Source organism: Scatolibacter rhodanostii, assembly GCF_900197595.1.
Classification (GTDB): Bacteria; Bacillota; Clostridia; order Oscillospirales; family Acutalibacteraceae; genus Scatolibacter; species Scatolibacter rhodanostii.
Window position 1 is genome coordinate 173,015 of record NZ_FZLO01000001.1, and the last position, 461,373, is coordinate 634,387.

The following is a 461,373-nucleotide window of genomic DNA, read 5'->3' on the forward strand; positions in this document are numbered from 1 at the left end:
ACAAGTAGAAGTCGTTCTTCTACTGAACAATTTATACAGCCGATGACCATACCCTGCAGCATTATTTCTTCAAAAGAATCGTTTTGTGCCGTTAGCAAATACGCTTGCCAATCTGATTGTGCAAGTTTTTTGGATAGCTTTCGAAGAAGAGGAAGGCGAACACCTAAAATATGCTTAGTGCCAGGCAGTAGGGCAGAAGAAAAACTACGGTATTTTTCTTCTGCTAACGCTTCGAGCTCTTGCTTGATTTTTTTTTGCATTTCAATTCTCCGTCGATATAGATATAGCTACTCTAAGAACTTTCCAATGGTTTTTTGTCAACAGTGGGGCAGCGTTAGAAAGCAAGAAAGCTAATAGAATAATACCGCAGCAACAGCACATTTAAATTATTTATTGCAATACCTGATAATGGGTCTATCGAAGAAAGGCATTTGGTTTTTTATGGCGGTCGCTAAAAAAATGTTGTTTCAATCGTTGGTATGGTTTTGTTCCAGTTCTAATAGTTTGTTCTTAACAGCTAGACCGGCGGCATAACCTACTAGTTTTCCATCCGCTCCTACAACACGGTGACATGGTGTCAAAATTAGAATGGGGTTCTTGTTGTTAGCCATTCCTACAGCACGAGAAGCACTCGGTTTTCCAATCATCTCTGCAATTTGTTTATAGCTATATGTTTGTCCATATGGAATCTTACGTAAGGCATCCCACACTGTTTGCTGGAATTCAGTTCCTTCAGCGGCAAGGGGAAGATTAAAATTTTTGCGATTGCCTGAAAGATATTCTGTAAGCTGCTTTTCAGCTTCTTTTAATAAAGGTGTTTTTTGTTCGCTAGGTGTTTTGTGCATGTCTGTGTCAAAAAACACCTTAGTAATAAAGCCATCTGATTCCGTTATCCCAATCATGCCTAGTGAACTCTGGAAATAGGTTGTATATTTCATGAGTTTTGCCTCCTTTACTTTCTAATGGTTAAAAACCCGATTATTACATCTGATTTTCATCTAAATAGATAGTTTTCAATAAAAGTTTGCCTGAATCTGTTCGAAAAATCTTAGTGAGTACGCTAACAATAGCATCAACAGTTAAGTTGTCTTCATAAGCGTTGACGAGAAAATCTGCTTCAACCAGAATTTGATGATCTAGCTCCTGAATATTATGATAGGTGTGGTGATGGCCTACCAGCCAACAGACACGATTTATAACAGATGGTTCATACCCCAAATCTTTTAGGAGAGCCTTTGCAATAGGGGGACCTTCTAATTCTTGATATTTACCGGCACTGCTGCCATATTTTTCTTCGCTTATTTTAATACCAATGTCGTGAACGAGAGCAGCTATTTCAATAATGTTCTGCATTTGGTCTTCAACTTGCTCCATTTCACCTATTAATTTTGCAAACTGATACACTTTTAGGAAATGCTGTATTCTCTTAGGGTCAGCTTTATCATATTCAATCATACGTATCATTACATTTTGCATAGCATTCATAAGATTTCCTCCTAGAGCAGCGCAAATCTTTCTATTGAACTGCTTTTAATATACATGGTTTTTCTTTGTCTGTCTTCCGATTTTGCACTATTCAATTTTCATCCAACCAAACACGTCGTAAAATCTGAATACCTTCGCGTATTTCGCTCTCATCTAGTAGACTGTAGCCCATGAAAATTAGATTATCTTGGTATCTATCTGGGTGATTCCAAAATGGGCGGACAGAATATACCCGAACTCCGGCATTTTCTGCTTTACACATCAGTTCGTCCGTATCTGTTCCAACCGGAAACTCTAACAGAAAATGTAAGCCTGCGCCTCGCCCGTGAAGTATGAGTTTATCTCCAAATTGTTTCAAACATTCATGTACAAATACGTCATGACGCTTGCGATAGGCAGAGCACATTTTACGGACGTGCTGTGCATATTCACCAGAAGCCATATATCTTGAAAGTACTTCTTGTGTTAACCAAGACACTGGGCTGGAATAAGAAGAAAACATTTTTTGATAAGCTGCAAGCAAGCATTTTGGAAGAACCATATAATTAACACGCAAAGCGGGGGATAGGGATTTTGAAAAAGTACCAATATAGATAACCCGGTCATTAGTATCAAGGGATTGAAGCGAAGGCACTGGGTTGGCATCATATCGATACTCGCTGTCATAATCATCCTCAATAAGGAAAGAATGGCTTTCTTCTGCCCATTTTAATAGTTTTTTGCGCTTGTAGATAGAAAGGACCGATCCGTAGGGAAACTGATGGGACGGTGTGACATAAGCCGCACAAACATTTGCTGATTTCAAAGAGGTTAAATCTAATCCGTTTTTGTCGGCGGCAAGAGTGTGAAATGAAAATCCATTATTCATGAAAACCTCTCCTGCTCCATAATAACCGGGGTTTTCGACGGCAATTTTTTTGTGACGGTCTAGCAGTTTGCATATGATATCTAAAGAATAATGCAGGCCGCAGCCAATTACAATTTGTTCTTCTGTACAACACACACCTCGAGCATAATGCAAATATGTTCGTAGCTCTTGCCGCAGAGGGAAAATCCCCTGCTTGTCACTATATTGTGTGAGGCAAGAAGAATCTACGTTGTTTAACACAGCAGTGGTATGTTTCTTCCATAAAGTGTGGGGAAAGCATTTGTCTTCGAAATTTCCATACTGAAAATCATATATTATCTTTTTGGGATTTTCCTGAGAGAAGTCATCTCGCGTGTTCGCATTCGATAAAAATGAATTTTCTGCTTTTCCAAAAGAACCATCTACAACACCTTCTACTAAAAATCCAGAGCCTTTATGAGCTGTAATATACCCTTCTACAGCCAATTGGGTATAGGCCTTGTCTACCGTGTTTCGGGCAACGCCAAGCGTTTTAGAGAGAGTTCGTATGCCCGGTAACCGACGGCCTTTTGGAATACTGCCGCAAGTGATTTCGCTTTTTATTTGTGAATAAATTTGTTCATATAAAGCTGTATTAGAATTTTCATCAATGTAAATCATAAGTTTTCCTTTAAAAAGTGTACCCTATATTTTATATAAAACTGTATCTTTTAATAGGTTCACTTTTATTATATAATGAACTAGTTTAAATTACAAGCGATAAGAAATGCTTTTGCAAATAAGAAAAACAATCAGGAGGAATTATAAATGCAGTACCGAATGAAACGATTCCAATTAACGCCAGAGGAAATAGATGAATTGCTGCAAAGGGCAGAATCTGGTAGGTTTGGTTCCATCCGAGAGGATGGTTATCCTTATGTGATTGCCATGCACTTCGTCTATTATAAAGGTAAGATTTATATGCACGGCTTACCGAAAGGCCAAAAGATTGATAATGTCAACAATAATTCTAAAGTATGTTTTGAGGTAGATGAGCTTCTTGGTTTACAGCCTGGCGAAAAGGTTGCCTGTGACACGGAAGCGGTTTATAATAGTGTCGTAATAACGGGAACAGCACAAATTTTGACAGAAATAGACTACAAACGCGAGGTGCTGAATAAACTGGTGGAAAAATATACCCCGCAATTTATAGGCAAAGATCTCCCCGAGAATATGATAAAAGGTACTGCGGTTATTGAAATTGAGGTTTTGGAATGTACTGGCAAATATCATAAATAAAAATGCTGCATTATATTCTTTTGAGGGGGTTTGGATGTACGGTTTACTTATTGGACTTTTTCATCCTATTGTCATAAAAGCAGAGTTTTATTTTTCCAAACGCATTTATCCGCTATTTATTGTCGCAGGCATTGTGTGTTTGTTGATAGCTTTTTTTACAGAAAATCAATTTATATCTTCGCTCTTAGGTGTTACAGGCTTCTCTTGTTTTTGGAGTGTAAAAGAGCTATTTGAACAGGAAAAACGCGTTCAAAAAGGGTGGTTTCCCAAAAATTCCAACAGAGAATAAAACAACCCGGCTTCTTTCAGGGGTCTTAACGATTGCCTATAATCAGGTATAGAACGGATTGAGCAAGGCATGAATAATATAATCAAAAGCTTGAATAGCAACTTAAATAAAAGCAGAGTATAATAATGAATAGAAAAACCAGACCTCTACTAAAGAATAGGTCTGGTTTTTGGTTAAAGCTGTTCTGTAGATGAGTAGGTAATATGACAGGACTATCTACCAGAATTTTATAAAAACTATTAATAAGAAAGAGAGTTGGAGAACGTTGATAAAACCAACGGTGCTGCAACTCTCTTTCTTTAAATTTTATACTTCTTAACTATTAGTATATTCGTAATGATCGTCTAATAGTTTTTGATTGTCATCTAACTGCGAAAAGCCATCTTTATGGTGTTTTTTAAGGATTAACATAGCGCCCAGTAACAAAACAAGAGATACAGCGGCTATGCCAAACAAAAGAGCAGCATTGCTTGCAAATGTTCCTGATTTTAACCCAGAACTGATTGCTTCTCGGAACCCATAAATAGAATGCGTCATAGGTAGATATTGGTGAATAATTCTGAAGAACTTATCCGTTAGCGGCATAGGGAAGGTGCCTCCTGAACCAGCTAGCTGTAATATCAACAACACCATGGCAACGAATCGCCCGGGGTTATCAAACGCCATAGCAAGGAACATGATGATAAACATATAGGCATAAGCAGAAGCGAGCCCTACCACAAGATACTCTATGACATTCTGTGGATTTAATCCCAGCATAAGCATAGCACCTGTTTCAATCAGAGCCATTGCTGTAGCGGCAATGAAGCCAACAGACACTTTACTTAACCACCACTGAAAAGCTGATTTTTCTTTTATGGAGATTTTTCTGATAGGGTAGATGAAGTTAAAGACTAAGCATCCTACATAGAGAGCTAGAGATAACACATAGGGAGCAAGTGCGTGGCCATAGTTGGGCACCTCGCTATATTTTTCTTGTGTAACTTCATTTGGTTCTGCTATCATTTCAGCAGTCTTATCCGTAGTGTGTACGGTGTTTACTTTTTCGGAGCCTTCATCTAAAGCAGAAGATAATTCTCCGCTTCCATTTTTTAAGGTATTTAAACCTGCTAATAAAGTATTTCCGCCATCAGCTAGTTTTCCTGTACCGGTTTTCAACTGTTGAGAAGCTTCTAACAGCTTGTTTTCTCCGTTCATTAATTCAACATTATTGCTAACCAATTCAGAACTGCCTGCTTTTATTTGCGTAGTTCCATCCATTAATTTTTGTGCGCCATCTTGAAGAGCCGGTACGTTGGTATTTAAATCGCCAAGTCCTCCCCGCAATGTCTTTGCACCTGTGTTTAAGGTGTCAGAATTACGATTTAAAGTCTGTGCGCCTTTGTTAATCTGATCTACACCGTCCGTATACTGATTAAATCCATTGCTCAATTGAGAGAAACCAGTATTTTCGCCATCTTTCAAATTCTTTAGACCTGTCTCTAACTGCTGTATGCCAGGTATTAGCTGTCCATCTAGTGCGGTTTTCACCGTTACAAGTCCATTGGAAAGCTTGCTGAGGGCTTGTTGTGCGCCGGGAATTGCCACAGTTGAGCCTTCAGAAAGCTGTTGTACAGATGCTGAAAGTTTTTTGGCAGAATCTAAGGTGTCTGACAAGGTAGAAAGTGCTGTTGCCAAAGCACGCGTATTAGCAGCAATCGTTTTTGTGCTTTCACCAATAGTACCTGCCTGTGAAGCTATGTCAGCGGTACTACCCCCGATATCTTGCAAGTCTGTATTGTTTTCTAGCGTTGCTTGCAATAATGCAAGCACTTCACTCTTTTGGCCATCGTCAAGCGAGCTGTCTGCCAAACGGGTGGAAACTGTTCCCATCAAGTTGCTTGGCAGATTCGTTAAGCTGTTGCTTAGCGTTTGTGCATCTGATCCAATTGCTTGTGTCGCATCACCAATTGTTTGTGCCTGAGAGCCAATTTCAGTTAAGTCTTCGCCAAGGGCTTGCGAATCAAATGATGTGTCAGTGCCACTGTTTAATGCGGTATTTAGTTGCTGTAAACCGTCATTAATTTGAGTCAGCCCGGCATCAAGCTGTTTCAATTGCTCTTGACTTCCATCAATTTGGCTGCCTAACTGATTTGACATCTGCGTTAAGCCGGAGGATATCTGAGCAGCACCATTTTGTAAGCGCGTGGTTCCCTCAGATAAGCTGCCGGAAAGTGTGTCTATTCCAGCGGTTAGAGTGTCTCCATTTTGCGCTAACGTTTCTGTTCCGTTTGCCAGTGTAGAAACTCCGCCTGTATAAGACTGGATTCCATCTGACAATTTGTCAGAACCATCTTTCAGTTGCCCTACTCCATCAACTAAGGCAGGAACTTTTTCTCCCAATGCATTTACACCGGTACTTAAAGTAGTCAGCCCGTCATCAATTTTTACCGTTCCTTGCAAATACTTACCCAAAGCAGAAGTGAACGATTCTTCACCGTCACTAAAGGTTATAGTGCTTTTTGACAAAACTTCAAGATTTTCTGCCAAGGCTTGCCCACCGTCTGCTAATTTTTGTACACCATCATCCAGTTTGCCCGCACCATCAGCTGCGTCCGAAAACCCAGTTCTCACTTCTGATAGTTGATCAAAAATTGCTTTGGCATACACTTCTGTTACTTTTTGAGAAACCTGACTTTTAAGTTGGTTGATAGCCGTTTCGCTAACGACCTCACCCAAATAGTTTAGTCCACCGTTGGTTGCATACTCAATGTTCATTTTTTGGGGATTGTTATCCATGACGGTAGCGGCATTAGAAGAAAAGTCTTCCGGAAATGTCACTATCATATAATAATCATTGTTTTCTAACCCCTTTTTTGCCTCTTCAGAGGATAAAAAATGCCAGTCTAAATTATCGTCCTCTTTTAACTGGTCTACTACTTCTTGACCAACGTTTAAAGTCTTTCCGCTATATTCTACACTCTTGTCGTCGTTTACTACGGCTACCGGTAAATTCCCTGATTTTCCGTATGGGTCCCAAACAGACTTTAGAAAAAACGACGCGTATAAAATAGGAATAAACAAAATAACGATAAAAGAAATCAACAATATTTTGTTTTTAAAGACTGCATGCCATTCTTTTTTAATCATTTCCATGGATTGAATTCATCACCTTTTTTATGAATAACTCTTTCTTTTCTGCTGATTGATTCCAATCATAGAGAGATATTTTTTCTTCTCCCACTGCTTCAATCATCAGCTGATGAACTGTTTTTTTCTTTAGGAAATCTCTCCATAATTGATCGGCTTGCGCAAATGCATTTTTTAAAATTGCAGTACCATGGTCTGTAAAATAAGGAAATTCCTTAAATACTTCAACAATAAGTCCTGTATCAGCAAATGTTTCTGTCGGTCCTTCAACAGCTTCTACCACCTGCAATAAGTTAATTTGATCCGGACTTGCGGCCAGCGTGAATCCACCGTTATTCCCCGAAACGGAGTCGATTATTTTTGACACGACCAGTTTACGCATAATTTTTTTTAAGTAAGTAGGGGAGCATCGCAATCTTTTGTTAATTTCATGTGATGATAACGGGATATTTGGCTCTTGGGTTGCAAGCAAAATGATAATGCATGCAGCCTGTTCAAATCCTTTTGTAAGCTTCAAGATGTTCACCTCCTAAATGGATTGTTTCAAAAACAGGTAAATAGTAACCCTTTTATAGATAGCTGTTATCTATTATGGATAAGTAACATCCACAATTGATATTATACTATTCTTTTTCTTTTTTGCAAGTAAAACAATCATCCTCTTTTTATAAAAAAATAGAAATAATAAACAAAAAACATGAGAACAAAAATGAATGAGAAATAGTAAAATGAATCTAGCGAATGGAAAATGCTTTGATATTCGATATTTCACAGAGATATCTATAAAAACAAATAATTTGAAAAAATGCCAGGAAACCATTTTGAATGGTCACCCTGACATTTTTAGTGGTTCTATTAATTTTTGAAAATAGCGATATTATAAGGATGGCTTTTTAATGATTTTACGCATAACAATGGTCAAAGCCAACCCTAGAACTGCGACGATGGTTGCAATCAAAAAAGGAAGGTGATAGGCTTGAACACCATTTGCGGTATTTACAAAGCGTGCAGCAATCTGGGGTCCCAGAAAAGCACCAATGGAATAGCCAAAAAACATAATTCCATAATTGATACCGGAGTGTTTCATACCAAAAGTTTTACTCGTTAAAGGTGGGAATACAACTAGCACACCGCCAAAAGATGCTCCTAAAATAATTAAGAAGAAAATAAAAATCGGCAATGTATAGGAGAAGCTTAATCCTATTAACGCTATAATGGTTAGAAGAAAAATAATGGCTAAGGTTTCTAACTCACCTAATTTATCACATAGTTTACCAATTATTAAGCGACCGCACAAGTTAGATAGCAGATTTACGGCAACAAGATTTGCTGCTGCAATAGGAGTCATCTTTAATTGTACTTGGCCGATAGAAGACAAAGAGCCAATCATCATAATACCTGCTGTGCAAGCAATTGAGAAAAGCAAAAGTAATAACCAAAATGTCTTAGTGGACAACATTTCTTTCGGGGAATAAGCGACCTGAGCATTTGTCATATTTTGATTTGTTTTTGAGAAACCGTCTGGAACCCAACCGTTTTCAGGGACTTTCATTTTCCATCCAACTAACCAGATGATAATGAAGTAAGCAATTCCTAGGTAGGTCAATCCATGAATACCAAATCGATCACACAAAATGGCTCCTGCTTTAGCTGTGATTAATGGGCCGATAGAGGCAGCACATAATAAAGCACCAGATATAGTTCCGCGTTTTTCAGGATACCATCTTAAGGCCACGTTCAGAGATGGATTGTATAACAAGCCGTTTCCTGCACCTGCAATTACCCCACAAGTTAAGTATAATAACGGAATACTGGTCACAAAGGCTGTACTGAACCAACCCAGCCCAAAGACCAACCCTCCAATATACATCAATTTTTTGGGTCCGGATTTATCCACGATGCGACCGGATATAATACCGAATAATGACATGAAAAATTGATAAATCGTTAACGTTAGTACAACTTCAGAAGCAGTTCCGCCGGTTGCGTTCTGAAGCGGTATTGAAAATACCGAGAATGCTGCAGATGCAGAGCATACAAAAATCACGAAAAAGGCAGCCGCAAAAACAATTTTTCTTTTATCCATTCCACTTTTTTCTACATTACCCATAATAGCCCTCCTTATATTGTTTATTTTTTCACATACATCATATAAAATTTATTTATAAAAAACCAATACTATTTTTGGATAATCTATAGAATTAATCTATATATTTTGTTATACTAAGTAGTGAAAAGACAAAAAACGGGGGAAAGCTTACTATGAATTTAAACCATCTTCTTTATTTTAGCATTCTTGCAGAGACTGAAAATTACACCGAAGCGGCTCATCAATTAATGATTAGTCAGCCTTCTTTAAGTTATGCCATAAAAAAGCTAGAGTCTGATTTAGAAGTTCCTTTGTTTGAAAAAAAGGGACGCAACGTTTCCTTGACTCTTTATGGCAAGCAATTAGCACAAACAACTGAAATAGCATTAGGTACGCTTACACAGACAATAGAGAGTATTCGAAAGCAGTACAAAAATGAAAATGATCCCGTTCATGTGGGCATTGTTCCAACGTTAGCAAGTAATTTCTTACCTCAAATTCTTTATAAGGAAAGAAACGATCAATTAGCATTGGATAATATCCAGATTTTTCATGGGCATACTCCGGATATTCTAAAAAAGTTGAAACAAGGCATCTATGATATCGGGTTATGCGCCAAGCAAGAAGAAGCAAGTCTGACTTTTATTCCAATAAAGAAGCAGCCCTTCATTCTGCTTATCAATAAAACTCTTTATGAGAAGTATCCGAATATACAAGAAAACTGGTTTGAAATGCCTTTGGTCACATACCGTCAAAATCTTCCCGTCGGAAAAAGTGCGCGCGAGTTAATTGAAACCTACACCAAGCAGCCGACTATTGTGGAGGAATTTGATGATGAAACCACTATTGGCGGTTTTGTATCTGTTAATCTAAGTGTTGCGGTTGTTGCCAAAACTTCTTTGTTAAAGCAATTTGACTTACCTTTTATCCCACTAGATGAGGAAAAAATATTTCATACGGTTTATCTTACTTATTTGACTAAAAATAAAGATTCAAAAAAAATCAAAGCTTTTTGTAAGTTGGTAAAACCATATGGGGATTTTAACCAGTAACCAATCATGTTCTATAAGTTATCAGTAGAAGCTTTCAACTTATAGAACATATCTATGTATAAGTGAAAAATAATATTGGACGATGTGTGAAATGTTTATTAAACTGTTTTATATAGATCGTTTAATAAATAACAATTTTTTGGTTATTCATAGAGAGGAATACTAATATGATAGCAGAAGATTCATGGTTAGACCTAAAAGGGAAAGTTGCCGTTGTCACAGGCGCTGTTGGCGGCATGGGACAGAAAATTACGGAAGAACTTGCAAAGCAAGGTGTAAATGTCGCGTTGGTTGACATTCAAATGGATAGAACGGAGTCTTATGCGAAAGAAATAAGCGAGAAATATCCGGTTGAAACAATAGCTGTTTCTTGTGATACTGCAAACGAAGACAATGTAAAATCGGCAGTACAGACTGTTGTTGACAAGTTTGACAGAGTGGATATTCTGATAAACACAGCGGCAATTCTTCGCTCTTCACTGTTTGAAGATTTGTCTCTTGCCGATTGGAAAAAGACACTAGATATAAATTTGACAGGCTATTTCCTGATGTCTCAGCATTTTGGCCGTGTGATGATTAAACAAGGCAAAGGAACACTCATTCATATTTCAACAATGCTATCTAAATTTCCTGAGACCTATAGTGGTGCTTATAGTGTCTCTAAGGCCGGCGTGAATATGTTATCAAAGCAAATGGCAGCAGAATGGGGACAATATGGTATTCGCAGTAATTGTATTCTTCCCTCTTTGGTTCAAACTCCATTATCCAAAGATTTTTATGCTGACCCAGAAGTCTTAAAAGAAAGAGAAAGAGTTACTGCAAGTAAGCGTATTGGTACGCTGGATGATATTGCAAATGCGGTTCTTTACCTAGCGAGTGACCGCTCAGAATACACGAATGGCGGGGAACTGACGGTAGAGGGTGGCTTAGGCATTATGATGGGAGATCAGATTGCAAAACCCGGTGGCCGCAGAGAATATGCCCTCAAACATAAATAAAGAGCGTTGATTTTAATAGAAAGAAGGATAAATACATGACGGATAAGGCAGTTAAATTAGCAGTAATCGGTGCGGGTGCAATGGGACAGAATCACATTCGTTTTATTCAAGAAGAAATTGGATCAGAACTAGCTGCGATTGCTGATGCCTATGAAGGCGCAAAAGCAATTGCCGATAAAGCAGGCGTTCCTTTTTATCAAGACCCAACAAAAATGATGGATGAAGTGGAACTGGATGGTATCATCGTTGTTACACCCAATCACTTACATCTTCCAATAGCTCGTGAGGCTATTAAAAGAGGTATTCCTGTATTGGTTGAAAAACCAATTTCTGATGATTTAGAAGACGCTAAAAAATTTGCTGAGGAATGCAAAGAAGCGAAGGTTCCCGTGTTGGTTGGACAACATCGTCGTTACAATCCTTTTGTCAATGCAGCGAAACAGACGATTGACAGTGGCGAATTAGGTAAATTAACAGTGGCTTCTTTCCACTACATGATTTACAAAGAAGATGCCTATTTTGATGTAGAGTGGCGCAGAAAAAAAGGCGCTGGCCCAATTCTTGTAAATCTTGTACATGATGTTGATTTACTGCGCTATCTAATCGGTGAAGTAGATGCTGTACAAGCATTAAGTTCCTCTGCAGCACGTGGCTTTGAAACAGAAGATTCAGCAGTAGTGAATGTTCATTTTAAATCGGGTGCTTTAGCTTCCATGACACTTTCAGATACTACAGCCTCTCCTTGGAATTGGGAAGCTACTGCCCGTGAAGATGCACAATATCGTCCGTTTGATGCAGATGCTTATTTTATTGGCGGTACAAGAGGTTCACTATCCTTACCTCGTCTCCAGCATTTCTCTTATGACGGAGAGCCTTCATGGCATAAACCTTTGCAAATGGATATTAAACCAGTAGACCCACAATTACCACATAAAATGCAGCTCAAACATTTTATTCAAGTCATCCTTAAAAAAGAAGAACCGATTGTGACACCAGAAGATAATGTGAAAACATTAGAAACCTTGATGGCTATTAAACTAGCTTCAGAAACAGGAGAACTAGTCTCTTTGGGCTAGTAATGTGACGGTTGTCAGAGCATAAATCAATAAAAAGTCCAGAAAGGTAGGTAATCTACTTTTCTGGATTTTTTTGTTTCGTTCTCCATTTTGACTTAGTGCATAGTCAGTGATATGGCTTACAGAACCATTAGTATTATTTAGAGTAATGCAAATAGAAGTTGCCTGATTACGAGGCAAGAAAAAAATTGGATATTGCTCATTACAACATGGGGAAGAGAACTTAGACTTCAAATATGTTTTTGAATGGTGTAATAGAACAAATTGTGTGTGAGGAAGATTGGTTTTCCACAAATACATTTTAGTTTTTATTCATTATACCGGAAGGCCGATGACAACTTTTGCTCCACCTGCAGCAGATACGTTGCCAAGAGAAAGTACGCCACCATGCTGCTTCACAATAGAATCTGCAATAAACAACCCCATACCATAATGAAACTTCGAATTCCTACTAGAATCTGCCTGATAAAATTGATTTCTCGCCTTCTTCAAATCCATTGGAGAAAACCCTTTTCCGGTATCAGAAATTTGAAAGTGAATTGTCTTTTTGTCATAAAATGTTGAGAATATAATTTTGCCCTGCTCGGGGCAATAATCAACCGCATTGGAAACGATATTGAGAATAGCCCTGGACATTTGAGAAATATCTAAGCAAAGAGTATCTGGCAAGTCAGTTTCATTTGTTTCTAAATGAATATGTTTGACAGAGAGCAGGGCGTGAATCTGCGTATATAAACTGTTCAGAAAAGCTTTTGTTGCAATAGATTTTAGTCTTAGTGGAAATCCACCCTCTACTTTTGAAAGGTCAATTAACATTTGAATATACTGCTCTATCTGGTCTGTGTTTTTTCGAATGTAAAGGGTACATTCTTTTTGTTCTTCTGTTTGTTCTGTGTCGTCAAGCATTTCGGCATTGCCACGAATGACAGTAAGAGGAGTCTTTAAATCGTGAGCCAAAAAGGACATTTGTGTTTTTCGAGATTGTTCGATTTCCCATTGTGTTTCCAAAGAACGTTTCAAATCTACCTTCAGGCTATTGAGTGATTTCAGAGCGGAATCGATTTCTTCGATGCCACTGTATTGAATCTCAAAATTAAGGTCTTTTGCGCGTATTTTTTCTGTAGCATTTCTTAGAGGAAGCAGTTTGAGGCTGATTTTTTTTCCATAGAATCTAGAAAGCAAGAAAATTTCGAATATAAATGCGACTGCAATCGTCCAAGCTGCTGTGATTTCCGGAGCAGGAAGGTGTTCGCGTAACAGCATGGGAGAAAACTGGGTTAGGGAAGAATACTCAAGAATACACCACTCTCCTGTTCGTTCAATGGGAAAGTAACAGGAAAATTCTAAACTTATAGGAAAAGGATTTGTAGCTTCTTTTGAAAAGAAGCGTCCTTCTTTTATGCTATTCCATGCTTCATCGGTCTGTATTTCTGTTAAATTACCTGAAATGAAGTTGCCATTATAGTCTACAACAGCGTATTTGCATAGGTTTGGAATTAAGTCAGGTGTTACGCTTTCAGCTGATGCTATTATATCTTTTCGACTTTCGATACTGCTTTCAACATCACTGACGGAAATAGTAAAGCCTGTTTTTAGTGATATAAAGAATAACGCAGTCACAGTCATAATAATTATCAAAAATCCAGCCAAAAGAGCAAATAAGTATTGGACAAAGAAAATACGGAGTTTTTTATTTTTGTTTAATCCCATTTGTATCCAATCCCCCAAATTGTCGAAATTGGAATCGTTTGATAAGTAGCAAATTTAGCCCGGATGTTTTTGATATGCACAGCCACAGTGAAACTGTCACCTTCTGCATCATATCCAAAAACCGCATCATAAATTTGCTCTTTCGTAAATACTTGGCCATGATTTTGAGCAAGATATTCACAAATGCCATATTCAATTTTGGTTAGTGGAATTCTTTGTTTATCGATGGTGACTTCCTTTGCCATAAGATTGAAATCCAATCCCGAAATATGCAGTACATGTCGCTTTTCGCGTGATTCTCGACGCAGATGTGCGTTTACTCGCGCTCGAAGTTCACTGGTACCAAACGGCTTTTTAATGTAGTCATCTGCGCCTAAGGCAAAACCTATTGTTACATCAGATTCTAACGTTTTTGCAGTGAGAAATAGAATCGGACAGTCAACCATATCTCTTATCTTTCGGCAAAAGGCAAATCCATCTGTTCCAGGCATCATAACATCAAGCAAGATTAAGTCAAAACGATTCAAGGTTTCCGTTTCAATCGTATCTGGTGATAACGCAGTTGTTACCAGATGACCATCTTTTTGAAGTGTCCTGCTAAGCAAGGACAAAATATCGGCATCATCATCTATAGCAAGTATGGTTGCCACACGTCCACTTCCTTTCCGTCTGTTATCATACCACAAGGATTGAATTTTGTCTGTATTATAAGCGGGTTGCAAGCCGATATTCGAAATTTATCTCAACCGCAATCGATTCTGATACATCGGTATCTTGAACGGCATGAACTTCACCATAAAACCAATTTTCACGTTTCTTTGCTTCAGAATTTTTTCCATCCCAATCAAGCTTGGATAAATCCTCCTTTGAAATTTTCAGCTTCGTTTCGCCATCAAAGACAATCGATTGTGCGATAACATCGAGATATTCTCCAATATCTTCTTCAGGAATCATCTGGTCGGTAATCTGATATATGTTTTCTCCGCTAATTAACTGTGTAGAGTTTTCAGAATTCACGGTAAAACTTTCGCTAGAACCTTTGTCCGGATTTTGGCGATAGTCAAAAATCTGATCAGAATCATTTTTTAGATTTGTTTGAATTGCTTTATAAAACTTGTCGTTGACATTAACAACAAGCTGTGTTTCAATACTTTCTTTTGCTTCATAAATATTTAAGAATGAAAGAATAGAAGATGCTTCTGGATAATCATCAGCGATGTCATCTAATGTCTCAAAGGTAGTCTCTTTTATATCTTGTTGTAGTAACATTTTTCCATCTTTATCTATTACAGCAAATTTTCGAATATAGCCGACCCAGTTTCCGAGATTTTCTTCTGCTACTGTGTCGTTTAGAATAGTATAGTTTGTTTCCTTATAAATAAATTGTGTGGCGACATCTGAATTCAGGTAAGCCTGTTCTTTGTCTTTCGAGTATTCCTCAATTTTTTGATTTAAACTGGAACAACCAGAGAAGAAAACCATAAGCAATATAGCAGATAAAATTAAAGTGAATGTATTCTTTTTCATATTTATTCCTTTGTTCAATAAGTGACTATTCATTAGACTTGGCACCGTTCCAACATCTGAACCACAGCAGACTTGCGGCAATAGATAAAATGGAAGCTGCTGTGCATATAATGGCACCTGTCTGAATATTGGCTGTTGCCAATGCAGCAGCAGAGGGAGTTTGCATAGCTAATATCATGTTATCGCAGAAGCGCGCATTCCAGCTCCATGGAACCCATTGCCAAATACTGTCGCCCAAACCAGTTAACATTAAAGCTGAAATTAGACAGCCAAATATGCCTAATCCAATAGATGCCCCTCGACCGAAACGAAAACTGACAAATAGATGCAGAACATATAAAAATACAGTTCCACCCCAAATTGCAAAAGTAGCACGAAGATAAAATGGTATGGATATAGTGGTGTATCCTATTGCAAAAACGCCAATAGCCAGTGCAATAGAAAAAGCAGATAGAAGCAATAATAAAAAAAGTTTACTCAAGTAGGCAGTTGCTCTGGATTTTGTTCCAGTAAGCATAAATTGATAACCGCCAGCCTGTTCTTCCTGTGCGGCCATCAGGCCACAAAATAATCCAATTAGCGCTGGAAAGACAATGCATAGTACTTCTAAAAAACCGCTGATACGACTGAATTGGTGGTTATCTGGCACAATATGATAATATCCTAAGAATGCAAAAGTACCTAGGAGAGGAATAGCGACATGAAGCCACAGAACAGGAGTACGTTTTATTTTGTAAAAATCTGAGCACATACAACGACCGAGCATCTATTTCACCTCCTGTCTTGGGTACCATATGGCTGTAGCAAGCAGAAGAAGGGCAAACAATAATAAGGATAGTATGATGGCAATTGGAATACTGGCCGCATTTAGCATGGGGTCACCGCTTTGCGCCAACGTCCCATTAGGGAGAATCCCAAGTATGGGTGGAATCATTCGTGCTGTCCAGTTGTATGGACAAAGCCACCACAACGATTTACTGGCAAACAGAATACCAAGCATATCACCAACACCAACTTGAAAAAGTATAGTTCCCACCATACCAATTTTCCTAGACAAAAACAAGCAAAGTGGGATTTGCCATAGGGATGTTATAAAAATGAGAGCTATCCCAATAAAGATGGATTTAATCAGCAACGGATTTGGTACTATAGAACCACCAAGTAAAATGCCAATTAATAAAACCAAGTGGGACAATGCCATATAAAATATCAAGGTTAGGTTCTTTCCAATCCAATTCTTTTTTAGAGAAATTGGCAATGAAAGAATGGCACGGTATTTCAATTTTTGAGATTCTTTTTGATCAGAGAGCGTGCAAAGCAAGGCGATATATCCGGGGAGTATTAGAATATACCACCAGTTAAATGCATTTATTTGCAGCCATTCAGAAGCCAAAACCAATGCTAATAACAAGGTGGCTACTGGTGCAAGCAGCACAAGTTTTCGCACAAAAGTCCGCTTCAGTTTCAAGTTTTCTGCTTTGAAGTAGAGACCCATGTTAGGCACCTGCCTTTTTGCTGTTCTTTACAACTTGCATGAATAAAGATTCCAAATCTTCACCGGGATTAATTTTGCCTTCATAACCTAGACTGCCTCCCGCAATAATACCAATGTGATCTGCAATCAATTCTACTTCAGACAAGATATGGCTTGACAAGATGACAGTGATGCCTTGTTCAGGAAAGGATCGAATTAGGTTACGTAAATCCTGAATACCGATGGGATCAAGGCCATTTGTTGGCTCGTCTAAAATAAGCAATTTCGGATAATTTAATAAAGCGATTGCAATGCCAAGGCGCTGTTTCATTCCCATTGAAAACTGTCCTGCGTGCTTTTTCCCAGTGTCTGTCAAACTGACAATTTCTAAGACCTCCTGGATGCGAGAATCAGGTAATCCCAGAAGGAGAGTACGAACTTTTAAGTTTTCTTTAGCCGTAAGATTTTCATACAGTGGGGGAGACTCAATTAGCGCGCCTATTTTTGTTAGGTCATTGCGGCTCCATGGATGATTTTCAAAAAAAATCTCACCAGAGGTTGGATGCAGCATTCCAGTAATCATTTTCAAAGTGGTAGATTTTCCAGCACCGTTTGGCCCAAGCAAACCGTAAACCGAATTTTTGGTAATAGAAAGTGAAATATCACTAACAGCATGCTGCCGCTTGAAGTCACGACAAAGATCTTTTGTTTTTAGAATATAAGTATCCATAAATACCTTCCTTTTGTTTATCTGATTCTTACTATAAAAGAAAACTTTAAATATTTTATAAAGAAAAAATATTTTATAGGTGAATTTTTTATTTCACAATAGTGTTTCCTTTCTTTAAAAGTAAAATTCATAAAAAGCAGAACAAGATTTAGCTATATCATTATTTATAATCGTGCATATCACCCTACCTATTTCTTATAAGCTTGACAGTGTCAGAGATTCGATGTTACACTTTGTTAAAAACGCTAACCTTGATTTTTAGTTTAGATGAAGAAATTCAGATAATATAGTTAGATGGGATACTGCTTGACTGGGTAATAAAATAGTGGGAGAGAGAAATGACTAATAAAGTTTTAATTATAGACGATGATATAGAGCTTTGTGCATTGATAGAAAAGTGTGTTACAAAGCAAGAATTAGAAGCTGATATTGCCTATACAGGGAATGCAGGCTTAAAAAAAATAGAAGAACAAAACAATATATATTGCCTTGTGATTTTAGATGTTATGCTGCCTGGCATAAATGGGTTTCAGGTATTATCCGAATTAAGAAAAAGCAGTATGGTTCCTGTGCTTATGCTTACAGCAAAAGGGGATGAAGTTGATAAAGTGACGGGTTTGCGCCTTGGTGCGGATGATTATTTAACAAAGCCATTCAGCATAAATGAGCTGATGGCTCGCATTGGTTCTCTTGTACGGCGCTACACCACATTCAATCAAGCTGTTTCGTCGGATATTCTCAATGTAAAAAATATGTCGATTGACAAGGAAACCCGTACGGTTTGCATAAATGAAAAAACAGTTGACCTCACAGGCAAAGAATTTGATTTGCTGGTCTTTCTTGCTTCTAACAAAGGGCGTGTTTTTACAAAAAAACAGATTTATACGCAGGTTTGGGATGACGAATATGCGTTTGATGATAACAATATTATGTCATTTATCAGTAAATTGCGAAAAAAAATTGAGCCTGATGCGGAACACCCATTTTATATTTTGACCGTACATGGTGTTGGCTATCGTTTTAATAAAGAGGTGTGAAGATGAATTGGACACTGTTTTTCTTTTTCACTACTTTTTTATGTCTTTGTTTGATAGTCTATCTTGCAACAAGGCTTTGCCGTGTCAAGGAACAGCTTTTTTTCATTAAAGAGGGATTAGAAGATATAAAAAAAGGAAACTTAAATCGTCGTGTTTTGACACGGAAAAATGATATGACAAAAGAGATTTGCTATAGCATTAATGAAATAGCAATAAATGATCAAGCGCAGGTTATACGTCTGAGACAATCGGAGCAGGCCTATAAACGTCTTATGACAAGTCTTTCGCATGATGTCAAAACGCCTTTAACTTCTTTGGTCGGATATTTGGAGGCTGTTCAGAAAAAGATGGTGACGGGCGAAGAAAAAGATGAATATATCAATGTAGCTTTGGATAAAGCTCATTATCTGAAAGATTTTGTGGAGTCTCTGTTTGAGTGGGTCAAGCTAGATGCTAAAGAACAGGTTTTTCAATTTGAAATCTGCGATTTAAACGAACTTTCTCGCAATATTCTGACAGATTGGATTCCAATGCTAGAGGATAAACAATTTGCGTATGAAATTCATATTCCTGAAGTCGAATACAACATAACCATAGACAGCAATGCTTATAGGCGAATCCTCAATAATTTGTTTCAAAATATCTTTGTACACGGCGAGGGAAACCAAATATCTATTCGGATTTCAGAAAATGAAGAACAAGCAACAATAATAGTGTGGGACAATGGCAAAGGGATTTCTGCAAAAGATTTACCCCATATTTTTGAACGGTTGTATCAAGGGGATGAATCTCGCGGCTCAAAAGGAAACGGCCTTGGGTTATCTATTGTTCAGGAGCTAGTCAGTGCTCACAAAGGAACAATTACGGCCACCAGCACTCCCACCACCGGAACCAAATTTATGATTTCATTGCCGAAAACCCTGTGACATCACAGGGTTTTTCTATTGCTAAAACAAGAAAGAAATAAGATTTCGGCAAGGTTATGGCAAGGTTGGGGTGCTATACTGAAAACAAGAAAGGAGAAGAGCCATGTGGACGATGATTCAAACAGAACTATTAAAACTGAAACGCAAAAAAATGATGACGGGTATTTTTATTTTGATAACCCTGCTTGTGGTTTTTGCGATAGAACGAGCATTTAGTATTTCCAGGAGCAGTCGCTATATGGACAGTTTTGGCGACTTATATACCATGACATTTAAAAATCTGGTAACTGTTTTTCTTCCGATTGTACTCGGTATGTTTGCGACTTCTTTGTTTTTTGATGAACACAAGAATGATACCATCAAAGAACTGCTGATTATTCCTATTTCTAGAAGTCGGCTTTATTTTTCTAAGGTCATCACTTTATTTTTGCTGTCTTTGGTGCTGTGCCTGTATACCTTTCTATTTACAGTAGCAGGCGGCTTTTTGGCAGGAGGATTTCCTGACCTAAATAAGCAAACAATTTTACAGGCTTTCACTTTATTTGCAGAAGGAAGTGCCCTTGTTCCTCTGTCTATGCTGCCAATTGTTTTTTTAGCTGTTCTAGGGAAAAGCTATTTGCTGCCAATCGGAGCAACTCTTCTGTATTTACTGCCGGTCATTCTTTTGCCCGCTCCTTTTATGGGTATACATCCGTTGGTTAATGCCTTGTGCATTTATAGCTTTTCATCACCTACAGCAGCAGATATGGTGTATGGTTTGCTGCGGGTTGCAGAGGCAATCCCTAATTATAAGGTATGCTTATTGAATATGGGTATTGTTGGCGTTATCTTCAGCACAGCTTCCATTATAGCTCTGAAGAAGCAAGATATTTGAATGATGAAAATTATTTTTTGTTGTAGAAAAGAGAAGTTTTGATTGAATATAACAGTAATGGTAAGCATACCGTCATGTTGTTTTCAAAAAGAATTAAGAGAGGAAAAAAGAAATGGATAATTTAATGATAGAAACTCGGCAGTTGACCAAAGTATATGGAGAGCAAACTGCTGTCAATAAAGTGAATATGCATGTAAAAAAAGGCCGCATTTATGGTTTGCTTGGGCGCAATGGAGCAGGAAAAACCACCATTATGAAAATGATGCTGGGTCTTACTTCTATTCATTCTGGGGAAGCTTTTGTTTTTGGGAAAAATGTCAAGGGAAATGAAAAGCGAATCTATCCTCGCATTGGGGCGATTATCGAAACACCTGGTTTCTATCCCAATCTAACGGGGACAGAAAATCTTGAAATCTTTGCCAAGCTGAGAGGAACTACAAAGCCAAACGCTGTTAAAGAGGCACTTGAGGTGGTTGGCTTGCCGTATAAAGACAAAAAGATTTTCAGTAAATATTCATTGGGTATGAAACAGCGTCTTGGCATAGCTAATGCCATTTTGCATGACCCGGAACTTCTGATACTTGATGAGCCGACGAACGGACTTGACCCTATCGGTATTGCCGAGGTTAGAAAATTTATCAAAGATTTATGCGTAGAACGAGGCAAAACCATTTTGATTTCCAGTCATATTCTTTCTGAAATTGCCTTGCTAGCCGATGATATCGGAATCATTCATGACGGAGTTTTGTTAGAAGAAAATAGCTTGGCAGAGCTTCAAAAGAAAAACGGTAAGTATATTCTGCTGCAAGTTTCTGACACAGCAAAAGCAGCTTTGATACTGGAGCGTAAATTTTGTGTAGAAGAATACTCGATTCAGGATGACCATACGCTGCGACTTTATGATACAACTCTTGACATGGCAGAAGTAAATAAAACTTTAATGCTGGAGAACATTTCAGTCATAAGCTCACAGCTTTGCAATGACACGCTGGAGGACTACTTCAAGAAAGTCACAGGAGGAGAAGGCATTGCTTAGTCTGATTCAAACGGAGTTTTTGAAGCTTCGCAGAAGAAAATTTATTTGGCTGATGTTGTTAGCTTCTATCTTTATGCCGCTTATCGCCATATTCTATTTTGGTTTGGATGCAGAGATTGCACCTATGCAGTTTTACAGGTGGACAGCATTTTCCTATACACCGTGGATTATCCTAAGATTCAAACTAAATATGCTGAAAAATCACAAAAGATGGTTGATTTACTTATGCAGATATTTGAAGAAAATGAAGATAAACTTGTGGACTTTTTTGAGGGGAACATTTCAGTAAAAGAAAAAGAAAACATCTTAAGAGAAATTGAAGCATATTCCAACCAAGAACTAACGGAGTTTGTCACAAGTTTCCTTGACTGTGATACTTCGGATATTAAAGAAATAATAGCGGAAAATGATGAAAAAATAGATGTCACTCCACTGCGTAACAATCAAGAAAAAAAGGAATTAATATATCATTTTCTAGCCTCACTCACTGCTGTTTTGGGTCTTGCCGCCTTGCTAGTAATATTAACAATGCGAATTAACGCAACCGATACCATAAACAACACCTTAACTGTCATTGCTTTTTTATCTGTAATAATCAACTTACTTCTGAAGGAGTATTACAAATCCAATTCTATAAGAAATATAGCTAATGAAAAGAGGAAAATTCAAAAAGATTTGAGCTTGTACAAAGAAATCTAAAATCCAATTTATTATAACATATGTTTTCAAGAGTTGTCGGCTGGCAGCTCTTTTTTCTTGCCTGAAAGGGGGCACTGCCTATGGCTACCACTCGTCTAATTTCCATGCACCAGAACAAAGGCAAGAGCATAGCACAGTGTATTTCTGACCGTACTGATTACGCTCAAAATCCCGATAAAACCAATGATGGCGAACTCATCAGCTCCTATGAATGTGACCCTCGCACGGTGCAGGGAGAATTTATGCTTTCTAAGCGGCAGTACCACCAAATAACTGGTCGAGAGCAAACCAATGATGTGATTGCCTATCAGATACGCCAATCCTTTAAGCCGGGGGAAATCACACCAGAGCTTGCTAATCAAATCGGCTATGAGCTTGGATTGAAATGGACAAAAGGAAAGTACGCTTTTATCGTTGCAACCCATGTTGACAAGGCTCACATTCACAACCACATTATTTATAATTCCACCTCTCTGAACTGCACTAAAAAGTTCAGAGATTTTTTAGGCTCCGGCAGAGCTGTCGGAAAAATTAGTGACCGCCTTTGCCTTGAATATGGACTGTCCATTATCGAAAATCCAAAGCGTGGGAAAACCAATTATGGCAAGTGGCTTGGCAATAAAAAAGCTCCCTCTTTCTCCGATAAAATTAGAGAAGCTATTGATGCGGTTCTTACGAAAAAGCCTGCCGATTTCAATACTTTTCTGCTTGAAATGCAAGCCGCAGGATATGAAATTAAGCAGGGAAAACACATATCTTTTTTAGGTAAAGACCAGAAAAAGCCTATCCGTTTTCGCTCTCTTGGCGAGGGGTATTCTGAGGACGAAATCAGAGCCACTATCAAAGGAATTAAGCCGCTTACCTCCAAAAGAAAACCAACACAAAAACCTGTGCAGCGTATTAATCTGCTTGTGGATATACAGGCAAAATTACAGGCAGGAAAAGGGGCAAGCTACGAACGATGGGCAAAGGTTTTTAACCTCAAGCAGATGGCACAGACTATCAACTTTTTATCAGAAAACAATCTCCTTGCCTATAAGGATTTGGAGCAAAAAGCTCAAACCACAACCTCTGCATTTAATGAGCTTTCTGCCAAAATCAAAGCTGCTGAAAAGCGTATGGGCGAGATTGCTGTACTGAAAACCCACATCATTAATTACGCAAAAACTCGTGATACTTATACCGCCTACCGTAAAGCAGGATATTCAAAAAGGTTTTATGAGGAATACACTGCCGATTTGCTTTTACACAAGGCGTCAAAGGCAGCTTTTGATAAATTGCAGACGAAAAAACTCCCCACCGTCAAGACCCTCCAAGCGGAATATGCAGAGCTGCTCTCCACTAAGAAAAAAGCGTATGCTGAGTATCTGACTGTTAAAAAATCCATGCAGGAAGTCCAGACCGCAAAGGCAAACGTTGACCGCCTTTTAGGATATGATGACTCCTTGAAAGAGAAAGAAAAAACACAGGAACAGCGATGAGCTGACCTGTGTTTTATAGCCTCCGCAGGAGGCGTAGCCACTACCACAAGGTAGTGTTCAAATGGGGATTGGGGATACTCCCCAACAAGCAGATTTGCCAAAAATCCCGTCAGGGAATTTTGAGCAAAATCGCAAGGTGTGTACCACCTTGCCCTGCTTGCCAGTACAGTAAGAAAGGAATATTGGTTTAATAAAGTTTTATAAGTTACTAGCAAGTTTACGAGAAGCATTTCGGAATGAAGTAGGGGTCATTCCCTGTTTAGTAGTAAATTGCTTAATGAAATAGGTATCGTACTCAAATCCTGTCGAACGTGCAATTTCATTTAAACTCATTCCAGTATGGGTGAGCAACTCTTCTGCAACTTTTAATCGATATGATAATAGATATGACATTGCTGTACAATTACACCGTTTATGAAACATTTCATTGAGAGAAACGCGGTTGAGGTGAGCACATTGTGTTAAATCGTCTAAAGTAATTTTATTAGCATAGTTAGTGTGTATATATTCTAAAACCAAATCAACAGGTGATTGTCCATTTTCCGAATTTAAGCTTTCAATCAAACCTAACATTTGAATAAGATTTTTTTTGATTCTGCAAACCCAAAGTGAATCGCTTTGAGCAAATACTTCTGTTCCTATAATAAAAAACCAATCTAATAATTTTGAATATGCTTTTGTGTGAATAGCGGGCACTCCTGTATGCGTACTATCTCTTTGAAATAAAGATAACCCTGTGTGTATTTTTAAATTAGGCATAAAATAATCTTCGGTTCTTGAAATTGGTATCGTATTAAGAAAATCCGGGTCAAAGCTGAACGATTGAGCAGATACTTTCTCTCTTTCAAAGACTTGTATTTCATCAGTTTGTGACAAACAAAGTACTCCAGGTGCAGAAATTGCAATAGGACGATTATTCAACGTTCCTTTTATGCTCCCACTGGTGACAAATACTATAGTAAACCGATTCTGATATGGCAGCTCTTTAAAATCTTCTATGGCAAAAAAATCTATATTAACAGTCCTGTTTTTATATCTGTCTATTTGTGGCATAATTCTCTCCTTACAGATAGTATAGTTAAAATCTTCGTTTATTACATTGTACCACAGAAGCGCAAGCTATAAAATATTAATGTAACAAAAGGATATAATATCAACATATTAGCCAACTTTTTACTATGTAAAGTTATGCTAAAATGATTTTTCAATTAACAAGGAGGAAAATAAATTATGGCAGTAAAGGTTGCAATTAACGGCTTTGGACGCATTGGTCGACTTGCTTTCAGACAAATGTTCTCCGCAGAGGGATATGAGGTAGTGGCAATTAATGACTTAACCAGTCCACAGATGTTGGCTCATTTATTAAAGTACGATTCTGCACAGGGTCGATATTCTTTAGCTGATAAGGTGGAAGCAAAAGAAAGTTCTATTGTGGTAGCAGGAAAAGAAATCGAAATTTACGCTCAAAAGGATCCTAAAAATCTTCCTTGGAGTAAGCTTGACGTAGATGTGGTTTTAGAATGTACAGGATTTTTTACATCAAAACAAAAAGCATCAGCCCATATTGAAGCAGGAGCTAAAAAGGTCGTTATCTCCGCTCCGGCTGGAAATGATCTGCCCACAATTGTTTATGGAGTAAACGAAAATGTTTTGAACAAAAATGATACGGTTATTTCAGCGGCTTCTTGCACAACAAATTGTTTGGCTCTGATGGTTGATGTACTTGATAAATTGGCTCCAATTGAAAAAGGATTTATGACAACGATTCACGCTTATACAGGTGACCAAATGACTCTTGACGGCCCTCATGCAAAGGGCGATTTGCGAAGAGCACGCGCAGCCGCCTTAAATATCGTACCAACTTCTTCTGGTGCTGCCAAAGCAATAGGACTGGTAATTCCAAAATTAGAGGGGAAATTAGACGGTGTATCTCAACGTGTGCCAGTACCGGCTGGTTCGGTGACAGAGTTAGTCGCAGTAGTCAATGAGACGTTAAAGAAAGATGACATAAATACTGCTATGAAAGCGGCATCTTCTGATTCATTTGGATATACAGAAGAACAGTTGGTATCCTCTGACATAATCGGTATAACATATGGTTCATTATTTGATGCTACGCAGACAAAGGTTACTTCACTTCCTGACGGGAAGTCTTTAGTTAAAGTTGTGGCATGGTACGATAATGAAAATTCGTATACAAGCCAAATGGTTAGAACAATTAAATACTTTGCTGAATTATAATATTAAAACCGCATTGTAAAATTGTCTTATTGTGTTTAAAAGCAAATGGCGGTTTTGAACTAAAATCAAAGCCGCCATAACTAAATAAAATTATGGAGGTGTAATTAGTACACCTTTTTTTGAGGATATGGCGGTATCTAAGGAGGTATCGCTATGTTTTTATTTGGTTTTACAATATTGGTATATGGTAAGCAGTTAAAAAAAGTAATCTACCTGCTCAAATCTATTACAGTTTAATAGATATAAGACACTTATGCAAAATAATACATAAATATTTTCATGCCCGATTGAGCTTTGTTCAGTCGGGCATTTTTGCGTTTATAGAGCCTCACTGCCGTTCTCCACCACCATCCTTTCGATTTCAGCAAACAAAAAAACGAAGGGATGGTAAGACCATGAAAATAATTAATTTAAAAGATTATTACCTCTACTACACGCAAGACACCTATGTAGAAGTATCTGACGAGCTGTTCGCTATTTTTGAGGAATCTGCAAGAGCTGAGGCAACATATGAGAGAAAGAAATACCGCTACAAAGCTCACTATTCTCTTGATCGTGGGGATGGAATTGAGCATGACATCTTGTTTGTTCCTCTCTCACCCGATGAGATTTACGAACGTAAGCTCACAAGTCAGCAGCTCCACGCTGCCATTGCTTCTCTGCCGGACAAGCAGGCAAAGCGTATATATGCTCATTATTTTATGGGCATGAGCAAGACAGCTATTGCCAAAGCAGAAGGTGTAAGTGAAAAAGCTGTCCGCATTGGTATCGAAAGAGGTTTACATACCATAGAAAAATATTTTAAAAATTTCTCCTAAATCATGTTCCGTTTCCTACGGAAAAAAGTCAGGGTATATAGAGGGAGGTAAAATCTTCCCCCAGTTCCTTGACAATTGAATATACGGTATTTTGAGTACGAAACTTATGTGGCTGAAAAGCAAAGCGATATAATGGGCAGCGCCATGATGACCGTTGTAACACCCCTGCCAAAAAAGGAAACCAAATAATTGATGAGAGCCTTTAGGAGTAGGGGTATTACAGCAGTTGGAGCGATAAATGCAGCCATTAGACCGAACGGTGGCACATTCGCCGCAATAACACACATAAGGGATAATGATACTTTCTCACGACCTCCCACAGACTTGAGGGGGAGTTCCTGCGGTATGCGTAGCTTTTGGGACAAGCATATACGGTACCTTGGGACTATGATGCCAAGCTAATGGCAGCTCAAAATATCCCCTTGCCGGGGTGCGTGGCAAATACGGCAAACTGATAAAACTAACCGCACCGCACTTTTGTTTTAAGCAAATTTGCGGTGTGCTTGGTTTTACTATAAATGATACAGCGACAAACTTTTCATAAATCGTCGATACGCTTATACTTTATATAAGCAAGACACTTGGAGGTGATTGCGAATGGAAAATATCAAAAATGCACCTGTTCCTACTGCTACTGCTGTTACACCACCTAATTCTTATGAGAAAACCAAAGCATATCAGGATTTTATCAATGTACTTTCTCAGATTATAGAAAAACATGGTGCAGAGGTCTTAGATGAAATCAATCGTGTTGTCTAAACGAGCAGTGCTTATGGATTGATGTTTTCCAATCATTGATTGGAGGTCAACTATTATGAATCGGAGTGGAAAAAATGTGTACTTTACCCTCGTGTAAGTACCGAAATGCAGGTTGATGGGTTCAGCTTGGACGGGCAGAAAAACAGCTTAAGGCGTTTTGCAGACAGAGAAGAAATGGAGATCGTAGACATTTACGAAGATGCTGGTAAATCCGGCAAATCCATAGAAGGCAGACCCGCTTTTAAACAAATGCTGTATGATATTGAAAATGGCTTGGAAATTGAATATATCTTAGTCTATAAGCTCTCCCGCTTTGGCAGAAATGCAGCCGATATTTTAAATTCTTTGGAACACGTTCAATCCTTTGGCGTAAACTTAATTTGCATTGAGGAAGGAATTGATTCCTCGCAGACAAGCGGAAAACTTCTAATCTCTGTGTTGTCTGCTGTTGCTGAAATAGAACGTGAAAATATCATAGAGCAGACAATGAACGGAAGAAAAGAAAAAGCCCGTCAAGGTGGCTGGAATGGTGGGTTTGCTCCCTATGGTTACTACCTCAAAGATAAGCAGCTCTATATCCAAGAAAATGAAGCAGAAGCGATACGAATTATCTTTGATAAATATGTAAATGGCAATATGGGATTTTATAAAATTGCAAACTATCTAAATTTGCAGGGTATCCCAAAAATCAAACGTGCCAACGGTACTCTTTCACAATGGAGTACGCATTTTGTCAGAATGATAATCGACAATCCTGTGTACACTGGAAAAATTGCTTTTGGCAGACGAACAAGAGAAAAGGTCAAAGGTACAAAAAACGAATACCGCCAAGTACACCAAGATGAATATATTATTGCAGACGGTCAGCACGAGGCTATCATAGATGAGGAACTATGGAATGAAGCGCATGAAAAACGTGAATTAACAGGCATTAAATCCCCGTCCAAAATTGGTCGGGACAGGGCGCACTTATTAAGTGGTATTTTAAAATGCCCCAAATGTGGCGGCCCGATGTACACCAATAAACACGCTTGGACAAACAAAGACGGTACATATAAAGAAATTTACTATTATGTATGCAGCAAGGCTCGCACTGCACGGGGAAAAAGCTGTGATTATAAAGCCATGCTCAAAAAAACCGATATTGAGCCGCTTGTCATTGAGGCAATCAGAGAACTGATTAAAAATCAGGATTTTGCGACAGAAATCAAATCAAGGATAGGCAAGGAAATTGATACTTCCACTTTAAATAGAGAACTCAAAAACTATGAAAATAAGCTTAGAGAAGTGGAACTCAATAAAACTCGTCTTGAAAATGAAATTGACAGTCTGCCGGAAGATACCCGTTTTAGAGAACGCAAGCTCCACGATATGACCCTCCGTCTTGATGGGCTGTATGACACCATCGTAGAGCTTGAAGAAAAAATTGAAGATGTAAAGCTGCGCCGCAAAGCCGTGGAGCAAGATGCCATCACACTGGAAAACATCTACACCCTACTGGAAAACTTTGATAAGGTATATGATAAAATCAGCGAGGAAGAGAAAAAATCTCTGATTTCTTCGTTAATCAAAGAAATAGAGATTTTCCCATGTGACAAGGCTGAATTGCCTTTGAAGTCTATTTTATTCAATTTTCCTGTTTATAAAGACGGTGGAGATGTTTGTGGGTTTTTGTGGGATAAAAGTACGCACGTCTCATCCTGTTCGTCTAAAGGTAGGGAGATTTTGTCTTCGATATCAATTGTATCATACAGCTGATTATTGATGTTTAGTGGAATTTTAAATTGTATCCTACGAACCCAGCGTCCATCAGCCTGTCTTTCGGGATAGATTTCTATTTTCTCAAGAATACTCTGCATGATTAATTTTTCGTCTTCATCTGGCATCTTATCCATTTCTTCAATCAGCATACTTAATATTTCATTGTATTTACTTGCAGAAAAAGTGTCATTTCTGGCATTGTCCAGAGATAAAGAATTCGTAACTAGATTCTCATCAATCACTTTTATCTGTTCAAGCTGCATCCTCAAAACACCCTGTATTTCATCATATAGTTCATCATACAAATCATCTTCTGGATTCAAAGCTCCCATTTTGGATAAAAGTTTTTTCTTCCTTGTCTCTAATTTTTGCTTCTCTGTTTGCAGTCTCTCCTGTTCTTGCAAAAGCTCCGAAAGATGATTGTTTGAACCTACACGCTTTAAAATTATCTCATTAAAATCCGAATCTGACAGAACCCACTTTATAACAGCTTCAACCTCGGTGTTAATAATATCTTGCCTTATATGTGTTTTAAAAGAACATGGCTTTCCTGATGGATTTTTTCTGTTTTTGCAAATATAATACCACATATCTGTGTAGTAACCCTCAGCACCTTTTTTCTTTTTGCGGTTAACACTTCCATACATGGAAGCACCGCATAGGGGACACTTCACAATCCCTGAAAGAACATGTGCGTGTTCTAGGCTATGCGTTTTTTCAGGTTTGGAAGAACTAGAGGTTTCTTCTTCCGCTGCACAGGCAGCGACAGAAAAGACAGAAACCACGCAAAGTGCAAGAGCAATTAGTTTTTTAACCATGATACTTTCTCCTTTGATTTTGAATTGATACTACTAAGACAAGTGAAGTTTGCAAAAAGTTTTATGATTTACAAACTTTTTTAGTTTTTTTGATTTCGCCAGTTTTTCTCTCGGAACACGAAGTGTTTTATCTTTTTAGGGAATAGAAATTAGTTATCCATAAACCAAATGCACAATATGTAAAACTAGTTATTCAAAACAAAAATGTATAATCAAATTTAGCTGTACTTTAAAAACTAACTGGATACAGAATTGCTGATTTCTACAAACTTTTGTTATTCGATTTGCCGGAATTCAGCTCATACTTGTTTTTGTTATTTGTGATAACTTTAGCTCAAGAATGACGTTTTTGATATCGGCCTTTATAAATCAGCACTGCCATGGCTGCCAAAGCTACCATTGCAACTAATAAGTAAAGAACAACAGAAGAAGAATCTCCTGTTTGCGGCAATTTGCTTATTGTATCAGCAGTAGGAGCAGTGGTTGCTGCCGGAGTTGGCTGAACAGCTGCTTCATCCGCCTTTACAATCGCAAACGGAGAGAAGCTTGTGAATTTGCCCTTAATTTCGCCGTTCGCTACTTTAGAAGTTTGCTTTTCAATTGTTCCGTCAGCTTTATAGTGCAGAATGGAGAGTGATTGTCCGTTGTAATCTGCACCAACAGGGAAAGTCAGCTCAAATTCGCCTGAATAGTCGCCTGTAACAGAAATATCAAACCAGAATAACAGCTTGTTTTCCTTTTGCAGCTTGCGAATATCATCATGAGCAGCATTCGTTCCCTCAGTGGCAAACGCTGGATTCTTCACTACTGCCAAGTTTACACCATCAGCAAAATGTCCGTTTAGCTTAATGCCTGTTTCATTGTCACTGAAATCCTGCTGTTTATGGTCAGGATTTGGTGTCGGAACAGTGGTGGGAGCAGGTGTAGGGACAACTGGAGTGGGAGAAGGTGTTGTAGTAGGTGCAGGAGTAGGATTCGTCGGCTGATTGTTTACATCAATAAAGGTAAACTCGTTTTCTGTGGCGTATGTATGTGCCGCAGAGTTCGGTGTGCCTGTGATGGTGAAGCCATCGATGGGGGAAACACCTACATCTGGATCTGCCGCATATTTTGCGTCAAAACCAAAAGCATACCTCCCTATGGTTTGCACAGATTCAGGGATTTTCACACTCATCAGTTTGTTGGAGCCAAATGCAAATGAGTCTATGCTTGTCACAGAATCTGGAATTGCCACATCGATAAGTTCATTGCCTGCAAATGCCAATTCTCCTATTTTTATCACAGAATTTGAAATTGTCACATTTGTGAGCTGGTTTCTGTGAAATGCAGCGCCGCCAATTTTCGTTACCGAATTTGGAATAATCACACTTGTAAGTTGATTATTAGAAAAGGCAAATGCTTTAATAACTGTTACTGAGTTTGGTATTGTTACATTTGTAAGTTGCTGATTATAGAAAGCAGAGTCTCCAATACTGGTTACAGCTTTTCCATCAATTTCACTTGGAATTGACACATCTTTATTGCTACCAGTATAATAAGCGATTTCAACAGTGCCGTCTTCAAGCAGTCTATAATTGAAATCTCCGCTAACCAGAGTTTTTTCTTCACTGCTCTCGGGTTTGCTTTCTTCAGAAACAGCAGAAGATTCTTCACTACTCTCGGGGGTGCTTTCCTCAGGAACAGCAGAAGACTCTTCACTAGTTTCAGGTTTGCTTTCTTCGGATATAGCAGAAGATTCTTCACTGCTTTCAGGCTCGCTTGCAGAAGATTCTTCGCTGCTTTCAGGCTCACTTACAGAGGACTCTTCACTAACTTCGGGTTTGCTTTCTTCGGATACAGCAGATGGATTTTCAGGTTCAGAAACATTTGCTGCCAATGCGGTTAGTCCAAATGAGCTTATAGCTAGAACAGCACTTAGCAGAACTGCCATAACCTTTTTTGAACTTTTAAACTTGGGTTTATTCATTCGCTTATTCCTTTCGTTTTATATCCTATTTTCGTTTGCTAAACGAGCTGACTTCATTCTGGTAAATCATGAATTTAGCTGTTCATAGAATGGTTTTTTGCTGCATCCAGTTAGTTTTTAAAATACAGCGTAATGCGGGTCTTGCCAATTTGATTTGTGAATCTTGTGTTTTGGAATTATTGAAAACTTTATCTGTCTGTCTTTTCTGTCATCAAAAATCACTCTCCTACACTTTTCTATAAATTACCAAAATAAAATCCATATGGACATTATAGCACAATATATTTAGTTATTACTAATGTTATTTTAAATTAGCCTATTATTTCCTTGCTGTTACTGCATTAAAATAAATAAAAGCAGTAAAGATGAGGAGCAAAGCCATGAATGACTTAGATTTCGTGACAATCGGACAGAGAATCAAAGAACGCAGACAAGCTCTCGCCGTTACGCAAGAAGCGATTGCGAATCAACTGAATGTGAATCCAAGCCACGTCAGCAATATTGAATGTGGTCGTGCAAATCCGTCTTTAACCCTCCTTATCAAGATTGCCAATATACTGGAATGCAGTGTAGATTTTTTCATCGGTGGGGAATACACCTTTGGGGTCGACAAGGAGAAGGAAAAGACGCTGGATGACAAAATTATGGATAAGCTGAAATACTATGACATTGACAAAAAATTGAAAATCTTAAAGATGCTTGACATCCTTTAATCGGATAAAATGTCGAGCAACGTTTTTAGGGTGTATTTTATGCCCAACTGGAATCCTTCTTGTTCAGCGGTTAATGCGGTTTGGTACAGGAGGCTTTTGATTTGTTCGGTTTCTTTGTCTGTCGATTGTTTGGCATACGTTTTGAGGAGTGTATTGATTTCAGCATCAACACGGCTGCTCATTTCAATTGTATCTTTTTCATAACAGATGACAGCTTCATACGTTTTTTTAAGTAATTCATTCATAGGGTTTAATTTCCTTTCTGTATTTTAAGTGGAAGAATTTTATGTGTTTATAACTAAGACAGGAAAAGCTTCAAAAAAGTTTTATGGAATTTGAAATTTATTTTTGGCTGTCCAAAACTCTTTACTTAATAATTTGTGTGTTTTAAAACGAATTTGATTTGTACCAGTCGAGAAATTCTTTGATAGCAAGCTGATTTCCGCTGTACATAAAGCTGATATGTAAATCAATGTTCACAGGTTTAAATGCAGGTATTTTGGAAAGATGCACTCTGAACTCTTGTATTTTATCAAGAGGGATTTTGTGTTCTTTGCCTGCATAGTTTAGCATTACAGTTTCGTTTGATTTGTTCATAATAAATTACTCCTTATTAAAATTATTTTGGTTTATCAAAAATATCTTCGTAATAGGAAAACTGATAAATATGATTTTGATAGTCGAAATCCTCGGGTAAAAAAGCATGCAGTTTACAGCGATATTCATTTATGAGTTCTCTAATGAAGATGTAGGATTGATTTTTCAATAAAGACATAGAATCAGTCGGTTTATCAGCACAGACCAACATTTCATCACTAACAGTTAAAAAGAAAGATTCATCCTTTTGATTCTTCAATAAAATTGTGTTTGTATGCTTGCTGAGCCGTATCATTCGTACGACATTGGTGGATTCAATAAAAGTGAAATCTTCACCTCTCTGTGTTTTATCAAAGTAAAGTTCATCCTTTTGTGTCATATGGGGCAAACGAACTTTTTTGAATTGCTGAAAAAATTGCTCCGATTCATGTTTTGCTAGAATGAGCCCGATGCCATCTGTAATTTGTTCTGTGTTAAACGGAAGAACTCGTTTCATTTTTTCACCTCTCCTTTTTTTAGAATAAAATCCCTGTCCTTTCTCTCGCAAATGCGATTACGCATTTGATGTATTTTACTTTCAGTATTTTGCAACAAAATACGTTTTTCCTCTTTGAGTGGCTTGCCACGATTAGGGCAGACTTTTCAGGTGTCCGGTGGACATCTGAAAAGCAAGGAGCGTAAGCTCCGCAGTAAGGACTTTGGTAGTGCATCAGCACGGACAAAGTGGCTGCGTAAGCAGACAATCGTGTCGGCTATGCCGACCGAACGGAGAGAAGCGACGGAGCCACGATTCCTTATGCCCTTTTCGCTTTTAGCCATGTTTTTTCAATAATTGGCTAAAACGGGTTTTCTCTTCGCACATCGTGCGAGCGTAAGCGAGGACTGGTGCGGTTTTTCGGCTCTTTTTAGTGTTGCAAACACTGTTGAGGATTTCTGAAATTCTCATGTTTTTTGAGTTGAGATTCTCAACAATCTCAACAGCTCTAGCTGTACCATGGCTTTGCGAGCTTATTTTGTTGAGGATTTTTGACCCCCTGTGGCACACGATTGAGTTTGTTGAGTTTTTGTTTTTCAGGTTTGTTTTACTGTTGCAAATATGATTGCAATTTTCTTAAAATTGCGCCTGTTTTGGATTGCAATTTGCAATCTTTGCAATCGTCTTCAGTAATACCAAGGGTTTAGGGGCGATTTTTATTGCGTTTTTTTGACCCCCTTTGGCACACGATTGCGTTTGTTGCATTTCTGTTTTTCAGGGCATTTTGTATGCACGCTGCATACATTTTTTGAGCCTTTATTTTGCGTATTTTCGCATTGGTTTTAAATCAATATATTTCGATTTGGCTGTAAAATCTGATTGGATTTAATGAACTGTTTTCAATCAGTTTCTATAAAAAAAGAGCATCCCGATGACTGTAAAACAGTCAAAACGAGATGCTCAAAACGTATAATTATTCTGAATTCATACATGGGATTTAAATCATATTCTTTGATTTTGATATTAAAGTATTGATGCTTTTAGAGTTTGAAATGCTTACTTTTAGATATGATATTACTACTTGGGAAAATTTGCTTGAGAATAGAAAAGACCAACAAACTAATTGTTTGTTGGTCTGGGTGGGTCAGGTAAGTTTTCCGAGTCAATTTTGTCTTATACGTTGCAAACAAGTAAGCGAAAGTTTGCATGGAATGGCGAGGGCGAATTGCACTGTAGCGAATGCCTGTTTTTGACAGGCATGAAAAAAGACCACCGAAGTGATCTTTAAAATTTGCATATTGTGTTTTAGACAAACTGAAATTTGTCGCTGTATGCTAATTCTCTAATTCCATTAACAGTTTTGCTCCTAACACTGTCGCTGGTATTCTGTAGTTGGGCGAGAGGTTTGACAATATTACAACTGCCGTTCCAGTCTCGGGATTAAATCCAAGATAGCTATTATAATTCCCTGTGCCACCATTGTGCCAGATGATACCGTTCTCGCTATCAATAATCCAAGACATTCCAATCTCATCCATACGGATATCCATAGCCTTATAATCCTCGGTTGTAGCGTTTATGGTTTCAAGGCTGTTATGACACTCAGCAAAGTACGAATTTTCTTCAAGCTGCATTTGTGTATAGAAAAGCATATCCGATATATTCGATGTAATAGCTCCTGCGGACAAATAAGCATCATTATCTTTCCAATCCCAATAGTTACCGAGATTTCCGCTTTTATCGGAAATCTTCGTGCTGGTCAAGCCCAATTTACTCACTGCGAACTCGTTTACCAGAGTTGTATAATCGGCATCATATACCGCTTCAAGCAAAAGTCCTAAAACCGCATATCCGAAATTTGAATAAGTAAAACCATAGCTTTCTTTATCCATACTCAAATCACTTAGTTTGTTAAGTACCATTTCCTTTGTGATACCGAAAAAATCGTTTCTTCCACCAAAGAAGTTTGAAATCATCGGGTATTCAAAATAGTATCCTTTATATCCCGAAGTATGTGTTAAAAGCTCCCTTATTGTTGGGTATTCGTTACGATCAGAGAGGGGCAAATAGGTATCTATCGTACTATCTATATCAATCTTACCTTCGCTGATTGCCATGTTTATCAAGGCGGCAGTGAATGTTTTTGTGAGAGAGCCGATTTCATATGTATGTAATTTTTGCGGAAGCTCTTTCCCGTTTTCTCCATATACAGTATAAGAAATATGACCATCACGAATAATTCCGACTGTAATAACGGCGTCATCATTATTTTTTGTGGTATATTCAAGTGCTTTCTCAAAAGACAATGCAGGCACTTTGCTCAGCTGATATTTACCATATAATGATAGCCCGAGTATAAGTATTCCTACTACACCAACAAAAGCAAAAAATGCTATAAGCACTTTCTTCTTCCTTGCTTTCTTATTCATTTTTGAGTGTTGCTTTTCTGTATTCAAGTCAATCTAAATCCTTTCAAATTCAAATTTATCTTTGCTATTTCGTAAATTTCTTAGCAATAATCATACCACTTTTTTATGAATAAATCCATTAAAACAGCATAGTTTTCACCAAACTTTCATCTATCTACCCATTGAATCTCACAAACATGACCAACCCAGCCAATAGCAACAGAGCCAGCTTGCAGCATGATATCCACAAAATACACCTCACCACTGCAATCCGTGATGCAGAGCCGAATGGCCATAGCCTTTAGCTTTCCGTATTCTTTCGGAGTACAATCTCTTGCGATATGCTGAAACTGCTCTGGCTGTCCCATGGTTTTCCAGTGTTAAATCGTTGCACATTTTAGAGTGTGTTTGTGCCAGTAATATTTAGGAGTTGTTTTCGTGTGGTATTTTATCACTAATCTAAAATAAAAAACCAGCAAACTAATTGTTTGCTGGTCTGGGTGGGTCTGATAAGTTTTCTAGGTCAATTTTGTCTGCATACTTTTCTATGAGATAAGCTAGTAGGTTAGCCAATCTCCATATCAGCCCATCCTTTTCTTGTATGCTTACCAGTGTAATGGTATTAGTTTTGGGTAGCATCAAAATAGAAATAAATGATTAACTTAAATATACATTAACTAGATTATTATAAAACGCATTTAGTTCCACATCCAAAAATTCCTCGCCTTCAAATACAGATTTGCAAATATTGGAGATTTCAGTAAAATGCCTCTCTGGAATTTTGCTGCTAATATCTCCAAGAATTTTAAAAATTTCATCTTTATACTTTTTTTCAATAATATTAAAATACTTTGCATCTTGATTGTCGATTAACACTTGCCGAGATTTTGAGAATGCCCACAAAAGTTCGCCAACACGGTCGACATTTTCATATCCTGTAATAGCAGGTTTTTCAATATCATACCCATTGGAAAAACACTCCACCATTTGTGATGTAACTTCTACAGGAAAAGCAGGAGTGAATTCATTTATCAAAGTCTCATCCTCATTTTCGACAGCTTGTTTTAGTGTCTCAAAAAATCTCTTTGGAATCTTTAACCCATGACGAATTAAGATATTAGATTTGTTACAACATAAAAGAATCAAATAATCATATTCTAATTCGGCAAAAGGGGTGCATAGGTACAAGAAATGAAAAAGTTTATCACCATCTGCTATATCAAAGTTATTTGCAATAAGTGGATAGTTCTTTAGTATTCCATCACAGAAATAACGTGTAGGGAAAACAATGGAATATATAGCTGATAAATCACTTAGAACCTCTCTGGTTTTTATGAGCTTATCTTTGTAATTGTTCTCATACCATGCGGTAATTTGATATTTATTAAAATATTTACTAGGTTTGTGTTCATTATAATACAAACATGAACTCATCAAGCTTTGATATGCGTCATCTTCATTTTTACATAGCTCTTGATGGTTTTCCATTAGTATCTTTTGTTCTGTACATATGTCGTTAAAGTATGTTTGCATTTTCTTTAGAGTCGACAATGTCTGTCGTAAATTTATTAATGCTAACCGAGATTTCTCCTTATCTCTACTCAAAAATCCAACTATTTGATTATAGAAATTTTGTATGCTTTGAAAAAAGTCGTTTTTGATTTTACTTAGCCCTTCTGGAAGATTTGCTTTTTCGTCAAATGGTCTATCCTCATAAGGATATTTATACTCTCTAATCAGCTTTTTATTTAATTTTTCCCTAAGTTCATCTATTTCGTCTGTAAGTTTACTTAATTGTTTTTGCTCTAGCAGTCTATGAATGCACACGACAATTTTGTTGGTCAAATTTACAATATTAGTTCTAATAAAAAACCAATGCTCTAGCCATTCATAAACGCTATCGCATTCATAATTGCTGAGAATTGTTTTGCTCCATAGGGATGTGAATTCTTGATGGAACATAATTACAATATTTCTAATTGGCATAGTCTTATGTGCATCATTAGGGATTTCATATCCAGACAGTACATCTATCACTGGTTTAATAGCATCAGCACAATAAGTATCAAAAATGGGAAGCATTTTGCATATGGTTTTTAATCTTGCCACACTCTCGTCATTGCCTTTATTGATTTCGCTTGCAAAGAGAATGTAATTCACATGGATTTCATCTCTTTTTTCGTTAACATATACTTGTAGTGATTCAGTTTCATTCCTTAAATATGCTAAAATACAATCTAAATTTTCATAAACATACGCCATGTAGCTTTCTCTGTTTCCACAAAAACAAGTGTACATAATAGTCGATATAGTATCTATGGAATAACTGTTACAGCGTTCCCAAAGCAATTTTAGGGAAATGTTATTTGATAAATTAAAAGAATGGTCAATGTTGATGAGCCAATAAATAATTGTAGCATATGAAGTAATATCCGATGTAATATTAAAGGCTTCATCATTTTTAAAGCGTTCATGCAGAGATTTACACAGAAAGTAGATGTCTGTTTTTGATAAATCTATTTTAGGTGTAGTATTTCTAAGGTTGCCTAGATATTCTATATTTTTGTTAGCAGGCACTATTTTTTGTATATCATCTAAAGTGTTTAGGGAGGTGTCTATCTCCTCAAATTTAGTAAATGGATTTAACTCCATATCTAAAAGGAATAAACCACCATGTTCGTTTGCATCATCATAAATACTCTGATTGGCAAGGTAATATTTCATAACGCTACCAGAAAATATACCACGCAAAGCATCTACATATGGGGTCAAATTGTTTTTATCCCATATCACTTCAACTAATTGTAAATAGAAATTTTCTTTATTACTTATTAACTTTGGGAGACAAGAAAATAGCTTGGCGTAATAAGTAGAATCTGCAATATTTATAACTTGCAATGCAGTAGTTTCTAATTCAATAAATTCATGCAACTTATCAACAATGTGCTGTGATCGAACTGGATGTAATCCTTCTATATGTTTTTTCGTACTATCAATGCGAATTAAAAATTCATTTTCAATGCTCTTTAGGAGTTCTCCATAATCTTGAGAGGTTGTTTCTGTTAAACTACCAATGAGTTTATTTGCTGAAAGTTTAATACCGCATATGTCTGCGAAACAGATCTTGCGAAGAATTTCGCACTTAATTTTACCGGAATTAGTACCACTAATTTGAATAATTTGATTATTGATTCGCTCAGATAGCATTTCGCCATGGGTAAGTAAATAAATATATTCAATCAGTAATTTCTTTTTTTCAACAATCCTAAACGATTTTCGCCAATCTGTAATTGATGGGTGCAATTTACCTGTTTGACTAAGCACTTTAAAAATACTCTGCGCTTCTTCTTCACTAAGAAACAATTTAACTACTTGTAAGGATCTAACATTGCTTAAATCTCCGCTATAATTATACCAATCGTCTTCTCTGGTCGTTATAACTAATCTGTAATGATATGTTACGTCATCTTGTAGAAGTTGGGCTAATTTATTCCACTCACTAAGTTGAGAATCTAGATTATCAATAATAATTAGTGGCTTTTCTCCCATTTTTACTCTTGTGGCAAAATAAGAAACTATATTGCTCAACTCTTTATGGTCATTACACCATAAAAGCTGATAAATTGTATATTGCTCTTGCAAGTCATATGCAACTTTAAGAGCCAAGGTTGTTTTCCCTTGACCGCTCGATGCTTTAATCACAGTCACTCTATTTTCTTCGACAGATATAGCAACTTCTTTTTCCAATAAAGTTCTTTTAACTGGTAAGTGCCGTGCGATATCCTGATAAGAAGGTTTTTTTCCTTCATAATAGCTATAGTCTGTTTGGGTGTTTTCACCAGACTCAAAAACAACTTTTTTTATCCAACTGTGTGCAGGGTTATGTACACCCTTGCTAATGTCATCTTTAATATTGAGAATTACTGTATCAAGCTCATTTTTATTAATGCTATTTCTGTGTTCCATTTTTTCTAAACAACAAATTTTAAGACCGTTTGCAAATATAGAAATATTGTCTGTTACAATATCGTAAGTGTCTATCAGCAGCTTTTCAATTTCTCGAGACAAAGTGCTTTTTTCTTTTTTTTCAAAAGAAAGCTTGGAGATAAAGCTATCGTATGAGAAGTTATTCCAATTCCAAAATGGATTTTCTTCTTTAATTTTCTCAATTATCTTTGCCCAATAATTGTTGGAAGTAGTATCTAAACTGCAATCAAAAAGTTTACTCAAATTTTTCGAAGCAACCTGAAAATCATAAATCAATTTAAAATTTCGATTTTTATTTATAAGATAGGCTTCCAAATAATTTTTTAGAACATCTTTTAGAAAACTGGCATCTTGTTTTTGTGTAGAATATTTTAATTGTATATGGCTAATACAATCATCTGAATCTTTAAGACTAATCTTATCTATATCTTCAATTCCCTCTAAATAAAAAACCGTATTTTCATCTATTTCAGATAATATCAAATAGCAAGAATATAAAAATTGATACGTAAATCCTGTTAGTGCAATTTGCCCTCCTGTTCTTGAATCCTGCAATTCTTGAATCGTTGACTTAGGTGTAGAAAAATTTATCTTTTTTGTTTTATCAATTTTCTTTTTCGTCACTTATCCACCTGTTTTCTGATTTGATTATTGTAATTATTTTGCCATAATCTACTTGTCCATCATAAACATAATGGGAAGTTTAGGATTTAACTTTCAAAACCTCAAATTTGCTCATTGTAGAGAGTAACTTACCTGCAAAATGAAAGTTTTATAGTGTCATCTTTTTGGGGTAAAGTAAACTAAATTTCTCGGTTTAAATTCAGCCAAAAATATTTCTTACTGAAATATATCCCAGTGGCAGATACATAAATATCAAATTTAATCTTTGCCATAGACCTTCTTTAAATATCAGTGTTCCTTAAAATTCTGATTTATCTCCCATAACAAACAACACGAAAAACAGTAGTGCCAACATAAAAGAAAAGGGTAGATATGTTTTATCATTGGACTTGAATGAGAGTATTGCAAACAGTAGTGAAGATTGCAATAAATACAACTATTAAAGGTTTTGATATCTGTACATATTGCAGGAATAGCAACTAGAAACATTAGGGCAATTAGCATCCATGAATTAAAGGATAATCTCACAGGGCTATTGTGTTATTGCCTAATATGTTGAGGGACGTTATAGTTAGTTTGTATCCTTTATAAAATGGGATAATATGAAGGATACAATAACTATCAATTTTGAAAGGCATAATTTGGATATAATCTTAGTATTAGTCAATCTCTTTTATATCCCAAGCTCGTAAACCATCATAGCTGAAACCAATAATAGCATCAACCGCTTTTTCAAAGGATTGTCCAACTTTAAGTCCTGTTTTTGCTGGAACAAAAAATGCTTTAAATTTTGGATTTAAATCTAATGATAGGTGTCCGCTTTGAGGTGTTTTGATTTCGTTAATTACTGTACATGAAAACCGCAGATAATCTCCATTTTTTGATGCGATTGGTAATTGACCATTCCCAGAATAATATAATTGAGTCATTGTAAATTTATTATCATGTTTCCCTAACGTTTTAGTTCTGTCCAGGTAGTCTAAACATTTTTGAGCAGCATTGACATCATTAATATTTGAAAGATATTTACAAAAATATGAAACATACAATAAAAAATTTACTAATAAATTAGTTTCGATGGATGGCATTGATTCAAGGATTGAAAACAAATGAGTATATTCAAAGTCTGGAAGGCGTGTATATAAGTTAAACCATTTCCATACAATACCGCTCCTTGCTTGATTCAATATTATTAAATCTTCACAATATCCGCTTGCTTCTTTAATATTCATCAGTGGCATATTATCCCATATTTCACCTCTCAATTGAATATTACTTAAATATATTTTCTTTAGGTCATTGTTATTAGGAGTGCTTATTATTTTGCTTTTAAGTTCGCTTTGATTGAGTGATATATAATTGAAAAATTGTGTTGCTTTTGAAAATGCTTTATCTTCTCTAATGCTGGAATAGCGAAATTCTGTATCCGAATTGTAGCTTTGGGCGGTGGCTAATACTGATTCACACCATTGCGTCATAGAATTATGTATATTAAAAAATTCACTTGGATTCCCTTGCATTCCCGAATGCTTTATCAGGCAAGTAACTACATATGTTGATATTTGAATAATTGAAGTATAAGGGTATACAAGTAATGATTCATTTCCATAACTTTCGCCTAGTTCTATGCTTTTTTGAAAATCTTTAATTGCCATCTCCACTAATTGTCCTATTTTATTAAATATAGTGTTGGAATCAATCTCTTTACCCATTTTTGTAAGCATATCCCATATATGTCTCTTATAGCAAATGCCTCTTGTGTGATAATTAGTATTATTAGAAGGTTCAAGATTTATAGCCTTAGTTAATTGTTGAGCAGCATTATCAATATCTGAGGGATTATTTGAAATTATTAATCTCCCGTAATGTTGGTAGAAACTTGCTTCTTCTGGATAACAATCTACTAAGCACTTAAACACTTCTTCCTGAGAGGCGTGGTTATTAATATCTAAAATAATTTGTGAAAAATTATTTTTAGATACACCTGCATCGTCACTAACATCCAATTCGGTATTTCGAGTAACAAACATATTAGTTAAAAGTTTCTTAAGCCTATCAAATGTAATGTTGGAAGAAGAGATTTTTTTATGGTCAACTATAAAATTTTTACATAATTGGGTTAGCGGTGCTATTTCTAACAGTGATTGCCGCTTGAGTAATTCATATGCAATAATAGGGTGACATATCTTGAGTGTAGTTTCTTCACAATATACTAGATTTGAAAATTCGGCATTAATACCTCTGATTAACTCATTCAAGGATTTAAATTTTTCAGTAATCAGCTTTTTTGCCAGAGCTACAAATAATCCGTCCCCTTCTGAAAAATATGTAATTAGTGCAGCATAATTAATAACCGTAGTAAACTTGGAATCAGTTTTGATTTTCTCAACAATAGAATCAACATACTCGTTAATTCCTTTAAAATCATTTTCAAAAGCATACATGCCATAGAAAAATGGCAGACGAAAGCGAGTATAATTCAGGTTGCTAGTTAGTTTTTCTAATCCGTCTTCTCTCATTTTTAACAAATGTGCTTGTAAGTCACTAAAATTTTTCAATTGTTCAATATAGCGAATTTTAAAATTTCTAGAATCATCAACGGATAATATACCAAGTTCTTCTTGGACTGCTAGGTTCTGATTTTCATCTGTAATCTTTCTATATTGTCTAGCCATATTAATAATTAAGCACTTGATATTTAAGCTTTTTAACTTCCCCAAAAGCATAAGTACCTCATTTTGTGAAAACCCATCATCTAGCGCTATAATAATATGTTTGCTGGATATAGAATTAATTCTTTTGCAACATTCGTACAAATTATCATTGATATTTGAAATTTCGATTACGGGATATGTTTTTCTCAAATCCCAACAGATTTTCTTGCACATGACAGTAGCACCCGCTCCAGGTAAGTGTGGAATGCGATAAACATCCTGATCATTTGGTTTACCAACAAGTAGCAAATTGGTGATAGTATTTAAATGCTTCTGAAATTCTTCTCTATCGATATAACTTTTTTCTGAGATTGCAGTCCATGAGATAGTATCTCCATAATAGAAATCATTTTTCTTGTCAGAGGAATCCTTTGGTTCCTTTTCGAGCAAAGCGTCGTTAACTAAAACTACGTATTGACCAATAAACTTTTCATCTTCACTGTCTAATTGTACCCCTAACTTATCAGTTATATGAGGTAGATAACTTCTAGATAACCGTTTACTTGGAAAATTATCAATAAAATAAAGTGAAAGCTCTTCAAGAGAAAAAGAGTACTGTAAATAGCTTATATTTAAAAAATTTTCTTTTATTAAAACAGAGGACATATCTCCCAAAACGGCTGCGCTCATTGCAACATTGTCACATAAATCAAACTGTTCAAGAACCCTAATGAGGTGTTCATTACAAACATTAAAACTTTCAGAGTCAATGATAAAAGTTATATCTTCAGGTGCATACGAGTTGTTAATCTGTAATATAACTTTTTGTAAGAAAGAGAAATTTTTGATACGCCATGACGCAAAGCTGTCTGAAAGTGTTTCGGGAATGCTAGTAATCCCATTAGCATTTAACCACCATATAGTGTTTCCGGTAATAGCATCAAGTGCGTCATCTATATCGTTAGAAGTTATTTGCTTCAATAATCGGGTGTCCGCTATATGCTTTTTTAATTCATTATCGGCTGTGTTGTTGCAAAAAGATATCACTCCAGACCACTGTACTCTAGGTAGCCCTTCTGCAACATACGTGCTACATGTAAAATTTTCTCCAATAATTAAAATAGTCCTTTGATTTGATGAAAGATAATTGTATTTGTCCATCAACGAGTTTATTTTATTATAGCTGTTAGATGCAATGACCTTCTTAGGCTGCCATTGTTGAACCGCAACATCCTTCCATCCATCAAAATGAGTTAACTCAAATAGTTTTTTTAAATATACAGATGCAAAAATAAATGCCCTATCTCTAACTTCAGGGGATACTTTTTTTTTGCCGGCATAATTTAGTCCAGCAATAATTTTTGATATTAATTGGGTTTCAACCAATTTGTCACGATAGGAAAATTCTGTATCATAACTATCTATAATATATTTTTTTTCTCCTTCAAAAATATTTTTTAACACATTTTTATCCTTGAAGTCTAAATCTTGCCATTCTTCATTCGTTATTTTCTGAATCGTACTTACAAATTTCATTAAAGAAGTATTTTCTAGCCTCTTTAACAATAAGCTTAAGGCAAAGTAGGAAGAATCAAAAAATAGAAGCCCATCTTTCCGATATGAATCAAAATCAATTATCGAATAATCATATGAATATCTTGATTGGGAAATAAAAAGATTGTTGCCGTGAAAATCGCCATGCTGTGGAACAGTGAATTTTGTACATTTATAGTTATTCAGAAGATTTTGATCGGTGCCATACAAATACGGGTTTGGTAATACCATATCTTTGAATTGAATATTATAAGCTTTGGAAGCATTCGAAATTGAGTTATGCAGATATTTAGATAACACACTATCTTCATTTAGCTTATCCCCAAGTAAATTTTTGCATAACGTTGCAAATTCAACATTGTTTTCAATAGCAGAAGATGTTTTAATATCATGAGCATTTAATAAATTTTCAAATACGTAAGTTACCATTTCTTCTCTGCGTTGAGGAGACTCCAGTCCATAAAAATCTGTAAAATCATTGTTACTTTTACCTGCAATCTCCATAAGCAAGACATAATAATTACCTATTTTCTTTTTTGCAAGCTGCTTAGCCATTGAAGGGAATTTGATTTCTTTTTGGTCTAAAGAAAATTCATCTGCGGATGCATCAATTTTTAGAAAAAAATTACCTTTCCAGTGCGAATCATTTTTTAGAGCTATTTGATAGACTTCTGCACCAGAAAAACCCCCACTCATTTTCTGTAAGATTTCAAAGTTATTTTCGCTTACAATTTGAAATTTACGTATAATTTCTTCTTTAAGTTCCTGTATTATCATATTCAATCCTCTACAATTTCAATTTTTCAATATAATATAAGCTTAACCATATTTTCCCTAATTGCTATAATCATCAATTCTTCAAATTATAAATCAATTAATACGATGATAATAATAACATATAATTTTCTTATTCTCAACAATTTTATATAATAAATGACTCTTATAGAATGTCTAATAAATATATTTTTGTTCAAATTGTCGACTTATGTCGAATTGGATTCGCAATGGTATAATAGAGAATGTTTTTATTAGGTTAAAAATTTTCCAATCACGAATCAAAGTTGTTGGTTAAGCAGTAAAAAATTTAAACAAAAAAAGATGCAGACGGAAAAAAATCCGCCTGCATCTTGCTGTTATTAAGAATATAAATATCTTTTTCAATTCTACCGCATTCCAAAGTGCTTAAATGCCTTCACAATCGCTTTTTCCTTATCAGTCGGACAGTTTGGCACTCGGTTGGTTTGGGAGCCTGTATTGTAATTCGGACGTTTCTCAAAGCCACATTCTTCTTTCACCTGAGCGATATTCAGGCTTGTAACATTCAGGTTATACTCTTTCTTTACCCACTCACGAATTTCTCTATACGTAGCACTTCCAGATATGCCGTTTAGGTATTCTGCATCTGTTGGCTCATAGTCCACGTAAGCGTATTTAACATCATCGATATTTTCCCTACCTAAAAGGACGCATGTCTCAACATACACATCATTGTCCAAACCGATTTCTAAGTTCTCTTCAATGATAGGAAGCTTAAAAAGAATAGACTTTAGCCACTGCCCGTTGGGCTTCGCTTCTTCATATACATCAATTCGTTTTATCAACGCTGATAGCAACGAACGCTTGTCAGCATCGTCCATTACATCGTATAGCTTATCAAAATAAATCAGAGTTTTGTAGATGTTATCGCCGGTCAGCTTTTCGGCTTCAATGGCTTGCTTTCTGTCTCTGCATTCTTTCAAGCTCTGCTCAATATCATCGATGTTATCATACATTGTATCTAGTCTGTCCTGTAAATCGGATAGCTTTCTATCGTAATGTCTGTCCTCATAAGCAAGGTTGTCTATCTGTTTTTCAAGACTTCGCTTTGTGCCAATATACTGACCTAACTGTTTTTGGAAATTGGCTATTTCTTTTTCTATCTCGGCAGTGTCGGTTTTGATGTTAATTTTCTTCTGCATAACATCAGCGAAATTTGGGTTCTTCACTAAACTGCTGATGACCTCTGTAACAGCATCATTCAATTTTTCCTCTTGCAGTTGCTTGTTGAATGTACAAGCATGACCGTTTAATAAAGTTCTGTGCTTGCATCCATAGTAAAAATAATCTTTGTAATGCTTTCCGTTTTTCTTCTTGGTAGACTTGTTTCCGTACATACCAGAACCGCAGAGGGGACAGCATAGAATACCGGACAGAAGATGTATCTTTTCGTCTTTACTTTTATATACGTGTTCATATTTGTTCGCTTGTACTTTGCGCTTTTTCTGAGCTTTCTCCCATGTATCTTCATCGATAATAGCTTCATGGATTCCCTCAGATACCATAAAGTCATCTTGCTTAACAATATGATATTTACCTCTTGTACCGGCTATCTTTTCATTTTTTCTGCGACCATATGATATTTTACCGTTGTAAACAGGATTGTCCAATATCTGACGAATCAGACCAGCAGAGAAGAAAGGATTTTTTCCATTCTGCTTTTCTTTTTTATGAATGCCTTGCTGTTGCAGATATTTGGCGATACCATTTGCACCCATGTCTGTGTTCACATATTTATCAAAAATCAGGCGAATTGCTTCGGCTTCACTTTCTTCAATTTCCAACTTTCCGCTAATCAAAGAAAAGCCATAGGGGGCAAATCCACCATTCCATTTTCCTTCTCGGGCTTTCTGTCTTCTACCTTCCATGGTTTGGACTAAAATATTCTCACGCTCAATTTCGGAAACGGCTGAAAGGATAGTAATGACAAGTTTACCCGAATCTTTGGAACTGTCGATACCGTCTTCTACACAAATTAGATTGACGTTGCTGTCCTGCATAATTTGTAGACTGGTCAATATATCTGCTGCATTTCGTCCAAAACGTGACAACTTAAAGACCAGAACATAAGAAACTCCGTCTTTGTTAGACTGAATATCCTCCAGCATTTTCTTAAATTCTGCTCTGCCCTCGATGGATTTACCTGATTTTCCGGCATCTTCATATTCGCCCGCAATTTCATAGTTAAAGGCTTCGGCATACCTTCGGACTCTTTCTTTTTGAGCATCGAGAGAAAAGCCGTCTATCTGCATAACGGTTGATACTCTCGTATAGAGATATACTTTAATTTTTTTGTTCGCCATTGTTAGCCTCCTTTCAAAAGTTTGGACAATATTATCATGTTTAATTATACTAAGAAAATGGACATAAAGCAAGGTTGAAATAGGGGAGAGGGTGTGGATAGTTTGTGCTTAACTTCAATCGTAAATCTAAAAGAAAAAGTGAGCAAATTTGCTCACTTTCCTAGGAGACACATATTTGTGTTCGGGTTTTTATTCGACTTCAATATTTTTCCCGATAGCCGTTTAGGCTATTTGCCTTAATCCTGCAACATATTTAGCTTTACAGGATATTCATTGAAAACATCATAGCAGATAATGTGGTCTTTGAACTTAATGTTAAATGTATCATTCTGATGACGCATTGTTGTGACTAAGAAAAATAAAATTAAATATTTTGTAAATATATGTGCAAATAGGCGATTTGGTGTTGTAAATTGGTAGGAAAAGTTATACGATCAAAATAATAACATTGTCTATATGGTTATCTCAACTGGGAGACATAATTGTGCCGACAGTAAATGAACTATTTGATAGAGCAAAAATGAAATACAGTATCTGCAAGAGAATGAGGTGCTTCTATATAAGAGATTTTATTTAAAGGTTGTGAATGGAGTCGAAATTCTCTTAGTGACAGGTTGTTGTTGTTGTTGTTGTTGTTGGAAGCTTCAGTTCTTAATTATATGAAGACGAAAGATATAAAATTGTCCTCTGTTGAGAAAATTTTCTAGGGGCAATAGAGACATATATTAAGAAAGGAGCAACCAGTGTAGCTTGAAAAACTCGTAAGAGTAATGTTGAAATAACAAATGATAATTTTAAGCCGAAAATGAGAATTATAGTTCTATGAAATTGATTAAGAAAAGAGAAAATATATATGCACAGACACAATAAGAATCAAAATAAAAATAGTTTTAATGGTATCATGAATTTTAATGATACGGCACAAATTGCAGCAGGAGATATAATCAATAATATCCCCGCTGTAAAATCTTATCAAGAAGCAAAGTACACTCCAGAGCCGATATGGCGGAGTTCAATTACTATGGCGATTTTAACATGGGTTGGTTTTGCTATTAGTATTGTAGGATTGTTACCTTTGGGTAAAATAATAAAAAGTATATTAGAATTTTTTAACGGTAATGCTAAGGTACTATTAAAAAGCGAAATTATGACATACTTAATTGTATTATTGGTAGTGCTTGTCCTATGTTTTATTATATTTAGTCTAAGAAGAATCACAAAAACTCAAACAAGGTATCCCTTATTTATAAATTTTGCCATTAATGGAAAAGGTGAAAAACTTACTTTAGAAAAAATACATATTGACAAGTGCCTTCAGTGTGGCGGAAAAATGAAGTATTATAATAAACCTATCGAATGGAGAGAAATTTTCAGAAACGATGGTAGTTTAAAGAGAGAAGTAACCAAAAGGATCCCGGCATTAGAATGCAAACGTAATACAGAACATTGGTATGAAGTTGATCCGGCTGAAGATAAAGTAGATTAAGAGTAACTTAAAAAAACGTTGCTTTGGATGATTTGTGATTTGGAAATGGAGTCAAAAATGGCTCAATATTTCACGTTGATATCAGATATCTGGTAGGTTGCCATAGGCTTACCCTTGTACATCCATGTATGTTTTTCTGATAGAAATAAAGCATTAAGAAATTATAATTTCATAAGTAAAAGTGAAGTTAAAGAAATCACTACCAAAGTAATATCTAATCACACCAGAATTGTTGCTCTAACCAATGATCAAAATGATAATTCCAATCGGAATTTATATATCGGTCTGAATACAAAAAATAAATTAAATCGGAATCACCAAAAAGATCATATATCCAATCATCCCAGTATTCAAAATTTTCATCGTTGTCATCTTCTAATGTTTCTGGTTCAGCAAGCTCCATCAAGGAACGGGAGTTTTCTAATATTAGATATAAAGCTAATTCATCTAGTACGCTATGTGCCACGATTTCAGTTCCATGACCTGCTTGAAGTCTAAAATCAGTAATAACAGAGCGCAGATGATATAAAAAATCATAGTCATAGTTCATTAGGAACTGAGCGGGTAAATCGTCTTGAAGGAAGGAAAAATCTAATTCTCTCATATGCGAGCCACGAGGTAATGACGATAACGCCTGAATATCTTCATTTAAATGGTCTAAAACTATATCGCTTCCGATTGCAAAAGACGCAGCAGCGTATTTTCCAAAAGTGTTTGCAAGATAGGAAGACCATGCTTCATGATTGATATACTTGTCAAGATTGATAGCATCGTCTTCAGAATCATTCGTATTGGTACATTTTGAAAAATTTAACCACCTTAACGCTTTACAAATCCCTTTTACTTTATCGTTACGAATTGACTCGCCTGATTCATAACGGCTCCATGTTTTTGTACCGATACCAGCAATTGATGCGGCTTGTTCGATGGTAAGCCCTAATTCATTTCTCCTTTGTTTTATTTTTTCACCTAATTCTAAACTGCCTTGAATAATATTGGGATTCATTTATAGACCTCCTACATGATGACATGTACCTATAACGTCATTATGTCACGATGCTAATTAATTGTCAAGAAAAAATATTTTCAGAGGGAATAAAGACAAAATAATATAGCTAAAATTTGAATAAGTTCTTTATTAATAACCATTAATAGAGAAACAGAGCTTGCATTTTTCTGAAAGCTTTGTTTCTCTATGTCGGGGACATTTTTTCTCCAACATCTCAATTTATATATTTTTACCACACACATTCTCAACGCTGGTAATCTTAAATTTCTCATTACCACAGCCAATTTTCATGGATGTAGCGATGGTTAAATTCCATATCACACGAAATTGGGATTCCAATTATATTCTACCGTTTTTTCACGACGTTTCTTTAAGTACCGGTCTATAAATCTATTATGTATTGGAAAGCTCATATCAGCGTCATATTGAATTTGTGCGATAAAATTGTTGTTACTAGCGTACAGACCTCTATCGTTCCCTCTGCGAACTTCCTTTTTGTAAAGAACTAAATAAATTATGTCTGCACTCATCTTTCCGTGCTTAACTTTATTTGAAGTGAAACCGTAGTTCTCTATGCCTTTTATGATAGATATAATTTCTTCAACTTTGCCCTTAACATGATTGGGTCGTGTAGCTTTGTCAAGATAAGCCACAGCTTTAAACCTTTTTTGTTTATCTGTGCTAATATCTTCAATTTCAGTAATACGGAAACCGTCGCCTTCAATGTCTGGATAGTAGCGAAAAGAGTCTTCAAACTCATTTCTATCTTCATCATTAATTGGAAACATTAAAGCATTTTCACAAGCTAAAACACTTTCCCATGCTTCTGCTAAATTAATGACTCCATTTGATAAATTACTGATAACTTCACAACTTACAGTAAAAAAAGAGTTGAGAACTTTAGGAGAGTGAAACGAAACCATAATGGTATCTTTTGCTGACAACTCTCTTAATTTAAAAATCCTTTCAGCAGTATGTAAACCAAGAAAAATCCTTGAGTCAATATCTAAGTCGACACCAATCAGTTCAACACTTATGCGATTTTGGTTATTAACTTCAATCTGAAATACCCTATCGCATGTTGTAAGTAATGTTGACATAGATAGTCTCTCAAAGAACAACAAAGTATCTTCATGGAGAGCCTCATTTTTATATATTTCATTATAAGAAATGTTTGCTTCGCATAGGTAGCCAACCCAAGCAAGTACAATAGCACTTACTCCATCATATAATTGAAGAATGGAGTCTTTGAATTCATATACGGTTAATTCCTGTTGTAAGTGTTCTGCGCCTATTCTATAAGAAAATGTCATTTCAGAGCCAATTATTTTGACACTACCATGAGATATTGCATTGCGAATATTAGCATCTGCTAAATCAGTGATTTTCTTATATCCTCTTTTTGAGCTTGCTAAGCAGTCAATTTTTGATTTAAGATTTTTTTGAAATAAATTTTTCCCGTCTATAACACTTTCAAATTCAATAAATAATTCTAGTATGTTGCTGAACGCTGTATTTAATAAATCGTTATAAATATTGATACTAAAAATCTTTGCTTTAAGTTCTTCATTTCCTTTGAATCTATTCATTAACATGATTCTTTCTTCTAAATTCAATAAGCTCTGATAGGTATTGGATAAAAGGTGAAATTTTGATAATAAGAAGGAAATCATAACTTCCTTACTTAACTTATCCTCAAGTTTTCTTATTTTATCTTGTGTAAATAAAAATATTTCTTTTTCCCAGTATTTCAGTTGAGAATTTTTTAAATACTTATATAGAATCGGATGATAAATTGGTGGAAAAAAAGCGGTTTTAGAAAAAAGATTAACGAACGTTGTTTTAATATCTTGTAATCCAGTTTCTTTTTCTGTCTCCCACCAAATAATATAATCACTTTCTTGCACTAATAGTCACCTCAAATTTTTTATTTATCTATATTTACAGTATTTAAAAAGCACAAGAAAATCAAGATAAATCACTTTTTATCTTGTGCTTTTCGATTCAAAAGATAAAGTAGTGAGAAAAAATTTTCACTTCTTTTTTAGGTCACACATATTTGTGTTCGGGTTTTTATTCGATTCAATATTTTTCTCGATAGCCGTATAGGCTATACTTCTTGCTTGTTTACGTATTTCATTGCCTCCATAATATAGAAATAGCCGAGTGATTTTCCGTTAAAAAAACCTTTCGGCTATGTAACAATTATTTAGTTTTTATCCTCAATTTTTAGTAGTTCTCCAAATAACTTAGGTCTGGGAATCGCCCCATTAGCATCTCCATAAAGTAGCCCAAAAACCTTATTGAGTATGTTAAGTCTGCCCATGAACCAATACTACGGTCCATATATGAATGAATACAGTTTCTACTTCGTTGTATGCTTCGCAGATGAGAAATATCCTCAATATCACAGATAGAGTTCTGTTTAAAAAACAAAATTAGTTCATCAAGCATGACTTTGTCAATAGATGTTAGTTTTCTGTGTTTTTTTATCTTGTCCTTAACTGCTTTTTCGAGGGAAAGTCCTTGATTTCTTTCTATTGTGTCAGCTTCAATAAGTGACTCAATGACAGGCAAAATTGTAGTTTGAACCTTCTTCTCTTCAAAATCTACCCATACATTCCAGTTTGAATTAGTGTAATCATGTAAATAAACAGACATAAAAATTTGCATTGTGCTTTCAACGACTGAACCTAACATTATATATGATTTCATTTTTAGACTAAATGATGATTCATCGGTAGTTTCAAATAAATCTTCATGCTGATGATAGAAAATATCAGGAATGTCGGTAGTCAGAGTCTGCATAATAGCTAAAAATCTCTTCATGCTTTCATTAGTAATATATTTACAGCTCTCGCTATTTAAAGACTGTTCGGCACATAATAATGCTTGTGAGCAGTAAGTCTTTGCAGTATTTGAAATGTAATCAGCCAAATCTTCAAGCCCCATATCCATTTTGCCATTCCAATAAATTGTGTTCATGTTTTCACCTCCTATTTATTCACATAATGTGTAGAAAAACTAATCAAATCCCGCAACAACGCTTATATTTCTTCCCACTACCGCAAGGGCAGGGTTCGTTTCTACCAATTTTATTCTTATGTCGCATATCTGCGATTTTTGAATCTTTTACTGAAATGCTAGGAAAGATGCCTTCTTGCATTAGTGTTAATTTTCTCAAGTTATATACTAACTCTAATATGTAAAATACAATGCCAAAATTTTCTATACACAAATCGGTAAAATCCATCAAATACAATTCGACTTTTTTGGCTCTATCTTTAAAAGTAATCAATTGTGTCCCATAATCAATATCACTATCAAAGTGTTGAATGGCATTTCTAATTCGATTATTCAAACTACTAATTGGTTTGCTAAACGGTTCTTCTTCGCCGATATATCCGTTTTTTATCCGATTCCCATTTGATTCTTTAATAAAATCTTTATATGCTTTTCCGTTGATGCACTGTGAGGAATCGTTTCGGACATATATATTGTTAAGTCCCAAAACTACTGAAATGTTATCTAATATCCATTCATAGCTTTTGGCATAAAAATCAGTTAGTTCATCAAAGTTCGCCGTCATAATGCCATATTTTTCTTTATCTACATTTTCAAAGCAACCTCCATTTTTAAGTGCAACCACGGGAATTAGTTGTTCATATACTTTAGCAAATAATTCGACCAATTTAATTCCTTTTTTTTCAATGCTATTAAAATCAATTTTGTCAGTATTGATAAAATCAATAATTTGAGTGGAATAAACTGGTTTTCCAACAACTAAATTACCTATTTGTGAATATTCACAAAGACTGTTTTTATTAATAACATATGAGATACCCGTTGTAGTTAATAAAAGCTGATGTAAAGCCATTACGGAATCAAAGTTATTGTTTATCTTTGAAAGTAAGATGTGTGGGTATTTGCTAATTGTCTTTTCGAGTCTTGTAAGTAGTGTTTTGTTTTGGTTATTCCAAAATAGCTCGAAATTTTGTTTTATTTCTCCCAAACCAAACTTGATAAAATCAGCAAAATATGTGGTTTCTTGTGTTAGTTTTATCGCCTTTTCTCCATCGCCGTAAAATTGAATGTTTCGCATATATGGAGAAAATTCAATTTTACTGATTTTCTTGTATAGTGGTTTTCTAGTAGGAAATTCTGCTGATAATTCAACTGAATAAAATTCCTCGTCATTACAATCAATACTATGAGCACTTTCTATATCAATATTATTTTCTTCCATATGAACTTTTCCATGAATTGTTGAATGACAATCGGGGCAGTGAATATGAAAAGGAATATCAAATCTTCCCATTTGGATGCGAAGATTTATCTTCATTCCACAGGCATTACACTGAATAAACCTATTATTAACCATAAGCTACCTCCTGAAAAGTTTCTATCAGTATACACCATAATCGTATTATTTTCTATATGTATGTAAAGACGGCATTAGCTTCTCGCCAATGCCGTCTTTATCAGAGCGTATTCATCTTTTCAGATACCCCACGCAGTTCGCACATCGACCTGTTCAAGCTCCAGACTTGCAAGCTCGTTATTTAAAAGCAGTGCTTTAACCAAAGCAGAATACTCCTGTTCGGACAGTTCACAAGGTTTCTCTGATAAACAACCGCTTTGACTTTCGGTGCTTATCATAAAGCTATTCCGTCAGCTCTGTGTATCGTTTTTCAGAACGGCGGCGGACTTGCTTTGTTCAAATACTCCGTAAAATCTGCCTTGTAGGTATCTAAAAAGTTATCAACACTCAATTTCTTGGCATTCAGAAGATAATCTATTTTTTTTTACTAATCCCAATTTATCAAGAGTGTAAAAAACAGCACGTGCAATATGCCATGCCATAACCGGGGGCACTGCATTACCGACAGCTTTATAGGCGGATGAGGCACTTGTAACAAAATTGAACGTATCTGGAAATGATTGCAATCTTGCACACTCACGAACACTTAATCTGCGCCATGTAGACATATCGCTTTCATTACTTCCAGTAGTACGATAATGTGCTTCAATATTCCCATGATGTTCTGCTCTTATTGTGGGTGCTGGCTTATTTTCTGAAATCCTGTTATTACCTTGTGTCTTTTTTCCGGGGTAAAACTTAGCTTTAGATATATCTTTTACTGTGTGGTTGGGTATGCTGGAATCATTTAATTTGTCCCATAAATCATCTATTGCATCTTTTGCATTTAGCCATCTTCGCCCTGTATGTATCCCTGTTTCGTCAAATAATTGTTTTGGGTAATACTGATTATTTATTGTACCTAAATCCTTTCTAATACCCATTATTATGACACGTCTACGCATTTGAGGAACACCAAAATCTGCTGCGGTCAAAACCTGATATTGAACATTATAACCGTGTTTTTCGAAATCAGACAAAATAACGCTAAGTGCAGATTCATTAACATTTTCCCCTTTTAAGTTTTTTCTTGAATTTCTTATTCCATCTACATTTTCAGCGATAAACATTTTCGGCAGATAATGGTCGATTACTCTAATCATTTGAAGATATAATAGCCCTCTTTCATCTGCAAGACCATTTCGTTTTCCTGCGTATGAAAATGTTTGACAAGGGAAACCACCAAGAACTATATCTACTTCTACGTTTGGTAAATCCCTATTCACGTCAAGGTCTACTATACTTCTTCGCTCTACCTTATGATGAAAATTAGCTTCATATATGTCTGCTGCTTGTTCAAAAATGTCATTAGCAAAGACTATATTAAATGGATTGGACTCGTACATTTTTCCCAAATATTCAAAGCCACCCAAAACGCCTAAATCCATACCGCCAGCACCAGAAAATAAACTTGCGACATTTAGTTTCTTAACATTGGTAGGAATGCTGGTGCAAAGTGTATTAACTGTGTTATAATTATTATTATGGTATGTCTTATACATAAAATTTTCCTTTCAAATTGGAGGTCGTTTTTGTTGAACATAATTGACGTTCTTACTCTATTTAAAAATAAAATTGAAGAGATGGATCCAATATCTAAAGAATATCTTGTCAGTAGGGGCAATGATAATGGTTTTGAGAAGTTAGTCCCATTAATTGCAGATGACATAAAAAAAGAGACCAGTGAGTCCTTAGAGTTCATAACTCACTATGGCCATCACTTCCCAGATATGGATATTATTTTAAATGGTAAGAGGTACGGTCTGGAACTAAAAAGTAGAAATAATGGGTCATGGGATACCAACGGGAATTCTGTTTTTGAAAGTATTAGCGATGAAGAATATGAAGAGATATATATTCTTTTTGGTAGTAAAGAACCTCAAAAAGACCATATACTCATTAAATTTGCTCCCTATTGGACAGCTACAGCTGCAATTAACGTGACGCATAGTCCTCGTTTTAAAATTAACATGAACGCAGACACCAGTGTGTTTTCTAGTGCAAGCGAATATTACCAACTTAGAAATCTGTCTGAGAAAGAAAAAGTATCCTTTCTGCAAAATTACCTAAAAGAAAATACAACAGGTGTAAAGTGGTTTGTTCCACAAGATACTGATTCTATCAAACCTACATCTTTAAATGAATTACCCTCAGATATTAAAACCAAAATCAAAGCAGAAATTTTAGTATTGTATCCTCAAGATTTGATTACGTCAAAAAGAGCCAACTATTCAAGAGCACATGAATACATAATAGAAAATTATTTTTATTATAGTAGCTCTTTTCGTGACTTTTTCAGTGCTGGTGGCAAATGGAAATACCGAAATGTGGAGTTGCCACAGACATTAGCGACACTAAGCTGCTTAAAAGTAGATATTCATGATATTTTGAACAATGCTAATGATGACTTTCTGAGCCTAGCTTACACATCTTGGTCTGAACTTAACATAATAAAAGGAATAAGTTCATTTAAAAGTGACTACTATAAAATAATCAATTATATAGGCGAACTTAATTTTTCAAATGAACTAAAAAACATTGGCAATATTCAATTATCAGAACTTCTTCAATTATGAAGGACTACTTATTCTACCACAAAAGGGAGTGACGCGTCAATTACCGCGCCACTCCCTTTTGTGGTACTACTTATTCCATACCATTTAATCAATAACTTCTTCGTCCAAAATAAGTCCTTCTGTGTGGATGTTATCAAAAGTGGAGATAACAGGGTTGCCTTTGAGATTATTCATAAATTCCACTATAACTTGAGTTTGGGTTTCTATTATGTTTTTCAGTCCTGCCTACCACGGATAGCCGTTTTAGGCTATTTTAACAAATGTAACTGGCAATTACACAGCAGTCTGATGGTGCCTGTCACTGCGATTGCTCGATAAGTTTGAATGTCTTGGGGAAGTACCTTGTCATTCATTACAGTAGTTTGTCATAATCCTCAAGATAAAAAAGGAGTGAGTAAACTGAATTGCCCACTTCTTTTTTTAGGTCACGCATCTCAGTGTTCGGGTTTTTATTCGATTCAATATTTTTCCCGATAGCCGTTTAGGCTATTCAGAGCTTTAACATCAATTCGCTAGAATCTTTTAAATTTTGATATATTTTTATAACCGATTAAGTTCTTTTCCATTAAAAACTCGAACTAATTTTCGACTATCTTGTACCCATTTGCTTTTTCACTTGGGTACAGGTTTTGTTATAATAACGCCCATTTTTAGCTGAAAACAGGGTCTTAGACCGCTTGTTTCCTGTGTTTCTTTCTAAAATAAAGCTTGTACCCATTTGCTTTTTCACTTGGGTACAAAATGTGTGACAGATTTGTAACTATTTATTTGGTTTGCATAAACAAGTTAATGTAAGTATATATGATTTATGAATTATCAACAAATATTCTATTTTAGAACCAAAATCAGAGATGGTCTTTCATTGGTTTCAAAAAAGACTTTTTTGTCCTTTGAAAGACCACTTTTAAAAATGAGAAATGTTCTTGATTTTGAAAAAAGTTGATGAAAGTTGAGTTTGTCTCTTAATTTGAGATTTGAAATGGGTACAAGCCTAAAAATAAGAATTCAGTAATACCAAGGGTTTACAGGTTTTGAAATTTGTCTTGTACCCATTGTACCCAAGTGCTTTTTTGAAATGGGTACAGGTTTTTTTCAGCAATACCATAGGTTTGAGTACCTTTGTACCCATTGTACCCAAAATTAAAATAATAATATATAGGAAATTTTATATATACATATAATATATACGTTAATTATACGTCGTATTTACACACACCCATGTGTTGTGTACTATATATAAAGTGGCTTTGAAACGGGTACATTGGGTACAAGCTTTATTTTACTTCAAATTCTTGTATTTTTCGAAGTAAAAGCTGTAGTCGTTTTGTGTCTCTGTTTGTATACTGCAATTTACGCCTTGCAGCAGTCCTGCAATAATGCTTCTGTGGCACATCTTTTCGTCTGTACAAAAACATAGCAAGGCTATTTTTTTACCGTCTTTGTCTTTTTGGTACAGCTCGTTTAATTTTTCGTATCCTTTCTCTTGACCGTACTTCAAGTTTTGTAAAAACTGAGGAACATATTCTTCTTTAAACTTTGTTTCGTTCCATACACCGTCTTTCTTCCACTTCAGGTATTTGAAAAATAAGTCCGAAGTGGGCGATAACTCTTTTACTTGCCTAATTTTGTTCGATTTGCTTTTCAAGCTTCTGACAATTGCCCATACTTCGTCATACTCTTCTGTCTTGCAGTTTCGAATACTTTTAATCTCAATCATTATTTTTCTCCTTTTTTGTGTATACTCTTATTTTGCGTTTAAATGCCGTTAATTTTAGTTTTTATATTAGGCATGATATTATATTGATTAAGCTTTAAAATCAAAATTTGGTATGTTTAAATCGATTTAAAGCCTATTTGCTTTGAACTCTTGATTTGTTCTATGCAAATTCTTATATTTGGGTAAAAAAAAGCAGTGACGAATTGTCACTGCTTTTGAGCTTATGCATAAACTCTACTCTATACTTGAGTTCGGGTTTTTCTATGTTCTCAATTCTACCACCGATAGCCGGCTAAGGCTATTTTTAACACACATAACTGGCAATCACACAGCAGCCATATGGTGTCTGCGACTGCGACTGTTCGATAAGTTTGAATGTCTTAGGGAAATAGCGTGTCATCCATGCCATGAAGTAATTCAGCTCTACGGCTACTTCTTCCATGTCGCCGTACATGCATTCAGCAAACATACCGTGTGTGCTGAGAATATCTTGTGTTTGCCTATCATGTGTACATGTTGTGTCAACGAAATTTCTTCTTCCGAATGGGGATGTTCTGTTCATTGTGTACATTACTCTCAACTCACTTTCTTTGATTTTTTTATAATTTTAATTATACAGGCTTTTCGCCTATCTTTCAATCCTACACCCGACAATGCGTAGCACTGTCTCGTTTTCGCTGTAGAAGCTATTACTGCTCCCAGCCAACCTGTTGTAACCATTATTTTTAGCTCCTATCTTCTTTTTCTTCTTTTTGATTCACAGACTTTTACGTCAATGATATTGTCGTTTTTTACGATTGGTTTCTGATTCTGGTTCATTGCTTTTTTGATTCTAATTCTGCGAATGATGCAAACGGCAAGTATGCACAGGAAGAATAGCCCCCATTCGAGATAGAATTGCGGTGGGAACTGATAGTTGATGATGGATATGAGTACGTAGATACCGCTTCCGATAAATGTCAGTGCAATACCGATGATGGCTAGGATTGCTATTATTACGCTCGTCATAATGATTCACTCCTTTTCTAAAATTCAGGCTGTAACGGTTCTCTCGTTACAGCCTTTTTTGTTTTTACTTATGAGCGTCTATCAGGCGAAGCCTGAATCGGGAAACCGTCAGTAGGTCTTGTGTCGCTCCATTCGCCTGTGATTTGACAGTGATAACCCTCTACGATAAACTCCCAAACTTCTTCAGTCCAGCCAACGATTTCTAGGTTCGTGTCTACTTTCACCTGTTCTTCACGCCAGTCTGAACGTGCGGCTTTTCTGCTATCATTGGAAGTTTCGAATTCTGCCCACGGACGACCGCCACCATGATTATTGTACTCTTCTGTCAAGTCAGAACCGTCTACGTTGGAAATCCTGTGTGTTTCGTAAACGTCGATGTATTCGTAAATCGGCTCTTTACTCTTCACTCTGTTGTTATGACCGATTTCGAGCCAGCTGTGTTTAACAGGCTCCGGCGTGGGTACAGGTGTCGGTTTTTGTGTCGGAACAGGAGTCGGCTTAACGGTAGGTGCCGGAGTTGGGTCAGGCTTACTTGGTGTTACCGGCTTGCTTGGCTCGGACGGCTTAGTAGGCGGTGTGACAGGTTTAGCAGTTTCTGTAGGTTTGCTAGGTGTCGTCGGCTTTGTTTCAGGCGTACTGGGCTTATTTGGAGCTGTAGGATTTACAGGCAGAATCGTAACAGGCTTATCCTCGGATTTGCTTTCCGGTGTTGTGAATTTAGATTCAGGCTGTTTGACGTATTTACTTTCATTCTTGCTTTCAGCCTGTGTGCCGGTTGTTTTGGAACTTAATACTTCGGTCTTTTTCTCGGGGTCTTTCTTGGCTTCTTCTTTGAGCTTTTCAATTTCTTTTGGCTCAAGAACGTCAATCATTACTGTGATTGTCACCGTGATAGTCTGTGTATCGGTCTTGGGAACGATAATATCTTCAACTTTGTTCTTATCGAGATATTCTTGCAGCTCTTTCTTTTGAAACTCAATGGTGTATGTCACCTCGTAAGTACCGGCTTTGGAGTAATCGACCTTGGAGTCGTCTACTGTGACGGATTTTACGATTTTTTCGTCATACTTGACCAAAGACATGATATCAAGCTTTTCGTCTTTCTTGGCAGTCTTTTCAGCGGTCATGTCTTTGATTCCGGAGATAACTTCGGGAATCTTTTCAAGCTTTTTGGAATCCCAGCTTTCGGATTTAACTTCTTCTTTTTTGGAAGAAGCTTTTGAGCTTTCTTTCTTAGAGCTTGCAGAACTGGATACAGGTTTGGAAGAAGATTCTTCTGTTTCTTGCTCTGCACATGCGGATAGGCTTGTGACACTGATGAGTAGGCATAAAGCCGTGGCAATAAGTCTTTTTAATTTCATGATTTTCTCCTTTAATTTTGACTTGATACTACTAAGACAAGCAAAGATTCAAAAAAGTTTTATATTTTGATAAACTTTTTCAATTTTTTTCTCGGAACACGAAGTGTTCTCTTGATTTTGGATTTTAGAATAAAAGAAAATCACCCTTTCCTGTTTTTTTTCATACAAACAACCCTCCTATTGTTTTCTATAAATTCCCATATTGAAGTCTATATCGACATTATAGCACAATATATTTAGTTATTACTAATGATATTTTAAATTAGCCTATTATTTCCTCGCAATTACTGCATTAAAATAAATAAAAGCAGTAAAGATGAGGAGCAAAGCCATGAATGATTTAGATTTCGTGACAATCGGACAGAAAATCAAAGAACGCAGACAAGCTCTTGCGGTTACACAAGAAGCGATTGCCAATCAGCTGAACGTGAATCCTAGTCACGTCAGCAATATCGAATGCGGTCGTGCGAATCCGTCCTTAACGCTCCTTGTCAAAATAGCTGATATCTTAAAATGCAGTGTGGATTTTTTCATCGGTGGGGAATATACCTTTGCAATTAACAAGGAGCAGGAAAAGACATTGGATGACAAAATTATGGATAAGTTGAAATATTGCGATATCGATAAGAAAATGAAAGTTTTGAAAATGATTGATATTCTTTAATCGGATAAAAGGTGAAGTAACGTTTTCATTGTGTATTTTATGCCCAGCTCAAAGCCCTCTTGTTCAGCGGTCAACGCCGTTTGATACAGGAGGGTTTTGATTTGTTCGCTTTCTTTGTCACCGGACTGTTCTATGTAAGTTTTCATGAGCGTATGGATTTCAGCATCAACACGACTGCTCATTTCAATGGTATCTTTTTCATAGCAGATGACAGCTTCATAGGTCTTTTTAAGTAATTCATTCATAGGTTTTAGTTTCCTTTCTGTATTTTAAGTGGAGGAATGTGGTTGCCTTTATAATGTAGACAAGGTAGGCTTTAAAAAAGTTTTATGTTATGACAAGCTTTTTCAATTTTTTTCTCGGAACACGAAGTGTTCTTGGCTCTAAAGGTAGAAGGAACTATCCTAACCTAAGCAAAAATCAGCAGACAGTCAAAAGAGGCTGTTTGCTGATTCAGGTAAGTTTTCTATTCTCTTCTGGGGAAATCATGCTGTTAGCACATATTTTGCGACCTGTTTTGGCTCACTGCCTCTGGTGAATAGCCAAGCGTCATTCAGCGGCATATTGAGAATACTGGTTGCCGATTTGTTTGCCTTTACGCTGATATATCGTGCGGTTTCAACATCTTGTCCGCCAAGATACAGGCAGTGGTCACAGTTGTTGAGAATCGTCATGGCACCCGCATGACCGTACATTCCCTCAAGCTGAGAAATGCTTTGTAAAATCACACTGACAGAGATTTCTCTTGAGCGAATGATGGAAATAATCTTGTCAAAGTCGGGAATGAACACGTTGGCGGCAAAATCGTCCAGAATAAACCGAACAGGAATAGGCAATCGGAAATCGGTATAATCTCTGTCTGCACTGCCGCAGAGTGCGTGCAAGGCTTGGGTATAGAACAAATTTGCCAGTTTATCCATACTGCGGTCTGTGTCGCTGACGGAGAGAAAGACAGCTGTCTTTTCTTTGCCGAGGTCTTCAAAACGAATTTTCTGTGGATTTTTGAAGATTGCCTGTGTGCTTTCCAGACACATGACCGAAAGATTCTTGCCGACAAAAGCACGGACACTTTCGTAGGTTTTTTCTGATTTCTGTGTGCCCTGATACATATTGTAACGGTTGAGCGCAAAGCTTTGCGGTGCCTGCTGTTTCAGCTCTTCAAAGAGCGAATTGAATCGCCCTGTATTCATTTCGTGAAAGAGCTGAACCACACTGACAAGATTATGTTCGTTCTCCGGTAAACACTCAAATACATAGGCAATCATGCTTTCGATATAGATACGAGCGGAAAGTTCCCAAAAGGGATCGTTAACCGCCTCAATGGGAACAAGACAGCTGGCAATGGTCATGATATCCTGTTCGCTATATTGGTCTTTTTCCTTGTCATAGCGAACATAGTCCAGCGGATTGTAACCATAAGACTGCTTTAAATCACGGAAGTCGATGTTCATAATCTTGTATCCATTTGCAAGAAGAGCTTGTTCTACCTGCCCTTGCACACTGCCTTTGGTGTCGGCAATAATCATGCTTTCATTACCCTGCAAAATGTTTGGCAGGACGTACCCACGAGTTTTTCCTGCCCCGCTGCCGCCGATAATCATGTCATTGTTGTTGAGTCCTGTTGCCCAAGTATCGTTGTTAACACACACGTCTTTTGATAGAATACGAACATTTTCCATTTTAATATCCTCCCATTTCTTTTATCATATTGTCTGCCAAGCCAAAGGCGATGGCGTCTTTTGCGTTGAAAAAGGTGTCATTCGCTGTGACTTTATAGATTTCATCAAGCGTTTTTCCTGTGTGTTCGGCAATGATTTCTGCTATGATTTCTCTGGTTTTCATGAGATTATGGCTGATACTGTTGATTTTGAGCGCACTGCCGCCCACGCCCTCGGAAATCAGAGGGTCATGGAGCATGACTTGCGAATGTTTTAGCATCTCCCGCCTGTCGCCGGACAGGAAAATGACGGCGGCCATGCTGGCTGCTGTGCCGACACAAACTGTCCGAATCGGATTGGGAATGGCTTTCATCATATCGTAAAGAGCCAGCCCCGAGGAAACCGAACCGCCGGGACTGTTGATGTACAGGGTGATTTCTTTTTTAGAATTTTGTCTGGAAAGATATTGCAGCTGTAAAATCAGTGCATTCACACTTTCGGCGGTAATTTCTTCAAAGCACTGCATTTCTCTTGTTAGAAACAACTCATCCTGCAAGGTTGTTTTGAGAAATCCAGTGCTGTTTTCTTTGATAATGGCGGGCATATTCATAAATAACTCTCCTTTTTGATTCTGTTTTTTTGCAGCAGCACAAATGGTTCGATGAGAATGTCATAGAGCAGTGCATCACGTTCTTGTTCGGTCATCTCAAGCGTTTCCGCAACCTCGGTGTCCGTGTCATATACAATCTGCGACAACGACTTCCCTGCGCATTCCGGATATTTTAGAACAATCTGATTGTATTTCTGCCGGAAATGATTGTTCTGACTCATCTCGGATAAAGTGACGAAATACGTGTCCAAATTTAGCTCAAACGCTTTGAAGTTGGCTGTCTTTTCTATCACAGTCATTTCCAATCGTTTCTGTAAAGATATTTTTTCCATTTACATACACCTTTCTTTATAATCGTAGTAGAGCGGGACTTCTAAAAGCTGCGTGCTGCGAGAGCGAATCGTGCCATCGGAGTGTTTCGCTATTTTTGCGGCAACGTGGCTGTAGGTCAGACTTTCAGACTGTGCTTTCGAAATATCAAGCAGCTTTAAAAGTAAATCGCATTCTTTCTCATACCCATAGAAATACTGGCGAATGGGTGTATTTCCCAGTTGCTTGATGATATCGTAAAGACAAGAAGGGTCGCTCATACAGCCTTTTTTCAAGCGTGAAAGCCTCACTTCCAACGATATTTTGTTTGTACTCATAGATAACTCCTTTTTAATTCTCAAAATTTTCTTCACTTTATCCCCCGGCAACACTTGTGTTGCTTTCTCAGCAAAATCTAAATTTCAGAAAAGAACCCATTTCTCTTAATTTTCGCCAAACTTTGTTTTATCTCTTTTTTCATCGCAGATGAGGTTTTTCTTCCACCTAACTGGTGCAACCAGATACAAGCCTTTCATTTTTAAGACGGTGCAATTCTCTATGAATTACTGTCTTGTTATATAATATTTGATACTTATAGGATGACAGAATAATATATATTTCTTAGAATATGTCAGTATATATCAGTGACTTTAAAATTTATATTATATAACTGCGGAACCTGTTTTCTTTGAAAAAACCCTCATGCAAGAGCGTTTTTCGGAATCACTTTTCATATTATGACGATTATGGTATAATAAACCTATTAATATTTTGGGGAGAATAAAAGGCATGAGCGATTCATCTAAACAACAGATTCCGAGTAATCCATTTGAACTCAAAATTCTAAGCGGCCAAGTGAGCCGGTTTACAAAAGATAAAATAAAGACCTTGGCAAAGCCAAAGATTGCAACAGGATTTAAGAAGTTAGATACGATACTCGGCGGTGGTTTGTTTCCCGGTTTAACTGTCCTTGGTGCTATCACAGGGCTTGGAAAATCGACACTATTGCTGCAAATAGCGGAGTATATTTCCTCGAATGATACACCGGTCATCTACTTTTCGCTTGAAATGCCAAGTTTGATGATTGCCGCTAAGGCGATTAGCCGCCAGCTTTTCTGTAACGTACATCAACAGGAAACACTTGCATTGACTGCGAATGAATTGACCTCCTCACAAAAGGATGGCTTTTTTAAGACGGATACCTGGAAGCAAATTGAGAAAGCGAGAAATCAGGTGGAGAAAAACAGTCAAAACCTGATGGTAGAGGATTCTCAGTTTCAGGAAAGCGGTGAAGAACTGACTGCCGAGAAAATATATACGATGGTTTCTGACTATATCAAAGTAAAAGAGAAACAACCTGTGGTGATTGTCGATTACCTGCAAATTATAGCCCCGGACACTCCTAACTCCATGGGCAGCGAAAAGCAAAATGTTGACCGCACGGTGAAGTGGATGACAAGGCTTGCCAAAGATTTTGACATTCCCGTGGTTGTGATTAGCTCTTTGAACCGTGCCGCCTATAATCAAAAAGTAAAGATTGAATCTTTTAAAGAAACAGGTGGAATTGAATATTCAGCCGATGTAGTGCTTGGCTTGTCCTTTAGTAAGGCTCCTGAATTTTCAACGCTGAAATCTAAATTTTCTCTCAGTACTGAGAAAGGAAAGACCCCCCGCGAAGTCGAACTGACAGCCCTCAAGCAGCGATATGGCAGCAGCGGAGCAAGCTCCAGTGTTAAAATGCATTACTATGCAAAATATGATTATTTTACGGAAGATATCTCTAAGAAGAAATCTTCTGCTCCTGAGAAAATATCTCCTGCCGAGCAGAATTTCAATAATGCCGAAAAAGGGACTACTCGATGAACATAAAGACTTATTACTGCAACAGCACAAAAATCCTAAAGCTTCTCAGACGGTATGACGATTATGCCGATAATCGAGTGCATCGTGCGATTGTGGGAAAAAACTTTGGAGAAAAGATTCTTACAGAATTTCGTATTTCAAATAATTTGAGCAACTTTGATTGTGATGTTGCCGATGCGGTTTATACGATTTATAAGAATCACGATACAACCTTTACACCGGGTCAAGTTTTGCGTGTATTGTCCGGTGACGAGAAACAGACTATCGTCAAGGGATATAACCAACAACACATTATTGACTCTATTGAGTGGCTGAGAAAAACAGAGATTGAGATTGGCTGCGAAGCGGAAATGGATAAAAGAGAGATTCCCCTTAGATACATTGAACGTGCACCTTTTCTTGTGGCTGAAAAGGTAAGCCCTGCTCCTCGATATGCTATACGCGCAAATTCACCCGATTCAAATTCATCAAAAAAGGAGGAATATGCCGACTTATTCATGCCTCTTTATGGCTATGCTGAGCGATTGCACCAATTCAACTCTTTTCCACAACAATTGCTCTATGACACAACACTTTCCCCAGAATTTCGCCTATCGAATACGCTTGAAAACATTCAAATCAAGCGATTCTTAATTCGGCGGCTGGAACCTCTTCGGAATTTGGCAAAGCAAGATACGGATGAGGAAATAGAGCGTGTAGGATACATAGATTCTGAAAACAAATACAGACTTATCGTTTATGAGCGGGCTTCAAAAAACGCCGGTGGAGGCATTGCCGGTTTGTTATCTGATATTGGCATCTATCGCTCCGATTTTAAGTCAGACGATTCATGGAAGCATAAGAGGCATAGCGTACATCGCAGTGTGACAAAGATTTTAGACTACTACAAGCACATCGGTTATATTCAGGATTATGAAGTTATTAAAAAGGGGAAAATCATTTATGGTGTGAATATTTTGGGTAAAGTAAAATATCCTAAATAAAATCAATGGCTGAATCGAATTATATCTTGACGAATAAAAAGCAGGGAAGATTGGAGAAAACTCCGTTCTTCCCTGCCTTTTTATGATGTATGATTGCATTTGTTTGGATTTAAAGTACTTCTGTAAAAATATCATAATGCCATGATAGTAACTTTTGTTTTAAATTACAGTTTTCTTATTATTTTCTGCCATACAAAGCATTCTTTAGTTCCTGTAATTTTTTATCATATAATTTGTGAAGAGGGGATAGCATCATGCGTTTTAAGGGTTAAAACGATACCAGTCGAAAAACTCTTTAAGGGCAAGCTGATTTTCGCTGTACATAAAACTGATGTGGACATCAACATTTACCGGTTTGAATGCCGGTATTTTAGAAAGATGTACTCTGAATTCATTTATCTTTGTAAGGGGTATTGCATATTCTTTTCCAGCGTACTTTAACATTACAGTATCATTTGCATTGTTCATGATAGGCTGCTCCTTTCTGTTTTGAATTTGATTCAATCATTTCTGCGATCATTTACAGAAATATTCTTCTGTTTCTCTCGCAAATGCGCTAACGCATTTGATGTACTTGTCTATTCAACATTTTGTTTCAAAATGTGCTTCTTCTCTTTGAGTGGCTTGCCACGATTAGGGCAAACTTTTCAGGTGTCCGGTGGACATCTGAAAAGCAAGGAGCGTTAGCTCCGCAGTAAGGGCTTTGGCAGTGCGTTAGCACGGACAAAGTGGCTGCGTAAGCAGACAGTTGTGTCGGCTATGCCGACCACACAGAGCGAAGCGGTGTGTGCCACGACCCCTTATGCCCTTTTTCGTTTTTGCCATGTTTTTTCAATAATTGGCTAAAACGGGTTTTCTCTTCGCACATCGTGTGAGCGTAAGCGAGGACTGGTGCGGTTTTTCGGCTCTTTTTAGTGTTGCAAACGCTGTTGCAATTTCATCAAAATTGCGTGATTTTTTTGTTGCAAGTTGCAACAGTTGCAACAACGCTCAGTGGTACCAAGGGTTTGCGAGCTATTTTTGTTGCATCTTTGTAGCCCCCTTTGGCACACTGTTGCATTTGTTGCACTTCTGTTTTTTAGGCTCTTTTCGAGGAGTATTTTTTATGATTTTTATCCGTGTTTGAATCGTATTTTCGTATCGTTTTTGAAACATTTTTATTCGATTATGAAATAAATATTGATTTGTTCAAAACACCTATTTGTCATCTTAAAAGAATGTTTATTCGATTTTTTGAACTGGTTTGGAATGACATTTTTTTATGTGTTCGAATTGTAATTCCGTTTCGGATTTTGTCGAAATGAAATGTCAAATCATTTGTTTTTTCGGCTGTTTGAACGGTCTTTCTTTGGTCAATATTTGGATATTATTGTCCTTTTTTGTTTCAAATTTGACCGTCAAATGACCGTTGTTTGACCGTCCTGTTTTTGTGTGTTTTTTAGGGTTATATTTTGGTCTTATATGTTACCGTTTTTGGACATTGAAATCATGTTGGTCAATTTATTGCAAAATATGATATTGAAATTGACCGCTATTTGGTCGTGTTTTGTCTGTTAATTGACCAAATATCTTTTTGACCGTTTGTTTGAAAGCAGTTTTTTTTCAGTGTCGTGTATTTAATTAGGCTCGCACGTCAGAATGTAAAATGCCGCCCTTTGGCTTTTTGCATTCTGAAAGTTTAGAGACTGTCATTTGCGTCAAACAAACGGTTCGGTCTTTGTTTAAAAAATATATAAACGTACTTTTTCAGTCTGTTTGAAAAGCTTTTCTTGCTGTTATTTTTGAACACACATTCGTTTCGACAGCTTTCTATTTGATGATATATGCGTAAATAAAAAAGACCAGCAAACTATTTGTTTGCTGGTCTGGGTGGGTCTGGTAGGTTATCTAGGTCTATTTTGTCTGCATACTTTTCTATGAGATAAGCGAAAAGGTCAGCCAATCTATCCATGTCATCATTGATATTGTCATCCATCTAGCCCCACCCCTTTCTTGTATGCTTGACAGTGGTAAGCATTAGCTGTTATAATTTATTGGAAATAACTTTTCGTTCCTAATAAATTATAACAGCTAAAATATAAAGATATAAGAGTGCTAATAGCTTAGGAACACATAGGGGAGGGTATAAAGTGGAATATATCGGAATGAGTGAAATACTAGACTTGATTGACCAAGAATACGATTATGGGCAGGATGAAGAAAGCATGGCTTGGTTGAAAGAAATTCCTAAAAACCATGTAGGCAAGCATTTACTTGAAAGAAAAACAGTTTTAAAATATATGAATATCTATGCTAAAAATGTATTGCAGCTTGATACTTGGGATAACTGTACTTATTTAAAAGTTATCGGTGTTAACGGTAAAGGCACTAGCTCTCAAAAATATGAGAAAGCCGATATTCTTAAATTCCTTGCAGATGAGGCCGTAAAAAAGAAACTCTATGCTCAACAGGAACGAAAAACGCATAAGCTCAATGATACATGGAGAATTCCTAAATGTGTCCTTCCTATGTTTAGTGCGGAATGTAATTCTCAATCTGAGGAAGAAGAAATTATGCGAATAACTGGATATACGAAAAGGCAACTTGGATTATTCAATGTTCCTGAAGAACTTCTCTATGATGAAAAAGTAAAACTTGAACGTGAAATAAAAGAGCGTATGGATGAACTCAAAGAGATTAATGAGGTTTTGAAGTATATGTAAAAAAGAAGTAAATGAGATTTATTCTCACTTACTTCTTTTTATTGTGGCTTTCAGGGTATTAATCTCGTTAAGAATCTTATAAAGATTTTCTTGTTATAAACAAACTATGCAGCTAGATAGACAGGAATTTTGAAATCTGAACTATCATCAAAAAAGCAGAGCAGTTTATTCTTTCTTCCGTGTTAAACAAATTCCAATAATTGCTCCAATCAGAATAATCGGTGCAAATCTGACAAATAGCCATTCAAATGCGTGAAACGCTGCTCCGGCAATGGCGGTTTCAGGGTCATGATAATTCCAACCTAAGTAAGAACTATTTAATACTATTAAGAACGCAGAAATAATTACTATAACTGTACACAATGAGATAAATAGCCAATGAAGCATTTTCCTTCTTGCAGTTTTTCTTTGCGCAAGTTGTAAATTGATAATCTCCAATTTTTCAGAAATCGCTTTTAAGTCATTTACTTTCCACTCTATCACAGTTTCTCCAAGCAGAGTATTTACCGGTGTTTCAAGTGATTCTGATAGGGAAATCAGCATATCAGAATCGGGGACAGATAATCCTTGCTCCCATTTGGAAATGGTTTGCCGAACCACATTCAGCTTGATAGCAAGTTCTTCTTGCGAAAGTCCTTTTGCTTTTCTAATTGCTTTTATGTTTTCATTTAACATTAAAGATAACCACCTTTCAGTTGTTACCACAATTGTATGAAGTACCGTCCGTTGCCGCAAGCAACGTATATTAACATTCGTGTTTCATAGTCATGGTAAGCTGTTAGATAGGTTGGTGGGGAAGAACTAAAGCCTAGTAGATTGTTCTTATCATCATCTATTTATCCAATAAAAAACAAATCCTGATTTATCGAGTTTCCCTTAATTTGCCGTGATTAGCTTGTCCATTATAAAAATGATGCGCAACTTAAAAGGTATCTTTATTGTTCTGTAAAAAAATATTTTTCGTCGTCACTTATACTGAATAACGTTTAAGTTTGAGAGCACTTCTCCGACACTTACTTCCAAAGATACAGGAGATGTATTTGTTTGAGATATTGCAATCCAGATACGCCTTTATTTATTTTAACAAAAACACCATATGCCTTAACTCCAATAATAACACCTTTACATATATCACCGACGATAATTTTTGAGCTCTCAAAATTATCGAGTATATCCACGCTCTTTAAAACAGGTTTGAAAATTTGTTTATGCTAGGTAGTGAGCAGATATCACCTCTAACATGTGTTCAGTTAACAGATACCCGATTTTACTGTATTGCGATTCGCACTTGCTTAGTAGTAAACTTATTCCTTAATATAATATTTTGCTTATTCTTCAGTGTGATTAATGAGACTATATTTTTCGATAGCTGATTTGTATAGTAGTTCACTCTCATCAACGAATCTGCGTCTATTTGCAGTAAGATCTTCAAATTTCTTATAAATATTGCTGTATATGATTTGGTGTGAGGGATTTGCCATCATATCTTTATCATAGACATCCATTTCAAAATCATCACTACTTATGGCAAGCTCGAGTAGCTTATACAAATCGTCTCTATTTATCTTATCTATACTAACCCAAGTTGCTCCATCAATACTGTATTTGCCTGTACCATTATCAATTTTTAAGTATCTCATAAGAATTTTCCCTCTCTTTATAAGCTGATGTTCCTGCTTCTAAGCAATTGAGTATTATTTGATAATTACTTATTGTTTCACCGTCTAAACTTTTCAGTTGTTTATTCGTTGGATAGCCTGAAAATATCTGATATACCACATTACCTGATGTGACATTTTTCTTAGTATAGACTATATAGTCTGGTTTTATTGACGCACCAACAGTGTTATTGTGAGTAATAATAACAACAGGTATCGTTTTAGAAATGTGCTTTATCATTTCGTTAACGCTATTTTGTAAAAATAAATTATCAAAAGAGGATTCTGGCTCATCCAATAAAAGCATATCATATTGCATAGCATCATTAATCGCATTTAACAAATTAAACTCTGAACGTTCACCGCCTGATACTGGGAAATTGTGTTCATTCATTATAGCGTAATCTATTTTAACAAAATATTTATAGTACTCAGTTGGTGCAATTAAGTCTATTAGCTTTAACTCCTGTAAATAGTAATAAGGGTTTTCATATTTTAGAAACGCATCTGAAAAGGCAATCTTTTTTCCACTATAACTTTTTAATTCACCTGCTCCTCCAAATTTTTTTGCGTGCGCTTCAATCTTAAATGAAAACATATTCTTTTCATGTATTTTTCTATCAGACTGAATTAAGCGAGTGACTTTAAAAAAAGATAGTATTTTAGCCTTATCAAACATAATTTTATATAAGTCAATATCAGGGATTATTGTCGCAGCAGTCCTCATTTTTAGAGAATCTTTTATATTAGTAATTATATTGTTCATCCATGTTTTTTTTAAATTCCTCTCTTTTTCTGATATATATTTTTTCATGAGCTCAACTGCTAATTGTTTTAATTCTTCAACAGAAACGTACTTGTTGATAATATCTCTATACATAGTATTTTCAATTAGATTAATAACACTATCAACTAGTTTTTTTAAATTTTCCAAATCAGCCAATAGAAATAAACTCTCATTAAATAGACATGTCTTTGAAAAAATGTCCGCTTTTTCAACTTCAGATGCATTTTTCAATAATGAAACAAGATAACTATCAATATCCTTCTTATATTTAGACAGATCAATTTCTTTTACATCATCAACAACATCTTTGAATTCTTTCAAAAAATCCTCTGATACTGAACTTTGTTTTTTACTTAATAATGCCTCGAAATTGCGCTTATCTTTATCTTGGTCAGTTTCCAGAAGTTGAAATTGCTTTACGTATTTCACATTTTCAATTTCTCGGCTTATTTCATTAAGAGTATGAGTTTTACCGGAAGACCTGTTACCGAGTATTACTGTTAATCCTGTGGAAATCTGTAAACCGTTTGGTAATACTTGAAATAACTTATTCCCATCTTCTTTTGAAAGAGATACTTTTAACTTGTCTTGCAAGCAAATTTTTATAGCGGGCAAAGTAATTTCATCCACATCCATATATGTTTGTCTTGTAGGGAAATTTAATAAGCCATCCTTTATACGTATATCACTAAAATAAACTGGTGTTAAGCAAGTATTATCTTTTAAACAGTATTGGAATTTCTTAACACTATTAACTTCACCAGCATTAATATATTGTCTGAGTGCCTGAATTGTAGTAGCCTTCAATATTGGCTTTTTCTCATAATGCGGAATTAATAAATAATTTGACATATTTACAAATATCTGTTTAAGCTGAGAAACGGTAATACAATCGTCAGCTGATTGTATTAATTTACTTATTTCATTGCATTTTAAATTAAAATCAATAAGCTCATCGCTATTGGCTATTAACAGCAAATGCCCCCCCTCTAGATTTATTTCTATACCAGGTAATACCAAAATGTCCAAATTTTCTGATATATAGCGGAATTGTGAAAGGTCAAATATGTTATGATTGGTAATTGCTATACAATCTATATGAAGTAAAGTCACATATTCTTTTAATGTCTCAAAATGAAAATCAAATTGAGAGTCACTAATCGTTGGAACTGTATGCACATGTAAATCAAATTTCTTCATAGAAAATTCTCCATTCATTTCGTTATTATGCCAATGCAAAGAAAAATTCTTATTAGTAAACCAGTACAAGTTCAAGTACTATATGTGTAAGTTCTTCTCAGTTGCTCAACTTCCTATTATTGCTATAATCAGTAATTCTTAACGTTATAAAGCAATTAGGATTATGATAGCATATATTTTTCCGTTTCTCAACAATTATATGTATTAAACGACTCATACAAAGTGTTTAGCGAGTATATTTTTATGCAATTTGTCGATTTGTGTCGAACTAAATTCAAAGTTAGTGTGTTAGAAAACTTTTTACTTCTCTCAGAATTTTTAGTGTGTTATTTTCATGACCAATAAAATTGTCGGTTAAGTAATAAGGGGATGCATGATTTTATCACCATGAATATTATGAACATAATGAAGAATGAACCTTAAATAAAAAGATGCAGGTGAGATTTAATTCTCACCTGCATCTTTTTATAAGTCAATTATCAATCATTCTAAAATGCCGTAACGCATCTGTAATAGCCTTTTTTTTTTCAAGTGGCACTTGAGGAACTCTAGCTTTACTATCACCAAGATTATAATTATCTCTTTCAATGATGCCGTATTTTCTCTTGACCTGTGCAATATATAGGGGAGAAACTTTAAGTCCTGCGTTATCAAGCACATATTGCTTGATTTCATCATAAGTCGCTTTGCTTTCCGATTTGGTTAAATCTATCTCATCGAGGTCAATATTTACTTCTATTGCATCAGTAGATTTTAGTTTGGACAATAAAACAACACTCTCCACATGTGCCGTACGTGGGAACATATCTACTGGAGTGACTTCTGTAACGTGATATCCTTTTTCAGCGAAGATACGGAGATCTCTTGCTAGGGTAGCGGGGTCACAAGAAACATAAACGACGCGTTTGGGCGAAAGATTAACGATTGTTTCAATCAAAGAAAGGTCGCATCCTTTTCGAGGGGGATCTACAATAATTACATCAGGAATTTCATTTTGTGACCTTAGCTCTAGCGCCGCTTGTGCTGCATCACCACAGATGAATTCAGCATTTGTAATGCGATTGCGCTTGGCATTTTCTTTGGCATTTACAATTGCATCGGGGATAATTTCCACACCAATTACTTTTTTTGCTTGGTGTGCCATAGAAAGACCAATCGTACCAATACCGCAGTAAAAATCAAGCAAGATTTCATTTCCGGTCAAACCGGCATATTCGGCCGCTTTGCGGTAGAGGATTTCGGCTTGGTTACGATTAACTTGATAAAAAGAGAGGGGAGATATGTCAAATGTAAGCCCGCATAATTCATCTTCAATCGTATCTTTTCCCCAAAGGGTAATATTGCGGTTTCCAAGGGCAACGTTGGTTTTATCTGGATTTATGTTCACAACAAAACTGACCATAGTAGGCAGAGATTCTTGAAGGGCAGCTAATAGTTCGTCGACTTGCGGGATTTTTGGCTTGGTAGAAATAAGCCCAACCATGACTTCGCCCGTCTTTTCTCCTTTACGAAGATAAAGTTTTCGAAGAAGACCGCTGTGAGAAAATTCATCATAAATACTGCAAGGATATTTTCTATGCCATTCACGAAATATTTTCATAGCAAGATTAAATTCTGCAGGTTGTAAGCGACAAGTGAGAGCATCTACTATACGATGGGAATTTACAGCATAAAAACCCATTTGCAACTTTCCGTCTTTATCTTTGCCGAGTGGAATTAAAGCTTTGTTTCGATAACCATCAGTCGATTGCCGGCAATCTCCCAAAATCGCTTGAATAGGAAGGTCTTTAAAAGCTCCAATTCGTGATAAAGCATCTGTAACCTTCTGCTGTTTAATCGCAAGTTCTGATTTATAGGAAATATGCCGGTAAGTGCAGCCGCCGCAAGAGGTAAAGTAAGGACAATCAGAAGTAATACGGTCAGAAGAAGAGTTAAGAATTTCTTCGATTCTTCCAAAAGCGAATCTTTTTGTGACTTTTACAATTCTAACCATTAAAGAATCATTTATCGCTGAAAGTGGAACGAAAATTGGGAAGTTATCATAGCGTCCTACTCCCAAACCATCAGCTGTCATGCCGGTGATAGAGAGTGGGATAATGTCATTTTTTTTAAGGTTCATAGTTCACCATGTTTCAGAGTTATAGTATTGACTTGTATTTAATAGTATTGTAGCATTAGATGATAAAAAAAACAATCAATGCAAAATAGTAATTCACCTAATTTGTGCAAAAATAATAAAACTAAAGATGAAATGCATTATGGAATAGGCAAAACAAAAGATTTAATCAAAATAAGTTGACAGAACATAGGTGGCACGATATAATTTAATTGTTAAAAGATTATAAGTCACCGCGGTAAGCGTTTACCGCAGTTTTCAATACAACTCCTCCCCAAAAGAATGAAAGGGACCGGTATATCCGGTCTCTTTCATTTTGTGCGGAAAAAAGCAGCAGAGAAGGTAAGTGGTATTGATTCTTGGGTAAATTTGTGAGATAATTAAAAAAATAGAAATATCGTAAATTCAGATAACAAAACAATGAGGGTTGTATTTGTGAAGGAGATGGGAGAGAAGAAATGAAGAGCAAAAAGCAGAAAGGTTCTTTGAGAAGATTTCTACCTTATTATAACCAATATAAGGGTATTCTTTTTTTTGATTTATTTTGTGCGGCACTGACAACGGTTTGTGAGCTTGTGTTGCCAATGCTTGTGCGATATATTACCAATACAGCGATTAATGACTTGGCAGCGCTGACGATTGAAATCGTCCTTAAAGTAGGAGCGCTGTATTTATTTTTGCGTATTGTGGATGCGGGTGCTAACTTCTTTATGGCTTCCATTGGTCATATTATGGGCGCTAAAATGGAAACAACTATGAGAACAGAGCTTTTTGCTCACTTGCAAAAGCTATCTTTTTCTTATTATGACAATGCCAAGGTCGGCAAAATTATGGCGAGAATCACTTCGGATTTATTTGATGTGACAGAATTTGCCCATCATGGCCCGGAAGAAATTTTTATTTCATCCATTAAGATGGTCGGTTCTTTCATCATTTTGTGCTCGGTCAACGTGCCGCTGACTTTGATCGTATTCTCTGTCGTGCCATTTATGTTTTTGGCAGCTTACATATTTAACAAAAAAATGCGCAAGCAATTCAGAGATCAGAGAGCTCAAATCGGCGAAATTAATTCACAGGTTGAAGACAGTCTTCTAGGGGTGCGTGTTGTCAAATCATTTGCTAATGAGCACATTGAAGAAGAGAAGTTTGCCAAAGGTAATAATGCATTTTATGAGATTAAAAAGAAAAGCTACTTTTATATGGGAGGCTTTGATGCTTCCAACCGTATTTTTGATGGTTTAATGAATCTTCTCGTGTTGGTTGTTGGTTCTATTTTCATGATTCGCGGTCAAATCAGACCAGCCGATTTAGTGGCTTATATTATGTATATAGGCACCTTGATTAGTTCTATTCGTCAGCTTGTGCAGTTTACAGAGCAGTTTCAAAGAGGAACAACAGGTATCGAGAGATTCTTCCAAATCATGGATGCTGACGTGGATATTTTCGATGAGCCTGATGCCAAGCTCTTAAAGCTAAAAAAAGGTGAAATTTCATTTGAAAATGTCAGCTTCAGTTATTCTGAAGGCGGAAGGCAAATCCTTTCTGATATCAATCTAAAGGTGAATGCAGGAGAAAACGTTGCGTTGGTGGGTCCTTCCGGCGGCGGCAAAACGACTCTTTGTAACTTGATTCCAAGATTTTATGATGTCAGCGGTGGTCGTGTTTTAATTGATGGACAAAACATCCATAATGTACAGTTAAAATCGCTGAGAGAGCAAATAGGTTTTGTTCAGCAGGATGTATACCTATTTTCGGGTTCAGTTTTTGAAAATATTCAATATGGTAAACCTGGTGCCAGTCGAGAAGAAGTCATAGAAGCGGCTGAAAAAGCCGGTGCTCATGAGTTTATTATGGGACTTTTAAGCGGCTATGACACGTATGTTGGTGAACGAGGAGTAAAGCTTTCAGGTGGACAGAAACAGCGAATCAGCATTGCCAGAGCCTTTTTGAAGAACCCTCCCATTATGATTTTAGATGAAGCGACCAGTGCGCTAGATAATGAAAGTGAAAAAATCGTGCAGAAATCGCTTGAAGATTTATCAAAGGGAAGAACTACTTTCACGATTGCACACCGGCTAACGACAATCAAAAATGCAACCATGATTTTGGTTTTGACGGATAAGGGCATTGAAGAACAAGGCACGCATGAAGAACTGATAGCAAAAAAAGGTATATACTATCAGCTTTATAATAGTTATAGTGAGGATAAATAGCAGGAGGCTATATGGACAAGGAAACTTTTTTTGAACAGATTAAAGGAAAGCGAATTGCGCTTTGCGGTGTAGGGAGAAGTCATATGCCGCTGGCAGATTTGTTCACTCGCAAGGGTGCTTTGGTTTCGGTACGTGATAAGAGAGAGTTTGAGCAACTTGGCAGCAATGGTGAAACACTTAAAAAATTGGGTGTTAAATTGATACTCGGAAAAGATTATCTGGCAGATTTAGATGAAGATATTATTTTTCGCACGCCCGGCATGAAGTTTTCTCTTTCTGAACTGCAAGAGGCAAGAGAGAATGGGCAAGTTGTAACGAGTGAATTAGAGGTCTTTTTTGACCTTTGTCCTTGCAAAATTTATGCGGTAACAGGCAGTGACGGCAAAACCACCACGACCTCTGTTATGGCAGAATTTCTGCGTTCAGAGGGGAAAACAGTCCACCTTGGGGGCAATATCGGCAAACCGCTTTTACCCGAAATTGAAATTATTGAAAAAGACCACGTTGCTGTAGTCGAGCTTTCCAGTTTTCAGCTAATTTCTATGCGCAAATCGCCTGATGTAGCAGTGATTACCAATCTTTCTCCCAATCATTTGGATTGGCACAAGGATATGGAAGAATACATTGAAGCCAAGAAAAATGTGTTCATACACCAAAATGCTTTTTCCAGAACGGTTATCAATGCAGATAATGAATTGACGGCAGCTTTGGCAAAAGATGTTCGGGGACAGTGTCTCATGTTTAGCAGAGAGAAAGCCGTTGAACATGGTGCATTTTGTCAGGGTGGCTTTATTTTCACCAGTGGTATTCCTAAAACAACCAATCAAAGAGTAATGGAAGTCAGTGATATTTTTCTGCCAGGTGTCCACAACATCGAAAATTATATGGCGGCTATTTGTGCTGTATGGGGCGATGTTAGCACGGAAAATATCATTAAAGTGGCAAAAAATTTCACGGGGGTTGAACACCGCATTGAATTTGTACGAGAAGTAGACGGCGTGAAATATTATAACGATTCCATCGCCACAAGTCCTAGCCGTACAATTTCAGGTACCTTGTCACTCTACGATAAAAAAATAATTTTGCTCAGTGGTGGGTATGATAAGAATATTCCGTATGATTCACTTGGTCCTGTCATCTGCGAAAAAGTGAAAACACTAATTTTGATGGGAGCGACAGCACAGAAGATAGAAGATTCTGTTAAAGCAGCGCCGAATTATGATGAAAATGGATTGGAAATTGTCAGAGTGCAAAATATGGCAGAAGCACTTTTAATTGCCAGTAACAGAGCAGAAAAAGGCGATATTGTATCGCTTTCACCAGCTTCGGCAGGCTTCGATTTATATACTGATTTTGAAGCAAGAGGCCGCCACTTTAAACAGCTGGTTAATGAAATGAAATGAATGATTGCGTTTAAACTCACAAAAGCGTAAACAGGGAAGCGTGAGACGAAAGGACAACTATACATTTGAATAACAAGAAAAAGAACCCAAGAACAGAAGCGGGCAAGAGAAACTCCTCTTATGCAAAAAAAAGAAAACCGAAACCATTTAATAGCGCAGAGAAACTTTCTCGTGACGAAAAAAGAATAGTCGATTGCCTGAAAAAACATGGAGATAAGGAAATTGCCTCTCGTAGCCTTCTTAGAGAAACGGGCATGAAAGATAAGGCTGTTTTTTACGAAACGCTTCGTCAATTGCAAAATAAGGGAAAACTGGAAGTCGACACCAAGCATAAGGTGAAATATCTGCCGTTTGGCAAGGGCGTTAGTGCTGAATTGGTTTCGCTCTCTGCTAAATTTGGTTTTGCAAAACCTGATGACGGCGGTGCGGATATATTTATTCCGGGCAGCGCACTCAAAGGTGCTTTTCCGGGCGATAAAATTTTGCTGACAGATGTTGCTATGCAGGAACGGGGACCCGACGGCAAAGTAAAAGCGGTTGTAGAACATCGTGATGTGCCCATGACAGGTACGTTAAAAATAACGGAAGACGGTACTTTTATTGCACCCGATGCTTCAGTGCGTTTTGATTTGGAAGTGAATGCTCACGACGTGCAAAATGCAAAGCATGGCGACAAAGTAGTGTTTAAACCCGTTCAAGATTACCGTGGAGACTGGAGAACGGCAAAAGTTGATTCTGTTTTGGGTAGTGGTGACAGTGCCAAAATTTGTTCCGATGCCATTATTATTCAGCAAGGTATTCCTAATGTCTTTCCTGATGAAGTGTTAAGCGAAGCAAAAATTGCGGCTGCCAGAGAAATCACGGCAGATGATATCGAAAAACGACTAGACTTGCGCGACGAAATGATTCTTACCATTGATGGGGCAGATGCCAAAGATTTAGACGATGCTATTTCTGTAAAGAAAACGGAGATAGGCTTTGAACTAGGCGTGCATATCGCAGATGTTTCCCATTATATCAAAGAACACACAGCATTAGATGAGGAAGCTTTTACCAGAGGAACTTCTGTCTATTTTGCAGACAGGGTCATTCCCATGTTGCCCGTTGATATTTCTAACGGCATTTGTTCTCTGAATGCACACACGGACAAGCTGACTTTCTCGGCCATTATGTCTTTTGACAAGCATGGCGAGCTGGTTGATTATGATTTCAAGAAAACAATTATTAACTCGAAGGTTCGAGGCGTATACAGCGAAGTAAACGATATTTTTGCTGGGAATGCCACGGCAGAGCTTCTCGAAAAATATAAGCCGGCAGAAGAATCTTTACGCAACGCAAAAGAGCTTTCTGATATTCTCATCGAGAACGAGAAACGCCGTGGAACAATGGAAATTGTGAGCAGCGAGCTTAAATTTAAGTTAGATGAAAACGGTGTTTGTGTCGATATTCTGCCACGCAAAACAGGCGAAGCAGAGCAAATGATTGAACAGCTCATGGTGTCTGCCAATATGGCAGCAGCTAAGTTTGCACAAAAGCATGAGTTGCCGTTCTTATATCGAATCCACGAAAAACCACAGTTGGAAAAGCTGAATAGCTTGATTGAAATTTTGGACAGGCTCTTGGTTCCTTGTGCTGAAATCAAGACCAATAAACCGCAAACAGGCGATTTTGCCAAGATTTTGGAGAGAGTTAAGGGCAGCACAAAAGAAGAACTAGTTTCTCAGCGTGTTTTGCGTACGATGGAAAAGGCAAAGTATGCAGCAGAGGAGCTAGGTCACTTTGGTTTGGCGCTGAAAGATTACAGCCACTTTACTTCTCCGATTCGCCGTTATCCTGACCTTTCGATTCATCGTATTTTGTCGGCTTATCTTTCCGGTATGCCGGTGGCAAAGATCCAAAAACGTTATACGAAGTTTGCGGAAGAATCGGCCTCAAATTCTACCAGAAATGAGATTCGTGCTGTTATGGGCGAGCGAGCTGCTGAAGATTGCTATGTGGCAGAATATATGAAAGCGCATATTGGCGAAAAGCATGTTGGTATTATTAGTGGTGCGACCGCCAGAGGCTTGTTCGTTCGTCTCAAAAACGGTGCAGAAGGATTTGTCAGTATGGAACTATTTGATGGCGATTATGATTTTGACGGAGCAATCTCTCACGTTAATCGAACAACAGGCAAAGCATTGACTGTTGGAGAAGAGCTGGCTATTGTCGTCGCCTCCAGTGATGTTGCATCAGGACGTGTAGACTTTACGCCGAATCAAGAATAACAAAGGACAAAGCTTCATATGTATAATCAAAGCAGAAAAAGGTATGCCTGCTTTGATGAGGAGGAGCATATGAAAAATTTGATTTTGTCCGCTATATTTGGGTTAACAGCCTTACTGTTAGTCAATCTAGTCAGCGTGTATACGGGAGTAGAACTGGTGGTCAGCAAATTGAGCTTACTTGTAGCAGCCATTCTAGGTATTCCGGGTGTCATTACGATGCTGATGATGAATATCGTATTATAAAAAGAAGTAAAAATGGAGGGGAATTATGAAATTAATCAATGCTCATCTTTTGAATGAAAACTTTGTGTTTTCTAAAGCAGATATTGAAATTGACGGCGGAAGAATTAAACAGATTAGTGAAAAGATATCATTCGCTCCTGAGGAAACCGTAATTGATTGCACAGGCTATCGTATTGTACCTGGTTTTGTAGATGTACATATCCATGGCTGTGCCGGAACAGACACGATGGATGCTACCCGTGAATCTTTGCAGAACATGGCAAAATATCTTATCACAAAAGGAGTTACTTCTTTTTGTCCGACAACGATGACAGCAAGCAAAGAAGAAATCATCACAGCGGTTAAAAATGTAAATGACTGCATGGTGAACCCCTGCGAAGGAGCAGCGGTTGTCGGTGTAAATATGGAAGGCCCGTTTATTGCCGAAAAGCGTAAAGGTGCTCAGAAAGCAGATTATATTATTCGTCCTGATTTTGCTTTCTTTAAAGACGTATACGACCAATTTGAAGGTGTCATTAAACTGGTGGATGTAGCACCTGAGGAAGATAAAGACGGCGAGTTCATTCGTCAGGCAAAAGAGCTGTGCACCGTTTCACTGGCACATACTACAGCAGACTATGCACTCACAAAGCAAGCAATTGATTATGGAGTCAGCCACATTACGCATTTATACAATGCAATGGCAGGCTTTTCGCACCGTGAACCCGGTGTGGTAGGGGCAGTTTTTGAAGATGAGAGAGTTCGTGCAGAGGTTATTTGCGACGGTCATCACATTCATCCGTCAGTACTGCGAACGACTTTCCGCATTCTTGGCGACAGGGCACTTGTAGTGAGTGATTCTATGCGTGCAGCTGGACTGCCTGAAGGCGAAAAATATGATTTGGGCGGACAAGGCGTTACGGTCCGAAATGGACTGGCTACGTTAGATGACGGAACAATTGCCGGTTCTGTTACCAACTTGCATGAAGAAATTCGAAATCTTGTCAAATTTGGCATTCCATTAGAACAGGCCATTAAAGCGGCAACGCTAATCCCTGCCAAAGCGATAGGGTTAGATAACGAGATTGGCAGCCTTTCAGTTGGCAAAAAAGCTGATTTGGTTATGTTAGACGAGAATTTAGAAATTGTAGCGGTTTACCACGAATAAATTTAGTGATGCCGATTTCTAATAAAGTTTGTTGTTATAAGACTAAGCTTCATTTGATGTCGGTGTTACTTCTGTAAATAGCTAAAAGAATGGGAAAATATTTGAGGGGGAACAGTAATGAGCAATACCCTAATACCAGAGGGCTATAAGTCGGTTTTGAATTTGTATGAAACACAGGTGGCAATTGGTTGTCTGCGGAATCACTTTCAAAAGAAATTGTCCAAAAATTTGAATCTAAAACGTGTGTCTGCGCCACTTTTTGTTGATCCGTTGACAGGACTCAACGATGATTTAAACGGCATTGAGCGTGCTGTTAGTTTTGATATTAAAGAAACCGGCACAAATGCACAAGTTGTACATTCTTTGGCAAAGTGGAAGCGAATGGCACTGTATCGCTACAAGTTTTCTGAGGGAGAAGGCTTGTATACAGATATGAATGCAATTCGCCGTGACGAAGAAATGTCTAATCTTCATTCTATTTATGTTGACCAGTGGGATTGGGAAAAAGTGCTGCCGCAAGGTAAGCGTAATGTGGCGTACTTAAAAGAAACCGTGCAGTCCATTATCAATGCATTTTGTGACACAGCAGAAGAACTGCAAACATTGTTTCCGAAATTGGTAGCTGATTTTAAGCGAAAGGTGACTTTTGTGACAGCACAAGAGCTAGAGGATTTGTATCCAGAAGCTACCAGTAAAGAGCGTGAGAACAAAATCACAGAAAAATATAAAACCGTGTTTATTTTGGGAATTGGCGACGTCATGAAATCTGGCCAAAAGCATGATGGACGAGCTCCCGACTATGATGACTGGTCGATGAACGGTGATATTTTGCTTTGGAGCGACGTGCTTGGCAGAGCGATTGAGCTCTCTTCTATGGGTATTCGTGTTAGCCCTGAATCACTAGATTCACAGTTGACTAAAGCCGGCTGTGATGACAGACGAGAATTGCTGTTTCATAAAATGCTGTTGGCGGGTGAATTGCCTCTCACAATGGGAGGCGGTATCGGTCAATCTCGCGCCTGTATGCTACTGCTGAAAAAAGCTCATGTCGGCGAAGTACAGACGTCTATTTGGGATGAAGATACGTTGGCTGTCTGTGAAAAAGCAGGTGTCGTGCTTTTGTAAAAATTATGTTTATCTTGAAAAATTACAAAAAATTGGCTGATTAATCACCCTCAAATTGCAGAAGATAAATTTGGGGGTGATTTTAAATGTTTCCGTATTTTTTAGGTGGAGCTTTAAATAATAGTTCTCTGACACCACTAGTGCCGTTTGCTTTTGCAGATAGTGATTTCTTCAACAATCGAGGAATGTCAGATGAAGTAAGAGCTGCTATTGAAGAACGAAAAGATGAGATTCACTCAGAAGAAGACTTGCACCGCATTGCGCACGAAGTCACGCAAAAAAGATAAGCAAAAGGCAAACAGAAAACCTGACTGAAAAAGTCAGGTTTTTGTCTGATTCGATAAAGCTCACTAAATTTCGTAAAAATCATTGACAAGCGGATGAGCACAGAATATAATAAAATACGTAATTTAAAACAGAATATTCCTTATCAAGAGTGGCGGAGGGACAGGCCCTGTGATGCCCGGCAACCTATATTTATTATAAGGTGCCAAATCCTGCGGTTAATCCGAAAGATGAGGCAAGTGAAATCCCTCTCTTTATGAGAGGGATTTTTAAATATCTCTAAGTTCGACTCTTGTTTAACCAATCTGTTTTAAAAAGAATAATGATTGATGGAGGTACAAAATGAAATTTTTTACATCTGAGTCTGTCACTGAAGGACATCCAGATAAGCTTTGTGACCAAATTTCTGATGCCATTTTAGATGCGATTTTAATACAGGACCCGAATGCCCATGTAGCTTGTGAAACCACCACAACAACAGGTTTAGTTCATATCATGGGCGAAATATCCACCAATTGTTATGTGGATATTCCTGCAGTGGTACGTGAAGTCGTAAAAGATATTGGCTATAATAAACCTGAATATGGCTTTGACGGCAATTCTTGCGCTGTTTTAACTTCAATTGATAATCAATCGCCTGATATTGCGATGGGTGTGAATCAATCGTTTGAAGCCAAAAACGGTGAGACAGATGAAAACAGTTTGATTGGTGCTGGTGACCAGGGAATGATGTTCGGCTATGCTTGTGATGAAACACCGGAGTTAATGCCCCTTGCCATTTCACTGTCTCACAAATTGGCTAAAAGACTGACAGAAGTGCGCAAAAATGGTACGCTTTCCTATTTACGTCCCGATGGCAAAACACAGATTACTGTGGAGTATGACGGTGATGAAATCAAGCGAGTGGAAGCGATTGTTATTTCAAGCCAGCATGATGAAGACATCAAGCTAGCTGATTTGCGCGAAGATTTAATCCATCATGTTATCGAGCCAATTGTTCCTGCACATTACATTGATGAAAATACGAAGATTTATATCAATCCAACAGGACGATTTGTTATCGGCGGACCAGTGGGAGACAGTGGTTTGACAGGACGTAAAATCATTGTGGACACCTACGGTGGATACGGACGTCATGGCGGCGGTGCTTTCTCCGGAAAAGACCCAACCAAGGTAGACCGTTCTGCAGCTTATGCAGCCAGAAAAGTAGCCAAAAATATTGTAGCGGCAAAACTCGCCAAGAAGTGTGAAGTTGAGCTTGCTTATGCAATTGGAGTAGCGACCCCAGTTTCTATTATGGTCGATACTTTTGGAACAGGAACCGTGTCAGATGAAGTTTTGTCAGAGGCCGTGACGAAAGCCTTTGATTTGCGACCCACTGCCATTATTAAGGAATTGGACTTGCGCCGTCCGATCTACCGCCAGTTGGCAGCTTATGGACATATGGGGCGTGAAGATTTAGATGTAAATTGGGAAAAGACCGATAAGATAGATGCAATTCGAAATGCTCTGTAAAAGGATAAAGAAGCCGGCAGTGTTGGTCGGCTTTCTTTATCTAGCACAATTAATGTCTTTTCTAAAGGGTAGTGCAACATAAATGTTAAAAGGGGTAAATACATGAAGCAAAAAACTTTTACTTACAAATTAGTTTTGGCGGCCGTTTGTTTAGCTTTGGCCATGATTCTGCCTATGTTCATTGGTAGAATTCCGAGTATCGGCCGTGCACTTTCACCGATGCATTTGCCGGTATTGCTATGCGGCTTTTTGGCAGGACCAATTTTGGGAGGCGTTGTGGGGGTGCTGGCACCGCTTTTAAATAGTGTCTTAACAGGAGCACCTCCACTTTTTCCTATGGCCATTTCTATGGCATTTGAATTAGCTGGTTATGGTATCTTGAGTGGCCTTTTCTATTATGTCATCTTTAAAAAGCACAAGGACTTTGTCAGAATTTTTGCAAGCTTGATTTTGGCGATGCTGTTTGGCAGAATCATTTGGGGTATTGCCATGCTGCTTCTATTGGGACTCAGCGGTGCAGGGCAATTTACTTGGGCAGCTTTTCTTTCAGGTGCTTTCATAGGAGCGGTGCCAGCCATAATTTCACAGGTTATTTTAGTGCCGGTGATTGTACTTGCCTTAAAAAAAGCAAAAATTATGGAATGATAGGCAATTTCTCTTTATTTTTTGCATAAAAAGAGGTATAATAGTCACAACACATCATGGCGGTGAACAGGATTGAGAAGAAAAAAATCGGCAGTTATTTTAAAAAATAAAGAATTAGGACATTTTATCAGCAAGAAAAGACTTTTCATTAAAGGCTCTAAGCTTAGTGAAAGAAAAATGAGACGTGCTGAAGTGATTCTACGAACGCTTATTGGAATAGGCTTTGTGCTTGTTTTAATTGCTGTTTTTGTTTTTATTTTCGTGTTCTTGATTCCCTATTTGCAGTCAAAAGTTTCGAACACACCTGAAGAAACTGTTTCGGACGCCCAATCGGTTGTGTCTTTTGAACCGCAAGCATCTTATGATAATATGGGATTGCCGATTTTAAGCAATGAAATCAATCTTCGTCTAATCAATTGGGAGAACCCTTCTGATGAAAGATTTAAACCCAAAGTACAGAAAGTTAGCGGTGTGGAAGTAGATGCCGACATGGCGACAGCCCTTAAAACCATGCTAGAGGCAGCCAAAAATGCAGGCTACCTAATTGAACTTTCTGATGGTTATGTGTCTTATGAAATGCAGCAAGAACGGTATGACGCCAAGGTGAGTGAACTGATGGAGCAAGAAGGGCAGTCTTTGGTCATGGCCAAAACTAACGCAAAGAAGTCAGTACCTTTAGCAGGGCAGAGTGATTTTCAAACTGGCTTATGTGTGAAACTAAAGGCAGATATAGAAACTTTTGCCGATTCACAGACCTATGAATGGCTTGAAAAACATATGCATGAATACGGTTTTATCTTTCGCTTTCCCGATAATAGCAGAGAAAACCATACAACGCATACCGGTTTAACAGCGGATAACACGGTCATTCGCTATGTAGGACAAGAAAATGCTAAATTTATTCATACTTCAGGCATGTGCTTAGAAGAATATGTAGATTATCTGGCAAATCGTTGACAAATGCAGAAAAAATACTTGCAAAACAAAGCGAGTTATGATAGTATTGTAAAGTATTTGAAGTCCGCAGGTTTCTCGCATGCTGCCTGTGGGAGTCAAAGTGCTTTTCAGCACCGAGAAGCGGACAGTCCACTGCCAAATGGCAAGAATGTCTGATTAAAATTTTGGAGGATTTATCAAATGGATGCTATGAAATTAATTTCACAAGACTCTTTAAAATCAGAGTTGCCTACTTTTTCTGTAGGAGACACAGTAAGAGTCAGCGTAAATATTCGCGAAGGCGAAAGAGAAAGAGTTCAGCTTTTTGAAGGCACTGTCATTGCTCGCAAAGGCAGCGGTGTTAGCGAAACATTCACAGTACGTCGCGTTTCTTATGGCGTAGGTGTGGAAAGAGTTTTCCCAATTCACTCACCGAATATTAAGGGTGTTGATGTGATTCGTCACGGCCGTGTTCGCAGAGCAAAACTTTATTATCTTCGTGATAGAGTGGGTAAAGCTGCTAAGGTTAAAGAAAAGATTAGATAAGAGATTATTTAAAAGGGACATTACAGTCCCTTTTTTGCTATGTAAATTCGTTTGAGCAGGTGATGAGATGAAATACGCCAGTAAAGGGAATAAGCGAAAAAAGGTGAGTCTTTTCTTCTTTGATGTGGCGGATGTTCTTGTTAGTTCTATCGTAATTGTCGCCATTGTCTTTACTTTCTTGTTCCGTGTTATCACGGTCGATGGCCCCTCAATGACACCTAACTATGTGGATGGAGGGAAGGTCCTTGTCAGCAGTTGGACAACATCACCCAAACTGGGAGATGTTGTGATTATTACAGATGTGCTAGAAGCGGGTCCGATAATCAAAAGAGTGATTGCAACAGAAGGACAAACAGTAGATTTTGACACAGTGACTAAAAGTGTTGTGGTAGATGGCGTGCAGATAGATGATAGTCAGTTCGGTGTTGAAAGCGGCATTACCGAAGTGATATGGCAGAACTATGAGATGTTGAATTTTCCGCAGGTTGTGCCAAAAGGCTATGTATTTGTGTTAGGTGACAATAGGATTTTTTCTAAAGATAGCCGTTTTGCCGAAATCGGTATGATTGACAAAAGAAAAATTCTAGGAAAAGCGCTTGTAAATATATACCCGTTCAAAACATTTGGCGCAGCAAAATAAGGAGTGAAGAAATTGGCAGAAATGCAGTCTATTCAGTGGTTTCCCGGGCACATGGCAAAGACGCGCCGAAAAATCACAGAGGATTTAAAACTAGTAGATGTTGTAGCAGAAATTGTAGACGCAAGAATTCCCTACAGTAGTGCCAACCCTGTGCTGCGAAATATTGTGAAAAATAAGCCGAAAATCATTTTACTTAATAAAAGTGATGTGGCTGACAGCAAAGAAACGCAGAAATGGATTAATAAATATAAAGAGAAATCAGAAATTGCGATTCCCATTGATTGTAAAACAGGTAGAGGCTTGCCTCAATTTAAAGCGGCTATTCGAGAAGCTTTAAAAGATCAAATTGCTGTTTGGGATAGCAAAGGTATGATTGGGCGACCGATTCGTATTATGGTGTTAGGCATTCCTAATGTCGGTAAATCATCGCTGATTAACAAGCTGATTAAAGGAGCCAAAGGTAAGGCCGAAGTGCAAGATAAACCAGGTGTTACTAGACAAAACCGTTGGTTTACCGTAGAAAAAGGGCTTGAGCTTTTAGATACACCTGGCGTATTGTGGCCGAAATTCGAAGATCAGACGGTGGGAGAAAAACTGGCTTTTACAGGAGCAGTAAAAGATCAGGTCATGGATATTGAACTTCTGGCATATCGTTTATTGGAAAATCTCATGCAGCATTATCCGTCAGCTGTGCGAACCAGATATAAATTGGATGATACTGTGAACGAGAAATCAGCTGGGCATGAAATTTTGGAGCAGATTGGCCGCAAAAGAGGAATGCTTATTTCGGGCGGCGAAATCGATTTGGAACGAGCATCTATTATGGTTGTAGATGAGTTTAGAGCTGGAAAATTAGGAAAAATCACCTTGGAGCGAGCTGATGAATTTTGAATTTGAACAGGCTGCTTATGCAAAAGGTTATCAGGCTGTTTGCGGTATAGACGAAGTAGGCAGAGGCCCGCTGATTGGGCCTGTATGTGCAGCGGCGGTTATTTTGAACCCTGAAGATGAAATTAAAGGGTTGAATGATTCTAAAAAGTTGACTGAAAAAAAGAGAGAAATACTTTTTGATATCATTATGGAACGTGCTTTAGCCGTAGGAATCGGTTTTGCTTCCTCAGAAGAAATTGATGAAATTAATATATTACAGGCAACTTTTTTGGCGATGAAAAGAGCTTGTGAAAGTTTGCCGCAGAAAGCTGATTTTGCTTTGGTTGATGGTAACAAATTTCCGTCCCAATTAGGTATTCAGGGTGAAGCCATTGTAAAAGGTGACGGCAAGTCTCCCAGTATTGCAGCTGCTTCCATTATCGCCAAAGTCAGCCGTGATAGGCTGATGGTTGAATTGGACAGAGAATATCCGCAATATGGATTTGCAGCTCATAAAGGATATCCAACGGCAGCCCATTATCGTGCTTTGGACGAATTTGGTGAAATAGAAGGTTACCGCAAAACCTTTTTAAGGAAATATTATGCGAAAAGGAAAAGTACCGAATAACAGTAGCGGCGTTGTAGGAGAATTGGTTGCGGCAAAAGAATTGCAGGCACATGGTTTTGAAATACTTTGTCGTAATTATCATACCCGTTTTGGAGAAATTGACATAATCGTTAAAGACAGCCTATATATTATATTTGTAGAGGTGAAAACACGAGAAACCGGCTCTCTTTCACACCCGTTTGAGGCTATTACATCAGCAAAACAAAAGAAGATTATTTTGGCAGCGCAAGATTATTTGCAAAACAATCCGTCTAATCTTCAGCCACGTTTTGATGCCATTGCAGTCATAACGGAAAAGGGAAAAGTAGAAAGTGTGACACATCTGGAAAATGCATTTATGGCATAGGAGGATTGTGATGAAGTATTTTGATTTACATTGTGATACCATTGTAGAGTGTGCAAAACAGCAAAAAGGTCTCCGCGCAAATGATTTGCATATTGACATAGAGAGAGGGAAAACACTGGAACAATATGTCCAGTGCTTTGCTGTGTTTATACAGGATACGATTCCGGAAGAAGAGGCTTTTCTTTTCTTTGAACAAAAGGCTCTATTGCTTCGGCAGGAATGCAAAAAAAACAAGAAAAATATAAGGCTCTGCCATGAAGCCGGAGATTTAGCGAAAGCAAGAAAATCAGGTAAAATGGGAGCTGTTTTGACAATCGAAAACGGTTCAGCACTGTCGGGCAATTTAGAGAATCTTGACCGCATGGCGAAGCTGGGCGTTAAAATGATAACCCTCACTTGGAATGGTGACAATAAAATTGGAACAGGAGCGGCTACTGATACTAAAAAAGGAATTACTCCTTTTGGTATATTGGCACTCAAAAAAATGGAACGATTGGGCATTGTAGCGGATATTTCACATGCCAGTGATTATTTATTTGAAGATGTAGCGGCCCTTTCACAGAAACCCATTGTGGCCTCCCATTCAAATTCTCGAAAAGTTTTCCAGCATCGGCGCAATCTGACAGATGAGCAGTTCGAAGTAATTTGCCGCAAAAAAGGCTTAGTAGGACTGAACTTTTATAAAGAGTTTTTACGAAGCGAAGCAGATGAAGCTGATATGGAAGATATTTTGCGTCATGCAGAGCATTTTCTCTCACTGGGTGGAGAAGATGTTGTGGCAATGGGCAGCGACTTTGACGGCGCGGATATGCCAAAAGGGATAAAAGGTATCGAATCAGTTGGTGAATTATATAACTTGTTCCTGCAAAAAAACTATAAAGAATCTTTGGTAAGAAAAATATTCTTTGAAAATGCAGAAAGCTTCTTTATTCGCAATAATTTACTTTGACATATGCAGTTGCTGCGTGTAAAATACTAGTATATGTGATTTTGTTTCATGGAGGAAATGCGATGTTTTATAAAAGTACCAGAAATCCTGCTTTACGCTTGAAAGCATCTGAAGCCATTGCGCAAGGATTGTCTGACGAGGGTGGCTTATTTGTACCCATGAATCTGCCGAATGTCAAAGCAAATTTTGCAGATTGGGTTAATTTGAGTTATCAGGAATTGGCAGAAGAAATATTTGGGATTTTTTTGGATGATTTCACGCAAGCAGAAATACATGATTGCGTCAGTCAGGCGTATACTGCAGAGAAATTTGGTGGTAAAACCCCTGTGAAAATTGTACCTTTGGGTTCAAAAGATGACCATAAATGGATATTAGAGTTGTGGCATGGCCCGACCTGTGCCTTTAAAGATATGGCCTTACAGATTTTGCCAAGATTTTTAACGGTGGCACAATCTAAGAGCGGAGACGACAAAGAAGCCGTTATCTTGGTAGCAACTTCTGGTGATACAGGAAAAGCAGCGTTAGAGGGATTTAAAGATGTTTCTAGTACTTCCATAGTTGTGTTTTATCCGGACGGCGGCGTGAGCCAAGTGCAGAAAAAGCAAATGGCAACGCAAGAGGGTGAAAACGTTACAGTTTGTGCAGTGAAAGGCAACTTTGATGACACGCAAACTGGGGTTAAACTCATTTTTAATAACCCTGAAATGAAGGATTTCTTGGAGAAGAAAAATTGCTTCTTTTCTAGTGCAAACTCAATTAACTGGGGTAGACTGCTACCGCAGGTGGTGTATTATTTCTATACTTATTTTGAACTTTATCGCAAAGGCGCTATTTCTGATATGAATCAAGAGGTTAATATTGCAGTGCCGACAGGCAATTTTGGCAATATTTTGGCGGCTTTTTATGCGAATCAGATGGGGCTACCGGTTAAAAAGTTTATTTGTGCTTCTAATGCCAACAATGTGTTAACTGATTTTATCAGCACAGGAGTTTATAATCGAAACAGAGATTTTTACACAACAACTTCCCCCTCTATGGACATTTTGGTTTCCAGTAATCTAGAACGTTTACTGTATTCGCTTTCCGGTGAAAACAGCGAAAAACTGACAGAATGGATGGATGCGCTGCGTACAGCAGGGAATTATACAGTGGATGGGCATACTTTCAAAGAGGTATCTTCTAAATTTTATGGCGGTTTCTGTACGGATGAAGAAACGGCATCAATCATTAAAAATACCTTTGAAACCAAGGATTATTTAGCAGATACTCACACAGCAGTTGCAATTGGTGTCTATGATCGTTATGCTGAGGAAACAGGAGATTCTACACCTGTTATTATTGCGTCAACTGCCAGCCCTTATAAATTTTCTGAAAGCGTTTTGCCGGCACTGGGCAATCAAGAAAATATGGACGAATTTGCTAAGATTAAGAAGTTAGAAGAAATTTCGGGTGTGGCAGCTCCGACCCAAATTAAAGAGTTAGAAAAGCTGTCAGAACGTTTTAATACGGTAATTGACAAAGAAAATATGCCTGACTTTGTTTGTGAAACAGTCACGGCAAAAAAAGGTACTGTATGAGCTTGTATGTAATTGCAGACCTACATCTTTCTTTTGGTGTGGACAAGCCCATGGATGTGTTTCCTGGCTGGTCTGATTACACCGAAAGATTAGAAAAGAACTGGCGGGCCGTAGTGTCGGAGAACGACACCGTGGTGATTGCAGGTGATATTTCGTGGGGCATGAAACTGGAAGAAACATTAGCTGACTTTCAGTATATTCATTCTTTGCCCGGTAAAAAGATTTTGCTTAAAGGCAACCATGATTATTGGTGGTCAACTAAAAGTAAAATTGCTAAATTCTTGGCTGAGAACGGCATGGACGATATTGAAGTGCTGCAAAACAATGCTTTTGCAGTAGAAGATAAAGTGGTGTGCGGTACGAGAGGCTGGCTTTATAATGCAGAAACACCCGAGGATGTCAAGATTTTGAATCGGGAAGTTGGCAGACTTTTGCTGTCCTTAAATGAAGCTAAGAAATTTAATTTGCAACCCGTCGTATTCTTGCACTATCCGCCTCTGTATGATTCCATGGAGAGTAAGGCAATCTTAGATATTTTACTTGAATATGGTATAAAAGATTGCTATTTTGGACATATCCATGGCAAATATGCAGCCAAAAAAGCACCTACAGGGGAATATAAAGGAATTCGCATGCATTTAATTGCTTGCGATTATGTCGATTTTTGTCCAGTTTTGGTTCGCTAAATTGAAAACAGCAGAAGAAGCGTTCATTAACAAAATATTCACATGAAAAACTGGAATTATTAACAGGTGTATGATATAATAACCTGATAAATCTTTTAGTATGATAATTGAGAGGGATAGAATCATGAATTTAACAGCAAAAAATAGCACTGAGACAAACAAATTTGAATTGGATTTTTCCGTTTCGGCAGAAAAGTTTAACGAAGCGATTCAGCAAGTTTATAAAGTTGAGGGCAAAAAAATAGCGATTGATGGCTTTAGAAAAGGCAAAGCACCACTTGCTTTTATTGAAAAATATTATGGCGAGAATGTTTTCTTTGAAGGTGCCATTGACAAACTATATCGTGACATCGTAACAACAGCAATTGAGCAGTCTGAATTAGATGTTGTGGCTGTTTCTGCTTTCAATATCGAAGAAATGAGCAAAAAAGACGGTGTAAAATGTAAGCTTACCGTTGTCATCAAACCTGAAATTGAGATTAAAGACTACAAAGGCATTGAAGTAACCAAAGATACTGTTTCTGTTACAGAAAAAGAGGTTGATGCTGAAGTTGAAAAAATCAGAGAAAGAAATGCAAGGACGATTGAAGTCACAGATAGAGCTACAAAAGATGGCGATATTGCGGTAATCGACTTTGAAGGCTTTTTGGAGGACAAACCTTTTGACGGCGGAAAAGGCGAGAATCACGAATTAACTCTTGGTTCAGGACAATTTATCCCTGGCTTTGAAGAGCAAGTAGTGGGACATGTTATCGGTGATGAATTTGATGTAAATGTATCTTTCCCAGAAGATTATCAAGCTGAAGATTTAAAAGGCAAAGCAGTTGTCTTTAAAGTAAAACTACATGAAATCAAGGCAAAAGAACTGCCTGAAGTAGATGATGAGTTCGTAAAAGATGTCAGCGAATTTGATACGGTAAAAGATTATCGTGCTGACTTGAAAGCTCATTTGAAAGAGCACAAACAAGAGCATGCCGACAGCGATGCTGAAAATCAACTTGTTGATGCAATCATTGCAAAGGTAAAAGGCGAAATTCCTGATGAAATGTATGAAAACGAAGTAGATGAGATTATCAACTCTTTTGCTTATCGTTTGCAGTCACAGGGCCTTAACATGGAAACCTACATGCAGTATACCGGCATGACCATGGAAGAAATGCGCAAAACCTACCGTGCTCAGGCTGAGAATCAGGTTAAAATTCGTTTGGCTCTGGAGAAAATCGCTTCTATTGAAGGCATTACTGCTTCTGACGAAGAAATCGAAAAAGAATTTGCTGAGCTTGCCAAGAACTATAACATGGAAGCTGCTCAGGTTAAAGGGATGATTCGTCCGGAAGATTTAGCCAAAGATGTTGTGAACAAGAAGACAATTGACTTTGTCAAAGAAAATGCTGATATTAAAACAGCAAAAAAAACCAGCAAGAAAGAAAAAGCTAAAGAAGAATAATTTTGATAAATATTTTCGGCAGTGTGTTTAAAATGCTGCCAGAACAACCATAATTTCTTTATGCGTTCAATTTTGCTGATAATTTACGAGATTGAATCGTATCTATAAAGATACGAAGATTTTCGAAAGGGTGAAGTAAAATGAATATGAGTTTAGTACCTTACGTAATTGAACAAACAAACCGCGGCGAGCGTTCTTATGATATATTTTCACGGCTATTAAATGACCGTATTATCATTTTGAACGAAGAAGTAAACAATGCTTCAGCCGGTGTTATCGTAGCACAGCTCCTATATCTTTGGGGTCAAGATCCTGATAAAGATATTTCTCTTTATATCAACAGCCCTGGTGGTGTCATTACAGACGGAATGGCTATTTATGACACGATGAATCACATCTCTTGCGATGTTTCTACTATTTGCTTGGGTATGGCTGCCAGCATGGGTTCTTTCTTGCTTACAGCTGGAGCAAAAGGCAAGCGTTATGCATTGCCAAACTCTGAAATTATGATTCATCAGCCGAGCGGTGGTGCAAGAGGCCAGGCTAGCGATATCAGCATTCACGCTAAGCACATTTTGAGAACAAAACAGAAATTGAATGAGATTCTTTCTGAGAAAACCGGTCAACCGATTGATGTGATTGAACGCGACACAGACCGTGATAATTTTATGACGGCACAAGAAGCGCTTGATTACGGGTTAATTGACAAAATTCTGTAAGAAAGAGAACTCATGAAAGGGGAGAGTGAGTCATGCACGGAGAGAATGAAATGTCCTGTTCTTTTTGCGGAAAACCACATTCAATGGCCAATCGGCTGATTGCGGGTGATGGAGTTTACATTTGTGACGCTTGCGTCAAACTCTGTATGTCAATTATTGAAGATGAAACCGCATTGGCAAAAGAAACAAAAAATTCTGATCAAAAAGATGTTGGCATGCTTTTGCCCAAACCTCATGAGCTAAAAAAACGATTAGACGATTATGTCATTGGACAGGATAAAGCAAAAATTGCGCTTTCGGTTGCAGTTTATAACCACTATAAGCGTATCTATTTTGAGAATGATGAAATAGAACTTTCAAAAAGCAACGTTTTGCTTTTGGGTCCAACTGGTGTAGGAAAAACGTATTTGGCACAGACCTTGGCAAAGCTGCTAAATGTGCCGTTTGCCATTGCAGACGCCACCACACTGACAGAGGCTGGCTATGTCGGTGAAGATGTAGAGAACATTCTTCTTCGCTTGATTCAAGCGGCCGACTATGATATCGAGCGTGCTGAACGCGGCATCATTTATATTGATGAAATCGACAAGATTACGAGAAAATCGGAGAATCAATCGATTACTCGTGATGTCAGTGGTGAAGGCGTGCAACAGGCTTTACTAAAGATTTTGGAAGGGACGATTGCAAATGTCCCCCCAAAAGGTGGACGTAAGCATCCTCAACAGGATTCAATTCCAATTGATACCACGAATATTCTTTTCATCTGCGGCGGTGCCTTTGATGGATTAGAGAAAATGGTTCAAACTAGATTGAACTCAAGTACATTGGGATTTGGCGCAGACATTAAAAGCAAACATGAGATTGATAAAATCGACTGGATGAAAGATGTTACGCCTCACGATTTAGTCAAATATGGTTTGATTCCTGAATTAATCGGACGTATTCCGATTATCACTTCTCTTTCTAATTTGGATGAAAGTGCTTTGACTCAGATTTTAACTGAGCCTAAGAATTCGCTTATTAGCCAATACAAGCATTTGTTCTCATTAGATAAAGTTGATTTGGAATTTGATCCAGAAGCACTAACTGCTATTTCGCAGAAGACGTTAGAACGCAAGACAGGAGCAAGAGGATTGCGCTCTGTTTTAGAAGAATTGCTCATGCCTTTGATGTATGAAGTGCCAAGCAATTATGCCATTGAAAAAATTAGAGTAACAGAGGATATGGTAAAGAGTATCGGAGAAGCGCAGATTGAATATAATCATGATCGCAAACCGGTTAAGATAAAAATTACGCAGCCGAAACGACGAGCCCATAACGACTCTGTTTCTTGATTGAATAAGTACAGACACAAGACTGTTGTTGGTTCATCTAACACAGTCTTGCTCTGATTTTAGGAGTACATAATGTTAAAAGACGACATAAAACTACAAAATATTGAACAAGCCATGCCGGTTCTGGCTATGAGAGGTCTTGTCTTTTTTCCCGGAATGATGTTGCAGTTTGATGTAGCCAGAACCAAATCAATTGAGGCCGTGAATGCAGCAGCAGACGGAGAGCGTTTGATTTTTTTGGCAGCACAGACAGACCTTTCAGACGATGAACCGCAGTCAAAAGATATCTATAGCATGGGTGTTATTGCTAAAATTCATCAAGTAGTCAGGAATCAGCCCGAAGGTATCAAGCTTCATGTAGAAGGCATTGCTAGGGCAGAGATGATTTCTATTTTGACAGAAGAGCCTTTTATCCATGCAAATGTGCTTGAAATTCCCACGGCGGCTTATCGTAAAAGCCGAAAAACAGAAGCGATGAATCGAATTATCTATGAGAAATTCGAAGAATATGTACGTCTGTTCAAGCGCCTGTCACCAGATGTTTTTCTAGGTGTTGTGCAAGAAACAGATTGCGGTAAACTTGCTGATTATATTACAATGAATATAGGCGTTTCTTTTGATAAGAAACAATTTATTTTAGATGAAGTGCATCCTGTCAAGCGATTGGAAAAGTTGATTAAATTACTATCTGCTGAAATTGAAATTTTAAAAATCGAAAGTGATATCCACAAAAGAACACAGACCCAAATCGATGAAAATCAACGTGATTACTATTTAAAAGAACAGATGCGTGCCATTCAATATGAACTAGGTGAGGATGATAATCCTTTGCAAGAGGCAGAACTGCTGAAAAAGCAGATTGAAGCACTAGGATTAGAACCAGTACATCAAGAAAAGCTTATTAAAGAATGCGAAAAACTGGAGAGAATGTCCTATGCCTCACAAGAAGCCAGTGTAATTCGTGTCTATTTGGATACTTGTCTGGCGCTGCCTTGGAATAAGTCATCAAAAGAGAAAATTGATTTGCCAAGAGCGCAGAAAATATTAGATCGTGACCACTATGGAATGACAAAAGTCAAAGAGCGCTTTTTGGAAATTTTGGCGGTTCGCAAACTGGCACCAGAACAAAACGCACAAATCATTTGTCTGGTTGGCCCTCCGGGTGTGGGAAAAACTTCCATTGCCAAATCAGTAGCACAGGCGCTGGGACGTCAATATGTTCGTGTTTCGCTTGGTGGTGTAAGCGACGAGGCAGAGATTATGGGACACCGCAAGACCTATGTTGGTTCTATGCCGGGACGTATCATCAATGCTTTGAAGCAAGCAAAAACAAATAATCCTCTGATTTTATTAGATGAAATTGATAAATTGGGGACGCATTTTAGAGGTGACCCTGCTTCTGCTCTTTTAGAAGTGCTTGATCCAGAGCAGAATCGGGAGTTTACAGATCGCTATATGGAGATTCCGTTTAATTTGCAGAATGTGTTGTTTATTACGACAGCGAATGACGCTTCGTCGATTCCCGGACCGCTCTATGACAGAATGGATGTTATTCCACTTACAAGCTATACGTTAGATGAGAAATTCAATATTGCAACCAAACATCTTATCAGAAAGCAGCTGAAAAATCATGGGTTGAAAGCAACTCAGCTTAAGTTTCAAAAACAAGCTGTTTATGATTTGATAGATGGGTATACCAGAGAAGCCGGTGTTCGTAGCCTAGAAAGAAATATTGCGTCCATTTGTCGCAAAGTTGCTAAAAAAATCGTTATGGACACGCATGTCAAGAGCTTTACAGTCACCTCTGACAATTTGGAAGAATTGCTGGGTCCTAAAAGATTTTGCAAAGATAATTCGTTTGATACAAATACAGTAGGACTAGTGAATGGTCTTGCATGGACGAGTGTTGGCGGAGAAATGTTGCCGATTGAAGTGGCTGTTATGAAGGGTAAAGGTAAGATTCAATTGACAGGCTCACTTGGAAATGTCATGAAAGAATCTGCCAGTGCTGCTATTACATGTATTCGTACAAGAGCTGATAAATTGGGGATTCAAGCCGACTTCCATGAGAAATATGACATTCACTTGCACGCACCGGAAGGGGCTGTGCCAAAGGATGGCCCATCTGCCGGTATTGCGATGGCAACATCTATTACCTCAGCACTATTGAATATTCCGGTTAAACATACAATGGCGATGACAGGGGAAATTACTTTACAAGGTCGAGTACTGCCGATTGGCGGATTGAAAGAAAAATCGATGGCAGCTTATAAAAACGGCATTAAAACGGTTATTATTCCCTGGGACAACCAACCTGATTTAGCGGAGATAGATGCAGTAGTTAAAGAAAATGTTGAGTTTGTACCGGTTAAAATGATTGACACGGTATTGGAGCTAGCTTTAGAAAAATCTGCTTTCAAGAAAGAAAAGAAAGGGAAAGTTCTCCTTGATAAGCCAATAGACAAGTCTAGGTTGAGAACAGAGAAACCCTCAGAAATGCTGCAGTAAGAAATGAGTTTATAATAGTTTTGCACTTTTAGGGTAAAACTGAAAATGAGAATAAAGAAGAATTCGCTGAGAACCAAGAGTGTAAAGTGGAGCACATTTAAGTTCAGCTTACTGTAACACTTGGTTTTCAGTGAGATTTTTCTATAAATTACATTTTTAGTGACCTCTTGGTTTATGACACGTAACCTTTCATAAAGTCGAAACTCATACAATTTTATAACGCAGTCAAGTAGTTTTGATTTAAGGGAGGAATGAGAGAAAAATGAATTTTCAAGAAGTATCGTTTGAATTTGCAGCAGGTATGACCGCACAGCTGCCAACATCAGATATGCCGGAAATTGTTTTTTCAGGTAAATCCAATGTGGGTAAATCTTCGTTGATTAATAAACTAATCAACCGCAAAGCTTTGGCAAGAGTAAGTACAACACCAGGCAAGACAGCGACCATTAACTCATACCTGTTACAAGATTGTCGTTTGATTGACTTGCCGGGTTATGGTTATGCCAAAGTATCACAGTCAGAAAAACAAAAATGGGCCAAACTGGTAGAAGGTTATTTTGCCCAAAAGCGTAATATTCATCTGGTGATTCAATTGCTTGATATGCGGCATAAGCCAACAGCAGATGATATTGATATGATTAACTTTTTGATTCAAACTGATTTGCCCTTTATTGTGGCTTGCACAAAGGCAGATAAGTTGAATAAATCACAAACAGAGGCGCAGAAGAAAATGTTTGAAGAGCTTTTTACTGAACATGAAATTTCTTTTTATCCATTTTCTGCCACCAAAGCCATTGGGGTAGAAGAGTTAAGAGAAGTGATTGAAAAAGCAATTCATGCGTGATACAATGTAAGAAATGAAGGGGGAAACAGGATGTTTATTGATTCTTTATCAGTAGGGGAGAACGGCCATTTATATATCAGCGGTTGTGATACAGTTGAGCTTGCTAAGGAATATGGCACACCGCTTTACGTCATGAGCGAAGATAAAGTTCGGGAGGTCTGCCGCAGATACGTAGACTCTTTTAAAGTGAATTACCAAGGTAATGGACTTCCCATTTACGCCAGTAAGGCGTTCAGTTGTAAAGAGATTTATAAAATCGTTGTTGATGAAGGTTTAGATGTAGAAGTTGTGTCTGGTGGAGAGCTTTACACGGCGCTACAGGCAGGTGTTTCACCAGCACACATTCATTTTCAGGGAAATAATAAATCTTATCAAGAGATTGAAATGGCAATTGACAACAAAGTGGCCGATATCGTGATTGATAATCTTTCTGAGCTTGCCAGAGTCCAGGAGATTTCTAAGGATAGAGATGTTGTTACCTCGGTTTCCATTCGTGTAAAGCCAGGAATTGATGCCCATACGCACGACTTAATTCGTACCGGTCAGATTGATTCTAAATTTGGAGTAGCACTTGAAAATGGTGATGCTTTCAGTATGGTCGAAAAAATCACCAATCTTTCTCATGTAACTTTAACAGGGTTGCATTGCCACATTGGCTCACAGATTCATGAAATTGAGCCGTTTGTATTGGCTGCAAAAGTCATGTTGGATTTTTATGCGGATATCTATCAAAAATTAGATGTCACGTTAAAAACATTGAATTTGGGCGGCGGATTTGGCATAAAATATACGCAAGACGATAATACCATTCCATACGAAGATTATATGAAAGCTGTCTCTAAGGCGGTTCATGCCAAATGTGAACAACATAGTCTAGTGATTCCTAAAATCATGATTGAACCGGGGCGTTCTGTTGTGGGCGAAGCTGGTATAACGCTTTACACCGTTGGCGATGTGAAGGAAATTCCTGAGGTTCGTAATTATGTTGCTATCGATGGCGGTATGTTCGAAAACCCAAGATATTCACTCTATAAAGCTGAATACACTTTTGTTGTAGCAAATCGTGCAGGCGAATCGGCTGACTATATAGCTTCTATTGCTGGAAAGTGTTGTGAAACGGATTTGCTTCAGGAACATACTAAGATTCAAAAACCGCACAATGGAGAGATTTTAGCTTCATTATCAACGGGTGCTTATAATTTTGCGATGGCATCCAACTACAATCGTAATCCTCGTCCGGCTGTTGTGGTAGTCACCAATGGAGAATCAAGGCTCGCAGTGCGCAGAGAAACGTATGAAGACATCATGGCAAGAGATTTATAATACTCGCTAAGGAGAATGAATATGAATTTGAAACATGATGATGAGAATATTGCTTTGCTATTTGAGGCCGTTCTGTCATTAAAAGATGTAGAGGAATGTTATCGCTTTTTTGATGATATTTGTACTATTCCTGAACTAAAAGCGATTTCTCAACGTTTAGCAGTAGCTAAAATGTTGAACGAAAAGAGCGTTTACAGTGAAATTGTAAGTAAAACAGGGGCTTCTACGGCAACCATCAGCCGTGTGAATCGTTCCTTAAATTATGGCAGTGAAGGCTATAGCCTTGTCATTGACCGCTTAAAAAGCAAAGAAGATGACCAGTCATGAGTTATTCTCAATTTGCATTTTACTATGATGATTTGACCCAAAATGTGGACTACCCTGCGCGTGCTCGCTACTTTCTAAATCTTTTAGAAAAAGTGGGGCATGAACCTGGGTTGACGCTTGATTTGGCATGTGGAACAGGTAGTTTGACCCTTGCGCTTGCAGTACTGAATGTAGATGTATTTGGTGTCGATATCTCGCCAGAAATGTTGATGCAAGCAAAAGACAAAGCGTATGATGTGGGTAAAGACATTTTATTTTTGCAGCAACCTATGCAGAACTTGGATTTGTATGGCACAGTGGATACGGTAATTTGTGCGCTTGATAGTATTAATCATCTTAAAAATAGCGAGCAGGTAAAAAAGACGTTTTCTAGGGTTCATTTGTTTTTAAATAAGGACGGATGTTTTGTTTTTGATGTAAACACACCGTACAAGCATAGGAATATCTTGGCAAACAATACGTTTGTATATGATGTACCGTCTGTGTATTGTGTTTGGCAAAATTTCTTAAAACAAGATGATTCAGTTGAGATAAGTCTGGATTTTTTTGAAAAGCAGGGGACAAGCTATATACGTAGCAGCGAACACTTTTTTGAGCAGACCTACGAAGTGCAAGAGATAAAAGATATGCTGCAAGAGGCAGGATTTAAAAACATAGCAGTCTATGATGAGTTATCTTTTGAAGAACCAAGAGATAATAGCCAAAGGCTTGTTTTTGTGTGTCAAAAAACGGAGGAATAAGAAATGGATAAGGTAATTCGTTGCATTACTTCTGATGGTGCCTTTATGGCAATTGGAATTGATGCAAGTGATTTAGTATATACAGCGCAGAATTTGCATAACCTTAATAAAACAACAGCGGCTGCTTTTGGCAGATTATTAAGCGCATCTTCTATGATGGGAACATTGTTGAAAAACGATAAAGCGTCTCTCACGGTTAAAATAGATGGGGGCGGCCCAATTGGTACAATGCTGGTTAAAGCAGATTCACACGGTAATGTGCGCGGTTTTGTTGATCACCCAGAGGTGGATTTTCCGATTCGAGAATCTGACGGTAAGATAGATGTCGGCGCTGCTGTTGGTAAAAATGGACGTTTAGCTGTTTTGCGTGATCAGGGTTCAGGAGAGCCTTATGTAGGGCAAGTGGAGCTGGTTAGCGGCGAAATTGGTGAAGATATCACAGCTTATTATGCATATAGCGAGCAAGTGCCCTCTGTGTGCGCTGTAGGAGTATTAACCGACAAGGAAGATGATAAGGTTATCTTAGCCGGAGGACTGCTTATACAAGTGCTTCCAGGGGCGTATGACAGCGAAATTCAAAAGCTTGAAGAAAATATAGCGAAGCTTGAGCCTGTGACTACAATGCTTGCTAAAGGTTTTGATGCCTTTGCAATGTGCAAAGCAGCATTAGAGGGTTTTGAAGTTGAAAAGTTAGATGAATTTGCTGTGAATTATGTTTGTAACTGCAGTAAGGAGAAATTCTCTGAAATGCTTTTGACAATTGGCAGTGATGACATTCGTGACCTGCCTTTAGTGGCTGACGGTAGAGCAGAAGCCATTTGTGAGTACTGCAATAAGAAGTACCACTTCACAAAAGAGGAGCTAGAAGCACTGGCTTTAGAGGCAGAAGAAAGAGTTTTAAAGAAAAAATAAAAAACTTTTGAAAAAAGCTTGACATTTTATAGCAAATCAGGTATGATATTAAACGTCGCTGATGGACAGAAACTTACGGGGGCATAGCTCAGCTGGTTAGAGCACCTGCCTTACAAGCAGGGGGTCATAGGTTCGAGTCCTATTGTCCCCACCAATTTCTTTCTTGAAAGTGGAATAAAAAAAGAATAGAAATAAAAAACAAATTTGGCCCGGTAGTTCAGCTGGTTAGAACGCTAGCCTGTCACGCTAGAGGTCGACGGTTCGATCCCGTTCCGGGTCGCCAAATTTGCCTCTGTAGCTCAGTCGGTAGAGCAAAGGACTGAAAATCCTTGTGTCGTTGGTTCGATTCCGACCGGAGGCACCAATTAAGCGGGCGTAGCTCATCTGGTAGAGCGCCACCTTGCCAAGGTGGAGGTAGCGAGTTCGAGCCTCGTCGCCCGCTCCAGAAGTAAAAAGACGTCTTCGAGAAGAAATATTTTGAAGTCGTCTTTTCTTCAAAATGGCGCTATAGCCAAGTGGTAAGGCATGGGTCTGCAAAACCCTGATCCCCAGTTCAAATCTGGGTGGCGCCTCCAAATGTTTAGAGTTCTGGAGGGGAAGCAGTTGATTCTGTTTCCCCTCCGCAACTTTAAAATTAATAAGGAGCCAAGATAAACTCAGCTCCTCGAAGTTTTAAGTTATGCTAGTTCCCTTTCGTGGCACCGTTCCTACAGTCATTTCGATTCTCTGCGTATTTCCCAACAATCTTTTTGGTTTGCTCGAGAATCTCTGTCATCGCAAAGCCGATTGTTAGGTATCATACTCACCAGGGGATTTAGTTTTCAAGGAACACCAGCAGAAAAGAAGCTTGACCAATTGTCAGACCTCTTGACTGCACGATAATTGAAAGTTGTCGCTTCCAATTATCGGATTTATTTCAAACGCTTCGTAAGAGCGTTGAAAACAAAGAAGTAAGGACTCCTAGATGTTTCCATCTAAAAGTCCTTGAGTATTTATTCAAAGTGTGATATAATCCACACCAAGAACGCTTCAACAAGTCTTTATGATAGATGGTTCGACATCTGTTGTAAGGGCGCAAGCCGATATGAGTTTCCTAGACTTATATCGGCTGTTGAGGTTTCTATTTATTATTACCTCGAAAGTTATAATATAGAAAATATAACACCTTGTCTATAGTTTGTCAAGTAAAGAATCAAAAAGACCCAAGTTTGGGTCTTTTTTTTGTTTGGCTTTTATGGTTAAAGCAAGTCGAAAAAATATGAATAGGCTAATCTTTCATTTAAAATTTACCTTTTGATAGTAATTGCATTTGATTTATCTTATGTTCTCTATCAATATTTACATAGGTTTTTAAGGTAAAAGATACACTTTTATGACCAAGAATGTCGGAAACTGTTTTAGCATCAGCACCACTTTCAATTAGACGAGTAGCACAGGTGTGCCTGAGCATATGTGGAGATACATGGCGAATACCTGCCATTTTGGAGGCTTTAGAGCAAATATGACGCAAATGATATTTACTGATTGGCTCATCATCTTTTGTGAAAATATAACTCGAATGTGTTTTTGCCTGCTCCCTTTGAAATTTAAGAAAAGTGAGGATAGCACTTGTTTCCGGAATAAGAGGAACTTCACGAATTCCATTTTTTGTTTTGCTTTCCCTAATATTTAAAACACCATTTTTATTGTCCCAATCACTCCAAGTCAGCGTTAAAAATTCACTTCGCCTCAGTCCTGTATAAAGTAAAAATCTAAGAATAAAATCGTCGATAGCAGGTAATTCAAGAAGAATATCTTCTAATTTTTTCTGTTCTTGGCTTGAAAGACCTTCAATAATTTTCTCTGATGCGTTTTTTGGTACAATAGAAGATTTTATTGGATTTTCTTGGCATAGTTTATTTTCTATAGCGCAGCGATAGCATTTATTGAATAATAATTTGATATGTCGCACCGTGGATTTGGCATATTTCTCTCCCAAAGAATTGAGAATCATCTGAAATGTAATAGGGGAAAAGTCCGATAAAAGGATATTATTAACTTCTGGGTATTCCACTAAAAGTCGTCTATAGGCATCTTTATAGATTAATATAGTGCTATCTTTTAAATCGACATGAGAGTAAATTTGAAACCAAATTGGCATCCATTCGCCAATAGTATATTCTTTTTTTGTGTTAATTACAAAAATTTCTGGTAACGCAATTTTTTCTTTTTTCTCTAGGCTGACTGCGGTTTGATTCATCTTCAATTTCACCATTCCTTTGTTATTTATTTTCTAAGCGGAATTATAACACTGAATATTTGGAAAGGAAAGGCAAAGTGGGTGTGTAAAGTGAATTATTTTCTCTACAATCTGGAGAACATGGGAAATCCAGTGAGAATCGGGGCTGAAAAGGCTGTATCTCTCTGTCAAGGTTAGGATCCAAGCAAAAAAGGTTTTCCATCGCCAGGTGGTGGTATTATCAGCAGGACAATCCTCACATTAATGGATTAGCTCAGATTCAATTACATCAGCGGCATAATGCTTGTAAGGCACAATGCAATCCGGCAGCTCTGTGTGAATTCTGGCACAACTTTGGCACTTAAATCTTCTAAGGCGGTAGAAGGTGACTTCTCCTGCAGCGTTAATTACTCGCCTGTGTCTGCTATCACGAACACGTAGTTTCCCACCGCAGCTGGAGCAGGAAGAATGCTCTTTGCTTTGTATACGCAGAAATCCGTCAGTACAGGAAATGACTCTATAATTCTGTAGGATAATCATAGTGTGCAACTCCTTACGAGTGAATATATTTTACATAACTCTAGTTTATCAATTAATAATTTCTATTTCAACAAAAAGCGACATAATGCAACAAGAGTAAAGTAAGCTTAAGGCAGTAGCAATAAGCTTAGCGTTGAATTCTAAGAGTAAGAGAAAGAAGCGAATCGGCAGAGCGAATCAATTCAGATAACGGCAAATTCTGTGATGAATCTTACGTCGAAGCAAAATTATTTTGTGTTTATAGGCAGAGACATTCTTAGTTACTAGATAGCTAAACTTTCTTTTTACCTTACTGTTAATAAGTTTAAACTTGGAGATAGTTCTAGGTGTGTCAGCTGTGATAAGGGGGAGGGTGTCAAAGAAATAAGAAAAAACTTGAATGAAAGCAGCCATGTGCAGCAACTTGATTTTAGCCGGCAGTTTAACGGATAGGAAATGATAGCCTTGACCGTTATTCTCCTTAAAATCAGGTCTACAGGCGATGTATCCCATTGATTGAAGTTTGCGTATGTAACGGCTGACAGTTGATAGGCTAATATTACAAGCAGCGGCAATCTCCCTACGACTCACACAATAACCTTTATGGCCACACTTTGCCTGTAAATAGAGATAAATCTTGTAAGCCATACCGCTAAGCTTGACATGACCTGAAACCTTAATTTTAGGCGTAGCTGTCCCTTGGTGATGTGTTTTATCTAAAGGAGTAGTTTCTTTAGGAAGATGGATGATGTACTCATTACTCATTTGTCGGCCGCAGCGTTCAGCACGTTCTTTGACGGTGACAAAACCGGCCTTGACCAGTTCTCTAATGGCTCGATGATAAGTCGATCGGCTAAAGCCACATTGAGCTATAATTTTGGGGATTCTCCAGAAGCTGGAGTGCGTAAGGTTGTTTGCTTTTTCCATCAGGAATTTTAGCAAGGTGGCTGCTCTTGGAGAACACTGCAGCACAGCGGTAGAAGTATTGTGATAGGTCATTTCTTTTTTCCTCCTTGATTGATCATAGGCATAAAAAAAGAGAACCGAAGTGAATCGGTTCTCAAAAGAAAAGAAGCAGAGATTAAATCATTGCTCCTTTTTAGTGGTATTTAGTTTTGATGTGCAGTATAAATATTATGGAATCTTTATACTTTATCTTACCTATTACGGTATTCGTACGTCATAAGGATATAGTTTTATGTGCTAGTATTTTCATAGTTTTAGCAGTTTTGAGGGATAAATATTTCTTGCGGAATGCACTTTTTTATAGTTCTTAATATTAGTAATACTTCTGTATTTAAAATTGATCCTGTCGATTTTTTAATTCTAATGAGTCAAATCTTAATTTTTTATAAAAGAGCCGATATGATTCAACTAAATAGCAGAGAGTGCACGAAAAATAGTTTTTATTTTCGTGCGCTACTCTTTACTGTTCTTAATAGAAATTTTCGATTGCTACAATTTCCGGTATTCAATATTAAACTAATCTAACTTAATAACCGAGAGACTAGCACTGGTTCCGGCAATCAGCGAATAAGAAGTTGTAGATGTGGAAAAAACTGTCATATCTAGCACGTCTCCTGCTGCAAGAGTGGCGATGCTGCTTCCTATATAGTTGCTTTGCTGATTCGCACTAACCTCAATATTCATCATAGTACTAATAATTCCAGTGCCACTGTTAAGACGTACAGCATAAGCTAATGAACCGCTGGCAGAAATTGTTCCACTGGCAAAATAATTAATTTGATACGTTCCCGCTTCTGCCACCGTCATGCTATTTGCAGGTGTAAAAGTGACATTATTGGAAGGACCAGTGGCGCTAAAAGGAATCTGAACAGGTAATCCGTCGCTTAAGTCTAGGGTATTGTTGATTTCATTATACATTGTGGCAAATCCATTAACTCCATTAGCAGGACCTGTAGCACCTTGTGGTCCAGTTGAGCCGTCTGTTCCGGCAGGACCTGTAGCACCTTGTGGTCCAGTTGAACCGTCCGTTCCGGCAGGACCTGTAGCACCTTGTGGTCCAGTTGAACCGTCCGTTCCGGCAGGACCTGTAGCACCTTGTGGTCCAGTTGAGCCGTCCGTTCCGGCAGGGCCGGTAACTCCGGTAGGACCTGTAGCACCGTCTGCTCCAGTAGGACCTGTAGCTCCGTCTGCTCCAGTAGGACCGGTAGCACCGTCTGCTCCGGTAGGCCCTGTAGGACCGGTAGCTCCATCTGCTCCAGTAGGGCCTGTAGTGCCTTGTGGTCCAGTTGCACCGTCTGCTCCGGCAGGGCCGGTAACTCCAGTAGGACCAGTAGCTCCATCTGCTCCGGTAGAGCCAGTAGGACCGGTTGCACCGCTAATGTTTGGAGCTTCAATGCTTACAATTGCAGAACCCTGCGTGACGATAATATCAAGTGTGTTAGAATTAAAATACAAGCCTTCGCCATATCCAAGTTGTGCAGTTCCTGTGGTACCGACGACGTCAAACAAAAAGGCACCCGGAGAAAGTTGTCCAGTAGCCCCAGTAGAACCAGTTGGTCCAGTAGAACCGGTTGGTCCTGGAATGAGTATTGGGTAAGAGCAGGGGCAGGGGGATTGTGGTGGACGACAATTTGAACCGTTTATCCCACCATCTCCGCGATGGTATATATTCATAATAAGATCTCCATTCTGGGAATTTAAAATGCACCTGAGGGTACAGTCTATCCTATGACATAATGTTCATTGAGGTTATAAATTCCGGAGCAGTCCTAACAAAAAATTATTATATTTTGTCTTAAGCGGAAGAGCATCGTTCTTGTTTCCAATAAAACCTTTATATATCTTTGTCCTAAGGTCATGCTTGCATATTCATAAGTAACTGCAAGAAGAAAAATTAAATAATGCTGTTTCAGAATTTCTCTATGGTTGGTACAACCAAATTTGATTTCACTCATTCAATGCCTATCGATGCCTTTTAAGGTAAAATATGAGTCAAATTAACTCGTACAGTTGTGTTACAAAAAATGCTTAACTATTACACATCTACGACAGACGAGCAAAATCATAAATTATATAGATTATTTTTAAGAATGTTATCGTTGAAATAAATCATTAATAAATGGTTAAATTTTTTATATAAAACCCATTTTTTTGAAGCCGTGCAATACATATTTTCATATACACTTTACTCACTCTTTCAGTAAAGACGTATGTCAAATATAGGCAGAAATGCTGTTTTTTCAGTATGAAAATCAAAATACATCCATACTATATACTTAACTTTTAGGAGATATTTGTCAGATTTACCATATAAACAGAAAGTGTGATAAAGATAGAAGCAGCAGTAAAGAGAAATATTCTCTAAACCGCTGTTTCTTCTTTATGTAGGTAAGTCTGTACTTTCTTTTATGGAATAGATTCAATAAGCCGCCATATCAGGTTCAGGCACTTCCATCATTTCAATGGAAGCAGCTCTGCCGTCATCTTCCTCGTAGAGTTCATCCGGTGCAATAAAGTCGACTCCGTATTTGTCTATGATAGCAGTCTTTAAGCTTTTGCAGTTGCCATAATGGATTTCTTTCGGATCATGTCGGCTCATGGTAAAAGGCTTGTCGTAGCGTAGTTTCCATTTTGTCCAGTGTGGCATTTTGGAAATGAAAGGATGAGAAGAGCCGTGTTGAACTACCCAGCTGAACTGCGGCAACTGCTTGAGTTCGTCAGCAGTCATGAGCGGCCGTGAAATCATGCTGATGTTTTTAGAGCTGCCGGAGCTTTTGGCATTGGAAGAATTGGACACGCTGCCCCCTGATACGGTTTGATTGCCTAAATGTTTGGAAAAGAATTCAGCATCGTCCGATAGGGGAGCGAAGCCTCCGAAAATAACAGACTTGCAGCAGCTCATCACACTCTTGGCTCCGTTTTGTCCGTAGGTATCATGCAGCTGGAAGACAGACTGTACAATCGGTACTAAAAACATATTGCGGCTTCTGCCGGCAGCCGTCATATCCTGAAAGTTCTCCTGTTTGGGAAAGATACCAAATTCATCTTCAAAGAAGTACAATCTTCGGTCAAGAAAATGATTGGTGGTGTATTCGTCTGCATAAGCAATGACGGCATTGTACATCTGCTGAATCATTAGGGAAACAAGTACGTGCTTGGTTTTGTCTTCTTCCGGAAAAACAAGGAAGATAGCGACCTTTTCACTGCAAAGCTGATTAATGGTTACAGCAGGGTCAAAGCAAAGAATTTGTTCTGATTCGCTGTCGATGAGGGAGAGTAGACGGCTCATGGCGGTGGTGATAACACTGGCCGCAGAAGCTCCGCCGGAATTCAGAGCAGAACCGGAGAGCCACCTGGCTTTGTGTTCTGCAGGAAGATGTTCCATGATGTCCTGGGCAGCGGTTTTCTTTTTCTTCTCCGTGCTGCCTTCTGCAGGGGCGAGCATTTCCAGAATCATCTTAAAGACCGTCACAATATGCCGTTCCTTTGGCTGACAAAATTCAGCGACAAGTAAACAAACAGCAGCAATCAGACCTTCAGCAGCATCATAGAAGAAGGCATTCTGACCACCTTCTTTGAATCCTCCGGAATGAATGACAGCAGAAGCAATGATTTTAGCGTGTTTCTCTGCTAAGGCAAGGGAGCGCAAATCCTTGTTTTTCTTGTATTGGTCAAAGTAGGTGTTGACCAGGTGCAGCATATTGTTAGACTGTGATTCAAGGGGATTCCGAAAGTCAATGACAAAGATGGTGTAGCCGTAATCTTCAGCAGCAATACGGCCATACCACTGCAGTAAATCCCCCTTGCTGTCCGTCGTAACAAAGGAATTCCCTGAAGCCAATGTGTATTCGATGTTGGGGCAGAGAATGCCGGTGGTTTTACCTCCACCCGGGCCAGCTACAATCAGAATGTGATGATCGGCACTGTTGATCAAAGCTTTACCGGGAGAGGGCATAGAATAAATGAATCCCTCGTGAATGGGGAGATTCTTTCCGTTTCGCCACTTTTTAGGCTCGAATCTGACACATCGGTGTGACTTTTGGATTTCCAGTTTGGTGGCAAGACGGGCAGCTCCATGCTGCCCGTCCCCAACTGTTTTTTTCTTGATTTTATTAATGTTGTAGCTTTTGGTGTATTCCATGTAGAAAACGAAAGCAAGCAGAGCCAGCCCCATCAGAAGTAAGGGCAAAAATCGAGGTAAAAGTTCATAGCTTGGCATAATGTCCTCCTAATGCATTTGTTGTGTCATGCTAAAATCAGCACTCATGTGTTGCTGATTTTCCATAACCGGCTGTAAATGCTGTTCCAGTTCGGGCAGATAGTCGTTGAATCTTTGGCTGACTTCTTTCAGTAAGCTGTCGGCCGTAAAGCCTTTCACATCTTTGCAAGCTTCAAAGTGGTCTTTGAAGTGATCCATGCGTGTTTCAGTTAAATCCAAACCTAAGTAGGATTGCAGACAAATTGCAAAAGCATCAGCCTGACATTCATGGACAGAAGCAGGAAGATGGTACATCTTGTCATGCTGTAAAAGAGCGTGTCCGGCTTCGTGACAGAGGGTAGAGAGTTTTTCGGTATCATTAAGCAAATGATTGATTTCAATCCGACTGATTTCGGGAAGATACCGTCCACGCAGAGTGGCAGAGGCAAAGTCAGCTTCTTGCACATCAATTTGTTTTTCCTGCAGATAGCCTTTCATAGCATGGTAAGCCTGTTCATGTTTTTGTGAGGAGATTCCCATGGTGATGAGTTCAGGGTATCGTTCTTTGGGGAAGTTGGTTTGTGCAATGTCAAAAACATGGCCAATGACATAGGTGTTTTTCTTGACAGTTTGAATCTGACCGGATTGAATGGCCTGTTTTTCTTGTGGGTTAGCCTGTGACAGCTTCTTGTATTTTTCCGAACCAACGGGCTTAAATAAAGTCAGCTGTGCCGGCACAAGTACTTTCATACCCTTTTGTCCTTTCAACACATGGCAGCCAAGTTCTTTCCATTTCTGATAGCTGCCGGCAAAGGTGGTGCCGGGATTCTGGTTTTCCATGAGCATGGTGTTGCGCAGAGAATAGTTATAAAAATTGTGCTTTGACCTGAAATGCAAAAAATCCGCAATCTTCTGCGGATTCTTCTCATATGAGGTCAATATTTCACTGGACTTTTCCAATGCTTTTTTGACCGTGAACTGTTCTTTGATTTCCTTTCGGATTTCGCCATGTTCTTTTAGCATATCTTTGGCCTTGAGGTATCTCTTGTCAGCGTTCGCCATTTCAATCTTTTTGGGTTCGGAACCGGTGGAATCTGGTTGAATGAAAGAAGTCGAAACATTCTTTTCTTCTTCTAAAGATTTTTCTATTTGTTTTTCTGTGGGATTCATAATCAATTTCCTTTCTGTTTTTAAAAGTAAGCAAAAGAAAAAACTCCTTTTTACGGGAGTTCTTTGGGAATAGCAATATTGTGTTAAAATTATTAGATAGTTACCAAGTTGAAGCAATAATATTTCCGTTATCATCATAGTAGATATACCGTTTTACAGAAGGTTCACCGCCATCTTTATAAGGGTCGTATCCTCCATTTCCCCCGTCTACCATAATTTTTACTTGCTTTCCTCTAACAAGAGGATTTACGTAATCATAATACTCGACGTAGACTTGTAAAAAACTATTTACGTAAGCTACCATTGTTTTTCCGTCTTTTTCAACCACATGTTCAGGGTTATAGGCAAAAACAGAAACAAAAAATCCGAATAGTAGAGATAGTATTAAAAAGACGGAAAGAATAAAAGTGCCTATTCCAGATAAAATGCGTAAGAGCCATTTGATATTTTTGTCGGCAGCCAAGTGAAAAGAAAAATTTATAATTTGTAGTGTCAGTAAAAAAGCTAAAATAACTGTGATGACAACAAAAGGGATAAAAACGGTGTGCCGGAAAACTAAATTGTTCATATCCAATATGAATGTTGTGAGATGATAGATAAGCAGCAAAATTGCCAGAACGGCGATATTTAAGAGAATTCTTTTTTTGGAACCTAAGTTTTTAATTTTTTCAATCACTATCAATCACTCCAAAAACTTAATAGCCAACTCTTCCGCTCTGGAATCAGCCTGCACCGGAATGGCTTCATCGGCATCGATGACGGCGCCGATGTCAAATAAATCGTCAGGCTCATTTTCAGAGCGTTTTAGAAAATAGAGTTCGTCCTGTTCATCTTTAAAGAACAAGTATAACTCTTTTTCTCCCATAAAGAAAGCCGGGTGTGTGATGGGTTTTAAATCTGTGCAGTTCTCCAGCTCATAGGCGGTGGGTTCCAGTGTACTCATAATAAATTCATCCTTTCTTTTTTCAAATCTTCATTCCAGTCTTTTGTAGACGGGGTTAATATTTTGGTTTCATAGTTCATGGTTTGTAGGTTGTGAGCATGCTTTTTGGCAAACTCTTGGCCGTGGTTGTGCGGTGTGCCATCCGGTAGTTTTCCATCTATATCGTTGTCTGTGCAGAAAACAACCTGTTTAATATTAACGTGGGATTCTAAAACCTGATAGACAGGGTTGATATGTAGGCCGCCAATGGCAATGTAATTCTGTTTGAGAAGTTCTTGGTTTCGATTTAAACACATGAAGCTCATCAAGTCAATAGCTGCTTCAAAAACATAGCATGTTTCACCTCCTCCGAAATAGCCAAATGGATAGTTTAAATTTGAACCTGTCACGCACCGTTTGTACGGTGGGGCAAAGGTATTGGTTCCTTTCTTGTGTGCACTTCGAGGGATTTTCTTTTCATCAAAGCCAACAAAGACAGCATTCTTTCGAATATCTTCATAGAGAGAACCGTTCTCAAAGAAAATGCTGAGAATGTCATCATCCAAATCACGGGTTTTGCTGAGATAGGCATAAACATGTTTGTACGTGTCTGCCTTTTCCGGCAATACAAAATTTTGAGCTGAAGCAGTGTTCGTTTTTGGTTTGGCAGATTGGCTGGCCGGAGAGCCTTTTCTCTCCGGCAGAGAGGGGATATTCTCCCCGGTAAGAGCTGCGACAGCATCCACAAAATGCATAGAGAAGAAATGCTGAAGGAATGAAACAGCAGCACCGCCTTTCTGTGTGCTGTTCTGATACCATTTGTAGCCCTGTATGCGAACAGAATCATGTTTTTTCCAAACAAAACATTTTCCCTCACGGATAACCGTTTCGCCATGCTGTCTTAAGTATTCGGCAATGTCAGCGTGCTGCGCTCGGTTGATTTGTTCATCAGATAGCGTAATATATCGTCTTGCCATATGTGACCTCCTGTTATTCTAAACTTTGTTCCCAGTCTTCTTTCAAACCCATTTCGTGTTTTTTCTCTCTGATTTTTCTGCGCTCTTTGCGGTCAACACTGGGGTGATGTTTCTGTGACTGTAAATTCTCCTGGTGCATCTGAGCCGCCGCCGTGCGAATGAGGGACTGCAAAACAGAGGATATATCAGGAGAAGAATGTTGTTCTTGGGAATTCTGTTGATTGTTTAATCTGTCTAAAGCCTCTTTTGCATACTCATTGCCTTTGTCAGCCGACTTCTGATACCACTCTTTGGCTTGCTCAAGATTCTTTTCTACGCCAAAACCTTTGTGAAACATCCTGCCAAGCTGATATTCGGTGTAAGCATTCGGGTTTTCCTGCTCCTGTTTCATGAATCCATCAAAAGCTTTCTTAAAATATCGCTGAGAGAGCAGTTCATTCACCGGCACACCTTTACCATTTCGATAAGCTTCTCCGACTTTGTAAGCAGAGGGAGTGTGTCCGTTGTCAGCAGCTTTTTTATGATAGGTAAAAGCCTTTTCAGGATCGGGTACAGTACCCAATCCTTTTTCATACATTTTTGCAATGACGGATTCTTTCCAAGCTTTGGGATGTTCTCCCTCTTCTTTGATAAAGCTGGCAAGAGCCTTGGCATAATACCTATTGGCCAGCTCAGAACTGCTTTCGGTTCCCAACCCTTTTTCATACATACCGGCGGTAACATAATCTCTCCAATCATTTTCCTTACCGGATTGTTCTTCTTGCAGGAAACTTTCTCTGGCCAATTGAAAGTAAGGGTGAGCTTCAGAACGGTCAAGGTCTGTAAGTCCCTTGTAAATATACTGTGCTGTTTTGTACTGCCCCCAGGAGTACCCTAGGTCAGCCGACTTCTTGAAATAGTCAAAGGCCTGTGAGCGACTCTCTTTATCGGCTGCCAGTTCCGTGCCTTTTTTGTAATAGGTGAGGGCTTGCTTCAGCTGAGAGGAATTGTCATCTTTTTGCCGGCTACCGGTTTTTCCGTAAGTCTTCTCTGGGGAGAAGACTGGCTCATGAAGAATGGATTCTGCCGTGTTCGGTGCAACTCTGTTATCCGGAGGATTTTCTACAGCTAAATTTTCAGCTTTTTGGTAGAGAACCCCGGCAAGCTCCATGTCTGTTATCCCATTTTGTCCGGTTTCCAGACGTTTGGCGGCTTCTAGTGTGCAGGATAAGTCACCGGCATCCGCTCCTTTTAAAAAGTAGGCTAGAGATTGTTCCAGGTTTTCTTCAAGGAGACCTAGTTCATAAGCAGCAGGGATATGACCGGCATCAAAAGCGAACTGATAGAAGCTTTTGGCTTTATCAGTATCTTTCGGAGTTCCTGCGGTGATAGAAGAATCAAAGTCAGGCTGAAAAGTGTGATTTTCAGCCAATAACTTGCCCAAATAAAAAAGCCGCTCAGCGTTTTCAGGAGATTCCTGATAGACGGTGGGCGGCTCATATTCTGTATGCGGCAGTATTTCTTTTAGTTTTTTAAATTGCTGTCTGTGATAGCTCTCTAAATCATGGTACAAATATTTTCCTGCAGACAAGTCTTGAATGAGCTTAGTATTCGGAGAATTCTCCAACTCTTTCATAAATCCTTTCATGGAACGGTAAGCAAATTCATGTGCCAGGTTTATGTCACTGCCGGCAGAATTTAGCATGATTTCTGACAGCTTGTAGGCAGCCAAGGGGAGAGGTTCACCGCCGTAATCATTGGCAGCAATGCCATACCACATGATGGCTTTATCCGTGTCAGCTTCTACACCGGAAATTCCCTCGCTGTAAATATCACCAAGCAGTAGAGCCGCTTCTTTGTCACCGGATGCCGACAAATCTTCAAGCTGACGAACAAGAAGAATGGATTCCATGTCATAACTGGGAGAAGATTCAACGTCCTGGGCTTCAGGGGTGGCTTCATATTCAGGAAGATTTTCCTGTGTGAGAGGAAGTGCTTCAGCAGATTTAATCACCATGTTTTTGAGGAAATATAAATTATCCCCGGATTTCGCTTCTGAAAGCTTCCTCCGGGGAATGTTGTCACTCTCTTTGTAAATGGAGAGCATCTTGTTGTTGTTTTCTTCATACAATTCATGCAGACGTTTGATTTCGGGAATTTCACCTATCTTGTCGACCAGTTCGTTGACTTGTAATTTTATACGCTTAGGCAAGTATTTATATTGGTGCTTACCTTGCAGTTCAGATAAATCTGTGGATAGCTCACTAAACTTCTGAATCAGCTCATAGTTATTTGCATAGTCAGCTGCATGTTCATTAAGCTTTTGCAGTAGAGCAGAGCTTTCTTCTTTCAGGTCGTGAGTGAGATTCTTTTGTACTTCATAGATTTGTTCAAATTCTCCCCGAAAGATTTCATGGGCAAAAGCAGACTTAATTTTCTCAATGCCCTGCTTGGATAAATAATTCTGCGTGTTTGGATTCTTTGACCAGTACATGAAGTGAATATGGGGATGATGTCCTGTGTTGTGCATGGCAGCACACCACCGCAAATCCTGTAAAGAAATGCCGGAGTTTCTAGCCACGACATCAAGCTTGGCTCTGACGGTATTCTTCCAGTTTTCTTGACTGTCAAAGCCTAGCGCATCTGCATCTTCACGTCTGAGAGAAACAACGGTGCTGTAAATATTCCCCGTATGTTCACTGACTTCTTTTTTGTAAGCTTCTAAATCTGTTATTTCATCGGAAGAAAAAAGTCCATGGTCACCGTCTTTGACAACACCGGGACGAGTTGCCATGTAGTTCACCATGGTCTGTAAGGTTTCCGGATCGACTACTGACCCCAACGAATTGTCAAAAGCATTGGAGAGAAACTCAGAAGCATTAGTAAACGTAGGGGACTGAAGATAGTCTTTATACTCCATCGTTTCCTTCAGTTCGGGAACAGCAGCAAGAAAATCTTCTATGCGTTCTCTTTGCTTTTCAGTAGAAGAATTATCGATAGGAACTTCTTCACCGGTATCAATGCCGGCGATAACGTTGGAGGCTCTGGTGAGAAATCGAGTAGCATTGGCAGCCGTTGGATTTTCACGATATTGTTCAAACTCTTTCAGCTGCTTTACTTCGGGTTCATCAAAAACGAACTCATGAATCTTGGCACGCTGCAGATCCGTTGCATTCATAAATTCATATTCAGGGGTGAAATTATGCACCACCGATTCACGAGTGGCAATGTAGTTGACAAGTCCGGCTGCAGCGTTTTTGTTGAGGGTATTTTTGCTGAGACTCTCGCCAGGTTTAGCGATGTGAAAATATCGGGCATTGAATATCATTTTGGCTCCGGGCATGGCAGCAGCTCCTTTCGGTGAGAAGTAAGGGAAAAAAGAAAGCCACTCTAACTTATTTGAGAAAGAGCAGCAAAGATTACATAATTATTTTGTTGTTAGAAAGGACATTTTAATTATTCTTTGAAATTGCATATTTTTTAAAGTGGAGACTAGAACCCAAGAAATGTTTAATATCATACCTTCCGGATTGTTCCCAAAAGCTGCCTTCTATGCCAGAAGGCGCATCTTTTTCATTGCAGATAAAACCAAAACTATCGCCGGATTCTAAAGTTCTTAACACAATGCTGCTGTCAATATCATAAGTCTTTTTGTTTTTATCGATGATTCTGTATAAAGATAATCCCTCTTCACCTTTGTTATCACATTTAACTCCTAAAAAAACAGAATTTGCTATGGGGAATTCCTGTAATATGGTCTCTTTGTTTATGGGAATAAATTCTATAGAGGAAGATATATCATTTTGTTCATTATCAAGACTTTTGATTATGTGAAAGTGAATTTGAAAAATTTTATTGTAGGAGGTAATTTTATCTAGGTTAGTCATTAATGCTTTAGTATCTTTTAAAGGGATAATTAACAGTTTAGGGGCTGAGAGGAGTTGATCGGATTTCTTATAATGATTTACAACCCATTGTGTGATCAAGATGCCTAATACAGAAGTAATAAAAGTAAGAACTGCAGTAAGAATCAGTATATTAATTTGCGATATATTGTCAGCTTTAACGTCCATATTTCCGAAGCCTCGCTGTCTCTTCATTTTGCTCTGTTATATCAATCCTCTCATGGATTTCATCAGGTTGATTTTTAAAGAAATCTTTTAAAACTTCAAATAGAAGCCCAAAACTTCGTTTTGCAGAATTAGTAATATGATATTTTTTAATCCAAGGCAGGGCAGTCCCAGTTAAAGAAAGATGCAGAGTGTTAATTATCTCAATTTCTTCCTTTCGATTTATAAGGCACACAATATTAAAGTGATTGCCTTTTAGAATTAAATTTACATGTTTTATCCCAATATAATTTTGCCGTATTTCATATATTAAGCCTTCTTTTCCAAGATTGAATTTATAATAACCTTCTAAAGGACTGTTTTCTCCAATATAATACTCCATTTCATAAATTTTCATATAGCTGGTAAGAGCCACAAAACCTTTCCAACTGTTTCTATGAGGATTATACACTGTAACTTTTTTATTGACCAAATCGATATCATAGTTAGAATCTTTTCTAATTCGGTTTAAATCTTTTGTTTTTCCTGTTTCTCTTATCTGAGGATAAAACAAATCAGATGTATCAATGGTTGAATAAAGAATCTCGTTATTTTTATCAACATCGAAACGGATGGCATCGTTGTAAAATATTAATGGTTCAGTAATTGAGCGAGAGAGTCCAACCATCTCGAGAACACGAACAGTTGTATTCGGTCCTGTGCCACTATAACCACAATTGGTTCCTTCAATCTGTACTTGTTGGCCATCTAAAAATTCAAGAATCATATGCACTCCATTTGAAAGCACATCATAATTTGTTATCAAAAAATTATAGTTTTCGAAGAAAACGGTAACTTTTTTTAACTGACTAAGTGAAGGAACAATTTTCTCAAAAGCTAATTCGCATTCACGAGATGTGCCGGCAATTAATATCGGTGAATCCTGACTCATTCTGTAAACCTGCTTTCTATCAACTGTGTTAAGAGTTCAATTGATATTAGTTTTTTATTTAATATGTTAAGGAGAATCTTAATTAGAATTGTTTCAATTAGAATAATTATAACTAACAGTATTAAAATTAGCAACATATGAAAACGACCTTTCATTAATTTAAGTATTTTAAATTAGGAGCAAAATACCAGGTGTTGGATATCATTCTGCTTCTGGGGAGAGAAAGACTTACTAATATATAAAAGATATAAATTCTATCTATCTTCTGGAAATACAATATTATGTAAATTATCAAGAAAACTTCTAAGCCGATCTTCTAAAATGTCTAGTTCACGAATATGTTCGGAACTTTGATTAAGACACTTTATATCATCTCGCAGAATATCTAAATCTTCATCATATCTTTGCCTGGAGATATTCCTGCTTATTCGACAAGCCAGCGTATACACTGTAGGGTATGATATTCGGATTTCAAATGGAACCTCAGACAATCGGATTTTATCACTAAGAAGTTGTGAGTAAAATTTCTCTTTTTTTTCTTTGTGCTTTTGTTTCTTCCTCCACTCTTTCAGAAAAACCAGCGACAGAAAGTGGATTGTAAAGCTTGTTAACATTGTTGTCAATTTCTCGAAGCTGCTGCTGAATTTCATATAGAGCCAATTGTGTGTGATGTTTTTCAGATAGTTGCTCTTCTAGAACACAAATTTGTGTTTTTAAATTTGTGTTTCTACAGTTAACAATTTGGATCGTCATCAGAATAGTTAAAAGAAGTACAAATATCCCGGTAACTATTTTTACAGTCGGTCGGGTATCTGTGATATGTATAATGAACAGGGGAAACAGAAATAAACAGCAGAGAATGCAAAAAGCAATACACGCAATTATTGAATCTTTATCTTTTTTCATTTGAACTATTCCTTTCTGTTTCCATCATCTAACCCAGCTTCATACAAGTTAATAATCCCTCGAGTAGAGTTTACATCTTGAACAGCCTTTCTGCAAACTTTTTCATACTCATCCTTGCTCATCTTTTTGTCAGAAGCAAGAAGTCTGACGAGCATATTAATCTCAACAGATTGTCTGTATAAAAGTCTTGCCAGCTGATCATTGCTGCGATTCTGAACAGCTTCTAGTTTTGTGCCAAGTGTGCCGCATAGATAGTCTTGAGAGATACTGCCAGTGAGATAACCGTAATAGAACTCGAGGGCTTCAAGTATAACAGCATTTTTATTTAAACTATCTCTTTCATTTTGAATACCTAAAAGCATTCTGTACTTATCTTCAGTTAAATATAAAGATACACGCTTGTTTTTTTGATTACTTTCCAAAATTATTAATCCTCCTTACTTTGCTGTAAAATAGTAACGTGAATTCTAACGTTGCATAAAATTCAGCCGTATCAACGTTTTTAATTGGGTTACACATACAAAAAATCTATATTTAACGCTAAGGTCAATATTTTAACGCTATTTTTACAGATATGGAAAGGCAGGTCTTACCTGCCTTTGTGCTGGGTTTGCGTTATGAAATAACGTTAACCCTTTATCCTGCATCATCGTTACAACTTTTTTTCATAGGTAGAAAACAAGCTGTAAAAACGCTCAAAAACCGCATGAAACCTAGAAAAAATTGATTTTTTCTAGGTTTCATCTTCTTTTAGTCCTTGAACTGTTCAAAACGGTTGTAGGGCAGAGGGGTTTCAGAGCTGTTTTTTGAAGAAATCTGCTCTACATTTTGCTCTGGATTAGAGTTTGTTTCCTCGGATTTTGATTTGAGATTCTACTCTTTTTCCTTTGGATTTTGCAGGGGCTGACTCATACTTTCAATATAAATCTGCACGTCCTTTGGAACGTATTTCTTAAAAAGTGTATCAAAAAACTGCTCAAATTCTTCTTCAATTTTTAAATTTTTTCGCTCTAGAAAAGTTTGAACTGCGGTCAACTTTTCTTTGTTCAGCGAAATTTTTACGGTTGATTTTTGAATATTTGCCATGATAAAATGCTCCTTAAAATTTGATGATTGTATTTGTTGGGCATAAGAAATGAGGTCTAAAATTTGCCCTCGCAAGCGGCCGCCCCTGCAGGGCGGGATTAGTAAGGAAAAGAAAAAAGAGAAAGCACGCTGAAAAAATCAGCGTGCTTAATGTGGTAGTATGAATTTGTGAGGAAAGCTTGACTATCGATCGGAAATATCTAAATGTTCCTTCAAAGCATTTTGCAATACAGCAGAAAAGTTAATGCTTTGTTTTTCCGCCATAGCATTGAGCCATGAGGGAATGGTTAAGGTTTTTTTGACAGCCTTGTTGTCGTAGAGCTTTCTGTACGCTATTGTATCACAGGAGACAAGTGAAACAAATTCATTTTCTTCTGTTTTAACTGTCTTGATTTCGCTGGAATTTGGAATTTCTGTGCGTGCTTCTTCCATTTCATAAAGGGTAAGAGCAAGCACATCTTCAGCCATATCAAAGGCATCCTGTAGACTTTCTCCCTGCGTGTAGCAGCTTTCAAAGTCGGGGAACTGGACAAAATAAAGTTTGTTTTCTTTTGTGAAAACAGCTGGATAAATATATTTTGCCATGTAGTAAAACTCCTTTCAATTGAGTAATATTTGCAAATATTTTAAATATATAGAGAGGAACAAGGGCTTTATTCAAGCCCTGCGTCCTTTTTAATACTCTTAAGTGTACCAATTGCAATCTCTTTTGCGTGCCTTGGAACAGGGAATTTCTTGCCAGTGATAGGACTAAAATATAAGTCGTGTCTTTTACCGTGCTGAACAAAGACAATATTATTTTTGCTAAATAATTTTAGCAGTTCGCTTTGCTTCATGTAGACTTCCCTCACTTTCTGATTTATTATAACACGTATAAACACGTATGTCAATTGTTTTTGCGAATAAAAAGGACAACAAAACTTATCAATTAAAACAAGATTTTCACTATTCATAAGGGTCTTCAGAAGAAATGATTTGAATGTTTAACCTGTCATTTTCTTCTAAGGTACGAGTGGTTTTTTGCAGATACCTTTTGCGTGGAACTTCCATTCTTTTGTCTAAATCTTCAAGTGCTTCTGTCATGGTTTCAAAGAACTTGGCATATCGGAAATCTAAAAAATGCTGTCCTTCCCATACCGCATAGGGCTGTTCACAAAAAGGATATTCTCCCATGAAAAACTTCTGATTTCGTCCCATGCTGCGAACGACCGTGACAATGTAATTGGATATATGATAGTCCTTTAAGAGAGTTTTTCTTAGTTCAATATAGCGTTGCTTGTTGTCAATCATACTCCCTCCTCTTAGTTTGTTTTTGAGTGAAAAATGAAAATAAAATGGGAAAAGTAAGGCAAGAAAAAAGAAAATCAAAAGAAATCCATAGGGTCAATACGAACATCATTCTCCCGGATTTCAAAGTGAAGGTGATTACCGGTGCTGCGCCCTGTTGTGCCGACTAGCGCAATTACATCACCTTGTTTGACTTTCTGTCCCTCACTCACAAGTAATTTTGATGAGTGGGCATAAACAGTTCAATAGGTATCATCATGCTGAATAGTTACCCAGTTGCCGTATGAATCTGACCACCTGGAGATAGTAACAGTGCCATCTGCAGCAGCCATGATTTGTGTGCCGCCCGGTGCGCCGATGTCGATAGCACCATGAGCGTTTTCCCAAACACCCGTGACAGGATTTTGACGGCCGCCAAAGGTGCTGGTAATCCAATCTAACCCATAATCAGAGGGCAACGGCCAGGCAAAACCATCTTTGCCAATGATTCGATTTTCTTCCCATTTGACAGCCCGACCAGATTCTATGGTGACTTTCCATTTGTCAATTTGAACTTCTCCGGAAGTGACATATTGAATGCCAGGCAGCTGCAGCCAGTGTGTCCAGGGACGATCGGCAAGCTTTGTCAGAATAACGCCGTCTTGGTTGCTCTTGGCTTCAATGACATTGCCTTGTCCAACATAAACACCGATGTGTCCGTCCATCCAAACGGCTAATCCCGGTATTTCGGCTATGGTGGAAATGTTCCCTTTTATGTAGGCTGTTTGATACATACGATTGGCACCTACGTCTTTAAAGTCATTGGATTGGTAGGTAATATTCCCAGAGTTTTCGTCCAGCCATTCATAGGCTTTGATAAGTCCAATGCAGTCGAAGCCAGGTTTACCTCCAAAATTCTGAAAGATATAATCCACTTGTTCTGCTGTCAAATTGGCAGAGGAATTGCCGCTGTAAGTCGTTTGCTGCCGGCGAAGAAAGCTCATGGTGACATCATGACCAAAAGCACCCCACACATAACCGCAGCCTTCGTTAGCGACATTGTAGGCAAAATTAGTAAGACCGATATTTGTTTTGCCGTCTTCTGCCGATAAATTGTAGGTTAAAAAATCACGGTCGCTGACATCATTTTGCGGCATACGCTCTGCAAGCTTGATAAGCGTTTGCCGTTCATGAGAGTTGAAGTTCACTTTGAATTCTGTTTCTATCGCACTAAAGATTTCATCAGAAGTGGAAGCCGGTGTTCCCCAAAAAGGGAATACGGCATCCACTAAACGATTAGCCACTGATTCCGGAGAACCATATACTTTTTCCTGTCCGTCCAGCAAATAGGAATAGATAGCATACAAAAGAGGTGTGTCCATTTCTTGTGAGCTGTCGAGCTGCGCTTTCTTCTCGGCAATTAAAACAGAGAGAACATTGGCCGCTGTTTCGCCGCCGAACTCCAATCCTTTTACGTTAACAGCACTGAAAAGTCCGGTCAATAAGATAATAACAACGGCTACAATAGTAACTAGTTTTTTGCGGAACTGTTCATCTTTCAGCAGCATGGCAATCTTAGCAGCGATTTTAAGCTCCATTATGCCGCCCCTTTGCCGCCTGAATTACCAATTAAAGCGCGTTTATATGGCGGTGCAATAACGTGCAGGTGATAACGCTCATTACCGCATTTGTATAAGCAGTGTCCCTGTTTCGGCTTTTCAATGAGGCTGAACTCGTAGGGCTGTACATTGAGAGCAGATTGATATTCTTTCGGATTGCAGTTGCCGCCCGGATGAAATAAAAAGCTGTGTGTGGGGATAGACAGTAGGGGAGCTGTGTAGCTGATGACTTCTGATTTGAGTAAGTCTTCAGGGTTCTGTGAGGCAAGTAAAACGTTGGAATTTCTTTTGCGGCCACGCTTCATGAAGCTGTTGATATACTGAATGGCGAGTTTGTTCTTAACAAATTCATGCAGCTCGTCAACGACCAAAGCACAATCGCCCACCGTGAGGAATTTATGGCTCATGTAGGAGAAGATGTTCAGGAACATGGCATTTTTAAGGTTTTCATTGGTATTGAGAACCCCCTTAACAGAGAAGTCAATGAAGTCTGCGTTTGGCACGTTGGTAAAGTTGTTAAAGTAGCGACTGGAAGAACCAATGCAAATACTGCGAAGCCCTAAACCAACCGTTTGCAGCAGCTCTTGTGTGTAAAGAATGGGATGTTTCATTTTCTTGGATTCCTCAAAATCTTCATCAAAGGTGCTGAGTTTGTCTGTCACGACTTGATGCAAATCGGAAAGAATGGGGTAGTCTTGTGGTCTAAGCTGACCGAAATCAGTGCTGTCTGTGATATGCGCTCTCTTGTAGGTTTCCTCCAGCATGATTTCAATGACATCCAGTTCGTTTTCAGTGAACTGACGGTAAATACGGAAGAAATCACGAAGCCAGGCAATGTGCTGACTGAGAATAGTGGATTGCTTAAAAGCTTCAGGAGTGGGAAGTTCAGGGTCTTCTTCCGTTTCCTCATGATCTAAATCATGGTTTGTCCAAAGTCTTGGCTCTAATGGATTGATGCAGTATTGAGCAGCCGTCATATCCAAATAAGTTCCGCCCAGCTTGCGTACAAGGTCTTTAAACTCATCTTCCGGATCAAGGATAAAGATTTTTTTACCGGTGATGATGAGGTTAATGACCAAAAGCTTCAGCAAATAAGACTTGCCTTCACCAGAGTTTCCCAGTACAAGAATATGTCCGTTAGTTCTGTCCAGGGTTCTCATATCCAAATCAGCAATAATGTTAGATCCGTTTTTATCTCTGCCTAAATAACAGCCTTTCGGATCTGTTTTGCCTGAATAGGAGAGAGGGAATAGGTTAGCAATGGAGCTGACAGGTAAAGCACGTTCAAACTGTGTACCAAACTGGTTGTGACCGTTGGGCATAATAGAGGCGAATCCAATCTTTTGCTGCATCATCAGCTTGTCTACCAGTATTTTGTGATGATTGAGCAGTAACCTGATGTTGGTTTGCCTGGTAAGCAAATCATTGAGGCTGTCGGCAATGATTTCAATGTAAACGGCACAATGCATGAAGCTGTCATTTTGCGTGTGTGAGCGTGCAATCAGTTTTTTAATGTCTTCCATGTTTTGCTCGGCCTTAGTTAAAACAAATATCTCATTGCCCTCTAAAAAATTTTCACCTGATTTAGTTTGAATGGGCAATGATGAAACAAATCCTTCTTTATGTAAGGCTTTCGTCACCAGAAGATTTTGAAAGAGCTTTGCTCGTTCACCAGTCTTCAAAATGAATTCTTCTCCGATTAACCAGACATTTGTTGACTCCTTTTCATTAGGTGTAGTGTGGATTTCTTTAATAGGCATGGTATGGGGGATGTCCCAGTTTTGTAATATCTTCTTCAAAGTTGATTTTGAATACACAATAGATACCTCCGGTTGTTGGGGTTTATGAAGCCCATAAATACTAATATATTTTTTAGGAGAGCAACCGTATATTTTTCGAAATGCCTTATAAAATCCGGCATAGGTGTTGAAGCCATATTCTAAAACAACATCAATAGATTTTCTGCCTTTTGCAATTTCTAAAAGCGCATGGTCAAGCCTGCGTTTTAAAATATAACCTGCAATTGAGGAACCCATTGTAGAAGAAAACAATCTATAATAGTGATAAGTTGAATATCCGGCCTTTCTTGCCAGTTCTTCTGCTGTAATATCGGTTTTAAGATTAAGCTCAATATAGTTAAGCGAACTTTCAATAATTTCTGACGGCTGCATAGTGTTCCTCCCTCCGTACGGTAAATTAAGTATACATTTCTGTATCCAAAAAACATTTCCTACCCTGCTATTATAATAAATAATTTGTTAGTTTTCAGCATTTAACCTATTAATATAAAAGACTCCCCTGCAAAAAACAGAGGAGTATAAATAAATTCAAATATTAACCTTGCTTAGCTTTCAATTCTAAAGCAAAGACACGGTCTTTCAAATCAGAAACTTCTTGATCAAGCTTATGTAATTCTTTCATATCTCTGCGAATGTCCATATGACCTTCAGAAATAATTTTTATATTCTTTTCAGAAGTATTTTCAATGTAAGCTTTAAGCTCTCGTTTTGTTCGTTCTTCTGATTCTTGAATTGCGGCAGTTAATTCGTTTTTAGTTCTTTCCTCTGATTCTAACACTACTGTTTTCATCATATCCTGCAATAATTGTAAATCTTCTTTAGTCAACAAAATAATCAGCTCCTCATTCCGTATCAGTATTATAGCATGCTTCATGGTCAGATTCAATCGCATTATGTGGGGTATGGACTTTCTTCCAATAAGCACCAATCACAATTCTTTCAATCATTCTTTTGGCTTCGGGAGTCCAAGGCTCAAAGGTTGTATGTTTAATAATAGGTGACTCAAATTCAAGACCGAGAGTATGGTCGAGATTCTCTATTATCCTCATATTACGAACCCTAAAACCGTCTTTGATATAAATATCCGCAGTGGCCTTTATAGGAGAATCAATATCTTCACTCAAACAAATCTTGACATTTCTAATTTTCATTCTTTGCCTCCAAAATATAAGACTAGAGCTTGTTCGATAATATCATCAATTTCTGTCTTACTTTTGTCAGAAAAGTATTTCTGAGTAAGCTCAGGTTTTATCTTAATCGTTTTAGGCTTTGATTCTTTCTTTTCTAAATTGCCGGATAAAATGAGGTCAACCATACTTTCAGTTAAATTACCTGATTCAAATTCCTGTCTTAGTTGATTGGCCTTTTTCATATCAAGCTTGAAACCATAAATCTTTACAGCTTTATAAATAGCCTGCTGCAAAGATTCATTATTAATAAAGGATAAGGTATAGGCTGATAAGAAAGCAATATTGTTATTATCAAGCAATTCTAAGAGTTCGGAGATTCTCAAAAAGCTAGAGTGCGTGTGATTGTTTACTTTTTCATCAAGAATCTTAACAAGGTAGCTGTTCGTGGAGAATAAGATAGTAAAGCTGAAAGGCTATTGTAATAGGCTATTTTTCTTTCCCTCCGTATTAGAAATAGGTATAAAAAAGAGAACCGATTCACGTCAGTTCTCAAAAGAAAAGAAGCAGAGATTAAAACCCCACTTCTTTTTACAGCTATTTAGTTTTAATGTGTAATATTAACATTAGAAGAGGTTGATATTTATCCTCATTAGATGTTGCTATATAATTTGATACCCTGCTCTTTCAAGCAAATCCAATGCCCTTGCATAATTGTCTGTCCTTGTTAGGACATAATCAGTATTAAACGTTGAAATGGCAAAAATACTGATATTATTATCCGCTAATAGACTTGCAATCTTTGATAATATACCGATAAGCGAGAAATCCAATGTGCCCTCGATTCTAAAAGCCTTCCAACCATCTTCTCTTTTAATTACACTAGTGGGTACACTCGCTGTAGAACACACCAGAGATAACTCCTCATCTGTCTTTCCGAGAAAGAAAAATTCACTATTATTCATGTCTACTGCGGATATATCTTTTAATTGACATACAGAAAAATTACAATCTATCTTCTTGATAACCATTGTCCGATGCCTCCATAGCGATATATTTGTTTTCTGATTATATAAATAAGATGATCTAATTATGGCTGCCATTCAATTGTTTATCGCAACTATTACAAACTAAACAAACCAATGCTACTATAACTTACGCATACCTTTAAGGAAAAGCATATTCAATATCACTCCGTTACTTTTCCACCAGTTCTTACTGATTGCCCATTCTTCTGGATAATTATCCCAACTCCAAGGAATATTCCAAGAGCCATCATCGAGTTGTTTTTGAATGATAAAGTCGCATTCGAAATCTGCCATCACTTTGTTGTGAGGATAGAAAAAACTATCACAGTCATTGAAAAATTGTGAGGGCTTACAGATATAACCACTGGCCCATTCATCAGTGTTGGCGGTGATATTGTGTTGGACTTGCATGTTTAAACGTTCACGCAAAGCTTCTAAATCAATTACAGTAGTAATGTTTGTTTCTTCAAGATATTGCAGCAAGCGAATATAGCAACCTGCTGTGTGCATATCACCAAATAAATCTTGTGATAAATAGGTATGAAAGGCTTCTTTAGCAATACGTATCCCAAGTTCATATAATTCGCTGTCTTTGTCGGCAAAGCGTAATATAAAGCCCGCTAAGCAGGCGGTAGGGTTGTAGTTGTTATGGCTGGTGCTGATGCTTTCGGTGTGCCACCACGGGGCATGAGGATAATGGTTGTTACTTTCTACTGTATTGTACCAAAAATGCCCATTAAAATCTTGTCCACTGGTAAGATACTGCAATATACCTTGAATAATAGGGTGATCGCTTTTTGTGAAGTTTATCTCCTGTAGAATTTCAGTTGCCGCCCAAGTTTGAATTGGCGCAGAATTTGGATTCCAGGAATCTGCTTCTAACGCATAACCAAAGCCGCCGTCTTCATTTTGATAATACGATAGAGCAGCCAAAACCGCTTTTTGGCTGCCGTTTTCAAAGTGATATTGCCACCTTGCTAAATCAAGTGGTCTGGCATTGCGATAGATAAATGCTCTTGCCTTTTCATAGGTTTTCATTTTTTGCTCTCCCTTCGTTTTTTACAGGATGTTTGTTATAAACTGAGTATATTTTAAACACAGTATAAAGTTAAATGACATTAGCCAGTTTTGCTTTTGCAAGCATTTTGAACAGCACTACTTTAACGGCTTTCTCATAACAAGCCCTTTTTCACTCTCGGAAGAAATATAAAAGCCGATTTTTTTATACATATCATAATGACCACCAAAATCGGAGGATTGATAGCTTGATTCTTTGTACGGGTATGCTTCTACAAAGTCGAATCCATCTTGGATTGCATCCTTACAAACACGCTCTACTAACAACGTGGCAATACCTTTTCTTTTCATTTCCGGCGCAATGACGAAACAGAATATAGATTTTACCTTTACCTCGGTGTCAGATTCCTCTAAGGGCACGTAATCCATAAATCTCTGCCAACTAGCACATTTCAAACAATCTGATTTTGTATTGGTATTGCACCATCCAATAATCGTATCACCGCTATAAGCAAGATAGCCTTGAATGTTATTGTTTTTAACATACTGTAAGGCGTATTTTCTTCTACTTGCTGCTGTTGAAAAATCTTTTCCTTCCCAATCATCGTTACACCAGCACACACAATAACATTTATGCTCATCCACAGTATCATCGTGTGGTGTGGTGTCAAAAAAATGTACATAATCTTCTGCAAGGGCTGGCGTCAACTTGCGTATTTTAATAGTCATTCATCTGCCTCCACTAAGCTATAATTCATCTGCAATATTATTCTTTATATCTAACAAATTTGGTGAAAGTAAAAAGACACTTGGCTTATAGTCGAGTTGAGAATAAAAATATTTTTATGAGTTTAGCGTGCAGTCTACCAACATTTGTTAAGAAAGATTAATTGTCTGATAAAACGTTTTATAATTCACGTCATTCGGTGGCCGGTTGGATTTCTCTTGCGCGTAGCATGCGATTCAAATCGGCAAGCACACGTTTTTTATCACCACTCCATTTTGGTGCAATCAAATCTCGTTTGGCACCATCACCGGTGAGACGATGGATAACCACGTTTTCTGGTAGCAGTTCTAAAGCATCGGCAACTAATTCGTAATATTCAGCTGGTTCTAATGTTTGGAACTCACCCTGGCGGTAGCTATCCGCCAATGCGGTTCCCTCAAGAACATGAAGCAGCTGGAGCTTGATTCCATCTGTAAACTGTCCGACATATTTAACAGTTGCCAGCATATCTGCTCGATTTTCGTTTGGTAGCCCTAGAATGATATGGGTAATTCGGTGAACATTCAGCGCTTTCAAGTCTGTCATTGCCTTTTCATAAACTGAGAGGGGATAACAGCGGTTTATGTATGCGGCTGTATCCTTGTTTGATGTCTGCAAACCCAGTTCTACCCAGAGGGGCTTCTTTTTTGCTAGGCGACCTAGCATTGCCAACTCGTCTTTTCCAAGGCAGTCTGGCCTGGTGGCAATCGATAACCCAACGATGTCAGGGTGTTCCACAGCTTCGGTGTAGATTTGCTCAAGACGTGCGAGGTCACCGTAGGTGCCGGTATAACTCTGAAAATATGCAATATAGGGGAGACCTTCGCCTTTAGCACCGAGTATCCGTTTGGCATCGTTAATCTGTCGAGAGACAGAAAAGGCAGATGACGCAGCAAAATCTCCAGAGCCACCTGTCGAACAGAACACACAACCGCCTACGCCAACTGTTCCATCGCGATTGGGGCAGTCAGTGGAGGCGGAGAGGGCTAACTTATAGACCTTGTGGCCGAATAGACGACGACAATAGACATTTGCGGTAAGGTATGTATGTGGCATGAGATGGCCTCCGGATAAAAATTGATGAGCTAAGCGTAAAAGATACTGTCAAATTCAAAGGTAGTACACATAAGCACTAGGGAAAAGTTTAAGATTTCTAAATCAGTATATGCTGCAATTTTCATTTGTCTTTGGTACAGAGAGACCAAACAAAACCACAATTCGAATATTTGCTTGCTGTCACGATTTACTGTATTTTTGCTTCTAAATAAACAAGGGGAAAAGCAGCTTTGAGGATTTTCCAATTTTGCACGGAGAAACCATTTTGATGGATAAAGTCAAGATACTCTTCCGGTTGCCACTTAGAATACGTTTCAAACCCAATTAACTTTAGCAAAAAGGTATTAAGACTCCATGTCGAAGCCTTCAAGTGACCGTGTGAGAAAGTAGGTGCTATTAGTATGCCGTTTGGTTTTAGCACTCGTCGAATATTTTTTAGTACCAACGCGGGGTCTGGCATGATGTGGAGAGCATTCGAGATAATAACAGCGTCAAAAGTCTGATCTGGAAAGGAAAGAGCAGTTGCGTCTTCTACTGAAAAATGCACGTTGGCAGGTGATCTTTTTTTCTTTGCAGTCTCTATCATCTTAGGCGAAAAATCGGTAGCAGTAATTGATTGAACAGAATCAGCGATATTAACGGCAATTAAGCCGGTGCCTGTTGCAATTTCAAGAACATTCATGTCAGCCGTAAGTGTTTTTGACATCATCCGGTACATTTCTGCGTAAGCCGAATGATTAAACTTGTTTATCTCAAAATCATATATTTTTGCATAGCGATTCCAAAAACTTTTATTATCTTGTTTCAAAATTTACCCCCGGGGATATTTTATCAAAAGTATTTTTTGTCGATGTATTTCTTGCGATAGTCATAAGGATGCTGATGACAAGATGGCTTTATTATCAGCAAAAATTTATGCTTGGCTTGTTAGGCGCAAGGCAATGAAATGCCCAAATTCAAATAAATTTTACTTGTTAGAAATAGGTGTTAATCAATCAGACCTTCTTCTCGAGAAATATTTATTGAGGTTTCAATAGATTGTTCCGGTTCTTTCTCTACACCATAATATTTTGCTATTTTAAACAATTCTACAATGGCTTGTCTGATTTCATTTGCTATGTTCTCTTTTTTTGGCTCTCCATGTTTTTTGCGTTTTATACCCGAGTCTTCCCAAAGATTAATTTCTGCCGCTACCTCGCCACATTCTTCTAGTAACCGAGTTGCCATTTGATATGGTTCGACCCCTTCAGGGAATCTCTTGTTTGATGCCTCCACCATCTTATAAAAACGTTCCATATATAGTTGCCTCCTATATTAAAAAGTTAAGCACATCTTTTTTATAACGAGAGAGATCGTTTATCTTCATGGAACATAGCAGCTTGCTCATACAGGAATGTTGCTCCATTTTTCAAACAATACAATTTTCACGTTGCCATCCATGTATTCTTTTGTTATTTGATAACCATGTTTTTGGTAAAAATAGATATTTCGTTTTTTATCAGCCAATGCTTCTAACGACCAGTGTTTTGCTTGCGAAAATTGCTTTTCTAAAAAAGTCATGGCCATTTGCCCAATACCTTGATTTTCATATGCAGGGACAACGCATAAACAATTCAGATAAAAGTCACTATCGCTTTTTTGAGTAACACTGATATAGCCAATCATATTTCCGTGTGACTGTATCTTATAAACAATATTATTTTGAACTGTTCTTGTGATGCCTTCTATAGGATTATTATACCCACGGCTTTCTCCGTGTTTGATATAGTCCTCATAGAAACTGGCATTTTTAACACCAATAATGGTTTTCACATCATCAACTGTTGCCTTTTCAAATGTAATATCTAACATTCTAATCCCTCCATAATTTACAAATTAATGGGGCTTATAGGCTATTAAATCGCTATCCACCAACACACACCAAATTTATCGATAACAGTTGCACAATATTTATTCCATGGGAGCTCTTGAATGGGGTTAATAACAATACCGCCTACACACAAGACATTAAAGGCGTTATCGACAGCTTTTTCGCTTCCCATCTCAAAGACATTAAAAGTCATCGTTTCCCACTTCATTTTGTGGACGAAGGTTATGTCGCAAGGATTTGAGGCTTCAGACAATGCCAAAAAGCCTTCACCGTTTACAGATAATTCGCAGTGCTCATAAGCTGTTTCTGTGTCATTCTTGATTTCAAATGTTATTTCTGCTCCAAAGGCTTTGCAATATAGTTGGGCTGCTTCAAAACTGTTTTTTACATAGACCTGCGTATAGTTTTTCATAAGTTCTCTCTCTTTCATAATATCAATTAATAAATCATAACTAAAGGAAGAAGATAGAAGAAGGACTAATTCATTAAAAAGGCAAATTCTTTTCCATGCAAATAGATTCTAGCATATCAGTGTAGGGAGGGTAGTTTTCTATAATATGAAACCCGAAAGAAAGATACAGGTTGTGAGCATCTTTTAATAAGATGCCAGTTTCCAATATCAGTTTTTTATACCCTTTATCAAGCGCTCTTTTTTCAAGAGCAGATAAGATGGTTTTGCTATAGCCGCGATTGCGAAAAGGTTCTTTTGTGAATACCCGTTTGATTTCTGCAACACCGGGCGCATATTCTTTAAAACTGCCGCAGGCAACTGCTTTGCCATCTTCAAGAACCAAAACGACATCATAAATATTTTTTAAGGTGTTGTATTGATTATATTTTTCTCTCAGATTTTTTTCACCAGCCAGGAGATTCAAATAATCATCTAATTCGTTGCATAAATCGGCAAAACGTTTATCACTGCCATCTGTAAATAAAATTTCCATTATAAGTTCCTTTAATAGAATAATAAATATAACAAGAGAAAAAATTGCCTATCGGTTTAGTAGTTTTTTCCACTTTCGTTGTCTGTGTGCATAAAAGCATTTCGCCCATAAATAGACAAAAATTGTCTTCCACCCGGCATTAATTTCCACTTCATCCGTATATCGAACGAGATTATCCGCTATAGCCTCTAAAGAGATACGATGATTCCATATCGGCACATGGGGGTTGTTCTCATTCGTGTAAATCTCATATGAATTTTCATCAAATAAACTGACTCTAATTTCATGTAAACCAAAGGGAACAAGCCCCATCATTTTTAATTGAAAAGTAAAAACTTGTCCGGCTTTCCATTCTAGATTATCAGGTACATCTACTGGACTAAATGTGGCGTAGGGAAAAGCTATGTATTGTAATGTTTTTATTGATTGCAGTTTGTTGAAGATGTTTTCTTGGGTTGATGGCAGTATACATGATTTTTTTAATGTTCTAGTTTTCATAAAACTCCTATTCGATTATACTGTCATGGCCTAGAGAGCGGATCATAAAGCGGTTTTAAATAAAAGCTCCCCAGAACTCACTCAATAGGGCCGATTGGTTTGTGAAATCAATTTGATAGCGTATTGCGTGGTGGTCCTTTATCAGCATACCGTCGGTGAGGCGAATCTCAAGTATACAGCAGTTTGGGTCTTGTTCGCAGTTTGCGTCGTCATACCACTCGAAAGTTTTGTGCAATTTTGAGCGAATCTCAGCGTTTTTCGGGTCTAATACCCAGCCGAGATTTCGACCGTCGCCGTGTCCGCTAAACCAATCAACAGCACAAATTGCAACGTGGGAATCAAAATGGATTTGTGTCATTTTACTTGATAGTGCATTGGTGCTGATGTAAAAGGAACCGTTTTCATAGTAAGCATCTACCATACGGTTATATAAGCGTTCACCGTCTGTTGTTGCTACCGCAATAAGATTATCTTTATTATTGAACCGTTCGGACATGATGTTCATTGCATCTTCGAATTTGCTCATTTTAATCCTCCTACAAGTAATCTAATATTTTATACGACATAAGCCACACAGCGTAAGCTTATTATGTTGTATTGAAACCAGAAAGCGCAAGCAACTGCTACAAAGTCAACGGTGAATCAACGTTCTGTGATTTTTTGTATCAACTATTTTTGAATTGACATGCTTAAAGACTGGTTCCTATCTTTAAGCTAATTTATGTAAAATTATATCACCTGCAAGAAAAATAATCTAGCGGTTATAACTATGTTTTTGGACTAAAATTTAGTTTCTGTTTACCTAGAGTTTGTCATCCCCGCTGTCCTACCAACCTGTTCGTTTAGAAACGGGTTGCATAGCCACAGCGACGGCAAAGCTCTTCGCTTGGTTGGCGCGCAGAAAACCCATTATAAAGTGCTTGTGCGCGTTCACTTGACAGAATTTGAGTAAGTGGCAGCTGAAAAATATTGCCAAGTGCAATATCTCCTTGGCTATCCAAACAGCAAGGCACGATAGTGCCATCACTCAGTACGGCGACTTGGCTGCGCAATCCGTGACAAAATATGGGTTGCTCTGTGCGAGGTTCAGCCATGCTTGGCCATGTAAAACGAGCAGCTTTTCCAAGGAAAATCCTTGGCATTAACGTGGTGTTGCCACTTTCGTTTATCTTCAGTCGTGCCGTTTCTTGTGCAGTATAATCCAAGCCTAAGAGACGGCACAGAGAAATGAAAATAGCCTCGTTATCCACGTCATCTGCCCCTAAATTCCACAGTCTTAAATCACAAAAGATGCCTTTAGTAGCGGCTTGAGTAACAAATGAAGCGACGCCCGCCAGATATTCCTCTTTTTGATAAGGGCTGTTAGGCTCCATGCTGTGCAAAGATATACTGATTTTTCGCAAGGCGGGTGCGTTTAGAAGTATTTCCTGTGTTTTTGCCAGCAAGGTACCATTTGTAGTTATGTTTACCTGCATATCAAAGTGATGTGCTACCGCTAGCAGCTCTTTCAATTGGGGATGCAGCAAAGGTTCACCTAATACATGCAAATAAATATGGTTGGTATAAGGCTTTGCTTGCTGAATAATATAAGAGAACTCGTCAACAGTCACAAACCGTGGCGTACGCACATTGCCAATGCAAAAACTGCACGATAAATTACATATATTTGTAATTTCGATATAGATACGGGAAAACTTCTTTATCATAGATTCGTCTACCTTTGCCGATTTTATAGTATTAAAACAAGAAAGCGAGATACCAGATGGATATCTCGTTAATTTGCGTATCTAAACTTGACACAAAGACCTAAAATCTTGTTTAATCTGATTCTCTTTCGCTGTCACTGAAATTAAAAACCTCATTTGATGAAATTCTCTGTGAAAGGCAGAATGCAGGAGCAACATCTAAAATGGTTTCAAGAGATTGCCGTATCAGCTTTTTGCGGTTAAAGTTTCCTTGTTTAATACACCACATGACTTCGTAACCGGTAAACATAAAAGCGGCTGCTTGATATAATTCTGTGGCATTTTTGGTGCTGCGCACTTGGCAGGTAGCTTGCGCTTGTTCAATTAATGCTACACAGATTTCAGTTAATACAGGATTGAAATCAAAAGTATTTTTATCTTGCCTAAGGTTCATAATATAGAGATGACTGGTTAAATCGACCCCTAATTCAATGCTGGCTTGAGAGAGCTCTTCAAAACACAAGACAATTTGCTCCCAATAGTTCTTTGCTTTAATGAATTCCACACTTTTTTTGCTGATTTTTTCAATTACACCATCATAAAAGTGGATAAGCAAACTTTCTTTAGAAGGGAAGTGATAGTAAAAAGCTGTCTTTGTTAAATTACATATTTGGCATATTTCTTGTATAGATACGGCATCATAGCCCTTTTGTTTAAAAAGACTGTACGCTGCGGAGATAATTCGTTCTCTAGTTGACAATTTATCCATGCAATAAACTCCTTATAATCTTATCTATGAGTATAAAGCTTAATGAATAAAAAAGTCAAGTTTTGTAAACCATTAAATAAAGAATTGACACTTTACTTTAGTTATGATAAACTTTACTCAAGTAATAATCGTTATATTATTAACATATTATTATAAGGAATATTCAATTGGGAGGCAGGAAAATGAAATTATTTGAAAGAGGAAATATCGGCACGATGCAGCTTAAAAATAGAGTTGTTATGGCGCCGATGGGCACAAAACCGGAGGCCGACGGCAGCTATAGTTATAATGCCATCAATTATTTTGAGGAGCGTGCCAAAGGTGAAACTGGGCTAATTATCACCGGTGCTAATATTGTTTCTACAAAATTTGAAGAACGTCCTGAAAATGAGCTTTCTAACTTTCACCATGTAGAAAAGCTGGCTGTATTAATTGAGCGTTGTCATCATCGTGGAGCAAAGGTTTGCGTACAGCTTACCCCTGGACTTGGAAGAATGGTTTACACTGATCCTTACAATGCGCCTTATTCAGCCAGTGACCATGCTCATTCTTTTTGGTTTCCAAACTTAAAGTGCCGTGCTCTTACCAAAGAAGATATTCATTATTTAGTTGACCGTATGGGCTATTCTGCAAGTCTTGCAAAAGCGGCTGGCGCAGATGCAGTAGAAATGCATGGCTATGGTGGCTACTTGATGGATCAGTTCCACTCTTCTATTTGGAATCAGAGAACAGACGAGTACGGTGGTTCTTTAGAGAATAGACTTCGTTTTTCTTTAGAGTGCATTGAGTCTGTTCGCAAATATTGCGGCGATACTTTCCCTGTTATCATGAAATATACCGCTTATCACGGCATTGAAGGCGGGCATGAATTAGACGAAGGTATTGAAATGGCAAAAATCTTTGAAAAAGCAAAGGTCGATGCCCTGCACGTAGATGTTGGCTGCTATGAAGTATGGTATAAAGCTATTTCTACTGTTTATGAAAAACCTGCCCACCAAATTGATATTGCAGCTGCTGTGAAAAAAGCTGTTTCTATTCCAGTAATCGGTCAAGGTAAGTTGACAGACCCTTACATTGCCGAGCAAGCATTAGCCGATGAGAAAGCAGATTTTATCGGATTAGGACACCAAATGCTGGCTGATCCTCATTGGGCAAAAAAAGTGAAGCAAGGCGCTTTAGATGATATTATTCCTTGTATTGGTTGTAATGAATGTCTGTTGGGCGGTTTTAGTGGTAAACATTATTATTGTGCAGTAAATCCGCTTTGCTACGCTGAAAAGGATTATCAACTCACTCCGGCTGAAGAGAAACGTTCTGTATTGGTTATCGGCGGAGGCCCTGGCGGTATGGAAGCAGCTATTACGGCAGCCAAACGTGGTTTTGATGTAGAATTGTGGGAAAAAACAGATAAGTTAGGCGGCAATCTGCATGCAGCTGGCAATCCTACCTTCAAACATGACGTTTTGAAACTGATTGAATATTTAGAGAAACAAGTTCGCAAATACAATGTAACCGTGCGTTTTATGAAGCAAGCTACTGCTGATGAAATTATAGCAGGAAATTATGATAAAGTGGTTTTGGCAACAGGCTCAAATAGCATTGTTCCGCCTATTAAGGGAATAGAGAATGCGCATACTGCGGATAGTTTCTTAACAGGAAAGCAAAAATGTGGAGACCGCGTGGTTGTAATTGGCGGCGGATTAGTGGGCTGTGAAACGGCAGCGTTCATGAAAGAAACAGCCTCTGAAGTTACCATTATTGAAATGCTGGATGACATTTTAAAAACTGTTGTGCATAGCAAAAACAATGATTTGTCTCTGCGTGATATGCTGAAAGAACGTGAAATTAACATATGCACTTCTTCTGCCGTCTACGAAATCTTGCCTGACCGTGTTCTTTACAAGCAAAATGGTGAAGATAAGGAAATCCTCTGTGATACAATTATTATTGCAGCTGGTTATCGCCCTGAAAACACACTGGCAAGCCAACTAGAAGACAAAGTAAACTCACTGACAGTTGTTGGAGATGCCATTGCCTCTCGTAAAATTATTGATGCTGTACATGAAGCGTATCACACAATTCGTGTTATGGATTAATGAGATAGTTAAAATAAGAGAGTAAGAATTAACTTCAGTAAGAGAACACATAAATTGGGTCGTAACATAAAAGTTACGGCCCTTTTTTTGTATAGAAAACGCTGTGTTTTACAGGTATTTCTTCCAATAAAAGAGCCGCAATATGTTTTATTTAGAGAATAACAAAGATAAAAAATTGGTCAGCGGTACTTGTGTAGTAAATGCTTCGGAATATGGCAATAGTCATTAGGAAACCTGTCTAGTCGATCTTGATGCTCGTCCGCACTTTTTACGTAATTAGTAAGAGGCAGAACTTCTACAACAATTTTATGGCTATCTGTTCTTTGCGCAATATAATTTTTAGCATCGTCCAAATGGTGAGGGAGTTTACTATAAACACCTGTGCGGTATTTTTCTCCTACATCATTGCCTTGTTTATTTAGACTATATGGGTCTATAATTTCAAAGAAATAATCCATGAGCTGAAAAACAGTTACGACTGCGGGGTCAAATTCAGTTTTTACGCATTCTGCATAACCATCATATTTATATTCTAGCGTATTTGAAAGACCGTTTGCACGTCCTGCTTCTGTATGAATAACACCTTGTAGCGTTTTAATAAAGGCTTGCACACCCCAGAGACATCCTCCGGCAAAATAGATGGTTTCACTCATTTAATTCACCTGAGCTTTTGATAGCCCACCTCAACTTTGCAGAACTAGCACGACTGTTTCGGTTACATTCTTCTATAGATGGCCGGATAACTCTTCTGGCAACCTCAGAATAGACGCCCTCACGCAGCAAGTCTTTAAAAGATTGTTTGACGAGCCTGTCTTCTCCAGAATGGAAAGTTAGAATAGCAACTCGACCGCCTTTGTTAAGCAAGTGGGGGAGTTTTTCTAAAAATTCTGTTAAGACATCAAATTCATGATTCACTTCAATTCGCAGAGCTTGAAAAGTCCTTTGGCAAGATTTTTTAACAGCTTCTTTGCGTTGTGACAAGGGCACAATTACAAGAGCTTCTCCGACAATTTGGCGAAGCTCAGTGGTGGTAGAAATCGTTTTGCCACGCTTTCTTTGAGATACAATTGTTCTTGCAATTTCAGCGGCATAAGGTTCATCTGAATTTTCGATTAGCAAAGCCTCTAATTCTTTTTTGCTAATCGTTTGCAGAAGCTCTGCTGCTGTAATTCCCTTTTCAGGATTCAAGCGCAAGTCAAGTGGACCTTCTTTTTTAAAAGAGAAACCTCGGTCGGGGTTATCAATTTGCATAGAAGAAACGCCCAAGTCAGCCAAGACGAAATCGAACAAGATGCCTTGCTTGCCAAGTTTATCTATTTTGCAAAAGTTCAAATTATAAATGGTTAAAATATCAGAATCATATCCCAAATTTTTTAAACGTTCTTTTGTCTTTTTTGATTCAATGGGGTCTACGTCAAGTGCATAGAGATGACCTTCCTGTTCTAAACATTTGAGCATCGCTGATGTGTGACCACCGTAACCCAAAGTCGCATCTAAACCAATTTGTCCCGGCTTAATTTGCAAAAAGTCTAGTATCTCTTGCACGCAGATGGGAATATGCATGCCAGCGGGAGTTTTTCCTTTTTCTAAAATTTTGGCAATAGTATCGGCGTGTTTTTCCGGATTAAGCTCCTTGTATTTTTCTTTGAAATTCTTAGGGTGTGTTCCTTGATAACGAACACGCCTTTTATGTTTTTGTTCTTGTTCTTTGCCATCCATGAATTATACCTCTTTTAGTAATCTGATTTTATACTTTATTCAACTTTTTCATCTGGAAAAGGAATATTAATGCCCACGACAGAGTCAACGGGCATGGTGAAACAAATGCTATGAATGGGCGACTGCATGCTCATTCTTTCTTTTAATAGCTTCATTGCCGCTTGTGCAATAGACTTTTCTGCCACGCAGACAAGCATTTCTTTTTCCGAATCCATAGTTATTCCCATAAAAGATTCATGATGCAGACCTTCTCCACGAGAATTCAAAATGGTTGCGCCACGGGCACCAGCCTCACGCAGTAAATCTACGACTTCATCAGCATGCCCAGCATTTATAATAACAAAAAGAGCTTTCATATTATCGCTATTTTTCATCATAATTTTCCTCTCTCATTACATCGATAATTGGTCAATGGGAATAGTGAATGCAATGCCTGTATTAGGCTGGTCGAAGTGGAATTTTTTTGACAGCATTTTGGTTATTTCATCCGTTTTGCTGTCAGGTAAAATGCACATAACCATCATTTTGTGCTCGTCTGGTACAAGGCCAAGCACATTTTGCAAGTAACTGGCTTCAACAGTGCCTCTGCCATAGATAGTATTGGTCAGATGGGCACCCATCTCTAAGAGTGAGCATAGCAAAGTATCTTTTTGCTTACGACTGGCAATAATGACCCAAAAGTCAACGCCATTACATTCGGCACAGGTATCGAAAGCAGCATTTTCTTCTACTAAGTTAGTAGAGAAGTTGGCTGGCTGTGGAAGCAGTGGCTGAAGTCCCACAAATTCATCTTCATCCACCAATTTTTGATGTTTTTTCTGACCGAAGTCATAAACAATCCCTAGCGCTTGCACGGCAATTAAAGGTGTAACAGAGATGAACGCGATAATGCCAAAACCATTTGTTAAAATCGACTGCGCAGCGCCACCTGCGGTTGCTGCAACGCCTTGCGCCACACCTAGTGTAAGCGGGGTCAAAAAAGCAGAAGTGAGTGCCCCGCCAGAAACCCCGCCTGAATCAAAGGCCAAACCGACAAATAGGGGAGATGTAAATTTCATCATAATGAGGGCGATAGCATAGAGTGGAACTAAGAACCAAAGAATATTGATTTGTGTCAAGATTTTTACAATCGATAAGAGTGACGCTACTCCAATGCCAAGCGCCAATGTAAGACGAATAGTCATCTTTTTAATATGGCCGTTGGTAATTTCTTCAAGCTGGTCGCCAAGCACCGTAACGCCCGGTTCAGATAGCGTAATAGCAACACCTAAAACAAACCCGACAATCAGCAGCAACCACTTAAACCAGGCAGAACGGGTTGGGTCAAGAAATACTTCGCCGATATATTTGCCGGCAAAAGCAAAGCCGAAATCGATACCGGAAAGAAAAATAAGTAAACCGGCATAAACTGTTATAGCACCCAGCAAAATTTTGATAAATTCTTTTTTTGGTAGCTTGATGAAGAAAAATTGAAAAGGTAGAAAAACAATTAGCACCGGAATCAGTGCCAAAGCGACTTCACCTAGATTAGAAATAAGAATAGCAGCAAAGCCTTGCGTTGTGCCAGGGTCATATACACTGGCAGCCGGTAAATGGCCTCCATTAAGAGCCTTTAAAATGATACCGTAAAAAAATACAGCTAAAATAGGGCCGACGGATGCCATACCAATAATGCCAAAAGTGTCATCATTTGTTTTGTGTTTTGACATGGTAGCAGAAACGCCCATACCAAGAGCTAAGATAAATGGTACAGATACATCGCCCGTGGTCGCTCCACTGCCATCAAACGCCAAAGCAACAAACTCTGTAGGAACAAAGATGATGGTGGCAAACAAAATGATGTATAGCGCAGCAAAAACAATTTTAATACTAATGTCTTTCATAATTCGAAAGAGTGCAAAGCCGACAAAAACACCAATACCGGCAGAGAGAATCCAAATAAATAAAGTATGGTGAATAATAGGCATAACCATTTTTGCCTGTCTTGCCAGCACAGCTAAAGCAGGTTCAGCAGCTGTGGCTAGAAAACCAAATAAAAAGCCAAAGAAGATGATAAACACCGCCTTTTTTAACTTAATAAGAGATTTTCCTACTAGCTTGCCAATAGGGAGGATACTGGCATCTAGGCCTACCAAAAAAAGTGTTTGCCCAATGACAACACTAACATAACCTATGATAAGTTTGAAGTAGTCAAGCGTGCTTTCCATAGGGGCTACAAACCCGCAAACAATGATAATGACTACAGCAAGTGGGATGGTGGATAAAAAGGTTTCTTTCAATACACGAGTTGTTTTCATTGTACCTCCAGTTACGACTCCGCTTGTATTATAATCATGCAAATCTACTGTTATGGTTAAACTAAATACCTCTCTAAATTTTATGCTTTTTCTCCAGAAGCTATGTTTTCTTAAGAAAATTCAAATGGGTGCAAACTGATTATGTATGCAAGCAATGAAGTCATTTAATATCTTTATATAAAATCATACCATCTACGGGTATTTCAAACAAGCGAATATAACATTTGGTGTGCTAAATTTTGTGCTCACTATTTGTATATATTGTTGCATTAGAAGTTATAAATTGCTAAAAATGACCTATCTTCCGTAATTAATTGTCCTTTTCTGCTCTTAGCGCCTTAATAAAAAAAGAAAGCAAACAGAAATTCTCTGTTTGCTTTCTTTACATTATAGATTTAAAGGGATATTTTACTTAGTTATATTTATAGAAGCCTTCGCCTGAAGCTGTACCAAGCTTGCCTTCACCAATATATTTTTCTAGAGTTTCTTTCATGCCTTTGAAGTTATATAAGGAAGCGGCAGCAGGAATATTAGCATACAAAAGCACAATGTTATAAGCAGTAGTTAAACCGACAATATCGAGAATGCCGAATGGGCCCTTAGGAGCACCTGTACCCAACTGCCAAGCTTTATCAATACTTTCAGGATCTGAAACACCGTTCACGAATAAATCTAATCCAGAGAAAATAAGCGGTACAAGCATAGAGTTAAGAAGATATCCGGCTTTTTCTTTATGAACAGGGAGCGGAATCATGCGAATGTTTTTTGCAAATTCCATTACTTGGTCAAAATAGTGTTTGTCGGTTTTATCCTGAGCCATGACTTCAGCCACGTTGTTTCTCCAAATGGTATTGGCAAAATGCAGAGACAAATATTTTTCAGGGCGACCTGTGTGTTCTGCAAACTGAGAGGGAAGAAGTGTGGAAGAGTTGGTAACAAGTATAGTTTTTTCTGGCATAAGCGGTGCTAATTTCTCATAAAAAGCAATTTTATCAGCAACATTTTCAGCCATACTCTCAACAATCAAATCAGCATCGGCAACGGCTTTTTGCATATCAACTTCGAGTTTTAATGTGTTATAAGCTCTCTCAACCGCTTTAAGACATTTTTCTTCATCAAAATCACCGAACTCAGCAATACCTCTTGCCCAGTTGATAGGAGTTTTGCCTTCTGGTGTAGCCATTAGATGAATGGTGCTTTCATAAACTTCTTTAAGATGGTCTATTTTGGGCTGTGTACGAGTAATACTTTCAGGGCTGCGAAGCCAAATAGTAACATCAAATCCGCAGTATGCTGCCTGAAAGGCAATTTGACTTCCTAAAACGCCGCCGCCGGCAATAACAATGTTTTTCATTTTAATTCTCCTTTTTATTTAAAACCATTTAATTAAGTATTTAAGACTATATAAATAATATCACATATTTTCCAAAAATAATAGTTCTTCTGCATAATAAATCTTGTTAATGATAAAAATTTAACATATTTACAAAAATGATGAACTGTAACGAAATAATCATAAAAAATGACCAATGAAATATTTTAGAAAGAAGGTATAGTCGGCTTTTCAAAATAAAAAAGCCCCTTTCGCTTAGTCAATCACCAAGTAAAAGAGGCTTCATTTTAAGTTATGGGTAGAGCAATGCTGACTTATGATTTTCGAATCGGCCTAACATACTTAAAAAATCGTTCGGGGTCGTGGTACATATAGATGATTCGACCGGGAGAAGTATCAAAACAATAACCTGTGTCCGCAAAATTAAAAGTGGACATAGCGGTTTCAATTTGTCCTTCTACACTGCGATTTTCCTGTTCATAATCAAAGGGTCCGTGCTCAAAGACAATATATTCTGCCTCGGGAACATCGATTAACAACATTTGTGGAGGGATTTCACCTTGATAATCGGCAGGAAGACGTACCCCATAGCACTCTGTGCGAAGAAATCCCCAATCGCAAAGTCTTCCGTTTGAATCATTAATATAAGCCATGATTTGACCACTGCCGCTATTGGCTTCACTTCCGCCGTCATCATCTAGTTTATCTTTGATACTGTCTAACAGCCCACAGATGGTTTCACAGTCCTGTTCGGGGATAAGACTTTGTTTTTGCCAAAAGTCCCAGTAGCCATTGCTCTCATAATTTTTAATATGCAGAAATTTGTGTGCAGGGATAGTTACAAAATAGATTTTAATATCATCAGTAGACTTAATCATGCCAATCTCTCCAAATCCAAAAAAGTAGCGGTCAAAGGGATTGATTTTTGTACGAAGAAGAACGGGTTCTGGCTTTTTGCGGTATTCACTCGGCGTTATTCCATATGTTTTTTTAAAAGCTCTGGTAAACGCTTCATGAGAAGAAAAACCATAATCAAAAGCGATGTCTAAAAGGCTTTTTTCGCTATCTCGGATTTCTTTCAGTGCAAACGCCAGCTTTCGGTGCCGCAGATAGTCCCTAAATGACATACCCGATATTTCTTTAAATTTTCTTGTGGTATGAAATTCTGAATAACCTAGTTTGCAAGAGAGAATATTTAGCGTCAAAGCCTCGTCATTATAATTTTTTATGCACTCATCAATCTCATCCATAATGACTTGAATTTGCTTTTGCCATTCATACATTTTTTCTCAACCTCATTTCAACTGCCCTATATTGATTATAAAAGAATAGAGAAAATGCTGCTTGATTTTACTTGCGATTATTTTGTAATGAGCCAAAAAATATCTGAATGGGTTAACCATCGGATAGTCTTGGGTCTATTATTTCTGTATTTTCATTTGGATTTAAGGCGGCATATACATAGGTATCCCAATAAATTGGGTTGTTTTCTTCATCACTGCGAAAGGAAACATTCTTTTTAAAGAAAGCTTCTCGCTCTAAACCGATTTTCTCCATCAATTTCCAGGAAGCTATATTCTGAGGAGCACATTCCGCATAGATTCGGTGCACACCTTGTGCAAATGCAAACGCTACCATTGCTTTGCTGGCTTCACTGCCATACCCCTTTTTGTGATAATTTTCGTTGAGAACATAGCCTAACTCTCTGCTGTTAAAATTTCGTTTTCCTAAGTAAATATTGCCAATGACTTTATGCTCTTTCTTGAGTTCAATAGCAAAGAACTCATCACTTTGTGCACGAGAAACAATTTCCTCATGAGATTTTTGGCAGGTGAAATCAGGGTATCTTTCGAATTGAGCATGTACTCTTTGCAGCATATACTCACATAAATCTTTTTCATCCTCTAATTCAAAATTGCGAATAATTAAATCGGTGGTCTCTATCTTCATATTTTCTCCTTATTTCTTGTTTAATCAATATTAAAAATAGCTTTGAAGGTAGCATCACATAAAAATCAATGTGCTATTATTGTCGTAATATAAATTTATAGCATGTTGTCAATCCAGTACATTATTTTTTCCTTCTCGTGTGCATTGTTATCAATAAGACGCGCCGCGGCAACGACTGGTAGCCACTGCATGACATCAGATTTATTCTTTTTTGCTTTTTTGCAATAGCAGTCCATATACGCTTCGGCAAAATCAACGTGATGAAAGCTGTATAACATATAGGTACGGCAGACATCTCCATCGGGATATCCTTTTACGGCATCTACCCAATCAATGATAAATGGCTTGTCATCTTGAATCAAAATGTTATAGCCGTGCAAATCACCGTGGCAAAGTTGGTCACCTTCAGGCAAGGTAGATAATCTCAAGAACAAAGCTTTTTTAGTGGATTCTTCAATATCTGAATTGACTGTAATTTTAGTTTCTAGCCTTTCTTTTAATGAAAAAGGTAAATCTAGCTTTTTGGAAAAGATGTTAAGTTGAATCTCAACCATTAATTCTAAATAATATAAAAATTTAGTTTCGTTTTCCAACAAGTTTTCATGCAAAGATTTTCCAGAAACATAATCCATTTTGAGGGCTAAACGGTCATTGTACTGAATTACTTCTTGAACCTTAGCAATGGGCAAACCTGTTTTTTCAACTAATGCCGTAACAGCCGCCTCATAGAAAACGGCTGATTTATCATATCCTTGCTTAAAGAGTTTAACGGCACAGTTTTCAGAGAGAAATACTTCGGCTTGAGCCCCTGAACCGATCTTTTTGTTTGTTTCCATAGGGTTCTCCTTATAAAAAGGTAACTGAAATAGCAACCTTCTATTTTTAATGGTAATAAGCTATCGTTGAGATTAATTTAAAATGAGTAAAAGTTTTATTGTGCATAGTAAGAAAAGAATTCAGGAAGTCTGATGTAAGCGCGAATATGGTCATCTTTGTTACGTTCCAAAATGCCAGAAATATTGCCGTTCAAGGTATTGCCTTCGGCGACAACAAGGGTTAGCGGCTTGTTTTCTATAATAATTCCCATATGGTCATGTTCGCTGTCTAAAAAAACACGATCGTATAAAATAATATCTCCTTTCGCGGGTACAAAGAGAGGGTCCTGAGGCAAATAATACGCTATTCGACTATCACCTAACGCAAAATCTTCCCACCCGCCACACCCAGCTAAACTGCATGAAACACACTCATCGGGGCTATATGGGATTTGAAACCCTGCTGTAATACAACAATAATAAACAAAGGCGGCGCACCACATGCCGTCTGCATCAATTATGTTCCATTTTGGGAAAAGAGACAGGATGGGCTGGAGGTTAGACTCTTTATCTGCTAGAAAACCATGAAAAGGTAACAAGGCTTTTTCTTGTGCTACTTTAGCTAACAAGTCTTTTGTTGCAAATTGCATGAGGACACCTCTTTTTATTTTAACATAAAAGTGAAAGGCTTACTGAGTAGGACAGATGTGAAAGGCATTGAGATTAAGTTATTAATAGCCCTCCAAGAAAATTATAGAGCAAACATTTTTTTAAGATATGACTCATTGAGGAGGTGCACAGTTTGGAACTGGCCATCAAAAAACACAGCCCAGTTATTAAAAACACAAGGCAAATTCTTAGCTTTTTCAAGACAATCAACAGCAATTAAGTGCAGCGGGATTTGATTATTCTGACAGTAGGTTTCAATTTGTTCAATACAATTTGGAATGCAAGGGCACTGCAATCCGTAATATATCGTTAGTTCCTTATTTTCTATGGATTGTTTTTTTGCTGATTCTGAAAAGGCAGGTTTATTTTCATTAAAACGTAAAGCAAGAAGTTCATATTCGCCAATCGTATCCACAACTTCAAATCCAAATTTCTGCATAAATTTCTTTTCCGTTAAGAAAGGCTTCTTCTTTTTTGCACTCAAGACGCAAATACCTGCTTTATTTTGCGTTTTAGCATCTTCTATGCAATAGGTAAGCAGTTCTTTCGCATAACCTTTTCCTTTAAAAGAGCCTGATACCCAAAGGCAATGAATATAAAGGTAGTTATCGCCAATGATAGGAACCCAAGCAGTTTCTAGTGGCGCGTATTCTATAAAAACTTTTCCTCTTTCATCAAGCTTTCTAAAAACGTGTCCTTGCGGCAACTGTTTTTTAAGCCATTGTTTTTTGACCTCGACACCTTTTTGGTGTTTCTTGTCAGAAATAGCACAGCAAAGATGTTCGTTGTCAATATTTTCAAGAGTTATGTTCTTAAAATCTTCGGTCATTGGTTTGACCTCCTATTATGAAATCGCTGTCAAAGATTTAGCAAAATCCAGATAACTGTGGAAGCAAAAAGACTTTTCAAGAATTTTGAATGTTACAAATTTGGGAAGCTGTTTGAAGTCAGCATTCCTACTGTGATGTATCGCTGTAATAATCATAAGAACCTTCTATATATGTTTTTTCATCTGATTCAACATAGCTGCCTTCTTTGGTGAGTGCTGCATCTTTTTCTCTTACAAAAGGATTGACATAATTATAGTAAGAAACATCTGGCTGCAAAAAACTATTTACACAGGCAACCATCTTTTTTCCGTCTTTTAGGACAACTTGTTCTGGTTCATGTAAAAATTCAAAAATGAAAAAGGCAAGACACAAGATTATGATTAGTACAATAGAGAGAATGCCAGTACCAAGTGCCGATAAAACACGTAAAGGAGCTTTGATTTTTTTGTTATCTAAATTGTTGTAGAGCAGGCGGATCAATTGAAAAGCAGATAAGGAAAAAAGAACCAATAAGATAATGACAAAGGGAGCAGAAACAATATTTCTGAAAGCCAGATTATTAATAGCCAATATCCATTCAGCTAGATTATAGAGACCTAACAAAGCTACAAAGGAAACTGTATTAATAATTAATTTCTTTTTCATAAAAGCGCACTCCTCTTTAATTTATTATAAAGCCAAGCCTTTTATTTTACAACCCAATATTGATTTTCCTGTTATAGTTGCTGAAATAGAGATTGTTCTCCCCACAATAGCAAGGGAGAACAAAAACTACGGATATTTTTAAATTTTATTTAACGATAACATTAGCTTACGCAGACAGCTTTGCTAGAGCTTCACAAACTCTTAGCTCAAAGCCATTCGCCATAATGCTTAATATAGATTTTTTTAATCAATTGAGCAAATAAGAAGTATCCCACTAAAATGAGCAGTAGCCAAGGAGCAAAAGAAGTGGGAAGCGGGATCATGTCAATACCTACTGCTAAATGGGTAAAGGCCACACCAATAGCAATGACGGCAACAGCTAGGGTAGACAGCAAAAGAGGCAAAGAGGGTCTGCTCTGCAAAAACGGCAGTTTTTCTGTCCGAATCATATGAATGACCAATACTTGCGATACAGTGCCAAACACAAACCATCCACATTGGAAAAGTGAAGCCAGTTCTGGTTTGTTAGCGCCGATTGCCCACCACATAATGGCAAAGCATAGAATGTCAAATACCGAGCTTAGAGGACCCATGTAAGACATAAAAGACTGAATGGACTTCGTTTCCCATTTGCGAGGCTTTTTAACGTATTCGTTGTCTACATTGTCAAAAGGCATTCCCATTTGTGCGAAGTCACACAGCAAATTTTGTGTGAGAAGTTGAACGGGAATCATAGGCAAAAAGGGAAGAAAGATACTGGCGACAATGACAGAAATCATGTTGCCGAAATTTCCGCTGGCAGCCATTTTAATATATTTCACAATATTGCCAAAAGTCCGGCGGCCTTCAATAACGCCTTGTTCAAGCACCATCAGGTCTTTTTCCAATAAGATAATATCAGCTGTTTCCTTGGAAATATCTACAGCACTGTCTACTGAAATGCCTACATCAGATTGACGCAGGGCAGGGGCGTCGTTGATACCATCACCCATATAACCAACGGTATGTCCTGCCAGCTGAAATGTTTTTACGACACGTTCTTTTTGTGAGGGAGAGAGCTTGGCAAATAAATCGCAGGTTTTTACAGCGTTTAGGAGGGAAGCTTCATCCATTTTTTCTACATCACTGCCGGTGAGCAAATGCGAAGTATTGACGCCTACCTTGTTGCAAACTTTTACCGCTACACCTTCGCTGTCTCCGGTGAGTACAACGGTTCTCACGCCATGCTCTCGAAGAGCCGTGATAGCGGTCTTGGCACTTTCCTTTGGCGGATCAAGAAATCCCACAAAACCAATGAGAATCATATCGCTTTCATGAGTGACACCAAAAACTTCTTTTGTGGGTACTTCATCTTTTTTTGCTACAGCAATCATTCGCAAGCCTTCAGCATTGTGCTTTTCATAGATTGCTAATGCGGCTTGCTTAGTTTTTTCATCCATAGGCAAAATTTGCCCGTCCATTTCAATGAAAGAGGAGATGTTAATCATTTCTTCTACGGCACCTTTTGTAACGAGCTGTCGTTTGCCAGATTTATTCATTAAAACGACGCTCATTCTGCGGCGAGAGAAGTCAAATGGAATTTCATCTACACAAGTGTATTCATTCAATCGGTCCTGCAGATTATTCTGAACAGCACGATTGATAATGGCAAGGTCAATCAAATTCTTCAGCCCAGTTTGGAAACTGCTATTCAGATAGGCATAGCGCAAAATGCGAGAATCTTCTTCACCATGCAAATTCATATATTTTTCAAGCACAATCTTATCTTCTGTTAGTGTACCGGTTTTATCGGTGCAAAGAATGTCCATTTCTCCAAAAGTCTGTATAGCGCCAAGTGTACGCACAATAACTTTATGCTTTGACATAGAAACAGCACCTTTTGCCAATGTGGAAGTCATAATTACAGGCAGCATTTCAGGTGTTAGACCAACAGCAATACTGATTGAAAAAAGCAAGGCACTTGCCCAATCATTTTTGGCGAGTCCATTAATCAAGAAAACAATAGGCACCATAATCAGCATCATGCGAACGAGAAGCTTGCTGACAGAGCCGACACCTCTTTCAAAGCTTGTTTTTGCTCGGTCACCAGAAAGTGTTTTTGCCATAGAGCCTAAATAGGTATCGTTTCCGGTGGCAAGGACCAAAGCAGTGGCACTGCCGCTGACAACATTAGAACCCATAAATCCGATGGTCTGCAAATCTGTCAGTGCATCGGACTGTTTGTTTTTCATTTCGCCGAATTTTTCTACCGGATTCGATTCTCCTGTAAGGGCAGATTGAGCCACAAAGGTGTCTTTTGCGGTTAAAAAGCGTACATCTGCCGGAATCATATCGCCTGCCGAAAGACGTACAACATCTCCGGGCACAATTTCATCGATAGCAATTTCAGTTAACTGTCCATCACGCCAAACGTCAGCTTGATTGGAAATCATTTTGGATAGTTGTTCTGCCGAAGCATTAGAGCGTTGACTTTGCACAAAAGCAACTAAACTGGACAAAAACACCAGCGACAAGATGATAATGACAGTAAGATAGTCGGGGCGTGAGGTTGCTACTACATCAGTAAAATAGGTAATAACTGCAATTAAAATTAAGATAATGTTAAAAGGGTTAACAACTGCTTCTCTTAATCTATGAAGGGTTGTATTTTTTTGACCGGCAGTAATTGTGTTTTTTCCAAATTCTTCTTGTTTGTTTTCTGCTTCTTGGCTTGTGAGCCCTTTTTGTAGCGAAATATCGTTTGTTGACATAAGAGCAAAATTGCGTAGTTTTGCCTCCGTATTACTTTTGTTTACCTGGATTGTTTTGCTTTGAATTATTTTTTTTGCAAATTTCACCGAAATCAGTCCTTTCTGAGTTAAAGTTCCTCGGTGAAAAAAGGCAACAAAAAAGCTGCCCCGAAAGGCAGCACACATTTATACAAGCAAAATCAACCCATTAGCACAAGTGGCCAATGGATAACTGCTCGCAAAAAGGATTAACCAACCGGTTTATAGTTTCACGATGAGGATAGAAGTCACACAAGCGACTTCGAGGGTTGCTGTCCATTGTTCCACTCCTTTATGTAATGATGCTAATATTATATCTTTTTAATCTCAATCAGTCAATCTGTTGAAGAATAAAAATCAAAATTGGTTATTTTGTACTTGAAATTAGCAATAACGATATACAATTTCTTGCATTTCATCATAATGTTTTTCCATATCAGCCACTAACTTAAACTGATTTCTAGCACGGTCCAAATTATGCTGAGGATAAGAAGTTCTGAAATAAACATCACCGTTTAGATAATCGGCTAAGAAACGCATGCCAACTTCAAGAGTCATTAACTTAGCACCGTAAGGTAAAGATTTTAGCTCTAAATCAGTTAAGGATTTTCCGCATGCTTTAAGAAAACCTTCTGTATAAGCATCATAATGTGGCAGGCTGAAATTAACTTTACTTAAATCAACTTCATCTTCTGCAGCAGTAGAAGCTCCTGCACGGATAGAGTCTCCAAAATCATAGGCGGTAAGCCCTGGCATAACAGTGTCTAAATCGATAACGCAAGTCGCTTTGTTTGTGACATTATCCATGAGAACATTGCTCATTTTTGTGTCATTGTGAGTAACTCTCAACGGCAATTGATTGGCGGAAAGTTGATTGTAAAGCCAGGAGCAATCCTCTTTTCGGCTATTACAAAAATCAAGCTCAGCAGTCACGGTTTTCAAACGGTCAACAGGATTATTTTGAACAGCCTCCATCAGCTGACTATAGCGAGCAGGGGTATTGTGAAAATCTTTGATGATTTCATGCAGAGAATCTGCTTGAAAATCTCGCAGTAAATTCTGAAAATCTCCAAATGCAAAACCAGCTTCCTTTAGCATATCCAAATTGGAAGCAGATTCATGGGCAGCAGTGTCTTGAATAAAGAGAACACAGCGCCAAGTCTGATTTTCTTTGTCTACATAGAGCATGTTTCCGTCTGTGGTAGGTAAAACCGTTAAACATTCTCGTTCAGGATTGCCACCTCGAGAAATGATTTTTTCTCTCAAAAAAGAAGTAACGGAGCAGATATTCTCCATAATATGAGCGGGGTTTGGAAAGACAAATGAATTAATTCTTTGAAGAATGATGGACTTTTCATGGTGCCTTGCCAAAAAAGTATAGTTAATATGACCGCCTGACAAAACAGAAATCTCACAGTCATGGGGTAGATTAAAAGCAGAAAGTACATCAGGTGTAACAAGAGCGGTTGAATTCATATGGTTTTCTCCTTTAGCAATCAATGACAGCACGAATAATCATAACGTCATTGGCTGAACTTATAGTATATTTACCGCTGTAGCGGCTAATAATCGTATCGGTATTACTGAGCGAAAGCAAATACTCATTTTCTGGTTTGTCTTTCATCAATAAGGCAGTGACTTCAGAAATCTTTTTCCCTTTTATAGTATTCAAATAAATCTCTTGTAGAGAATGCGGAATCTTTTTGATTTGTGTTATATCGAACGGCTTTGAAAACAACTTGCTTTTATTCTCTTTCGTATTATTAGAAACGGGTATACTGCTAGAAAAAACAGTTTCTAAAATAACATGTTCTTTAGTAGAAGAAAGAGTAAAAGAAACTTTTTTGTCGCCTTGATAAGCAGCAGCCTGTTGGCACGAAACGTGTAAAATTTCATCTGTCATGAGACAAATTTCGGCAATGCTCATTTTACAGGCAGAAGAAAGTACAGATTGACTTTCAAACAGAATTCCACCTTGCTCAGCTAAAGAAGCGTTTGAAGCAATGACAGCATTAAGATATGGATTTTCATCGTAGTGATTTAAAAGCACGGTATATTCCAAATTTTTTCTTTGAGAAGCAATAAAATCAGGCACACTTTTAGTATCTTGATTAACAATCATATCCGAAATGGTATGAAATAAATAGTTATAAGCTTTTTTTATCTGCTCTAGCTCATGAATTGAAGTCATAGAAGAAGCAATTCGTCGAGATTCTGTGTCTAGCAGCGTGTAATAGGCTTCATCCTCTTCGCTGTGCTCTTTAAATTTGGCAGCATAACAAACTGAACGAACAATAAAAATAGTGAACAAATAGAAGAGGCAAGCAAAAAGCAAGCGTCCTGACCAAATATGGGCGCGAAAAATAAAGTCTAAATACCCCTGCACAAAGATGATAGGCAGTATTTGTAATAAAATAATGCCTATACAGAAGGGCGAAGCATTTCGGCCACTAAAATAATGAAAATACTGATGAAAAGAAAGTCCGATGACAAGAGAAAACAAAAGATAAAAGCCAACAGGAAATAGCAAGCCCAAGGCTGAAAAAGAGGGCGAGAGAGTGCCTAGCAAAAACTCTGCCGTAAAATTGGCAAAAAAATAGTTGCTCATACATAATACGCCTAAAAAGAGTTTCTGCAGAACATTGTTGGGTGAAAGGATAAAAGAAGCAGCCAGTAAAATCAAGATATTTGAAAGAACAGAAAAATGGGCAGAAAGCAAAGCATAATCTGCAAATCGAGCAAGAATCGCATAGGGTATAAAAGAAAGTATAAAACAGAGAAAAGCGCTCAACAGAGTAACACCTAAATTGAATTTCTCATCCAGAAGAAAAACAAAAAATAAAGTGTTCACTAAAAAAATAATACTGAGAGGTATCATGAGGATAATCTCCTATTCGAAAGTTTGTATAAAGTATATTAAAAACACAAAATAATAACAAAGAAAATAAAAAGCTCTTCGTTTTTAGTAGATTACGTAGAATAATTTACTGTTTATTAGAATTTATGCACAAAAAAATTCATTTTGTAGTCAAGTAAAGTTATTATAGCATATTTTTTAAAAGGTTACAAACTTATTATCCTCATAAAATCAAATTTTAAATTAAAAAAAAATTAGTTGCTGAACAAAAATTGTAAGATATTTTTAAATATTATGTGGTGGTTTTGTAAAGAAAGCTACAGTAAAATCTAACATAAGAATATAAAAAAGAGGAAGTAATGAATGAAAAGAGCAGTCTTTTTTAAGATATTAGCGATAGTATTATCTGTAATAGCCGCTATAGTATTAGGTATCATTTTATTTAAAAACAACGTCGAGGCTATCTTTAAAAATGAGGAGAGTGAAGATATGAATTTTACGTATGAATATGAACTCAAAACCAACTCATTAGATTTTTTGAATGTAGACTGGAGAAGTGGAAGCATAGAACTTATTCCGGTAGATGTACCTGAGCCAGCGCAAAGTGACGAGGAATCTCCTCCTGATTTTTCAGTGCATATTTTTGAGAAATCGAACCGTAAACTCTCAGAAGAAGAACAGGTACAGGCAACTCTCCAAAATGGAGGTTTAGAAATCAGCTGGAAACAAAAGAAGAAATTACTTCCCTTTTTAAATTTTGATTTAGGCTTTGATTTCACCCAAAAAAATATCCAAGTTGAAATTCCTCGTTATGTTTATAATAGTATGAACGAAATTAATTGTGAAAATGTTTCTGGCAAAATATTAATATACGATATCTCTCCTGATAAGCTAAAGGCAGAAACTGTTTCCGGAAATCTCAATATCCATCAAATAGAAAGCAATAGAATTATGCTTTCTTCGGTTTCAGGTGAAGTTCACGCAGAGGGGTTAAGAGCAGAAGAAGTAGAACTTTCAGCCACTTCCGGCAAAATTTCAGCAGAAGATATTTCCGTTACTCATTTAAATGCAGAAGGAGTTTCTTCTCTTGTTCATCTTCAGGGGAAAATAAAAAACATAAATGCTAGCACGATTTCAGGAGAAATTCGAATAGAATCTGAGCTCTGTCCTGAAGAAAGTGACTTAGAAACGGTATCGGGTGCTATATCATTGGCTATTCCGAAAAACTCAGCATTCACAGCAAGTTATGAAAGTGTATCAGGACGATTTAACAGTGATTTTTCAGGTCGATATGAAGAAGAAAGCCAATTTATTGTGGGTGGGGGTTCTGCGAGTTTTGCCTTTAGCACGATTTCAGGAAATATAAAGCTCTATGGCCTTTCTTCGTAACGGCTAACTTGGCTTTTAAGTTTAAATTTGGTACAGGTAGATTGTGTCTATCGCAAAGAAACAGTAACAAAAAAGATTAGAGACAGAAGTGTGACGCTTCAGCTCTAATCTTTTTATTAGTTTTTATACAGTATATGAAATTAAGCGAGAGAAAAGCAAAGCATAAAGAGCCAAATTAAGTCTATAAACAAGTGTGATATATGACAAATGCCTCAACACTATATTGTCAAAAATATGTATTAGCACATATTAAAAAGGGAGCACAGTCTATATTAGACGTGCTCCCTTTCAATCTTGTTATTAATTGATTTTATGATTCAGAAGAACTGCTGCTTTCAGTAGAAGATTCTACTGCTGATGTTCCGTTTTTGCCATCAGAGGGGAAGAACTTGGTGAGAGATTGTGAGTTTACGGCAGAGTCATTCATTTCAATGCCCTCAAGTTTTGCAGATTCTTCTTTGACACTAGCAGCAAATTCCTCCCATTTCATATCAGAGAGAGTATTGCTGCGAGTACTTTCTGTTGTCAACATTTCGTTGACTTTTTCAGCAATCGGGATTCTTTTTGCTAAAACAAAGGTGCTGGTGGTACTTTCGATAACACTTACTTCATTATCAGAGAGTGTGAGAACTGTTTCTGGAACAGTGCCGCTGGCACTAGCGGATATTTTACTGGTGGAGGTATTATAGGTGCTGTTCTCAATATCATTTGCTTTTTGGTATTTTTCTGCAGCTTCGGTGACGGTCATTTTGCCAGCTTTAATTTGCTCTGCATAGTCATCAAGCTGAGTTTTAAGTTCGCTCTTAGCGTCTTCATCAATTTCTGTGGCTGTACTTGTAGAAGATTCGTCTGTGCTTTCTTTTGCTTTGGTTGGAATGGTGACAGTGAAATATTCATAACTGTAATAGTTGTCGGTATAATAATCAGAAAGTTCTTGGTCTGAGACAGCTTTTTCGCCGCCTGCGCCATACAAAGCGTTAAAGACAGCCGATTGTTTCAAAGAAAAGTCAGTATAAGCCAGCTGGAAGGATTCTTTTGAAATACCGAAACTCTCCATGCTTGTACTATAGTAGCTCCACATAGATTCAGTGTAGGATTCCATTTGGGTAACATCTTCTTCATTTAGAGAAAGTCCCATTTCGCTGAATTTGTCATTAATATAGAAGAACGAACGAACACTCTCTTCAGCGGTATTGCGAATCCAAGTTTCCGCTTTAACGCCGTCAATTTCGCTTTTTAAGACTTCTTGGTCAGAAGAAACTTTCGTGCGTGCTGTGCTCGCTGCTGAATTCAAATAGTAAATGTAACCGCCTGTAGGAAGTGTTAAATCACCTTTCTTGGCTGCCCACAAATTTTTCTCGCTGTAGCAACCTGCAAGCGAAAAAAGAACAAATAAAAGGGCAACTGGGGCAGTGAACTTTCTCATGAAACTTCTCATTTTTTATCAAGCCTTTCGATTCAAAAATCTTTGATGAATGTTATATTTATAGAATAGTTGCCTTAAGTTTATCGGTTTTTCTAAACCATAAGACTTGTCCTATTATACCGAATGAAGATGAATTTGTCCACCGATACACCCAAAATATCACGAATATTTTCCTAAATATGGTCAAAATATGGGTTTAAGCGGAATGGGCCGTACTCTCTTTCATGATTTTCAGTGCTGCCGATAGCGCATCAAGTGGTGAATCAGAACCAAGTTTAATGCTGATATAAGGACGGCTGCCGGCACTGAGAAGCACGCGGCCTTTCATTGTGCTGACCAAGTCCGACATTTGTTTCATATCTATTTTCTTTTTATAAAGCAGCAGAACAGGGCCTTGCTGCTTGATTTCATCAATGCCAAGCTGTGAAGCAGTGTTGCGCAAAAGGGCAACATCAATCAAGCCTTGTACAGAAGCAGGCGGCTCGCCAAAGCGGTCGATTAGCTCGTCAGTAACATCAAGAGCATCTTCTTCATTTTTAACATTGGCAATTTTTCGGTAAATATCAAGTCTCAAATTCGTGCTGTCAATATACTTTTCAGGAATATGCGCTTGTACCTGCATATCGACAATACAATCCTCTTCAATTGGGGTAGGTTCCTCGCCCTTCATGATGCTGATGGCTTCATTAAGTAGCTTGATATACATATCATAACCGACGGTTTCCATGTGTCCGTGTTGTTCGCCGCCCAGCACGTTGCCGGCTCCTCGAATTTCAAGGTCACGCATGGCAATTTTAAAACCGGAGCCAAATTCGGTGAATTCACGGATGGCCGAAAGACGTTTCTGTGAAATTTCGGTTAAAGCCTTATTTTTGGTATAGGTCAAATAGGCATAGGCACGGCGGTTACTTCTGCCCACACGCCCACGAATTTGGTGAAGCTGTGAAAGCCCCATGTGGTCGGCATTTTCGATAATTAGCGTGTTGGCATTAGAGACATCGACGCCTGTTTCAATAATGGTGGTGCAAACGAGAACATCAATTTCGTGTTCTAACAGCTTGCGCCAGACTTCACTTAAGTCTTCTTCGTTCATTTTACCGTGGCCGACTCCAATGCGTGCATCAGGAACAGCACTTTGGATTCTGGCAGCAGTTCTTTGGATGGAAGCGACATCGTTATGCAAAAAATAAACTTGACCGCCTCTACGCAGTTCACGGCGAATGGCATCATAAATCACACCGTCATCATGCTCCATGACATAGGTTTGTACAGGGTGGCGGTCGTGCGGAGCTTCTTCAATGACAGACATATCACGAATACCGGATAAAGCCATGTTGAGCGTGCGGGGGATAGGGGTAGCTGACAAAGTAAGAATATCGGCAGATTTGCTGACAGATTTTAGCTTTTCTTTCTGCGCGACACCAAAACGCTGTTCTTCATCAATGATAACCAATCCTAAATCATTAAAAAGCACATCTTTAGAGACTAGGCGATGTGTGCCAACAACAATGTCAGCAGAACCGCTGTGAACTTTCTTTAAGATTTCAGTTTGTTGTTTTGGCGTGCGAAAGCGTGACAGCAGTTCAATATCAATAGGGAATCCTTCAAAACGCTTGAGTAGAGTTTGATAATGCTGCCATGCCAAAATAGTAGTTGGTACAAGCAGAGCACACTGTTTGCCTGCTGTAACACATTTGAAGGCGGCCCTCAGCGCCACTTCGGTTTTGCCGAATCCGACGTCGCCGCAAAGTAGACGATCCATAGGCGTTCTGCGTTCCATATCGTCTTTAATTTCATTGATACAGCGCAGCTGATCATCGGTTTCGTTAAATTCAAAGCGGGCTTCAAAATCTCGCTGCCATTCTGTGTCTTCTGGAAAAGCAAATCCTTTCAGCTTCATGCGTTGGGCATAAAGTTCAATTAATTCTTTAGCGATGTCTTTAACAGCAGCACGCACACGGGTTTTGGTTTTCTGCCATTCTGTACCGCCTAACCGACTTAGTTTAATGCCAGAATCCTCTCGGGGACCAATATATTTTGAAACCAAGTCGAGTTGCGTAACAGGAACATAGAGTGTGTCGCTTTTAGCATAACGCACTTTAATATAATCTTTTACAATGCCGTTCATTTCAATTTTATTGATGCCGTCAAAAATACCAATACCGTGTGAGGTGTGCACGACATAATCACCAGGTGTTAAATCAGATAACCCTGCAATTTCTTTGGTGTTTTTATCTTTCTTTTTCGCCGTAGTTTTTTTCACTTTACCGGTAGAAATTCTCCCGTGCGTAATTAAAGCAAAGTCGCAGGTAGGAAATTCAAATCCGGCAGAAAGGGAACCCGCTGTCACGGTGACAGTACCTTTAGCAGTGGTTGTGGGGTTTTCAATATAAGAAGCAGGTAGTCCTGCTTTTTTTAAATCATCGGCCACCGTTTTAGCGGCTTTTTCTGTTCCCGCCAGTACCAAACAGGCACGTTTTTGGTGCAGAAGTGCTTGCAAATCTTCCTCTAAAATTTGCATACCGCCGCTCCAAGGAGAAAGCTGGCGAGCTGTCACGTTAACAAGCGTTCTGGTGGGGACTTCGTAGGTGCCTCGCGCAAAAGTGTCCATGAAAATGCTGGGAATACGCTCTGCCATTTGTAGGGCATAATCCCAAGTTTCGGTATAAGTATCTAAGTTTTTGCAGAGTACACCGTCTGACAGGTAGCTTTTAATATCTTCGCCCCATTGAAGCAGTGTGTTGCGCATCCGTTCTTTTAAGCGGCTTCCTTCCGAGAAAACAATGAAAGAGGAGTTGGCAAAATAATCAAAAAGTGTTGCAATTTCCGGATAAATGAGAGAAATGAATTTGTCGGTAGAACCAAGATAAACGCCATCTCTCAATTTCTGTGCTTCACTTTGCAAGATTTCTTTTGCTTTAACAGCGGCTTTCCCTCGCAAAGAAGCCGATAAGGTTTCGATCTTTTTGGCAGTGACAGACGGATTTTCAGAAATAACCTCTACACAGGGTGAAATGGTAAAGCTTTTTAAATGCTCGGTTCTTCGCTGCGAATCTAAGTCAAAATAGGCGAGGGAGTCAATTTCATCGCCCCAAAATTCAATACGAACAGGCGCTTCACTTCCCGGGGAATAAAAATCAATGATACCGCCACGATGGCTGAATTGTCCGAACCCCTCAATTTTATCTTCACGCGTGTAACCACATTGCACCAGCGCATTAACGATGATTTCCGGCTTGGTTTCCTGTCCGGATTCAATGAGAATCATGCGTTTTTCAAGCTCTTTGGGTGGAATTGTATACTGTAAAGCTGCGTCAATGCAAGTAATAACGCAATCGCACTCACCTTTTTGCAACAGCGTGAGAACCTTGAGCCGCTCACGCTCATATTCGTGCGAAGTACCTGTCGTGTCACGCAGGCAAAAATCACGCAAAGGGAAGACGACCGAGCGAAGTCCCATAGCCGTCAAGTCTTCGTTGAAACGGTAAGATTCTGCCTCGTCAGCCGCAATCAGCAGAGCAGTTTGGCTTGTGTCTTGAGCGAGTGCAGCGACAAAGGCACATTTGTGAATGCCAGAAACGTTCGTCACAACAGCCGGCGTTTTATTTTGCCCAAAAGCCGAAAGCAGTTCTTTATATTCAGTTAGTTGATTGAGTGTGTGTTTGATAAATCTCATAGTATCCTCATTATTTCTGATTATAAACAGACATGGCTTGATCTATGTCACCGTTTACCATAAGTTCTGCGGCTTTAACCGTGTTCTTGGCGGCTGATTCCATCTCTTTGCGTTCCGCAGTCGTAAAACGAGAAAGTACCCAAGCGGCCAAATCATATTCAGGGTGCGGTTTGGCGCCCACTCCGATTTTAATGCGGGGAAAATTATCTTTTCCACTTAAATAAATGATATTTTTGATGCCGTTATGCCCGCCGTCGCTTCCTTTTCGGCGAATTCTTATTTTGCCCGGTTCAAGCGAAATATCATCAAACAGAATCAGTACGTTTTCAGGCGGCAATTTATAAAAATTCATGGCCTCTATAACAGATTGTCCGCTAAGATTCATAAAGGTAGAAGGTTTGAGCAGCAACACTCTTTTATCTGCCATACGACATTCGCCGCAGAGACCTTTAAATTTGATTCTAGAGATAGTTGCGCTATGTTGAGCGGCTATTTCGTCAATGGCGATAAAACCGGCATTGTGACGAGTGTTTTCATATTCTTTGCCGGGGTTGCCTAGCCCAACAATCATATAATCAATTCCCGTTGATTTTATTTTGTCTTTAGTAAACGAAAACATAACTTCTCCTAACTGGAATAACTGAGATTTTCCGAACACGCCATACAGACGGCATAAAAAGAAATGCCGCCTGATTTTTTCAGAACATTCTAACAAGTATAATAAGCTATTATCGCACTGAAAGGGCTTTTTTTCAAGCTCTTTTTAATGGCGATGGAAATTTATCACAGCTCGGTAAGCTAATACCGAGATAAAACAAAAGGGAGTTACACATATCCCGTGAAGAATTCATGAAAGATATAAAATGCAGGAGATATCTTTTTCTATATTAATTGATGATGGTTGAGAAGAATAGCGAAATAAAAAAACTAGGCAAAATCGTGCTAAAAAATCCTACTAAGTGATAAAAAATAAAAATTCTTTCTTCAAACTATAGCATTTTAAGAGAATGTCTGTTATAATTTCACTATTAACCGGTTTTAGGCATAGGCATAAATATGTTTGTGAATCGGTTTAAACTGCTGTCAATACGGAATTATCCGATTGCAAAATTTTTAGGAGGTTGTAAACAATGAGCCACAAATACGTTTACCTTTTTTCTGAAGGAAACAAGGACATGCGTGAGCTTCTCGGCGGTAAAGGTGCTAACCTTGCTGAAATGACTCTTGCTGGAATGCCTGTTCCTCAGGGATTCACTGTTTCTACGGAAGCTTGCACAAAATATTATGATGACGGTAAGGTCATCGTCCCTGAGATTGAAAATGAAATCAAAGAATATCTTGCCAAAATGGAAGAAATCTGCGGTAAAAAATTCGGTGATCCGAAAAACCCGCTATTGGTTTCTGTTCGTTCAGGTTCCAGAGCTTCTATGCCTGGTATGATGGATACAATCCTTAACCTTGGTCTAAATGACGTTGTGGTTGAAGGTCTTGCTGCATTCACAGGTAATGCTCGTTTTGCTTATGACTCTTATCGCCGTTTCGTTCAGATGTATTCTGACGTTGTTATGGAAATGTCTAAGAGCGAATTTGAAAAACTCATCGACGCCATGAAAGAGAAAAAAGGCGTTAAAATGGATACAGAGCTTGACGCTGATGACTTGAAAGAGCTTGTCGGACAGTTCAAAGCTCTCTACAAAGGAAAAATGGGTTCAGACTTCCCAACAGAGCCATTTGATCAGTTGATGGGCGCTGTTAAAGCTGTTTTCCGTTCTTGGGATAACCCACGTGCAAACGTATATCGCCGCATGAACGACATTCCTTACAGCTGGGGTACCGCTGTTAACGTTCAAGCAATGGTATTCGGTAACTCCGGTGATAACTCTGGTACAGGCGTTGCCTTTACTCGTGACCCGGCTACCGGCGAAAAGAAACTGTTTGGTGAATATCTGATTAATGCACAGGGTGAAGACGTTGTTGCTGGTATCCGTACACCAAGCCAAATTTCTCATTTGCATGACCAAATGCCTGCTGTCTACGACGAGTTTGCTGCAATCGCAACAAGACTTGAGAACCACTATAAAGATATGCAAGACATGGAATTCACCATTGAAAATGGTAAACTTTATATGCTTCAGACCAGAAATGGTAAGAGAACAGCAGCTGCTGCTCTTCAAATTGCTGTTGACCTCGTTGATGAAGGCATGATTACAGAAGAAGAAGCTGTTCTGCGTGTTGACCCAAAACAGCTTGATGCTCTTTTGCACCCACAGTTTGATGCAAAAGCATTAAAAGCCGCTAAACCAATCGGTAAAGCTTTGGCTGCTTCTCCTGGTGCTGCTTGCGGTAAAGTTGTCTTTACAGCAGAAGCTGCTAAAGAGTGGCATGACAAGGGCGAAAAAGTTGTACTTGTTCGTCTTGAGACTTCTCCTGAAGATATCGAAGGTATGGCTGTTGCTCAGGGTATCTTGACAGTTCGTGGCGGTATGACTTCTCACGCTGCTGTTGTTGCTCGTGGTATGGGTACTTGCTGTGTATCTGGCTGCGGCGAAATTACCATTAACGAAGAAGAGAAACACTTCGAACTCGGCGGACAGAATTTCCACGAAGGCGATTATATTTCTCTTGATGGTACAACAGGTGCTATTTATGGCGAAGCTGTTCCTACTGTAGAAGCTGCTATCAGCGGTAACTTTGACCGCTTTATGGGTTGGGCTGACTCCTATCGTACATTGAAAGTCAGAACCAACGCAGATAACCCTAAAGATGCTGCACAGGCTGTTAAATACGGCGCAGAAGGCATCGGTCTTTGCCGTACAGAGCATATGTTCTTTGAAGGCGAAAGAATTAAAGCTATCCGTGAAATGATTGTTTCTAAGACAGCAGAAGGCAGAGCTACTGCTCTTGCTAAGATTCTTCCTTATCAGCAGGGTGACTTTGAAGAAATGTATCGTGTACTCGAAGGCAGACCTATGACCATTCGTTTCCTCGATCCGCCTCTTCATGAATTTGTTCCTACAAAAGAGGAAGACATCAAAGAATTGGCTGATGAACTGAAAATTACAGTTACAGAGCTGAAAAATGTTATCGCTGGCTTGCATGAGTTTAACCCGATGATGGGTCATCGTGGCTGCCGTTTGGCTGTTACCTATCCTGAAATCGCTGCTATGCAGACAACTGCTGTTATCAATGCAGCTCTTACAGTGAATAAAGAGCATCCTGAATACAACATTATTCCGGAAATCATGATTCCGCTGGTTGGCGAAATCAAAGAGCTCAAATTTGTTAAAGACATCGTTACTTCCACTGCTAACAAGCTAATTGCTGATGCTGGCATTGAAATGGAATACCATGTTGGTACAATGATTGAGATTCCTCGTGCTGCTTTGACAGCTGACGAAATCGCAACAGAAGCTGACTTCTTCAGCTTTGGTACCAATGACTTGACTCAGATGACATTCGGCTTTAGCCGTGATGACGCAGGTAAATTCTTGGATTCTTACTATGAAAACAAAATTTACGAGTCCGATCCTTTTGCTAGATTGGATCAGCATGGCGTTGGCAAATTGGTAGAAATGGCTACTAAACTTGGTCGTAGCGCAAGATCTGACCTGAAGGTTGGTATCTGTGGCGAGCACGGCGGCGACCCAAGCAGCGTTGAGTTCTGCCATAAGATTGGCCTCAACTATGTTTCTTGCTCACCGTTCCGTGTACCGATTGCTCGTTTGGCTGCTGCACAAGCTGCCCTTAACAACAAATAAGCTCCTTTGTAAATTGTTGTTAAAATTAATAAGCATTTGAATTGCGAAATAGATTTTAGTAGGTGTGTCATTAGTAATAATGATGCGCCTATTTTTTATAAGATAAGCCACACAACCGGTACAACAACTGGATTGTGTGGCTTGTTTGATTGTTAGATTAAGAAATAAGTGTAAAGGCTTCTTTTAATTATTGAATGAAAGACTTTTTTACTATTACAGTGACAAAGTTAAACCAAAGGATTCATTGTTTTTTACTTCTTCTATATCAATAACATCTGAAATGTCAAGTAGGCCATTTTGCAAATTAAGTGTTTCCATCTGTCTAGCTGCTTTCGCAGCCATCAAGCCGGTAAATCTACCCTCATCATGTCCCCGAGCATAAAGTATTTTATTGCCTGATTTTACTGCTACCATAAAAATGTCGGTTCCAAATTTAGGACTTTTCAGTGCGGATTGCGCCATACGATAAAACGGCTTGTATTTCAGTAGCCCCAATAATTTTAATTTGTTTGCGCCATAAATTAGACCTGTTGCAAATGGTTGGTCGAAACCCAAATACGTTGTAAAAATTTTGTCTGTATATTTTAGGTTAAGCATGTGTTGATCTACAAAATTGAAGTTGTAAGTTTTTAGATTTTTTTCGCCAGCTTGCTCGGTATCAATACTGCTTTTTTGTGTGAATGGCCTCACAAGACCCAAAGCCAAATGGCTATAACTTTTTAAGAAATTGTCAAGAGTCCACTGGATTGCAGCGTCGCCGTGTTTTTCTCCCAAGCCCAAAATGATTTCTATGCTTATCTTTTCTGCTGACGGATACAATTTCACAAATTTTTCAGCCAAAAGGTTTGTTAGTCCAGGGGCAAGCCCAATCCCTAGTAATATTTTACTTTTTCCACGGAGTTTCAACTGCTGTATTTTTTCAATATACTCAGAATTGGCAGTGACATCCATATAATCAATATCATGGCTGTCACAAAATTCTACTAATTTAGTATTTTCTTGATCTACGCAGACAATAACCCAACGCACACCATTTAATTTTGTAAAGTCAAGGTTATCAATATCCATTATGCAAATTTCAGCTTGGATTTTCTCATTATCCAGGAAATTTTTAATTTTGTCTCTGCTTCGTCCAACTAAAATTAAATTGTACTGCTTGAGTTCTCTAGTAATGTATTGCCCGACTTTGCCATGTCCTCCTATAATTATGATTTTTCCTGTTGTATTCATTTTAATTCTCCATTATTCTAAGATTTATTTTCTTATGATTCTCAATATTCGATGCACAACTGTGTTAGGACTTTAATAAAGGTTTAAAAGTTATGAATGGTTTTCAATTAAACCATTGGCGTAGTCCAAAAAGTCTTTCATAGCGGCCAACTTATCACCAGATGTATCAGCTAGAAAATCAAATAAGGACTTATCATATTGTTCGTGATACTGTTTGTGAGCTTGGTAAGCAACCTTTCCCTTTTCAGTTAAATAGAGCAAGTAGCGTTTTTTATCGTCAGGATCATCTTGCTTAACAATCAAACCGCGTTCACTCAGTTTCTGTAAGGTTTTATGAACGACAGGTCTGGTGATTCCATATTTTCTAGCCAGTTCAGCACTGTGTATACCGGGGTAATCTCCAATTGTTTTGATCATATGGATTTCTCCACGGTAAAAAGTCATATCCTCGCTGCCAAAATTCAATACGTTTGTTTTGCTGTTTGCAATTTTTTCTGTGAGCGTGATAAAAGCGTCTATTACTTCATTGGAAGGTGCTGTACGAGTAGCTGTGTTTTTTTGATATAAGCGCCCGTCAAACAGAGATATTTTGATTTGTTCTGCTATGGTGAAGCTTGATTTTTGTAGCGCAAACTCTATCTCTTTTTCGTTGGGAGGCAAAGGAATACCGTCCAAACATCCCGATAGCCACCCTAACATATTAGCAGGAACATTGTTTTTATCATCTTTAAAGTGACCAATCAGGAGCAAATGGCCTCCTTCTTTTAAAGAATCAGACAATTTTTTGAAGAAGGCGGATAAATCGCCATGAACAAAATTCAAGATTCCAGAGGCAATAATAAAATCATAAGGTCCACCCAAAGAGTCAGAATTAAAATCACCTGATACCACGTCAATGTTTTTCTGGACTTGATATTGCTGAACGATTTCTTTTGTTACTTCTGCAACAGTAGGCGTTTCTAATATGGTCGCTTTACTGTTTGGGTATTGTTTTACAAATTCTATATCTAGAATACCAGCTCCTCCGCCTAAATCTAGCATATGGAGAGCGTTGCTGCAATCCGGATATAACAGACTTACTTGCTGCATAAATGCTTGCACGCGTCCTGCATACATTTCTGGTATTGTTAAGCGAGCTAGTTTTGCAAAATCATAGACCGAATTATTGCTAGCAGGGGGAGTTTGTACCTTTTCTTGCAGATTTGCCAAAGATGTCATATTTTCACGGAATAAAAGAGTGTCGCCTAAAAAAACATGGCTGTTGCGAGATAAGAAAGAAGTTGATTCAGGCGTATTAAAGTAAAAATCTCCCTGCTTATGAATTAATCCACAAGAGGTTAACGCTAAAAGCATGAATTCTATTTGTGTTTGGTTGCAATTAGTGGATTCAGCGATTGCGGCTGCTGTTTGTGGGGTATCAAGAAAAGAAAAGACGTCTAAACGTATGGCTGCAAATAGCAGATGAGCTTCTTGATAGTTGCGAATAATTTGATAGTAACGGCTTGGACTATTTTTAATTTCAGACATGGGTGAACCTCTCCTTTTATACTAGCAAGTAAATAAGTCATTTATTGTTTATATTGTTAGTATAGCATACATGTAATACGTTTTCAATAGAAACATATTTTATGTGTGCTATACTAACGTCTACAGAAAGAAACAATATGAGATTAAGGGAAGCTTAAAAACTAAATTTGTCTTTTCTAAGTGGTCAGAATTAGGTCAAAATACATCCATACAAAGACAGAATAAACAAACTAGATTGTGCTTTATTAGTTTGATAAGCTATAATAATTTTATTATAAGAGAGAGTGCAATAAAAAACGAAATGTACAGAAAGCAAAAAATAATAAGAAGAAGGAAAATGAAATGGAGAATTTTAATTCACGATTACTTTCACTATATCCTTATGAAAAAGTTGATATTGGAAAATTCCAAAAGGTATTTCAGGTAGATGAAGAGGCAATTCAATATGAAATCAATCGCTTGCTTAATCGATATTTAACATGGGAAGTCGGAGAAGAAGTACATAGCGGTGACATGGTAGTTTGCAGCTTGATGTCCTCTGTTGACAAATTTCAAAAAGAAAATATAAAAGTGATTGTAGACAGTGGTATGTTCCATAAATCGCTAGAGCATGTGCTTATTGGCATGCATAAAAATGAAAAGAAAACGGTTGTATTAGAAGAAGGCGAAGTACAAATTTTGGTGAAAGAGATTCAAAATCGTGTGGTACCAAACTTAACCAATGAAATGGTGCAGGCCTTAAATCTTGAAACGGTCAGTACAATAGAAGAATATCAATCGTATTTAATTTCTGAGCAAAAACAGAAAATGGTAGGAAACGACGCTTATCATGCAATTAAATACATTATGAGCGAGGTAGATTGCAATAGTGATTTGATTTTAAAACAGGCAGATTGGAAAAAAATGGCCGAATTAGAGCTTGCCAAATACCGTAATCTGTCTAAGCAAATGGATTTGGTGCTAGAACAGATGACAAAAGAGGATTTTGATGGTAAAATACCAGTAGCCTCTTACTTTGAGCTAGTAACATTGGTACAGGATAATGCGTGGGACACTTTGATTCATTATTTAATTGGTAAATATTATGCGGATCAAGAAGGTTATGTGGTTAGTGAAGCAGAATATGAACAGTTTATCGAAGAATATATCGCAGCTTGGCGGGTTACCGAAGAGCAGGCAAGAGAAAGCCAATCTTATGAATTATTTGTGGTTACTTCTTACGCTGGCTGTTATTATCAAAAAGTAAAAAAATATGTAGAAGAAAGAATTTATGTGGAGGCTTAATGATGGCAATACAATATGCAACAGCAGAAAATTTAGATCAGGTTATTTCAGAAGGATTTGTGATTGTTGATTTCTTCTCGACAACTTGTGGGCCCTGCAAAATGTTTTCGAGAATTCTTGAGGACATTGAGGCTGAAATTCCTTTTTTAGATATTGTGAAATTGAATACAACAGATTATCCCGAAGTAGGAGAAAAGTATGGTGTGCAGGCCGTGCCAACGATTCAGTTCTATAAAGAAGGAGAATTGAAAGAAACCAGAGTTGGCGTGATGACGGCAGCACAGGTTAAAGAAGTGGTGGCTCAGTATATGTACGCCTAAATTGATAGGATGTGATTAGGCATGTTAAACGAAAAAGCATATAGGTCATACTGCGATATTTTAAAGCAAGAATTATTATTAGCAATGGGTTGTACAGAACCCATTGCTATTGCCTATTCTGCTGCCATTGTAAAAAAAGAGTTAGGTGTGCAGCCCCAAAAGATGAAGGTAAGTTTAAGCGGTAATATTATTAAAAATGTTAAGAGTGTAGTGGTGCCAGGTACAGGCGGCGCAAAAGGCATTGAGGCTGCCATAGCGGCCGGTGTAATAGCAGGCTGCCCAGAGAAAAAGCTTGAAGTATTATGCGATTTAGGCGATGATGCTCGGCAAGAAATTGATTTGTTTTTGCAGAAATGCCAAATAGAGATTTGCACGGCAGAGAATGGACGAATTTTTGATATTCAAGTAGAAGCCTTGGCAGGGGAGAATACGGCTTGTGTAAGGATTGTAGATTTTCATACCAACGTTGTATTATTAGAAAAAAATAGACAAAAAATAATAGAAAAAGAGCTTCAAGAGATTGGCACAGCATTAGAAGAGGATAAAACTTTTTTAAATGTCAAAGATATTATTGAATTTGCCAATACTGTGAAACTAGAAGATATCCAAAAGCCAATTGAACAGCAAATTGCTTATAATAGTAGAATTGCAGAAGAAGGACTAAAAAATCCCTACGGTGCTTGTATAGGGCAAATGCTTTTTAAAGGTAGCGAAAATGATGTTTGCAGGCGAGCAAGAGCCTTTGCAGCTGCGGGTTCAGATGCAAGAATGAATGGCTGTGAATTACCGGTTTGTATTGTATCAGGAAGTGGGAATCAAGGGATTACAGCGTCTGTGCCGGTGATTGTGTATGCAGAAGAGCTGAAGGTGAGCCACGAAAAGCTTCTGCGAGCGTTAGTGATTTCTAACCTCGTCACCATTCATCAGAAAACAGGTATCGGCAGACTTTCAGCTTATTGCGGGGTTATTACAGCCGGCAGCGGGTGTGGCGCAGGCATTGCCTATCTGCATGGAGGTGGCTATGAGGAGATTGCCCATACCATCGTGAATTCTGTGGCGATACTTTCCGGTACCATTTGCGACGGTGCAAAATCTTCTTGTGCAGCCAAGATTTCTATGGCGGTAGAAGCTGGCATTTTGGGCTTTGAAATGTATCGAAGCGGTCAGCAGTTTTACGACGGAGAAGGTATCGTTACAAAGGGTGTAGAGAAAACAATTAAAAATGTTGGGCGTTTAGCTAAGCAAGGAATGAGTGAAACAGATTCTGTTATTATGAAAATTATGCTCGGAAAGTAAGTTTACTATAAAAAAATAGAAAAGAGGATAATGGATAAAGAATGAATATAAATGAGAAAATTTATGGCTTTGAAGTGAAACAAAAGCAATATATAGAAGAACTGCAAGGCGAAGCTTATGAGTTGCACCACGAAAAAAGTGGTGCGAAGATTTTAGTTGTGGATAATCAAGATGAAAATAAAGTTTTCTGTGTCGGCTTCAAAACACTGCCAGAAGATAGCACCGGCGTGTTTCATATTTTAGAACATTCTGTGTTGAATGGTTCTCAAAAATATCCGGTTAAAGAGACCTTTGTAGAGCTGCTGAAATGCTCGATGAAAAACTATCTCAATGCCATGACTTTTCCGGATAAGACCATCTATCCATTTGCAACGGTCAGCGAAAAAGATTATCTGAATTTGATGGATGTTTATTTAAATGCTGTATTTTATCCTAACATTTATCACAAAAAAGAGATTTTTGAACAAGAAGGCTGGCATTATGATTTTGCAGAAGGACAAACTGAGCCTCACATTAATGGTGTTGTTTACAATGAGATGAAAGGCGTTTTCTCTTCTGTAGACAGCCGTTTGACTTATGAAATTAACAAGGCTATGTTCCCAGACAATACCTATGGTTATGTTTCTGGGGGGAATCCGGACGTGATACCAGAATTGACGTACGAAAAGTTTTTAGCTACGCATAAAAAGTATTATAGCAGTGACAATTGCTACATGATTTTATACGGACAGATGAATATTGATGAAAAACTAGCTTTTATCGATCGCGAATATTTATCTCAAATGTCTCCCAGAAACTATAATTATGACATTCCCATGCAGTCAGCTCCAACAGAAAAAACAAGTAAGAGCTTTTATCCTTTAGAGCAACTGACAGGGAAAGACGTGCAAGCTGCTTTAGCTTATCATATCGGCACAATAGAGGAGCAAGACAAGGTGCTGGCAACCTATATTCTTGCTAATGCCTTAATGGGTAACAATGAGGCCCCACTCAAAAAAGCCGTGTTAGAAGCCCATATCGGGGCAGATGTATCTGTCGGTATTATGGACGATGTTTTACAGCCGTATGTGTTTTTTGTCTTAAAAAATACCGATGAAACAGGCGAAAAGGAATTTAAAAACCTGGTGAATCGCAAAGTAAAAGAGCTGTGTGAAAAAGGAATCGACAAAGAGCTGCTGATAGCGGCTATTAATTCATCTGAATTTATGATGAATGAAAAGGGAGGGAATCTCCCGAATGGAATTATCAGTGGCATTGATGCAACAGCATTTTGGATTCATGGACAAAATCCGTTTGATGCATTAGCATACAATCAAAGATATCAGGAGCTGCGACAAAGGCTAGAAGGTCGCTATTTTGAAGAATTACTGGAAAAATTAATCCTGAAAAATGAGTACCAAACAGCTGTGTCTTTATTCCCTGAACAGGAAAAAACAGTGCAAGAAGCCAAAGAGCCATTGGTGGCTGAAAAATTAGAGCTGCTAAATCCACTTACGATTGAGGACTTAAAGCAAAAAGAAAAGCACATTGAAACGGACAAAACTCAGCTAAAAAATATCAAAATGCTTTATAATTCAGTTCAGAACAATGCGATTAGCTATGCAAAATGGTATTTTGATTTGGGTACCGTAGCGGCAGAAGATATGCCGTATATCCAACTGATGACTTCTTTGTTTGCCAATTTGGATACCTCAAAACATACTGCCAATCAATTGAATATTTTGCTTTCTACTTGGCTGGGAGATTGGAATGCATATCTGGATGTGTTCACACATTGTGTCACAAAAGAAGTGAATGTAAAATTTGTGATGGGTGTCAGTGCGTTAAATAGCAATTTATCTTATATGGTTTCCTTGCCAGAAGAAATGATTTTAGAGACCCTATTTCAGCAAAAAGAAGAAATTCATAAAGCGATTCAACAGACAAAATTGAATATGGAGCGCAGTTTTGTAACAAGCGGTAACTATTACGGCTCTATCAGAATGTCATCTTATCACACTTTAGAGGGAATGCTGCAAGAAAGAACCCAAGGCTATTCTTACTATGAATTCCTTAAAAATCTAGACCAAAAGGATGAAGCTGAGTTTGAATTTGTTTTAGATAAGTTAAAGGATTTGCAGAAGAAAATTTTCAGATTAAGTCCATTAACAGTAAGTTTCTCAGGGAAAAAAGATGAGTTTGCCGCCTATTCTGATTCTTTTTCGCAAGCACAGATGTGCTCATTTGCAGATAGAGACATTCAAGAAAAAGCGTACCAAGATTCTGTCAATAGTGTGAATCAAGAGGCTTTCATCATTCCCGGTAAAGTATCCTACAATATTTTGGGTTATCAGTCAGAGTATAGTGGTGTGAATTTGGTGCTATCTCGTATTTTGAGTTTTGACTATCTTTGGAAAGAAATTAGAATTAAGGGCGGTGCTTATGGTGCGGGAATGCAGTTGGCTAGAAGCGGCGCAGTCACACTTTATTCTTACCGAGATCCCAATGTGAAAGAAACATTCGATGTCTATCAAAAAATCACAGACTATCTGGTTCAGTCCACTTTTACAGAAGAAGAAATGACCCAGTATATCATTGGAACGATGGCTCAATATGATACTGTGTTAAAGCCGCGCGCTATTGCCAATCGTTTGGACAGACAATATTTTACAGCCGAAACAGAAGAAATGCGAGCAAACATTAGAAAAGAAATTTGTGCTGTGACCTCTGAACAGATTCAAAAACAAGCTGAAAAAATGAAAAATCTTCTTCACACGCAAAATTACTGTACCTTTGGTTGCAAAGAAACAGTAGAAAAAGCAAAAGGAATGTTCAGCCAAACTCATAGCATTTAATTTGCTGAAAACCCTCTTTTTTGTAATTGAAGCAAGCTAAAAAGCTAATTTGAATATTGATGTTTGATGATTGCAAAATGATTGGACATTGATATTCATTTTTGTATCCTGATAAAGCAGACAGTTTAAACATGAAACAAGACAAAATAATCGATTTGTATTGTGTGAAAGGATGGATATGATATATTATTTATAATAAAAGGAGGGTGTTTATGAGTAAAAATAAATTTGTTAGAAGAGTAGCCTTATTCTGTATCGTAAGTATTTTGTCGATTATGTTGGTGAGTTGCGGTCAAAAAGCCGAAGAAGTCAAGATTAATACAAAAACTTCTTCTGTGGAAGATATGGTGAGCTACCTAAAAAGTAAAAAGTATATTGCAGAAGATGCACAGCCAGTTGACATTAATAAAACAGCTGGATATCTGCAAGATAATACAAATGGTGAATTTACAGATACTGCCGTAGCAGATGCTGCAGTTGATTATGATGGAATTTGGATTTTTTGGTGGAATCAAGACGAACCTACAGATTTTATCCAAGTCTATAATGACATGAAAGTCAATTCGGGAGTAATCTTGCTGGGCGGTGGAGCAGCTATGCTGCAAACAGAAGCTCAAAACGGTTCTTTTGCCATTGCTTTTGCAGAAGATTATGCCAATAAAGATGCTGTGCTGAAAGATTTTCAGTCACTAGCAGAATAAAATTCAGAAAAAAGCGCGGTTTATTCTACGCGATTTAAGGGAATTCCTCACTTTATCGATTTAAAGTGAGGAAATTTCATATTTGTATATATTGTTGGGAACGAATAAAATGAGATAAAATGAATGGTTGGGAGAAATGTTATGAGGAAAGAACCATCGCTTTTTGTGCAGGATAAGGGAATTGCAAGGCGCTTTATATATATGCTGCGAAAAGCCAAAATTCCATATGTATGGATTGCCTGCTATATTGCAATTTCAGCACTTTTAACCAACATTGGCTTAGATGTTACTGAATATACATCAAAGCTTTTTGCCGGAGATGTTAATTTTACAGCGGTGATTCTCCCTTTTCTTTTTTATCAATTGCTCTCATTAGTAATTGGTTCAATTAGTGGTATAGTATCAGACCTTTGTTCCGCGCGTATCAATCGCAACTTTAGAAGCATGATTTGGCAAAAAATCGTGAAGCTTCCGATGAGTTTTTATGAAACCAATGAACCGAAAGAGTTGATTTCACGAATTACGACAGATGTAACAGTCATTAGTAGACTGATTATGCAAGTGTTTGTTGCGATTATCACGTCTTTGTACAGTGTTTTTGTTACCTTGCAAAGAATAGGATCTTATGATAACAAATTAATGCTCTCTCTTATTGTTATCTTACCTTTTAATATATTAATTGCATTTTTCGTCGGTAAAATTCAATTCGGTATTAGTGATAAAGTGAACCGAAAAAATGCAGAGCTGACACAAAGTATTGCAGAACGCACGAATAACGCCATGCTAATTAAATCTTTTACCAATGAAGATAAAGAATACCAAAACGGAAAAACCAAAATGAAAGAGCTATACACAGCTTCTATTGCGAATAGTTGGGTTTCCTCCCTGACCTCGCCAATGTATGTGTTAGCCGGTATGATGCAGTTTATTGTTATTGTATTGGTAGGAAGAGGCTTTTATGCAGATGGCTCTTTAAGCCTGCAAGAGTGGATTGCCTATTTCGGGTTTGCCACCGCTATTGTGAATGTGCTGACATCTTATTGCGGCTATTGGACAACCTTGAAAAGCTCTCAAGGAGCTACCAACCGCATTTCTCATATTATGCAAAAATTAGACGAGCCTTTACATAAAGGAGAGGCGGCTGAGAATTTAAAGGGAGATATAAGTATAGACAATATCGTCTTTTACTACGGAGAAAAATTGGTACTCGATCATTTTTCAGCAAGATTACCCAAAGGCAAAACAACAGCCATTATAGGCCCTTCTGGCAGTGGAAAAACCACCCTGTTAAATTTGATTGAGCGTTTTTATCCGTGGAAGGAAGGACAAATCACAATTGGAGAGAAGGATATTCAATCATACTCTTTAAAAAGCTATCGTGATTCAATTGCGTATGTCACACAAGAAAGTGTTTTGCTTTCTGGAACAATTAAAGATAATTTATTGTATGGGATACACCGTTCTGTCACACAAGAAGAGCTAGAATCTGCCTGTAAAGCTGCTTTTATCCACGATTTTATTCTATCTTTACCCCAAAAATATGATACTAAAATTGGTGAAAATGGTTCTACTTTGTCGGGTGGGCAAAAACAGCGCTTATCTCTTGCCAGAGCATTCCTTAAAAAAGCAAACTATCTATTAATGGACGAAGCGACTGCTGCGATGGATATCACCACCAAAGAGGGAATTTGGGATAGTATCCGCGAAAATATGAAAGAAAAAACAGTAGTTTTCGTTGCCCATGACCAGCAAACTGTTCGACAAGCTGATTATATTGTAATAATGGCAGAAGGGAAAGTGCTAGATTGCGGAACGCAGCAGCAAATGAAAGACACAAGTTCTTATTACCAAGAAATTCTGAATGAGAGGGGAAGAGAATGAAAAAGCAAAAAGCAAGAATCTGGAAATCTTTTCTAACCCTTTATACTAAATTTCATATTCCGTGGTGGTTATTTTTACTCTCCTTGGCGAGCGGATTGCTTCAAGCGGAAGTAGCATTGCGAATTGCGTCTTACTTGATTCAAATTAATAAAGGTGAGCTGTATAATTCGGTTATTATTAGCTATGTGTTATTAAATGTTTTGAATGCAGTGCTTGCCATGTTGCAAAATATATTAACGGCTTATGGATCGCAAAAAATCACCATTCGTGCGCGATTATTGGTGTGGAGAAAGATATTGCATTTGCCGATGAAAGAAGTAGAAAGGCGCCAACCGTCTTCTTTGATTTCTACTGTAGTGAATGAGGTTACGCAAGCTAGCACCACGGTCACTATGCTCATTTTGTGTTTTTCTTCTGTTTATGGCTTTTTTAGAGCTTGTTTTATTCTCTATCAATTTAATGCTACTTTGTCTTTGTACTTATTGTTGCTTTTGCCTTTAGCCATTGCCGTGTTTGTAATCGTAGGGAAATGGCAATTTAAGATGTATAAAAAGCAGTATGGGGCTCTCAATGAGATGACTAGCTTTTTTGCTGAGCACATATCTTCGGCTAAGCACATTAAAGCACAAGGCATGCAAGAACAAGAAGTCGATGAAGGCATATGTGCTATTAATAAACAATACAAAGCTGATATTTATGCAGCCATAATGGGTACAATGCAAACGGTGTTAAACGCAATTTATACAAAGTTGTGCACGGTTGTTATCGCAGTAGGAGGTTCATCTTTGATTCGAAATAATCAGATGGAATCTACAGGGATTAACACTTTTGACGGATACATGCAAAAAGTGAACCAATATTTAGCAGAAATGTTATCGCAATACCAAGGAATTAAGGGTGCTCAAGGTGCTCTGTATAATGTGAATGAAGTATTGCAGTTAAAAGAAGAGCAAGATGTAGGTAAAGCTTTTCAGCCAGAAGTAACCTGTAAAGACATTGTATTTGAAAATGTTTCTTTTGGCTATGCAGCAGAGAACAAGGTGTTGGATGCTGTTTCCTTCCGTATTCCTTATGGTAAAACAACAGCATTAGTGGGGGATAACGGTAGCGGTAAATCTACAATCTTAAAATTAATGCAAGGCTTTTATTTGCCGGATAGCGGGAGTATTTATATAGGAGAGCAGAACAATTTACTGGATACAAGGCTTTCTGAAATTAGGCAGCAGTTTGGCTATGTGTTGCAGCACAATCCTTTATTTGGCGGTACTATCCGCGAAAATATTGTGTATGGATTAAAACGTGAAGTCACAGATGAAGAAGTGATGCAAGCAGCTATGCGCGCAGATGCTCATCAGTTTATTGTTTCTTTGCCAGAAGGCTATGAAACAGATATTGGTGAAAGCGGAAATCGATTATCAGGAGGGCAGAGGCAAAGAATTGCCATTGCCAGAGTATTGATGATGAATCCGGAATATTTGCTGCTGGATGAAGCGGGTGCAAGCTTAGATCATAACTCTGATACTCGTATTTATCAGGCGGTTCAGGAATATATGCAGGGAAAAACCATTGTGGTGATTGCCCATACCATGGACGAAATTAGGCATGCTGATCAGATTATTGTTTTGAAGCAAGGTTCGATTGAAGCGATTGGTAATCATGAAGATTTGCTCCAGTGTAGTGAAACTTATCAAGGCTATATTCAAACGCAAATGAAAAAAGGGGTGAAGCAGTAGGTGAAGAAGTTAACCATTATAATTTCAATCTGTTTTTTTCTTGTGTTTACCGGCATGGTTATCTATGTTGCAGTAAGTGAGGATTTTGTAGAGCCAAAATCCTTGCAAGAACAAGGTGATATTTCAGCGGACAATCCTATTTGGAATAAAAAGATGGATGACCTTGCGCAGTATTTGGCAGACAATGATATGATTCAAGATGCAAAAAATTATGGCTTATTAAGTGACGGAGTGGGAACGGAAGCAAGATTATATGATAACATTGAACTATATTGGTGGGATATCGAGAATCTTGCAGAAGGTACAGCTGAATATAAAGCCTATACAGAAGCAGTGGAAAATGGTAACATTGACTTGTGGAGTTCAGGTAATATCATGCAGGTAGAAGTATATGGTCCTTTTGCTGTTAATGCAAGTCGCTATGAGGGGGATATCAAGAAATTAACCTCTTTGTTATATGACTATGTTTCTGAAAAAACAGACAGTGATAAGAGTGAAGTATGGAATAAAAGCTTAGAAGATTTGGAAGAGTATTTGACAGCAGAAAATTTAATGGACAAAACAAAAAAAGCAGAAGTTACTTCTGAAGGTTATACTTCTGCCGCCTTCAATTACAGTGGAGTGGAACTGTATTGGTGGGATTTAGAGAACTTAGACACTGGTAGTGACGAATATAAAGCTTATCTGAGTTTAAAAGAAGAGGGTTTCATTGATTTATGGGGTTCAGGCAACATTATTTCGCCTGTTTTGAATGGACCATTTGCTTTGAATATTCTAAACGGGTATAATGGCGATGTGAACAAATTAAATGAGGCTTTTAAGGAATTTGGACACTCTTCATAAAGCATAAGAAGGAAATAAAATGAAAATTAAGCTAGTTTTGGTAGAAGAAAATGACCAGATTCGTTTTGAATTAAAAGACCTATTGCTTTTTTATAATGTTTTTGACATTGTAGCCGAATTTACAAAATTAGAGGATATCATCCAATTTACAGATTTGAACCAAATTGACGCAGTTTTTACCAATGTACGTTTAGGCAGTGCTAAAACAAGTGGAGACGGTTTTTATTTGTCTGTGTATCTCACACAGCAATATCCTGATCTTATGGTAGTGACCTATGCTGACACAAAAGAGTATGCTTACCACGCTTTTAAACATGGCTGCCTAGAATATTTTGCCCTGCCGTTTGATAGCCTAGTTATGCAGAGAGTAGTGAATCGTTTGGTTTATCAGCACAGCTTACTGCAATATAAAAATGAATCGGTAAACCGTAGTGTGATGATAAAAACAAAAACGGGTTATCAGCTAAAGAAAATCAATGATATTTTATTTGTGGAGCGCAGCAATCGTAAAAATAGACTGGTCACGGTCGATGGCAATGAAATTATTTTAGCGGGTTATACGATGGATGAAATTGAAAAAATGTTGGGTACAAGCGGGTTTTATCGCTGCTACCAATCTTTTATTGTGAACTTATCGAAAGTATCCTTTATCAAGGCAAATGCTGAGACCAAAAACTATTCTTTGCTATTTGAAAACTATGCCGGAGAAATTATGCTAAGCAGAGATAAATATGCAGAGGTTGTCAGTATTTTAAAAGAAAGATATGCTAAAATCTCCATGTAATCTTTAGCATTTGAGTCTTAAGCAAATTTTTTCGTTTATATCAAAATGAAAAGCATTATGGCAATGATAAATTCATTGTACCATAATGCTTTTGACATTTAATAGATAAACCGAGTGTATATTGAAAAGCTAATGGAGTAAATCCTCAAAGAAAGACTAGTCTTATTTTGGAGGTCTTTTGGGAGGGACAACTACAGATAAAAATACGATGGTTGAAATTCAGTACAGATTAGCATATAATGGGGGGCAGATATACGGTTTACCATGTCCGTTGTAAACCTGAGTGGAGTGAGATAGTATGAAAAAAGGGTTGAGTTCATTTGGCAAACAAGAAAATGTCTATCAACAACTTGCCTCTGCCAACCGAAAAGCTATTGATGAGTATAATAAACAGACGTTGTCAACACTGTTGCTCTTAGGATGGGTACTGATTCTACTGCCGCTGATATCTGTACCTTTCAGCAATACAAAAGCAAGGGCGATTAATGCTTATATTTTGACTTTCATAGCCTTTTTCACATTGTTTCTTTTGTTCAAAATTCCAGCGATAAAAAAGCATACACTTGTGGGTATGTATGCTGCTTTTTCTATTTTATTTTTGTTAGGAATCTATCTTAGTGTTATTCATTCGCCCAATATGCGTGCGACCATTTTATTGGGTGGTTTTGTCATTATGCCGCTTAGTCTTATTGAGCATCCCTACAAAATAAAACTATTTTTGGTTTTCTGGCTGCTAATACATACAGCACTAGCATTTTACCTTAAACCAGAATACGTGTTGGATGATGCCATCAATTGCCTTTGTGCAGCAGTTCTGGGTTGCTATCTTGGTGAAACGCTAGTGTTAGTTCGCTTGGAAAACTTCGAAGCCAAGCGTCTGCTAGTTATAGAAAAAGAGACAGATGTATTAACGAGTGTATATAATCGGCGTAAATTATTTGAAACGGTAGCGTGTTTAGAAACAGAAAACTATGAAAAACCATCAGGAGCTTTTTTTCTGGATATTGATAATTTTAAGACTTTTAATGATAGCTATGGTCATGCCGCTGGTGATAAATGTCTCAACTGTTTTGGAGAAATACTGACAAAGTTTTCGCAAAATTTTCGCTTGCACTTCTATCGCTATGGTGGAGAAGAATTCTTTGCATTTGCTTATGGATATAGCGAAAAAGAACTATTATCTATAGCTGAAAGCTTGCGTATTGCTGTACAGAGCACAGATGTAGCAGGGCGACACATCACTGTAAGTATTGGTGTGGCTTATTGTGGCAGGGAGCAAATAAAAAATTATGAAGATTTGATTGGTCGTGCTGATGAGGCCGCCTATGTGGCAAAACATGAAGGCCGAAACAGAGTGCATTTATATCAAAACAAGATTCAGCCTGAATGAATTATGCAGTGAAGATTATATAAAAGACAAGCCGTGTTCGCAAAAAGCTTTTCATCGTAGAAAAATAAGCTACGGTGAAAGGCTTTTTTTAAATTAATTTAGATTGAATAAAAGGGCAAAATAACGGTAATCAATTCATTTGTTTTTATAATTCTCGAATTTTTAGCGCTAATATAATTGAAACAAGCATTATAAATTAGTATTTGCCCGTGCTATCTGAAAAAACATCATTAAGGGTGTTTTCAGTAGGATTAGTTTGAGATGCAAGACTGCTTTCATCTAAAAAACTACCGGAACGTTTTTCTGCTGCAACAAGTTTAAATTTGCTGACTTCTGTTTGCAGTATTTGCGCTTGTGCTGCTAACTCTTCGCTAGAAGCAGAGCTTTCTTCCGCAGTAGCCGCATTGTTTTGCACGACGGCAGATACTTGAGAAAGGCCTTGGTTAATCTGTTCAATGGCAGATGCCTGCTCGATAGAAGATGACTCAATTTCTCGAATAGAGCGATCTACTAATCCGGACTTTTCAGAAACAACATCCAAAAGCTTGAGAGCATCTATAGATAGTTGCTCTCCTTCAGAAACAGACACAACTGATTTTTGAATCAATGCGGCAGTTTGTTTAGCTGCTTCCGCTGACTTAGCAGCTAGGTTTCTGACTTCATCAGCCACTACGGCAAATCCCTTTCCAGCACTGCCGGCACGTGCTGCTTCCACGGCAGCATTCAAGGCAAGAATATTGGTTTGAAAAGCAATATCTTCTACAAGTTTGGTGATTTTAGAAATTTCTTGCGAGGATTCGCTGATTTCATTCATAGCGGCACTCAGTTTTTCCATGCGCTGAATACTTTCAGCCAATCCGTTACTAGCTTGCTCTACATAATTGGTAGCATTACTAACGCTGCTTGTGTTGTATTCAGCCTGTTGCGCGACACTTGCAACGGATGCGCCTAATTCCTCTACGGTAGCAGCCTGTTCTGTTGCACCTGAAGACAACGCCTGCGCAGCAGAAGAAACTTGATCTGAACCAGACGCCACCTGACTGGCAGAATCCTGAATAGCTGTGAAAGTTGTGTTTAGGTTCGTAATTATTTTTTTAAGGGAATCTTTTATTTGAACAAAATCACCTTTATATTCTTGCTTTGTTTCAACTGTGCAGTCTCCCTGATCTAGTTGTCCAAGAATAAAAGAAATTTCTTCAATATAGCTGTTTAGCGCTTGCACTGTTACAGTAAAGGATTGAGACAAAACTTCAATTTCATCGCCTGTATGTACCTCAGGAACCTCAGAGTGCAGATTGCCTTCCGATAAGGCCACAATGCGATTCACTAAATTTGTAACCGGTTTGACAATGGGAGTTGCTATGCGTAAAGCCATCATGATAGATAATAAAATAAATAGGATACTTAAGCCAAGTGTAATGCCAATAGCCCAATAAAAATTTACCATTAGTTCGGACTGTGTAGCGCAAATGCCAATAGACCACCCGTCTGTGTTGGGTATCGAGGTGTAGCCGATGCTAACATGTTTGCCGTTAAAGTTGACAGTTTCCACGTTTGAGTTTAATGCGGTCATGTCTTGAACAAGCTGCGCTACACCCGCATAGCTGGCATCTGTTTCAGCCATCTCGATGTAATTGGTTTCAGCGTCAACTGTGGCTTGATCATCATGTGCCACTATTTTTCCGTATTTATCTACTATAAATCCATAACCGGAGTCACCAACAGCAACGTCACGAATCATATTACTAAAAGTAGTGCTGTCGAGAGAAGCAAAAACTACACCGTCACCGTTGCCATTATTAATTTTGGTGGCAATATTTAATATCATGGTATTTCTAACTTTGCTAAGAAATGGACTCGAGATGTAAGTATTACCCGCCATAGCTTGTTGAAAATATTCGCGCTCGCTGATATCTGCATTATTGGTGGTAAGCCCTTTCTCATCCACCAGCTCTATTTCTAAAAAGCCATATTGCTCTGCCATTTTAGCCAGAATATCTCTTCTTTCATCTAAGGTCTTGCTTTTATCAGTGATATCAGATTTTGCAGCTACCGATTCAATTTCAGTTTTATAGACCTGAATAGCATTTTGCACTGCTTGGCTGTAAGCTTTTGCATTTTCGGTTAGCCTTGTTTCTATATTGTTTTGTGTTTCTCGATATAGTAAAAAACCACTTGCAGTCCCTAAAATTATAGTAATAGTAATGGAGAGGCTAATAATGCCGATTAGAAGCTTTTTCTTAATTGATTTTTTCATGATACTTTCTTTCAAAATTTTTTTTTGAAAAAGCTTTTTCTTTTGTTTTTCTTTGTCCATTTTTAATTCCTCCAGTTTTTATAAGTCGCTTCTTTATATCTTTTTTACCGTTTGCGCAGAAAGTTTTTGCTGGATTTTAAGAAGACTAAAACTAATCTAGAAACTATGAGATAACTGTCCGTCAAATTAATAAATCTAGTCTAAATTAAAAATCTTTATTATAAACTATTATAATAAAGATTTTCTATATATACAATATAAATATGTAAATAAATGTAACAAAAAGGAATAAATAGAAAAATAAGCGATAAAACAGTCGAAAAGATAAATAAAAATTTAAGATTCATCGAATGTAAATATTTTTCTCTTTGCAGCTGGGATGAACACCAAACTTTGCCTTATATTGACGATAAAAGGAAGAATAATCTTTCCATCCGGAAGAATACGCTGCTGCCGAGGCAGATACACCATCTTTAATTAGCTGTCGTGCTAACATAAGTCGCTTAATAATAATGTAATCCCATATGGTTGAACCGGTGAATTTCTTAAACTGGTTATTCAAATAAGATTTCTCTGAAAAACAGAGTTCTGCAATCTGTGATAGGCTAAGCTCCTTAGTTAGATTGGCATTAATATAAGAAATTGCCTTGGTAACAGCAGAATCGGCATAGGATTTTATAGGTTCAGCTTTATGTTGATTTGTATTTTTACACAGTTCATAAAGGACAGGTAGTAAATTGCATCGAATAAGCATTTTGCCCTCGTATTCATCTAGTTCTTTATTTCTTCCGGATTTAGAAATAGATAGAAGTGCATTGTGAATAAGATGAGTATTAAATTGTTTTGGGTCATATAGATTATTTTTACCAAGTTCACCGTGGAAGAGAGTGTTTAAAATTCTCATTTGAGGATCAACTTCAGAGATTAGTCGGTCAGAGAAATGGATAGCCATACGTTCATAAGGCGTGTCTTCAAGAATCTGAATGCGATGAGTTTCTCCAGCTCTTAAAAGAATAAGGCTTCCCGGAACCAAGGGATATCTGCGTCCTTCAACAAAGAAGGAGCAACGCCCTTTTAAAAAAAGATAGAGCTCGTTGTGTTCATGTACATGCATAGGGAAGGAAGATTTGTCCGGAATTTCGTCAAGCGTATGGTGGACATAAGTATCAGAACATTCAAAATGAAAATAAGACATTTTTAATCCCCCTATAGAGTGATAACTTAATATTAAACGACATACACGATATTTACAATATCTATTTCTGATTTTTGCAATTGTATTGTTAATAAGCAAGAGTTATACTTTGTCTCAAAGGTAAATGTTGGCTAAAGTTAATAGATTTATTATGGAAAGGCGCGGTTATGCTATGAATTTTTCATTTTGTGCGTTTGCCGATGAAGCAGATTCAGCAATTTCAGGGCAGATACAAGCACTTACAGACAACAAAATTAAATTTTTAGAGATACGAGGAGTTGACGGAGAAAATATTGCGGCTATTTCCAAGGAAAAGGCTAAGAGTGTGAGAGCGCAACTGGATTTGGCGGGAATAAAAGTATGGTCAATGGGCTCGCCCACAGGCAAGATAAAGCTGACAGATGATTTTTCTGCCCATTTAGATGAATTTAAACATATGTGTGAGCTTGCAGAAATCTTGGGAGCGTCAAGATTTCGCCTGTTCAGCTTTTATGGCGCAGATAATAGTAATGCAGCACGCGATGAAGTGTTTGAAAGGCTGAACAAAATTTGTGATACGGCAAAAGATTTTCCTCTTGTGCTGTGCCATGAAAACGAGAAAGATATTTGGGGTGAAAAGGCGCCTGAATGTCTGAAAATACATGAGAAGTTTTCAAGTATTAAAGCTGTTTTCGATCCGGCAAATTTTATTCAAGCAGGGCAAAATGTTCTAGATGCTTGGGAGATTCTCCATCCCTATGTGGATTATCTCCATATTAAAGATGCCTTGGCAGACGGTACTGTGGTACCAGCCGGTAAGGGTATTGGCTGTATTCCAGAGATTCTTACAAGATATAGGCAGGATGGCGGAAACGTTTTGACGTTGGAACCGCATTTGTCAAATTTTGTGGGATTAAGTGAGCTTGAGAGTGAAAATAAAACGGAGGTATCGTTCTCCTATCCGTCACAAAGGGCTGCCTTTGATGCCGCAGTTTCGGCTCTCAAAGAAGTGATTTCGAAATTGTATTAAAATTAGGATTGGCGGAGGGTGAAAATGATGATGATAGGTGCGCAATTATTTACAGTTCGAGAATTCACAACCAACTTAGATGATTTTGCAAAAACGCTGAAACGGGTTTCGGATATCGGGTATAAAGCAGTGCAGGTTTCGGCTACTTGCGCTTATGAACCACAATGGCTTGCCAAACAGCTCAAGAAAAACGGTTTGGTTTGTCCGGTAACTCACACGAATGGTGATTTGATTAAGTCGAGTCCATTAGAAGTAGCCCAAAATCATCAAGTTTTTGACTGCGGAATAGTGGGATTGGGTATGGCACCGGGTGGCTTTCAAAATGGAATGGAAGACTACAAAAATTTCTGTGCGGATTTTATTTCAGCTGCCAACGAAATGAATAAAGTGGGTGTGAAATTTGGGTATCACAACCACCATGTTGAATTTCAAAAATTTGATGGTGTTACGCTTTTAGAGAGAATGTTTTCTGATTTTCCAAAGGACGCTTTCGAATTTATCCTTGATACATACTGGGTGCAATATTCGGGTGGAAATCCCGCAAACTGGATTCGAAAGCTTGCGGGACAGGTAAACTGCGTGCATTTTAAAGACATGCAGATTGTGGGGCAAAAACAGCTGATGGCTCCGGTAGGAGAAGGTAATCTCTGCTGGGACGAAATTATAAAAGCTTGTGAATATGCCGGCACAAAATATGTTTTGGTAGAACAAGATGATTGTAACGGAGAAGACCCTTTTGATTGCTTAAAACGTAGCTTCGAGTTCCTTAAATCCAAAGGACTGGAATGAGTTTCAACCAATAAACAGATAGGATGGTTTTGAATATGAAAAAAGTTCGTCTTGGTGTAATTGGGGTAGGAAACATGGGAACGGCCCACATCACTAATATCATAAGCGGAAAGTGTCCTGAAATTGAAGTGACCGCTGTGGCAGATGTGAATCCCGAAAGATTGGAATGGGCGAAATCTGTTCTTCCTAGTGTTGCTATATTTGAAAATGCAGAAAAAATGCTGGACAGCGGTCTTATCGATGCGGCTCTTGTCAGTGTACCGCACTACGACCACCCCACCTATGCCCATGCTTGTTTTGAGCGAGGCATTCATGTGATGGTCGAAAAGCCGGCGGGGGTCTTTACCAAAAGTGTGCGAGAAATGAATGAAGCCGCTAAAAAATCTGATGTGGTTTTTGGGATGATGTTTAATCAAAGAACGGATTACATCTACCGCAAAATGCGTGAGATTGTCAAAAGTGGCGAGCTAGGAGAGATAAAACGCACCAACTGGATTATAACCGATTGGTATCGCACTCAAAATTATTATAATTCTGGTGGTTGGCGGGCAACATGGGCAGGAGAAGGCGGCGGGGTTCTCCTAAATCAATGTCCTCACAATTTAGACTTGTGGCAATGGATTTGTGGTATGCCAAAGACAATTACCGCAAAAATGTATTTTGGGAAGTGGCACGATATTGAGGTAGAAGACGATGTCACTTGCTTTGTGGAATATGAGAATAAGGCAACCGGTGTTTTTGTCACAACTACAGGCGATACCCCAGGTACAAACCGGTTTGAAATCACCCTTGACGGGGGTAAACTGGTCGCAGAGAACGGTAAGCTACTACTTTGGAAAAATGAAGTTTTTGAATCAGAATTCACCCAAACTAGCAGCGAATCATTCGGCAAACCAAAAGTAGAATACAGAGAAATTGAAACAGACGGAGAAAGTTTGCAGCACGTGGGTGTTTTAAATGCATTTGCAGGAGCTATACTTCGCGGTGAGCCGTTAGTCGCCGATGGAAGTGAAGGAATCAGCGGATTGACGATTGCCAATGCCATTCATCTTTCAGCGTGGACAAATTCTACTGTCACACTACCTATTGACGAGGAATTGTTTTATTCCGAGCTCAAAAAGCATATAGACAACTCCAAAGTTAAAAAAGTGGTATCCGGTTCTATCGCATCCGATATGAGCAATTCTTTTTAAGCAATTAATTCACTTTGGGAGGGAACAGCATGGACAAAGACTTCTTATTGCATAATAAAACTGCTATACAATTGTTTCATGAAGTAGCAAAACAACAGCCAATCATTGATTATCATTGTCATATCAGTCCACAAGAAATAAGGGAGAATCAATGTTTTGATAATATTACCCAAGCATGGTTATATGGAGACCATTATAAATGGCGCGCGATGCGTGCTTGCGGAATCTCTGAAGAATTGATTACAGGAGACAGGAGCGATGAGGATAAGTTTTTTGCCTATGCATCTTGTATGCCAAAGCTTATAGGTAATCCCCTTTATCACTGGACACACCTTGAATTGTCTACCTATTTTGAGATTGATGAGCCGTTGACGGATAAAACGGCAGCGATGATATGGGAAAAAGCAAATGAGCGCCTGAAAAAGCTTCCACGCAGAAAAATAATGGAAATGTCAGGAGTGCAGGCCATTTGCACCACAGATGATCCGGCCGATTCATTGCAATGGCACAAAGAGATAGCGATGGATAAAACCTTTGCTATCAAGGTGCTGCCAGCGTATCGCCCTGACAGAGCACTTGCTATTGAAAAGCCTGATTTCACGGAATATGTTGAAATGCTCTCCAAATCAGCAAAGATAGATATTCGTACCTTTGCTGAGCTTAAAAAGGCACTCTCTCATCGCATGGATGTGTTTGAAGCACTGGGGTGTAGGGCCTCTGATCACGGCATGACACGTATTCCTGATGAGAAACCAGACGAGATAAAAGCTGATGCGGCAATGCAGAAGAGATTGTCAGGTATAATACTCACAGCTAAAGAGGAAGATGAATTTCGTGCTGCGTTGCTCTACCATCTTGCGAAAGAATATTCCCAAAGAAGTTGGGTGATGGAGATTCATTTTGGTGTTCTGAGAAATACCAATAGCAAAATGTATGAGCGATTAGGTCCTGATAGAGGCTTTGACAATATGGGTACAGGAGAAAATATACCGGCACTAACACGGTTTTTAGATAGACTATATCAGGATGATATCTTGCCAAGAACGTTGCTATTCTCGGTCAATCCCAGAGACAATGCGCCTTTATGTACTCTTTGTGGAGCATTCGGCAATTTGGTTCAGCAAGGAAGTGCATGGTGGTTTAATGACAGTATAAACGGTATGAGAGAACAGCTTACCACCTATGCCAGTATGCTCCCTATAGGAGAATTTATTGGATTTCTTACCGATAGTCGCAGCTTTTTAAGCTATACTCGCCATGAGTATTTTCGTCGCATTCTCTGCAATTGGATTGGAGGAGAAGTGGAGAAGGGTGAGCTTACAAACGACAACGAGATTTTATCAAATTTGGTTCAAGGAATATGCTATGAGAATGCTGCAAGATATTTCAATTTATGAATGAATTCATCAGAGGTAAATAATGTAGAGTGTGTTTCTGGATAGCTATAAAATATCTGAAAGATGGATTTGATTCAATAAAGCAAATGACAAAAGGAAGGGATGGTTGTATTGGGTTTTTATATTAATAAAACAGCAGTAATTACGGGCGCAGGCGGGGTGCTATGCTCTGCCTTTACCAAATCACTTTCCTTGGCGGGATGCCGTGTAGCCTTGCTGGATTTAAACGAAACGGCGGTGAAAGAAGCAGCTGAAAGCATTCGAAAAGCAGGTGGCGAAGCAATTGGAATCAAGGCAGATGTACTTTCTCGTGAAAGCTTGTCTGCCGCTCATGCAATCGTCAATGAAACATTTGGCAAATGTGATATATTGATAAATGGGGCGGGCGGAAATAATTCAAAAGCCACAACAACAAAGGAAACCTATGAAACCGGGGACATTGATGACGACCAGTTATTATCCTTTTTCAATATAGACAAAGCTGGATTTGATTTTGTTTTCAGTTTAAATATGTTAGGAACGCTTCTTCCTACGCAAGTTTTTACGGCTGATATGCTAGGACGTGATGATTGCTGTATAATCAACATATCATCTATGAATGCATTCACGCCACTAACTAAAATTCCGGCATACAGTGCCGCTAAAGCTGCGGTTTCAAATTTCACTCAGTGGTTGGCTGTGCATTTTGCAGAACAAAGGATTCGTGTGAATGCTATTGCACCAGGATTTTTTGTCACTAATCAAAATAGAGAACTGCTCTTTAACAAGCATGGCGAGCCCACCGCTAGAACTGAAAAGATTCTTGCTGCAACACCAATGAAACGCTTTGGAGAACCAGAAGAACTGTTGGGTACGCTTATGTGGTTAACCAATGCCAAACAATCAGGGTTTGTAACAGGCACAGTGATTCCGGTTGACGGAGGTTTTTCGGCTTATTCGGGGGTATAGTTACTGTAATGCAAGAGACTTTGAGTTTGAATCACTTTTGTGAAAGAGGATGATATATATTAACATTAATACTGTTCAAGCAGCTGTTGTAGGACTAGGCAATATTGGTTCAGTTCATGCAAAAAGTATATTTAACAATAAAATTGACTGTATGCAGCTTGTCGCAGTCTGTGACAGCTCACCGGAAAGACTTGCATGGGCAGAGGAAGAAATGCCTACAGTAAAGCGGTTTGCGAGCTATGAAAAAATGCTTGAAAGCGGTATTGATGCGGTTATTATCGCCACACCGCATTATTTACACCCGCCAATGGCAATGGAAGCATTTAAACGGAATATTCATGTTTTAAGTGAAAAGCCTGCAGGTGTATATGCTGCTCAAGTAAAAGAGATGAATAAAGAAACGAACAAAGCAGGGGTTGTGTTTTCGGTTATGTTCAATCAGCGCACTAGTCCAATTTTTTCGACCATGCGACAAATGATTCAGAATGGAGAGGTTGGGATTCCAACTCGTCTGAACTGGCTGATTACAAATTGGTATCGCACGCAGGAGTATTATGAATCCTCCTCTTGGCGTGCTACTTGGAGAGGAGAGGGCGGTGGTGTACTAATTAATCAGGCTGTGCACAATCTTGATTTATGGCAGTGGATATTTGGAGCACCGCAAAAGATGACCGCTTTTTGTGGATTTGGAAAGTTCCACGATATTGAAGTGGAAGATGAGGCCTCTTTGTTTGCAGAATACGATGACGGAAGAAGTGCCGTGTTTATCGCCACAACTGGGGATTATCCGGGAACCAATCGACTTGAAATTACAGGAACCGGAGGTAAACTGGTTGCTGAGAATAATACATTGGTTTTTTATAAGTCAAATGCAGAAAAAAGTGACTTTGATATAATTTCTATTGACGTTGCAGGAGAAAAAGAAGGGCATATGGCGATTATTCAAAATTTTGCAAATGCCATTCGATGGGGAGAAAAGCTGATTTCTCCTGGTGAAGAAGGTGTTATCTCAGTAGAAATGCTAAACGCAGCGTATTATTCAGCTTGGCAAAACGGCTCGCAGACTTTACCGGTTCCTTCAGATGATTATTACAAGCTTCTCGAGAGTAAATTTGAATCAATGAATAAGCAGGGAAGCTGTAAAGTATCTGACAATGGAGAAGGTTATCTTGAAAAATGGAATGTCAACTGGTGAGCATATATTGAATGAAAATTGAGAAATTGAGATAAGAAAAAGTAAAGCCAAGAGCCTAAACACATGATTGTGTAAAGGCTCTTGGCTTTTTTTAAGATATTTGTAGACTACAGTAAGCGTGTATGATTGATGACTAGCTCAAATTGCAAATCAAAATACTGTGCTGCTTTTCGACAAAGAACCATTCTTTCAAGAAAAATCTCGAAATATTCCATGACAGGGCAAATGTCTGTGGCAATGGTAATGTCAAAAATGCAGATTTTCTGCTTGGCATCAATGTCAAAAGAAGCTTTTTCAACGGCGTAGTTGACACGGTCATGAATATCAACGTCGATCACAGCATCATGTCTAACTCGTGTACGGCGTACATCGGTTTTGTCAGAAAGAATTAAAGCGGCAGCGACTTCGTTGACAGGATAAGCTGTTTTTTCATCATGATGACCAATGGCTGCACAAATAATGGCAATTTCATCAGGGGGCATTTGCAGATTGTTAAGAACCTGAAAAGCCATCATAGCACCGCTGTGCGCATGGTCGCTGCGGTTAATAACATTGCCTATGTCATGCATATAACCTGCAATGGCCGCGAGCTCGCAGGTTCTTTGCGGATAATCAAGCTCTTTTAGAATATCTCTGGCGTAATTGCTGCTGCGTTTTGCATGAGCAAAGCCGTGTTCGGTGAGTCCGATAGCACCAAGGTTTTGATTGCCTGCTTTAATATAAGCGTGAACTGCTTCGTTTTTATAGATATCATCAGGCGTAATCAACTTGTACTTGTCACTCATTCAGTCACCAACATCCTATACATTGCTTCTAAACAAATGCGAGCATGCTTCTTTAATTCTTCAAGATCAGCATATTCGTTAATCATATGAGCACTCTCATTTGGCTTTTCTTCAAAAACAGGGCCAAAAGCAACACCTGCATTATGCATTTTCTTGGCATAAGTGCCGCCGCCCATTGAATATATTGTACAAGGGCTTTGCATGACATCTTCATAGGTAGAAGATAAGATGTTTACAATTTTACTGTCTTTGGGTAAATAAAGTGGTTCAGCAGTTTTGAGGACTGTAAAGGTTATGCCTGCTGCTTCTGCTTTTTCTGCCAAGATACTGCGTACATCTTCAATCGTCTTAGTAGCGGGAAAGCGAATATCAATTCCGACTTCAGAGTGGGTTGAGTCGGCTTTGGCAATTGCCAAGTTAAAAGTAAGAGCGCCACTGGGTTCGTCTTGCATAGCAACACCAATTTGAGACCCATCGCAGGTCATGCCGATATATTGATGCACAAAACTGAAGAGTGTGCCAATGCGGCTGCCAAAAACCAAATATAACAAATCAACTAAAAGGCTAATAGCATTCTTACCAAGCTCGGGAAGTGAAGCGTGAGCTGCAACACCGTGAGAAAGAATAGTCAGTTCCTCTGCGTCGCCTGATAGAGTAAAAGCACCGTCATATTCTGCGACTAAAGCCTTTAGCTTTTCTTTTTCAGCTTCTGTGCAACTAATAACGCATTTGGCTGAATTAGGAACAGCATTTAGCACCGTTCCGGCTTCAAAGATTTTAATCACTTCTGAATCATTTTTAAACGAGAAATTGAAATCTAAGTTTCCTTTTTCGCAATGACAAATGCCGTATTCTCCATCGGGGGTAAAGCCCATAGTAGGAATTTGTTCTTTGTCAAAGTAATAATCCATGTCAGCCATACCGGTTTCTTCGCTAGAACCAAGCACAACACGCAATTTACGTTTACCCTGAACGCCTTCGTCTTTTAAGGCACGCAGGCAGTGTAAAGCAATAACTGCTCCAGATTTATCATCAATAGCGCCACGGCCGAATAACTTGCCATCTTTTATAACAGCCTCAAAAGGGTTGGTGTCCCAACCGGGAGTGACAGGCACAACATCAACGTGAGCCATGACAACGGCATTTTCTTCGCCTTCACCATATTCGGCATGCATAGCGTAATAATCAACGTTTTTCGCTTTTAAGCCATATTTTTGGCTCATGTCCATTACACAATCAATGGCTTTGGCACATTCATCTCCAAAAGGATGAACAGAGTCACCTTTGACGGAAACGGATGGAATTGCAATTAAGGATGAGAGATCAGCTAAGATATCATCCCAGTAGTTTAAAATTTTATCACCAAATAACATAGGGGAAATCCTTTCTGTAAATGAAGTTTCTATAGCTATACGATACCCTTTTAAAGGAAAAAAGTCAACGAGTAAAACGTTAAAAGGAGGTAAAAATGTTAAATTATGTTTGGTTCTTTATGATATTAGCCAGTGTTTTTTATGCGGTTTTCTCGGGAAATATCGAAGCTTTGTCAGTAGCCGTCATGGATGGAGCGAGTAAAGCAGTTGAGCTTTCTATTTTTTTATTAGGAAGTATGTGTGCATGGTTGGGTTTTTTAAAGATAGCAGAAAAAAGTGGGTTAACATTGCTGATTGCTAAAGTTTTATCTCCTATCATTAACCGATTGTTCCCTGAATATCGCGATAATTACGAAATTAAAGGGAAAATTTGCATGAATCTTTCGGCTAATTTGTTGGGGATAGGCAATGCTGCCACCCCGCTTGGACTGGCGGCTATGACTGCCATGCAAGCAGAGAATAGAACAAACCGCCCCACAAAAGGGATGATGTTATTTGTCATTATCAATACAGCTTCTTTACAGATTTTGCCGATTAATATGGCTGCCATTCGTAGCAGTGCTGGCAGCGCAGCTCCTTTTTCAGTCTTGCCGCATATTTGGATTACCTCCCTGTCAGCTCTCCTTATTTGTATTACCGCGGCAAAAATGTGTGAAAGGTCATCGTTATGGAAACACTAAGTATGGCAGCCTTGCCAATTTTAATTGCTGTTATTTTATCCTATGGCTTTATAAAGGGAATAGATGTCTTTGATATTTTTCTGGATGGTGCAAAAGAAGGGTTACAGAATACGATTAGAATTCTTCCCACACTGATAGGTTTGATGATGGCGGTCACGATGCTCCGAGAATCAGGTCTTTTAGAAGCGTTTGCGATGGCTGTCAAACCGTTTTCAGAACGCATGGGCATTTCAGCAGATTTAATTCCGCTGGCACTGTTGCGTCCTGTTTCAGGAAGCGGTTCGTCAGCTTATACCATTTCCTTGCTCAATCAATTTGGAGCGGACAGTGAAACGGGTAAAATAGCATCGGTTATGTCTGCGGCAACCGAAACCACTTTTTATGCGATTGCCGTTTATTTTGGTGCCACTCATTATAAAAAGTTATATTATACGGTGCCAGTAGCACTTTTGGGGGACTTGGCGACCTTTATTTTTGCTGTTTTTACAGTTAAATTTCTCTAAGTCTTTTCGTATTGCAAAAAAAGTGATAGAATAATAACATTCTCAATAATTGGGAGGGAAAATTATGTTATTGGCAATTGATGTAGGCAATACCAATATTACTTTGGGCGTATACCAAGAAAACAAGCTCTTGTTTGTGTCCAGAATTGCGACAGACAATAAAAGAATGGAAGACCAATACGCCGTTGAAATTCGTCTAATACTTGAATTGCATCAAGTAAAATGTGAAGATATTGACGGAGCAATTTTGAGCTCGGTTGTTCCTAAATTATCTCACGATATTCCCGCAGCAGTGCAAAAGCTATTTGGAATTGACTGTGTGATTGTAGGGACTGATACGGTACATGACCTTGAAATTGTGACAGATATGCCGCAAGAAACAGGAGCGGATTTACTGGCAGATTGTATAGCCGGAAAAAAATTCTGCACATGGCCTTGTATTATCATTGATATGGGTACTGCGACCAAAATGCTTGTGTTGGACAAGCAAGGACGTTTTTGCGGAGCTGTCATTGCGCCCGGTTTAGGTGTTTCATTGGATGCGCTAGTCAGCAACGCTGCACTGCTTTCTTCTGTTGCGGCCAAAGCACCGCGACAAGTAATGGGGACAAATACCACTCACTGCATTCAATCGGGTATTATCCATGGTTCAGCTGCTATGCTTGACGGAATGTGTGAGCGAATTGAAGAAGAATTGGGTGAAAAATGTGATGTGATTGCGACAGGTGGACACGCCAGAGAAGTTGTCCATAATTGCAGGAGAAAAATTCCTTATAGTGAGACCTTTTTAATTGAAGGTTTGAAAATCATTTATGATGGACAAGCAGGGCTTAAAATACAGTGAATTTAACGGATTCATTTTGGTTCAATATCTTGACGTGAGAGCAAAAAAAGTGTATACTTTTGGTTATTCATTTCATCAATGTTTAGCGTTAAAGCGTTGAATCGATAAATTCTGAAGGAGCGTAAAATTATGAAAAAGATACTATCCCTTTCGTTGGTTTGCTTGCTGCTCACTGCTTTGTTAGCAGGCTGTAAAGGCAATGACAGTAAGAAGTCATCTGAGAGCACAGCAAGCACAGGCAGTTCAGCCGCTAGTGAATCAAATGAAGAATTAAGCGAACCAAATGGCGCCAAAGAAACGACTGACGATAAAAAAACCTTTAAAATTGGTGTTGTTCAGATTGTGGAACACGAAGCCCTAGACAAAGCGGCTAATGGGTTTATAGACTCTTTGACACAATATGGCGAGCAAAACGGTATTACCTTTGAATTTGACCGCCAAAACGCACAGAATGATCAATCCAATGCAAATACAATTGCCAGTAAGTTTGTCAATGACAAAGTGGATTTGATTTTTGCGATTGCTACTCCTGCGGCGCAATCTGCAGCCAATGCTGCTAAAGAAGCTAACATTCCAGTGCTTTTCACGGCAGTTACTGATCCGGTTGATGCAAAACTCGTTGCTGATATTCAGGCTCCTGGTGGCAATGTAACCGGTACATCTGATTTAACTCCTGTTGAGGGCCAGCTTGAACTAGCAAAACAGTTAATTCCTGATTTGGAGTCTATCGGTGTTTTATACGCTTCCAATGAATCCAATTCAAAAGTGCAGCTCGAAATGGCACAAGCTGCGGCTGAAAAGCTTGGTCTAAAAGCCGTCCCGGCATCTGTTTCAAATGCAAATGAAGTACAGTCTGTTGTGCAGAATGTTCTGGCAGGAAAAGTGCAAGCTATTTATGCGCCGACTGATAATACAATTGCCAACGCTATGCCAACAGTTTCAGCTATTGCCGGAGAATATAATCTCCCGATTATTGCCGGAGAAGAAGGCATGGTCAGCAAAGGCGGATTGGCCACAATTGGTCTAAACTACTATGACTTAGGTGTAAAGACAGCTGAATTGGCTTTAGATGTATTGGTAGATGGAAAGAACCCCGGTGAAGTTCCGGTTGGCTATATCGAGAGCTATACCTACTGCTACAATTCTAAAATAGCAGAAGACCTGGGCTTTACAGATAAATTGAGTGCTGACTTCTTAGAAAAAGCGACAGATGTAGCACCTAAACAATAATAACACAAATTACAACACAGAGAAAAGCAGGCGGCCAGGTACACGTCATGTGCTGGTCTGCCGGCTTTATTTTTAGAGAAAAGATAGGGGAGAGCAAAAATGGACCTGAGTGCTTTGCTGGCATCAGCACAAGATGCTGCCGGACAGGGATTATTATGGAGTGTGATGGCAATAGGCCTTTACATATCTTTCAAAATATTAGATTATGCTGATATGACAGTAGACGGCAGCTTCGCACTGGGAGGTTGTGTTTCAGCGTGGGCAATCGCCTATCAAGGGTTGAATCCGTTTTTTGCACTTTTTATCGCATTTTTCGCCGGTTGCGTGGCCGGGGCGGTAACAGGTCTCCTTCATACGCTACTAAAAATTCCACCGATTCTGGCAGGTATCTTAACAATGCTGGCGCTTTATTCCATTAATCAGCGAATTCTTGGCCAGCCGAATCTTTCAATGAGCAATGAAGTAACTGTATTTAACGCGATAGGAGATAAATTTAATTTGTCTCGTATGCAGCAAAATATGGTGATTGGCGTGATTGCAGCTGCCATCAGTATTGCTCTGCTATATTGGTTTTTTGGCACCAAGTTAGGAACAGCAATTCGTGCAACGGGCAATAACGAAAACATGGTGCGTGCCATGGGCATTAATACAGACGTCATTAAAATCATTGGATTGTTGCTTGCAAACGGCTTTGTAGCTCTTTCGGGTTCTTTGGTAGCACAAAGTCAATCTTATGGCGATATTAATAGTGGTGTCGGTGCAATCGTAATTGGGTTAGCTTCTGTTATTATTGGCGAAGTGTTTTTCGGAAAAGACAAGTCTTTTGCGGTCAAACTGATTTCTGTTGTCGTGGGTTCGATTGTGTACAGAATTATTGTTGCCGTTGTTTTGCAGCTCGGTTTGCAGACCAACGATCTCAAATTGCTAACCGCTTCATTGGTTGCTTTGGCACTGGGAATGCAGCGCGTAGTCAAATACCTTACAGATAAAAAGGTGAGCCAAAAAATTGGTGAGGAGGGTGAACAGAATGCTTGAGATTATCAATGCCTGTAAATCCTTTAATATTGGTACAGTCAATCAAAAAGATGCTTTAATCAATCTTAATTTAAAGCTCAAGCCAGGTGACTTTACAACAGTGATTGGCGGAAATGGTTCAGGTAAATCAACCACATTAAATATTATTGCGGGCGTTCATGCGATTGAAAGTGGTAAGATTATTCTTGACGGACAAGACATCACCAAATTGCCTGAGCATCGACGTGCTAAATTTTTGGGACGTGTCTTTCAAGACCCCATGATGGGCACGGCGGCAGATATGATGATTGAAGAGAATCTTGCGATGGCCAATCATCGAGGAGAAGTACCGCTTCTTGGTTGGAGCATTAACCAGCAAGAGAGAGAGTTTTTTGCTGAAAAGTTAAAGCTGCTGGATTTAGGACTGGAAAACCGTATGAGCAGTAAAGCGGGTTTGCTTTCAGGTGGACAGCGCCAAGCTTTGACGCTGTTAATGGCGACATTGCGCAAACCCAAGCTCCTTTTGCTTGATGAGCATACAGCCGCACTTGACCCTAAAACAGCGGCAAAAGTGCTTGAGTTAACCCAAGAGATTGTGAACCAAGACCAGCTAACTACATTAATGATTACTCATAATATGAAAGATGCTATTCGCATTGGTAATCGCTTGATTATGATGTATAACGGAAAAATTATTTATGATGTTGAAGGCGAAGAGAAGAAGCAGCTTCATACGTCTGATTTGCTTCAAAAATTCGAGGTGGCTTCTTCAGGCGAATTTGCCAGTGATAAAATGCTATTAAGCTAAATGAGTAGAAACTGTAAATCAAAAAAAGATTTATGGTTTCTGTTTTTGTGTGACTCTGGTGACAAAAAATGACAAGAAAAGATTGCAGAAAAACTGGTTTAAAGTTATAATAGCTTTAAACCAGTTAAATTATTTTAATATAAAGTTCATTAACATAGATTTAAAGGAGTATGAATGGCGAAGCTTTCCAATCCAACAGAAATTAAACAGATATTAGAGAAACACGGGTTTCATTTTTCTAAAGCGTTAGGACAGAATTTCTTAATTGATGACAGTGTCTGCCCGCGTATGGCAGAAATGTGTGGGGCAGATGAAGTAAAAGGTGTAATTGAAATTGGTCCGGGTATCGGTGTTTTGACAAAAGAAGTGGCTTTGCAAGCAGAAAAAGTATGTGCCATCGAATTGGACAAGCGACTTTTTCCGGTATTAGAAGAAACACTAGCTGAATTTGAGAACATTGAAATCATACAAGGAGATGCCCTAAAAATTGATTTGCAGGCATTGATAGATGATAAATTTGAGGGTGGCCCTGTGAGCGTATGCGCGAATCTGCCGTATTATATCACTTCTCCGCTCATTATGCATTTGCTTGAAAGTGGGTTGCCAATTCGCTCTGTTACCGTTATGGTGCAAAAAGAAGCAGCGGAACGAATTTGTGCTAAACCGGGTACGAAAGAATGCGGGGCTGTCAGTGCTAGTGTACATTATCATTGTGAACCCGAGATCTTGTTTCATGTGTCTAGAGGTTGCTTTATGCCACCGCCTAAGGTGGATTCAGCTGTCATACGTCTAAATCTTTTGCAGACACCGCCGGTAGAAGTAAGAAATAAAAAATTCTTTTTTCAATTGGTGCGGGCGTCATTTTCGCAGCGTAGAAAAACAGCAGCTAATTCCATTTCTTCGCTACTTCCTATTACCAAAAAAGCGGTAGAAGAGGCTCTTTTAACGATAGAACTTCCTATCAATATTCGTGCAGAAAAATTGACAATAGAAAATTTTGCGGCGCTCAGTAATTTTTTGTTTGAAGGAGGAGAGGCATGAACGGTGTAGAAAAGAGAACTTTTATTTTTCTGCTGATTTTGGCAGGTGGTTTGATTTTAATTAGCATGATAGCCGGGCCAATTGATATGCAGGTAACTGCGATTGCAACAGCAGCAAGTGCCATTATTATCTCCTGTGCACTGATTCTTTACGGTCTACGATTTTGGATTAAAAAGAAGCCCTGAGTTTTGGTATGAAACCGATTTATTTTACCATACTGTAAAGTAGGAAATGTGCATTGTTTGCAAAAAACCAGTAAGTCATAGATGCAAGTTTTTATCCCCTTTTTCTCTCGCGATAAAGAGTAGTTAAGGCATTTCGCTTTTAGGGTGTCATTCTATCTCTTTATGATTTTTGCTATTTTAAAGGTTAAATTAAGCTGAACTTATGAACAAGAAGTAAAATTATGAACAGCATATTGACAAAGAAAAGGTAAGGCTATACAATTTAAAGTAGAATAAGTTAGAAAAAGCTAACTCGCAGGCTTTAAGCCGGAAAGGATAAATTATGCAAAACTTAATTGAGAAAATTGTTGGCAGAGAGATTATTGATTCCAGAGGAAATCCTACAGTAGAGGCTACTGTTACATTAGAATGCGGAACAACCGGTACAGCCGCTGTTCCTAGTGGTGCTTCTACAGGTCAATTTGAAGCACTTGAACTACGTGACGGCGATGCCAAACGTTTTGGTGGCAAAGGCGTAACAAAGGCAGTTGAAAATATCAATACAAAAATTTTGGATGCACTTGAGTATGCTGATGCAAGCAAAACAGCTCAAATTGATGCTAAAATGCTAGAGCTAGACGGAACAGGCGATAAATCAAACCTAGGTGCGAATGCCATTTTGGCAGTATCTTTGGCAGCCGCTCATGCCGCAGCCAACGGACAAGATATTCCTCTTTACCGTTTTCTAGGCGGTGTAAACGCTGATACGCTTCCTGTACCGATGATGAACATTCTAAACGGTGGCGCTCATGCTGCTAATAGCATTGATGTGCAAGAATTTATGGTTATGCCTGTTGGCGCTTCTTCTTTTAAAGAAGGTTTGCGCTGGTGTACAGAAGTATTCCATAACTTAGCTGCTATCTTAAAAGCAGAAGGTCATTCAACAGCTGTTGGTGATGAAGGCGGTTATGCCCCTAACCTTGATAGTGATGATGAAGCCATTGAATATATCTTGAAAGCAATTGAGAAATCTGGTTATACACCTGGCAAAGATTTTGTTTTGGCAATGGACGCTGCATCTAGTGAATGGAAAGACAAAAACGGCGGTTATTTCCAGCCAAAGTCTAAGAAGCATTTCACAACAGATGAGTTGATTGCACATTGGAAACAATTGATTGAAAAATATCCGATTTGCTCCATTGAAGATGCTTTGGACGAAGAGGACTGGAATGGTTGGAAGAAGATTACAGAAGAACTGGGCGATAAAGTGCAGCTTGTTGGTGATGACTTCTTTGTAACAAATACAGAGCGTTTGAAGAAAGGTATTGAGCTAAACAGCGCCAATTCAATTTTGATTAAATTGAACCAGATTGGTTCTTTGACTGAAACAATGGATGCTATTAAGATGGCACAAAACGCAGGTTATACTGCTATTGTTTCTCACCGTTCAGGTGAAACAGAAGATACCACGATTGCCGATTTGGCAGTTGCCCTCAATGCAGGACAAATCAAGACCGGTGCACCCAGCAGAAGTGAAAGAGTTGCTAAATATAATCGCTTGCTGAGAATTGAAGAAGAGCTTGGTTGTGCTGCAAAATATCCAGGCAAAGCATGCTTTCGCTATACAAAAGCATAAGAAATAGAGTATTGCCATAATATAAAATATAAAAACAGCTGTCTTTTAGGCGGCTGTTTTTGTTTGTATAAATTTAAATAAAAGTAAGAATCATTACTAACTATTGCAAAAAACGAAAAAAATTGGTATAATAAAAGCAATATAAGAAATGCTTATGGATAGAATAAGTACAACCAGAAAGGGGATAAGTTATGAAAAAAATTGCTTTTTTTGATACAAAACCGTACGATAGACAATGGTTTGACTCTTTAAATACAAAATATGAGATTGTTTACTTTGAAAATAAATTGTCACCCCAGACAGCACAATTGGCAAATGGATTTGATGGTGTGTGTGCCTTTGTAAATGATACCATCGATAAGAAGGTTATCAATACTCTTTATGACGGCGGCGCGCGAGTGCTAGCGATGCGATGTGCTGGTTATAGTAATGTTGATTTTAAAGCCGCTTATGAAAAAATCAATGTTGTGCGTGTGCCGGCATATTCTCCTTATGCAGTAGCAGAACACACCATGGCTTTGCTTTTAAGTTTAAACCGTAGAATTCACAAGGCTTATAATCGGACCAGAGATTTTAATTTCAGTCTTGTGGGGTTAACGGGACTTGATTTGCACGGAAAAACAGTTGGTGTTATTGGAACAGGAAAAATAGGTCAAGTTTTCATTACTATTTGCCGGGGTTTTGGCATGCGTGTCTTAGCATATGATTTATATCCGAATCCAAATTTAGATGTTGAATACACTGAGTTGGACAAGCTTTTTGAAGAAAGTGACGTGATTTCTCTGCATTGTCCTTTGACAGAGCAGACACAACATATTTTGAATGAAGCTGCTTTTGCTAAAATGAAAAAAGGCGTATATATTTTAAATACGTCAAGGGGAGCGCTGATTGATAGCGCCGCACTGCTAGAAGCATTGAATAACGAAACAGTGCGTGGTGCCGGTTTGGATGTGTATGAAGAAGAAGCTGACTTTTTCTTTGAAGACTTTTCAGGCACAATTATTCATGATGATGTTTTGTCACTGTTAGTGTCGCGGCCAAATGTTATTTTAACTTCTCATCAGGCTTTTTTAACAGAAGAAGCTCTTGTAAATATTGCACAAACTACTTTGAAAAATTTAGACGAGTTTTTTGAAGGGGATGCACTAACAAATGAGGTTTGTTACCATTGCATTGAAAAAAAGGTAACAGAAAATTGTAAGAAACAAAAAAATGGACGTTGTTTTTAAATTGCTATAAACTTTTAAACAGAGAACTCAGCCTTCTGCATTTTCAGAGGGCTGTTTTTTCTTTTCAGATAAAGGTGGGAGTGCTCCGCTTTCTCGAAAGAGAGAGTAGAACATAAATAGCCCCATCACATAGAACATAACCCAAATATCTTTGGCAAGTAAAGAAAAATACACGGCCGCTATCATTGCTAGAGCAGGAATTTTAGTGCTCTCTGCAACTAATTTAGGTTCAATGATTTCTCGTGTTACTGAAACCAAGATAAAGCCAATCATTAAACCAATGGCAATGCCATAATGACCCAAAAGAAAATAATAAGCGGCTAGCGGTACATAGATTAGCCCCGGGCCAAGAATAGGAAGAATATCAGCGATGCAGATGATAAAACTAATCAAAACGGGGTAATCAATACCAAGAATGGTAGTTACAATTAAGCTTTCACAAAAAGCAATAAAATAAAGAAAAGCATAAGAAAAAAAAGATTTTTTACCAGAGGTTTCGCTGGATTTTACAGCAAACTTTAAATGACCCAAAGCGTTTTCGCTAAAGATACTGCAGACGAATGACAGAATGTCGGACAGGTGTCTGCTGAAAACAAAAGAGGCAAAAATAGCTGTCATGAGCCATGTTAAAATAGTTGGGATAGAGCTAACAGTTTCCATGATGACGTTTAAAGCAGAAACCAAAAAAGAAGCACCGGTTATAAACGGAGTGATAAGCTCCTCCATGTTGGTCTTCAAGATTTCTCGATTAAAAAATGAATTGATTTTCTGTGTGAATAAAGAAAATAGTTCTACTGGTTTAGCGAAATTGTCGCTTGAGATCCAACCCAAAAAAGAAATAGCTTCTCGAATACCCAGATAAATTAAAAAAGTAAAAAGAGAGAAAATAATTAGGATAATTAGCCCTGTAATAAAGGCCGAAGCAACCGTGTTTTTAAGGTGACAAGTTTTCTTGAAAAGAGCAATTGGTTTTCGAGCGAAGAAAGCAATAATAAAAGCGAATAAAAAAGGAGAGATATAAAAAAAGCTTTGCCTGAAAAGTAGGAATAGAACAGTATAAACCAGCGCAAAGATAAGTATGGGGAGCAAAGATTTGGTTTTAACGGTGTTAAACATAGAAGACTATCCTTTCTGTTAGGATAAGGATAGTCTTTGCCAGAGATAAAAAAAAATCCCCCTAAAGGAGATTTTTTCTCTGAAGTCATCAATCTTTTTCTTTTCCTGTCAAAAGCCAGTAAATAGAAACACCAAGAATTTCAGACAGAGCTAACAGTTCATAATCTGAGACCATGCGGATTTGTCCTTCTAATTTCGAAAGACCAGAAGCATTTAAATCCACACCCCTAACCTGTAGCTGAGCCAAGAGGTCCTTTTGTTTCATACCTCGTTGCTTTCTAATGGCTTCAATCCTAGCACCAATTAAGTTTTTTTCACCCAAAGGTTGAATTCGTAAACGCATAACAACTCCTAAAAAAAATAATAATCATTTCCAATTGGAACAATTTAATTATAGTGAATCAGCAAACAAAAAGCAATATTAGAATTAAAACTTTCTTTGAATATTTTGGAAATTAATTGTCGAAATATTATTCTTTTAAGAAAATATTTAAAGAAAAATTATTTAAATGAAAAATAATAGGTTATATTGTATTAATTTGACGTAACAGGTAATTGTTTTTTATCCTCAATGGTGGGATGTTACAAATCTGCAAAAATAATTGAGTTTTTGCTCAAAAATTGATATAATAAAATCAAAAACAATAATAACAATTTATCATGAAAACTTAATTCCTAATACAATTATAGTAATGAACACAATTCTGGTTTTTATTCTGAATAATTAAATTAGGGATTTTTTGCTAATAGAGAGGAATTGAAAATCATGCACAACATCTTTTACAATAATAAGCACAACTTAACGATGCTAACTGACTTCTATGAGCTAACCATGTCTAACGGATATCTCATGAGAGGCTTCAAAGATAAAATTTGTTACTTCGATATGTTTTTCAGAAAAGTTCCGGATAAAGGCGGCTTTGCCATCATGGCAGGCGTGGAGCAATTGGTTGAATACTTGCAAAATTTAAAGTTCAATGAAGACGATGTAGCATTCTTAAGAAAAAAGGGTATTTTTCGAGAAGAATTTTTAGATTATCTCCTCCATTTTAAATTTGAGTGCGATGTTTGGAGTGTGCCAGAGGGAACACCTATTTTTCCGGGTGAACCTATTGTAACGGTCAGAGGACCAATTATGCAAGCTCAATTGGTCGAAACGATGGTTTTGCTGTGCATCAATCATCAGAGTCTGATTGCTACTAAAACAAATCGTATCATTCGTGCGGCGCAAGGCCGTCCTGTTTTAGAATTTGGTTCGCGCCGAGCACAAGGATTTGACGGAGCTGTTTTTGGTGCTAGAGCAGCTTATATTGGCGGATGTGCAGGCACAGCTTGTACATTGGCAGAGCAGTTGTTTGGCGTGCCTGCTTCAGGTACAATGGCTCACAGCTGGGTTCAACTTTTTGATACGGAATATGAAGCATTTAAGGCTTATGCAGAAGAATATCCGTCTAATTGTATGTTGCTGGTTGACACATACAATGTGTTAAAATCTGGCGTACCAAATGCAATCAAGGTTTTTAACGAAGTAGTTGTGCCAAACGGATTCCGTCCTGCCGGTATTCGCATTGACAGCGGTGATATCACCTATATTTCTAAAAAGGCTAGAAGAATGCTTGATGAAGCTGGATTTGAAGATTGCAAAATTTGTGCGTCAAACTCGTTGGACGAATACATTATTCGCGACATGATTACACAAGGGGCCAAGGTTGACCTTTTTGGTGTAGGAGAGAGATTGATTACCTCTTCTTCAGAGCCTGTATTTGGCGGTGTATATAAATTGGTTGCTGTTGAAGATGAAGAGGGGCAAATTGAGTCTCGCATTAAAATCAGCGAGAACGTCACTAAAATTACAACACCAGGATTTAAGTCAGTATGGCGTCTTTTTGATAAAGAAAGCGAGCAAGCTATTGCTGATGTTATCACACTGCATGACGAAGTAATTGACGATACCCAGCCTTATACTATTTTTGACCCCGAGCATACATGGAAAAAGAAAACCTTAGAGAATTTTAGAGCAGTTGAACTTTTAACCCCTATTTTCGAAAAAGGGGAATGCGTCTATACACCAAGAGCGTTGAATGCGATTCGTTCCTATTGTGCGGCACAGTTAGATACTCTTTGGGATGAAGTGAAGCGTTTCGAGAATCCGCACAACTTTTATGTTGATTTGTCTCGTCCTTTGTGGGAAGAGAAACACAGACTGCTCTCTGAACAGTCATATTGACTTTAGAAAGCTTTTATATTACAATAATAATGCGAGCAAGCTGAGCAACTGCGGACACTCGGCGAAAGCAGGTGTCTGAGGAAAGTCCGAGCTCCAAAGGGCAAGAATAGCGGCTAACGGCCGCCGGGGGCGACCCTAGGGATAGTGCAACAGAGATATACCGCCAATTTTTTGGTAAGGATGGAAAGGTGAGGTAAGAGCTCACCGGCGCACAGGAGACTGTGCGGCCATGTAAACCCTATTCGGAGCAACACCGCAGAGAAGCTTTTGTGCCTGCCCGGCACGCTTCGAGAAGGTGGCATGAGCTGTGACGGCAACGTTCAGCCTAGATAGATGGTTGTTCAAGACAGAACTCGGCTTATAGGTTTGGTCGCGCTAAAAAGCATCGCATTGCGGTGCTTTTTTTATTGAAAAACAAGCAAAATAAATAGTGAGAAAGTGAAGTTTTCTTGTTATAAGCTTGACTTCATGCTTTTGCTAGCACTATAATAAAAGAAAAATCGCTAGTAGAGCGATAAAGGGGAGAAAATTGAATATGTTACCCAGTCAAAAAATTAGAGCTGTAGCACCTGAAATGGATCCGCTGAGAATGGGCATGGGTTGGAAGAGGGAAGATCTGTCTAAACCGCAGCTTTTAGTAGAAAGTACATTTGGAGATAGTCATCCGGGCAGCGCTCATCTGTTTGAACTAGTGCAAAACGCCGTGAAAGGTATCGCCGAAAAAGGGGGTAAGGGTGCCAGATACTTTACCACTGACATTTGTGATGGAATGTCGCAAGGGCATGACGGCATTAATTATTCGTTGGTATCACGCGACATGATTGCTAATATGATTGAAATTCACGCTAATGCGACTACTTTTGATGCTGGTGTATTTATCGCCAGCTGTGATAAAGGCATGCCTGCTCATTTGATGGCAATCGGCAGATTAAATATTCCGTCTATTGTTGTAACGGGCGGTGTCATGAATGCAGGACCTAATCTGCTGACTTTAGAACAAATCGGCACCTATAGCGCTATGTATCAACGGGGCGAGATTACAGAAGAAGAGTTGACTGAATATAAGCTGAGTGCTTGTCCTTCTTGCGGGGCTTGTTCTTTTATGGGAACAGCGTCAACAATGCAAATCATGGCAGAAGCATTGGGACTCATGCTGCCGGGAAGTGCTTTGTTACCTGCTACCAGTCAAGACCTCCAAAAGATTGCAAAAGAGGCAGGCGAGCAGGCGGTTTGGCTAGCAAAACAAGGAATCAAAGCGCACGACATTGTAACACTTGAGTCATTTGAAAATGCAATTATGGTTCATGCTGCTATTTCAGGTTCCAGTAACTCTCTTTTGCATATTCCAGCGATTGCACACGAGTTTGGAATTGATGTAACCGCAGAAACCTTTGATAGATTACATAGAAATGCACATTATCTGCTAGATATTCGTCCATCAGGAAAATGGCCGGCTCAGTATTTTTATTATGCCGGGGGAGTGCCAAGAATTATGGAAGAAATCAAGCATATGCTCCATCTTGATTTACCGACGGTAACAGGGCATACAGTGGGAGAAAATCTTGAAAAACTCAAGCAAGATGGCTTTTATGAAAGATGTGAGGAAAACCTGAAAAAAGTAGGTCTATCTCGTGAAGATGTCATTCGCCCGTTTGATAAAGCAATCGGTAAAAATGGTGCCATTGCTATTTTAAAAGGGAATTTGGCACCACAGGGAGCCGTTGTTAAGCATTCAGCTGTGCCGAAAGAAATGCACCAAGCCGTTTTAAATGCAAGACCGTTTGATAGCGAGGAAGAAGCAATTAGTGCTATTTTTGATAAGAAAATCAATCCGGGTGACGCCGTCATTATCCGCTATGAGGGTCCTAAAGGCAGTGGTATGCCTGAAATGTTCTATACCACAGAAGCCATTTCATCTGATGAAAAGCTCTCTAGCAGTATTGCTCTCATTACAGACGGACGTTTCTCGGGTGCTTCAAGAGGGCCAGCCATTGGTCATGTTTCACCCGAAGCCGCAGTAGGTGGACCGATTGCGCTGTTAGAAGAAAATGACCTGATTGAGATTGATATTCCGGCTAGAAAATTAGAAATTGTCGGCATAAAAGGGAAGAAAGCTTCCGCAGAGGAAGTAGCTGAAGAACTAAAAAAACGCAAGCTAAATTGGCATGAACCCAAACCTAGATATACTTCGGGTGTGTTAAAGCTTTTTTCAGAGCACGCAGTTTCGCCAATGGATGGCGGCTATATGCAATAAACTATTTTTTCTGTCAGAAAATTTAGAGTTTCTGCAACTAGAAAGAGATATTCTTCCAAAAGGGAGAATATCTCTTTTTCATACTTAAAGATAGATTTTTACAAGTTTACTGTTTTGGTAGCGGTCTCTTTGATAAAAGCGCTATCATGTTCTACAAAAAGAATGGTAGGTTTGTACTCCAAAATTAAGTTTTGAATTTGAATACGAGAGAAGATATCGATATAATTTAAGGGTTCATCCCAAACATACAGGTGAGCTTGTTCACAAAGACTTTTGGCAATCAATAATTTTTTCTTTTGTCCGCTGCTGAAGTGAGAGATGTTCTTGTCAAATTGTTCGCGAGAAAAATCAAGCTTGCGCAGAATAGCTTTGAATAAGCTTTCGTCTAAAAGATAGTCATCTGTAAACTCACGCAAACTGCCCTGTAAAAAGGAAGTATCTTGCGAAACAAAAGAAATTTTGAGGTCTTTACCAAGATGCTTTTCACCCTTGCATGCAATAGAATTTTGAGCAATAAAATGAAGCAAGGTAGATTTTCCGCTGCCATTTGCTCCACAAATGGCAATCCTGTCTCCATTATCAATAGTAAAATTAATATTATCGCAAACTTGTTTTTCACCATAAAACAGAGAGAGATTGCGAAAGTTAGCAAGCTGATGGCTGTGATAAGAAAGTGGGTGAATTTTTAAATCTTCCGCTGATTCAATATTCTTCAACAATTTCGATTTCTCAGACAGCGTGCTCTCCTGTCTTTTCTCGAGTGATTTAGAACGCTTCATCATTTTGGCGGCCTTGTGGCTGACAAAGCCTCTATCAGGGCGCAGTCCGGCTGAAGTGCGCTGGTTTTTTGATTTTTCAACTTTATCGGACCATAGCGAAGTACGTTTGGCAGCTGCCGAAAGTTTTTTAATCTCTTTTTGTAATTTAGCATGCTCTGCAAGCTCAAAATCATCTTGTGCCAACTTGTTTTGCCACCAAGAAGAAAAATTACCACTTTGCAATTCAATGTTGGTTTTATTAATTGCAAGGATATGGTCCACACATTGGTCAAGAAATTCCCTGTCATGCGATACTAAAATAAAGCTTGATTTGGAGCGAAGGTATCGGCTGACAATCTCTCTTGCTTTTGTGTCTAAGTGATTTGTAGGTTCATCTATTAAAAGAAAGTTATTTTGTTTTAAAAACAGAGCAGCCAACAAAACCTTTACTTGTTCACCGCCACTGAGTGTTTTGAAAGGGCGATATAAAGCATCCTCGCTGACTTCTAGCAAAGAAAGTTCACGTTGCAGTTTCCACAATTCGTAGTCATAGCAGATTTGTTCAATCACAACCATTGTATCAAGTGATGTATCAGCAACAGGGAAGGGAAAATAGTCAAAGGAAGCGGTATGAGAAATTGATCCTTGATAAGCAAGTTTGCCTAGCAAAAGATTCAGAAAAGTAGTTTTTCCTCGTCCATTTCGCCCTACAAAGCCCAATTTCCAGTTGGTATCAATTTGTAAAGAAATATTTTCAAAAATAGTATCATAACTACCGTCGTAAGCAAAAGTCAGGTTCGAAATTTGAATTAAAGACATAAAAGGCCTCCTAAATAGAAAATAGCTGCAAGAAAATTATTCTTGCAGCACAAAATAGAAGAAACCTGTTATGCAAAACATAACGGTATCAATATCGAGCTGTTTAGAATCTACAATTTTCTTGCAAGGCGCACAAAAATAAACCTTTGTGCACACAATGATTAAAATCATTAGCAAGAAAATTTATACATTTAAACAACTCCAAACTTTTTAATTTTTAAGAAAACAAACTTCACAGTTAGAATATCATCTTTGCCAGGCGTTGTCAACCAGAAAATAAAACAAAATTTCTTAGTTTAGTTATTTGAATTATTCTCTCTATGTTTCTTGCGAAACAATGAAAGTCCTCCAAAGCCGCTGATAATGGCCATGTAAAAACCAAAGTCATAGGCAAAACCTGTGTTGTGAACTTCATAAATACTAAGGTTTGGTTTAAAAAAAGAACCAATCAAGGAAAAGGGGGCAATCCAGCCATGCCATATGCCAGTGAAAAATCCTGCCAGTTTTTCAGAAGAATTAGCACCGTCACCGGGCATACATCCTGTTAATAGAACGGTCAGTACAATAGTTAAAGAAAGAACTAAAACAAGTTTTTTAGTGGTCTTCATAGTGACACCCTCTCTAAATAGATTGTTTAAATGGCATGAATCCGATGCATGCCTTGAGTTTAAGGCTCTTTATAATATAGATATATGAGAAAGAAAAATCTCTATGCTAAATGCTAACAAGAAAACCAAGGAAAGCAAAAGGGTTTCCTTGGTTTTAATAAATAAATGGTGTAAATTTAACTTATTTAGCTTTGCCTTGGTTAGCAACGCCCTGAATTTTAGCGTTAATTGCATCTTGATCGCCAAGATAGTATTTTTTAACAACCTTGAAATCTTCATCAAATTCGTAGACTAGCGGAACAGCAGTCGGAATATTGACTTTTAAGATTTCTTCAGGAGATAGATTCTCAAGGTATTGTACCAAAGCACGAAGTGAGTTACCATGAGCAGCAATCAAAACACGTTTGCCGGCTTCCATGTTTGGTTTAATGTTCTCTTCATAGTAGGGGATAACTCTGGCGATGGTGTCTTTGAGGCTCTCTGTCAAAGGCAGATCTTCTTTGGCAACTTCGCGATATTGTTCTTGTCCACGGGGGCTGCGTTTGTCAGCTTCTTCCAAAACAGGAGGAGCGATGTCGAAAGAACGACGCCATACAACTACTTGCTCGTCGCCATATTTAGCAGCTGTTTCAGCTTTATTCAAACCCTGCAAAGCCCCATAATGACGCTCGTTGAGTTTCCAAGTTTTAGTGACAGGCAGCCATTCACGGTCAAGACCCTCAAGGGTATAATTCAAGGTATGAATAGCGCGTTTCAGATAGGAAGTATAGCAAACATCAAAATCATAGCCTTCTGCCTTTAAGGTTTTACCAGCTTGAGCTGCTTCTTCACGTCCGGTATCAGACAAATCAACGTCTGTCCAGCCTGTAAAAAGATTTTCTTTGTTCCATACGCTTTCGCCATGACGAATCAAGACGAGCTTTGTGATTTTTCCCATTGTATTTCCTCCAATATTTATCCGGTTACCCGGGGATTAACTGTTTTTTTTGAGTTTCTTCCAAGGTGTGCCAAGAGAGCACAGCACATTTAACTCTTGCGGGCATATGTGAAATGTCTTTAAGCGCAATGGCATCTTCAAGAGGTTCCAGCGCTTCATCGTCAGTCACTTTGCCATGAATCATGTCCATAAAAAGTTTGGCAAGTTCACGGGCTTCTTCTACGGGTTTCCCTTTAATTAGGTCAATCATAATAGAAGCTGAGGCCATCGAAATGGCACAACCATCACCTACAAAGGAAGCGTCTTCTATTATATCATCTTTCACACGAATTTCCAAGGTTAATTCGTCACCACAACTCGGATTTATTCCGTTAGTGACCTCAGTGGGGTTTTCAATATGGTGACGGTTGTGTTTTGAACGGCTATGTTCTGTGATAATTTCGGTATAAATGTTATTAAGATTCAAAACCCATAATCCTCCTGACAGTTTTTAAGCTTTCAACCAAAGTATCAATGTCTTTGGTTGTATTATACACACCGAAGCTTAAACGACAGCAAGCCGTCAAATGGAGAAAACGCATAAGAGGCTGCGCACAGTGGTGGCCAGCTCGAATGGCTACCTCATCGTTTCCTAATATAGTAGCTGTGTCGTGGGGGTGAACTTCGTTTACATTGAAAGAAATTACCCCAAAACGTTCTTTAGGATTTTTAGTACCATAAATCGTAATAAAAGGTAACTTTGTCAAACGATTCATGGCATAAACCATCAGTTCTTCTTCGTGTGCTGTGATTTTATCATAACCTAAATCTTGCATATAATCAATAGCAGCAGAAAGTCCTGCAGCTGCACCGACATTTCTTGTGCCGGATTCAAACTTTCTAGGCAGAGGAGCATAGGTGCTTTCCTGTTCAGAAACAAAGTCAATCATGTCACCGCCGCTCATAAACGGCGGCATTTTTTCAAGCAATTCCTTTTTACCATAGAGAACGCCAATGCCCATAGGACCATACATTTTATGCCCTGAAAAAGCGATAAAATCTACATCTAGTTCTTTTACGTTAATCGGCATGTGCGGAATGCTTTGCGCAGAGTCGAGTGCCACAACAGCTCCGATTTGATGAGCAAGCTCGGTGATTTTAGCAATGGGGGAGAGGGTTCCCATAACATTGGATACATGGTGAACAGAAACCAATTTCACGCCATCACAGATTTTAGACTGCAACTCTTCATCGGAAAAGTGACCATTTTCATCTGGATATAGGTAGACAAGCTTTGCTCCCGTAGCTTTTGCTACTCTTTGCCATGGGATTAGATTGCTGTGGTGTTCCATAACAGTAATCAAAATGGTGTTGCCTTCTTTTAGAAAGGGCATGCCATAGCTGTAGGCCAAAAGGTTAAAAGCTTCTGTCGTGTTTTGTGTAAAAATAATTTCTTCGGGAAACTCAGCTCCGATAAAATTGGCGACCTTTTGCCGAGCTGTTTCATGAATTTCGGTAGCTCGCAAATCTAGCTCATAAATACCACGGTTGGGGTTTGCGTTGCTTTGACGGTAATATTGCTCTTCCGCCTGAATCACAGAAAGTGGTTTTTGTGCTGTAGCAGCACTGTCTAAATAGGTTAGCACTTTGTCAGCACTGTATTCTTTAAAAAGGGGGAACTGGTCAGAAATTGTCAGCATTAGCGTCGACACTCCTCTCCAGATAAGCACGAACCCGATTTTGAATGTCTTCATTAGGGATTTGTTCAACAGCTGACGAGAATTTGGCCTCTAACAGCAGCTTTTTAGCATCAAGTTCAGAAAGTCCTCTTGATTGAAGATAAAACAGCTTGTCATGATCGATTTTGCCTACACTGGCAGCGTGCTGACCCTCAACATCTTCTTCAGCACAAAGAATAAGAGGAACGGTACGATTGCGAACCGTAGGACTAAACAGCAAAACGTCTTCGCTTTCACGTCCGACACTGCGTTTTGCACCCGACTTAAAATCAACAGTAGAACGAAGTGTTTTCACGGCAGAACCGGCAAGTGCACCTTCTACCACAATATCAGTGTTGGTATCGCAGCCAAAATGGTCTGAAACAAAATTGAGGTCAATGTTTTGTTCTTCCGTACCAAAATAGACACAGTTTAACTTGAAATTGCTTTTATTGCCGGCAAGTTTTGCTTTAATACCAGACAAAGCTCGCTTGCTGCCCAAAAGAATTTGAGTTACTTCTACTCTCGCATCATCATCAAGCTGAATGCCCAGATTTTCCCATGAGAGAGAAATATCATTCAGCGTCTGCACATAAATCAATTTGACCAAAGAGCCAGATTTAGCATGAATTTTAGTGGTACCTGCATGGAAAACAGAAGAATCATCACAGCTGTTATAATCAAACAGAAAACTAACCTCTGTACCAGCTTCCGTCACAATTTCTTGAGAACTAACTACAGCAGAAAGTTTGTTGCTCATAGAATAAGAAAGAAAAACCGGATCTTTTGTACTTTGTGTGATTTGGAAATGATTTACCACATTTGCGTTGGCCGTCACATAATCCTCAGCCGCTTTGCCCATGCCTGTTTCAATGGCAGAAAGAGTGTTCACTTGATCTGTGCAAGTAATGCCGCTGACAGAGCTAAAAGTAGAAAAGTTGTTTTTTTCAATACTTTCGGGAAGATTTTCGATAATGGTATCGTTTATTTTCAGATGTCTCCAAGTAATGGCAGGGAGACGGTTTACATTCTCTATATTCATATTTTCACTCCCTCTCCCGTTACCCAATACTGCCAATCATCTCAAGGTGAATCAGGTTATTCATCTCAACGGCATATTCCATAGGCAGTTCCTTAGCAATTGGCTCGGCAAAACCGCCAACAATCATGGCTTTGGCATCTTCTTCACTAAGGCCACGGCTCATCAGGTAGAAGATAGCTTCATTGCTGATTCTGCCGATTTTTGCTTCGTGTCCGACATCAGCGTCGTCGGTCTGAATATCCATAACAGGTATGGTGTCAGAACGTGAACGGCTGTCAAGCATGAGAGATTCACATGATGTGGCTGTCTTGCTGCCTTTCGCCTGCGGCAGAATCGAAACCGAACTGCGGAAGGTGGAAACGCCGCCGTCACGAGAAATTGATTTTGTGGAGATATGTGATTTTGTATTAGGAGCAGCGTGCACCACTTTAGCGCCTGTATCCAAATTTTGACCATTGCCGGCAAAAGTGATTCCGGTGAATTCCATGCGGGAATTCTCACCTTTTAAAATACTCATGGGGTAGAGGTAAGAGGTGTGAGAGCCAAAAGAACCGGAAACCCATTCCATGATACCATCTTTCTGCACCATGGCACGTTTGCTGTTGAGATTGTACATATTTTTAGACCAATTTTCAATGGTAGAATAGCGAAGTCTGGCACCCTCTTGTACATAAAGTTCTACACAACCTGCATGCAGGTTCGCAACATTATATTTCGGAGCAGAACAACCTTCAATAAAGTGCAGATAAGCGCCTTTATCTACAATAATCAGTGTGTGTTCAAATTGTCCGGCACCAGGTGCGTTTAAACGAAAATAAGACTGCAGAGGAATATCTACATGTACGCCCGGCGGCACATACACAAAAGAACCACCTGACCAAACAGCTCCATGCAAGGCGTTGAATTTGTGGTCGCCCGGTTTCAAAAGCTTCATAAAATGCTCTTTTACCATGTCGGCATATTCACCGGTTAAAGCGCTCTCCATATCTGTATAGACAACACCCTGTGCAGCAACTTCTTCTCGAACATTGTGATAGACCACTTCGGAGTCGTATTGTGCGCCGACACCGGCAAGCGAGCTTTTTTCTGCTTCGGGAATACCTAGACGGTCAAAGGTGTTTTTGATGTAGTCAGGTACATCGTCCCAGTCCATTTGCATATCGGTTTTTGGACGGATATACGTAGTGATATCCTCCATGTTTAAACCGGAAAGGTCAGGCCCCCAAGTAGGTACGTCTAAACCGTTATAAATTTCAAGTGCCTTTAAACGGAACTCTCTCATCCATTCAGGATCGTTTTTTGTGCGAGAAATTTCTTCGACAATTTCTCGTGTCAAACCATTCTGCACAGTGTAACCGGCATCTACTTTATCTTTTATATCATAAACACTGCGGTCAATTTCCGCAATGTCAGTTTTTTCTTCTTCAAAACTTCTCATAATCTGCAGTGATTCCTTTCTGAAAATTCTCAATGACTTTCTGCGTGAATTCAATGTGACAGCTTTTTCTGTGAGCGGTACTCCATAGCATTCTAAACAGAATAAAATCCTTGTTTCTCATTACAAGGAATTGAGAAAGAACTATTCTTGATTTTCTAAAGCAGTAAAGCCGTTTTTGCTGATAAAATCAACCAGTTCACGTCCCGCTGTACGTACGATTTTGCCATTTTCAAGAATGTGCACATAATCAACATCGAGTTCATCCAAAATACGCGCGTTATGGGTGATAATCAGCAGAGCATTTTCTTCGTTCTTGTATTCTTTCACGCCCAAAGAAACAATTTTTACAGCGTCAACATCAAGACCAGAATCAGTTTCATCTAGAATAGCAAGTTTAGGGTTGAGCATCAGCATTTGCAAAATTTCAGCTTTCTTTTTTTCACCACCAGAGAAGCCAACATTAATATAACGTTCGGCATAGTCTGGGTTAATCGACAAGGCATCCATTTTTTGATTCATTTCTTTATGGAATTTTAAGACAGGCAAAGGTTTATCTGAAACCGCTTTTTTGGCAGTTTTCAAAAAGTTAACCATAGTAATTCCATTGATTTCTTCCGGGTTTTGAAACGAAAGAAAAATACCTTTTTTAGCTCTCTTGTCGGTGCTTTCATCGGTGATATCTTCGCCTTCAAAAACAATTTTGCCGCCGTCAACCTGATAATCAGGATGTCCTAAAACCGAGTAAGCCAAAGTCGATTTTCCTGCTCCGTTAGGGCCGAGGATGACATGGGTTTCGCCCTTGTTAATGGTGAGGTTTAAACCCTTCAAAATATTGTTTCCTTCAACAGAAACTTTCAAATCGGATATGTTTAATAATCCGCTTTTCATATGTGATTCCTCCATCATCAGTGTAGTGATTTCATTTTCCTAGATATCCTATGATATCTATAAGATTATACATACTCAAAATGCATTTCCTATTGTATACCAAAATGGTAGACAATTCAATAGGAGAAACAAAAAAATTGGAAAATAGCTAAGAAAAAAAGTAGAAATTAATCCGTCTATAACTGATAATTACCCAAAAATGACCAATACTAGTGTTATCATTGGTAAGGAGGTTATAAAATGGATTTGAAGAGTTATGAAAATAGTGGTGTTGCCTATTTCGCTAAGCTGCCAAAATTAATTCAAGAACAAGTGATTGAACATGGGATTCCGATTGATTCTAAACCGCAAATGGAAAACTTCTACCAGAATATTCTGCACAGCGGTCCGACTATCATCCCTATGAATGATGAAAAATGAATTTTATTTTAGTAAATCATTTTTCTGTTCGTTGCAAACATTTTATTACTTTGGTTATATAGCCAAGACTGCCGCGCGTATATATAAATGATTACGAGTGCGGGAGGCTTATCATGAATTGCAGAATGGGCGAGTTGCGAAATAAAGAAGTAGTCAATGTGAAAGACGGTATAAAAATTGGGTATATTTCTGATATAGAAATTGATACAAAGACAGCTCGGCTTAGTGCTATTATCATTTATGGTCGTCTGCGTTGGCTCGGCCTTTTGGGGCGTGAAGATGATGTTGTTATCCCATGGTCGCAGATTACCTTGATAGGAAGCGATGCTGTTTTGGTAGAATATGAAGAGCCAAGAGAATATAAGAAACATAGTGTCATTTCTGAGTTTTTAGATAAGATTAGTTTTTAAAAATACAGCAAAAAAGCCATAAAACGAAGCAACTTTCATTCGTTTTATGGCTTTTTTATTTTATTAGTAGATTTTGAAAGTTGATATAGAAATAAGAGAAAAACAAGAAATAAAATTATATGTAATGGTTTAAGCGACAAAAGTTATAGAGAAAAGTCATCAGCAGTATAGCCGTCTTTTTTTAAAACAGGCTGGACTTTAGGAATTCTTTTCAAAGGATTGTATTCGAATTTTTTGCAACCCTTATCACTAAAAACCAACTGCAAGCTGCAATGAATATTTTCTTTTTTACCAGCATTATGAGAACAGTAATCACAAGAGGGCTCGATATAATTACCAAATAATTTTTTCTTCCGTCTAAATAATGACATGTAAACCATCCTTATGTAAAATCTTAGTTACCGTTTTTGCCATGAATCCAACAAAATTGAATTCCATTATATCATCTTATTCTTTCTTCTGCAATTGGGTTTTAGAGGAAATCAGCAGAAAAGCAATACACATGAGCAGTAAAAAGAATCCTGATGCGGCTGACATAGTTATACCACCCGATTGCACGGCCTGCCCCGTATTTTGAAAAACAGAAGATGTCTGCGGAAATATTCTCTGTAAAACGGAAAAAAGAAATGCTGAAATAAAACCGTGTATAAAACGGAAAAGTATAAATTTTAGCTTAGAAAGAGGGAATTCTTCAAAGAATGAAAAAACCTGAAAATGGACACAAAAACCAGCGAATGCAAGGGCAAAAGCATAAAACAAAGATGGTGAAGCGTAGGTGACAGCCTTTGAGACACCTGCCGCAATTTCAAACAGCATGGAGAGTAAGCCGGAAGAGTGATAATAGGAGGTGTGTAAGAGCTGGCTTAGCCATAATGAAAACATTCTGATGACACCGATACCTTCTAAAAAGCTGTAAAATGCTGAAAAAAGAAGAATAGCGGCACACATTTTCACCATAGATTTGGCAGCGTCAGAGGCCGCCAATACGATAGCGTTCCCGTTGTTACTTTTAGCGTGTTGTTTTGTGGTTGTGTCGATATCCTGAGGAATCTTATCAAAGAAAGCCGTAACCATACCAAGCAGAATACCTGAAACTGTGACTGCGATAAAAAGAAATAAGCCTACTTGACCGTTTTTAAGCAGTCCTGCACCTAAAAAGCTGACAACAAAAGCAACGCCTGGGTTAATACAGAATAAAAGCATTCTCCCTGCTTGCTTTTTCGTGATATATCCTGATTTTAGTAGCGATGAAATACCTGCAGCGCCGGAGGGATATCCACCGATGAAACCCAAAATCAAGGTAGAAGTGGCTATTTTAGGAAGTCTAAACAGATATTTTGTTCCAAGCCCTAGCACCTTTCCAAAAGAAGAAGCTGCTCCTGAATGAACAGCATAAGAACTAAGAGCAACAAAAGGGAAAAGAGTGGGGACAAGCACTTTTAGGCAATAAAGTAAGCTGTTACTCACCGCAATTTTTATCGGTTCAGGGAATAACAACAATCCCGCTCCAAAGCAGAGAACAGCAAAAACAGGTAAAAATAGCTTGAGTTTTCGGGGCAAAATGACGAGAAAAGTGTCCATAAGAAATCCTTTCTGAATAGGTGTACAAATATTGTTCATATCTATGAAAAATAAAGGCAATTCATTCATGTTTTGAGCGTAAAATGAATCATTGCACAAGCAAGCGCATATGATTAGAAGATAGGTAAAGGGGGATATTATGGAAGAGAAATCAATGCGCGGACCAAGGATTGAATTGGTTGGCAACCGCTCTGTGATTATAGATGGGTGCGACGGCATTATTGACTATGATGAAAATAAAGTAGCTGTTCGTTTAGGGAGAATTACGGCCAATATTACGGGTCATTCTATGCGTTTGAGAGTGTTGACAGAAAACACAGCTATTATAGACGGGTATATTCATGCAGTGGAATATACATAAAGCGGAGGGAAAATGGTTAGCAAAATTTTTCATTGGTTGACGGGATATGCCTGTTTCGAAATAGAGGGCCAAACGGCAAGGTTTTTAAATGTTGCTGTAAAAAGTAACTTGCAAATGTGGAATATAAGAAGAAAAAATGAAAAATCAGTGGGATACATACGAGCAAATCAGTATAAAAAACTGCGCGCTATTAGCAAACGATGTTCTACAAAATTGAGATGTCGCTATAAGAGGGGACTTCCTTTTTATACCTACCGCTTTAGCCGGCGGAAAGGGCTTTTTTTGGGGACTGTTATGGGCATCGTCCTCTATTTTTTTCTAAGTGGATTTATTTGGAATGTAGAAGTGAACGGACTTGAAAGCTTGACACAGGCGCAAGTTAGAGAGGCAGCAAAACAGATTGGTGTGTATGAAGGAGCTTCCCAAAAAAATTTCAATGCTGCTGCCGCTGCTGTCGAAATGAAAGTAAAGATTCCTGAAATCAGTTGGGTATCTTTTAATACAGACGGCTGCACAGTGCAGATTGAGATAAAAGAAGCAGAAGAAAAGCCCGAAATGGAGCTGGGCGATACACCGTCGAATATCATTGCCGAAAAAGAAGGCGTAATTGTTCATATAGAAGCACAGACGGGCATGAAAAAAGTAGATATTGGCGATGTTGTCGAGAAAGGCCAGCTGTTAATCACAGGCATTTACTCAGAAAACTTGTCGCCTTATATCCAAAAAAAAGCACCGGTTAAGAGTTATGTTCTCAAAGCCAGAGGAAGTGTAATTGCCGAGACAGTAAGAAACTATGAGGTTGAAGTCCCTAGAATAAAAGAAATAGAAGTAGAAACAGGAGAAAAGACGAACTCTTATTTATTGTTTTTTGGTATAAAAATTCCGCTCGGATTTCTTACAACGGTAGAAGACAATACCAGAGTCTATGAAGAGGTTAATATGCTTCATTTACTTGGCAAAGAAATTCCAATTGGCATTCGAAAAGAAAATTATGTTTTTGTTGAAAAAGAGCAGAAAGAGTTGACAGAAGAAGAAATGAAAAAAGCGGCTCTTTACCAATTACGTGCAAGACAAAAAAGAGAATTAGATGAATCTGCCAAAATAATGGAAGAAAGCTTTGAATATGAAATGACAGAAACCGGATGTAGACTTAAAACAATTTGTCGATTACAAGAGGAAATTGGAATACAGGAAGAGGTTTTGTGGAATATAACAGATAGTGATGGTGTTTTTTATCAATAATTCATAGACTTTTGTATTGATGAATCGCAAAATAGTATGGTATAATAACTGTAAAGAAATTGTAATTTTTCTTTACAGTTACTTTTTTATAGTCATATGCTACTAGTAAATATCATTCAATTTTGTGAGATGCAGAACGCTTTGATAAAAGATAAATAACTTTTTGAAATTGTTTTTAGACCCTATTTTAAAGAGATATTCTAACACGACTAAAACTAAATTTGATGGGACATTATTTTTAGAGGATTTGCGCTTTACTGTTTATATAGATTAAATGAAAAGCAATTCATTAGATATCGTGCTTGGCATGAACGTTGCTATTACTCTTGGTTATGGAACCATTATGATACAATAAAAATTATGTGGGAAAGATAAAGGGGAAGACGTTTGGAAGAAAAAATTCTTTTAGATAGCTTAAAGCAAGCGGAAGAAATTTTTGGCAGCTTTGATGGCAATACACGTCTGATTGAAAAAGAATATAGTGTGAGTATTGTCAGCCGCGGCTCTGAACTCAAAGTCAGTGGTCGAGAAGAAGATGTTGCTAAAGCAGTTCGAGCCATTAAAAGTTTAATTACGCTTGTGGATAAAGGCGAAACACTAACCGATCAAAGTGTACGGTACTGTATTCGTATGGTGAACGAAGATAGTGAAAATCATTTTGTGCAGATGGCAGGAGACTATGTCTGCCTGACCAGTAAAGGGAAACCCGTAAAACCCAAAACTGTGGGGCAAAGACAATATTGTGATGCTATTGCTCAAAATACGGTTACCATTGGGGTTGGACCGGCGGGAACAGGTAAAACCTATCTTGCGGTTGCCATGGCGGTGAGTGCTTTTCGTCGTCAAGAAGTCAGCAGAATCATCTTAACTCGACCAGCTGTAGAGGCGGGTGAGAAGCTGGGGTTTCTGCCGGGTGATTTGCAGCAGAAGGTAGACCCTTATCTGCGCCCTCTATATGATGCTTTATTTGATATGCTGGGAAATGAGGCATATCAGCGCCATTTAGAGCGTGGCAGCATTGAAGTGGCGCCACTGGCTTATATGAGAGGTCGCACACTGGATGACAGCTTTATTATTTTGGATGAGGCCCAGAATACAACTCCCGAACAGATGAAGATGTTTTTGACAAGGCTTGGTTTTGGCTCCAAAATGATTATCACAGGCGATGTAACGCAGATTGATTTACCAGGCGGTAAAAAATCCGGATTAAAAGAAGCTTTGCGAATCCTAAAAAATGTGGAAGATATTTCGATTTTCCGTTTCACAGAGAAAGATGTGGTGCGCCATAAATTGGTTATGGATATTATAAGAGCGTATGAGAGAGATGCAAAGTAACCACGAACAACAGTAGAAAATAGAGCAGGGGGACATTCGATATGAATAAAATTAAAGTAGTTATTTCCAATAGGCAAAAAGAAGTGAAGATTCCAACAGGTATCCGTATGTTGGTACGCCGCTGCTGCAATGCTGTTCTTCAGTTAGAGGAGTTTGAGGATTCTGCTGAAGTTAGCGTGACATTTGTGGATAATGAGCAAATTCACGAAATGAATAAGCAATATCGTGATCGTGACAGCGCAACAGATGTCTTGTCTTTTCCTATGGGAGAAAACGGTGAGTACGACATAAATCACGAGAGTGGAGCAAAAATTCTCGGTGATATTGTAATCTCTGTTCCAAAAGCAGTTGAGCAAGCACAGAATTATGGGCACAGCTTTAGCCGAGAAGTTGCTTATCTCACAGCACATTCCATGTTGCATCTTTTAGGATATGACCATGAACAAGGCGGCCTTGAGAGAGTTCGCATGCGTGAAAAAGAAGAGCTTGTCATGCAAGAATTGGGATTACCGGCTAGTGCAAGCTATACGAATGGATAAGCAATCATTGGTAAAACGGTCTGTTCTTCGCAGTTTTAAAGATGCCTTTCGGGGGATTTGGTGCACTGTGAAGTCAGAGCGTAACATGAGAATTCACTTAACGTCAGCATCTTATGTGCTTTTTGCAGCTTTTTCATTAAAGCTGACAAGAATGGAAATAGCAGTGCTGATGATGACAATTGGTGTGGTAATTTCTGCTGAAATGCTCAATACAGCCATTGAAAAGCATTGCGATTTCAACCAAAAAAACTATTGTGGCCCTATTCGTGATGTCAAAGATATAGCGGCAGGTGCTGTATTGATGACAGCGATTACAGCGGTGTTTGTTGGTGTGATGATTTTGTGGAGAGAATCTCTGTGGGTATTTTTGTGGTCATTTGTACAATATCCAGTTAAAGGAATTTTACTTCTTGTCAGTCTTGTTATCGCATGGTTTTTTATTTTTTGGGGACCGCTTAAGATTGGCGACAAAATCAGTCAAATATTTAAGAAGAGATAGTGAATACTTATAAAATGAGAACAGGCGGGGAAATCTCTCCGCCTGATTTTAAGAGATAGACAGAAAAATTATAATAACATATGATAAAATTACCGGCGCTGCCGATTGACAGCGGTTTTGTGTCTTTTCAGGCATAAAGCCAAGAGAGGGCATAAAATTTATGATAGAAAACACAAATATGGATAAAATGAAATCGGCGTTTATCGCCATTGTGGGCAAACCAAATGTAGGAAAATCCTCCATTTTGAACAGCCTGATTGGCCAGAAAATTGCTATCGTTTCGAAAAAACCACAAACAACTCGTACTCGTATTATGGGTGTTTTGACCGAAGGAGAAGACCAAATCGTCTTTATTGACACCCCGGGGCTTGTAAAACCACGTAATACGCTGGGTGATTATATGCTGAAAGCCGTTACAACTTCTGTTTCAGGGGTTGATGCTTGCTTGCTGGTTATTGAAGCCGGAACCGATATTTCAAAAGCGGATATGGATTTGATTAAACGTTTTCAAAGCAATAAAATTCCCGTTGTGCTGGCAATTAATAAAGTAGATTTGCTCAAAGATAAAACAGCCATCATGCTGCAAATTGAAAAATATGCAGCACTATATGATTTTACGGCGTTAGTGCCTGTTTCAGCCAAAAAAGGTGACGGTCTTGACTCCTTGCTCGCAGAATTAAAGAAATTAGCTATGGAGGGTGGTCACTTTTTCCCTGATGATACACTGACCGACCAACCGGAACGAGTAATTGCTGCTGAAATTGTGCGTGAAAAAATTCTGCGTCTTTTGGACAAAGAAATTCCTCATGGAACTGCAACGGTGACAGAAAAAATGCAAGAACGTGACGGGATACTGGACATTGACATCACCATTTTTTGTGAACGTGCAACCCATAAAGGAATCATCATTGGTAAAGGTGGAGCCATGCTGAAAAGTATTGGAACCAAAGCCAGACAAGATATGGAAAATTTCTTTGACTGCAAAGTGAATTTGCAGCTTTGGGTGAAGGTAAAAGAAGACTGGAGACAACGCCCGGGAACCTTGCAATCACTGGGATTTTCGGAAAAAGACTTTAAAATTTAAGAAGCATAAGCATAAAAAATGTGAAAAACCTATCGCAATCTGTCGAACAAACAATAATTTTCCATTCATAACTATCTAAATTCGTGCAAATACTGTTTATAAGAACTTCATGTCTTTGAAAGGGGGACGTATTTGTGGACGAAAAAAACGCTTGGGAAAACTTTTGCAAAACAGGTAAAGCAGAGGATTATATTAAATATTCACAGATGAAAAACCATCAGATGAGAAGTGGAATTATTCAGGAGGATCAGCATGCAAATCCAAACGCAGGGCTTGATTATCAGGGAGCAGACGGTGGGCGAGAGCGACCGTTTGGTAACGGTGTTGACGGCTGATGAAGGCGTTTTGCGGGCATTTGCCAGACGGGCTAAAAATATAAAAGACAGTAAGAATTCAGCGACACAAATTCTATGCTATTCCCGTCTAAATCTCTACAAAGGGCGGGATAAATACATAATTAACGAAGCCATTCCCATTGAAGTCTTCTTCGATTTGCGCAAGGATATTAGTAGGCTCTCGTTGGCGCAATATTTTTGTGAAATTATTGCAGAGTTCTCTCCTGAAGGAGTGGATTCTGCTGAATATTTGCGTTTAGCACTCAATGCGCTCCACTTTTTGTGCAAGGGCAGCAAACCAGAGTTGTTGCTAAAATCGATTATAGAAATGCGCCTTTTGACCTATGCCGGTTATATGCCTGACATTGTTGGCTGTGCTTCTTGCAATGCTTATGAATCCCCCCATATGCATTTTATGATTAATGAGGCCAATATTCTGTGTGATAATTGCTTTAAACCAGGACCTGAGCGCTCTGCTCCCATGAATCCGGCTGTGTTGAAAGCGATGCGTCATATTTTATACAGTGACACAGAGAAAATGTTTGCGTTTCAGTTGACGGAGAGCTCTCAAACAGAGCTTGCCGCCGCTTCTGAAGCTTATTTGCTAAGTATATTAGACAGAAAACCCAAAACGTTAGACTTCTATCATATGATAGCAAACTAGCAGCATTTGTTTTTAGCATGAGAGTAATGTCTGCCAATGAGTAATTTGCATTTACAACGAGCAGAATGTATTTTTCTTACAGATATAAAAGAAATGTTATGATTCCTTTAGAAAGGAAGCTATATGAATAAAAATGAAAAAACACTGGAACTAGATAAAATTTTGCAAATGCTTGCCAATGAAACATCAACCACCGATGCTGCTGAATTGGCTTTAGCAGTTGAACCTACGCACGATATAAATAGTGTAAAAGATAAATTAGAAGAAACGGATGCTGCGTATATACTTTCGGCTAAATTTGGTTCACCGTCTTTTTATGGCATGGTAAATGTGAGCAATGCACTTCGCCGTGCAGAAGCAGGTGGCAGCCTTAATATGGGCGAGCTTTTGCGAGTAGCCTCAACTATGCGTGCGCTTCGCTCTCTTAGCCAGTGGAGACAAAAGAGTGAAGGTACAAAAACGAAAATTGATGGATACTTTCAAGTTATTTATACCAATAAACAGACAGAAGATCGAATTTTCACAGCTATACTCAGTGAAGAAGAAATGTCAGATAATGCGTCCGTAACGCTAGCCTCTATTCGGCGAAAAATCAAAAATATGTCGGTGAGTGTGCGAGATAAATTAGACAAGCTGATTCGCTCACAGACACATCAGAAACATTTGCAAGATGCGATTGTTACCATGCGGTCGGGTCGTTTTGTGGTGCCTGTTAAAGCAGAGTATAGAGCAGAAGTGCCGGGTCTTGTACATGATTCTTCATCCAGCGGTGCAACGGTGTTTGTAGAGCCGATGGCCGTGGTAGAAGCGAACAACGAAATTCGTGTTTTACAAGCTAAAGAACAAGAAGAGATGGACCGCATTTTGCAAGAACTTTCTACAGCAGTAGGAGCAGACGCTAGTGAAGTGATTCGCAGCTACGAACACGCTTTGACACTAGATTTGATTTTTGCTAAGGCAAATCTTGCTTATAAGATGAAAGCGGTTATGCCTAAAATCAATAACGACGGCAAGGTTCTAATTCATGAAGCTAGACACCCGCTGATTGACCCACATCAGGTAGTGCCTACCAATATTTCTTTGGGAAACTCTTTTGACACCCTTATTATTACAGGCCCAAATACAGGTGGTAAGACGGTGGCTTTAAAGACAATAGGCCTTTTAACCTTGATGACAATGTGTGGGTTAATGATTCCGGCAGGTGACCACAGCGAAATTGCCATTTTTGATAACATTTTGGTAGACATTGGGGACGAGCAGAGCATAGAACAATCTCTATCCACATTTTCATCGCATATGACGAATATTATTAAAATTTTAGCGCAGGCAAACGAAAAAAGTTTGGTGTTGATGGATGAATTGGGTGCTGGTACAGACCCAATTGAAGGAGCGGCTTTGGCGACTTCAATCATTGAAGAGCTTCGGAGAAAATCGGTGCGCCTTGCTTGTACAACACACTATGCCGAGCTGAAAGCCTATGCTTTGCAAACCGAGGGTGTGGAAAATGGTTGCTGTGAATTTGATGTAGCTACATTGCGCCCAACTTATCGTTTGCTCATTGGTGTGCCGGGTAAATCCAATGCTTTTGCTATTTCAAGACGATTGGGTATGCCGCAGATAATTGTGGAAAGAGCCAGTGAATTGGTTTCAGATGAAAGCCATAGTTTTGAAAAGGTCATTGGTCAGTTGGAAAAGAGCCGCAAAAAATTAGAAAAAGAGCTTTTTGAAAGTCGTCAGCAGAAACGAGAAATACAGCAAAAATTAGAAGAGACCAATAAATTTCATACAGAAGCAGAGCAAAAAGCACAAAAAGAGATTGATAAGGCTCGACAAGATGCAGAGCAAATTGTTGCCATGACAAGAGCCAAAGCAGAAGGTCTGATTCATGAAATGGAAGAGCTGCGCCGCCAAAAGAACAAAGAAATATCGGCTGACCAAAAGGCGAGAATGCGTGCTGGTATCAAAGAGCTTGATAGTGTGGCAAACCCAGTGAGGGAGAGAAAAAGTGATGGCGATTATGTGTTGCCTCGAAAACTCAAAGCGGGAGACAATGTTCTAATCTTTGATATTGATAAAAAAGCCGTTGTACTCGAAGAGCCAAAGGGTGAAGTTGTTTTGGTGCAAGCCGGTATTATCAAAACAAGAGTGAATCTAAAGAATCTGCGGTTACTGCAAAATCAGGCGAATAAGCCGCAGAAGAATGTGCCAAAACATCGTACGGTGACAAAGGCAGTATCTGAAAAAGCAACGACAGAGCTTGATTTGCGAGGCATGAATGTAGAAGAATCACTGATGGAAGTGGATAACATTTTAGACCACGCTGCACTCATGGGTATTGCGCTTATCACCATTATTCACGGCAAGGGAACAGGTGTGCTGCGAAATGCGGTGCAACAACATTTAAAGACCTGTTCTATTGTAAAGAGTTTTCGCCTTGGCACATATGGAGAGGGCGAAAGCGGTGTAACAATTGTTGAACTCAAATAGTTGTCATAGAAAATTTACAGTTTTAAAAAGGGGAATTGGTTGAATTCCCCTTTGTTTTATATTAGAATAGTGATAATAGTTAAAGAAAGAGGGAATTGAAATTGGCAGTCAAGCAGTTTAAAACAGAATCAAAAAGAATTTTAGATTTGATGATTCATTCTATTTACACACACAAAGAGATATTTATTCGAGAATTGGTTTCGAATGCCAGCGATGCGATTGACAAGCTTTATTACAAAGCTTTGAATGATGGCAGTACAGGTCTTGACCGAAACGATTTTTATATTCAAATTGATTTAGACGCAGAAAATCGTACACTTACTATCTCTGATAATGGTATCGGCATGACAAAAGAAGATTTGGAAAATAATCTAGGCGTCATCGCTAACAGTGGTTCTTTGAAATTTAAAAATGAAAACGACAAAAAAGATGAAATTGACATTATCGGACAGTTTGGTGTAGGTTTCTATTCTGCCTTCATGGTAAGTGACACGGTTACAGTTGAATCAAAAGCATTTGGCAGCGATGAAGCTTACCGCTGGACATCTTCAGGTGCTGACGGCTATGAAGTGGAAGCTTGTGAGAAAGAAACGCACGGCACGAGTATCACGCTCTATCTGAAAGAATCTTCAGAAGACGAAAATTATGATGAGTTTTTGCAGGCTTATCGTATTTCTTCCTTAATCAAAAAATATTCTGACTATATCCGTTACCCAATTAAAATGGAAATGCAGAAAAGCCGCTTGAAAGAGGGCACAGGCACAGAAGAAAAAGAAGCTGAATATGAAAGCTATACTGAAGTGGAAACACTCAACAGTATGGTTCCGATTTGGAAGAAATCTAAAAGCGAAGTTAGCGAAGAAGATTATAATAATTTCTATAAAGAAAAATTCATGGATTGGCAAAATCCTCTCCATGTCATTCGCACCTCTACGGAGGGGGCTGCTACTTATGAAGCCCTGCTCTTTATTCCCGAAAAACCGGCAATGGATTATTACAGCAAGGAGTTCGAAAAAGGACTGCAACTTTATGCCAGTGGCGTCATGATTATGGAAAAATGTGCAGATTTGCTACCAGACCATTTCAGCTTTGTGAAAGGACTCGTTGATTCACAAGATTTATCACTGAACATTTCCAGAGAAATGCTGCAGCATGACCGTCAACTGAAAATTATTGCGGGACGTATTGAAAAGAAAATTGCGTCTGACCTTAAATCAATGTTGCAAAACGATAGAGAGAAATATGACAAATTCTTTGAGAGTTTTGGCTTGCAGCTCAAATTTGGTATGTATGATCAATATGGTATGCATAAAGATGAGCTCAAAGATTTAGTTCTTTTCTATTCTTCTACAGAGAAGAAATTAGTGACGCTCGCTGAATATGTTTCGCGTATGAAAGAAGACCAGCAGTATATTTATTATGGTGCAGGCGAAAGCTATGAAAAGGTTTTGCAGCTGCCGCAAGCTGATGCTGTTTCTGAAAAAGGCTATGAGATTCTCTGCCTGAAAGACAATATCGATGAATTTGCTCTTAAAATGTTGCGCACTTACGAAGAAAAAGAATTTAAAAATATTTCATCTGCAGACTTAGATTTGCAGTCTGATGAAGAAAAAGAGCAAGCCGAGAAATTGGCACAAGATAATGAAGGTCTCTTTAATTTCATGAGAGATTCTCTGCAAGATAAAGTAAAAGCCGTGCGGTTGTCTAAGCGTTTGAAAAAGCACCCTGTCTGCATTTCAACTGATGGTGAGATTACCACCGAAATGGAAAAAGTATTGAATGCTATGCCAACAGGAGAAAAAATCAAAGCCGAGCGTGTTCTAGAGATTAATGCGGCACATCCTGTTTTCGAAGCATTGCAGGCTTTGTATGAAAAAGATGATGAAAAGCTCAAACTCTATACAGAGATTCTTTATAATGAGGCACTTTTGATTGAAGGTTTGCCGATTGAAGATGCAGTAGACTTTGCATCGAAAATTTGCTCTTTGATGTAACAAAATGCTGGAAAGGTGTTGCTATGAATTATCCGAACGAAACTGATTTTGCAGGTAAAACGGATGGGAAAGATGTTGAAACTCCAAAAGAGGAACTCCCTCTTCCAGATGGGATAAAAGCCGTAGATGATAATAATGGGGCTGAAGCTGAAACAGCAAAAGCACCTACCGATGAATCTGTGCAGTCAACAGCAGAACTGCCCCGAAACCCGGGGTATGCACCGCCGTATGCTACACAACCTATGTATGGATATGCTCCTCAGGCTGTGCCGGCCATGCCATACTCTTTTTGGGACCCAATGAAAGCAAAAAGAAAACTAATGCGTTCTTCCGTAAATAGTGCAGGATTTATTTTAATAGGAACCATGATGGCCATGCTAATATTGAGTGCTATTTTTGGAGCAGTAGTCCAATTTCTTGCACAAGCCGGAAAATTTGATTTCTTTGCAAGTTATGAACAAACCCTTTATTGGTTCCAGTCTTCTTTATCGGCAGTCAGTTTTTTAATCCCCACACTCATTTTCATAAAAACATCTAAGTTTTCTTTGGGTTCAGCTTTAAAGTTTGAAAAAGGAGACTTTCTCTATAAATTATGTTTCATTTTCTTGGGGGTGGGTGCTGCTTTCCTATCCAATATCCCAGGGCAGTTGGTGAGCAAGCTAGTAGAGTATCTTGGCTTTAGAACAGCAGAAGCTCCCGTTCCCTCCGAAATGACGGCAGACTTGTTATTGCCATACTTGCTGCAACTGGTTATTATAGCACCCTTGGTAGAAGAATTTGTATGTCGTGGGGTCATTTTATCGGCACTTGAAAAACATGGCCAGCTTTTTGCGATTACGACATCAGGTTTACTTTTCGGACTTATGCATGGTGATATTGCCTCTATGGTCGTGGCGTCTATTGCGGGGATGTTGTTTGGACTCATCTATATCAAAACGCGCAACCTTTGGGTAACAGTAGTGATTCATGCGCTCTATAATTTAACAGCCACAATTTCTTCTTATAGTTATCTCTTCGTTGAGGAAGAAACAGCATTGCTGATTTCTAACTTGTTGACGGTGATTCCGATTTTATTGAGTGTTGTGGCATTGATTGTTCTATTCACTGTCTATCGCAGCAAAATGTTTGATAAAAGAAAAAGTGATACTCAAAAGTTGAAAGCAGTAAGTTATCCGTCACAGCCGGGAATGCTCTATCCGTCTAATGTTGCTCCTATGTATTGGGAAGCTCCTGTGAAATTTTCTCAGATAGTAGCGACATGGTTTACGTCAGTGCCGGTATGGATATTAATTGTCTATGTAGCGTTTAATTTTGTTGCAACCAATCTTATGCTTTAGAGGAAATGTTGTTCATGTCTCAGATAAAAAAATTGGAATTTATTCCTCAAAAACAATATATGGAAAAGGCTCTTCAACTGGCAGAACAAGCCGGAAAAATGGGGGATGTTCCCGTTGGAGCAGTTATTGAAAAGAATGGTGTAATTGTTGGAACAGGCAGAAATCGGCGGGAGGAAAAGCAAAATGCTCTTTGCCATGCCGAAATAGAAGCCATCCATGAAGCTTGCCAAAATCTAGGTTCATGGCGTCTTTCTGACTGTTGTATGTATGTGACACTGGTACCTTGTCCCATGTGTGCAGGGGCTATCTTGAACGCTCGAATTGACAGGGTGGTTTTTGGCGCAGATGATGAAAAACTTAACCACTCTGCATTAGAGGTTTGGGGCAATTCAGGTTGGCAGAGCACACAACTGTTTCGTAATTTTATGCAGGAAGAGTGCCAGACCCTTCTAAAAGAATTCTTTTCTAACCTTCGAGACACTCGATAAAAATAAAAAACCAGTTTTGGATAATACCAAGACTGGTTTTTTTAAATTGATATATAAAGAAAAACAAAGCTGGAAGACCAGCTCTGTTTTCGAGGTAAAATATGAAAAAGACTAAAAGCCCTTGTACGCAAATTACATTCTAGATCGATTATACTCTGAATCAAAAGTATTGTTGCTAAAGGTGATTTCTTGTTTTGGACTATACCTTTGCGCATTAGATCTGAAATAGTTAGGATCTGTTTTCCTTTTTTTCCATACAAACAGAACATAGAGAACTGGTATGATAGCCAAAAGTAAAAAGGCAAGAACAGAAGGAAGAATATTGGTTTGTTTTGTAACAACAGCACGAATTTCTTGACTTTGTTGTGTGTTTGTGTCATTCGATTCTATGTAAGAAGTGTTGGCAGAACTGGTTTCTGCTGAAGTCATCAATTGTATTGATAACCTGCTAAAACCTATTATAGCAATGACAGTCAACGAAAGTACTAAGACAAATCTCGAAGCACTTTTTATAAATCTTTTATACATCTCAACCGCCTTATTTCATCAAAAAGTTGATTATATTCGTTACATAATTTTTATAAGTGTTACAATTTAGTTACAGTTTAGCATAGGTTATTCATTTTTGCAAGAGGAAATCGAAAGATTAATAAAACGTTCATATTCTACACAGATAAAGACAAAAAAAGCCCAAGATATAGTCTGCTTGATGTGAATAAGTTTGTTTTTTGTACTATATTATGATACAATAAAGGCAAACAAGTTTATATACAAAATAAAGATTTACTTTTTATTCCTTGCAGTCACTATCTCAATAATTTAATGAAACAAGTATCTAAATGCGCTTTCTTATGAAATAGTTAATTTTGGCGAGGAAGTGATTTTTTGAGCCAGCGAAGAATTATACTGGGCGATACAGACAATACGAGAGATTTGGGTGGATATCCAATCGGCAAGTTCGGTATGACAAAATATAGTGTGTTTTGGCGAAGCGGAGTTCCGAAAAATCTGTCAAAAGACAATATAGAAATGCTCAAACGGATGAGAATAATAACGGTCATTGATTTAAGAGCGGCGGATGAGTTAAAACGTATGCCTAGCTGTTTTGTCAATAGAAAAGACTTTAGTTATTATCATTTACCTATTTATGCCAATCGCACCAGGGGAAAGCCGCTAGAGTATTTTTCTATGCTCTCAAGTCCTGGTATGGCGAAGATTTTTAAAATACAGGCTGCGCTGCTCTCTGGATGCTTGTTTCACTGTAGAGCAGGAAAAGATAGAACAGGCGTGATAGCAGCACTTCTTCTTTTATTGGCAGGGGTAGAAGATTCGGATATCATAGCTGATTATGTAATGACCTATCCGTATTTGGCAAAGCGGTTAGAAATCATTCAAGAGCAGAATCCGGATTTTCCAGCCTATGTAATTCATTCAGAGCCAGAATATATGCAAGGCTTTCTTTCACTTTTTCATAGAAAATATGGAACAGCAGAAAGGTATCTATCGCTGATTGGGCTAACAAGCAGAGAGATTAAAAAATTGAAAACAAAACTGGTGGATTAATCTTCATAGCATAACTTCAAAGTTTGAAAGACGACTAATTTTTATGGAGGAGTGATATTTTGAGTAAACGAAGAATTATACTGGATAACACAGAAAACACGAGAGATTTAGGCGGATATCCCACTGACGAAGCTAAGATAACAAAGTATGGTGTGTTTCTCCGTAGTGCAGTTCCAGTGAATTTAAGCAAAGCAGACAGCAAAATGTTAAAGCAAATGGGAATTAACACGATTATTGACTTCCGAGTAGAAGATGAAATTGAACGTGTGCCGTCTTACTTTGCCGATAAAGCTGATTTTATATATTACAGTTTACCTATTCGAGGAAGTCATTATATGCGCAATGGGCCAGAAGCCATTTCAGCTGCTTATATGAAAATGTTGCAGAGTGAGGCCATGCCAAAAATTTTCAAAATTCAGGCAGAAATGTCGGGTGGCTGTTTATTTCATTGCACAGCTGGAAAAGATAGAACGGGGACAGTAGCCGCTATTCTGCTGTTATTGGCCGGTGTATCTGACTTAGATATTGTTGCAGACTACGTTATGTCCTACCCATATCTAGCAAGATTTTTAACTATTTTTCAAAAGGAAGATCCTAATTTCCCGGCCTATGTGTTGCGTTCCGATCCAGAATATATGCAGGGTTTTCTTGCGCTTTTTCATGAAGAATACGGAACAGCCGAAAACTATTTAGCCTCGATTGGGGTGACAAACCAAGAGATTGAAAAACTCAGAGCAAAACTGGTTGACTAACTTTTTTATTATATTATATTATAGTATAACAACCTATTTATGGTATTCCAGTATTAAATCAAAAAGTGTAATATTTTAAATATAGAAAAATAGAGACACAAAACAGTATCCACCAACGCGAGAATATCGCACAGGTGGATACTGTTTTGTGTATTTTTAGAGCTTATTTTAATTTCCAGATTAAATCGGCTAATAAAAGATCTTGCTCAAATCGTTCAGGCGTTGTATCTTTATTAATATGGACAAATTCAATATCCATAATTCTTGCCCAATCACGCATTTCTTCTGCGTTTAAGTCATAGCTGAGAACAGTGTGGTGTGCGCCGCCGGCCAAAATCCAAGCTTCTGCACCTGTTTTAAGGTCTGGCATAGGTTTCCACATAATACGTGCAACAGGTAGATTAGGCATTTCTAGGGTTGGTACAACACAGTGGATATCTTGCACAATCAAGCGTAGTCTGCCGCCCATATCGACGAGGCTGGCAACAATACCGTCACCCTCATGGCCTTCAAAAACGAGACGGGCAGGGTCTTTACGGTTGCCGATACCAAGTGGGTGTACTTCGATTTTAGGTTTATCAGCGGCAAGAGAAGGGCAGACTTCCAGCATATGGGCACCTAGGCTCAATTCATTGCCTGAAGTTAAGTCATAAGTGTAATCCTCCATGAAGGCCGTGCCGCCAGTTTTGCCTTCTGCCATTGCTTTCATCACGTGGGTCAATGCGCTGACTTTCCAATCGCCCTCGCCGCCGTAGCCATAACCTTTTTCCATAAGTCTTTGGCTGGCAAGACCAGGGAGCTGCTCCATACCATATAAATCTTCAAAAGTATTGGTATAAGCGGAAGCTCCTTTCTCTTTTAGGAAACGCTCCATAGCAATTTCAACTTTAGCTTGATAACGCACAGATTCAAGGTTATTCGTGACCATAACATATTTTTCGTTATACTCTTTCAGTAACGCATCAATTTCTTCTTCTGTGACAGCTTCAATGTATTCTACAAGGTTGCCAACCGGCCAAGTATTCACTTGCCAGCCTAGCTTTTTCTGCACTTCTACTTTGTCGCCCTCAGTGACGGCCACTTCACGCATGTTATCGCCAAAACGAACCACCTTGAGAGATTTGCTGACAGCAGCACCAACAGCAGAACGCATCCAGTTGCCCACTTTTTCTTGAACTTCTTTGTCTTCCCAATAACCGACAACAATTTTGCGAGCCATGCGCAGTCTAGCAGCGATGAAGCCGTGCTCTCTGTCACCATGAGCACTTTGGTGAAGGTTCATGTAGTCCATATCAATTCCCTCGTTCGGGATTTGACGATTGAATTGTGTGTGCAGATGTAGATATGGTTTTTGCAGAGCATTGAAACCATTAATCCACATTTTGCTAGGGCTAAACGTATGCATAAAGGTAATGATACCAGCACATTCGTCCGCATAATTCACTTCTTTGACAACCTGTGAAATTTCATCAGGTGTTTTCATGACTCCTTTAAAAACAACTTCGCAGGGGAGGCTTTCAGAGTTGTTCAGTTCCTCCACAATTCTGCGGCTGTTTTTTTCTACTTGTTCCAATGTTTCAGGGCCATACAAAAACTGGCTTCCTGTTAAAAACCAAAATTTGTAGTTTTTCATATTTTCCATGATTCTATCTTCCTTTCTAAAGTTGTACATACCTTTAATACTATTATACATATATTTGGATAAAAAACGAGAGGTAAAATTAGAAAACTAATCGTTTGATGTAGAAATAATTAAGAGAGATTACTGTGCAAAATGACAATACCATATTTAAAAAAGCGGAGAAAATTAAATACAATAGCAAAATAAAGTTCATGATATGTTTGTTTTTATGTATTGCAAAAACAGCCTCGGGGGATTATAATATAAATAAGATTATCTTCAAATTGAAGTTAGTCTATAATTAAAATAAAAATAAAGGAGTTTGACATGGCTGTTATTACAAAAGATACCATTATTGGCGATATTTTGGACATGGACGGCACAACAGCGCCTTTCTTTTTACAGATGGGTATGCATTGTCTGGGTTGTCCCGCATCTCGCGGCGAAACAGTTGAGCAGGCATGCATGGTTCATGGTGTAGAGTGGGAAGAGCTCGTTGACGCTTTAAATGAACACATGACAGATAAATAAAAGTCGCCTAATGCCGCTCGACTTTTGCCGGGCGGCATTTTGTTTGCCATGAATACGATATGAGTGATTTAATTAAATTAAAACCTAGATTGCAAACTTGCGCCGATTTCGTACGAACAGGCAAAAAAGTGGCAGATGTGGGAACAGACCATGCCTATCTTCCTGTTTATTTGCTGCAAACGAATCGCGTGTCTTTTGCGGTAGCAAGTGATATTAATAAAGGTCCGCTTGATTCTGCCAAAGCAAATGCTGCACGTTTTTCAGTCTTAGATAAGCTTTCTTTGCGGCTTTCTAACGGTCTTGCTGAAATTAACAAAGAAGAAGTAGACGATATTGTTATAGCCGGTATGGGCGGCGAGCTCATTCTTCGCATTATCTTAGAAACACCGTGGCTTTTTTCTACAGACAAGGCGTTGGTTTTGCAGCCAATGACCAAAGCCAATGTCTTGAGAAAAGGACTTGCGGAAAATGGATTTAAAATCTTGAAAGAGCAGGCCGTTTTAGAAGATAAGAAAATTTATAGTGTGATGTCTGTACAATTTTGCGGACAAAAGCGTGTAATCTGCGTTTTAGAAGAATATATGGGACAAATACTGCCATCCGAACTTTATAGCAATTTATACGCTCAAAAGGTGGTTTCTTCCTTAAAAAAGAAGCTCCTTGGTTTTACAGTAGATGACCAAAATGTAGAGAAGGAAGCACTTGAGGCGGCAATTACGGAGATTGAAGAGCAATATTTAAAATAGTAATGATTTGAGGTGACTGAAATGGCAACTGTGATGGACATCTACCATGCAATCGATAAGGTAGCACCTTTTTCGTCAGCGTTGTCTTTTGATAATGTAGGAATCTTGGTGGGCGACAGCCAAGCGGAAGTGAAGTCTGCCATGATTGTATTGGACATTACCCCTGAAATCGTAAAAGAAGCTGCTGGAAAGAACGTAGATTTAATCATCAGCCATCATCCTGTAATTTTCAGTCCGCTCAAATCTGTGACAGAGAAAGATATTGCCTATCATCTCATTGCGCATAGGATAGCGGCAATAGGCTGCCATACCAATTTAGATTTATCACCGGTCTGCGGTGTGAATGTTGCTCTTGGAAAAGCACTAAAATTAGAGGATATTCAACTCCAAAATGAAATTGGTGAAGGGCATATCCTTTTTACAGGGGAATTACCAATGGCTCTTTCACCAAAGGAGTTTGCAACATTAGTGAAAGAGTCGTTACAATCAAAAAGAGTACATTTCTGTGAGGGAAAAAATCGAGTTAAAAAGATTGCCTTTTGTTCAGGTGCTGGGGCAGATGAAATGCTTTTGGCACAAAAGTGCGGAGCGGATGCCTTTTTAACAGGAGAAATGAAGCACCATGAGGAACTAGAAGCTGCTCGCCTAGGATTAACCATTGTGACGGCGGGTCATTTTGAAACAGAAGTTGTTTTTGCAAAAGAACTTCTGGCTTATTTAGAAGATGAAGTCAAAGATGTTCGTTTTAGCACATCAGTATGTGAGAAAGCGGCGTTCGAAGTATTGTGAGGGAAATATGGCATTAGACGGTGCATTTCTGCGTCATATCAAAACAGAGTTGGAAGAAAAATTAATTGGTGCTCGTGCCGATAAAATTTATCAACCCAATCGTGAAGAAATAATCATTGCATTTAGAACGAGACAAGAGGCACTCAAAGTGCTTTTTTCTGCCCGTGCCAACAGTGCAAGAGTCGGCATTATCAATCAGACACCTGAAAATCCAAAGCAGCCGCCCATGCTGTGTATGTTGTTGCGCAAAAAACTACAAGGGGCTAGGCTCGTTGAGATTCGCCAGCCAGACCTAGAGAGAGTTTTGCATTTTGATTTTGATACTGTCAATGAGTTGGGCGATAGAGTTACCATTACTTTAACAATGGAAATTATGGGGAAATACAGCAATATTATCGTAGTGAATCATGAAGGTTTGATTATTGATTCTCTAAAACGAGTGGATGCTGAAATGTCCTCGCAACGTTTGGTTTTGCCGGGACTTCGCTATCAATTGCCGCCGCCACAAGAAAAATTAAACATATTAACGACAGACGGGAATGCTTTGCTGCAAAAGCTCGCAGAAATACCTGCGGATATGGAGCTTTCTAAAGCACTGCTCAAAACTTTGCAAGGTATTTCTCCTGTTGTTTGCCGTGAGATTCAGCATCAGGTGGGCAGAGGAGAATTTCTAAATATAAAAGAACTGGATGAAGAACAACTGTTTCGATTGAAATTCTATTATGAGAAGCTTCGAGAAGCGGTTACCAATCATTCAGGAACACCCTTTATCGTCGTAGAACGTTCTAAAAGACCCATTGATTTCTCTTTTCTTGAGATACATCAATACGGTACTTCGGCTGTTGTCATTCAAAAAGAGACATTTTCAGAACTTTTAAATGCTTTCTTTGAAGAACGAGATAGCGGAGACCGTATGAGAGTGAAACAGCAAGATTTGCTGAAATTACTGACAAATTTATCAGAGCGTCTTTCTCGAAAGATAGAGCACCAGCAGGCCGAATTGGCAGAATGTGCATATAAAGATGACCTGAGAATTGCCGGTGATTTATTAAGCAGCAATTCATATGCGATTGCGCCAGGCGCAACGGTTGTCAAATTACAGAATTTTTATGATGAGAATTTAGCGGATATTGAGGTCAAGCTTAATCCGGCATTAAGCGCTTCTCAGAACGCACAAAAATATTATAAAGATTATCGAAAGGCGAAAACAGCAGAAAATATTCTGCAAACTCAAATTATAGCTGCGAAGGAAGAACTGCTATACATTGATTCTGTATTTGAGTCGCTGGCTTTGGCAAAATCAGAGCAAGACTTAGGAGAAATACGTGCCGAATTGACTGGAGAGGGGTATATTAAAAAATCCCGAAACAAAAAAGAAAAAGAAGCGGGTGTTAGTGCTCCTTTAAAATTCACCTTAGAAAGCGGACTTGAAGTTTTAGTAGGCAGGAATAACCGCCAAAATGATAAACTAACTATGAAAACGGCTAGAAAACAAGATATTTGGTTTCATGTAAAGGGCTTTCCGGGTTCACACACGGTTTTATTGACGGAAGGGAAAAACCCTAGCGAGGATGAAATCAAACAAGCGGCGGCATTAGCAGCAAAATATAGTCGAGCAAAAGATTTAGTGCAGGTTGCGGTTGACTATACAGAGATTCGCCATGTTACAAAACCACAAGGAGCAAAGCCAGGTATGGTCAATTATGTTAATTATAAAACTATTTTTGTGAAGCCGACAGAATAAAATATAATTTTTATATTGCATTTTGAAAAAGACTATGCTATAATACTCAAGCAGTCGATTTTTAGCTGTTTTAGTATTATGTGGGGGATTAGCTCAGCTGGGAGAGCGCTACACTGGCAGTGTAGAGGTCAGCGGTTCGATCCCGCTATTCTCCACCAAAACGAAATAAGAGTCGCTTAAACGCTAGGTTTAAGCGACTCTTATTTTATCTATCTACGATTCTTACACGATTCTTCAAATATACCAATTATATTTTTACAGGCTAATATATTTATTTATAGGAATAGCGGCAAGCATCTTGTATCTGCTATTTCGGTAATGGTATACTAAATCTATTGAGGAGATAAAATATGAATTTATGGCTTTATGTTAGCCTAAACAAATGGATTTAATAAATCTTTCATAATTCAAGATAAGAGGTGGTTTCTTGTATTTTCCCAGTGAATTAGAAAAAATAATCGGTAGGCTTCCTTTTACTATCAATACGACAGGATTGTCTGGTTCTAAGGTACTTTGCTTTGAAGATATGGTGCTTAAAATTGAAACAGAGAGCGAAGAATCAAATCAAGAGCAGGATATGATGATGTGGCTGGCTGATAAACTGCCGGTGCCTCGGGTACTCTACTCTAAAACAGAAAATGGCATAAGCTATTTATTGATGAGTATGATAGATGGAAAGATGTCTTGTGACGAAGATTTTATGAAAAAGCCTCGGGCTTTAATAGAATCTCTTGCAAAGGGTCTAAAAATGCTATGGAGTGTAAGTATAGTGGATTGTCCGTATGACAATCCGCTTGATAGTAAGCTGAAATTTGCTGAATATCGTGTGCTAAATAATCTGTGTAATACAGAAGATGCTGAACCGGAAACGTATGGTTCAAATGGATTTCGTTCTCCGAAGGATTTGTTAAGTTGGCTAAAAAGAAACAGACCTGTTGAAAATGTTACCTTTACACATGGTGACTATTGTTTACCAAACATTTTTCTTCAGGGCGGTGAAATAAGTGGGTTTATTGATTTAGGCGGGAGTGGTATCGCTGATCAATATCAGGATATTGCCTTGTGTTATAGAAGCCTTAAACATAATTTCAGCGGAAAATACGGTGGCAAACAATATCCTGATGCTGACCCTGATAGACTGTTTGATGAATTAGGAATCATGCCCGATTGGGAAAAGATAAAATATTACATTCTTCTAGATGAATTATTTTAAGAAACTCGTGATAGGATTTGCTAAGAATTTTTTGCGGGATTGAAATACAAACCTAATGAAACAAATCTAAACAAATGATAAAATATAGCTAATGGATGGTCTTTTGATAAGTGGTTCGGATATTGTTTTTATACATAATACTATTGTGGAGGCAAATTTTGAAAATAACAATTATACATGGGCAAAGTCACAAAGGTTCCACTTATCACATAGCAGAATTGCTTGCTAAGAAAATTGGAGGAAAAATAACCGAGTTTTTTCTTCCTAGGGATTTTGATAAATTTTGTATTGGCTGCAGCAATTGCTTTATGAAGGGGGAATCGATGTGCCCTCATTATACAAAGTTAACGCCTCTTACAGAGGCGATTGATAGCGCAGATGTTCTTATATTTGCCAGTCCTGTTTATGTGTATCACGCGACGGGTTCAATGAAAGCTTTTCTGGATCATTATGGTTATCGGTGGATGGTACATCGTCCTCATGCCCCCATGTTTAACAAGCAAGCGGTGTGCATATCAACTGCTGCAGGTGCAGGAATGAAATCTACCAACAAGGATATGGCAGACAGTATGTTTTTTTGGGGGGTTGGCAAAATATATCAATATGGAGTCGGGGTTCAAGCGATTGATTATAAAGGGGTACCTGATAAAATAAAGCAGAAAATAGAGAAGAAAACATCTTCTTTGGCAGATAAAATAAAATCGAAAGAGGGGCATGTTGCTCCAGGGCTCAAAACCAAAGCATTCTTTAATATCATGAGAATGGTTATGAAAAAAGGTTGGAATCAAGCGGATATGAACTATTGGAAAGATAAAGGATGGACAGAGAAAAATAGGCCGTGGTAATACTTTATATTAGTTATAAACTGTAAGTATCCGAAAGTTGGATCCAGTATCTGAAACAATACAAAAAAATTGAGCATGAATACGGCCGAAAGTGCCGATAATTATTAATGAGAACTACTTCATTCTCATTTTAGGAAAGACCAAGTTTGATTCGATAGATGAAGAGGAGAAATAAACGTGAATGTTTTTGATATCATTGGTCCTGTCATGATAGGACCTTCTAGCTCTCATACAGCAGGAGCAGTTCGCCTTGGTTTGATTACCCACTGCCTTTTGGGGAAGAAGGCAATAGAAGCTAAAATAACACTTTATGGTTCCTTTGCTAAGACTTATAAAGGGCATGGAACAGATAAGGCTTTAACTGCGGGTATAATGGGCATGGAGACAGATGATGTCAATATACGTCATGCCATAGAACTTGCCAAACAAAATGGACTATCGGTTACACTGGATGTATCAGAAAATGCGGCACTACACCCAAATACCGCAAGAATTTGCTTGGTGGCGGAGGACGGTACTTCGGTTGAGCTTTTGGGCAGCAGTATCGGCGGAGGAAGTATTGAAGTGACAGAAGTGAACTATATGCCTGTTTTTTTAACAGGAGAGCAAACAACATTGATTGTTTTGCATCAGGACAAGCCTGGTGTAATTGCGCAGGTCGCTGATTTTTTGGCAGAAGAGGGAGCTAATATTGCCAGCTTTTATTTGTCTCGGCAGAAAAAAGGCGGAGAATCAGTGATGACTATTGAAGTAGATGGAACCGTGAATCAGAATCTAAATGATAAGATTAATGCGTTGCCCAATGTGATTTCTAGCACATTGCTGGCAGTATAAATGGGGTAAATATGGAGTTTAACTTTGATTATAGTTCTGTAGCAGACATCGTGAAAGAAGCTGTCAGAAGAGAAATATTACTATCAGAATTGATTTTAAAGCAGCAAGCAGAGCAATTGGAATGTAGCTGTGAAGTTCTTTTTGAGAAGATGAAAGAACGATATCAGGTCATGAAAGAATCGGTGCGTTTGGGGAGTGACCCTGATTTGCGCAGTGTGAGTGGTTTGACAGGAGGAGATTCCTATAAAGTAATGCAGCGGCATCAGTCTGGGCATAGTTTGGTAGGTTCGCTCTTTTCAGGCGCTATGTATCGTGCCTTGGCGGTTTCAGAGCTGAACGCTGCGATGGGTAAAATTGTAGCAACTCCAACAGCAGGGAGCTGTGGTATTCTCCCTGCTTCTGTTATCACTATGCAGGAAGAATATGAACTATCAGAAGAGAAATGTGTGATGTCACTGTTTACGGCTGCCGGTGTAGGAATGGTCATTGCGGGCAAAGCCGGTGTGTCGGGTGCACAAGGGGGCTGTCAGGCAGAATGCGGTTCGGCATCCGCTATGGCTGCAGCAGCGATAGTCGAGTTAGCAGGAGGAACAGCAGAAATGGCCGCCGATGCGGTTGCCATTGTGCTGAAAAATGTTCTGGGGCTCGTCTGTGATCCGGTAGCTGGTTTGGTGGAAATTCCATGCATCAAGCGAAATGCTTCAGGAACAGCCACTGCTTTCATGGCAGCAGAACTTGCCTTGTCAGGCGTAAGGAGTGCTATTCCGGCAGATGAAGTGATTGTTGCGATGAAAAATGTAGGGGATCAGATGTCGTCATCACTAAAAGAAACTGCCGAAGGAGGTTTGGCAACAACACCAACCGGCAAGAATTTATTTCAGCAAGTGTTTGGAACAGAAATGAAAGACGATGAAACGGTATGTTCTGTGTGTACAGGATGTGGCTCGTAAGGCAAAAACAAGTTGTTTGCTTGATACGGATAGGAATAAAGTTAGGAAATAACTAGCCAAACTAAGCCTAAGCATATTAAACTTAGATTAAGTTATTGCCACAAAAAACCGATTGCAGTATTGATAATACATACTACAACCGGTTTTTTCATAGCTTAAAATTTATTGTACTTAGCGATAATTTCCTGCATTTCTGTAAAATGCTTTTCTATTTCTGTCACGAGTTTAAACTGCGTACGGCAACGGTCAAGATTATGATGTTCTCGGTGGATTTTAAAGTAAGTATCGCCTTCCAGATAATCTGTGAGAAAGCGCATGCCGCATTCTAAAGTCATCAGTTTTGCACCCCAAGGGAGACACTGTATTTCCATAGGAGTCAGCACGTTGCCTGCCGCCGATAAATAGCCGCGCGTATAAGCTTCGAATAATTCTAAACTCAAAGAAACCTTGCTTAAATTAGTCTCATCTTCAGCGGCTGTATTGGCACCAAAGCGAATCGAATCTCCAAAGTCGTTTAAAGCTAATCCGGGCATGATTGTGTCTAAATCGATGATACATTCGCCTTTTCCCGTTTGAGGATTAAGCAGGATATTATTGAGCTTTGTGTCATTATGAGTGACTCGCAGAGGAAGTTTACCAGCATCTAAAAGCTTCATTAAGTAGCTGCAATCTGACTCTCTTTGCAGAACAAAATCAATTTCTGACTGAATGTTTTTTGCTCGTGATAAGGTGTCAGCTACTAAAGCTTCTTTAAAATTTATAAAGCGATTTCGCGTGTCGTGAAAATGAGGAATGGTTTCGTGCAATGTTTCGGCAGGATAACCCTCAAGTTCTCTCAAAAATAGACCAAAGCTTTGTGCCGCGTTATAGAATTGCTCCGGTTTTTCTACCGACTGCAAGCAAATTGTATCCTCAATGAAATTATAAACACGCCATGCTTGACCGTCAATATCCTGATAGAACGGTTCTCCTTGCTTTGTTTTTAAGACATAGAGGATTTTCTGAGGATTGGTTTTGGAATCCTCCAGTTTGATTTTTTTCAGGTATTCTGTAACACCGACAATGTTTTCCATTAATGCGTGCGGGTTTTTGAATACACTGGTGTTAATTCTTTGCAGAATGAATCGTAGGGGGCTACCGTCTTCTTTTTGCACATATACAGCAAATGTGTCGTTGACGTGTCCTGAGCCATAACGAACTGCCCCGGCTACCTCTCCGCCAAAATCAAAAGCTTGCAGAGCTTCGTCTATCTGTAGAGTTTGATTTTTTTTCATCATTCCATCCTCCATAAAGGTTTTGGATATAAACCATTTTTATGCTTGTCTTCAATAGCCGCCATGACCACAGGTTTATCTTCTTTATAGGTAACGCCATACCATTTGTCTGAACTTGTCAGCACCTTAACGTCTGCTTTGTTTTCAGATAAAAGTTGACTGACAACACTGGGCAGAAAGTATTCACCTTTTAATGGATTGTCTTGAAGAGCATCATCTAAAAATTGCACAAATCGGTTTTCTGATTCATCAATAAACTCTTTCGTGAATCCCCAAAGATTCATGGAGACAGGAGTTCCTTTTGGCAGTTTTGTCCAAGTAGTTCCATCATCTTCTGTATAAACAGCGCCATCATCTTGTTTTTCAATATGAGTGTGTTCCGTAATATCCAAGAGCTGTCCTTGTTCATTCACTTCACAGACACCTCGTGCTACATGACCGTTTTCGGTCAAGGTATTTTCAATCGAATAGCCAATCAACACAAACGGATATTTTGGGGACTCTTTAGGTGTCTGCTTCAAAAAGTTAAAAACAAGTTTAAAACCCTCTGCACCATAGTAATCATCAGCATTAATCACAGCAAATGGGCCGCGAATCAAATTTCTGGCACTGAGTACGGCATGACAAGTACCCCATGGCTTGGTTCGGCCTTCGGGCAAGGTGTATCCGGCAGGGAGGTCGTCCAGTTCTTGATAAGCATAATGCACAGTCATTTTTTTTTCGATGCGGTTGCCAATGATTTCTTTAAAATCTGCTTCGATTTCTCGCTTGATAACAAAAATAATTTCTTTAAATCCTGCTTTGAGGGCATCGAAAATGGAATAGTCAATAATTAATTCACCGTTTTCGCCGACAGGATCAATTTGTTTTAGGCCTCCATATCGAGAACCCATTCCAGCTGCCATGACTACTAATACTGGCTTTGTTTCCATTATATTCACTCCTGTTTTTCCAAATTAAATGATGCTTTGTAATGGCTAACAGCAGCCGGAACAATCAGTTGTCACGATTGTTCCGGCACTGTTTTCTAAAAATATATTTGGTGAATTTAGAAATCTTACTTTTTAGAAGCTAAAAATTCATCTAGTTGTCGCTGCACTTCTGTAACATATTCGTCAATGCCGCTTTCTTTCATCAGTGCCACTGCTTTTGGATATTCTGTTTCAAAGTCTACAAATCCACTACGAATAGCTGCAAAGTTCTTAGCAGCCTCATTTAAACGAGTTTCGATATCTTTTACATTCTCGTTGTTGAAAGCAAAACCGAAAGAAGCTGATTGTGTAGCGTCATCATCCCAATGTGTATATTCGTCGATAAAAGTCTGGTCTGTTTCAGGGTCAAACAGCTGATAGTTTTTATTTCTAAACATCCACTCGTAGAAAAATTCATCTCCATTGATACGGGTAATTCTATCGTTTTCAATGGTATAATCGACGTCTTTTACGCCATATAGAGCCAAATTATAGTGATCTTGTGAAGAATATAACCAGTTCAAGAATTGAATAGCACCTTCTGGGTTCTTTGCAGAATTGGGAACGCAAATGACTTCGCCGCCGGCAGCATTTATGTATTTTGGCTTTTCAGGGGCAAGCAGATAAGATTTTAAAACTGCTTCAGGAGCATTTTGACGGACAGCAGAAATGATTTCGTTTTCTTTACCGAGAGATCCTTCAACCCATAAATACAGACCGGTTTGCATTCTAGAATCACGTTCATTATATTTAATCGTTACGTCGTCGTTATAAAGTCCTTGGTCGTTGAGCTTGCGATTAAATTTAGACAGCTCTTGGAAAGCTTCGGTTTCGTAATAACTATAAGCTTTGTGCGATTCTTCACCGAACACGACCAAATCTTGTGAGGCAATCCAATGATATTGTTCATCCGCATAATAGCGGGTCAGGGGCTTAAAGAGTGGATCACCGCCGCCTTTCATTTCTGGGAATTTTTCTTTGGCTTTCACAGCAAATTTTTCTAAGTCTTCAGGGGTTTTAATTTCAGTCATGCCGACGGCTTCCAAGATGTCTTGTCTTACACAGACAAGCTGAAACATACCAGAGGATGGGGCATAAGCAGTTGGAATGCCATAGGTAACGCCGTCGATTTGACCACCTTGAATATGTTCCTCGGGCAAAACTTTTAGCATATCTTGCCCATATTCTGCAATCAAGTCATCTAAAGGAAGAGTTTGTTTTTTATTGACCATGGTGGACAAATCAGGAAGACCGTCCCAATAAAGATCAATGTCTTCTTGTGCCGCTAGCATGATGTCTTTTTGCTCCCAATACTGATCCCAGGGAATAAAAGTCACTTTTACTTCCATATTGAGGTCATCTTTCATAGCTTGTGCAAATTCATTGTCTAAAAATTCTGTCATACGGTCGGTTTCATCACCGGGGTAGAGAATGCTCAGAGATTTCACCGAGTTTTCGGTTGCGTTGTCTGCGTTTTCACCACATCCGCTTAAAATACTGGCAGACATCAGCAGTGATAACATTAAACAAGCAATCTTTTTGAATTTTTTCATAATGTCCTCCTTAATATCTAAGGCTGTATTCCACAGCCGAATTAATAAATAAAGATTAACCTTTGACAGCTCCGGTCATAATGCCGCTGACAAAATATTTCTGCGCGAAAGGATATAAGAAAATAATAGGACCAATGGTGATAACAGTGACAGCCATTTTAACGGTTTCAGCTGGCAGTTTTACACCAGTAGCACCCGCCGGAACTCGACCAGAGCGGATAGCGTTGATGTTAGATAGAATAGTATACAGATAATATTGAAGCGGAAAATTGTCTTTCTCTTTGATAAAAATTAGAGCGTTCCACCAATCGTTCCAATATTGCAAAGCATACATTAAGCCCACTGTTAGCAATGCTGTTTTAGAAAGCGGGATAGCAATCTGCCAAAAAATGCGGAAATAATTGGCTCCGTCAATTCTCGCGGCCTCATATAAAGAAATAGGAATCCCGTCAAAATAGGTGCGCATGAGGAACATATTCCAGACACTAAACATAGAGGGCAGAATCAAGCTCCAGATAGAATCTTTTAAACCATAGTAATTGACACAAACAATATACCAGGGGATAAGTCCTGCCGAAAAAATAATGGTGAAGTTGCAAATAAAGGCAATCGCATTTCGGTATTTTAATCGACGTATGGATAAAGCATAAGACATCATGCTGGTGACAAATAGAGAAGCAACGGTTCCTACTACTGTCACAAAGATAGTAACACCATACGAACGCAGAATTCTATCTCCGCTGTGAGCAAAGATATATTGATAGGTGTCAAAAGTGAATTTTTGAGGAAGAACGGAATACCCATTCTGAATAATTTCAGATTCACTTGAAAGCGAAACACTAACTGTCAACAGCAGAGGATAAAAACAAATCAGAGCAAAAAGCCCGATAAAAATATAGGCAGCTGCATTGACGGCTCGGTCACTAAAACTCCGTTTCATTTAAAACAAGCCCTCTCCTTCATTGATTTTCTTTGCAAATTTATTAGACAGCGTTACCAAAATTAGTCCCATAATAGACTGCATGAGACCAACTGCGGTAGAATAGGAGAAACCAAGTGTTCTCATAGCAGAGTAAACGTAAGTATCGATAACGCTGACAGCATCACTTAACACTGGATTATTGCCCACAATACCGTATACCATACCGAAATCGCCGTAGAAAATGCGTCCAATGCTCATAAGCGTCAAAACAATAGCGGTTGGTTTTAATAAAGGAAGAGTGATGCGCGTGATTTGTTGGAATCGGTTCGCTCCGTCAACTTCAGCAGCTTCATATAAAGAAGCGTCAAAATTGGACATAGCCGCGAGGTAAATGATTGAATTATAACCACTCCATTTCCACACGTTGGCGAAAATCAAAATGGCTTTCCAATATTTTGGTTCAGAATACCATTGTACCGCGTCAATTCCTAAAGACTTTAAAACATGATTGACAACACCGATATCCGTGGAGAAAAATCCATAAATAATAGCACCGATGACCACCCAAGATAAAAAATAAGGAAAAAACATCATACTCTGTGTGAATTTTTTGAAAGCTTTTCCCTTGATTTCATTTAGGCAAATTGCAAGCGAAACTGGGAAAATCAAACCTAATATAAGACCAAAAATATTAATGTAAAGAGTGTTATAAATAATTTTTGGCCCGACACCGCCCGTGAAGAAATATTCGAAATTTTTCAGTGCTACAAACGGACTCCCAAAAATTCCGTCAACAACGTTAAAGTCGGTAAAAGCCATCCAAATGCCGGTAAAAGGCACATAACAAAACATTAACAACAAAATAAGGCCGGGAACGCACATGAGGTATAAAATTTTGTGTTCTTGCCATTCTCTCATGAAATCATTTCGTCGTTCTTCTTTTGCTTTTCTCTTCATTCGGCATCACCTCCAAAGGTTTGATTTTGCTCGGATTCATTTGGTGCTTGCGGATCTTCTAAAGGATAGTACCCTTCGGGGTAATAGGTATCCCAAATATGGAATAAATCATCTCGGTTTTGTTCGTCAACCAATATCTTTCCAAGCATATAGAAATCATGGTGAAATTCCAGTTGATTGGCAATCTGTAAAGCGTGTTCTTCTATCCATAAGCCGAGAGATAGCGTGTATTCTCCTACTGTTATCTCTGGTAGAGGAACAATTTCATTATAGATGATATCGCCGATAGACCAAGACATGTTTTCTGTTTTTAGCGAGATATCATATACGTTGCTGTCACAGGATAAGCGTACTTTCAACCGAATGGTTTGATAACAAGGAGCAGTACCTGTATTCACAAACCAAAAACGCAGAGGTAACGCACCTCTCGAAGAAACTTCTTTAGGATAAGCTAGTTTTCGCAGTTCCAGTCGATATCCAGTATCCATAAGCACATTTGAAAAAGAAACATGCCATTTTTGCGCTTGTGTATAAGTTTCAGATGTATAAGCTGTTTTGGGCATTTGTAAGATTACAGGAGAAGATTTCCAGATATGCTGTAAGTTTTGTCGGGCAAAAAGTTCACGATAAGAAAGAAACTCCTCCGGCAGACAAGAAACCTGAATACCAAACGGTTGATTTCTATACTTGAAATAGTTCTGCGCTTGAGTGTCGGTCAAGTCAATGATAATAGGTGTATTTTTAAAAGCAGATTGAAATGTATCTGCTATCATCGCAGAAAATTGATGCGGTGCTAACCATACACCGATAAACTGTCCCTTGTCAAACATACTTCCTAGTTTCAAGATAAAACTTTTATGTAAATCGGCTAAAGGCTCTTGCGCCCAAGGGGGAGGCGATAAATCAAGAATCAGCAAAGGGTTTTTAACGTCAAGTAAGATTTTTTCAACAGAAGATATATCAAATAACCCAGGTTTCAATTCAATAGCTTGCCAAGAAACGTGTAGGGGAGTAAACTGCTTGCAACCCCAATTGTCAGGGTGACGAGAGGAAATCACAGGGCGAATTTTATGCGTTTTATATTTTTCGTAGTATTCTAAAGCATATTGTCCCATGTTTCACTCCTATCCTTTTAAATGGCTGTCGACTATTTGATGAAAATGTTTGATATCTTCCTCTGTGATATAAGGTTCTTGCCCCATTTTGTCGGCTTCGTCTTTGAGTACAATCATACTGGTCGTGTTAAAACGTGCGCCCGATGCCATATAGGTAGCTGCTGATTTTTGTAGAGAAGTCTTTAGCTCCACTTTTTGGGGGTCAGCTTTCCAATCGCCAAATAATTCATAACGCAGCATATTGTCGCCTTCTTGAATGGGATAATTGTAGAATTGTCGTTGCACTCGTACAATATTACTTTTATCATTGTCCAATACCAGTGACAGATGGCTGTCATATAACCAGCTTTCGCTCCAAAAACCTTTAATCGGCAGTTCAGGATAATACTGTTCATAAAAATCAAGAGCTAAGCGCATGGAAGATTTTAGTTTGTCAGGGGTGTATCCAGGACCAGATGGAATATGAAGAGCCAGTAAAAGGTCGCCCTCTGAAAGCGCAAGCTGCCATTCGCTTTTTAAAAGAGTAATCGGTTGTTTTTCTGCGAAACCCATTGGATTTATGCGATTAGCGGTAATAGACTCGTCGTTTTCTTCCCATATAGACTGAAAAGCACCCTTTTTATCATACACATCGTTGATTCCGTCATATTGTCCATCGCGGCGGAAACAGATTCCTTTGTGACTTAGTGCCACAACTTTGCCGTTTTTAGCATGGCGATACATCGAAAAGGCATCTCCAAATTTATAGGGGATAAAGAGAAAGCGGTCAAATAGAAAGATGGAACAGGTATAAAAATTCATATCCCAAGGGAAATCAGAAACGGTGACGTCATTTTTTTCAATATATTTCTGAAATTGTGCTTTCATAGGCCTGAACGGAATTTCTTCATAATATTCTTTTGGTACGCCGCGCCGTGCTAGTTTTTTCATGGCGGGTTCAACGCAAGCCAAAAGTAGGAGTAGTGAATAGAATTCAGGGTGTTGCATGCCTTGAGCAGGTGTAAGGTTTGTATAATTATCAACATCGCATCGGTTGCGTGCCGAGCACATATCCGACACTAAAAAGCGAGTAAATTGAAATAATTTACTGTTTTGCTCAATCGACTCAAGTGCCTGCAAAAAAGCCTGACGCTTCTCTTCAGATAATTCATATTGATTGAATATTTTGTTTAAGAAAGTGCGATTGATTAAAACAGTTTGCTCATCAGCTTTATAATCAATATAAAGTTCTGGCAATCCTTCCGGTAGATTTTGAAAACCACAATATTCTGAAAGATTTTCATATGTTTCTTTTGTTTTCACTATGATAAACCTCCGTTTCAGTCATTTATAAAATGTTTATTTGTCCCATTGGATAGTAGCCATTGATTTCGCCATGAATAGCCAGTTTAATATTGCCAATCTCTCGCAAACCTGTTTCTATACCGATTTCCAAAGTGTATTCTCCAGTTTTCACTTCATCAGAAATCAAGAAGCTTTCTTCCCAAAGTATATCCATCTCCGGCAGCCATGACCGCAAATCAGTTTTGCTTGTAAAACAATATATTGCGGTATCATTTCGCAGCCGCAGAACCAATGGATAATTCATATAAATAGGTGCTACTCCTACATTTTCTATTAGAGAAGATATTATTAGAGATTCTCCTGATATTACTTGTCTTGGAAAAGTGAATTTATGTAATTCAAAGCGGTATCCCATCTTTTTTAGCCATCGTTCTACCGGTGCTTTCCATGCAAGGGGAACAGGAGCGGCTTTTCCGTTATAAGACGAAATGTGCCATTTGAGGGATTCATCAATGATATAGTCAATATTCCAACCCTGCCTATACCAATCGTTCATATCCCAGCAAGCTTCAAAAACAACAGGTGACTTTTCCCAAGCATTGGCCATGCCGAAATTTTGAATATTCTGCGGATAAAAATCTTGCATATGTGACCATTCTGTACCGTGAAATCCGCCCATGTCGCCTAGACAATCTACACGAAAGCCAACAGGTACTTTTCGAGCTCGAATTACTTTCAAGGATTTTGGATCATGCAGCAAAGCTAGCAGTGGCGTTCGTTTGAAGCAGTCCAGATAAGCATTGGATAGGATTGCAATTGCTTCTTCACTCAAAAATTCAGTGCCGCCGCCCTCGCCCCATGCACCAACCAATGCCATATCAACGGAATGAATCAACGGATTTCCGTCAAAATGCGCTGCAAAAGCACGAATAAAAGCTGACCAGTAAGAGAAGTAAGGAGAATCTATAGGGTCAATACGCCAAAAAGGAAAATCGGGTTCTTCTGGGCACTCTGCTCGAAACCATGAGGGAATATCATCATTATCACCCAGTGCATAGGGGGAACAACGTACAACGGCGGTACACCCCAACTCATAAGCTTTTTGCAACCTGTCTTCTAAACAATTCCAGTGATAAACACCTTTTTCGGTTTCAATTTCATTCCACCGAGCACTGCAAAACATAATTTTACTGTCAGGATGATTGTAGGTAAGGCTGTCAGGTGTAAATTTATATTTTTCAGCTAGTTTTTCGTCATCTTGCAAAAGATGAATGTTTTCTTCCGTAAGAGGAGGTGCGGCAATAAAACCGATACCGGGGTTTGTGAGAAGTTCATGGCTGATAGTGGGATAAACAGTAATGAGATTTTCCATAGCGTGTTCACTCCTTTTCCCTTGAAGGTTTATGATGTATGTTGTTCCGTTGTGTAAATTTCCTTGAATACGCTGCAACCCATAGATTGATAAAATGCAACTTTTTCATGTAAGTCTTCTACTGTGCAATCTAAAGCCTTGGCAAGGCAGGCATAACATCGAACCGTGGCAATTTGTTTCCCCAACAATTTGATGTTGAGAGCCACTTCGTTATTAGTAACAACGCATCGACAAGCGGAACAATGAATAGTCTTCATCGGGCAGTTTCTTCTGACAAGGAGTGTTTTAATTCATCAATGTCAATTGATTTTCTGCTCACTCGTGAAAGCTCCGCTGCATAGGCCATAATATGACTTTCAACTGAGCGGTCAATAGAAGAGCGGCTTTCATTTTCGTTTGACTCAGACTCCATAATGTTGAAAAAATCTTGCATCAATCCTGTGTCACCGCCACCGTGAAAACCAGACACGATTTTTGGTGTAATCAGCTGTGCTGTTTGAGAATCCGATTGATTAGAAGCGAAAGGAATCACTTCAATTCGATTTAGGCTGTCATCTCCGCGAATTTCTCCGTTTTCACACATGATTTTTAAAGTTCGAGACATTTTGTTTGTGAAAGCACTTAGTGTAAAGGAGACATTGACTCCATTTTTAAACTGGATAATGGAAACTTGATTGTCACAGACATCGTTGTCACAACGGTAAACACAGCGTCCATAAGGGCTTGTTTCCAACGCTTTTAGGAGACCTTCTTCGGATTGATCCGGACTGACAACGGTGGCTGGCCAGTCACCACGAATTGGCAAATACATTTTGCGGGCATCAAATCGGCAATTTTCAGCGGCTGGGCAATGCAGACAACGATTTGTACTGTTTGCAGGAGCATTTGACGCTTTAAAATACTGCAAGTCACCGAAAGAAGAGATACTCTTTGCTTCACTGCCAATCAACCAAGATAAAATATCCATGTCATGACAGGATTTCTGCATCACTAGAGGAGAGGTTTCGGAAGATTTTCTCCAATTGCCACGAACAAAGGAATGAGCCATATGAAAATTCCCGATGTTCTCGTTATGCTGGATAGAAACAATCTTTCCAAGTTGATTGGAATCGATGATTTCTTTTATCGTGCTGAAAAAAGAAGTGTAGCGCAAGACATGACATACAATTACTTTTCGCCCTAACGCGTTAGCTTTATCACGAATTTTAATACATTCCTGCGGTTCGGGTGAAATTGGTTTCTCCAACAATAAGTCATAACCCAAATCTAACAAGCTCATAGCCTGCTCATAGTGGTTTTTGTCCATAGAGGAGAGAATCACCGCATCTCCTATTTTTCCCTTATCTAGGAAAAGCTGAAAATTATCGAAAACAAACTCTGGCGATACCTCATATTTGTTTTGCGCTATGCTACGCCGTTCGAGATTAGGCTCTACGATAGCTTTAATTTCAGCTTTTCGATTGTAATAGGCATAGTCTGCATAGATTGTTCCTCGCTGACCGGCACCTATCAAAATCAACTTTAGCATGTTACACACCGCCCATAATCAATTCGTTTACTTATGTTACGTAATATTTAGTAAACTTTTTGCTTAGTATAGCACCAAAAATTTGCGTTGTAAATAGAAAATATAAAAAAACATTAGAAAATTTATTATATATGCATAGATATGTATGGAATTACGAAATCTTGACAGGAGCTTAAAAATATACGCTAATTTTCTAAATAAAACAGCAAAGGTGCTACGGAATAATCCCGCAGCACCTTTGCTGTTTTATGCGTTTCAGTATGTCACAAAATCTTTTTCTTGTCAAGCTATCTCAACGAAAAAAATTAAAAAATTAGATTGACAAATTAACGATATTCCTGTATAACAAGCTTATCATTAAAATATTATAGTTATAATATTTAGTAAACAAAGAGAGCTTAAAGCTCTTAAAAAATTATAATTTAGAATTTATATTTGTAAACTTATAGGCAGAAAATCTATGCTATAAAAATAAAATGAATTTCTGTTGGCATGATTACGATAACGTGACAAAATATAAAAATTACGTAACTAGTTAGATGAATATCTACAAAAGGAGATGAATAAAGATATGAGTACCATTCGTGATGTTGCAAAATTAGCACAAGTTTCGACTGCTACTGTGTCACGAGTCATTAACAATGATTCTACTTACAAGATGACAGAAGCAACTAAAAATAGAGTTTGGGAAGCTGTCCGTGCGTTAAATTATAAAATGAATTCCCGTGCAAATTCGGTGTCTCCCACCGCCATAAAAACCAATGTTAAAATTGGGTGTGTCATCAGTGTTACAAAAGATAAATATAACGACCCTTATTTCATGTCAATTTTATCGGGAGTAGAAGCCCGACTGCAAAGCAAAGGGTATCAATTGGCTTTTGTGCGCTCAAGTGCAGAGTTAGAAGATACGGCCATTCTTCATAGTGTGTTTCAAGAACAAGTAGCTGGACTGATATTGATGGAGTCTTTAGAAGCCAAAACATATGAGTATATTCGCAAACAAGTGCCGTGTATTGTGGGCATAGACACACGCCGCCCCGAAATTGATAATGTGGGATATGACCATTATGAAGTGGCAACCAACGCTGTGCAATATTTGATTGAAAAAGGCCACACACGCATTGGCTTTGTCGGTGGAAATGGAGTAAAAAACAGTATAAAAGATAGTTTGCGTTATAAGGGATATTATGCTACCATGCACGCAGCGGGTCTTCCTGTTCATGACGAGTGGGTCATTAATTGCCAATGGGATGAAGTTCTGTGTATGGAAAAGATTGCTGAATTGTGTTTGTTAAAAGAGAAACCGACAGCGCTATTTGTTGCCAGTGATCTAATGGCTATAGCGGCTCTTAGTAGCTTATATGCTAATGGCGTTAGTGTTCCGAAAGAAATGGCGGTCATAGGATTATCGAATATCGAAATGGCAAGATATTCAAATCCGCCGTTAACAACATTGGAAATTCCAATGAAAGAAGTGGGAATGTTGGCGGTTGACGTCTTGTTAAACCGTATGAGCGGAGATGATTTACTACCGAGAAAATTGATTCTTCCCACAACACTAATCGAGCGCAATTCGACGTGACAGATTCATGCGAATAGGGGTAATGTTTCCTGTTAAAAAACAAAAAAAGAGGTGCAGCTTGCTAGCTAAGCTGTACCTCTTTTTATTTATGGAAAAAGCTTAAAAGTAAATTGTTTTTCCTTCTTGAGCAGAACGATAAGTAGCTTCGATAATTTGTGTGACAACAGCCGCCTCTTCCGGTTTTGTTACAGGTGGAATGTTATGAATAACACTATAAATCCACTGCTTAGCTTCGTATTCTTCACCAGTCAAGTTTTGCCCTTTAAATAGAGTTCTGGCGGTATTATTAGGCTTTACATCTTTTGTGTAAAAAGAACCGTCTTCGTCTCCGCAGAAACGTACCACGCCGCCATCTAAAAATTCTACGCCACCCTTTGTGCCGCATAGAGTCATATGAGAATCGCCTGCATAGTTTAAAAGCCATGCTGCTTCAATAACTAGTGTGGCACCATTTTTAAACCGCACATAAGACATGGCCGAGTCCTCAACACTGAAATCCAATTTTTCAGGATCCCAAATCCCCCACTCATTAGAGAGATAAGCTGTATCGGCAAGTTTTCGATAAACAGAACCGGTTACACTGGCAACATCATAGTTCTGAATCAGCGATAGAGCAGCATCAATTGAATGAGTACCAATGTCAATCATAGGACCGCCGCCTTGCTGTTCTTTATCTAAGAATACACCCCAAAGCGGAACACCTCTTTTGCGGATAGAAGGTGCCTTGATATAGTAAATCTCGCCCAAATCGCCACGTTCGATCATTTTGCGAACATATTGATGAGAAGTTTGAGAGCGTGTTTGGTAACCAACGGTAAGGAACTTACCTGCTTTTTTTGAAGCCTCTACCATTCTTTGTGCTTCGACATAAGTAGTAGCCATTGGCTTTTCGCACATAACATGGTGCCCGCTTTCAAGAGCGGCAACTGCTAATTCGCAGTGAGAAACGTTAGGGGTTAAAACGTGAATGACTTCTAAATCTTCTTGTTTTAGCAGTAACTGATAATCGGTATAGACAACAGCATCATCCGTACCAAATTCCTTTTTTGCTTTTTCAGCTCTTTCAGGAATTAAATCACAGAAGGCTGTAATTTTTACATTTGGCAATTTTGAAAGTGAGGGGAGGTGTTTTCCATTAGCAATTCCTCCGCAACCAATAATACCAATATGTACATCTCTTAAGACTTCATCTTTTTCTTCAGGAATAATTGAGATAGACATGATTTGTCTCCTTTATAATGTAACAATTCTGTTTTCTCTGTTTGCAATGTAAGCATTTTCAAGTAATCTTGTGAGTTCTACTCCTTCACGAGCAGAAAAATCTTTAGGTGTTCCCGTGCCTTCAACGCATGCTTTAACGAATAATACAAGAGGAATTGGCATTTCTTCAGGAAGATTTGGTGTAACACCAGATGAACCAACATAATCAGAAAGGTCTTTGGCATACACTTTTACATCATTACCTACAGCAACTAAAGTAGCATCTGTACCATAAACTTCCACAGCACCTGGGGTATGGAACGTAACAAAACTGGTTTCGCCCGTGCAAACAGCTCCATTCTCAAACTCGATAGAGGCTGTAGCAGATTCGTCAACTTTAGAGCCGAGAGGTTGAGTTAGCAAAGCGGATATGCGTGTGGGTTTGCCCAACAGCCAAGTCGCCATATACATTGGGTGGCAGCCCAAATCCATTAAAGCTCCTCCAGCAGTATCTTTTTCTTCAAACCAATATTCAGGCAGCCAATGGGAGCTGACACCGTCGTGGCCGTTACGAATGCGGACGAGCGAGATTTTTCCAAATTTGCCGTCGTCTATCATTTTTTTTGCAAGACGAGCAACTTGAGAAGTACGTTGTGGCAAAGAGATTGTAAAAGTAATGCCGGCTTTTTCAATAATGTCGGCTAGTTCTTCACATTCTTTAACCGTAGGTGCCATTGCTTTTTCTGTGAAAATATGCTTGCCGGCTAAAGCAGCTTTTTTTAGAATCTCAAAATGCTGCGTGGTAGGAGCGTCACATACAACAGCTTCTACATTTGTGTCTGAAAGAAAATCATCCAAGTCACTGTAGTAAGAACACTTTAGTTCTTCAGCCCATTTTTCTCCTCGTTCACGATTGTCATCCCAAACAGCGGTAATTGTGGCCAACCCAGTTTTTAACACCGTATCAGCATATCCCTCTGCATGAACATGCCATTTGCTAATCATTCCAACTTTAAGCATTTTAGTGCCTCCTTTATTCAAAACAAATTGTTGGCATCATTATACAGTGAAAAGTATAATGATTTGTATCATTTATTTTTATATAATTAGTGAATTATTTTACGTTTTTTAGGCTAAAAGATATAAATATTTTTTATTGAAAGGTTGAAATAGGTAAAAAACCGTGATATCCTAAAATAATAAATTAAGGAAAAGGGGATAAATTTTGTTAAAATTGATGAGAAAATTAGATTCTTTTAAAACACTGACAATTATTATTTTTCTTTTAATTATGATTGCCTGCACAATTATTATCACGCTTCTAATTAACACATCAAAAACATTAGATGGGTATATTGACACAAGTTATGACCTGAAAAAAGAGAGTTACGTAAAAGAAGTGAAGAGGCAAATTAACCGTTATTCAACGACTATGCAGGTTGCTGCTCTTAATCCGACCATACGTCAAAATATTTTTAGAAATGATGTGATGCCCTCTGAAATGGTCGAACTGAGTTCAGAACTTATACCGGTTATTAATGCCACCACCTATTTGTTGGCAGATCAAGAATATATAGATCGGTACGTCTTTTATGGCGGATTACCAACGGATGGAAGATATTTTGTATCACAAAATGAAATGCAGTTGCAGCCTTGGTATCAAGATTTTATAGATCAGCAGCAATCTGAATTTCACACGTTTGTATTTGACAATGTGAACTCAAAATATAAGTTTTTTATGCTGCGAACCATTAACGATTTTAATACATATAAAACAGGAGTAAGTACAGGTACATCGAAGTGTTATGAAGCGCTTTGGATAGATGTAAATGCCTTTTTTGCGGAAAATGAATCACAGGATAAGGATGTAAGGGCCTATCCCTATTTGTTTTATGAATATACCGATAAGGACAGCGGTGCCGTTTATACTTCGAATAAACAGTATCAAGAGTATGCAGAAACAGTCTATCAAACCTACCTATCGGCCGATAAAGCTGAAGAAAAACGCTCAAAGCAAACAAATAGCCAAGCTTCTTTTAGAATAGAGGAAATAGCAGAAATGAATGCTTCTTTGGTTATTATATTTCCTGAAAATCCGTGGCCAAATTTCTTTGTGGGAAATGGGTTAGTCCTCACCATCTTAATTTTAATGGTCGTGTTTTTATTTGCGCTTTGCATGCTCTTGGTTTTTTATTTTAATTTTAGGAGAAGAATTAATTCTGTTATTAAACTGTTGGACAACTTTGATGAAGATGAGCCTCTAAAAAATTATGACAACAAGAATAGAAACGATGAAATCGGAAAAATCAAACAACATGCGGTGAAAATGCAGAATAGAATTAAAACATTGATTGAAGAGGAGTATAAAATTAAGATTCAAAATGTTTCTGCCCAGTATGAGGCACTATCAGCCAATATCAATCCGCATTTCCTTTATAATACGTTAAACTCTATTGCTGTGACGGCTACTATGGAGGGTGCACAAGACTCTAGAGAAATGATTTTAGCTTTGAGTGATTTGTTTCGATATTCCGCTGATATGTCAAAGGGGCAGGTGAAATTATCGGATGAGCTGAAAAATGTGAAAGACTATCTTTATATTCAAGAAATACGTTATAATCACAATTTTATTTTTCGGATGTCTATTGAAGAAGAGCTGATGAATGCCAAAGTTCCTAAATTAATTTTGCAGCCCATTGTAGAAAATTGTTTTAAGCATGGTTTCAGTGATAATCCTGCTACTATGGAAAAGCAAAATGAGATTATTATTTCGGCAATCCATGAAAATGAATTTCTGAAAATATATATTATGGACAACGGGAAAGGTATGGATGAAGAAAATCGAAGACGAGTAAATACAATTTTAAAAGGAGAAAAACCCTTGCAAAGTGAGGGTCAAAACACAACAGAACTAGGCATTAACAATGTAAATAAGCGAATAAAATTGCTGTATAAAGAAAAATGCGGTTTAGAAATTAGCTGCGTAGAAGAAAAATATACCTGTGTCAAATTGCAACTAATCTATGAAGAATTTAAAGGAGGATAACGGTGTACACAATATTAATTGTTGATGATGAACAGTTGGCACTTGAGGGAATTTCCTATCACGTAGGAGCCAGCGGAATTCCCTTTCACTGGATTATGGAAGCGCAAAGTGCAGAAGAAGCATTAAAAATCATAGAGACAACGCCCCCAGATATCCTTCTCACCGATATTAAGATGGGGGAAAAAACGGGATTGGATTTAATTCGGGAGGCTACCTCGCTTCACCCAGATTTAGTGACCGCAATCATCTGTGGTTATCCCGATTTTTCTTTTGCACAGGAAGCGTTGGCGCTAGGTGCATGCGGTTATTTGTTAAAACCAGTAAAGAAAGAAGAAATTAAAGATGTTTTACTTAAAGCGACTTATGAGGTGAGTGCACTTAGAGAGCGGCAAAACATAAGTAAAGATAATTATGCTTTTCGCAGAACACTTCGTGATCATCAGATTCAAGAAGCAGTTAATATGCTTATTATTGGGGGAGAACAGCAGGGGAGTTTTGAAGCGTTAGAAGAATATCTATCGCCAGTCGGGTGTTGGTATCAGATGGCAATTTTTCGTTTGCCGGTAGAAGGACTAAAATATTCTTCAAATGGTCTGGGAAAAACAGAGTTAATGAATAGTATACATCATATGATTGATGAATTGTTGGGGATGGAGGAGCGAAAGAGAGGGTTGGTCACCCAAAGCATAGAACATGAAAATGTGTTAGTGGGGATTTTTATTTCTGATAAAGAGTCACAAAGTCAAGCAGAAAAAGAACTGCAAGGATTAATAGTAAAAATACGTCAAAAAATAGAAAATATCTATCCGTTTACTCTATCGGTGAGCACTAGCGACACACATAAGACTTTGTCAGTAGGGCTATATACAGAAGCTGCATTGGCACAAGATTTGCGATTTTCTTTACCAATAAAAGCTAAAAATGAAATCTTGCAGTTTAAAGAATATAAAAATTTACCGTTTTCTTCTCATGCGGAGGACTTACAGACGTTAAGAAAATTCCTGAATACAAACGACATTAGCAGAGCGAAAGATTTAATAAAAAGTATGATGTTGAAATACAAAGAAATATCAGAGTTTGGCATTAGGCATTCCTACGCGTCTATCATTAATGCGATATCGGTTGCTTGCTATAAAAATGGAAATAGTATTTTGACAAGATTGGGTTCTGAAAGTATCAGTGGCTCTATTCTTAACACATTTGAGGATGTAGAGGGAGTTTTTAAAAACCTCCATAATATTATTGCGAATAATATAGAAAATGCTTCACCTGAGAGTGAGAGTGCCGGAGAGATTATGGTTAGAATCCGCCAATATATTGACGCTTCTTTTATGGATAATGAATTGGGGACCAATAAGCTTTCCAAAGAATTTTCTATTTCGCTGGGTTATCTTTCTGCTTCTTACAAAAAAGAACATGGAATTACGATTTCTAAATATATTATTTTTAAAAGAATGGAGTATGCGACTAAATTGCTAAAAGAAACAACCTTTTCGGTCAGTGAGATTGCAGAGACCTGCGGGTTTAATAATTTAAGCTACTTCATGCGATTATTTAAGAATACATATGCGATAACGCCATCTCAATATCGTGCTAGGTTTGAAAAGAACAAAACTGCAATTGTGTCCTAAGCGAGTGTCTAAAATTAAAAAGTGCAAATTGAGTCAGAAGATAATTTCTGGCTCAATTTTTTGTCACTAGAATAATTTTTAAAGTAAATAAAATAATGCACAAATTATATTAAAAAAATACATTGTTTTAGGGTGAAATTACATCTATAATTTTAACAAGAGATAAAAGGAGGTCATAAATTTGGTAAGGAATCCGTCAGCAGCAATATCAAAAAAGAAGGAATATGACTATGTGAATAAGAGTTTGAGAAAAAGAATATGGGAACATAAGGTGCTATATCTCTTTATTTTACCGCTCATCGTGTGGCTGCTTATATTTTGTTATCAGCCAATGTATGGGGCAACGCTGGCTTTTAAGGATTTTAAATACAATCTCGGTATAATGGGAAGTCCTTGGGTTGGGTTCAAGCATTTTGAAAAGTTCATCAATTCTCCAGAGTTTTGGATTGTAATCAAAAATACACTCATTATAAGTTTGATGAAATTAGCAATTTCTTTTCCAGCACCAATTCTATTGGCTCTGTTATTAAATGAAGTTCGCGCAGCAAAATTCAAACGAGTGATACAGACCATGAGCTATTTGCCAAATTTCGTATCATGGGTTGTCGTGGTTCAAATATTGACAGTCATTTTTTCCCCTTATGGCGGCGTCTACAATAATTTGCGCAATATGATGGGACTGGAAAGTCAATTTGTGATGGGTACGAAAGAAAGCTTCTATCCCATTGTAATTTTGTCAGATATCTGGAAAAATGCAGGTTGGAATTCGATTATTTATCTTTCTGCATTAACCAGCATCAGCGTTGAGTTATATGAAGCTGCTGAAATTGATGGGGCAGGACGATTGAAATCAACCTGGTATATCACACTCCCTGGCATAAAAGAAACCATTGGAATCATGTTCTTGTTTGCTGTTGGCAATATCTTAAATGCGGGCTATGATCAAATCTTATTATTGAAACAACCGGCCAATGTTCAGATTTCAGAGATATTAGATACTTATATTTTGAATACCGGTTTAAACTATGGTCGATTTGAATATGCAACAGCAATTGGTCTTTTTAAGTCCTTGTTTTCGATTTCACTTATGTTTATTGCCAATTTAGTTTGCAAAAAAACCATGGAAGTCAGCTTATGGTAAATGCACGATGGTTGCTAAACTAAAATAATTTGAGAATATAGCTAGTTTAGAACTTAGTTTTACATAAATGAGCACTTCAGAAATTTCTAGGAAGGTATCGATATGAAAAAAAGAACGCGGGGACAAAAGATTTTCACAGGGTTTAATTATTTGCTTTTAGGTGTATTTGGATTTATTACATTTTATCCGTTTTGGTATGTACTGGTTGCTTCATTAAATACAGGAAGAGATTTTGCAAAGGGTGGTGTGTACTTTTTACCTCGTGAATTTACTCTTCAAAATTATCAAATGGCCTTTCAAGATGAAAGAATTTTTACTTCATTAGGCATTTCGGTTTCAAAAACTCTTTTGGGAACAGTGATTAGTCTGCTGGCAGTAGCGCTTCTTGCCTATGCACTTTCCATTAAGACTTTACCGGGACGCACGGGGATAACTTTTTTCTTCTTTTTCACAACACTTTTTAGCGGCGGTATGATTCCGTATTATATGCAGCTTCGTACCTTGGGGCTTACCAATAGTTTTTGGCTCTATATCTGGCCTGCTGTCTATAGCTTTTTCAACTTGGTTTTGATGAGAAGTAATTTTAATAGTATCCCAGAAGAACTGAGAGAGTCGGCACACCTTGATGGAGCAGGAGATGTTAGAGTTTTATTCCAGATTTATTTACCGTTATCAAAACCTATTTTAGCTACACTTGCATTACTTATTGGTGTTGGGCATTGGAATGACTGGTTCACAGGTGCCTATTATCAGAGCGTGCAGCAACTAAAACCGGCTTCTACTGTTTTACAACAACTTTTGTCAGAGGCGACAGCAAACCAAACCGTAAAACTTGGGCAAGAAACCACTTTGGGTTCGATGACAAGCTATACATCTCAATCTTTGCAGATGGCTTTTGTAATGATTCTAACAATGCCAATTGTCGCAGTTTATCCATTTTTACAAAAATACTATGTTAAGGGAATGATGATCGGTTCTGTTAAGGGATGATCATTCATATAAAATTTTATTTTGGAGGAGAATATGTTAAAGAAATTACTGTCTATGAGCCTTTGTACTATTTTAGCGGTATCAGCATTATCCGGTTGTGGCACAGATACACCGGGAAGCTCTCAAGCGGAAAGCGGTGAAAAACCAGCTGCGAATGTTTCAGACGTAGAAACAAGCAGTACGTCAGACGGCAAATTTGATGATGTACGTTTGAAGATGCTTGTATGCTGGAACGGCGGTTTCCCAACAGCAAGTGATCAATACAACAATGACGTAGCTGAAAAAATTCGCGAAGAAACTGGTGTGACGGTAGAATACGAAGGCATCATGATGAGCGAAACAGAAAAGCTGAACCTGATGTTTGCTTCAGGAGATATGCCTGATATCATCAATGCTCCCTATTGGGGAGGAACAAAAGGCGAAACAGCTGTTATTAAAAAAGCGGGTGCTGAAGGACGCTTGATTGATATCAAAGATATGCTTGCAAATTACGAAAATTTGAAAGCAGCTTATGAAATTGGAACCATTGGAAGCAAATATTATGAAAATGATATCAATTATCCCGATTTTAATGGCGCTACTTACATTTTACCCCAAGAGGTAGGAGCAGGGGTAGAAAATGAAACAAACTGGGCTTATGGTGTTTTTGTGCGCGGAGATGTTCCTGAAGCTCTTGGCATTGATGAAAAACAGATTAAGACCACTGAACAACTTTATGATTTCTTAGTGAAAGCAAGAGATTATGGCTTTAAAGATGTAAACGGAAATGACTGTATCGTTGCTACTACTTATCATGAAGGCTGGGATAACTCCGGTTACTACCAGAATTTCAAGCCACACACTTTAACGGGTGATAATGGCTATTTCTTAAATGAAGATAAGAAAGTAGATTATCTTCCATTAACAGAAAACTTTGTTGACAAACATCTTTTCCTCTGGAAATTGGTCAATGAAAATATCTTAGATAAAGAAAGTTTCAAACATTCTGATGCTCAAGCAGATGAAAAAGTCGGTAACGGAACAGCTTTGTTTGCTTCTGCTCAATATGGAACAGTTATAAAATCTACACAGTTAACAGGTCTTTACAACTCAAATCCCGAGATGAGATATACTTGGGTAGGCCCGTTAAGTTTTGAAGGCGGAGAAGCTGCCACACAGTTACGTTCAGAAGGCCGAAACGGTTCTCCTGCCATTGTGTTCCCAACAACTTGCTCCAATATTGATGCAGCCTTAACCTATCTAAACTATGTGAATAGTGAAGAAGGTGCCAAACTTTGCCAATATGGCATTGAGGGTGTTACCTATGAACTGAATGACCAAAATCAACCGAGAATGAACGCTGAATGGACAGCAAAGTTTGCAGAAGATAACGAAAAGACAAAAGAAGAGCTAAGAGAATTTGGTGTCGGCTATATGTTGGGTCGTGTACTTTGTGCTGATAAGAGAATGTCTTGGTGGGGCGAAAAAGACGCTTTCCAGGCAGAAGCAGAAAATGAATTTGTGAAAGAATATAAAGAAGTAAAACCAGTCGAGCAGATTGATGGATATAGCATCGATGGCATAGTGCCAAACTTCGAACGCTATACAGAAGTAAGCGAAATTGCATGGGAAGGCACCACTGAAAAAGACTATACCGAACGTGCTTATTTTGCCGAAACAGAAGAAGAAGCCAGAAAAATTCTTGAAGACTATCAAGAATATCTTAGAACGGGTAATGGCGGAGCTTTGCCAGAACTATTAGACTGGATGACAGAGCAGCTTGGTACCAGAGACGATTTTGTATTCTAATTTTAACAAGCTACACGAAAACTTAAATTAAATGACGATGAAACCTCTAAATGCAGGAATAAACTGCACTTGGAGGTTTCTGCATTTAGTACTAAAATTGGGCATAAATCAATAAAAATAATGCATGAATATTCTCTAAATAGTTGATAGAAAAGCAAGCGAGAATCCGATACGATAAGCTTAGAATAGGCGTAGAAAAAATGAAGTGTTACAGGAGGTGGAGAGGTAATTATCTTAGTATGATTTACGAGATTCTCAACTAAACAACAAGAAAAAGTAATCTGGGTATAAGGGAAAGAGAAATGATGTTAACGGCAACCATTTTTGATATTCAGCCATTTTCAGTCTATGATGGACCCGGAATTCGCACCACGGTATTTCTAAAAGGATGTAATCTAAGATGTAAGTGGTGTCATAATCCCGAATCATGGAAAAAAGATCGGCAGCTTTTATTTTATCAAGAAAAGTGCATCAACTGCATGAAATGTTTTGAAGTTTGTCCTCAAAATGCTCATGTCGTAACAACGGATGGTCACGAGATTGATAGAAAACTTTGCAATTTGTGCGGTGCATGTACAGATGTTTGTTATGCAGGAGCACTGAAGATTTCCGGGATTAAAATGACAGTAGACGAAGTTTTTAAAAGAATCAAGGCAGAAGAAAAGTACTACCAAAACAGCGGTGGGGGTGTTACCTTCTCAGGAGGAGAGCCTCTTTTGCAAAAAGATTTTTTAAAGGAAATATTGATAAGATGTAAGAACGAGAACATTCATACCGCAGTAGATACAGCAGGCTGTGTGCCTTATTCTTATTTTGAAGAAATTACTTCTTATACAGATCTGTTTTTATATGATCTTAAAGCAGCCAGCACGCAGTTACATAAAGAACTGACAGGTTTGGGAAACGAGCCTGTTTTTGAGAACTTAAAAAAGCTCAGTGACTTAAAAAAAGAAATTATTGTAAGGGTTCCTTGCATAGGTGGCGCCAACTTACATGAGATTGAAAAAATTGCTAAGCTGTTAGAAAACATTTCGGTAAAGAAAGTAGAACTGCTAGCATATCATCGCATGGGAGAAGCAAAATCGGCAGCGCTATCGCAAGAAAAGGTAACTTTTTCTACGCCAACGAAAGAGGAAATGATTGCGCTCAAGCAAAAATTTTTGTACCTTGGCATTCCGATAGAATATCAGGAGTAGTTAAGCGTAACAACCACCGGATAAATCATAATTTAGATAAAGGGAGGAAACATTGGAATCAGTAACAGCAGATTTCAATGGCAAATGAGAAATGAATGATATGAGCAGAAATACCAATATGTCAGAAGAATATAGACAAAAAATCCAGTCCATGCATGATGAAAAGCTGGCACAAAACAAGATAAAATTAAAGGCCTTTGGCGGTTCGTATGATACGGACGACCACGGTTTTATCTATGACGAATCATTCAAGTTTGTTCCACAATACCCAGAAAATAAAGACTATCTCTGCGGCAGTAAGAACATAGGAGAAAATCTGGGGCGATTTCTAAAAGAAATGCCAGCTTATATCTATAAAGATAGCGCATTAGCTGGGGGTTGGTATGGGCGTTTTCAGCATTTTGCTAAGATTGAAATGCCCCAAGAGGTAGTCCCTGAAAAAATTCGTGATACCCAAAGAAGGTATCATATGTGGGCAAATGGAATTGGTGGCATGAATCATATGGGCCCGGATATCAATGTCGGGCTTCAGCTAGGACTTTCAGGACTAATGGAGAAAATCAGATATTATCGAGCCTTTAATAATCCTGAAAATACAGACTTCTATGATGGTGAGGAAGCTGTCGTGCAGGGCATGATAGATTATATGCAGAATCTTGTACAAGAAGCTACAAGACTTAGTCAGCAAGAAAAAAATCCTTACTATAAAGAAAACTATAATACGCTCAGCGAGATTTGTCAGAAGCTAATTTGTGAAAAACCACAGACTTTTCGTGAAGCCTGCCAGTTTATTGCACTTTTTCAAAGTGTAGACAGAACTTATTTTTTAGGAGGAGCATTAGGCCAGTTAGATGAAATTTTACGGCCTTATTATGAAAGAGATATAGCAAATGGATTGCTCACAGATGAAGAAGCAGTTTGGATTTTAGCAAGTCTATTTTATAATGACACGCACTATTCTCAAATCGGGGGAAGACTGCCAGATGGAAGCCGCGACTTGACAAGCAGAGTTTCATTTTTAATTCTTGAAGCGGCGCATTTGTTGGCGATTCCTTATAATCTAGCAGTCCGTGTTTATGAGGGCATGGACGAAAGTCTGATGAGAAAATCATTGTCGTATATCTTAGAATGTGGTAGTGGTCCTTGCTATTCACTTTCAAAAGGTATTGAGGAGGGGTTCATCAAGCAAGGACACCCAGCTGAACTTGCCAGAATGCGTGCGAAAGTGGGATGCAATTGGGTTGCTTTGCCTGGAATTGAATATCCCCTGCAAGATGTCACAAGAGTAAATATGGCATGGGCGTTTGTAATTGCTATGCAAGATGTGCAAAAGGAAGAAAGCCCAAGCCTAGACTTGCTATGGGAGCGCTTTGTCTATCATCTAAAAAATATGATTGATTGCATTAAAGAAGGCTATGACGTACATTACGAAAATGTTTCTCAATATACACCGGAGATAGTTCTGAACTTATTTTGTCATGGACCAATTGAGCGTGGACTAAATGCAGCACAAGGCGGAGTGGATATATTAAATCTAAATATAGACGGCGTAGCTTTAGCAACAGTGGCAGACTCTTTTGCGGCTATCCATCAAAGAGTGGTTCAAGAAGAGAAGTTAAGTTGGAAAGAGCTTTTTGAAGCGCTTGACAATGACTTTGAGGGAGAAGAAAACATTAGGCTTATGCTCAAGAATATTCCTCGATTTGGTAGCCCTGATTCGCTTTCAAAGGATTGGGCAGAGAAAATTAGTGCGGCCTATACAGATTTAGTGATTTCTTCACCAACGCCGAAACATCATTTAAAAGTTATTCCGGGATTGTTCTCTCATGGGGATATTTATAGACACGGAGAGGATTTGCCCGCAACACCAAATGGCAGAAAAGCAGGCGAAGCAATCTCTCATTCATCTGAACCAGACCCCGGGTTTGCCAGTGGAATTACTAGTTTTTCACCGACACTGAAAGCAACCGCAGTTGCAGAAGTTCAGCCCGGTTATGGCAACTCAGCACCTCTGCATTTGGATATTGACACAAAAATGCTTTCAGGCGAGCAAGGAGTCGAAATTCTTTGTGCATTAATCCATGCGCATGAACAAATGGGTGGCACACTCATTAACTTGAACTGTTTGTCAAAAGAAAGACTCCTTAGAGCGCATAAAGATCCAGAATCAGAACCTGATTTAGTTGTGCGTGTAACAGGGTATTCAGCATTTTTTGCTTCTCTTTCTAAAGAATATAGGCAGCAGGTTGTGGATCGTTATTTGACGGTTAAATAGAGTAGATAATAGTTCAGCAATGATTAGCATTGTTGGAAATTTGGATATATTTTTGATTTGTTTATTTAGAAGGAATAACAAACAAGAATATGTGTGCAATAAAATGGGGGAGATTAATTTAAGGGGCTAATGTCTGTGTGTTTGCAGATATTAGCCCCTTAAAAATTTTGTTTTATCAAATCGACAGCGGTTAAAAAATATGATAAAATAAAAAGAATACTGCATCTAAAGAAGAGGAACTGGGTAAAATGGAGCATAAACTGACAATAGGTATTCTGGCACATGTTGATGCAGGCAAGACAACTCTGTCAGAGGCGTTGCTTTATACAAGTGGAAAAATTGGGAAACCAGGGCGTGTAGATAATCAAAATGCTTATTTGGATACGGAACAGCTTGAAAAACAACGAGGAATCACAATTTTTTCTAAACAGGCTGTCTTTGAATGGAAAGACAAGCAAGTCACTTTGCTGGATACTCCCGGTCATATCGACTTTTCAGCCGAAATGGAGCGTACACTTAGTGTCCTTGACTATGCTGTGCTTGTGATTAGCGCAGCAGATGGCGTACAAGAACATACTAGAACCGTTTGGCGACTTTTGAAATCTCATGGTGTTCCTGTGTTTTTATTTGTCAATAAAATGGATCAAGCGGGTGTTTCAAAAGAGCTTGTTTTTAAAGAAATGATACAGAAATTATCTGAAAATATAGTGGATTTTACAGTAGAAAACAATGACAATTTTTTTGAACAACTAGCACTTTGTGACGAAGAATTATTAAAACTGTACCTAACCAGCGGGAATATCACGGAAAAAAGCATTGCGAAGTCGATTCAAAAACGTAAAGTTTTTCCTTGCTTTTTTGGTTCTGCATTAAAGTTAACTGGTATACAAGAGTTTATGGAAGCTCTTTCTCGCTACACGCACGTGACCGCCTATCCAAACGATTTTGGGGCCAAAGTGTTTAAAATCACACGGGATGAACAAGGAAATCGTCTAACGCATATGAAAATTACCGGAGGAATTCTGAAAGTTAAAGACAGTTTAACTTTTGATTCGCTGTCTGAAAAGGTGAATCAAATTCGCATTTATTCGGGGCAAAGATATGAAACAGTCGGCGAGGTTAGCGCTGGCACCATATGCGCTGTGACAGGTTTGACAGAAAGTCAGGCCGGCATAGGAATTGGCAAAGAAAAAAGTGTGCTATTTCCGGCACCTGTGCTAGAACCGGTCCTTTCTTATCGAATTTTTCTGCCTGAAAACTGTGATCCCGCTGTTATCATGCCAAAACTTCGTCAGCTTGAAGAAGAAGAACCAGCGCTTCACCTCATTTGGGACGAGCAGCTTCATGAGATTCAAGCGCAGCTGATGGGAGAAGTGCAAACGGAGATTTTAAAGAGCTTGATTTTAGAGCGATTTGGCGTAGTGGTATCTTTTGGGGAGGGAAACATCGTTTATAAAGAAACGATTCAAAATAAAGTTGAAGGAGTAGGACACTTTGAGCCGTTGCGCCATTATGCAGAGGTGCATTTGATTATAGAACCCGCTGTGCAAGGCAGTGGCCTGCTATTTGAAAGTCAATGCAGTGAAGATTTATTGGCAAAAAACTGGCAAAGGCTAGTGATGACACATTTAAAAGAAAAGAGCCATAAGGGTGTTTTAGCAGGATTTCCGATTACTGACATGAAAATTATATTGGCAAGTGGTAGAGCTCATAATAAACATACCGAGGGCGGTGACTTTCGAGAGGCAACCTATCGTGCCGTTCGTCAAGGCTTAAAGTCGGCAAAATCTGTGCTGCTAGAGCCGTATTATGCGTTTGAATTAGATATTCCCGAGAACAATCTAGGCAGAGCAATCAGTGATATTGAAAAGCTTCATGGCACTTTTGAAATATCGCATACCCGCGATAATAGAGTTGTTATTACCGGAAAAGCGCCTGTTTCCACTATGCGCAACTATAATCAAGAGGTAATCGCTTATACAAGAGGACAAGGGAGATTGTTTTGCAATTTGTCAGGGTATGAGCCTTGCCATAATGAGCAAGAAGTCGTTGGCGAAATAGGATATGACTCTGAACGAGATTTGGAGAATCCTACAGGCTCAATTTTTTGTGCCCATGGCGCCGGTTATTTTGTGGAATGGAATCATGTACAGGAACATATGCACCTTGCAAGCAGTTTGGCGATAGAAAAGGCGGCAGAAAGCCAAATAGAAACCGATATTAGCAATGATTCTGAAAAATGGATAAGTCCTGAAGAGATTCAAGCAATATTGCAGAAAAGCGTCTATGCCAATAAGGGCAAGAAATCCGTGTGGAAAAATAATTCATCACAGGTTCAAGAATATCCTCGATTTCAAGGTGCAAAAACGCCTAAGATAAAGAAGAAAAAATATTTATTAGTTGATGGCTACAATATTATTCATGCTTGGCCGGAACTCTATGAATTGCTGGAAAGTGGAAACATGGAAGGAGCACGCATGAAGTTGTTGGATATACTGGGAAATTACCAATCTATCTCACAGCAAACAATTATATTGGTCTTCGACGCCTATAGAGTACAAAATCATCAAGAAGAATCTTTTAAACACGCAGGTGTAGTGGTGGTATATACCAAAGAGGCTCAAACAGCCGACCAGTATATTGAAAAATTTGCCTACGACCATCAAAAAGATTACCACATCACAGTGGCAACGTCTGATGGGTTACAGCAAATTATTACAAGAGGAGCAGGATGTGAATTGCTCTCTGCCCGTGGCCTAAAAGCAGAAATTGATAGCGCAACGATTCAAATGCGGGAAGATTATGAGAAAATTAAAACCATTGAGCGAAATTTTTTGGGTGATTTCATTTCTGAACAAGAAAAAGAATCTATTAAGCAGTGGCTTGAAGAATAAATGATTTGAGAAATTTAAAAAAGCCGATATGTCTTCTTTAATCAAGGAAGATATATCGGCTTTTTTATAGTTAAAGACATTATGAGATTAGTGGATCAAGCTTTGATTTTTGGCGTTTTCTTCATAAGCAATATGCCAAAAATGAGAAGAACAGGGAATAGGATACCTGACAAAATCCCGGTTTTAAGGTTGTTGTTTGCAGCGCTTGAAACAAAACCAACAAGAGTAGGGCCTACCGAACAACCTAAATCACCCGCCAGTGCAAGAAAAGCAAACATTGCAGTTCCGCCACCTTTTATAGAGGCGGAGGCAATACTGAAAGAACCGGGCCATAAAATACCCACAGACAAACCGCAAATTCCACATCCGATAAGGCCTAGAATAGGTAGAGGGGATAAGGAAATGACTAAATAAGAAAACACACAGAGAATAGAACTGTAAACCATGAATTTCTCTAGATTGATTTTTTCCCCGTATTTGCCATAAATGAGCCTAGCTAAACCCATCATAACCGCAAAAAACATAGGTCCAGCTAAATCGCCCACAGTTTTAGTAACTTGCAATCCTTGTTCTGCAAAGGTAGAGGCCCATTGGCTAACAGCCTGTTCGCTCGCGCCGGCGCAAACCATTAAAAGCATTAATATCCAGAAAATTTTATTTTGGATAAGAGCTTTAATAGTGAAAGTAGCTTCGTTTTCATCTACCAAAGAAGCAATAGGTACTTTAGTAAAGATAAAAGTATTGATAATGGGAATTGATGCCCATAATAGTGCCAGTATTTTCCAGTTAACAATACCAAATAGCGAGAAATAAATCGTTGAAATCAAAACGACGCCAACTTGTCCCCAGCAATAAAAAGAATGCAGTAGGCTCATGGTTTTTTCTTTGTTGTCACTTGGGCAGGCCTCTACCGTAGGGCTAATCAGTACTTCCAATAAGCCTCCACCTGCAGCATAGACCATAACAGCAACTAATAGACCTACAAATGGATCGGCAAATAATTCCGGTAAAAAAGTTAAAGAGATTAGACCTATGGCAGATAAGATATGAGCCATTACAAGGGCAGGACGATACCCGATTTTATCAATGAATCCAGCAGAAATGAAATCTACAACAAGTTGTAAACCAAAATTAAGGGTAATTAGCATGGTGATTTTAGTCAGAGGAATATCATAAGTCTTTTGGAAGGTTAAGAAAAGGAGAGGAGCAAAGTTGTTAACAATTGCTTGCACAATATAACCTGTAAAACAGGCGTATATTGTTTTTTGGTAATTAGGTTTCATCAAGAGCCTCCGTGGTTGCATTGAGCAAGTGTAGTTTATGCTGTAGTCATTAAAAAGGTGAGAATATTCTATTATGTTATCAGAAATTATATCTGCAGATAGAAAAAGCCCTGATAAACACAATGTTCATCAGGGCTTCTAAATATTGGCTGGGCCGGTGGGATTCGAACACACGCGTGATGGAGTCAAAGTCCATTGCCTTACCGCTTGGCTACGGCCCATTATTTAAGCACGAAGCAAAGACCTCGTGCTTTTTTTAAAAGTGGGGTGGAAGATGGGATTCGAACCCACGATCTCCAGTGCCACAAACTGGCGCTTTAACCGACTAAGCTACATCCACCATATTTTGTCACTCGTTTAAGCGACTTACACAGTATAGCAAAAAAAACCTTTTTTGGCAAGTCCTTTTTTTGATTTTTTGGTAAAAATATTGTGGAAGAAAAAAGAGGTATTTTGTGCAAACATCTGAAAACATACTATATAATTGCCTTTTTAGTGAAAAATATACGCTTAAACAGCAGAAAAGCAATAACACTTTTTTATAAAGAATAAAAACCAGAACAAAGGCTTTTGTATCTTAAGCGCTTGTTCTGATTTTAAACTCATTACTAAATTTTTGCAAATGATTCTGTGAAATCAGTAAAAATTTCTTTTTCGCATTCAGGAGGAGAGTATGTAAATTTGTCAATATGCTGGTCAAGGAAAAAATATTGAGGCATATGAGGTTTTTGTGTCTCCGCTTCAAGCGTTTCAATGATAATCAATTTAATTTTCATTTTAGAGGGTAAAATACTTTTAATAAAAACAGTAGCTCTTTGACCAGGTACTACACCTGCTTTAAGTTCAGCTAACCCAGCTAGGTTAGGGGTCAATTCTACAAAAATGCCATAGCTTTCGACACTTCTTACGATACCAGAGACGGTTTCTCCTGCTGAGAAATGTTCCGCGTTTTCTTTCCATGTGCCAAGCAGTTCTTTATGGGAAAGAGTAATTCTTCCTTTTTCAGAAGATTTTACAATAGCTTTAAAATACATTCCGGGTAAAAAACGCTCGCTTGGATGTTCAATGCGAGACACAGAGATGGAATCAATGGGCAAAAGAGCAACAATGCCGCAGCCAATGTCGGCAAATACACCAAAAGCTTCTAAATGAGTTACTTTTGCATCAATGACATCACCCAGTGCAAGTTGAGAGATGTATTCATCTTTGCATTTCTGCTGTACTTCACGGCGAGAGAGAATGGCCATTGCTTCGCCTTTTTCTGTACGTATAAATTCCTTAATGACAAAGCATACTGGATGGTTTACACGAGATAAAATAGCAATATCCCTCATGGTACCTTCTTTAATCCCTAATGCGCCCTCTTCTCGGGGAATAATACCTTTCATGCACAATAAATCCACCACTAAATTGTGTTTGCTGTCACACATAACCGCACGAGCTTCTAAGATTTTACCAGACTGACAAGCATCGGCAAGGTTTGCCTCAGAAATGAAAGCGTTTTGGTTTTCAGGGGTGTCGATTAGTCTTCCTTCCGGATAGAAGTTCATTTTTCTACCTCCTTGTTATTATCCCAAAAATTGATTTTGGCTAGACCTTTTTATATCCCAAATATATGAACAAAAGATACAGAAAAGAACTCACTTCTTCTATTGAATAATCTTCAATTTTGTTATACAATTAAACTTAATTTTGAAAATGAAAGGACGTAATGATTTGAAAAAAATATTGAGCTTGGCCTTGGCAATGCTTATGACGGCAACATTTGCCGGCTGTGGCGCGTCACAAAAATCGGGAGATAATAAAGCTGGGAACGTGCTTGAAACGGCCGATCAGCTAGTGGAAGCAAAAGACTTAGTTCCTGCTAAAACAGATAAAAAAGTAGGATACCAGTTGGAAGACCCTGAAAAAGGAGAAGAAATTGCTGTTGTTACACTAGAAAACGGAAAGTCCTTTAAGATTCGATTTTTCCCAAATGAAGCCCCTAAGACTGTCTATAATTTTAAAAAGCATGCAATTGATGGCTACTATAATGGACTCACTTTTCACCGTGTTATTTCAAATTTTATGATTCAGGGCGGAGACCCTAATGGTAATGGAACAGGTGGAACCAGTGTGTGGGATGGTAGCTTTGAAGATGAATTCAGCAAGAATTTAATCAATATTAACGGTTCAATCTCCATGGCAAATAGCGGACAAAACACGAACGGCAGTCAGTTTTTCATTAATAATACGCAGACTAGCGGAGATATCAATTGGGATATGTACCAGCAGTATTATGATCTTCTAGAGTCTGACCCGAATACGTTTATGCAGTATACAGGCCGAAAAGGTTGGCTGGATATGAAAAATGCAGGTGATGACTATAAAGAGCTTTATAATACAAATGGCGGTAACCCCACTTTAGATGGAGGATATACCACTGACGCCATAGGCCACACAGTGTTTGCGCAAGTCTTTGAGGGAATGGATGTTGTTACTGAAATCTCTAATGTACCAACAGGTGAGTCAGATGTTCCCATTGAGCCTGTTGTTATTCAATCAATAGAGATTGTTGTATATGAATGATAAAGAAATTTTAGAAGTAGAATAGTAAAGTTAAAACTTGGCACCACTCATTTATGAATGGTGCCAAGTTTTTTATTTAAAATATGTAATTTCAATAGATTTTGCCATATAAATATACTATAATATATTTAATTTTATTGTAGCAAGTAAAAAGGGGATTAGTAAAGGAGTGGTTTTAATGCGATATTATCTTGCGATAGATATTGGAGCATCTAGTGGGAGACATATTTTAGGTTGGGTTGAAAACGGCAAGATTAAAATTAAGGAGGTATACCGTTTTGACAATGTAAATTTTCAGCAGAATGGGTATTTGGTTTGGGATACAAAAGCACTTTTTAAACATATTTTAAATGGAATGAAGCAATGTAAAGAACAGGGTAAAGTACCAGAGACAGTTGCTATTGACACATGGGGCGTTGACTATGTGCTGCTAGATGAAAAGGGTGAGGCATTGTCAGAAGCTGTGTGTTATCGTGACAAACGCACAAAGGAGGGTATCAAACAGGTTGAGGATATCTTGCCCTTTACTTCACTATATCAAATAGCTGGCATTCAGAATAATGCATTTAACACAGTCTATCAACTTATGGCAGAGAAACTGAAGCGCCCCGAAATGTTGCTGAAGGCAAAGCAGATATTGATGTTGCCAGCTTATTTCAACTATTTACTGACAGGTGAATGTAAAAATGAGTATACGCATGCAACAACTACTTCGCTTGTCAATGCGAAAACAAAAACGTGGGATTCTTCGTTACTGAAAGCACTGGGATTTCCAGAAACAATTTTTGGGAAGCTTTATCAGCCTGGCACCCTCGTAGGAAACTTGCTAGATGAAGTGCAGAAAGAAGTAGGATTTGACTGTTCGGTTATGTTAGCGGCCAGCCATGACACTGCTAGCGCTTATCTCTCAGTTCCGGCCAATAATGAAAGTGCCGCTTATCTGTCAAGCGGCACATGGAGTCTCTTAGGTACTGAAATAGAAGAACCAATTTTGTCAGAAGAAGCTCTAAAAGCAAATTTCAGCAACGAGGGTGGATTTAACTATCGCTATCGTTTCTTACAAAATATCATGGGGTTATGGCTTATCCAAAGTATACGCAGAAGCTTTGACAAAAAATACAGCTTTGCAGAACTTGAAATATTTGCTCGTCAAGAGGCTGATTTTGCAAGTATCATAGATGCCAATGATAACCGGTTCTTGAACCCTGAAAATATGATTGAAGAAGTTAAGCTGGCCTGTCACGAAAGTGGTCAAGCGGTTCCTGAAAACATTGGGCAATTGGTTCAGTGTGTCTATCAAAGTCTTGCTCAGTGTTATGCCAAAGCGGTTAAAGGACTTTCTGTCATAACAAACAAAATTTACACAGATATACATATTGTAGGGGGCGGTAGTAAAGATACTTACCTCAATCAACTGACTGCAAATTGCACAGGGTTACCTATTCATGCAGGACCTACCGAAGGAACGGTTATCGGCAATCTGATTTGTCAGATGATTGCCGCACAAGAATATAGCACCCTTGCAGAAGCGCGCCATGCAGTAAGAGAAAGTTTTGAAATCAAGACATATTTGCCCCAGTAATTGCATGCTTTTATAGATACGGTCTTCCGCCAATGTTCAGGTATAGTTGCTAACTTTTTTCAGTATTTTATTCTAGAGCAAATCCGAAATAATTCTTTGCCCAATCAGAGTTTTTTTGCAGGAAGGGGATGGTTTTTTCATTCTCAAGCCATTTTATCATAGAGAATGGCTCTGTTCCTGAAGTGCGAAGAAAAGCTTCTGTACATGTTGTATGAGGAAGAAGCAGAGGCAAGAGAGACTCTAGCTGATTCTTGGAAAGTGAACTTTCTGTTATTTGCAAGATAGAATCAGACGAATAACAACATAAATATCCTCCCAACGCTTGAAGAATGAGCCCCCCGCTGCGAAGATATTCTGTATAAGCATACTGTTCATAGGCTTTATCAAATCGCACAGATTGGTAAAACCCAGAGAGATATTTGGTGCGCATTCGATAGAATTCAGAAAAAGGGCAATCTTTCATAGCCGGTTCTTCCATGACAGTACGGTCATCCACTATTAATTTTGTGGTAGAAGCAGAAGAAAAACAGGTATAGCCAAGCTTAGCGTACATGGCAAAAAGAGGTTGAGTTGCCGGCACAAGCAGACAAAATTGCTTGTGCCGTTCTTTTGTAATACGACTGCATTCTTGCTCTAAAGAGCGCATATAACCTTTACCTCGATAGGCGGGCAAAGTGGCAACGGCATAGATATAATACCCTGAATAGCTACCAAAAGGAGAGTGTAGCCTTGCGGGAATCATAGTAAGCATAGCCGCAGCTTCGCCCTGATTCAATAAGATGAGCGTGGAATCTTGTCCATGAATACCATTAAAAAAGGCATCAATTGCCTCATCCATATCTTCAAAACAAACTTTCCACATTTTTTTAAGTGCAGGAATATCTTCAGGACGAGAGAATCGAATCTCTTCCGTTTTAATTTTTGAGAACGGCTTCATATTTATCCAGAAGAATCACCGGGCGATAAGATAGTTTAGCTTTTCGAAGTCCGGGAACTCCCAAATCCTCCTCTCTGTTTACATAGGTATAATCTTTGGCATAATAGCGTACAAATTCACGGTTAATAATGGGATAGGCGCCCTGAATATCACTAAACGTTTTTTCAATGTGGACAACAAAAGTATCGTCGGTCAGCGGCTCGCCGATTGAAAAAGCAATTACATCTTTTTCAAGACGGATAAGTCCACCTTTTAGATTCAGCGTATCCATGTTATTGAGGGCAAGTTGAACCGCTTTTAGTTCTTTCTGTTTTTCTGGGTCGTCCTTGCAATTGTTCATTTGACACCATTTCACGGTCATCTCTTGACATTCTTTGATGTTATCTTCCGTAATAGGTTCAAATTGCCATACAGGGTGATTAGCTAGGAAATTGTTTATATGATTTCTCTTGGCACTCAGTTTTTTTCCGGTAAGGTTGCTTAGGCTTTCAGCACTATAAATGTAATCGGAGTAGGCTCTATCAGCCGAAAATTCAAATTTCCCAGGGAACATTTCTTCTAATGCAGCAGGTGCGCCTTCACAAAGTCCTCTAAGTCTAAAAGGAAAACCCTCTTCGTCAGCATATTTCATTAATTTTTCAATGATAGGCTTGGGGGTTCCATCTCCAATAGGAAAAGAAAAGCTATGAGAATGAGCCGATTTTGCTACAAAAAAACCATCAACATTTGCAATTTGCGTGTGATATTGCTCGTGCCATATATAAAGATTGGCGAATGAGAATTCGCAGCTTCTAAATTGGTTGATTTTATAAAGCGGGTCTATCCATTTTTTATCTTCTAATAATACATTTCTAAATTCCAGCATTTTTAACGATGCTCCTTTAATTATTGGTTGTGATAGGTTCTATAGTGATAAAAATAAAAAATTCTAACAATTTTTATTCTTACCTTCTATAGTCTACCTAATTTATGCAAATTCTGCAACTTTATTATCATTTGTTTTCATCTTGTTCTTAAATTAAGAAAGTATGACTTGGTAAAGAACTTTATTTTTTACTAGTCTTTTGAGGTATATACTACAAATTTTATTATTTTTGTGAAAAGAATTGCAAAACCACAATTTGTGAGATAGAATGAGGAAGGAGTTGGACTGTTAGAATTTGTTATAATTAGAAAACAAATGGTTTACAGAGAGGAATACTTTTATGAACTTAGAACAAGAAAAATTATACTTGCAAGAAATTGACAGAGTAATTGAAAAAGGACCTTACCATGCAGATTGGCAGTCTTTAAGTAATATGCAGGTACCAAAATGGTTTCCCAAAGCTAAATTTGGCATTTTCATTCATTGGGGAATTTACAGCGTTATTGCTCATGCCAACGAGTGGTATCCACGCAATATGTATCGAAAAGATACGGAAGAATGGAACTATCACAGAAATACATATGGCGATCACAAAGAGTTTGGTTATAAAGATTTTATTCCCCTTTTTCAAGCGGAGAAATTTAATCCTGACGAGTGGGCAGAGCTGATAAAGGAATCGGGTGCCCAATACGTTTTCCCTGTGGCAGAACATCATGATGGATTTCAAATGTACCGCAGTGAAATCTCAAAATTTAACGCCTATGAAATGGGTCCTAAACGTGATCTTTTAGGTGAAATGAAAGTGTCCTTTGAAAAGCAAGGGATTGAGTTCTGCACGTCCTCACATCGTGCCGAGCATTGGTTCTTTTTAGGGCACGGCAAAGAATTTGACAGCGATGTGAAAGAACCTCTTAAAAAAGGTGATTTTTATTGGCCGTCGATGGCAGAATCACCAGATGATCACGCACTGCGCAGTGAACCATACCCAACAGAAGAATATGTAACAGATTGGCTTTTGCGAACTTGTGAGATTATCGATCGTTATCAGCCCTCGCTACTTTATTTTGATTGGTGGATTCAGCATGAAGCATTTAAAGAACCGCTAAAAAAATTGGCTGCTTATTATTATAATCGAGGAAAAGAATGGGGCAAAGATGTTTCCATATGCTATAAATTTGATGCGATGATGTTTGGCAGTGGCATTGTGGATGTAGAAAGAAGTAAGATGTCAGAAGTAAAACCTTTTGTTTGGCAGACAGATACCGCAATCGCAAAAAATTCGTGGTGCTATACTGATTCATTGCTGTACAAAAGCAGCTATCAAATTATTTGCAATTTTATTGATATCATCAGCAAAAATGGCAATCTGCTTTTGAATGTAGGGCCTAAGGGCGATGGTTCAATTGCACCTGAAGATAAGCAGATTTTACAAGATATTGGTACATGGATGAAGCAAAATGCAGAAGCAATTTATGACAGCAAGCCATGGCGCATACCCTCGGAGGGAACAGCCACAGAGCAGGCAAAAGGAGAACTTGCTGACGGCGAAGATGTACCTTATACAGCAGAAGATATGCGTTTTACAACCTCAGGTGATAGTATTTATGCCTTTGTCATGAAATATCCGGAAGATGGGAAAGTTCTCATTCATTCCATGGCTAATTCAGAAAAGCATAATTCGTCTTCTTTTTATGGATTGATTAAAAATGTAGAAATATTGGGCTTTGATGAGAAGCCTGACGTGCTAAGAGATGATGATGGTTTGCACATCACAACCAGCACAGTAAAGAGCGATTTGCCTGTTGTTATTAAAGTGACAACGGTTTAATTTCGAAATAGTCTATACAATAAAAATAAAGGGGAGAGTGCAATGACAGTGAAATCAAATATCGTAGATTGGGAAACCATTACCAACTTTGTAACAGATGCTTTTGTGGGATACGGAATCCCAAGAGCAGATGCAGAAATCTGTGCAGATGTACTGCTGGAATCCGATAAACGGGGAATCGAATCCCACGGTGTGAACCGATTCAAACCAATTTATCTTGACCGAATTAAAGCAGGGATTCAACATCCGGTTACGAACTTTGAAGTTGTGAGAGAAACAGCTACAACAGCGGTTGTCGATGGGCATGACGGTATGGGGCAAGTGATTGGCAAGCGTTCTATGCAAATGGCGATTGATAAGGCAAAAAAATACGGCATGGGCATGGTTGCCGTTCGAAATTCTACCCATTACGGCATTGCGGGTTATTATGCCACGATGGCAACCAAAGCAGGCTGCATTGGTATTACAGGAACGAATGCAAGACCGTCCATTGCACCGACCTTTGGCGTCGAAAATATGCTGGGGACCAATCCGTTGACATTTGGTATGCCAACAGATGAGGATTTCCCTTTTGTTCTTGATTGCGCAACTTCCATTACACAAAGAGGACGTGTGGAGTATTATGCACGTAACCACAAACCAACTCCGGCAGGATTGGTTATTGGGCGCGATGGTACTTCAAAAACAGATTCTGACGAGATATTATCAGCTTTGAACAAAGGAGATGCGGCTCTGTTGCCATTAGGGGGAGCCGGAGAAGAATTGGGTGGCTATAAGGGCTATGGTTATGCGACTGTGGTAGAGATTCTTTCAGCCGCTTTGCAGCAAGGCAATTTCTTACTATCTCTCACGGGTATCGGTGAAAAAGGCGAAAAGCTTCCCTATCATCTAGGACATTTCTTTATTGCCATTGATACAGAAGCTTTCTGTGGATTAGAATCTTTCAAGAAAACCTGTGGAGACATTTTGCGTGAGCTGAGAGCCTCTCAAAAAGCACCTGGCAGCAGTCATATTTTTACAGCAGGTGAAAAGGAATATTTGGTCTGGCAAGAGAGAAAAGAGAGTGGTGTACCTATTAATGAAGCAGTACAAAAAGAAATGATTCAAATACGAGATGAACTAAAACTTTCACAATATCAATTTCCGTTTGAATAAGAATAATTTTAGCTTGGCGCCCATATTTTATAGCAAAAGTGAGGAAAGAAAATGCAAATCTTTTTCGGAGCAGATTATTACCCCGAACATTGGCCAGAAGAAAGATGGGAAACGGATGCTGAACTCATGGAGGAAATGGGTTTAAACGTCGTGAGAATGGCAGAGTTTTCGTGGACAAAAATGGAACCTAGACTAGGAGAATTCCATTTTGAGTGGTTAGATAAAGCGATTGAACTGTTAGGTAAACATGGCGTTAAAACGGTATTGGGAACACCAACAGCGACACCGCCAGCTTGGATTATAGAAAAAAATCCTGAGATATTTCCGGTTGACTCACACAGCATTCGACGTGGGTTTGGCGGTCGCCATCATGATTGTCAATCCAATGAGACTTATCGTATGCATATTAAACGCTTTGTGACAGCGATGGCAGAGCATTTTAAGGATAATGCCAATGTTATTGGTTGGCAGATTGATAATGAGTTCGGTAACAGCCATGAAGATTTTTGTATGTGTGAATCATGCCAAGCTCATTTTCAGAGCTGGCTCAAAGAAAAGTATCAAACTATCGAGAATCTAAATCGTGAGTGGGGCACCTGTTTTTGGAGTCAGGATTATGATAAGTTTGAGCAAATTCCTGCGCCAAAACTTACGGCAGCGGGGGAGAACCCCTCTGCTATGCTAGATTGGAAAAGATTTTGCTCTGATTTAATTGTTGACTTTCAGCAAGTTCAAATTGACATTATCAGAGAAAAATGTTCAAATCACTTCATCACACACAATTTTATGGGGTTTGCCGACAAAGTAAACTATTTTGATTTAGGTAGAAATCTTGATTTTATTTCTCACGATCAATATCCAGGTGGCTTTTTCAGAGAAGATGCACAAGAAAAAGAAGAAAGATTGGCATCTACATTAGATTTAATGCGGGGAACCAAAAATCAGAGTTTCTGGATCATGGAGCAGCAGGCAGGCGTTACGGGTTGGCAAATTATGGGGCGAGCCCCAAAACCAGGTCAACTAGCCATGTGGGCTTTTCAAAGCATTGCACACGGAGCAGATACTGTGGTGTTTTTCCGTTGGAGAACTTGCACGGTGGGCACAGAGCAATATTGGCATGGCATTTTGCCGCATAGTGGAAAGCCAAGCAGACGATATTATGAATTGAAGGATTTCATTGCTAAAATGGCTCCAATTATGAAAGATATACAAGGAGCTATGCCTAAAAATGAAGTGGCAATTGTCTATTCGTATGATCAAAAATATGCTTTCAAAATTCAGCCTCATCATCGTGAATTACAATATGTCGACCAAGTTAATCGATATTATGAAGCGTTTTACCATCAAAATATAGGTGTTGATTTTGTGCCTGATACCGCAGATTTTAGTCAGTATCAATTAGTAGTAGCACCTTTGCAGTATATTATGACACCCGAGCTGGAAGAAAAATATAAAGCTTATGTAAAAAACGGTGGCAGATTAATTTTAACCATGCGTACAGGTGTAAAAAACAAAAACAATGTCTGTATGAGTGAGGATGATTTGCCGGGAAAACTCTCTGATTTGTTAGGAATAAAAATTGCGGATTACGACTGTCTCACTGATGTTAATGTTTCGATTTGCTGGGGAGAAAAGTGCTTTGAGGGTAGAAAATGGAGCGATATGATTGAACCTTCTACTGCAGAAACATTAGCGACATATGGTTCTGAATATTATAAAGGAATGTCTGCCATCACAGTGAATCAATTCGGAGCAGGTAAGGCTTATTATGTTGGAACTGAACCTGACGAAGCTCTGATGCAACACCTATCAGAATTTATAGTGCAAGAGCTGAGCTTGAATCGCTTAGGCTATGCAGAAAAGGGCGTGGAATTTGCAGAACGTTCTACTGAAAATGCAGATTACCTCTTTGTCATGAACCATACCGATCAAAAACAAAAGCTTTCTGTTGAAGGCAATTGGAAACCAGTGTTGGATCAAAAGTCAGAACTATTGCCGTTTGATTTCAATATCTTTAAAAAGTAAGAATTTATACTTTTAAAAAGAGAGTATCTACCATTTAATAGGTAGGTACTCTCTTCTGTATACTCATAATAAATTTAAATCGATAAAGGGTTTTTGTTTTCGTAAGTACAGATGGTAAATGTGATCTCTTTTTCTGTTATTGGCTCTGTGCTGTCGGCTAAAACCCAGTTTGGATCGTTATCTAAATTAGGAAAAAAGCGGTCTGCTGGAACATCTTTTTGTACTTTGGTGATAAAGGCTTGGTGGCAATAAGGCAAAAACTGTTTGTAGATGGATTCTCCGCCGATGATATAAACCGAGTCAGAATCATAGCCGGTAGCAAGATCGGGCAAAAGTTCTTCCATACTATGGTAAAGGAGAGTGCCTTCGGGGGCAGAATCCAAATGACGAGAAAGAACAATATTCATTCGATTTGGTAAAGGTTTAGAACCGGGTAAGGATTTTAAGGTACTATGTCCCATAACAACGACATTTCCCATCGTTTTTGCTTTAAAAAAAGCCATATCAGAGGGAAGATGAAACAGCAATTTGTTGTCTTTGCCAATTCCCCAATTTTCACTGACAGATAAAATACAGTTCATAAAAACTCTCCTTATATAGCGACAGGGATTTTTTCTTTAAAAGGATGATATTCATAGTTTTCAAGTTGGAAGTCATCCACAGTGAAAGCGTAAAAATCTTTAACATCTGGATTCATGCGGAATGTGGCCGCGGGCAGAGGAGGTAAAGTGAGCAGTTTCTCAACAATCGGGATATGACGATCATAAATATGAGCATCGGCAATTACATGGACAAATTCTCCGGGGATTAGACCGCTTACCTGTGCCAACATATGAACCAGCACAGCGTATTGTGTAACGTTCCAAGCGTTTGCAACCAGCATATCTTGAGAGCGTTGATTCAATATGGCACAAAGTCGGTTGCCGCTGACGTTTAAGGTTAAGCTATAAGCACAGGGGTAGAGGTTCATTTCAGACAAATCTTGGTGCACATAAATATTGGTCATCATTCTGCGAGAGGCTGGATTATTCTTCAAATCATATAGCAGTCGATCTACTTGATCAAACATACCTTCTTTATATTTGTGTTTGACAGAAAGTTGATAGCCATATGCTTTTCCAATTGTGCCGTCTTCACCAGCCCAAGAATCCCAAATATGGCTATTTAAGTCAGCAATTTTGTTTGATTTTTTTTGCCAAATCCAAAGCATTTCATCAATAGCAGCTCGAAAATTAACTTTTCGCAGAGTAGAAGTTGGAAATTCTTTTTGCAAATCATAACGATTAATTACGGCAAAAGATTTTATGGTGTGAGCCGATTCACCGTCAAGCCATTTCGGACGAACTTCTTGGTTGGTGTCCCATGCGCCAGAAGACAAAATTTGTTTGCAATTTTCAGCAAACTGAACATCAAAATAACTCATTATCATTCCTCAAATCTAAAATAATTTTATATTATCACATGAATAAGTAAGTAATAGCGGTAAGTGTTTCTATAAAAGCTATTCTATATGTAATTATATATTAGCTCTGCTAAAAAGACAACCCTAGAGATAAATCTTAAAAACGACAATGGATGTGATAGAAATTTTAGAAAAGCATTTAAATTTGAAGAAATAGAGAAATCACTATACAAGTCATCGTTAATGTATTAAAATAGCTTTATATAAAGCTGAAATAAGGAGCGTGTACTGTGAACGAAACATTAAAAGCAATTGAAAACCGTTATTCTTGCCGAGATTTTAAACCAGAAATGCTCTCTGAGGAAGTATTGCAAGCGATTGCCAAAGCGGCTGTGCAAGCTCCCAGCGCTATGAATCGTCAACCTTGGCGGATTGTGGTAGTTAAGGATCAAGAATTAATGCAAGAGATAGAACAAGAAGGGCTCAAAACGCTTTCTGATATGGAAGATAAGTCTGCCTATAATCGAATTATGGAGCGAGGCGGCAAATTATTTTATGGTGCACCTAGCATGATTGTTGTGCCAATTGATTCGGCAGAATATGCAAGTGCAATGCTAGACTGCGGAATTGTTTGCCAGAATATTGTTTTGGCAGCAGAATCTCTGGGCGTGGGCAGTGTGATTTGCGGACTTTTGAGAACAGCATTTGCGAAAGAAGAACGAGCAAAAGAATGGGCTGCGCGCTTGAAATTTCCAGAAGGATATGTGCTAGGCTGTTCTGTTCTGCTGGGATATGCCAATACGTCCAAACAACCCCATGAGCCAGATATAGAAAAGATTGTAGTTTTAGAATAAGGATAAAACGAAGAAGAAGTGATTTCAACAAAACGACAATTGCTTCTTCTTTAATAAATTAAATAATTTTATTTTATAGGTTGACAAAGTGAAAAGAAAAGAGTATTATATTGGTATATTCTTAAATGCGCTTGTGTCTCACATGTTTTTGTAAGTCATTAACTCGTTTTTATGATTTACAAAAACATGTGTTTTTTTGTGTGTTTAGGCATTACAACATAATTTAGGAGGTACCAATAATGAATACTGGTACAGTAAAATGGTTTAATGCAGACAAAGGTTTCGGCTTTATTTCTAACGACGATAACAGCGGAGATGTTTTTGTACATTTCTCAGCAATCGTTAGCGAAGGATTTAAAACTTTAGACGAAGGTCAAAAAGTTACTTTCGACACAGAGCAAGACCCTAAGGATAGCAGAAAACTTCGTGCTATAAACGTTAATCGAGCATAATTATCCTAAATCCGCAGGGCTAATAAGGCTCTGCGGATTTTTGTTTTGTGAACTTTTAGGCTATCTTGAGAATAAAATAGTATTTTTATGCTCTGGAGAGAACATCCTTAATAGAGAGATATAGTAGAATAGGAGATTGAAAGAACTTTGGATTTTAATCAATATGATTTATCGGCAGAAATGCTGCGTAGTTTAGAAAAAATGAAATTTGCAGAACCTACACCCGTGCAGGCAGAAACGATTTTGCCTATGCTTGAGAAGCACGATTTATTGGTTCAATCACCGACAGGCAGCGGAAAAACAGCGGCTTTTGGCATTCCTGTTATAGAGGCAATTAACCCAAAAAACAGAAATGTGCAGGCTGTTATTTTATGCCCTACTCGCGAACTTGCTTTGCAGACCACTACGGTATTGCATAACCTCTCGACGTATAAACACAATGTGAGAATCATCACACTATACGGCGGCGAACAAATCGGAAAACAGATTTCCGCTTTGCGCAAACAACCTCAAATTATTGTGGCAACACCAGGACGTTTAATTGATCATATTCAGCGTCGTACCGTAAAGCTAGACCAGACTGAGGTTGTCGTTTTAGATGAAGCAGACCGTATGTTAGATATGGGATTTCGTGATGATATGAAGGCTATTCTAGACCAAGTACCATCTCAAAGACAAACGGTGCTGTTTTCTGCAACGCTGTCAACTGAAATTTGCCAAATTGCAGAGTCCTATCAAACCGAGGCACAAGTTATCAAAATTAAACCTGATTTCCGCAAAGTGGATTTGATCAAGCAGTTCTATACAGAAGTACCCATTGGCGGCAAAGTGCCTGTTTTAGAGACTTTCTTAAAAGAACAAAGTGAAAATCAGGTATTGGTTTTTGTAGGAACAAAATCAATGGCGGATAAACTTTCTGAAACATTGGTGGATTCTGGACTTCATGCAGAAGCTCTTCACGGTGGGTTAAAGCAAACACAGCGTGACCGTGTTATGCGACGTTTTCGTCAAGGTATGACTCGTGTACTGATTGCAACAGATGTAGCGGCGAGAGGCATTGATGTCAACGATATGGGCGCAGTTATCAACTTTGATATTCCTGCAACTAGTGACGATTATGTGCATCGCATTGGTAGAACCGGCAGAGCAAATCATTCAGGAACTGCCTATACACTTTTGTATATCAAAGAACGCAGACAATTGCAAATGATTATGCGTGAAACCAAGGCTATCATTAACCAGCGTCATGTTGAGGGTGTTGTAGCAACTGCTCCAGCCGCAGCTCACAAAAGACCGGCAGCAAGACGGAATAATACTAATGGTGCAAAACCATTTGCCGCACGTAACAAGACAGGAAAGCAAAGCAGACCGGCTGGACAAGAAAAATCAGCATCAGCGGCTAAAACAGATAAGCCCGCAAAAAGAAAAAATTATGGCGAGAAAAAGAAAACTCCTTACTGGAAGAACCGAAAACGCCAGCACGAAGTAGCGTAACATTATTGCCATAGCATATAAAATTATAATGAAAAACCAGCCATCTAATCAACTAGATAGTTGGTTTTATTTTTTTGAGTAATATGGATTGTAACTTAGCAAAAACAGAATATGTTCATTTTGTGCTACTAAATTGATACCTAGCATAAGACGGAGGATAAAGAAGGGTAACCTTTGAGAACGAGAGCTGTGTCAAGCATTGTAAAATAAAAATATAGTTAATAAGCTTTTTTAAAGAAAAAAGTGAAAAAGTGTGATATGATATATCAATAAACAAGTTAAATAAGGAGCATTCTATGAATTACCGCATTCCCATTCCGCAAGTGGAAGAATTTTTGCCAGAACGCTATCCTTGCTATCGTGTAAAGGAAAAGCATATTCTAGACGGAAATTTAGATAAGAGTTTTTGGGCAAATGCCCCGTTTACAAATGAATTTGTAGATATTAGAGGGAGCATTGGCCCTAAACCGCGTTTTCAGACCAGAGCAAAAATACTTTGGGATGACGATGCACTTTATTTCGGCGCAGAGCTTTTGGGTGACGAGATTTGGGCAACTGTAACTAAGCATGATGATGTTATCTTTATGGATAATGATTTTGAAATTTTTATCGACCCTGATAATGACACACATAACTACTGTGAATTTGAAGTAAACGCATTGAATACAACATGGGATTTGCTCTTGACACGTTCTTATCGTGATGGTGGTTTGCCTATCAATAGCTTTGATATGAAAGGTTTAAAGTCCGCAGTTAAAGTTGTGGGGGATGTGAATAACCCCAACGCTGAAAACAAGAAGTGGTCAGTTGAAGTAGTGATTCCACTTACCTCTATTATAGAGTGTAATGGAAAAGAGCAAAAGCGACCAAAAGTAGGTGATTTCTGGAGATTTAATTTTTCTAGAGTGCACTGGGCAGTTGATGTTGTTGACGGAAAATATCAAAAAAGAATGGATGAAAACGGAAAACCTTTGCCTGAAGATAACTGGGTTTGGTCTCCTATGGGTCTTGTGAATATGCATTATCCCGAGCTTTGGGGATATGTATTCTTTTGCGACAGAGAAGAGAGTTGCCCTGATTTACCTCAAGATGAAAACCTCAAGTGGGAAATGAGAAAGATTTATTATCAACTCCATGCTTGCTATGATGAACATGGATTTTTTAACCGTGAATTAGTCAAAAATTCTATTTCAGCGGAAATTTATACAACAAAAAACAGTTTCGAAATTATTTCTCCAGCTTCAAAAGGGGGATTTTGGGTGTTGCATTCCAACAGTGAATTGCTTTATAAAAGATAAAATGACAAAACTAACCTATATAAGGATTCATTATCACGCTGTAACATTTTAAAGTTGATTACTAACAGTATAAAAACAAAAAAGCTAGGTGCACATTATTTTGCACCTAGCTTTTCTATAGTTAGATATAGTTGTTATTTAGTAGCAACAACAGCACCTTTATAAGTGTCTGCGATGAACTGGCTGATTTCATCACTCTTGAGAACGTCAACTAATGCTTTGATGTCCTCGCGATTTTCATCACCTTCACGCACGGCAATTACGTTCACATAAGCAGTGGCCGCAAGAGAATCACTGGATTCTGTGGCGATAGCATCTTCAATTTTCAGGTTGTTAGAAAGGGCGTAGTTGCCGTTAATAACGGCCATGTCAACATCTTGCAAAGTACGAGCAGTTTGAACAGCCTCTACTTCTTGAATAACCAAGTTCTTAGGATTCTCGACAATATCAATTTGTGTTGCGGTAATGCCGGCGTCTTCCTTCAACTTAATCAAACCTAAATCTTGCAGAAGAAGAAGAGCACGAGCTTCATTGGTTGTGTCATTAGGAACCGCAATGGTAGCACCATCTTGCAAATCATCTAAAGATGAGGTTTTGCCGGCAAAAAGGCCGAATGGTTCATAATGAATTTCAGCGGCAGAAGCAAGGTGCGTGCCATGCTCTTCATTAAAGTTGTTTAGATAGGTGATGTGTTGGAAATAGTTAGCATCCAAGTCTTTGCTTTCGAGAGCAAGGTTTGGCTGAATATAGTCGGTGAATTCGACGATTTCAAGCTCATAGCCTTTTTCTTTTAGCAACTCATTGGCTTTGGCTAAAATTTCGGCATGTGGGGTAACAGAAGCACCAATTTTAAGTTTTTTGAGTTCTGTTGCATTTTCAGAAGCAGAGCTGTCAGTGTTGGCAGCGGTAGAAGAAGTAGCTTTGCTCTCAGCTGTGGAACTGGATTTGTCTGCCTTGTTGTCGCTTGAGCAGCCAGCCAAAATACCGGCAGCAAGAACGGCGACTAAGAGAGTGGAAAATAGTTTTTTCATAATTAACCTCCATGAATGTAATATATATTTAAGATTTACGCTTGTCACTAACACCTGCTATGCGCATACCGATTTCTTGGAAAATCTGAACAAGAATAATTAGCAGGATAATAGTAATTAGCATGATATCTCCTTGGTTACGATTGTAGCCATAATTAATAGCGATAGTACCAAGTCCGCCGCCACCCATGACACCAGCAGAAGCCGAATAGCCTAAGATAGTCGTGACAGCTATGGTCGCTCCGTTAATCAGGGAAGGGACAGCTTCTGGCAGCATGACTTTGAAAATAATCTCAAAGTTCGAAGCCCCCATAGAATGTGCGGCTTCAATAATACCTCGGTCAATTTCTAACAAAGAGGATTCAACCATGCGAGCAACAAAAGGTGTGGCTGCTAAAACTAATGGAACAATCGTAGCTTTTGAACCTAGCTGTGTGCCCATAATAAGACGAGTGAGCGGCGTAACCGAAATCATCAAAATTAAAAAGGGAATAGAGCGAGTAATGTTGACGATGATATCCAAGATTTTGAAAAGAACAGGCTGTGGACGAATGCCGTCTTTACCGCTCATCACTAAGATAATCCCTAAGGGTGTACCAAAAATATAGGCAAATATGGTAGATAAGATGGTCATGTAGAAGCTTTCCCAGATTCCAATAAGCAAGACTTTAGTCATTGGATTATCCCACATAGTCAGTCACCTCCTCAACAGTTAACTCTCGTGAACGAAGATACCGTAGCATGTTTTCTTGCAAAGTTTTGCTTTGAGGAACTTGAATGACGATTTGTCCAAAAGCCTTGCCGTCAATGTTTTTTGTGTCGGCAAACATAATGTTAACCGGTGTTTTGAACTCCAAAACCATATTGGCAACCACGGGTTCAAAAGATGAATTTCCATCAAAGACAATTCGATAATAGCTAAAGTCGCCGTGAGAAGAAAACACCTCACGCTGATGTCCTTCAGGGAAAACCAATTTTTGAGCAGCTAGTGTTTGCGGACGGGAGAAGATGTCCTCTACAAAACCGACCTCTGCAATTTGGCTTTGGTCAATAATAGCAACCCGATTGCAAATTTGCTCGATAACACTCATCTCATGGGTAATAATGACGACGGTAATGCCAAGACGTTGATTGATATCTTTTAATAGAGCAAGGATTGAAGCGGTTGTGGTAGGATCTAAAGCACTGGTGGCTTCGTCACAAAGCAAGACTTTGGGGTTAGAAGCTAGTGCCCTTGCAATGGCAATTCTCTGTTTTTGCCCACCAGATAGTTGACTGGGATAAGATTTTGCCCGATCTGAAAGGCCAACGAGTTCCAATAGCTCTTTTGCCCGTTCTTTGGCGGCTTTTTTGCTTATACCACTAATTTCAAGAGGAAAACAAATATTACTTTCAGCCGTACGCTGCATTAAAAGGTTAAATTGTTGAAAAATCATCCCCATAGATCGGCGAACTTTTTGCAGTTGCTTATTGTTCAACCGTGCAATGTCCTGTCCTTCAAGAAAGACCTGTCCCGAAGTAGGGCGCTCTAAAAGATTCATACACCGTACCAAGGTGCTTTTTCCGGCTCCACTCATGCCGATTATTCCAAAAATATCTCCTTGCTGAATTTGCAAATTAATATTTTTCAAGGCACTTACAGAACCATTTTTTGTCTGAAAGGTCTTCTCAAGTTCTTTAATTTCGATAATGGGTTGTGAAGTCACAAAATTCCCTCCTTTTTTACATAACCTATTTAGTATATACTAAATGTGAGGGTTAGTAAAGTCAGTTTTAGACAAGGAAAGAGTAAATTGAAAAGAAATTTATCTCGTTAATCTATGAATAGATTGATATTTATTATAGTTCTGGGTGACTTGTTTGTCAATCTTATTTTCATATAAATCATATAGGTTTTATGTATTGATAACTATTGGTTTTATGAATGGCTAGTTTACACAATTTTTTTCAATTTTGCTGTTCAATTCAAGGATTTATTTCTACAAAAAGAAAAGTGAACTGGACAAAGCTTCGTTTTTCGGATAAAATGTAAGAATAATCTTTGCAATAATAGGAGAAATCGTAATGAAAATAGAAGTAAATAGTATTCAACTGGCATATGAAAAATCCGGTCAAGGGACGCCAATACTTCTTTTACATGGCAATGGGGGCGACCATCATATATTTGACACACTTGCCTTAAAACTGCAGAATGAATTTACTGTTTATGCCGTAGACAGTCGAAATCATGGAGAAAGCAGTAAAACAGAAGAATATGGCTATGAAACTATGGCAGAAGATATCGCGGCCATGATTGAAAGCTTGCAACTAAAAAATATAGCGGTTGTCGGCTTTAGTGATGGAGCTATTCTAGCGTTGCTATTGGCAATAAAGCATCCGGGTCTAATCCACAAAATGGCACTGTTGGGTGTGAATTTGAAACCAACTGATTTTATAGAAGAAATCTATCAAGAATTGCGGGAAATGTACGAAAAATCAAAAGAACCGCTCCTAAAACTCATGCTTGAGCAACCAAACATTGAACTTGAAGAAGTGAAAAATGTGGATATTCCCACCCTAGTGGTGGCTGGTGAGCACGATGTTTTTAAACCGGTTATGTTTGAGAAACTTGCTCATGCACTTCCAAACGGAGAGCTTTTAATTATGAAGGGTCATGAGCATGAGACTTATCTTGAAGAAAAGGATATATTATATCCAGACTTGCTTGCTTTCCTGAAATGAAATTTTTAAAATAGCTTGACAGTTATTTTAGATTTCGCTATAATACGTTGTGTCATGTGATATGAGTTCGCAGAGTATCTCATGCAAATATTTTATCTGACCACCCTTTACAGGGTCGAGGCCATACGGACAGCCGGGTCAACTGCCGATTGGCGGCATATTGCTGCCATTATTGATTGAGTTAAAAGCTCAATTTTATAAGTTGGTTACTTTATAACCGATGTGCATTTGCGTGCATAACTTGTAAAACGGTCAATAAGAGTGGTAAAAGTAAGTATTTGCTATATAGACTCTCATCAAAACTCATTTCTCTATAACTCTATCTACTTCTGAAATTTGGGAAGTTGACAGGATGACAACTACAAAATGAGTATTCTGAAACCTTTTACGAGCGATGTGCTTTTGCGCAACGCTCGTTTTTTTATTTTCAGAATATGAGGAGATTTGTTGTATGGGGGAAAAATTAAAGCTATATGGGTTTAATAATCTAACAAAATCACTGAGTTTCAATATATATGATGTTTGTTATGCCAAAACGGCCAGAGAGTTGCAAGACTATATCGATTATATTGATGAACAATATAATTCAGAAAGATTGACGAATATTCTGACTACGCTGACAGATATGATTGGAGCCACTGTCCTCAATATTGCCAGACAGGATTATGACCCCCAAGGAGCCTCGGTTACGCTTTTAATTGCTGAGGGTTCTATGCGCCCTGCCGGCGAAACACAAGTTGGACATTTAGACAAGAGTCATGTGACCGTTCACACTTATCCGGAATATCACCCTGAAACCTGTTTAGCAACTTTTCGTGTAGATATTGATGTGGCAACCTGCGGAGAAATCACACCACTTTCTACGTTAGACTATCTAATCGGCTCGTTCGACTCCGATATTATCACGATGGATTACCGCGTGAGAGGGTTTACCCGAGACGTAAACGGCAAAAAATTGTTTATGGATCATGAAGTAGCATCCATTCAGGAGTACATTGCCGCAGAAACTTTACAAAAGTATGATGCGGTTGATATCAATGTATATGGTGCCAATTTGTTCCATACTAAAATGATGCTAAAAGAAATTGAACTGCGAAATTACTTATTTAAAACGGATGTCTATGAACTTCCGCCGCAATCAAGGTTAGAAATTATGAGTAACTTGCGCAAAGAAATGATAGAAATTTTCAGCGGAAGAAATATCTATTAAAAGGGGAGAAGTTCATGTCGTTATCACAAGAACGTGCGCCTATTTATGAAGCGTTACAGGCATTCGGAAAGAAAAGAGTCGTCCCCTTTGATGTACCGGGACATAAGCGCGGCAGAGGGAATCCCGAGCTGGCAATGCTTTTGGGCGAAAACTGCGTGCAGATGGACGTCAATTCAATGAAACCACTAGACAATCTTTGCCATCCTGTGTCGGTTATTCGTGAAGCAGAAGAGCTTGCAGCCGAAGCATTTGGTGCGGCACACGCTTTTCTGATGGTTGGAGGCACGACATCTGCTGTGCAAGCGATGGTACTTTCTTCTGTCAAGCAAGGAGAAAAGATTATTTTACCCCGTAACGTACATCGTAGTGTCATGGGAGCACTGGTTTTATGCGGTGCCATTCCTGTTTATGTTGATCCTGCCTGTGATGAGCGCTTGGGAATTCCTCTAGGAATGCGTGTTAAAGATGTCGAGCAAGCGATTCAAATGCATCCCGAAGCTAAAGCGGTTTTAGTCAATAATCCTACTTATTATGGAATTTGCTCTGATTTGCGTGCGATTGTTAAGCTTGCCCATGACAACGGAATGTTATGTCTGGCTGATGAGGCTCATGGAACACACTTTTATTTTGCAGAGGGATTGCCTGTTTCTGCTATGGCAGCGGGAGCTGATATGGCTGCAGTGTCTATGCATAAATCAGGCGGCAGTTTAACACAAAGCTCCATTATGTTGATTGGTTCAGCTGTATCTGAAGGATACGTTAGGCAGTTCATCAATTTGACACAAACCACTAGCGCTTCCTATCTTCTGCTTTCTAGCTTGGATATTTCTAGACGGAATCTGGCATTACGTGGAAAAGAAGCTTTTGCAGAAGTGATAAAGATGGCAGATTATGCTCGTGAAGAAATCAATGCAATAGGCGGTTATTACGCTTTTTCCCAAGAATTGATAAATGGCGACAGTATTTATGATGTAGACGTGACAAAGTTATCTGTCAATACATTGGAAATCGGTTTGGCAGGCATTGAGGTCTATGACTTACTCCGTGATGAATATGACATCCAAATCGAGTTCGGTGATTTGGGGAATATATTAGCCTATCTTTCCATTGGAGACCGTTTGCGTGATATTGAGAGACTTGTCAGTGCACTGGCAGAAATCAAACGCCGTTTTGGGCAACAGAAGGCCAGCATGATGCGCCAAGAATATATAGAACCCGAAGTCGTCACATCTCCGCAGAAAGCTTTTTATGCCGAGAAAGAACTGCTCCCAATTGAGCAAACGAATGGATATGTATGCGCCGAATTTGTGATGTGTTATCCACCGGGCATTCCGGTTCTAACGCCGGGAGAGCGAATTACGACTAAAATACTTGAGTATATTGACTATGCAAAAAGAAAGGGATGTAGCTTAACAGGCCCTGAAGATGCAAACATTGAAAAATTAAACGTTTTGAAAGGAGAAGCCTAGAATGGAATTTTGGTTCTCAGAAAATCATACAAAGAATGTAAAGTTTTCTATCCGTGTTGACAAACAGATTTATAGTGGGCAAAGTGAATTTCAGCGAATCGACGTATTTGAATCCCCTGATTTTGGCCGATTTTTAACTTTAGACGGTTTTATGATGTTGACGGAAAAAGATGAATTTATCTATCATGAAATGATTACTCATGTACCAATGGCGGTTCATCCTCATGTCAAGAAAGTATTGGTGATTGGTGCAGGTGACGGCGGTGTGATTCGAGAATTGGTGCAATACCCTGAAATCGAGAAAATCGACATGGTTGAAATTGACCCTCAAGTTGTCGCTGTTTGCAAGGAATATCTTCCTCTGACATCATGCAGCTTAGATGACCCTAGACTTACCATTCACTATGCTGATGGTCTGCGTTTTGTGCGCTCTTGCGAAAACCAATATGACTTGATTATTGTAGATTCCACCGACCCTTTTGGTCCCGGAGAGGGACTTTTTACCAAGGAGTTTTACGGAAACTGCTATAAAGCATTGAAAGACGACGGCATTTTGATTAATCAGCACGAGAGCCCTTTTTATGATGAAGATGCAGCAGCTTGTCAGCGTGCCCATAAGAACATTGTGCAGTCGTTTCCTATCAGTCGTGTTTATCAAGCACATATTCCCACCTATCCGTCTGGTCATTGGCTGTTTGGATTCGCCTCAAAAAAATATCATCCGCTGAAAGATTTAGATGAAACAAGGTGGCAAGGCAGAGGGCTTTCCTGCCGCTATTACACCACAACCTTGCACAAAGGTGCATTTTATATTCCTGCCTATGTAGAGGAGATGCTCAAAGATGTTGAATAAGAATATCGAAACATTCATGGCGTGTGATAAGGAGTATGACGAAGCAACAACAGTCTTGTTTGGAACACCTTTTGACTCTACCACGTCCTATCGACCCGGCACACGTTTTGGTCCAAGTACCATTCGTGCCCAATCTTATGGAATAGAAACATACAGCCCCTATCAAGATTTAGATTTGGAAGATATAGCGGTGATGGATAGCGGCGATATTGAGCTTTGTATCGGTGACACACAAAAAGTATTAAAACAAATCGAAGACCGCACAGCACAAATTCTTGCAGACGGCAAACGGCCTTTTATGATTGGCGGAGAGCACTTGGTAACGTTAGGAGCGTTTCGTGCCATACACGAACAATATCCTGAAGTTCATATTGTTCATTTTGATGCTCATGCGGATTTGCGAGAAGATTATTTAGGCGTAAAGCTTTCTCACGCTTGTGTGTTGCGTCGCTGCTGGGAGTTTACAGGAGATAATCGAATCTTCCAGTTTGGTATTCGTTCGGGTGATAAAGAAGAATTTTTGTGGGGAAAAGAGCATGTTTCTACCAATCGATTTAACTTAGATACACTAGAAGAAACATTGGAAAGATTAAAAGACAAGCCAATCTACTTTACGGTAGATTTAGATATACTTGACCCTTCTATATTTCCGGGGACAGGAACACCTGAACCGGGTGGGGTTTCGTTTGAAGAACTGCGAAAAGCAGTCACGCTTGTCTGTCAGCAGGCAAATATAGTAGGCTGTGATGTAAACGAGCTTAGCCCACATTATGATCAAAGCGGTGTATCAGCCATTGTGGCATGCAAAATTATTCGAGAAATGTTATTGGCGCTAAGAGCGTAAAAGGAGGACAAAATGAGTAAAGTATTAGTAATAGGTTGTGGCGGTGTTGCTTCAGTAGCGATTCAGAAATGTTGCCAGAATAGCGAAGTTTTTACAGAAATCTGTATTGCTAGTCGTACCGTTTCAAAATGTGATGATTTAAAAGAAAAACTTGCTGGTAAGACAGCAACTAAAATTACAACAGAACAGGTCAATGCTGATAGTTTTGACGAATTAGTGGCATTGATTGAGAAAGTTAAACCAGACTTAGTAATGAACATTGCTTTGCCTTATCAGGATTTAACAATTATGGATGCCTGTTTGGCCTGCAAAGTAAATTATATGGATACTGCCAACTATGAGCCGGAAGATTTAACTGATCCTGATTGGCGTGCACAATATGAAGAACGCTGTAAAGTAAAAGGCTTTTCGGCCTACTTTGATTATTCTTGGCAGTGGGCCTATAAAAAGAAGTTTGAAGATGCAGGATTAACGGCACTGCTTGGCAGTGGGTTTGATCCTGGTGTTACACAAGCTTATTGTGCCTACGCACAAAAACATTTATTTGACAGCATTGATACTATTGATATTTTAGACTGCAACGGCGGCGACCATGGCTATCCATTTGCCACTAACTTTAACCCTGAAATTAATTTGCGAGAAGTCTCAGCAGCCGGCTCCTATTGGGAAAACGGAAAATGGGTGGAAGTTGAACCTATGAGCATAAAGAGAGAATACGATTTCAAGCAAGTTGGGCAAAAGGACATGTATGTATTGCACCACGAAGAAATTGAATCGTTGGCGGAAAATATTCCGGGTGTAAAGCGAATTCGCTTTTTTATGACATTTGGTCAAAGCTATCTTACACACATGAACTGCCTAGAAAATGTAGGAATGCTCTCTACTGAACCAATTAATTTTGAGGGAAATCAAATTGTTCCGATACAATTTCTGAAAGATTTATTACCAGATCCAGCTTCTTTAGGACCCAGAACAGTAGGCAAAACCAACATTGGGTGTATTTTTACAGGTAAGAAAGATGGTAAAGAAAAAACAGAATACATCTATAATATTTGCGACCATCAGGAATGCTATCGTGAGGTTGGTTCACAGGCGATTTCTTATACTACCGGTGTGCCGGCAATGATTGGCGCTATGATGCTGCTGACTAAACAATGGGATAAAGCCGGTGTTTATACAGTTGAAGAGTTTGATCCGGACCCTTATATGGACGCACTGAACGAGTGGGGACTACCTTGGGAAGTGGACCATGCACCTACCTTGGTGGAGTAAGGCCATGACAAATGATTTTCGTACACCTTATTTTTTAGTGGAAGAAGAACTTCTTGTAAGAAACTTAAAGATTTTGAAGTCAGTGTCAGATGTGACAGGATGCAAAATTTTATTAGCGCAAAAAGCTTTTTCAATGTATGCCACTTACCCACTTTTGGCGCAGTATTTAGACGGCACAACGGCAAGTGGCTTGCATGAAGCAAAGTTGGGGGCAGAAGAGTTTGGCAAAGAAACCCATGTATTTTCACCGGCCTATCGAGAAGATGAGTTTGAAGAATTGTTACAATACGCAGACCACTTTTCGTTCAACTCACCATCTCAAGTTAAGCAATTTGCGCAGAGAGCCAGAGAACTAGGTAAGTCGGTTGGCCTTCGTTTAAATCCGGAGTGTTCTACGCAAGAGGGACATGATATTTATGACCCTTGTGCATTTGGTTCACGCTTGGGGACAACACTTGCGCAATTCGATGAAAGTATTCTGCCTTTACTAGATGGGTTGCATTTTCACACACTTTGCGAACAGGATTCGGATGCACTCGAAGTTACAGTCACCGCGGTTGAAGAAAGGTTTGGGAAATATCTTCATGGGATGAAATGGCTCAATTTGGGTGGTGGACATCACATTACAAAAGCTGGGTATAACTTAGAAAGATTAATCGGTATCATTCAGCATTTGCAGAAAACCTATCAGTTGCAAGTCTATTTAGAGCCGGGAGAAGCAGTGGTTTTAAATGCTGGATTTTTGGTGACAAAAGTGCTGGATGTCGTGCATAACGGCATAGATATTGCAATCTTAGATACATCAGCGGCTTGTCATATGCCAGATGTATTGGAAATGCCTTATCTGCCGCCGCTGCAAAAAGCAGGGAAAGTAGACGAGAAGGCTTTCACCTTTCGTCTAGCAGGACCGACCTGTTTAACAGGAGACGTAATTGGTGATTACTCTTTTGATGGACCGCTTAAAATCGGCGATACACTTGTATTTGAAGACATGGCGCTATATACCATGGTAAAAACGAATACCTTTAATGGGATGAATCTTCCAAGCATTGTATATCGCAGACAAGATAAAACCCAGCAGTTAATCCGCTCCTTTTCCTATGAAGATTTTAAAACAAGACTTTCATAAATTTCCAGACAGAGAATAATAATTAGTACACAGTACCGTTAAATTTAGTTCAAGCGTGAGAAAGAGGAGCAAAAGAGCATCAATGAAATATAAGAAAATGAAGAAGGCGTTTTTTGTTACACTATTCATCATGTTATTTGTGATGAGTGCAGTTCCGGCTTTTGCCGAGGAAGATGGTATCCCATCTATTAAGGTTGATGTCAATCTTAATAGTGATGGTTCGGCGGTCATAACGGAGATATGGGATATTCACAATGTTTATGATGGAACAGAATATTATAAAGCAATAGAAAATACCGAAACTATGCAGGTACATTCTCTGCGAGTGTGGGATGAATCTGGAATAGAATATCAAAACCTGGCAAACTGGAACACCAAGCTTACTCGAGAAGAAAAGCAGGGTAAAAGTGGCATTCTAAAAACAAAAAAGGGATATGAATTATGCTGGGGTATCGGAGATTACGGTAATCGTCAATATACCATTCAATATACTATTGACGGCTTAGTAAAGAATTATGGTGATTATGCCGGTTTTTATCACCAGTTTATCTCTGACCTTTCCAGTACACCAGAATCAGGTAGTGTTCAACTTCAAATGGAAAATACGGTATTGTCAGCGGGTAACGCCAGAATTTGGGGTTATGGCTATGAGGGAGAAGTTAAAATTGGGAATAATGGTACATTAATTGCCTTTTCTAATGGTGAAGTGGAGGCTCTAAATTTGCTTTGCCGTTTTGATAAGAACTTATTTCCCACAGCTATGCGGGCAGATATAAGTTTTGAAGAGCTGCACGATCAAGCAGAAGATGAAAATTCTGACTTGCCTGCTATTATTCTTATCAGCGCACTTGTGGGCGGTTTTTCTATTTTTGTAGGATTAATGGCTTTCTTTACTTCTCGACATAAGCTTTCAGACGGAACGGTAGTACGCATTCCTTCTGAAAAGAAAATCGAATCAAATAGTATCGTTCCGTTTGGCGGAAACATTCCCGTTGTCTTCGCTTTAATGAAAATGCTGCGCAGGGACATTTCTCTCCAAAACAGTATGAGTGCCTATCTAATTCGCTGGCAAAAAGAAGGCTATATAAAAATGGAAGAAAGCGAAAAAGTCTCTGGTTCGGGAAAGATAAAAAAAGAAGATGCTATCATTTTTATAGCACACAAAGAGCCAATCCAACCTATAGAACAGTCTCTCTATACCATATTGAAAAAGAAAGCAAATGCCGATGGAATTCTTTGGTCATCTGCCATTGAGAAGTTTGCTGAAAAACTCTATAAAAAGCTTGAAAAGTGGACAGAAGAAGTCGGTCAGCTGGGCGAGGATGAGTTGATTCATCGTAATATTGCTGTGAAAAACGAAAAAGGCAAGCTACTATTTACAGCTTCTGGATTCGATCAGGCGGTTAGATTGCTAGGCTTCCAGAAATATCTAAAAGAAATACGTAATCCCACTGAAGATAGAAATGTACCTAGAGAGCTTTGGGGTGACTATCTCATTTTTGCAATTTTGTTTGGCATAGGTGAAAAAACATTAAAAGCCTTTAAAGCGTTAGATCCTGCTTATTTTGATACTTTCTCAGGATATTACGGTTGCAATCCGTATCAAATGATTTATATGATGAATATGATAAATCATTTTTCAAGCTCTGCCGCACCTGATATGGGTGGAACAGGAGGTTCATCCAGTATATCAGCTGGTGGTGGATTCTCTGGTGGCGGTGGCGGCGGAAGTCGCTAATGAAACTTGCCTATCTAACCGTTTATAGAAGAAAAAGCATACGTTTTGGGTTGTTTGTGTTATTGCAATAGTCGTGACATAAATAACGTAATAAATGTTATTTGGATTTAACTAGTGATACAACAAAAGCTTACTACCTATTATCCATTAGGTAGTAAGCTTTTCATATTTAATAGGTATGAATCAAATCTAAAAAATAAAGGTCTGAATAAAATTAGCCAATGAATTGTTGTGTCCAGTAGTTGCCGTCAGCAACATATCCTACACCAATTTGCGTGAAAGAAGCGTTCAAAATATTGGCGCGGTGTCCAGAAGAATTCATCCAGCCTTCCATAACAGCTTCAGGGGTTGAATAGCCCATAGCAATGTTTTCTCCGGCAGCACGATAACTAATGCCAAAAGAAGTCAGCATATCAAATGGTGAGCCGTAGGTAGGGCTGGTATGAGCAAAATAGTTATTGTCGTGCATATCCTGAGATTTTGCTCTCGCAACATTAGAAACATCTTGATTCAAAGTTAAGGGGGAAAGTCCGTTAGCTGCACGTTGTTCATTAACTAAGACAACTACTTGCTCTTCAAAGCTCAAATTATCTACATTTTGATTGTCTGGAATAGAGGGAGTGCTGCTCTCTACAGGTTCTGGCGTAGCAGGTGTGCTATTATCGGGTGTAGGAGTAGGTGTGCTGTTTGTTGGGCAAGAAGAAGTTGTATTTTCACAGCCTGGTAGGCAAACACCAAATCTTTTTAGGTATTCAGTGCATTCCGGAGAGTTGTTTGTACAAGCTTTTCCTTCTACATTGCATTCAGGTACATTTTGCAGTTGCTCACCTGTGTTACAATCCTTAATATCAGCAGATGGTTTTTCAGCTTGAGAAGCTGTACTGCTTTCTTCTTTTGTGTCAGTATTTGTTTCTACTGCACTTGGAATGGTGCTGTTTTCATTAGCAGCAATACTAGATTCACTGCTACTAGCAGAAGAAGGTAGTGTGCTGTTTTGAGCGTTATCCTTTGTGGTTGGATTTGTGCTGACATCACCTGTTTTAGATGAGGTATCAGCTTCATCTTTTACAGGAGAGGAAGAACTGTTAGAAGCACTGCTTAGGTTGTTTTCAGTGCTTGATAAAGTCTGATTTTCCTCGGGTAAAGCATTGGGTGAAGAGCTGCAGGCGGATGCAATCACCATAATGCCGGGGATAAGTAGTGTTAAAACTATGACAGATATGACGTGTGGCTTTTTATTGGATTTTCTCATATTGTCACCTCCTAGCTACTCATTGTAATACTTTTGTAATTTTTATCAAGCTGTAATTTTTTCCAAGCTTTCCAATGATCTTCAGATTAGGCAAGATGAAGTAATGAGAAAAGTGGAAGGGGGTTAAATAGATGACCCTTGTGTAGGGAGAGAATAAAGTGAAGTAAAAGAGCTATATCTTGTATAAACAGTGCAGTGTATGCTATACTTAACTTTGGTTAGTTATATCTAATTAAAAACAGGACTGCTATAAAAGGAGTTGCGAATGAACAACCTTTATGAAAGAGATGAAAAGCTCTCTCAAGAAAATATTGCCAGCGCTATCCGAATTTGGAACAGTGCGTCAGTTTCCCTGTTAGATATCCGTCATAATCTAATTTCATCTGAAGAAGCTTTGCGAGAGTATCGCTTACCAACTAGTGCATTTCTATATACAAGCAATGGTAGAGCAGAGGTGCTCTTGGGCGATAAGCCTCATCAGGTTGACCGATTTGGTTTATTTCATGCAGGAAAAGGAACAGAACTGTCGATTTACCCTCGATGTGATTGGCTGGAATATTATATGGTACTATATAAAGCAGAGGAATCACCCTTTTATAAGCGAGAAGAGATAAAACGGCTGGAGCAAGTAAATCCATTTCGGCAGGAATATGGTTTTACGCCTACTAACCCGTTGTTTTTTGCCGAACAGCTCCGAAAGATGTATGAAAAATGGAAAGGGCCGACACAATTAAATTTGTTTTATGGAAAAGCTGCTTTTTATCAGTTAATCTATGAAATTTATGAAGAATTGGATAAAGGTAGCGTACAAATATTAGAACCAGATATGATTGCAATAGCTCAACAATATATAGACAAGCATTATAGCACGGCAGTATCTATTCAAGAAATGCGTGAACAGTTGGGTATCAGTAATTCTCATTTTCATCGATTGTTTACAGCGCGAACAGGGCAGAGTCCTCAAGAATATCTCATAGCTAAAAGGCTTTCTGCTGCTAAACGATATTTAGCAGAGACAAATTGCACGCTTCGAGAAATTGCTGTAAAATCCGGTTTTTCAGATGAGCTCAGTTTAATGCGTATGTTTAAAAAGCATGTGCGAATGAGTACAACAGAGTACAGGGACATTTGTACATACCAAATGGGAAATTCGTCCATAGAAAAATTGATACCTTTTCCCTATAATGAGGAAGGTCGAGTTAGCACAGACAAACTCAAAGGAAAAGGAGCAACTTATATGTTCAATCAAATGAAGAATAAGACAGTAATGGCAGCGGCTTTGTCCGTGGTTATGCTGCTTTCAGCTTGTGGTACAGTACCGGCTAATACAAGTGAAGCGAGTTCTGCACGGGCTTCAGCTGTGAGCAGCCAAATGACAGAAAATGAGGAAAACACGTCTGTAGAAGAAAGTACAAGAACAATTAACACCATAATGGGTGAAGTAGAGGTACCAACGAATCCACAAAGAATTGTTGCCAGTGGATTTTGGGTAGGCGATATTTTAGCATTTGGAAAAGAGCCTATCGGTATTCAAGATTTTTATGTGAATACAAGTCCGTGGTCTGATCAGGCAAAAAATATTACAGTATTGGAGAAATGGGAGCCCGAACATATCATGGCACTAGAACCTGATTTAATTATAACAGGAGCATTTGGTGGCAAAGCTGATGACTACGAAGAACTTAGCAAAATTGCGCCTACTGTTGCCTTTGATTGGGACGACGAACCTGAGACACGTCTTCCACTGATGGCACAGGCATTAGGGCTTGAGGCAGCTGACGGAGAGGCTCTAGTAAACGAATACAATCAAAAAATTGAAAATTATAGGAAACAACTAAAAGAAACAGGTATATTAGACAAGACTATTACTGTTTTTCGAAACGATGGTCTTGTAGAAGATGGGTTAGAACTAGGCGGCGAAATAGGCTGGGGTGGCGAAGTCGTATATGGTTTATTCGACATGAAAATGCCTGAATCGGTAAAAAGACTAAAAGAATCATCAGACTCAAGCATTTCGAATGTTTCTTATGAAGTGGTTCCAGAGCTTTGCGGAGATTATATCCTTATGAATCAGAGTGATGTTGAGCTTATTAAGCAGTTAGATGATAATGCCATTTGGCAGTCTATTCCTGCAGTGCAAAATGGAAATGTGATCGTTGTTGAACCAGGAAAAGTATATTTCCCTGATATCATTACAGATACTTATAAATTGGAAATAATTTCAGAAGCTCTCTTGTCCTTGGCTAATAAATAGTAATATTGTATTAAATCAAGGCAAACTTTTTTTATAAAATATTGCTAGCTAAAAACTTCGACATTATATCCTCTATGGATTACGTCGAAGTTTTTTAGTTATTATTTATACTAATTATTTCTGTTCTTCACTTTAGATAGAAATTCTTGTTCTGACATATGTGAACAACGCACAGCATCGCAGATGGCTTCTGAAAGTACCGAAGCGGCAAGTGCACCCACCATACTGATATCGGCTTTTAGGTCTTTCCCGATAGATACAGCATAAATGGTGTCGCCATCTGCCATCGTACCGACAGGATAGATACAACGCCCAAAGGCGGCTCTCGCCATAGAAGCAACTTTACTCATATCTGCTTGTGAAAAATCAGCATTTGTGATGATGATGCCTAATGTGGTATTTTGTCTTGTGTTCAAAGAAAGAGGAGAAGTATACACTTCGCTTTCAGCACTGATATAGTGGGTGCGCTCTTTGTTCATCATTCCTGCTACTTTTTGACCTGTCTTATAGTCATGTATATCACCGAGTGCGTTGACAACTGCGATGGCAGCCATTTTTAAATCTCCAATTTGCACAGCATAATAACCAATGCCAGATTTTTCTCCCTGTGAAATATCACCCACTTTCCCCACGACCGCACCTGTTCCAGCACCAATTATGCCTGATATAGGGTTGTTCTTTTCAGAATCTTGGCAGGCTTTATAACCCATTTCAGCACTAGGAAAAATAGCAGGTTTTCCAATCGAAAGATCAAAAATGCAAGATTGACAAACAAGAGGAACAAAGCTACCTGAGGTGTAATAGCCCATTTTATGTTCTTGCAAATATTGCATAACACCGGTTGAAGCGGCCAGACCATAGGCAGAGCCGCCTGACAGCACAATAGCATTCAGCATATCGGATTCATTTGCCAATGGAGAAAGTAGATGCGTTTCACGAGAGGCAGGTCCGCCACCGCTGATATCAATTCCACCAGAGCAGGGTTTATCAAAGATAACAACGGTTACGCCCGTCATCCCTTCGTAATCTTGTGCATTTCCAATTCTAACTCCGTCGATATCGGTTATTTTAATTTCTTCCCAGCTGTTATTGCTTGTCATAAAAACCTCCTGCGGTTTGTGTGGTATCACGTCATGCAAATAGAAAATAAAATGTGGCCTATTTACAAATTTTAGTTGACACTCGAAATTGTTTATGATAGTATTCATATTATAACGATAGATTTAATATGAATCAATAGGGAGAGCGATATTTATGAAGAATTTTCTAAATATGTGTATGGCTAATTGTAACGCATCGGTTTCATGTCCGATGTGTATTTTTGCATGTCTAGAAATCTGTACTCCGCCCCCTGATGATTATTGTGAATTTTATTGTCTGTGAAGTTGTGACGCATATTATGCAAGCAAAAAGCAGTCCGTAAGATTTACGGACTGCTTTTTGCTTGTTTTTTTAGGAGGTATAATTTGGAATTATGGTTATGGTTTGATCTTGGATATACGCTTGTTCATACGCAGCGAGAAAACTTATTTCAAGAAGTGCTGCACGAATTTCAAATCCAGCGTAGTCTACAAGATGTTAAAAAAAGCTTTTACCTAAGCGACAAATATTTTTTTCGAATGTGTCCGGGTGTGCTTTCTCATCCAACAGAAAAAGATATGCTGAAATATTTTCGATGTCTATGCTCATTTTTGGAGATAGAAAATGATATAAGAATTTGGCAAGCATTTTCTTCTTTATCCACAAAACAAACAAGAAAATGGTTTGCTTTTCAAGACACAGTTCCCGTTTTAAAAGAATTACAAAAAGACTATCATCTTGGCATCATTTCAAATTGGGATGCTTCTGCACGAGATGTGCTGAAGCAAAACGAACTTACCAAATATTTTGATGAAATTCTCATTTCATCCGAGGTCGGTGTTGAAAAACCAAATAGAAAGATTTTTGAGTTAGCACAGCAGCAATCAGGTGCACAATCAAACGCATGTTTATACATCGGGGATAACTATTATGATGATTATAGAGGCAGTACAAAACTTGGTTGGCAGTGTATTTTGTTAGATTCATTTCAAGGTGAGGGAATTTCAGAAGTACGAGATGCTACTATTTTAGGTTCATTGACAGAATTATTAAACTATTTATTAAAAAATAATCTTCCTACTGAAAGAGGTTAATACCATGAAAAAATTATCTTTTATTCTAGTTTTTGCCACTCTATTTACCCTTGTTTTAACAGCTTGCTCGCCATCAGCTCAAGAATCGAAAGCCTCAACGCCTGAAAGTGAGAAACCGTCTTCTCAAGCGGAGACGGTATCGTCCGACACAACTACCGAAGAAGTAAAAGAGCTAAGATGGGGCTCTACAACAGAGCCAGTTACACTTGACCCACTGAATGCAGGGAATTCAGCAGATGGCAGAAGTATCTTATTCAACGTTTTTGAAGGACTTGTCAAACCTGACACAGACGGAAATCTACAGCCCGCTTTAGCAGAAAGTTATCAGGTGGAAGAAGGTGGACTCAAATATACTTTTCCGATTCGCACTGGTGTCAAATTTCATAATGGAGCTACCTTAACAGCAGAAGACGTTGTCTATTCGTTGGAGATAGCGAAAGAGCAGGGTTTCACCGGACTAGATCAGATTGATACGATTATCGCAGATGGCAATACAGTTGTGATTACTTTAACTGCGCCAGATACTTATTTTTTACCATTTCTAACGGTGGGAGTCGTGCCAAAAGACTATACCGACCGAGAGAATAAGCCGATTGGCACAGGACCCTTTTCGCTTGAAAGCTATACCCCTCAACAAAACATTGTACTCGTTAAAAATAAGGACTATTGGAATACCGAGCTTCCAAAGCTTGACAAGGTGACAATTCAATTTGTCAGCGATACAAACGCTCTTTTGACAGCGGTTCAAGGCGGAAATATTGATGGAGCCAGTATTATTGACTATTCACAGTTGCAACAGCTTGATGCCAATGAATATTCCTATATTGAAAGCCAGTCAGCCTCTGTGCAACTTCTTGCATTGAATAACAGCTATGGTCCGCTTGCAGATGTAAAGGTTCGTCAGGCAATCTCCTATGCTGTTGATAAAACGGAGATTATTGACACCGCTTTTTATGGCTTTGGTACACCGTCAGGCACACCGATTATTCCGGGTCTGAAAACCTATTTTAACAGTGAAGTGACCGATGCTTATCAAGCTGATATTGACAAAGCCAAACAATTGCTGACTGAAGCCGGCTATGGTGATGGATTTGATTTGGAAATTACGGTTTCTTCTAACTATACCATGCACCTTGATACCGCACAGGTCATCATCAATCAGCTCGCAAAAATTGGTGTCAATGCAACTATAGCGCAGGTCGATTGGGCAACTTGGCTAGAGCAGGTTTATTCAGGTCGTCAGTATCAGTCTACCATTATATCTATCGACGGAAACCTCGCTCCTTCCAGTTTTCTCAGCAGATATCGCTCAGATGCTAAGAATAACTTCATCAACTTCAGCAATGCAGAGTTCGACACACAATTTGATATCGGTTCCGCCACATTAGAAGAAAGCGAAAGAATTGAAGCCTATAACAAGGCGCAACAGATTTTGTCTGACAACGCAGCCAGCGTATACATTCAAGATATCAACAGCTTTAACGTATTGCGCAAGGACTTTTCAGGAGCGGTTGATTATCCACTTTATGTGTTCGATTTCTCCACCATTACAAAGAATTAGGTAACCAAAAATGAAAGCAATTTTAAAGAGAATAGGAATTACTGTTTTAACCCTTCTTCTTGTTTCTTTGCTTGCTTTTACCGCATTCCATATTTTGCCCGGTGACCCTGCCAGTTTGATTCTTGGCACGGAGGGTACACCGGAGCAATTGGAGGCATTGAGAGAAGAGTTGGGTGTGAATCGTCCGCTATGGCAACAATATTTTAGCTGGATTAGTGGCTTGTTTACCGGTCAACTTGGAAACTCTATCCGTTATCATACTCCTATTACAGCGTTGATAGCAGATAGGCTTCCCATCACCTTTACATTGTCTGTGCTAGCAATTATTTTAGTCTTGATCATTTCTTTTCCACTAGCCTTACTGGCAGCCAGAAAAGAAAATGGAATCATTGATAAAGTGGTTTCAGCAGGCAATATTTTGGGGATGTCAACGCCAGATTTTTTTACAGGTATTGTTTTTATATGGCTTTTCGGACTTGTTCTTAAATGGTTTACACCGGGCAAATATATTGGCTATCAAGAAAATATCGGTGAATTTGTTCAATACCTAATTTTTCCTGCATTGGCAATTGCAATTCCTGCCAGTGCCATGGTCACTCATTTTCTGCGTTCCTCGCTCATACAAGAGCTACAAGCAGACTATGTACGCACCGCTTACAGCAGAGGAGCAAGTAAAGGCTGGGTTTTAACACGGCATGCACTGAAAAACGCCATGCTTCCGGCTGTTACCATGCTCGGAATTATCGTGGGTTCTGTTTTTTCAGGAAGTATCATCATTGAAAAGGTTTTTACCATTCCGGGAGTTGGGCAACTATTGATTTCTTCTATTACTTCCCGCGATTTGCCTCTTGTGCAAACTTTGGTGGTTTATATCGCAGGGATCGTAGTTATAGCCAACAGTTTGGTGGATATTGTTATACAGATTATTGATCCACGTATTCGAATAAAGTGAGGTGAGTTTATGGTAAAAAAGAAAGATTTAAGAATCGGCATTATAATTGCTTCTGTCATTATTTTGCTGTCAATTATCAGTGTATTTTACTTGCCTTATGATATCAACGAAATGAATACGCAGGAGAGGTTTTTACCACCTAGCTTCACCCATTGGTTTGGTACTGATAATTTTGGAAGAGATATTTTTAGTCGCGTGATTGCAGGTGCAAAATATACCTTGTCGGTGGCATTTGCATCTGTGTTTATCGGCGTAACTCTTGGGGCACTATTGGGACTAACAGCAGGATATTTCGGCGGCATCGTCAGCGAAATTGTTATGCGTGTTATGGATGCGCTCAATTCTTTTCCGGGAATTCTGCTTTCACTGATGATGGTTGCTTTGCTGAAAAATGGTCAATTCACAGTTATTCTGGCACTGTCTATTCTTTTTGTACCATTTTTCACCCGTATTATCCGCAGCGGGACATTGCAGCAGAAGTCACGGGACTATGTAAAAATTGCACAGTTGCAAGGCGTGTCAAGCTTTAGAATTATTTTGGTGCACATTTTTCCTAACTTAATTCCATCGCTGTTTTCAGCGGTCGTCATTGGATTTTCCAATGCCATTTTATCTGAAGCCAGTTTGAGCTATCTTGGTTTGGGCATACAGCCGCCTCTGCCAAGCTGGGGCAGAATGCTGTCTGAATCGCAGACATTTCTTTTGAATGCACCGTGGTGCGCCTTGGCACCAGGAATTGTCATCGTATTAACGATTGTTAGCTTTCAATTGATAGGAGGTGGATTATCACATGAAGCCTCTGCTTAAAGCACAAAATTTGACAGTAGCTGTTCGTAAGGGAAAGAAATGGATAACGGTCGTTGACCATATTAATTTTGATATTAAACAAGGAGAAATTATTGGGATTGTCGGAGAATCGGGATGTGGTAAAACCCTCACGGCCTTATCAATTATGGGTCTTTTAGGCGCTCATGCCAAAATTGCAGAGGGAGAATTATTGTTTAAAACCGTTGATTTACAAGCAATTAGCCGCCAAGAAAAACAAAGACTGATGGGTTATGAAATTGCTATGGTTTTTCAAGAGCCAATGACAGCATTAAATCCCTTGATGAAAATCGGTGAACAATTAGCAGAACCGCTTCGACTACACGGCATAACAGATCGCAAAATGATTCATGATAAAGTAATAGAGATTCTGCATGAAGTGGAATTATCGGAACCGGAAAGGCTTATGCAGGCCTATCCGCACCAGCTATCTGGTGGTATGCGTCAGAGGGTGATGATTGCGGCAGCAGTAATATGCCGTCCTAAGCTTTTAATTGCCGATGAAGCCACGACTGCCTTAGACGTGACAGTGCAAGCACAAATCTTGCAGCTACTGAAAAAACTAAATCAAACCATGGGTTTGTCAATTTTGTTCATCTCCCACGATCTAGGTGTAATTCGCGCAATATGCGACAAGGTTATGGTCATGTACGCCGGAAAGATAGTGGAACAGGGAAGTGTCGGCAACATTTTTTATCACCCTCTGCACGAATACACAAAGGGTTTGTTTGGTGCGATTGCTGTTCCGGAAAAGAAAGGTCTTCCACTATCGAATATTCCGGGAAAAGTGCCGGCAGTTGGAGAAAAGCGATTAGGGTGTCCTTTTGCTCTTCGTTGCCCAAAGGTTCAGGATATTTGCCTGTCTGCGTTTCCTTCTGAAATTGCATTGGGTGAAAATCATAGTGTGAACTGTGCTTTAGTAGAGGCAGACCGTGAGGTGGAATATGTCCAAATATGAAACGGTATTAGAGGTAAAACAGGTATCAAATAGTTATAAAGGCAAGCTTGAAAAGAAGGTTTTAAAAGATATAAATTTTAAGATTCACAAGGGAGAAATCTTTGGGTTAGTGGGCGAAAGTGGAAGTGGAAAATCCACCTTAGCGAATGCTGTTTTAGGTATTATCGACTATAACGGAGAAATATTGATTGGCGGTAAAAACAGAAAAGATTATAATAGACGAGAGTTGTCAAAGCAAGTGCAAGCCGTATTTCAAGACCCGACGGCTTCTTTGAATCCTGCAAAAAAGGTGGGCTGGCTTTTAGAAGAACCGCTGCGTGTTCATAAAAGAGGAAGCGTATCGGAACGAATTCGCCGTGTGGATGAAATGCTGGAGCTGATTGGGTTAGATACAACTTATAAAAAAAGAAGAATAAATGAACTCAGCGGTGGACAAAAGCAAAGAATCTGCATCGGTATTGCCCTTATGCTAGAACCAGATTTGCTCATTGCTGATGAGGCGACCAGCGCATTGGATGTGTCGGTGGGTGCACAAATCTTAAATCTTTTCAAAGAACTTAATGAAAGACTGAATACTTCGATGCTTTTTATTTCACATAATCTCAATGTGGTTTATTGGCTCTGCGACCGAATAGCAGTCATGTCTTCTGGAGAGATTGTGGAATGCGGAGAGGCGCAGAACATCTACTATTCTCCCGAACATGAATATACGCAAGCACTGCTAAGTTCCATACCAAAACTTTCGTAGTTATCACAGCACAAGGAGGAAACGGCATGTCATTTTACAAAACAGAAAAACTAGAAAAAGATTTGTATAAAATTGTTGATATACTGTCAGAAGAACTATTTCCGATTCAAGTGTTTCTTGTGATAGGCAAAGAGAGGGCAGCCTTGATAGATACAGGTATCGGAATTGGCAGCATTAAAGAAGAAGTGGAAAAAATCACACAACTGCCAATTATCGTATTGCATACTCACGGACACTTGGACCATGTGGGAGGGGATAGGTGGTTTTCAGAACTCTATCTGCATCCACAAGAATATGTTTATTCGCAAGAGGAGGCCACTGAGCTGACACCGGTTAAACAAGAAATCCTGCTAAGGCTAACAAATGATGCTGCTTTGCTTGATGCAGCCGCCAATAAAATACAGCCTAATCCAAATCTACGCTATCTTTCGGTGAAGGAAGGAGACCACTTTGATTTAGGTGGTGTAATTTTAAAGACAGTTGAAATATCAGGGCATACGAAAGGGTCAATTGCTTTTGTGTCACAAGACGGACGCTTTGCTTTTACCGGAGACGGTATTGCAGATATTCATTGGTTTGACGAAGATGATGAATTCAACACAATAGAAGCTTTCTTAGAAACCCTAAATCATTTTGAGAAGTTTGCAAAAAATAACAAGCAAATTTATGCTTCCCATTTAAAAAATCCCTTTACCCCAGAACTAGTACACCAGCTTCAAACTGCAGCAAATAATATTTTGAATGGTTCAATAGATGACATCGAAAAAGCAGACTATCTTTTTTTAAAACACGGATACTTATATGCCCATAGGGTGGGAAATGCATGTATCTACTACAAGAAAGAGAACATTTATAAAAAGCAGGGTAGTAAGTGGAAATAGCCAATAAAATATTTTGTGAATTTGCGTGTTCAGGGGAGAAAAAATGAAGATATCTACAAAAGGAAGATACGCATTAGCTTCCGCTATTATAATGGCGAGGCATTATGACGGCCAAAAATATATAACGCTAACGAGTATAGCAGATGAACTCGGGTTGTCTAAAATTTATATGGAGCATGTTTTTTCTCTTTTAAGAAGAGAAAATGTGGTTTTAGCGGTCAAAGGGGCAGGGGGAGGCTATCGCTTAGCGTATCCTCCTTCTCAATTAACCGTGTTTGAGATTCTTTTTGCAGCAGAAAACAGCATGTTTGGTCCCACAGAAGAAACTGTTTCTCAAACAGCAGGAAATATTGAAAGCGTTATGCAAAAATATGTTTTTGATTATCTTGATGATAACATTCATTCGATATTGCGACAAATCACTTTAGAAAACCTACTAAGCCAAGCAGATAAAAAAGAGGAATCTTTTTAATGCCACCATGCCCCATAAAATTTATTTTCAATTTTAAGCAGTAAAAGTAATATTGTTTTTGTTGCTTTTTATAGTAATTTTAAAGATAAAACATACTAAACATATAAGGCATGCTTATAAAAAAGGGAGAAGTATACTACATTAAGAATTCATATTTCAGAATATATCCCAAAGTATTTTTTTCGCCTTAAATTGAATTGACATTTTAAAATTCAAATCATATAATAACCGTAAGATTAATATGATTAAGTATAGAAAGGAGAACAACAATGAGAAACAATATCAACGCAAATAAAATAATGATGGCGATGGGCAACTGTTGTATGCTCTGTTGTTCTATACCCAAATTTAATATTCAAAGCGGATGAACATATCTTTTACATGCTAAAAAGCAGTTGGGAGATGATTATCCCGACTGCTTTTTTATTTTATCACAACAATTTTGAACTAACTTTTTCCGCGCTTTATTCCTTTGTGAGTAAGAAACAAAAATAATTCTAAGATATAGCAAGGGGTTTTATAGATGAAACATTATCAAAAGATAGAATCTTCTCTAATTCATGGTGGGATTTATGGCGATGAGCGCACAGGCGCTGTTAACATTCCCATTTATCAAACTTCGACTTATCAGCAAGACGGTTTGGGTAAAATGCGGGGGTATGAATATTCTCGCACAGGAAACCCAACAAGAGAATCTCTGGAATCTCTCATAGCAGAGCTTGAAAAGGGAGAAGCTGGATTTGCTTTTGCTTCTGGAATGGCGGCAATTACAGCCGTACTAACTTTACTGAAAACAGGTGATAGGGTTGTGATTTCCAGTAATGTGTATGGTGGAACCTTCCGGGTATTGGATAAAATATTCCAATCATTTGGTATCAATTATACCATTGCCGATACGAGCAATTTAGAGGAACTAAGTCACGCGCTTACAGCAGATGTAAAAATGCTTTTAATCGAGAGTCCTGCCAATCCACTGTTAACGGTTACTGATATTGAAGCAGTTTCATTTTTGACAAGAGAAAAAAATATTTTGCTGGTGGTAGATAATACCTTTATGACTCCCTATCTTCAGCGCCCATTAGAATTGGGAGCAGACATTGTTCTACATTCAGCCACCAAATATTTAGGTGGACACAGCGATTTAATTGCTGGATTGGTGATTGTTAAAACACAGAAACTGGCAGAAAAGTTGCATTTCATTCAAAATGCCACAGGTGGAATTTTGCAGCCATTTGATTCATTCCTTTTAATCCGCAGCATTAAGTCACTAGGCGTTCGAATGCAAAGGCATGTGGAGAATGCAGAGATTATAGCCGATTGGCTAAATAAAAATGAGGCTGTTGCTTCCGTGTACTACCCTGGTTTACCAACTGCCCAAGGATATGAAATCAATAGAAAGCAAGCCAAAAATGCAGGAGCAATGATTTCTTTTGAGTTAACAGCTGAGTATGATATCAAAAAATTCTTTGAAAAGCTAAAATTAGTGGCACTAGCTGAAAGTCTTGGGGGAGTAGAATCGCTGGTTTGTCATCCTTCTTCTATGACACATGCTTCTATTCCCAAAGAAATTCGAGAACGAGTGGGCATCACCGAGAATTTAATTCGACTCTCAGTGGGTATTGAACATATTGACGACTTAATTCATGATTTACATTCAGCGATTGAGGGGTCAAAAAAATGAGTTTATACGCTTCTATGCAAGATTTGGTCGGTAATACTCCCATGGTGACTCTGTCACATTGCGGATTTTCAAGTCAGTTGAAAGTCTATGCAAAGTTAGAATTCTATAATCCTGCCGGAAGTGTAAAAGATAGAATCGGTCAATACATGATTGCCGATGCAGAAAAAAAGGGATTGCTTAAACCAGGCAGCACAATTATTGAAGCTACCGCAGGAAACACAGGTCTTGGTATTGCCTTTGCAGCTCTTAACAAAGGATATCAGTTGCTTTTCGTTGTGCCTACAAAATTTTCTCAAGAAAAGCAAACGCTGATGAAAGCTTTGGGAGCTGAAATTATAAATACACCTTTGGAAGAAGGTATGCTAGGGGCGGCTAAGAAAGCTGAGGCACTAAGAAACGAAAATCCAAATTCGATAACGTTGGAGCAATTTAAGAATGCCAGCAACCCCCTGGCACATTACGAAACAACAGGCCCTGAGATTTATGACGATTTAAATGGTAACATTGATTTTGTTGTGGCAGGCGCAGGCAGTGGAGGAACTTTTTCAGGAATCATGCAATATTTAAAAGAAAAAAATCCTGCCATAAAAGGTGTGTTAGCTGATCCGGTAGGTTCCACCATGGGTGGCGGTGAGCACGCAAACTACGACATCGAAGGAATAGGAAATGATTTCATTGCTGAAACCATGGATATGAATCTGGTTGATCGTGTAATTAAAGTGAATGATGCACAGGCATATGAAGAAGTTCGCTTGTTGGCGAAAAAGGAGGGGATCATTGCTGGTTTATCTTCAGGGGCAGCCTTAGCAGCAGTGCGAATTCTGCAGAAAGATGCAGTTGGAAATATCGTTGTTGTTTTTGCAGATAGAGGCGAGCGATATTTCAGCAAGAATATTTTTGGATGAACAAGAACACTCTGACAAAGGAGATGAACAAAATTAGATGTCTATCAATTCCTAAACCAATGAGACAGATAAAATGAAAAAAGTGCTGCTCGGATTTGGTCTTTTGGATAGTGCTAGGCTAGTAAGTCCTTTTAAGTACTAAACTTAAAATAAAAGAACAATAAGAAAGGGTTTGAACATGGAACGAAAAGAATATACAGCAGCTAAAAATTATACCCTGTTTTCTTTTACAGGTGTGCCGCAAAAAGAATATAGACCGATATATATTGAAAAAGCAGACAACATTTATGTATGGGACGAAAACGGAAAAGAATACATTGACCTTGGCTCACAATTAGTTAATGTCAACATCGGCTTTGGCAATCAAAATATTATCAAAGCTATTCAACACCAAGTGGAAACCCTTGCCTACGTTGCCCCAAAGCACTCCTATGAACAACGTGGAGAATTGGGTGAGATTCTAATTGAAGAAATCGCTCCGAAAAATATGCAGAAAGCATTTTTCACATTGGGCGGCTCAGATGCCAATGAGTTTGCCATCCGTATTGCCAAGACTGTCACTGGACGTGACAAAATATTTTCGAAGTATGAGTCTTATCACGGTGCAACCTATGGAGCAGGAAGCTTGACCGGAGAACCTGACAGAGCTTCTCTTTTTCCAACTATACCAGGATTTATAAAATATCAGGCGCCCCATCTCTATCATTATGATATTGAGTTTGCCACAGAAGAAGAAGCGACAGCGCATTTTCTCAAAAGGCTTCAATATCAGTTCGAGATGGAGGGTCCAGATAAAATAGCCGCTTTTTTTATAGAGTCTGTGACAGGAAGTAATGGAGTGTATTTATACCCCAAAGGCTACCTAAAAGGGGTTAGAGAGTTGTGCACCAAATACGGAATTTTGATGGTTTGCGACGAGGTTATGTCAGGATTTCTCCGTTGCGGAGAATGGTTTGCGTGCCAAAAAGAAGGCATAGAACCTGACATCATCACTTTTGCCAAAGGTGTGAACAGCAGTTATGCGCCGCTTGGCGGGGTGCTCATCAGCAAAGAAATTTCAGAGTACTTTGACAACAATCCTTTTGCAACAGGCTTAACCTATAATGCGCATCCACTTGGTGTAGCCGCTGCTATTGCTTGTATCAGGGAGTACCAGCGTTTAGATATTAAGACACACGTCAATCAGCTTGCACCTATCTTGACAGAACAATTAAACTGGTTGAAAGAGAAACATATCTCAATCGGTGATGTACGCTCTACCGGCTTATTTGGTGCAATTGAGTTTTCACAAAACCGTGAAACACATGCCAAAATCAGCACAGACAAAGAAGGCCGGCCTTTCTTGCAGCAAATGCTGTTGGTCTTGAGAGAATATGGCTTGCTCACATTTGGGCAAGGTTCTACAATTCTGTTTGCACCTCCACTAATTACAACAGAAGAGCAGTTGAACGAAATTATAACAAGGCTTGACAAAGCAATTGAATATGTCGATGACATTGTAAATTCAATCTAAATAGTAAATAAATTAAGAGAAAGAATAGGTGATTTGAAATGGCAAGAGTAAATTTAGTGCAATATGAAGAGACAGAGGGAAAAATTAAAGAGGCGTTTGACGCTCAAATTGCAAAAAGCGGAAGTGTAACTAACATGAAGAAAGCACTTCTCAACGACATTGATGTTTATGATTCGTACCTAACTTGGTATCCGCTCTATAGCAGAGTAAACGAAATCGTTGGTAACCGTGCAGCGGTCATCTTTGCCCATGCAATTTCCACAACAAACAACTGCCTGCTTTGCTCTTTATTTTTCATCAGTGATTTAAAAGCATTGGGTGAAGACCCAAATTCTTTTGAACTCAATGAAAAAGAAGAACTGCTTTCACAACTTGGACAGCAGATTGTAAAAGATCCTTCTAATGTCAGCGATGAACTTTTTGTAAGATTAAAAGAAAACTTCACAGATCAAGAAATTGTCGTTTTGGTTGGGTTTGCCGGTCAAATGATTGCCACCAATAATTTTAATTCAGTTTTAAAAGTGGATGTAGACCAACGTTTAGTGCCAATCATCGAAGATTTTAAGCCTGCCACATGGCGTGAAAATTTGCAATAAGAGGTGAGATAAATGGCAGAGCCAACTTATCATTTTGATACACTGAAAATTCATGCAGGATATAATCCGGCAGACCACAATTATGCAGTGTCTGTTCCAATCTATCAAACGGCTGCCTATGAACTAGGTAGTGTTGCCCGTTCAGATGATTTGTTTTCTTTCAATTCAGAAGATTCTGTATATACAAGACTATCTAACCCTACCATTACCATTTTAGAAAAACGCATTGCAGAGCTGCATGGAGCTACAGGTGCGATTGCATTAGCTTCAGGTATGGCAGCAGTCTCTTATGCACTTTTAAACGTGGTGGGGGGGAGTGGACGAATTTTAACCACGCCGCGCCTTTATGGTGGTACGATAGACAGTTTTGGGCAGGTATATAAAGAATTCGGTATTGAGGTTGATTTGGTAGAAGATTCAGACAGTGTAGATTCTTTTGAAAAAGCCATTCGAGCTGATACAAAAGCAATTTTTGTGGAAAGCATAACGAATCCTAATGCTACTGTGACTGACTTGGAGCCAGTTGCAGATCTTGCCCATAAATATAACATTCCGCTGCTTGTGGATAACACAGTAGCCACACCCTACTTACTGAATCCATTTGATTATGGGGCAGATATTATTGTGTACTCGGCCACGAAAGCATTGACAGGTCATGGCAATGCCATTGCAGGCTTAGTAGTCGAAAACAATCAATTCAACTGGGCCAATGGGAAATTCCCTCAGTTTGAAGAAAAGCTCTATTCGCTGCGAGATATTGATGATAGACAGCGTTCTGTGCTAGAGGTTTTTTCAAAGATTCCATTTACGGGCAGAATCCGTGCACTTTATTTAAATTATTTAGGTGCAGCTCTGTCTCCTTTTAATGCGTATTTAGTGCTGATTGGTCTAGAAACACTTTCTGAAAGAATAGAAAAGCAAGTTTCTAACTCTAAAAAAGTAATTCGCTTTTTAGAAAATCGAAGAGAAGTGCTTTGGATAAAACATCCTGAAGCAAAAGAGAACCCGTATCGTGATTTAGCAAAGAAATATCTACCCAAAGGTAGTGGTGGCATTTTTTCGTTTGGACTTTCTGGAACAGCAGAACAGCGAAGAAATTTTATAGAAGGCGTAAAAGTTTTTAGCTATCAGGCAAATATAGGAGATGCCCGTTCGCTGATTATCAATCCGTCCCGAACCACTCACACTGAACTAGATGAAGAACAGCAAAGATTAGCTGATATCGTTCCTGAAACGATTCGTCTCTCTATTGGGTTAGAAAACGCAGAAGATTTAATTGCTGATTTAGATCAGGCATTTGAGCTTGCTTTTCAAAAATGAAATAGTGACATCGTTATAGATTTTTTGGTAAGGCTAAGCATAATTAGCCAATAAAAAAGTAGGATTTTCATGTGTGCTTTTTGCTCATGAATTTTCTGCTTTTTCATTTTTTATTTGTCTTTGTGGATAAAAATCACTTCTTACCAAGTAGATAAATATGTGTTTCGATATTCTTTTGCTACACAAAGGCGACAATATCTGCTATAATAATAGCGTGTTTTTAAATAGATTCCCTATAATTCAGTAGAATTGGAGCAAGGCATGTACCGAGTTGTTTTATGTGAGGATGAAGAAATATTTTTACAGGCCCAAGAAAAAACTTGTAGAAATATTCTTGAAAAACTAAATATAGACTATCAAATTGCTATATTCTCTAGTAGCACTGATTTTCTTCATGCCTTTTTTGACCAAGGCATGAGATATGATTTATTGTTACTCGATATAATAATGGATGATGTAAATGGTATAACTCTTGCCAAAGAGATACGAAAGAAAGATACCTCAGCTGCCATTATTTTTATTACGTCAAGCAGCGAGTACGCTCTACAAGGATATGACGTTAAGGCTCTTCATTATCTAATGAAACCTTTAAATGAAGATATCCTTACCCAGATAATAGAAGAAGATTACAATAACCGGTTCAAAATGGATTATTTAGTGTTGGAATCAGATTTAGGAAAAATGAGAGTAGCCTTAAAAGAGATTGTCTGCGCTGAAACAATTGGACGAAGAGTGAAAATTACACTTATGCAGAATCAGACTGCTTATTTCTATGGCACACTAACTGATTTTTTAACCGAGCTGCCTCATGATATATTTATACGCTGTCACCAGTCATATGCTGTCAATATTTCAAATATTCGCGAGCTTACCCGACAAGATGCCATTACTTTTAACGAACAGCAGATACCGGTCAGCCGCACATTTTTTAAACAAGTAAAACAAGCATTTTTACAGAAGATGCGAGAACAATAAGCCTATTTGTGAGTAGATATAAATGCGGAGGCAAAAGAATGAGAAGTCAGACCAGTGGTTGGAGAAGAGAATGCAAAAAAGCTTTTTCGTGGAGTCTTTTAGCGGCAATTCTTTGCGGATTGCTACTGCTGACATTCGCTGTTTTCTATTTTACCTCATACTCACATCCATATATGAATAAGAATATGGCTGATATTTCAGATAACTGGCAATATTATATTGGCTCACAAGGTTCAAAGCAGAAGATGTCAGTGCTTCAACAAGTAGATGTTCCTGCAAATGAAACCTTGACAGTGACTCGCCCATTAAAAGAATCTTTTCAAAACGCTGCATTGATGCTAAAAAGCAATCATCAACGCTTACGGGTCTATTTAGACGATCATTTGATTTTTGAAAGTCCCTATGACCCCAATGTAAAAAACCCTGGCATGGGTTTGCATTTTATTCTGTTGCCGGAAAACTACTTAGAAAAATTACTGCGTATTGAAATAACATCGCCATATGCAGCCTATTCCGGCGCGCCTTACAGTGTTTATCTTGGAGATATTCCTTCGCTAGAAGCGTATGGATGGTTTAGCCGCTCTTTACCGCACAAACTCCTAATGGTGTGCTGCCTGGCAGCAGGCGCTTTTATGATGGGGCTTGCTATAGTTGGAAGAAGACATAATCCGGATTGGTGGGGCAACTTTAGCTTTGGTGTTTTCTCTGTCTTGTTTGGTTTCTATTTTCCCAGCGGTGATGCAGTTGCCTATCAACTGTTGTCGCCTGTTTTGGTTTCGCAAGTTAGTATTGGTTTATATTATTTATATCCTATACCATTGATGCTATATTTTTATTCTCAGTTTAGACATTTTCGCAAAGCTTTTTTACCGGCAGTCGTTCTGATGTCGGTGTTTTCTGCTACAGCATTTAGTCTGCAGATACTGGGTGTTTTGGATTTTCCTGAATTACTCAGTGTGTACAATCCTCTCTACATACTTTCTTCGATTTATCTGATTATATTGGGCTTTGCACAGATAAAAAAAGGCGGACGGTTTATACGCTTCACTATCCCGTGGTTAACACTCGTATTCTTAATTTCTATGCAGAGCTTAATATCATTTTACACAACCCGTGTCAAGCAAGATGAAACACTGTACGAAATGGCTATTTTTACATTAATTTTGGTGGTATGGCTCTACAATGTCCAAGAATATTTGCGTATTAGAGCGCAAGAACAACATGCAATATTGGAATTGCGTACGCAAAACAAACTTATTTTGCAAAGTTATCAGAATACCACAAAACATCTAGATGAAGTGGCTGCTATCCGCCATGAAATGAAAAATCATATCGCTGCTATGCAGATTCTCATGGAAAACGACGAATATAAAGAAACTACAGAGTATCTTTTACAGCTGTCAAGACAACAAGAACAGGTACCACAGGTACAATATTGTGAACACTATTTGCTGAATGCTATACTTAACGTGTATTTGTTCAAGCTCAGAGAGAGCGGTGTTAAAATATCGGCTGATATTTCTGTTGCAAAGGAGTTAAACATTCCCGCTGACGATTTAAGCAGCCTTGTCATGAACATTTTAGACAACGCCTCAGAGGCTCTTGCCAGAATGGGAGATGATGTGGAAAAATGGCTGGAACTAAATATTCGCACAAAGAATCCGTATCTATACATTTTCTGCAAAAACCCAAAATCAAACTCTATTGAAGAAAGTGAAGGGGGATATATTTCTTCTAAACAAGACAAGATGGGGCATGGTTATGGCTTAAAAGTTATTCGCAAAATTGTAGAGAAACATGATGGTTTGCTGGATATTGACTATACAGAAAGCTTCTATTCTATCGAGGTGGCCGTAAAAGAGATTACGAAGTGATTGTTGGGTTACCTCAGTAAGTATATTAAATCGGAAGAACTTTTCTTCCGATTTTTTCTCTGTTTAAATGTAATCGCAAAAATACTGCCAATTTTGTTCGTTTTCTTACCAGTTTTGCAACTGACCTTGCTATTTATTCGTATTCTTATATAAAATAATATACAGTGTACTTACTTTGCTTATTTCTATAAAGAACGTTAAAAGCGAACAATAGCTTTATAGAAATTGATCGGTGTGTTATGGTTGGAAAATAAACTCACTGGTTGTGACAACTTTGGCCAACCATCATTTGAGGAGGAGTTTTATGTACAGAAAAAAGGCAGTAAAGAGAATATTATCTTTTGCATTGACGGTTCTTTTAGCAATAACGATGTTTCCACAAACGGTACTTGCTGAGGGTGAAGATGCTTCTCTCACAGCAGCCATAAGTGGCGAAATTACTGGCTTTGAGCCGCTAGTAGAGAGCGTCCAAAACCAAACCATATCACTTGGCATTCTGTGGGAGGAACTAACGTTACCAAATACACTAATAGCTACAGTAAAGACGGCGGAATCTTTACCACAAGCAGAAAATGTGGATAATGACGTTGAGAATAGTTCACAGCAAGTAGTGTCTGTCACATGGTCGTCAGAACCGGAATACATACCGGAAACACCGAATCAATATGTTTTTACGCCCGTGTTGGGCGAGGGTTATACGCTTGCAAAGGGTATTATTTTGCCGGCAATTTCCATCACTACCGTGCAGGAGAAAACAGACACGCAGGTGGACAAAAAAGAAGCCATTGTTTCCATTGTCACGGATTCTAACGAACCGCTTCATCTAAATGAGGGGCAAGCCATAACAAACGATGATTTACTTACCGGTGTCACAGCAGAAGATGAAAACGGCGAATCGATTGAGGTGACTGTTCAGAATATGGGCGAACTTGATTTGGAGAATCCTGTGCCAAAAGAGGATTCTGCCCCCTATGTCATCACCTATGCGGCAGAACATCCTGTGAGCCAAGAGGTTTTCACAGCCACACGAGAAGTGTATGTTACGGCAACCATCATGCCCCTTTCAGCCATAGTACCTATGACCAGCACAACCAACATCATTGACGTCAGCGACAGCGCAACCCCCTCGGGTGACGGCTGGACATATGCAGACGGTGTGTTCACTGTCACAGGGGATGTGACCATCACAGGCACAACCACCACAAACCGCATCAAAGTGGCAAGCGGTGCAAGCGTGAATATCACGCTAAACGACGCCGATATTCAAGTGTCAGAGTATTATATCTGTGCGTTTGATATGACCACTGCAACGGTCAACCTGACACTTGAAGGCAGCAATACGCTCAAAAGCGGTGCTTTTAGAGCAGGTCTGGAAGTACCAACAGGTGCTACGCTGCTTCTTCACGGCACGGGTACTTTATCTGCCACGGGCGGTACCTTTAGTGCAGGAATCGGCAGCAGCTTCTACGACGGCACCGACAGCGGCAACATCACCATCACAGGCGGCACAGTCATCGCCACGGGTAATCTCGGCGGTGCAGGCATCGGCGGCGGCTACTACGACAATGGCGGCAATATCATCATAACAGGCGGTGATATCAATGCAAAAGGCGGTGACGCTCACGATGATTCCTATGGCGGTGGTGCAGGCATTGGCGGCGGTGGTGCTGGTGTGATCGGAAACTCGCCACCCTCGGGAAACATCACCATAACGGGCAGTGCCAATGTGATTGCCCTCGGAGGGAATAGTCAAAATGCTGGCGGAGGTTCAGGCATCGGTTCAGGAGGAAGCACTAACGAGTTCCGTGGAATAACTAGTACCTCAGGTTCTGTTGATTCTATCATTATCAACACGACAGGAGCATACATAGCAGCAGGTGGTCAGGGTGTGAACGGCAGAAACGGTGCAGGTATTGGCAGAGGCGGCCTAGGTTCTCACGAAGTCGGCACAAAAAACCCCCAATACATACCAGAAACAAACGTCGTGGCTCACACGATAACAACTTCGGCAGGCACAGGTGGAAGCATCTCTCCAAGCGGTGCTGTTTCTGTTATAAACGGTGCAAATGCAGCGTTCACTGTCACAGCCGATATGGGTTATTTAATCGACACGGTAACAGTTGGTGATACGCCTCGGGCAGTTGCAAATAAAAGGAATTTTACTTTTACCTTGCCAAATGTGACCGCTGACTCTACTGTGACGGCGACTTTTATAAGAGATGATGCCAAAGCCCCTATCATCACAGGCCAACCACAAGGCGGAACCTATCCGATAGGTTCTACAGAGAACCTTACCGTGTCAGCAAACATGTCAGACGAAGGCAATCTTAGCTATCAGTGGTATAGCTGTGATGATAACAGCCAAACAAATACAGCGCCAATATCCGGCGCAACAAATGCAAGCTATGCATTCAATACTGGGGAACAAAGCGAGCAATATTATTTTTGCATTGTGACCAACACAAATGCAAGTGTCAGTGGAACGCAGACAGCAACCATGAAGAGCAATGTTGTTAAGGTAGTGGTTTTTGGTAAGCCCACAGTTTTCATTATTTCTGTACCGGCTGTCAATGCGAACGAAACTTTGTCTCTTACAATTCCGCATATTTATAGTTATATACCTAACATAGAAATCACTGCACAAGGCTGGGAAATCAGCGCAGACGGCAGCACAGATTGGACAGCATTTAACCCTGCCACCGTCATGACTTATGCTCATAACAACCAATATCTGCGCTATTATGCAACCAATGCAGCAGGCACAGGTTATAGCGGCAATACCGTACAGCTTATGGTGAATAAGCTTGATTTAATGTTGTCACTCTCGTGTAATAATATCATCTATGGAGAGTCGCCAAATCCCCAATTAAGCGGTAATGTCGGCGGCGGTACCGTAACCTATACATATAAAGAGCAGGCTGCACCGAATAATAAATACACAGAAACTGTTCCTACAAACACAGGAAATTATACGGTTCGTGCTTCTGTTGCCGCTACAGATATCTATAACGCAAACTCAGCCACAGCAAACTTCAGTATTCTCAGAGCAACGCCTTCTATTGAGCTAACCGCTTCACCGACAAGCGATACTTTAGCTGATGATGAAGTGACCCTAACGGCAGTGATGACAGGTGTCAATGCAAACGATTACCCAACTGGGGATATCGTGTTCCAAAATGGTGAGACAGTTTTGGGAACAATCTCTCTTGTTGAGGGTAAGGCTTCCTTTCCCTGGCAAAATGTGCCTTTCGGCCGACACAACTTGACAGCAAATTATGTCGGCGACAGCAACTATAAAATTGTAAGCGACACTCTTTTAAGGTATAACGTTCAAAAGAGACCGCAAGCTGAACTGAACATCATAGGCAGTCCCGAGACCATTACCTACGGTGACGACAGCTTCGATTTAAGCATCACAGGCGGCAACGGAAACGGTGCTGTGACTTATTCCGTGCAGAGTGGTGACGCCGTTTCAATCAACGACAACATAGTGACCATTGAAAAAGCAGGTACAGCGGTCATTAAAGCGGTGAAAGCAACCGATAACATCTATAACGAAACTAGCACAACAATTACTCTGACAGTTGAAAAAGCAACGCCATCGATTGCTTTCACTGCTTCACCGACAAGCGGCAGCTTGGCTGATGATGAAGTTATTCTGACAGCAGTGATGGCAGGTGTCGATGAAGAAGATCATCCCACTGGCAATGTTGTCTTTAAGAACGGCAATGAAGAATTGGGAACAATCGCTCTTACAGACGGTGAAGCCTCCTTTACCTGGCAGAATGTGCCTTTTGGTACGCACAACTTAACAGCAGAATATATCGGCGACAGCAACTATAGAATTGTAAGCGACAGCATTTTAAGCTATGACGTGCAAAAGAAAAATCAAGCTGAACTGACCATTATAGGCAATCCTGAGACTATTGTCTATGGTGATGATAGCTTCACGCTGAGCACCATAGGCGGTAACGGTAATGGTTCTGTGACTTATTCCGTGCAGAGTGGTGACGCCGTTTCAATCAACGACAACATAGTGACCATTGAGAAAGCTGGCACAGCAGTTATTCAAGCGGTAAAGGCAGCTGACAGTATCTATAACGAAACTAGCACAACCATCACCCTTACTGTTGAAAAAGCAACACCATCGATTACTCTAACCGCTTCACCCACAAACAGTGGCTTGGCTGATGATGAAGTTATTCTGACAGCAGTGATGGCAGGTGTCAATGCTAATGATTATCCCACTGGCAATGTTGTGTTCAAGAATGGCGACACAGTTTTGGAAACAACAGCTCTTACAAACGGTAAAGCTTCCTTTACTTGGGAAAATGTGCCTTTCGGCACGCACAACTTGACAGCAAATTACGTCGGAGACAGCAACTATACAAGCGCAACCGACAGCATTTCAAGATATGACGTGCAAAAGAGACCGCAAGCTGAACTGAACATCATAGGCAGTCCCGAGACCATTACCTACGGTGACGACAGCTTCGATTTGAGCATCACAGGCGGTAACGGTAATGGTTCTGTGACTTATTCCGTGCAGAGTGGTGACGCCGTTTCGGTCATCGGTGATACTGTGACCATTGAGAAAACAGGTACGGTGGTCATTCAAGCGGTAAAGGCAGCTGACAGTATCTATAACGCAACTAGCACGACAATTACTTTAACCGTAACTAAAGCCAGACCTACTTTTCAAAAAAATCTTAGCGTAGATAATGCCTACATAGGCAAAACGCTTGCAAGTCTTTCGCTCTCTGATTTAGAAGCTTACGGAATTGATAACAAACCTCTTTCTGGTAGTTTTGCGTGGCAGAATCCTCAAACCGTAATTCAAGGTTCAGCTAAATATCCAGTTGTTTTTACGGCTATGGATGACAATTATGAGAAGGCAACCATTCAAGTTCAGATAAATCTGGACAAAACAGAGCCTATGATTTACTCGATAAAGGCAATACCTTCTGTAAATGCGGCAAGGCTGGAAGTTGTTGCAGCAGCAGAGACACCCCTTAGTTATCAATGGCAGGTACAAGGCTCGTGGATTGATATTCCAGGAGCAACAACAGCTGTTTTTGATTATAGCGGACTCTCTGGCAACCAAGAATATACAGTGCGTGTCATTGTAACAGACGATAACGGAAACAGCACAATATCTGATGCTATTACCTTTAAGACTTCTACAGCTCCTATTACAGGTTTGCCGGAAAGTCATACGCTAAATAAAGATGGAACGGTAAGCTTCTCTCCTCAACCTACTGGTGGAACTTGGCGTTATGATGACACTTATCTTATTATGAAACAAGATGACGGGAACTATCTATTTACAGCCAAAAAAGTAGGTAAAACAACGATGACATATCTTGTGGATAACACCGAATATGCAATTCAGATTACCATTAATGAAAATATTTTTCCGCAAACAGGTGATACAAACAACATGAAGTTGTGGATTGCACTGCTTATAATAAGTAGTGCAGGAATCACGGGTATTTTTATGTGGAAAAAGAAACGGAAGTTTTTATTCATAAATAAATCAAAAAATTAGAGACACCGGCACACCTCTTTATAGATTAAAAACGACGATACAGTTTTTCACTGTATCGTCGTTTTCTCTACTTTTTAGCAAGTTTTCATTATTCCTCACATGGTTTATAAAGGCTAACATCGATTCCGCCAGTCGTATATGCTCCCAATGTTGGTAATATACTGGTAAAATGTGAAGAAGTATTGTGGGTGTTAATAGCTTCTTGGTCTTTCCAACGTTCAATAAAAGTTAAGATATTAGCATTTGAAAGGTCTTCAAACAAGTCATAAGAAATATTGCCTTCTTCTGCGCGGCTTGCTTCGATAAGAGGTTGAACAGCAGCAAGAAAATCTGCTTTACATTCAGGTTTTACAATGTTTTTTGCAACAATAGTAATCATCTATAGGTGACCTACTTTCTTAAAGATTATAGTATTATTTTACTACTAAATCCGCATAATTTCAATCCTAAGCTAAGTTTACTTTTGACTTACCAAAATGGATGCAAATCATTAAATTTGTCTGTACAAATAAGCAAAATATAACAAAAAGACATTCCAATTGATGATATTAAGTAGTAATATAAGAAAAAATAAAGAAAATCAAACTTTCTTTATAGGCAAAATTTCTTTTGGGAGGATTAAGTATGAAAAAAAATGAAGTGGCAATGACCCCTCCAATGGGTTGGAATAGTTGGGATTGCTATGGCCCCTCTGTAAATGAAGAACAACTATTAGGTAACGCAAAGTACATAGCGGATAATCTTAAAGATTATGGCTGGGGGTATGTTGTCTGTGACATTCAATGGTCTGAACCAACTGCCGGCAAAGAAGGCTGGGCTTATCGACCTTTTGCTCATCTAGATTTAGATCAATATGGCAGACAAATACCAGCTGTCAATCGCTTTCCTTCTGCTGCCGATGGAAAAGGCTTTAAGCCAATAGCAGATAAAATTCATGGAATGGGTCTAAAATTTGGAATTCACATTATGCGTGGTGTTCCTAGATTAGCCGTTCATAAACAACTTCCTGTTCTTGGAACAAACACAACTTGCGATCGAATTGCATCTTCAGACTCAGTGTGTCGCTGGAACTCAGATATGTATGGTGTCAATTGGCAAAAAGAAGGAGCTCAGGCCTATTACAACTCCATTTTTGCACTCTACGCAGAGTGGGAAGTAGACTATGTAAAAGTGGATGACATTTGTAACACAAACGCTTACCCTCATGCACCATATTCAGCTGAAAAAGAAATTGAAATGATTCGCAAAGCCATTGATAACAGTGGACGTCAAATGGTTTTAAGTTTGTCGCCAGGTCCAGCTATTATTGAAAAAGCATGGCACTTGAGAAAAAATGCCAATATGTGGCGTATCACCGATGATTTTTGGGATGAATGGCATTTGCTGAAAGAAATGTTTGAGCGCTGTGAAGTTTGGCAAAGACAAGTTTCTGAAGGTTGCTGGCCAGACTGTGATATGCTGCCGCTTGGAAAAATTCGTGTTGCTAGAGATGGAAAAGGTCACTACACACGCTTTACAAAAGACGAGCAAATCACTATGATGACACTGTGGTCAATTTTCCGTTCTCCGCTGATTTTAGGAGGAGAACTGCGTGACAATGATGATTGGACACTTGCACTTCTTCAAAATGCAGAAGTGTACCGTATGAACAAAGAATCTTATGGTGCGGAACAGATTTTCAGAAATGAAGAGACAGCCGCTTGGAAGAGTTTTGATAAAGACGGAAGCGTTTATATTGCTCTCTTTAATTTGTCTGATAGTGACAGCGAAATAGCAGTTTCATTTGAAGAAGCTGGCCTCACTGGAACAGCTGCTATTTATGACCTGTGGGATAAAGCTACGATAGGAAATGCTGACTCAGAAATCAAAGCAAACATTCCTATGCACGGAGCTAAGCTTTATAAATTATCAATCAAATAAAGATAACTAATCAATCGAAAACAAGCAGTAGAAATATTCTACTGCTTGTTTTTATGAATAGACTATTGACAAATATTAAAAAAAGAGATACTCTTAATAAGAAAATGAAATAAGGGGAGCTGTTTTACGGCTGAGATTAGCTTATTGCTTAAACCCTGTGCTTTGGCACGAACCTGATGCGGATAATACCGACGTAGGAAGTATTTCAAACCTTTTAACTTTTATACCTTAGAAATTTGTATGTAAAAGTGATGGATTTGTATTGAAACCTTGTCGAGTTATCGATAAGGCTTTTTTTATTTTTACTGCGCAGTTTCATTCTACAAGTTATAAAAGAAGAAAAAAAGGAGAAAATAAAAATGACCAAATCAGATAAAACATTTAGAATCGTCTTGGGAGGCATCATGGTTGCCTTATCGGTGGTTCTTTCTTTTGTTAAGGTATTTGAAATGCCCTATGGTGGATCAATCACACTTTGTTCGATGCTTCCGGTTGCCTTTTATGGCTATCGATATGGTGCAAAGTGGGGAGTAGGAGCAGCTTTTGTTTACGGTGTTACACAGCTTCTTTTTGGACTTAGCAGTATCAGAGCACTGACCGGTACAGCTGTTATCGGTTCGATTTTATTTGATTACCTAGTTGCTTTCTCGTTGTTAGGTTTCGCAGGTGTCTTCAAAAAAACAAAATTGTCGCCGCCAATATCTTTTGCCTGTGGAACCATTTTTGTTATCATTCTGCGCTACATATGCCATATTATTTCTGGGATTATGTGCTATTCTGAATATGCTGAATGGTATTTTTCACAAGAAGGTTTTACCTTTGGCGCATGGGTGCTAGAAAGGTTTAGCGGTTTTTCACTTTCGCTTCTCTATTCTGCGGTATATAATGCCATGTATATTGTACCAGAAATGATCATTACAGCCGTAGCAGCATTCTTATTATTAAAATTTGCTGGCAAAAAGATACTAAACGATACAGTAAAAGGTTGAGATCGGATAAGAACGGACAGTATAAGATAAGTTTTTTTGGAAAAGCTACGAAAGTGAGCGGCTATGCTCAGTAAATCTTTCGGAGGTGTTTTCATGAATCATCTTGAGTGTGAAGTGTCAACCTGTATGCATTTTGACAAAAATCTTTGTACGCTGAACAAAATTATGGTTGAAGGTCCTGCAGCGCACGACAAAGAAGAAACCTGCTGTATGTCATTTTCCGAAAAAATGAGTTCAGGACAAAATGCAGTTGGTGTTCCTCATGATGCCAAGCCCCAAACTGGCATTGATTGTAAGGCAGAAAATTGCACTTACAACAGCAGCTGTAAATGTACAGCTAGCAATGTAAAGGTGGCTAATTGCCATCCTAACGTCTCTGCAAAATGTGATACGCATTGCGCTACTTTTGCAGCTGGATAAACTTTTTTAATCAGTAAAAAATCCGGCCTGTTTGATTCTCATGAGATGAGATTCTAACAGACCGGTCTTTTTTTAACAGTATTAGTTATATCTTTAAAGAATCAATAGCTGCTCTTTCAATAGCAAGACCTTCTACATAATCTTTCATAAAACGTTCGAAACCTTGGTTAATTTCAGGATCAGGCTGAATAGTCTGCTCTTTTTGTGAAGCAAAGACCTTATTGTCTAAAAATTGATCTAGCGTTTCATTTTCAGCTTTATGCACTAAATAAGACGAGAGCAAAGCGATTCCCCAAGCACCGCCTTCACTGGCTGTTTCCATGACAGATACAGGAGTGTTCATAGCAGAAGCCATTATTTTTTGCCCGACAATCGGTGTTTTGAAAAGTCCGCCGTGCCCTAAAAGCTTATCAAGAGCCACCTTTTCTTGTTTGGTTAAAATATCCATGCCCATTTTGAGCGCTCCCAATGCGGTGTAAAGATGAACACGCATAAAATTGGCAAGAGTGAATTGGCTGTCAGGTCTTCTAACAAAGAGAGGTCGACCTTCTTCCATTTTTGTGATATGCTCCCCAGAAAGATAATTATAAGCAAGTAATCCGCCACAATCAGAATTTCCGTTTTTCAAAGCTTCTTCATAGAAGAAATCGAAAACTTGATACAACTTAACATTTGCCCCTGAAAGATCAGCAAATTCTTTAAACAAATGAACCCACGCGTTTAAATCAGAGGTACAATTATTACAGTGTACCATAGCCACTGGATCCCCTGAGGGTGTTGTGACAAGATCGATTTCCGAGTAAACGCTAGACAGCTCCTTTTCGAGAACGACCATGGCAAACACAGAGGTACCAGCTGACACATTGCCCGTACGTACACGAACGCTGTTTGTAGCGACCATTCCTGTACCGGCATCACCTTCCGGTGCACATAAGAGAGCGCCTTCTTTTAAATTGCCCGATACATCAAGCAGTTTTGCACCTTTATCGGTCAATTTTCCGGCGAAATCACCAGCCACAAGCACTTTAGGAAGAATGTCATTTAGTTTCCAAGCGTAATTCTTGTTACGAAGCAATTCATCAAACTGTTCAATTTTATCTTTGTCAAATCGGCGATGTTCAAAATCTACAGGAAACATGCCGGCAGCTTCTCCAATTCCGGCAACTTTCTCGTCCGTAAGTTGCCAATGAACATATCCAGCCAACGTCGTAAGAAAATCAATGGCAGATACATGAGACTCATTGTTTAAGATAGCCTGATAGAGATGAGCAATACTCCAACGCTGAGGAATAGGATATTGAAAAAGCTCGGTCAATTGTTCAGAGGCTGACTCTGTCATAGTATTACGCCATGTTCTAAAAGGAACTAGAAGATTATTGTCTTTGTCAAACGGCATATAGCCGTGCATCATACCAGAAATACCAATTGAAGCCAAAGAAACAATCGAAACATTATATTTTTCTCTTACATTTATCAAAAGGTTCTGGTAACAATCTTGCACACCTTTCCAAACTGAATCCAAACTATAAGTCCAAATGCCGTCTTCCAGTTGATTGTCCCAATCATGAGCGCCCGATGCAATAGGCGTGTTTTCCTCATCAATTAATATAGCTTTTATCCTTGTTGAGCCAAATTCAATGCCCAGTGATGCTTTTCCTTTTTCAATAACTTGTGCTATGTTTTTCATATAATATCCTCCTAATCCAATACCAAAATCTTTATCCCAAAATGTCCGTACAAATTTGTTTTTATTATAAGCTATCTGCAAACACTTGTAAATACTTTTAGAAGTGAAAAAGAGAAAATCTGAATTTTGTTGATTATGCCAAAAACAAAATTAAAAAAATCCAATTGCAACTCTCTGCAATTGGATTTTTTAATCTCGTATTTAGTAGAATGAACGTAAAACAGCATAAATGCTTGTAAAACAGATATAATATTATTTCAATTCTTTTAATCGGTTGGTCGCTTCAATAATATTTTCTCTGCTTCCAAAGGCAGTTAAACGGAAAAATCCTTCACCGTTTGTTCCAAAGCCAACTCCGGGTGTTCCAGAAAGGTTATGTTCGTGCAATAACTTATCAAAAAATTCCCAAGAGGACAAATTATTCGGGCATTTCAGCCATAGATAAGGGGAGTTTGTACCACCAGTAAACCAAATCCCCAATTCATCAAGGGTAGCAGCAAGAATACGCGCATTTTCTTGATAGTAGGCAATGTTACTTTTGATTTGCACAAGTCCTTCATCAGAAAATACTGCTTCTGCACCTCGCTGAATAATATAAGGAACACCATTAAATTTAGTCGTTTGTCTGCGAAGCCACAAACGATTTAAAGAAATATTCTCATGCATTAATTCCAAAGGAACAATCGTATATCCGCATCTGGTGCCTGTAAAGCCAGCTGTTTTAGAGAGAGAGCAGAATTCAATTACGCACTTTTTTGCGCCTTCAATTTCATAAATAGAAGTGGGAAGAGAGCTATCTTGAATAAAAATCTCATAAGCACTATCAAACAGAATGACAGCTTTGTGCTCCAAGGCGTAATCAACCCAAACTTTGAGTTGCTCAGCATTATAAACTGCTCCTGTTGGATTATTGGGAGAGCAAATATAAATAATATCGCTGTGTACAGAAAAATCTGGCATAGGTAAAAATCCATTTTCACTGTTGCCGTTTATGTAGACAATCTTGCGTCCTGCCATGATGTTAGTATCCACATAAACAGGATATACTGGATCGGGAATTAACACAGTGTTATCGGTAGAAAAAATATCTAAAATGTTGCCTAAATCACTTTTAGCACCGTCACTGATAAAAATTTCTTGCAGTTCTAACGATATATTTTTGCCAGCATAATATTTTTGAATAGCTTCTCTCAAGAAAAGGTAACCTTGTTCTTCACCGTAGCCACGGAATGTTTCTGCTTGACCCATTTCTGCAACCGCTTTTTGCATAGCACTTGTTACAGCAGGGACAAGCGGCAAAGTAACATCGCCAATACCAAGGCTAATTACCTTTTTATCCGGATATTCAGCTTTATAGGCCGATACTTTCTTGGCAATGGTGGAGAAAAGATAGCTGTCTTGCAGAGCTAAATAATTTTGATTAATTTGCATGATAACCTCCTAAAAAGAACAGATAGAACGAATTTCAAATGTATAAAAATTCAATTTTACTTTCTTATATTTCCACAGTACCTTCAAAGGCAACTTCACAGCCGCCTGTCATAAACACGGTATCTCCCGTATAACGAATAAGAAGTTCTCCGCCTAAAAGCTGAACCGTGATATCTTCATTTTTATTGCAGTAACCATTTAAAACAGCCGCTACCACAGAAGCACAGGCGCCTGTTCCGCACGCCAGTGTTTCACCGCTTCCGCGTTCCCACACACGCATTTTTAGCATATTTTTATCAATAACTTCTATAAACTCTGTATTCACCTGTTCAGGGAAAACAGGGTGATTTTCAAATTTTGGGCCGATTTCAGGCAAATTTAAAGATTCAATGCCAGATGTGAAAATAACAGCATGAGGATTGCCCATGGAAACACAAGTAACAGGGTAAGCAACACCATCTGCATCCAGCAATTGATTAACAATTATTTCGCCTTCTAATCTTGTAGGAATTAATTTTGGCTCTAAAATGGGTTTTCCCATATCAACTTGAACAGAGATAACAATACCACTTGTAACCGTTAAATCCAGCGTTTTAATTCCGCTCAACGTTTCAATTGTCATCTGATTTTTGACAACAATCCCATGCTCATATAAATATTTTGCCACACAGCGAATAGCATTACCGCACATTTTCCCTTCGCTGCCGTCAATGTTAAACATACGCATTTTGGCATCGGCAACTGCTGATGGCAGAATCAAAACCAATCCGTCTCCACCAATTCCAAAATGACGGTCTGATAATGGGATAGACAGTTGTTCGGGAGACTTAATCTCGACTTCAAATCCATTTATATAAATATAATCGTTTCCACAGCCTTGCATTTTTGTAAAAGGAATTTTCATAATTTCACTCCTTAGATAGGGGATAGAGGGCATTATTTAAAATTATTGTGATAATATAAAAGCAGTTTTCAAAGTGTTTAACTTTTGCCGTCATATGTTTCTAAGATTTCTTCTGCCACTTTTCTTTTGGTACTTCTGTCGTCCATCGCTTTCTTCTCTATATATCGATGAGCTTCGTTTTCGCTCATATTTAAACAAGATATTAACATACACTTTGCCCGATCAACAATTCGAATATCCTCGATTTTTTTCATGAGTTTGTGATTCTCGTTTTGTAGAGCTTTTAAGCGATTATGAGAAGCTTTAGCCATTTTCAGAGCCGACCAAAAAATAGATTTGCTGATTGGTTTAGAAACGGTAATTACGCCAAAGTCTTCTGTCTTAGCTGAAATTTCATCATAATGTTCGCTGTTCACTACTAAAATAACTTGGCTGATATCGTTGGAGGCAATGTAACTGGAAAGATCTTCTCCTGACTCATCACGAAGCGGCGCATTAATAATCACTAAGTCAAAACTTCGTTGCTGCAAAAGCTGTCTTGTTTCCGAACAAGATTTCGTTGAGACAAGGGTTTGACAGAAAGAAGGACTTAAAATATCACGGAAAGAGGCAATACTTTTGTCAGTTGGAGAAACAATTAAAACGCTTTCCATATATCAGCCACCTTTCGCTTAAAATAACTTTGCCTAATCAGATATATTTGAAATATCTTTCTCTGTAAAATTCTTCTTTATCTCTGCCCAATGTAAAAGAGTTTATTTCTGCTTTCTTGATATGAATATATTTTGCTGTTAACTCTTCACCAATAATCTTTTTAATAAAAACAGATTTTTCTGCCAGAGCAACTGCTTCTTCCAAACTTTCTGGCAAAGCAGTTAAATTTGCTGTAATAGATTCAGGCGCATTGTATAAATTTTCGTTAAGCGCTGGGGGTAAAATTAAGTTTTCATCAATTCCATCCAGACCAGCACTCATAATCAGTGCAAAAGCAAGATATGGGTTAATAGATGGGTCAGGAGAGCGTAATTCCATGCGAACTTTTTCTACGTTCGAAGCAGGGATTCTAACCAATTGAGAGCTGTTTTGATGTGACCAAGACACATATTTAGGTGCGTTAAAATTACCCAATCTTTCATAAGAATTGATAGTAGGATTTAAGAACAATGTAATTTCAGCTGCTTTTTGCAAAATACCAGCAATAAAGCTTTCGGCAACCTTTGAATGCTCTCCATTTTGGTTTTTAAAAATATTTAACCCATTTTTAGAAAGGGAAAGATTCACATGCAATCCGCTGCCGCATTGGTCCATTAAAGGTTTGGGCATAAAAGAACTATAAAAACCATTTCTTTCTGAAATAGCCTTTACAACAGACTTAAAAGTTAGTAAGTTGTCTGCACAAGTTAGAGGATCAGAGAACTTAAAATCAATCTCGTTTTGTCCAGGACCCTGTTTATGATGTGATTTTTCAGGTTTTAAGCCCATTTCATCCAAGCAAAGGCAAATTTCACGTCGAATATTTTCGCCTTTATCTAGCGGAGGAATATCAAGATAACCTCCGTAATCAATTGTGGTTTGCGTTGGGTTCCCATTTTCATCTGTTTTAAAGAGATAAAACTCGCATTCTGCACCAAGTTTGCAAGCGTACCCCATTTGAGAACAGCGTTCGATGACTTTTTCTAAAATATGTCGGCTATCATGGCTATAAACAGAACCGTCAGGGTTTCGCAGGTTACAATAAAAACGCACCACTCTTCCGGGGCCTGGGCGCCAAGGCAAAATTGTTAAAGTTGTGGGATCAGGAAAAAGCAATAAATCGGAATGAGTTACCTCAGTGAAACCTTCGATAGCAGATGAATCAAACGAAATGCCATTTTCAAAAGCCGACTGCAATTCGTCAGGCATAATTGAGATGTTCTTTTGGTTGCCAAAGAGATCACAAAAACCAAGCTTAATGAATTTGACATCGTTCTCTCTTACAAATTCTAAAACTTCGTTGGCGGTATGTGTCATGATAAAATACCTCCTTAATGATCGCATCATTTTATGCGATTTTTTAAGACTAAATTTTAATAAAAAATATAATAATATGATATGGAAAAAATAAAAGATACTAAAGATATTTGAAATTTAACGAAAAAATTTGAAAAATGTTTGCTTTAATCTTCTTGGTAATAAAGTCATGAATTCTAGCAACCTAATAATAATTTAGTATGACTGTTTTATCGGGTTTTAGTATATTTCTAAAAAAGGCGTTATCAAACCATGCTATCGTGCAATTTCAGATAAAAGAGTAATTGAAATTGCCTATTTTGCATGACCTGATGAACGCCTTTGTTCATGAGAGAATATAATATTGCTATAAACCTGTTATACAGGAACAGCATAAATTTGTCAACAAAAAATTTTGATTTTTTTATAAAGACAGCTTGACAAGAAAAACTTTTTGTGACATACTAAAACACGTAAACAGCAAAGGCGCTGCGGATAATTCCGTAGCGTCTTTTTCTGTTTTTTCAGAAACAAACAGAAAATCTATACGGATTGCTGTTGATACTGAATTTGCTGTAGAAGGATTTAAGGAGGTCATTTATTTTATGAAAGATATTACAAGATTATTTTCGAGCATGGTTTTTGATGACTCAGTGATGAAGGCAAGACTGCCAAAAGATACTTATAAAGCACTCAAAAAAACCATTGCACAAGGCACGCATTTAGAACTAGATGTCGCCAATGTAGTGGCAAATGCCATGAAAGACTGGGCAGTCGAAAAAGGGGCTACCCATTTCACACACTGGTTCCAACCAATGACAGGTATTACCGCTGAAAAGCATGACAGCTTTATCTCTCCTACAGCCGACGGAAAAATTATTATGGAATTTTCCGGCAAAGAATTGGTTCGTGGTGAACCCGATGCTTCCAGCTTTCCTTCCGGCGGTTTGAGAGCCACTTTTGAAGCAAGAGGATATACTGTTTGGGATACCACTTCATTTGCCTTTATCAAAGATGGAACACTATGCATTCCTACTGCTTTCTGCTCTTACAGTGGTGAAGCATTAGATAAAAAAACACCGTTGCTTCGCTCTATGCAGGCTATTGATAAACAGGCTATGCGTGTTCTGCGTTTGTTTGGCAATAAATCAGCAAAACGAGTGTTGACAACCGTAGGTCCTGAACAAGAATATTTTCTCATTGACAAAAAAATGTATTTGAAAAGACCTGATCTCATCTACACCGGCAGAACAGTATTGGGTTCTCCTCCTCCTAAAGGACAGGAAATGGAAGATCATTACTTCGGTGTTTTAAAACCAAGAGTATCTGCCTTCATGAAAGAGCTAGATGAAGAACTTTGGAAGCTGGGAATACTCGCAAAAACAAAGCACAACGAAGTAGCTCCGGCCCAGCATGAATTGGCACCTATTTTCAGCACCACCAATTTGGCACTTGACCATAACCAACTGACAATGGAACTGATGAAAGTGATAGCTGACAGACATGATATGGTTTGTCTGTTGCACGAAAAGCCATTTGCAGGTGTCAACGGTAGCGGCAAACATAACAACTGGTCAATTTCAACTGATACTGGTTTGAATCTACTAGAGCCTGGCGACACGCCATTTGAAAACGCACAATTCTTACTGTTCCTCGTAGCGGTTATTAAAGCTGTTGATGAGTATCAAGATCTTCTGCGTGTTTCTGTTGCCAGTGCCGGAAACGATCATAGACTGGGTGCCAATGAGGCTCCTCCTGCTATCGTATCCATGTTCTTGGGCGATGAATTGACAGAAATTTTGGAAACCATTGATGAGGGCAAAGCTTATCATGGAAAAGAAAAAATAGAAATGGAAATTGGCGCTACTGTTTTGCCGCATTTCCCAAAAGACACGACAGACAGAAACCGCACATCTCCCTTTGCTTTTACAGGCAATAAGTTTGAATTCCGTATGTTGGGTTCTGCTTTCTCTATTGCTGGCCCCAATATCATCCTCAACACGATTGTAGCTGAAGAATTAAGCCAATTTGCAGATATCTTGGAAAAATCAGCTGACTTTAAAGCAGACTTGGCTAATTTGATTAAGAGCACCATTCAAAAACACAAAAAGATTATCTTTAATGGTAACAACTATTCAGATGAATGGGTAAAAGAAGCTGAATCTAGAGGACTATTGAACCTCAAAACAACAGTAGATGCTCTTCCTTCCTTTATTGCTTCTAAAAATGAAGAAGTCTTTGCAAAACATCAGGTTTTTACAGAGACAGAACTGCATTCCAGATATGAAATTATGCTTGAGAATTATGCTAAGATTATTCGCATTGAGTCATTGACCATGGTAGACCTATTGAAAAAAGAAGTGTTACCGGCAACTCTTGGCTATCAAAGCGAACTAGTTTCTCTCTTGCAGAAGAAAAATGAATGCGGATTAGATTCCACAGTAGAAGAAAGCTTGACCAAGAAGATTTCAGAGCTTACCGTTCTGCTCTATCAAAAGCTTGGTAAATTAGAAGAAAAAATGGTGCAGGCAGGAACAATAACCGATACTTTGGAATTGGCTCAATATTATCAAAATGCAGTGTTTGCAAGCATGTCAGACGCAAGAACTATAGCCGATGAATTAGAAACACTTGTCTCTAAAAAATATTGGACACTTCCAACTTATGGCGAACTTCTTTATAGCGTGAACTAAAACAACATCTAAAGGATTGGTCCTAAAATCTTTTATCCTCAATATAGATATCGTCTGGCAAAATACGCTTTGTATTTTTCAGGCGATATCTTTCTTTAATCTATCACGAATTCAGGAATTGAACCAAATTTACTTGGCTAATTGAAACGTGTTAAGGTAAAACACTCTATGAGGCGTGTCGTTTAGGTTTAGCTTGAAAATAAGCGAATTTTGCGGTATACTATATTATTATAGATTAAATAGGGACTGGGGGATATGGTATTGAATCTGAAACAATGGAAAGTGGCTTCTTTAAACAAACAGCGTGCCGCTGAAATTGCCGAACGGTTTGCTATTCCTGATTTTCTTGCTATGATGTTGGACATTCGGGGTTTTACCACAGATGAAGCAATTGAAGATATCTTTTCGTCTGAATACTATCTTTCCGATCCTTTTCTGATTAAAGATATGGATAAAGCAGTAAAACGAATTCAGGCCGCCATCGATTCTTTTGAAAAAATTGCGGTCTACGGCGATTATGATACAGACGGTGTAACAGCCACTGCCATTCTTTTTACTTATCTAGACACTGTTGGCGCAAATGTAATGTATTATATTCCTCAACGTGAATCTGAAGGATATGGCATGAACAAAGATGCCGTTCGATTTCTCCATGAATCGGGCGTGAATTTGATTGTGACAGTGGATAACGGGATTGCCAGCATTGAAGAAGTTGATTTGGCAAACGAATTGGGTATGGACGTTGTAATCACCGACCATCATCGTCAACATGCTGTTCTGCCGAATGCAGTAGCTGTCGTTGATTTGCACCGCCATGATTGCGATGTTCCTTTTAAAGATTTGTGTGGTGCTGGCCTTGCTCTAAAACTGCTCATGGCGCTAGAGGGCGGCGATGAAGATATGATTCTCGCAGAATATGCTGATTTGGCAGCATTGGGAACGATAGCCGACGTTATGCCGTTAACAGGAGAAAATCGTGTGATTGTCAAGGCTGGGTTAGAAGTACTTCAAAACGGAGGTAAACCCGGTTTAGAAGCTCTAATTCGTCAAAGCGGAAGCTCTGATCGTGAGTTAACCGCTAAAATGTTGGCTTTTACGATTATTCCTAGGCTAAATGCAACGGGGCGAATGAGTTCTTCTGAAAAAGCAGTTAAATTGTTGACCTGTGATTATGAGGAAGAAGCCGAAATATTAGCTTCTGATATTTGCGAAGAAAACACCTCACGCAGAAGCATTGAAGCTGATATTGCAAAAGCTGCTATGGCAGAGATTGAATCAAATGCCGATTTGGTGACAGATAGAGTTCTTGTGGTCTCTGGAGAAAATTGGCATGCAGGTATTATTGGCATTGTTGCCTCTAAAATCACCGACCATTTCGGTAAGCCTTGTATTGTAATTACGAAGCAAGGCGAAATTGCCAAAGGTAGCGGACGAAGCGTAGAAGGATTTTCTTTGTTTGAGGCCATCACTTCTTGTGCAGAATTGTTTGAGAAATTTGGTGGTCATCCCATGGCGGTCGGAATCACGCTAAAAACAGAGAATATTGAAGCTTTGCGTATAAAAATCAATACATATGCACAAAATGCTTACCATATCATGCCTTCACAAAAGGTTCATCTCGATTGTAAGCTTAATCCTGCTTTTGTTTCTGCCGGCATGCCAGAACAGCTTAAACAATTAGAACCTTTTGGTGCAGCAAATGCTGAACCAGTTTTTGGTTTTTATAAAATGGAAATAGAGAAAATTATCCCTGTGGGCGGTGGAGCGCATCTTCGTTTACAATGCACTCGAAATGGCAGTGCGATAACCTGTATGTGTTTTTCTACAACAGAAACAGCCTTTTTATACGAAGTTGGCGATATAGTGGATTTGGCTGTGTCTCTTGACGCAAAAGAATATAAAGGGCAAATGCAGTTGACCATTATTGTCAAGGACATTAAACCTTCTCATTTAGATTTAGATACAAATATTCAGAGCTATCGTATGTATGAGAGATTTACAAGAGAAGAGAAGCTTTCTGCTGAAGAAGCCCAAATGATTACACCAAGTCGTGAAGAGTTGGGTGATGTTTACCGTAAAATTACAGCCAAAAATGGTTTGACGGTAGGACTTTTATCACTTACTGCCGGTTTTGCAAAACCAACCATGACATTGGGAAAGCTCTTAATTTGCCTTACTGTTTTAAATGAAAGAAAGTTGGCTGAGTGTCAGCTTTTAAACGAACAAGTGCAATTGTCACTTCTGCCGACTAGTGGAAATAAAATAAACATATATGATTCTGCTGTTTTCAGTAAAATCAAAGACTTGATAGAATAAATTTCGAAAGGGGGAGAATGATGAGCAGAGAAATTATAAAAAACATTTCAACTTTTTCTGAGTTGGAAGCGATTATAAAAGAAAGTAAAAGAGAATATGACGTTGATTTGATTCGAAAAGCTTATGTGCTGGCAGATGAAAATCATAAAGATCAAAAACGTCGTTCAGGTGAACCTTATATCATTCATCCGCTTTCTGTGGCGGCTATACTGGTTGCACTTGGTATGGATTCTAAATCTGTTATGGCCGGACTGTTGCATGATGTGGTAGAAGACACCTCTTGCACAGAAGAAGAACTCACAGAAGAATTTGGCAAAGAAGTTTCGCTATTAGTAGACGGGGTTACAAAACTTGGTAAAATCCCATTCTCCTCACGAGAAGAGCAACAGGCAGAAAATATCCGAAAAATGCTTATGGCTATGGCAGAGGATATTCGGGTTATTATTATTAAATTTGCCGACCGTATGCATAATCTCAGCACGCTTGAATATGTTTCTCCTCAAAAACAACGAGATAAAGCGCTTGAATGTGTAGAGGTTTATGCACCAATTGCACATAGACTTGGTATTCGTGCTGTTAAAGAATATATGGAAGATATTTCTTTGAAATATCTTGACCCGGTAGCCTATCATGAAATTGAAGCAAAATTAGAATCACAGAGCACAAGCCGAAACCAGTTTATAGAATCAACCATGTCGTTTATCAAAAATCGAGTGCAAATATCTATTCCCAATGTGCATATTGGCGGGCGAGTCAAAAGTATTTATGGTATCTACCGTAAAATGTTTGTGCAAGGAAAATCGATTGATGATATCTATGACATTTTTGCAATTCGCGTCATAGTCGATACAATTGAAGATTGTTATAATGTATTAGGCATTGTGCATGATATGTTCCAGCCCCTTCCAAACCGATTTAAAGACTATATCTCTATGCCAAAACCTAATATGTATCAGTCTTTGCATACAACTGTTATCAATAAAGATGGCATTAAATTTGAGATTCAAATACGCACTAGAGAAATGCATCAAACAGCTGAATATGGCATCGCCGCACACTGGAAATATAAAATGGGGATGTCTGCGAAAGAATCTGAAAGTGAAAATCTAGATAATCGCCTAGCTTGGATTCGCCAAATGCTTGATAATCAAAAAGAAAGTGAAGATGTCACTGACATTGTGCACTCTATTAAGAGTGATTTGATGCCGGAAGAGGTCTTTGTCTTTACGCCTAAAGGTGATGTCATCAATCTTCCTCTTGGCTCTACTGTGATTGATTTTGCTTATGCGATTCACAGTGAGGTTGGCAATCGCATGATTGGTGCTAAGGTAGATGGCAGAATTGTTCCGATTGATTATCGTGTAAAAACTGGCGAAATTATTGAAGTCATGACGGTGAAAGAGGGGAAAGGCCCTAATCGAGATTGGCTATCCATTGTTCGCACAAGCGAAGCACGCAATAAAATTAGAACTTGGTTTAAAAAAGAAAAGCGTGATGACAATATTATAGAAGGCAAATCAGCACTTGAACATGAATTCAAAAGAAATAGTATCGTGATGAGCGATGAATTAATGGAATTCATGATTGCCCACATTGGCAAACGACACAGTTGTAATACGGCAGAAGATTTTTATGCGGCGATCGGCTATGGCGGTATCCAGCTCTGGAAAGTCATGCCTCGCATAAAGGAAGAGCATATCCGTATCACAAAACCTGAAGAAAACAATATTCCTGACATTCCGCTAGTTGATTCCAGCGTATCAGCAAAATCGGCTGGAGGTGTCATTGTTGCCGGTTTGGATAACTGCTTAATTAAGTTTTCGAAATGTTGTAATCCGTTGCCAGGTGATGATATTATCGGCTTTATCACCAGAGGGTATGGTGTTTCTATTCATAAACGGAGTTGTTCCAATGTACCGCAGGATTTAGGACTTTCTTCAGAGCCAGATCGCTGGGTAAACGCACATTGGGCAGGAGATGTAAAAGAAGACTTTAAATCCACCTTGCATATTATCTGCAGTGATCGTGGTGGCCTTTTGGCCGATATTACGCAGGCACTATCAAATATGCATATTTTTATTCATGCGCTAAATTCTAGAGAAGAGCGAAATTCTGATCGAGCCATCATTTCAGCAACAGTTTCTATCAGTGGTTTACCTCAGCTAGAAGCAACTATAGAAAAGCTAGGAAGAATTTCTGGTGTTATTACGATTGACAGGAGCTGAAGATGCAACTTTATTTATCTGGACATTCATTTCAGTTTGAATGTGAAAATATTTGTCGTCTGTTTTTCCCTTATAGTCCAATTCAAAAAATAGAATTGCCATTAGAAACTGAAAGTTTATTTTGTTCAGCCGTCATAACGGAAACAGAAAATGGATATACATATACAATCACTTTGTCTGAAAATGGGAAAAAGCTGTCAAGTGAAAATGTATTTCCACAAAAAGATGAGTATCAGCTGACCCGTTTGCTTTTTGCTTTAATGGTAGAATTCACTGGTTATACTCCTCCATGGGGAATGCTAACAGGAATACATCCTGTAAAATTGTTGCATAGCTACGCACAAGAAAATGACCTTATACAGGCTCAAAACGTCTTCCGCCATCAGTTTTTTGTCAGCGAAAAGAAGATTTTGTTAGCAAAAAAAACATTGCAGGTACAGGCAGAAATTGTAGATAACATAGGCGAAAATGATTTTAGCTTATATGTTGGCATTCCTTTTTGTCCCACCAGATGTTCCTACTGTTCTTTTGTAGCACAGAGCATTGAGAAAAGCAAAAAACTAATTGATCCATACTTTGCACTTCTTCTAAAAGAAATAGAAAAAACTGCAGAGGTTTCTCAGAATCTTGGGCTTCGATTACGTTCGGTATATGTCGGAGGTGGAACACCCACTACGCTAAGTGCTTCACAATTGAATCTGTTATGTGAAACGGTGCAACAGAATTTTGATATGTCGCGGTGCACAGAATTTACGGTGGAGGCGGGAAGGCCCGATACAATAACAGAAGAAAAGTTAGCGGCCCTGAAAGAAGCAGGCGTGGGCAGAATTAGTATTAATCCACAGTCAATGTCAAACGAAGTTCTCGAAGCAATTGGAAGAAGCCATCAGGCAGAAGATGTTACGAAAGCTTTTGAGGCGGCTAAAAAAGCGGGGATTACTTTGATTAATTCTGATTTAATTGCAGGACTACCCAAGGATACTATAGAATCATTTCGCCATACCTTAGATAGTGTATTGAATTTAGGCGCTACCAATGTAACCGTACATTGCTTAGCACTGAAAAGAGCTGCCTCGTTAGATGAATTGAGTCAAGATATTGCCTTGCACAAGCAGACAGAACTTGTGAATCAAATGGTAGATGAATCCATCACTCGCTTAGAACAGGATGATTTTCTGCCCTATTACCTATATAGGCAATCTCGAATAGCCGGTAATCTTGAAAATACTGGTTGGGCGAAAAAGAATGACTTGTGTGCCTACAATATTTACACAATGGATGAATCAATGACTGTTTTGGCATGTGGTGCTGGAGCAGTTTCTAAGATAAAAGACCCTTATAGCAATCGTTTAGAACGAATTTTTAACTTCAAGTATCCGACAGAATATATTAATCGGAATGAGGAAATACTAAAAAGGAAGGATGGTGTGGCAGCGTTTTATGAGCAATTTCGCAAGCGGATATATTAAATATATCAATCACCTAGAGCAAATTAATGAAGGTGCTCTCAAAACTCCTGAGCGCATGATTCGGGAAATAGAAAATTCTTACCAAGAACATATACGCAATGTAGCTAGAAACATTGCAGAAGAGCATAAATATGCTAAAATTGCAATGTTATCCGGCCCAAGCAGCAGTGGAAAGACAACAACGGCACATATTCTGCAAGGGTATTTAGAACAATTTGGTATACGTTCTGTCATTATTTCTTTGGATAACTTTTATCGTGGACGTGATGCTGCCCCTCTTTTGCCCGATGGAACAAGAGATTATGAGTCAATCGAAGCACTACGTGTTGATAAGCTTAAAGAATGTTTAAACTCTCTTGTGACAACAGGTAAGTTTTCAGTACCCGAATACAATTTTGCGTTAGGTAGGCCAGAAGAAAAAGAAACTGAATATACTGTTACAGATAAAGATATTGTTATTATTGAAGGAATTCATGCGCTGAATCCTAATTTTACAAAAGAATTGCCTGAAGAGAAATTAATCAAACTTTATGTCAGTGTAAAACAACCAATCAAAGATGCAAATGGGGAAGTAGCTACGCCTCTTGATTTGCGTTTAACACGCCGCATTATTCGAGATGTACGTACACGTGGAACCTCTGCTGAAACCACACTCCAAATGTGGACTTCTGTCATAGCAGGAGAAGACAAATATATTCGCCCTTATCGAATTACAGCTGACTACACGATTAATACCATTCATATTTATGAACCTTGTGTTATGCGCAAGCAAGCAATTTCTCTGCTGAGAGAAATTCCGCAAGACAGCCCTTACTACCGTAAAGCCAGAGATTTGGAATCACATCTCATGCGTTTTGAGCCAATTGATGAAACTTTGGTGCCCGAACATTCCATGCTCAGAGAATTCATTGGTTCGTCAGAAAAATGAAAAGAATTGTCGGATTGCGTTAAGGAAAAATTAACGTTTTAGACATGAAAGGCTGTTTACAAAGCTTTGAAATGTTGCTATACTAAATACAACAACAGTATTAATACTTTGAACCTAACCTTGAAGGAGGATTTAAAATGGGATTCATTGATGATGTAGTAGTAAACGCAAAATCCGCAGCAGAAATTGTGGGTAAAACAGCTGGTAAGATTGTGGATGTTTCTAAATTGAAAATTAATTCGGCAGAAGTAAATGCTGATATCAAAGAGGAATTTGAAGCATTAGGCAGATATGTGTACGAAAATGCTCGTGTTTTCCACTCTGATGACGTAGAAATGGCTGCAAAAATGGCAAGAATTGACGTGCTAAAAGAGCAAGCTTCTTCCATTCAAAAAGAATTATTGGATAAGCAAAATAAAACTTCTTGCCCAAGCTGTGGCAAAATGAGCCCGGTTGGAGTTTCATTCTGTAGTGTTTGCGGCACAAAACTTGATACAAAAGATGTCGCAGAAGCAGCACCTCAAGAGCAACCTAAAACCGAAGAAAAACCAGCAGAAGAAAAAGCCGCGGAAGATACAAATTCTACTGAAGAATAATTATTTCGCATATAAAAGCCACCTGATTTTAAAATCAGGTGGCTTTTTGTTGTTGCTATTATTTCTAAACATACAACTTATCATTAGCATTAACACATTTGTTATAGAATGGAAACATAAGATTATTGTCGGCTTAAATACTCGTCAAATGTTCCAGTATAATCAACAACACCAGTGGGTGCAAGCTCAATAATACGGGTTGCAATTGTTTCAATAAATTGATGATCGTGAGAAGAAAAAATCAAATTTCCGGAAAAATCAGTAAGAGCATTGTTAAGTGCCGTGATAGATTCAAGGTCAAGGTGGTTAGTAGGTTGATCAAGTAGCAGAACATTGGCTCCTGATAGCATCATACGAGAAAGCATACAGCGAACTCTTTCTCCACCAGAAAGCACATTAACAGGTTTGTAAACATCTTCACCAGAAAAAAGCATGCGTCCTAAAAACTGACGTAAATAGCTTTCGTGTGGATCTTCAGAATACTCTGCAAGCCAATCAATTATCGATTCTTCATGTCCGGCAAAAAAAGCAGTATTATCACGCGGAAAATATGTTTGTGAAGTGCTGACACCCCACTTAAAGCTGCCACTATCAGGTTCTAATTCACCAGATAAAATTTTCATTAAAGTTGTGTTTGCCTGTTCATGATTGCCAACAAGTGCAATTTTGTCGCCTTTAGCCGCAACAAATGAAACATGATCTAGTACAAGGACACCATCGACTGTCTTAGTCAGGTCTTCTACAAAAAGGATGTCTTTTCCTGCTTCGCGATCAGGTTTAAAGCTTACCCAAGGATAACGTCGTGACGAAGCCGGGAGTTCATTGACCGTTAAATTGTCTAACAGTTTTTTACGTGAAGTTGCCTGTTTTGCTTTAGATTTATTGGCAGAAAATCGGGCAATAAAGTCTTGCAATTCCTTGGCTTTTTCTTCTGCTTTGCGATTTTGGTCGCGAAGTATTTGCTGCATTAATCGGCTAGATTCATACCAGAAGTCATAATTTCCCACATATAGATTGATTTTTGCATAATCAATGTCAACAATATGTGTACAAACAGAGTTGAGAAAATGTCTGTCATGAGAAACCATAATGACTGTGCCATCAAATTCCAGAAGAAAATCTTCTAGCCATTCAATTGATTTATAGTCTAGGTTATTTGTTGGTTCATCAAGTAAAATTACATCAGGTTTACCAAATAAAGCTTGTGCAAGCAACACTTTAACTTTTTGGCGACCCTCTAGCTCGACCATCTTGCTCTCTTGTAAAGAAGCTGGTATACCAAGTCCTTGCAAAATTTTGGCAGCATTGGATTCGGCTTCCCAACCATCTAATTCAGCAAATTCTTCTTCTAATTCAGAGGCTAACACGCCGTCTTCTTCGCTGAAATCAGGCTTGGCATAAAGAGCTTCTTTTTGCTCCATGATTTCATAAAGGCGGGGATTGCCCATTAACACTGTCTGCATAACAATATTTTGATCATATTGATCATGGTTCTGTTTCAAGACCGACATACGAATTTTATCAGGCATAGAAACTTGACCATTTGTAGGTTCTAATTCACCCGATAGAATTTTAAGAAAAGTTGATTTTCCGGCACCATTCGCACCAATTACCCCATAACAGTTTCCAGGAGTAAAGACAAGATTAACATTGGCAAATAGCTTGCTTGCTCCAAAATGTAGGCTGACATTATCTACAGTTATCATAATATTTTATTATTCTCCTTTATCGCACTCAAATTATTATTATACAAGATATTCTGAAAATAAGCAATGTAAAACCTATTGAAATGAGTGAATTAAGCCTCATCTTCTAATTTATCTTCGCTATATTCTAAAATATCACCAGGCTGACATTTCAGAACTCGGCAAATTTCATTTAAAGTCGAAAAACGAATTGCCTTCACCTTTCCTGTTTTAAGATAAGAAAGATTCACTTGAGAAATGCCCACTCTCTCAGCTAATTCATTTAAGCGCATTTTTCGATCAGCAAGCATACGGTCGAGTCGTATAATAATCATAATGTAGAATCAACCTCGTTCTGCAAATAAATGCCGTAATCAAAAATATATGCAATTAGGAGTAAAATAGCGCCAAAGAGAATGTCAGAACTAAAAGGATTAATCTGAACAGATAGAGAGAGGGAATTGTCTGTAAAGCTTTGAATAAGAAAAGGGAAAAATATAGATGTCGTAATTGTGACTACGGGCGAACCAATTAAAAGTGCTAAACCGGCTTTAAAAAGATAGGAAGCATTTTCCGTTACAAAAACATTCTTATTGGCAATATTCTGGAGAAAAGGGTACGTAAACAGTAAAGCCATTGATGTTGGTAGAACGCTGCAAATAGGAATTAAACGAATTAGCAACTGTGTTAAAAAGGCAACTGATGAACCAGATAAAAAAAGGTGCAGTTTTTGAGAATAATTGATATACCATACATGGCTTGACGTGTTGTCAAGAAAATCTGTCAGCAAAATAGGATTGTCATAACCTGTGTTAGTTTTGGGATTCAGCCCATGAAAATTAATGGAAATTCTGCCCAAAAGAGAAATTACGGTAATTCCTGCAAATAAAATTAAAAATAAAAATATTAGGCCTTGCAATCCATGGCATAATCTTTGGGCAAATTTGTCATTACGAACAAGCTTCTGAAGCATTAGTAAAACCTCTTTCTACTCTAGCAGAAGCAAGTTTTATAGTCGCAATCAAAAAATACTCCTGCCAATATTCTTTGACAAGAGTATAGCAAGAGTTTTATAGTATGTCAATAAAATTTAATGATAATCGTTATATTATTTTAGTGAATCATTAAAAATAACGTGATATACTTCTTGATAAAGTTGGTCACGAATAGAGATAAACGCTTCTTCATCTAAAGATAATCTGTGGCTCATTAAATATAAAGGAATTTTTTCACAATTCTCTTGTAACGCAGGTTGAAAATAGGTGTATTCATTGAGATAAAATCCGTGACGTCTATAAAATGCAATACGCCGTTTGGCGAGCTCTGTTTCTGGTAGCTCTACTTCTAACACAAATGGAACTTGACAGTTTTGCGTGAGTTTATCTAGCATTAGACCCCCAATTCCTTGTCCGCGCAGAGAATCACTGACAGCAAAATGTTCACCAAAGCAAAGGGTGGGCGTTTCCCAATACGCAAAAAAAGCGGTAATAGCACCCTCGTCTTTGCGAACAAGCAAATGATAAAGTGGGTTTTGCAGCAAATCTTTCTGAGCCTGATAGCTACGCATTTCTGTTTTTGGAAAAGCTTGTTTCATAAGCGAAAAGACTTCTTCAAATTCCATTGCGCTAATCGGATTTCTATCATAAAAATGTTCGTATTGTGTCACAGTTGCCTCCTTGTTGATTAGGAAATTTATATTTGATATAAATTCATTATAGAGGATAATTGGATTTTGGGCAACACTGCAGCTTCCACACAACAGGAAAGATAATTTTATTATGAAAAACCCTCACTTTTACTGCCTTACAGTAGTAAAAAGGAGGGCTTTTTCATAATACTAGATAATCGTTAATAAATTTGCTATGCTGCTGTATAATAGATGGCTCCAGAAGAATCTGTAATCGCTTGTAAGGTCGTATTTTCGACTACAAAATTCTCTTCATGCCCAGCAGTAATAGAACCGGTGACAGCTACAGAAAAAGTATAAGTTTCCGTAGTTGTGCCATCAGTTAAGCTAATATAATAATAGGCATTTGTGCTAGCTGCAGATGGTACAAGTGCTGTATTTGTTACAGTAATCGATAATACGGCATTACTATCATCTGTATTAAACGGGGTGCCACTTGCAACAGTAACGGCTATATCTGTCATAAAATCTTCCTTTCATTAATTTTAAGAATTACAAGCTCTCAAACTTATTATATTCAAGGACAAGATATCTGTGCGTAATAAAGAAATTGCACATGTCTATCAATTCGCACATATAAAGATAAGGGGGAAAGAAATGGCAATGATAGATATAAAATGCACAGAATCAATTAGTCAAATTCCAAAGAGTCAATACACCGTCTACCAAAATGATAAATTATATCTTGGGTGCAACTCTCAAATTTGTCTTTTTTTTGAGCTGCCCTTATTTATATTTTTAAATCAAATAAAAAGCGCAAGATTAATTCTCTTTAAAATTCCCTTGCAAGAGCCAATCTGTTTGGATACAAGAAACAACAGGTATACTGTTTATCCTTTTCTGGATTTTTTTAGTGTTTACGGACATTGTTATGAAACGCCGCAAGTGGTAGACAATTTGTCAATTGAATATAAAGATCAAATAGAGAAGAGTTATACAGAGGTTGATATTACCGAAATCGTAAAGGCATGGATAGATCAAAGTCTAGAAAACAAAGGGATTCTTTTAAGGGCGGACCCTTTGGCTGCTTATCTTGCATACGCCTCTAACCGGTATAAAATCAGAGGAATGCATCCCATCCTTCGAATTACATTGGATGGGGTAAATTTTCCAATGCATGTTGCACCATGCGCCGTTGACATCGGCACGCCCTAAAGACGCTTTTGTAAAGTAACAAATTATTTTTTGTAATAAGCTAAATGCATTCCATTCAAAAAAAGGCCCCAACAGTTAACTTCCCATATCAAGGGGTGGCTAACTGTTGGGGTCCTACTTATAGCAAAAAAATACGATTACATTAAGGTCGATTGATCAAATTGATTCAGCCATTTAGTAGCAGCATCTGCGACATCTTTTAAAGCACTGTCATTAAACGGAGAAGTCATGTCAGCAGTCTTTACAAGGCCATCAAAAGTAAGCATCCCTGCTTTAGAAACAAATTTCATATAACGCTTCCAGGCATCCTCACGATTTTCTTGCATAGTTGCCCAAAACTGTAAAGCGACAGTTTGTGCCAAGCAATAATCGATATAATAAAAAGGCATCTCATAGATGTGAATTTGCCGTTGCCAAAAGCGTCCGTCTTTGTAGAAAGGAGTTTCGGTGTCCTGATACCATGGGCGGTATTTTTTTTCTAATTCCGACCACAATTGATGACGTTCTGTTGGTGTCATCTCAGGGTTTTTATAAATTTCGTGCTGGAAATGGTCAACCATAGTGCCATAAGGAATAAAGGTAAGAGCACCTTCTAAATGCTGATAATAGAATTTTTGCGTCTGGTTACCAAAAAAGCCTTCACACCATGGCCATGCAAAAAATTCCATAGACATAGAATGGACCTCTGCTGATTCCATGGTAGGCTGACGATTTTCAAGCGGCACAATATTTCGAGCTTGATAAGCGGCAAAAGCGTGACCCGCTTCATGAGTAATTACCTCAATATCGCCTGCAGTGCCATTGAAATTGGCAAAAACAAACGGACTTTTATATTCAGAAAATTCGGTGCAATACCCTCCACTGGCTTTGCCTTTGCGAGAAACGACATCAAACAGCTCATTTTCCATCATAAAATCAATAAATTCTGCCGTTTCAGGCGATAATTCACGATACAATTTTTGACCGTAAGCTAAAATCTCATCGGGAGTTCCTGTTGGTTTAGCATTACCTGAGGGGAATTTGATTTCGGCATCCGGATATTTCATGGGGAAGGCAACCCCATTTCGTTTAGCTTGTTCTTGTTTTAAACGTGTGACAACCGGAACCAAATGCTTTTGAACGGCTTCTCTGAATTTTTCGACATCTTTCTCATTGTAACTATTGCGCGTCATTCTATCATACCCTAGAGCAATAAAATTCTTATGCCCAAGAGTTTGACTGAGTTTCGTACGAATCGTTACAAGTTGGTCAAAAATAGAATCAAACTGTTCGGCATGATTCATGAAAAAGCTGCCATAGGCATTCCAAGCAGCAATCCGTTTTTCTGTGTTGGTCGATTGCATATGAGGAGTCATCTGGGCTAGTGTTAGTGTTTCTCCTTCAAATTCTACTTGGGCAGAGGCAATTAATTTAACGTATTCAGAAACCAAACGATTTTCTTGTTGAAGATCAGCTATCATAGAAGGTGTAAAAGTGCGCATCTCAATTTCTGCGTTCTTGAAATAAAGGTCACCATATTTGGTTTCAAAATCTTTGCGAAAGGGGGTCTCTAGCATCACTTTGATAAAGTTTTGGCTTAGTTCTTGATATTGCGGAGAAATCTCATCATAGTAATCTTTCTCCTCGGCATAAAAAACATCTTCTGTGTTTATGGTATGGCGAACATTTGCTAAACTAGACGCTGTGCTAATGAGCGAGCTAAGCTTATCCCACTCCAAAAAAACTCTTTCAGCCGTCAAAAAATCTTTTGCATCACTGAGGTTTTGTACAAGCTCTTCTGCCTGCTGTTTAACTTTGCTAAAATTGATTCTTTCATAGGGCAGCTCGGAAAATTTCATGTTAATACCTCCTAAATGAGTAATAAATCGAATACTATAACCAATCAAAATAAAGGATACTAATCCAAAATTTAAATAGATATGCTTTATATTCATTATTCATATGAATATACCAGATATTGTAACATAAGCATTAGTGATATACAAGGCGATTATTAGCTTGTTTCTATATCTATAAATTATTCATGATATATGACAACTTTGAAATAGTATTTGTCTTTTAATAATTAAAGTATAGGAATTGATTTTTGAATTACACTACGTTTATTCGATACATTTTGACTTAATTCGTGCAATTAAGTCAAAATTAAATAAAATTCATTTTATTTAGACACAATTTGTTCAAATTTATAATAGAAATAGTGCATAAAAATTATTGACTGAACTATAAAAATATATTAAGATGTCATTAGTTTTTACGAAAGTCAAAATTTTTTTAGGAACAGGAGCATATATTATGCACGATACCGATACATAAAATAGCAGGAATTTAAGAGCGCGATAGGTCTTTCACGATGGATTTAACCTCAACATGAAGGCAAGTGGTAAGTTTGAGGTTGTCGATAGGGTATTTAATAATTTTAGGAGGCTTTTCTATGCGAAGAAAAAGGTTTTTCAAGCTGCTTTCCCTCGTAATGGCAGCGGTTCTGATGTCTGTTAGCTTTATCGGTTGTGATACCGGTGAGAATGCTTCAGGCGACACTACCGAGGTAGGCACTCCCCGTAAAGAAACACTTATCGTAGAAGCACAAAGTCCAACAGATGTACCCGGGCAATTTAACTCGTACATGCAAGGTACAACAATGGGGTTCGGTATTCATCAGCTAATGTCAGCAATGATGTGGGAAATGGATACAGTAAAAGGCGAGCAGTTCGGTGAAGTCGCAGAAGGCATGCCCGAATCAAATGCAGATTTTACTGAACACACCGTTAAAATCCGCAAAGGGATTAAATGGTCTGATGGCGAAGATCTCAATGCAGAAGACGTCGCATTTACCTTTAACATGATTATGTCCAATTCTGGAATCAGCCAGTCTGATTACTACAATACCGTATTTGAATCTGTTGAAGCAGTGGACGACTATACGGTCAAACTCGTTACAAAAGAATCATTCCCTCGTTTGGCACTTAAATTTGGTGTTACCATTTGGGGCAACGATTTGAGAATTGTACCGGAACATATCTACTCTAAACAAGATGATGTAACAACATTTAAAGACAGTGAACCTGTCGTAGCAGGACCTTACACGGTAAAAGCTTTTGATAAGCTAGGAAAATGGATTCTCTATGAGCGCCGTGAAGATTGGAAAGATAGTACAGTGGGCGTCGTAACAGGTAAAATGCCGCAGGCAAAATATGTGTGGTTTAAGGTACTTGGTGATGACACAACCCGTCAAATGAGCTTAATCAATAATGAAGTTGATATTCTGTGCGAAGTGACTCCTGAAATGCTAGAGGTCATGACAAAAGAGAATGAAAACATTGCTTGCTGGTATGATGATTTCCCTTACGCAACCAGTGATGATCCTTGCTCAAAAGGTCTTTCATTCCAAATGTCGAAAGCCCCTTATAACAATCCTGATTTCCGTTGGGCAATTGCTATGGCAATGAATTTTGATGAAATTTCAAACAGTATTTTCAGTGGTGTTGGCAGAGCCAGTCCATTCCCAATTCTGACAGCTACCAATGCTATGCAAGAACTCTATTACTTACCTTTAAAATCTTGGGTAGAAGAATTTGAATTAGATTTGGGCGACGGTACAACCGTGAAACCTTTCGATTCAGGTTATGCTGAAAGAATGGCAAAAACACTTACAGAAAAAGGTTATGACATTCCAACCGATGAAGATGCTCTCATTGATATGTTTGGAATCGGATGTTGGAAATATGATCCTGAATCTGCTGAAAAATTACTGATTAAAGCTGGTCTAGAGAAAAAATCGGATGGTTGGTATTTTGAAGGCAAGCCATTTACAATTAACATGACTTATCTAGCTGACACAGAAGCACAAGCCGGCCGTGGTGTAACAGCTGCTTACGACCAGCTAACCAAATTTGGATTAAATTGTAACATTTCTAGTGAAAGTAGTGCAACTTGGGATACCAACGGCACAACAGGTAACTATGAAATCGGCGGATATTGGCCAACTGGCGGTATCACGAAAGATATCTATTCTCAGATTAACGGTTGGGATGCTGATCTGATTGTTCCAGTGGGTGAAAGAGGATCCGGTCAAGGCAGCCGTTGGGATAATGCAGAAGCAACTAAAATCATTCAAGAGATGGCAAAACTGTCTCCAGATGACGAAAAATCATATGATTTGGCAATGGATTTCATGAAAATTGCGATTGAGGATATGCCTTTTATCGGTTTCCATTCTGGCGTTAAATTCGTTCCTACAAACAGCACTTATTGGAACAATTATCCTAATTCAGAAAATCCATATAATGGTCCATGGTGGTGGTGGAGTTGCTTTAAATATATCACCGCAGAAATTTCACCAGTATCAGAATAATCTATGGGTGACAGTAAAAAAGAATAATTTTTACTGAACCACAAGGCGCACGTCGCCGAAATAGCGACGTGCGTATTTTTTATTTTTGTTTTGAAGTGGCTTGAAAAAATCAAACCCAATTGGTCATATTTAATAGATCGGCCAATAAAGGGTATTGATTCATTTAGCCATCTACCCGTAAAAAAGAGGTGAAATCATTGAAATTTCGTAAATATTTAGGATTGCGTCTTTTAACTTGGGCACTAACGATTTGGATTGGTGTGACTTTTATCTTTTTTATTCCTCGAATGTTTCCTTCTGATCCTGTAGAAAATATGATTGGTCAAATTCAATCTCGTTCTGGACAGATGGATCCTGTGCAAATGGAAACTTTACGTCAATCTCTGCGTTTGCAGTTTGGGCTAGAAGGGTCGCTTCTAGAACAGTATGCTACTTTTCTTTGGCGCGGATTACTTCATTTTGACTTTGGCCCTTCTCTAATGAGTTATCCAACGGCTGCCGGAGAAATTATTTCGACTTACTTGCCTTTTACATTAAGTCTGTCTCTCACTACAACCATTATTGCTTGGATAGTGGGAAATTTAATTGGTTTGCAGGCCGGGTTTCGCAAGAATAAGCGCTCGTCAAAAATAATGGAAGGTATCGCCATTTGCATTTATCCTGTACCTTACTTTATTATTGCGTTGCTTCTTCAAATTATCTTTGCTTACTTATTGGGATGGTTCCCGTTGCAGTCTACCATTAATTCTCTTGGCGGAGCAGGTGCATTTCTGTCATCTTTGCTGAAAGCATCTATTTTACCGGCAATTTCCTTGTTACTAATTGGAGTGGGTTGGTGGATTATTTCTATGAAGTCGCTTTCTGGAACCACCGCAGAAGAAGACTTCGTAACATTTGCTCGCTATAGGGGTGTGCCTGAGCCTGAAATTGGAAAGAGCTATGTATTCAGAAACTCTATCCTTACACAGATTACAGCTTTGGCAATGAGTTTGGGTGGTGTATTTAGTGGATCTATCATGACAGAAATTATTTTTGGTTATCCGGGTGTGGGGACATTAATTCAAAAAGCAATCTTGCAGTCAGATTATAACATGATTTTGGGCTGCATCACTATTTCTATTGTCGCCATTTCTACCGCTACGCTGATTGTGGATTTAATCTATCCCTTTATTGATCCACGCATCAGATATAGTTGAGGAAGGGGTGAAATAGATGAAGAAATTTTGGAGAAATGCAAACAGCCGATTAAAAGTTGGCATGATTATGACATTTATATTCTTTTTTATTGGATTTGTCATATATTATATCCCTCATATAAACCCATTTACCTATAATACATATCCTGAAAAACTATTACCTAATTCACAGCATTGGTTAGGAACGACCAGCATGGGACAAGACATCATGTGGCTGCTTATAGAGTCAATTCACAACTCGTTGCTAATTGGTTTAATCGTAGCAACCATTGGTACCGTTGTAGGTGTTTTTGTTGGATTATTAGCTGGGTTTTCAGGAGGAGCAGTTGACAGGGTGTTAACCATTGTCACCGATACTTTTGTGGTTATTCCATCTTTGCCCATTCTAATTTTGATGACGTCTTTGATGAAAGGTTCGTCTACTGTTGTTTTAATGGCATTGGTGCTCGCTATGTTCGCTTGGGCGTGGCCTAGCAGACAGATTCGTTCGATGGCACTCACCATGAAAGAAAGAGATTTTATCCATACTGCATGGTTTTCAGGCGAGGGTACTGTTCAAGTCGTTGTGACAGAAATTCTTCCTTATGCACTGACTTGGTCATTGTCAAATTTCATGAATGCGACACTGTCTGCCATCGCTTCTGAATCAAGTCTTGCCGTATTAGGTTTGTCACCGGCCAATTTAATTTCACTTGGCAATATGATTCAATGGGCAAGAGAACGTAATGCAATTTTTGCTGGACAATGGTTCTGGATTGGTTCTCCCATTATCGCTACAGTTTTGCTATTTATCGGTCTGTTCCTCTTAATTACGGGATATAATGACTACTTATCAATGAAGAGAGGTAAATAGATTATGCTTACAATTGAACATCTGTCAACCTCCTATAAGACCATGGATGGAAATGTAAAAACAATCAATGACATGAACTTTGAAATCTATGATAACGAGATTTTTGGAATCGCCGGAGAATCAGGCTGTGGAAAAACAACTCTTCTCAAAACGCTCTATGACATTGTGCAATTTCCGCTGCAAATTGATTCTGGAAAAGTGATTTTGAGCGGAGAAAAAAACGGTAAGGCTTTCTCTTACGAATCCGGAGAAATTCCCAACACATGGTGGAACCATATTTCTTATGTTCCACAAGCTGCTCAAAGTGTATTGAATCCAATCACACGTATTAAGCATCAGTTTTTAGATTCAATTCCAAAGAATGAATCCAAAGGTGAGACAGAAGAACAGGTTCTAGAACGAGTCAAGAAATATTTAGAAGAACTAAGCCTATCTCCAGACATTTTGGAGGCTTTCCCGTTTCAGCTTTCGGGCGGTATGCGGCAACGTGTTATTATAGCTCTTGCTACCTTTATGTCTCCTAATGTTGTACTAGCAGATGAGCCCACAACTGCTCTTGATGTTGTGGTGCAAAGAGGAATTCTTATGTTGCTTATGAAATTGCAAAAGCAGTTCAAGAATACTCTTGTATTGGTCAGCCATGATATGGGCGTTCACTATCAGGTAACAAACCGCATGGGAATCATGTATTCAGGCAGTTTTGTCGAAATGGGGAAGACAGAAGATATTTTTGAAACACCCATTCATCCCTATACAAAAATGCTAGTTGGCGCTTTGCCTCGTGTTGGTGATAAAAGTCAAAAAGTTGGTATTCCCGGTCGGCCACCGGCACTCACAAATCCACCACCCGGATGTCGCTTCGCTCCTCGCTGCCCCAATGCTACCGAACTATGCCGACAAGAAGTGCCGACGTTCCGTGAAATAAAACCAGGGCGTTTTGCAGCTTGTCATAACTTAAAGGAGGAGGTGGACTGAAATGGCGGAAAAACTCTTAGAAATAAAAAATGTCAGCAAAATCTTCCGAATTGGCGGTATGCTAAGTGGCAAAAAGCTGACAGCGGTAGATGGCATTTCTTTAGAAGTTGATGGAGAAAAACCGGTTATCTTATCGGTGGTAGGAGAATCAGGTTGCGGAAAAAGTACGCTCTGCAAAATGATTTTACGTTTGTATCAAGCTGATGAAGGAGAAATTTGTTTGTCGGGCAATTCTTATGCGAACAAGAAAAAATATGATCCCATGCAATTTCGCCTTGATGTTCAGCCCATCTTTCAAAACCCTTATGAGGCCTTTTCAGCTCGTAAGCCAGTAGATACTTATCTCTTTAATACCGCCTTACGTCTTGGTATAGCAAAAACACGTGACGAAGCTGAAAAGCTGATAGAAGAAACCCTGCAGAGCGTTGGTATGTCATTAGCGGTAGTAAAAGGAAAATATCCTGCGCAATTTTCAGGCGGTGAGCTACAGCGTATTTCCATTGCCCGCGCCTTGATTACCCGTCCTAAGCTTATTATCGCAGATGAACCGGTTGCTGCTATTGACGCATCCATGAAAATGAACATTGTGAATCTCTTTAAAGAATTGAAAGATAAATACAATGTTTCTTTTATTTACATTACCCACGATTTATCTACGGCTTATTATGTTTCAGATTATATCGCCACTCTCTATCGTGGCTGTTTAATTGAATATGGCGAAGCTATGGATATCATGGATAATCCGGCGCATCCGTATACAGAACTCTTAATGAATGCGGTGCCCCGTGTGGGTGACAAATGGAGTGAAGAGTTGATTTTGCCTGACACGGAAGAAAAAGAGTATTCTATTTCTTATTGCAAATTCGCTCCCCGTTGTCCATATGCCACAGATGAATGTCGTAACAAAAAACCAGAGATGACTTTAATCAATGATAATCGTAAGGTTTTTTGTTTCCATCCTTTACTGGGTTCATAAAACAAAGTCTGCTTAGTAGAAATCTGTTTTAGAGCTTATATAAAATAATCTTTGCTCTTAAGAGGGTGTATTACTTAAAATACGCTCTCTTTTTTGTGCCTTATTATTTTAATTATCGAAAACTTGTCTTTCTAGGCTGAGTATGGGATAATATCTTTATAAAATGTGGTCTATCAAAATATAGATTATTGAAATAAGGACCTTTGGACATACTGTTAGTAACTTATTAGCAAATTGACATTAAATTGTTATGGAGCACCGTGGGGGATTCGAACCCTCAATTGTTAGCAACTTATAGTAAATAGGCATTGAGACTAGATTTGAGCGCAAATTTATGCGATAATTCCACTTTCAGGAGAAGGACATATGACAACAAAGGAAACATTAAAAAAATATTTTGGGTATGACAGCTTTCGCGGGGGACAAGAGGAACTAACTTCATCCATTTTATCAGGTAAAGATGTGTTAGGCATTATGCCTACAGGAGCTGGAAAATCTATTTGTTTTCAGTTGCCTGCCATCATGCTTGAGGGTATTACGCTTGTAGTATCACCACTGATTTCCTTAATGCAAGACCAAGTAAGAGCACTGATTCAATCGGGGATTCCAGCCGCTTATATCAATTCATCTCTTACTTATCGTCAAGTAGAAGCCGCACTGTATAATGCTAAAAACGGGAAATACAAGTTGATTTATGTAGCTCCTGAAAGACTTCTCACTCCAGATTTTCTTACCTTTGCCCGAAGTGTTAAAATTTCCATGCTAACGGTTGATGAAGCACACTGCATTTCTCAGTGGGGACAAGATTTTCGCCCAAGCTATGCCGAAATACCCGAATTTATCAATCAGCTGGAGGAGAGACCCATTGTTTCGGCTTTTACAGCAACGGCAACCAAACGTGTAAGAGAAGATATTCTTTCGTTATTGAAGTTACAAAATCCAACTGTTTTGGTTACGGGATTCAATCGAGAAAATTTGTATTTTGAAGTACAAGAACCATCCAATAAAATGCAGGCTTTATTTGATTTTTTACACGAAAATCGTGATAAAAGTGGCATTGTCTATTGTTTCACACGAAAAACAGTAGAAGAAGTTTGCGAAGAAATTAACCATCAAGGTCACTCTGCTTTACGTTATCATGCTGGGCTGGGAGATAGGGAGCGTCATCAAAACCAAGAGGATTTTTTATTCGACAAAGTTCAAATTATGGTAGCTACTAACGCATTTGGAATGGGAATAGATAAATCAAATGTTGGCTTTGTGGTGCATTACAATATGCCTAAGGACATTGAAAGCTATTATCAAGAAGCCGGGCGTGCAGGTCGTGATGGCAGTGAAGCAACTTGTTTAATGCTATATAGCGGAAAAGATGTTGTCATGAACAAGTGGCTAATAGAGAATGCAAAAGATACTCTTTCTGTAGATGAAGAAACGGCAACCAAGCTGAAAGAACGTGACTATAGAAGATTGCGCGACATGACCTTTTATGCCCGTACCACCGATTGTCTGCGTGGCTATATTCTCCGGTATTTTGGTGAAAGTCCAAAACCCCACTGCGGGAATTGCAGCAATTGTGGCACAAAATTTGAGACCATAGATATTACAAAGGAATCACAAAAAATATTATCTTGCATTGCACGCACAGGAGAACGTTTTGGAGCAGGAGTCATTATCGATGTGCTCAAGGGCAGTCAGAGTAAAAGGATCAAAGAGCTGGAATTTGACAAGCTTTCGACTTATAATATTAGTCAAGAAGATGTTCATACTTTGCACAGTATGATTGAATTTCTTGTTCAGCAAGATTATTTACATAGAGACGACGGACAGTATGCTATTCTATCTTTTTCTTCAAAGTCGCAAAATGTATTAAAAGGGAAGGTTTCTCTTGAAATGAAACTTCCGAAAGAAGTGAAATCGAAAGTAAAAGAAAATGCAAAAACACGAAAGAGTGGAACTGCTATATTGCCGCCAGATAGAGAAGAACTCTTTAACAGCCTAAAAATATTGCGCAAGCAAATTGCAGATGTGCAAGGTGTGCCGCCATTTGTAATTTTCTACGACAAGGCACTTATTGAAATGTGTGTACAACTGCCTGAAAGCGAAAAGCAATTCCTAGATATTTCGGGAGTAGGGGATGCCAAACTTGCTAAATACGGCGAGCGTTTTCTACAGATTATTAAAGAGTATAAAAAGGAAAAATCAATCAAGACAGAACCCATAATGTCTAAATCTGTGGGGCAAAAAAGCAGGAAAGACAATCTAAAATCATTGATTTTACCCTCAGAAGATGTTTTAAAAAAGATTGAGATAGTAGAAAAGCCGTCACAAATTACTTTCATAGCACAGGCAATTAATCTTGTTATGGCAGAACATGAATGTAGCACTGTCTCTCCTATAAAGATATCTGAATGGCTGATGTCGCAGGGATACCTGAAAATCTCCGAACAGGAGGGGAAGCGTACAAAAATCCCTAGTGAAAAGGGGTTGCGGTTTGGCATTTCGCAAGAGAAGCGTGAGAGAGAGAAGGCAAAATATTCTGTCAATCTTTATCCGTCATCGATGCAAGAATTTATTATAGAACACATCTGTGATATCTTAGAATTTCAGACAAGAGAAAAATCTAAGAAATAAAAAAAGCAGCCTAATTAGATGAGTTAGTAAAACTCATCTAATTAGGCTGCTTATTCTTTTAAATAAAATTACTTCATGCGCTTAGGGCGAATACGAATTGGTTTGTGTGACGGCTGAAGAAGTTCATGCAGCCATTTGTGGTTGATATCTTTGCCTATAAAAACACAACGAGCTTGTTGTTCATCTGTGGGTTCAATTCCTGTAATAGAGTAAAGCTTATCTACTACATCAAACGACAACCACGTCTGCCCACAAGTCAAAAATCCCTTTGCACGTATAACAGATCCGAACACACCCGAGACGACACCTTCTAATATTTTAATCAATTGGATAGGAGAAGCAAGCGAAGGGGAAGTAAGCGAAAGCGTTTCAACATCTGTCTTTTCTTCGGTTTCGCTTTCTGGTGTAGGAGCAAAATCCTCATCAAGATAGTCAGAAAACAAAGAATTCCACCATTCAGTGGGTTGTTCTGAGTAATGAGACATCAACATCTTTGCATCTGTATTATAATAGCGTACATTCTCCTCTAACTTTTGCAACTCTTCAGCATAGGACTGTTCCATTTTAGTGACAATTATCTTGTCAGCTGCTACCAATTGATCTGTGAAGATGTCCCCATAGGTGTGAATGCCTTCTGTAAAGGTCTTCCCATCTAACATGGTAACCGGCTTCAATAATATAATTTGTTCATATTGAATACGCCGAATATTATTGATAATATTGCTGAGCTTTGCCACCCCAGTAGGTTCTACAACTAAATATTCAGGATCAAGTGTGTTAGAAATAGTAAGAATCGAACTGGCAAAGTCTTGTTTCATACTGCAGCAAACACATCCCTCAGTCAGCTCATAAATATTGAGATCTGTACTTGCGCGAAGCAAAGCGCTATCGATATCAGCTTGTGCATAATCATTTTCTAGAACAATAAATTTTTTTCCGGTTTTTTGTGTTAACATTTTAATAAATGTAGTTTTACCCGCTCCTAAAAAGCCGGAAACAACTAATATTTTCATGGTTAAGACGATTCCTTCCTCTTAAAAAGAAAAGCAGCCGGCACTTGAAAATTCAAGATACCAGCTGCTGAATTTTTGCCAATATTAGTCAGCTAGCTTAACGACAGGTTTAATGAGGTCAGCAGGCTTATCACGCATTAAGAATAGAGCTTCTTCTAAGTGATCCCAACCATCAAATACATGAGTAGTAAGAGGAGAAACATCTAGTCTGCCAGAAGATACTAATGAGCCTAGTTTCTCCATGCGCAAACGTCCGCCGGGCATTAATCCACCATTGATCATCTTATGACCCATGCCAACGCCCCATTCTGCACGAGGAATTTGCACATAATCACCAGAACCCAAGTAGTTTACGTTACCAATTTTGCCGCCTGGCTTCAAGCACTTAACAGCAGATTCAAAGGTTTCGTTGCCACCACCAGCAAGGATGATTTTATCAACGCCTTGGCCGTTTGTTAAGGCAAGTACCTGATCTTCAATTGTGCCGTTTTTATAGCTAATAAATTCATCAGCACCATACTTTTTAGCAGCAGCAATACAGTTAGGACGAGTACCTACAGCCAAAATGCGAGAAGCACCGCGCATAGAAGCAGCAGCTACAGACATAAGTCCAACCGGGCCGATACCCACTACCAACACAGAATCACCAAACTGAACATCTGCAAGTTCTACGCCATGGAAACCAGTAGGAACCATGTCAGAAAGCATACAAGCATTTACAACATCAATGTTTGCAGGCAGCAAAGCCAAGTTGCCGTCAGCATCATTAACATGGAAGAATTCAGAGAAAACACCATCTTTAAAGTTAGAGAATTTCCAACCACCCAACATGCCGCCGGAATGCATTGAATAGCCAGCTTGTGCTGCTAAGGAATTCCAATCAGGAGTAATGGCCGGTACTAGAACACGGTCACCAACCTTGAAATCTTTTACCAAAGAACCAACTTCAGTAATTTCTGCACAGCATTCATGTCCTAAAATTAAATTATGTCTTTCGCCAACGGCGCCTTCCCATAATGTATGCACGTCAGAGGTACAAATGGCAACAGCCAAAGGCTTACAAATAGCATCCATTGGTCCACATTTTGGAACTTCTTTTTCAATCCAACCGGATTCCCCGATTTTGAGCATTGCATAACCTTTCATAGAAAACTTATCCTCCCATAACTGGTAAATTTGTTTATTTTGGACAAGTCCATGGTAGCACAATGAAAGAGTACTTGTCAATAAGATAACGATATTTTTTTATCGGTATTTTGTTGAGAGTTAGTTATCACTATCTTCTTTCAAATTGACATTGCCAAATTAAGAATATGGTGAAAAGAAGTTAATTCAAAATTCAAGATAAAAATCCTTTCTTAATAAATATTAGGCTTTTAAAAACCAATCAAGCTTAGAAATTTATTTGCATAATCTTATGCTATTTCGTGTTCAACCGTTTTATTAATAAGAGAAGAAAAAGACCTCCGTTAGAATAACAAAGGTCTTTTCATGGCAGAAATCCGCAAAGATAAACATGAATTATTAATTACAAAACAGGGTTGTCCTATAGAAATTTATAGTTCAGCAGCATTCCATTCCTTATAAAATTCTTTGATTGATTGCTGCCGCTGGGTGCGTAACGGGTTAGTCGCTTTTATTGCAATGTCATATTGTTTTTTATTGAGAGTCCACACTTCAAAATCCTGACTTGTTTCATCGCCAAATAAAGCCAATGCTACTCTGCCCATGGTGTAGACATTGGTAACTTCATTGATAGACTCACCTAATGTAGATTCCTCGGGTGACATAAAACGAGCGCTGCCCCACATTTGTCCCATACGATTGATATAGGGTTGTTTTGCATAAAAATCAATATCGCAGATAACGGCTTTATCGTTTTCTAAATCGTATAAGATACTACCGTCATAAAAATCAATCGCAACATAATTCTTTTCTGCTACAAATGAATGAAAGCACAAAACTTCATTGAAAATGCGTAGTTTAGTTGGAATATCCAACTGCATAAATTTTTGTCTGGATAGGGGATACATCCTTCCCATGCAAAGACTTTCTACCCAATCGAAAACCATCGCAAAACCGCCGCCGATTTCCTCCGCTCTAATCAGTTGAATCAAATTCGCGTGCATTAAATCCTGATAAATCGGAACAGTCTGTTTTAGGTTTGCAATCGCTTTTTCGGCAGAAATAGTGGTTCTTTCTGTGGGAGCACCTGCAAATTTCACAAAATAGCGTCTAGAATCTTTAGATACGCCAAAGCAAATATTGCCGGAATCTTGATCATCATAGATTTTGAAGACCTGGCCATATTTGCTAAGAAAAGAAAAATCAAATGGTGATTTTAGTTTGCAGGGAATACCATCAATATATTGAACAAAAAAGTCTGATAAATACCAGGTGGGTATGGGGTTTCTCATATCGTCAAACCAAGCTAGCACTTCTTGTGATTGCTTCATCATGACGTCCACTTCTTCTTGGCCAAAGGGAATAGACCAATAAATAGAAGAAAGCGTATTGCTGGCAATATAAAACGCAAGCAGCTTCCAGAACACAAGAGGGGGGTTGCCATTAAAATAGCCGTTTACCATTCCTGTCGCAAAGTGAGGGCTAACTTGTGCACACCAAACAATTCGGTTAAATTCCTCCCAAGGATCGCCGAAATCATAGCGGTCAAAATCAATAATAACAAGCTCACCATTTTCAATCATCATGTTCCCAATATGATAATCTCCGTGTTGGAAAGTTTGAGGCCTGTCCTTTAGCAAATTCCTGTTCTTTTCTATGTATTCTATCATTCTGTCGTCGCCGTCAAAAGACAATGGGCATTCTTTGTATTTTTGCATTTTAGTGTTTGTTTTCTTATTAAACCGGGTATACCAGTCTTCTTGCTCATGCGGCGCAGGAATACTATGAATTTCTTTAAGAATCTTTCCGGCAGTAATACCTAAAACATACTGCTCAGTTTCAGGTAATAACGGTATCAGTTCTTCTGCGTCTCTTCCTTCTATCCAACTCAAAAGGGTGTATACACCATCTTCACGACATTCAAATGATATTGGTTCACACATAGGAACATTAAGCTCTGACACCTTTGTAAGCAAAGAGAAAAGCTTTTTTCTTTGTTCAAAGCGTTCAATGGGAGAAACTCGCAAAAGAGCTTTTTTATGATTTTCTAGCGTTACACAATATTTTTTATCCTCTGACCATCCCTTGAGAATAGGTTCTTTGTTTAAAAAGTTAAGCTCCGCCATAGATACACTCCTTTAAATTAATATGTTTATATTGAAATAAGGCAAATAATATAGAAGAAAAATCAACCTTATATTAACCAAAATTAGCGTGCGATTAGAATAAAAGAAAACGATGAGTTTATTCACATTAAGGGGAGCAATTTTAATGAATTAGCTGTATGCTAATAAGGCGTGTGTCCTATAAAGTAGCTTTCAGACGCATGATAAAGTGTAAATATCGTACACTAAAGCAAGCAAATTGTCAAACTGATAAATTAATGATTTTGAAGTTGCTTTATAAGTTTCTGTAAACAAAATCCAAGCTGATGATAATCTGTTTTTGTTTGCTCGATATTAAAATATAAATTGTATTCAAATAAACAGTTTGCTATACTATAATTATTAATTAATCCGTAAGTTAATAATCTTGTGTCAAGAAAATGAGGGAAATCTATGACTAACAAAGAAATTCTTCTAACTGCAATGCAGCAATCCGCTATTGATAGCAATTGTCAGAGTGAAGATTTTACAATTATGCAGAATAAAGTTGTACTCTCGCAAAAGAATAAGAAAGCAAGAAAATATTTAGATTTGCCTTTTTATTGTGATCTAACCTCTTATGGTAAAAATATTGTAGCTTCAGTATCCGAAGAATGTGCTGATTTCACAGAACAATACATAAACAAATACCCTGTAGAGCATTGCTTTGAAACACCTAATCTGCATGTGCTAAACGAAGAATTAAGAAAACGTGGCATGGCTATCTGTTTTATGGCAGAATACTTTCTTCCGGACATAAATGAGCTGCATTCTATCTCTTGTGCGTATGAGACAAAAGTATTAGGGCCTAAAGACTTTGCCTGTCTGTATTTGCCCGCATGGAGTAATGCTCTTTGCGAAAAGCGAAAAGAATTAGATGTATTGGCTGTTGGTGCATTTAAAGAGGGAGAACTAATTGGTCTTGCCGGTTGTTCTGCAGATTGCGAAACCATGTGGCAAATTGGGATAGATGTATTGCCAGAATATCGCAACCAAGGAATTGCTTCCGCACTCACCAGTCAATTAGCAATAGAGGTTATTAATAGAGACATTGTTCCTTTTTATTGCTGTGCATGGTCAAACTTAAAATCAGTAAAAAATGCGCTTAGAAGTGGATTTAAACCAGCATGGGTACAGATGACCGCTAAAAGTATCAAATTTATCGAAGAAATAAATCAATAGGCAAATTGACAGCTTTTCTTGGGCAATCAACCTACCTAAGGATGCCTAATAAATTGGATAAAAAGTGAAGGAGGGAAGAATGAAATCTATATCGAGTAAATTCAAAAAAATTGCCAAGGCGACTTTTGGAGCCTGTATTGCCATTTTTATCGCACAGCTGTTAGGGCTTATCTATGCTCCATCTGCGGGCATTATCACTTTGCTCAGTTTACAAGAAACAAAAAAAGAGACCTTGCGTACAGCACTACAACGATTAATTGCCTTTTTAACGGCAGTTGCCCTTGCAAAAATTGCATTTTCCCTTTTGGGATATAATCTTTTGGGGTTTGTTGTCTATTTATTGTTTTTTGCAGCATTTTGTTACTTTTTTTCTGTAGAAAATGCTCTTGCAATGTGTTCTGTCTTAATTACTCACTTTTGGGCAGAAAAAGTTATGGACTTTAGAATGTTTGGAAATGAATTATTACTTCTGCTCATTGGGGCGGGAGTAGGAATTTTAATGAATATATTTCTGTCAGTACGTGTAGATCAAATACGCCGAAACCAAAAAGAAATCGACGAAGTTATTAAAACAATTTTGATATCTATGGCTAATGGATTATCGATTAAACAGCTTATTGAGATTGAAGAAATGAATTGGTTGGCACAGCGTTTGAAAGCGGCTAAAGAAGAAGTAGATAGAGCTTCGGGAAACGCCCTAACCCTAGATTTGCGGTATTATGGTGAATATATTGATATGCGCCGAAATCAATACTTATTGCTTAAACGTATACAAAGCGACTTGATACGTTTAGAAACTATACCTGAGCAAGCTGAACAAATCGCTACTTTTCTGCGAAAAATTGTGTCTACTTTTGGCGAGTCAAATAACGCAGAATGTTTGCTTGCTTCGGCAGATAAAATTCGAGATATTTTCCGATCGAGTCAATTGCCGCAAACACGAGAAGAGTTTGAGGCACGGGCTATTCTTCTTCAAATCTTCGATGAATTAGAGCATTTTTTACTTCTAAAATATACCTTTGCTCATTCTTTAAGTGAAGAGCAAAAAGAACAGTATTGGACTTCTTAGAATTTCCCCTTCAAATAGCATACTAAAAAACAGCCCTATGGATTTTGCCTACAGAATGAAGCGATAAAATGCAGCATTCAAGTAAACAAACCCACTAACAGGCTGTTTTTTTACGAGTAAGAGTTAAGTTCGGAAGAACATTAATTAGCAAAACGTCTCAACTTGTGATTAGAAATTATACTTCAAGCTCATTTTCTTGCTTTTGCTTTGAATGATGATTGACAGTATATTTTAACATTGTATATAAGACAGAACAGACAGGTACACTTACTAGCATTCCTAAAAAGCCAAATGCCCTGCTACCAATTGTAACCGCTGTTAACACCCAAAGACCGGGCAAGCCGACCGATTTTCCCACTACTTTAGGATAAATAAAATCTCCCTCTAATTGCTGAAGAACTACGATAAAGATAATGAACGCCAACGCTTTAATAGGATCAACCATGAGAATTAGAAAGGCACCAATTATCGTGCCAAAAAAGGCTCCGAAGACGGGAATTAGCGCGGTGAATCCCACCAAAACAGAGATAGCAGGCGCATAGGGCATAGAAAACACACTCATACCAATAAAACAAAGCAATCCAATAATGATAGCCTCCACGAGCTGACCTGTCACAAAATTTGTGAAAGTTCGACTAGTTAGGTCAGAAAAACCAATAATACGGTTTACTTTTTCGGATGGTAAAAAGGCTGATAAAACTTTTCTGATTTGGCGTCCAAGTGTTTCCTTTTGCAATAAAATATAAAATGCTAGCACAAAACCTAAAACTACACTGAATGCGCCTGAAAAAATAGAAGCCGTGATATTAATTGTCTTATTAAAAAAGCCTTGCCCACTTTCAGACAGAAGATTAGTTAAGGTTGTGCGAAGTTCATTGAGTAAAGATTCTGGTTCAGGTAAAACAATAGCATGGGGTGCTAAAAATTCAGACAACTGTTTCCACCAAATTTCAATTCGCTCCATATACTGAGGAAACATTTGTACAATATTGGCAGCGGTATGCTGAATTTCTGGCAATATCATAAATATAATGACAAAAATGCCACCGACGATAATCGTTGTACTTAAAAGCAAGCATACAGGTCTTTTTATTTTTTGGTGCCATGCCACTGAAGATTCTTTTTTTGCGAGCGATTGTGACACTGCTTTGGTTTGCTGAGTAGCAGTCATTTGTTTTGAAGATACTAGAGGCTTCTTTTTTTTATGCGACTTTACAAACTTGCTCGCTATCCAATCCCATAGTTTTTCAATAGGACGCAGCAAAACATTTAAAATGAAAGCAAGGCTAAGACCTAACAAAAAAGGCTGTAGTATCGTGAGCAGATTCGTAATGACGCTTACTACGACAGACGTATGACTTAGTACCCAAAAGAGAATTAAGCCAAACGAAATAATAAATAGAATCTTTTTCATATTGTCCTTGTTGAGTTGAAACATAGAGTCACCTTCTTTCTATTTATAAAAAATTTGTTTGGCCGCAAATAAAATTAAACAAAAGAATTGCGATATTTTCACCTCATCATGTAGTCAGTATTTAATTCATCTTGAAATAGGGTAGCGCAGAGGCTGTTTTCGAACTAGGCGTGAACCATCATTTTCACCTCGCCGCATATATACATTTTCAACCAGCCCAAAACCAAAATACAAACACATGGCAGAAGAACCACCTGAGCTAAAGAACGGCAACGTAACACCCATAACCGGCAAAAGAGCCAAAACCATACCAACATTAATAATGGTTTGAATAGCAATCATTCCGAAAAAGCCAAAACACATATAACGACCCAATTCATCGCGCGCCTGACTTGCCGTGCGAAGTGTTTTAAACATTAAAAATAGAAGCAAAAAGAAAACACTCATAATGCCGATAAAACCGAGTTCTTCACCGACAACGCTGAGTATGAAATCACTTTCCTGATAAATAACACTGTTGGCCGCCACACGTTTACCTTGATTTAAACCAAAACCTGAAAAACCACCGCTGGCAATTGAAGTTCGTCCATGGTATTGCTGATAGCCAATATTATTTTGTATTTCAGGATCATCCAAATTATTAAGAGCATCAAATCGCATTTTTTGATAATCATCCATGACAAAGTTCCATAGAATTGGAATACTGACAACAAAAAGAGCGAATAAAATCACAAAATAGCGCAGTTGAATACCCGCCGAAAAACTCATCGTTAAAAAAATAAAGAAGAAAACCACACCGGCACCAGCATCACCCTGCACAACACAAAGCAGCATAGGGACAGCGGCATGTGCAAACAGAAGAATTACTTGAATAGGTTCGTTTATCATCCCTTTTTTCTTTAAAGCATCAAGATGTTTGGCGAATGTGATAATAAAAAGTACTTTTACCAATTCAGAGGGCTGAAAAGAACGGCCTGCAATTTGAATCCAAGCCCTTGCATTTACGCCATTGCTACCTTCTACCGATATACCAAATAAAATGGTATAAAGCATAATAGCAAAAGAAAAGATAGAGATGACCGCCCACAAATTCGCCAAATTTTCATAGTCAATTAGCGAGATAATAACCGCACCAATCAAGCCTAAAATGATGGCTAAAAACTGCGTTCTGGTGTAATCAGTTGATGCATAGGGAGATCGAGAAACACTTTTAAGTAGGGCTAAACTATACACCGAAATTACTAAAATATTGATCCACAATAAAATATCACTTCTGCGTATATAAGAAAAGATTGTACTGCCAATTTTTTTTGTCTTCATTTAAATCCTCATCTTAGTTTAAAATAAGTAATGTACGCTATAAAGAGGTCAAAACAGCTTTTAAATTTGCTTAATTTTGTTTCTGTTACCTGTCATAAGAAATACTTTGCAATTCATTGTAACACATTCTATTTTCCAGTTCAATCTATCTTTTATTAACAAAAAATGATTGTAGAAACTGATATAGAAACACAAAGCCAGCTTTCAAGGAGAAAGCTGACTTTGTGTTTCTATGGATAGCTTTTAGGAGTTTGCCAAAATTATGAAGGGAACCATAATTTTGGCAGAGGCTTGTAATTAAATTTAACCTAAGGTTACAATAACCTTTACATCCTTTTTGTCGGCAGAATAGGGGATAATATTGCTGTCAACTTTTTGTCCGTCAACAAGCATAGAAGCAACCCCTTTTTGCACATTGTTAGGATTTAATACTTCAATATGATAAACGACACCGCGATATTCACGAGTCATCTTAAAATCACCAAAATCACTTGGTACACAGGGATTTATCTGCAAGCCTTTGTGAGTGGGGTAGAGGCCTAAAATATATTGAGAAATATTCGCAAATGTCCATGCTGCTGTACCAGTTAACCAGCTATTTTTTGCTTCACCATGATATTTAGCATCGTGTCCAGCCACCATTTGAGAGTAGACATAGGGTTCAGTACGGTGAATTTCGCTGATACCTTCCACATAAGCAGGGCAGGTCTTTCGATAAATTTCAAAAGCACGGTCACCACGGCCGAGAACGGTTTCGGCGATTGATACCCAAGGGTTATTGTGACAGAAAATACCTGCATTTTCTTTATAGCCCGGGGGATAGGAAGAAATTTCACCCAGCTCCACGTGATATTTCGTATAGGCTGGTTGCAAAATCATCAATCCATATTCTGTATCAAGGTGTTTCTTAACAGAGTCAAGTGCTTTTTCGGCAAGACCTTCTTCTACACCGATTCCGGCAAGCACACAGAAACCCTGTGGCTCAATATAAATCTGGCCTTCTTCATTTTCTTTAGAACCCACTTTTTCACCAAATGCATCATAAGCTCTAAGGAACCAGTCACCGTCCCAACCACTTTCTAATACAGCTTTGTTCATTTCAGCAACTTCTTTGCGTACATAAACGGCTTCTTCCTGATTACCCGTTAAATCACAAAGCTCGGCGTATTCTTCACCATACTTAATAAACATACCAGCGATGAAAACAGATTCCGCTACAGGCCCTTCACTTGGTCCAAAGGTTTGGAATGATTCGCCGGGATGTTCAGAAAAACAGTTTAAGTTTAGACAGTCGTTCCAGTCAGCACGCCCAATTAAAGGCAAACTATGAGGTCCTTTGTGTGTGACAGTATAATCAAAAGATCGTTTGAGATGTTCCATTAAAGGTTTTGCAGTAGATACATCACTATCAAAAGGAACGCTTTCATCTAAGATTGACCAATCACCCGTTTCACGGATATAAGCACTTGTGCTGGCAATTAGCCATAGGGGATCATCATTAAAACCGCTTCCAATATCAGAATTCCCTTTTTTGGTAAGGGGCTGATACTGATGATACGCACTGCCATCTTCAAATTGAGTTGAAGCAATATCAATAATACGTTCTCTTGCACGTTCCGGAATCAAATGGACGAAGCCTAACAAGTCTTGGCATGAATCTCGAAAACCCATACCTCGTCCAATACCGGATTCATAATAAGAAGCTGAACGTGACATATTAAAAGTAACCATACACTGATATTGGTTCCAAATATTAACCATACGGTTGACTTTTTCGTCGTTAGATTCAACCTGCAATTTTCCAAGCAGATTCTTCCAGTAAAGCTGAAGCTCTTCAAATGCTTTTTGAACATCTTCATCAGTATGGTATCGGGCAAGCATTTCACGAGATTTTGTTTTGTTTACAATGCCGTGTGATTCCCACTTTTCTTCATTCGCATTCTCTAAATAGCCTAAAACAAAAATGAAACTACGACTTTCATCAGGGGCCAAGTCAACATTTAATTGGTGCACCGCCACAGGTGACCAACCACTTGCCACAGAATTCGTACAAGCCCCATTCTCGATGACCTCAGGATTATCATTGCCTCGATAGGCACCTAAAAAAGCATCCCGACTAGTATCAAAACCGTTAATGGAGGTATTAACACCAAAGACAGCATAGTGATTGCGCCGCTCTCTGTATTCAGTTTTATGAATAATGGCAGAGCCGTCAATTTCAACTTCACCAATGCTAAGATTACGCTGAAAATTCTTCATATCATCGTCAGCATTCCAAAGACACCACTCTACATAGGAAAAAAGCTGAAAAGACTTTTTGATATCTGACGTGTTTGTTAGCGTTAATTTGATAACTTCGCAAGTGTCATTCATAGGAATAAAATTCAGTTGTTCTGCTTGAAGTCCGTTTTTGCTACTTTTAAAAATACTATAGCCAATACCATGGCGGCACTCATAAGAATCTAATTCTGTTTTTGTCGGCTGCCATGCTGTGTTCCAAACAGTATCATTGTCTTTTATGTAGAAGTATTTTCCGTTGACATCGGCTGGAATATCGTTGTAGCGATAGCGAGTTAAGCGGAGCAGTTTCGCGTCTTTATAAAAGGAATAGCCACCACCTGTGTTGGAAATCAAGCTAAAAAAGTCGTTGCAACCAAGATAGTTAATCCAAGGCAAAGGTGTTTTAGGGGTTGTAATCACATATTCTTGTCGCTGATCATCAAAAAAGCCGTATTTCATGATTTAGGTCTCCTTTTTATTTATTTGTTTAAAAACAAAATAATTAACGAAAACGATTTAGTAAATTCATTTATTGAATTAATTATACACAACATCATTGCAATGGGCAAGATAGTAATCAACGAAATTCACGAAACTCAAATACCAAACCAGAAATACAATATTTTTTAAAAAAGAATTTTTGTTTTTACTGAACAAAATGCCAGTTTCCTCTGCTAATTTATAATAAAGAAATAATATTTGTTAATTTGCTTAAATAAATATGCTAAATTTAAAATAAAACTAGTGCAAAAAATAAATAGATGTGGTAAAATCAGGATAAATATTTTGTCATATCGTGCTGAATCATTTCTATTTATGATGACATAAAGGAGAATTTAAATGAACATTAGAAATTTTGTGGATGTAGCTGTTTTACAAGAAATTCAGAACGATTTTTCTACTGCTACTGGACTTGCCGCCGTTGCCGTAGATACTGAAGGTAACTATCTGACAAAAGGTAGTAATTTTACTGAGTTTTGCATGAAATATACCCCTGAAGATAGCAACGTTTCAAAACACTCTATGAAATCAGACATGAAAGAGATAAATGCCTATTTCTCACACACTGGTTTAATGCGTGTATCTGTCGATATTGTTGTTGAAGATGAAAAAGTGGGGACAATAATAGCAGGGCAAGTGTTCACGGAAAAACCAAATGAAGATAAATTTAGAGCAATGGCCAGAGATATAGGTGTAAACGAAGAAGATTACATAAAGTTACTGAATAAGATTCCTGTATGTTCTGAAAAAGTAATTCGTGCTGCGACGGATACGTTGAAAACTACTATAAATCAATTTGTTAATTTAGCTTATATTAAAAAGTTGAATACTAAAAAAATAGATATTTTTGATTCTGAACTAAAAATTTCACTTGAAAATATTGAAAAAATTCAAGCAATGACCAAAGATTTGCAGCAAGTAGCTACTATGGAAAAAATTCTGGCTCTAAATGCTTCTGTTGAAGCCGCCCATGCAGGTGTAGCTGGAGTGGGTTTCTCTGTTGTAGCAGAAGAAATTGGAAACGTTTCTCAAAAATCAGCCCTAGCTTATCAAGAAATTTTTAAACTAGTTGATGTGGTGAAAGATTCTATTCAAAAAATGGGAAATGTCGAAGTGTAAAACATGGAAATCAGCTTTGTTTGTTTAGAAACATAAAAAATTATTTGGTGATGAGGAGTGGATACACATGAATTCTACTAAGTTAAATACGATAAAAAAAGTATTAGATGACGCTGTGTCGAAATCATTGATAGCCGGAGCCAATATACTGATTTTTCAGGATGGAAAAGAGCAATATTACTGTGAGAGCGGTTTTGCCGACATAGAGAAACAAAAACCAATTGAACGTAACTCTATTTTTCATCTGTACTCCATGACAAAACCGATAACAAGCGCTGCCGCTATGATTCTATTAGAGAGAGGTCTAATTGATTTACTGGATCCAGTCTCAAACTATATTCCCTCATTTAAAGATACGAAAATTTGGAACGGGGAAAACTTTGTTACCCCTAAAAATGAGATCACGCTTAAAAACCTTTTAGGTATGGTATCAGGTCTGCCTTATGGTGACACCAGTTCTAGCCATCCTGTCTTAAAAAGAGTAGGAGAAGTTTTTGATGACTCGTCTCTCACTACTTTGCAGTTTGCCGACCAAATTGCAAAGTGCGGCATACTGTTTGAGCCAGGTTCTTCTTTTGCCTATGGCACATCAAGTGATATTATGGGGGCAGTTATTGAAGTTGTTTCTGGCATGAAATTCTCGGAATTCCTCCAGAAAGAAATCTTTGAACCACTAAATATGCAAGATACTGGATTTTGGATTCCCACCGAAAAAGCAGATAGGCTCTCTCAAATATATCGATGTCAAGACGGCACCACTAAACTTTATACGGATAACCATCTAGATATTAACAATAAACCTTTTTCACCTCCTTTGTTCGAATCCGGAGGGGCAGGCTTACTTTCTACTATCGATGATTATATGAAGTTTGCTAATATGTTATTAAATCATGGCCTTACTCATAACGGCTGCTCTATCTTATCGAAAAAAACCGTTGAATATTTTACATCTCCACAACTATCACCACGTCAGTTTAAAGCTCTTGAAGATTGGCAGGGACTAGCCGGATATAGCTATGGGAATTTCATGAGGGTTATGGTTGACCCTGGACAAGCTGTGTTGAATGGCAGTGTAGGGGAATACGGTTGGGACGGTTGGCTTGGCACTTATCACTGCAATAGTCCCAAAGACAACCTTTCTTTCATTTTAATGATGCAGAAAGTAGATGCCGGCACAGATGCCGTGACTAGACGAATTAGAAACATCTGTATGTCATCATTATAGTTCTATTTTATTTAAATTATCACAAGAAAAGAACCCTCTAAATTAGAGGGTTCTTTTCTTGTGATAATTTATTAAGTGATTTCCTTTTCAAAAAACACATTATTGTTTTTGTCTAAAAACTCACACAAAATAGTAGGGTTTTCAATTCCTAAAGTACTCATCTGGTCTAAGAATTTATCAAAAAAGGCTTCTTTGGAATCAATTTGTGATTCTGCAGTTTTTCGAGCCGTCTCTTTAAAAATTTCGCTAACATTGTCATCTAACGCAATGGAGGGCAAAAAATAAGAAAAAACCAGATAACCATCTCGAGCAAGAACACTCATTTCAATCCCTAACTTTTTAAGGCTTTCTACTGATGAAGTATAGCTTTTATTTTCTTTAGAAAAGCTTACAACTTGTTCTAGAATCAATTGATTTGATTCATCTGAAGATTCAATAGGTTCTTCGCTAGGCACTTCTTCAGGAATTTCTTCTGGTGGAGGAGAGCTAGGAGTTTCAGGCGTTGGTTCAATGATAATAGGCGCAGAAGATTCAGGCACAATTTCTTTTGGTACTTCGGGTTCTTGTTCAATAGGCGCTTCCGATATAGGAGCAACTTCAGGTGGCATCGAACTGCTACTTTCTCCCGGTAGCGTTCTTTTACAACTTGAGAGTAAAGCGGTAACCATCAAACCGCATATCAATAATGATAGGATTTTTTTCATTGCATTAAGACTCCTTTTTATATTTCAAAAATATTGCTAATAATAAGGATAACAAGAAGAAAAAGAACAAAAAATGTAATTGCATATTTTGCCTATTTCCGATATGTTCAAAGTTATTTTACCCAGTAATACGAATATAATCATAAAAAATAAAAAAATACGATTCATAAACAATTTACAAAATATATATTGACTTATTCTGACCAAAGTGGTACATTTATAGCAAGGTTTTAGCACTCGAACTCTTAGAGTGCTAAAACCGAAACAGAGGTGAAGGATATGCAGTTGACAGATCGTAAGAGAAAGATTCTTTCCTGCATTGTTTCTGAGTTTGTTTCTGGAGGAGAACCTGTTGGTTCTAAGGTAATAGCTGAAGAAATCGGTGTTTCATCGGCAACAGTTCGCAACGAAATGGCAGAGCTGATTGAAATGGGTCTGCTTAGTCAACCGCATACTTCAGCAGGCAGAATTCCCTCTCAGACAGGTTATCGTGAATATGTAAATCACTTGACAGAGCCCTATGTCCTTTCTGAAAAAGATAAAAAATTTCTTGATTCAGCTCTTTTAAATGAAGCATATGACATGGAAAGGCTTTTAAAAGGTGCTGCACGAGTGCTTTCTGTTTTCTCAAAAAGTATTTCGATTGTCTCCACTTCAGGAGGGCGGTCCGCAAAAATCCGAGCAGTTCAGTTTGTTCAAATTGCAAGACGAAGCGCCATGCTAATTTTGATGAGTTCTGCCGGAACGGTCAAGAGTGAAATTTTTCATTGCGATTTTGATTTAACAGCAGACATCACAAGAGTTTTATTCCGTGCCTTTAACGAAAAGCTGTCTGGTGTTCCAATCATCAGCATTACGATGCCTTTTATTCAAACATTGGCAGCATCCATGAAAGAACTTTCAATATTAACAGGAGCTGCTATGGTGGCTTTACTGAATGCTGCTCAAAAGACAGCAAAAGCAGAAATTTTTGTAGATGGACAGATGAATCTTTTATTTTATCCTGATTTTGAACAGGGAGAAATTAGAGTCATTGTAGACTATCTTCAACATGAAGAAAAGTTAGCTCCACTTCTGCAAAACGAGTCAGAACGAGCTAGTGTCAGCATTGGGCATGAACTACAGCAAAGTGCACTTACCGAAACATCCTTGGTGGTATCACGATATGCTGTAGGAGGTCATGATACAGGTGCCATAGCCGTGCTAGGCCCTTTAAGAATGAATTATCCCAAATTAATAGCAGCAGTTGAATACACTTCTGCACAGGTCGGCGAAATCTTGACAATGCTAACCTACACAGAATAAGTGATAAAATAGAAGGAAAGGGGTCAGAATCTTGGAGCAAGAAAAGGAAGTACAATCAGTTGAAGAAACTGAGGTTACACTTGAAAACAATCAAGAAGCTGAAACGATATCTGAACATTCAAAAGAAAAAGGAAAGAAAAAGAAAGAGAAGAAATCTCCTGAAAAAGTAGAGCTTGAAAAACTACAGGCAGATTATGAAGTACTAAACGATAAGCTGTTAAGAGTTTGTGCAGAATACGATAATTTTAGAAAACGTAGTCAAACAGAAAAATTGCAAGCATACAACAATGCTTTGGCTGATACTGTCAGTGCCATTTTGCCGGTCTACGACAATGTAGACAGAGCTTTAGCGCAAGAACAAGCTACAGCAGAAAGCCTACTCAAAGGACTTGAAATGATTGCTAATCAATTTAAGTCATCTTTTGAATCATTGGGTGTAAAGCCAATTGGAGAAAAGGGAGAATCATTTGATCCAGAATTGCATAATGCAGTTTCTCATATTGAAAATGACGAGTTGGGTGAAAATGTAATCGCTGAAATTCTACAAAAGGGTTACATTTTAAATGAAGATAAAATTATCCGCCATGCTATGGTTCAAGTGGCAAACTAAAGTAAATAATATGTATAAAAGGGATCAATAATCCTATTTTAGAAATAGTATTTTTAATTTTATAGAAATAGAAAAGGAATGATTTTTATGGCAAAAACAATTGGAATTGACTTAGGTACTACAAATTCGTGCGTTGCAGTTATCGAAGGCGGCGAGCCTGTCGTTGTAGCCAACGCTGAAGGTGCAAGAACAACCCCTTCTGTTGTAGCATTTGGAAAGAATAGCGAAAGAATGGTTGGGCATATTGCAAAACGTCAGGCAATTACAAATCCTGAAAAGACAATTTCTTCTATTAAAAGAGAAATGGGTACTGCTTTTAAAGTTACAGTAGATGATACCACCTATACTCCTCAAGAAATTTCTGCCATGATTCTGCAAAAGCTAAAAGCAGATGCCGAAGCTTATTTAGGCGAAGCTGTTACCAGTGCTGTTATTACAGTTCCTGCTTATTTCACAGATGCACAGCGTCAAGCTACTAAAGATGCTGGTAAAATTGCTGGTTTAGATGTTAAAAGAATTATCAATGAGCCTACTGCTGCCGCGCTCTCTTATGGTGTTGACAAAGATGCTGAGCAAAAAGTGATGGTCTACGATTTAGGCGGCGGTACATTCGACGTTTCCATTATTGAAATGGGTGACGGTGTGCAAGAAGTTTTGGCAACAGCCGGTAACAACCGTTTGGGCGGCGACGACTTTGACAAACGTGTAATGGACCACATCGTTTCCACTTTTAAAATGACACAAGGTGTCGATTTAAGTGCTGATAAAATGGCTATGCAGCGTATTAAAGAAGCTGCAGAAAAAGCTAAGATTGACCTTTCAGGCATGACTACAGCTGATATCAATCTTCCTTTTATTACAGCTGATGCTACTGGACCTAAACACCTTGAAATGAGCCTTACAAGAGCTAAATTCAATGAACTAACTGCTGATTTAGTTGAAGGCACCATGGCTCCTGTTCGCCAAGCATTGAAAGACTCTGGTTTAAGCATTAATGAGATTAATAAAGTGTTGCTTGTTGGTGGTTCTTCTCGTATTCCAGCCGTTCAGGATGCTGTTAAGAACTTTATCGGCAAAGAACCCTTCAAAGGCATTAACCCTGATGAATGTGTCGCTATTGGCGCAGCTATTCAGGCCGGTGTTTTGGGTGGCGAAGTACAAGGACTTCTTCTTCTTGACGTTACACCATTGTCCCTTGGTGTTGAAACCATGGGTGGTGTCATGACTAAAATTATTGAGAGAAACACTACTATCCCAAGCAAGAAAAGCCAAATTTTCTCCACTGCTGCTGATGGTCAAACACAGGTAGAAGTTAACGTACTGCAGGGTGAACGTGAATTTGCAAGAGATAATAAGCAGCTTGGTTTATTCAAATTAGACGGCATTGCTCCTGCTCCTAGAGGCATTCCGCAGATTGAAGTTACTTTTGATATCGACGCAAACGGTATCGTTAATGTTTCTGCTAAAGATTTGGGAACAGGCAAAGAACAGCATGTCACAATCACTTCTAGCACTAACATGAACAAAGATGATATTGATGCTGCTATCAAAGCTGCCGAGCAGTTTGCTGAAGAAGATAAAAAGCGTCGTGAAGAGGTTGATACGAAGAATAACGCAGAAAATCTTTGCTATACAGCTGAAAAACTAATCACAGATAGCGGTGACAAGATTGATGAAGCCGATAAAACTGAGATTAATAGCAAAGTTGCTGCCTTGAAAGAAAAAATCAGTGGAACAGATGTAGAAGCCATTAAAACTTCTATGGAAGAATTGCAAAAATCTGTTTATGCTGTCAGCGAAAAGCTTTACAAAGCAAGTGCTCCTGAAGGACAGCCCGGCGTTGACCCATCTCAGGCAGGCGGTCAGGTTCCTCCAGCTGAGGGCGAAGTTTATGACGCAGATTTCAAGGACGTTGAATAAGATAGTGTTGGCATAAAAATCGAATCAAAGTGCAGGGGCAGAACACTGTCCTTGCACTTTTAGGAGTGAAGCAATGGCTGAAAAGAGAGATTTTTATGAGGTACTTGGTGTATCAAAAGGTGCCTCAGACGATGAAATTAAAAAAGCTTATCGAAAGCTGGCAAAGCAATATCACCCAGATCTAAATCCTGACAACAAGGAAGCAGAAACAAAATTTAAAGAAGCAAACGAGGCTTATGAAGTTCTTTCTGATGCTGATAAAAAATCAAGATATGACCAATTTGGTCATGCCGGCGTAGATCCCAATTTTGGTGGCGGCGCAGGTGGCGGTGATCCATTTGGTGGCATGGGATTTGACTTCAGTGATATTTTTGAAGGCTTTTTCGGTGGTGGCGGAAGACGTTCTAATCCAAACGCACCACGAAGAGGCAGTGATGTTCAAAGCAGAATTGCTATTTCTTTTGAAGAAGCTGCTAAAGGCTGTGAGAAAGAGATTAACTATCAGCAAATTGAAAATTGTCATGATTGTCACGGTAGTGGTGCAGCGGCTGGAACTTCTCCCAAGCCTTGTTCGGCTTGTAATGGAACAGGCCAAGTAAGAATCAACCAAAGAACACCTTTTGGCGTTGTGCAGTCTAGTCAGACTTGTTCTAGTTGTCAAGGTAAAGGTAAAACGATTGAAACACCTTGTTCTACTTGCAATGGTACAGGTAAAATTCGTTCGAAAAAACCTCTTAAGGTTTCTATCCCTGCCGGTATCGATGACGATCAGATGCTGAGAGTGAGCGGAAAGGGAAATGCCGGTTCTAACGGTGGCCCTTCTGGAGATTTACTGGTTGCAATTTCTGTCAGACCTCATGCTATTTTTGAGCGTCGAGGAAACGACGTTTGGTGCGACATGCCAATCACCTTTACACAAGCAGCTTTAGGCTGTGAAGTAACTGTGCCCACCCTAGATGGCAAGGTGAAGTATACAATTCATTCTGGTGCGCAACCAGGCGATACTTTTAAACTTAAAGGTAGAGGCATTCAAAGTGTACATGGACGGTTACGTGGCGATCAATATGTAAAAGTAACGGTTGAAATTCCTAAAAACCTTTCTAAGCGCCAACAAGAAATTTTGCAAGAATTTGATAACACAAGTGACGATAAAAATTATCAAAAAAAGAAGAAATTCTTTACCAAAATCAAAGAAATGTTTGGCGAATAAATAAAGAAAACTGTCAAGTGATATCCCTTCACATGACAGTTTTCTATTTATCTGAGAAATAAACTATCACCACACCATGTGTTTTCATAGAATAGAAAAAAACATAGAGGTGAAAAATATGGAAACTGGTCTTACTCTTGTTATACTTATTTTACTGCTCTTAGGGTTTATAGAAGTATTTCGCCGTCTTATTTTTTGGGTATTAGAACCAGACGACACGGGAGATTTTGTGCTAATGGTTCATCCTAAGAGAATCGACGACTGTGAATATCTCATTCGCAGTGCGGCTAGTCGAATGAAGTGGATGCGTTTACGAAAACCCTGTAAACTTATTTGTATTAATGAAAACGATGATGAAGAAATTAACGTGCTTTGTAACTATCTTTCTGTTGAATTTCCTTTTTTGACCGTTTCAAATTTAGAGAATTTAAGGTATAATAGCATTAAATAAATTGTTTCATGTAAAATGAGCAATTCAGACAAACTTCTTGTTAACACAAGCGTTCGCATTCATTTCTTAAATTATGTATATAAAAAGGTCTTTTAAATTTTAGGCAGGAGAAAAAATGGCAGAAGAAAAGCTTTTTGAATTAACCGGTTCAGTTGAACGGGTAGTATACCGAAATGATAAAAATCAATATACCGTGTTAGAGATGAATACGGGAGAAGAGCTGATTACAGTTGTCGGCTCTCTTCCTTATGCCAGCGAGGGAGAAGAACTCCATGTATATGGAACATGGACGAATCATCTAAGTTATGGTGAGCAATTCAAAGCCACAGCATTTGAACATGCACGCCCTGCTACTACAGAAGCAATGCTTAAATACTTGTCATCAGGTGCAATAAAGGGTATTGGAAGCACAACGGCTAATCGCATTATAGAACTTTTTGGCAATCAGGCTTTGGACGTCATTGAAAATGAACCCGAGCGTCTTACACAGGTTCGAGGCATTACTAAGAAAAAGGCCCTTCAAATCAGCGAAGAGATGAAACAAGTATATGGAATCAGGGAACTAATGACTTACCTTGGTACCTACGGCGTCAAGCCGGAACAAACGATTGCTATATGGAAAATGTTTGGTGACGACTCATTAAATTGTATTCGAGAAGACCCCTATTGCATGTGTTCTGAAGAGTTAGCAATCAGTTTTAATATCGCAGACTCCATTGCAGAAGAAATGGAACGCTCGGCTGATAATATGGATAGAGTGAAAGCAGGCGTACAATATGTACTGCGACACAATTTGAATAATGGCCATACCTGTTTACCTGCCGATAAATTGTGTTTAACCGCTCAACATATGCTGGGTGTTGAGCTTTCGCAAGTACAAGATGCTATCTACATACTTTGCGAAGAATTCCAACTTATTAATGAAAATTTTGAAGGAATAGATTATCTTTTTTTACCCAAACAGCATCAATGCGAAACTTATATTGCAGAGCGTATGAAATTAATGCTGAAATATCCCGCACAGGCAATTCTTGATATAGACGAAGAAATTGCGCACATTGAAGAAGATAACCGTATTGAATATGCCGAAACACAGAGACAAGCTATTCGCCTTGCTATGGAAAAAGGCGTTTTGATTTTGACGGGAGGCCCTGGCACAGGAAAGACAACCACGCTAAATGCTATTATTCAAATTCTAAAAGAAAAAGGTGAAACCGTCTTGCTAGCTGCCCCTACAGGAAGAGCTGCAAAACGAATGAGTGAATTAACAGGAGAAGAAGCGAAGACTATCCACCGTTTATTACAGGTGGAATGGGATGAAAAAGATCGTCCTGTATTCAAGAAAAGCGAAAGAGACCCCTTAGAATGTGATTGTTTGGTTATCGATGAGCTTTCTATGGTAGATTCTTATGTATTTGAAAGTGTATTGCGAGCCTTGCCACTTTCTTGTCGTGTTATTTTTGTTGGTGACAGTGACCAGCTTCCCTCTGTTGGAGAAGGCAATATATTAAAAGATTTAATTGATTCCGCTCTTTTTGCCACCGTACAGCTAAAAGAAATTTTCCGTCAATCTATGCAGAGTTTAATTGTGACTAACGCGCATCGAATTGTAGAAGGTGAAATGCCTGTTCTACGAGCGAGAGACAATGATTTTTTCTTTATGCCGTATGAAGACAAATTGGCAGCGGCAGATGTTATCGTATCTTTATGCGCAAACCGGCTTCCCAAGAGTTATCATTATTCTCCTGTGACAGATATACAGGTCCTATGTCCAGGGCGTAAAGGGGAACTTGGCACATACGAACTCAACAAAACACTAAGAGAAGCTGTAAATCCAAAAGCCAAGGAGAAAAATGAAATAAAAATTGGGGGAGAACTCTATCGCCTAGGTGACAAAGTTATGCAAGTACGCAATAATTACCAACTGCCTTGGGCGCGTGAAGATGGCACACAAGGCGAAGGTGTATTCAACGGAGATATGGGTATTATTGTAGAGATTGATAAACCAGCTGCAACCCTCAAAGTATTAATAGATGATAAATTTGTTACTTATGATTTTGAACACGCCGGTTCAGAACTGGAGCTAGCTTACGCAGTAACGGTACATAAAAGTCAAGGAAATGAGTTTTCAGCTGTTATTATTCCTGTGCTTGGGACAGTGTCAAATCTTTCCTATCGAAATCTGCTTTATACCGCTATTACCCGTGCAAAAAATCTAGTCATTTTAGTGGGACAATATGAAACCATTGCTAGAATGGTTCAGAATAACAAGAGAACAAAACGATATACTGGCCTGGTTCGTTTTTTGAAAGAGAATCACTCCGATAGCTTATAATACCGATACGAGAGATTACAAGTTTACGGTACATTTATTAACGCTCTACTTTTTGTAACGCAAACTATTACCGACTGCTTTTCTTGAAAAAAACAGGTAGGTATGGTATAATGATGACGTTCAACAAGAAGCTTAAAATTCAAATTAGCTAAGGAAGATTGAGCTATCGTTGACACAAAGAACTGTTCGAACTTAATCAAAATCTATACCGCCCAGTGATTCGCAATTGAAGTCTTTTTTTAACAATAAACAAACACGATATTTGTTCTTATACATAATAAAGGAGTTGACATTTTGACAGAAACAACGGCGGTAGCCGAGCTTTCACGGCAAGCAGCTTTTTCGGCTGACGTGGCAGAAATTATGAATATCCGTAAAAGAGGGGAGACTCCTCTTGCATTTGTACGAACATATGGCTGTCAGCAAAATGTAGCTGATGGAGAAAAAATCAAAGGCATGCTTTTTGAAATGGGATTTTCTTTCACAGAGAATCAAGAAGAAGCAGATTTTATTCTTTTTAATACATGTGCAATCCGAGAACATGCTGAAGACAGAATTTTTGGTAACGTAGGCGCTCTTAAACATATCAAAGCCCGAAATCCATCTGTTTTGATTGCTGTTTGCGGTTGTATGATGGAGCAAGAAAAGATAGCTGAAAAGATGAAAAAGTCATTTCCTTTTGTCAGCATTGTTTTTGGAACCCACGTTTTGCACCAATTGCCGGAAATGCTTTATAAAACGGTAACAGAATCGAAGCGTGTGTTTATGCGAGGCCATGAACAGAAAGAAATCTATGAAGGTTTGCCGGTTCGCCGAGACGGCAAGTTCAAAGCTTGGGTTACATTGATGTATGGTTGTGATAATTTTTGCACATACTGCATTGTTCCGCATGTACGTGGACGTGAGAAAAGCCGTAAATCAGATGATATTTATCGTGAATTTAAGGAACTGGTAGAGGCAGGGTATAAAGAAATCACCTTGTTAGGACAAAATGTAAACTCCTATGGTAAAGGGCTGGAAGAAGAAATCAATTTTGCAAAACTACTGGAACGCTTAGACAGTATTGATGGTGATTATCGCATTCGTTTCATGACCTCTCACCCAAAAGATGCTACACCAGAGTTATATGACGTGATTGCAAAAAGCCGTCATATTCCTCATTATATCCATCTTCCGTTTCAATCTGGTAATGACAGAGTTCTCAAGGCTATGAACCGCCATTATAACAGAGAAAAATATCTTTCTCTCGTTCAATATGCCCGAAAAGTGATGCCAGATATCAGTTTCACATCAGATGTCATTGTGGGTTTTCCTGGGGAAACCTATGAAGAGTTTAAAGATACGCTAACTTTGATTGAAGAAGTGGGCTATACATCGCTCTTTACGTTTATTTTCTCAAGCCGCGATGGTACTCCTGCTGCCAAAATGCCAGATCCCGTTTCCTATAAAGAGAAAACAGTTTGGTTTCAAGAACTTTTAGATTTGCAGGAAAGTATCTCTGCTGCACGATGTGGGGATATGGTTGGAAAAAAAGAGATGGTATTGGTAGAAAACAAAGTAGAGAAAACAGGCCTTTTATCTGGTAGAACCGCAGGAAATATGATTGTTGATTTCCCCGGTGAAGACGAGTTAATCGGCAATTTTGCCGAAGTGACTATAACAGAAGCCAAAAATTATGTGCTGAAAGGGAAGCTTTCAGATTGACAAGGGAGTATCCCTGAAAGGAGCTATTATGAATATTATTGAAAGTACAAAAGAACTTGGAAAAAACATTCAGAACGATGAATTGTATATTAAATTACAGATGTTAGAGCGTGCCTGTGAAGAGGACGAAGAAATTCAAAATTTACTGGGCGAATTGAATTTAAAAAGACTGGCCGTACACAATGAGGCACAAAAAGAAGAGCGTGACGAAGACAAAATTGTAGCATTGACAGAAGAACATCAGAAAATTTTGGATGCGTTGCTTGCAAACGAAAAAATGAAAGAATACAATGCTACAAAAGATGAATTTGATAAAATGGTTAAATACATGAACGGTATTATCTCCGGCTGTGCCGATGGAAATGATCCGGATGGATATGATGATGATTACGAGAATTCCACCTGTGGCTCTTGTAGCTCAGGCGGATGTGCAGGTTGCAGTGGATGCCGCTAAAAATCGAATTTGAATATAGGGAGTGAAGATATGGCTGACTATTCCCCGATGATGCGGCAATATCTTGAAATGAAAGAAAAGCATCCAAATACGATTCTGTTTTTTCGTTTGGGTGACTTTTATGAGATGTTTTTCAACGATGCCAAAACGGTTTCTAAAGAACTTGAAATAACACTGACCGGCAAAGATTGCGGTCAAAATGAGCGGGCGCCGATGTGTGGTGTACCTTATCACAGCGCAGAGGGCTATATTGCCAAACTGGTTGCCAAAGGCTATAAGGTAGCAATTTGCGAACAAGTTGAAGACCCAAAAAAAGCTAAAGGACTTGTACAACGTGATGTTATTCGTGTCATAACCCCCGGTACCATTTTAGAAAATAGTATGCTTGATGAAAACAAAAATAACTATATTTGCTCCCTTTATTTTGAGAAAATGCAGGTAGGGATTTGTTTTGCGGATGTTTCGACCGGTGAGCTTCAGGTTAACCAACTTTTTGCAAAAAATAAAGCAGAGCTTGAATACCAAATTATCAATGAAATGTCTCGTTATAGACCAAGTGAGATTTTATTTAATCCACAAACCACTGATTTAACAGGACTGTCAGATTTTATTAGAGAGCGTCTAGATGCTTCAGTTGAGTGTATGGATTTTGAAGAATATAATTTATCTACTGCAGACATAGCCATACAAACACATTTTCATAAAACAACGGATGAACTCGCCTTGGCAGATAAGCCCATGATTTTGCTGTCTTTGAGTGCGCTTATTACCTATTTAAAGCGCACTCAAATCAGTGGTACCGAGAGTTTGCAAGATTTGCATTACGCCAATCAGATTGTCATGTCTCTTGATATTAATGCCAGACGAAACCTTGAACTGACAGAAACCATGCGCAATAAAGAAAAGCGCGGTTCACTTCTATGGGTACTTGATAAAACACAAACTGCTATGGGAAAAAGGCTTATAAAAACATGGGTAGAAGCTCCTCTGCTTAGCCCTGCTAAAATTACACTGCGCCAAAATGCAGTAGAAGAACTCTATAAAAACATGCCTTTGCTAGATCAAATCAGAGAAACGTTAACAGGTGTTTTTGATTTAGAACGAATTATGACTCGAATTGTCTATGGTTCTGCTAACGGGAGAGAACTGCGTTCTTTGGCCGCAACTGCCTCAAAAGTACCTGCACTAAAAAAGATAATCGGCAACTGTGACTCTACATTGCTGAAGAACCTAAACAATCAAATGGATTCTTTGGTGGATATCTGTGGCTTAATCGAAAGCGCCATTGTAGAAGAGCCACCTTTTACCATTCGAGAAGGCGGCATTATTAAAACTGGCTACAACGCTGAACTGGATCTTGTGCGGGCAGATATGAATGGCGGACATGATTTAATTGCCGGCATTGAAGCAAATGAGAAGGCCAAAACCGGCATACCAAAGCTGAAAATTGGCTATAATCGTGTATTTGGTTATTACATAGAAGTATCCAATTCTTATAAAAACTTAGTACCAGAGCATTATATTCGCAAGCAAACCATTTCTTCTGGAGAACGTTATATTACACAGGAACTTAAGGATATTGAGAATCGTATCCTAGGTGCTCAGGATCGCTCTGTAAAAATAGAAAGTGAGTTGTTTGAAACTGTTCGGCAGACGATTGCCGGCGAGTTAAACAGAGTGCAGGCAACGGCTAAAGCAATTGGTGTATTAGATGTGCTCGCTTCCTTTGCTTTTATTTCGATGAGATATGATTATACTCGCCCTGTAATTAACATGAGCGGTAAATTATATTTGAAAGACAGCCGACACCCTGTTGTCGAAAGGCTCTTAAAGGACGAGCCTTTTGTACCAAATGATGTTAATATGGATATGAATGAAAATCGAGTGGCGATTATCACCGGACCCAATATGGCGGGCAAATCTACATTTATGCGCCAGGTAGCTATCATAACAATTATGGCACAGATAGGTTGCTTTGTTCCGGCAACTGTTGCAGAAATTGGAATCATCGACAAGATTTTTACTCGTGTGGGTGCCTCTGATGATCTTTCAGCAGGTCAATCTACTTTTATGATTGAAATGTCAGAGGTAGCTGATATTCTGAAAAATGCCACGGCAAACAGCTTATTAATATTTGATGAGATTGGCCGTGGTACGTCGACTTTTGATGGAATGAGTATTGCCAAATCGGTACTAGAATATGTTCATCACAAGAAAAATGTGGGAGCGAAGACACTTTTTGCTACCCATTATCATGAATTAACAGATATGGAAAGTCAACTTTCAGGTGTAAAGAATTTTAATATTGCTGTCAAAAAACGCGGTGACGATATCACCTTTTTGCGCAGAATTATTCGTGGCCCTGCTGATGACAGCTATGGAATTGAAGTAGCAAAACTAGCAGGTGTACCCGAAAAGGTGATTAAACGAGCCAAAGAGGTTCTCTCTGAACTTGAAAATGGTGAAATGTCTCTTTCTCATCGCAGTCACGAAAATCGATTTAGCGATGAACCTGTTCAGCTGACAATGGAAACAGCTGACGGTGAAGTCTTGCAAAAATTACAATCAATCGATGTGAATTCACTTACTCCCATTGAGTGTATGAATCAATTATTTGAACTTGTCAGTATGTTAAAGTAAAGTGAGGTGCTAAATGCCAAAGATCAGACTCTTAGATAAACATGTTGCTGAACTAATTGCCGCCGGTGAAGTTGTTGAGCGACCTTCATCAGTCATTAAGGAATTAGTAGAAAATGCAATTGATGCCAACTCCACTGTTATCACTGTTGAAATCCGCGGTGGCGGAAACTCTTTTATGCGTGTAACCGATAATGGAGTAGGTATTTCGAAAGAAGATGTACCAACGGCATTTTTGCGCCATGCAACCAGTAAAGTAATAGACGAAAATGACTTGTCGGCCATTGCAACACTCGGATTCAGAGGCGAAGCGTTGGCATCTATCTCTGCTGTTGCAAAGGTAGAACTCCTTACAAAACCAAAAGAACAGTCTATAGGTGTAAGATATACTGTGAGTGGGGGAGAATATGCCACTTTAGAAGATGCAGGTTGTCCTGACGGTACTACCATCATTATTAGAGATCTCTTCTTTAATACACCAGCGAGAATGAAATTTTTAAAAAAAGATGTAACCGAAGGCAACGCTATTTCGGGAATTTTAGATAAAATTGCGCTTTCTCATCCAGAAATATCTTTTCGTTTTATTCGTGATGGGAAAGAACAGCTTCATACGCCTGGAGATAGCAAGCTTTTCTCTGCTATTTATGCAGTTTTTGGGAAAGAATTTTCATCACACCTTTTACCTGTGCAATATGAACTGCAAAGCGTAAAGGTAAATGGCTTTATTTCTACTCCAACAACCAGTAGACCAAACCGAAGCATGCAGAACTTTTTTATTAATGGCCGTTTTATTAAAAGCAGAACCGCTGCTGCTGCCTTAGATGAAGCCTGTAAAGGTTCTATCATGATTGGAAAGTTTGCAGCCTGTATTCTTAATCTAGAAATGTCTTTTGAAGCCGTAGACGTCAACGTTCATCCGGCAAAGCTTGAAGTGCGTTTTGTAAATGAACGTCCTGTTTTTGATTCCGTTTATCATGCTGTGAAATCAGCTTTAGCAAAAGATGATTCTAAAAAAATAATGGAATTTAAGAAACCACTGCCATTGCCGGATGCTCCTGTTGAAAAAGCAGAACAAACCGTATTACATACAGAAACTTTTTCAATCCCTAGCGCTGTAAAGTCAGACAACTTCACAACAAGAGAGCCTTCTTTTTTCAACCCTTCTATTTCATCTTTACATGACAGTGGAAACAACGGGAATTTTGAGAAACCACCTATTCCAAGATCTTTGGATTTGTTGCTAGATTCTTCCGATGAAAAGAAGCACAATGAAGTAATAAATGTGCCACAACCACAAGAAGAAATCATAAATCAGAATTTTGTGCAAGAAAACGTTCGGCAGTTCGAGGAAATGAGAAAACCAGAAGTGGTAACGCGCTATATCGGTGAAGTCTTTGACACTTACATTATCTTGCAATATGGACCAAGCTCGATTATGTTGATAGATAAACACGCAGCGCATGAGAGAATTCTATATGAAAAACTTAAAAAGCAATCTGGTGAAAGTGCTGAACAGCTTTTATTACAGCCTGTTACCGTAACGCTTGATAAAGAAGCTTATACACAAGTGTTATCCCATACAGACACCTTGCAACAGGTAGGTTTTGGAATAGAAGATTTTGGACCAGGATTGATTCTTGTACGTTCGGCTCCTCTTTTTTTAGATGGGACAGATGTGGGTTCTGCCTTGGATGAAATTGCAGGGTATCTAACGTCTCATAAAAATGATTTGACAACTGAGCATTTAGACTGGCTCTATGCTAACATTTCTTGTCGTGCTGCTATAAAAGGTGGAAATAAAAGTACAAATGAAGAACTAATTGCTCTGGTTAAACAACTTGAAGAAAATCCCGAAATAAAATATTGCCCGCATGGCAGACCAATTTCCATGTTGATTAAGAGATATGATATAGAAAAACAATTTGGCAGATGAGGTGAGCACTTGATATCGGCAGCAGCAGTGGTAGGTCCTACCGCTTCAGGAAAAACAGCTTTTGCTATTCAACTAGCAAAACGCTTGAACGGTGAAATTATATCTTGTGATTCTATGCAAATTTACAAAGGCTTGGCTGTTGGTACAGCAAAACCCTCGATGAAAGAACTTTTTGAAGTCAAACATCATCTAATTGATTTTTTAGACATAGAAAAACCGTTTAGTGTATCCGATTATGTTTTGACTGCAGAAACTGTAATGAAGGACGTCTGGAACAGGCAAAAGCTCCCCCTAATTGTTGGTGGAACTGGCCTATATGCACGCTCGCTTCTTTCTGGCCTTTCTTTTGAAGAGGACTGTCGCGACGATAACATTCGGCAACAGTTAACTTCTCAAGCAGAAACAGGCGGCGGACAAATGCTCTATGAACAATTAAAAGCCATAGATTTAGCTGCTGCTAACAAAATTCACCCAAACAATACGAAAAGAGTGATTCGCGCACTAGAATTTTGTCAGGTTACGGGCCGGCTTTTTTCGGAACAAATCGAAAATTCAAAACCAGCTACACCAAAATATAATTATCTTATGTTTTGCTTAGCTTTTCAAGATCGTGAAAATTTATATAAGAGAATTAACCAAAGAGTAGAAGCTATGATTGAGAATGGCTTGTTAGAGGAGGCAAAATACCTTTACGGCAAAGTAAAAGCTGGCGCTATTTTACCAACAGTTGTACAAGCCATTGGATATAAAGAACTGTTTCCTTATTTTGAAGGGAAAGTTACTCTTGATGAAGCTGCTAATAAAATTAAACAAGAAACTAGACATTATGCAAAACGTCAGCTTACATGGTTTAAACGAGAAAAAAATATCACCTATTTATATTTAGATGAAATCGGCATGGAGCAAGCGATTGAAGAAGCAGTTTTGCTCCTAGAAGAAAAAGGGATTTGGAAAGCGAAGTGATCATATGGACAGCCAAAAAATCAGAAAAATCTCGGCAACTTTTATTGGTGTTTTGCTCTTGATTTATGTGGCCTATCAATTTCATATGGCAACAAAAAAGGGTATGGAGACCGAAACTGTCACTTATGCTTCTGTAGAAGATTCCATTCAGGTAAAGGCTTTGGCCTTGCGTGAAGAAACTGTAATTGAAGGCAGTGGCACTGGGTTATTAAGTTATGTTGTAGCCGATGGCACGAATGTAAGTAAAGATAGTGTTATCGCGCAAACTTATCCCAATGAAGCTGGTGCTGCTGCACAAACGCAATTATCTCGATTAGATAGTGAAATTTCAGTATTAGAAAAACTGCTTTCTCCGGGTGACAATTATATATCTAATCCTGGGTTAATTGGTACTCAGATTTATACGGCACTAGATGAACTTTGTCAGGTTGTTCCATCTGGTGATTTTTCTAATCTATCCACAAAACGTGATACTTTTCATCTTGCTTTAAGTCGAAAAAATATTATTGCGGGCTTTGAAAAAACAGAAGACTATTCTACCCGCTTAGATACGCTTAAGTCCGAAAGAGAAACGCTTTCGGCTACAGCAGAAAATAAAACAAATGAAATCACATCACCTGTAGCAGGCTATTTTTCTAATGAGTTCGATGGGTTTCAAAATCAACCATCGCTTGAAGAAATTAAATCTTTGTCTGTCGAAGAGATAAAAGCCTTAATGGAAAAAGAAAAAAAATCTGTTTCTGAAAATACAGTTGGCAAAGTTATTACCGGTTTCAATTGGTACTTTGTTGCTGTTCTTTCAAAAGAAGAAACTTTGAAAATGCAAGGATTGCAAAATGTAGACATCCAAATTCCGTTTTCTACTACAGAAAAGATTCCAGCAGAAATTGTATATAAAACAAAGAACTCTGCCACTGGAGAAACAGCTTTCGTTTTTGCCTGCGATAACATGAGTCCTGAAATTGCGAAAATCCGAAATGAAACTATTAAAATTACCTTGGCAACTTATCAAGGCCTTCTCGTTAATGAACGTTCTATTCTATTTGAAGATTATGAAGAAAAACGTTATAATAAAGAAACCGACACTACTGAAAGTATTATGCACGAAAAAGTGAAGGGTGTTTATATTAAGAACGGTGCTAAAGTGAAATTTGTGCAGATTTTTTCAGATAAAACGATGAATGGGTATGCCATTTGTAAAACAACTCTTTCAGAGGAAGAAGAAAATCTACTTGTAACTGGTTCAACAATAAGGCTGTACGACGAAGTCATCATGGGAGGTACAGATTTATATGACGGAAAACTTATTCTCTAAAAGCCAACAAATTTTTGATGAAAATTATAAAACTATAAAAGAAAAAATTGCATTGGCGGCTAAAAAATCAGGTAGAAAGTCAGAAGATATTACACTTTTGGCGGCCACAAAAACTGTTCCTGTCGAAATCATTAATCATGCCATCCGGTCAGGAATTTCTTGTATCGGTGAGAATCGTGTGCAGGAATTTCAAGAAAAATATGATCGGTTGGATTCTTATTGTGATAAACATTTTATTGGGCAATTACAAACAAATAAGGTAAAATATTTGATTGGAAAAGTTAGTTGTATCGAATCTGTAGATAGCCTAAAACTAGTCAAAGAAATTTCACGCCTGTCTGCTCAGATGGATGTCACGACCAATATTTTAATTGAAGTTAACATCGGTCGTGAAGCAAACAAAGGTGGCATTATGCCAGAAAATCTTTTGGATTTTGTTGATGAAGCTCGTCAATATCCCCACATAACGGTAAATGGTCTCATGGCAATTCCTCCAATTTGTGAAGATTCAAACGATTTGACGCCATTTTTTTCACAGATGAATCAATATTATGTTGACATCCGAGACAAAAAATTAGATAATGTATGCATGCAACACTTGTCAATGGGGATGTCTGGTGATTTTGAACTAGCCATTGAACAAGGGGCTACTATTGTGCGAATAGGATCGCTTTTATTTGGTGGTCGAAAATAACAATTACAGTCTTTGAAGTAGGGAGGCATAAAATGTCGCTTAAAGATAAATTCCAAAATTTTTGGAGTGTGCCGGAAGATGAGTTAGAAGAGGAACTGGAAGAAGAGATTCCAGAACAAGAAGAAACTTCTAGAAGATTATCTTTCTTTAGCGGCAATTCTCGCCATAATGACACGAGCAGCCACACGCAAAGAAATGAAAGCGAAGTCAATAACGTTGTCAATATTAGTGGAAAAACCAAGGTAAAAGTGGCTTTATTTAAACCAGTCAGTTTTGGAGAAGAAACTAGAGTTATTGCTGATGAATTGATTCAAAAACACACTGTTATTGTAAATCTTGAGGCAACAGAGCGTGAAACCTCTCGTCGAATCATTGATTTTTTAAGCGGTGTGGCTTATGCGTATGGCGGCAGCATTAAAAGAATTGCCTCAGGAACATTCATTATAATTCCATATAATGTAGACTTAAAAGGCGATAGTGTGGTCGAAGAAATTGAAAATGGAAACTATTTTTAATGAAAAATAACATTTTGTCTGCGCAAATCAGAGATAGTCTTACTATTGCAGAAAAACGGCCGCATTTTATTGGCTTTTTAACAGAAGCTGAGATTGCTGAGGCGGAGTTGGAATTAAAATATAACACAAATGAAGAGATACAGATTATGTTTTGGGGTGGCCACGAACAGGCTAAGCGAAAATTTTTAGGATTATTTCCATTTTTCACAGAACCAAGTGAAGAAAATTTTCCGATTCAACCCATTACTTTTACTTTTTCTAAGTTGTATCCGCTTACACACAGTGATTTTTTAGGAAGTTTTATGGCTTCAGGCGTTGAAAGAGATACCATCGGCGATATTTTAATTGAAGATGGGCGGTGCGTTGCTTTTCTAAGAGAAGAAATTTCTCCATACTTTCAATCCAATATTCAAAAGGTCGGCAAAGTTTCTGTACAAATGAACTCTGGCTTTTCTGGAGATTTGCCAATTGTAGACCATTTTGAAGAAATCACCGGTGTAGTTTCATCGGCAAGGCTAGACTGTATTATTGCATTTTTAATTCGTCAAAGTCGGGAAAAATCCGCAAATTTTGTCAAATCAGGATACGTTTCCGTTAATCATAGAGAAATTTCAGCAGGCGCTAAAACAGTACAAGAGGGTGACGTCGTTTCTATTCGTAAAAGCGGTCGTTTCTTAATTGATCAATTGGGTCCTAATACATCAAAAGGACGTATGAAAATTCGCTGCCGAAAGTACAAATAAGGGGGAGTCGTAATATGTTAACAATAAGAGAAATTAATGAAATTAGTTTTGGAAAAGCAGGGTTCTCAGGATATAAACCTGAAGATGTAGATAATTTTATCGATTCTGTTGTAGAATCTTTCACACAAATGGAAGCCGAAAAAGAAACCTCATCTAGAAAGGTAGCAGAATTAACATCTAGAAATTCTGAATTACAAAACAAGCTTTCGATTCTAGCTGAAAAAATAGAATCTTATCGTAAAGATGAAGATGGTATTAAGGATGCTCTTATTGCTGCTCAAGTTTCTGCTCGCGGAACGGTGAAAGATGCTGATAAAAAGGCTGAAATCATTCTGGCCAATGCTGATCATCAGGCGAAAAGCATGCTTTCTGAAGCAGAAAAAGAACGTAACCATCTTGTAGAAGATGCAAGAGAAGAAGCTGCCCAAATGGCAAGACTTTATGCCGGACAAATAGAAGAGAAGAAAAAAGAGTTAGAAGAAGTTAAAAAGCAAGTTACTGCTTTTAGATCTTCTCTTCTTGAAATGTATAAAAAGCATTTAGACTGCATTAATCATATTCCCTCTTTCAGACATAAAGACAATAACATAAATGAATCTGTGTCTACACAAGAAATAACTGAGCAAGAACAACCCGTGATAACTGCAGAAATGCAACTACCACAGCAGGCGATTATTTCGGAAGAATCTCCTCTGCAGGCTGAGCCAATCATTGCTGAACAGCAGCCCGTAAGTGAATCTAGCGATTTCGTTTCCCAAGAGTCCATTCCATCTAATATTCCGTATCGAGAAGAGCCGCAAACGCAGGTGCTGCCTAAACAACAACCCCTCTCTCAATCTACAAAACCTATACAAGTGGAAAGAACAGCTGTTCCACAGCATTCTACAAATCCGATGATGCAAAAAGTAAACTATGCACAGGGTAAACGTCGTGCCCCAGCTCCTAATATACCAGATTTAACCTATGCTTCGGATGATTTAACTGATATTGGAATTAACACAATGACTTTTAATAGTATTCCAGAATCTCTTCTAAATGAAAAAAAGACAGGCTACACAAATCTTGAGTTTGGTGAAGGTGTCGATGTCACCACCAGATAACGACATTTTGGAGGATAAGATGCCTTTTATTGTATTTGCTATATCATTGCTACTAATTGCTGTTGATCAAATAACAAAATATCTAATTGATTTACACTTAAAACCTATTGGCAATTTTGAGGTAATTAAGAATTTTTTCAGTCTTGACTATCTTGAAAACAGAGGTGCTGCACTCGGGATTTTGCAAGATAAACGTTGGATTTTTATTGTATTAACTGCTCTTATTTGTGTTGCTATGCTTGTATTTCTTTTTAAATACAAACAGCATAATTTTTGGACATATACCTCCATCTGCTTGATTTTTGCAGGTGGAATTGGCAATTTAATTGATCGGATACTTCGTGGCTATGTTATTGATTTTCTCTATTTTCATTTTTTCCCTTATCGGTTTAACATTGCCGATTGTTGTGTTACTGTCGGAGCTATTCTATTTGCAGTTGCTGTAATCATGTTTGAAAAGAAACAGAATGAAAAAGTGATAGAAGATGAAAAATCAGAATGAGAACCTATGCAGTCGGTTAGAAATAACCTCAGATTCCGAAAAGCGCTTAGACAAATTGCTGACAGACAAAATTGACAATTTATCCCGTTCAGCTGTTCAACAATTAATTGAAGGTGGTTATGTCACAAATCGTGCTGGTAAAACACTTGCTAAGAGTGCTAAGGTTTTACCAGGTGAACTTATTTATGTTTGTATACCGCAAGCTCAAGAAGTCGACATTTTACCAGAAAACATTCCTCTCGATGTTGTGTATGAAGATAACGATTTATTAGTGGTGAATAAACCAAAAGATATGGTTGTCCATCCTGCACCTGGACACGCAACGGGTACTCTGGTAAATGCTTTGATGTTTCATTGTCAAAGTTCACTGTCTGGCATTAATGGTGTATTGCGTCCAGGCATTGTCCATCGCATTGATAAAGACACCAGCGGGCTTCTAATTGTAGCTAAAAATGATTTGGCTCATGTCGGTTTGGCTACTCAAATACAAAAACACAGCTTTAGTAGACAATATCAAGCCATCGTTTATGGTAACGTAAAAGAAGATGCAGGTACAATTTCTGCGCCAATCGGCAGACACCCTGTAGACAGAAAAAAAATGGCAGTGATTACTTCTTCATCAAAAGCGAGACATGCTGCCACTCATTTTGACGTTGTAAAAAGATATGATGGTTTTACCTATGTGAAATTAACATTAGAAACCGGTAGAACACATCAAATTCGTGTTCACATGGCTTATATTGGGCATCCTGTTGCTGGTGATCCTGTATATGGGCCTAAAAAAGTAATCACTTCTTTGAATGGACAATGTTTGCACGCTGGACATATCGGATTTGTGCACCCACGAACAGGCGAGCAATTGACGTTTGATGCTCCGCTCCCGGAATATTTTCTAAAGTTTTTATCAAAACTGAAAGAGCGCTGATAGGTGATTTTATGAGGGAAGATAAGCAAGTGACGCTTTTGATCGGTGTAGGTCTTTTTTTTTGCATGCTTATTTTAGGATATGCCACCTTTTATGCTCAGCCCATTCAACTATATGCCGTGACCAATTCACCTGCTACCACTCAATCCGGTTTTGATGATACAACATGGAATTCAAGTGTTTCTTCTTTAGCAGAAACTAGCTTTTTAGAAGAAAATTTTAGGTTAATTAATATTAATACAGCTACGCTTTTGGAGCTTATGGAGCTTGAAGGCATAGGGGAAAGTACAGCTAAGAAAATCATTCAATATCGAGAAGAAAACGGACCCTTTTCAGAGTCAAGCGAACTTCTAAATATAAGTGGGATAGGAGAAAAAAAGTTTGCTTCTATTGAACCCTATGTGACGGTAAATGAATGAATATATAGATAAAAGGGAGTATTGGAAATGAAAGTAATTGAAACCAAAAATTATGATCAGTTGAGTCGAATTGCGGCACAGATGATTGGGGGGCAAATTCTACTTAAACCTGATTCTGTGTTAGGATTAGCCACCGGAAGTTCTCCGATTGGCACTTATAAACACCTTATTACGCAGTATGAAGAAGGCGTTTTGAACTTTTCAGCTGTAAGAACGGTAAATCTAGATGAATATTGTGGTTTAACGCAAAATTCTGAGCATGGATATCGCTATTTTATGAATCATACTCTATTTAATCATGTTAATATTGATTTGAAAAACACCTTTGTCCCTATGGGTAATGCTGAAGACCCAGAGCAAGAGTGTCTCCGCTATGAAAAATTGGTAGCAGATTTAGGTGGTATTGATCTGCAAATTTTAGGCATTGGACACAATGGGCATATCGGATTCAACGAACCCAGTGAAAGTTTTCCTTCTGAAACGCATATTGTTGATTTGGCGCAAAGTACAATAGATGCCAATTCACGTTTATTTGATGACCCAAATGATGTACCTAGGAAAGCAATTACCATGGGAATTGGTACCATTATTAAAGCGAAAAAAATTCTTTTAATTGCGGGTAGTGATAAAAGAGAAATCGTTGAGAAAGCAATCTATGGAAAAATTACGCCAGAAGTGCCTGCCTCTGTCTTACAACTTCATAGAGATGTGACAATCATTATCAGTGCAGAGTGATTTTTCTTTGCTAAATAGAACTAACACAAAGAAGTACCTTTCCATAGCAAAGGTACTTCTTTGTGCATAAAACTCTATGGATCTATTTTTATTCTAGAATTCTGTAAGAACAGTAATCTTATATCCACAAAATATTAGGCGCTTTTCGTTAAAAAGTTTGATTTTAGCCTTTCTTTTTTCAGATAAGAATAGAGAAAAAGTTTCTATAACCTTTTATTTACTGTAAGATTGTGGTATACTATTCTATCAATAAGCATAATTATACAAACACTAAAAGTGGAGGAAAACAATGTCTAAAATGAGTGTGCATCACATCAGCGATGCGGTTAATTTGAACGTTCTATCTGATAGACGATTCAAAACAATCCGTATTTCAGTTAATATGTTGGTGCCAATGGAAAATGACACTGCTTCGGCTTATGGTATATTGCCACGAATCGTCACACGTGCTACTGAACACTACCCCGATTATACACAGCTTACACAAAAACTGGCTGACTTATATGGAGCTACACTTGATTGCCACGTTTATAAGCTTGGTGGCTATCAAGGAATTTCTATTTTTGTAGAAGGAATTTCAAATCGTTATGCATTTGATCAGGAAGACATGGTAAGTGAACTTTGCAGTTTGCTTTTCAGTATTATTGAAAATCCTCTAAAAGACAAGGATGGCCTTCTAATTAAAGATAATTTTTTACAAGAAAAGAGGCAAGTTCTAGAAGTCTTCGACTCTGAATTTAATGATAAAATATATTATGCCCAAAAAAAAGCGCAGGAAATTCTATTTGACGGCAAACCCGAAGGTCTTAATCGTTATGGGACGAGAGAACAAGTAGAGAATTTAACTTTAGAAGACGTCTCGTCTGCTTGGGACAAATTATTAAGAACAGCTAAATTTGAAGTTTTTATTTTAGGAGATTGTAAATTCGATCAAAAGGTTTTTAACAGGACTTTTGCTTCTCTTGGCCAGCATCAATCTTACCAGCCTGAAAAGATTGATACGCTAGTGATAAAAGATGTAACAGATGATATGCCTTTATCACAATCAAAACTAGTTATGGGATTTACCGCTGATGCTGAATTTGGGGAAAGTGATGCTTTCAAGCTCATGGCTGCTGTTTATGGTGGTACCCCCAGTTCAAAACTTTTTGCCAATGTGAGAGAAAAAATGAGTCTTTGCTATTATTGCTCATCCGCTTTTGATGCCAATACAAATACTATGTTTGTACAAAGCGGTGTAGAAACTGAAAATATAGAAAAAGCACGCAAAGCAATCTTAGAACAACTTGAGCATGTGAAAACAAGCAATATAACAGAAGAAGAAATACAATCGGCCAAATTGGCTATTAGTAACTCCTATCGTTCTGTCAATGACTCTTTAGAAGCAATGGAAAACTGGTATTTATCACAAGTCTTCCGTCCTTCCGTTAAATCTCCTGAAGAAGCTGTCACTTCTATCGAAAAAATAGCAAAAGAGGAGATTGTCTCAGCTGCAAATCATCTTACTTTAAATACAGTTTACGTATTAAAAGGCAATGCATAACAATATTGTTATGGGAGGAATATATGGAAAAAAAGAAAGTAACAGGACAGTATATAAATGATAGTTATTACCAAATTAAACATCCCTCAGGACTTGAGATTCTGATTTATCCAAAAGAAAACAGTACCACTACTTACGCACTGTTTGGTACCCGATATGGTTCGATTGACAACTGTTTTAAAAGAAGCGATGAATTATCAGCCGAAACAGTTCCAGAGGGGATAGCCCACTATTTGGAGCATAAACTTTTTGAAAGTGAAGAAGGAGATGCTTTTGAGCGCTATGCCAAAACTGGTGCCAGTGCAAATGCATTTACTTCTTTTGATTCAACTTGTTATCTTTTTTCTTGTACCGATCGTTTTTATGAATCCTTAGAAATTTTGTTGGATTTTGTCCAATCACCCTATTTTACAAAAGAAACTGTAGCCAAAGAACAAGGTATTATCGGACAAGAAATCAAAATGTACGATGATGACCCTAATTGGCGTGTAGTTGTCAATCATTTAAGAGCATTGTATCATCATCATCCTGTTAAGGACGATATCGCCGGTACTGTTGAAAGCATTGCAGAGATCACTCCTGAATATCTCTATCGTTGTTACCACACATTTTACAATCTCAATAATATGGCTTTGTGTATTACAGGAGATGTGGATATAGATGGCGTACTTGACATTTGTGATAAAATGTTAAAAAAAGCAGAACCAATTAAGATAGAAAGAGTTTTCCCTGCAGAACCGCAGTCTGTTGTCACTCATTATGTGGAAGACAGGCTCTCCGTAGCCATCCCGGTTTTTCAGTTTGGATTTAAAGAAATTTTGAGAGACCAAGGCCATATTTCTGAAAAAGATTTGGCAGCAGTCGAAGTACTGCTTGAGATTTTAGCCTCTGATTCTTCTCCTTTATTTCGTAAACTCTTAGATGCCGGTTTAGTCAGCGAATCAAGTTTCTCTCATGAATATTTTGAGGGGGCAGGGTATGCTTCTGTATTTTTTAGTGGTGAATCTAAGGATCCTAAAAGAGTATCTGAAATTATTATGGATGAAGTTCACCACTTGCAAGAAACAGGAATTGACGAAAAAAGTTTTCAACGAGCCAAAAAAGCTTGTTATGGGGAAATCGTCAGTGCTCTTAACAGTACCTCCGCTATCTCTAATATCATGGTTAGTCTTGCTTTTAAAGATAGAGAATTATTTGCTTATGTAGATGCCTTTCCAAACCTATTAAAAGAAGATGTTGAGCAAAAATTAAAGCAAATCTTTGTTCCAGAACAAAGCGCTTTATCTGTTATCCTTCCATTAGAAAATAATGAAAAAGAATTTATGGCGTAAATAAATTAAAATTGAAACTCTATCTATTTTCTTCGGTTTATCAATTAACTGAACGGAAAAAATGGACCCAGAAAGGGGTATGTTATGCAACATTTAGTTGAATTTCCCAAGCTTGGGATTGAAATGACGGTGAATGAAACTGTTTTTACCATAGGCAATTTTGAAATTAAATGGTACGGTCTACTCATAGGAATCGGCTTTTTTCTTGCTATTTTGTATGCTATGAAAATGGCTAAAAAAATGAATGTCAACGATGATAAGCTTTTGGATGTTATTATTTTTGGCGTAATTGGCGGTATTGTCGGTGCAAGACTATACTATGTTATTTTTTATCCGGGTGACAAATATATTAATAACCCGATGGAAATATTCCAAATTCGCGATGGTGGATTGGGCTTTTATGGCGGGTTTATCGGCGGCCTTCTCTGTGCTTTAATTGTTGCCAAAATTAAGAAAATGAATATTCCTGCTCTATTCGATTTGGTTGCCTTGGGTTTCTTAATTGGGCAGAGCTTTGGTCGTTGGGGCAATTTTACAAACCAAGAAGCTTTTGGCGGACCTACCGATTTACCTTGGGGTATGCAAAGCGACAATACAAGATTATTTTCTGAAACACCTGTGCATCCGTGTTTTTTATATGAATCATTGCTATGTGCTTTAGGTTTTGTTCTTTTGCACTTTTTTACAACTAAGTTGCGTAGGTATGATGGTCAAACATTCTTACTCTATCTGGTTTGGTATGGAATCTCTCGCTTCTTCATTGAAATGACGCGTACCGATAGCTTAATTGTTGGCAACTCAGCATTAAAAGTATCTATGCTAGTCTCCGCTCTTTTTGTCGCTGCTGCTGTAGTTCTTCTCTTTATCTTCCGTCATCGTACTTCATTAACAGGTGTGGGCAGCAAAGAGGTTATGCAAGCTGTAGTAGTTGGAGATAATGAATATAGTACCATTTTTACAGATGAAAAGTTGGAAGACGTTTCTGTCGATGAAAATAATTCTGTTGATGACATTCAAAAAGAAGAGGATTAGGGAGATAAGATGGCAAATATCATAAACGGAAAAGAAATTTCAAAGAGAATTAGACAGCAATTATCGGAAGAAGTTGCTGAACTGAAGTCTCTCGATATCACACCCGGACTTGCTGTTATTATTGTAGGAGAAGACCCGGCTTCTAAAATCTATGTGAGAAATAAGAAATTAGCCTGCGAAGAAATTGGTCTATTTTCTGCTGAATTTTCTTTACCGGCAAACACGACACAATCTGAATTAATTGACCTGATAGAAGTTTTAAATCAAGATCCACAAATTAATGGAATATTGGTTCAGTCGCCACTACCTGCTGGTTTAGATGAAGCAATTGTGGTTCACACGATTTTACCGGAAAAAGATGTTGATGCATTTCACGAACAAAATGTGGGTAAAATTATGATTGGCAATTTTGCTTTTTTACCTTGCACACCTGCTGGTGTGATTGAATTAATTCATTCTACTGGCATATCTATTGCAGGAAAAAATTGTGTAGTTCTTGGTAGAAGTAACATTGTAGGTAAACCTATGTCCATGCTTTTACTCCATGAAAATGGAACCGTTACGATTTGTCACAGCCAGACAAAAAACATGACAGAAATTTGCAAAAAAGCCGATATCTTGGTCTCAGCTATAGGAAAGCCTAAATTTGTTACTGCCGATATGATTCAAGAAGGTGCTATTGTAATTGATGTAGGAATGAATCATGATGAAAACGGCAAACTTTGCGGAGACGTGGATTTTGAAGCTGTAGAAAAAATTGCTTCTTATATCACACCTGTTCCAGGCGGTGTAGGACCTATGACCATTACTATGTTATTGAAAAACACAATAACTGCAGCAAAAATGCAAAATCAAAGAAAGTTATTCTGAGGTTGTTATGTCTAAATTATTAGAAAAGATTCATTCTCCTGCGGATTTAAGAAATCTGAGTGAAAATGAACTTTCACAATTGTGTGAAGAAATTAGAAACACAATTATTGACACTGTCTCTTCTAACGGAGGACATTTGGCATCCAATTTAGGAGTGGTAGAGCTTGCCCTTTCCTTGCATCTTGTTTTTCATTTGCCTGATGACAGTATTGTTTGGGATGTAGGACATCAATCCTACCCACATAAATTATTGACAGGGCGTTATGATCAGTTTGCAACTACGCGCACTCAGGGTGGTCTTTCTGGCTTTCCTTCTCGTGAAGAAAGCGCTTATGATATCCTCACTTCTGGTCATGCTAGCACTTCTGTTTCAGCTGCACTCGGTATTGCTGAAGCAAATTTTGTACAAGGTAAAGATGATTTTAGTGTCGCCGTCATTGGTGATGGAGCGCTTACCGGAGGACTCGCTTATGAAGGCATGAATAACGCTGGACGTGCTAAGCGAAATCTAATTGTTGTATTAAATGACAACACCATGTCAATTTCCAAAAATGTCGGTTCTGTTGCGAGGCATCTTACTTATATTCGTACAAGACCCAGCTATATCCGTATCAAGAAAAACTTAGAAAATGCGGTAATGAAAATTCCTCTACTCGGTAAATATCTTGTGAGAATTTTAAAAGGCTTTAAAGTAGCAGTTAAAAAGTTTTTTTACAAATCAACTCTATTTGAAGACATGGGATTCACCTACTATGGCCCATTCGATGGTCATTCAATCAAAGACTTAACTAGAATTCTCGAAAGTGTAAAGCTAGTTAAAAAACCTGTTTTAGTGCATGTCGTTACAAATAAAGGCAAAGGGTATAAATATGCCGAAAAATCCCCATCTGAATACCATGGCATTTCCGGCTTTGATGTCTTGACGGGAGAAAGAAGTAGTAGTAGTAAAAGCTTCTCTGATATTTTTGGGAAAGTGCTATGCGATTTAGCTGCTAAAAATGATAAAATTTGTGCCATCACAGCTGCTATGCAAGACGGCACAGGTCTCTCCATGTTTAGAGAACAGTATAAAAACCGTTTTTTTGATGTGGGCATTGCAGAAGAGCACGCGGTTACTTTTGCAGGTGGTATGGCCGCTAGAGGTGCACTGCCGGTATTTGCGGTTTACTCAACTTTTTTGCAGCGTGCCTATGATCAAATGATTCATGATGTTGCGCTGCAAAATACAAAGATGATTTTAGCAATCGACCGTGCTGGCATTGTTGGCGAAGATGGAAAAACCCATCAAGGTCTTTTTGATACGGCTTATTTGCAGACGATACCAAATGTTACACTCTATTCTCCTAGCTATTTTAACGAATTAGAAGCTCAACTGACTTACCTTGTAGAAGAAGGGGAAAAGCTTTGTGCTATTCGTTATCCACGTGGAATTGAATTATTTAAACCCAAAGATTTCATTCCAACTGCTGACTCTTATCAAGTGTACGGTGAACCGGATGCGGAATTTGCTATTGTGACGTATGGTCGTCTATTCTCATTTGCCGCAACAGCTTACCATTCACTAAAGCAAAAAGGTATTGCTCTCAAAATCGTTAAATTAAATCGTATTATTCCCATTGATAAGCAAGCTGTAAAAGAAGCTGCAAAGTGCCGCACCGTATTTTTTTACGAAGAAGCCATTTTGCAAGGCGGTATTGGGGAACATTTCAGCTATTTGCTGCAAAAAGAAGCGTTTATTGGCAAATATCGTATAAAAGCTATTGAAGATCCCTTTGTGGAACATGCACCTATGTTTTATGCTTTAGAAGCTCTGGGGCTTTCTGCTTCTTCTATAGAGGAAACTATATTTCAAGAATATAAAGAGATGAAAGTAGGGAATAAAATTGAAAAAGAGGCTTGATTTGCTTGTTTTTGAAAAAGGACTTGCGGAAAGCCGCGAAAAAGCAAAATCAATTATTATGTCTGGTTTGGTATATATTAAAAATCAAAAATATGACAAACCCGGTGAAACTGTAGATGAAGACTCTCAGATTGAAGTAAGGGGAAAAGGTCTTCGCTATGTAAGCCGGGGCGGTCTAAAGCTTGAAAAAGCAATGCAAATTTTTCCCGTAAATATTGAGCAACAAATTTGTATGGATGTTGGAGCCTCTACAGGCGGATTTACAGATTGTATGCTGCAAAATGGCGCCGCTAAAGTATATGCGGTGGATGTAGGTTATGGGCAATTAGCATGGAGCCTGAGGACAGATGCAAGAGTCATTAACCTTGAAAGAACGAACGCACGTTATTTATCAAACAAAGAGATTCCAGATAAAATTTTTCTGACTTCGGTCGATGTTTCTTTTATTTCTCTTACCAAAATCTTACCTGCCATACATGATCTTTTGCAAGATAAAGGGTATGCTGTTTGCCTTATTAAGCCTCAATTTGAAGCAGGAAGAGATAAAGTCGGAAAAAAAGGAGTTGTACGAGATAAAGACGTGCATGAAGAAGTCATTAAAAAGATAATTGATTTTGCACTGTCTGCTGGTTTTTCTATTCGGGCGCTTACTTTCTCTCCTGTTAAAGGCCCTGAAGGAAATATAGAGTATTTAATACAACTTCAAAAAGAGGAAGCCGTCCAAATATGGCCTGATGTCCTCGATGTAAAAACAGTAGTAAAAGCTTCACATCAAGAATTAGACGGAGCAGCAAAATGAAAATAGCAGTGGTTACAAATTTCTCAAAAGGCGATGCAAAAAGCTGTACAAACTCGGTGTTTGCTATTCTCAAAGAGCTAGGAGCATCTGTCACAATGCACGAATATGTCTATCAAGAATCTCCTTGCACCTATGAATGCGAAATTAAAAACAGCGATGTCGTAGTTGCTGTTGGCGGTGACGGTACCATTATTCACACGGCAAAAGTGGCAGCCCGTAACCAAAAACCTATTTTAGGGATTAACGCCGGTAGATTGGGTTTTACGGCAGGACTTGAAGCAAACGAACTTTCTTTGCTTCAAAATTTGGTTACCCAAAACTATCAAATTGAAAAAAGAAGTATGCTGGCAGTTAGAATTCAGAAAAACGAGTCAGTAGTTGACAAAATTGCTTTTAATGATGCCGTTTTATCCGGAGAAGTGTCAAGGATTATGGACTATAGTATGGCTATTAGTGAAACTAAAAGCTATCGATATCGAGCAGACGGAGTTATTATTTCTACCCCTACCGGTTCTACAGCCTATTCGTTGTCTGCTGGAGGCCCTGTGGTTGAGCCAACGATGAAAGCTATGATCTATACGCCTATTTGTCCTCACTCGCTTTTAAATCGCAGTGTCATTTTTGATGCTCACACGCAATTACAACTTTCTGTTAAAGAAAATGCTGAGAAAGTCCATTTAACCGTAGATGGAGAGGAAGCTATTTTTATCGAGCCTGACGTTCAACTGACATTTGGTATTTCTGACATGACCGTTGAATTAATTCGCTTGAATCAGCGCAGTTTTTATGATACTTTAAATGAGAAGATTATCCGTTCAGTTCAATAAGATTAGGGAGAGTGCTATGAAAACACGACGACATGCAAAAATACTTGAAATCATTAAAGAAATGGATGTTGACACACAAGAAGAACTTCTTAAATATCTTAGAGATGCTGGTTTTGATATTACGCAAGCAACTGTTTCGAGAGATATTAAAGAACTTAGATTAGTCAAAACCTTATCTCGAAGTGGGAAATATCGTTACTCCACAGGAAACGAATCAGTAGGCGATATTTCTTCTAAATTTTATACATTATTTGCTGATTCTGTCAATTCTGTAGAATCAGCGCAAAATATGGTAGTCATTAAAACACTGACCGGTATGGCACAAGCCGTATGTGCTGCCATGGACTCCATGCCGTGGCAAAATTTTATAGGGACTCTGGCCGGTGATGACACTATCTTCGTTGTTTGCCGCAACGAATCAGCTGCTTTAGAAACACAAGAAGAATTCAGAAAACTAATTATAAACGGGTGACATTATGTTATCACAGCTATTTATCAATAAAATTGCGGTTATTGATAAAGCCTCTATCGATTTTGAGAGAGGTTTTACTGTGTTGACCGGAGAAACAGGCGCCGGAAAATCAATTATTATAGATGCTATCCACGTACTTTTGGGGGAAAGAGCATCAAAAGATTTAATTCGTACGGGAGAAAAAATGGCCAGTGTTTCTGCTGTTTTTAGTGACTTGCCAGATGATATTCTTTCCTTGGCTGAATCTTTTGGTGTACCTGTAGAAGATGACGCCTCCTTATTGATTTACCGTGAAATTCGCACAGAAGGAAAATCGGCATGCAAAATTAACGGTGCTCCTGTCACGGTTGCAATGCTAAAAGAAATTGGGCAACTTTTGGTGAGTATTCATGGGCAACATGAGAGTTATGAGCTATTATCAGAACACTTGCCGATTCAATACATTGATAGTTTTGGGGAACTTGCTTCATTGCTGACAAGTTACCAAAATAGCTATCATAAACTCAAAGAAATTCAAAAAAGACTAGATAGTTTTAATTCTGATGAAGGTGAAAAAGCTAGGCAAATTGATTTGCTTCGCTATCAAATTGAGGAAATTTCATCTGCTGATATTCATGTTGGCGAGCAAGATGAATTAATTACTGAACGCAATTCTATTCGTAACCATGAAAAAATTTCTTCGAGTGTTGAAAAAACACAGAATCTGCTAGTTGGTGATGAAGAACGAAATGGCATTTTATCTGACATCACGATGGCTGCAGAGGAAATGGAAAGCCTTTCTGAGTGGCTGGCTGATGCGGAAAAAGCGTCTCAAAAGCTAAGAGAGGCACAATATCTTTTAGAAGATGCCGACGAAATTATTCGAGAAATCAATGTAGATTTTGATACCACGTCCTTGGACATTATTGAAAATCGATTGGACCTACTGCATAAACTACATTTAAAATATGGCACAGATGAAGAGCAAATTCTTTCCTATCTTATCACTTGTGAGCAAAAACTTCATGACATTGAATTTGCCGATGAAGAACGTGAAAAACTAGAAACTGAGTATGAAAAAGAAAAAGAAAAAGCAATTCTACTTGCGAAACAACTTTCAGGAAGTCGAAAAAAGGCTGCCGAGAGGTTTGCAAAGCAAGTAAAAGAAGAACTGCAATTTTTAAATATGCTTGGTTTTGAGTTCTTAGTAGAAGTTAGTAGGGTTCCTCTTAATAACAAAGGTTGTGATAAGGTTCAATTTCTTGTCTCCGCCAATAAAGGAGAGCCGCCTAAACCAATGTCGAAGATTGCATCAGGCGGCGAACTTTCAAGAATTATGCTTTCCATTAAAACTGTGCTTTCTGGGAAAGATAATATAGACACTCTTATTTTCGATGAAATTGATACAGGTATTAGTGGAGAAGCCGCCAATAAAGTAGGGGAAAAGCTGCGACATGTTTCACTAAATCGACAAGTAATTTGCATTACGCATTTAGCGCAAATGGCCTCTTTTGCTGATAATCATCTTTTTATTGCAAAAAATGAACGTGAGGGCAGAACCTTTACAGAAGTCACCATTTTAGATGAAAATAAACGAATTGATGAGTTAGCTCGCATTATAGGCGGGAATGAAATTACTGAATTAAAAAGAAAAATGGCCAAAGAAATGCTAGACAAAGTACTTGACAAATGAAAATAGGTTAGATATACTAATAAATAATAGTGATGACGGAAAAAAAGTAAATTTTGTTTTAGCGTTTCAGAGAATCTGCGTTTGGTGCGAGCAGATACCGGACAAAATTGAAGTTACCTTCCTGAACTGCCGTTCAGAACGCGAAAGCAAGTAAGAACGAGCCGTGTTGCAAACGTTATATTGCAAGGGCATATTTAGTGCTTGTAGAGATTTTATCCTAAAAGATAAAATAAACTGAGGTGGTACCGCGATAAATTCGCCCTCTGTGCATATTTTGTGCGCAGAGGGCTTTTAGTTTTTAACGGACAATATGCCAAAAATTATTGAAGGGAGAAATATGGAATGAAAATCTACGAAGAACTGAAAGCAAGAGGTCTTTTAGCTCAGGTAACAAACGAAGAAGAAATCAGCAAGATGGTAAATGAGGGAAAGGCTGTTTTCTATATTGGATTTGACCCAACTGCAGACAGTTTGCATGTTGGACATTTTATGGCACTTTGTCTAATGAAGCGACTGCAAATGGCCGGCAATAAACCTATTGCTCTAATTGGTGGTGGTACTGCCATGGTTGGCGATCCTTCTGGGCGCAGTGATATGCGTACTATGATGACACCTGAAATCATTCAGCACAATTGCGACTGTTTTAAAAAGCAAATGAGCCGTTTTATTGAGTTTGGGGAAGATAAAGCACTTATGGTCAATAACGCTGATTGGCTAACTACCCAAAACTATATTGAATTTTTACGGGAGGTTGGCCCTCATTTCAGTGTGAATCGTATGCTTTCGGCAGAGTGCTATAAGCAACGAATGGAAAAAGGTCTTAGTTTCTTAGAGTTCAACTATATGATTATGCAAAGCTTTGATTTTTATGTCTTGTTCCAAAAATACGGCTGCAATATGCAGTTCGGCGGCGATGATCAATGGAGCAATATGCTTGGGGGAACAGAACTTATCCGCCGCAAGCTCGGCAAAGATGCCCACGCTATGACGATTACCTTGCTTCTGAATTCAGAAGGCAATAAAATGGGGAAAACGCAGTCTGGTGCAGTCTGGTTAGATCCCGAAAAAACTTCTCCGTTTGATTTCTACCAATATTGGCGAAATGTCGACGATAATGATGTAATTAAATGCTTAAAAATGCTTACTTTCTTACCTCTCGAAAAGATTCAAGAAATGGAGACATGGCAAGGTAGTGAACTTAACAGAGCAAAAGAAATTCTTGCTTTTGAATTGACTAGCCTTGTTCATGGAGAAGAAGAAGCATCAAAAGCGCAAGAAGGTGCAAAGGCATTATTTATTTCCGGGGGAAATACAGAAAATATGCCAACAACAGAGCTAAAGGCTGAAGACTTTACAGATGATAAAATCGGTATTTTAGATTTGCTCGTCAAAACTGGACTTTGCCCCTCTAAAAAAGAGGCGCGTAGAGTAGTAGAACAAGGCGGCATTTCTATTAATGATGAAAAGGTTTCAGATGTTTATCTGTTTATTCAGAAGGAACAATTTGTTAATAAAGAATTAATTCTTAAAAAAGGAAAGAAGGTCTTTCATAAAGTTGTTATCGTAGATTAATTTTCCGCTTTTTAGCCGCCGAGAGCAAGGTTTTCTTGTCATTGGGAAGTTTCTCATTAATAACTTCTTCTAAAAGATAAGAAAGCGTACTTCCTAGCTCTTTGCCGGCTAAAAAGCCAATTCTTTTTAAATCATTCCCATCAATTTTTAAGTCTTTTATCTTCAAACATCCATGATTTATGCAACCCTCTGAAAGCTCTTTCACTTTACAGATAGGCAAGGACGGTTCTAGTATCTCTTTTAGGGTAAGCCATTGTCTGAAATTGTCTATTCCCATTTCAATTAGCTTTCTTTTTATCGCTAATTTATCACTAGGTACCGTCTCACTTAGATGTCCCAATATCGTAAAGATTGAATCTATTTGTTTTTTTGGCAGTCTTAGTGCAGAGAGTGTCTGCTTCGCTTGTTCTTGTGGCATAGGAAACAGTAAAAGTGCTAATCGAATAGTTTCTTGTGCAGGAGCAAGAGTTATTAAAGAAATAATGGTATAATCATCAAAAACAAATTTAGGTATAAACACAGAAAATATTTCTGCATACTGCAAAATAACTATGCTCGCAAAATCACTGCATAGCAACTTCAAAAATTCGTCTCGAACTCTTTCACAAGCAATCCATCGAAGACTGTCTTTTTCGTTGATAAGTGCTTTCGATGTAGCTTCTTCAATATTATAGCCTAGCACAGCTGCAAAGCGAAGACAGCGAAGAATTCGCAAAGCGTCCTCTTGAAAACGTGTACCAGGATTGCCAACGCAACAAATAGTTTTATCTTTTAGATGCTTAAATCCATTATAAGGGTCAATTAACCCTGTTTGAGGATGATACGCCATTGCATTTATTGTAAAATCACGACGTGCAAGATCTTTTTCAATTTTATCTGTAAAAGATACTTCACTAGGAATGCGATGATTCCTATATTTTCCGTCTTCTCGCATAGTTGTAATTTCAATGGGAGACCCCTTAATAAACACGGTTACAGTGCCATACTTTATCCCATGCATAAGCATTTTGAAGCCATTAAAAACCTTACAGATCTGTTGTGGTAAGGCAGATGTTGTTAAATCCCAATCAGAAGCTTTTTGTCCAAGCAAGCTATCTCGTACCGAACCACCAACACAAAAAACGGTATAATTTTGCTTTTCTAACATAGCCATTGCTTGTTCTACAAAATCGGGAATTGGAATTTTCAACATAGCACCTTCTTCACATATTTTCATTTACGATAGCATGATAAAAAGTATTTTTCAAGCTCAAAGTATGATTTTAATTGACAAATTCGACGATTGATGTTAAGGTTACTTTTAGATTTTAGGAAAAGGAGTGGTCGCTTTGGCGCTGCTGCAAGACTGGCATGAATATGCTGAAAAAATGCAAAATCAAGAAAATGCTGCTGAATTTTGGAACAATTATTTTAAAACAGAAAAAGAAATCTATGCAAAGATTTTAACGACAAAGCCTAGAAAGAATACTGTTAGAGGCTATGCTGAAAAATTTGATGTAGATATCATGACTATGGTTGCTTTTTTAGATGGCATTAATGATAGCTTAAAAGACAAAAATGCTATTGAAGATATGACAGAAGATACAGAAGTCAACCTCAATTTTGAGAAAGAACTATTGTATAAAAATATGGTCGATGCCGGAGCTGATTGGCTCTACAATCTGTCTGAATGGGACAAACATCTCACACCCGAAAGAAGAAAAGAATTGTACAAAGAGCAAAAATCTTCTAAAACCGTGGTGAAAGACAGAAAGATTGGTAGAAATGAGCCTTGTCCTTGTGGCAGCGGTAAAAAATATAAAAAATGCTGCGGCCGAGATGAATAAGACTGACTAAATTGAATAAAAACAGCAGATAATACCTTCATAAGAAAAACTTTATGGAGGTATTTCTCATGCAAGGTAAGGTTGAAATTTGCGGTGTGAACACATCGAGCCTCAAAGTTTTGAAGAGCGATGAAACGAAAGCACTTTTAATAAAGAGTCAGAATGGCGACAAAGAGGCTCGAGAAAAATTGATTTCAGGTAACTTACGCTTAGTATTAAGCGTAATTCATCGTTTTAGTAACCGTGGAGAGAATCCTGACGATTTATTTCAAGTGGGTTGTATCGGTTTAATGAAAGCAATTGATAATTTTGACATTACGCAGGGAGTCCAGTTTTCGACATATGGGGTTCCTATGATTATCGGAGAAGTTCGGCGCTTTTTGCGTGATAATAATTCAGTTCGTGTTAGCCGCTCTATGCGCGATATTGCGTATAAAGCCATTCGACAAAAAGAAATGCTAACCAATGAAAAGGGCAGAGAACCCACAATAGACGAAATTGCCGATGCTGTTGAAATGAAAAAAGAAGATATTGTGATTGCGCTTGAGGCAATTGTAGAACCTGTCTCTTTATTTGAACCTGTTTTTTCAGACGGGGGAGACACCATTTATATTATGGATCAGGTAGGAGATAAAAACGAAAATAGCTGGCTTGAAGAAATTGCCATTAAGCAGGCCATCAAGAATTTGAACAATCGCGAAAAGAATATTTTATCCCTTCGCTTCATGCAAGGAAAAACCCAGATGGAAGTGGCAGGAGAAATCGGAATCTCGCAAGCACAAGTCTCTCGACTTGAAAAAGGCGCACTAAATAAAATTAAGACTGAATTGGGCTAACAAAAAATTATGCAAAAAAACCGCCATCTGATTTGTAGGTGGCGGTTTTTGAATAATCTTACTCAAAATCTTCTAGAAACTGTCTCACATGATTATAGCTGTCGAAAAATATGCCTTCTTCAAGCATTCTTATATCTTCTTGGGGTAAATGATTAATAAGAATATTTGTCATTAAAAACGGTTCGTTCTCATCATTTTTAAATACCGCTATCTTCTCATCATAAATTGTAATTTTGTAAGACTCATTTTCTGTTTCAGAAGCAATTACTGCTTTCTCCAGGATTTCATCTTCTTGACTTGCCTGATTCTTTGCGTTATAATTGTCCATATAATTTGGAGTTGGTTCACGTGTAGTTTGATGTCCCAGCTCTTTTTTTAGAGATAAACTAATAATAGTGATTACAACTGCTAATAAAGTGATAAGAATTGCATAAGATGTGTAGCGTCGATAATATGATTTATTTTGTCTTCGTGATGCTGTATAGGGTTTATATGGATATTGACTGTTCATAAAAAATCACCTCAACTCTATTGTGGGAAAAATTTTCCATGTTTATGCCATTACTTATATTTTTAGTATTTAGGAGGATAATGTGCGAGGTAAAGAAGATTTAAATCAATACTCAACTTCACAAATCACACCGTCGCAAAGACGAACCGAAGGGGAATTATCTCAGACTGCTGGTTCCACAACAAAAACGCTCTTCGGAATCATATTAAAAACAATCAAAACCATTTTCTTTGTTTTAATGTTTGCCGGTATCTTGGTTTTAATTCATGTCTTTTCATATATTATGAGTTTTAAAGATATTGAAACCGATCTTTCGGCTGTACAGTTGGCTCTGAATTCAGAGGTAAAAGTACAGAACGAATACGGAGAATGGGAAACCATCTTGCAGTTGCATGATGCAGAAGCTCAACGTGTGATTGTCGAACATAAAGACATACCAGAACATATGATTAATGCCATGATTGCCATTGAAGACAAACGTTTTAGACAACATAACGGTGTCGATCTTCAAACCACTGTCAATGCTGTTTTAAAGCTTGTGACTGGCGGAGGCGGCGGTGGCTCCACTATTACGCAGCAGTTGATTAAGAATGTTACTGGTAATGATGAAAACAGTATTATGCGTAAGGTAAAAGAAATTTTTTCTGCGATTAATTTAGAAAAAAAATATTCTAAAGACGAAATTATCACTAGTTATTTGAATACCGTTAACTTTGGTGCTAATTATCAAGGTGTTGAAGCCGCTGCACAGGCTTATTTTGGTAAAAGCATTAGCGAATGCAACATTGCAGAATCAGCCTGTATTGCAGGTATCACCCAATACCCTTACAAATATAATCCACTAATTCATCCAGAAAATAATAAAGAGCGTAGAAACGTAGTTATAAAAGAGATGTATGACCAAGGATTGATTACAAAGCAAGAATATGAGCAAGCTAAAATCGATTCTGAAAATATGGTTTTTAATCAAGATACGGATGAAGAAACTTCTTCAGGTGGAGTCAGTCTCGATTGGTATGACGAAGCCATGTATGATGATGTTGTACAAGACTTGATGGAAGCAAAAAACTATTCTTGGGATTTAGCGGAACAATATTTTAAAACTGGCGGCCTTACCATTTATAGTGCTAAAAATACCCAAATCCAAAAAGATATAGAAGCCTTATTCAAAAATGAAGAAATACTGCCTGATGACCCTGAAGTGAATTTCTCCATATATGCAATGGATTTTAACGGAAAAGTTCTTGCCGTTGTTGGCGGCAGGGGAGAAAAGAGTGGCGACCGGGTTTTCAACATTGCCACAGACGGTGCAAAGCAGGTGGGTTCTTCTATCAAACCAATAGCAGTATATGCACCGGCAATAGAGCAAGGAATACTAAACTATAGTAGCATACTGAATGACAAAAAAATTGATAATTACTTTGATGATGGATCGCCCGGACCTAATAACTTTGATAGAGAAGATAAAGGACCAATGACCTTAAGTAGAGCGCTTGCAATGTCTCGAAACACAACTGCTGTTCGTGCTTTAGATATGGTTGGCTGGGAAAATTCTTACAACTTCTTGACAAATCAACTTCATTTTAAGCATTTGTCTACCGATGATATTAGTCGTTCGCCGCTTGCACTTGGTGGTTTAACGCACGGTGCAACTGCTAAGGAGATGACAGCTGCTTTCCAAATTTTTGGCAACCAAGGCATCTACCACAAACCTTACACCTATTTGTATGTAGAAGATAAAGATGGAAACGTTATTCTTGATAATCGGAACGTTGAAGGGGAAAGAGCTCTCTCTCCTGAAGCGGCTACCATTATGAATCATCTCTTACATGAACCCGTTCAAAACCCAGAAGGTACAGCACGTTCGTTACGGTCACTCTCCGTTGATTCCTGGGGTAAAACTGGTACTGCTGAAAACGAATACAACATTTGGTTTGCTGGTGGTACTTCTAAATTTGTTTCTGCTATTTGGAATGGTTATGCGGATCGTGATGTTTCTATAGATCAAACCAGTATTCCTATGTTGATGTGGAGAACGATGGCAGAATATCTCACTTCTGTTTTACCCGATGACGGCTCCTCTGGTTATTCACTCAGCTCTGATGTAGTTGAAAAAGTATATTGTAAGGACAGCGGATTAATTGCAGGTTCTAAATGTACGGACACTGCATATGGATGGTATTCCATCCATAATATTCCAAATACCTGTAATGGTGGCTCTGATCATGTGACAGGCAATAATCTTGCAACGCCAACACCTACTCCCACACCTACCGCAACACCTACCCAAACGCCTACACCGACTGCAACACCTGTACCTACTATAACTCCACCTCCAGAATCTACTCCAACTCCAGATCCAACCCCACCTCCAGAATCTACTCCAACTCCAGATCCAACTTCACCACCGGAACCTACTACTCCCATTCCAGAACCGACTACACCACCTTCAGAACCGAGCACGCCTTCAGAACATGTTCCTACGGTTCCACAGAATTAGAGATATTTATCTTGTAATTCAATGTAGTCAGTCTAGAAAAAGTTAATATTGTTTTTTACACTATAAGAACTCACTTAGAGGAAACTTCCAAGTGAGTTCTTTATTCATCTCTGCAAATAATTACAAGAGACCAAATACAAAATATAGTTTCAGTTTCTCTTTTAATCACAAGCTATATCCAATTGTATAATTATCCATCTGCATGTAAGAGATAAAAATGCATTAATTTACATAATTTAATTTACATAACATCTTTACTTTCTTTGAAGTTTGCAAAAATATTCATTTTACCTATTGAAATGAAGTGAAGTTTATATTATAGTATGTATATAGAATTTTATTCTCTTGGAGATATACATTTGTATTGTCGCGGTTTTATTTGCGTTTGCATATTGTTGCTTTAAGTAAACCTTGGTTGCTTATTGAAAATAAATATTATACTAAGAATATTTGAAAACTGGTCATATTAGGAAATTTTTTTCATATTTATTATTACAACTAATTTAAGGATGTGGGTAATATGGAAAAATATGAAAAAAAAAGTCAAGGAAGCCATAACTTGTTTTTGGACAACAGTCTTCTTGTTTTTTCTTCTAAAATGAAGTTTCACTTTTTATTGCTGTCAATTTTTTTAATAGCAGGTTTATTGGTTGGCTCAATAGCTGCTAGCAGCATGAAAACCGAGGATGGTAAAATCTTTATTCCTCTCTTCTTTTCCGGTATTCCTACCATTGGCAGCAGCTTTTTTTCTTCTTTCTCTACTCTTTTACTGAATACAATCATTCATTTAATCCTTCTTTTTTTAGCAGGAACTACCGCTTTTGGTTTCTTGGCAATTCCGGTCATTGTGCTGTTTAAAGGGCTATCCATTGGAGTGGCCGCCGTCTCCTTTCTTGCCAACGGGTCTCACGGATTAATTGAATCTTCTTTTGTTTACATGCCTGCTATGGCCTTTATCTCTTTGATTGTCGTTCTCTTCGCGCTTCAAGCGCTTCTTTTTTCAACATCTTTTTCAAAGTCTTTTTTTTCGGCAGGAAAAGTTGAGATTCCTGATTTTACTGAGTATCTAAAAAACTTTTTTCTGTTTCTATTTTTTTCTGTCATCGCTTGTTTTATAGGAGCAGGTTTTACTATGCTATACCCTTTGATATTTGTTTAGGAGGTTGTAAACAAAATGAAAAATTACTGTACGTTATTTAGTGAATACTTAGAAAAACAAAAGCCTAATTCAATCAATACCAGAGAATCTTATTTAAGAGATGTTGTCTCTTATTTATCTTATCTCGACTGTTTACAATTTTCACCCATCGCAGCTGATAAAAAAACAGTAGAAAATTTCATGGGGTTTTTGCATAATAAGGGTCGTTCCCTTACAACAATTTCTCGAAATCTTGCTTCAATTCGTTGCTTCTACAAATCTTTGATTTTTTCCGGCGACATGGATTATAACCCAGCAAAAGGTATTAAACTCGAAAAGGCAGAAAAAAAACTCCCTCAAGTTTTGACGGGAGAAGAGATTGAACTTCTTTTGGCTCAACCCGACATCACAGAGCCAAAAGGTTGTCGTGACAAAGCGATGTTAGAATTGCTTTATGCTACAGGAATTAGGGCCTCGGAATTAATCAACTTAAACCTCTCTGACTTTAATATGCGCTCTGGTGTTCTATACTGCAAAGGAGCGAAAGGTATTCGCGCTTTGCCGGTTTATCCGGCGGCTATAGTTAGTGTCTCTGACTATATCTATCGGATGCGAAGTTTAATTGCAGGACCTGAAAGTGGTGACGCTCTCTTTGTCAATTTGAATGGAGGACGATTAACAAGGCAAGGTTTTTGGAAGATTATTAAAGGGTATGCAGAAAACGTTGGTATTACAAAGGAAATCACGCCTCATACATTGCGACATTCTTTTGCCCTTCATTTATTAGAAAACGGTGCTTCTGTCAAAGATATTCAAACCATGATGGGACATGCTGATATTTCTTCCACACAAATTTATGTTCAACTTATGGACGTGCACGTCAAACAGGTGTATAATGATTGTCATCCCAAAGCGAAATTGGGATAATAATAAAAGACAAAGGATATGGAAATGGAGTTGATTTTTTGGGTTTTTTAGGATTTGGCAATTATAATAAGCCTGGTCCGGGCGTAAGTAAAGATGAACCGCCGAAAGCTGCCCCGGTTCGCTATTTTGAGATTTATGGTAGAAAGTTCACAAAACTAATACAGACAAATCTCTTGGTTTCAATACCGTTCTTACTTGTTTTGGGATTGATGGTTTTGTTGTTCTTTGTGGTGGAACATCCTTTTATTGTGATGCCTTCTGCAAATCCTGATTCGCCTGCTTTGTTCAATTGGTGGTTAATGTATGTTGTACCTTCTCCGCTAATTTTGTTATCTCCTCTAGTAGCCGGCCTTACAATCGTTACTAGAAATTTTGCTCGAGAAGAACACGCTTTTATCTGGTCTGATTTTATAAAAGCCATTAAAAATAACTGGAAATACTTTTCTTTAAACGGCATTTTGTGTTATGTGGTCTATGTTGTATTATCATTTTCTATTACTTACTATTACAACATGCTATATCAAGGTTGGTTTTTCTATTTACCTTTGGGCCTTTCATTAGTTGCTCTCTTGCTTTTTCTTTTTGCGCAATACTATTTGCCTATACTATTTGTGACATTTAATCTTAACTTTAAACAGGCTTATAAAAATGCATTTATTTTTGGTGCATTGGGGATGGGCCGCAATATTCTTTTAACTTTGCTTTTTGGTGCAATCATTGCGTTGGTTTTGTTTATTCCTGTGAATATAGAAATCATGCTTCTTGTACTTTTTGTAATTGTATTTCTCTTTCTATTTTCATTTGTAAGCTTTACAATTAACTTTGCAACCTATCCGCTGATTAAAAAGATGATGATCGATAGAAAAGAAGAGGAAGAAACTTCTTCCGGTACGGAGCAAGACTCTTTTTCAGACCTAGAAGATACGCCAGAAGAGGAAGAACAATCCGACGAATATGTCTATTTAAACGGACGCTTAATTAAGAAAAGTGATATTAAATCTCAGGATGATGAATAGTCTATTTTAATCTTTTAGAAAAGCAGGGGATGATACTGGATATCTTCTACTGCTTTTCTCTTTTTGTTATTACTTCGTTAAATCGCCAAAATTGCTTGACAACATCTGCATTTAGGAGTAGTATTAGTTTGTACCCATTAACTTAATGGAGGTCTATCATGAATTCAGCAATCGCAAAACGATTTATTAGCTATTTTAGCTCACGATTTATTTACGTGGGTTTATTTTGCTGTACATCGTAATAGTCGGCTGCGTTTATCGAATTCTTGTAAGATTTTAATTTCGTATCTAAAATGAAGAATTTGTTTTGTACCCTAAGCGGAGCCCATTTGGCTTCGCTTTTTTATTTTTGGTAAAAAGCGAATAAAAAGGAGTAAATTAAGATGATTATTGTTTTAAAACCAGGTGAAAAGCAGGAAAAAATTCAAAATTTTGTAGAGAAACTAACTGATAAATTTGGCGTAACTGTAAATACATGGGTCGGAAATCATAGCACTGTATTAGGACTAATTGGAGATACTACCGTTATCGATATTGAATATTTGCAGGCTCAAGATTTCATTGAAAGCGTGAAAAGAGTACAAGAACCTTATAAAAAAGCAAACCGTAAATTTCATCCCGACAACACAGTTATCACATTGGATAATGGTTTCAAAATTGGTGATGGCTCTTTAGCCATTATGGCAGGCCCTTGCTCGGTAGAAAGCGAAGAGCAAATTATTGAAATTGCTGAGAAAGTAAAAGCATCGGGTGCACAACTGCTAAGAGGTGGGGCATTTAAGCCTAGAACTTCTCCTTATGCTTTTCAGGGTATGCGTGCTGAAGGTCTAGAATTGCTTTTAAAAGCCAAAGAGAAAACAGGGCTTCCTATCGTGACAGAAATTATGAGTTCTGATTACATTGATCTATACAAGGATGTTGATGTCATCCAAGTTGGCACAAGAAACATGCAGAACTTTGAAATGCTCAAAAAATTAGGAGAATTGGATAAGCCAATTCTGTTAAAAAGAGGCTTTGCCAATACAATTGAAGAAATGCTGATGAGTGCCGAGTATATCATGGCTGGTGGTAACGAAAAAGTTATTCTCTGTGAAAGAGGTATTCGTACCTATGAAACAGCTACTCGAAACACATTAGATATTTCTGCTGTACCAGTGCTTAAGAAACTCTCTCATCTGCCTGTCATTGTTGACCCGAGCCATGCATCAGGTATGAGTTGGCTTGTAGAACATCTTTCAGTAGCATCGACCGCTATCGGTGCTGACGGTTTGATGATTGAAGTGCATAATGATCCTGCTCATGCGCTATCTGACGGTGCACAATCCATTACACCAAATCAGTTTGATGAACTCGCAAATAAGCTCTTCAAACTTCATGGTGCCGTAAAAACTTTATAATTTTTAGTTGAGGAGCATACGATGAAAAAGATTGTGGTAGTAGGATTAGGGCTTATTGGCGGCTCTATTGCTAAAGCATTGAAACGAAATACTTCTCATGTTATCTATGGCATAGACATTCAAGAAGAGGTCATGCTTGACGCTGTTTCTTTTGGTGTCATTGATGGGAAGGCTGACTTTCAGCATATTCAGGAAGCTGATATCATCTATCTTTGCACCTATCCTGCTGAAGCAATTCATTTCATTGATACTTATAAAAATGATTTTAAGTTGGGCTGTATTATCACGGACACTTGCGGGATAAAATCTCATATTTGTGAACAAGTCAGACAAATTAAAGGGGACTTCATTTTTGTTGGTGCCCATCCTATGGCAGGAAAAGAAACAAGCGGTTTTTCAGCCAGTGATTCCAGTATTTTTATAGGTGCTTCTTATATTATTACGCCAGGTGAAGCTTCTCGAGAAGCAATTGAGGAAGTATCAAATTTGGCGCTTTCTATGGGCTTTGGTAAAATTGTAATCACAACTCCTGAAAATCATGATCGCATGATTGCTTTTACTTCACAAGTACCGCATGTCATTGCTTGTTCATATGTTATGAGCCCTGCTTGTGACGCTCATAAAGGATTTTCTGCAGGAAGCTATCGCGATGTATCCCGTGTTGCTGATATTAACGCTGAACTGTGGACTCATCTATTTCTAGAAAATCAAAAAGAATTGGTTTCTGAACTTGATATTTTGATAGAACATCTACAAAAAATTCGCAACCGCATAGAATTAGGCGAAGAAAACCAACTGCATACTTTATTGGAGACAGCTGCTATGATAAAGAGGAGGGACAAAATTTGAAAATAAGAATCGAAACTGCGCCCGCATATGATGTCTACATTGAAAACGATATCTTGCAAAGAGTTGGTTCTATTGTTGCATCTGTTAGAGAACCCGGTACAAAAGTGCTGATTGTGAGCGATACTCATGTCTTTCCTCTTTATGGCGCTATTGTAGATAGAGAACTTAAAGAATCTGGTTTTAAAACATATCGTTTTATTTTTGACGCCGGTGAACCCTCAAAGAAAATACAAACTGTCTATAAAATCTATGAGATGATGGCAGAAAATAACTTCACTCGAAAAGACATTATTTTGACGCTTGGTGGCGGTGTTGCCGGAGATATGGGTGGATTTGCTGCTGCTACTTTTCTTCGGGGAATTGGCTTTGTACAAGTTCCTACCTCACTTTTGGCTCAAGTAGATTCTAGCGTAGGCGGAAAAACCGGTGTAGATTTACCTTTTGGCAAAAACCTTGTGGGGGCATTTCATCAACCATTAGTTGTAATTGCAGACCCTAAAACGCTTTCTACACTACCCAAATATTACTTTAATGATGGGATGGGTGAAGTAATTAAGTATGGCTGCATTTCTGATAAAAATTTGTTCGCTAAATTGAAAAAGGGAATTGATATCTCAGATATGACCTCTGTAATTGCTCGATGTATTGAGCTCAAAAAAGAGGTTGTAGAAGAAGACACAAAAGATATCGGCAGACGAATGATATTAAATTTCGGACACACCTTTGGACACGGTATTGAGAAATTAAATAATTTTGAGGGCATTGCTCACGGAGAAGCCGTAGGAATAGGTATGGTTATCGCTGCACAAATCGGTGAAAAGCTGGGAGTCACTGCATCAGGTACTACGGAAGAAATCATCGGTATTTTAAAGCAATATTCTCTTCCAACAGAATGCTCTTTTTCAAAAGAAGACCTAATCCATTCTACTATGTTAGATAAAAAGAGTCTGGGGGATTCTCTGAATTTAATTTTGATTGACCAAATTGGTGAATCGAATATTTATCAAACCACACGAGAAGAACTATCAAAAATCATGTGAATAGAGGAGGCATTATGGCAAGCGTAATCTATCAAAAAGCAAGCAAACCGCTTACAGGTAATGTCAAAATTCCGCCCAGTAAAAGTGCGGCACACCGTGCTATTTTGTGTGCTGTGCTTTCAAAAGGAACCTGTACAATCAAAAATGTTGATTTAAGTAAAGATATTTCTGTAACCATAGAAGCAGCAAAAGCGCTTGGAGCCACCATTCACTATGATATAAGTTTACACCAATTATCCATTTCAGCTGAGAAGCTTGGCGTAAATAATGCTGAAATTGATTGCCATGAATCAGGATCTTCTTTGCGGTTTTTAATACCAATCGCAGCAGCACTTGGTACAACAGCCTTATTTACTGGCCGTGGCAAATTACCTGAAAGACCGCTTGATATCTATCATAACCTTTTGCCAAAACAAGGTGTCAACATGCAATCTAGTGGCAGCGGGATGGGGCTACCGCTAACCGTATCAGGCCAATTAGTACCCGGAGATTTTATCCTCCCGGGAAATATTAGCTCCCAATTTATCACAGGCTTACTGCTGGCCTTACCTCTTTTACACGCAGATAGTAAAATTTTATTATCTGCACCTCTAGAATCTAAAAGCTATGTTGATTTAACAATACAGATCATGAAAGATTTTGGAATAAACATTGACATTCTCCCAAATGGTTGGCAAATTAAAGGAAACCAGTCCTATCGGGCGAGAGATTATGAAATCGAAGGAGATTGGTCACACGCTGCTTTTTTTCTTTCTATAGCTTCTTTTAGTGGTGGGAGGATTTCTATTGCAGGTTTGCGAAAAGATTCTATTCAAGGAGACCGAGCTTGTATAGAAGAATACCGCAAATTTGGTCTTTCAATTTGGTGGGAAAATGATATCTTATGTGCTGAGAACAAGTTGATAGGTTCTTCTTTTCACGGCCTCTCTTGCTCTCAAATTGATGCATCTCAAATTCCTGATTTAGTTCCCGCATTGGCAGTTTGTGCCGCTGGCTGCAAAGGAGAAACGACAATTTACAATGCAGAACGGCTGAAGATAAAAGAATGTGATCGACTCCAAGCTATGGCCGATGCAATTAATAACCTTGGTGGCAGCGTTCGAATCAATAACGATGGATTAACGATTTCGGGAAAACAAACGCTGACAGGCGGTAAAGCAGAGGGAATGAATGATCATCGCGTCCTTATGGCACTTTCAGCTACAGCTTTATTCAGCAATACGCAAGTTGAGGTAACCGATGCTTGGAGCATTCAAAAATCATATCCAGATTTTTACGATAATTATATTGCCTTAGGGGGTATTGCAGATGTCATCAATGTGGGGTGAACAAATTAAAATTTCTGTATTTGGCGGAAGTCACACAGAAGCAATTGGTGTTACGATTGACGGACTGCCGGCCGGCGAAGCCATCTCTATGGATGCTGTTTTAGAACAAATGTCGCGCAGAGCCCCAGGAAGGGACCTCGCTTCTACCACTCGAAAAGAAGCAGATGTGCCACAAGTAATATCGGGCTTGTCTGAGAACCATGTGATTAGCGGTGATCCGCTCTGTGCGCTCATTTATAATACTAATCAACGCTCTAAAGATTACTCTGAGCTTCGTATAAAACCACGTCCAGGGCATGCAGACTTTCCTGCTTCTGTAAAATTCAATGGCTGTAATGACATTCGAGGAGGCGGACATTTTTCGGGTCGCTTAACTGCTCCCTTGGTTTTTGCCGGGGCTGTTTGCCGTCAAATTTTAGAGAAAAAAGGAATTTACATTGGTGCCCATGCACTTTCTATTTCTCATGTTATCGACGAGGCTTTTAATCCTGTCACTATCAATCAGGAAAAACTGCAAAAATTATCTTCTGAATATTTTGCAGTACAAAGTTCTGAAGCCAAAGAAAAGATGTATGAAGAAATTGAGAAAGCGCGCTTAAACTGTGACAGTGTGGGAGGCGTGATAGAATGCGCTGTTATCGGATTGCCTGTAGGGCTTGGTCGCCATATGTTCGGTGGTGTAGAAAACGTACTTTCTTCCATTATATTTGGTGTGCCTGCGGTAAAAGGCATTGAATTTGGAGAAGGCTTTCATGCATCTGATTTGAAAGGCAGCGAAAACAACGATTCTTTTTTCTATGATAACAACCTTGTCAAAGCAAAAACAAATCATTCCGGAGGAGTTCTAGGTGGAATGACAAACGGAATGCCTTTATTGTTTAAAGTCGCTATGAAGCCTACCGCTTCTATTTCACAAGAGCAAAAAACAGTTAACTTACAGACGAAAACAGATGATACTTTAAAGATAATTGGACGTCACGACCCCTGTATTGTACCTCGTGCAATTCCTGTTATTGAATCTGTAACAGCTATTGCAATAGCTGAACTCATGTCTCGCTCAGGCTTATTATAAGGGAGAACGATAAGAAATGACTGAATATGAAAAACAAATGAACGCTGTACGAAAAGAGATTGATGAGATTGACAGCGAGTTAATTCCTATACTAGTAAAACGATTTTCCTTATCAGCTAGAGTTGCTGAGACAAAACGAACCTTTCACATGCCTGTTTTCGATATGGCACGCGAAAAAACAATTTTAGAGAAGGTAAAAGAAAGAACGGGAGAAAACGGAGATTTTGTTTCAGCAGTCTATGCCTCTATTTTTTCTTCCAGCAGAGCAAAACAAAACTTAATGCTTGCCAGCGGCCAGTCCATTCGTGATATGGGTAAAAATGCACCAGCTATCGTCCCAAAATCAAATGTAAAAGTTCTTTGTCAAGGCGTACAAGGCGCTTATGCCCATCAAGCAGCAAGACTTTTCTTTAACAACGATTGTATCCATTTTTCCTCCACATGGGAAAACCTTTTTACTGCTGTGGAAGAAAGAAGTGTTGACTTCGCGGTGGTCCCTGTAGAAAATTCTGCAGCAGGTTCTGTCAATGATGTCTATAGCCTAATTATGAAATATCGCCTTTACATTGTAGGCGCAGCAGAGATTAAAATTAAACATTGCTTAGCCGCAAAAACAGCAGAATCAACTATTAAAAGAGTGATTTCCCATCCGCAAGCATTAAGTCAGTGCTCCAATTATATTGATAAAAATAGCTTACAGGCGGAATCTTTTTCTAATACAGCCACAGCGGCCAAATTTGTAGCGGAACAAAAAGATTCTGCTCTCGCTGCTATCTGCTCAAAAGAAGCAGCAGAAAAATACGGACTAACCATATTGCAGGAAGAAATTCAGAACACAGAACACAACGCTACTCGTTTTATTGTTATTTCGCATGAACCTTACTTGCCCAAAGGAGCAAAAAAAATTAGCTTGTGTTTTTCTTTACCACATACACCCGGCAGTCTTTCTACTATTCTTTCTCAATTTTCCATGCAAGGCTTAAACTTAACAAAAATCGAGTCTAGACCTATCCCAGAGAAAAAATTTGAATATGACTTTTATCTAGATTTTACAGCAAACTTCCATGACCTTAATACGCAAAATTTAATCTGTGCTCTTTCAGACGAACTTCCTAGATTCTCTTTTCTAGGAAATTATGAAGAGATTCAGGGATAGGGGAAAAGAATGGATATTCAAATTGCATCTGTGACAAGTGAGCATGCTATTCAACAAGTGGCTGACTTAGCTACAATCATTTGGCATAGTACATATGATAGCTTGTTACCAGCAGGACAAGTAGACTATATGCTGAATAAATTTCAATCTAAGAGTGCTGTTTTCCATCAAATTAATGAGGAAAACCACCTTTATTACTTATTGGTTTATCAAAATGAAACTGTCGGTTTTTTTGCTGTACGTTCACAGTATCAATCTGTGGGTAAACTATTTTTAAGTAAAATTTATCTTGCTTCTCATGCTAGAGGAAAAGGGATTATTCGCCGTGCTTTTGCTTTTATTGAAAACTTGGCTTTAGAAAATGACTGTAAGCAAATTTGGCTTACAGTGAATAAAGAAAACCTTCATGCTCAGGAGGTTTATAGACATTTTGGCTTTCATGTCATCAAAAGTACAGTCTCTGATATTGGCGGCGGCTATGTAATGGATGACTATGTTTTCGAAAAACAAATATAATATTATGAAAGTGTTAGCTTGATTGCTAATGCTTTTCGTTTTAGACGAGCATAATTTGTACCACTCTGGAATATTAATTGCTGTAAAGGGGGATTACGGCAATGGATTTTCATAGTATGACATCTCATGAAACGGTAGCAGCCTTGCATACGGATATAAAAAAAGGGCTCAGCCGAAGCGAAGTGATCAAAAGACAAGAAAAATATGGAAAAAATGAAATTACATCTCATAAAAAGCAAAGTATTATCTCTCGGTTTTTTGCCCAGTTTCAAGATTTTATGATCATTATTCTTCTAACAGCAGCAACGATTTCATTCATCTTATCCGTCGTTCAGAAGAACACAGAGTACATAGATTCTATTATTATCTTACTTATCGTGGTTGCTAATGCTATTATTGGCACAGTTCAAGAGGTAAAAGCAGATAAAGCAATCGAAGCTCTCAAAAAGATGTCTTCTCCACATGCTACCGTTATTCGAGATGGTAAAAAAGAAACCGTTGAGAGTACGACGCTTGTGCCAGGTGATTTAGTAGTTATCCGTACTGGTGATTTAGTTCCTGCTGACATTCGTTTGATTAAAAGTGTTGAACTTAAGGCAGAAGAATCTGCCTTAACAGGAGAGTCTGTACCTACAAACAAAGATGCCGAAAGCATAGAAAGCAATAATGCCTCGCTTGCAGAGCGAAAAAATATGATTTTTGCAGCAACAGGCATCGCCTCAGGTTCTGGAGTAGGTATTGTTACTACTACAGGAATGCAAACCGCTATGGGAAATATAGCCGGAATGTTGAATGAAGAAGAAGCACCTGATACCCCTTTACAAGAAAAACTAGTTTCTGTAGGCAAATTTTTGGGAATCGGCGTTTTAGCAATTTGTGCGATTATCTTTATATTAGGATTATTTCAAAAAATAGATGCTCTTGAAATGTTTATGATTTCAATTAGTTTGGCTGTAGCTGCTATTCCAGAAGGACTGCCTGCCGTCGTTACCATTGTTTTAGCAATTGGTGTCAAACGCATGGCTCAACGCAGAGCAATCATTCGTCACATGCCTGCGGTCGAAACATTAGGCAGTACGCAAGTTATCTGTTCTGATAAAACCGGAACTCTTACTCAAAACAAAATGACAGTTACTCGATTTTCACAAGCAAAAGGAGAAGTGCAACTTGAAAGTAGAGAAGCACAATTTGCACTTCAACTGGCTGTATTATGCAATAACTCTGAGCTTATAAACGGAAAAATCACTGGTGACCCTACAGAAACAGCATTTCTACACGCTTGTCAAACCACAAAAACAGATTTAGAAAAAGAATTTGCTCGTGTAGGAGAAATTCCTTTTACTTCTCAAAGAAAAATGATGACTACTGCGCATAAATTAGACAATGGGCATAGAATCATTTCAAAAGGTGCGCCAGACATCTTGCTTGGAAAATGTAGCTTTTATTTAGAACAAGGTCAAATTCTTCCGCTCACTTCTACTATAAAAGCAAAAATATTGCAGCAAAATGAACGCATGGCTATGAAAGCTTTACGTGTTTTAGCAGTATCTTATAAAGATGTCTCCACACTTTCTTCCCAAGATACTGAAACAGAAAAAGCCTTGATTTTCTCGGGCCTAATTGGCATGGAAGATCCACCTAGAAAAGGCGTTAAACACGCAGTGGAGGTTTGTAAAAAGGCCGGTATTCTGCCCGTAATGATTACAGGCGATCATGCTGTAACAGCTCTTGCTATTGGGCAGAGATTAGGCATTGCCGCAGGAAAAAGCGGAATCATGACCGGAACGGAACTCGACAGTACAGGAGATTCTGAGTTAGCCGCAAAAATATTTGATTATCAAATATTTGCTCGCGTATCTCCGGAACACAAAGTAAGAATTGTGAAGGCCTTTCAAAAGCGTGGCATGGTTGTCGCTATGACAGGTGATGGCGTTAATGACGCCCCTGCTCTAAAAGTAGCAGATATTGGTTGCGCAATGGGACAAAATGGAACAGAAGTAGCCAAATCCGCCGCAGATATGATTTTAACAGACGATGATTTTTCCACCATTGTCAGTGCCGTTAAAGAAGGCCGTGGAATATACAAAAACATTCGGAAAACCATTCATTTCCTCATTTCATGCAATATCGGTGAGATTTTCTTGATTTTCATCTCATTTATGATGAGAATTCCTACGCCTCTTGTTGCCATTCAACTACTTTGGGTAAACCTTGTTACCGATTCACTTCCTGCTTTGGCACTAGGGGCGGATCCTATTGAAAATGAGGTTATGAAAGATAAACCACATTCGAAAAATGAGGGTGTTTTTTCTGACGGGTTAGGATTTTCTGTAATTGCTGAAGGATGTTTGATTGGTGTTTTAGCGCTGTTAGCGTACACCATGGGGAGACTTTGGTTTGATATAAATCCAATGGATCCTATTGTTGGTAGGACAATGGCCTTTGCAGTTTTAAGCTTTTCTCAATTGACACATAGTTTTAATATGAGATCTGATTCATCTATTTTTAAAATTGGGGTTTTCTCTAATCGAAAACTTGTGATTGCCTGTATCGTCTGCGCTATTTTAATGGCAAGCGTCATCACTATTCAGCCTTTAACTGTAATTTTTAAAACCGTATCGTTAAATTTAGTACAGTGGGGAATTGTAACAATGCTTTCTTTATTTCCTATCATTGCTGTTGAAGCAGAAAAACTATTAATTCAGATTCTCAATAAGAAGTAGCACTCCTCTTCATACAAAAAGCGATTATCCGGTTATGGATAATCGCTTTTAAAATACCTTTTTTGTTTTTGAAAGAAAATTCTTGTCAAAAACTTAGTTCTGCACTTCTTCTTTTGCATCAACAATTGCTTCTTCTTTTTTACCAATAGACAAGATAAGGTTGAGGGCTATACCAAAGATAGCCGCTGTAGCAATAGCAGGTAATTCAATCCCAAAGAAAGGAATCATGCTGTTTTCAAATCCAAAACTACCACCAAGTCCGATAATTAGAATAATAGCAATAACGGCAAGATTTTTAGAAGAAAACAAATCTACTTTATTTTCCATCATAATCGCAATACCCTGAGCTGCGATAACACCAAACAGATAAATGGAAAGGCCACCGATAACAGAAGTAGGAATCGAATAAACCACATTGATGAGTGGGGTAAAGCAAGAAATAACCATCGTGATTATACCCGCCACTACAAGTACTGGAACAGAGAAGTTTTTACTTAATACCATCGCACTGATATTCTCACCGTAGTTTGTTCCAGCCGGTCCACCAATCATACCAGAAACGATATCTCCGATACCATCACCAATTAAATTGAGTCCTAATTTATCGCCAAGATTATATTTCTTGTCAGAACCTTTTTTCTTAGCTAAATCATTTACATAGATATCTAGCTGGAAAATATGTGCTGTTGATTCTGGGATTGTAGCGATTGCAATCGGCATAATTGCTACAACAGCAGCCAATGACGGCTTGGGGAGAGTAAAGTGAGGAAGTGCAATAATGCTGGCATCTTTAATCGTATCAAAACTTACAAAAGGAATACCAGTCACACCGCCAATAATTAGAGCTGTTACATAACCTGTCAGCAGACCTAATAAAATTGGAAGTTGGCTTAATTTACCACGCAGATAAACAGAATATAGAATGGTAGAAATCATAGTGACCAATGCAATAACCCAAGATAAACTACTGGCAAATGGAGCGGAAGCTTCTGCAACTGCTGCAGGAACCGCAGAAGCATTTTGCATAGCATTGGCTGCCAATGATAAACCGATGACAATCGCAATACTACCTGTTACAGTAGGAGGGAGTACACGGTCAATTGCTTTACGTCCTATCGAGCGAATGATTAAACCAGCCGCAATAGAAACCAAACCAGACATCACAATGCCAAACTGGGCAATGGAAATTCGAGTGTCAAGTGAAGCAGAAGCAAGTGTATCCGCACTCATGATAGAAGAAATAGCCGCAATATAAGAAAAACTCGATCCATAATAAAGCGGAATCTTACGGCCGGTAACAAGAATAAAACAAAGAGTGGCAAGACCACTGGCAAAGATAGTTGTGGAAACATGAAACCCTGTCAGCAATGCCACAAGGACTGTAGCCGGAAACATAACGACCACTTGTTGAAGCGCATAAGGAATCAGTTCATAAATAGGGGGGCGTTCGTCAGGCAGATAACCATGAACTCGGTTGTTTGACATAGTAAAACCTCCAATAATCCCCGGAATTTATCCGGATGCCGGCCGCACGCCGGTCAAAATACGAAAAACAAAACAAGAACCCATGATTCTAGGCATAAAAATAGCCGGCGCATATCACAAAACATGTCCGGTAAAAGAAGATTTTCATCCTACAGCAACAACTTGACAACACAAAAAAGATTAGTTAAAGATGGCATAAAAAAACACCCTGCCCAAAACTATCGACAAGATGAAACTCACTGCGGATCTTTAGTATCCTGGAACAATGATTGACAATCTTGCTCTTGCTGGTATTGTATAAGATACCGTGCTGTAAGATTCCCGTTTTGCCCTTACTAATACGCTATTATTACACAGAAAAAAAGAAATGTAAAGAGAAAAATAAAAGAAATTTTGTTTGTTTAAGTCAAATTTAAAATTTATGCAAATACTATAACCAATAGTTTAAAGCCGTGTAGGTATAGTTTATCACAGATTTCAATTTACTATCATTGTGATTTTAATCATTCTCACCCTTTACTAATAGACTAAGTTGTACTATAATAAAAAACGAAAAAGAATTGAGGACAAGTATTTATATGTTTTTTGCGAATAAATATTGTCTGAGAAAGTAGGTTTTTTCTTATCATGTTAACCGATATCGAAATTGCACAGCAAGCTATTTTAGAGCCAATTAGTCTCATTGCAGAAAAAGCAGGCCTTTTAGAAAATGAATTGGATTTTTACGGAAAATACAAAGCCAAGGTCAATGACGATGCGTTTAATCGTCTTGAGAATACACCCGATGGTAAGCTCGTTTTAGTAACGGCAATTAATCCAACACCTGCCGGAGAAGGAAAAACTACTGTTTCAACCGGATTGGCACAAGCTATGGCTCAGATAGGCAAAAAAGCTGTTTTGGCTTTAAGAGAACCTTCTTTAGGCCCGGTTTTTGGTGTTAAAGGCGGTGCTGCTGGTGGGGGATATTCTCAAGTTTTACCAATGGAAGACATTAATTTGCATTTTACTGGTGATATGCATGCCATTACATCTGCTAATAATTTGTGCTGCGCTTTACTTGATAATCATATACAGCAAGGAAATATACTTAACATTGATCCGCGAACAATTCAAATCAGACGGTGTTTAGATATGAACGATCGGGCATTACGCGACATCGTGATTGGACTTGGCGGAAAGCTGAATGGTATCCCTCGTGAAGATGGCTTTATTATTACAGTAGCTTCTGAAGTAATGGCTATTTTATGCTTAGCAGAAAATTTACAAGATTTGAAGAAACGCCTAGGAGATATGTTAGTAGCTTATTCTTATGAGAATAAGCCTGTTTTTGCTCGTGATATTCAAGCGGCTGGCGCAATGACAACATTATTAAAAGATGCTTTGCAACCAAATTTGGTGCAAACCATTGAGGGTACACCTGTTATCATTCATGGTGGTCCTTTCGCTAATATTGCTCATGGATGTAATTCTGTTCGAGCAACAAAACTCGCCTTGAAATTAGGAGATTATTGTATTACAGAGGCGGGTTTTGGGTCTGATTTGGGCGCCGAAAAATTCATGGATATCAAATGCAGAGCAAGTAGTCTCAAGCCAGATTGCATTGTTTTAGTTGCCACTGTTAGAGCCCTAAAATACAATGGTGGAGTTGCTCGTGCTGAGCTTACTACAGAAAATATTGAAGCTCTCAAAAAAGGAATTCTCAATCTGGGTGCGCATATTCAAAATATGCAAAAATTTGGTGTGCCAGTTGTCATTGCTATAAATCAGTTTTATACAGATACAAAAGCAGAACTTCAAGTGATTACTGACTTTTGTGCTGATAGAAATGTACCTTGCTCTCTTGCTGATATCTTTACACAAGGTGGCAAAGGTGGAATAGATTTAGCTGAAATGGTTTGTGAAACAATCGAAACACAAAAATCGAATTTCTCACTTCTATATCACGATAACGATTCAATTGAAGAAAAAATTAATAAAATAGCTAGTGAAATCTATGGTGCAAAGTCAGTAGTCTTTACAAAGAAAGCTATAACCTCATTGAAAAATATCAAGTCTTTAGACGGTGATAGATTACCGGTGTGCATCGCTAAAACACAGTATTCTTTATCGGATAATCCTGCGCTTTTAGGTCGCCCAACTAACTTTGATATCACTATTCGCGATTTAAAAATCTCAAATGGTGCTGGATTTGTCGTTGCCTATGCAGGCGATGTGATGACTATGCCCGGATTACCTAAAGTACCTGCTGCAAATCAAGTTGATATTGACGAAGATAGGAAGATAACAGGTTTGTTTTAATGATGAAGTATGAAGTGCACTCTCTACAAGAAACAGCAAAAGTGGCAGTTGAGCTAGCGAAAACTCTTAAAGGTGGTGAGGTCATTGCCTTTACAGGTTCTATGGGAGCCGGAAAGACAGCCTTTACACGAGAGTTAGTTAAAGCACTTGGCGGTGGCGACATTGTCTCTAGTCCTACTTTTGCTATTATTAATGAATATGCTGGCAAAATTCCTGTAAAGCACTTTGATATGTATCGTATTCAAAGTTTTGATGATTTATATTCTACCGGTTTTTTTGATTATCAAGATGATTTTCATTCTGTTTTAATTATTGAGTGGAGTGAAAACATTACAGATTTTCTGCCGAAAAATGTTATTAAAATTGATATTTCTTTTGGTAAAGAAGAAAATCATAGAATTATAGCAATCGAGAGACAGGAGGGATAAAAATGATTACATTAGCGGTAGAATCTTCTGCTATTCCTGTTTCTGTTGCCATTAGCCAAGATGGACTGATCGTTGTTGAAAATTATGTGCATACTAAGCAAACTCACAGTGAAACATTAATGCCGATAATTGAAGATATTCTTGAGATTTCTAAGTACTCCTTAAAAGATATTGATTTATTTGCTGTCTCATCAGGACCGGGTTCTTTTACTGGCATAAGAATTGGCGTATCTACTGTAAAGGGATTGGCTTTTACTAATAACACACCCTGCTGCGCTGTTTCTACACTAGAAGCAATTGCATTTGGCGCTGCGGTTGAAGGATATGTCTTATGTGCTGTAATGGATGCACGCTGTGGACAAGTTTATAACGCCAACTTTATATGGCAAGATGGAGAACTACTTCGCCTTTGCGAGGACAGGGCTTTGTCAATGGAAGAGCTCTCAAATGAATGTCAGAAATCCGGAAAAAGAATTCTTCTTTGTGGAGACGGGGCTTTGCTTTGTTACCAGGAATTTCGGAATTGGGGTGCTGAAATAGCTCACGAAAATGTTCGTTTTCAACGAGCTGGTGCAGTAGCACTGATTGCTGAAAAAATGAGTGAACAAAAACAAACGATAGATGGAACTTCGCTAATCCCTGCTTATTTGCGCTTGTCACAAGCAGAACGAGAATTAAAAAACAGAATGAGAGGTTAATAAATTATGATAGCAATTGGTAGTGATCACGGCGGCTTTGCTTTAAAGGAGTTTATTTGTAACTATTTAGAGCAAAAAGGTTTAGAGATAAAAGATTTTGGCTGCTTTAGTGAAGAATCGGTAGACTATGCGCCGATTGCAGCACAAGTTGCCAAGATGGTAGCTTCTAAACAAGCAGAACGTGGTATTTTGATTTGTTCTACCGGCCTTGGAATTTGTATGGTTGCTAACAAAGTAAAAGGAATTCGCGCCGCTGTGTGTTCAGACTTATATTCAGCAGAAATGACCAGAAGACACAATGACGCAAATATCCTTTGTATGGGAGGAAAAATAGTTAACGAATCAAAGGCAGCTGAATTAGTTGATATTTTTCTTTCTACAGAATTTGAAGGTGGCCGTCATCAGCGCCGTGTCGATCAAATCGCTCAAATTGAGAACGAAGAATAAGGAGAATTTTCTATGCACAAAAATGTATTTGTAATGGACCATCCGCTCATTCAGCATAAGCTGACACTCATTCGCGACGTTTCTACCGGAACAAAGAGCTTCCGAGAAACAGTAAGCGAAATTGCAACCTTAATGTGTTATGAAGCCACTAGAGATTTACCTTTGATGGATGTCATTACACAAACCCCTATGCAAAAAACAACCACACAGGTTTTGGCTGGACGAAAACTGGCTTTTGTTCCGATTTTACGTGCCGGATTAGGCATGGTAGACGGTGTTTTACAACTTGTTCCTTCTGCTAAAGTAGGTCATATCGGTCTTTATCGCGATCATGAGACTTTAAAACCTGTTGAGTATTATAATAAACTGCCTGCAGATGTCGAGCAAAGGGATGTTATTGTGCTTGATCCTATGTTAGCTACAGGTGGTTCGGCAGTTGATGCTATCACCATTGTTAAGAGAAGCAACCCCAAAAGCATTAAATTTCTGTGTATCATTGCTGCTCCTGAAGGAATTGAAGCATTAACACAAGCACACCCTGATGTCACTGTATATTGCGCTGCAGTAGATGAAAGATTGAATGAAGATGGCTATATCTTGCCAGGACTTGGTGATGCTGGCGATAGAATTTTTGGAACAAAATAATTTTTTAGCTTTTACACTATAAACAGCTAGAATTAAAACGGTATACCGTCTTAATTCTAGCTGTTTTACCTTTCACGTTTTTCTCTCTTAAATAATAGAATGGTGGGAAAGGGGTGTTTGTATGATTTCTAAATCTAATGGGATAACCGTCTCCAATGTAACCGTTTCAAAAGAAAAGTTTTGTGCAGAGAATCTAGTACTTTCCTATACCATTCAGTATCCTGAGTTTACTTCTTCCCGCTGCCCTGCAAGCGTACGATCGATTAATAACTTTTATAGACAGCAAGCAGATCGTCTGATGTGTCGTATCCATAATTTTATGATTCCCTCCGCTATCAAAAACTCTCAAACCATCATAGAAAACAATGATACTATCTTGCCATATGAGTTGGTATCAGAGTATAAAATTACTGAAAACAATGGAGCCATCATTAGTCTTTATAACGACTGCTATCAGTTTACTGGTGGAGCACACGGGAATACTATCCGAAGCTCTGAAACGTGGAATTTAACCAATGGTTGTCGTCTTACTTTAGCGGAACTTTGTTCATGCAATTTACCAAAACTCATCACTGATATAAAATCAGAAGTAAAATCTCAAATCGCTAAGCAAAGCGAAAACTTTTTTGAGGACTATGAAGATTTAGTTGACCAAACTTTTAATTGTTCTCAATTTTATATAGAAGACGGCAAATTGGTTGTCTATTTTCAGCAATATGACATTGCACCATATGTGACTGGAATTCCCACATTTACCATACCGCTTGCAATTTGTAATATATGCTAACAATTTTTATTTTTAAAGAGCTATCTGAATGGTAGCTCTTTTTATCTGTCATAGACCAACTTTAAATTTTTTCAATTTTCTACTTCTATTACCTTGAAATATTCTGTTTAGTAACAAAACGACGCATGTTGCATAAATTTATGAGATAAAATTTAATTTAATTTTACGAAGCTTGCCTTGATTTTTATCGTATTTTGTTGAATTCTTGGATAAATTTTAGTATAATGAGAATTAATATAATTTTTGTTTATTTCCTGCTTACTACTAAAATAATTATATCTAGAATAAGTTCTAAACCCCATGGCGCATTTTTTTGCGTTTTTTTCTTTGTAAGCACTTTTTTATGAGCCTGTTCTCTAGCACTATCATTTGGAACCAACATAAAGTAAGGAAGGGGAGCATTATGGAATCACTTGGCAGAAGATTATTAGTCTTTTTTACTGTTTTGACTTCTATTATTTATATCATTTGGCGTATGTTTTTTACCATTCCTTTTCACTACGGATGGTTCTCACTGCTATTTGGACTTGCTCTTTTCATTACTGAATTTATTGGCTTTTTCGAAATGGTAATTCATTTTAGTCAGCTATCAAATCCTGTTGTGCCAAAACGTCCTAATATTGAAGGCAAAGTATACCCTGACGTTGACGTTTTTATTTCCACCTATAATGAACCAACTGAATTACTATATAAAACTATTAACGCCTGTCTACATATGGAGTATCCCGATTTATCAAAAGTACATATCTACTTATGCGATGATGGACATCGTGATGAAATGGGGGAATTGGCAAAAAAAATGGGTGTTATTCACCTAGTGCGTGATACGCATGAACACGCAAAGGCTGGTAATCTAAACTATGCACTCAGCGTATCAAATTCCCCTTATATTGTCACTTTTGATGCTGATATGATGCCACGCCATGATTTTTTAACAGCTTGCATTCCTTATTTTATGGGAGAGGAAACGATTGGTTTTCTTCAGACACCCCAAACTTTTTACAATCCAGATTTATTCCAATACAACTTATACTCGGAAAACCGATTCCCAAATGAACAAGATTATTTTTATAGAGATGTACAAGTGATGAGAAATGCTAGTAACACTGTTATTTACGGTGGTACCAATACCATTCTCTCAAGAGCTGCGTTAGAAGAAATTGGTGGATTTTACACTGGTGTTATTACAGAAGACTTTGCAACCGGAATGATGATTGAAAGCAAGGGTTATCAATGCTATGCAATTGATGAAGCCTACGCTAGTGGAATGGCACCAGAAGATTTGAAAAGCTTGTTAAAGCAACGACAAAGGTGGGCCAGAGGTTGTATTCAAACCGGCAGAAAAATCCATATTCTTTTCTTAAAAGGCTTTAATTTCAGGCAAAAACTTAGCTATATTACTTCCATTTCATATTGGTATGGCTCATTGAAACGCCTACTTTATATTTTATCCCCTATTCTTTATGCTGTGTTTAACGTCATGGTGGTAAAATGCACCTTGCTTGAAATTTTAATATTTTGGTTGCCAATGTACATTTTAAACAACTTAACTTTGCGCCACTTGTCCGGCAATATTCGAAACACGCGACTAACAAATGTTTATGAGACCATTTTATTCCCTGGTCTTCTGCCATCTGTTATTTTAGAGACATTGGGGATTTCTCAAAAAACTTTTGTAGTTACCAAAAAAGATGCGGAAGAAAAATTAAAAACCAATGATGGTTGGTACAAGTTCAGACAATCTTTGCCCATCCTTATTCTATTATTTTTTAGCATATTGGGTATGACTCTTTGTATTCAAAATACTTTCTTACAAGGAACACTCATGTATGTCGTAATTATGTTCTGGTTGTCTGTAAACATTTTTAACCTGATTATGTCACTGTTTTTCATGTATGGTAGAAGAGCCCATCGACAATTTGAAAGATTTGACGCCGAAATCGACTGCACTATTTCTTATAGGAATCGGATAATTCGTACCAAAACAACGAATATTTCTGAAAAAGGTCTTTCCGTTACTTTAGATTTTCCAGAATGGATTCCTTCTGAAGATTCGGTGAAAATTGAGCTGACAACAGAACGTTATCGGACAAGCTGGTGTGGAAAAGTTGCCAACGTTATGAATATAGGCGAAAAATGGCGATATGGCTTTGAAGTAACTGAAATCACAGACGAAAATCAAAGGCGAATGCTTCAAATTGTATATGACAGAGAACCGACCCTGCCAAAGGAAATTGAAAAAGGTCTTAGCACAGTAGATGATATCATGATCAACATTCATCAAAGATCAAAAATTAAGCGTAATTATTTTAGTAGAAAGTTGCCACGATTAAAACTAAATACTTTTATTAACACAGAAGACGGAAAGCGAGTTTTAGTTAAAGATTTTAATTATCAATATATTACCGTTCAATTGGGAAGTAACGAAGCCATTCCTGACAAATTAACTCTCTGTGAAAACTCTATTCAATTGCACTGCCAGTTAGAGGATCCAACTTTTTCACATGGTATTTTTTACCGTATCGTTAATTTAGATGAATTACTTTCCAATTCTGAATTCCGCTATGTTTTGAGAAGCTGGATGGATGATTATCAACTAGAAATTGATGAAAATGAATCTTATCACAAGAAAATCAGTAAAACGTTAGAGCTTCCTGAAATCCTTGACGAGCTGGAATATTTGCAGTGATTAAGATATTAAAAGAGTCTTGTACTAAATTTAAAGATAGAACTATTTTGGGGGAAAGCATGAAATTTCGAGTGAAACTGCAAAACTTTTTAAATTTCTTCTTTCTAGCACTATGCTTATGGGTTATCACCCCGCAAAGCGCCTTTGCTATTACAAGCGAATCTGCAACAGAAATACCTATTGTAAATTTAGAAGAATGGGATAATGGTGCTAAAGTTACTAAAGAATTTAACGAAGAAACTCAGTCTGTAACTGTCACCGCTGATACAATTGGTCTTACAGAAGACTATTATTCTGTTTTTCTATACGACTATACGGTAAGGGATGCTGATGACTATGACGGCATACGCTTTCATCTAAAAAACTTAAGCCAAGGGGTTCTCGCTATCAATATAGCACTAAAAATCAGCGACGATACAGATGTAACGATGACAAATAATTCTTTTGCTTTGTTAGAATCAGAAGGCCAAGAAAATCCAGATGCCGTAAAGATAAGTTATGGAACTTTACCCATACCTGCAGATTTTGACGGTGTCGTTTATATCCCTTTTGCGCAATTAACTACTGCTAATGCAGAAGAGAAACCGCTGATTCATCAAATTCAATCTTTTGGTATTACAACCGTTATTGATAAAGAGGATCAAAAGCAATACGCTATTAGTGATATTGCTTTCCTTTCTGGCAGTGTACCTGCCATGAAAGAAAATTACTATTTGATTACCCTTTCTGGAGACGATGAAATTGCACAACCAAATGTTGGGTCTGTCATTCAAACCTATCATGCAAAGATTATCGACTTAGAGGGCAATCCAGTAGAAGCCGTCCCTATTTTTTATTTTCAAGAGCAACCGGCAGGTCTGGTTTTAACTGATGACGGACAATTAGAACTACAAAGCCATTCAACTGCGAGTGAAATCAATTTATACGCTCGAACAGAACACAGTTTAAATTCTGGGAAATTAGCTATAAAGATTAAGAAATTTAGTTTGGAAGGCACCAAAGCGAATATTCCTAATCCAGTCGATGTATCTCAAATTGTTTCTAAAACAGATGTTATATTAAATCAGTCTGTGAATAAAATTCGTGTTTTCGGCGTTATATTACTAGTTTTTTTATTTGCTATATTTTACACTTGGCTTCATGATGCAAGTAAGCATAAAAAAGTCATTGAAAAAAAGTTGTATCATAATTACCACGAGGAGGATAAAATATGACTTTTTCAAGTGTACCTTTTATGTTTTATTTTCTTCCCATTGTGTTCATCTTATATTACATATTCTTTTTCTCTCTGCCCATAAAGAATTTTATTTTATTAATCTTTAGTCTTATATTCTATACGTGGGGTGAACCAAAATATATTTTTCTCTTGATGTTGTCCATACTCGTTAACTATTTATTCGGCCTGGGCATTGATTTACTAAAAACAAAGAAAAAACTGGCTTTATCAATCGTCGTTTTATCACTAATTTTTAACCTTGGCATACTCTTTGTCTTTAAATATTTGACTTTTATTAGTTCAAATTTAAATATAGCCACACAAGGAAAAATAGAGATAATCAACATTGCTTTACCAATTGGTATTTCTTTTTTTACTTTTCAAGCCATTTCATATGTTATCGATATTTACCGGCAAGATGTTGCGGCACAGAAAAATATACTTAAATTCGCGCTGTACCTTTCTTTTTTCCCAAAACTCATCCAAGGGCCAATTACAAAATATAAAGATTTTGCTCCCCAAATTGAAAATAGAACAGAAACATGGCAAAAGTTTTCTTCCGGAAGTTGTCTTTTTATCACTGGTTTAGGAAAAAAGGTATTGCTGGCTAATAATATGGCTGTAGTAACTGACCGAATCTTTGAAATACAAAAAATGGGGAATATTCCTGTAAGTCTTGCTTGGCTAGGCGCTCTAGCTTATACTTTTCAAATCTATTTTGATTTTTCTGGCTATTCTGATATGGCAATTGGTTTAGGGCTCATGTTTGGTTTTAAAATAGAGCGAAACTTTAACTACCCTTATATTTCCAAGTCCATTAGAGAATTCTGGGGAAGATGGCATATGTCTTTAGGCCGATGGTTTAAAGACTATCTGTACATTCCTTTAGGCGGCTCAAGAGTTCTTAATAAGGATTTAATTATTCGTAATTTGGCTGTTGTTTGGATGGCTACCGGTATTTGGCATGGCGCAAACTGGACGTTTCTTTTTTGGGGAATTTTAAATTTTGTTTTTATCGCTGCTGAAAGAATTTTTGAATTTGAGAATTCAAAATTGCCCAATGCTATTAAGCACGCCTACGCTATGTTTGTCATCATAATTGGATGGGTAATTTTCAGATCGGATTCATTACAGCAAGCAGGCAATTACCTAGTTTCTATGTTTAATTTCCCTCAAAACGGATTTTTAAGTGATTATACCTATATGTTCATAAAGGAATACGGAATTTTTTTCCTATTTGCTATTCTCTTCAGTATGCCCATTGCGGGAAAAATCAATCAATTAATGGCAAAAGGAATTGTGCTTCGTAGGCAAGTATCAAAAAGTCAACCTGACCAAGAGCGTGTCCTATATGGAGAAGCTCCTTTTACGAAACTGATTACTTTCCTTTATCCTATTGCCATGATACTTTTATTTTTAGTTTGTACTACTTATATTGTTAAAGGAAGCTATAATCCCTTTATTTATTTTCAATTTTAGGAGGCTACGAGATGAAGCGTTTTTTTGCAAAAAAAGCAGTTACCACTGTTTTATTTATAGGCGTTCTTTTTGTACTGTCTTTTTTAAATTGGAATACAGCTTATCCTACTTTAAAAGCAGAAATCGAAGAAAAATGGATTACTAATGAAAACAAAGAGGAAGTTTTACCTTCTTTTATTTCAGAAACAGACACCATTATCCGAGAACAAGTTTATAACAAATATGCTTATATCGAAAGTTATGGGTATTTGCAAGAATTACTAAATAAAAAAGAAATTAATAACTTTGAAGTTGTTAAAGCCAAGGACGGCACTTTGCACTATACCTATTTTACTAATGGCCCTAACGAAGTTGATGTATTGGCAGAGAGGATAGAACGATTAAAACAGACCGCCGCTGAATCGGGTACTCAAGTTATGTATGTGATGACTCCTGATAAATATATTCGAGGCGAAACTGAATTTGAAAAAGGTATACCTTATAATTTTGCAAATGAAACGGCAGACAATTTTTTGGCTGTTTTAAAAGAGAAAAACATTGATTCTTTAGATTTTAGAGAATTAATGCAACAAGATGGTGAATACACCGCAAGTAGCTTTTATAAAACAGATCATCATTGGAAAGTTGAAACTGCTTTTTGGGCGTTTACCAAATTTGTAAACGTTCTTGAGTCAAAATATGATTTTTCATTTCCCAATAAAGACAAGTATTTGAATTTAAATCAATATAACCAAATCGTTTATAAAAACTCTTACATTGGCTCTATGGGCCGCAAAGAGGGCAAGCTTTATTCAGAAGCAGAAGACTTTACATTTATCTACCCCAAGTTTGATACTGATTTTTATTTTTACGCTCAAAATGGCCCAGAGGATATCAAAACAGATGGACGATTTGAAAATTCATTAACCTTCACTGAATTGTTGGCTGGTGAGCGTGATATCTATGACGCGACCAATGACAAATACTTTACCTATATGAATGGAAACCCTGGGTTTGTCGAAATTCATAATTTTAACGAACCCGAGGGAGCCAAAGTTTTGTTTATTAAAGACTCATTGATGGTACCTGTCGCTTCATTTTTCAGTTTAGGCTGTTCTAAAGTGTATATGATAGATCCTCGCTATTATTCTGGAAATATTGAAGAAGTGATAAAAGACTATGAATTTGACTATATCTTTGTAAGTTACACACCTCAAAATCTAACAGAAGAATTCTTTCCATTTTACAAGGAATGAATGTAATTTTACTTACCTTGAGGGTCAAGAATTGCATCTACCATTTCTTGATTCCAAGTTTTGGTCTGCAGATCATAAACACCAAATCCAGAAGCAAACTCCCAGTAACCATAGTCAATATCACGTAAAGAGGCTTCCTTAGCTACAGATCGAGTCCAATTGAGTCTAGTTTGCTCCGGAGCGGTCTTACTGATTCCAAATTCTCCTAAAAAGAGAGAAACCTTATTTTCATTAGCCCAATTTTTAGCCATATTGAATCTTTCCTGTAGATATTTTAGTTCTTCATCTGTAGCATTCCAGCCAATACCACTTAGGTTTTCATAACCGTAGTGATAAGGATTTCCCTGAAAAGTCACTTCATTGGGTTCATAATAGTGGAATGTGGCGATAAGGCGATCGTCTTCAGGTAACCGTAAATTAAGCAAAGCATCAATAGAATTATAGTTTGCTCCTCCTACGATCAGGAAATGCTTTTTGTCATTTTTTCGAATAGCTGTGACAGTTTCTTGTAAGATGCTGTTCCAAGACTCACTATCGAGATTCTTCTGTGGCTCATTTAGTATTTCAAAGACTAAATCATCGGAATAATTTTTATAACGTTCGGAAAGTTGCTGCCAGATAGAAATCAATTTCATTTTATGCAGAGCAGGATTTTCCATTATATCCATGAAATGATGGAAATCTAGTATCACCGTTAATTCCTGTCCTAGTGCTTCTTTGATATACATATCTATTTTCTTTACAAACGCTTCATCAAGCCTATAATCTTCATCAGATGAAGCGGTATAATCAGAAAACCGCACAGGAAGTCTTATAGTTTGAAATCCAGCTTGCTTTATTGTAGAAAAATAAGAACTATCCATTGGAACATCCCATGGCTGATCTTTTGGTGCTTCTAGTGAATTCCCTATATTTAGACATTTTGTTAATGTCGGAGGCTGCGGTTCTTTTGCTGCACAGCCACTCACAAAAAGGAAACTGAGAAAAGAGACCAGAATTGTAATCCAATGTCGTTGCATAGTAACCTCCATAAATAAAAACTAACTCTATTATAGCCAAAAAAGCAGAAAGAAACAATCATATAAAGGAGAGAAGATAAAATTGATACAAGAAACTATTCTTAAGAATTCTTTGTTCGGCGGTTACAAAAAACAAGATGTTTTAGACTATCTTGATTCTATTTTAGATGAAAACGATAAAAAGACGCAGCATCTAGAAGATGAACTTGCCTTTTTAAGAAATGAAAATAAATTGCTACAGAAAAGAGTTTTGGAGAAAAAAGAAATAACTAGTATTTCAGTTGATGAAGATAACACTACTGATTCGGATAAGAAAACTGATTTGTTAGAAGATGGCACGATCTTGTCTGAGGGGGTCTATGAAATTCTTCCGAATCATAAAATTATTGCTTTGCCAAATCCTTTAGAATTTAGTACGTCAAAATCTTTAGAGATACAGAATACTGCGGCTCAATACCCTAAAGATAAGGGTAATCACTCCACAAATGAAACTATTTTGGAACAACCTCCTATACATAAAATAGAAAACTCTGCTTTTGAAAAAGAAAACTTTGAAATAGAGCGTGAAACCTTACAAAAAAGAATTAAGGAATTAAAAGAACAATTGCTAACACAAGAAAGAGAAAAAGAGAAATTGCAGGCTAAGCTAGAATATAGCAATGACCTTTTAATCACAATTTATCAAGATCATAAAACTAAAATGTTATAAAACAAAAAAGATATTGGATTTTAAGCCGATATCTTTTTTGTTTTATATTGAATTTTTAATTTATAATGTGGTATAATATATAAAAAGTGTCATTTTTTGACAAATTATTTGCGGGCAATTCAGCTGTTTTGCTGCTATTTTACTCATAAAATATAGATAAAACCTATATTTCTTGTATCTTGATTAAATTTCTGGAGGTGAAGATAGAGAATTATAACTGATTAGAGAAGGTGATCGAGTCATATACTTTTCAGAGTAGCTGAAGAGTTTCAAATTATGACTGCGCAAAATTTTGGGAGGGTAATATGAGCAGAGAAGGAAATGAAGAGCATACCAATGCTTTTATCCGGCAATTTTTAGATCATTTTCCATTAAGTTGTGTGTGTTACGAGGCTAAATATACATCTAGTAATACTATATCTGACTATAAATTAATTGATTTAAATTTCCATTTTGAGAATTTAGTCCAAAAGAGCAGGGGACAGTTAATTGGTACTTTTTTTACAAAATCGCATGATGGAGTAGAGCCAGAGATTGTTTTCTATCTTAAAAATCTTGTGGACCAGCTAATTTTTAGAAAAAAGCAAAAAGTATCGACTAACATAAATATTTTCAACCATCCTTATAAAATTACTATGTTTCTTCTTAACCCCACTATTATTTTCACTATTTTTGAAGACTTTCAAAATAAACGCAATCAAAAAACACACAAATTTTCCGACCCATTTCAGATTACGGCAGAAAATATTTGCGTAAATCCAAATTGCGATTCACACAATCTTGAAAAGAAAGTTCTTTCATCTTGTCTTTTTGATTCAGTATCTGGCAATCAGAGAAACATGCTCTCCTCTGAAAAATCTAGCTCTCTAGAAGACAGTATGATTCTTTTTCAAGATTCTCTAACGGGTTTATATGACAGACATTTTGCTATGAATGTATTAAAAATGTATGTTTCTCAAGATATAATGCCTCTTTCGGTTGTTCTAGGAGATATAAATGGCTTAAAAAACACAAATAATGAAAAAGGGTACCAAGGTGGAGATGAAATTCTTGTTAAAGTAGCTCAACTGCTTCAAAAAAATTGCAGAGCAGTTGATTTAGTAGCAAGATGGGGAGGGGATACTTTTTTTCTGCTACTCCCAAATACATCCAGTAGTGAAACTCGAGTTGTACTATCTAGATTTCAAAAAGCTCTAAATAAATTAAGCTTAGATACAACCATTACATTTGGTTATGCCTCTAATGAGAAAGAAAAACGCTGCCCAGAAGAATTAATTCGAGAAGCCGAAAAATGGCTTTGTCAGAAAAAATTACTGGAGCAAAGAAGTCAACGGAATGGCGTTATTAAGCTTCTACTCTCCTTACTTGATGAAAAAAACTCTGAAACGCATGAACACTCTAACCGTGTTGCTGATCTTTGCCTCTTAGTAGGAAGAGAACTAAAGCTCTCAGATGAAATGATGAGTGATATTGTACTCTTAGCTAAGTTACATGATATTGGAAAAATTGGCATCCGAGATACAATTTTAGAAAAACCGGGAAAACTTACACCTAAAGAAAGAGCAGAAATTGAACAGCACCCTGAAATCGGATATAAAATTACTCAAAATATCCCTGAACTTTGCCAAGTGTCTGAGTATATATTGGCACATCATGAGCGTTGGGATGGAACTGGGTATCCCAAAGGCTTAAAAAGAAAAGAAATTCCTCTTCCAAGTCGAATCATTAGTATTGTAGATGCTTATGACGTTATGATATCTGGAAGAAGTTATCAATCGCCTCGCACACAAAATCAAGCAATAGCTGAACTATACCGTTGTGCTGAAACGCAATTTGATAGTGAAATTGTAGATATTTTTGTAAATTTGTTAAAAGAAGAAAAATATAAAGAAGATTAAACTATTTGTGTAATCTTCTTTATATTTTCAGAATATTCATAAATTTACTATAAAAAATGGAAAATAAATATTCTTTTTTCACTTTACATTATAAAACAAAAACCTTACGTGGTATAATATTCACATGAGGTGATATAGAATGAGCCGAAAAATAACCTTAAGAGAATTAGAAGGAAATCTAAACTTTTTTAGTAAAATGTATGATGTCGTGCGCCTAATAGACCCCACTCGCAAAGAAGTGTTGGATTGTGAATTTTTGCATCCGCAAGATATAGGAACTACTTGCTATAATTACTGGAACAGGGGAGCAGTGTGCGAAAATTGTATATCTATGAGGGCTTATCGAGAAAATAAGACATTTATGAAGCTTGAAAATATTTCAAAAGATATTTTTCTCTCTATAGCGATACCAATCGAAACAGATAACGATCCGGTTGTCTTAGAATTATTAAAAAAAGTTACAGATACTATGATGTTTGGATATGGAGATTTTGCAAAAAACGAGTTAATGTATGATGTGGTTGCCGATTTAAATAAAACCGCCATGAAAGATCACTTAACCGGATGCTATAATCGTCGTTTTTTGGATGATCGTTTGTCAACTGATATTGTACAGGCTACGTTGAATGGTTCATCTCTCTCCATTATTTTTATAGATATTGACAATATGAAGACCGTAAATGATAATTTTGGACACTCTGCTGGAGATAAGGCTCTTAAACATGTCGCTTCTATTCTTGAAGAATGCGTTCACAATGAAAAAAACTGGGTAGTTCGCTATGGGGGAGATGAATTCATTATTTGTCTAAATGATACTACTGCAGAACAAGCTACTCTTATACAAAACCAAATTAACAACCATTTTGAGTCAAAACATATCTTATTAAAGGATCAAAATGTCAAGATATCTATTTCTATGGGGTTAGTTACCATGGATGACAAACCATATACCGCTGAAGAAATAATTCAAATGGCAGATAGAAAAATGTATGAGTCAAAATGGAGAAATAGAAGTAGCAAACGTCCAGTTTGAAAAGGACTATGGTGATATAAGATGTCCTACAATAAAAAATATTTTTCAAATTTATACGACTTATTAATTTGCATTACAAAAGCGGTCGATTTGATTAGTCCTGAAACGGCAAACCATCATCAACAAGTTGCTTTTATAGCGTATGAACTTTCTGAAACCTTAAATCTATCCATAGAAGATAAACAAGATGTTGTTTTAGCTTCTTTAGTCCATGATTTAGGGTCTCTTTCTTTGTGGGATAAGCTAGATTTTATGGACGAATTACCAGATCATGTTCATCAACATAGTTTTATCGGTGCAAAACTGTTAGGTGGATTTCCTTTACTCTCAAATGCTGCTAACATGATTAAATTTCATCATGTTCCTTGGCAAGACGGAGCGGGAAGTTCTTTTATGGGTGAGTCTGTCCCTATTCTTTCTCACTTGATACATTTAGCAGATCGAATCGCTGTTAGTATTGACCACACTGAAAACATAATTTCTCAGATTAAAACAATTCGAGATTTTATTGTTTCAGGTAGTGGCTCTATATTTCCACCTCAATACATAGACTCATTTTTGCAGATATATGAAAAAGAAGCTTTTTGGCTTGACCTAACACAAAAATCTTTGAAAATTCATGTTTATGCTGGTGATAATTTACCTATAAATTCAATTCAGCTGACGTTAGATGAAGTAGTAGAGCTAACCCAAATATTTTCACGCATTATTGATTCACGTAGCCCTTTTACCGCTATGCACTCTGCTGGCGTCGCCGCTACAGCAGAAAAGTTAGCTCAATTATCAAATTTCTCTGAAAATGATTGTAAAAAAATGCGGATTGCGGGAAATCTACATGATATAGGAAAACTGGCAATACCCCGTGAAATCTTAGAAAAAAACGACAAATTGATTCCAGAAGAATTTGATGTTATCCGCAGTCACACTTACTACTCGTATAGATTATTGCAGCCAATTCAGGGCTTTAACGAAATCGCAGAATGGGCTGCTTATCATCATGAAAAATTAAACGGCCGCGGTTATCCATTTCACCTCTCGGCACCTTCTTTGTCTCTTGGATCTCAAATTATGGCAGTTGCAGATATTTTCACTGCTATTACAGAAGACCGCCCTTATCGAGTCGGGATGAATCGTAACCAAACAGAGAAAATTTTAGCAGGTATGGCTGAGCACAACGGGATTTCCTCCAGTATTTTTCATTTGTTACAAGCTAACTATGATTGTATCGCAGAGTTGCGTAAAACCGCTTCTGAACAGGCCAGCCATGATTATAAATATCTTTTAATAAAGTAAAAACTAGCAATCCGATTTTATTAATCGGATTGCTAGTTTTTACTTACTTTTCTTATTTGTTGTCATCTGGGCAAGCGGATTTGCATTCATCGCACTCTCAACTTGCGTACTAGAAGTGTGTGTATATATCTCCGTTGTGCCTAAATTTTCATGTCCCAAGATATCTTGTAGAACTCTAATATCCACATTGCCATAGCGATACATTAACGTGGCAGCAGTATGGCGAAGCTTATGTACAGAATACCCAGTTCCACCAAGTCCAATCTTCTTTAAATACTTTTTAACGATGAATTGAACCGTTTTGGGGCTAATTCTTTGCTTGCGGCTACTAAGAAATAATGCATTTCTGTCAACAACAGCATTTTTAGGGCGGACTTTAATGTAGCTATCAACGGCTTGCAGGCAAGCCTCATTTAAGTATATAATGCGCTCCTTATTTCCCTTACCTAAAATTTTAATCGTAGAATTTTGATGATAAACATCCGATAAATTAATGCTAACCAATTCAGACAAGCGCAATCCACAATTCAAGAAAAGAACTAACATGCAATAGTCACGTTCTTTATCTGGACCCTCTACAGAATTCAATAGTTCGATACTTTGTTCTAATGAAAGAAAATGGGGAAGAACTTTTTTCTTTTTTGGCGCCGAAAGATTCTCTACAGGATTTTCTTCCAATAATTTCTCATGCACAACTAAATATTTGAAAAAAGATTTTATAGATGACGATTTACGTTGCCGTGTTGCGCTTAAATTATTGCGATCATCAGATACGTAGTTCATAAATTCAAAAACTTCGTAGGTAGTGATTTTCTTAATAAAATCCAAATCAATTTGTGCAATTAAAATTTCTTCTATAGGTTCATTTAATTGCTGCCGCTGCTTTTGTAAAAACCTAAAAAAAGTTCTTAAATCTAAGCAATATTCATCAACAGTTTTAACAGATAAGCCTCTGATATTTCTTAGATATAATGCGTATTGACGCACTAGTAATGGCATTTCAGATAAGACTAAACTAGCCATAATAATTTCAATCCCCTGAATTATACAAAATATTTATTTTGTATAATTATATACAATTTTTAAACAGTTGTCAAGAAAATAATTATACTACTCTGTACATGCGCGAAAAGCATCTCTTATATCTCTTACCCCTACAATTTCCATGTTCTTATAAGATTTGCTAATATTTTTCAGACCATGAAAAGGTATTACACAACGATTGAACCCAAGGCGTGAAGCTTCGCTGATTCGTAAATCTGCCTGACTAACATTTCGTAACTCACCAGCAAGTCCAATTTCACCAAACACAACCGTATCTTCTCGAATCACAACATCTTTTAAGCTAGAAACCAGCGACATTGCCACCGCTAAATCAACTGAAGGCTCGTCCAGTCGTAATCCTCCCACGACATTAATATAAGCATCTAAATTGCCAAAATAGAATCCAGCTCGTTTTTCCAACACAGCTAAAATTAACGACATCCTATTATAATCAAATCCAGTTGACATACGTCTTGGCGTTCCAAATCCTGAATTCGTTGCCAGTCCCTGAATCTCAGCTAAAATTGGACGTGTGCCTTCCATAACTGCTGTCACACATGTTCCCGGTGTATTAGTCGGCCTTCCAGACAACATTGCCTGCGACGGATTTTCTACTTGGTGTAACCCATCTTTTCCCATATCAAAAACACCAATTTCATTTGTGGAACCAAATCGATTTTTAACTGCACGTAAAATTCTATAGGTCATCTGTCTATCGCCTTCAAAATACAGCACAGCATCAACCATGTGCTCTAATACCTTAGGACCCGCAATAGCACCATCCTTATTAACATGGCCTACTAAAACAATAGGAATATCCAGTGTCTTTGCGCAGCGCATCAATAAATTAGAGCACTCTCTCACCTGAGTAACGCTCCCGGGTGAAGAATTCAAATCCGGATGATTCATCGTTTGAATCGAATCAACCATTACAATGTCTGGTGATTCCTCACGAATTTGATTAACAGCATGCTGTGCGTCTGTCTCTGTTAAAATCATTAAATTTGGACTGTCTACTCCTAACCTGGAAGCTCTAAGTTTAATTTGCCTAGCTGATTCTTCTCCAGAAATATATAAAATTTGATGGTTCTCCCCTAAATGCTGACAAACCTGTAATAGGATAGTTGATTTTCCAATACCAGGATCACCTGAAATTAGTACCAACGACCCCTTTACAATCCCTCCGCCTAACACACGGTCAAACTCAGAAAGTCCTGTTTTATATCGATATTCTTCATCATTTGAGTCAATTTCAGATATCTTCATTACAGCTGTTTTTCTTGTAGAGCTGCTACTTGTGGTATATGCTTTAGATAAACCTGTTTCTTTTATCTCTTCTTCCATTGTATTCCATGAGCCACATATTGGACATTTACCTGCCCATTTAATTGATTCTGCACCACATTCTGAGCACACAAAAACTGTCTTATTTTTAGAAGCCATTTAATTCTCCTGTACTTTATTCTCTATTTTCTTCTTATTATAGCACTTATGTTCACTCAATAGAAGTCGAAGACGTACTTTTTTCATTTTGTTGGCTTTGGTTCTTCATTTCAAGGTAATTAATAATACCATCCGTTATAGAAATCGCTATTTTTTCCTGATATTCTGTTTGGATTAGCTTGTTTGCTTCTTCATAATTAGAAATGAAACCACATTCCACTAAAACCGAAGGCATTTGACTATAGTAAAGAATATAAATGTTTTTACTAGCCGCTTTGCTTTCTCGAGAATTTTCAGGTTGGGTGTTTTCTACTATTTCACTTCGAATACTCTCTGCTAAAAGGGCACTTTCTGTTCTATTTCTGGAATAAAAAATTTGAGCTCCTTTATATTTTTCTTGGGTAAAATGATTTTGATGAATACTGACAAAAGTGCAGTTATCATATTCTTTGACAATTTCCAATCTTTTTTTAGTGTCAGAACGCTTTCTTTCAGCGATACTTGGCAACGTATTATCTCCAATTAGTGTATCGCTATCTCTCGTGAGAATCACTTGAATACTTTGCTCTTCAAGCCTATCTTTTACCATTTGTGTGATTGTAAAATTAATGTCCTTTTCGAGCGCACCATTCACTCCCATTGCGCCTCCATCTTCACCGCCGTGCCCTGCATCTAAAACAATAATTTCATTTCGGTATTTCTCTTGCTTTTCAAAAAAATCAGCATGAAAATTTACTACTGCTATTGCTCCAGTCGTGTGAAAAACAAAGGCAGATAAAGTAAGGCATAGTAGTAAAAAAGGAAGGATTTTTCGCACTAAATAAAATTCAGATTTTTTCATAGATAGCTCCCCTATTATCATCTTAAGAACTATATGAAAAAATCGCTTATAATATGATAAGAGCCTCTTGCATTTCATCTCAAGAGGCTCTACATTTGGTTACGACTTATATTCCATTTTTTCGAGGGACCAATCTTTTAAAACATTAAGCATATCTTCAGCAGTTTGCCTAGCGCCCACTAAATCATGCTCTAAATAATTGCCACACTCTTCACGTTTGGAACCCGGAATCTCTCCTGAAAAGGAAGCAATAAACGTAAAGCTATTTACTAATAAAGTAATTACTTCTTCATGCGAAATATTATCCCGAACAAGAAAATAAAATCCTGTTCGACATCCCATAGGTCCCACATAGATTATACTATCGGAATAATCTGTATTGCGAACATAAGTAGCAAATAAGTGCTCAAAAGTATGCATCGCTCCATTGGAAAGATAATCTCCACCATTGGGTATTTTCATACGAATGTCATAGGTGACAACATCTCCATCAATTCTAGAAATATAAACTCCTTTTTCCAGTAAATCATGGTTAACTGAAAAACTTGCTATTTTTTTCATATCATACTCCTTCAACCGTCACTTTTGTACCGCCCACAAAACGGATAGAAAGCACATAGCAACTGCCTTTTCCAAAAACTTTTTCAATCATATCTCTATAATCATTCAACCTATCAAATGGAACAAAAGCTTGGATTGTGCCGGCAAATCCTCCGCCATGTACACGGCATGCCCCACTGCCTTTCAAAAACTTTTTTGAGAGAGCTAATGCCAAGGATAGTCCCTGCTCAGAGGGATTTAGCGTTGCAAACACATTCTGTAGCCTAGTCTCAGAAGATACACCAGATTGATTTATTAAAGCCTTGAAGCTCTCAAAATCACCATCCTTAATAGTTTGTGCTTCCTCTGCTGCTAAAATATCTTCATCAAAAAAATGCATTGCACGCAAAACAGCTCTGTCCCCTGTTTTTTGGCGTACCTCACCAATATTCTGCCAGAACTCTTCTGGATTTACTTCGCGCAAAACTTCTTTCCCAAAGAACTGTGCAACAGATTTCATCTCTGCCGGAATATAAGCATATTCATCTGTTAAGTCAGCATGGTTGCCACCCGTATCCACAATACAAAGCGCGTGTTGATAACTATGTAAATCAAAATCAATATGCTCTACAATTGGGTTTGCTGTATCTTTGAAATCTATAGCAGTAACACCACCAACGCTACTTGCCATTTGATCTAGTAAACCAGAAGGCTTTCCGAAATAAACATTTTCCGCATATTGTGCAATAATTGCTGTCGTAATGGGATCAATCTTTCCTTCATTGTAGAGTTCACTAATAATAGTAACAATGACTACTTCAAAAGCGGCTGAGCTAGAAAGCCCTGAACCTTTGAGAACACGAGAAATTGTGTAAGCCTCAAATCCGCCTACATGATAGCCAAGCTCTTTGCACTTAAAGCAGATTCCCTTTATTAATGCAGAGGCTGTTCCTATCTCTTCCTCTCTTAAAGACAAATCAGAGAGATCTGCAATATCCATACCGGGGTATTCATAAGACTTTAAAAGAATCTTGCTGTCTTCAGTTTTTCTCGCAGCTGCTACAATATCCAAATTCACAGCACCCGCCAGCACTCTTCCATGGTTATGATCTGTGTGGTTTCCGCCAATTTCTGTCCTACCGGGAGCACTGAAGAATTCTATCCCATCTGCATTCACGAATTGCTTAGCAAATTCATCTTTAATCGTTTTGTAGCGTACACGCTGTTCTTCTGCTTCATTTTGATATAATTTCTTAAAATCTATTGTCACGTCATTCACCTCTGTAAATTCATCAAATTGCAGCCAAATTCTTATTTATTTGCTATTAAGTTAGGTCATTATATCAAGATTCTTCTAACAAATCAAGCAATTCTTCCTCTGTAAGAACTGCTATTCCAAGAGTTTTCGCCTTGTCAAGCTTACTCCCGGCCTCATCACCCGCCACAACATAACTTGTCTTTTTAGAAACAGAAGAAGAGACTTTTCCGCCCGCTTTTTCAATCCTGTCTGCCGCCTCTTTTCGATTCAAGGTTGGCAATGTTCCTGTAAGGACAAAAATCTTTCCGGCCAATATTTGAGTTTGTCCCTCTACAACATGTGCCTTCATATTTAGCCCGTGACTTTTAAGCGCTTGGATGAGCTCTTTAGTGCTATGCTTATCAAAGAATGCTACTACTTGCTCCGCCATGATTGTGCCAAAACCTTCTATTTCTAAAACTGAATTAACGTCTGCTGTCATTAACGCTTCAATATTAGAGAACCTTTGACACAATAACTTTGCAGCCTTTACACCAATATTAGGAATACCCAGTCCGAATATCAAACGATATAAATCCGCTGATTTTGATTTTTCAATTGCTGCAACTAAATTATATGCACTTCTTTCCGCAAAGCGTTCCAATGTTACAAGCACTTCAGCTGTGAGATTATATAAGTCTGACAAAGAATGGATCAAATTGGATTTCACCATCTGCTCAACAATAGCTGGCCCCAATCCGTCAATATCCATAGCGTCCCTAGAGGCAAAGTGAATTAGACTACGTAAGATTTGTGCTGGGCATTCCGGATTCACACAACGCGTAGCTGCCTCTGTCTCTAACCGCACAACTTCTTCTCCACAAGAAGGACAATTTTGAGGCAAGAAAAAAGGTTGGCTATGCTCTGGATTTGAAATAACAGAAACCACTTCTGGTATGATTTCACCAGCTTTTCGCAAAATCACTCTTGAACCAATTCGAATGTCTTTTTCTGATATAAAATCTTGATTATGAAGTGTTGCCCGGCTCACCGTTGTACCAGCCAATAATATTGGTGAGAAAACACCTGTCGGAGTTAATACGCCTGTTCGTCCAACATTAATCTCAATATTAGTAAGTGTCGTTTCTTTTTCTTCTGGAGGATATTTATAGGCTTCTGCCCACCTTGGAAATTTAGCAGTGCTCCCAAGACTATCTCTTTGCGAAAAGTCATTTACCTTTACAACGGCACCGTCAATAGGATAGGGCAATTCTCCCCTTTTGTTACCCAGTTCATGAATAAAATGAATAATGTCTTCTATGTCTTTTGATTTATAATAATTAGGGGAAACAGTAAATCCAAGCTCTTTTAGTTTTTCCAAAGATTCATCATGTGCGGTCAACGTTACTCCATTTACTTGCTGTACATTAAAAATAAAAATATCTAAACCTCTACTTGCAGTAACCCGTGAATCTTTTTGCCGCAATGAACCAGCCGCTGCATTTCTTGGGTTTTTGAATGGTTTTTCCTCCAACATCTCTTGTCTCTGAGATAGCTGTTCAAAACTTTGAGCAGACATATAAACCTCGCCTCGCACCTCTAGAAAAGGGATTTTTTCAGAGAGAGTTTTCGGCAAGCTTTGAATGGTTCGAATATTTTCAGTTACATCTTCTCCAACTTGTCCATCTCCCCGAGTTGAACCCCGAGTATATTGTCCGTCGATATATTCGACAGCGACGGACAATCCATCAAACTTGGGTTCAACTATATATTCAGGATGCTGAACAATTTCTTTTACCTTTCGATCAAAATCCCTCAATTCATCATCAGAAAATGCATCATGAAGGCTTTCTAAAGGCACTGTATGAACAACAGGAGAAAAATTATTAAAAATAGAGCCACCAATAAGTTGTGTGGCAGAATCAGGTGTAATGAGTTGAGGAAACTCTTCTTCTAACTGCTCCAATTCTCGGTAAAGCAAATCATATTCAATATCAGAAATTTCAGGCGAATCTTGGGTATAATATTTGTCATTATGATACTTAATTTCTTTATTTAATATCTTAATTCGCTGTCTAGCTTTTTTAATATCCATATATATCCTCATACATTATCTTTACTTCTTTAAGCGGCTTTTCCTGTCATAAATTGCGGAACTTCTCCAACGATAATCGTTTCACTAATTACAAAGCTTGTGCTGTCACTCACATCTGTCGCAAATTTTTTAGATTGAGAATGAGCAGCATAATTCACATTCATAATTAATCGATAGCAGGTCTGATTGATACCTGCAGAAACAAAGTCTGTTTGAAAAGACACATTAACACTGCCTTCTATATTTAGTCTTAGAGGCACAGAAAAGCCTCTGCCGTTTAAAATACCCATTTGAGTAGCACTACCAAAAGGAATGGTAGTATTTACCCTACCGTTTAACTTCTCATCAAGTAATCCTGTGATTTGTGATTTTAACTGATTTATTTTGCTTGTATTTGTAGTTGCTGATATTATTTTACCCGAATCATCGTTATTTATATCGATGTATTCCGTTTCAATTATTTGTTCGGTTGTAATTTCGTTTATAGTTTGCTCTATGTAGTTCTTTGTTGCCTGATAGACCATTTCATCTGAAACAGATTGCAGCGCCCATTCAGAAAGGACACTCGCCACAAGGAGAAAAGAAATTGTAAGTAAAATTAGTCTCTTAGCAATAAAATTTTTAGATTTGGGTTTGCGGTATCTTGGCATAAAAAACGGTTTAGATTTAGATATGTAACGCATAAAATCACCTCTTTCTATACTACGCAAAAGAGATGATTTTGCTACTGCTACTACTATTTAGTTACTAGTTTTTCTATCCGTCTAAGTGTTTCTGCAAGGGGAATGCCGACTATATTTGCATAATCTCCGCAAATCGATCGAATTAATCTTATTCCCTGACTTTCAATACCATAAGAACCCGCTTTGCCCATTGGTTCTCCTGTCTGAACATACTCATCAATTTCTTCATCGGTTAGAGAATAAAAAGTCACTTCTGTTGCCTGCACAAAAATATTTTCTTGCTCTTTAAATTGAATACATACACCTGAAAAAATGTTATGTGTTCTGCCAGAAAGCCTCTTAAGCATATTTTTTGCATCTTCAGAACTCTGAGGTTTACCTAAGATCAAATTATCAATCGAAACAACCGAATCAGCTGCCACAATAATATCAGTAGCCTTCCTGTCGATAGCATCTGCCTTGCGTTTTGCCAGTGTTCTCACAGTCTCTTCAGGTGTGAACGTGATTGGAACAGTTTCATCCACACCAGAAACTTTAACACTAAACGGAATCTTTGCTTGCTCAAATAGCAGTTTGCGACTTGGTGAAGAAGACGCTAAAACCAGTGTATGCTTACTCCAGTCCATTCGGGTTTTTCTCCTGCCATCTCCAAGTGTCTTCACACATATCTTTTAATGTACGTTTTACTTTCCAGCCTAACTCTTGGTATGCCTTGGATGGATCAGCATAGCATTCAGCAATATCACCTGGACGTTTACCTTTAATCGTATAAGGAATAGTTTTACCGGAAGCTTCTGAAAATGCGTTTAGGATTTCTAAAACAGAATGTCCTTCGCCACTACCTAAATTGTACACTTTTAAACCACAATTACCTTTTTCAAACAGTTGCAAAGCAGCCACATGTCCTTCAGCCAAATCAACAACATGAATATAATCTCTTACACCAGTACCATCAATTGTAGAGTAATCATTACCGAAAACACTTAATTCTTTTAATTTGCCAATGGCAACCTGAGAAATATAAGGCACTAAATTGTTCGGTATTCCATTAGGGTCTTCACCAATCAAGCCACTTTTATGAGCACCAATTGGATTAAAATAGCGAAGAATAATGGGATTAAATTCCGGTCTCGCATATGCATAGTCAGTAAGGATTCTTTCTATAAAAAGCTTAGTGGTTCCATATGGATTTGTAGTAGATAGTGGAAAATCTTCTCGAATAGGAACACTTGCCGGATCACCATATACTGTGGCTGAAGAACTAAACACAAAGTTTGTTACGTCATTTTTTTGCATTACTTCGAGCAAGTTTAATGTAGAAAATAAATTATTTTGATAATATTCTAATGGCTTTTCTACGGATTCCCCTACGGCCTTGAAAGCGGCAAAATGAATCACTGCATCTATATTTTCTGCCTGAAAAATAGATTCCAATTTCTCTTTGTCACACACATCTTCACAGTAAAACTTCACTTTTTTCCCAGAAATCTCTTCAATGCGCTCTATGGCAATCTTTTTGCTGTTTGATAAATTATCTAAAATCACTACCTCGTGTCCTTTTTCAAGAAGTACAATTGAAGTATGACTTCCGATATAACCTGCCCCACCTGTTACGAGAACCTTCATAAATTTCCCCTCCATCACTACTTAATTTTATGACTCTTTAAGAGTATATTATATAATCTTTCTAAAAACAATTCAACATAAAATTTACTTTATCTGCTGGTTTTTCCAATTTATCAAACAAGACATAATAAACAACTTGACTTTTAAATAAATTCAAGATAAACTATATTAGTTATTAATTGAGTCGTTTTATATCTCATATAATAATATTTTAGGAATTTAAATCAAAACACTTGGAAGCGTATCGAAGTGGTCATAACGGGCCGCACTCGAAATGCGGTAGTCCGCAAGGGCTCGTGGGTTCGAATCCCACCGCTTCCGCCAAAAAACTTAAGCTAAAGTGGATGTAGAAATATATCTGTTTCAGCTTAATTTTTTTAT

At 38.3% G+C, this 461,373-nt stretch carries 397 protein-coding genes, 9 tRNA genes, 1 other RNA gene, 2 pseudogenes, 2 riboswitches and 1 other annotated feature (1 of these 412 running past the window's edge); of the genes and pseudogenes, 234 read left to right on the forward strand and 175 right to left on the reverse strand.

Annotated features, from left to right (window positions below; all coding sequences use genetic code 11):
- The 4 genes from CS931_RS00800 to pdxR all read right to left on the reverse strand — a co-directional run.
- Positions 1-260 carry the beginning of a DNA alkylation repair protein gene (locus tag CS931_RS00800; RefSeq protein ID WP_099203859.1) on the reverse strand. 427 nt of this gene lie to the left of the window's left edge, so 260 of the gene's 687 nt are visible here — the first part of the coding sequence; the start codon lies at positions 258-260; the stop codon falls past the left edge of the window.
- A gap of 207 nt (positions 261-467) precedes the next feature.
- Entirely contained in the window at positions 468-938 is a 471-nt protein-coding gene (locus CS931_RS00805; RefSeq protein ID WP_099203860.1) for a methylated-DNA--[protein]-cysteine S-methyltransferase, read from the reverse strand.
- Positions 939-981: 43 nt separating this feature from the next.
- Positions 982-1,485, reverse strand: a complete 504-nt coding sequence (locus tag CS931_RS00810; protein WP_099203861.1) for an HD domain-containing protein — start codon at positions 1,483-1,485, stop codon at positions 982-984.
- 91 nt (positions 1,486-1,576) lie between these two features.
- Positions 1,577-2,992: a MocR-like pyridoxine biosynthesis transcription factor PdxR gene (gene pdxR, locus CS931_RS00815; protein ID WP_099203862.1), complete on the reverse strand. Its 1,416-nt coding sequence runs from the start codon at positions 2,990-2,992 to the stop codon at positions 1,577-1,579.
- Positions 2,993-3,139: 147 nt separating this feature from the next.
- Between pdxR and CS931_RS00820 the strand changes: the two genes are divergently transcribed.
- Both CS931_RS00820 and CS931_RS00825 read left to right on the forward strand, forming a co-directional pair.
- Positions 3,140-3,610, forward strand: coding sequence for a pyridoxamine 5'-phosphate oxidase family protein (locus CS931_RS00820; RefSeq protein WP_099203863.1), 471 nt, complete (start codon positions 3,140-3,142; stop codon positions 3,608-3,610).
- 34 nt (positions 3,611-3,644) lie between these two features.
- Complete coding sequence (locus CS931_RS00825; RefSeq protein ID WP_099203864.1) at positions 3,645-3,899, forward strand: DUF4491 family protein; 255 nt, start codon at positions 3,645-3,647, stop codon at positions 3,897-3,899.
- 315 nt (positions 3,900-4,214) lie between these two features.
- Here the strand turns inward: CS931_RS00825 and CS931_RS00830 are convergent, their stop codons facing one another.
- From CS931_RS00830 to CS931_RS00840, 3 genes are all read right to left on the reverse strand, one after another.
- Positions 4,215-7,034, reverse strand: coding sequence for a YhgE/Pip domain-containing protein (locus CS931_RS00830; protein WP_099203865.1), 2,820 nt, complete (start codon positions 7,032-7,034; stop codon positions 4,215-4,217).
- Complete coding sequence (locus CS931_RS00835) at positions 7,021-7,545, reverse strand: RrF2 family transcriptional regulator (protein WP_099203866.1); 525 nt, start codon at positions 7,543-7,545, stop codon at positions 7,021-7,023. Before CS931_RS00835 ends, CS931_RS00830 begins: the two co-directional genes overlap by 14 nt.
- A 360-nt stretch (positions 7,546-7,905) precedes the next feature.
- Positions 7,906-9,138, reverse strand: coding sequence for an L-lactate MFS transporter (locus CS931_RS00840; RefSeq protein ID WP_099203867.1), 1,233 nt, complete (start codon positions 9,136-9,138; stop codon positions 7,906-7,908).
- 152 nt (positions 9,139-9,290) lie between these two features.
- On the opposite strand from CS931_RS00840, the gene CS931_RS00845 reads away from it, so the two are divergent.
- The 3 genes from CS931_RS00845 (at position 9,291) to CS931_RS00855 (ending at position 12,243) form a co-directional block, all read left to right on the forward strand.
- Positions 9,291-10,169 carry a LysR family transcriptional regulator gene (locus CS931_RS00845; RefSeq protein ID WP_099203868.1) on the forward strand — a complete coding sequence of 293 codons (879 nt, stop codon included), beginning with the start codon at positions 9,291-9,293 and terminating at the stop codon, positions 10,167-10,169.
- Between the two features lie 167 nt (positions 10,170-10,336).
- On the forward strand, positions 10,337-11,167 hold the full coding sequence (locus CS931_RS00850; protein WP_099203869.1) for an SDR family NAD(P)-dependent oxidoreductase: 831 nt from the start codon (positions 10,337-10,339) through the stop codon (positions 11,165-11,167).
- A gap of 35 nt (positions 11,168-11,202) precedes the next feature.
- A complete protein-coding gene (locus tag CS931_RS00855; protein WP_099203870.1) occupies positions 11,203-12,243 on the forward strand; it encodes a Gfo/Idh/MocA family protein in 1,041 nt (346 codons plus the stop codon).
- A gap of 315 nt (positions 12,244-12,558) precedes the next feature.
- Here the strand turns inward: CS931_RS00855 and CS931_RS00860 are convergent, their stop codons facing one another.
- Genes CS931_RS00860 through CS931_RS00885 form a run of 6 tightly spaced genes read right to left on the reverse strand, consistent with a single transcriptional unit; the run spans position 12,559 to position 17,684 of the window.
- Positions 12,559-13,953, reverse strand: a complete 1,395-nt coding sequence (locus CS931_RS00860) for a sensor histidine kinase (protein WP_099203871.1) — start codon at positions 13,951-13,953, stop codon at positions 12,559-12,561.
- Positions 13,944-14,603 (reverse strand): response regulator transcription factor, encoded by a 660-nt coding sequence (locus CS931_RS00865; RefSeq protein WP_099203872.1) that lies wholly within the window; start codon positions 14,601-14,603, stop codon positions 13,944-13,946. Before CS931_RS00865 ends, CS931_RS00860 begins: the two co-directional genes overlap by 10 nt.
- Before the next feature lie 55 nt (positions 14,604-14,658).
- Positions 14,659-15,480: a NisI/SpaI family lantibiotic immunity lipoprotein gene (locus CS931_RS00870; RefSeq protein WP_099203873.1), complete on the reverse strand. Its 822-nt coding sequence runs from the start codon at positions 15,478-15,480 to the stop codon at positions 14,659-14,661.
- Between the two features lie 25 nt (positions 15,481-15,505).
- Positions 15,506-16,246: a lantibiotic immunity ABC transporter MutG family permease subunit gene (locus tag CS931_RS00875; RefSeq protein ID WP_099203874.1), complete on the reverse strand. Its 741-nt coding sequence runs from the start codon at positions 16,244-16,246 to the stop codon at positions 15,506-15,508.
- Positions 16,247-16,975: a lantibiotic immunity ABC transporter MutE/EpiE family permease subunit gene (locus tag CS931_RS00880; protein WP_099203875.1), complete on the reverse strand. Its 729-nt coding sequence runs from the start codon at positions 16,973-16,975 to the stop codon at positions 16,247-16,249. It lies immediately after the preceding gene.
- A 1-nt stretch (position 16,976) separates the two neighbouring features.
- Positions 16,977-17,684 (reverse strand): lantibiotic protection ABC transporter ATP-binding protein, encoded by a 708-nt coding sequence (locus CS931_RS00885; protein ID WP_099203876.1) that lies wholly within the window; start codon positions 17,682-17,684, stop codon positions 16,977-16,979.
- A 338-nt stretch (positions 17,685-18,022) separates the two neighbouring features.
- On the opposite strand from CS931_RS00885, the gene CS931_RS00890 reads away from it, so the two are divergent.
- The 7 genes from CS931_RS00890 to CS931_RS00920 all read left to right on the forward strand — a co-directional run bounded on the left by CS931_RS00890 (position 18,023) and on the right by CS931_RS00920 (position 23,737).
- On the forward strand, positions 18,023-18,721 hold the full coding sequence (locus CS931_RS00890) for a response regulator transcription factor (protein WP_099203877.1): 699 nt from the start codon (positions 18,023-18,025) through the stop codon (positions 18,719-18,721).
- Between the two features lie 2 nt (positions 18,722-18,723).
- Complete coding sequence (locus CS931_RS00895) at positions 18,724-19,647, forward strand: sensor histidine kinase (protein ID WP_099203878.1); 924 nt, start codon at positions 18,724-18,726, stop codon at positions 19,645-19,647.
- 103 nt (positions 19,648-19,750) lie between these two features.
- The gene (locus CS931_RS00900; protein ID WP_099203879.1) at positions 19,751-20,521 is read left to right on the forward strand and encodes an ABC transporter permease; all 771 of its coding nucleotides are present in this window, start codon (positions 19,751-19,753) and stop codon (positions 20,519-20,521) included.
- Between the two features lie 112 nt (positions 20,522-20,633).
- Positions 20,634-21,557 carry an ABC transporter ATP-binding protein gene (locus CS931_RS00905; RefSeq protein WP_099203880.1) on the forward strand — a complete coding sequence of 308 codons (924 nt, stop codon included), beginning with the start codon at positions 20,634-20,636 and terminating at the stop codon, positions 21,555-21,557.
- Positions 21,558-21,609: 52 nt separating this feature from the next.
- A complete protein-coding gene (locus CS931_RS00910) occupies positions 21,610-21,846 on the forward strand; it encodes a hypothetical protein (protein WP_242964900.1) in 237 nt (78 codons plus the stop codon).
- The gene (locus CS931_RS00915) at positions 21,783-22,256 is read left to right on the forward strand and encodes a hypothetical protein (RefSeq protein ID WP_143826212.1); all 474 of its coding nucleotides are present in this window, start codon (positions 21,783-21,785) and stop codon (positions 22,254-22,256) included. The genes CS931_RS00910 and CS931_RS00915 overlap by 64 nt, the downstream gene beginning before the upstream one ends.
- An 80-nt stretch (positions 22,257-22,336) precedes the next feature.
- Complete coding sequence (locus CS931_RS00920) at positions 22,337-23,737, forward strand: relaxase/mobilization nuclease domain-containing protein (protein WP_099203883.1); 1,401 nt, start codon at positions 22,337-22,339, stop codon at positions 23,735-23,737.
- A 198-nt stretch (positions 23,738-23,935) separates the two neighbouring features.
- Here the strand turns inward: CS931_RS00920 and CS931_RS00925 are convergent, their stop codons facing one another.
- Positions 23,936-24,790 (reverse strand): helix-turn-helix domain-containing protein, encoded by an 855-nt coding sequence (locus CS931_RS00925; protein ID WP_099203884.1) that lies wholly within the window; start codon positions 24,788-24,790, stop codon positions 23,936-23,938.
- A gap of 177 nt (positions 24,791-24,967) precedes the next feature.
- Here CS931_RS00925 and gap point away from each other — a divergent pair, with 177 nt between their 5' ends.
- Complete coding sequence (gene gap / locus CS931_RS00930; protein ID WP_099203885.1) at positions 24,968-25,978, forward strand: type I glyceraldehyde-3-phosphate dehydrogenase; 1,011 nt, start codon at positions 24,968-24,970, stop codon at positions 25,976-25,978.
- Positions 25,979-26,373: 395 nt separating this feature from the next.
- On the forward strand, positions 26,374-26,796 hold the full coding sequence (locus CS931_RS00935; protein WP_099203886.1) for an RNA polymerase sigma factor: 423 nt from the start codon (positions 26,374-26,376) through the stop codon (positions 26,794-26,796).
- 104 nt (positions 26,797-26,900) lie between these two features.
- On the opposite strand, the gene CS931_RS00940 is transcribed toward CS931_RS00935, so the two are convergent.
- Positions 26,901-27,161 carry a hypothetical protein gene (locus CS931_RS00940; protein ID WP_143826213.1) on the reverse strand — a complete coding sequence of 87 codons (261 nt, stop codon included), beginning with the start codon at positions 27,159-27,161 and terminating at the stop codon, positions 26,901-26,903.
- A 232-nt stretch (positions 27,162-27,393) separates the two neighbouring features.
- Here CS931_RS00940 and CS931_RS12765 point away from each other — a divergent pair, with 232 nt between their 5' ends.
- Complete coding sequence (locus tag CS931_RS12765) at positions 27,394-27,555, forward strand: hypothetical protein (protein ID WP_200814923.1); 162 nt, start codon at positions 27,394-27,396, stop codon at positions 27,553-27,555.
- Between the two features lie 126 nt (positions 27,556-27,681).
- A complete protein-coding gene (locus CS931_RS00945; protein WP_370738174.1) occupies positions 27,682-29,313 on the forward strand; it encodes a recombinase family protein in 1,632 nt (543 codons plus the stop codon).
- Here CS931_RS00945 and CS931_RS00950 read toward each other — a convergent pair.
- The gene (locus CS931_RS00950; RefSeq protein WP_099203889.1) at positions 29,196-30,134 is read right to left on the reverse strand and encodes a recombinase zinc ribbon domain-containing protein; all 939 of its coding nucleotides are present in this window, start codon (positions 30,132-30,134) and stop codon (positions 29,196-29,198) included. The genes CS931_RS00945 and CS931_RS00950 overlap by 118 nt on opposite strands.
- Before the next feature lie 334 nt (positions 30,135-30,468).
- Positions 30,469-32,100, reverse strand: coding sequence for a leucine-rich repeat domain-containing protein (locus CS931_RS00955; protein WP_099203890.1), 1,632 nt, complete (start codon positions 32,098-32,100; stop codon positions 30,469-30,471).
- 380 nt (positions 32,101-32,480) lie between these two features.
- Between CS931_RS00955 and CS931_RS00960 the strand changes: the two genes are divergently transcribed.
- Entirely contained in the window at positions 32,481-32,813 is a 333-nt protein-coding gene (locus CS931_RS00960) for a helix-turn-helix domain-containing protein (protein WP_159459705.1), read from the forward strand.
- Here CS931_RS00960 and CS931_RS00965 read toward each other — a convergent pair.
- The 8 genes and pseudogenes from CS931_RS00965 to CS931_RS01000 form a co-directional block, all read right to left on the reverse strand.
- A complete protein-coding gene (locus tag CS931_RS00965) occupies positions 32,810-33,058 on the reverse strand; it encodes a hypothetical protein (RefSeq protein WP_099203892.1) in 249 nt (82 codons plus the stop codon). The two genes, CS931_RS00960 and CS931_RS00965, sit on opposite strands and share 4 nt — an antisense overlap.
- A 142-nt stretch (positions 33,059-33,200) precedes the next feature.
- A complete protein-coding gene (locus CS931_RS00970) occupies positions 33,201-33,410 on the reverse strand; it encodes a hypothetical protein (protein ID WP_099203893.1) in 210 nt (69 codons plus the stop codon).
- Positions 33,411-33,432: 22 nt separating this feature from the next.
- Entirely contained in the window at positions 33,433-33,906 is a 474-nt protein-coding gene (locus CS931_RS00975; RefSeq protein WP_099203894.1) for a hypothetical protein, read from the reverse strand.
- A 1,313-nt stretch (positions 33,907-35,219) separates the two neighbouring features.
- The gene (locus tag CS931_RS00980) at positions 35,220-36,341 is read right to left on the reverse strand and encodes a serine hydrolase domain-containing protein (RefSeq protein ID WP_200814924.1); all 1,122 of its coding nucleotides are present in this window, start codon (positions 36,339-36,341) and stop codon (positions 35,220-35,222) included.
- A gap of 119 nt (positions 36,342-36,460) precedes the next feature.
- On the reverse strand, positions 36,461-36,661 hold the full coding sequence (locus CS931_RS00985; RefSeq protein ID WP_099203895.1) for a hypothetical protein: 201 nt from the start codon (positions 36,659-36,661) through the stop codon (positions 36,461-36,463).
- Between the two features lie 289 nt (positions 36,662-36,950).
- On the reverse strand, positions 36,951-40,904 hold the full coding sequence (locus tag CS931_RS00990; protein ID WP_099203896.1) for a P-loop NTPase: 3,954 nt from the start codon (positions 40,902-40,904) through the stop codon (positions 36,951-36,953).
- Between the two features lie 659 nt (positions 40,905-41,563).
- Complete coding sequence (locus CS931_RS00995) at positions 41,564-45,889, reverse strand: hypothetical protein (RefSeq protein WP_099203897.1); 4,326 nt, start codon at positions 45,887-45,889, stop codon at positions 41,564-41,566.
- A 665-nt stretch (positions 45,890-46,554) separates the two neighbouring features.
- Positions 46,555-48,231, reverse strand: a pseudogene (locus tag CS931_RS01000) (recombinase family protein); the annotation flags it as partial.
- Between the two features lie 853 nt (positions 48,232-49,084).
- On the opposite strand from CS931_RS01000, the gene CS931_RS01005 reads away from it, so the two are divergent.
- Positions 49,085-49,717, forward strand: coding sequence for a hypothetical protein (locus CS931_RS01005; protein WP_099203899.1), 633 nt, complete (start codon positions 49,085-49,087; stop codon positions 49,715-49,717).
- Between the two features lie 214 nt (positions 49,718-49,931).
- Here CS931_RS01005 and CS931_RS01010 read toward each other — a convergent pair whose 3' ends face one another.
- The 6 genes from CS931_RS01010 to CS931_RS01030 all read right to left on the reverse strand — a co-directional run bounded on the left by CS931_RS01010 (position 49,932) and on the right by CS931_RS01030 (position 56,648).
- A complete protein-coding gene (locus tag CS931_RS01010; RefSeq protein ID WP_099203900.1) occupies positions 49,932-50,723 on the reverse strand; it encodes a helix-turn-helix domain-containing protein in 792 nt (263 codons plus the stop codon).
- Between the two features lie 320 nt (positions 50,724-51,043).
- Positions 51,044-52,633 carry a hypothetical protein gene (locus tag CS931_RS01015; RefSeq protein WP_099203901.1) on the reverse strand — a complete coding sequence of 530 codons (1,590 nt, stop codon included), beginning with the start codon at positions 52,631-52,633 and terminating at the stop codon, positions 51,044-51,046.
- A 322-nt stretch (positions 52,634-52,955) separates the two neighbouring features.
- Positions 52,956-53,711: a hypothetical protein gene (locus CS931_RS01020; protein WP_099203902.1), complete on the reverse strand. Its 756-nt coding sequence runs from the start codon at positions 53,709-53,711 to the stop codon at positions 52,956-52,958.
- 43 nt (positions 53,712-53,754) lie between these two features.
- The gene (locus tag CS931_RS12850) at positions 53,755-55,107 is read right to left on the reverse strand and encodes a YecA family protein (protein ID WP_099203903.1); all 1,353 of its coding nucleotides are present in this window, start codon (positions 55,105-55,107) and stop codon (positions 53,755-53,757) included.
- Between the two features lie 119 nt (positions 55,108-55,226).
- Positions 55,227-55,385: a hypothetical protein gene (locus CS931_RS12615; protein ID WP_159459706.1), complete on the reverse strand. Its 159-nt coding sequence runs from the start codon at positions 55,383-55,385 to the stop codon at positions 55,227-55,229.
- A gap of 102 nt (positions 55,386-55,487) precedes the next feature.
- A complete protein-coding gene (locus CS931_RS01030) occupies positions 55,488-56,648 on the reverse strand; it encodes a DNA cytosine methyltransferase (RefSeq protein WP_099203904.1) in 1,161 nt (386 codons plus the stop codon).
- A gap of 33 nt (positions 56,649-56,681) precedes the next feature.
- Between CS931_RS01030 and CS931_RS01035 the strand changes: the two genes are divergently transcribed.
- Positions 56,682-57,722 (forward strand): hypothetical protein, encoded by a 1,041-nt coding sequence (locus tag CS931_RS01035; protein ID WP_143826214.1) that lies wholly within the window; start codon positions 56,682-56,684, stop codon positions 57,720-57,722.
- Positions 57,723-59,001: 1,279 nt separating this feature from the next.
- Here the strand turns inward: CS931_RS01035 and CS931_RS01040 are convergent.
- The 4 genes from CS931_RS01040 to CS931_RS13020 form a co-directional block, all read right to left on the reverse strand.
- A complete protein-coding gene (locus CS931_RS01040; protein WP_099203906.1) occupies positions 59,002-59,439 on the reverse strand; it encodes a DUF488 family protein, N3 subclade in 438 nt (145 codons plus the stop codon).
- Between the two features lie 304 nt (positions 59,440-59,743).
- On the reverse strand, positions 59,744-60,001 hold the full coding sequence (locus CS931_RS12545; protein WP_143826215.1) for a hypothetical protein: 258 nt from the start codon (positions 59,999-60,001) through the stop codon (positions 59,744-59,746).
- A gap of 170 nt (positions 60,002-60,171) precedes the next feature.
- Positions 60,172-60,447, reverse strand: a complete 276-nt coding sequence (locus CS931_RS01045; RefSeq protein ID WP_099203907.1) for a hypothetical protein — start codon at positions 60,445-60,447, stop codon at positions 60,172-60,174.
- A gap of 68 nt (positions 60,448-60,515) precedes the next feature.
- Positions 60,516-61,808, reverse strand: coding sequence for a hypothetical protein (locus CS931_RS13020; RefSeq protein WP_099203908.1), 1,293 nt, complete (start codon positions 61,806-61,808; stop codon positions 60,516-60,518).
- A 331-nt stretch (positions 61,809-62,139) separates the two neighbouring features.
- Between CS931_RS13020 and CS931_RS01055 the strand changes: the two genes are divergently transcribed.
- On the forward strand, positions 62,140-62,472 hold the full coding sequence (locus CS931_RS01055; RefSeq protein ID WP_159459707.1) for a helix-turn-helix domain-containing protein: 333 nt from the start codon (positions 62,140-62,142) through the stop codon (positions 62,470-62,472).
- Here CS931_RS01055 and CS931_RS01060 read toward each other — a convergent pair.
- The 5 genes from CS931_RS01060 to CS931_RS01080 form a co-directional block, all read right to left on the reverse strand.
- Positions 62,469-62,717: a hypothetical protein gene (locus CS931_RS01060; RefSeq protein WP_099203910.1), complete on the reverse strand. Its 249-nt coding sequence runs from the start codon at positions 62,715-62,717 to the stop codon at positions 62,469-62,471. The two genes, CS931_RS01055 and CS931_RS01060, sit on opposite strands and share 4 nt — an antisense overlap.
- 240 nt (positions 62,718-62,957) lie before the next feature.
- Positions 62,958-64,151 (reverse strand): VirD4-like conjugal transfer protein, CD1115 family, encoded by a 1,194-nt coding sequence (locus tag CS931_RS01065; protein ID WP_099203911.1) that lies wholly within the window; start codon positions 64,149-64,151, stop codon positions 62,958-62,960.
- A 1-nt stretch (position 64,152) separates the two neighbouring features.
- Positions 64,153-64,740: a ClpP family protease gene (locus tag CS931_RS01070; RefSeq protein ID WP_099203912.1), complete on the reverse strand. Its 588-nt coding sequence runs from the start codon at positions 64,738-64,740 to the stop codon at positions 64,153-64,155.
- Complete coding sequence (locus tag CS931_RS01075; protein WP_099203913.1) at positions 64,737-65,072, reverse strand: hypothetical protein; 336 nt, start codon at positions 65,070-65,072, stop codon at positions 64,737-64,739. Before CS931_RS01075 ends, CS931_RS01070 begins: the two co-directional genes overlap by 4 nt.
- Positions 65,073-65,387 (reverse strand): hypothetical protein, encoded by a 315-nt coding sequence (locus CS931_RS01080; RefSeq protein ID WP_099203914.1) that lies wholly within the window; start codon positions 65,385-65,387, stop codon positions 65,073-65,075.
- 451 nt (positions 65,388-65,838) lie between these two features.
- Between CS931_RS01080 and CS931_RS01085 the strand changes: the two genes are divergently transcribed.
- Both CS931_RS01085 and CS931_RS01090 read left to right on the forward strand, forming a co-directional pair.
- Positions 65,839-66,912 (forward strand): DnaB-like helicase C-terminal domain-containing protein, encoded by a 1,074-nt coding sequence (locus tag CS931_RS01085; RefSeq protein WP_099203915.1) that lies wholly within the window; start codon positions 65,839-65,841, stop codon positions 66,910-66,912.
- On the forward strand, positions 66,909-67,895 hold the full coding sequence (locus CS931_RS01090) for a hypothetical protein (protein ID WP_099203916.1): 987 nt from the start codon (positions 66,909-66,911) through the stop codon (positions 67,893-67,895). Before CS931_RS01085 ends, CS931_RS01090 begins: the two co-directional genes overlap by 4 nt.
- 261 nt (positions 67,896-68,156) lie before the next feature.
- On the opposite strand, the gene CS931_RS01095 is transcribed toward CS931_RS01090, so the two are convergent.
- On the reverse strand, positions 68,157-68,363 hold the full coding sequence (locus CS931_RS01095; RefSeq protein ID WP_099203917.1) for a hypothetical protein: 207 nt from the start codon (positions 68,361-68,363) through the stop codon (positions 68,157-68,159).
- A gap of 1,661 nt (positions 68,364-70,024) precedes the next feature.
- Between CS931_RS01095 and CS931_RS01100 the strand changes: the two genes are divergently transcribed.
- Entirely contained in the window at positions 70,025-70,597 is a 573-nt protein-coding gene (locus CS931_RS01100) for a hypothetical protein (RefSeq protein WP_099203918.1), read from the forward strand.
- A gap of 165 nt (positions 70,598-70,762) precedes the next feature.
- Here the strand turns inward: CS931_RS01100 and CS931_RS01105 are convergent, their stop codons facing one another.
- The 4 genes from CS931_RS01105 to rlmD form a co-directional block, all read right to left on the reverse strand.
- Positions 70,763-71,272, reverse strand: a complete 510-nt coding sequence (locus CS931_RS01105) for a helix-turn-helix domain-containing protein (protein WP_099203919.1) — start codon at positions 71,270-71,272, stop codon at positions 70,763-70,765.
- Between the two features lie 653 nt (positions 71,273-71,925).
- Positions 71,926-72,237: a hypothetical protein gene (locus tag CS931_RS01110; RefSeq protein WP_099203920.1), complete on the reverse strand. Its 312-nt coding sequence runs from the start codon at positions 72,235-72,237 to the stop codon at positions 71,926-71,928.
- Positions 72,218-74,242: a histidinol-phosphatase gene (locus CS931_RS01115; RefSeq protein WP_099203921.1), complete on the reverse strand. Its 2,025-nt coding sequence runs from the start codon at positions 74,240-74,242 to the stop codon at positions 72,218-72,220. Before CS931_RS01115 ends, CS931_RS01110 begins: the two co-directional genes overlap by 20 nt.
- Positions 74,243-74,714: 472 nt before the next feature.
- Positions 74,715-76,361, reverse strand: a complete 1,647-nt coding sequence (gene rlmD, locus CS931_RS01120; RefSeq protein ID WP_099203922.1) for a 23S rRNA (uracil(1939)-C(5))-methyltransferase RlmD — start codon at positions 76,359-76,361, stop codon at positions 74,715-74,717.
- Positions 76,362-76,816: 455 nt separating this feature from the next.
- Here rlmD and CS931_RS01125 point away from each other — a divergent pair, with 455 nt between their 5' ends.
- The 32 genes from CS931_RS01125 to CS931_RS01280 all read left to right on the forward strand — a co-directional run bounded on the left by CS931_RS01125 (position 76,817) and on the right by CS931_RS01280 (position 105,108).
- Positions 76,817-78,571: an ABC transporter ATP-binding protein gene (locus tag CS931_RS01125; RefSeq protein WP_099203923.1), complete on the forward strand. Its 1,755-nt coding sequence runs from the start codon at positions 76,817-76,819 to the stop codon at positions 78,569-78,571.
- 11 nt (positions 78,572-78,582) lie between these two features.
- Entirely contained in the window at positions 78,583-79,974 is a 1,392-nt protein-coding gene (gene murD, locus CS931_RS01130; protein ID WP_099203924.1) for a UDP-N-acetylmuramoyl-L-alanine--D-glutamate ligase, read from the forward strand.
- Between the two features lie 65 nt (positions 79,975-80,039).
- Positions 80,040-82,241 carry a ribonuclease R gene (gene rnr / locus CS931_RS01135; protein ID WP_159459708.1) on the forward strand — a complete coding sequence of 734 codons (2,202 nt, stop codon included), beginning with the start codon at positions 80,040-80,042 and terminating at the stop codon, positions 82,239-82,241.
- A 69-nt stretch (positions 82,242-82,310) separates the two neighbouring features.
- Entirely contained in the window at positions 82,311-82,484 is a 174-nt protein-coding gene (locus tag CS931_RS01140; protein WP_159459709.1) for a pro-sigmaK processing inhibitor BofA family protein, read from the forward strand.
- Positions 82,485-82,509: 25 nt separating this feature from the next.
- Complete coding sequence (nagA, locus tag CS931_RS01145) at positions 82,510-83,631, forward strand: N-acetylglucosamine-6-phosphate deacetylase (protein ID WP_099203927.1); 1,122 nt, start codon at positions 82,510-82,512, stop codon at positions 83,629-83,631.
- Between the two features lie 117 nt (positions 83,632-83,748).
- Positions 83,749-84,756 carry an aspartate--ammonia ligase gene (gene asnA, locus CS931_RS01150; RefSeq protein WP_099203928.1) on the forward strand — a complete coding sequence of 336 codons (1,008 nt, stop codon included), beginning with the start codon at positions 83,749-83,751 and terminating at the stop codon, positions 84,754-84,756.
- 86 nt (positions 84,757-84,842) lie between these two features.
- Positions 84,843-85,043, forward strand: coding sequence for a hypothetical protein (locus CS931_RS01155; RefSeq protein ID WP_099203929.1), 201 nt, complete (start codon positions 84,843-84,845; stop codon positions 85,041-85,043).
- A gap of 137 nt (positions 85,044-85,180) precedes the next feature.
- A riboswitch (SAM riboswitch) is annotated at positions 85,181-85,278 on the forward strand.
- A gap of 105 nt (positions 85,279-85,383) precedes the next feature.
- Positions 85,384-86,556 (forward strand): methionine adenosyltransferase, encoded by a 1,173-nt coding sequence (metK, locus tag CS931_RS01160; protein ID WP_099203930.1) that lies wholly within the window; start codon positions 85,384-85,386, stop codon positions 86,554-86,556.
- A gap of 102 nt (positions 86,557-86,658) precedes the next feature.
- Positions 86,659-87,201 (forward strand): ECF transporter S component, encoded by a 543-nt coding sequence (locus CS931_RS01165; RefSeq protein WP_099203931.1) that lies wholly within the window; start codon positions 86,659-86,661, stop codon positions 87,199-87,201.
- A 72-nt stretch (positions 87,202-87,273) separates the two neighbouring features.
- Entirely contained in the window at positions 87,274-88,158 is an 885-nt protein-coding gene (locus CS931_RS01170) for a M15 family metallopeptidase (protein ID WP_099203932.1), read from the forward strand.
- Positions 88,159-88,338: 180 nt separating this feature from the next.
- Positions 88,339-88,683 carry a 50S ribosomal protein L19 gene (gene rplS, locus CS931_RS01175; RefSeq protein ID WP_099203933.1) on the forward strand — a complete coding sequence of 115 codons (345 nt, stop codon included), beginning with the start codon at positions 88,339-88,341 and terminating at the stop codon, positions 88,681-88,683.
- Between the two features lie 67 nt (positions 88,684-88,750).
- The gene (gene lepB / locus CS931_RS01180) at positions 88,751-89,323 is read left to right on the forward strand and encodes a signal peptidase I (RefSeq protein ID WP_099203934.1); all 573 of its coding nucleotides are present in this window, start codon (positions 88,751-88,753) and stop codon (positions 89,321-89,323) included.
- A 21-nt stretch (positions 89,324-89,344) separates the two neighbouring features.
- Complete coding sequence (ylqF, locus tag CS931_RS01185; protein ID WP_370738181.1) at positions 89,345-90,214, forward strand: ribosome biogenesis GTPase YlqF; 870 nt, start codon at positions 89,345-89,347, stop codon at positions 90,212-90,214.
- Positions 90,204-90,821: a ribonuclease HII gene (gene rnhB, locus CS931_RS01190; RefSeq protein WP_099203936.1), complete on the forward strand. Its 618-nt coding sequence runs from the start codon at positions 90,204-90,206 to the stop codon at positions 90,819-90,821. The genes ylqF and rnhB overlap by 11 nt, the downstream gene beginning before the upstream one ends.
- Entirely contained in the window at positions 90,796-91,167 is a 372-nt protein-coding gene (locus CS931_RS01195; RefSeq protein WP_099203937.1) for a YraN family protein, read from the forward strand. Before rnhB ends, CS931_RS01195 begins: the two co-directional genes overlap by 26 nt.
- Positions 91,168-91,177: 10 nt before the next feature.
- On the forward strand, positions 91,178-92,116 hold the full coding sequence (locus tag CS931_RS01200; protein ID WP_159459710.1) for a dipeptidase: 939 nt from the start codon (positions 91,178-91,180) through the stop codon (positions 92,114-92,116).
- Positions 92,117-92,178: 62 nt separating this feature from the next.
- Entirely contained in the window at positions 92,179-93,693 is a 1,515-nt protein-coding gene (thrC, locus tag CS931_RS01205) for a threonine synthase (RefSeq protein ID WP_099203939.1), read from the forward strand.
- Positions 93,690-94,379 carry a metallophosphoesterase gene (locus tag CS931_RS01210; protein WP_099203940.1) on the forward strand — a complete coding sequence of 230 codons (690 nt, stop codon included), beginning with the start codon at positions 93,690-93,692 and terminating at the stop codon, positions 94,377-94,379. Before thrC ends, CS931_RS01210 begins: the two co-directional genes overlap by 4 nt.
- A 124-nt stretch (positions 94,380-94,503) precedes the next feature.
- Positions 94,504-95,826 carry a trigger factor gene (gene tig / locus CS931_RS01215; RefSeq protein WP_099203941.1) on the forward strand — a complete coding sequence of 441 codons (1,323 nt, stop codon included), beginning with the start codon at positions 94,504-94,506 and terminating at the stop codon, positions 95,824-95,826.
- Between the two features lie 146 nt (positions 95,827-95,972).
- Positions 95,973-96,545: an ATP-dependent Clp endopeptidase proteolytic subunit ClpP gene (clpP, locus tag CS931_RS01220; RefSeq protein WP_099204569.1), complete on the forward strand. Its 573-nt coding sequence runs from the start codon at positions 95,973-95,975 to the stop codon at positions 96,543-96,545.
- Between the two features lie 32 nt (positions 96,546-96,577).
- Positions 96,578-97,879 (forward strand): ATP-dependent Clp protease ATP-binding subunit ClpX, encoded by a 1,302-nt coding sequence (clpX, locus tag CS931_RS01225; protein ID WP_099203942.1) that lies wholly within the window; start codon positions 96,578-96,580, stop codon positions 97,877-97,879.
- Between the two features lie 72 nt (positions 97,880-97,951).
- Positions 97,952-100,387, forward strand: coding sequence for an endopeptidase La (lon, locus tag CS931_RS01230; RefSeq protein WP_099203943.1), 2,436 nt, complete (start codon positions 97,952-97,954; stop codon positions 100,385-100,387).
- A 262-nt stretch (positions 100,388-100,649) separates the two neighbouring features.
- The gene (yihA, locus tag CS931_RS01235) at positions 100,650-101,231 is read left to right on the forward strand and encodes a ribosome biogenesis GTP-binding protein YihA/YsxC (protein WP_099203944.1); all 582 of its coding nucleotides are present in this window, start codon (positions 100,650-100,652) and stop codon (positions 101,229-101,231) included.
- Between the two features lie 30 nt (positions 101,232-101,261).
- On the forward strand, positions 101,262-102,554 hold the full coding sequence (gene lysA, locus CS931_RS01240; RefSeq protein WP_099203945.1) for a diaminopimelate decarboxylase: 1,293 nt from the start codon (positions 101,262-101,264) through the stop codon (positions 102,552-102,554).
- A gap of 21 nt (positions 102,555-102,575) precedes the next feature.
- On the forward strand, positions 102,576-102,881 hold the full coding sequence (locus tag CS931_RS01245; protein WP_099203946.1) for a YerC/YecD family TrpR-related protein: 306 nt from the start codon (positions 102,576-102,578) through the stop codon (positions 102,879-102,881).
- Positions 102,878-103,621 (forward strand): class I SAM-dependent DNA methyltransferase, encoded by a 744-nt coding sequence (locus CS931_RS01250; RefSeq protein WP_099203947.1) that lies wholly within the window; start codon positions 102,878-102,880, stop codon positions 103,619-103,621. Before CS931_RS01245 ends, CS931_RS01250 begins: the two co-directional genes overlap by 4 nt.
- A 3-nt stretch (positions 103,622-103,624) precedes the next feature.
- Positions 103,625-104,533, forward strand: coding sequence for an Hsp33 family molecular chaperone HslO (gene hslO, locus CS931_RS01255; protein ID WP_099203948.1), 909 nt, complete (start codon positions 103,625-103,627; stop codon positions 104,531-104,533).
- 77 nt (positions 104,534-104,610) lie between these two features.
- Positions 104,611-104,687: transfer RNA gene (locus CS931_RS01260), tRNA-Val, on the forward strand.
- A 52-nt stretch (positions 104,688-104,739) separates the two neighbouring features.
- Positions 104,740-104,816 (forward strand) — tRNA-Asp (locus tag CS931_RS01265).
- 5 nt (positions 104,817-104,821) lie between these two features.
- Positions 104,822-104,897 (forward strand) — tRNA-Phe (locus CS931_RS01270).
- A 5-nt stretch (positions 104,898-104,902) separates the two neighbouring features.
- Positions 104,903-104,978 (forward strand) — tRNA-Gly (locus CS931_RS01275).
- 56 nt (positions 104,979-105,034) lie between these two features.
- Positions 105,035-105,108, forward strand: a tRNA-Cys gene (locus CS931_RS01280).
- A gap of 704 nt (positions 105,109-105,812) precedes the next feature.
- Here CS931_RS01280 and CS931_RS01285 read toward each other — a convergent pair.
- The 36 genes and pseudogenes from CS931_RS01285 to CS931_RS01470 all read right to left on the reverse strand — a co-directional run bounded on the left by CS931_RS01285 (position 105,813) and on the right by CS931_RS01470 (position 137,919).
- The gene (locus tag CS931_RS01285; protein WP_159459711.1) at positions 105,813-106,772 is read right to left on the reverse strand and encodes a tyrosine-type recombinase/integrase; all 960 of its coding nucleotides are present in this window, start codon (positions 106,770-106,772) and stop codon (positions 105,813-105,815) included.
- A 240-nt stretch (positions 106,773-107,012) separates the two neighbouring features.
- On the reverse strand, positions 107,013-107,291 hold the full coding sequence (locus tag CS931_RS12550) for a DUF6431 domain-containing protein (RefSeq protein WP_143826216.1): 279 nt from the start codon (positions 107,289-107,291) through the stop codon (positions 107,013-107,015).
- Between the two features lie 177 nt (positions 107,292-107,468).
- The gene (locus CS931_RS01290) at positions 107,469-108,269 is read right to left on the reverse strand and encodes a helix-turn-helix domain-containing protein (RefSeq protein WP_099203950.1); all 801 of its coding nucleotides are present in this window, start codon (positions 108,267-108,269) and stop codon (positions 107,469-107,471) included.
- 483 nt (positions 108,270-108,752) lie between these two features.
- Entirely contained in the window at positions 108,753-109,910 is a 1,158-nt protein-coding gene (locus CS931_RS13025) for a BclA C-terminal domain-containing protein (protein WP_099203952.1), read from the reverse strand.
- A gap of 745 nt (positions 109,911-110,655) precedes the next feature.
- Complete coding sequence (locus CS931_RS01310) at positions 110,656-112,455, reverse strand: type IV secretory system conjugative DNA transfer family protein (protein ID WP_099203954.1); 1,800 nt, start codon at positions 112,453-112,455, stop codon at positions 110,656-110,658.
- 9 nt (positions 112,456-112,464) lie between these two features.
- On the reverse strand, positions 112,465-113,604 hold the full coding sequence (locus CS931_RS01315; protein ID WP_159459712.1) for an ImmA/IrrE family metallo-endopeptidase: 1,140 nt from the start codon (positions 113,602-113,604) through the stop codon (positions 112,465-112,467).
- A gap of 100 nt (positions 113,605-113,704) precedes the next feature.
- Entirely contained in the window at positions 113,705-114,280 is a 576-nt protein-coding gene (locus CS931_RS01320) for a hypothetical protein (RefSeq protein ID WP_099203956.1), read from the reverse strand.
- A gap of 6 nt (positions 114,281-114,286) precedes the next feature.
- A complete protein-coding gene (locus tag CS931_RS01325; protein WP_099203957.1) occupies positions 114,287-114,547 on the reverse strand; it encodes a hypothetical protein in 261 nt (86 codons plus the stop codon).
- Entirely contained in the window at positions 114,544-115,503 is a 960-nt protein-coding gene (locus CS931_RS01330; protein ID WP_099203958.1) for a DUF3991 and TOPRIM domain-containing protein, read from the reverse strand. Before CS931_RS01330 ends, CS931_RS01325 begins: the two co-directional genes overlap by 4 nt.
- A 13-nt stretch (positions 115,504-115,516) precedes the next feature.
- A complete protein-coding gene (gene mobP3 / locus CS931_RS01335) occupies positions 115,517-118,825 on the reverse strand; it encodes a MobP3 family relaxase (RefSeq protein ID WP_099203959.1) in 3,309 nt (1,102 codons plus the stop codon).
- A 109-nt stretch (positions 118,826-118,934) separates the two neighbouring features.
- Positions 118,935-119,555 (reverse strand): hypothetical protein, encoded by a 621-nt coding sequence (locus tag CS931_RS01340; protein WP_099203960.1) that lies wholly within the window; start codon positions 119,553-119,555, stop codon positions 118,935-118,937.
- Positions 119,545-120,483, reverse strand: a complete 939-nt coding sequence (locus CS931_RS01345; RefSeq protein WP_099203961.1) for a hypothetical protein — start codon at positions 120,481-120,483, stop codon at positions 119,545-119,547. The genes CS931_RS01340 and CS931_RS01345 overlap by 11 nt, the downstream gene beginning before the upstream one ends.
- Before the next feature lie 504 nt (positions 120,484-120,987).
- Entirely contained in the window at positions 120,988-121,389 is a 402-nt protein-coding gene (locus CS931_RS01350; RefSeq protein WP_099203962.1) for a hypothetical protein, read from the reverse strand.
- 5 nt (positions 121,390-121,394) lie between these two features.
- On the reverse strand, positions 121,395-121,811 hold the full coding sequence (locus CS931_RS01355) for a hypothetical protein (protein ID WP_099203963.1): 417 nt from the start codon (positions 121,809-121,811) through the stop codon (positions 121,395-121,397).
- Between the two features lie 451 nt (positions 121,812-122,262).
- A complete protein-coding gene (locus CS931_RS01360) occupies positions 122,263-122,475 on the reverse strand; it encodes a DUF6103 family protein (RefSeq protein WP_099203964.1) in 213 nt (70 codons plus the stop codon).
- A gap of 183 nt (positions 122,476-122,658) precedes the next feature.
- Complete coding sequence (locus CS931_RS01365; protein ID WP_099203965.1) at positions 122,659-123,060, reverse strand: type II toxin-antitoxin system HicB family antitoxin; 402 nt, start codon at positions 123,058-123,060, stop codon at positions 122,659-122,661.
- 68 nt (positions 123,061-123,128) lie between these two features.
- Positions 123,129-123,311, reverse strand: a complete 183-nt coding sequence (locus CS931_RS01370; RefSeq protein ID WP_099204570.1) for a type II toxin-antitoxin system HicA family toxin — start codon at positions 123,309-123,311, stop codon at positions 123,129-123,131.
- A gap of 109 nt (positions 123,312-123,420) precedes the next feature.
- Positions 123,421-123,765: a hypothetical protein gene (locus tag CS931_RS01375; protein ID WP_099203966.1), complete on the reverse strand. Its 345-nt coding sequence runs from the start codon at positions 123,763-123,765 to the stop codon at positions 123,421-123,423.
- 74 nt (positions 123,766-123,839) lie between these two features.
- A pseudogene (locus CS931_RS13105) lies at positions 123,840-125,339 on the reverse strand (M23 family metallopeptidase).
- Positions 125,339-127,531, reverse strand: coding sequence for a helix-turn-helix domain-containing protein (locus CS931_RS01390; RefSeq protein WP_099203969.1), 2,193 nt, complete (start codon positions 127,529-127,531; stop codon positions 125,339-125,341). The pseudogene CS931_RS13105 and the gene CS931_RS01390 overlap by 1 nt, the downstream one beginning before the upstream one ends.
- Positions 127,532-127,694: 163 nt before the next feature.
- Positions 127,695-127,988, reverse strand: a complete 294-nt coding sequence (locus tag CS931_RS01395; RefSeq protein ID WP_099203970.1) for a hypothetical protein — start codon at positions 127,986-127,988, stop codon at positions 127,695-127,697.
- A 13-nt stretch (positions 127,989-128,001) separates the two neighbouring features.
- The gene (locus tag CS931_RS01400) at positions 128,002-128,310 is read right to left on the reverse strand and encodes a hypothetical protein (protein ID WP_099203971.1); all 309 of its coding nucleotides are present in this window, start codon (positions 128,308-128,310) and stop codon (positions 128,002-128,004) included.
- A complete protein-coding gene (locus tag CS931_RS01405) occupies positions 128,307-128,648 on the reverse strand; it encodes a hypothetical protein (protein WP_143826217.1) in 342 nt (113 codons plus the stop codon). Before CS931_RS01405 ends, CS931_RS01400 begins: the two co-directional genes overlap by 4 nt.
- Positions 128,649-128,948: 300 nt before the next feature.
- Positions 128,949-129,317 carry an ACT domain-containing protein gene (locus CS931_RS01410; RefSeq protein ID WP_099203973.1) on the reverse strand — a complete coding sequence of 123 codons (369 nt, stop codon included), beginning with the start codon at positions 129,315-129,317 and terminating at the stop codon, positions 128,949-128,951.
- Between the two features lie 117 nt (positions 129,318-129,434).
- Positions 129,435-130,352, reverse strand: a complete 918-nt coding sequence (locus CS931_RS01415; protein WP_099203974.1) for a hypothetical protein — start codon at positions 130,350-130,352, stop codon at positions 129,435-129,437.
- A 117-nt stretch (positions 130,353-130,469) separates the two neighbouring features.
- Complete coding sequence (locus CS931_RS01420; protein ID WP_099203975.1) at positions 130,470-131,060, reverse strand: GNAT family N-acetyltransferase; 591 nt, start codon at positions 131,058-131,060, stop codon at positions 130,470-130,472.
- A gap of 190 nt (positions 131,061-131,250) precedes the next feature.
- Complete coding sequence (mnmL, locus tag CS931_RS01425) at positions 131,251-132,153, reverse strand: tRNA modification radical SAM protein MnmL/YtqA (protein ID WP_099203976.1); 903 nt, start codon at positions 132,151-132,153, stop codon at positions 131,251-131,253.
- Between the two features lie 187 nt (positions 132,154-132,340).
- Complete coding sequence (locus tag CS931_RS01430; RefSeq protein WP_242964868.1) at positions 132,341-132,961, reverse strand: class I SAM-dependent methyltransferase; 621 nt, start codon at positions 132,959-132,961, stop codon at positions 132,341-132,343.
- Positions 132,962-133,140: 179 nt separating this feature from the next.
- Entirely contained in the window at positions 133,141-133,449 is a 309-nt protein-coding gene (locus tag CS931_RS01435; protein WP_099203977.1) for a hypothetical protein, read from the reverse strand.
- Positions 133,450-133,536: 87 nt separating this feature from the next.
- Entirely contained in the window at positions 133,537-134,004 is a 468-nt protein-coding gene (locus tag CS931_RS01440) for a GNAT family N-acetyltransferase (RefSeq protein WP_099203978.1), read from the reverse strand.
- Between the two features lie 44 nt (positions 134,005-134,048).
- On the reverse strand, positions 134,049-134,435 hold the full coding sequence (locus tag CS931_RS01445) for a VOC family protein (protein WP_099203979.1): 387 nt from the start codon (positions 134,433-134,435) through the stop codon (positions 134,049-134,051).
- A 73-nt stretch (positions 134,436-134,508) separates the two neighbouring features.
- Positions 134,509-134,967 carry a GNAT family N-acetyltransferase gene (locus tag CS931_RS01450; protein WP_099203980.1) on the reverse strand — a complete coding sequence of 153 codons (459 nt, stop codon included), beginning with the start codon at positions 134,965-134,967 and terminating at the stop codon, positions 134,509-134,511.
- Between the two features lie 48 nt (positions 134,968-135,015).
- Positions 135,016-135,465: a hypothetical protein gene (locus CS931_RS01455; RefSeq protein ID WP_099203981.1), complete on the reverse strand. Its 450-nt coding sequence runs from the start codon at positions 135,463-135,465 to the stop codon at positions 135,016-135,018.
- Positions 135,466-135,520: 55 nt separating this feature from the next.
- Positions 135,521-135,991: a pyridoxamine 5'-phosphate oxidase family protein gene (locus CS931_RS01460; protein WP_099203982.1), complete on the reverse strand. Its 471-nt coding sequence runs from the start codon at positions 135,989-135,991 to the stop codon at positions 135,521-135,523.
- Positions 135,992-136,307: 316 nt separating this feature from the next.
- Positions 136,308-137,171: a radical SAM/SPASM domain-containing protein gene (locus CS931_RS01465; protein ID WP_099203983.1), complete on the reverse strand. Its 864-nt coding sequence runs from the start codon at positions 137,169-137,171 to the stop codon at positions 136,308-136,310.
- Between the two features lie 112 nt (positions 137,172-137,283).
- On the reverse strand, positions 137,284-137,919 hold the full coding sequence (locus CS931_RS01470) for a TetR/AcrR family transcriptional regulator (RefSeq protein WP_099203984.1): 636 nt from the start codon (positions 137,917-137,919) through the stop codon (positions 137,284-137,286).
- A gap of 182 nt (positions 137,920-138,101) precedes the next feature.
- On the opposite strand from CS931_RS01470, the gene CS931_RS01475 reads away from it, so the two are divergent.
- Positions 138,102-140,015, forward strand: coding sequence for an NAD(P)/FAD-dependent oxidoreductase (locus CS931_RS01475; RefSeq protein ID WP_099203985.1), 1,914 nt, complete (start codon positions 138,102-138,104; stop codon positions 140,013-140,015).
- Between the two features lie 179 nt (positions 140,016-140,194).
- Here CS931_RS01475 and CS931_RS01480 read toward each other — a convergent pair whose 3' ends face one another.
- From CS931_RS01480 to CS931_RS01545, 14 genes are all read right to left on the reverse strand, one after another.
- The gene (locus CS931_RS01480; RefSeq protein WP_099203986.1) at positions 140,195-140,668 is read right to left on the reverse strand and encodes a peptide-methionine (S)-S-oxide reductase; all 474 of its coding nucleotides are present in this window, start codon (positions 140,666-140,668) and stop codon (positions 140,195-140,197) included.
- Entirely contained in the window at positions 140,661-141,734 is a 1,074-nt protein-coding gene (rsmH, locus tag CS931_RS01485) for a 16S rRNA (cytosine(1402)-N(4))-methyltransferase RsmH (RefSeq protein ID WP_099203987.1), read from the reverse strand. Before rsmH ends, CS931_RS01480 begins: the two co-directional genes overlap by 8 nt.
- A gap of 35 nt (positions 141,735-141,769) precedes the next feature.
- Entirely contained in the window at positions 141,770-142,111 is a 342-nt protein-coding gene (locus tag CS931_RS01490; RefSeq protein ID WP_099203988.1) for a P-II family nitrogen regulator, read from the reverse strand.
- A 15-nt stretch (positions 142,112-142,126) separates the two neighbouring features.
- Positions 142,127-144,031, reverse strand: a complete 1,905-nt coding sequence (locus CS931_RS01495) for a DUF1538 domain-containing protein (protein WP_099203989.1) — start codon at positions 144,029-144,031, stop codon at positions 142,127-142,129.
- A 412-nt stretch (positions 144,032-144,443) separates the two neighbouring features.
- Complete coding sequence (locus CS931_RS01500) at positions 144,444-145,385, reverse strand: 3-hydroxyacyl-CoA dehydrogenase (protein ID WP_200814925.1); 942 nt, start codon at positions 145,383-145,385, stop codon at positions 144,444-144,446.
- A gap of 293 nt (positions 145,386-145,678) precedes the next feature.
- Positions 145,679-146,647, reverse strand: coding sequence for a helix-turn-helix transcriptional regulator (locus tag CS931_RS01505; RefSeq protein ID WP_099203991.1), 969 nt, complete (start codon positions 146,645-146,647; stop codon positions 145,679-145,681).
- A gap of 112 nt (positions 146,648-146,759) precedes the next feature.
- Positions 146,760-147,314, reverse strand: coding sequence for a GNAT family N-acetyltransferase (locus CS931_RS01510; protein ID WP_099203992.1), 555 nt, complete (start codon positions 147,312-147,314; stop codon positions 146,760-146,762).
- 95 nt (positions 147,315-147,409) lie between these two features.
- Positions 147,410-148,150 carry an aminoglycoside phosphotransferase family protein gene (locus CS931_RS01515; protein WP_099203993.1) on the reverse strand — a complete coding sequence of 247 codons (741 nt, stop codon included), beginning with the start codon at positions 148,148-148,150 and terminating at the stop codon, positions 147,410-147,412.
- A 95-nt stretch (positions 148,151-148,245) separates the two neighbouring features.
- Complete coding sequence (locus CS931_RS01520; RefSeq protein ID WP_099203994.1) at positions 148,246-148,779, reverse strand: CHAP domain-containing protein; 534 nt, start codon at positions 148,777-148,779, stop codon at positions 148,246-148,248.
- Positions 148,780-148,880: 101 nt separating this feature from the next.
- Positions 148,881-149,627 carry a GNAT family N-acetyltransferase gene (locus CS931_RS01525; protein WP_099203995.1) on the reverse strand — a complete coding sequence of 249 codons (747 nt, stop codon included), beginning with the start codon at positions 149,625-149,627 and terminating at the stop codon, positions 148,881-148,883.
- Between the two features lie 127 nt (positions 149,628-149,754).
- Positions 149,755-150,273 (reverse strand): hypothetical protein, encoded by a 519-nt coding sequence (locus tag CS931_RS01530; RefSeq protein WP_099203996.1) that lies wholly within the window; start codon positions 150,271-150,273, stop codon positions 149,755-149,757.
- Between the two features lie 206 nt (positions 150,274-150,479).
- Complete coding sequence (gene mgtA / locus CS931_RS01535; protein WP_370738182.1) at positions 150,480-153,023, reverse strand: magnesium-translocating P-type ATPase; 2,544 nt, start codon at positions 153,021-153,023, stop codon at positions 150,480-150,482.
- Between the two features lie 402 nt (positions 153,024-153,425).
- Complete coding sequence (locus tag CS931_RS01540; protein WP_099203998.1) at positions 153,426-154,517, reverse strand: phosphotransferase enzyme family protein; 1,092 nt, start codon at positions 154,515-154,517, stop codon at positions 153,426-153,428.
- A 13-nt stretch (positions 154,518-154,530) separates the two neighbouring features.
- Positions 154,531-155,919 (reverse strand): hypothetical protein, encoded by a 1,389-nt coding sequence (locus tag CS931_RS01545; protein WP_099203999.1) that lies wholly within the window; start codon positions 155,917-155,919, stop codon positions 154,531-154,533.
- Positions 155,920-156,261: 342 nt separating this feature from the next.
- Between CS931_RS01545 and CS931_RS01550 the strand changes: the two genes are divergently transcribed.
- Positions 156,262-157,287 carry a DUF4097 family beta strand repeat-containing protein gene (locus tag CS931_RS01550; protein WP_099204000.1) on the forward strand — a complete coding sequence of 342 codons (1,026 nt, stop codon included), beginning with the start codon at positions 156,262-156,264 and terminating at the stop codon, positions 157,285-157,287.
- 310 nt (positions 157,288-157,597) lie between these two features.
- On the opposite strand, the gene CS931_RS01555 is transcribed toward CS931_RS01550, so the two are convergent.
- The 3 genes from CS931_RS01555 to pth form a co-directional block, all read right to left on the reverse strand.
- On the reverse strand, positions 157,598-158,713 hold the full coding sequence (locus CS931_RS01555; protein WP_143826218.1) for a hypothetical protein: 1,116 nt from the start codon (positions 158,711-158,713) through the stop codon (positions 157,598-157,600).
- A gap of 196 nt (positions 158,714-158,909) precedes the next feature.
- Positions 158,910-162,389: a transcription-repair coupling factor gene (gene mfd, locus CS931_RS01560; protein WP_099204002.1), complete on the reverse strand. Its 3,480-nt coding sequence runs from the start codon at positions 162,387-162,389 to the stop codon at positions 158,910-158,912.
- A 10-nt stretch (positions 162,390-162,399) separates the two neighbouring features.
- A complete protein-coding gene (gene pth, locus CS931_RS01565; RefSeq protein WP_099204003.1) occupies positions 162,400-163,008 on the reverse strand; it encodes an aminoacyl-tRNA hydrolase in 609 nt (202 codons plus the stop codon).
- A gap of 511 nt (positions 163,009-163,519) precedes the next feature.
- Between pth and ppdK the strand changes: the two genes are divergently transcribed.
- On the forward strand, positions 163,520-166,147 hold the full coding sequence (ppdK, locus tag CS931_RS01570) for a pyruvate, phosphate dikinase (protein WP_099204004.1): 2,628 nt from the start codon (positions 163,520-163,522) through the stop codon (positions 166,145-166,147).
- A 213-nt stretch (positions 166,148-166,360) separates the two neighbouring features.
- Here the strand turns inward: ppdK and CS931_RS01575 are convergent, their stop codons facing one another.
- A complete protein-coding gene (locus CS931_RS01575) occupies positions 166,361-167,377 on the reverse strand; it encodes a saccharopine dehydrogenase NADP-binding domain-containing protein (RefSeq protein ID WP_099204005.1) in 1,017 nt (338 codons plus the stop codon).
- Positions 167,378-167,467: 90 nt separating this feature from the next.
- Positions 167,468-168,904 (reverse strand): methyltransferase, encoded by a 1,437-nt coding sequence (locus CS931_RS01580; protein ID WP_099204006.1) that lies wholly within the window; start codon positions 168,902-168,904, stop codon positions 167,468-167,470.
- A 342-nt stretch (positions 168,905-169,246) separates the two neighbouring features.
- On the opposite strand from CS931_RS01580, the gene CS931_RS01585 reads away from it, so the two are divergent.
- From CS931_RS01585 to CS931_RS01630, 10 genes are all read left to right on the forward strand, one after another.
- Positions 169,247-170,188 carry a trigger factor gene (locus tag CS931_RS01585; RefSeq protein ID WP_099204007.1) on the forward strand — a complete coding sequence of 314 codons (942 nt, stop codon included), beginning with the start codon at positions 169,247-169,249 and terminating at the stop codon, positions 170,186-170,188.
- Positions 170,188-170,508 carry a thioredoxin family protein gene (locus CS931_RS01590; RefSeq protein WP_242964870.1) on the forward strand — a complete coding sequence of 107 codons (321 nt, stop codon included), beginning with the start codon at positions 170,188-170,190 and terminating at the stop codon, positions 170,506-170,508. Before CS931_RS01585 ends, CS931_RS01590 begins: the two co-directional genes overlap by 1 nt.
- Before the next feature lie 21 nt (positions 170,509-170,529).
- Complete coding sequence (locus CS931_RS01595) at positions 170,530-171,804, forward strand: L-cysteine desulfidase family protein (protein ID WP_099204009.1); 1,275 nt, start codon at positions 170,530-170,532, stop codon at positions 171,802-171,804.
- Positions 171,805-171,845: 41 nt separating this feature from the next.
- Entirely contained in the window at positions 171,846-174,638 is a 2,793-nt protein-coding gene (locus tag CS931_RS01600; protein ID WP_099204010.1) for an insulinase family protein, read from the forward strand.
- A gap of 212 nt (positions 174,639-174,850) precedes the next feature.
- Positions 174,851-175,339, forward strand: coding sequence for a hypothetical protein (locus CS931_RS01605; RefSeq protein ID WP_099204011.1), 489 nt, complete (start codon positions 174,851-174,853; stop codon positions 175,337-175,339).
- A gap of 141 nt (positions 175,340-175,480) precedes the next feature.
- Entirely contained in the window at positions 175,481-177,220 is a 1,740-nt protein-coding gene (locus CS931_RS01610) for an ABC transporter ATP-binding protein (RefSeq protein ID WP_159459713.1), read from the forward strand.
- Positions 177,217-178,953 (forward strand): ABC transporter ATP-binding protein, encoded by a 1,737-nt coding sequence (locus tag CS931_RS01615; protein WP_099204013.1) that lies wholly within the window; start codon positions 177,217-177,219, stop codon positions 178,951-178,953. The genes CS931_RS01610 and CS931_RS01615 overlap by 4 nt, the downstream gene beginning before the upstream one ends.
- Positions 178,954-179,796, forward strand: a complete 843-nt coding sequence (locus tag CS931_RS01620; RefSeq protein ID WP_099204014.1) for a hypothetical protein — start codon at positions 178,954-178,956, stop codon at positions 179,794-179,796. It abuts the gene before it with no gap.
- 19 nt (positions 179,797-179,815) lie between these two features.
- Complete coding sequence (locus CS931_RS01625) at positions 179,816-180,580, forward strand: LytR/AlgR family response regulator transcription factor (protein ID WP_099204015.1); 765 nt, start codon at positions 179,816-179,818, stop codon at positions 180,578-180,580.
- Between the two features lie 298 nt (positions 180,581-180,878).
- Entirely contained in the window at positions 180,879-181,970 is a 1,092-nt protein-coding gene (locus CS931_RS01630; protein WP_099204016.1) for a GGDEF domain-containing protein, read from the forward strand.
- A 196-nt stretch (positions 181,971-182,166) separates the two neighbouring features.
- On the opposite strand, the gene CS931_RS01635 is transcribed toward CS931_RS01630, so the two are convergent.
- Both CS931_RS01635 and CS931_RS01640 read right to left on the reverse strand, forming a co-directional pair.
- Positions 182,167-184,287 carry a methyl-accepting chemotaxis protein gene (locus tag CS931_RS01635; RefSeq protein ID WP_099204017.1) on the reverse strand — a complete coding sequence of 707 codons (2,121 nt, stop codon included), beginning with the start codon at positions 184,285-184,287 and terminating at the stop codon, positions 182,167-182,169.
- Positions 184,288-184,570: 283 nt separating this feature from the next.
- Positions 184,571-185,422: an AraC family ligand binding domain-containing protein gene (locus CS931_RS01640; protein ID WP_099204018.1), complete on the reverse strand. Its 852-nt coding sequence runs from the start codon at positions 185,420-185,422 to the stop codon at positions 184,571-184,573.
- Positions 185,423-185,594: 172 nt separating this feature from the next.
- Here CS931_RS01640 and CS931_RS01645 point away from each other — a divergent pair, with 172 nt between their 5' ends.
- The 6 genes from CS931_RS01645 to CS931_RS01670 all read left to right on the forward strand — a co-directional run bounded on the left by CS931_RS01645 (position 185,595) and on the right by CS931_RS01670 (position 191,953).
- A complete protein-coding gene (locus CS931_RS01645) occupies positions 185,595-186,431 on the forward strand; it encodes a sugar phosphate isomerase/epimerase family protein (RefSeq protein ID WP_159459714.1) in 837 nt (278 codons plus the stop codon).
- Positions 186,432-186,455: 24 nt separating this feature from the next.
- On the forward strand, positions 186,456-187,220 hold the full coding sequence (locus CS931_RS01650; RefSeq protein ID WP_099204020.1) for a sugar phosphate isomerase/epimerase family protein: 765 nt from the start codon (positions 186,456-186,458) through the stop codon (positions 187,218-187,220).
- Positions 187,221-187,255: 35 nt separating this feature from the next.
- A complete protein-coding gene (locus CS931_RS01655) occupies positions 187,256-188,413 on the forward strand; it encodes a Gfo/Idh/MocA family protein (protein ID WP_099204021.1) in 1,158 nt (385 codons plus the stop codon).
- A 29-nt stretch (positions 188,414-188,442) separates the two neighbouring features.
- The gene (uxaC, locus tag CS931_RS01660; protein WP_099204022.1) at positions 188,443-189,810 is read left to right on the forward strand and encodes a glucuronate isomerase; all 1,368 of its coding nucleotides are present in this window, start codon (positions 188,443-188,445) and stop codon (positions 189,808-189,810) included.
- Between the two features lie 111 nt (positions 189,811-189,921).
- The gene (locus CS931_RS01665; protein ID WP_242964871.1) at positions 189,922-190,758 is read left to right on the forward strand and encodes an SDR family oxidoreductase; all 837 of its coding nucleotides are present in this window, start codon (positions 189,922-189,924) and stop codon (positions 190,756-190,758) included.
- 49 nt (positions 190,759-190,807) lie between these two features.
- Complete coding sequence (locus tag CS931_RS01670) at positions 190,808-191,953, forward strand: Gfo/Idh/MocA family protein (RefSeq protein WP_099204024.1); 1,146 nt, start codon at positions 190,808-190,810, stop codon at positions 191,951-191,953.
- Positions 191,954-192,060: 107 nt separating this feature from the next.
- Here CS931_RS01670 and CS931_RS01675 read toward each other — a convergent pair whose 3' ends face one another.
- A complete protein-coding gene (locus CS931_RS01675; protein WP_099204025.1) occupies positions 192,061-192,738 on the reverse strand; it encodes an HD domain-containing protein in 678 nt (225 codons plus the stop codon).
- Positions 192,735-194,111: a Sapep family Mn(2+)-dependent dipeptidase gene (locus CS931_RS01680; RefSeq protein WP_099204026.1), complete on the reverse strand. Its 1,377-nt coding sequence runs from the start codon at positions 194,109-194,111 to the stop codon at positions 192,735-192,737. Before CS931_RS01680 ends, CS931_RS01675 begins: the two co-directional genes overlap by 4 nt.
- A 95-nt stretch (positions 194,112-194,206) precedes the next feature.
- Here CS931_RS01680 and CS931_RS01685 point away from each other — a divergent pair, with 95 nt between their 5' ends.
- The 10 genes from CS931_RS01685 (at position 194,207) to CS931_RS01730 (ending at position 203,260) form a co-directional block, all read left to right on the forward strand.
- Positions 194,207-194,791 carry a nucleoside recognition domain-containing protein gene (locus CS931_RS01685; RefSeq protein WP_099204027.1) on the forward strand — a complete coding sequence of 195 codons (585 nt, stop codon included), beginning with the start codon at positions 194,207-194,209 and terminating at the stop codon, positions 194,789-194,791.
- Complete coding sequence (locus CS931_RS01690; protein ID WP_242964872.1) at positions 194,779-195,294, forward strand: spore maturation protein; 516 nt, start codon at positions 194,779-194,781, stop codon at positions 195,292-195,294. The genes CS931_RS01685 and CS931_RS01690 overlap by 13 nt, the downstream gene beginning before the upstream one ends.
- 64 nt (positions 195,295-195,358) lie before the next feature.
- A complete protein-coding gene (locus CS931_RS01695; protein ID WP_099204028.1) occupies positions 195,359-196,138 on the forward strand; it encodes a type III pantothenate kinase in 780 nt (259 codons plus the stop codon).
- 129 nt (positions 196,139-196,267) lie between these two features.
- A complete protein-coding gene (locus tag CS931_RS01700; protein ID WP_099204029.1) occupies positions 196,268-197,368 on the forward strand; it encodes an ABC transporter substrate-binding protein in 1,101 nt (366 codons plus the stop codon).
- A gap of 99 nt (positions 197,369-197,467) precedes the next feature.
- Complete coding sequence (locus CS931_RS01705; RefSeq protein WP_200814926.1) at positions 197,468-198,403, forward strand: ABC transporter permease; 936 nt, start codon at positions 197,468-197,470, stop codon at positions 198,401-198,403.
- A complete protein-coding gene (locus CS931_RS01710) occupies positions 198,396-199,190 on the forward strand; it encodes an ABC transporter ATP-binding protein (protein ID WP_099204030.1) in 795 nt (264 codons plus the stop codon). Before CS931_RS01705 ends, CS931_RS01710 begins: the two co-directional genes overlap by 8 nt.
- Positions 199,191-199,364: 174 nt before the next feature.
- Positions 199,365-200,231, forward strand: a complete 867-nt coding sequence (rsmA, locus tag CS931_RS01715; protein ID WP_099204031.1) for a 16S rRNA (adenine(1518)-N(6)/adenine(1519)-N(6))-dimethyltransferase RsmA — start codon at positions 199,365-199,367, stop codon at positions 200,229-200,231.
- A complete protein-coding gene (locus tag CS931_RS01720; RefSeq protein ID WP_099204032.1) occupies positions 200,228-200,416 on the forward strand; it encodes a hypothetical protein in 189 nt (62 codons plus the stop codon). Before rsmA ends, CS931_RS01720 begins: the two co-directional genes overlap by 4 nt.
- A gap of 322 nt (positions 200,417-200,738) precedes the next feature.
- A complete protein-coding gene (eno, locus tag CS931_RS01725; RefSeq protein ID WP_099204033.1) occupies positions 200,739-202,031 on the forward strand; it encodes a phosphopyruvate hydratase in 1,293 nt (430 codons plus the stop codon).
- Between the two features lie 191 nt (positions 202,032-202,222).
- Positions 202,223-203,260, forward strand: a complete 1,038-nt coding sequence (locus CS931_RS01730) for a 2-hydroxyacid dehydrogenase (RefSeq protein WP_099204034.1) — start codon at positions 202,223-202,225, stop codon at positions 203,258-203,260.
- Positions 203,261-203,287: 27 nt separating this feature from the next.
- Here the strand turns inward: CS931_RS01730 and CS931_RS01735 are convergent, their stop codons facing one another.
- On the reverse strand, positions 203,288-204,376 hold the full coding sequence (locus tag CS931_RS01735) for an AI-2E family transporter (protein WP_099204035.1): 1,089 nt from the start codon (positions 204,374-204,376) through the stop codon (positions 203,288-203,290).
- An 88-nt stretch (positions 204,377-204,464) separates the two neighbouring features.
- Entirely contained in the window at positions 204,465-204,719 is a 255-nt protein-coding gene (locus CS931_RS01740) for a helix-turn-helix domain-containing protein (RefSeq protein ID WP_099204036.1), read from the reverse strand.
- 423 nt (positions 204,720-205,142) lie between these two features.
- On the opposite strand from CS931_RS01740, the gene CS931_RS01745 reads away from it, so the two are divergent.
- The 3 genes from CS931_RS01745 to ilvD all read left to right on the forward strand — a co-directional run bounded on the left by CS931_RS01745 (position 205,143) and on the right by ilvD (position 208,857).
- Positions 205,143-206,603 carry a nicotinate phosphoribosyltransferase gene (locus CS931_RS01745; protein WP_099204037.1) on the forward strand — a complete coding sequence of 487 codons (1,461 nt, stop codon included), beginning with the start codon at positions 205,143-205,145 and terminating at the stop codon, positions 206,601-206,603.
- 32 nt (positions 206,604-206,635) lie between these two features.
- Positions 206,636-206,980, forward strand: an RNA gene (gene rnpB / locus CS931_RS01750) — RNase P RNA component class A.
- Between the two features lie 158 nt (positions 206,981-207,138).
- Positions 207,139-208,857 carry a dihydroxy-acid dehydratase gene (ilvD, locus tag CS931_RS01755; RefSeq protein WP_099204038.1) on the forward strand — a complete coding sequence of 573 codons (1,719 nt, stop codon included), beginning with the start codon at positions 207,139-207,141 and terminating at the stop codon, positions 208,855-208,857.
- Between the two features lie 98 nt (positions 208,858-208,955).
- Here ilvD and abc-f read toward each other — a convergent pair whose 3' ends face one another.
- The 8 genes from abc-f to sufC all read right to left on the reverse strand — a co-directional run bounded on the left by abc-f (position 208,956) and on the right by sufC (position 217,044).
- Positions 208,956-210,434, reverse strand: coding sequence for a ribosomal protection-like ABC-F family protein (gene abc-f / locus CS931_RS01760; protein ID WP_099204039.1), 1,479 nt, complete (start codon positions 210,432-210,434; stop codon positions 208,956-208,958).
- Between the two features lie 296 nt (positions 210,435-210,730).
- Positions 210,731-211,042 carry a hypothetical protein gene (locus tag CS931_RS01765; RefSeq protein WP_099204040.1) on the reverse strand — a complete coding sequence of 104 codons (312 nt, stop codon included), beginning with the start codon at positions 211,040-211,042 and terminating at the stop codon, positions 210,731-210,733.
- A 181-nt stretch (positions 211,043-211,223) separates the two neighbouring features.
- Positions 211,224-211,979 (reverse strand): 2,3-diphosphoglycerate-dependent phosphoglycerate mutase, encoded by a 756-nt coding sequence (gene gpmA / locus CS931_RS01770; RefSeq protein ID WP_099204041.1) that lies wholly within the window; start codon positions 211,977-211,979, stop codon positions 211,224-211,226.
- Between the two features lie 25 nt (positions 211,980-212,004).
- Positions 212,005-212,445: a Fe-S cluster assembly sulfur transfer protein SufU gene (gene sufU / locus CS931_RS01775; protein ID WP_099204042.1), complete on the reverse strand. Its 441-nt coding sequence runs from the start codon at positions 212,443-212,445 to the stop codon at positions 212,005-212,007.
- A complete protein-coding gene (locus CS931_RS01780; protein WP_099204043.1) occupies positions 212,435-213,658 on the reverse strand; it encodes a cysteine desulfurase in 1,224 nt (407 codons plus the stop codon). The genes sufU and CS931_RS01780 overlap by 11 nt, the downstream gene beginning before the upstream one ends.
- The gene (locus CS931_RS01785; protein ID WP_099204044.1) at positions 213,642-214,718 is read right to left on the reverse strand and encodes a SufB/SufD family protein; all 1,077 of its coding nucleotides are present in this window, start codon (positions 214,716-214,718) and stop codon (positions 213,642-213,644) included. Before CS931_RS01785 ends, CS931_RS01780 begins: the two co-directional genes overlap by 17 nt.
- 19 nt (positions 214,719-214,737) lie before the next feature.
- Complete coding sequence (gene sufB / locus CS931_RS01790; RefSeq protein ID WP_099204045.1) at positions 214,738-216,156, reverse strand: Fe-S cluster assembly protein SufB; 1,419 nt, start codon at positions 216,154-216,156, stop codon at positions 214,738-214,740.
- Between the two features lie 141 nt (positions 216,157-216,297).
- Entirely contained in the window at positions 216,298-217,044 is a 747-nt protein-coding gene (sufC, locus tag CS931_RS01795) for a Fe-S cluster assembly ATPase SufC (RefSeq protein WP_099204046.1), read from the reverse strand.
- 240 nt (positions 217,045-217,284) lie between these two features.
- Here sufC and CS931_RS01800 point away from each other — a divergent pair, with 240 nt between their 5' ends.
- Both CS931_RS01800 and CS931_RS01805 read left to right on the forward strand, forming a co-directional pair.
- Positions 217,285-217,464: a hypothetical protein gene (locus CS931_RS01800; protein WP_099204047.1), complete on the forward strand. Its 180-nt coding sequence runs from the start codon at positions 217,285-217,287 to the stop codon at positions 217,462-217,464.
- A 113-nt stretch (positions 217,465-217,577) separates the two neighbouring features.
- Positions 217,578-217,874 (forward strand): YlmC/YmxH family sporulation protein, encoded by a 297-nt coding sequence (locus CS931_RS01805; protein WP_242964873.1) that lies wholly within the window; start codon positions 217,578-217,580, stop codon positions 217,872-217,874.
- A 143-nt stretch (positions 217,875-218,017) separates the two neighbouring features.
- Here the strand turns inward: CS931_RS01805 and CS931_RS01810 are convergent, their stop codons facing one another.
- Positions 218,018-218,245, reverse strand: coding sequence for a hypothetical protein (locus CS931_RS01810; protein WP_099204049.1), 228 nt, complete (start codon positions 218,243-218,245; stop codon positions 218,018-218,020).
- Positions 218,246-218,321: 76 nt separating this feature from the next.
- Positions 218,322-219,455 (reverse strand): hypothetical protein, encoded by a 1,134-nt coding sequence (locus tag CS931_RS01815; RefSeq protein WP_099204050.1) that lies wholly within the window; start codon positions 219,453-219,455, stop codon positions 218,322-218,324.
- Positions 219,456-219,594: 139 nt separating this feature from the next.
- On the opposite strand from CS931_RS01815, the gene CS931_RS01820 reads away from it, so the two are divergent.
- The 12 genes from CS931_RS01820 to CS931_RS01870 all read left to right on the forward strand — a co-directional run bounded on the left by CS931_RS01820 (position 219,595) and on the right by CS931_RS01870 (position 231,820).
- On the forward strand, positions 219,595-219,816 hold the full coding sequence (locus CS931_RS01820; RefSeq protein WP_099204051.1) for a YabP/YqfC family sporulation protein: 222 nt from the start codon (positions 219,595-219,597) through the stop codon (positions 219,814-219,816).
- 12 nt (positions 219,817-219,828) lie between these two features.
- The gene (locus tag CS931_RS01825) at positions 219,829-221,058 is read left to right on the forward strand and encodes a sporulation protein YqfD (RefSeq protein WP_099204052.1); all 1,230 of its coding nucleotides are present in this window, start codon (positions 219,829-219,831) and stop codon (positions 221,056-221,058) included.
- A gap of 387 nt (positions 221,059-221,445) precedes the next feature.
- Positions 221,446-222,393 carry a PhoH family protein gene (locus CS931_RS01830; protein WP_099204053.1) on the forward strand — a complete coding sequence of 316 codons (948 nt, stop codon included), beginning with the start codon at positions 221,446-221,448 and terminating at the stop codon, positions 222,391-222,393.
- A gap of 41 nt (positions 222,394-222,434) precedes the next feature.
- Positions 222,435-222,932 (forward strand): rRNA maturation RNase YbeY, encoded by a 498-nt coding sequence (gene ybeY, locus CS931_RS01835; protein ID WP_099204054.1) that lies wholly within the window; start codon positions 222,435-222,437, stop codon positions 222,930-222,932.
- A complete protein-coding gene (locus CS931_RS01840; RefSeq protein WP_159459715.1) occupies positions 222,925-223,431 on the forward strand; it encodes a diacylglycerol kinase family protein in 507 nt (168 codons plus the stop codon). Before ybeY ends, CS931_RS01840 begins: the two co-directional genes overlap by 8 nt.
- Before the next feature lie 160 nt (positions 223,432-223,591).
- The gene (era, locus tag CS931_RS01845) at positions 223,592-224,515 is read left to right on the forward strand and encodes a GTPase Era (RefSeq protein ID WP_099204056.1); all 924 of its coding nucleotides are present in this window, start codon (positions 223,592-223,594) and stop codon (positions 224,513-224,515) included.
- Positions 224,516-224,649: 134 nt separating this feature from the next.
- Positions 224,650-224,850: a hypothetical protein gene (locus tag CS931_RS12555; protein ID WP_143826219.1), complete on the forward strand. Its 201-nt coding sequence runs from the start codon at positions 224,650-224,652 to the stop codon at positions 224,848-224,850.
- Positions 224,768-225,514: a DNA repair protein RecO gene (gene recO / locus CS931_RS01850; protein WP_099204057.1), complete on the forward strand. Its 747-nt coding sequence runs from the start codon at positions 224,768-224,770 to the stop codon at positions 225,512-225,514. The genes CS931_RS12555 and recO overlap by 83 nt, the downstream gene beginning before the upstream one ends.
- Before the next feature lie 123 nt (positions 225,515-225,637).
- Positions 225,638-228,001, forward strand: a complete 2,364-nt coding sequence (locus CS931_RS01855; RefSeq protein WP_099204058.1) for an endonuclease MutS2 — start codon at positions 225,638-225,640, stop codon at positions 227,999-228,001.
- Positions 228,002-228,102: 101 nt separating this feature from the next.
- Positions 228,103-229,995 (forward strand): molecular chaperone HtpG, encoded by a 1,893-nt coding sequence (gene htpG, locus CS931_RS01860; protein ID WP_099204059.1) that lies wholly within the window; start codon positions 228,103-228,105, stop codon positions 229,993-229,995.
- Positions 229,996-230,018: 23 nt separating this feature from the next.
- Positions 230,019-231,332, forward strand: a complete 1,314-nt coding sequence (locus CS931_RS01865; RefSeq protein WP_099204060.1) for a CPBP family intramembrane glutamic endopeptidase — start codon at positions 230,019-230,021, stop codon at positions 231,330-231,332.
- A 14-nt stretch (positions 231,333-231,346) separates the two neighbouring features.
- Complete coding sequence (locus tag CS931_RS01870; protein ID WP_099204061.1) at positions 231,347-231,820, forward strand: nucleoside deaminase; 474 nt, start codon at positions 231,347-231,349, stop codon at positions 231,818-231,820.
- Positions 231,821-231,952: 132 nt separating this feature from the next.
- Here CS931_RS01870 and CS931_RS01875 read toward each other — a convergent pair whose 3' ends face one another.
- Entirely contained in the window at positions 231,953-232,252 is a 300-nt protein-coding gene (locus tag CS931_RS01875) for a hypothetical protein (protein ID WP_143826220.1), read from the reverse strand.
- A gap of 453 nt (positions 232,253-232,705) precedes the next feature.
- Between CS931_RS01875 and CS931_RS01880 the strand changes: the two genes are divergently transcribed.
- Both CS931_RS01880 and CS931_RS01885 read left to right on the forward strand, forming a co-directional pair.
- Positions 232,706-233,383: a tyrosine-protein phosphatase gene (locus tag CS931_RS01880; protein WP_099204063.1), complete on the forward strand. Its 678-nt coding sequence runs from the start codon at positions 232,706-232,708 to the stop codon at positions 233,381-233,383.
- Between the two features lie 59 nt (positions 233,384-233,442).
- A complete protein-coding gene (locus tag CS931_RS01885; RefSeq protein WP_159459716.1) occupies positions 233,443-234,135 on the forward strand; it encodes a tyrosine-protein phosphatase in 693 nt (230 codons plus the stop codon).
- Positions 234,136-234,298: 163 nt separating this feature from the next.
- Here the strand turns inward: CS931_RS01885 and araA are convergent, their stop codons facing one another.
- Complete coding sequence (gene araA, locus CS931_RS01890; RefSeq protein ID WP_099204574.1) at positions 234,299-235,768, reverse strand: L-arabinose isomerase; 1,470 nt, start codon at positions 235,766-235,768, stop codon at positions 234,299-234,301.
- A 315-nt stretch (positions 235,769-236,083) separates the two neighbouring features.
- Here araA and CS931_RS01895 point away from each other — a divergent pair, with 315 nt between their 5' ends.
- The 9 genes from CS931_RS01895 to sdaAA all read left to right on the forward strand — a co-directional run bounded on the left by CS931_RS01895 (position 236,084) and on the right by sdaAA (position 243,408).
- On the forward strand, positions 236,084-236,287 hold the full coding sequence (locus CS931_RS01895; protein WP_099204065.1) for a DUF1858 domain-containing protein: 204 nt from the start codon (positions 236,084-236,086) through the stop codon (positions 236,285-236,287).
- A 59-nt stretch (positions 236,288-236,346) separates the two neighbouring features.
- Positions 236,347-237,033, forward strand: a complete 687-nt coding sequence (locus CS931_RS01900; RefSeq protein ID WP_099204066.1) for a class I SAM-dependent methyltransferase — start codon at positions 236,347-236,349, stop codon at positions 237,031-237,033.
- A gap of 21 nt (positions 237,034-237,054) precedes the next feature.
- The gene (locus tag CS931_RS01905; protein WP_099204067.1) at positions 237,055-237,822 is read left to right on the forward strand and encodes a Nif3-like dinuclear metal center hexameric protein; all 768 of its coding nucleotides are present in this window, start codon (positions 237,055-237,057) and stop codon (positions 237,820-237,822) included.
- Between the two features lie 7 nt (positions 237,823-237,829).
- Positions 237,830-239,566: an Rqc2 family fibronectin-binding protein gene (locus CS931_RS01910; RefSeq protein WP_099204068.1), complete on the forward strand. Its 1,737-nt coding sequence runs from the start codon at positions 237,830-237,832 to the stop codon at positions 239,564-239,566.
- An 82-nt stretch (positions 239,567-239,648) separates the two neighbouring features.
- Positions 239,649-239,724 (forward strand) — tRNA-Ala (locus CS931_RS01915).
- 269 nt (positions 239,725-239,993) lie between these two features.
- Complete coding sequence (locus CS931_RS01920) at positions 239,994-240,779, forward strand: APH(3') family aminoglycoside O-phosphotransferase (protein ID WP_159459717.1); 786 nt, start codon at positions 239,994-239,996, stop codon at positions 240,777-240,779.
- Positions 240,780-240,937: 158 nt separating this feature from the next.
- Positions 240,938-241,624: a flavodoxin family protein gene (locus tag CS931_RS01925; RefSeq protein ID WP_099204070.1), complete on the forward strand. Its 687-nt coding sequence runs from the start codon at positions 240,938-240,940 to the stop codon at positions 241,622-241,624.
- Between the two features lie 177 nt (positions 241,625-241,801).
- Positions 241,802-242,458 (forward strand): L-serine ammonia-lyase, iron-sulfur-dependent subunit beta, encoded by a 657-nt coding sequence (gene sdaAB, locus CS931_RS01930; RefSeq protein ID WP_099204071.1) that lies wholly within the window; start codon positions 241,802-241,804, stop codon positions 242,456-242,458.
- An 11-nt stretch (positions 242,459-242,469) separates the two neighbouring features.
- Positions 242,470-243,408, forward strand: coding sequence for an L-serine ammonia-lyase, iron-sulfur-dependent, subunit alpha (sdaAA, locus tag CS931_RS01935; protein ID WP_099204072.1), 939 nt, complete (start codon positions 242,470-242,472; stop codon positions 243,406-243,408).
- A 155-nt stretch (positions 243,409-243,563) separates the two neighbouring features.
- Here sdaAA and CS931_RS01940 read toward each other — a convergent pair whose 3' ends face one another.
- The 10 genes from CS931_RS01940 to CS931_RS01985 form a co-directional block, all read right to left on the reverse strand.
- Positions 243,564-244,685: a phosphotransferase enzyme family protein gene (locus CS931_RS01940; RefSeq protein WP_099204073.1), complete on the reverse strand. Its 1,122-nt coding sequence runs from the start codon at positions 244,683-244,685 to the stop codon at positions 243,564-243,566.
- On the reverse strand, positions 244,682-245,614 hold the full coding sequence (locus tag CS931_RS01945) for a sugar phosphate nucleotidyltransferase (RefSeq protein WP_099204074.1): 933 nt from the start codon (positions 245,612-245,614) through the stop codon (positions 244,682-244,684). Before CS931_RS01945 ends, CS931_RS01940 begins: the two co-directional genes overlap by 4 nt.
- A 125-nt stretch (positions 245,615-245,739) precedes the next feature.
- A complete protein-coding gene (locus CS931_RS01950; protein ID WP_099204075.1) occupies positions 245,740-247,206 on the reverse strand; it encodes an ABC transporter substrate-binding protein in 1,467 nt (488 codons plus the stop codon).
- A 55-nt stretch (positions 247,207-247,261) separates the two neighbouring features.
- The gene (locus CS931_RS01955; RefSeq protein WP_099204076.1) at positions 247,262-248,146 is read right to left on the reverse strand and encodes a carbohydrate ABC transporter permease; all 885 of its coding nucleotides are present in this window, start codon (positions 248,144-248,146) and stop codon (positions 247,262-247,264) included.
- Positions 248,147-249,085: an ABC transporter permease gene (locus CS931_RS01960; protein ID WP_099204077.1), complete on the reverse strand. Its 939-nt coding sequence runs from the start codon at positions 249,083-249,085 to the stop codon at positions 248,147-248,149. It lies immediately after the preceding gene.
- Positions 249,082-250,200 (reverse strand): DUF4832 domain-containing protein, encoded by a 1,119-nt coding sequence (locus tag CS931_RS01965; protein ID WP_099204078.1) that lies wholly within the window; start codon positions 250,198-250,200, stop codon positions 249,082-249,084. The genes CS931_RS01960 and CS931_RS01965 overlap by 4 nt, the downstream gene beginning before the upstream one ends.
- A gap of 9 nt (positions 250,201-250,209) precedes the next feature.
- Positions 250,210-251,502, reverse strand: a complete 1,293-nt coding sequence (locus tag CS931_RS01970; protein ID WP_099204079.1) for an acyltransferase domain-containing protein — start codon at positions 251,500-251,502, stop codon at positions 250,210-250,212.
- A 25-nt stretch (positions 251,503-251,527) separates the two neighbouring features.
- A complete protein-coding gene (locus tag CS931_RS01975) occupies positions 251,528-252,856 on the reverse strand; it encodes a DUF4832 domain-containing protein (protein ID WP_099204080.1) in 1,329 nt (442 codons plus the stop codon).
- Positions 252,857-252,885: 29 nt separating this feature from the next.
- A complete protein-coding gene (locus CS931_RS01980) occupies positions 252,886-253,113 on the reverse strand; it encodes a hypothetical protein (protein ID WP_099204081.1) in 228 nt (75 codons plus the stop codon).
- On the reverse strand, positions 253,110-254,384 hold the full coding sequence (locus CS931_RS01985; RefSeq protein WP_099204082.1) for a Gfo/Idh/MocA family protein: 1,275 nt from the start codon (positions 254,382-254,384) through the stop codon (positions 253,110-253,112). Before CS931_RS01985 ends, CS931_RS01980 begins: the two co-directional genes overlap by 4 nt.
- A 571-nt stretch (positions 254,385-254,955) precedes the next feature.
- Here CS931_RS01985 and CS931_RS01990 point away from each other — a divergent pair.
- Positions 254,956-255,966 (forward strand): LacI family DNA-binding transcriptional regulator, encoded by a 1,011-nt coding sequence (locus tag CS931_RS01990; RefSeq protein ID WP_099204575.1) that lies wholly within the window; start codon positions 254,956-254,958, stop codon positions 255,964-255,966.
- 99 nt (positions 255,967-256,065) lie between these two features.
- On the opposite strand, the gene CS931_RS01995 is transcribed toward CS931_RS01990, so the two are convergent.
- Together CS931_RS01995 and CS931_RS02000 are read right to left on the reverse strand one after the other, a co-directional pair.
- Complete coding sequence (locus CS931_RS01995) at positions 256,066-257,187, reverse strand: Gfo/Idh/MocA family protein (protein ID WP_099204083.1); 1,122 nt, start codon at positions 257,185-257,187, stop codon at positions 256,066-256,068.
- Positions 257,188-257,199: 12 nt separating this feature from the next.
- The gene (locus tag CS931_RS02000) at positions 257,200-258,186 is read right to left on the reverse strand and encodes a Gfo/Idh/MocA family protein (protein WP_099204084.1); all 987 of its coding nucleotides are present in this window, start codon (positions 258,184-258,186) and stop codon (positions 257,200-257,202) included.
- A gap of 205 nt (positions 258,187-258,391) precedes the next feature.
- Between CS931_RS02000 and CS931_RS02005 the strand changes: the two genes are divergently transcribed.
- The 8 genes from CS931_RS02005 to CS931_RS02040 all read left to right on the forward strand — a co-directional run bounded on the left by CS931_RS02005 (position 258,392) and on the right by CS931_RS02040 (position 272,127).
- Positions 258,392-260,212 (forward strand): sensor histidine kinase, encoded by a 1,821-nt coding sequence (locus tag CS931_RS02005; protein ID WP_099204085.1) that lies wholly within the window; start codon positions 258,392-258,394, stop codon positions 260,210-260,212.
- 2 nt (positions 260,213-260,214) lie between these two features.
- Positions 260,215-261,843, forward strand: a complete 1,629-nt coding sequence (locus tag CS931_RS02010; protein WP_099204086.1) for a response regulator transcription factor — start codon at positions 260,215-260,217, stop codon at positions 261,841-261,843.
- A gap of 181 nt (positions 261,844-262,024) precedes the next feature.
- Entirely contained in the window at positions 262,025-262,984 is a 960-nt protein-coding gene (locus tag CS931_RS02015) for an ABC transporter permease (RefSeq protein WP_099204087.1), read from the forward strand.
- A gap of 102 nt (positions 262,985-263,086) precedes the next feature.
- Entirely contained in the window at positions 263,087-263,974 is an 888-nt protein-coding gene (locus CS931_RS02020; RefSeq protein WP_099204088.1) for a carbohydrate ABC transporter permease, read from the forward strand.
- A gap of 33 nt (positions 263,975-264,007) precedes the next feature.
- Positions 264,008-265,762: an extracellular solute-binding protein gene (locus CS931_RS02025; RefSeq protein ID WP_099204089.1), complete on the forward strand. Its 1,755-nt coding sequence runs from the start codon at positions 264,008-264,010 to the stop codon at positions 265,760-265,762.
- Between the two features lie 302 nt (positions 265,763-266,064).
- The gene (locus CS931_RS02030) at positions 266,065-266,958 is read left to right on the forward strand and encodes a glycyl-radical enzyme activating protein (protein ID WP_200814927.1); all 894 of its coding nucleotides are present in this window, start codon (positions 266,065-266,067) and stop codon (positions 266,956-266,958) included.
- A 100-nt stretch (positions 266,959-267,058) separates the two neighbouring features.
- Complete coding sequence (locus tag CS931_RS02035; RefSeq protein ID WP_099204090.1) at positions 267,059-269,233, forward strand: pyruvate formate lyase family protein; 2,175 nt, start codon at positions 267,059-267,061, stop codon at positions 269,231-269,233.
- Positions 269,234-269,481: 248 nt separating this feature from the next.
- Positions 269,482-272,127: a translation factor GTPase family protein gene (locus tag CS931_RS02040; protein ID WP_099204091.1), complete on the forward strand. Its 2,646-nt coding sequence runs from the start codon at positions 269,482-269,484 to the stop codon at positions 272,125-272,127.
- A 95-nt stretch (positions 272,128-272,222) separates the two neighbouring features.
- On the opposite strand, the gene CS931_RS02045 is transcribed toward CS931_RS02040, so the two are convergent.
- The 4 genes from CS931_RS02045 to CS931_RS02060 all read right to left on the reverse strand — a co-directional run bounded on the left by CS931_RS02045 (position 272,223) and on the right by CS931_RS02060 (position 274,960).
- On the reverse strand, positions 272,223-273,410 hold the full coding sequence (locus tag CS931_RS02045) for an MFS transporter (protein ID WP_099204092.1): 1,188 nt from the start codon (positions 273,408-273,410) through the stop codon (positions 272,223-272,225).
- Positions 273,411-273,556: 146 nt separating this feature from the next.
- Positions 273,557-273,631 (reverse strand) — tRNA-Gln (locus tag CS931_RS02050).
- 42 nt (positions 273,632-273,673) lie between these two features.
- Positions 273,674-273,750: transfer RNA gene (locus CS931_RS02055), tRNA-His, on the reverse strand.
- Positions 273,751-274,018: 268 nt separating this feature from the next.
- Positions 274,019-274,960, reverse strand: a complete 942-nt coding sequence (locus CS931_RS02060; RefSeq protein ID WP_099204093.1) for a S1 RNA-binding domain-containing protein — start codon at positions 274,958-274,960, stop codon at positions 274,019-274,021.
- A 166-nt stretch (positions 274,961-275,126) separates the two neighbouring features.
- On the opposite strand from CS931_RS02060, the gene CS931_RS02065 reads away from it, so the two are divergent.
- Together CS931_RS02065 and rhaB are read left to right on the forward strand one after the other, a co-directional pair.
- Positions 275,127-275,978 (forward strand): peptidylprolyl isomerase, encoded by an 852-nt coding sequence (locus tag CS931_RS02065; protein WP_278277640.1) that lies wholly within the window; start codon positions 275,127-275,129, stop codon positions 275,976-275,978.
- 178 nt (positions 275,979-276,156) lie between these two features.
- Positions 276,157-277,560: a rhamnulokinase gene (gene rhaB, locus CS931_RS02070; protein ID WP_099204094.1), complete on the forward strand. Its 1,404-nt coding sequence runs from the start codon at positions 276,157-276,159 to the stop codon at positions 277,558-277,560.
- A 67-nt stretch (positions 277,561-277,627) separates the two neighbouring features.
- Here rhaB and CS931_RS02075 read toward each other — a convergent pair whose 3' ends face one another.
- Positions 277,628-278,497: a GNAT family N-acetyltransferase gene (locus tag CS931_RS02075; RefSeq protein ID WP_099204095.1), complete on the reverse strand. Its 870-nt coding sequence runs from the start codon at positions 278,495-278,497 to the stop codon at positions 277,628-277,630.
- Positions 278,475-279,362 carry a DUF2156 domain-containing protein gene (locus CS931_RS02080; RefSeq protein WP_099204096.1) on the reverse strand — a complete coding sequence of 296 codons (888 nt, stop codon included), beginning with the start codon at positions 279,360-279,362 and terminating at the stop codon, positions 278,475-278,477. The genes CS931_RS02075 and CS931_RS02080 overlap by 23 nt, the downstream gene beginning before the upstream one ends.
- A gap of 340 nt (positions 279,363-279,702) precedes the next feature.
- Here CS931_RS02080 and CS931_RS02085 point away from each other — a divergent pair, with 340 nt between their 5' ends.
- Genes CS931_RS02085 through CS931_RS02095 form a run of 3 tightly spaced genes read left to right on the forward strand, consistent with a single transcriptional unit; the run spans position 279,703 to position 284,370 of the window.
- Positions 279,703-281,190: an alpha-L-fucosidase gene (locus CS931_RS02085; protein ID WP_099204097.1), complete on the forward strand. Its 1,488-nt coding sequence runs from the start codon at positions 279,703-279,705 to the stop codon at positions 281,188-281,190.
- 42 nt (positions 281,191-281,232) lie between these two features.
- Positions 281,233-282,345, forward strand: coding sequence for an Ldh family oxidoreductase (locus CS931_RS02090; protein WP_099204098.1), 1,113 nt, complete (start codon positions 281,233-281,235; stop codon positions 282,343-282,345).
- A 51-nt stretch (positions 282,346-282,396) separates the two neighbouring features.
- A complete protein-coding gene (locus tag CS931_RS02095) occupies positions 282,397-284,370 on the forward strand; it encodes a beta-galactosidase (protein ID WP_099204099.1) in 1,974 nt (657 codons plus the stop codon).
- A 74-nt stretch (positions 284,371-284,444) separates the two neighbouring features.
- Here CS931_RS02095 and CS931_RS02100 read toward each other — a convergent pair whose 3' ends face one another.
- Together CS931_RS02100 and thyA are read right to left on the reverse strand one after the other, a co-directional pair.
- Complete coding sequence (locus tag CS931_RS02100) at positions 284,445-284,951, reverse strand: dihydrofolate reductase (protein WP_099204100.1); 507 nt, start codon at positions 284,949-284,951, stop codon at positions 284,445-284,447.
- 11 nt (positions 284,952-284,962) lie between these two features.
- Positions 284,963-285,793 (reverse strand): thymidylate synthase, encoded by an 831-nt coding sequence (thyA, locus tag CS931_RS02105; RefSeq protein ID WP_099204101.1) that lies wholly within the window; start codon positions 285,791-285,793, stop codon positions 284,963-284,965.
- 269 nt (positions 285,794-286,062) lie between these two features.
- On the opposite strand from thyA, the gene CS931_RS02110 reads away from it, so the two are divergent.
- The 4 genes from CS931_RS02110 (at position 286,063) to CS931_RS02125 (ending at position 289,870) form a co-directional block, all read left to right on the forward strand.
- Complete coding sequence (locus CS931_RS02110; protein ID WP_099204102.1) at positions 286,063-286,626, forward strand: nitroreductase; 564 nt, start codon at positions 286,063-286,065, stop codon at positions 286,624-286,626.
- Between the two features lie 239 nt (positions 286,627-286,865).
- Positions 286,866-287,078, forward strand: a complete 213-nt coding sequence (locus tag CS931_RS02115; RefSeq protein WP_099204103.1) for a cold-shock protein — start codon at positions 286,866-286,868, stop codon at positions 287,076-287,078.
- 147 nt (positions 287,079-287,225) lie between these two features.
- The gene (locus tag CS931_RS02120; RefSeq protein ID WP_099204104.1) at positions 287,226-288,572 is read left to right on the forward strand and encodes a DEAD/DEAH box helicase; all 1,347 of its coding nucleotides are present in this window, start codon (positions 287,226-287,228) and stop codon (positions 288,570-288,572) included.
- Between the two features lie 296 nt (positions 288,573-288,868).
- Positions 288,869-289,870, forward strand: coding sequence for a carbohydrate-binding family 9-like protein (locus CS931_RS02125; protein WP_099204105.1), 1,002 nt, complete (start codon positions 288,869-288,871; stop codon positions 289,868-289,870).
- 134 nt (positions 289,871-290,004) lie between these two features.
- Here CS931_RS02125 and CS931_RS02130 read toward each other — a convergent pair whose 3' ends face one another.
- From CS931_RS02130 to CS931_RS02140, 3 genes are read right to left on the reverse strand one after another with little or no spacing between them, the layout of a single operon-like run.
- Positions 290,005-290,901 carry a MetQ/NlpA family ABC transporter substrate-binding protein gene (locus tag CS931_RS02130; protein WP_099204106.1) on the reverse strand — a complete coding sequence of 299 codons (897 nt, stop codon included), beginning with the start codon at positions 290,899-290,901 and terminating at the stop codon, positions 290,005-290,007.
- A gap of 28 nt (positions 290,902-290,929) precedes the next feature.
- A complete protein-coding gene (locus tag CS931_RS02135) occupies positions 290,930-291,592 on the reverse strand; it encodes a methionine ABC transporter permease (protein ID WP_099204107.1) in 663 nt (220 codons plus the stop codon).
- Positions 291,582-292,607, reverse strand: a complete 1,026-nt coding sequence (locus tag CS931_RS02140; RefSeq protein WP_099204108.1) for a methionine ABC transporter ATP-binding protein — start codon at positions 292,605-292,607, stop codon at positions 291,582-291,584. Before CS931_RS02140 ends, CS931_RS02135 begins: the two co-directional genes overlap by 11 nt.
- Positions 292,608-292,965: 358 nt before the next feature.
- Between CS931_RS02140 and CS931_RS02145 the strand changes: the two genes are divergently transcribed.
- From CS931_RS02145 to CS931_RS02180, 8 genes are all read left to right on the forward strand, one after another.
- A complete protein-coding gene (locus tag CS931_RS02145; protein WP_099204109.1) occupies positions 292,966-293,622 on the forward strand; it encodes an alpha/beta fold hydrolase in 657 nt (218 codons plus the stop codon).
- A 451-nt stretch (positions 293,623-294,073) separates the two neighbouring features.
- Positions 294,074-294,832 (forward strand): adenosylmethionine decarboxylase, encoded by a 759-nt coding sequence (gene speD, locus CS931_RS02150; protein ID WP_099204110.1) that lies wholly within the window; start codon positions 294,074-294,076, stop codon positions 294,830-294,832.
- Between the two features lie 14 nt (positions 294,833-294,846).
- A complete protein-coding gene (locus tag CS931_RS02155; RefSeq protein ID WP_099204111.1) occupies positions 294,847-296,301 on the forward strand; it encodes an aminotransferase class I/II-fold pyridoxal phosphate-dependent enzyme in 1,455 nt (484 codons plus the stop codon).
- Position 296,302: 1 nt separating this feature from the next.
- Positions 296,303-297,154, forward strand: a complete 852-nt coding sequence (speE, locus tag CS931_RS02160; protein ID WP_099204112.1) for a polyamine aminopropyltransferase — start codon at positions 296,303-296,305, stop codon at positions 297,152-297,154.
- Positions 297,144-297,998, forward strand: coding sequence for an agmatinase (gene speB / locus CS931_RS02165; protein ID WP_099204578.1), 855 nt, complete (start codon positions 297,144-297,146; stop codon positions 297,996-297,998). Before speE ends, speB begins: the two co-directional genes overlap by 11 nt.
- Before the next feature lie 12 nt (positions 297,999-298,010).
- Positions 298,011-299,270 (forward strand): saccharopine dehydrogenase family protein, encoded by a 1,260-nt coding sequence (locus tag CS931_RS02170; RefSeq protein WP_099204113.1) that lies wholly within the window; start codon positions 298,011-298,013, stop codon positions 299,268-299,270.
- A 4-nt stretch (positions 299,271-299,274) separates the two neighbouring features.
- Positions 299,275-300,399 carry a carboxynorspermidine decarboxylase gene (nspC, locus tag CS931_RS02175; protein ID WP_099204114.1) on the forward strand — a complete coding sequence of 375 codons (1,125 nt, stop codon included), beginning with the start codon at positions 299,275-299,277 and terminating at the stop codon, positions 300,397-300,399.
- 82 nt (positions 300,400-300,481) lie between these two features.
- Positions 300,482-302,137: a DUF2207 domain-containing protein gene (locus CS931_RS02180; RefSeq protein WP_099204115.1), complete on the forward strand. Its 1,656-nt coding sequence runs from the start codon at positions 300,482-300,484 to the stop codon at positions 302,135-302,137.
- A 214-nt stretch (positions 302,138-302,351) separates the two neighbouring features.
- Here CS931_RS02180 and CS931_RS02185 read toward each other — a convergent pair whose 3' ends face one another.
- The gene (locus tag CS931_RS02185; RefSeq protein WP_242964874.1) at positions 302,352-303,389 is read right to left on the reverse strand and encodes a CAP domain-containing protein; all 1,038 of its coding nucleotides are present in this window, start codon (positions 303,387-303,389) and stop codon (positions 302,352-302,354) included.
- A 265-nt stretch (positions 303,390-303,654) separates the two neighbouring features.
- On the opposite strand from CS931_RS02185, the gene CS931_RS02190 reads away from it, so the two are divergent.
- Entirely contained in the window at positions 303,655-305,643 is a 1,989-nt protein-coding gene (locus CS931_RS02190; protein WP_099204116.1) for an AraC family transcriptional regulator, read from the forward strand.
- A 110-nt stretch (positions 305,644-305,753) separates the two neighbouring features.
- Here CS931_RS02190 and CS931_RS02195 read toward each other — a convergent pair whose 3' ends face one another.
- Positions 305,754-306,743, reverse strand: coding sequence for a P1 family peptidase (locus CS931_RS02195; protein WP_099204117.1), 990 nt, complete (start codon positions 306,741-306,743; stop codon positions 305,754-305,756).
- Between the two features lie 366 nt (positions 306,744-307,109).
- Between CS931_RS02195 and CS931_RS02200 the strand changes: the two genes are divergently transcribed.
- The 16 genes from CS931_RS02200 to CS931_RS02275 all read left to right on the forward strand — a co-directional run bounded on the left by CS931_RS02200 (position 307,110) and on the right by CS931_RS02275 (position 328,626).
- On the forward strand, positions 307,110-307,817 hold the full coding sequence (locus tag CS931_RS02200; protein ID WP_159459718.1) for an HAD family hydrolase: 708 nt from the start codon (positions 307,110-307,112) through the stop codon (positions 307,815-307,817).
- Positions 307,818-307,821: 4 nt separating this feature from the next.
- On the forward strand, positions 307,822-309,378 hold the full coding sequence (locus CS931_RS02205; RefSeq protein ID WP_099204119.1) for an ABC transporter substrate-binding protein: 1,557 nt from the start codon (positions 307,822-307,824) through the stop codon (positions 309,376-309,378).
- A gap of 10 nt (positions 309,379-309,388) precedes the next feature.
- On the forward strand, positions 309,389-310,330 hold the full coding sequence (locus CS931_RS02210; RefSeq protein ID WP_099204120.1) for an ABC transporter permease: 942 nt from the start codon (positions 309,389-309,391) through the stop codon (positions 310,328-310,330).
- Between the two features lie 9 nt (positions 310,331-310,339).
- Positions 310,340-311,137, forward strand: coding sequence for an ABC transporter permease (locus tag CS931_RS02215; protein WP_099204121.1), 798 nt, complete (start codon positions 310,340-310,342; stop codon positions 311,135-311,137).
- Complete coding sequence (locus CS931_RS02220) at positions 311,121-312,113, forward strand: ABC transporter ATP-binding protein (protein ID WP_099204122.1); 993 nt, start codon at positions 311,121-311,123, stop codon at positions 312,111-312,113. Before CS931_RS02215 ends, CS931_RS02220 begins: the two co-directional genes overlap by 17 nt.
- Positions 312,100-312,861, forward strand: coding sequence for an ABC transporter ATP-binding protein (locus CS931_RS02225; protein WP_099204123.1), 762 nt, complete (start codon positions 312,100-312,102; stop codon positions 312,859-312,861). The genes CS931_RS02220 and CS931_RS02225 overlap by 14 nt, the downstream gene beginning before the upstream one ends.
- Before the next feature lie 26 nt (positions 312,862-312,887).
- Entirely contained in the window at positions 312,888-313,742 is an 855-nt protein-coding gene (locus CS931_RS02230; RefSeq protein ID WP_099204124.1) for an MBL fold metallo-hydrolase, read from the forward strand.
- A 43-nt stretch (positions 313,743-313,785) separates the two neighbouring features.
- Entirely contained in the window at positions 313,786-314,214 is a 429-nt protein-coding gene (locus CS931_RS02235) for an RrF2 family transcriptional regulator (protein ID WP_099204125.1), read from the forward strand.
- A 523-nt stretch (positions 314,215-314,737) separates the two neighbouring features.
- Positions 314,738-315,895 carry a trans-sulfuration enzyme family protein gene (locus CS931_RS02240; protein WP_099204126.1) on the forward strand — a complete coding sequence of 386 codons (1,158 nt, stop codon included), beginning with the start codon at positions 314,738-314,740 and terminating at the stop codon, positions 315,893-315,895.
- Positions 315,892-316,800, forward strand: a complete 909-nt coding sequence (locus CS931_RS02245; RefSeq protein ID WP_099204127.1) for a PLP-dependent cysteine synthase family protein — start codon at positions 315,892-315,894, stop codon at positions 316,798-316,800. The genes CS931_RS02240 and CS931_RS02245 overlap by 4 nt, the downstream gene beginning before the upstream one ends.
- Positions 316,801-316,978: 178 nt before the next feature.
- A complete protein-coding gene (locus CS931_RS02250; RefSeq protein ID WP_099204128.1) occupies positions 316,979-318,313 on the forward strand; it encodes an aminotransferase class III-fold pyridoxal phosphate-dependent enzyme in 1,335 nt (444 codons plus the stop codon).
- A 38-nt stretch (positions 318,314-318,351) separates the two neighbouring features.
- Positions 318,352-318,909 carry a carboxymuconolactone decarboxylase family protein gene (locus CS931_RS02255; RefSeq protein ID WP_099204129.1) on the forward strand — a complete coding sequence of 186 codons (558 nt, stop codon included), beginning with the start codon at positions 318,352-318,354 and terminating at the stop codon, positions 318,907-318,909.
- A 12-nt stretch (positions 318,910-318,921) separates the two neighbouring features.
- On the forward strand, positions 318,922-320,229 hold the full coding sequence (locus CS931_RS02260; RefSeq protein WP_099204130.1) for an O-acetylhomoserine aminocarboxypropyltransferase/cysteine synthase family protein: 1,308 nt from the start codon (positions 318,922-318,924) through the stop codon (positions 320,227-320,229).
- Positions 320,230-320,490: 261 nt separating this feature from the next.
- Positions 320,491-321,204, forward strand: coding sequence for a LytR/AlgR family response regulator transcription factor (locus CS931_RS02265; protein WP_099204131.1), 714 nt, complete (start codon positions 320,491-320,493; stop codon positions 321,202-321,204).
- Positions 321,205-321,242: 38 nt separating this feature from the next.
- A complete protein-coding gene (locus CS931_RS02270; protein WP_099204132.1) occupies positions 321,243-323,078 on the forward strand; it encodes a GHKL domain-containing protein in 1,836 nt (611 codons plus the stop codon).
- Positions 323,079-323,382: 304 nt separating this feature from the next.
- Positions 323,383-328,626: an Ig-like domain repeat protein gene (locus tag CS931_RS02275; protein ID WP_099204133.1), complete on the forward strand. Its 5,244-nt coding sequence runs from the start codon at positions 323,383-323,385 to the stop codon at positions 328,624-328,626.
- An 88-nt stretch (positions 328,627-328,714) separates the two neighbouring features.
- Here CS931_RS02275 and CS931_RS02280 read toward each other — a convergent pair whose 3' ends face one another.
- A complete protein-coding gene (locus tag CS931_RS02280) occupies positions 328,715-329,005 on the reverse strand; it encodes a putative quinol monooxygenase (protein WP_099204134.1) in 291 nt (96 codons plus the stop codon).
- 245 nt (positions 329,006-329,250) lie between these two features.
- Here CS931_RS02280 and CS931_RS02285 point away from each other — a divergent pair, with 245 nt between their 5' ends.
- From CS931_RS02285 to CS931_RS02295, 3 genes are all read left to right on the forward strand, one after another.
- Entirely contained in the window at positions 329,251-330,546 is a 1,296-nt protein-coding gene (locus CS931_RS02285) for a glycoside hydrolase family 27 protein (RefSeq protein ID WP_099204135.1), read from the forward strand.
- A 102-nt stretch (positions 330,547-330,648) separates the two neighbouring features.
- A riboswitch (TPP riboswitch) is annotated at positions 330,649-330,764 on the forward strand.
- Between the two features lie 141 nt (positions 330,765-330,905).
- A complete protein-coding gene (locus tag CS931_RS02290; RefSeq protein WP_099204136.1) occupies positions 330,906-331,535 on the forward strand; it encodes an energy-coupled thiamine transporter ThiT in 630 nt (209 codons plus the stop codon).
- Positions 331,536-331,628: 93 nt separating this feature from the next.
- On the forward strand, positions 331,629-331,955 hold the full coding sequence (locus CS931_RS02295) for a DUF1540 domain-containing protein (RefSeq protein ID WP_159459719.1): 327 nt from the start codon (positions 331,629-331,631) through the stop codon (positions 331,953-331,955).
- Positions 331,956-332,040: 85 nt separating this feature from the next.
- On the opposite strand, the gene CS931_RS02300 is transcribed toward CS931_RS02295, so the two are convergent.
- The 5 genes from CS931_RS02300 to CS931_RS02320 form a co-directional block, all read right to left on the reverse strand.
- Positions 332,041-333,642, reverse strand: coding sequence for a xylulokinase (locus tag CS931_RS02300; RefSeq protein ID WP_099204138.1), 1,602 nt, complete (start codon positions 333,640-333,642; stop codon positions 332,041-332,043).
- Positions 333,643-333,894: 252 nt separating this feature from the next.
- Complete coding sequence (locus CS931_RS02305) at positions 333,895-335,073, reverse strand: LL-diaminopimelate aminotransferase (protein WP_099204139.1); 1,179 nt, start codon at positions 335,071-335,073, stop codon at positions 333,895-333,897.
- A gap of 64 nt (positions 335,074-335,137) precedes the next feature.
- The gene (gene dapF, locus CS931_RS02310; RefSeq protein ID WP_099204140.1) at positions 335,138-335,977 is read right to left on the reverse strand and encodes a diaminopimelate epimerase; all 840 of its coding nucleotides are present in this window, start codon (positions 335,975-335,977) and stop codon (positions 335,138-335,140) included.
- A gap of 77 nt (positions 335,978-336,054) precedes the next feature.
- Positions 336,055-336,630 (reverse strand): ANTAR domain-containing response regulator, encoded by a 576-nt coding sequence (locus CS931_RS02315; protein WP_099204141.1) that lies wholly within the window; start codon positions 336,628-336,630, stop codon positions 336,055-336,057.
- A 37-nt stretch (positions 336,631-336,667) separates the two neighbouring features.
- Entirely contained in the window at positions 336,668-337,987 is a 1,320-nt protein-coding gene (locus CS931_RS02320; protein WP_099204142.1) for a glutamine synthetase family protein, read from the reverse strand.
- 584 nt (positions 337,988-338,571) lie between these two features.
- On the opposite strand from CS931_RS02320, the gene CS931_RS02325 reads away from it, so the two are divergent.
- The 6 genes from CS931_RS02325 to CS931_RS02350 all read left to right on the forward strand — a co-directional run bounded on the left by CS931_RS02325 (position 338,572) and on the right by CS931_RS02350 (position 348,193).
- A complete protein-coding gene (locus CS931_RS02325; RefSeq protein WP_099204580.1) occupies positions 338,572-340,659 on the forward strand; it encodes a glutamine synthetase III family protein in 2,088 nt (695 codons plus the stop codon).
- Between the two features lie 261 nt (positions 340,660-340,920).
- A complete protein-coding gene (gene recJ, locus CS931_RS02330) occupies positions 340,921-342,975 on the forward strand; it encodes a single-stranded-DNA-specific exonuclease RecJ (RefSeq protein WP_159459720.1) in 2,055 nt (684 codons plus the stop codon).
- A 17-nt stretch (positions 342,976-342,992) separates the two neighbouring features.
- The gene (locus tag CS931_RS02335; protein ID WP_242964875.1) at positions 342,993-345,200 is read left to right on the forward strand and encodes a RelA/SpoT family protein; all 2,208 of its coding nucleotides are present in this window, start codon (positions 342,993-342,995) and stop codon (positions 345,198-345,200) included.
- Positions 345,201-345,202: 2 nt separating this feature from the next.
- A complete protein-coding gene (gene hemZ, locus CS931_RS02340) occupies positions 345,203-346,669 on the forward strand; it encodes a coproporphyrinogen dehydrogenase HemZ (RefSeq protein ID WP_099204144.1) in 1,467 nt (488 codons plus the stop codon).
- Positions 346,641-347,597: a uridine kinase family protein gene (locus CS931_RS02345; RefSeq protein ID WP_159459721.1), complete on the forward strand. Its 957-nt coding sequence runs from the start codon at positions 346,641-346,643 to the stop codon at positions 347,595-347,597. The genes hemZ and CS931_RS02345 overlap by 29 nt, the downstream gene beginning before the upstream one ends.
- Positions 347,598-347,734: 137 nt before the next feature.
- Positions 347,735-348,193 (forward strand): RING finger protein, encoded by a 459-nt coding sequence (locus CS931_RS02350; protein WP_099204146.1) that lies wholly within the window; start codon positions 347,735-347,737, stop codon positions 348,191-348,193.
- A gap of 122 nt (positions 348,194-348,315) precedes the next feature.
- On the opposite strand, the gene CS931_RS02355 is transcribed toward CS931_RS02350, so the two are convergent.
- The 5 genes from CS931_RS02355 to CS931_RS02375 form a co-directional block, all read right to left on the reverse strand.
- Entirely contained in the window at positions 348,316-349,899 is a 1,584-nt protein-coding gene (locus CS931_RS02355; RefSeq protein WP_099204147.1) for an ABC-F family ATP-binding cassette domain-containing protein, read from the reverse strand.
- 92 nt (positions 349,900-349,991) lie between these two features.
- Positions 349,992-350,213, reverse strand: a complete 222-nt coding sequence (locus CS931_RS02360) for a helix-turn-helix domain-containing protein (RefSeq protein WP_503167620.1) — start codon at positions 350,211-350,213, stop codon at positions 349,992-349,994.
- On the reverse strand, positions 350,210-350,851 hold the full coding sequence (locus CS931_RS02365; RefSeq protein WP_099204149.1) for a DUF2975 domain-containing protein: 642 nt from the start codon (positions 350,849-350,851) through the stop codon (positions 350,210-350,212). The genes CS931_RS02360 and CS931_RS02365 overlap by 4 nt, the downstream gene beginning before the upstream one ends.
- A 135-nt stretch (positions 350,852-350,986) precedes the next feature.
- Positions 350,987-351,544 (reverse strand): GNAT family N-acetyltransferase, encoded by a 558-nt coding sequence (locus CS931_RS02370; RefSeq protein WP_099204150.1) that lies wholly within the window; start codon positions 351,542-351,544, stop codon positions 350,987-350,989.
- Positions 351,545-351,738: 194 nt separating this feature from the next.
- A complete protein-coding gene (locus CS931_RS02375) occupies positions 351,739-352,029 on the reverse strand; it encodes a hypothetical protein (RefSeq protein ID WP_099204151.1) in 291 nt (96 codons plus the stop codon).
- 133 nt (positions 352,030-352,162) lie between these two features.
- Here CS931_RS02375 and CS931_RS02380 point away from each other — a divergent pair, with 133 nt between their 5' ends.
- Positions 352,163-352,720 (forward strand): DNRLRE domain-containing protein, encoded by a 558-nt coding sequence (locus tag CS931_RS02380; protein ID WP_099204152.1) that lies wholly within the window; start codon positions 352,163-352,165, stop codon positions 352,718-352,720.
- A gap of 137 nt (positions 352,721-352,857) precedes the next feature.
- Here CS931_RS02380 and CS931_RS02385 read toward each other — a convergent pair whose 3' ends face one another.
- Positions 352,858-354,558 (reverse strand): M3 family oligoendopeptidase, encoded by a 1,701-nt coding sequence (locus CS931_RS02385; RefSeq protein WP_099204153.1) that lies wholly within the window; start codon positions 354,556-354,558, stop codon positions 352,858-352,860.
- Positions 354,559-355,154: 596 nt separating this feature from the next.
- On the opposite strand from CS931_RS02385, the gene CS931_RS02390 reads away from it, so the two are divergent.
- From CS931_RS02390 to recQ, 6 genes are all read left to right on the forward strand, one after another.
- Positions 355,155-357,074, forward strand: coding sequence for an ABC transporter substrate-binding protein (locus CS931_RS02390; RefSeq protein WP_099204154.1), 1,920 nt, complete (start codon positions 355,155-355,157; stop codon positions 357,072-357,074).
- Positions 357,075-357,271: 197 nt separating this feature from the next.
- On the forward strand, positions 357,272-358,270 hold the full coding sequence (locus tag CS931_RS02395) for an ABC transporter permease (RefSeq protein ID WP_099204155.1): 999 nt from the start codon (positions 357,272-357,274) through the stop codon (positions 358,268-358,270).
- A gap of 16 nt (positions 358,271-358,286) precedes the next feature.
- On the forward strand, positions 358,287-359,123 hold the full coding sequence (locus CS931_RS02400; RefSeq protein ID WP_099204156.1) for an ABC transporter permease: 837 nt from the start codon (positions 358,287-358,289) through the stop codon (positions 359,121-359,123).
- 3 nt (positions 359,124-359,126) lie between these two features.
- Positions 359,127-360,098, forward strand: coding sequence for an ABC transporter ATP-binding protein (locus CS931_RS02405; protein ID WP_099204157.1), 972 nt, complete (start codon positions 359,127-359,129; stop codon positions 360,096-360,098).
- A 1-nt stretch (position 360,099) separates the two neighbouring features.
- Positions 360,100-361,074 (forward strand): ABC transporter ATP-binding protein, encoded by a 975-nt coding sequence (locus CS931_RS02410; RefSeq protein ID WP_099204158.1) that lies wholly within the window; start codon positions 360,100-360,102, stop codon positions 361,072-361,074.
- Positions 361,075-361,440: 366 nt separating this feature from the next.
- On the forward strand, positions 361,441-363,705 hold the full coding sequence (recQ, locus tag CS931_RS02415; protein WP_099204159.1) for a DNA helicase RecQ: 2,265 nt from the start codon (positions 361,441-361,443) through the stop codon (positions 363,703-363,705).
- A gap of 68 nt (positions 363,706-363,773) precedes the next feature.
- Here recQ and CS931_RS02420 read toward each other — a convergent pair whose 3' ends face one another.
- The 3 genes from CS931_RS02420 to CS931_RS02430 all read right to left on the reverse strand — a co-directional run bounded on the left by CS931_RS02420 (position 363,774) and on the right by CS931_RS02430 (position 367,969).
- On the reverse strand, positions 363,774-364,718 hold the full coding sequence (locus CS931_RS02420) for a CobW family GTP-binding protein (protein WP_099204160.1): 945 nt from the start codon (positions 364,716-364,718) through the stop codon (positions 363,774-363,776).
- 84 nt (positions 364,719-364,802) lie between these two features.
- Positions 364,803-365,864, reverse strand: coding sequence for an NAD(P)-dependent alcohol dehydrogenase (locus CS931_RS02425; RefSeq protein ID WP_099204161.1), 1,062 nt, complete (start codon positions 365,862-365,864; stop codon positions 364,803-364,805).
- Between the two features lie 410 nt (positions 365,865-366,274).
- On the reverse strand, positions 366,275-367,969 hold the full coding sequence (locus CS931_RS02430; RefSeq protein ID WP_099204162.1) for an aminoglycoside phosphotransferase family protein: 1,695 nt from the start codon (positions 367,967-367,969) through the stop codon (positions 366,275-366,277).
- Between the two features lie 432 nt (positions 367,970-368,401).
- Between CS931_RS02430 and CS931_RS02435 the strand changes: the two genes are divergently transcribed.
- Both CS931_RS02435 and CS931_RS02440 read left to right on the forward strand, forming a co-directional pair.
- Positions 368,402-369,169 (forward strand): GNAT family N-acetyltransferase, encoded by a 768-nt coding sequence (locus CS931_RS02435; RefSeq protein ID WP_099204163.1) that lies wholly within the window; start codon positions 368,402-368,404, stop codon positions 369,167-369,169.
- Positions 369,170-369,248: 79 nt separating this feature from the next.
- A complete protein-coding gene (locus tag CS931_RS02440) occupies positions 369,249-370,238 on the forward strand; it encodes an aromatic acid exporter family protein (protein WP_099204164.1) in 990 nt (329 codons plus the stop codon).
- Between the two features lie 175 nt (positions 370,239-370,413).
- Here the strand turns inward: CS931_RS02440 and CS931_RS02445 are convergent, their stop codons facing one another.
- The 3 genes from CS931_RS02445 to CS931_RS02455 all read right to left on the reverse strand — a co-directional run bounded on the left by CS931_RS02445 (position 370,414) and on the right by CS931_RS02455 (position 375,711).
- On the reverse strand, positions 370,414-371,676 hold the full coding sequence (locus tag CS931_RS02445) for an AI-2E family transporter (RefSeq protein WP_099204165.1): 1,263 nt from the start codon (positions 371,674-371,676) through the stop codon (positions 370,414-370,416).
- A gap of 102 nt (positions 371,677-371,778) precedes the next feature.
- Positions 371,779-372,972 carry an FtsW/RodA/SpoVE family cell cycle protein gene (locus CS931_RS02450; protein ID WP_099204166.1) on the reverse strand — a complete coding sequence of 398 codons (1,194 nt, stop codon included), beginning with the start codon at positions 372,970-372,972 and terminating at the stop codon, positions 371,779-371,781.
- Between the two features lie 303 nt (positions 372,973-373,275).
- Positions 373,276-375,711 carry a glycoside hydrolase family 94 protein gene (locus CS931_RS02455; RefSeq protein ID WP_099204167.1) on the reverse strand — a complete coding sequence of 812 codons (2,436 nt, stop codon included), beginning with the start codon at positions 375,709-375,711 and terminating at the stop codon, positions 373,276-373,278.
- A gap of 381 nt (positions 375,712-376,092) precedes the next feature.
- On the opposite strand from CS931_RS02455, the gene CS931_RS02460 reads away from it, so the two are divergent.
- On the forward strand, positions 376,093-376,872 hold the full coding sequence (locus tag CS931_RS02460; RefSeq protein ID WP_099204168.1) for a PocR ligand-binding domain-containing protein: 780 nt from the start codon (positions 376,093-376,095) through the stop codon (positions 376,870-376,872).
- A gap of 67 nt (positions 376,873-376,939) precedes the next feature.
- Positions 376,940-378,097, forward strand: coding sequence for a serine hydrolase domain-containing protein (locus CS931_RS02465; protein WP_099204169.1), 1,158 nt, complete (start codon positions 376,940-376,942; stop codon positions 378,095-378,097).
- A 71-nt stretch (positions 378,098-378,168) separates the two neighbouring features.
- Here CS931_RS02465 and CS931_RS02470 read toward each other — a convergent pair whose 3' ends face one another.
- Positions 378,169-378,801, reverse strand: coding sequence for a DUF4854 domain-containing protein (locus CS931_RS02470; protein ID WP_143826221.1), 633 nt, complete (start codon positions 378,799-378,801; stop codon positions 378,169-378,171).
- A gap of 279 nt (positions 378,802-379,080) precedes the next feature.
- On the opposite strand from CS931_RS02470, the gene hrcA reads away from it, so the two are divergent.
- The 30 genes from hrcA to tyrS all read left to right on the forward strand — a co-directional run bounded on the left by hrcA (position 379,081) and on the right by tyrS (position 413,289).
- Positions 379,081-380,106, forward strand: a complete 1,026-nt coding sequence (gene hrcA, locus CS931_RS02475; RefSeq protein ID WP_099204171.1) for a heat-inducible transcriptional repressor HrcA — start codon at positions 379,081-379,083, stop codon at positions 380,104-380,106.
- Between the two features lie 31 nt (positions 380,107-380,137).
- On the forward strand, positions 380,138-380,716 hold the full coding sequence (gene grpE, locus CS931_RS02480; RefSeq protein WP_242964877.1) for a nucleotide exchange factor GrpE: 579 nt from the start codon (positions 380,138-380,140) through the stop codon (positions 380,714-380,716).
- Between the two features lie 87 nt (positions 380,717-380,803).
- Positions 380,804-382,636 carry a molecular chaperone DnaK gene (gene dnaK / locus CS931_RS02485; protein WP_099204173.1) on the forward strand — a complete coding sequence of 611 codons (1,833 nt, stop codon included), beginning with the start codon at positions 380,804-380,806 and terminating at the stop codon, positions 382,634-382,636.
- 73 nt (positions 382,637-382,709) lie between these two features.
- The gene (gene dnaJ / locus CS931_RS02490; RefSeq protein ID WP_099204174.1) at positions 382,710-383,846 is read left to right on the forward strand and encodes a molecular chaperone DnaJ; all 1,137 of its coding nucleotides are present in this window, start codon (positions 382,710-382,712) and stop codon (positions 383,844-383,846) included.
- A 118-nt stretch (positions 383,847-383,964) separates the two neighbouring features.
- Positions 383,965-384,297 (forward strand): hypothetical protein, encoded by a 333-nt coding sequence (locus CS931_RS02495; protein WP_099204175.1) that lies wholly within the window; start codon positions 383,965-383,967, stop codon positions 384,295-384,297.
- A 115-nt stretch (positions 384,298-384,412) separates the two neighbouring features.
- Positions 384,413-386,632 (forward strand): SF1B family DNA helicase RecD2, encoded by a 2,220-nt coding sequence (gene recD2, locus CS931_RS02500; RefSeq protein WP_099204176.1) that lies wholly within the window; start codon positions 384,413-384,415, stop codon positions 386,630-386,632.
- Between the two features lie 294 nt (positions 386,633-386,926).
- Positions 386,927-388,336 (forward strand): tRNA (N6-isopentenyl adenosine(37)-C2)-methylthiotransferase MiaB, encoded by a 1,410-nt coding sequence (miaB, locus tag CS931_RS02505; RefSeq protein WP_242964878.1) that lies wholly within the window; start codon positions 386,927-386,929, stop codon positions 388,334-388,336.
- A gap of 28 nt (positions 388,337-388,364) precedes the next feature.
- Positions 388,365-388,790 carry a YlbF/YmcA family competence regulator gene (locus CS931_RS02510; RefSeq protein WP_099204177.1) on the forward strand — a complete coding sequence of 142 codons (426 nt, stop codon included), beginning with the start codon at positions 388,365-388,367 and terminating at the stop codon, positions 388,788-388,790.
- Positions 388,791-388,820: 30 nt separating this feature from the next.
- A complete protein-coding gene (gene mutS, locus CS931_RS02515; protein ID WP_099204178.1) occupies positions 388,821-391,430 on the forward strand; it encodes a DNA mismatch repair protein MutS in 2,610 nt (869 codons plus the stop codon).
- A gap of 13 nt (positions 391,431-391,443) precedes the next feature.
- Positions 391,444-393,360: a DNA mismatch repair endonuclease MutL gene (gene mutL / locus CS931_RS02520; protein ID WP_099204179.1), complete on the forward strand. Its 1,917-nt coding sequence runs from the start codon at positions 391,444-391,446 to the stop codon at positions 393,358-393,360.
- 9 nt (positions 393,361-393,369) lie between these two features.
- Positions 393,370-394,323, forward strand: coding sequence for a tRNA (adenosine(37)-N6)-dimethylallyltransferase MiaA (gene miaA, locus CS931_RS02525; protein WP_099204180.1), 954 nt, complete (start codon positions 393,370-393,372; stop codon positions 394,321-394,323).
- A gap of 4 nt (positions 394,324-394,327) precedes the next feature.
- Entirely contained in the window at positions 394,328-395,638 is a 1,311-nt protein-coding gene (locus CS931_RS02530) for a biotin/lipoyl attachment domain-containing protein (protein ID WP_099204181.1), read from the forward strand.
- On the forward strand, positions 395,616-396,332 hold the full coding sequence (locus CS931_RS02535; RefSeq protein ID WP_099204182.1) for a YggS family pyridoxal phosphate-dependent enzyme: 717 nt from the start codon (positions 395,616-395,618) through the stop codon (positions 396,330-396,332). Before CS931_RS02530 ends, CS931_RS02535 begins: the two co-directional genes overlap by 23 nt.
- A 32-nt stretch (positions 396,333-396,364) precedes the next feature.
- Entirely contained in the window at positions 396,365-396,847 is a 483-nt protein-coding gene (locus CS931_RS02540) for a cell division protein SepF (protein WP_099204183.1), read from the forward strand.
- On the forward strand, positions 396,847-397,590 hold the full coding sequence (locus tag CS931_RS02545; RefSeq protein ID WP_099204184.1) for a YlmH/Sll1252 family protein: 744 nt from the start codon (positions 396,847-396,849) through the stop codon (positions 397,588-397,590). Before CS931_RS02540 ends, CS931_RS02545 begins: the two co-directional genes overlap by 1 nt.
- Positions 397,591-397,604: 14 nt before the next feature.
- Positions 397,605-398,690: a DivIVA domain-containing protein gene (locus tag CS931_RS02550; RefSeq protein ID WP_099204185.1), complete on the forward strand. Its 1,086-nt coding sequence runs from the start codon at positions 397,605-397,607 to the stop codon at positions 398,688-398,690.
- Positions 398,674-399,192 (forward strand): signal peptidase II, encoded by a 519-nt coding sequence (gene lspA, locus CS931_RS02555; protein WP_159459722.1) that lies wholly within the window; start codon positions 398,674-398,676, stop codon positions 399,190-399,192. The genes CS931_RS02550 and lspA overlap by 17 nt, the downstream gene beginning before the upstream one ends.
- Positions 399,176-400,117 (forward strand): RluA family pseudouridine synthase, encoded by a 942-nt coding sequence (locus CS931_RS02560; RefSeq protein WP_099204187.1) that lies wholly within the window; start codon positions 399,176-399,178, stop codon positions 400,115-400,117. The genes lspA and CS931_RS02560 overlap by 17 nt, the downstream gene beginning before the upstream one ends.
- 11 nt (positions 400,118-400,128) lie before the next feature.
- Positions 400,129-400,536 carry a ComEA family DNA-binding protein gene (locus CS931_RS02565; protein WP_099204188.1) on the forward strand — a complete coding sequence of 136 codons (408 nt, stop codon included), beginning with the start codon at positions 400,129-400,131 and terminating at the stop codon, positions 400,534-400,536.
- 27 nt (positions 400,537-400,563) lie between these two features.
- Positions 400,564-401,271: a glucosamine-6-phosphate deaminase gene (nagB, locus tag CS931_RS02570; protein WP_099204189.1), complete on the forward strand. Its 708-nt coding sequence runs from the start codon at positions 400,564-400,566 to the stop codon at positions 401,269-401,271.
- A gap of 289 nt (positions 401,272-401,560) precedes the next feature.
- Positions 401,561-402,814 carry an EF-P 5-aminopentanol modification-associated protein YfmF gene (gene yfmF, locus CS931_RS02575; protein ID WP_099204190.1) on the forward strand — a complete coding sequence of 418 codons (1,254 nt, stop codon included), beginning with the start codon at positions 401,561-401,563 and terminating at the stop codon, positions 402,812-402,814.
- Positions 402,815-402,837: 23 nt separating this feature from the next.
- Positions 402,838-404,145: an EF-P 5-aminopentanol modification-associated protein YfmH gene (gene yfmH / locus CS931_RS02580; protein WP_099204191.1), complete on the forward strand. Its 1,308-nt coding sequence runs from the start codon at positions 402,838-402,840 to the stop codon at positions 404,143-404,145.
- A gap of 84 nt (positions 404,146-404,229) precedes the next feature.
- Entirely contained in the window at positions 404,230-405,177 is a 948-nt protein-coding gene (gene lgt, locus CS931_RS02585; protein ID WP_099204192.1) for a prolipoprotein diacylglyceryl transferase, read from the forward strand.
- Between the two features lie 9 nt (positions 405,178-405,186).
- Positions 405,187-406,047, forward strand: coding sequence for a bifunctional methylenetetrahydrofolate dehydrogenase/methenyltetrahydrofolate cyclohydrolase FolD (folD, locus tag CS931_RS02590; protein ID WP_099204193.1), 861 nt, complete (start codon positions 405,187-405,189; stop codon positions 406,045-406,047).
- Positions 406,048-406,054: 7 nt separating this feature from the next.
- Entirely contained in the window at positions 406,055-407,947 is a 1,893-nt protein-coding gene (gene dxs, locus CS931_RS02595) for a 1-deoxy-D-xylulose-5-phosphate synthase (RefSeq protein ID WP_099204194.1), read from the forward strand.
- Complete coding sequence (locus tag CS931_RS02600) at positions 407,931-408,746, forward strand: TlyA family RNA methyltransferase (protein ID WP_099204195.1); 816 nt, start codon at positions 407,931-407,933, stop codon at positions 408,744-408,746. The genes dxs and CS931_RS02600 overlap by 17 nt, the downstream gene beginning before the upstream one ends.
- Entirely contained in the window at positions 408,743-409,573 is an 831-nt protein-coding gene (locus CS931_RS02605) for an NAD(+)/NADH kinase (RefSeq protein WP_099204196.1), read from the forward strand. Before CS931_RS02600 ends, CS931_RS02605 begins: the two co-directional genes overlap by 4 nt.
- Positions 409,574-409,589: 16 nt before the next feature.
- Positions 409,590-410,045: an arginine repressor gene (locus tag CS931_RS02610; RefSeq protein WP_099204197.1), complete on the forward strand. Its 456-nt coding sequence runs from the start codon at positions 409,590-409,592 to the stop codon at positions 410,043-410,045.
- Positions 410,046-410,049: 4 nt separating this feature from the next.
- Positions 410,050-411,717: a DNA repair protein RecN gene (gene recN, locus CS931_RS02615; RefSeq protein WP_099204198.1), complete on the forward strand. Its 1,668-nt coding sequence runs from the start codon at positions 410,050-410,052 to the stop codon at positions 411,715-411,717.
- Between the two features lie 23 nt (positions 411,718-411,740).
- Positions 411,741-411,984, forward strand: a binding site (T-box leader).
- A gap of 75 nt (positions 411,985-412,059) precedes the next feature.
- A complete protein-coding gene (tyrS, locus tag CS931_RS02620; protein ID WP_099204199.1) occupies positions 412,060-413,289 on the forward strand; it encodes a tyrosine--tRNA ligase in 1,230 nt (409 codons plus the stop codon).
- On the opposite strand, the gene CS931_RS02625 is transcribed toward tyrS, so the two are convergent.
- A complete protein-coding gene (locus tag CS931_RS02625; protein ID WP_159459723.1) occupies positions 413,276-414,436 on the reverse strand; it encodes a CCA tRNA nucleotidyltransferase in 1,161 nt (386 codons plus the stop codon). The two genes, tyrS and CS931_RS02625, sit on opposite strands and share 14 nt — an antisense overlap.
- 181 nt (positions 414,437-414,617) lie before the next feature.
- Between CS931_RS02625 and CS931_RS02630 the strand changes: the two genes are divergently transcribed.
- Complete coding sequence (locus CS931_RS02630) at positions 414,618-415,115, forward strand: SEC-C metal-binding domain-containing protein (RefSeq protein WP_099204201.1); 498 nt, start codon at positions 414,618-414,620, stop codon at positions 415,113-415,115.
- Between the two features lie 68 nt (positions 415,116-415,183).
- Positions 415,184-415,951, forward strand: a complete 768-nt coding sequence (sigG, locus tag CS931_RS02635; RefSeq protein ID WP_099204202.1) for an RNA polymerase sporulation sigma factor SigG — start codon at positions 415,184-415,186, stop codon at positions 415,949-415,951.
- A gap of 58 nt (positions 415,952-416,009) precedes the next feature.
- Here sigG and CS931_RS02640 read toward each other — a convergent pair whose 3' ends face one another.
- Entirely contained in the window at positions 416,010-416,462 is a 453-nt protein-coding gene (locus CS931_RS02640) for a hypothetical protein (protein WP_099204203.1), read from the reverse strand.
- A gap of 82 nt (positions 416,463-416,544) precedes the next feature.
- Between CS931_RS02640 and CS931_RS02645 the strand changes: the two genes are divergently transcribed.
- The 12 genes from CS931_RS02645 (at position 416,545) to CS931_RS02700 (ending at position 432,124) form a co-directional block, all read left to right on the forward strand.
- A complete protein-coding gene (locus tag CS931_RS02645) occupies positions 416,545-418,962 on the forward strand; it encodes a transglycosylase domain-containing protein (protein WP_099204204.1) in 2,418 nt (805 codons plus the stop codon).
- A 520-nt stretch (positions 418,963-419,482) separates the two neighbouring features.
- On the forward strand, positions 419,483-420,121 hold the full coding sequence (locus tag CS931_RS02650; RefSeq protein WP_099204205.1) for a stage II sporulation protein M: 639 nt from the start codon (positions 419,483-419,485) through the stop codon (positions 420,119-420,121).
- A 15-nt stretch (positions 420,122-420,136) separates the two neighbouring features.
- On the forward strand, positions 420,137-421,027 hold the full coding sequence (locus CS931_RS02655; protein WP_099204206.1) for a tyrosine-type recombinase/integrase: 891 nt from the start codon (positions 420,137-420,139) through the stop codon (positions 421,025-421,027).
- Between the two features lie 38 nt (positions 421,028-421,065).
- Positions 421,066-422,043, forward strand: a complete 978-nt coding sequence (locus tag CS931_RS02660; protein ID WP_143826222.1) for a DUF624 domain-containing protein — start codon at positions 421,066-421,068, stop codon at positions 422,041-422,043.
- Positions 422,044-422,426: 383 nt separating this feature from the next.
- Positions 422,427-423,440, forward strand: coding sequence for a 3-deoxy-7-phosphoheptulonate synthase (aroF, locus tag CS931_RS02665; RefSeq protein WP_099204208.1), 1,014 nt, complete (start codon positions 422,427-422,429; stop codon positions 423,438-423,440).
- 21 nt (positions 423,441-423,461) lie between these two features.
- A complete protein-coding gene (locus tag CS931_RS02670; protein WP_099204209.1) occupies positions 423,462-424,289 on the forward strand; it encodes a prephenate dehydrogenase in 828 nt (275 codons plus the stop codon).
- Positions 424,286-425,329, forward strand: coding sequence for a 3-dehydroquinate synthase (gene aroB, locus CS931_RS02675; RefSeq protein WP_099204210.1), 1,044 nt, complete (start codon positions 424,286-424,288; stop codon positions 425,327-425,329). Before CS931_RS02670 ends, aroB begins: the two co-directional genes overlap by 4 nt.
- A gap of 14 nt (positions 425,330-425,343) precedes the next feature.
- Entirely contained in the window at positions 425,344-426,657 is a 1,314-nt protein-coding gene (gene aroA / locus CS931_RS02680; RefSeq protein WP_099204211.1) for a 3-phosphoshikimate 1-carboxyvinyltransferase, read from the forward strand.
- Positions 426,638-427,729, forward strand: a complete 1,092-nt coding sequence (aroC, locus tag CS931_RS02685) for a chorismate synthase (RefSeq protein WP_099204212.1) — start codon at positions 426,638-426,640, stop codon at positions 427,727-427,729. Before aroA ends, aroC begins: the two co-directional genes overlap by 20 nt.
- A gap of 16 nt (positions 427,730-427,745) precedes the next feature.
- Positions 427,746-428,885 carry a prephenate dehydratase gene (gene pheA / locus CS931_RS02690; protein ID WP_242964879.1) on the forward strand — a complete coding sequence of 380 codons (1,140 nt, stop codon included), beginning with the start codon at positions 427,746-427,748 and terminating at the stop codon, positions 428,883-428,885.
- Between the two features lie 9 nt (positions 428,886-428,894).
- On the forward strand, positions 428,895-429,401 hold the full coding sequence (locus CS931_RS02695) for a GNAT family N-acetyltransferase (RefSeq protein ID WP_099204213.1): 507 nt from the start codon (positions 428,895-428,897) through the stop codon (positions 429,399-429,401).
- Between the two features lie 101 nt (positions 429,402-429,502).
- A complete protein-coding gene (locus CS931_RS02700) occupies positions 429,503-432,124 on the forward strand; it encodes a calcium-translocating P-type ATPase, PMCA-type (protein ID WP_242964880.1) in 2,622 nt (873 codons plus the stop codon).
- A 93-nt stretch (positions 432,125-432,217) separates the two neighbouring features.
- On the opposite strand, the gene CS931_RS02705 is transcribed toward CS931_RS02700, so the two are convergent.
- Positions 432,218-433,609 carry a uracil-xanthine permease family protein gene (locus tag CS931_RS02705; RefSeq protein WP_099204214.1) on the reverse strand — a complete coding sequence of 464 codons (1,392 nt, stop codon included), beginning with the start codon at positions 433,607-433,609 and terminating at the stop codon, positions 432,218-432,220.
- A gap of 627 nt (positions 433,610-434,236) precedes the next feature.
- On the opposite strand from CS931_RS02705, the gene CS931_RS02710 reads away from it, so the two are divergent.
- From CS931_RS02710 to CS931_RS02755, 10 genes are all read left to right on the forward strand, one after another.
- The gene (locus CS931_RS02710) at positions 434,237-435,907 is read left to right on the forward strand and encodes a formate--tetrahydrofolate ligase (RefSeq protein WP_099204215.1); all 1,671 of its coding nucleotides are present in this window, start codon (positions 434,237-434,239) and stop codon (positions 435,905-435,907) included.
- Complete coding sequence (gene tsaE, locus CS931_RS02715; protein ID WP_099204216.1) at positions 435,907-436,335, forward strand: tRNA (adenosine(37)-N6)-threonylcarbamoyltransferase complex ATPase subunit type 1 TsaE; 429 nt, start codon at positions 435,907-435,909, stop codon at positions 436,333-436,335. Before CS931_RS02710 ends, tsaE begins: the two co-directional genes overlap by 1 nt.
- Positions 436,336-436,337: 2 nt before the next feature.
- Complete coding sequence (tsaB, locus tag CS931_RS02720; RefSeq protein WP_099204217.1) at positions 436,338-437,033, forward strand: tRNA (adenosine(37)-N6)-threonylcarbamoyltransferase complex dimerization subunit type 1 TsaB; 696 nt, start codon at positions 436,338-436,340, stop codon at positions 437,031-437,033.
- 6 nt (positions 437,034-437,039) lie between these two features.
- Entirely contained in the window at positions 437,040-437,480 is a 441-nt protein-coding gene (rpiB, locus tag CS931_RS02725) for a ribose 5-phosphate isomerase B (protein ID WP_099204218.1), read from the forward strand.
- Positions 437,481-437,492: 12 nt separating this feature from the next.
- A complete protein-coding gene (gene upp, locus CS931_RS02730) occupies positions 437,493-438,125 on the forward strand; it encodes a uracil phosphoribosyltransferase (RefSeq protein ID WP_099204219.1) in 633 nt (210 codons plus the stop codon).
- Between the two features lie 121 nt (positions 438,126-438,246).
- Positions 438,247-438,912: a DUF3298 and DUF4163 domain-containing protein gene (locus tag CS931_RS02735; protein WP_099204220.1), complete on the forward strand. Its 666-nt coding sequence runs from the start codon at positions 438,247-438,249 to the stop codon at positions 438,910-438,912.
- Positions 438,913-439,315: 403 nt separating this feature from the next.
- A complete protein-coding gene (locus CS931_RS02740) occupies positions 439,316-441,601 on the forward strand; it encodes a glycosyltransferase family 2 protein (protein WP_099204221.1) in 2,286 nt (761 codons plus the stop codon).
- Between the two features lie 59 nt (positions 441,602-441,660).
- Positions 441,661-442,815, forward strand: a complete 1,155-nt coding sequence (locus CS931_RS02745) for a hypothetical protein (RefSeq protein WP_099204222.1) — start codon at positions 441,661-441,663, stop codon at positions 442,813-442,815.
- Positions 442,812-444,296, forward strand: a complete 1,485-nt coding sequence (locus CS931_RS02750; protein ID WP_099204223.1) for an MBOAT family O-acyltransferase — start codon at positions 442,812-442,814, stop codon at positions 444,294-444,296. Before CS931_RS02745 ends, CS931_RS02750 begins: the two co-directional genes overlap by 4 nt.
- Positions 444,297-444,307: 11 nt before the next feature.
- Positions 444,308-445,531 carry an alginate O-acetyltransferase AlgX-related protein gene (locus tag CS931_RS02755; protein ID WP_099204224.1) on the forward strand — a complete coding sequence of 408 codons (1,224 nt, stop codon included), beginning with the start codon at positions 444,308-444,310 and terminating at the stop codon, positions 445,529-445,531.
- Positions 445,532-445,539: 8 nt separating this feature from the next.
- Here CS931_RS02755 and CS931_RS02760 read toward each other — a convergent pair whose 3' ends face one another.
- Positions 445,540-446,550 carry a glycoside hydrolase family 5 protein gene (locus CS931_RS02760; RefSeq protein ID WP_159459724.1) on the reverse strand — a complete coding sequence of 337 codons (1,011 nt, stop codon included), beginning with the start codon at positions 446,548-446,550 and terminating at the stop codon, positions 445,540-445,542.
- 82 nt (positions 446,551-446,632) lie between these two features.
- Between CS931_RS02760 and CS931_RS02765 the strand changes: the two genes are divergently transcribed.
- From CS931_RS02765 to CS931_RS02780, 4 genes are all read left to right on the forward strand, one after another.
- On the forward strand, positions 446,633-447,259 hold the full coding sequence (locus CS931_RS02765; protein WP_099204226.1) for a V-type ATP synthase subunit I domain-containing protein: 627 nt from the start codon (positions 446,633-446,635) through the stop codon (positions 447,257-447,259).
- Positions 447,260-447,564: 305 nt separating this feature from the next.
- The gene (locus CS931_RS02770; protein WP_099204227.1) at positions 447,565-449,157 is read left to right on the forward strand and encodes a diguanylate cyclase; all 1,593 of its coding nucleotides are present in this window, start codon (positions 447,565-447,567) and stop codon (positions 449,155-449,157) included.
- 139 nt (positions 449,158-449,296) lie between these two features.
- Positions 449,297-450,190 carry a GGDEF domain-containing protein gene (locus CS931_RS02775; RefSeq protein ID WP_099204228.1) on the forward strand — a complete coding sequence of 298 codons (894 nt, stop codon included), beginning with the start codon at positions 449,297-449,299 and terminating at the stop codon, positions 450,188-450,190.
- Positions 450,191-450,211: 21 nt separating this feature from the next.
- Positions 450,212-451,483: an HD domain-containing phosphohydrolase gene (locus CS931_RS02780; RefSeq protein ID WP_099204229.1), complete on the forward strand. Its 1,272-nt coding sequence runs from the start codon at positions 450,212-450,214 to the stop codon at positions 451,481-451,483.
- Positions 451,484-451,522: 39 nt separating this feature from the next.
- Here the strand turns inward: CS931_RS02780 and CS931_RS02785 are convergent, their stop codons facing one another.
- From CS931_RS02785 to galE, 9 genes are all read right to left on the reverse strand, one after another.
- Entirely contained in the window at positions 451,523-452,506 is a 984-nt protein-coding gene (locus CS931_RS02785; RefSeq protein ID WP_099204230.1) for a tyrosine recombinase XerC, read from the reverse strand.
- 87 nt (positions 452,507-452,593) lie between these two features.
- Positions 452,594-453,970 carry a DNA repair protein RadA gene (radA, locus tag CS931_RS02790; protein WP_099204231.1) on the reverse strand — a complete coding sequence of 459 codons (1,377 nt, stop codon included), beginning with the start codon at positions 453,968-453,970 and terminating at the stop codon, positions 452,594-452,596.
- Positions 453,971-454,022: 52 nt separating this feature from the next.
- A complete protein-coding gene (locus CS931_RS02795) occupies positions 454,023-454,811 on the reverse strand; it encodes an N-acetylmuramoyl-L-alanine amidase (RefSeq protein WP_159459725.1) in 789 nt (262 codons plus the stop codon).
- Positions 454,812-454,910: 99 nt separating this feature from the next.
- Complete coding sequence (locus tag CS931_RS02800; protein ID WP_099204233.1) at positions 454,911-455,372, reverse strand: S-ribosylhomocysteine lyase; 462 nt, start codon at positions 455,370-455,372, stop codon at positions 454,911-454,913.
- 1 nt (position 455,373) lies between these two features.
- Positions 455,374-456,621, reverse strand: a complete 1,248-nt coding sequence (locus tag CS931_RS02805) for a galactokinase (RefSeq protein ID WP_242964881.1) — start codon at positions 456,619-456,621, stop codon at positions 455,374-455,376.
- Between the two features lie 73 nt (positions 456,622-456,694).
- Complete coding sequence (gene ligA / locus CS931_RS02810) at positions 456,695-458,683, reverse strand: NAD-dependent DNA ligase LigA (RefSeq protein WP_099204235.1); 1,989 nt, start codon at positions 458,681-458,683, stop codon at positions 456,695-456,697.
- Positions 458,684-458,712: 29 nt separating this feature from the next.
- The gene (locus tag CS931_RS02815) at positions 458,713-459,366 is read right to left on the reverse strand and encodes a sporulation protein YunB (RefSeq protein WP_099204236.1); all 654 of its coding nucleotides are present in this window, start codon (positions 459,364-459,366) and stop codon (positions 458,713-458,715) included.
- Positions 459,367-459,419: 53 nt separating this feature from the next.
- Positions 459,420-459,992: a Maf family protein gene (locus CS931_RS02820; protein WP_099204237.1), complete on the reverse strand. Its 573-nt coding sequence runs from the start codon at positions 459,990-459,992 to the stop codon at positions 459,420-459,422.
- On the reverse strand, positions 459,979-460,992 hold the full coding sequence (galE, locus tag CS931_RS02825; RefSeq protein ID WP_099204238.1) for a UDP-glucose 4-epimerase GalE: 1,014 nt from the start codon (positions 460,990-460,992) through the stop codon (positions 459,979-459,981). Before galE ends, CS931_RS02820 begins: the two co-directional genes overlap by 14 nt.
- 235 nt (positions 460,993-461,227) lie before the next feature.
- On the opposite strand from galE, the gene CS931_RS02830 reads away from it, so the two are divergent.
- Positions 461,228-461,316 (forward strand) — tRNA-Ser (locus CS931_RS02830).
- Positions 461,317-461,373 lie beyond the last annotated feature (57 nt).

Excerpts from the sequence above, each read along its gene's own strand:
- CS931_RS00805 (WP_099203860.1), bottom strand. The coding sequence starts at position 938 with ATGAAATATACAACCTATTTCCAGAGTTCACTAGGCATGATTGGGATA.
- CS931_RS00810 (WP_099203861.1), bottom strand. The coding sequence starts at position 1,485 with ATGAATGCTATGCAAAATGTAATGATACGTATGATTGAATATGATAAA.
- pdxR (WP_099203862.1), bottom strand. The coding sequence starts at position 2,992 with ATGATTTACATTGATGAAAATTCTAATACAGCTTTATATGAACAAATT.
- CS931_RS00820 (WP_099203863.1), top strand. The coding sequence starts at position 3,140 with ATGCAGTACCGAATGAAACGATTCCAATTAACGCCAGAGGAAATAGAT.
- CS931_RS00825 (WP_099203864.1), top strand. The coding sequence starts at position 3,645 with ATGTACGGTTTACTTATTGGACTTTTTCATCCTATTGTCATAAAAGCA.
- CS931_RS00830 (WP_099203865.1), bottom strand. The coding sequence starts at position 7,034 with ATGGAAATGATTAAAAAAGAATGGCATGCAGTCTTTAAAAACAAAATA.
- CS931_RS00840 (WP_099203867.1), bottom strand. The coding sequence starts at position 9,138 with ATGGGTAATGTAGAAAAAAGTGGAATGGATAAAAGAAAAATTGTTTTT.
- CS931_RS00845 (WP_099203868.1), top strand. The coding sequence starts at position 9,291 with ATGAATTTAAACCATCTTCTTTATTTTAGCATTCTTGCAGAGACTGAA.
- CS931_RS00850 (WP_099203869.1), top strand. The coding sequence starts at position 10,337 with ATGATAGCAGAAGATTCATGGTTAGACCTAAAAGGGAAAGTTGCCGTT.
- CS931_RS00855 (WP_099203870.1), top strand. The coding sequence starts at position 11,203 with ATGACGGATAAGGCAGTTAAATTAGCAGTAATCGGTGCGGGTGCAATG.
- CS931_RS00860 (WP_099203871.1), bottom strand. The coding sequence starts at position 13,953 with ATGGGATTAAACAAAAATAAAAAACTCCGTATTTTCTTTGTCCAATAC.
- CS931_RS00870 (WP_099203873.1), bottom strand. The coding sequence starts at position 15,480 with ATGAAAAAGAATACATTCACTTTAATTTTATCTGCTATATTGCTTATG.
- CS931_RS00875 (WP_099203874.1), bottom strand. The coding sequence starts at position 16,246 with ATGCTCGGTCGTTGTATGTGCTCAGATTTTTACAAAATAAAACGTACT.
- CS931_RS00880 (WP_099203875.1), bottom strand. The coding sequence starts at position 16,975 with ATGGGTCTCTACTTCAAAGCAGAAAACTTGAAACTGAAGCGGACTTTT.
- CS931_RS00885 (WP_099203876.1), bottom strand. The coding sequence starts at position 17,684 with ATGGATACTTATATTCTAAAAACAAAAGATCTTTGTCGTGACTTCAAG.
- CS931_RS00890 (WP_099203877.1), top strand. The coding sequence starts at position 18,023 with ATGACTAATAAAGTTTTAATTATAGACGATGATATAGAGCTTTGTGCA.
- CS931_RS00895 (WP_099203878.1), top strand. The coding sequence starts at position 18,724 with ATGAATTGGACACTGTTTTTCTTTTTCACTACTTTTTTATGTCTTTGT.
- CS931_RS00900 (WP_099203879.1), top strand. The coding sequence starts at position 19,751 with ATGTGGACGATGATTCAAACAGAACTATTAAAACTGAAACGCAAAAAA.
- CS931_RS00905 (WP_099203880.1), top strand. The coding sequence starts at position 20,634 with ATGGATAATTTAATGATAGAAACTCGGCAGTTGACCAAAGTATATGGA.
- CS931_RS00910 (WP_242964900.1), top strand. The coding sequence starts at position 21,610 with ATGTTGTTAGCTTCTATCTTTATGCCGCTTATCGCCATATTCTATTTT.
- CS931_RS00915 (WP_143826212.1), top strand. The coding sequence starts at position 21,783 with ATGCAGATATTTGAAGAAAATGAAGATAAACTTGTGGACTTTTTTGAG.
- CS931_RS00920 (WP_099203883.1), top strand. The coding sequence starts at position 22,337 with ATGGCTACCACTCGTCTAATTTCCATGCACCAGAACAAAGGCAAGAGC.
- CS931_RS00925 (WP_099203884.1), bottom strand. The coding sequence starts at position 24,790 with ATGCCACAAATAGACAGATATAAAAACAGGACTGTTAATATAGATTTT.
- gap (WP_099203885.1), top strand. The coding sequence starts at position 24,968 with ATGGCAGTAAAGGTTGCAATTAACGGCTTTGGACGCATTGGTCGACTT.
- CS931_RS00935 (WP_099203886.1), top strand. The coding sequence starts at position 26,374 with ATGAAAATAATTAATTTAAAAGATTATTACCTCTACTACACGCAAGAC.
- CS931_RS12765 (WP_200814923.1), top strand. The coding sequence starts at position 27,394 with ATGGAAAATATCAAAAATGCACCTGTTCCTACTGCTACTGCTGTTACA.
- CS931_RS00950 (WP_099203889.1), bottom strand. The coding sequence starts at position 30,134 with ATGGTTAAAAAACTAATTGCTCTTGCACTTTGCGTGGTTTCTGTCTTT.
- CS931_RS00955 (WP_099203890.1), bottom strand. The coding sequence starts at position 32,100 with ATGAATAAACCCAAGTTTAAAAGTTCAAAAAAGGTTATGGCAGTTCTG.
- CS931_RS00960 (WP_159459705.1), top strand. The coding sequence starts at position 32,481 with ATGAATGACTTAGATTTCGTGACAATCGGACAGAGAATCAAAGAACGC.
- CS931_RS00965 (WP_099203892.1), bottom strand. The coding sequence starts at position 33,058 with ATGAATGAATTACTTAAAAAAACGTATGAAGCTGTCATCTGTTATGAA.
- CS931_RS00970 (WP_099203893.1), bottom strand. The coding sequence starts at position 33,410 with ATGAACAAATCAAACGAAACTGTAATGCTAAACTATGCAGGCAAAGAA.
- CS931_RS00975 (WP_099203894.1), bottom strand. The coding sequence starts at position 33,906 with ATGAAACGAGTTCTTCCGTTTAACACAGAACAAATTACAGATGGCATC.
- CS931_RS00985 (WP_099203895.1), bottom strand. The coding sequence starts at position 36,661 with ATGGGACAGCCAGAGCAGTTTCAGCATATCGCAAGAGATTGTACTCCG.
- CS931_RS00995 (WP_099203897.1), bottom strand. The coding sequence starts at position 45,889 with ATGATAATACAGGAACTTAAAGAAGAAATTATACGTAAATTTCAAATT.
- CS931_RS01005 (WP_099203899.1), top strand. The coding sequence starts at position 49,085 with ATGCACAGACACAATAAGAATCAAAATAAAAATAGTTTTAATGGTATC.
- CS931_RS01010 (WP_099203900.1), bottom strand. The coding sequence starts at position 50,723 with ATGAATCCCAATATTATTCAAGGCAGTTTAGAATTAGGTGAAAAAATA.
- CS931_RS01020 (WP_099203902.1), bottom strand. The coding sequence starts at position 53,711 with ATGAACACAATTTATTGGAATGGCAAAATGGATATGGGGCTTGAAGAT.
- CS931_RS12850 (WP_099203903.1), bottom strand. The coding sequence starts at position 55,107 with ATGGTTAATAATAGGTTTATTCAGTGTAATGCCTGTGGAATGAAGATA.
- CS931_RS12615 (WP_159459706.1), bottom strand. The coding sequence starts at position 55,385 with ATGATAAGCACCGAAAGTCAAAGCGGTTGTTTATCAGAGAAACCTTGT.
- CS931_RS01030 (WP_099203904.1), bottom strand. The coding sequence starts at position 56,648 with ATGTATAAGACATACCATAATAATAATTATAACACAGTTAATACACTT.
- CS931_RS01040 (WP_099203906.1), bottom strand. The coding sequence starts at position 59,439 with ATGATTGAGATTAAAAGTATTCGAAACTGCAAGACAGAAGAGTATGAC.
- CS931_RS12545 (WP_143826215.1), bottom strand. The coding sequence starts at position 60,001 with ATGAACAGAACATCCCCATTCGGAAGAAGAAATTTCGTTGACACAACA.
- CS931_RS01045 (WP_099203907.1), bottom strand. The coding sequence starts at position 60,447 with ATGACGAGCGTAATAATAGCAATCCTAGCCATCATCGGTATTGCACTG.
- CS931_RS13020 (WP_099203908.1), bottom strand. The coding sequence starts at position 61,808 with ATGAAATTAAAAAGACTTATTGCCACGGCTTTATGCCTACTCATCAGT.
- CS931_RS01055 (WP_159459707.1), top strand. The coding sequence starts at position 62,140 with ATGAATGATTTAGATTTCGTGACAATCGGACAGAAAATCAAAGAACGC.
- CS931_RS01060 (WP_099203910.1), bottom strand. The coding sequence starts at position 62,717 with ATGAATGAATTACTTAAAAAGACCTATGAAGCTGTCATCTGCTATGAA.
- CS931_RS01065 (WP_099203911.1), bottom strand. The coding sequence starts at position 64,151 with ATGGAAAATGTTCGTATTCTATCAAAAGACGTGTGTGTTAACAACGAT.
- CS931_RS01070 (WP_099203912.1), bottom strand. The coding sequence starts at position 64,740 with ATGAATATGCCCGCCATTATCAAAGAAAACAGCACTGGATTTCTCAAA.
- CS931_RS01075 (WP_099203913.1), bottom strand. The coding sequence starts at position 65,072 with ATGGAAAAAATATCTTTACAGAAACGATTGGAAATGACTGTGATAGAA.
- CS931_RS01080 (WP_099203914.1), bottom strand. The coding sequence starts at position 65,387 with ATGAGTACAAACAAAATATCGTTGGAAGTGAGGCTTTCACGCTTGAAA.
- CS931_RS01085 (WP_099203915.1), top strand. The coding sequence starts at position 65,839 with ATGAGCGATTCATCTAAACAACAGATTCCGAGTAATCCATTTGAACTC.
- CS931_RS01090 (WP_099203916.1), top strand. The coding sequence starts at position 66,909 with ATGAACATAAAGACTTATTACTGCAACAGCACAAAAATCCTAAAGCTT.
- CS931_RS01095 (WP_099203917.1), bottom strand. The coding sequence starts at position 68,363 with ATGAACAATGCAAATGATACTGTAATGTTAAAGTACGCTGGAAAAGAA.
- CS931_RS01105 (WP_099203919.1), bottom strand. The coding sequence starts at position 71,272 with ATGTTAAATGAAAACATAAAAGCAATTAGAAAAGCAAAAGGACTTTCG.
- CS931_RS01110 (WP_099203920.1), bottom strand. The coding sequence starts at position 72,237 with ATGAGATACTTAAAAATTGATAATGGTACAGGCAAATACAGTATTGAT.
- CS931_RS01115 (WP_099203921.1), bottom strand. The coding sequence starts at position 74,242 with ATGAAGAAATTTGATTTACATGTGCATACAGTTCCAACGATTAGTGAC.
- rlmD (WP_099203922.1), bottom strand. The coding sequence starts at position 76,361 with ATGAACCTTAAAAAAAATGACATTATCCCACTCTCTATCACCGGCATG.
- CS931_RS01125 (WP_099203923.1), top strand. The coding sequence starts at position 76,817 with ATGAAGAGCAAAAAGCAGAAAGGTTCTTTGAGAAGATTTCTACCTTAT.
- murD (WP_099203924.1), top strand. The coding sequence starts at position 78,583 with ATGGACAAGGAAACTTTTTTTGAACAGATTAAAGGAAAGCGAATTGCG.
- CS931_RS01140 (WP_159459709.1), top strand. The coding sequence starts at position 82,311 with ATGAAAAATTTGATTTTGTCCGCTATATTTGGGTTAACAGCCTTACTG.
- nagA (WP_099203927.1), top strand. The coding sequence starts at position 82,510 with ATGAAATTAATCAATGCTCATCTTTTGAATGAAAACTTTGTGTTTTCT.
- asnA (WP_099203928.1), top strand. The coding sequence starts at position 83,749 with ATGAGCAATACCCTAATACCAGAGGGCTATAAGTCGGTTTTGAATTTG.
- CS931_RS01155 (WP_099203929.1), top strand. The coding sequence starts at position 84,843 with ATGTTTCCGTATTTTTTAGGTGGAGCTTTAAATAATAGTTCTCTGACA.
- metK (WP_099203930.1), top strand. The coding sequence starts at position 85,384 with ATGAAATTTTTTACATCTGAGTCTGTCACTGAAGGACATCCAGATAAG.
- CS931_RS01165 (WP_099203931.1), top strand. The coding sequence starts at position 86,659 with ATGAAGCAAAAAACTTTTACTTACAAATTAGTTTTGGCGGCCGTTTGT.
- rplS (WP_099203933.1), top strand. The coding sequence starts at position 88,339 with ATGGATGCTATGAAATTAATTTCACAAGACTCTTTAAAATCAGAGTTG.
- lepB (WP_099203934.1), top strand. The coding sequence starts at position 88,751 with ATGAAATACGCCAGTAAAGGGAATAAGCGAAAAAAGGTGAGTCTTTTC.
- ylqF (WP_370738181.1), top strand. The coding sequence starts at position 89,345 with ATGCAGTCTATTCAGTGGTTTCCCGGGCACATGGCAAAGACGCGCCGA.
- rnhB (WP_099203936.1), top strand. The coding sequence starts at position 90,204 with ATGAATTTTGAATTTGAACAGGCTGCTTATGCAAAAGGTTATCAGGCT.
- CS931_RS01195 (WP_099203937.1), top strand. The coding sequence starts at position 90,796 with ATGCGAAAAGGAAAAGTACCGAATAACAGTAGCGGCGTTGTAGGAGAA.
- CS931_RS01200 (WP_159459710.1), top strand. The coding sequence starts at position 91,178 with ATGAAGTATTTTGATTTACATTGTGATACCATTGTAGAGTGTGCAAAA.
- thrC (WP_099203939.1), top strand. The coding sequence starts at position 92,179 with ATGTTTTATAAAAGTACCAGAAATCCTGCTTTACGCTTGAAAGCATCT.
- CS931_RS01210 (WP_099203940.1), top strand. The coding sequence starts at position 93,690 with ATGAGCTTGTATGTAATTGCAGACCTACATCTTTCTTTTGGTGTGGAC.
- tig (WP_099203941.1), top strand. The coding sequence starts at position 94,504 with ATGAATTTAACAGCAAAAAATAGCACTGAGACAAACAAATTTGAATTG.
- clpP (WP_099204569.1), top strand. The coding sequence starts at position 95,973 with ATGAGTTTAGTACCTTACGTAATTGAACAAACAAACCGCGGCGAGCGT.
- clpX (WP_099203942.1), top strand. The coding sequence starts at position 96,578 with ATGCACGGAGAGAATGAAATGTCCTGTTCTTTTTGCGGAAAACCACAT.
- lon (WP_099203943.1), top strand. The coding sequence starts at position 97,952 with ATGTTAAAAGACGACATAAAACTACAAAATATTGAACAAGCCATGCCG.
- yihA (WP_099203944.1), top strand. The coding sequence starts at position 100,650 with ATGAATTTTCAAGAAGTATCGTTTGAATTTGCAGCAGGTATGACCGCA.
- lysA (WP_099203945.1), top strand. The coding sequence starts at position 101,262 with ATGTTTATTGATTCTTTATCAGTAGGGGAGAACGGCCATTTATATATC.
- CS931_RS01245 (WP_099203946.1), top strand. The coding sequence starts at position 102,576 with ATGAATTTGAAACATGATGATGAGAATATTGCTTTGCTATTTGAGGCC.
- CS931_RS01250 (WP_099203947.1), top strand. The coding sequence starts at position 102,878 with ATGAGTTATTCTCAATTTGCATTTTACTATGATGATTTGACCCAAAAT.
- hslO (WP_099203948.1), top strand. The coding sequence starts at position 103,625 with ATGGATAAGGTAATTCGTTGCATTACTTCTGATGGTGCCTTTATGGCA.
- CS931_RS01285 (WP_159459711.1), bottom strand. The coding sequence starts at position 106,772 with ATGAATCAAACCGCAGTCAGCCTAGAGAAAAAAGAAAAAATTGCGTTA.
- CS931_RS12550 (WP_143826216.1), bottom strand. The coding sequence starts at position 107,291 with ATGATTATCCTACAGAATTATAGAGTCATTTCCTGTACTGACGGATTT.
- CS931_RS01290 (WP_099203950.1), bottom strand. The coding sequence starts at position 108,269 with ATGACCTATCACAATACTTCTACCGCTGTGCTGCAGTGTTCTCCAAGA.
- CS931_RS13025 (WP_099203952.1), bottom strand. The coding sequence starts at position 109,910 with ATGAATATATACCATCGCGGAGATGGTGGGATAAACGGTTCAAATTGT.
- CS931_RS01310 (WP_099203954.1), bottom strand. The coding sequence starts at position 112,455 with ATGCCAAGCTATGAACTTTTACCTCGATTTTTGCCCTTACTTCTGATG.
- CS931_RS01315 (WP_159459712.1), bottom strand. The coding sequence starts at position 113,604 with ATGAATCCCACAGAAAAACAAATAGAAAAATCTTTAGAAGAAGAAAAG.
- CS931_RS01325 (WP_099203957.1), bottom strand. The coding sequence starts at position 114,547 with ATGAGTACACTGGAACCCACCGCCTATGAGCTGGAGAACTGCACAGAT.
- CS931_RS01330 (WP_099203958.1), bottom strand. The coding sequence starts at position 115,503 with ATGGCAAGACGATATATTACGCTATCTGATGAACAAATCAACCGAGCG.
- mobP3 (WP_099203959.1), bottom strand. The coding sequence starts at position 118,825 with ATGCCCGGAGCCAAAATGATATTCAATGCCCGATATTTTCACATCGCT.
- CS931_RS01340 (WP_099203960.1), bottom strand. The coding sequence starts at position 119,555 with ATGGACGTTAAAGCTGACAATATATCGCAAATTAATATACTGATTCTT.
- CS931_RS01345 (WP_099203961.1), bottom strand. The coding sequence starts at position 120,483 with ATGAGTCAGGATTCACCGATATTAATTGCCGGCACATCTCGTGAATGC.
- CS931_RS01350 (WP_099203962.1), bottom strand. The coding sequence starts at position 121,389 with ATGAAAAAAGATAAAGATTCAATAATTGCGTGTATTGCTTTTTGCATT.
- CS931_RS01360 (WP_099203964.1), bottom strand. The coding sequence starts at position 122,475 with ATGGCAAATATTCAAAAATCAACCGTAAAAATTTCGCTGAACAAAGAA.
- CS931_RS01365 (WP_099203965.1), bottom strand. The coding sequence starts at position 123,060 with ATGGCAAAATATATTTATCCAGCTGTTTTCACAAAAGAAAACAAACTT.
- CS931_RS01370 (WP_099204570.1), bottom strand. The coding sequence starts at position 123,311 with ATGAAGCAAAGCGAACTGCTAAAATTATTTAGCAAAAATAATATTGTC.
- CS931_RS01375 (WP_099203966.1), bottom strand. The coding sequence starts at position 123,765 with ATGATTGACAACAAGCAACGCTATATTGAACTAAGAAAAACTCTCTTA.
- CS931_RS01390 (WP_099203969.1), bottom strand. The coding sequence starts at position 127,531 with ATGCAGCCGTCAGAAATTATTGAAAGTTCGCTTAACTATATTGAGCTT.
- CS931_RS01400 (WP_099203971.1), bottom strand. The coding sequence starts at position 128,310 with ATGAAAATTAGAAATGTCAAGATTTGTTTGAGTGAAGATATTGATTCT.
- CS931_RS01410 (WP_099203973.1), bottom strand. The coding sequence starts at position 129,317 with ATGGTTATCAAGAAGATAGATTGTAATTTTTCTGTATGTCAATTAAAA.
- CS931_RS01415 (WP_099203974.1), bottom strand. The coding sequence starts at position 130,352 with ATGAAAACCTATGAAAAGGCAAGAGCATTTATCTATCGCAATGCCAGA.
- CS931_RS01420 (WP_099203975.1), bottom strand. The coding sequence starts at position 131,060 with ATGACTATTAAAATACGCAAGTTGACGCCAGCCCTTGCAGAAGATTAT.
- mnmL (WP_099203976.1), bottom strand. The coding sequence starts at position 132,153 with ATGCCACATACATACCTTACCGCAAATGTCTATTGTCGTCGTCTATTC.
- CS931_RS01435 (WP_099203977.1), bottom strand. The coding sequence starts at position 133,449 with ATGGAACGTTTTTATAAGATGGTGGAGGCATCAAACAAGAGATTCCCT.
- CS931_RS01440 (WP_099203978.1), bottom strand. The coding sequence starts at position 134,004 with ATGTTAGATATTACATTTGAAAAGGCAACAGTTGATGATGTGAAAACC.
- CS931_RS01445 (WP_099203979.1), bottom strand. The coding sequence starts at position 134,435 with ATGAAAAACTATACGCAGGTCTATGTAAAAAACAGTTTTGAAGCAGCC.
- CS931_RS01450 (WP_099203980.1), bottom strand. The coding sequence starts at position 134,967 with ATGGAAATTTTATTTACAGATGGCAGTGATAAACGTTTTGCCGATTTA.
- CS931_RS01455 (WP_099203981.1), bottom strand. The coding sequence starts at position 135,465 with ATGAAAACTAGAACATTAAAAAAATCATGTATACTGCCATCAACCCAA.
- CS931_RS01460 (WP_099203982.1), bottom strand. The coding sequence starts at position 135,991 with ATGAGCAAATTCGAAGATGCAATGAACATCATGTCCGAACGGTTCAAT.
- CS931_RS01465 (WP_099203983.1), bottom strand. The coding sequence starts at position 137,171 with ATGATAAAGAAGTTTTCCCGTATCTATATCGAAATTACAAATATATGT.
- CS931_RS01470 (WP_099203984.1), bottom strand. The coding sequence starts at position 137,919 with ATGGATAAATTGTCAACTAGAGAACGAATTATCTCCGCAGCGTACAGT.
- CS931_RS01475 (WP_099203985.1), top strand. The coding sequence starts at position 138,102 with ATGAAATTATTTGAAAGAGGAAATATCGGCACGATGCAGCTTAAAAAT.
- CS931_RS01480 (WP_099203986.1), bottom strand. The coding sequence starts at position 140,668 with ATGAGTGAAACCATCTATTTTGCCGGAGGATGTCTCTGGGGTGTGCAA.
- rsmH (WP_099203987.1), bottom strand. The coding sequence starts at position 141,734 with ATGGATGGCAAAGAACAAGAACAAAAACATAAAAGGCGTGTTCGTTAT.
- CS931_RS01490 (WP_099203988.1), bottom strand. The coding sequence starts at position 142,111 with ATGATGAAAAATAGCGATAATATGAAAGCTCTTTTTGTTATTATAAAT.
- CS931_RS01495 (WP_099203989.1), bottom strand. The coding sequence starts at position 144,031 with ATGAAAACAACTCGTGTATTGAAAGAAACCTTTTTATCCACCATCCCA.
- CS931_RS01500 (WP_200814925.1), bottom strand. The coding sequence starts at position 145,385 with ATGAAAAACATTGTTATTGCCGGCGGCGGCGTTTTAGGAAGTCAAATT.
- CS931_RS01505 (WP_099203991.1), bottom strand. The coding sequence starts at position 146,647 with ATGTATGAATGGCAAAAGCAAATTCAAGTCATTATGGATGAGATTGAT.
- CS931_RS01510 (WP_099203992.1), bottom strand. The coding sequence starts at position 147,314 with ATGAAGATAGAGACCACCGATTTAATTATTCGCAATTTTGAATTAGAG.
- CS931_RS01515 (WP_099203993.1), bottom strand. The coding sequence starts at position 148,150 with ATGGAAACAAACAAAAAGATCGGTTCAGGGGCTCAAGCCGAAGTATTT.
- CS931_RS01520 (WP_099203994.1), bottom strand. The coding sequence starts at position 148,779 with ATGCAATTTGCAACAAAAGACTTGTTAGCTAAAGTAGCACAAGAAAAA.
- CS931_RS01525 (WP_099203995.1), bottom strand. The coding sequence starts at position 149,627 with ATGACCGAAGATTTTAAGAACATAACTCTTGAAAATATTGACAACGAA.
- CS931_RS01530 (WP_099203996.1), bottom strand. The coding sequence starts at position 150,273 with ATGAAAAAGAAATTAATTATTAATACAGTTTCCTTTGTAGCTTTGTTA.
- mgtA (WP_370738182.1), bottom strand. The coding sequence starts at position 153,023 with ATGTCAACAAACGATATTTCGCTACAAAAAGGGCTCACAAGCCAAGAA.
- CS931_RS01540 (WP_099203998.1), bottom strand. The coding sequence starts at position 154,517 with ATGAATTCAACCGCTCTTGTTACACCTGATGTACTTTCTGCTTTTAAT.
- CS931_RS01545 (WP_099203999.1), bottom strand. The coding sequence starts at position 155,919 with ATGATACCTCTCAGTATTATTTTTTTAGTGAACACTTTATTTTTTGTT.
- CS931_RS01550 (WP_099204000.1), top strand. The coding sequence starts at position 156,262 with ATGAAAAGAGCAGTCTTTTTTAAGATATTAGCGATAGTATTATCTGTA.
- CS931_RS01555 (WP_143826218.1), bottom strand. The coding sequence starts at position 158,713 with ATGAGAAAGTTCACTGCCCCAGTTGCCCTTTTATTTGTTCTTTTTTCG.
- mfd (WP_099204002.1), bottom strand. The coding sequence starts at position 162,389 with ATGAGATTTATCAAACACACACTCAATCAACTAACTGAATATAAAGAA.
- pth (WP_099204003.1), bottom strand. The coding sequence starts at position 163,008 with ATGTTTTCGTTTACTAAAGACAAAATAAAATCAACGGGAATTGATTAT.
- ppdK (WP_099204004.1), top strand. The coding sequence starts at position 163,520 with ATGAGCCACAAATACGTTTACCTTTTTTCTGAAGGAAACAAGGACATG.
- CS931_RS01575 (WP_099204005.1), bottom strand. The coding sequence starts at position 167,377 with ATGAATACAACAGGAAAAATCATAATTATAGGAGGACATGGCAAAGTC.
- CS931_RS01580 (WP_099204006.1), bottom strand. The coding sequence starts at position 168,904 with ATGTCTGAAATTAAAAATAGTCCAAGCCGTTACTATCAAATTATTCGC.
- CS931_RS01585 (WP_099204007.1), top strand. The coding sequence starts at position 169,247 with ATGGAGAATTTTAATTCACGATTACTTTCACTATATCCTTATGAAAAA.
- CS931_RS01590 (WP_242964870.1), top strand. The coding sequence starts at position 170,188 with ATGATGGCAATACAATATGCAACAGCAGAAAATTTAGATCAGGTTATT.
- CS931_RS01595 (WP_099204009.1), top strand. The coding sequence starts at position 170,530 with ATGTTAAACGAAAAAGCATATAGGTCATACTGCGATATTTTAAAGCAA.
- CS931_RS01600 (WP_099204010.1), top strand. The coding sequence starts at position 171,846 with ATGAATATAAATGAGAAAATTTATGGCTTTGAAGTGAAACAAAAGCAA.
- CS931_RS01605 (WP_099204011.1), top strand. The coding sequence starts at position 174,851 with ATGAGTAAAAATAAATTTGTTAGAAGAGTAGCCTTATTCTGTATCGTA.
- CS931_RS01610 (WP_159459713.1), top strand. The coding sequence starts at position 175,481 with ATGAGGAAAGAACCATCGCTTTTTGTGCAGGATAAGGGAATTGCAAGG.
- CS931_RS01615 (WP_099204013.1), top strand. The coding sequence starts at position 177,217 with ATGAAAAAGCAAAAAGCAAGAATCTGGAAATCTTTTCTAACCCTTTAT.
- CS931_RS01625 (WP_099204015.1), top strand. The coding sequence starts at position 179,816 with ATGAAAATTAAGCTAGTTTTGGTAGAAGAAAATGACCAGATTCGTTTT.
- CS931_RS01630 (WP_099204016.1), top strand. The coding sequence starts at position 180,879 with ATGAAAAAAGGGTTGAGTTCATTTGGCAAACAAGAAAATGTCTATCAA.
- CS931_RS01635 (WP_099204017.1), bottom strand. The coding sequence starts at position 184,287 with ATGGACAAAGAAAAACAAAAGAAAAAGCTTTTTCAAAAAAAAATTTTG.
- CS931_RS01640 (WP_099204018.1), bottom strand. The coding sequence starts at position 185,422 with ATGTCTTATTTTCATTTTGAATGTTCTGATACTTATGTCCACCATACG.
- CS931_RS01645 (WP_159459714.1), top strand. The coding sequence starts at position 185,595 with ATGAATTTTTCATTTTGTGCGTTTGCCGATGAAGCAGATTCAGCAATT.
- CS931_RS01650 (WP_099204020.1), top strand. The coding sequence starts at position 186,456 with ATGATGATGATAGGTGCGCAATTATTTACAGTTCGAGAATTCACAACC.
- CS931_RS01655 (WP_099204021.1), top strand. The coding sequence starts at position 187,256 with ATGAAAAAAGTTCGTCTTGGTGTAATTGGGGTAGGAAACATGGGAACG.
- uxaC (WP_099204022.1), top strand. The coding sequence starts at position 188,443 with ATGGACAAAGACTTCTTATTGCATAATAAAACTGCTATACAATTGTTT.
- CS931_RS01670 (WP_099204024.1), top strand. The coding sequence starts at position 190,808 with ATGATATATATTAACATTAATACTGTTCAAGCAGCTGTTGTAGGACTA.
- CS931_RS01675 (WP_099204025.1), bottom strand. The coding sequence starts at position 192,738 with ATGAGTGACAAGTACAAGTTGATTACGCCTGATGATATCTATAAAAAC.
- CS931_RS01680 (WP_099204026.1), bottom strand. The coding sequence starts at position 194,111 with ATGTTATTTGGTGATAAAATTTTAAACTACTGGGATGATATCTTAGCT.
- CS931_RS01685 (WP_099204027.1), top strand. The coding sequence starts at position 194,207 with ATGTTAAATTATGTTTGGTTCTTTATGATATTAGCCAGTGTTTTTTAT.
- CS931_RS01690 (WP_242964872.1), top strand. The coding sequence starts at position 194,779 with ATGGAAACACTAAGTATGGCAGCCTTGCCAATTTTAATTGCTGTTATT.
- CS931_RS01695 (WP_099204028.1), top strand. The coding sequence starts at position 195,359 with ATGTTATTGGCAATTGATGTAGGCAATACCAATATTACTTTGGGCGTA.
- CS931_RS01700 (WP_099204029.1), top strand. The coding sequence starts at position 196,268 with ATGAAAAAGATACTATCCCTTTCGTTGGTTTGCTTGCTGCTCACTGCT.
- CS931_RS01705 (WP_200814926.1), top strand. The coding sequence starts at position 197,468 with ATGGACCTGAGTGCTTTGCTGGCATCAGCACAAGATGCTGCCGGACAG.
- CS931_RS01710 (WP_099204030.1), top strand. The coding sequence starts at position 198,396 with ATGCTTGAGATTATCAATGCCTGTAAATCCTTTAATATTGGTACAGTC.
- rsmA (WP_099204031.1), top strand. The coding sequence starts at position 199,365 with ATGGCGAAGCTTTCCAATCCAACAGAAATTAAACAGATATTAGAGAAA.
- CS931_RS01720 (WP_099204032.1), top strand. The coding sequence starts at position 200,228 with ATGAACGGTGTAGAAAAGAGAACTTTTATTTTTCTGCTGATTTTGGCA.
- eno (WP_099204033.1), top strand. The coding sequence starts at position 200,739 with ATGCAAAACTTAATTGAGAAAATTGTTGGCAGAGAGATTATTGATTCC.
- CS931_RS01730 (WP_099204034.1), top strand. The coding sequence starts at position 202,223 with ATGAAAAAAATTGCTTTTTTTGATACAAAACCGTACGATAGACAATGG.
- CS931_RS01735 (WP_099204035.1), bottom strand. The coding sequence starts at position 204,376 with ATGTTTAACACCGTTAAAACCAAATCTTTGCTCCCCATACTTATCTTT.
- CS931_RS01740 (WP_099204036.1), bottom strand. The coding sequence starts at position 204,719 with ATGCGTTTACGAATTCAACCTTTGGGTGAAAAAAACTTAATTGGTGCT.
- CS931_RS01745 (WP_099204037.1), top strand. The coding sequence starts at position 205,143 with ATGCACAACATCTTTTACAATAATAAGCACAACTTAACGATGCTAACT.
- ilvD (WP_099204038.1), top strand. The coding sequence starts at position 207,139 with ATGTTACCCAGTCAAAAAATTAGAGCTGTAGCACCTGAAATGGATCCG.
- abc-f (WP_099204039.1), bottom strand. The coding sequence starts at position 210,434 with ATGTCTTTAATTCAAATTTCGAACCTGACTTTTGCTTACGACGGTAGT.
- CS931_RS01765 (WP_099204040.1), bottom strand. The coding sequence starts at position 211,042 with ATGAAGACCACTAAAAAACTTGTTTTAGTTCTTTCTTTAACTATTGTA.
- gpmA (WP_099204041.1), bottom strand. The coding sequence starts at position 211,979 with ATGGGAAAAATCACAAAGCTCGTCTTGATTCGTCATGGCGAAAGCGTA.
- CS931_RS01780 (WP_099204043.1), bottom strand. The coding sequence starts at position 213,658 with ATGCTGACAATTTCTGACCAGTTCCCCCTTTTTAAAGAATACAGTGCT.
- CS931_RS01785 (WP_099204044.1), bottom strand. The coding sequence starts at position 214,718 with ATGAATATAGAGAATGTAAACCGTCTCCCTGCCATTACTTGGAGACAT.
- sufB (WP_099204045.1), bottom strand. The coding sequence starts at position 216,156 with ATGAGAAGTTTTGAAGAAGAAAAAACTGACATTGCGGAAATTGACCGC.
- sufC (WP_099204046.1), bottom strand. The coding sequence starts at position 217,044 with ATGAAAAGCGGATTATTAAACATATCCGATTTGAAAGTTTCTGTTGAA.
- CS931_RS01800 (WP_099204047.1), top strand. The coding sequence starts at position 217,285 with ATGGATTTGAAGAGTTATGAAAATAGTGGTGTTGCCTATTTCGCTAAG.
- CS931_RS01805 (WP_242964873.1), top strand. The coding sequence starts at position 217,578 with ATGAATTGCAGAATGGGCGAGTTGCGAAATAAAGAAGTAGTCAATGTG.
- CS931_RS01810 (WP_099204049.1), bottom strand. The coding sequence starts at position 218,245 with ATGTCATTATTTAGACGGAAGAAAAAATTATTTGGTAATTATATCGAG.
- CS931_RS01815 (WP_099204050.1), bottom strand. The coding sequence starts at position 219,455 with ATGGACACTTTTCTCGTCATTTTGCCCCGAAAACTCAAGCTATTTTTA.
- CS931_RS01820 (WP_099204051.1), top strand. The coding sequence starts at position 219,595 with ATGGAAGAGAAATCAATGCGCGGACCAAGGATTGAATTGGTTGGCAAC.
- CS931_RS01825 (WP_099204052.1), top strand. The coding sequence starts at position 219,829 with ATGGTTAGCAAAATTTTTCATTGGTTGACGGGATATGCCTGTTTCGAA.
- ybeY (WP_099204054.1), top strand. The coding sequence starts at position 222,435 with ATGAATAAAATTAAAGTAGTTATTTCCAATAGGCAAAAAGAAGTGAAG.
- CS931_RS01840 (WP_159459715.1), top strand. The coding sequence starts at position 222,925 with ATGGATAAGCAATCATTGGTAAAACGGTCTGTTCTTCGCAGTTTTAAA.
- era (WP_099204056.1), top strand. The coding sequence starts at position 223,592 with ATGATAGAAAACACAAATATGGATAAAATGAAATCGGCGTTTATCGCC.
- recO (WP_099204057.1), top strand. The coding sequence starts at position 224,768 with ATGCAAATCCAAACGCAGGGCTTGATTATCAGGGAGCAGACGGTGGGC.
- CS931_RS01855 (WP_099204058.1), top strand. The coding sequence starts at position 225,638 with ATGAATAAAAATGAAAAAACACTGGAACTAGATAAAATTTTGCAAATG.
- CS931_RS01865 (WP_099204060.1), top strand. The coding sequence starts at position 230,019 with ATGAATTATCCGAACGAAACTGATTTTGCAGGTAAAACGGATGGGAAA.
- CS931_RS01870 (WP_099204061.1), top strand. The coding sequence starts at position 231,347 with ATGTCTCAGATAAAAAAATTGGAATTTATTCCTCAAAAACAATATATG.
- araA (WP_099204574.1), bottom strand. The coding sequence starts at position 235,768 with ATGAAAAACTACAAATTTTGGTTTTTAACAGGAAGCCAGTTTTTGTAT.
- CS931_RS01895 (WP_099204065.1), top strand. The coding sequence starts at position 236,084 with ATGGCTGTTATTACAAAAGATACCATTATTGGCGATATTTTGGACATG.
- CS931_RS01900 (WP_099204066.1), top strand. The coding sequence starts at position 236,347 with ATGAGTGATTTAATTAAATTAAAACCTAGATTGCAAACTTGCGCCGAT.
- CS931_RS01905 (WP_099204067.1), top strand. The coding sequence starts at position 237,055 with ATGGCAACTGTGATGGACATCTACCATGCAATCGATAAGGTAGCACCT.
- CS931_RS01910 (WP_099204068.1), top strand. The coding sequence starts at position 237,830 with ATGGCATTAGACGGTGCATTTCTGCGTCATATCAAAACAGAGTTGGAA.
- sdaAA (WP_099204072.1), top strand. The coding sequence starts at position 242,470 with ATGGAGTTTAACTTTGATTATAGTTCTGTAGCAGACATCGTGAAAGAA.
- CS931_RS01940 (WP_099204073.1), bottom strand. The coding sequence starts at position 244,685 with ATGATGAAAAAAAATCAAACTCTACAGATAGACGAAGCTCTGCAAGCT.
- CS931_RS01945 (WP_099204074.1), bottom strand. The coding sequence starts at position 245,614 with ATGGAAACAAAGCCAGTATTAGTAGTCATGGCAGCTGGAATGGGTTCT.
- CS931_RS01950 (WP_099204075.1), bottom strand. The coding sequence starts at position 247,206 with ATGAAAAAATTCAAAAAGATTGCTTGTTTAATGTTATCACTGCTGATG.
- CS931_RS01955 (WP_099204076.1), bottom strand. The coding sequence starts at position 248,146 with ATGAAACGGAGTTTTAGTGACCGAGCCGTCAATGCAGCTGCCTATATT.
- CS931_RS01960 (WP_099204077.1), bottom strand. The coding sequence starts at position 249,085 with ATGAAGAGAAAAGCAAAAGAAGAACGACGAAATGATTTCATGAGAGAA.
- CS931_RS01965 (WP_099204078.1), bottom strand. The coding sequence starts at position 250,200 with ATGGGACAATATGCTTTAGAATACTACGAAAAATATAAAACGCATAAA.
- CS931_RS01975 (WP_099204080.1), bottom strand. The coding sequence starts at position 252,856 with ATGGAAAATCTCATTACTGTTTATCCCACTATCAGCCATGAACTTCTC.
- CS931_RS01980 (WP_099204081.1), bottom strand. The coding sequence starts at position 253,113 with ATGAAGACTATTCATTGTTCCGCTTGTCGATGCGTTGTTACTAATAAC.
- CS931_RS01985 (WP_099204082.1), bottom strand. The coding sequence starts at position 254,384 with ATGCTAAAGTTGATTTTGATAGGTGCCGGTCAGCGAGGAACAATCTAT.
- CS931_RS01990 (WP_099204575.1), top strand. The coding sequence starts at position 254,956 with ATGAGTACCATTCGTGATGTTGCAAAATTAGCACAAGTTTCGACTGCT.
- CS931_RS01995 (WP_099204083.1), bottom strand. The coding sequence starts at position 257,187 with ATGTCTATCTCAATTATTCCTGAAGAAAAAGATGAAGTCTTAAGAGAT.
- CS931_RS02000 (WP_099204084.1), bottom strand. The coding sequence starts at position 258,186 with ATGCTTAAAGTTGGAATGATTAGCAAATGGCATGTTCATGCAGAGGGA.
- CS931_RS02020 (WP_099204088.1), top strand. The coding sequence starts at position 263,087 with ATGAAAAAAAGAACGCGGGGACAAAAGATTTTCACAGGGTTTAATTAT.
- CS931_RS02025 (WP_099204089.1), top strand. The coding sequence starts at position 264,008 with ATGTTAAAGAAATTACTGTCTATGAGCCTTTGTACTATTTTAGCGGTA.
- CS931_RS02030 (WP_200814927.1), top strand. The coding sequence starts at position 266,065 with ATGATGTTAACGGCAACCATTTTTGATATTCAGCCATTTTCAGTCTAT.
- CS931_RS02035 (WP_099204090.1), top strand. The coding sequence starts at position 267,059 with ATGAGCAGAAATACCAATATGTCAGAAGAATATAGACAAAAAATCCAG.
- CS931_RS02040 (WP_099204091.1), top strand. The coding sequence starts at position 269,482 with ATGGAGCATAAACTGACAATAGGTATTCTGGCACATGTTGATGCAGGC.
- CS931_RS02045 (WP_099204092.1), bottom strand. The coding sequence starts at position 273,410 with ATGAAACCTAATTACCAAAAAACAATATACGCCTGTTTTACAGGTTAT.
- CS931_RS02060 (WP_099204093.1), bottom strand. The coding sequence starts at position 274,960 with ATGAACTTCTATCCGGAAGGAAGACTAATCGACACCCCTGAAAACCAA.
- rhaB (WP_099204094.1), top strand. The coding sequence starts at position 276,157 with ATGCGATATTATCTTGCGATAGATATTGGAGCATCTAGTGGGAGACAT.
- CS931_RS02075 (WP_099204095.1), bottom strand. The coding sequence starts at position 278,497 with ATGAAGCCGTTCTCAAAAATTAAAACGGAAGAGATTCGATTCTCTCGT.
- CS931_RS02080 (WP_099204096.1), bottom strand. The coding sequence starts at position 279,362 with ATGCTGGAATTTAGAAATGTATTATTAGAAGATAAAAAATGGATAGAC.
- CS931_RS02085 (WP_099204097.1), top strand. The coding sequence starts at position 279,703 with ATGAACTTAGAACAAGAAAAATTATACTTGCAAGAAATTGACAGAGTA.
- CS931_RS02090 (WP_099204098.1), top strand. The coding sequence starts at position 281,233 with ATGACAGTGAAATCAAATATCGTAGATTGGGAAACCATTACCAACTTT.
- CS931_RS02095 (WP_099204099.1), top strand. The coding sequence starts at position 282,397 with ATGCAAATCTTTTTCGGAGCAGATTATTACCCCGAACATTGGCCAGAA.
- CS931_RS02100 (WP_099204100.1), bottom strand. The coding sequence starts at position 284,951 with ATGAACTGTATTTTATCTGTCAGTGAAAATTGGGGAATTGGCAAAGAC.
- thyA (WP_099204101.1), bottom strand. The coding sequence starts at position 285,793 with ATGAGTTATTTTGATGTTCAGTTTGCTGAAAATTGCAAACAAATTTTG.
- CS931_RS02115 (WP_099204103.1), top strand. The coding sequence starts at position 286,866 with ATGAATACTGGTACAGTAAAATGGTTTAATGCAGACAAAGGTTTCGGC.
- CS931_RS02125 (WP_099204105.1), top strand. The coding sequence starts at position 288,869 with ATGAATTACCGCATTCCCATTCCGCAAGTGGAAGAATTTTTGCCAGAA.
- CS931_RS02130 (WP_099204106.1), bottom strand. The coding sequence starts at position 290,901 with ATGAAAAAACTATTTTCCACTCTCTTAGTCGCCGTTCTTGCTGCCGGT.
- CS931_RS02135 (WP_099204107.1), bottom strand. The coding sequence starts at position 291,592 with ATGTGGGATAATCCAATGACTAAAGTCTTGCTTATTGGAATCTGGGAA.
- CS931_RS02145 (WP_099204109.1), top strand. The coding sequence starts at position 292,966 with ATGAAAATAGAAGTAAATAGTATTCAACTGGCATATGAAAAATCCGGT.
- speD (WP_099204110.1), top strand. The coding sequence starts at position 294,074 with ATGGGGGAAAAATTAAAGCTATATGGGTTTAATAATCTAACAAAATCA.
- CS931_RS02155 (WP_099204111.1), top strand. The coding sequence starts at position 294,847 with ATGTCGTTATCACAAGAACGTGCGCCTATTTATGAAGCGTTACAGGCA.
- speE (WP_099204112.1), top strand. The coding sequence starts at position 296,303 with ATGGAATTTTGGTTCTCAGAAAATCATACAAAGAATGTAAAGTTTTCT.
- speB (WP_099204578.1), top strand. The coding sequence starts at position 297,144 with ATGTTGAATAAGAATATCGAAACATTCATGGCGTGTGATAAGGAGTAT.
- CS931_RS02170 (WP_099204113.1), top strand. The coding sequence starts at position 298,011 with ATGAGTAAAGTATTAGTAATAGGTTGTGGCGGTGTTGCTTCAGTAGCG.
- nspC (WP_099204114.1), top strand. The coding sequence starts at position 299,275 with ATGACAAATGATTTTCGTACACCTTATTTTTTAGTGGAAGAAGAACTT.
- CS931_RS02180 (WP_099204115.1), top strand. The coding sequence starts at position 300,482 with ATGAAATATAAGAAAATGAAGAAGGCGTTTTTTGTTACACTATTCATC.
- CS931_RS02185 (WP_242964874.1), bottom strand. The coding sequence starts at position 303,389 with ATGAGAAAATCCAATAAAAAGCCACACGTCATATCTGTCATAGTTTTA.
- CS931_RS02190 (WP_099204116.1), top strand. The coding sequence starts at position 303,655 with ATGAACAACCTTTATGAAAGAGATGAAAAGCTCTCTCAAGAAAATATT.
- CS931_RS02195 (WP_099204117.1), bottom strand. The coding sequence starts at position 306,743 with ATGACAAGCAATAACAGCTGGGAAGAAATTAAAATAACCGATATCGAC.
- CS931_RS02205 (WP_099204119.1), top strand. The coding sequence starts at position 307,822 with ATGAAAAAATTATCTTTTATTCTAGTTTTTGCCACTCTATTTACCCTT.
- CS931_RS02210 (WP_099204120.1), top strand. The coding sequence starts at position 309,389 with ATGAAAGCAATTTTAAAGAGAATAGGAATTACTGTTTTAACCCTTCTT.
- CS931_RS02215 (WP_099204121.1), top strand. The coding sequence starts at position 310,340 with ATGGTAAAAAAGAAAGATTTAAGAATCGGCATTATAATTGCTTCTGTC.
- CS931_RS02220 (WP_099204122.1), top strand. The coding sequence starts at position 311,121 with ATGAAGCCTCTGCTTAAAGCACAAAATTTGACAGTAGCTGTTCGTAAG.
- CS931_RS02225 (WP_099204123.1), top strand. The coding sequence starts at position 312,100 with ATGTCCAAATATGAAACGGTATTAGAGGTAAAACAGGTATCAAATAGT.
- CS931_RS02230 (WP_099204124.1), top strand. The coding sequence starts at position 312,888 with ATGTCATTTTACAAAACAGAAAAACTAGAAAAAGATTTGTATAAAATT.
- CS931_RS02235 (WP_099204125.1), top strand. The coding sequence starts at position 313,786 with ATGAAGATATCTACAAAAGGAAGATACGCATTAGCTTCCGCTATTATA.
- CS931_RS02240 (WP_099204126.1), top strand. The coding sequence starts at position 314,738 with ATGAAACATTATCAAAAGATAGAATCTTCTCTAATTCATGGTGGGATT.
- CS931_RS02245 (WP_099204127.1), top strand. The coding sequence starts at position 315,892 with ATGAGTTTATACGCTTCTATGCAAGATTTGGTCGGTAATACTCCCATG.
- CS931_RS02250 (WP_099204128.1), top strand. The coding sequence starts at position 316,979 with ATGGAACGAAAAGAATATACAGCAGCTAAAAATTATACCCTGTTTTCT.
- CS931_RS02255 (WP_099204129.1), top strand. The coding sequence starts at position 318,352 with ATGGCAAGAGTAAATTTAGTGCAATATGAAGAGACAGAGGGAAAAATT.
- CS931_RS02260 (WP_099204130.1), top strand. The coding sequence starts at position 318,922 with ATGGCAGAGCCAACTTATCATTTTGATACACTGAAAATTCATGCAGGA.
- CS931_RS02265 (WP_099204131.1), top strand. The coding sequence starts at position 320,491 with ATGTACCGAGTTGTTTTATGTGAGGATGAAGAAATATTTTTACAGGCC.
- CS931_RS02270 (WP_099204132.1), top strand. The coding sequence starts at position 321,243 with ATGAGAAGTCAGACCAGTGGTTGGAGAAGAGAATGCAAAAAAGCTTTT.
- CS931_RS02275 (WP_099204133.1), top strand. The coding sequence starts at position 323,383 with ATGTACAGAAAAAAGGCAGTAAAGAGAATATTATCTTTTGCATTGACG.
- CS931_RS02280 (WP_099204134.1), bottom strand. The coding sequence starts at position 329,005 with ATGATTACTATTGTTGCAAAAAACATTGTAAAACCTGAATGTAAAGCA.
- CS931_RS02285 (WP_099204135.1), top strand. The coding sequence starts at position 329,251 with ATGAAAAAAAATGAAGTGGCAATGACCCCTCCAATGGGTTGGAATAGT.
- CS931_RS02290 (WP_099204136.1), top strand. The coding sequence starts at position 330,906 with ATGACCAAATCAGATAAAACATTTAGAATCGTCTTGGGAGGCATCATG.
- CS931_RS02295 (WP_159459719.1), top strand. The coding sequence starts at position 331,629 with ATGAATCATCTTGAGTGTGAAGTGTCAACCTGTATGCATTTTGACAAA.
- CS931_RS02300 (WP_099204138.1), bottom strand. The coding sequence starts at position 333,642 with ATGAAAAACATAGCACAAGTTATTGAAAAAGGAAAAGCATCACTGGGC.
- CS931_RS02305 (WP_099204139.1), bottom strand. The coding sequence starts at position 335,073 with ATGCAAATTAATCAAAATTATTTAGCTCTGCAAGACAGCTATCTTTTC.
- dapF (WP_099204140.1), bottom strand. The coding sequence starts at position 335,977 with ATGAAAATTCCTTTTACAAAAATGCAAGGCTGTGGAAACGATTATATT.
- CS931_RS02315 (WP_099204141.1), bottom strand. The coding sequence starts at position 336,630 with ATGGAAAGCGTTTTAATTGTTTCTCCAACTGACAAAAGTATTGCCTCT.
- CS931_RS02320 (WP_099204142.1), bottom strand. The coding sequence starts at position 337,987 with ATGACACATACCGCCAACGAAGTTTTAGAATTTGTAAGAGAGAACGAT.
- CS931_RS02325 (WP_099204580.1), top strand. The coding sequence starts at position 338,572 with ATGAAAGATATTACAAGATTATTTTCGAGCATGGTTTTTGATGACTCA.
- CS931_RS02335 (WP_242964875.1), top strand. The coding sequence starts at position 342,993 with ATGATGAGCAGAGAAATTATAAAAAACATTTCAACTTTTTCTGAGTTG.
- hemZ (WP_099204144.1), top strand. The coding sequence starts at position 345,203 with ATGCAACTTTATTTATCTGGACATTCATTTCAGTTTGAATGTGAAAAT.
- CS931_RS02345 (WP_159459721.1), top strand. The coding sequence starts at position 346,641 with ATGAGCAATTTCGCAAGCGGATATATTAAATATATCAATCACCTAGAG.
- CS931_RS02350 (WP_099204146.1), top strand. The coding sequence starts at position 347,735 with ATGGGATTCATTGATGATGTAGTAGTAAACGCAAAATCCGCAGCAGAA.
- CS931_RS02355 (WP_099204147.1), bottom strand. The coding sequence starts at position 349,899 with ATGATAACTGTAGATAATGTCAGCCTACATTTTGGAGCAAGCAAGCTA.
- CS931_RS02360 (WP_503167620.1), bottom strand. The coding sequence starts at position 350,213 with ATGATTATTATACGACTCGACCGTATGCTTGCTGATCGAAAAATGCGC.
- CS931_RS02365 (WP_099204149.1), bottom strand. The coding sequence starts at position 350,851 with ATGCTTCAGAAGCTTGTTCGTAATGACAAATTTGCCCAAAGATTATGC.
- CS931_RS02375 (WP_099204151.1), bottom strand. The coding sequence starts at position 352,029 with ATGACAGATATAGCCGTTACTGTTGCAAGTGGCACCCCGTTTAATACA.
- CS931_RS02380 (WP_099204152.1), top strand. The coding sequence starts at position 352,163 with ATGGCAATGATAGATATAAAATGCACAGAATCAATTAGTCAAATTCCA.
- CS931_RS02385 (WP_099204153.1), bottom strand. The coding sequence starts at position 354,558 with ATGAAATTTTCCGAGCTGCCCTATGAAAGAATCAATTTTAGCAAAGTT.
- CS931_RS02390 (WP_099204154.1), top strand. The coding sequence starts at position 355,155 with ATGCGAAGAAAAAGGTTTTTCAAGCTGCTTTCCCTCGTAATGGCAGCG.
- CS931_RS02400 (WP_099204156.1), top strand. The coding sequence starts at position 358,287 with ATGAAGAAATTTTGGAGAAATGCAAACAGCCGATTAAAAGTTGGCATG.
- CS931_RS02405 (WP_099204157.1), top strand. The coding sequence starts at position 359,127 with ATGCTTACAATTGAACATCTGTCAACCTCCTATAAGACCATGGATGGA.
- CS931_RS02410 (WP_099204158.1), top strand. The coding sequence starts at position 360,100 with ATGGCGGAAAAACTCTTAGAAATAAAAAATGTCAGCAAAATCTTCCGA.
- recQ (WP_099204159.1), top strand. The coding sequence starts at position 361,441 with ATGACAACAAAGGAAACATTAAAAAAATATTTTGGGTATGACAGCTTT.
- CS931_RS02420 (WP_099204160.1), bottom strand. The coding sequence starts at position 364,718 with ATGAAAATATTAGTTGTTTCCGGCTTTTTAGGAGCGGGTAAAACTACA.
- CS931_RS02425 (WP_099204161.1), bottom strand. The coding sequence starts at position 365,864 with ATGAAAGGTTATGCAATGCTCAAAATCGGGGAATCCGGTTGGATTGAA.
- CS931_RS02430 (WP_099204162.1), bottom strand. The coding sequence starts at position 367,969 with ATGGCGGAGCTTAACTTTTTAAACAAAGAACCTATTCTCAAGGGATGG.
- CS931_RS02435 (WP_099204163.1), top strand. The coding sequence starts at position 368,402 with ATGACTAACAAAGAAATTCTTCTAACTGCAATGCAGCAATCCGCTATT.
- CS931_RS02440 (WP_099204164.1), top strand. The coding sequence starts at position 369,249 with ATGAAATCTATATCGAGTAAATTCAAAAAAATTGCCAAGGCGACTTTT.
- CS931_RS02445 (WP_099204165.1), bottom strand. The coding sequence starts at position 371,676 with ATGTTTCAACTCAACAAGGACAATATGAAAAAGATTCTATTTATTATT.
- CS931_RS02450 (WP_099204166.1), bottom strand. The coding sequence starts at position 372,972 with ATGAAGACAAAAAAAATTGGCAGTACAATCTTTTCTTATATACGCAGA.
- CS931_RS02455 (WP_099204167.1), bottom strand. The coding sequence starts at position 375,711 with ATGAAATACGGCTTTTTTGATGATCAGCGACAAGAATATGTGATTACA.
- CS931_RS02460 (WP_099204168.1), top strand. The coding sequence starts at position 376,093 with ATGAACATTAGAAATTTTGTGGATGTAGCTGTTTTACAAGAAATTCAG.
- CS931_RS02465 (WP_099204169.1), top strand. The coding sequence starts at position 376,940 with ATGAATTCTACTAAGTTAAATACGATAAAAAAAGTATTAGATGACGCT.
- CS931_RS02470 (WP_143826221.1), bottom strand. The coding sequence starts at position 378,801 with ATGAAAAAAATCCTATCATTATTGATATGCGGTTTGATGGTTACCGCT.
- hrcA (WP_099204171.1), top strand. The coding sequence starts at position 379,081 with ATGCAGTTGACAGATCGTAAGAGAAAGATTCTTTCCTGCATTGTTTCT.
- dnaK (WP_099204173.1), top strand. The coding sequence starts at position 380,804 with ATGGCAAAAACAATTGGAATTGACTTAGGTACTACAAATTCGTGCGTT.
- dnaJ (WP_099204174.1), top strand. The coding sequence starts at position 382,710 with ATGGCTGAAAAGAGAGATTTTTATGAGGTACTTGGTGTATCAAAAGGT.
- CS931_RS02495 (WP_099204175.1), top strand. The coding sequence starts at position 383,965 with ATGGAAACTGGTCTTACTCTTGTTATACTTATTTTACTGCTCTTAGGG.
- recD2 (WP_099204176.1), top strand. The coding sequence starts at position 384,413 with ATGGCAGAAGAAAAGCTTTTTGAATTAACCGGTTCAGTTGAACGGGTA.
- CS931_RS02510 (WP_099204177.1), top strand. The coding sequence starts at position 388,365 with ATGAATATTATTGAAAGTACAAAAGAACTTGGAAAAAACATTCAGAAC.
- mutS (WP_099204178.1), top strand. The coding sequence starts at position 388,821 with ATGGCTGACTATTCCCCGATGATGCGGCAATATCTTGAAATGAAAGAA.
- mutL (WP_099204179.1), top strand. The coding sequence starts at position 391,444 with ATGCCAAAGATCAGACTCTTAGATAAACATGTTGCTGAACTAATTGCC.
- CS931_RS02530 (WP_099204181.1), top strand. The coding sequence starts at position 394,328 with ATGGACAGCCAAAAAATCAGAAAAATCTCGGCAACTTTTATTGGTGTT.
- CS931_RS02535 (WP_099204182.1), top strand. The coding sequence starts at position 395,616 with ATGACGGAAAACTTATTCTCTAAAAGCCAACAAATTTTTGATGAAAAT.
- CS931_RS02540 (WP_099204183.1), top strand. The coding sequence starts at position 396,365 with ATGTCGCTTAAAGATAAATTCCAAAATTTTTGGAGTGTGCCGGAAGAT.
- CS931_RS02545 (WP_099204184.1), top strand. The coding sequence starts at position 396,847 with ATGAAAAATAACATTTTGTCTGCGCAAATCAGAGATAGTCTTACTATT.
- CS931_RS02550 (WP_099204185.1), top strand. The coding sequence starts at position 397,605 with ATGTTAACAATAAGAGAAATTAATGAAATTAGTTTTGGAAAAGCAGGG.
- lspA (WP_159459722.1), top strand. The coding sequence starts at position 398,674 with ATGTCACCACCAGATAACGACATTTTGGAGGATAAGATGCCTTTTATT.
- CS931_RS02560 (WP_099204187.1), top strand. The coding sequence starts at position 399,176 with ATGAAAAATCAGAATGAGAACCTATGCAGTCGGTTAGAAATAACCTCA.
- CS931_RS02565 (WP_099204188.1), top strand. The coding sequence starts at position 400,129 with ATGAGGGAAGATAAGCAAGTGACGCTTTTGATCGGTGTAGGTCTTTTT.
- nagB (WP_099204189.1), top strand. The coding sequence starts at position 400,564 with ATGAAAGTAATTGAAACCAAAAATTATGATCAGTTGAGTCGAATTGCG.
- yfmF (WP_099204190.1), top strand. The coding sequence starts at position 401,561 with ATGTCTAAAATGAGTGTGCATCACATCAGCGATGCGGTTAATTTGAAC.
- yfmH (WP_099204191.1), top strand. The coding sequence starts at position 402,838 with ATGGAAAAAAAGAAAGTAACAGGACAGTATATAAATGATAGTTATTAC.
- lgt (WP_099204192.1), top strand. The coding sequence starts at position 404,230 with ATGCAACATTTAGTTGAATTTCCCAAGCTTGGGATTGAAATGACGGTG.
- folD (WP_099204193.1), top strand. The coding sequence starts at position 405,187 with ATGGCAAATATCATAAACGGAAAAGAAATTTCAAAGAGAATTAGACAG.
- dxs (WP_099204194.1), top strand. The coding sequence starts at position 406,055 with ATGTCTAAATTATTAGAAAAGATTCATTCTCCTGCGGATTTAAGAAAT.
- CS931_RS02605 (WP_099204196.1), top strand. The coding sequence starts at position 408,743 with ATGAAAATAGCAGTGGTTACAAATTTCTCAAAAGGCGATGCAAAAAGC.
- CS931_RS02610 (WP_099204197.1), top strand. The coding sequence starts at position 409,590 with ATGAAAACACGACGACATGCAAAAATACTTGAAATCATTAAAGAAATG.
- recN (WP_099204198.1), top strand. The coding sequence starts at position 410,050 with ATGTTATCACAGCTATTTATCAATAAAATTGCGGTTATTGATAAAGCC.
- tyrS (WP_099204199.1), top strand. The coding sequence starts at position 412,060 with ATGAAAATCTACGAAGAACTGAAAGCAAGAGGTCTTTTAGCTCAGGTA.
- CS931_RS02625 (WP_159459723.1), bottom strand. The coding sequence starts at position 414,436 with ATGTTAGAAAAGCAAAATTATACCGTTTTTTGTGTTGGTGGTTCGGTA.
- sigG (WP_099204202.1), top strand. The coding sequence starts at position 415,184 with ATGCAAGGTAAGGTTGAAATTTGCGGTGTGAACACATCGAGCCTCAAA.
- CS931_RS02640 (WP_099204203.1), bottom strand. The coding sequence starts at position 416,462 with ATGAACAGTCAATATCCATATAAACCCTATACAGCATCACGAAGACAA.
- CS931_RS02650 (WP_099204205.1), top strand. The coding sequence starts at position 419,483 with ATGGAAAAATATGAAAAAAAAAGTCAAGGAAGCCATAACTTGTTTTTG.
- CS931_RS02655 (WP_099204206.1), top strand. The coding sequence starts at position 420,137 with ATGAAAAATTACTGTACGTTATTTAGTGAATACTTAGAAAAACAAAAG.
- aroF (WP_099204208.1), top strand. The coding sequence starts at position 422,427 with ATGATTATTGTTTTAAAACCAGGTGAAAAGCAGGAAAAAATTCAAAAT.
- CS931_RS02670 (WP_099204209.1), top strand. The coding sequence starts at position 423,462 with ATGAAAAAGATTGTGGTAGTAGGATTAGGGCTTATTGGCGGCTCTATT.
- aroA (WP_099204211.1), top strand. The coding sequence starts at position 425,344 with ATGGCAAGCGTAATCTATCAAAAAGCAAGCAAACCGCTTACAGGTAAT.
- aroC (WP_099204212.1), top strand. The coding sequence starts at position 426,638 with ATGTCATCAATGTGGGGTGAACAAATTAAAATTTCTGTATTTGGCGGA.
- pheA (WP_242964879.1), top strand. The coding sequence starts at position 427,746 with ATGACTGAATATGAAAAACAAATGAACGCTGTACGAAAAGAGATTGAT.
- CS931_RS02695 (WP_099204213.1), top strand. The coding sequence starts at position 428,895 with ATGGATATTCAAATTGCATCTGTGACAAGTGAGCATGCTATTCAACAA.
- CS931_RS02700 (WP_242964880.1), top strand. The coding sequence starts at position 429,503 with ATGGATTTTCATAGTATGACATCTCATGAAACGGTAGCAGCCTTGCAT.
- CS931_RS02705 (WP_099204214.1), bottom strand. The coding sequence starts at position 433,609 with ATGTCAAACAACCGAGTTCATGGTTATCTGCCTGACGAACGCCCCCCT.
- CS931_RS02710 (WP_099204215.1), top strand. The coding sequence starts at position 434,237 with ATGTTAACCGATATCGAAATTGCACAGCAAGCTATTTTAGAGCCAATT.
- tsaE (WP_099204216.1), top strand. The coding sequence starts at position 435,907 with ATGATGAAGTATGAAGTGCACTCTCTACAAGAAACAGCAAAAGTGGCA.
- tsaB (WP_099204217.1), top strand. The coding sequence starts at position 436,338 with ATGATTACATTAGCGGTAGAATCTTCTGCTATTCCTGTTTCTGTTGCC.
- rpiB (WP_099204218.1), top strand. The coding sequence starts at position 437,040 with ATGATAGCAATTGGTAGTGATCACGGCGGCTTTGCTTTAAAGGAGTTT.
- upp (WP_099204219.1), top strand. The coding sequence starts at position 437,493 with ATGCACAAAAATGTATTTGTAATGGACCATCCGCTCATTCAGCATAAG.
- CS931_RS02735 (WP_099204220.1), top strand. The coding sequence starts at position 438,247 with ATGATTTCTAAATCTAATGGGATAACCGTCTCCAATGTAACCGTTTCA.
- CS931_RS02740 (WP_099204221.1), top strand. The coding sequence starts at position 439,316 with ATGGAATCACTTGGCAGAAGATTATTAGTCTTTTTTACTGTTTTGACT.
- CS931_RS02745 (WP_099204222.1), top strand. The coding sequence starts at position 441,661 with ATGAAATTTCGAGTGAAACTGCAAAACTTTTTAAATTTCTTCTTTCTA.
- CS931_RS02750 (WP_099204223.1), top strand. The coding sequence starts at position 442,812 with ATGACTTTTTCAAGTGTACCTTTTATGTTTTATTTTCTTCCCATTGTG.
- CS931_RS02755 (WP_099204224.1), top strand. The coding sequence starts at position 444,308 with ATGAAGCGTTTTTTTGCAAAAAAAGCAGTTACCACTGTTTTATTTATA.
- CS931_RS02760 (WP_159459724.1), bottom strand. The coding sequence starts at position 446,550 with ATGCAACGACATTGGATTACAATTCTGGTCTCTTTTCTCAGTTTCCTT.
- CS931_RS02770 (WP_099204227.1), top strand. The coding sequence starts at position 447,565 with ATGAGCAGAGAAGGAAATGAAGAGCATACCAATGCTTTTATCCGGCAA.
- CS931_RS02775 (WP_099204228.1), top strand. The coding sequence starts at position 449,297 with ATGAGCCGAAAAATAACCTTAAGAGAATTAGAAGGAAATCTAAACTTT.
- CS931_RS02780 (WP_099204229.1), top strand. The coding sequence starts at position 450,212 with ATGTCCTACAATAAAAAATATTTTTCAAATTTATACGACTTATTAATT.
- CS931_RS02785 (WP_099204230.1), bottom strand. The coding sequence starts at position 452,506 with ATGGCTAGTTTAGTCTTATCTGAAATGCCATTACTAGTGCGTCAATAC.
- radA (WP_099204231.1), bottom strand. The coding sequence starts at position 453,970 with ATGGCTTCTAAAAATAAGACAGTTTTTGTGTGCTCAGAATGTGGTGCA.
- CS931_RS02795 (WP_159459725.1), bottom strand. The coding sequence starts at position 454,811 with ATGAAAAAATCTGAATTTTATTTAGTGCGAAAAATCCTTCCTTTTTTA.
- CS931_RS02800 (WP_099204233.1), bottom strand. The coding sequence starts at position 455,372 with ATGAAAAAAATAGCAAGTTTTTCAGTTAACCATGATTTACTGGAAAAA.
- ligA (WP_099204235.1), bottom strand. The coding sequence starts at position 458,683 with ATGGATATTAAAAAAGCTAGACAGCGAATTAAGATATTAAATAAAGAA.
- CS931_RS02815 (WP_099204236.1), bottom strand. The coding sequence starts at position 459,366 with ATGCGTTACATATCTAAATCTAAACCGTTTTTTATGCCAAGATACCGC.
- CS931_RS02820 (WP_099204237.1), bottom strand. The coding sequence starts at position 459,992 with ATGGACTGGAGTAAGCATACACTGGTTTTAGCGTCTTCTTCACCAAGT.
- galE (WP_099204238.1), bottom strand. The coding sequence starts at position 460,992 with ATGAAGGTTCTCGTAACAGGTGGGGCAGGTTATATCGGAAGTCATACT.